This is a genomic window from Paenibacillus sp. BSR1-1, assembly GCF_030403775.1.
Taxonomy (GTDB): domain Bacteria; phylum Bacillota; class Bacilli; order Bacillales; family Cytobacillaceae; genus Neobacillus.
In genome coordinates, this window is sequence record NZ_JAQMWQ010000001.1 from 1 (window position 1) to 461,373 (window position 461,373).

A 461,373-nucleotide genomic window follows, 5' to 3' on the forward strand; every position below is an offset into this window, starting at 1 on the left:
AACGACTAAACCATCGTGCTCCAGTTGAATATCGGATCACGATGGCTGCATAGTCTTTTTAGAGCTGTCTACTTGACGGGGTTAAGTCCAAATCAAGGGCTTTTTTATTTGAAAAAAATAAGTTTGGATGCACCCTTTAATAAAAGACAGTTGCTCCAATGATAATTAATAAAATAAACAAGACAACAATTAAGGCAAAACCTCCGCCATAACCAAAGCCGCCCCCGTAACCGAAGCCGCCACAGCCACAACCGCCAAAACCTCCATATCCGAACATATATATCCCCTCCTTTAAATGATTATTATTTAATTAATAAAAACCGCCGTATCCTCCGCCCATAAAGGACGCTCCTATAATAATAAGAAGGATAAACAATACAACGATTAATGCGAAACCTCCACCAGCTCCTACACCGTCCATTTAATAACCTCCTTTACATCTATTCAATACAAAATATGATTAATTCTAAAAGGTGTTAGGGCTCCTGCGAAAAACAAAAGCGCAATCTCTAACATTTATTACAAGAAACTGCATTAAGCAAGAAAAAAGACCACTTATTTAAACAGATGCATAATCTAGAAGGCAGCTGCTATAGACCTTTTTCAAGCATAAACATTGACCTTAAAACAGGGATCAACCCAAAAAAGCCCTACAAGAAGGGCTTTTTTAGGTTCTTCTTAGAAACAAATTACTGCCCCATACCAGAGACAAAAAGTACAAAAATCGCATTTCACCTACTTTTGTAGAAAGGCAGGGGCGCCATTTCTTGAATATCAGTTTGAGGATAAAAAAGGCCTTGAAAAGGCTTAATATCCTCCAAGGTCTTTTGTTCTAACACTATTGCCTGAAAGTGAAGGTCTCAAATCCATCTTTCATTAATTGAAAGTCTTGGAATCCAAAAGGAATTTTTTTATCATAAACGAAGCAGCTCCGAGGGCGGCAGCATTTCTATTGAGTTTGGAAATTAAAATCTCATTTTTTAGCGGTATATACCTTGATACCCTTTTTGAAACCGCCTTTTTAATTGATTTTAAAATGATTGGATTAGCCTCAATCAAGTTGCTTCTCAAGATAATCACGTCTGGGTTGAAAGTATTGATCATATTTGTTAAACCAATTCCTAATAAATGACCCAATTTTTCTATTTCCATCAATATATCCGCATCGTTTTCCAGAATCATCTTATTGGCCTTTTCGAGTGTCATTTCCGCTCCATTTTTTATCTTGGAAAGATTCTTGAAAAATGCACTTTCAGATGCATACAGCTCCCAACATCCTTGGTTTCCGCATCCGCATTTTTTTCCATTGAATTCAATACTCATATGTCCCATTTCGCCTGAAACTCCATCAGATCCGCGGTAAAGCTTGTTATTTACAATAATCCCGAGACCAATGCCAGTTCCAACACTTACATAAATGCTATTATCAGAATTCTTGATTTCACCATATAATTTCTCGCCAAATGCACCGGCATTTGCTTCATTATCAATGAATACAGGAAAGGTAAAATGATCTTCCAGCAAATTTTTTATGTCAACTTTGTCCCAATTTGAGTGGGGAGTAAATACTACCGTTTGATTCTCATTAACAAATCCGTGAACCCCAACCCCGATTCCAATAATGCCATACGGAGATTCCGGTGCGTGATTAGCAACCAGCCTAATTCTTTCAATTAAAATTGATTTAAGCGCTTCCATTGACTCGCTTACAAATTCAAAATAGTCCGAAAAAAACTTATTCCCCTCTAAATCAATTAAAATTGTTAAAATGTAATTCGCCGCAAGTTCAACTCCTATAGCATATCCAACATTCTTATTAAAAACTAGCAATATAGGTTTTCGGCCCCCGCTCGATACTCCCATCCCAATTTCGGATACGAGATGTTTTTTGATTAATGAATGCGTTTGCAAAGAAACGGTTGCTTTGTTCAGGTTCGTTAATTCCGAGAGTTTTGCCCTAGAGATGGGGTAGTTTTTAATAATTGTACTCAGAATAACTTTTTGGCTATGCAATTTAACATCGTTTCGATCCACTAATTCCACTTATTCTCTCTCCTCCTCTCATTATTTATTTATCGATTCGAACCAATTACCTATTCCTTTATTTAATTGTTTTTTATTATATCGCAAAAATTCGTAAAATTATATATTGTTCATTTTTAAAATATGTGTTAGCATTAAATCACAACTTAGTTTATCCTATCAACAAACTAAGTTTGGTGAATGCTTTTGATTTTTAAACGATAAAATGTAGACGATTTCAAATTTTAATTTACTAGTTAAAGAGGTGAAATAGCTTTAAACGCACTATATTTACAGTTTTCATGATTTTAAGTTTGTATAGGATATATTAAATTTGGTTTAAAACTAATTGTTAGTTTATTTATGAAAACAACCTAAGTGAGCAAATGATTATTTTTCAACCAATAAGAGATTCCTTATATGGGAATATTTTTAGTTAGGTAATGAATGCACTAATACACTTTATTAAGTATTTACCTACTTTTATGGGTTGGCTTAAAGGGTTTCTATTTTTTTACCATCGCTGAAAGCGGTTACCCTTAATTTTTTGTTCATAAAAAATCGAGAGGCTCATTTTTTCAAATAGACGATTTTACCAATGTCTAAAATGTAAGCGGATAAATCGATTTGAAATTTAACTGAAAAGGAGATCTGTGATATGGCTTTAAGGGAATCAACAGTTCAACTAATGAATGAAAACACACAAAACATTCAACAAAATGAGTATCATAAGCTCAGCCTTTCTGAACGTATCGGTTACGGTCTTGGGGACTTTGCCCAAAACCTCGTATTTGGTACAGTCGGAGGATTTTTGGCTCTCTATCTTACTACCGTTAATGCCATTGGTACAGCAGCAGCTGGATTCATCTTCTTGTTTGTCCGAATCGTCAACGTATTCTGGGATCCGATGGTTGGTACCTACGTCGATAAACATACATTCAAGAACGGTAAATATCGTCCTTGGCTTTTGATTGCAGGTATTCCAATGATTATCTTAGCAGCGATGCTCTTTGTTCCAATTCCAGCCATTCGTGGATCAGTGCCAATCGCCTTTATCACTTACTTCCTGCTCGACTTGGTTTATTCCGTGGTTAACATTCCTTACGGTTCACTGAATGCATCACTCACACGTGACCCTGAATCCGTAGATAAAATCACAACTACTCGTATGATGCTGGCTAACATTGCTAACCTCTTGGTTTACACATTGTTTCCAATGTTTGTCCAATTGGCAGCCCCATTAGACCGTTCACCAAAAGACACAGGTTTCTTTGGTCTTAAGCTCAACATGGGTACTTATACAGATGCATCTGCAAGTCACGCTTGGTTTGGGGTTTACATGGTTTACATGATACTTGGCGCTGTAGCTTTGTTCTTCTGCTACCGTCTCACAAAAGAACGCGTTGTCGCAACTGCGAAACAATCTGCAGAAGTGAAAGCAACCGACTTGTTCCTTGAATTGAAGAACAACAAACCACTCGTTATTCTTGGTTTCTTCTTTATGCTTGCATTCACCTTCATGTTCTTCATGAACACAGTGAATGGATTCTTTAACCAATACACGGTCAACCACTCAGACTGGATGGGTGCAGTAGGTCTCATCGCCTCTATCCCTGGTATCGCTTTCCCAGTCTTTTGGCCAAAATTGAGGAAAATCTTTGGTAAAAAGGGTTTCTTCCATTTCTTCCTAGGGATGTTTGTTGTTGGTGAAATCCTTACTTGGGTATGGTCGTTAGATGGCATGCACGATTCACTTTTCCTTGCTTATGTGTCAACTTTCATCAAGCAATGGGGTCTTACTTCTGCAACTGGTTTCATGTGGGCACTTGTTCCTGAAGTTGTCTCTTATGGTGAAATGAAGTCTGGCAAACGTAACGCTGCTATCATCAACGCAATCATGGGTCTCTTCTTCAAGATTGGCTTTACTCTTGGTGGTGCTATTCCGCTTTGGTTCCTTGCGGCATACGGATTCGATGGAAATGCAGCAAAACAAACAGCTAGTGCTCTTTCCGGTATCAATATCACAGCTATCTGGATTCCAGCAGCTCTTGCAATCGTTTCGATGATTGTTATGGCTCTTTACCCACTTTCAGATAAAGACGTCGTAGACATCAATAAGAAGCTCGATGCTTCTCGTGCCAAAGCAAAAATCAGCTGAATAAGATATTAGCATTAAAACTCGTGAACATAAAAGTTCACGAGTTTCTCTTTTTGTGTCTTTTTATTTTGTTAAGATTTGTCATTTAAATAACAAATATATATTACCTATAAAAAAGAGGCGGACCCACAATGGTCCTGCCTCAAAAATGAAAGTTATTGTTCCTGTAAATACAGATGCCCTTGCTGCCGTTTAAATTTCGCTATAAAAAATGTTAATGTAGCAGCCAGGAATAATGCAAGGAAAATAGCAATATGCGCAATGTTCTCCCACATAAAACCGAAGTCTCCAGTTGAAATAATCGCCCTAAAACCAGAAACCGAATAGCTCATCGGTAAGTAATGATTGATCGTTTGCAGGAATTTCGGACTAAGTTCTATCGGGAACGTTCCTGCACTGGATGTTAATTGCAAGATCAAGATAATAACAGCAATAAAGCGTCCAGGATTATCAAGAACTGCCACAAGGAAATGAATAATGGCCATGAATGTCCAGCTAGTAAAGATACTAAACATAATAAAGTAAGGAACACTCTTCACTTCGAGCCCCAGTCCCATGAGCAGCACCGCATCCGCGATTAATGCCTGAGCAATTCCTACTGCTAAAATAACGCCGGCTTTTCCGAGAAACCAGCTAATTCCGCTCTTCGGTTCAGTGGCTGGATTAAACATTGGAAAAATAACGGAAAGCATTAGAGCACCAACGAATAGACTTAATGCCAAGAAATAAGGCGCCAATCCGCTTCCGTAGTTTGGAACTTGATTCATTTTGTAATCTTTAACATTGACTGGCTTTGCAAACATATCATATACGCTGTTGTTGGCCTTTACATCACTGGCATCTTTTGCCCCGTCACTTAATTGATTGCTCAATTCCTTTGAGCTATCTGTAAGTTTAGCCATTCCGTCCTTTAAATCTGTCGAACCACTTGCAAGGCTGGTCATTCCGTTCTTTAAGTCTGTTTCACTCATATAAAGGGAAGTGGTACCTGTGGTTAATTGTGCCGCTCCCTGTGCCAGCTTATCCGTTCCATCTTTCATAAGAACAGAGCTGGATGCCAATTGCCCTAACCCGGTTGTAAGGCTGCTAGAGCCACTTTCAATTTGACTAAATCCTTTTTGTGCTTCATCTAAATTCGCACCAAACTGGGCAAGACCTTGAGTTATCTGACCTTGGCCATTTACTAGCTGTTTCGCCCCGCCTGATAATTGATTGATGCCCTTAGCCAATCTCTGCTGTCCTTCGTTTAACTGATCTGCACCATCTGCTAATGAATCAGAGCCTTGCTCTATTTGCCCGGCGCTCTTTGCCAAGTCACCTACACCAGAAACGACCTGCTGGTTTCCTTCCGATAATTGGTTCAAGCTATTAATCAATTTTTCCTTCTCGGCAGGATCAATCGTACTATCTGACATGGCAGTTACTTGGTCAAGCAATTGCTTCAGCCCAAGGTTTACCGAATCAGCACCGGACTTTGCTTTAACTGCTCCTGCTCCCCATTGTTCTAAGGAAGTGGACAGTTGAGAAGAACCTTCCGCAAGCTGTTTTGAACCTTTCTCTAGTTCAGGCAGACTTCCTTCAGCTGACGCTAAGCCATCAGACAATTGCTTTGTGCCAGCTTCAGCTTGGTTTGCACCTGCTAACAGCTTAGTGTTCCCGTCTTTCATTTGAGTCAGGACAGTATTAAATTGCTGTAATCCGTTATGAACCTGCTCTGAACCGTTTGAAGCAGATACTACCCCATCAGAAAAAGCAACCGATTTAGCTGCCAATGTTTCAAGTTTTTGCTTGATTGTCTTGGCGCCAGAATCAACTGATTTAGCGCCATTTGCTAACTTTTCTGCACCGCTGTCAGCAGTGGCAATTCCTTCTGCTAGGCTGCCGGTACCATCTTTGGCTTCGGCGATTCCGTTATAAAGTTCACCTGCACCGTCACTTGCTTTTTTCACCCCATCAGCTACATCCTTTAAACTATCAAACATGGATTCCGCATATGTCTTCGTAACCGAGGCCGCCACTTCTTCCTTAATTTTTTCAATGGCTGAATCGCCTATTTTCGATGATAGATAGTTATTGCCTTCATTTACGGTATAGACCAGATTTAATTTCTGAGGATTGGTGCTTTGTAACGTCGTTGCATTTTTTGAAAAATCTTCAGGAATTTCAATCATTAAATAATAATCTTGATTCTTCAAGCCATGCTTTGCTTTACTTTCACTGACAAAGTCCCAATTAAATGTTTTCTTCTCTTTCAAGTTATCAACTAAATCCTTGCCAATGGTCAACTGCTCTCCATTGTATCTGGCGCCATTGTCATTATTGACAATCGCCACTGGCATTCTGTCTAAATGGGCATATGGATCCCAAAATGCCCACAAATAGGTTGCGCTGTATAGCACAGGAATTATCATCACACCGATAATGGCGATAAGCAATGTGCGCGTACGAATAATTTTCAGAAATTCGCTTTTCATATTTGCAAAAGCTTTCATGTTGTTCACCCCTAAAATATGTTTTTTTGCCTAAAATGACTAATACTCTCATTTGGTCATTTGATTCTAAAAAAATATCCACTACTTGTTGACCGTTTTAGTATTTTAGTCATTTTTGATAAAACGACTATATCACATCTTATTATTTGGTTCAACATTTTTGTTTATAAAAACATTCATAAGATCACTGAGGAAAATTATAAACGGGTCCTATAAACGAATAACAAATCCATTGAAGAATCCCGGAATCAATGACAACATTGGCAGCCAAATGGGACCAAATGAAATACCGAAAAGATGAGAAAAAAGATAAACATTAATTACCAATAAATGAACGATAATAATTGATATCAATAATGACATTTTAGATTTAAATTAAACGATTCTTTCAAAACTCGAATTCGTGTCGCATGAAATGGAACAATTTCCGTGATTTTTTGAAACCTTTTCCAGTTCACAGAACAACCTAAATAAGGAGAGAAGACTCCAATAGAAATAGGCCCCTCTCCCCAATTTATCAAACAATCCTAATTGATGGTGTCAATTCATATAGCGATATTCTCTCAGACTATTTAAAATAGAGATTTCCTGTAATAATTTCTCTCCAACATTCGTTTCTTTAACCTTTTTTCTCTTTAATTCTTTATCCACCAATCTTTTTATGGATAAAACATCTGTCCCGTTAAGCAGAACTTCTTCTTTTGAATTAAAATGCTTATGGGCGACCAATTGCATACCGTAGGAATTATACAGTAACGTATATCCTGCTATACCTGTTGTTGATTGATAAGCTTTGGAGAAACCTCCATCAATCACGATCATCCTACCATTTGCTTTAATTGGATTTTCTCCCTCAATTTCTTTAACAGGTGTATGGCCATTTATAATATGACCCTGGTCAGGATTCAAATCAAATTCTGTTAGGATTTTGCGGCAAATTTCTTCATTTTCACGTAAATGGTAGTATGGGTTCTTTCTCTCTCTATGGGTTGCCTTGTCCTTAATAAAGTACCTCTCAAAAGTTGTCATTTCTCTTTTACCAAAGAGTGATGAATATTCTCCTGTCCATAAATACCAGACCATATCTGTCGCAAGATCATCTGTCTCTTCGGGATGTGCAAAAGCATGCCGTAAATAATGTTCAAAAACATCAAGTAAATCACGACCTGAATAAGTTTTATTTTCAATAACCATTTTTTCCATATCCCCTTTTTCATCTAAAGGAATACAGCCATGTATTAATAGGTTGCCGTTATATTTTAAATACAGACTCCCTCTCTTCATAAGGAAATTCATATGTCTAGCCAGCTTTTCTGAATGCTGGACTGAAAATAATAATCTTTCTATAACCTGCTTTTCTTCTTCTAATAATTGATCCGGCTGCTCTGGATTTACCGTTGCAAAGCAAATATTTTTTAGAGGGTAGGTTTTCCCATAAATCGTTATTTCGTTCTTGTCATAATCAATTTTCTCAAGCAAAAGCCTTTCTGACATATTAAAATACGGGCGTCTCTTTATAATAGGCATTTCGAGTTTGAACTGAATCATCGCAATTGCTTGATGAATTTTTGTTATTTGTAATTTTTCATGTTCAGATTGTTTCTTATCTGAATGTACCTTAGGTCTGAAAGCTGGATTGTCCTCATAGTATTTCTCCGCAAGATTCAGCAGGGGTCTGAGATTGATTCCATATATATCTTCAATAATATCCAGATTGTCGTATCTTGCGCAGATACGAATGATATTAGCGAGACAAACCATTGAACCAGCAAAAGCTCCTAGCCATAGTACATCATGATTTCCCCACTGAATATCAACGGAATGATAATTAATCAGAGTATCCATGATTTTATCAGGTTCGGGTCCACGATCATAAATATCCCCAACTACATGAAGATGATCGACAACCAATCTCTGAGTTGTATACGCAAGCCCTGTTATGAGTTTATCAGCCTGACCTAAGGAGATGATCTGCTGGACAATTTCTGTATAATATCGCTCCTTATTTGTAGATTGATTCGTTTTGTATAGCAGCTCTTCTATTATAAAGACAAACTGACTCGGCAATGCTTTTCGTAATTTCGAACGTGTATATTTGGAGGAAGCTTTAGAAATAAGCCTTATCATCCGCTCGATGATTACTATATACCATTGGTTTAATTCTTGTTCATTGGCAAAATGATTTTTCATTAATTTTAATTTTTCTTCAGGATAATAAACTAATGTCGCAAATTCATTAATTTCTTTTTCAAATAAAACATCTTGAAACAAGTCCCTGATTTTCTCTTTTACATTCCCTGAACCATTTCTTAACACATGTTGAAAAGCTTGGTACTCCCCATGTAAATCACTGACGAAATGTTCTGTCCCCTTTGGTAAATTTAGAATGGCTTCCAGATTAATAATTTCAGTTACTACTTTTTCTTCACAATCATATTTTTGGACAAGTAAATCTAGATATTTTGAGTTCAAAATTATGTATCCCCTTTCAAAATTCACCATTCAATTTCTATCTAATAAATTGAGATTAATTATTAATATTATCAGACAAAACTTAAATAATAGTTATTTTACTATTTAGAATCTCTCTGTCAACAGATCAAAAACCCAGAAATATTTCGTTGAATTTTTTGATTTTGAAGAACCTTTAATAAAAATTTAATATTAAATTTAAATTAATAGGTAAAATTCACCCACAATTTTTTTTTTTAACTTATATTTGTAGTTTTCAAATTTAAACTATACAAGTAGAAAGGATATAAACGTTCAAGAATAAAAATCGTTAATCTCTGCGTAAACTCATTACCTATATAAAAAGAGGAGAATATTCCCCTCTTTTTTGACTAGAATTGATTTACTACCATGATATAACTTTTTCCCATAGTTTAGGGTAAAAAGCGACAATTTGATCAAGCTCGGAGTTGTTCCCCAAAATCTTGATTGACTTCCTTTTTATTATTTAAAAAACGTGATAAACCAAATGTTGTAATACTTGCAAACACGATACTTAACGAACTGAACCATGTAATGGAAGATAATGATATTTGCCCCACAATTACTCCACCTAAACCTGCCCCAACCGCAAAACCTAATTGCATCATCGATTGGTTTAGACCTAGTAACACATCTGAGGATTCAGGTGATATCGTTGCTAAATTATATTGCTGAGTTGCACCTGATGACCAGCCTGCAAATGACCAGACTGTCAATATAATAAATACTGCAATAATTGAATGTGATATGAATGACAGCACGACTAAAGATGTTACGTTTACAAGTAACCCTCTTTTTAATGTAAAAATTACGCCTCTTTTATCTGCACTTAATCCGCCTAGTTTAGAACCAAATAAGCTCGCAACTCCAAGAACAAGTAAAGTAATGCTTAAAAGATGCTCACTCATACCTACAGAATTTACAAGGAATGGAGATAAATAAGTAAAAATAATCCCGTACCCTGTCATTAAAAAAAAGGTGATTGATAATGCCAAAGCAATTTTTGGTTTTTTGAACATAGCAATTTGTCTGGTTAAAGGGATTGAAGCATCACCATTCATTTTTGGTATTGTATTTAAAACAATAAAAATGACAAGTAAAACTAATAATGCGATACCAATAAATACAAATTTCCAGCCATACGTAGATGTAATGAAACGTCCAATAGGAACACCAATGATTAATGATGCGGTAAATCCCATTACAACTGTTGCAATTGAACTTGCCTTTTTATTAGCAGGTGCAATCTTTGCTGCGATACTTAAAACTGTAACGACCGCTACACCTGTACTTAAAGCCATAATAATGCGGGCAATTAAAAATAATCCATACCCTGGAACAATCACTGAAAGTAAATTTCCTACAATAAAAACAAATAACGTATAAATCAGTAGTTTACGTCTTTCCATTTTAGCCGTTAATACCATTAATATAGGTGTACCGATGGCATAGGCTAATGAAAAGACCGTAATTAATTGACCAGCCGCTGCAATTGACACTCCTAGAGCATCTGCCATTTTATCCAAAATACCTGAGATGATGTATTGTGATGTACCAACTAAAAAACTTATTAATGCTAAAATATAAATCTTAGCTGTATTTGACATGTCAAAATTCCTCCTCATTATCATAATTAATTACTATATTTCCATAAACACTGAAATAGATAACAAAAATGAAAGAAGCTATTTAAGCTTCTTTCTATTCTAATGCTTTAAATTAATGTATAAAGATGCTTCTTAACATTAAACCATTTTTTAAATTTCCCCACGAATTTGTTTCTTTGATAATTTGAGCCATATTTTTTCCCCCCCGTTCATTTATTCGGTATTTCTATAAATACTGAAATTAATTTAAAAATTAATCCGCTTTAACATTAAAGTAAAGCGGGAGCGTATTGTGCAAGGACTTCTCGTTGTAAACTGTAATATCTGAAGGTTCCCTCTCTGCGAACGGCTAATAATCCGCAATCGAGTAATGGCTTTAAATGATGTGTCAATGTTGAATTGGCAGGCACTTTTAATTGATTTGCCATTTCCGAGCAAGCTAACTCTGATTGCCCTGCAAGTAATTTTACGATTTGTAAACGAGTCGATTCACCTAGTGCCTTATAGACTTTTACTGCAATATCATCATTCACCGATCAAAACCTCCTTTCAGCAATCCTTATTTCAGTATTTCTAGAAATATTGTATTTAATTCGATATGCTCTGTCAAGTGATTGCTTTCCCATTTTTTAATTCAAAGGCTGGTTAGCTATTACAAAATAAATTATTATTTGGCTCTGATTATAATGATCTTGTTTTAGTATTTGCACCAAAAAAACGGTAAACCAATTCAAACAACCGAAAAGGCAAGGAATTATCGTAAGATGGTAAACAAAAACGGCTTACCCTATATTAGGTTCCATGATTGTCTGTGATACTTGAAATCGCCAAATCATGACGTTAATGTTTCCCCGTTATGCAAATTAGCTGAAGTTAATCGATCACGACAAGATATTCTTTGTCTGGAAATTCCTGCCTTTTCTTTTGGATTCTTGCAGGATGTCGGTTCCCTTTCTTTCATCTTGCTCCTTGTTAAAAGAGTTGCAAATCATTTTACCGGGACATTCCTATTTTAATCATGAATTGAAAGCCTGCACCAGTAGTTGAAAAGAAATGACATTTTTCCCTCATTTGCAATCATATATTATTCTCACAGGAAGATATTTCTTTCAAAATAAACAATAGTTTAATAAAATTATATTTGGGGGATATTTTTCCAGTTTGGGAGTTCTAGAGGAAAATTTTTCTCTACTAAATTTATACAATGAGGGAGGAGTAAAACGAATGCAAGAAAATGGTAACATTGGAAAGTGCCCGTTTCACGGCAGCGCTACTAGTACAAAATCTAGTGGTACGTCAAACCGAGATTGGTGGCCAAATCAGTTAAACTTAAACATTCTCCATCAGCATGACAGAAAATCGAACCCTATGGGAGAAGAATTTGATTATGCAGAGGAATTTAAAAAGTTAGACTATAATGCGCTTAAGCAAGATCTCCAAGAGCTCATGACAGACAGTCAAGATTGGTGGCCTGCTGACTATGGCCATTATGGACCATTCTTTATCCGTATGGCTTGGCACGCTGCGGGTACATATCGGACAGGCGATGGCCGCGGTGGTGCTGGAACGGGTAACCAACGTTTTGCTCCTCTTAACAGTTGGCCGGATAACGGCAACCTTGATAAGGCCCGTCGACTGCTATGGCCAATTAAGCAAAAGTATGGAAACAAGATATCATGGGCTGATTTGTTTGTTCTAACAGGTAATGTTGCGATTGAATCCATGGGTGGCAAGACATTTGGTTTTGGAGCAGGACGCGCTGACATTTGGCATCCAGAAGAAGATATTTACTGGGGTACTGAAACAGAATGGCTGGGTGATAATCGTTACTCAGGAGATCGTGATCTGGAAAACCCACTTGCTGCCGTACAAATGGGGCTTATCTATGTGAACCCCGAAGGTCCAAATGGCAAACCAGATCCCCTTGCAAGCGCTCGTGACATTCGCGAAACCTTCGCACGTATGGGAATGAACGATGAAGAAACAGTGGCACTAATAGCCGGCGGCCATACTTTTGGTAAGGCGCACGGTGCAGGGGATGCAGCCCTTGTAGGTCCAGAGCCGGAAGCGGCTCCGATTGAAGCGCAAGGCTTAGGCTGGTTAAGCACAAACGGCAGTGGTAAAGGCCGTGATACCATTACCAGCGGTATTGAAGGTGCTTGGACTGCTAATCCGACCCAGTGGGATAATGGTTACTTTGATCTTTTGTTTGGCTATGAATGGTGGCTTACAAAGAGTCCTGCAGGTGCATGGCAGTGGCTTGTGGTAGACCCTGCAGAGGAACATCTTGCACCCGATGCAGAAGATCCATCCCTTAAAGTACCTACGATGATGACCACCGCCGATATGGCATTGCGTCATGATCCGGTATACGAAAAGATTGCCCGCCGATTCCATGAAAATCCAGAAGAATTTGCCGAAGTGTTTGCCCGTGCCTGGTTCAAACTTACTCACCGTGACATGGGCCCTAAAGCAAGATATCTTGGTCCAGAGGTTCCTGAAGAAGATTTGACCTGGCAAGATCCTGTACCAACTGTTGATTATGAATTATCCGATTCAGAAGTAGCAGCGCTGAAAGAAAAAATCCTGAACTCAGGACTTACAGTAAGCGAATTGGTCACCACTGCTTGGGCATCCGCCAGTACCTTCCGCGGATCGGATAAGCGAGGAGGTGCTAATGGTGCCCGCATACGTCTTGCTCCACAGAAGGATTGGGAAGTGAATCAGCCGGAGCTGCTTGCCAAAGTACTTCATGTACTCGAAGACATTCAAAGTACTTTAGATAAGAAAGTCAGTCTTGCCGATTTGATTGTCCTAGGTGGAAGTGCTGCGGTAGAAAAGGCTGCACGAAATGCGGGCTTTGATGTAACGGTTCCTTTTGCTCCTGGACGCGGCGATGCAACACAAAAACAAACGGACGCGGAAAACTTTGAAGTATTGGAGCCTGTTGCTGATGGGTTCCGTAACTACCAGAAGCAGCAGTTCAGTGTAAGTCCAGAAGAGCTCCTGGTAGACAAGAGCCAACTCTTAAACCTTACTGCACCAGAAATGACAGTACTTATTGGCGGTATGCGTGTTTTAGGTACTAACTACCGAGGTACTAAACACGGAGTTTTCACTAATCGTGTTGGCACACTTACTAACGACTTCTTTGTTAACTTGCTCGATATGGGAGTAGCTTGGACTCCTGTAGAGGGAGGCGTATATGAAGGACGTGACCGCAAGACAGGTAAAGTATTACGGACAGCAACGAGAGTAGACCTCGTGTTCGGTTCCAACTCTGTTCTTCGGGGCATTGTAGAAGTCTATGCTCAGGACGATAACAAAGAGAAGTTTGTGCGCGACTTTATCGCAGCATGGGTGAAAGTAATGAATGCTGACCGATTCGACTTGAAGTTGAAGAAGGCTGTGTTAACTGGTAAATAAATTAATAAAGCGTGTAACTTAATTAATAACAATAGACTTTAAGGAGAGTGATCTTTCACTCTCCTTTTTACAACCGATTTTAAGTCGTCATATTCACATTAACAAACACTCCGACTTCCCTCTCAAACACCATCTTAACCGTTCCAACCGGGCCATTTCGCTGCTTTGCAATCTCAATTTCAATAATCTTGTTTTCTTCATTTTCTTTATTGTAATACTCATCTCTGTAAAGGAGCATAATCACGTCTGCGTCCTGTTCGATGCTGCCAGAATCTCGGAGGTCAGACATCCGGGGGCGTTTATCCATTCTTTGTTCCACTCCCCTTGACAATTGGGATAATAGTATTATCGGAACCTGATATTGTTTAGCAATCCGTTTCAATTCCTACGTGATACTGCCAATCGCCAAATCATGACGGTCATGTTTCCCCGTTAAAGAAATTAGCTGAAGGTAGTCGATCACGACAAGATAATCGCTGTCTGGAAATTCCCGCCTTGTCTTTTGGATCTTTGCACGGATGTTGGAAACAGTTTGTTGGGCATGGTCATCGATTTGGAAATTCCATTTGTAATAAATCTCAAGCGCTGTCGTTGCTTTTGCACGGTCCTCCTCCGTAAAAAGCCGGTAAGAATTCCTCCATTTGGCGCTATCTATTCCCGTTAGGTTGCTTAACATCCGTTTAACTAGCTGCTTGTTAGGCATTTCAAGGGAAAACACGTCAACAACACCGCCTTTTTTACAGCAATTCATGGCTAGGTTCAAAGCAAAAGCCGTTTTCCCTACTGAAGGCCGGGCAGCCAGTATAATTAAATCCCCTTTGTTCCACCCACTTGTCATTTGATTAAGCGAAACAAACCCCGTATCGATTCCCTGAAGGTCACCATGGTCTTCATACAATTCATTGTAAATATCCAAAATGGTATCCTGTTTCGTATCCTTATGCACCCGGCCGAGCTCTTGCATGTTGATATAGGTTTGGTAGAAGCGTTCCGCGTCCTCCATACTTCCATTATATAAAAAGTTAGCTGCGACCCGCTTCAACTCTCGATTTTTATAATGTTCCAGCATGATCCTTTGATACTCTTCGACATTAGCAGCCGACGGACATGTACCAGACAGCCGGGACAGGTAACTGATGCCTCCAATGGATTGGATTTTCCCAATACCTAGTTGATCCAGCATCGTAATCATATCAATCATCCGCTCTTGCTGTCGAAGTTCCAACATTGCTTTAAAAATGATCTGATTACCTCTCTGGAAAAAATGTTCTGGTTCCAGAATAAGTTCATGTATGATGGCCGGCTCCAAAAAGACCGCCCCCAAAACCATATTTTCTGCCTGAAGTAGTTCCGTTTGTTCATCGGCATAATATCCACTCTGGCAAAGGTTTCCTGACTGCATATTGTTCGTCCCGTTCAATTCGTTCACTCCCTTCCTGTTCCCATTGTTTCATCTTACGGCAAATGGATTTCTTTTTTCACAAAAAGCAGCAATATCTGAAATGGTGGGGGGGAACGGGCTTTTTGCTATGTACGACATCAGTTTTTGCAGTACCCGGTTGTAATCCATTCCACTTAGGGTTTTTATCCATAGAATGATCGCTTCATCATTTATTCTAAACTGGGTATAGATAGATTCAATTTTTTCTAGGATTTGATTTGCCTCCATATGATCCATCACTGGCACCCCTTACCAATTCGTCCCTGTTCTTCTAGGCGCTTGATTCTTTCCTGCAGCGTTTCAGGTTTACTATGATTTTTCTCTTTACTTTTATGTATTCGTGTTACTATTGCAGTTTCGTAATATACCATGCTGTTAATTGTTCCATTTGGGGTATTCTTTATGTAATTGAAATACGTCTCATCCATCCAGTCTAGAATCTTCTCTAACGGAATATTATGCGTAGCCACTCTCTCCAAGGCATTTATGTCCTTTGCAGACAAGAGCCTGCCCCGGTTTCGAAGTGTAATAAACCGTTCCGTGATGGCATTCTTTCTCGATTCATATTTCCCTCCCGATTGGAGGGAAATTTCCTGATTAACATCATTTTTTACTTTCTCTTTATTCTCTCTTTCTTGATTTAGTTGCACATTCGTTTCGTGCACGTTTCCCGGTTGTTGCATCATCGTTCCGCGAATGGGAGGGCAAAAAAAATCAATATTTCCGCCATGTTGAATGTCCTCATACCGCAGCACGGTAAATAAAGTTCCGATGCTTAATTCTTCTCTGGCGATCAAGCCTTTTTTGACTAGTTTATCAGCAGCCCGCTTAATGGTACTTTTTGAATACAGCTTCTCTCCTCTGCCTTCCCGGTACCCAAGGTCTTCTACAAGTTTCGAATACGCCCTGATGTATTGCCCTTTTTTTAAAGGAATCCCGCATTTCATCTTCCCGGAATGCCTGCATTAACAACAGCAAAAATAGTCGAAACGGAACAACTTCTTTCCACAATTCAGTCTCCAGCACATCCCGATATAATTTCACCCAACCGCACATATCCTGTCACCTCTTATTTATTCATTCATCCTTTATATAGATAGAAGGAAAGGAAATAGTTAGGGTAATGGAAAATATTTTTTTTGACTTTTTTGTGAACTAGAGATAGTGGTAGCCGAGAAACAGCACTATTTTGAAAATAAAAAAATTCCGCTAAGATTTATTGATTAGCGGAATGAAATAAATATTTATCTATATAGCTGCTTTAAATAAAAAGGTGTGAGAGCTTTACACCTTTTTTCCAAAGCTTTTCAAATACGAGAAGCATGATATAAAATGAATAAAATTACAAGCCCAATTCCAACAACATAGGCAAGAAAAACGGGATTTAGCAAAATAGGATGGCTTCGAGTCTTTTCATTGATTTCGGCATCAAACTCGCTTTGCCTTGCAGTTACAAATCTTCCAGTTGTTAGTGTATATAGTAGTCCTCCTACCAATATTAACAAAACCAAACCAGACAAAATTAAATACATGTCAAACAATATAATAACCACCTTTTTTTTCTATATTGTTTGAGAAAACAAGTTGTACTATTCATCAATTTTTTTCACAAAAAAAACAGCAGTGCAAATTAAATTGCACTGCTGTTTGAGGAACCTCTTCATACCCTGCTCGAATGCTCCTTAGTATCTTCAGTTATGGACTGCAATCTTACTATCTCTCGATTTTTCAACAACTACGCCATCAAATGCAGCTTTATAAATGGTATAGATATCTTCTTTTAATAAATTCATTGGACTACGAGCTAAAATACGTTTTTGCTCAACCGCATCATTTGTTAAACTTTCAAGTGCATCCTCAGCAATTTTAAATCCTTTTAAAGAAGATGGAATATTTACATCTTCTACTAATCTTTTTAATTCGGCTACACATCTATATGATGCTTCCTCTTGTGAAAGATTTGCAGAACTAAAGCCCATTGCATCGTAGATATCTTTCATCCGTTTTTCACAACTTTGGCGAATATAGCCAAATACATATGGGAGCAATACGGCATTTGAGTCACCGTGTGCAATGTGGAATTGGCCCCCGAGAGGATAAGCTAATGCGTGAACACCAGCAACCCCGGCATTGAAGAAAGCAAGACCTGCAAGGTAACTTCCGTAGCTCATATCTGTACGAGCTTGTTTGTCTTGACCGTTCGATACTGCTGTACGAATCGAGTTGCTGATTAGGCGGATCGCTTGCAATGCTAACGCATCAGACACCACACTCGCATTTTTAGAAATATAAGCTTCCACCGCATGTGTAAGTGCATCAACGCCTGTTGCTGCTGTTACTTTTGGAGGTAAGGAAATCGTTAAAGCAGGATCCACAATAGCTACATCAGCTAATAAGTAGTCATGCGTTACAACATCCTTAGTTGTTACTAGTGATAAAACGGAAATATTCGTCACTTCTGAACCGGTTCCTGACGTTGTAGGAATTAAGATCTTAGGAAGACCTTTTTTCGTAATCTTTTTCGTACCAGTTAAGTTTAAATAGTCTTCTACTTTACCTTCATGGGAAGCTAATACTCCTGCGAGCTTCGTTAAATCTAACGCACTTCCCCCACCTACTCCAATGACCATGTCGAATTGATGATCACGAGTGTAGGCAACCAATTTTTCACCGATTGCCAATGGAGGCTCAGGTACAACATCGGTATAAATTTCTGTTTCATAGCCTGCTTCTTCAAGCGGTTCCACAACTTTATTTGTCAATCCAATGTCTTTTAGGAATGGGTCGGTTATGACAAGAATCTTTTTCACATCAAAGCGTTTTACTTCATCTAAAAGGTGTGCTAGCGAATCCCATCCAGTATAACTAAGTGGTGTAAAAGTAATTTTTTCAGACAATCTTGGTCACTCCTTAATTTTGATTCCAAACGACAAGCTTCGTTTCAGTCATTTCATGGATTGCATATTTTAATCCTTCTTTACCCGTTCCGCTTTCTTTTACGCCTCCGTACGGCATTTGGTCAACACGGTAAGTCGGGATATCGTTAATCATGACACCGCCAACTTCAAACTCTTTTGAAGCTTTGAATGCTGTTTGAATATCATTTGTGAAAATCCCTGCTTGCAGTCCATAATTGGAGTCATTAATGGCTGCAATGCCTTCTTCAACAGATGAAATACGATTTACCACTACAATCGGCGCAAAAACCTCCTGACAGGATACTTTCAGAGCAGAGTCTACATTCGTTAAAATCGTTGGCAAAAAGACTCCATTTTCAATCACGCCGCCTGTCACAATTTCTGCACCGTTCTGGGCAGCTTCTTGTACCCAGCTTAACGCCCTTTCTTGTTCATCAGGATTAATCATCGCGGAAATATCCGTTGTTTCTGCAAGCGGACTGCCAATGACTAACTGCTTTGCAGCAGCTGTAAATTGCTCAATAAATTCATCAAATAATTCATCCATTACATAGGTACGTTGCAATGAGATACAAACCTGACCTTGGTTTGAAAAAGCTCCAGCAACACATTTAGGAACGATTTGGGACAAATCAACATTTTTATCGATAATTAAACCTGCATTGGAGCCTAATTCTAGGGCGACTTTTTTCAAACCAGCCTTGTTGCGGATCCCAATGCCTACAGAAGGACTGCCTGTGAATGTGATCATTTTTACTTTGTCACTGGTAACCAATGTATCACCCACGGTTCTGCCACTACCCGTAATCACGTTAAAGGCACCTTTAGGCAAAGCCGTTTGATCAATTAATTCAGCTAAAAACAGGGCTGAAAGTGGTGTTTGTGACGCAGGCTTAAGAACGATTGTATTACCGGCTGCAATCGCAGGTCCCACTTTATGTGCTACCAGGTTTTGCGGAAAGTTAAATGGTGTGATCGCCCCAATGACTCCAAGTGGCTGCTCGATCGTGTAACCGAAGCGATTGGCTCCGTTTTTCGCTGCATCCATTGGAATCATTTCTCCTGTTAAACGTTTAGCTTCTTCCGCTGCAAATTTATAGGTTTCAATGGTCCGATCGATTTCCCCTAAGGCGAATTTCATTGGCTTTGCTGCTTCTAACGAGATAATTTCAGCGGCCTTTTGTCGATTCTCAATGAATAGTTGGGCAATATGCTCTAAAATCGCTGCACGCTCATAGGCTGTCAGTTCTTCCATTTGTTTTCTAGTGTTGTAGGCGATGTCAATTGCCTGGTCTACTTCCTCACGTGTTGCTTGTGGAATTTGAGCGATTACTTCTTTAGAGTATGGAGAGTGGAGATCTGCAAATTTCTCTGCAGTCTTCCAATCACCGTTTACGTAATATTGCTTTTTCATTTAACTTACCTCTTTCATTTCTTCATTTTTAGATGAATCCAAGGAATCTTTGACGAATGTAGCATCAACTTCTCCTTTGAAGAAGTCTTTACCATAAATTAAGAAGCAAAGCAGGATTCCAACTGCAAATGCCCATGCAGCACCTTTGATGACAAGGAGGGCAGCCACAATTCCGGCTATTCCTAAATCACGCTGACTCCGTGCCTGCATGATCCCAATCCGGACACTTACATAACCTTGGACAAGCAATGTCAAAGCTAAAGCTACACCTAGAATCGGCTGAACTAAGCTGACGATTGGCAATAATAAAAGGGCCGTATTTGTACCCCAACGGAAAGATCCAATTCCCCCAAAAAAGGAATTCATCGCTTTTTTTCCTTCTTTATAGCGTTCAATGGCGACCACCTGCATCGCGGCCCACATTGGACCACACATGGTAATATCAGGACCAATGATACTCATCAATGTGTTTCTGCCGCCAAAAATTAAATGGGCCCGGTTTGGATTGTAATCCACTTTTTCATCGGTTCTAACTGCATCGGATTCAGAAAGCAATGCTTTCGTTTTAAGAACATCACCGAATACCACCAGATACGTAGCCAGCACGGCAGGGATTGCTTTTAGAAAAAAGGCTACCGCTGGAAATCCTAATCCGAAAACAGTGTACTCCGCAAACAGGGTCGAAAAATCTGGTTTACTAAATCCCCATTGAATATCAGGCCAGTTTGCTTCTCCAAATAGAGGGGCAACAATAACGGCGAGAAAAATGGCCGGAAGAATGCCAAGATTACCTAATAGAGTGAATAAAAATCCTTTATTATTTTTTCTAATGCGTTCAAATGACTTTGAAAAAGTAAGGTAAAAGGCAAATCCGATACAAATCGAAATGGTGACCGGGAATTTTTCAAATTGGCCGCCTGCTCCAAAAACAGAAGTAATGGCTCCAATACCCGCTCCAAGAATGATTCCTGTTTTAATTGCATTTGGAACCATATAAACTACTTTACTGGCTAAGCCCGTTATTCCTAGAATAATAGATAAAATTCCTAATGTTAACTGAAACGCAATCAGAGCATAAACCCGATCCGGACCCTCAGGAAATTGAGTAACAAACAAGACAATCAGCGGAACCGCCGGTGTAATCCACCCCGGAATGACAGGATCGCCCAGTATATGGTGAAATAAATACAATAGCCCGTTCAATACAACAACAGCTAAAGCAACCTCAAATGGCATGTGCAAATGTTGGCCTAATAGAGTAATAGCCCCCAAGTCAACTGCACACATTAATAGACCTTGAACATAATCTGGCCATTCAAACCGGTAATGAATAAAAGGCAGCCTAATCTTAAAAGGCCCTGCTGGCATGAATGGTGATTCATCCCCATGACGACGATTTTTCCATTTCATAAATCATTTTTCCCCCTTTTGGTTGTAACCCCTTTCAAATCTCAGTGAAAATAACACCCCTTTTGTAATACTCACTTATGAATACGTAACCATTTTTGTGAAAAGTAAATTCATTCTTTCAACCTTACCTTCTTAGTGAAAAGTTGAAAGAATATTAGGTTATGTACCATTTAAAATGGTTACGTATTCATTTTGAAGCAAAATAGAAAAACAAACCTTATTGTTTATTTTCTATTTTTCTAGTTGTTCTTCTGTTGAATATTTTAACAGGTTCAGTTATTTTAATGCAATCATTTTTTTTATTTTCGATCATTTCAATTAATTCAGAGATTGCCAAGAGTCCTAGATTTTGCTGTGAGATACTGCCTACAGTCGTCAGTTGGATCAATCCATGCTGACTAATGTCTACGTTATCAATCCCAATAATACTTAGGTCATCGGGTACTTTGAAACCTTCACTAATGGCATCGTCTAATAAATTTAATGCCAAAGAATCCGCACCAGTACAAATGGCGGTAGGACGATGCTTCAGTTTCATTAGGCAATGAAAAGCAGTTGAAATTTCTTGTTTAGAAGTATCAGTATTGAAGATATATTGTTCAGACAATGGTAGGTTATAATCTTTGATTGCTTGAAGAAATCCAGAATATCGGTTGTTAAATGAACTGACTGTCAAAGGTCCGCCAACCCATGCAATGGTTTTATGACCTAGCTCAATCATGTGTTGTGCCGATAAATATCCAGCTTGAAAATTGTCAATTTCAACAAAGTTTTCATTTTTTTTATGCTTTCGATTGTAAGTAATGAATGGAATATCCATTTGTTTAAGCTTTTCGAATATTGGATCATCAATCAAAATACACGATAGAATGATACCATCCACTTTATTTTCAAAAGCAGTCGCATATGCTTCAGGTAATTTATGATCGTTTACGTACTGTACGTTAACCCGGTACCCCATTTCATTAGAATAATTTATAATCGCGGAAGTTGTATCAACAAAAAATGGGTTGTGCAGTGGTCCGGATAAAAGAGCAATTGTATTTGTTTTATTTTGGACAAGTGACCGCGCATGAGCATTAGGTATATAGTTCAACTCGTCAATTGCTTTCATCACTTTATCAAGGGTAGGTTTTTTAACAAATTCTGGCGTATTTAATACACGAGAGACAGTAGTTTGGGATACGCCTGCGTGTTTTGCGACGTCTTTCGATGATACCAAGGCGGTACCTCCTTTTTTGTATAAAGATTAATGAAATTAAACACCTACGTATTGGTGAAGACGGAGGTACATGGAACTCCACGTTTCTTACCATTTACATAATTATATAATATCTAGAGGCATTTTTCTTGTGTGTTTTTAATATACAATTATTCTTTATGATTCTAATAAAAAAGACCATTTTCGGAAAAATGGTCCCATTTTAATTTATTTATTTGTCTATGATTACCTACTTGTTCTTATTAATATAGAATTCTAACTCAGCAACATTACCATATAATAACGATCAACCTTCGACATACATCGAGGATAGCCGGGCACGAACTTCAATACCCTCTGTTGCAAGTGCTGAACGAATATTGCGGGCAAATTCAAGGGCATGCAGTCCATCCCCATGAATGCAAATCGTATCTGCTTGTACTTTGACGTCATCCCCTTGCACTGAGCGGACAACGCCTTCTTTTACCATACGGATAATCTGTTGGACAGACTCTTCGTCATTGGTCAGTAAGGCATTGGCTTGTTTTCTCGGCGTTAATGTCCCATCTGATTGGTAGCTTCTGTCTGCAAATACTTCATGGGCGGTGGGCAGGCCCAGTTTTTCTCCGGCTTTGACCAGCTCACTTCCTGCAAGGCCAAATAAGATTAAACCTGGATCTGCCTTAAAAACAGCTTCAGCAATCGCCACCGCTAGCTCCGGATTTTTGGCTGCCATATTGTACAATGCTCCATGCGGTTTAACATGCCGTAAGCTTCCCCCTTCTGCATGGGCAAAAGCATGGAGAGCTCCGATTTGGTAGAGAACGATATCATAAGCTTCCTGTGGAGAAATATCCATGTTCCTGCGGCCAAATCCTATTAAATCCGGCAGTCCGGGATGAGCACCAAGGGCAACACCTTTTTCTAATGCCATCTTAACCGTCTCTCTCATCGTTGAGGGGTCTCCGGCATGAAAACCGCAAGCAATGTTGGCGGACGTTACATAATTTAAAATTTCCTTGTCATTTCCTTTTTGGTAAGTACCAAAACTTTCACCCAGATCACAATTTAAATCAACAAACATCTTTATTTCCCCCTGCCTTGATACAGTAATAAAATCACCAAGCCTGCCTCAAAATACAAAAATGCGTCTCCTATTCACGAGCGAGTCGCATGGCGGGTGATCAAATCGATTCCACGGGAGAACGTTTTAATCATTCCCTCTACTTTCATCATCTCTTGCTGTGCTTCCATCAAAGAAATTTCCTTAAATCTGATTGTTGTTCCAGGTTTTCGCTGAGCTAAAATCGGTAAATCAACAGAAGCAACGAAACCCAGCTTTGGATAACCACCCGTGGTTTGCCTGTCTGCCATGAGGATAATTGGCTGGCCATCAGACGGTACCTGAATCGTTCCTGCCGTTACAGCCTCAGAAAGGAGTTCGAGCGGCTGCTCCAATTCCAGCCTGGAGCCGGATAACCTGTAGCCCATTCGATCAGATTGCGGACTAATTTGGAATTCTTGTTGAAAAAAGACGCGTCTGCTTTCTTGTGAGAATTGATCGAACTGCGGTCCTCGAATGACACGAACGATTGATTTTTCATAAGAAGGAAGCATGGTTTCACCAATGTACCAGTCTGCAGCCACAAACGGGAACCTGTCACGTTTATTTGCTAGCAGACCAATAAGCTGCATGCTGTTGTCATTAGGCTGGTTCATTTGCAGGGAATCTCCTTTTTTTAGTGGACGCCCTTTAAACCCGCCAATCTCTGCCCGTAAATACGTGCTCCTGCTTCCAAGGACTTGGGGCACATCAATACCGCCTGCAAAGCTAATATAGGCGCGACAGCCTTTTTTCGCTTGACCGAACTCGAGGACACTTCCTCCACTCACCCAGACGGGACGCCAGGAAGGGACCGGTTTTCCATCAATCATTGGGGAGAATACCCCGCCGCATATGGCAATCAGCTGGTCTTCGTGAAACTTTAATTTCGGTCCAAGAAGCGTGATTTCCAGGGCAGCATCGTTCTCAGGATTACCGACAAGTCGGTTAGCAAGCCTTAATGCAAGTGTGTCCATCGCACCGCTCACGATGACACCATGCTGTTGATGACCGAATCTCCCCATATCTTGTACGGTAGTGCATAGTCCTGATTGAAGTACTTCCACACTCATCAATCTGCCCCTCCCAATGCAACGTATTCTTCCTGTGTAACCGGCCTGAAACGAACAATGTCTCCGGCGCGTAGTAGGCTTGGCGGATTCTCATCTGGCTGAAATAAGGCCAACGGAGTTCTCCCGATTAGCTGCCAGCCGCCAGGACTTTCAATGGGATAAATCCCTGTCTGTTCCCCGCCAATTCCCACACTCCCTTCAGGAATAGCTAAGCGTGGCGAACGACGGCGGGGTGTACTGATCCGTTTGTCCATGCCTCCTAAATATGGGAATCCGGGAGCAAAGCCGATCATATAGATAAGGTATTCAGCCTCGGAATGAATGCGAATCACTTCGTCTGGTGTTAGACCATTATGGCTGGCGACTTCCACCAAATCCGGGCCGAAATCTCCTCCATAGCAAACAGGAATCTCTACCCTTCTCGCTTCTCCTGCCTTCCTGCCCGCGAATTGCGAGACCATCTCCTTCAATTTGCCAAGGACCCATTCATACGGAAACGAAACCCCTAAGTGAAACAACCTGATGGGGTCATAATAAACAACCACCGTCGTAAAGCCGGGGACAATTTCAACCATCCCCTCAAAAGGATGTTCCTCTAAATAACCTAATAATGCCATTACTTTTTCATGTGTCCTACTGTCAATACCATCGCCCAACGTGACAACAATTCCCGAATCTCCAAGCGGACAAAATGGGTCGAAATCCATCCAATCCCCCTCCTTTGTCCTGTTACATAGAATGAACTAAAAAAAGAGGAGTTTTGCATCCCCCTCATTTATTAGCTGATTTGACCGCCAAGAGCAACAATGTCTTTTTCAAAAGTTACAGCTGTCTCGATTGCTACCTTTAAACCATTTACAATGGTTTCTAACGCCATACTTGGCTGCCCCGGATATTTCACCGCCTGTTCAGGAAGGAACGGTATGTGAATGAATCCTCCAATTATAGCATGATTTAATGATGCAAGCTGATGCATTAACCCATAAAACAAGTGATTGCACACAAACGTTCCAGCTGTTTGCGATACGGAAGCAGGAATCCCTTTATCATTCATCTCTTTTACCATTGCCTTGATCGGTAAAGTAGACCAATACCCAACGGGTCCATCCTCCACGATCGCCGTACCGAGGGGCTGGTTGCCTTCATTGTCCGGAATGCGGGCGTCATCGACATTGATCGCCACCCGTTCGACCGTAATATCGGATCGGCCACCCGCCTGCCCGACACAAATGACGATGTCAGGCTTTGTCTCATCGATTGTTCTTGCTAAATGATCAAGCGATTTATAGAAAACCGTAGGAATTTCAGAGACTAAAATTTCATATTTTTCCGTAACGGTTCCTGCCAGTTCTTTAACAGCTTCTAACGCTGGATTGACAGTTTCACCACCAAACGGATCAAAGCCAGTAACTAATACCCTTTTCATCCTTCTCCCTCTTTCTTTGTTGATTGCAGGATTATTGGTTTCCTTCCCGGTAGCCCAATCGGGAAGATATTTCCCTTGCAGCATTTTTGATTAAGTCAATTAATTCCGGTAGGCGATCGGCCCCAAAGCGTGAATCAGGACCAGCAATGCTGAGTCCGGCTGCAAGAAAGCCGGTATGATCAAAAATCGGTGCCGCAATGGAAACCGTATCATTTTCCAATTCCGAATAACTGATGGTATACCCAGATTTTCTTGCTTCCACCAAAGCCTGCTTCATTCGCTCCTTATCCGTAATCGTCCCATTGGCGATTGCCGCCAGTTCTGTTTCTTGTAAATAGTGTTCTTGTTCTTCTTCAGTTAAAAAGGCAAGAATAATTCTCGAACAAGCCCCTGCATATAACGGAGATCTTCGGCCAACCTTTGTATATAGCCGAACAGGATGCGGCGTGTCCAATTTTTCGATATAGATGGCATCATTACCATCCTTGATAATCAAGTTAACAGCCTCTTTTCCCGTATCCCTAAGTTCTTTCATGATGGGCAAGGCGAGCTGCCGGATATCCAATCGATCGGCAACTAATTGGCCAAACTGTAAAAATTGCAGTCCAAGCAAATATTTGCCCTCATTGTTTTTTTGCAAAAACCCCATCGTTTCGAACGAACCGACCATCCGATGTACAGATGTTTTGGGCACTTCCAAAAGGTCGACCATTTCATTTAATGACAGTTCCGAATGTTGTAAAAAAAGATTCAACACATCCATCGATTTCACAACTGTTATATTTTTGTTTTGCATCCCTTACTCCTCTATTTAATCAATCTCATTTTATTATAGCGAGAATAAATACATTAACAGAGTATTAACTCCTAAAATAATCAGTGCAGTTGGAACTTGTACCTTAATAACTTGATATTTATCCTTTAAATCCAGTAAGGCGGCAGGAACAATATTAAAGTTTGCACCCATCGGTGTCATCAAGGTTCCACAATATCCGGCAAACATTCCGATTGCTGCCACATGGTTGGCGTTCACACCAAACTGATTGATCAGTAGAGGTACGGCAATTCCGGCTGTCATGACCGGGAAGGCGGCAAAGGCGTTCCCCATAATCATGGTAAACAAGGCCATTCCAATACAATATGCAAACACGACCCAGAAAAGAGAATGGGTTGGAATCACATTGCCTACCAGCTTTGAAACAACGGTTCCCACACCAGCCGTTGTAAACACAGTTCCTAACGTAGCCAGCAATTGCGGAAGTACAGCAGCCCAGCCAATCGATTCCATCAATCTCCTAGACTCCTTAATAGCAGTGCCAGGTTTGTTTTTAGTCATCACCAAGCCGACAATGAGCGCAATGAAAGCAGCAGCCCCTAACGATACAAGGGTCAGACTCGTTTGATCAAGCACAAATGTGCCGCCTATTTTGACCCCTTTTAAGCCTACTGATCCCGCCACCGTTAAAATTGGAATTAATAGTGCAGGAATAAAGAGCTTATTTCCTAAGCGTTTACGGTTATTCTGTCTTTCTTCCACACTAGCCTCATTATAACTGCCAATCTTTAACCCGCCGAAGCCAGCAATTAGAACAAGCACGATTGCAAGAAGCCCCATATAAAAAGGTGGAATGACCTTTCCAAATAGCAGCGTTACCCCATATAGGCAATAGAAAAGTCCTGATGTGATACGACGTGAATTTTTTCGGTCCAAAAAGGTATAAATACTTCCTGCGATTGTGATGATTCCTAGAAAAATATAAACATCTTCAAGAGAAATAAACATGGATTACGCCTCCTTTTTCTTCGGAGTATTTTTGCTTGCTTTGTTACCAAGAGTGCGATCGAGTGAGCGATCCAATAGATATAACCGAATGGCATGGACGATTAATGCGGCAATCGCGGTTGGAATCGCCCATAAGGCCATCTTCAATGGATCTGAATGAATATGGTTTTGTTCGAAGAATCCTTGCATCAATAATATGGCACCGACGGCGACAAACACATCTTCCCCGAAAAAGACACCGATATTGTCTACTGCAGCAGAATGGGCACGGATTTTGTCCCTTACTTCTTCAGGAACCTCTCCATATTTAGCCTCGGCAGCACCTTCTGCCATTGGCGCAACAAGCGGACGAACCATTTGTGCATGACCGCCAATCGAAGTAAGACCAACGGCTGCAGCCACTTCACGAATAATAAAGTAAACTGTCAAAATGCGTCCTGTCGTTGCTGCTTTTATTTTGGACACAACATGTTCAGCTTGCTCACGCAAACCATTACGTTCCAGCAATCCGATAATCGGAAGCGTCACAATAAAGACCGCCATATAGCGATTGGTCGTAAACGCCTGACCAAATTGCGTAATAATCGAATAAAGGGACTGATGGGCAACAAGCCCTGTAACAAGGCCTGCCAGTGTAACAACTAATAAAGGATTTAAACGGATAATAAAACCAATAATAACGATGACAACTCCTATTAAAACCATCTTTCCAACTCCTCTGCATTATTTTTTCTTGTTGTTAATACTATGTTTCTTGCTTTAGGCTTTAAAGCGGGCGAATTCGTTCAAGCCCGATTCGGATTGTTCCATTTTTTAATGGTTCAGTCCTAAGCTGAATGTTGACCGCTCTTTCGTTCATCCAGTCAAGGATTGCCTGATGAACGACATGGTGGGCATGCTTACATGCAGCCAATTCTTTGTCATATACCGTTTCGTCATTCACTTCAGTCATTAAATCCGCAGTTACCCACTGACTGAATCGTTCAATGAAATCATACGATTCCTGATTTGATTGGCTTTCTCGTGTATATGCAATACTTCCATGTGATAATTCCACAGGGAAATGGACAGCATCGAAATCGTTCCCCCAACGTCTGTACGTGCTTACCCACATGGCATTGTCTTCTGCCACGGTTTGGTCTTCATCCAGTCTTTTCGTTACGAATGAACGGAGAGAAGCATGTGCCTCACGGTGGTGAGGGGCAGCATCCGTCAATTCACGCCAAATTGTATACATCCTACTGATTGGAATCCAATAGGAGACCGGAAACCTTGGCGGGCTATTATAGCCGCTGAAAGGCTGGATCCATTCATGGGATGGAATCCCATGGTCGTCGAGTACAACATCCGGCGCCCAGCGCTGCCATACGATTGGATAAACTCTTGCTTCGCCAAACGGGGCATCTTGCTGGAAGCGATACTTTGCATACTCCAAACCGCACGCATTATATCGGGCGGCATGCAGCTTCCAATAAGGATGCTCGGCTGCCATATCAGCATGTAACGCTGCTCCGTCGACATTTTCAAGCGGAACAACGACAAGGTTGATGCGGTTTAATAGCTTTGGGTCATCTGCCAGCTGCTCAATGAATTGAAGTGCAGCATTCGTGCTTGAAACCTCATTGGCATGGTGCCTAGCATTAAGGAAAAAGGTCGGTTTGTACAGACTGTGCTTTTGGAAGGAGGAGATCGTTTCCCCTGTTCTCCCCTTCGCAAACAGCTCGACAAACCAAATCCATTGCCCATTAAAGGAAAAATCAATCGGAACAGCTTGTCCAGGCAGCCGCGATTTCCGTGCCTCTAGCCATTTTTCAATATCTTCGTTCACGAATACATCGGTGTCGAGCGACTTTTCGTTCAAGCTTTCTGCAGATCTCGTAGACTTTTGAAGGCCCGGCACTGCATTAGCCAGCCACTCTCCACACGATTTTTCCAATTGAGCATGGGGTAATCCGCTAAATAAAAAGGACAATTTCCCCCTAGACTTCGTTACCGCCGTAACTCTCCCCGGTTTCATGATATCTGGAGGATACGGTTGAATCGTCTGTTGTTCTCCGTTTTCATAAACAAGCACCGCTTTATGTTCAACGGGCATTGGGTATAAAGCAATCTCCGCTTTCGGCTTCTCTCCAATTTTTTCATGCATGAATGGGAAAATGCCCCCAGGTGCATCCCAGCCTGGATCTCTAACCCGTTTCCCATGGTCATGTAACGCATGGAGAGTGAAGAAATAAATGTCTTCATGCAGCGCTTCCAAAACCGAGCTAACTTCTTCAAGGTGCGAAAGCCTTACATCTACCGCATCCATTTCGACGTGGCACTCAAGACGGGAAAATTTAGGAACACCTTCTTGATTCCCAATTTTCTTGATCAACTGCGGCAGCACTATCTCCTGGTACCATATCCAGAATCGATAAGGATTGGTTTGGAAGGATTGACCTGCAAGCATTTTGTCAAATTCTTTTTGATAGATCCGGCATCCGGCAAAAGGGACCATCACATTTCCACGTTCAGGCTGATTCAGCATATAAGGACAGCTCTCGACCCAACCTTCCCAGCTAGACGAAATCAGTTCCCGGCCTTGCTTATCTTTAGCAACCACTTGAAACATTGGCGCTGAGCGCTCATCGTTCAATTGCAGCTGAATTCTTTCTAACGGCAAAGACAATTCCGCAGACAAAATCGCATCAAACGGATACAGCTCTTGCAGGAATCGGTGAACAAGATCAAGGTGCTTTTTCTCCGGCTGAAAGGCCATAGCCTGGATTTCAATACTATGAATCTCTTTTTCTTGTTTTAGCTTAGGCAATACTTCTTCCATCGCCCAATGCAAGCCGGATTTATTGGCATCCCGAAAAATAAACTCGGCTCGAATTCCCAAACGGTCGTTCAGGATGGTTTTTAACCGATGACTCCACTCATGGAAACTATCTCGACTTACAGTTGTCGTGATTTCAATAGAAAGCCCCTTGTCTTTTGGATCGAGCAGTCCAAGGTTTTCCAACAAATAGGCTTCCATATCCACCAATTCCCCGGAATCCTCCCATTGGGCGGTCCAAATGGGCTGATCTTCTGTAACGGATAAAGTAACGGAAGGAGACCCGCTTCCCTTTTTAGTTAAGTACCGATTCCACAGCTCGGCAGGATAAGCCAAATTCTCAGAGACATTGAACCGATTGACTTTCTTGAATTTTAATTCTACAAAAGCTTGCATCGCCAGCTGAGCCCTGGAGCTGATGTCTTTATTCAAACTTTTAAGTGCCGTAAATCGCTGTGTCCATGTATCTTGTTCTCCACCAGTTGATGGAAACCATTCACGGATCATTTCCCGGGCCGCTGGAACAATTTTGTCGGCATGGGCACGTATACGAAGTGCCGGAGTGCCTGCCAACTCAGCAAGTTCCCATTTGGTTTGATTACTGGCCTCGTCTGTCGTTTCACACGAAATAAAGAATCGCCCGCCATTATCCTCACCCATACAACTTGTCATCGGAAAACACACATATCCCGCTGACAGAGCCAGTCTTGCTGCCAATTCAACATTAGCAATCGTTAGATCTAAATGAGAATTATTTATTTTTAATAAAACATCAAGGGTAGGAAGTATTTCTCCATCTTTCTGCTGATAAAGCCCTTCCGTTGTAAAAAGCGTATGTAGCGAATAGGTCTCAAGTAGTTTCACGCTTTGCTTTAAAGAAGATTGTGGCAAAACATTCGTTTCTTTCGAAATAAATAGAAAAGACTCTCCTTCTTTGTAAGCTTCCATAAAATGATCTGTTACAAGTGATCTTGCAGCATGCAAAGTCATTTCCGGTGAGGTACCAGTAATGACAAGCAAAGTCTGATCTTTGTAGTCACTAACATATAAAATTCCTGACTCCTCTAGATGCTCATTTCGGACGGTTAGAAGAGCCTCTGACCTTTTTCCGAGAACTTGAGCTAAGTATTCGCTTTCATAACCAATCACCACATGAAGGTTTGAAGTTCCTCCGGCAGGTGATGGATCTAATTGATCAACGATGAACAGATGGTCGAAAATTGGAAGGGGCAGCTCAGCTAAATGCAAGCCAATTCTTCCGGCTATCTCCACCATAGCAGCAGTCTCCCAGCTTGTTCGATGAGATGAAACAGTAATTCGCGCTTGAATTCCACATGGAGCTGCTTGCTCATCAATGGAATAAAAGAGTCCGTTATTACTCCATAATTGTCGAATATCTATCATGTTCTTCCCAACTTTCGGTGTTCCGTTTTTCGGAATCGCTGTTCCGAATTATTATTTAAATCATAATATTTATAAAATTAAAAATCAATATGATTTGTTATAAAAATAAGAAATGGATAGAATTACACAATCTTAGAATCTAATATAGAAGATCATCGTTGATATATTTGAGTTCACACATCAAAAAAACTCACAGCCGAATCTACCATGAGTTCTGTTACATACATCTCTTAATTACTGATTGTATGTTTCGTTTCTATCCTATTTAAAAATAAAGAGACCCCTTCACTTTAATATCCGCGAAGAGGTCTTTACACATTTTTTTAATTTTTACCGTTTGTTTTATTTCTGACAACTCTCAATAACATCTTCACCAAATATCCCTACCTGATGCTAAAAACTCTCCTGGAGACATTTCACCCTATTGTCTTCCACCATGGATAAAATGCAGGCATATCTGTGCTTGCTTTCATGGTGAAGTTAGGATCTCTTTTTTCTATAAAAGACTGTACTCCTTCCTTAGCATCCGCTTGAGCACCTAGCCAATGAATCATTTTCGACTCAATTTGATGTGATTCCACCGGATGATTGGCACCAAGCATTTTCCATAACAATTGTCTGGTTAGAGCAACAGAGATACTAGACGTATTTTTAACTATTTCTGAAGCTATAGAAACTGCAGTAGGCAATAGTTCCTCTGGAGAGACAAGTTGGCTGATAAGTCCTCCATCTAATGCTTCTTTAGCTGGAAAAATTCGTCCTGTCAATGTCCATTCAGCCGCTTTGCTGATTCCGACCACTCGTGGTAAAAACCATCCGCTGCATGCCTCAGGTACGATCCCCCTGCGAGTAAACACAAAACCCATTTTTGCATTCGCAGATGCGATACGAATATCCATAGGAAGGGTCATTGTGATTCCAACTCCAACAGCAGGACCGTTTATCGCAGCAATCATCGGCTTTTTCATTTCATAGATTCTTAAAGTTAAGCGGCCTCCCCAATCGCGAAACTCATCGATAGGAATTTCTTGATTTGCAAAAGGATCATCCCCTTCCAAATCAGCTCCGGCACAAAAACCCTTTCCATTGCCTGTAACAATAATGGCTTTTACCTCATCATCTTGGTCTGCCTGGTTAAGGATAGCAATAAATTCATTAATTGCATTTTCGGTAAGAACATTTAATTTCTCTGGACGATTAATTGTAATCATCAAAATATTATTTTCCAGAGAACAGATAAAATTATTTAACATACTCCTTTCACAGTAACAAAGGCTTATTATTATATGCAAAAGAAATGAAAGTAACAAATAATGCTACTCTCATTTCTGGTAATCTATCAATTAAAGTTAACCTTTTTTTAGTTAAAGATGGAAAACTTCATTATCGATGTTTAAAGGCTGGAGAACCCAATGGTAGCTTTTTCATAATTTAACCAGTGACCTCAACCCTGTCAATTATGGATTTACGTTTTAGGATTATAACAGTTTAATTATGAAAATTATTGATATAATGAAGTTTTAATTAGTTATTTTATGATTGAGTTTTTGTTCGGACTAATCTTACACAATTTCATTTTTTATCCAATAATAACTACCTATACTTAAATATTTCCTCTGAGTTCAGGCGTTTCACTTCATAAAAAAATACTTGAATGAATTTTTTCGTATTTACTCGAGTTTGAGTTGCTTGTATGATTGTATTTTTTTGCAATTCCTTGATCCTTTGGTGGACGACGGTAAAATCAAAAAATTTTGAAGCATAATTTTCAAACTTTTGATTTGAAAAATCTGTTAAGCCTAGAGACGCAAAATGATTTAACGAATGAGTAATCGCCCTGCGAATGCGTTGTTCGGAAGCTTTTATCTCTCGATTAATCTCAACTTGTGCAGCTGATAGTCCAAGTTTTTTTTCCGATATTTGTACAAATATCTCTTTAAGGGTTGGAAAATGTTGTTCAAAAGTATGTGTAAGTTCATACTTAAATAAATATAGTAGAATTTCTAGTAAATCTTTATGCCCATTTTCTCCTACGATCCCTAATTCAGCCAACAGAAATTCCCCGACCTCTAGAATTCTTTTTTCATTTAAAACATTGGATTTGTCCACTTTTGGCTGATTCAAATTTAATAAACTATTTAATGAGGTTTGGATAACATTAATCGATCTTTCTAAATTGATCTTTTCCATCACTTTTCGAATAACTGTTACTACTTCAATACGATTAATTGGTTTGCTAATATAATAATCGATCCCGAGAGAGAAAGCTTCCCCAATTAGTTCTTTTGATTCAACTTGTGAAATCATGATAATTTTTCCTGAAAACTCACCTTTTATATGACGAATTGTTTCAATACCATCGCGCATTGGCATTAATAAATCAATAAATAAGATATCAATTTGTTTTAAATTCAAAATGTGTCCTTCTAATAGGCAGCCATCTTCTGCTTCCCCCACCACTTCTCCCAGATCTTCGTCTTCAATTATTTGGCTTAAGATTGAACGAATAGCACTATCATCATCCGTTATAAAAAAACGCATGAAACCACCCTTACCCTTTCTGTATCAAATTCATAATTGGCAACTCAATTGAAAAAACAACGCCGTTGCTATGATTATTCTGGAGCTGGATCTCTCCTCCAAGGTCTTTCACCACTTCTTTTACATAGGAAAGTCCAATCCCTGTTGAAGGTGTTCCTAAATGATCATACTTCGAAGTAAATCCAGGCTGAAAGATTGCATCCTCATATTTTTCAGGGATGCCAGGTCCAGTATCAGCAACTTGAAATACAACCGTATCACTAATTTCACGCAGACTTAAACGAACGCTTCCCTTTTCTCTAATGGCTTCCACTGCATTCGCTACTAAATTATTGATGAGAGATAACACGGTATAAACATGATAATGGGGATGGTTCCCTTCTACGGAATATAAAAATTGAATCTCTTTTCCTAAAGAGTCGGCATATTTTTCATTGATTTGTATAATTAATCGAATTAATTCAGCAGCATTCATATAGTCTTGAAAACTTTCATTCGTAATTAATTTTGAGAGCCCTGCAAAAATTCGTTGGTTATCTTTTTTAACTTCATGAATTTCACCAGCAATACGTAATAACTTTTGACTATACTGCTGGTTTAATACATGATGTCGTTGTTCCTGTTCTTTTAAATGGCGATATAAATGATAAGATTCCTTAGTAATATTCTCTATATTTTTTAATGTTTTTTTTAAATAAACCTTTTCCTCATATAAATTGGAAATAAGCATGAACATATGTTCATTTTGTTTTCTAGTTTGTCTTTCCCTCTTCTGTACTTCATACAGTTTCATCATATTGAAAAAGCTAAGAACAATAAAACTGTGGGTGAACGCGATCATGATGATCTCACTTAGTTTCGTGAAGGTTATGGTTGTTTCTAATACGAAATATTGAATCATTAGTTCAACCATGTCGGACAAAATTTCGATTAAAAGGCCAATAAAGCCGATCATCAAGGGTCTATTTTGAAAGCGGTTGGTTTTCACTAAAAAAAAGAGCAAAGAATAAGTGAAATAATAGAAAAAGCTGGGATATTGGGCTTGGAAGGAGGATGTCCAGTCAAAATTCTCCTGCTCAATAAGGTCTAAAAGAATGCGAAAGCTAACAACCGCTGTTCCTGTTAAAAAACCCGGTAAAACTGCTGGTGTTTTCTGCAGCAGTAACAATAAAAAGAAAAATGCCGGGGCACCTAAGCTTATTCGAAATGTTTCATTTAACGGATAAAACTTTATTTCACCTGCTAGTGGAACGGTTAACATCATTAGAACAAGAATATAGACATCTTTTTTAACTATAGTACTTAGGTTCAAGGAGTCACCTCCCTAGTTTTATTTGAAATCAGTATACAGTCTCATCGACCTCAATACAACGCTAAAATGATTTATAAGAAATCTCTTACTAATTGGGCTCTTCCCATATTTGAAATATATTTTTAGTTATTTTGTAGTTTTCCGTCAGATTATATAGTTCTAATCATAAATTAAAGCTAGGTTTTTACGGGAATATTCTGAAAGCGCTTAAAGGAATTCAATTTTCATGTCTTTATACCAGTCTATTATTATTTTTTCTGCAGAAGGTATTAAAGGCAGGAAGTTTTCATTCAAAAAATAAGAGAGGTGGAAGGATATGGTTGAAGGGATGATTAAAGATCAAAACGATAAGCTTTATAGCCAAAGGAATGCTTTCTTAGATGAATGGGTTGCACATTATAGATCCTTTGCTGCTAAAGGGCAAACCGCCAATTATATTCCTGCTTTAAGAACGAAAAACGTATCGCATTTAGGCATTTGCATCATAAGACCGGATGGAACAGCGATAAAGTCAGGGGATTATGAAGTATCTTTCACATTGCAAAGTATATCAAAAGTGCTCAGCTTTATAGCCGCATGCTTGAGCTGTGGAATTTCTTATGTGTTAGAGAGAGTTGATGTAGAACCAACTGGGGATGCCTTTAATTCCATTATTCGTTTAGAAATGCATAAGACGGGAAAGCCGTTTAACCCAATGATTAATGCTGGGGCGATTACCATAGCTTCACTCCTGCCAGGAGAAACTTCGAACAAAAAATTAGAAGTTCTTTATCAATTAATCGAAAAACTGATAGGAAAACGTCCGGCTATTAATGAGGAAGTGTATCAATCTGAGTGGAAAACATCTTACCGCAATAGAGCTTTAGCTTACTATTTAAAGGAAACGGATTATTTAGAATCGGATGTAGAGCCAGCTTTAGAGGTTTACATGAAACAATGTTCGATAGAAGTAACCACAGAAGACATAGCTTTGATTGGACTGATTCTTGCACATGATGGATATCATCCTATTCGTCAAGAACAGGTCCTGCCCAAAAAAGTAGCTAAATTAGCCAAAGCCTTAATGCTTACTTGCGGAATGTACAATGCTTCGGGTAAATTTGCGGCATTTGTCGGGTTGCCAGCAAAAAGTGGTGTATCTGGGGGCATTATGGCACTAGTTCCTCCAAACGTCAGAAGTGAACTGCCTTTTCAAGATGGATGCGGTATTGGTATATATGGACCAGCTATTGATGAATATGGGAATAGCCTAACAGGGGTTATGCTATTGAAACATTTAGCACAAGAATGGGATCTAAGTATTTTCTAATAAGCATATGCAGAAACTTTGCTTCTGCCAAGTAATAAAAGGAAGACTCTAAGTCGTTAGATCTTTATATTTTGATATCAAAACTACTAAACTTTTACTGGAGTGATGAACATGCAACAATTACTACATGCCATTATTAGCTTTTCAAATGATTTTCTATGGTCAAAGTTATTGATTATTATGCTAGTTATATTCGGTCTTTATTTCACATTTAAATCGAAATTTGTTCAGTTTCGAATGTTGAAAGAAATGGTCCGTGTTTTAATGGAAGGGAGAGCTGGTTCTAAAGAAAGCATTTCCCCATTTCAAGCATTCTGTGTTGGAATGGCAGCACGCGTTGGAACAGGTAATATAACAGGAATTGCCATTGCGATTGCTTTAGGCGGTCCTGGAGCGGTATTTTGGATGTGGATTATTTCGATTATTAGCTCAGCTTCTAGCTTTATTGAAAGTACGTTAGCACAAGTATATAAAGTAAAAGATAAACACGGGTTCCGCGGCGGCCCATCCTATTATATGGAAAAAGGATTAAACAAACGTTGGATGGGAGTATTATTCTCCATTTTAATTACGCTTTCTTTTGGTCTTGTATTCAATTCTGTCCAATCAAATACGGTTACATTTGCTTTTGAAAATGCATTTGGTACAAATCGTTTAACTGTAGGGATTATCATGGCACTAGTTTTCGCTGCGATCATCTTTGGCGGTGTGAAGAGTATTGCAAAACTGGCTGAATACAAGGTTATGCTTTTAGCTGTGTTATACCTTGGAATTGCATTGTTTGTCATAGCTACAAACATAACAAAAGTTCCGGAAATTCTTACTCTAATTGTGAAAAACGCGTTTGGCTTTGAACAAATGGCAGGTGGTTCACTTGGAGCTGCTCTGATGAATGGAGTTAAACGCGGCTTATTCTCGAATGAAGCTGGTATGGGGAGTGCGCCAAACGTTGCCGCAACAGCAACAACAAGCCATCCGGTCAAACAAGGACTTATTCAAGCTTTTGGCGTATTAACTGATACACTGATTATCTGTACAAGCACAGCATTTATTATTTTACTTTCTGATGCTTACAAACAACCAGGGCTAAATGGAATTGCACTTACACAAGCAGCATTAAGTGAACATATCGGATCATGGGCATCCGGCTGTCTTGCCATCTTTATTTTACTATTCGGATTCGGTGCGTTAATTGGTAACTATTATTATGGGGAAACAAACATTCGCTTTTTACATACAAGTAAAGCATGGTTGATGCTTTACCGAATTAGTGTATTCGCCATGATTATATTCGGTTCAGTTGCAAAGATTCAACTTGTATGGGATTTAGCAGATTTATTTATGGGCTTCATGGTGATTGTAAACCTAATTGCCATTCTTCTATTATCAAAAGTGGCATTTAGTGCATTAAACGATTACATGAAACAGAAAAAGGATGGTAAAGATCCGGTATTTTATAAAGATACGATTAAGAATCATGAGAACATTGAATGTTGGGAACTCTCTCAAGATGATTCAACCTTAGAAAAGGAAAAGGCCGTATAATCATAAGACGTTTAAACACATGATGGTCTGAATATCTTTAGATTTTTTCTGATAGAATCCTGCGTATTTATCTAAAACAAATCCACTACTTTGACATTCAAGTAGTGGATTTTCTAGTTATCATGATAAGGTTCTTAAACAGTAGCTGAAGCAAAACAAGGATCATTAAAATAAATAATCTCGGAAAGAATCTTGCATCCTTTCATATTCTTGAAAGCTTCCCTTGCCTCTTTTTCTGTAGTAAATTCGAACATTGACGTATTTCCGTTTGAATAGAGAGTGATGATCCACATTTAAAAATTCCCCCAATAAAAGAATTACTGTTCCTCTGTTTCATTGACTGATAGACTTAATTTATAATAGGACCTACACAATCATACAGAAGAATACACTTTTATGTTAATTCAAGGGTTAGTATGTTAGTTAAAAAAGAGGCTAGTTCTTTATATTTCTTTCTATATGATTCATCGTTTTCATATTTTCTTTTAATTAATCGAGTAAGTTTTCGTGCACGATATTCTTTGTTTCTATAAACCTTTTCGCATTATATCCACCCCCGGTAACGCGAACCTTCAGCCGGTTTTCTTATTCCAACCATATATGCTGCTAAACGCATATCAACTTGACGGGTCTGTGATGTTTGATAAATTTCTTCGAAGGAAGCGACCATTACGTTTCTCAGTTTTTCAGCAACCTCATCCTCTGACCAATAATATCCTTGATTGTTTTGAACCCATTCAAAGTAAGAAACGGTGACACCACCTGTACTTGCCAGTATGTCGGGTACAAGGAGGACTCCTCTTTCATCCAAAATTTTTGTCGCTTCAAGGGAGGTTGGTCCATTCGCCGCCTCCACCACAATCGCTGCTTTAATACGACCAGCATTTTCTGCTGTAATTTGGTTTGAAATGGCAGCTGGTACAAGAATGTCACATTCTTTTTCAAGCAATTCTTGATTCGTAATGACATTAGTAAATAAATTTGTTATTGTACCGTAACTATCGCGTCGTTCAAGTAAATAATCAATATCAAGTCCTTCTGGATCATATAGAGCACCATTTGCATCTGAAATACCAATCACCTTTGCTCCGGCGTCATGCATGAATTTGGCCAAAAAGCTTCCTGCATTTCCAAAGCCTTGAATGACGATTCGTGCACCTTGCAATTCGATGTTTCTTTTCTTTACAGCTTCTTCAATACAAATTGTTACGCCGCTAGCTGTTGCTGTTTCACGACCTAGTGATCCCCCTAATACAACCGGCTTACCCGTAATAAAACCAGGAGAATCAAATTCACGAAGACGACTGTACTCATCCATCATCCACGCCATGATTTGAGAATTTGTATACACATCGGGTGCCGGAATGTCTTTTGTCGGGCCAACAATTTGGCTGATTGCACGAACATATCCTCGACTTAATCTCTCCAGTTCCCTAAACGACATGGTTCGCGGGTCACAAATAATACCACCTTTTCCACCGCCGTAAGGGAGATTTGCAATCCCGCACTTTAGACTCATCCAAATCGATAACGCTTTTACCTCAGCCTCATTGACTTCAGGATGAAAACGTACTCCACCTTTTGTCGGACCTACTGCATCATTATGTTGTGAGCGGTAACCGGTAAATATTTTAATAGACCCGTCATCCATTCGTACTGGGATACGTACCGTGATCGTTCTAAGTGGTTCTTTTAGCAGCTCATATACATCATCGGTATACCCTAATTTTTGAACCGCCTCTTTTATGATCAACTGAGTTGAACTTAATAAATCTATTGTTTCACTTTGCTTTTCACCTGGCTTTTGGATTTGTTCACTATTAACAAGTACTGTCATTTTTCTTTGCACCTCTTAGTCTATAAAATGGTTAATTTGAACCCAATCATCTAATAGAATTCTTTCATGCTGAAGTATGAAATTTGGGAAATCCCCACCTCCTCAATCCTAAAAATGAAATGAACAAAAAAGTATTTGAAGCCTTGTTTTCTTCACCAGCTCTACTCAGGTTAACTCTATATTAAACGCTTTCACATTTTCTATTAAAAACGTAGCTTTACTTTATAATAGGAACTACATAATGATACGGAAAAATACAAAAATAAGATGAATTTTTTTAAGACTTTACAGATAACACCATCCTAGGAATGCTCTAATTGAACCCTTCCATGCTTCCTCACACTTTTACGCATACAAAAAACCTTCAAATATAATAATTTGAAGGCTCTGAACACACACAGTTTCATACTTCCCTACTCACACAGTGTCGCTCAATATGAACAAAAGACTGTGGAGGTGAGAAATTATGTAAATGATTGAAAATCTTAATTTGGCGGGACTGCGTGGGAATCGAACCCACCAAGACCTGGCACGCAGGTCTCAAGCAGTTTTGAAGTTTGCTGGCACCTGTTTTTCTAGTATCTTGATGTACCCTCAAGTACTGATAAATCAAGGTTTCTTGCATCCTAGTGTTTCCTATGATCTGTAATTTTAAAAATTTGGGCACCAAGCATGGCACCATTAACTCCTGGCCACATCAAATGTAGATGTGGCCTTTTTATCTTTTCAAATACGTTAAAAAAGTAACCAACAACTAGTTACAATATTTCTAGAAGAAACTTAAAGAAAAAACTTTTCAGATTAAATTACTGATTATAATATATGTCTGAATTATCACTAAATCGTTTATTGAGTTCATTAAATAATAAATTAATAAAATCATTACTTAGATTGAGCTCAATAGCATTTTTGCATGCTTCTACTAATTTTTCAGTACTAAGTTTATGCATCTTTTTTCACTCCATTTAATTACTGCATAATACAGCAACCTATTGTCCCGTAATTATTATATTACTAAATCTGTTTTTTTTGAAAAACTGTGTTTCCCCTCGATAAAGCGAACTGTCCCTGATTTAGCACGCATGACAACAGAATGTGTTGTACCTAAATTCCCTTTATATTGTACACCTCTTAAAAGTTCGTCATCAGTAACTCCTGTTACTGCAAAAATGGCATCATCCCCTTTTACAAGGTCGTCTAGTAAAAACTCGGGTAGCTAACCCGAGTTTTTTAAAATTAATACATCTTTTGGTTCAATTTCTATTTCATTTTCTAAAATCTCTCCATTAAATAAATCAGTGTATGAGTTTTTTCCAAGTGATACCTTTTGTAAAATATTGCTGTGGTTTAATATAAATATATATTCATTATTTTCCTTTACTCTTCTAGTTATCTCTACCTCTGCATCTGTTTTAAATATAGGTTTAATATTCTTTTCTTCGCAATATTTTTCAATTAATACTTTTATTAAATTGTCCTCTGGTTCCGATGCCACATATATGGCCTTTCCACTTCCATAAGAATTCTCTGTTATTGCAGGAAAGCCTTTATAGTAATCTTCTGTGAAGGTTCCTAGTACAATTGCATTTTCATTGTGAACTACTTCGCATATTAATTGACATTCAAAGGTTTTCTCATTTTCCTCCAGCTGCTTTTCTGCCCTTATTCCATTCTTCATATCAGGATATAGTGCATCAACCTCTTCTACCCATATACCAAGCAGTTCCTTAAAGGCACCTGGATATCCACCAAGTCTTACAATATCATTTTCATCAACAATGCCACTAAAGAATGTTGTTATGAATGTACCGCCCCTACTTACAAAATTATTAATATTTTCTATAGAGGCATCACTAACCATATATAAAAGAGGAGCTATTACTATTTCATATTTTGATAAATCTGAGGTAGGTTCAACTATGTCTGACGGTATATTTAAATCATATAAGGCTTTGTAGTATTTCATTATTCTATCAATATATGTTAAATCTACACTAGGTCCACTTGAATATTCTACTCCCCACCAATTAGCCCAATCCATAATTATTGCTACCTTTGATTCAGTTCTAGAATCAATTATTTTATCCTGAAGGTATTGTAACTCCTTGCCTAATTGGCTTAGTTCTTTTCCCATCCGCGTATTTTCATGTCCAACATGAGGCACCATAGCAGCATGAAATTTTTCACTGGCTCCTAGAGATTGTCTCCATTGAAAAAACATTATTCCATCTGCACCGTGGGCTATACATTGATAGCTTAACAGCCTCATTACCCCTGGTCTTTTTTGAGCATTATAGGCTTGCCAATTTTGCTGACTAGGTGTTTGCTCCATTAATAAAAAGGGTTTTCCTTTTTTTAATCCTCTTATCACATCATGTCTAAAAGCAATTACACTTGGATGATCTTTATTTGACGGATAACTATCCCAAGAAGCAACATCACATTGTTCTCCCCAAACGGAAAAAGAGGATATTACCAGTGGCGTTTACCTCGGAAGAGCATTTTCCTGTTTTACACAAAAAAGGGCCCTAAGCTTAAGCTTTAGGTACCCACATCTTTTTTGCTTTAAATAAAGTTATCTTTCCAGTCTTCCCTAATCATACACCTTGACTTTCCACTCTTTTATAGTCATAGCGAAACCGCATAGTAAAGTACGTAAGAGAACATAGCATGAACATCGCTATAAAGAGAATAAGGACTTCTGCGTTTTTCCACATCATTCCAATATCCACATTTGAAATAACATCTTTAAATCCTCGAACCGAATAGGTCATTGGCAAAAATGCATTGAAATGCTGCAGGAATGTTGGAGTTAATTCAAGCGGGAATGTCCCGGCACTTGTTGTTAATTGCAAAATCAACAGTATGATTGCCACAAAACGCCCCGGATCCCCTAATGCAGTAACCAGAAACTGAATGAGTGTAATAAAAGTCAAACTTGTAAGGATTGTAAACAAGATAAATCTTGGCGTACTTTGAACGTCCAATCCTAATCCAGTAAGCACAATAAAATCCACAACCAAAGATTGGATGATTCCAATCATCGATATGATGATTAGTTTCCCAGCAAACCAGCTAAATCCACTTGCAGGTGAAACGGCTGGTTGACGCAATGGAAAGACAATCGAGATTAATAATGCACCGACAAACAATCCTAATGAAATGAAATATGGCGCAAATCCTGTTCCATAGTTTGGAACTTTGTTAATTTTTTCATTAGATAGCTTGACAGGATCGGCCATCATATTATAGGTTTTCTTATCTGCATGCACCCTTGATGCATCTTTTGAGCCATCTGCCAATTTTCCGGCTAGTTGCTTTGAACCGTTTGACAGATCATTCGTTCCATTTGCTAATTGTTTCGAACCATCAGCTAACTGTCCTGCTCCTGATGTCATGGCTTGAGCTCCTGATGCTAACTGTTTCGTTCCGTTTGATAAGCCTGAAGCGCCCTTTTCTAGATTCTGAGACCCATTGGACAATTGCCCAGCTCCAGAAACAATTGCACTAGAACCGTAGGCTAACTGGGTCATACCACTTGCTAAATTGCTGCTTCCAGCCGTTAATTGATCTCCTCCGGTTTTTGCTTCTGCAAGCTTCTGCCCAAATAACTGCATTCCTGCAGTATAGTCTCCTTCTCCAGCAGCAAGTTTATCAGCACCAGCTACAAGCTGAGGACTACCGTTTGCAAGATTGGCAATTCCTTCCTTCAATGCAACTTGACCTTGATTAACTTCGCCTAACTTTTCGGCAATGGTCGAAGCACCGCTTGAAAGCTGTCCGGCAGATTCATTTAAACTTTTTGTACCAGCTGCTAAATTAGCACTTCCTGTTTCCAAATCCTGTAATCCTTTAGCCAAAGCAGCTTTTTGGTCTGCTGGGAATGCTGCGAAAGCAGGCGCCTGCATCAACTTTTCCAATTGTTGTTTCAAAGCCACAATTCCTTGATTAACTTGTTCTGCACCCGTCAATGCTGCATCTGATCCTTGCTGCCATTGATTTAAGCCCTTTGACAGATTTTCAGCACCTGTTTGCAGGTCAGCCGTCCCTTTCACCAACTTAGGCATTTGGCTGTTCATCGTTTGAATTCCCTCATCAGACTTTTTCAAATTATCCGCTAATTGTTTACTTCCCTCAGCTAATTGGCCCGATGCTGCCTCTAACTGACTATGACCGGTCTGTAACTGTCCAAGGCCGTTGGTTAAATTTTTCGAACCGCTGGCAACCTGACTGGCTCCGGAATTAGCTGTTTGCATGCCAGTATTAAATATAATTGATTTTTGAGCAAGAGTTGCCAACCCATTGTTTAATTGATCAGAGCCTGCAGCGAGTTTTTTCGCACCGGAATCGGCCTTCTGCATGCCATTGTCAAACACAATTGATTTTTCAGCAAGTGTGGTCAGTCCGTTTTTTAAATCCTTTGCTCCATTGTTTAGCTTAACAGTACCATCCTTCAGCTTCCCAGCACCATCACTTGCTTTTTCAATTCCGTTAGCAAGCAACTTCACTTTTGAGAACATCGTTTCAGCATATGTCTCTGTTACTTTTTGGGAAACCGCCGTTTTAATTTCTCCCGTAGCTGCTTTACCAATTTGCGAAGACAGGAAGTTGTAACCCTCGTTCGGTACATAAATCAACTTCAATTTTTTCGGGTTGTGATCAAGAAGCGTTGTTGCATTTTTTGAAAAATCCTTTGGAATCTCAATCAGCATATAATATTTTTCATCTTTAAGCCCCTGATAACCTTCTTTTTTTCCAACAAAATGAAATTTAAAATTCTTACCATCTTTAAGTTCTTTCACTAGATCATTACCAATCTTCAAATGATCCCCGTCAAAATTTGCCCCTGCATCGGAGTTGACGACAGCGACCGGCAATTTATCCAACTTACCATAAGGATTCCAGAATGCCCATAAGAACACTCCGGCATACATAACAGGTACAAACAACACAGCAATAATCGGGATTAATATTTTTTTATTTGTAAATATCTCCCTTAATTCTGCTTTTAGTAGAAAGTTTTTCACAAAATACGCCTCCTTGAACAAATGACCATAAACGGCATTTGGTCATTCTAATGCTTAAAAATAGGAATATCTTAATTAGATAATCCATGGAAAATATTCATCTCAAAAACTCTTAAAATTTCTTCTTTTTGCAATGGATTATGGTGTTTTTCCCAATCAAAAATAAGTGAAATGTACAATTTTAGTATGATAAACGCCGTTAACTCTGGATCACATTCATTGACTTTTCCATCATTAATCGCCATTCTTATCTTTTGAGTAATATATTGAACAACTTCCTGTTCAAGTTTCTCCATACTTTCTAGAACAGCTTTCGTTCCCATTTCTTTTTCTTCTTGAATTAGTTTAATTGTCAATTGGTGCTTTAGTCGAAATTCAAGAATACGATAAAGGGAATTATGAAGATTATTGATGAAAGATAATTCCGGATTAAATGCTTTTTCCGCCTCCTCCTTTATTTCGATGATCAAGGATTTTATAATCTCATCAAGCAATTCTTCTTTACTTTCAAAAAAATTATAAATAGTACCTTTACCTACATTGGCCAGTTTTGCTACCTGATCCATTGTTGTTGCCTTGTAACCAAAGATTGAAAAAGAATGTGTCGCAGCATCAATAATATTTTGCCTTCGATCGATCAACACGTTGAACACCTCTTTATAGTGGTCAAACATAGCTTTCCTACCTTTGAGCCCACCCTAATCATACCTTTCTATTTCTTTCCATAAAAAAAACTAGATACAAAGACTCAATCAAACTAACCTTAAGCGAGTTGCTGGCGGCCATATCTTGAATAAAACCCTAAAAAACGAAATCTCCTGAAGAGCAAAATATAGTAGTTACCTCCTTTTTTGCAAACATAAAAGCTGTTTGTCATCCTATACTACTTGCTCCACCGGTGATAACAGCTACTGTAGATTTCATAATTCCCTCTCCTTTGCAAGTTTAATTCTCATTGACATTCCATAATTCTTTTTACTATTAAAGCAGCCCCATTAGTAATTAAAGCATATATTTGGAATTTAAAATGAGGTTATATATATAGTAACAAAGATATTATATAAAATAAATTTAATAAAATTTAATTATTATTAAATTTTATTTAACTAATGATAAACTTGCATTTGTCCTTTGAATTCATGGCTTTTTTCTTTCAAGAACGTAAAAAGCGACTAAGTATCTGCTTAAATAGTTAAATACTTAATCGCTTAATATTATTTTCATTAAAATCTTTATTATCAGTTTTAATCGAGGTACGTATGTATACTAATATAAAATTTTGTTAAAATAAATTTAACAAAAAATAATCAGATTAAATATTATTTAAGGTGAAGGAAAATGAATATAATACAACTTCAATACCTCATTGATGTAGGTGAGCTAGGCTCTTTTACAGATGCTGCAAAAAAGAACGGCATGACAGTTCCTGCCATAAGTATTTCGATTAGTCAGTTAGAGACCGAATTGGAGGTATCACTCTTTTCTCGTTCAAGGAAAGGTGTCGTTCCAACAACTGAAGGAAAAAGAGTCATTCAACATGCTGTTGCCATTCTAAAAACTGTCGATAAAATGAAATATGATATTTCTTTATCGAAAAATATAAAACATGGCAATATAATCATTGCCACAATCCCAGGTATGGTTCAACAAGTAATCAACACTACTTTGGAATTCCGAAAGATGTATCCCTATATAAATGTTCAAATGGTGGAAGGAGATACGGCTGTGGTTCTAGATCATGTTAAGAACGGACATGCCGATATGGGATTTGTATCATTTGGTACGAATAATCATGATGAGACTTTAAACTGGGAACCAGTAATGCGAGATGAAGCAGTTCTGGTAGTACCTAAAAGCTCTGCATTACAGTTTAACAATAGTATTTCGAGTGATGACATAAAAAATGAAACGATTGTTTTATACAATGATCCTTATGCAAAAATAATTGCTGAAAAACTATTTTTAGATGATCTAACGAATAGAATTGCTTTAATAACTAATAATCTGGATGCTTTATTACAAATGGTTGTTCATGGGAATGCAATAACCATTGCAACAAATTATATCGTTCACTCAATGCCTTCTCATATACGAAATAAAGTCGTAACGATTTCAATTAATGAAAACACTACTCTTTTCAATTACCTCTGGAGATTAACCAGAAAAAATGCGGAGGTATCTAATATTATAGAACAATTTACGAGTAACCTTTTATCCGATTTAAAAAGGAATTAATAAAGAAGCTAATATTCATGATTTATCCATCCTAAGTAGACAGTGTAAAATGCTCACTTTTCATAAGTGGGTATTACACTATTTTTGGAGGAGATAATATAAAAGATGGGCTTTTTCTATTTGGGGTAACTACACACATCCATCAACCAAACAGATTCCTTAGCGTTTTTGCCTGATCCGTAATCGGTTCTTCCTCCTCATGGAATAACCGCGTACCAACGGTCCTTTTTCCTTTTCTTTTGCCTTGTTCTGCCATAAAAAAGCCTCCTTTGCTAATTGGGGGTTTCCACATAGCAAGGAGGCTCCACAGTCTGTTTGATAGTACCCTCAACAGTCTAGGGGTAAATCATTTCATTGTGCCGAATATTTACAAACACTCAAAAACGTTGGTGTGATAATACATTTGGCGGGACTGCGTGGGAATCGAACCCACCAGACCTGGCACGCAGGTTTGAAGTTAGAAGGAAGGTGTACTTCTGTATTTGTTAGTTAATATTAGTTATCGAGAATCTTTGACAGTCCTCAGACTACCTAATCCAAACCCCGTTCTTATCAAAGAGGTAGGATTTGCGGCCGATGGTTAAAGTGCCTGTTGCCATGACGCCGTTACTGTTGAAGTAGTACCATACATTGTCGATTTTTAACCATCCGACCTGCATCACACCGCTGCTCTTAAAGTAATACCAATTCTTTCCGCTTTTCAACCAGGCTGTCTTCATGGCTCCATTATCAGCGAAGAAGTACCACACCGTGCCAACCTTCAACCAGCCAGTCACCATCGCACCACTGCTGTTCATGAAATACCAGGTCGAACCGACCTTATACCAGCCAACCTTCTTCTGGAAGGTCGTAGTGTCGTAATAAACCCATTTACCATTTTCCTTAACCCAGCCTGATTTCTTTGGTGGTCCTGGTATTACTAATTTTGAATTAACATACAATCTTCCTTTAGACAACATGGTCATTTCATTTCCATTATTATCCTCAACCTCTATCTGTCCGCCGTTTAATACAATGTCCTTTTCCTTTGGAACAATCCATTGTCCAAGTGGTAAAACAAACCATTTCACCAATGGGAAAGATTAAAATATTAGGATAGGCAAGGTTACTCACTTGGGTTTTTTTATGGAAAATTTAATCTTTGAAGTGTTAAGAAGGATATCTCACCACTACATGTAACACGGCCTCTTCATCACAGATATTCTTATAAAGATGTTTGCTCGCAGCTTCAAACTTAATGGAATCAAACTGTTTGAGTTGGTATACCCTCTCCTCTACTTTAAAGCTGATATTTCCCCTCATTACCGTTACAAATTCCATTGCTCCTTTATGATGCGGCTCCGGCGAGTACATGGCTTGCGGTTCAAGAAATGCTCGATATATTTCCATTGTTGGTCCATCTGTACTCCGAAAAACTGTCTCTACTCTCCATGTTTGGTCTGGCCCATAAATCATAAAGCCCTCTCCACATCTCGAAAGATCGACATGATCGTCCATTACTAAAATTCTTGTTAAAGGGATCGATAACCCTTCTGTAATTTTCCATACAACTCCTAATGTGGGATTAGTTTCTCCCCTTTCAATCTTTCCTAACGTAAGCTTGCTAACACCTGTTTTTTCGGCAAGCTCCTTGAGGCTCAATTTTTGTTCGCTTCTAATTTTCCGAAGCAGCCCGCCCATTTGTTGAATTAATTTTCTTGTTTGTTCATCTCCTAATCCCATCATTCCGTCCTCCATATTTTTTGTATATTTTTGTATATTTTTATATACATTTTATCAGTTATAATATATTATACTATACTGTAGCTTATTTTAGGAGTGAGTACTTTGTGGAAGAAGAATATTGTTGAATTTCCCCGATTATTATCGATTGGAAATATTTCAAATGGTTTTGTGGCCTGGCTATTCGGCGCAACTGGACCATTACTGATTGTTTTACAAGCAGCTTCGAAAGGCCACCTATCTGATTCAGCGATTACATCCTGGATCTTTGCTATTTATGGAATTGGGGGATTGCTATCGATTGGTCTCTCCTTTTATTACCGCCAGCCGATTGGATATGCTTTTTCGATTCCTGGTGCAATTCTTGTCGGAGCATCCTTATCTCATTACACATTTAGCCAGGTAGTTGGTGCCTATCTCGTGACAGGCATCGTCATTTTTCTTTTAGGAATATCTGGAATGATCGATAAATTAATGAAGGTCCTTCCTATGCCAGTCATGATGGGAATGGTTTCCGGCGTCCTTCTTCCTTTTGGTACAGATATGTTTCGTTCTGTTCTCGACTATCCCTTGTTAAATGGAATTCCTTTTCTAGTATTTCTTGTTCTTTCTTTTTTCGGAAAGCTGTCAAAAAAATTCCCTCCCATTGTTGGGGCTATTCTCACATCTATTGTTTTATTAAAAGTATTACCAGGAATTCAAGTTCATGGTGTATCATTTTCTTTGGCGGTACCGCACGTGGTCTTTCCTTCCTTTAATCTATCTGTGATGGGAGAACTGGTTATTCCGTTAGTGCTTACGGTCATCGCAATACAAAATGCTCAAGGAATTGCTGTTCTGGAGAGTGCGAATTATCTCCCGCCCATTAATTCTATGACGAGTTGGAGCGGGATTGGATCGATTCTCAATGGATTTATGGGCGGCCATTCTGCTTGTATTGCCGGTCCAATGACTGCCTTATTAGCAAGTGAAGAATCTGGATTGAAAGAAAATCGTTATGCCGCTGCAATCGTATTAGGAATTTTGTCATGTTTATTAGCGATTTTTGCACCAATGGCGGCAGCCGTTCCCCATTTGATTCCCTCCTCATTAATTAAAATGCTGGGCGGGCTGGCCATGATTAATGTCCTGATTGACTCTTTGAAGACGAGCTTTTCAGGGCGTTTTAAAACAGGTGCTTTATTTTCATTTTTGATTACGATTTCTGGAATTTCTCTCTTTCATATCGGGGCACCTTTTTGGGGATTGGTTGGAGGAACCTTAGCTTCCTTCTTCATAGATCGAACAGATTTAAAACCTTCTGCTTCACAGGATCAAACAACTCAATCGGTTTAATAGTCACAAAAAATGGCTTGGAGTTTCCTCCAAGCCATTTACCATTATTCCCCTTTTGTGATATCTGCCAAAATTTCATGAGAACGAAGGCGGGCTTGGTGATCATACACCTGGGCAATCGCCATATTTTCATCAGCCCCGCTTTCCTCTAGCCCTTGCTGCCGGCCCAAGTGGAAGTACGCAGAACCATGACCTTCTATATATTTACCTTTAGCTACCAAACTAGTATCTTGAGTAATAATTTCATCCAGCAGCTGTTTCCTATCCATTAATGGCAACATGGTAACAGACTTCCCCTTATATTTGATTACGTCAAATATATTTAAAAGTTCTGGAAACTTGTTTGTAACCTCATTTTTGTGTCTGGTATATAGCCTTACCTTATTATCAAACTTTGAAAGTATGAGCCGAATACCGTCCAGCTTAAGCTCTGTAAATAGGCTTCACCTTATATGAAACAAACTGCCCCCCAATTGATAGACAACCTAAAAATTGGAGGAGCAGTTTTTCTATGGGCGGAACCCAAAGTTTTCCCTCCGAAAGTAAAACAAATAAAGGTTGCCAATCACCAAATCCAAGTCTGGTGCTTGACACCCTAAGTTATAAACAACTTAATCCTGATTTATGCTAATCCATTCCATTCAATTCGATACAAATCATGTCGTCGATCGCGTAATTGGCGCAGCGAACCAGAATTCCGAGAACGTCTCAGCTTCTCAAGGTCTACGTCACCAACAACTACAGTGTCAATGTTAGCATCACATTCCCCTACAATCCCATCCCTTGCAAACTCAAAATCGGAAGGCGAGAAAATTCCAGATTGTGCGTACTGAATATCCATATTCTCAACATGCGTTAAGTTGCCCACGGTTCCAGCAATACAGGTATATACTTGGTTCTCAATCGCACGTGCCTGGGCACAGTAGCGAACACGGAGGTACCCCTGACGATCCTCCGTACAAAAAGGTACAAATATAATGTTCGCACCCTTATCAACAGCAATCCTTGCGAGTTCCGGAAACTCGATGTCGTAAGAAATGTGGATAGCAATCTTTCCGCAATCCGTGTCAAACACATGAATTTCGTTTCCTTCTGAAATACCCCACCACTTTTTCTCGTTTGGTGTGGCGTGAATTTTGGACTGTTTTTCTATCGTGCCGTCGCGACGGAATAGAAAACCAACATTGTAGACATCCCCATTTTCTTCAACAAAATGTGATCCACCAACAATGTTGATGTTATATCGTACTGCGAGTTGCGTAAACAGTTCAATATATTGATCTGTATAGGTTGCCAGTCGTCGAACTGCCTGATCCGGCCGTTTTTCATCGAGAAATGACATCAATTGGGTTGTAAATATCTCCGGAAATACAACAAAATCAGATCCGAAATCAGCCGCGACGTCGACATAGTACTCAATTTGCCGATTAAAATCCTGAAACGAGTCAATTTTTTTCATCATGTACTGAACCGCACAGATTCTAACCGGGAACGATGTGCGATAAATTCGCTTATTCTTTGGACGATAATCGATGTTGTTCCATTCCATCAAGGTAGCCATAGAATCAGATGCTTTGTCATCTGGCAGGTAGCTTGTGTTGATACGTTTAATGGTAAACCCCTGCAGGAGCTGAAAGGACAAAACTGGGTCATAAATACTGTGCTTCTCAACTGCAGCAACATACTCACGAGCCGACATTTCATTCTTGTATTTGTGGTAATTTGGTATTCGTCCGCCGATAATGATGCTTTGAAGATTTAATCGAACAGCGAGTTCCTTGCGCGCCTCGTAAAGACGGGCACCTAGTTTCATACGCCGGTATCCTGGATCGACCATCACTTCAATCCCGTACAAATTTTTTCCAATGGGGTCGTGATTCGTGATATACCCGTTGTCCGTGATAACGTCCCATGTGTGCTGGTCGTCATATTCTTCAAAATTGACGATTAAACTTGAACAGGAACCTACAATCTTGTCCTCATATTCCACGCAAAATTGACCCTCTGGGAAAATTCGAATGTGACTAACCAATTGCTCCCGCTTCCATGGGTCCATGTTAGGGAAGCAAACTTTCCCTAACTCTAAAATTTCATCAATGTCTTCGATTTGTATGTTGCGAATGATTATTTTCTTCTCGTATTTCGACATATCTGTCTCTGACACGTTCTCACACCCTCGTTCTAGTTGTAAAGCTATGTAGTTTCCTTGAAAATATCCTAGCTTCTATTAAAATGCCATTATTCATTTATGATTCCCTTTAATTACATAATTAATGATGCATATAAAAGTTATCCTGAGTCAAAAATTCCATTTTCCCCTTAACCTTGCGAATGATTGATCTTTTATATTAACTCCATCTACTAATACCTCACACTTGGTGACATCATCTCCTTAGCAAAAGCAGTAGGATGGTGCTTATTCCACCGCTTAGTCATTCCAATTGTAATGAATAGATACGTTATTAAGAGTAATCCTGTTTTAATTCTTTGTCACGTTAAACGAAAGACTGTAAGTTAAGCCATTCCACTGCATGGTTGAATTTCAAGATTTAATGAACGGAATTGAACCGATACGGATTTCTTGCTCAAGCAGTCTCTAGACCCGCTCTATACGCTCTGAGATTAAGTCACGTTTCATCTAAGTTAGGACAGATAATTGAAAAAAACGACAAAAAAAGATAAAAATGGATTAATTTTTCTTTTATATTTTCATAATTAGAAGTATAAAAGTTTTCCTCATCAAGTGATCCATGACTAAAAACTCTCATAAGATTCATTTTATATAGCAGTGAGGGGAGGAGAAACCTTGAATAATCGATTATTCGTTTTACGCAATTATGAAACAATCGTAAGTTAGTTTGTTTGTTGTATCTGCTTACCTTGTGTTTTATTTAAATATGAATGGAGTGTATTTCATGATTTTCAGCCAACAGGATTTCAATGTAAAAAAATTAAACAACTCGATTTGATCTGCTATTAAAAGAGACGCAAAATATTTGTATAAATTAATATTACAGATTAATGGAGAAACCAAAAATATGGACCTTGAACAGGGAGAGGCGTTCATAGACCATAACTTTATCTCGGAACAACGAAGGTCGACTCGTCAAATTCGTTGAACGGAGTTTTAATTTCAGTAACAGTTTAAGATTCAATAGTGTCTTCTTCTGTCTTCATTGGCTTAAACTTCTCTTGAATTGAAATATGAAAAAGGTTTTCAAGATAACACCAACGCAGAATACTCTCATTGTTCTTACACCAATATTGACAAAAACAAAGACAAAAAGCCGTTCTCTGTAATTGAGAAGGGCTTTTATTGTGGAATAAAGCTAGCATAACCATCCTGGGTTAATTGTAATTTCCTCTAATCCACCAATATCCTCCTGCACAATCCTCAACAACAATGCATCCTTCTTTCCAAGAAAGATGCATTCCACAACCTTAGTATTTCCTCCATCTAACAACATCCTTCGCCAACATCTGATGTCTGGCCCATCCATGCGCAAGAGTAATCATTTTCTCAATCATCCCTGTAGACCGAGCCAGCAGCCTCAAAATCACTCCTCCCTTCGGCAAAGTGGACAATCCGAAACAAACGTCTTCCTGAATATCCTCCATGACTTCATATAAACCATCCAAAAAAACTTTATCTGCTTGATTATGAAAGATGAGGAGGGTCCCAACATGGGTATACCCCTCCATTTGCATAATCCCGTTCAACTGATCGTCCGGCTTAAGCAGCAAATGATCAAATAAAACGAGCTTGTCATTTTTATAGACTTTTAATTTCGAACGGATCCAGTCATAGCGAAACAAGCTCCCATCCTCTGCCCATCCAGGTGTGATTATATCGCTATAAAAAAAAACAGCTTCCTCCTCCATCCGAACATTAGTTTCTTGTATAAAACGCGCACCCTCATAAGCGATTAATGAATCCGGAAAATATTCAAGCACACTTCCCTTGCCCACTTTCAAATTTGTTTGCTGAACAACAGGGTTTTTCGGCGTTTTATATACTTTTGTAGCGGATTGCGTAGTAACTGCCAATTCCGCTCCCGCCTCAACAGAAAGGTCAGTCAAATAGGTATCGCCGTCGACATAGCCGCCCCCAACATGAATCAGATAAACGGTTGGCACATGCTCCTCCAGGTAAACCGGGCGGGTTAACTTCAATGCCCCCTCATAATAACAGCTGGATACAATACTTTTGGACTGCCTTCTGATTGCAGAAAGCTCCAATACACCGGTGTAGCTCATGACTCCAATCCCAGTAATAGAGCTTGTTTTTTAATCCAATCGATCACTTGATCAAGGCCTGTTCCATCTTTTAAATTTGTAAAAATATAAGGCTTATCCCCTCTAGCAGCGATTGTATCCCGCTCCATGATTTCCAGACTTGCCCCAACGTAAGGCGCCAAATCAATTTTGTTGATGATGAATAAGTCTGACTTAATCATCCCTTGTCCGCCTTTGCGCGGAATTTTTTCCCCTTGAGCCACATCAATAATATAAATGGAGAAATCAACAAGCTCCGGACTGAATGTTGCCGCTAAATTATCGCCGCCGCTTTCGACGAAGATCAATTCAACATCAGGGTGCCTTTCCCTTAATTCATCGATGGCCGCAAAATTCATCGAGGCATCCTCACGAATCGCCGTATGCGGACAACCGCCAGTTTCCACCCCGATTACCCGATCCTGAGGCAGCACTCCGTTTTTCATGAGAAATAACGCATCTTCCTTTGTATAGATGTCATTCGTGACAACGGCCATGCTCAGTTCTTCGTGCATCGCCCGCGTTAATTTTTCCACAAGCATCGTTTTTCCTGCGCCAACAGGTCCTCCAATTCCTATACGTACTGGTTCCATTCTCAACATCCCTCTTTTTCTAAAAAATTTAAGACATAAACAAGCGTACATGTAATCGTTCATGACGCATTTGGGCAATTTCCAATCCCGGGCTGACCGCCCCAAGATCATCCTTAGACAACAACAAAATCTTCCGAACGGCTTTCTTTAAAAGCGGCTGGATGTTGACCAACAGCTTTTGACCATCTGTCTGTCCGAGGGGAATGCTGCGGACTGCGTTTTGAATCAGTGAAGAAACAGCTCCATATAAATACGCGCCAATGGCAGTTTCTTTTCCCACTTGTAAGTGGCAGGCAACGATCGAAAAAACCAAGGCAGAATGTCCATAGGCCTGCTTTTCTTTGATTTTATCGAGATAATCATCGAGAATCGGTGATGGATATAGGCCTGCACATAGTTTTGCCATTCGTTCCCCAATTCGGCGATTTCCGATCCTCGTTTCTTCCGCAAGGCTCGCTGCAAATAATAATTGATCTAGCTCGAATAGATCCGCCATCCTGTTTTGCCCGACCCCTTCAAAAGCAAGCCGGCACGCTAGTCCCTCGACAAAAACAAGCTGTTTTTCGATATATACGATGATAGCTTCAGAAAAGCTTTTCGTATCCGTAATGACTTGTTCCTGAATGTAGGTTTCCAATCCGAACGAATGCGAAAAGGCTCCGGATGGAAAGTTGGAATCACACAACTGAAGCAGCGGAAACAATTCATTAATCATGGCGGTGTCCAATATGGCGAAACGCCTGCTTTACCTTTCGATTTTCCCGCTTAAAAGGAATTTCTAATTGCTGGAGAAGCTCTTCGACTAAATAATCATACTGAACAAGCATTTCATTTCCTTCAAATTGGGCCGGGAGATGACGGTTCCCCAGTTGGTGGGCAATTTCCCCCATCTGCTGGATCGACGTTGGCTGGATCACCAACAAGTCATCATTTTTAACGGAGATTACGATCATATTTCGTTCATCTATATATAAGACATCACCGTCGATTAAGTCACGATTGTCTTTTAAGCGAATCCCAATCTCCTTGCCATGGTCGGTGACAACACGCTGAATCCGTTTAACCAAGTCATCGCTGTTCATGTACACCCGTTCTGTATGCGGTGCTTTTTTTTCTATTGTCGCAACATTTCCAATTACTTTTTCAATAATCATTTTTTTCTCTCCTTAAAAAAGAAATAGAGTAGGGCGTTACAGAATAAATTTCTCCAAACTTGGTGAATGTTTCGCGAAAAAAGAATTTATTTCGCCAAACAAAATAGAACCCTTCAAACAAGTAAGGATGTGTTGTACCCTCCTGGGTTTCGGCAACTCAAACACCTTAAAACAAGAAATAGCGCTGTGCCATTGTAACTACTTCCGCCGGCTCACAGGTTATTAATTCACCATTTACTTTCACTTCGTATGTTTGCGGATCCACCTCGATTTCAGGTGTTTCCCCATTAAAAACCATCGATTTTTTCGTTAACTGGCGGATCCCTGACACAGGTTTGACGATTTTCTTTAGCCCAAGTGTTTCATGAACCCCTTTTTTAAAAGCAGCCTGGGAGACAAATGTCATCGACGTTTGATATTTAGCACTTCCAAATGAAGCAAACATCGGACGATAGATAACCGGCTGCGGCGTTGGTATGCTGGCATTTGGATCTCCCATCAAACTGTGTGCAATCATGCCGCCTTTTAAAATCAACTCTGGTTTCACACCGAAAAACACCGGATCCCAGACAACCAAATCCGCGACCTTTCCTGTTTCAATCGAACCGACATAATCGGCAATCCCATGTGTTAAAGCAGGGTTGATCGTATATTTGGCAATATACCGCTTGACCCGGAAGTTATCGCCAACGCCTTGATCTTCCGCCAGTTTTCCGCGCTGTTTTTTCATCTTATCCGCCGTTTGCCACGTACGGGTAATCACTTCTCCCACCCGTCCCATTGCCTGCGAATCTGAGGAAATCATACTGAATACACCGATATCGTGCAGGATATCTTCTGCGGCAATCGTTTCTTTGCGAATCCGCGAATCAGCAAAAGCAATGTCCTCCGGAACCTCTGGATCAAGATGATGGCAAACCATCAACATATCTAAATGCTCTTCCAGTGTATTAATCGTATAAGGCCTTGTTGGATTGGTCGATGACGGCAAGATATTAGGGAAGCTGGCAGCCTTAATAATATCCGGTGCATGTCCTCCCCCGGCGCCTTCCGTATGATACGTATGAATCACGCGTCCATCAATGGCAGCCATTGTATCCTCAACAAATCCACCTTCGTTAAGGGTATCGGTATGAATGGCGACCTGCACATCATATTGGTCAGCCACTTTTAGACTCGTATCAATGGCTGCAGCCGTTGTTCCCCAGTCTTCATGAAGCTTTAAGCCGATTGCTCCCGCTTCAATTTGTTCCTTTAACGGAGCTTCATCCGAAGCATTTCCTTTTCCCAAAAAACCGAGATTCATTGGGAATTCTTCTGCTGCCTGGAGCATCCGGTGGATATTCCACGGGCCTGGGGTACAGGTGGTTGCGTTCGTGCCTGTAGCCGGCCCTGTCCCCCCGCCAATCATCGTGGTCACGCCAGAGGAAAGCGCCGTTTCAATTTGCTGCGGACAAATAAAGTGGATATGGGCATCAATGCCTCCGGCGGTTACGATTTTTCCTTCTGCGGCAATCACTTCGGTTGACGCACCAATGACGATATCCACCTTGTCCATCAGCAGCGGATTCCCAGCCTTGCCAATCTCCACAATCTTCCCATCTTTCACACCAATGTCTGCTTTATAAATCCCGGTATAATCAACAATCATCGCATTGGTTAACACAAGGTCCACACTTTCCGCCCTTGTCACAAGCGGGTGCTGCCCCATTCCATCACGAATCACCTTGCCTCCCCCAAACTTCACTTCATCACCGTAGGTGGTGTAATCTTTTTCTATTTCTATTAACAGATCAGTATCTGCTAAACGGACAGCATCACCAACCGTTGGACCGAACATATCGGCATATTGTTTTCGCGGCATGTGAAAGCTCACTTACTTCTCCTCCTTTATGACGGAACCGTTTGTTAATTTATTTAAACCGTACACCCTCTGTTCCCCCGAAAAAGAAACGAGCTCTACTTTCTTTTCATCGCCAGGCTCAAACCTTACGGCCGTTCCCGCCGGAATATTCAAATGCCTGCCAAATGCGCGACCTCGGTCAAATTGCAACGCTGTATTGACTTCAAAAAAATGAAAATGCGAACCGATTTGGATCGGACGATCGCCCCGGTTTAACACAGTAATGACTAGCGGCTGCTTATTTTCATTACACAAAATTGGCTCCTTTTTTAATCGATATTCCCCAGGAATCATTGCTTTCCCTCCTATATAGTTTTGGTTTGGGTATGTAAAATCGGGTTATCGAATCGGGGTATGTACAGTGACCAGTTTTGTACCATCCGGGAATGTCGCCTCGACCTGTATGTCCGGAATCATTTCAGGTACACCTTCCATCACATCTTCTCTTGTCAGAATGGTGGTACCGTATTGCATAAGCTGTGCCACTGTTCGTCCATCCCGCGCCCCTTCGAGAACTTCATAGGTAATGATGGCGATGGATTCAGGATAGTTAAGTTTTAAGCCTCTTTTTTGCCGGCGGCGCGCCAGGTCAGCAGCCACCACAACCATAAGCTTTTCCATTTCACGTGAGGTCAGTTTCATCTTTTTCATCCTTCCTTTTTTCCTGTAACCGGAGATTTCCATTCATAACGTAGACTGATTCTACATTTGCTCCTCGTGATTCAACATGAATACCAAAGCAGCCAAGAACAGCTGCTTTGGTGACCAATCATTCTATTTCCCTTTATCGCTTGTATTCCTTATACAGCTCAATAAATGGCCGAATGGTGATAAAAAGAGCGGCAAACACCAGCCAGCCAAATGCTAGATAAACCCAGCCCGTGAAAAAGGTGAGACTATAGATATACCCTGTCGAAAACATAATTCCCGGCCAAATGACGACAAGTACTAAACTTAACCCCAATGCCCAACGAGTGTACAGCTTCGTCTGTTTTTTTAACTCCAAATCATTCATCCCAAATTCTCCTTTCTTGCCATACTATTACTTTCATCAAAACTCTTAAACTTGTCTTTTAACGACTCAAAATGAAATTCCTCAGAAGAGATGAGTGCATGCCCAATCGAAATCACTCCACTAATGACAAATACCGCCAGATTACCAAACAGCATCGGGTAGAGCCCGCCCAGCGATTCAACGTTCACATGCCCAGCTGTTACATAAGCAGAAATAAGCCAAACTGTTACGCCGCCAATCATCCCCAACAATGCACCGTAAAAGGCTCCTGCATTTGTGGCCCGTTTCCAAACGAGCCCAAGTGTGACCGGTATAACGGCTGCACTAACAAAAATCCCCATTGCCATATAAACAAAGCCAAGACTGATACCTAAATAGAATAGTAGGATTGAAAAGATTCCCATCGATAATCCAAACCCTAATGTAACCAAACGGGAAACACGCAATAGTTTCTTACTGCCGGCATGTGGGTTGATCGAATGACGATAAATATCCGTAACGATAATATTCGTAACAGCTGTCAATTCTGCAGACCCCGCAGACGTAACTGCCATAAACAACATGGTCAAAAACAGAACAGATCCAACCGACCCAAGGATGTGTGAGGCCATAATCGGTGCAACAGAATCAGGAGAAGAAACTGAAATTCCAAGACCGGCCGCACTAACACCCAAAATCGTAGCTACCGCAAAGGGAATCGAAAACCAGGAGATCCCTCCGTATATGTACGCTTTCGAAGCGGCTTTATCAGTACTAGCAATCGCCCGCTGCCAATAGGCTTGATCGACAAAAACGGTTCCGAAATTCCCAACAATATTAATAATCCCAAACAACAGCCCTGGAATAGATGCCATCGTCAGCATTTGCTTGGATTCCGGTAAGGCACGCAGCCCCTCATAGATATTAGAGATGCCAAATTTATAATAGACCGCAACCCCAAAGATCAATAGAACAACAAATAAGATCACCGTGTGCAAATAGTCCGCAATAAATGAAGCTTTTAGTCCGCCAATCATTGTATAAATCGTGAATGTAACAGGGATTAAAAAGGCTGCTACATATAAATTCATTCCTGTTAACTGATTTAACGTGATCGCGCCGCCGAGAATGATCATCGAGGTCACGATAATATTCGTCATCAGCGCAAATACGAGCATTAAGCGGTGATTTTTTTTATCAAAGCGCTGTGAAATAAACTCTAAAAACGTATGAGCGTTTGGTGCTTTTCTTTTTAAATGAACAGCAAGGATCGCAAATAATAAGATTTGGATCGTAGCACCAGCCGCATACCAAAATGGCCCGCTGATTCCATATTGATAACCAGTCGAGGATGACATCATGATCGTGGCAGCCCATGTCCATGCCGCTACGATTGAGGCGCTGGCCAAACCAACCCCTACACTTCTTCCGGCAGTGTTAAATTGTTCCGCCGTCATTTCTTTTCCTTTACGTTTGGAATCCATGCGGTGAATAACAGCCGTTACTCCCGTAAACAAAACTCCAAAAATAATTAAAATAAGATACCCTGCACTTGGTGTTAACATGCTACCCCTCCATTTCCTAATATTACAAATATTTCTAGAAAGTTTCACCGCACAGTATTATTGTCAGAAAATTCTAGAACAGTTTTAAATATAGACACAATTTCTCTTTCTATCTACAATCACGTTAGATTTTCTGACATGGTTTTCGAGGTTAATCGGATTCTAGAACGACCTAATAGTCTTATGAATCAGTCTCAAACAGTTCACTTATACTGAGCGAAATATTAGTTATTCTAAAGTCGAAACTTATTTATTCACAATCTGACCTGACTCAAAAAAACAAAAACATTAAAAACAGAAAACTTTTCAGGCTTGTGCTTCTTCTTTTAAAACTATCTCCGCAACTGCTTTACAATGACCTATGTGGTGATGCAGAAATAAATAGATTTAGTAGAGTTTACCTTACAGAATGAGCACATCCTTATCATTTTATTTGTTCCTCCAAATCGAAAAATTCTTTAAACACCTGTTCTTCATTGGTCCTCACACGAGTCTCTAAAACACTACCGAAAGCTTAGACCTGATGAGTTGAAAAGACACCACCAACAATATTCTCCTTCTATTTATTTTGCAAACTAGTACGAGTTGACTAATTTGAACTAGAACTTTAATAAGAAAATTAGTAACAAGTAATTATGATTTTTTAATGTACAACTTCAAATACCATCCCTAAGTGAAAGATGTAGGGGAAAAACTCTTAAATGAAAATGCCCGCGTGATGATTAATCATCACGCGGGCATCTTTAATTTATAGGAGATGATTTACCGGACTAAACTGATGATGTTGAGATTTAATATCTTCACCATTCATTTGAACGTATTTTCGTACCATATTCATTGTCGAATGATCTAGAATACGTTGCAACGTAAATGCATCCCCTCCATTTAAAATAATAATTTTGCAAAAGTATGGCGAAATGTATGGGGAGAAACTTGAACATTTGTTATATTTCCTTTTATTCCGTATTGCTTTATTCTTGCTCTTACCCAACTAGGGTCAATTTCATCTCAATAATTTGATAAGTGGACGTTGGTCAAATATCGGACTTTATAAAACAGCTAAAAGAAAACCTTCACCAAGTTGGACTTCCAAAAGAACAGCAAGCAGTAGTTGAGTCCGAGGTTGAAACAATATCAGCTGAATTAGTATCAGCACAACCATAACCTACTGTAATTCAACAATCCTTACAATCAATAAGAACAATGATTGAAGGAGCTGGAGTAAACCTAATAACCAACGGTTTAATGTTCATGATTGATAAAATACATTTCTAAGAAACAAAGGAGCTTCCACACTGGAAACTCCTTTTTTATATTTGATTTTTCACCAATTCCGTTACATCCTCACCGTTGCAAATGACCTTTCTCAATTCCAAAGTCTGTTGCGACTCTTTCTTATTTGCTTCCAGAACTCAAGAGCAACGTCCTCTCTGGTTCTCCCCTTCAGTGGAAACTCTCCAGCTTACAGAACTTTCTGTTCAAACTCAAGAGACTTATAATAAATTTCAATAACTACTGTCCTCATAAAATTCTCCTGTCCATTTTCTGCTTTCATTGTACTTCCTAACTTCTAGTAAGTCACTCAATTCAGTTAGGTTGAGAGCTTCCATGATAGTCAATAAATGATTCTTGTTATATGCTCCTCTGGTGTCATTAACAAGTTCGGAAATTGTTGCTTCTCTTAGTCCAGTCATTTGAGCAAGTTCCTTCTGTTGAAGACCTTTACGTTCTAACACTTCCTTCAACTTGAATTTGAAGTAAAGTTCCATTGGTAATCTCCTCTCATTTTGAATTACTTCTTTTCGTAATCAATATATGCAGAGGAGGACTTGTTTCAATACAAAAGAAAAGACCTCCATTATTGAAGGTCTACAGTTACTCTTTTGGTGAATTAATCCAGTAAAAATTATTGATGCTCCAATAGCTGTATGAGATTCTTTGTCGTCAAACTTGGTCTTATAAATCGAGAACAGACCATAGTTCTGTTTAGAAGTGAACGTATTGACGAATTATGTTGTCTTTTAACGTCCATGCTGGTCATGTTCACATACTTCCGAGTCATAGACATGTCTGTGTGACCAAGTATCTTTTGAAGTGAAAAGGAGTCTCCACCATTTGTAATGTAAAGTAAATCTCCTGTGTGTCTTAAAATGTGAGGTCTTACAACTTTCTTTACACCAGACAAATCAGCAACTTCATGAAGTCGAGTTCTCCATGTATTACTCAACATTTCTCGTCTGTCATACGTAAGAAATAACAAATCTTCTCCAAAGTCTTCAGACTCATTCATGTACTCCTTTAAGAGTTTCATTGTCTTGGTGGATAGCGGTACTTCACGAGCTTTTCTGGTCTTAGTGTTCATTGCTTCAAGTTTGATAGTACCAGCTTTAAAGTCTACATTTGACTGCTTCATTGCTAGTAATTCGCTTATTCTAACCATTGTATCAAGCAAGACCAAGACCATGACTTTATCTCTGAAACCAACGAAAGTAGACTCGTCAAAACCGTTCAAAAGCGACTTAATCTCCGCAACCGATAAAGGTTCTATCTGTTCATCTGCAACCTTGATTGGTTTAAACCGTTCATGAATTGGTTCCTCAATTAAATTCTCCATGTAGCACCAGCAAGAAAAGCTCGCATTGTTCTAACCCTAATGTTAATTGTCATTGGCTTCAGACTTTTTCATTTCGCATAAAGTCAATCCAACCTAAAAAGACTACCAGTGTGATTTCTTCTTTCGGTAAGTCTTGACCTAAATAATCACATAGCCACTTGAAGTGAATCTCGTATTCTTCAATGGTTCTCGGAGCAAGACCTTCAGAGTTTTTAAACCATAGGAACCGCTCAAACATTTCAACCAGCGTAAATGACTCTGTAACTTTCTTAGTTGCTGTAACTCGATTAAGCTTCCTAACACCTTTTCGCAAAATAAAAAACCTCCAAATATGGTAATTTGAAGGTTCTGAACTCACACAGTTTCGTATTCTCGGTTTCACACAGTTTCGTTTAAAATGACCAAAGACTGTGTGTGTTTGAAATTGTTCGTTTGACAAGAATCTCAAGGTTGGCGGGACTGCGTGGGAATCGAACCCACCAGACCTGGCACGCAGGTCTCAAGCAGTTTTGAAGACTGTGGAGGACACCAGTACCCCATTCAGCCCCATGTCTTAATCGATTATTCGTAATTATATTACATTGGTATACTGTATTTTACAATAGAATTGCCTTATTTGTCACTTTTTCGTCAACCATTTAGTCCTTCACATGTTGCAGATCAAGTTTAAGTAGAAAATAACTTAAAAGGAGTTAACTTGTCATTATTATCAAAAACATACTATAATAAGTTGAAAAATAGTTTTTTGTAGGTGAATAAGATGCTTCATGGTTGGTTTTTATGGTTTATTCTTTTCTGGGTCGTTTTCCTGGTTGGTTCGTTTGCCATCGGGGGATATTTTATGTTTCGAAAGTTTTTGAAAAAGATGCCGAAGGAAGATGGCAAATCCGTAATGGATTGGGAAGAACATTATGTAAATGAAACACGTCATTTGTGGAGCGGCGAAGAGAAATCCCTTCTAGAAGATTTAGTTAGTCCGGTGCCCGAGCTTTTCCGTGATGTGGCGCGTCATAAAATTGCCGGTAAAATTGGCGAATTGGCTTTAAAAGAAAATGCTGCTAAAATTACAGAAGAACTGGTCATCAGAGGCTATATATTAGCAACACCCAAACGAGATCATAAATTTTTGCGTAAAAAACTGTTCGAAAATAGAATCGATGTTGCTCCATATGACCACTTATTTTAAGCCGTTCCATTCGAGAACGGTTTTTATTTTGACCACAAAAATTGCCCTGACAGCATAGCTGCCAAGGCACACTTTTTCATCGAATTCCAGCCATATCCGGACTAATATGGAGATAATATCTTGAACCTTCAAAGCTCAGCCAACTGGATACCAATCCATCATTATTGCCTAGATAATATCTATTTCCTGTAAATGTTACCCATCCGTTCCGCATGGATTCGGTATTTTCATAGAATTTAAACTGGCTCATGACGGTTGTTGCTGCCGTGTTCATTACACCACCATTGGTATCTTGATAATACCATTTACCATTAAAATTAAACCAGCCCGTATCCATTGCTCCACTCTGATTGAGATAATACCACTTGCCTTCGACTTCCACCCAGCCAGTTTTCAAAACACCGTCATGATCTAAATAATAGCTTTTTTCACCTAACGACTGCCAGCCGATTTTCATCTCTCCCGTTTGGGGATCAAGATAATACCACTTGCCATTCTCAACAAACCACCCTGTTTTCATCACCCCTGTTTGATCAAAGTAATATCTTTTACCGCTTTTCTCTACCCAGCCATTTTGCTTGACCCCTTTTTCATCCAGATAGTAGGTCTTTCCGCCATCTGTCAGCAGCCCTGTTTTCATCACACCATTGTTATCAAAGAAATACCATTTGCCGCTATCCCCTACCCAACCAGTTTGCCTGACCCCTTTTCCATCCAGATAATAAGTCTTGCCGCCTAGAGACAGCCAACCTGTCTTCATGACACCATTATTATCAAAATAATACGATTTACCGTTAACGGCCAGCCAGCCGGTTTTTGCCGTCCCATTAGTATAAAAATAGGTTTTACCGTTCGTCACGACCCAGCCATTAAGCGGTGCCGGATTCTCATTGTCTATTCCACCAGTAGCAGGAATGCTCACACCATAACCATTCGCTTGAGCAATCTCGTCAAAGCTGCTGTTCGAATAGGTGATGACCACGGTTGTAAACATTTGGACCTGGTCAAACAGCCAGCGAACTTCCTCATTATGCATCCGGACACAGCCGTGACTGACATATTTACCAATGGAATTTTCATTATTATTGCCATGAATCCCGTAGGTTGTGCCGTATGTACCTCTTGCTTCAAGCCCCATCCAACGGTTTCCTAAAGGATTTCTGGGATCCCCACCGGCAATATGTTCTTTATAGTAGGGCCGATTTACGATCTTGTTGACAATCCTAAATTTCCCTTCCGGTGTCAAATCTCTTGTTTTCCCCGTTGCCACTTTAAAGGTCCTAACCAAATGACCGCCATCATAGAAGGCAAGTGTATTCGTCCTTTTATTAATGATAATAAACTGGGAATTGCCGGCTGCTTCTATTTGGATTGCGGGTAACAAAAGGCCTAGTAACAGAACAAAAATAACCGATACTTTTCTCATTGGTATCTCCCCAATCACGTTGTCATCCGTAAAACACATGAGATATCGGAGGATTATGTTAAACCAACACGAGACAATAGCAAAAGCGGTATACAAAATTATAAGCTTAATAATTTTTATTAAGCGATTTCACTTTATATTCATTAGCAGAGCATTAAAAAAACACAGACCCAGGAGGAGTCCGTGTTTATCCATGTAATTGCTTATGGAGTTTTTTAAAATCCCGATACATAGCCACACGCCATGGCACGATCATGCTGAATGCAAGCAAGAAGAACATGCCGCTAAGCTGGCCAATATCGATTGTACTGCTTAAAATCGTTTTTAAAACAACGCGGACCACTAATAATCCGACTAAAATAAATATAAACGCCTTTGATCTCTTTAAATAAATGTCATTGTCACGAATTTCAAATTGTGATGTTTTAATCAACAAGATCGAAAAAAGCATTCCGACGATGACCGCTTCCAAAATTTCCATCGGAGTTAACCGAAATTGCGGAGAAAAGTACATAAGTGCACCGCTGGACATGAAAAAAGGCGGTAGAATTATCTTTCTAAGATTTGTGGGTTTGTTAGCTGCCTTCATGCGTATGAATAAGACAAAAAAGCCCATAAAAACTGCTCCGATTGAAGAAACAACAACGTAGTTCATTGGATTCTCTTCCTTATCTAAGAATTTACTTACATATTATACAACAGAATATAAAAATTGAACAAAATTTAATGTAAATTTTAGAATCCAGTAAAGCCTCCGAACAACCCGGAGAAAAGTGTAATGATTTTGGTCATCCAGTCAAAGAATAGGACGATCCCCATGACAATCATGATATAGCCGCCAACCTTCATAATCTTGCCGCTGTTCTTTTTAATCCATTTCATTCGTCCAACAAAGAATGATAGGATGAGAAACGGAATTGCGAAGCCAAGTGAATAGGCCAGCATATATAAAACTCCTGAACTAGGGTTGGTTGCCGCAAGGGAAATAACGATTGAAAGAATTGGACCCGTACAAGGTGTCCAGCCCGCTGCAAAGGCCATCCCGATTAAAGTGGAACCAAAGTAACCCGCAGGACGATTTTTAAACTCGAAACGGCGGTCCTTCATCAGAAAATCCGGTTTAAATACTCCAACGATAACAAGTCCAAAGAATACAATAAAAATACCGCCAAGCTGACGAATGAGATCTTTATACGATAAGAAAAAGCTGCCAAGGAAGGATGTCCCAAAGCCGATGGCAATAAAAATAATCGAAAATCCTAATAGGAAAAACAAGGTGTGAAGCAGACTTCGCTTTTGCAGTAAAGCATTTTCACTTTGTAATTCCCCTACCGACATTCCAGTGATGTACGATAAAAAGGCGGGATAAAGCGGCAGACAGCATGGTGAAATAAAGCTCAAAAATCCCGCTCCTAAAGCTAAAAATATATTTACATCTGACATATTAACACTCCCACTATAGTCGATACCCTTTCATTCTAACAAAACTTTGACCTAAAAGATAATGATTATCATGAATATTTTGTGACTCTGCTCATTCTATTTTCTTTCAACATACTCCCTATTTTCAAAATTTATGTCCGTCGTGATTGGATAATTTCTTACAATTTCCTTTGAAATTATTTACATCATAGGTTATACTAGTAAAACAATGCCTTTTGGTAGTTTAGTAGTATTTTTCTACCAAAAAATTTGGAGATTATCCGGAAAGGAACTCGCCCGTGATCAAACAAGATTTAGTAGCCTTAATTGAAAAAAAGCGAGCTGAATTAATTCAAGTCGCGATCACCAACGGCTTGACCTCCTCCGTTGCCATTCGCTACAGCCAGGAGCTAGACAATCTATTAAATGAATATAATCGTATGTATATAAAGAAAGTATCACACTCTACTTATTAAATCATGCAAAAAGCCTGGCAGCACGCCAGGCTTTTTTTCTATATATTCATGACATCCTCATATCTTTCCACTGCTCCATTTTGCAAAAGGAACATTTTGTGATACAAACCGCCTAGTGCCAGCAGCTCTTGATGCGTGCCGCGCTCTACGATTTCTCCCTGATGCAGCACAAGAATGAGATCCGCATCCTGGATGGTAGATAGGCGGTGGGCAATTGCAATGGTGGTTCTGCCCTTTCGCATTTTGGACAGCGCCGTTTGAATCGCTTCTTCGGTTTCTGTATCTATATTGGCCGTCGCTTCATCGAGAACCAATATTTTCGGATTTGCGGCAATCGTTCTCGCAAAGGCAATGAGCTGTCGTTGACCGCTTGAGAAGGTTGCACCCCTCTCTACTACTTTATGGTCCAATCCATCATCTAGTTTTTCAATGAAGGTATGGGCCTGGACAAACTTTGCCGCCTCCTTTACCTGTTCATCGGTCATGTCTTGATTATGAAGGCGGATATTATCCTTAACCGTTCCATAAAACAAAAACGGATCCTGGAGGACAAGTCCCATTTTTTCACGCAGCTCCGGTTTTGTATATTGACGAATCGATTCCCCATCAATCAAGATCTCACCCTGTTCATATTCATAGAAGCGCATCATTAAATTAATAATCGAACTTTTCCCACTTCCGGTATGGCCAACGAGGGCAACCGTTTCGCCCGGATTGGCGGTAAAGGAAATATTTTTTAACACATTCCGCTTACCGTCATAGGAAAAACTCAAATCTTTAAATTCTATTTTTCCCTTTTCGATTGTCCTTTCTTTATCTTCGTTCTGAGCGGGTGCCAGCTCCTGTTCATCCAGTAATTTAAAGACTCGTGAACCAGCCACAATCGCTTGCTGGTACAAAGAGAGTCTCATCATCATTTGATTAACCGGTTCAAAAAAACGGTCCAAATAATTGATAAAGGCATAGATGACACCAATTTCAATGCTGTGTTGGAAGGAAGTGATGCCAAAGTAACTCAGCACAATGATAAGGGCAAACGTATAGATAAGGTCAATGGCCGGCCTTAACAGCAAACCGTCAATTTTTATATTTTTCATTCCGGCAGTGTAGTGCTGATTGTTAATCTCACCGAACTCATTACTCAGGCGTTTTTCCTGGCGAAACACTTGAATGATCGACATACCCTGAAGAGACTCTGCCAGCTTGGCGTTTAATTGGCTCAGCCTCTCCCGCATGGCAAGGTAATAGCGTGAACTTAATTTTCGGTACAAGGCCATTACGTATATAAGGATGGGAATGATGATGACGCAAAATAAAGCTAGCTTTACATTCAAAATGAACATCGCAATGAATATACCTGACAGCAGGAATCCGCTTTGAATAAACGTGGATAGTACCGTTACAAACATCTCTTTAATGGCTTCTGTGTCATTCGTTACCCGTGAGACAATGCTTCCGGCAGGGGTCTTATCGAAATACTTTAAACCAAGTGCCTGCACCTTGGAAAAAACATCAATTCGCAGCTGCTGAATAATATAAAGGGCAATTTCCTGAAACTTCACTAATTGAAAAAAGAACAGGATCGCTTTTACGATCTGGATTCCCATGTAGATGGACCCCAGAATAAGTAATGGCCGAAACGCCAGCTTCCCCGGCGTCAAATAATCATCGATAAAGATTTTAACCAAGATTGGGAGAACGATATCTCCTATCGTTGTTAACAGCAGTAAGAAAAAGGCAATCCCGATGATTTTTTTATGCGGTTTTGTATAGGAAAGAAGGCGGTATAAGACTTTTCGTTGCTCCCGTTCGGAAAGCTGTACTTTCTCTTCCATATTAATGCCCCCCATGCTCAACCAACTCTTCTAGCTGCTGGTGTAAATACATTTCTTTGTACCATCCGTCAAATTCCATGAGTTCTTCATGGGTACCTCTCTCGATAATTCGGCCATCCTCCAGAACTAGAATCAGATTGGCGTGTTGGATGGCGCTCAAACGGTGTGAAGTGATAATGGTTGTTTTTCCTTCTCTATTTTGCTTTAATGACGAAAGGATCGCTTCCTCTGTTTTGGCATCTACCGCTGATAAGGAATCATCAAGAACCAATACTTCCGGATTCATCAAGAGTGCTCTGGCAATCGAAATACGTTGCTTTTGCCCGCCAGATAACGACACTCCCCGTTCTCCGACGATCGTTTGATAACCATCTGTAAATTGAAGGATATCTTTATGGATATTGGCTAAGGCTGCGGCCTTTTCAATTTCCTCTTTTTCTGCTGAAGGATTGGTAAAGGCAATATTTTCTGCCACAGTCGCTGAAAATAAGAAATGATCCTGTGGAACATAGCCAATCGCTTCACGTAATTTTACTAATTTATAGTCTTGCAGTGCTTTTTCCCCAAAAAGAATTTCTCCATGATATCCTTCAAACTCGCGAATAAGCAGCTTTAACAAAGTTGTCTTTCCTGCACCTGTTTTGCCGACAATTCCTAGAGTTTCACCTTTATTTAATGAAAAAGAGATATCTTTTAGGATGGGGCGTGATTCCCCAGGGTAAGTAAATTCTGCAAGTCTGTATTGAATATCACCGCACGGAACCATGTCCAGAGCATTATCTTTATCGCTGATTTCTACTTTTTCTCGAAGGAGTGCCGCCACCCTGTCATAGGAAGCACGTCCGCGTTCCACGATGTTAAATAACCAGCCAAACGCCAGCATCGGCCAGATTAATAAACCTAAATAGGTCGTAAACGAAATTAATTCGCCAATCGTTAACTCGTTGTTGAGAACATATTTTGCGCCAAACACAATGGATAGGAAGAAGGAAATACCAACTATAATTGAAATGGTAGGGTCATAAAGGGAATCTATTTTTCCCACTACAATGTTTTTTTGTACAACATCTTCCGATTGTTTGCGGAAATCTTCTATATCCTCTTGTTCCTGCCCGAAGGTTTTGATGACTTTGATTCCTGTAATACTCTCCTGTGTTTTATCGTTTAGTGATGAGAAGGCTTCCTGAGCTTTATGGAAGCTTTTATGTAACATGGTCCCGAACCAATTGGTCAAGATCGCCATAATCGGCATGGGAATCAAGCAAATCAACGTTAATTTCCAGCTGATCGTAAATGCCATCGCGATGATGACAAATCCACCGGTTGAAAGCGAGTCAACCAGCGTTAAAACACCGGCACCGGCTGTTTGTTGAATCGCTTGGAGATCGTTTGTCGCATGGGCCATTAAATCACCGATTCGGCTTTTTTGATAGAAGGCCGGCGACATTTTTGTAAAATGCTGAAACAAGCGATCCCGGAGGATCTTGCTTAGTTTGACAGATGAACCAAAAATCATAATTCTCCAAAAATACCTTAATACATACATCGATAGACCAGTGCCAACAAGGACCAGCATCCACTGAAACAGGATCCCCTTTGTCATCGTTCCATCGTGAATATGGTCTGCAATAATTCCGATTACTTTTGGCGGGACCAATGTTAAAAGCGCTACCAACATTAAAAGAAAGATCCCGGATATGTATGCCTTTTTCTCCTGCTTAAAAAACCACCCTAATTCTAAAAATACTTTCATTCAAACGCCCCCAAAGGATGTTGTAAAAAATGACCATCCGACATGCTGAAGTTATATTTTATCAAATATTTGTAAAATAATAAAGATTCTTATTTTTTCATAAAAAAAGAGAGGAATCCCTCTCTCATATGTCATATTTCCAATTAAAAAAACACTTAATAGTTGAGTGCTAAGTGTTCTTGATTCATTATTTAAATTTAGTCCAATCATACATGGTTTGCTTTTGTTTTCTAATTCTTTCAAGTTTCTTGCTTTCCACTTGTTTTTCTTTGGTAAAGTTCATGATATAACCACATTCTTCACAAATATAAGAAAATAAGTTTACTCTCTCGGGAATTCTGTTTAATGGATTGTCCTCTTCAGATTCCAAATAAAACTGCACCCCTCCTTCAGTCTTAACATTCCACTTAATTTTCTCATCAAATTTTTCGTAATTGGCAACAAAATAACCTTTTCGAAAATGTGTTCCTTTACAGACAAGACATTCAAATTCACTAACATTCTTTTTCACTTCCAGCACCTCCAATAAATTTTATGAAGGTTCACGACTTCTAATAACACATTAGCAGAAAAAGGTATATCGGTTTAATTTATAAGACTAGTATATTATGTGTGTGCTTTCCGTCTTGTAATGACAAATAAAAAACCATCTCCCCATTGGTTAAGTTTCCAATAGAAAAATGGTTTCGGATTAGTTTGATGAAAGATTAAGCAAAAATAATACAAATTTATGATGAAAGATTCACTCAACAACAAAATGTTGTATGAAAACTTGTCCTATATTTGCTTATAAATTATATTCAAACCGTTGATACGACTGGGTTTTATTTAGATTGCTGCTTGTTCATAGCAGCCATCATTTGGTTGATCTTCTTCTGTGAAGGCTTCATACCCATTTGCATCATCATCATTTTAAGCATTTGCTCATTGATTGGCGGATTTTTCTTTAAATAGCTCATCATATAACGGCGAGCAATGAAAAATCCTAGTGCTACACCAGCAACTAATGCTAGTATACCAACTAGAACGTACATCATAAAACTTCCTCCTTCATGTTGTCTACCATACTACAGTGTACTAAATAAACCGGCATAAAACAATATCCTCTTGCAATTAGATTAATTTTCTTTCCTTTATCGGCTTTAGCCATCCGAAGCGCTGATGTTCAAGATCAATCGCCAAAAAGGAAGATTCACATTTTCGAAGCACTTCAAAATAAGCTGTCTCTGCCTCATAGCTTCCTTGCGCCTCGACTGTTATTAAATCTTGAAAAACTTCTAATTTTGCCGTACTTAGTTTTCCACTTAATTCAATATAGTATGCACCATGATCGGCTTTAAATCCTTTAATTCTCCCTAGCTGCTTTTGAATCAAATTGTGGATTTTCAATACCTCCACTTTTTTGGTTATATAGTCAATTTGTTTTTTTGTAATAAATTGAAACTCACCGTTAGCATGTTGATGTTCCTGAAAAAGCTGAAAAAACAGTCGCTCTCTTCCGAAGTAATGGGCGGCAAATTCATCTTCTATTAAATATAGTTGATATTTTCTCACACAAACCTCTCCTTCGCTGTCAACCCTTTTATCTATTATAAAAAATCAGAAACGAAACATTTGTCTTACGGCGGCAAAAACTTTCACTATTTTTGTCGATTAAGAGTTTCCTTACCAAATTTATGAATTCGGCATTATTTTTGAACTTCCTTTTTTATTTTAAAAAGTTCAAATTTTCGTAAAAAATTATATTGTGAATTCTGAAACAAAAAAAGAGAACGGGTTAACCGTTCTCCTCTTAAAAAACTATTTTACTTATGCAAAAGTGCTTTTACGCGGGCAACTACGTTGCTTACTGTGAAGCCGTATTCTTCCATAATCTTTTCACCTGGTGCGGATGCTCCGAATTTGTCAATCGCTAATACATCGCCTTCATCACCAGTGTATTTGTGCCAGCCGAAGGATGCACCTACTTCGATACCAAGACGTTTTTTCACATTCTTAGGAAGTACGGAGTCCTTATATTCTTGGGATTGTTTTTCAAAACGATCCCATGATGGCATGCTTACAACAGAAACGTGAACACCTTCACCTGCTAGAGCTTTTTGGGCTTCAACTGCAAGGCTTACTTCAGAACCAGTTGCAAGTAATAATGCATCTGGAGTTTCTCTTTCAGATGGAGAAACTACATAAGCACCTTTTGAAACACCCTCGTATGCGTTAGTGTCAGTACCCTTTAATGTTGGTAGATCTTGACGTGTTAAAACAAGTGCTGTTGGAGTGTTTTTAGATTCAACAGCTAGCTTCCATGCTGCAGCAGTTTCATTTCCATCTGCAGGACGAATGATTGACAAGCCTGGCATTGCACGTAGTGCAGCAAGCTGTTCGATTGGCTCGTGTGTTGGACCATCTTCCCCAACCGCGATACTGTCATGAGTAAACACATATGTTACCGGTAAGCCCATTAATGAAGCAAGACGAATCGCTGGACGAAGGTAATCAGAGAATACGAAGAAAGTACCTCCAAATACTTGTACACCGCCATGAAGAGCGATACCATTCAGAGCAGCACCCATTGCGAATTCACGAACGCCAAACCAGAAATTACGGCCATCGTAAGAACCTGGCATATAATCTTTTGTTCCCTTGATCATCGTTTTATTGGAACCGGCAAGGTCAGCAGATCCACCAATAAAAGTAGGCAGGTTTTTGGCAATTGCATTTAAAACTTCACCAGAGGAAGCTCGGCTTGCAAGGGCTTTGCCTTCACTGTAAACTGGAATATCCTTATCCCAGCCTGCTGGAAGTTCATTATTTAAAGCCTGCTCAAGTTGATTAGCCAATTCTGGAAATTCATTCTTATATTGCGCGAAAAGGTCATTCCATTCTTTTTCCTTTTTCTCACCTGTTTCCACAATTAGCTTTTGGAAGTTATCATATACTTCCTGTGGCACATGGAAATCTTCTTCAAATGTCCACTTGTATGCTTCCTTAGTCAATTTTAACTCATCAGCACCTAGTGGTGATCCATGAACGCCAGAAGTACCGGCACGGTTTGGTGAACCATAACCGATTACAGTTCGAACTTCAATCATAGTAGGGCGGTCAAGGTCGCTTCTTGCTTCTTCTAGCGCCTTTGCGATTTCTTCTAAATTGTTGCCATCTTCTACACGTACATATTGCCAGCCGTAAGATAAGAAGCGGTCTTTTACACTTTCAGAGAATGATTTATCTAAGTCACCATCAAGTGAAATATCATTTGAATCATAAAGTACAACTAAACGTCCTAATTTCAAGTGACCCGCAAGAGAAGCAGCCTCGGCAGAAACACCTTCCATTAAATCTCCGTCACCACAGATGCTGTATGTATAATGATTCACAAGTTCAAAATTGTCTTTATTATAAACACTTGCTACGTGACGTTCTGCCATTGCCATGCCGACTGCCATTGCGATACCTTGACCAAGCGGACCAGTCGTTGCCTCTACACCTTCAGTGTGGCCATATTCTGGGTGTCCAGGAGTTTTACTTCCCCATTGACGGAATTGCTTTAAATCATCCATAGATAAGTTGTAACCGGATAAATGAAGCATGCTGTATAACAACGCAGAACCGTGGCCTGCAGACAATACAAAACGATCGCGGTTAAACCAATGTGGATTCTTCGGATTATGGTTCATGAAGCGAGTCCACAATGTATAGGTCATAGGCGCAGCACCCATCGGCATTCCCGGATGACCTGAATTTGCTTTCTCAATCGCATCTATGGAAAGAGTACGAATGGAAGTAACGGATAAATCATCAATAGTATTAAACATGAATTACATCCTTTCTGCATCACTTGAATACATTCTTAATATTATATTGCTACCGAAATTAATTCAACCAATAAACTTAATAAATGAAATTAATTTTCGTTTTGTTTCTTATTTTGATTCAAATAAAAAAGGAATACAAAAATAGTATTCCTTGAATTAATGAAGATTATTTTTCTTTCTTGTTTTTAGTTTTTCTGGTGTAACATCGTTTCCTAATGGGTCAACGAACTTTGTATTGGTTAACGTATCAAGCATATTGGAACGAAAAGTTGCTAGATACTCACTTCTTAGTTTGGATTGCTCTTTTGCTTCTAATTCCGTTAATCCGGTTGCTTTCGCTTTCCTCGCAAGCTCATTAATTCTTGCCATTTTCTCTTTGGACAGCATTTAAACACCAACTTTCATAAAAAACTGTGTACATAGCAACTGATTTTACTAAAAAAAAGACCTTCTGACAAGGCAAAAGGTCTACTCATCTTGTGATTCCATATATTCCTGGTATCTTCGATGAACGGTCGCTTTGGAAATATTATAACCAAATCCTCTTAAAACAGCGGCTATTTCATGGAAAGTTAAATTGTTCTTTCTTAATCTTACAATTTCCTCAACAGGAACTTCTATTTTTTCTCGGCCTGAGGCTTCTCCGAGGTTTTTTAAATTTTTTTGGGGATTATAGCCCTGTTCAACAGCCCTTCTCATCCCACGCTTAATTTTTACATTATGGAGCTTTCGCTGGTACTCTTCCACCATACTAACAATTTTCAATACCATGGAATCCGACTCTGAAAGTTGTAATTCGCCATTGTGGGAAATACTATAAAGTTTAATTCCCTCTTTTAAGATGCAGTGCAAGAGTGCAATTTTGGCGTTTCCCCTTCCAAGACGTGTTTCATCTTGGATTAGCAGGGCTTGTACTTTTTTATCCTTTATCCGTTCTAAAACATGAAGGATACCATCTCTTTCAAAGTCATAGCCGCTTGCCTGTTCTTTAATTATTGAATCAATTTCAAAATGATGCTGTTTTGCAAGTTGGATTAGTTCTTCTTCCTGACGCTGTAACGAGGTTTCCTGCGTTTCTTTATTTGTGCTGACCCGGCAGTAGATGATGGCATTCATACCATTTATTCCTCAATGGCACTTGCAAATTGTGTTGTATCTGGCGCTTCGTTGTTGACTGGGATCAGAATTTTATCTCCGGGGAAAATTTGATCGCCCACATTTTTATTGTGCTTTTTCACCCAGCTGACAAACTCTTTATTGGATAGTGAGTGCTGGCCGGCATATTGGTCGGATAGCTCCCAAAGTGAATCTCCTTCAGAGACAGTTACTTTTATAAAGTTATCCTTTTCATTGGAATTTGACTGAATAGATAAAATTAAGGCAAATGAACAGCTTATAAACATTAGAATAATAGCAAATGAGTATTGGTTCCAAATCTTTTTCATGATTAACTCCCCTTAATAGAATATACGTTCGCTTTTGATAGTTTCATTATAATTCGAACGTTTGTTTGTTGTCAACCATAAATTCGAACTTATGTTTGTATAAAAGGAGCGAACATGATATAATTAAGACAACATTAACCAGGCGAGGTGCATTTTATCATGGTAAAAATATCAAAGCGGCAGCAGGATATCCTGGATTTCATAAAAGGTGAGGTTAAGAGCAAGGGCTATCCTCCATCCGTACGTGAAATTGGCGAAGCGGTTGGACTTGCATCCAGTTCCACTGTACATGGCCATTTAGCTAGATTAGAAAGCAAAGGTCTTATTAGACGAGATCCAACAAAACCTAGAGCAATCGAAATTTTGGAAGTAGATGAGCTTGCTCATATCCCAAGAAATAATGTTGTCAATGTTCCAGTGGTCGGTAAGGTAACAGCGGGATTACCTATTACTGCCATTGAAAACGTGGAAGAATATTTTCCACTTCCAGAAAGACTTGCACCTGCTGATGAACACGTATTTATGCTAGAAATCATGGGTGAAAGTATGATAGAGGCTGGAATTCTTGATGGGGACTATGTCATTGTTAAGCAGCAGCAAACAGCGAATAATGGAGATATAGTTGTAGCAATGACAGAAGATGATGAAGCTACGTGTAAGAGATTTTTTAAAGAAAAAGATTTCATCCGTTTGCAGCCGGAAAATTCAACCATGGATCCTATCATTTTACGAAATGTATCTATTCTTGGAAAAGTTATCGGAGTATATAGACATATTCATTAAAAATGAGTCGGCATTTCACTTGCCGGCCCTTTTTTTCCTTGAAATAATTGTTGGGAAAATTTTTGATAAATAATTTAAATGATGTATGAATTTGGAAAATTCAGTATTTTTTCCCATGCTCAAGAGTTTCTAAGTTTAGTATAATGGTAATACACCAAGATTTACCTTAGGTCAAAAAAATCCAGGCTTAAGGAGAGTGAGAAAGAAGTGTTCATTGACATTATTTTCTCTTTAGTGATTGGTGGGACGGTTGGGATTATTGGACATGTTCGTAAGCATGGTAAAATTATTATGCCTCGGAAAACAAAAAAGTTCCTTTATCTCGGTTTTCTAGAAGAAATGCTTCTAGGTGCAGTTGCAGCCCTTCTTCTCGTTTTGTATACAGCTCCAAATTCCTATGTTGAGAATATTATTTTTTCCCTTGTTGCCGGGATTGCAGGTGATGCTGCACTTTCGGGTTTTAAATTGATTAAACAGAAAAGTGAAGAGAAATAAAATTTGGTATAAACCAGCATCTTAATTATAAGATGCTGGTTTTTTGTTTAGAGAAGGTCTTGTTTATTTTCAGTTTTGACGGTTCATTGACCGACTTGCATGAAAATGTGACTCTTCGGGAAATGAAACTCCGGTTCCGAACGAAGACTTCTTTTTTAAGAAATAAAAAAGTCTTGACGCTATAAAAGCGACAAGACTTTCCAATCTTAATACATTGACATATACTGATCGCGTTCCCATTGGTGAACGACGGTGCGGAACATATCCCATTCGATCTCTTTTGCTTCTACAAAGTGTTCTAAGATGTGCTCGCCAAGACCAGCTACGATAACTTCGTCTGATTTTAATTGGTCTAAAGCTTGAGCTAGAGTTGCAGGCAGATCGATAATGCCTTCCTCTAATCTTTCTTCTCTGCTCATTACATAAATGTTGCGGTCTACTGGTGCTGGAGGAGTTAAGTTGTTCTTAATTCCGTCAAGACCTGCTTTTAATAGAACAGCCATAGCAAGGTATGGGTTAGCAGCTGGGTCTACGCTACGTACTTCAACACGAGTGCTTAGTCCGCGGGAAGCCGGGATACGGATTAGTGGTGAACGGTTTCTAGCAGACCATGCTACATAACAAGGTGCTTCATAGCCAGGAACTAGACGCTTATAAGAGTTTACAGTTGGGTTAGTAACCGCTGTAAAGTTAGGAGCGTGCTTTAGGATACCTGCGATGAATTGACGTGCAGTGTCGCTCATTTCAAGATCGCCAGTTGGCTCATAGAATGCGTTTTTGCCATCTTTGAATAAAGAAAGGTTGCAGTGCATACCAGATCCGTTAACACCGAATAATGGCTTTGGCATGAATGTTGCGTGTAAGCCATGCTTACGAGCGATTGTTTTAACAACAAGCTTGAACGTTTGGATTTGGTCACATGCTGTTAAGGCATCTGCATATTTGAAATCGATTTCGTGCTGACCAGGTGCCACTTCGTGGTGGGAAGCTTCAATTTCGAAGCCCATTTCTTCTAGTTCAAGAACGATATCGCGACGGCAGTTTTCCCCTAAATCTGTTGGAGCAAGGTCAAAGTAACCGCCTTGGTCGTTCAATTCTAGTGTTGGCTCCCCTTTTTGGTCTAATTTGAATAAGAAGAATTCTGGCTCAGGTCCAAGGTTAAAGTTAGTGAAACCAAGGTCTTCCATTTCCTTTAACACTCTTCTTAAGTTATTGCGCGGGTCCCCTTCAAAAGGTTTTCCTTCTGGAGTGTAGATATCACAGATTAAACGGGCAACCTTTCCTTTTTCAGCTGTCCAAGGGAATACTACCCATGTGCTTAAATCTGGATATAGATACATATCAGACTCTTCAATACGGACAAATCCTTCGATTGAAGATCCGTCGAACATCATTTTGTTATCAAGTGCTTTTTCTAATTGACTAATAGGAATCTCTACGTTCTTAATTGTTCCTAGAATGTCAGTGAATTGCAGACGAATAAATTTAACATTTTCTTCTTTTGCAAGACGTTGAATATCTTCTCTTGAATACTTTGGCATTTTCAATCCCCCTAATTTTTTCATAAAAAAATTTTAATGGAAAAAGCGTGACATATCACCTTGACGAAGTGAGGAACGATTTAATCTATTAGAATGAATCAATTCGTTTCGCAGCAATTTTCTTAACTGATCATCTGTTAACTCGCGTTTCGCCTTTTCGGCATGCTGCTCAAGAACATTTGCTTGTTCCTGTTTGACCAAGAAAAGCTGTTTGATTCCTGCCATATTGACTCCTTGGTCAATTAAATCTTTCACTTCTAAAAGCCTATCAATATCATTCAAGCTAAATAGCCGTCTATTCCCCTCAGTTCTTGCTGGAGAAATCAATTGGTGTTCTTCATAATAACGGATTTGCCTAGCTGTCAGCTCAGTTAGCTGCATGACAGTTCCGATGGGGAACAACGGCATGGAACGGCGAATTTCCTTTCCACTCACCAAATTTCTCCTCCCTTACTATCTATCATATTGTCATTATATTTGACGTTAGATAATATGTCAATCTTATGTAAGGAAATCTAACATGATTTTTATACAAAAAGGACAGAGCATGTAAAAGTCTGTCCTCCGTTTATATTTTCCTACTTCACTTCGATTAATCCTTTTTCAATCAATTGATCAATAGCCAGACAGACAGCCATTTTTACATGGGCATAGGTTAAACCGCCCTGAACATAGGCTACATACGGCGGTCTGATCGGACCGTCTGCTGTTAGTTCAATGCTTGCCCCCTGGATGAAGGTTCCCGCCGCCATAATGACGTCGTCCTCATACCCAGGCATGTAGCTTGGATGCGCGGTAACATAGGAATTAATCGGTGAGGCAAATTGGATAGCCTGGCAAAAAGCGACCATTTTATCGCGATCATCAAATTGGACCGATTGAATTAAGTCTGTCCGCTTCACATCCCATTTCGGCGATGAATTCATTCCCAATTTTTCAAGGGTGGCAGCAGTAAATACAGCTCCTTTTAGTGCTTGAGCAACAACGTGCGGAGCTAGAAAGAACCCCTGATACATTTCCAGCAGGCTATATAGAGATGCACCTGCTTCGGCTCCAATCCCAGGGGAAGTCATTCGGTAAGAGCAGGCCTCGACCCACTTCTTCTTGCCAACAAGGTATCCCCCCGTTTTCACGATGCCGCCGCCCGGATTTTTAATAAGAGAACCTGCCATCAAATCTGCTCCAACATGACAAGGTTCCAACTCTTCAACAAATTCGCCGTAACAGTTATCTACAAATACGACGACGTCCTGTTTGATTTCCTTTACAAACGAAATCATTTCCCCAATCTCAGAAACCGTGAACGATGGACGGGTAGCATACCCCTTCGAGCGCTGAATTCCAATCATTTTTGTATTCGGTTTGACTTTTTTCGCCACTTCATCCCAATCAATCCCGCCCTCATTGGTCAAGGAAACACTATCATAGGAAATGCCAAATTCCTTTAAGGAACCGACACCATTTCCGCGAATCCCTACGATTTCTTCAAGCGTATCATAGGGCTTACCCGTGATATAGAGAAGTTCATCACCTGGGCGAAGGACGCCAAATAACGCAATCGATATCGCATGGGTTCCGGAAATGATTTGCGGACGGACAAGACCCGCTTCACCGCCAAACACATCCGCGTAAATGGATTCCAACGTATCTCTGCCAATATCATCGTATCCATATCCGGTTGACGGGATAAAATGCGAGTCACTTACCCTGTGTTTTTGATAGCTTTTTAAAACGCGAAATTGATTGGTTTCCGCTCTTTCGTCGATTTCTTTGTGTACCCCAGCAATTTGCTGTTCCACTTTTTGGACAAGCGGCTGAAGCTTCTCCCCATTCATTAACTGTTGAAACATGGTGTAACTCCTATCTATATTTTATATTTCTGTAACTGTCCTGTTATTTGATGGTCTTTTAAGGTGTAGCCCTTGCAACGATACAACTGGTCTTCTTCCTCAAAGGACAACTCTTTTAAAATTGTTTCATTTTTTAGCTGTGAAAGAAGCTTTCCTTCTGTTGAAGGTACTTTCACCTCATAAGCATTCATCATTTCGATGATGGTCTTTTCCATTTTTACCTTAAGGGCATGGCGGTCTTCTTCATTAAAAGCACTAATAAACGCCGTCGGTGTGTCGGCAGTCGGAACAAAATCAGGATGCTGGATATCTTTCTTATTATAAACCGTTAATTGCGGGATATCTTTTACATCCAGATCCTCGAGCAGTTTATTAACCGTTTTTTCGTGTTGAAAATAATCCGCATTCGACATATCCACAACATGGAGAAGCAAATCCGCTTCTCTTACTTCTTCCAGGGTGGAGCGAAATGCTGCGATTAGAGCTGTAGGCAAATCCTGAATAAACCCAACTGTATCGGTAATTAAGGCTAAAAAACCGCTTGGTAAAATTAATTTTCGGGTCATCGGGTCAAGTGTGGCAAACAATTGATTTTCCTCATACGACTCTGCTTCAGACAGACGGTTAAACAATGTTGATTTACCAGCATTGGTGTAGCCGACAATCGCTACTTGAAAAGCTTTATTTTTCTTTCTTCGTTCCCGATACCGTTCCCGGTGCTGAACGATGACCGCGAGCTGGGTTTTAATATCATCGATTCGGCGGCGTATGTGCCGGCGGTCTGATTCTAATTTGGTTTCCCCTGGGCCTCTGGTTCCGATACCTGCCCCCAGTCTTGAAAGTGCGATACCTTGTCCTGCTAAACGGGGAAGTATGTATTGAAGCTGCGCAAGCTCGACCTGTAGTTTTCCTTCTTTGGATCGTGCTCTTTGGGCAAAAATATCTAAAATAAGCTGTGTCCGGTCGATAATTCTGGCATCGATTTCAGAGGCAAGATTCCGCTTTTGACTCGGAGATAGCTCATCATTGAAAATAACGATATCAGCTTCAAGCTCTTCCACTAAAGCGACAATCTCTTCCACCTTTCCCTTGCCGATATAGGTTGCCGAGTGAAGACGATCTCTTTTTTGCACTACAGACACTAATACTTCACCCTGCGCGGTTTCTGTTAATGAGGCTAACTCCTCCATCGAATATTGAAAGCGCAAATCATCATCAGCTATCGTTTGACAGCCGACCAGAATGGCTTTTTCTTTCGTATCTTTTTGTTCCAATAAACATCATTCCCTTCACAAAAATGCTCTACCTCTAATCATAACAAAAAAGCTTTTTAATCTCTATTTTTCCCTATAACAACCTTATTAAAAATAATTGTTGTATTTTTATTGATCCGTGGTAAAATTTTAGTATTTGATGAAAGACAACAAGGGGAAAATGATTATTATGACATGGGAAGTTTTAAGTATGATTGGCACAATTGCTTTTGCGGTCAGCGGTGCGATTGTGGCCATGGAAGAGGAATATGATATTTTAGGAGTTTATATACTAGGAATTGTAACCGCTTTTGGCGGCGGCGCCATTCGAAACCTTTTGATTGGTGTGCCCGTTTCGGCTTTATGGGAGCAGGGATTATTTTTTCAAATTGCTCTATTATCGATTACAGCGGTGTTCTTATTTCCATCAAATCTTCTTAAGCACTGGCAAAAATGGGGCAATTTCTTCGATGCTATCGGATTGTCCGCCTTTGCCATTCAAGGTGCAATATACGCGGCAAAGATGAATCATCCACTTAGTGCTGTAATTGTCGCTGCAGTGCTAACAGGAATCGGCGGTGGTATTATCCGTGACTTATTAGCCGGGCGAAAGCCGATTGTCCTAAGATCGGAGATTTATGCCGTTTGGGCGATTTTAGCTGGGGTGATCATTGGACTTAAAATTGCTTCAAGCTCATGGGAATTATATACACTATTTATCCTGATCACCGTATTACGAGTTCTTTCTTATACCTTTGATTGGAAACTGCCGATACGGAGGCTGGGAGCGCATTAAAAAAATCGACGGAATTTGACCCGTCGATTTTTTTTAATCTTCTTCAAACACCAAATCATTGCTTCGTATTGTCATCAAATCATGCCTATCATAGCTATTTAGCATTAAAAGCCTCATCGCTTGAGCACGAATCGATTTTTCAATAATATTGCGGACATAGCGGCCATTTGAAAAACTGCTCGGACTTAAAACGGCTTTAACCCAGATTAAATGTTCTTTTAACTTTTTTTCAGCCTCATGACTAAAGGTGTATTCTCGTTCCACAATCATCCTGCCCGCAATTTCCATCAGCTGCTCAATATTATAATCAGGAAAATCAATGACCAACGGAAACCGTGAATGGAGACCAGGATTTAGCGTTAGAAAATAATCCATTTCTTGTGAATATCCCGCAAGAATTAGAATAAATTCATGCTGTTTATCTTCCATATGCTTGACAAGTGTATCAATTGCCTCTTTGCCAAAATCCTTTTCCCCGCCGCGACCTAACGAATAGGCCTCGTCAATAAATAAAATACCGCCTTGAGCCTTTTTGATCAAATCACGTGTTTTTTGGGCGGTATGTCCGATATATTCACCAACGAGATCGGCACGTTCCGCCTCAATTAAATGCCCTTTGGATAAAACACTCATTTTTTGAAACAGCTTGCCAATTAACCTGGCAACGGTCGTTTTACCAGTTCCAGGATTCCCTTTAAACATCATGTGCAGCGCTTGTTTTCTTGCCTTTAAACCCATTTCCTCGCGTTTCTTGTTTACATAAATCCAGGCATAAATTTCCTTTATCATTCGTTTCATTTCATCCATACCAACCAAAGCTGCCAGCTCTTCTTCAATTTCTTTTAAAGCCGTATGCTCTGGGGGAATGACCTTTGGAACAACTTGAAAGTCAGGTAATTCTTTCGTTACAGTTTCTCTTTTTTGAGAATTGAGAACAACTTTTATTTGGCCGTTGCTTTTCATTCGCATACGTTGGTCCAAAGCTTTCACCTCTCATTCTGCAGACAGTATACGTATGATAGGGTTTTTGTTAGCAAGTTTTTCACCAAAAATTTTCTTTTTACTAAAAAGGAATACATAATCCTTCATTTTATATGTATTCAAAGCCAATGCATTTCATTAAATAAAGTTGAAAAATAAAAAAGAGCCCTTCCAATATGGGCTCAAATTTACAAAAGAAGTTATTGATTATCCAGGTCAAGCTGTACATTACGCTGAGGTGCAAACGTTGAAATAGCATGCTTAAATACTAATTGCTGTTTCCCCTCTGACTCAAAAAGAACTGTAAAGTTATCAAAGCCCTTAATTTGGCCTCTTAATTGGAATCCGTTCAATAGGAACACCGTAACGTGTGTGTTATCTTTACGGCACTGGTTTAAAAATTGATCTTGAATGTTAATTGTGGTTTTCATTTGTATATCCTCCTCTTTTATCTCTACTAATATGTATTCGATTTTACTTGAAGCTTTCCTTCAACATAATGTGAAATTTCCGTTATTTTTTTCGTGAAATCGTTCACATCTGTCATATCAAACCATTTTACATCCATTTTGTTGCGAAACCAAGTTAATTGCCTTTTGGCATATCGCCTGGAATTTTGCTTTAAGGTTTCAACAGCATCATCAAGGGAAACTTTCCCATCCAGGTAATCATATATCTCTTTGTAACCAATGGCCTGAATGGATTGACAATCCCGAAGGTCTTGGTGATACAGGCTTTTTACTTCATCAAAAAGTCCTTGTTCCATCATTAAATCTACGCGGGCATTGATCCGCTCATAAAGCATGTCTCTTTCCATTGTCAGGCCAACGAGTGCCGTATCATACATTAAATCCGGCTCCTGAGTCCTTTGAAATTCTTGCATAGTCTTACCTGTAAGATGGTAAATTTCCAAGGCGCGTATCACTCTTCTGACATTATTGGGATGGATTTGAGCTGCGCTTTCTGGATCCACTTCACATAATTCCTTATAAAGTGCCTCATTGCCAATTTCTTTTGATCGCTGTTCTAACTGCTGGCGAAATTGTTCATCCCCTGAAACATCGGAAAACTGATAATCATAAATGACAGATTGAATATAGAGTCCAGTTCCACCGGCAATAATGGGGAGTTTTCCCATTTTGGCAATCTCTTCTATCTTTGCCCTGACAAGCGATTGGAATTCAGCAACGGAAAAATTTTCGTTAGGCTCCTTAATATCAATCAAATGGTGGGGTATTCCCTCCATTTCCTCTTGAGTTATTTTAGCCGTTCCAATATTCATGCCACGATAGATTTGCATCGAATCACCGCTAATAATCTCACCATTAAACTGCTTGGCCATTTCAATACTCAACTTGGTCTTTCCTACGGCGGTTGGTCCGATGATGACTAATAATTTTTGTTTTGAATCCAATATTTTCACACTGCCTTATACCTTTTTTAAATGGAAGGAGTTCATTCGGTGACCTCCCACCCCTTCATCGTAACACAATTTTGAAAAGCAGTTGAACATCAAATAAGTATATACAAAAAATTTCTTTTCTATGCGTTTTGGGTCGAATGAATATATATTTTTCAATTTGATTACAATCTGATGAATTTTTCGTCCAAATTTACAAAACGATAACGGTTCTTTTACAAACCGCTTTTCACCCCCAAATTCATGTTAGGCTTAATCGTACACTATTTTGTAAAAATAGCTCACAATTTGTCATGTGGGTGTTGAGTAAATATTTATAAATTAGGAAATTAGGTGAATAAAATGCTATCAAATTTATCAAATTTTGATATTGGTATTGATTTAGGAACTGCAAATATATTGGTATATAGTAGGCATAAAGGGATTGCACTTAATGAGCCATCTGTAGTCGTGGTGGATACCACAACTAAAAATATTGTTGCGGTCGGCGCGGAAGCATATGAAATGGTCGGAAAGACGCCAGAAAAATTTGTCACCATTCGTCCATTAAAAGATGGTGTGATTGCCGATTTCGACATTACTACCGAAATGTTAAAGAATATCTTGCGAAAGGCTTCTAAAAAGCTTGGTTTTGCTCTACGTAAGCCAAATGTTGTCGTCTGTATCCCTTCTGGTTCTACTAGTGTAGAGAGAAGGGCGATTCATGATGCTGTGAAAAATGCAGGCGCTAAAAAAATCACCCTAATCGAAGAGCCAGTTGCGGCCGCAATTGGCGCTGGCATGCCAATTGATGAACCGGTTGCCAATGTCGTAGTGGATATCGGCGGCGGAAATACAGAAGTTGCGATTATTTCCTTTGGCGGCGTAGTATCTTGTCATTCCATTAAAATAGGCGGTGACCGTCTGGATGAAGATATTATTCAATACGTTCGTAAAGAATACAATGTGTTGATTGGGGAAAGAACGGCCGAAAAAATCAAAATGGAAATTGGTTACGCCTTAATAGATCACGAGGAGCAATTTATGGAGATTCGCGGACGTGATTTAGTATCTGGATTGCCAAAAACTATTAAACTATCATCCTATGAAGTTAGAAATGCTTTGAAGGAACCTTTATTGCATATTTTAGAAGCCATCCGCGCCACACTTGAGGATTGTCCTGCAGAACTAAGCGGCGATATTGTCGACCGTGGTGTTATCCTTACAGGAGGCGGTTCATTATTGAACGGCATGGAGGAATGGTTAAGCAAGGAGATTGTAGTTCCAGTGCAATTGGCGGAGAATCCTCTTGAATCTGTAGCCATCGGAACTGGAAAAGCAATACCATATATGAATAAGCTGCAAGCTGCAGTAAAATAGTTAAAAACAGGCTGCCTGACAGCCTGTTTCTTTTTATACATTCTGTTGTTTTCGCATTCGGTTGAAGTATAGGAAGATTGGAAAAGGTATTACGATGAATCCAAGGCTTTTAATAATTTGATTTTTTGCACTTTCCTTAACCCGGTTTTTTTCATCTTTCACGGTTTGTTCGTACCTTGCTCGAAGCTCCTTCTCCGTCAACACCTTCTCGTCTTTCACTTTATTATCTTCCCTAATCTGTTTAAAATCTTCATAACTCTGGTAATAACTTGGCGGACTAATTAAATCGGCTGCCGCCATAAAGATGGATATTCCACCGCCAATGACCATCATTAGAGTAGCAAATAAGACTAAATACGTATAAAGATGGCGTATCACTGCTTCTTCCCCCTTTTCTTTATTTTTCACGGCATAAACAATTACAAAAATAATGATAACGATGGGTAAAAATGCACTTAATAGGCTAAATGCGATCAAGGACTCAACCCCCCTCTTACCAACATTATACAATGATTGGTGTAATTTTACACAATTATTTATTGATATAAAATAACAAACTTTTACATAATCAGCGATTTTCGTTTATGTGAAAAAGATGCCATTCTTGAATAGTTTTACGGCACGTAAAACTTCTTTACGTTACCCAATTCGTTTCTTCGGGCCTTTTTCGGGCACGTAGAACCTCACTACATTACCTAATTCGCTTCCTGGGATCCTGTTCAGGTACGTAGAACCTCTTTACGTTACCCAATTCGCTTCTTCAGAACCTTTTCAGGCACATAGACCCATTCTACGTTACCCACTTCGTTCCCTCGACCGCTTTTCGGGCAAAGTAGAGCATTTCTATCCATCAATTGATAATAAAAAACAAATTTATATGTTGACAGGAACGCTAGATGTAACTATTATAGTTACAGGTAATCATTTTAATTACAACCGCAAAATTCATTTATAAAAACAACCATTGGAGGAATAATTATGAAAATGCTCATTACAGGTGCAACAGGTAAATTGGGAACGAAGGTAGTAGAAACGCTTTTAAAAACTGTTCCAGCAAGTCAATTGGCGGTAAGTGTCCGCAATCCTGAGAAAGCAGCGGGATTACAGGCTCGGGGCGTTGAAGTTCGACAAGGAGATTTTGACCGTCCAGAAACATTGGATGCGGCTTTTGCAGGTATTGACCGTTTATTACTTATTTCAGCGGATGGGGACAATGAAACTAGAATTCGTCAGCACACGGATGCGGTTGCGGCGGCAGAACGCGCAGGGGTAAAATTCATTGCTTATACTAGTCTGGCGAATGCAAGTGAAACCACGATGTTCCTTGCCCCTCCACACGTTGCGACGGAAGAAGCAATTTTGAAAACAGGTATTCCTTACTCCTTCTTGCGCAATAACTGGTACTTGGAGAATGAAATTCCAAGCATACAAGGTGTCCTCGCAGGAGCTCCTTGGGTGACATCCGCAGGTTCTGGCAAAGTCGGCTGGGCACTTCAACAAGACTACGCAGAGGCAGCAGCAGTGGTATTGGCTGGAGAAGGCCACGAAAATACCATTTATGAGCTTTCTGGCAAGCCAGTGTCACAGGAAGAACTGGTTTCTGCCCTTAGCACTGCATTAGGGAAAGAAGTCCCTGTTCAACAGGTGGATGACGCTACTTATGCCAATATTATGAAAGGTGCAGGCTTACCGGATTTCCTTATTCCATTCCTAGTCGACATCCAGAAAGGCATCCGCGACGGAGCATTAGAAATTGAGAGCAATGATTTTGAAAAGCTTCTTGGCCGTTCGGCTACGCCAATTAATAAGGCATTGCCTCAGATTGTTAAAGGAATCGCTTTAGGTAAATAAATTGTACACACTTAAAAACCGACCTTTATAATGCAAAAAAGGTCGGTTTTTTTTTATGATTGGCAGTTCATTACCCGCTTGATTCAGAAGAAGCCTCTTCCGGTAAATGAAATGGGATTTCATTGCCCGCTTTATTCAAAAACTTGTTTACTCGGTAAATGAAACGGCATTTCATTGCCCCATATCTTCAAAAACTAGCTTGCTCGGTAAATGAATCAGCATTTCATTGCCCCATATCTTCATAAACTAGCTTGCTCGGTAAATGAATCAGCATTTCATTGCCCCATATCTTCATAAACTAGCTTGCTCGGTAAATGAATCAGCATTTCATTTACCCAATTTCCCAAAAACCAGCTTGCGTGGTAAATGAATCAGCATTTCATTTACCCAATTCCAAAACCAGCTTGCGTGGTAAATGAACGATTGTTTTTTCCATCAACAGAAAAGGCACGTAGGTCAAATCTACGTGTCTTTTCTGTATTGTATCGCAAGTCCGCCACAATTTACATGACCCTCTTAAACATCTTCTCCATTTCATAAACCGAATAATGCACAATAATCGGTCTTCCATGCGGACATGTAAATGGATCGGATGCCTTACGCAAATCGTCCAGCAGCGCCTGGATCTCATCGTTGCGTAAATGGCGGTTTGCTTTAATCGAGGCTTTACAGCTCATCATAATGGCTGCTTCCTCACGAAGCTTTTTGATATCCACTTTTTTCATCAAAAGTAACTGTTCAATCATCTCTTCAATGATTTGTTTTTCCTCACCCTTAGGAAACCATTGCGGGTGGGAGCGGACAATGAAACTATTCATGCCAAACTCCTCGAGAAAAACGCCAACCTTTTCTAGCTCACTCGAGTATTCATTTATCTTCAGGTATTCGTCAGTTGAATACTCAAACGTTAATGGCACGAGCATTTCCTGCAGCTCGGACTGCACCTGCCCTACTTTTTCACGGAAGTATTCATACTTAAGTCGTTCCTGAGCAGCATGCTGATCGACGATATATAGACCATTTTCATTCTGAGCAAAAATATACGTTCCATGCATTTGCCCGATTGGATACAAACGGGGGACCCGGCTCTCGTCTTCAACAGGCTCGGGTTTGGGCTCAGTATGTGGCTCAACCCGAGATTCAATTCGTGTTTCAACCAAACCAGAACTAGGATCATCCATATCCTCATTAGTTTCTACAGGTACCTCACTAAAAGGATTAACGGACTCCCAAGTTTTTGGTTCAGAAATCGGCTCTTTTTGTTCGAAAGCAAAAGGTCGTTCAACTGTTACTTCAGGCGCTTTATAAATGACAGGCTCCTTCTTCACAAACGTTGTATTCAATAGCGGAGTACCTTCATCCAAAACCAACGAAGTTTGTTCCGATTTTGGCATTTCTTTTTTCACAGGAGTATAGGCAGTTGGAATCAATACCTTCGATTTGAAAGCTTCTTTAATAATAGAAGTAACGAGTTCATTCAATTCCGCTTCCTTACTGATACGGACCTCCATCTTAGATGGATGAACATTCACATCCACAAGTAAGGGGTCCATTTCGATATTCAGAAGCACAATCGGGAAACGGCCAATAGGAAGCAACGTATGATACCCTTCCTGTATCGCTTTTGCCAATGGATAGTTTTTGATAAACCGGCCATTGATCATGGTTGAAATATAGTTTCTCGATGCTCTTGTCACTTCTGGCATCGAGGCAAATCCAGTAATTTTATAATCAAGCGACTGACCAGAAATGGGCACGAGCTGTTTGGCAATACTCATTCCATAAATCGCCGCTAACACCTGACGAACATCGCCATTCCCATTTGTCTGCAGCAGCTTCCGCTCATTATGAATCAGGCGGAAAGCTACTTCCGGATGCGATAGCGCCAGCCGGTTCACCACATCCGTGATATTGCCAAGCTCTGTGTGAATGGTTTTCATATATTTCAAGCGGGCAGGCGTATTGAAAAATAAATCAGTAATCGTAATATCCGTGCCGCGTCTGCTGGATGCTTTTTCAAAGGTTTCTACCTTGCCGCCTTCAATGACGACCAGATTTCCAGCACCCTCTCCGGTAGATGTCTTCATTTCAAGCCTGGAAACGGAAGCGATACTTGGCAGGGCTTCGCCGCGAAATCCGAGAGTGCGAATTCGGAATAAATCATTTTCATTCTTGATTTTAGAAGTAGCATGCCGCTGAAACGCTAGCAGCACGTCGTCCTCTTCAATACCGTTCCCATTATCGGTAATGCGAATCTTCGCAAGTCCTGCTTCTTCTACCTCAATTTCGATGACCTTGCTGCCGGCATCAATGGCGTTTTCCACTAATTCCTTCACGACAGAGGCAGGGCGTTCGACTACTTCCCCTGCCGCTATTTTGTTTGATAAGGCGTCATCTAACTGGATAATCTTGCCCATACGTGCTCGCCTCCTACTTTAACTTTTTCTGGAGCTCATACAGCATGTTAATCGCTTGAAGTGGTGTCACATCTAATAAATCCAGTTCTTTGATTTTATCCAGAACTTTTTTCTCCTTAGAAGATAGTTCTGGCTTTTTTGGTTCCTGCGGTTCATCGAAAAAGGATAACTGTGCAGGCTTTTCTTCCACTTTTGTTTCCAATTTTACCGGAACAGGCTGAACTACATCAGGCTGCTCAAGTGCGGTCAAAATTTCATTGGCCCGTTCAATTAATTCAGCAGGCAGCTCTGCCAGCTGAGCGACGTGAATACCGTAACTCTTGTCAGCAGGGCCTTCCTTTATTTTATGAAGGAACACAACCTTGCCATTGTGCTCAATCGCACTGACATGGATGTTTTTTAACTTCAATAGTTCGTCTTCCAATACGGTTAATTCATGATAGTGGGTTGAAAACAGTGTTTTCGCCCCAATCCGGTTATGAATGTATTCAATGATGGCCTGTGCAAGGGCCATCCCGTCATATGTTGATGTGCCTCTTCCAATCTCATCAAATAAAATCAAGCTGTTTTGCGTCGCATTGGCAATTGCATTTTTCGCTTCTAACATTTCGACCATAAAGGTACTTTGGCCTGAAATCAAATCATCCGCCGCTCCTATTCGGGTAAACACTTGGTCAAAAATCGGCAGCACTGCTTGAGCAGCCGGGACATAACATCCGATTTGCGCTAAAATGGCCGTCAAGGCAATCTGGCGCATGTAGGTGCTCTTACCGGACATGTTTGGCCCCGTAATCAACAGAACTTCCCGGTCGCTGTCCATAAAGCAATCATTTGGAACATATTCCTGGGCGTTTAACACCTTCTCAACAACCGGATGACGTCCATCTTTAATTACCACACGGCGTTCCGTTGAAAATTGCGGTTTCACATAGCGGCGTTCTTCACTCACTTGTGCAAAGCACTGGAGCACATCGAGCTCGCTGACGGTTTTGGCTAGTGCTTGCAGGCGTGGAATTTGTTCTTTGACGATTTCGCGAATTTCCGTGAATAACTCATATTCGAGCTCGCCGCACTTTTCTTCCGCTTGTAAAATTAATGCCTCTTTTTCCTTTAACTCCGGAGTAATAAAACGTTCCGCATTGGTTAACGTTTGTTTACGTTCATACTGACCTTCCGTTAAAAGATGGAGATTGGCACGGGTGACTTCAATATAATAGCCAAATACCCGGTTATACCCTACCTTCAACGATTTAATCCCGGTTTTCTCGCGTTCCTCACGCTCTAGCTGGGCAATCCATGTTTTCCCATTCCGGCTGGCATCGCGATATTGATCTAACTGGGCATTGTAGCCGTCACGAATCATATTTCCTTCTTTTAAGGAAAGCGGCGGATTCTCCACAATGGCCTGCTCCAATAAATCGGTCACTTCTTCACAAGGGTCTAGAAGATCTGCGATTTTATTCACTTCTTCATTTTGCATGCTGTTTAAGATTTGTTTTAAAAATGGTATCTGAATTAAGGAACGTTTTAATTGAACTAAGTCGCGAGCATTCACATTTCCAAATGCAACCCGGCCTGCTAAACGTTCCAAATCGTACACTTCTTTTAATTTTTCACGAAGTTCCTGACGCTCAAAATAATGGTTCATTAGCACTTCTACTAATTTATGGCGGTATTCAATCTCGTCTTGGACAATCAATGGACGGTCAATCCAGTGCTTTAACATCCGACCGCCCATTGCGGTCATGGTTTCATCCAGCAGCCATAACAGTGAGCCTTTTTTTCCTTTTGAACGAATCGTTTCGGTTAATTCCAGGTTCCGTTTTGAAAAATAATCTATTTTCATAAACTGATGAATTTGATAGGTAGTTACCGGTTGAAGATGGTCAAGGCTTCTTTTTTGCGAACGGTATAAATAGTTAAACAATCTTGCCACTGTTTGTTTGAGCTTGTTCTGATTTAACCCTTCCAGCAATTGAGCAAAATTTAAATCTATTGAACTATTATCTTCAAACGAAATTGCAAGGACATCTCGTTCACGCATTTTCTTTTGCAGGTCGCCATCAAAACTGCTGGCAACGACCACTTCCTTTGCACCTAATACGGCCATTTCATTCAGTACTTCATCAAAGTTATTGGATAACAAGGTTACTCTGCTTTCACCTGTGGAAATATCGTTATAGGCAAATCCGTACGTTTGGTCGTCAAATGCTGTAATCGATGCAATATAGTTATTCTCTTTATCTGATAAGCCTTTGCCTTCCATGAGCGTTCCTGGTGTGATCAATTGAACCACTTCACGCTTTACCATGCCTTTTGTTAGTTTGGCGTCTTCCATTTGCTCGCAGATCGCTACTTTATATCCTTTTGAAACGAGCTGCTCAATATATCCAGGGGCTGAATGGTAGGGAACACCGCACATCGGGATCCTGTCTTCCGAACCACCTTCGCGGCTTGTTAATGTTATCTCTAATTCTTGTGATGCTTTAATCGCATCCTCAAAAAACATTTCATAAAAATCACCTAAGCGAAAAAATAAAAAGGCATCCTGATAATCTGCCTTAACGGTTAAGTATTGCTGTATCATCGGCGTATAACCAGCCATAATGACCTCCACTGTTTTAATCTTTCGAGTATCTTCGACAAACTATTATACCATAAATAGAGGGTGAGGCACTCAGCGATTACTTCCAATTCTTTAGGACAAAAAAAAGAGCTTAATTTTAACTTAGCCCTTTTAATGAATCTATTCTTGTCTAATAGTATTTTCTCCAGCAAACAACCCATCTTGCCATAGTTGATATATGTAAAGCGATATAGAGATTAAAGTCATGAACAAAATCCCTTCAAGAGGAGACAGGTTCCCCCCGCTAGTAGTAATTCCAAGTTTCTTCCACAAAGCTCTGAAACCGAAAGAGTAGATACAATCTGTAATCAAATTAACAACGAAATAAAGCCAAAATTTACGGAAGGTAAAATAAAAAATCCAGATCGTCCCTACCAAAAATACACCATATACGGTATGTACTTGTGCTACCTTATCCCACGAAAAAAGAGTTTCTTTGTATTTCCACCAGCCATAAGTCCAAGCAATTTGGTAAAAGATTGTGTTAATAACCGTTGCAAACAAAGCAACAGGCATATACCTGCGAATTGCGGAGTTTTTTAAAAAGAATAAAGAGAGCCATGGTAATAAAAAGAAGGCCCATAAAACGATTTTTATCATAACTAAAATCTCCTTTGGGGTATTTTTATAAAATACCCAAATTCCATTGATAAATTCTTCAGGAATATAAGGTTTCCTATGAAAATTACAATTGTTGTGCATATATTTATTAAAATGACTAAAAATCTATTATTGAGTGAAAAATTATTTTTAAAATATTCCGATTAATCAAACCCCATCTTTTACCAGACCATGATATTATTTAAATAAAGGTGGTGAATTTATGGAGTGGTTTGGCAGAAGTAATAAAAATTATGATTTTGATATGTTCTCAGTTAGTCACTTTGTTATTATGACCATCTTATTTTTGGGTGCCATTTTAATTTTTCTCTATAGAAATAAACTGAAGGATGAGAAATGGCGCGGGATTGAAATTGGAATTGCTGTTTCCTTAATTGCAATTGAATTAACCTATCATATTTGGATGGCTGTCAATGGAAGCTGGGATGTAAGTCATGCATTTCCGTTGGAATTATGCAGCATCAGCTTGATCCTAACGGTCATTTTATTGCTGACTCGAAAAAAATTAATCTATGAGATTTTATTATTTACGGCATTATTAGGTGCCACACAAGCCATGTTTACACCACTGCTCACATACGATTTCCCCCATTTCCGATTTTTTCATTTCTTTTATACTCATTTAATGGAGATTTGGGTTCCTTTGTTTTTCACTTGGGCAAAGGGATACCGCCCGACCATTTGGTCCGTTTTGAAGCTGTTTGTTTTCTTGAATATTTTAATGCCAATTATTATGTTGATTAATAAACTGACAGGCGGAAACTATATGTTCTTAAGCCATAAACCAGATGGTGCCAGTTTATTAGACGTTCTGGGTCCATACCCTTTCTATATCCTCTCAATGGAGGGGTTATTGATCACCCTTAGCCTCATCGTCTGGCTTATTTTCCGTGAGAAATCGCCCAAAAAGTTGGTGGAGTCAGACCGAGATTTGTCCATTCCATAAACAATCCAAATTTAGAGATACCGGGCATTGCCCGGTCCTTTTTTTGTCTAGCGAATATTTCTTTAACCTTCCCTTTCTGTTCTACTATTTTTTTAAAATTTCCGAATATTTATTGTTTTTAATTTTAATTTGTGCTATTTTTATATTCATTAAAAAGAAGTTTATACTTCATTTCATACATAATTAAAGGAGAGACTTCTCTTGAAGGAACAAACCATCAAGGACAGGATTGAGCTGCATTTTAATAAACTATCGAAGGCACAGCAAAAAGTGGCAAACTTTGTGCTGAAAAACCCAACCTTTATCGGTGTCCATTCTGCAGCCGAAGTTGGTGAGAAAGCTGGCATAAGCGAGACAACTGTTATTCGCTTCTGCTATGCAATTGGGCTCGAAGGATATTCCCAGCTGCAAAAAGAAATTACCCTATTTGTTTTTAACCATACATCTGAAAGTACACTGGGGAATTACGTATCCTCTAAAAAAGAGCTTTTTAATGACCAGTGCCTTGTCGAAAAAGGAATGAACAAAGATAGCTCTAAAATTATCAGAATTGCCAAACAAATTGATAAGAAACTCTTTAATGAAGCAACACATACATTACATGAAGCGAAACATATTTACATTGTGGGTGCCGGTGCATCGGAGTTTGGTGCTCAGTGGCTGCATTTTACGATGAATATTCTTCGGCCAAATGTCAGGCTTATCCAAACGCAAACAGCAGAACTGATTCGAACCCTCCAGGAAATCGATGAACAAGCGGTGGTAATTGTCATTTCACTACACCGTTATTTTAAAGAACCAATACAAATAGCCAAGGCACTCCATGAACGGGGTATTACGATTCTGGCTGTTACAGATTCTAAACTTGCTCCTATAAATAATTATTGCTCCTACACATTTATATTAGAACAACCTGAGCTATCAACCATTGATCTTATGCCTTCTCTCATTTCCTTTTTAAATATATTAGTTACAGGGATGATGACATTTGATCCAGTTTACTACAACAATCAACGGGTTAAGTACGATGATTTTCAATATAGCTTTATTTCGGAGAGGTGGAGTTGACAATGGTAACAGAACAAACATTAGCTGAACGTTTACATTCAATTTTCGAACATTTACATAGGAATCCGGAGGTCAGTTGGGGGGAAGTTGAAACAACCGCATTTATTGCAGACTTTCTTCGAAAAGAAGGTTTTGAACCAAATACATTTGAAAATATGACTGGACTATATGTAGATATTGGCGAAGGAACTCCCATGGTTGGATTCCGTACGGATATCGACGCTCTATGGCAGGAAGTGGACGGTCAGTTCCGCGCCAATCATTCATGCGGACATGATGGGCACATGACAATGGCACTTGGTACCATTCTTTTACTAAAAGAACTGGCCCCAACCCTAACAGGAGCAGTGCGTATTATATTTCAACCCGCTGAGGAAAAGGCCCAAGGGGCAAAGGCACTTGTGGAGGAAGGTGTTGTTGATTCTCTTCACTATTTGTTCGGGACACATGTAAGACCGCATTTTGAACTACAAGACGGGACGTATGCACCGGCACTTTATCATGGAGCTGCAAAACTTTTAACCGGAACCATAAAAGGAGTGGAAGCACACGGATCCCGGCCTGAAAAAGGGGTAAACGCAATTGAGGCAGCAGCCGCTTTAATTGACGGGTTAAAACGTGTTTGGATTAGTCCGGCTGAAACTGCTTCTATTAAAATGACGCAGCTTCAAGCAGGCGGCACCTCAACAAATATCATCCCTGGTAAGGCAACCTTTGGTATTGACGCAAGGGCTCAAAATAATGAAACGATGGAGGCATTAACTGCCGGGTTTGAAAAAGTTATCACGGCCGTGAGTATGATGTATGGAGCTACAATTGATTACCAAGTGGATGCCCATATTGCCGCCGCTCAAGTGGATGAAACGGCAAAAGCGATTATGCAGCAAGCGATTATCGATGTAGCAGGCAAGGAACATTTAGCACCGGAAATTGTCACTCCGGGCGGAGAAGACTTCCACTTTTACGCTTATAAAAGACCAAAACTAAAAACAACGATGCTCGGACTTGGCTGCGGTGTCACCCCCGGGTTACATCATCCACATATGACGTTTAATCAAAAACGGCTCCCGAAAGGGGCTCAAATTATTACGAGAGCATTAGTATTGGCATTACATCAAGTTGAAAGAAGCGAGAATCAATGATTATCATACGAGAACTGAAAACAATTGAAGAAATGGAACAAGTTCAAGAACTGGAATGTAAAGTATGGGAAATGCCCCCCACTCCTTCACACCAAACGTTAACAGCAGTAAAAAACGGCGGCATTATGGTCGGTGCCTTTGACGGAAGCCGATTAATCGGTTTTAGCTATGGCTTTGCCGGCTTCCGTGATGGCCAAAGCTATTTATGCTCACATATGCTTGGAATTGACGAGGATTACCGTTCCCACGGCATAGGTGAAAAACTTAAGCTTAAACAACGCGAAATTGCCATTACTAAGGGCTATGACACGATTCACTGGACATATGACCCGCTTGAAACCCGAAACGGATATTTAAATTTAACCAAGCTTAATGGGATTTGTGACACTTATATAGAAAATTGTTACGGTGAGATGAAGAACGTCTTCAATCAAGGACTGCCGTCAGACCGTTTTGAAGTGCACTGGCATTTAACCAGTCCTTATGTTGTTGAAAAGCATTTACCAATGATGGATCGGCCAGCAGCTATAAACACCATTTCATTTAATGAAGAAGGCCTGCCTGTTTACGTTGCGGGCATTGAGCAGGATCTAAACAGTCCGGCCTATTCATTGGCTGTACCAAAGGATTTTCAAGCCTTAAAAGCCGCCAGCCAATCTCTAGCGATGGACTGGCGTACACAGACGCGAACACAGTTCCAACGCTTATTCAAAGCAGGGTATGCCACTGTTCAATTACAGCCAAATGAAACACACAATAGATACATTTTTGTAAAAAAAGAGACGTTAGCACTTGGAGGAGAAACAAAATGAAGATTACAGACATTACGATTCGCCATTTAAAAATGAAATTAAAAGCACCCTTCACTACTAGTTTTGGAACATTTACAGACAAGGATTTTCTGTTACTCGAAGCAAGAGACGAAGATGGAACTATTGGATGGGGCGAGTCGGTAGCCTTCCACTCCCCTTGGTACAACGAAGAGACATTACAAACAAATTGGCATATGCTAGAGGATTTTTTAATTCCATTACTATTAAACAAGGAAATGAACCATCCTGATGAAGTGAGTGAACTTTTTGCCCCAATCCGAAAAAATAATATGGCAAAGTCGACTATTGAAGGCGCCGTTTGGGATATTTATGCGCAGCAAACCAATCAATCTCTTGCTTCTGCACTCGGTGGAAAAAAAGAAAAAATTGAAGTTGGGATTAGTATTGGCATTCAAAAATCAATTGACGACTTAGTAGCGTTAGTCGATGAATATGTAAACGAAGGCTACAAACGGATTAAAGTGAAAATTAAGCCGGGCTGGGATGTTGAAGTAATGCGAACATTGCGCGAGAAGTTCCCTGACGTTGCGATTATGGCAGATGCAAACTCGGCATACCGTTTGGAAGATGCAGAGCTTTTAAAAAAGCTGGATGGGTTTAACTTAACGATGATTGAACAGCCTTTAGCATCGGATGACATCATCGATCATGCGAAGCTGCAAAAAATGCTAAAAACTCCAATTTGTTTAGATGAAAGCATTCATTCTGTTGAGGATGCACGTAAAGCGGTAGAACTGGGCAGTACAAAAATTATTAATATTAAAATCGGACGAGTCGGCGGGTTGACGGAAGCAAGAAAAATCCATGATTACTGTAAGGCAAATGGGATTCCAGTATGGTGCGGCGGCATGCTTGAGTCTGGGATCGGACGAGCCCATAATGTTGCATTAACCACTTTATCCAACTTTATTTTACCTGGCGATACAGCAAGCTCAAATCGTTACTGGGAAAAAGATATTATCCTGCCTGAAGTTGTGGCGGAAAACGGATACATTCAGGTACCTCAAACTGCCGGCATTGGCTATGAAGTTGATCTTGATGCAGTAGATGAATTTACAGTGGCGAAAAAACATTACAAATGATGAAGTGAGTAGGATAGCAGGTTCTATTCCTACAGGGAACCAAGCTTTTTTGAATTTCAATAATCAATAATTAACATGAACGAAATAACAAATCCCTTCATATATATATAAATAGATTTTCTGATTTCCCCATACATTAACTATTTATTATTGACGTTTTGCAATTAACTATTTATAATAAATAACGTTCCTATAATAAGTGTCCCGATAGCTCAGCAGGATAGAGCAACAGTTTCCTAAACTGTAGGTCGGAGGTTCGAATCCTCTTCGGGACGTCAAAAAACCCTTGCGATTGCAAGGGTTTTTCTATTTTCATTACTTTATACTAAGTTTATCTGCTTGTATCGGAATCGAAGTAGATGTAACATGTTCTTTCTTGATCGTAAAGACAAGTAAAAAGCAGATGAATAGGACAAGACTAAGAAAATATAAACCCATTTCTACTCTTCCAGTAGTATCCATTACAAAACCAATTACATATGGACCGATGAATCCGCCTAAATTACCAATCGAACTAATAATTGCTATACCTACAGCTGCTTCAAATTCAGTGAGGAATAATGAAGGAATGGCCCAAAACGGTCCGAATATACTGTATATCCCAACAGTGACCATCGAGATCATCATAATAGAAAGAATTGGATTTGTTGTCATCACGCAGCCCAAAAGTCCAAGGGCACCTACAAGCGGCGGAAGTGCAGTGTGCATTTTTCTTTCTCCTGTACGATCAGAATGACGTGCCCAAAGAACCATTGCTATTCCGCCTAATAAATAAGGAATCATCGTGATTAAACCTACTTGAGTATTTGTTAAAATATTTGAAAAACCTTTGATAATCGTAGGCATCCAGAATCCAATTCCATACAAACCAGTTACAAGGGTAAGGTAAATAAACGATAATCGCCAAACTCTTGTGCTTCGAAACATTTCTTTCAGCTTTTGATTATGGTTATGGTGCGGGGATTTACCCTGATTATCTTTTTCAAGTTCAGATACTAGCCACTTTTTCTCTTCTTTTGAAAGCCACTTTGCCTGATTAGGGCGATCAGTTAAATAGAAGATAGTGACGATTCCTAAAATGATGGCTGGGATTCCTTCAATAATAAATATCCAGCGCCATCCTTCCATTCCAAACCAAGTAATATTATCCATAATCCAAGTTGTAACGGGTGCTCCGATGATATTAGATACTGGCAATGCCATCATGAATAGAGCTACAGCACGAGCCCGCTCCTTCCCGCGGAACCAATACGTAATATAAAGAATAACGCCCGGGAAAAATCCAGCTTCAGCAATTCCGAGGATAAAACGCAGGATATACAAATGATTGGCATTTTGTACCCAGGCTGTTATGATAACCACAATACCCCAGGAAATCATGATTCGACCAATCCATTTTCTTGCTCCAAACCGGTGCATTAGCATATTACTAGGTACCTCAAATAGAAAGTAACTAATGAAGAAAATCCCAGAAATAAGCCCCATAACGGATGCAGTTAACCCAAGGTCCTTATTCATATCAAGGGCAGCATATCCTATGTTCACTCTGTCTAAGAAAGCAATAATATATAATATAAAAATATACGGTATAATTCTTCTAGATACTTTTTTTAAGGTACGGACTTCTATTTCAGACTTTTGCATATTAAGCACCCCTTGTTTTCGGTTAACACATCTCCTATTACGATGAAACATGCTTTTTAACGCCCTTAATATTTCAACGCCACATTCTTCACTTGCGTATAATTTCGCAGCGCCTCCAACCCTTTTTCACGTCCGAATCCGCTTTTTTTGTATCCGCCAAATGGCTGCGCTATGCCTCCACCGGCCCCGTAGTGATTAATGAATACTTGGCCGCATTGAAGCTGGCTGGCAACACGGTGAGCTCGCCCGCCGTTTTCAGTCCATACGCCAGCAACAAGTCCATACTGTGTGCCATTTGCGATTTCGATTGCTTCCTCCTCCGTTTGGAAGGTGGTAACTGTCAATACTGGCCCGAAGATTTCCTCCTGTGCAAGATAATGACTTTCAGGAACATTATCCAAGATGGTGGGCTGAAGATAGTAGCCGAGTTCGCACCCTTCTATCAACTTACGTTCTCCACCTGTTACAATCCGAATTCCGTCCTGTTTGGCTAAATCAATAAAACTTTGGATACGATCGAATTGCTTTTTGGAGAGCACTGGTCCTAAATCATGATTCTTTATTCCAGGGCCGATCGAAAGTTTCTCCATTGCTACTGCAAGCTTCCTTATGAAGTTTTCTTTTATTGATTTTTCAATGACCAAACGGGAGCCCGCAGAACATGTCTGTCCTGCATTTTGCACAATCGACTTCAGCACCCACTGAAGCGCCTCTTCCTCATTACAATCAGCAAAGACAATATTCGGGGATTTTCCGCCGAGCTCAAGGGTAACGGGAACAATATTTTTTGCTGCTGACTCCATGACTCTTTTCCCTGTCTCTACCGAACCAGTAAACGTAATATGATTTATTTCAGGGTGGTCTGAAAGTGCTGCACCTGCTTCATGGCCGTAACCGGTTACAACATTCAAAATACCTTTTGGCAGCCCTAATGGCTTCAGTAATTCAACTAGCTTAAGCGTCGTCAACGGAGTATCCTCTGCTGGCTTCAGTACAGCAGCGTTCCCTGTTGCTATCGAAATAGAAATGCTTCTTGCTGCAATTTGCAGCGGATAATTCCATGGAATAATATGTCCTACAATCCCAATCGGTTCGCGAACCGTGTAATCGATGATTCCTGGTTCAATTGGAATGGTCTCCCCCAAAATTTTATCTGCAATACCGGCATAATATTCAAAATAACGTGCAGCAATCTCAACATCTACAGCGGATTGAGCAAGCGGCTTTCCGACATCTGCCGTCTCTAATTTTGCTAATTCTTCTTTATTCTCACGAATGATTTCTGCTGCCTGATAAAGAAGCTTCCCCCGATTATAAGGACTCAACGTCTTCCATTCTTTTGAATGAAATGCTTTTTTTGCAGTTTTTATGGCAAGGTCAATTTCTTCCTTGCCCCCTCTTGGAACAAAAGCTAAAATTGAACCGTCCCCTGGATTCTTCACCTCTATTAATCTCTCAGTATTTGGGACGATCCATTCACCGTTTATGTAACATCCTTGTATTTGAACATCTGCTGCCTTCATGTGCTAAATCCCCCTGCCGCCATCTACATTTATAACAGAACCTGTCACAATGGACGCTTCCTTTGAACACAAATAAACGAGAGAATTGGCAATATCAATAGGTCTGATTAACCTTCCCAATGGAACACTTTTCTTAAAAATACTTTCCTTCGTTTCTTCAATATCCGTATCCTTAGCCGAAAATTCCCCAAGCATTTTCGTATCAGCCGGACCTGGGTTCACAACATTTACCCGGATCCCATACTCGGCTAATTCGATGGCCAAGGCTTGCGAAAATGAAACGGCCGCTCCCTTTGAAGCGATATAAGCATTTAAGCCGGGCCTTGGCCTCACCATGGAAATAGAAGCGATATTGACAATCACTCCACCACCATTGTTTTTCATATAAGGTACAGCAGCACGGCAAGTTAAAAAGGGAGCTGTTGCGTTTACACGCATAATTTTCTCCCAATCTGCCAAGCTCACTTCTTCGATAGGTGTTGCTGACTGGGCGATACCTGCAATATTAACAAGACCGTCGATACGCTCAAATTTCTTAAAGGCAGATGAAAAAACATTCGCCACATCCTCTTCCCTAGTTAAATCCGCAGCAATCGGCAGGAGATGTTCGCTTTCCTCTACTCCGTCCACATTGAGATCAACAGCGACAACTAAAGCTCCTTCTTCTAAAAATCTTTTAACCGTTTCTTTCCCCATTCCGCCCTGTGCACCTGTAACAACAAACACTTCATTTTCTAACCTCATCATTATCGACCCTCTCTAACTAATAGTAAATGTTGTAAAGCATCACATATTGCTGAACCCATTTCACTTGTCGTTGAACTGCCGCCTAAATCAGGTGTTTGTACTTCATTTTGTACTAGGACCTGTTCAATTGATTCTAAAATGACAACCGCTAAATCCTTTCTCCCCAAATGCTCTAGCATAAGTGCTGCCGACCAAATCTGTGCAATGGGATTAGCGATGCCTTTGCCCGCAATATCAGGAGCAGAACCATGGACCGGCTCGAACATGGAAGGGAAATCTCCTTCCGGATTTAAGTTTGCAGATGGGGAAAGCCCAAGCCCTCCTACAACTGCAGAGCCTAAATCACTCAAAATATCCCCAAACAAATTGGAAGCAACAACTACTTCGAAATCCTCCGGCCTGGAAACAAAATAGGCGGCAAGGGCATCAATATAATAGCTTTGCAGATTAATAGCCGAAAAATCTTGTCCAACCTCTTTAACAGCCTCGTCCCATAGTTTCATTGAATGGATAATCGCATTCGATTTTGTCGCGCTAGTGACCGTCCTTTTGCCATGATTTTTAGCATATTCAAAGGCAAATCTTGCAACTTTTTTCGTGCCTGTCCGAGTGAAAATCGTATTTTGTATGGCAATCTCCTGTTCCATACCTGGGTACAATCTGCCGCCGCTATTAGAGTATTCACCTTCTGCATTTTCCCTGACAATGACAAAATCGATACTTTCACCTGTATATCTGCTAGGCGCACCCTTCAATAATTTAACCGGGCGTAAATTAATGTACTGATTGAATTTTTTCCGTATTGGCATGATTAGCTCCCATACCGTCACATCATCAGGCACTCTCTTGTCACCGATCGCCCCGAATAAAATTGCATCATATCTTTTTAAAGTATCAAGGGCATCGTCTGGCATCATTTTTCTATGCCTTAGATAATACTCGCTGTTCCAATCAAATGTATCAAATTCGATTTGAAATGAAGGGTCCAGCTTTTTGAGCAGTTCAAGGACTTTAACTGCTTCATTCATTACCTCCGGGCCGATTCCATCCCCAGGGATAACAGCAATCTGATAATTAGTCATTTTTTCCACCCCTTATTTATTATCATTAAATTAGTTGAGTGTATTAAGATACTACCAACTAAAATAGAACGCTTTCAATAAAGAATAAATAATAAACATTTTTCCTAATTAGTTCCAGATTCATCTATTTTTGCTGAAAAAACCTTTTCAGGTAATTCAAGGTGGTTACGCATAATTAAAGAAGCCTTCTGACTATTTCCATTTAAAATTTGAAAATAAATGATTTCATGCTCCATTAATATCTTTTCAATAACCCCTGGAACTTGAAAAAATTTGGATATCTCTGAACGATAACTATCAATAAGAAGCGTAGTAATTTTTTGCAGTACTTGATTATTTGAGGCTTTTGCTACTGCAATGTGAAATTCAACATCCCACTTAGCAAAATTTTCATAATCATTTAAGCTTTCCTTCATTCCCTCGATTGTTTTTTCAATTTCTAAAAGATTGTTATTTGTTCTTCGTTTAGCGGCTAATGAGCTTGTTTCACTCTCAACTATTTGTCTTGCTTCCACTATTTCAAGAAGGTTATTGATATTATGGAAAATTAAAGATGAAAATTCAGGCAAAGCAAACGTTTCTCCTTCTGATTTATTCAGATATGTACCTTTACCTTGATGAAAACTTATCATCCCTACAGCAGATAATTTAGTCAGAGCTTCTCTAATAACGATTAAGCTGACCTGATAACGGGTTGCCAATTCCTTCTGGGAAGGCAATTTATCACCATATGTGTATACTCCATTTTCCACATCTTTTAAAAATACATTAACGACATCATCGACGAGGGATTTACGTTTTAATGCCAAGAGTTGCCACCTTCCTTTAACTCTTCATATGATATGTTAACTTAAGAATATTTTACGACCTAAATTCTGAATTGTCAAATAAGTTGTAATTTTAAAACTAATCTTATAATTATGAGTCTCCTAATATAAGTAAAGATATAATTGAATCTTATTGGGATATTGCAATTCAAAAGAAAAAGGAATCAAAAATTTATAAGCTCCTTGTATTAATTGATATTTTTCTTAGTTATCGCAATTAATTAGATTAAATGCTGCCGCCAATCTGCCACCAAACATTACATATTACTGCAGAAAGCTACCAAATTTTACCTTGCACCAAACAAAAAAAAACCTTATAATGCTAAGTATTTCGTCTTGCAATACAGTTCAAATATACACATTCCTAAACTGTAGGTCGGAGGTTCGAATACTCTTTGGGACGTCACATTAGAAAAGCGCGATTTATCGCGGTTTGTTATCCGTTAATCAATACGGTGACAATGCGGTGACATGGCGCTTTTTTTTGTTGTCTGTAGGACGTCATTTTTGACACTGTAGGACCTCGATAGATGAACGTAGGACACTAGCGGCTGAATTACAGGAGAAGTTAAAACCGCATGAAACGTAAATTTATTGGCGAGGACAAATAAAAAAAGTAGACCATTTAGCTCATACAAACAAACGCTCAGTAATTTCTTTAATTGTCGGTATTTTATAATTACTTATCCCTATATATGGTTTTATCTTAGGTATTATTGGAATAGTATTGTCATTAAAAAGCTGTAAAACAGATTAATAAAACAAATGAAAATGGAACAGGATTAGCAATCGCAGGTTTAATTTGTAGTATAGTTGGAATTATTCTTCAACTTTTAATGGTACTGGGGTTTCTTGCCTTTTTCAAAGTTAAAGTAAGCGGTTAAAATATATAGCTAAATAAATTGATAGTAAAAGTGGTGAATATCGTTTTGACACTCACCTCTTTATTTTTGGCTAAAATGAACATGCATTTCAGATGTTTATATTAGAAAGTAATAGTCTTAGCCTAGAGTGGTGATTTTGTCTATTTGAGCCTTATGTGAAGTTTTAGATAGTGTTATAAGGATATAAAGTCTAGGAAATACGAGATATAGGTACGGTAAGGATTGCTACATATCCGGGTAGATAACGGAAACTATGAAGCGCTAGTGACGGATTATGAGGATGGGATCGGAGTAATTGGACGGCGGAGAAAGCGAAGAAGCTGCAATCGATAATGCTTTCGAGTCAGTTAAAGTTTCGGAGTAGGTATGGTAGAGGTGTTCGGCTTGCGTTGAGTCGGGCACTTTTTATATGTACGTACGGTGATGCTATCGAAATAAAAAAAACGAAGAGCAAATTACTCTCCGTCTGCTACTACGATTTCGTATCCGAGTGGCTGAAGTTTACTATCGAATAATTCCCGTGAAACAATAAAGAACGTTTTGCTGCCGTCATCACTTACGACTAATTCATCCGGGCTCTTATCGACCTGGGCTTCGATTAGGTTTTTGTAACGCATACCGAGTAATTCCGAAATGTTCAAGCTTATCACCTCCGCATTATAATATCAGAATTTTCGGGAATGTAAAGATTTTTTAGGCACCTGAGTTCGAAAAATTATGCGCAAGTTAGAAACGTCAAAAGAAAGGCCTGGCCGGAATGCATAACGACAGAGTAGTCGGAATGATGGCTGCGACCTGGTATCTGGTATGATCGAACAGACCCCTGAGATTTCGGAACGTAAAGTTTCCTAAACTGTAGGTCGGAGGTTCGAATCCTCTTTGGGACGTCAAAAAGCCTTGATTTTTCAAGGCTTTTTTTTTCTTAAAAATATGCAAATCAACAAAATGCTTTTGGATACTATTTAGTTTCAACCCAGACAATTTCGTTAACAATTGGAATTTCCTTTGTTAAAAGTGTTAATAGAGTTTCTTCGGCATGATTATCAATTTCGCAAATTGTGATTGCCGGGCCGTTTATTTTTGAACGTTCATTCGCCATCCGAGCGATGTTAAATCCGTTTTGGTAAAGAACAGCCGATAATTCGGAAATAACCCCTTTTCGGTCTTTATGGCGGATCACAAGTGTCGGCCGTTCGCCGGAAAATTTTAACGGGTAATCGTCCAGTTCCTGAACCTCCACCTTGCCCCCACCCAAAGAACTAGCCAATACCTTTACAGTACGTAAAGCCCCTGATATTTCTACAAGAACAGTGTTAGGGTGATAACTTCCAAGCACCCTTTTCGTAAATTCATATTGTAAGCCCTGTTCTTCGGCAATTGCCTTTGCATTTGGAATGCCATCATCTTGGGTCGATAATCCCATAACACCAGCTAACAGGGCTAAGTCTGTTCCGTGCCCTTGGTAGGTTTCAGCGAAGGAGCCCATTAATGAGAACCTCACATATAATGGTTTTTCATTCAACAGCTGGTAGGCAATGTTCCCAATTCGAACAGCCCCGGCGGTATGCGAACTTGAAGGGCCAACCATTACAGGGCCGATAATTTCATAGGCACTTTGGTATTTTGCCGGGCCACAGCCACTCGCTTTTTCGTTGAAAATCTGTTCTTTTAATTTCTTGCCTGTTGGAGTTTCGGCAAGACCGCCTATCCCTGTTTCTCTCAACGATTCTGGCATTTGCTGTCCTACCTCATGCATCACATGGACTACCTCATCCGGAGGGATAATGCTGACTACCCCTGCTAACGCCATATCTGCTGCAGCTTGTGCGGTAATCGCATGTAAACCATTCCGAATAATGCATGGGATTTCCACCAGCCCGGCCACTGGGTCACAGACCAGCCCTAGTGAATTTTTCAAGGCGATTCCAACAGCATTTCCAACCTGCGTCGGTGTTCCACCGGCCAGCTCAACAAGGGTGCCGGCTGCCATTGCTGTTGCAGATCCGACTTCGGCCTGGCACCCCCCGGCTGCCCCTGAGATTGATGCTTTATTCGCAATAACCAAGCCAAGGGCGGAGGCAGTAAACATGGCCTGAACAATTTGCTTACGGGTAAAATTTCCGCTATCAAGGGCATGAACCAGTACAGCCGGCAGGATTCCTGCTGATCCTGCTGTCGGTGTTGCCACAATCCTCCCCATCGCCGCATTTACCTCTGAAACCGCGAGCGCATTCGCTGCAACATTTAATGTCGTAGGGGTGACAAAGGAATTCCTATTTTCGGCATATTGGTGAAGGCGGTGCCCATCCCCGCCTGTCAAACCGGTCCGGGACATTACGGGACTCATCGTCCCTTTACGGACAGCCTCCTCCATCACTGCAAATTGCTCAGCCATTTTTTCAAGTATCGTATCTCTAAGATCACCTTTCTGTTGTACCTCTGTATTTATCATTAAATCCGCGATAGTTGTTTTCTCTTTTTCAGCAAGTTCCATTAATTCTCTTAAACTCGTGAATGACATATGCTCACTCCCTTTAAAGAAGACGGTCCCTACGCCTGAAGCATAAGAACCGTCTCTCTGTTTCCTGCCTGCTTAGGAAAAATTCACATAGATTGCGATTTATCAATTCCACTCCTGAATTTTATATTGTTTGATACACCTTTTGTTTATATTGAGGAGGTGTTAGTTCTTTAGGGATTAGCGACTCATAGGTTTCTCCTTCAAGCCTTTCTGCCAATTCCTTCTTAGCCTTTTCAAGTAATTCCGGGTTTTCAAGAGCCGAAATAGCTGTACACGCAATTGCTTTTCCTGCTAATAACATGGCATCATGGGCGTAGCTTTCTTTACCTTGCGCGACAGCCTGCCAAGTATGAAACGGTGTTCCAAACGCCCAGGTGGAAGTAACACATTGCGCCGTTGGTACATTCCAGCTAACATCGGCAACATCCGTAGAACCTCCCATAAAGGTTTCTTTTTCAGAAAATGGGGCGATAAAGTCGGCAATAGGCCGTTCAGCTAATAGAGAAGCTCCCTGTTTCCCCACTTGTAAAGCTGCCGCACGCTTCTCCTCGTCCGTCAAAGTTTCATAGATGGTTTTTGCATAGTTAATATTCTGCTCCGAAGCAAGGGGAGCTCCTATTTCTTGCATATATTGGTGCATCACTTTTTCAAGAGTTAGGTTAGGAATTAAATTATGGCAGGAGCCTTGAATTTCGTAATCTACCTTCGTTTGCGTCATAAGAGCTGCACCACGGGCACAGTCTACTACCCTGTCATAAAGCTCTTTTACCTGATATGGTTTCGGTGCACGGATTAAATAAGTCACTTCCGCCTCTGCCTGAACGACGTTTGGAGCCAATCCACCTGTATTGGTAACAGCATAATGAATCCTAGCTTCATCAATCATGTGTTCTCTCATATAATTGACACCGACGTTCATAAGTTCGACTGCGTCTAATGCACTTCTCCCTAAATGTGGTGATGCACCGGCATGGGCACTTCTCCCTTTAAATTTAAAGTGTGCATGGATGACCGCATTGGCAGTGGAGTTCATGACAGCATTCATCGTGGCAGGATGCCATGAAAAGGCAGCATCCACATCTTTAAAAAGACCGTCTCTTGCCATAAAAGTTTTCCCATATCCACTTTCTTCTGCCGGACAGCCAAAATATTGTACGGTTCCAGCAAGCTTATTTTCTTTCATATAATCTTTAACCGCAATTGCAGCCGCTAACGAACCTACTCCCAGTAAATTATGTCCGCAGCCATGGCCATTTCCATTTTTCATAATGGGCTCAAACGTATTGCTGCTCGCTTGTTGACTTAGCCCTGCCAAAGCATCATATTCACCCAGAATCGCAATGACCGGATGACCCGATCCATAGGAGGCAATAAAGCCTGTTTCAAGACCAGCTATCCCCCTTTTTACGGCAAACCCTTCATCTTCCATTGCTTCACAAAGCAAATCAGCTGAACGATATTCTTCAAATCTAGTTTCTGCAAGCTCCCATATTTGATCACTTAGCTCTTCAAACATTGGACGTTTTTCATCTATTAAACTTGTAATTTTTTCTGATAGAGCAGTCAATTTTTCCATCTCCTAACTTGCATTTTTTTTGAAAGAAGGAACCTCTTTCTTAGAGCGAATCAAAAATAAAGATCCCGCACACAATAGCGCAAACATAATCAGCATTATAAAAGCCACTGTATAAGAACCGTCAAATGCATCGACTAAAAATCCTATTAACATCGGAGTAAGAACACCAGCGAATTGTGCACCTGTATTAATAAAACCATTTGCTGTTCCTACAACCTCTTCTGATAACATTTTTAATGGAGCTGAGATGATTAGAATAATATTAAACGACATGAATACAGTAACAACACTTTGATAGACCGCAAACATTGCTATGTTTGGCGCAAAAGCCATTAAATAAAGAAAAACCGCCGTTAATACTGCAAATATCGCTGCAATTACCTTATCTTTCCCTTCAGGTAATTTATCTAAAATATAGCCACTTGCAAGCATCGCGATAATTCCTGCAACCGCTGGAATAGCTGAAATATACCCAACGGATGTTAAGTCGAGATGTCGTGCCTTTACTAAATAAGTTGGCATCCATGCCATTAATCCCCATTGCACGGCATAAATCGCAAAATAGGCAAAGAACAAATTCCATATAATCGGAGTTTTTAAAACGTCTCTTAATGGCGCTTTATTTTTGGAAGGGTTTTCAATCTTTCCTTCAGTTGAACCTTTCTGCTCTTTTAAGAAAAAGACGTAAAGTAAGGTAAATATAATACCAATAGCACCTGCAATATAAAAGATCATTCTCCAACCGATCGTTTGCATAGACTGGGTACCAATGATTGGTGTTATTACTCCCATTATCGTACCGGAAGTAAGCATGAAGGACATAGCCCGGCTCCGTTCATTTTGCGGAAACCAACTCGCAATACCTTTTGATGCAGATGGAAAAAAGCTTCCTTCCCCAATTCCAAAAAGAAATCGAATGAGGATTAAAGACATGAATGACCATGCCATTCCAGACAAAATCGTGAAAACGGACCATGCAAGAACAGCCATGACGATGATTTTTCTGAAACCAAAACGATCTGCGAGCCACCCACCTGGAATTTGCATTAATGCATAACCTGCAAAAAAGCTGCTTAAAACAATTCCTGTCTGGGAGGCACTTAATTGGAGATCCTTTGAAATACCTAAAATCGCATAATTCATGAAAAATCGATCAAAGTTTCCAATTGACCATCCTAAAAATAGCAAGATGATAATGACATACTTCCAGTTCTGCGATAATTTGGATACCATAACGTTCCTCCTTGCGAAATTTGTTGAATTCTATTTAAGTATAAAAAATTTGGACTATTCAAACAATGTTCAGTCCTATATAATAATTACATAAATTATGTTGAGTTCTACATATAAATCCTATAGGGGAGTGTAATAGTGGATACCTTAATGGGAATCAAACAATTTTTAATAGATAACTGCTCCCTCTCACATTTTGAGGTGTGGCAAAGTATAAAGGGATTAGATTTTTCACTTGCATTATCCCATCATTTTGATAAAGAAACTCCCGTACCAGGTAGATTTTTCAATGAAGAAATACTAGCCCATGAAAATTTCACCGATATTTACTATCATTATTCCAATCATACAACCATAGTCATCAGAATTAGTAAATCTTCCGTACTAAACAATGAGAGCAAGCAAGAACTTAAACCGATCATAGATTTACATTACTTGCAAATAATGCTAGATCGAGAAAAATATATTAGGAACAAAATGATGGAGAGTATCCGTGATATCTCCGTACTCGAAGATTTAAATGACTTGTTAAAGAAAATATTAGAAAATGCCATATCTGTTATTCCTGCAGCAGATATGGGAGTTCTATGGATGTACGAACCAAGCTTAGATGTGCTATTTCCTAAAGCTTGGACGGGCGGTCCTAATGAAGAAATTAAAAAAATGAGGATGAAGATTGGGGAGGGAATTATTGGGAAAACATTTAAAGATAATAAATCTTTTATTCTTACAAATATAGATGATATTATCTCAGAATCCTCTAATATTTCAGCTGATAATCTTTTTTATCTGTATAATTCTGTCCAATTTGACGATTTAAAATCCATTATTTCAGTTCCAATAAAGGTTGAGGAGAGTACTTTATGTGTATTGATTGTCTATCAAAATGGTCCTTATCCCCTTTTAACAAAAGATGATCAACAACTGTTAGAAAGCTTTTCTGATCAGGTCTCGATTGTATTAAGAAATTCGAAGCTTTACCAAAATCTAAAAAAACAAAATGATCTTTTAATTCAACGAGATACCATACACAATACGTTAATAAAACTGTCGCTTCAAAATAAGGGTTTACAAAAAATCGCAAATGAAATAAAAAAGATGATAAACCATCCATTAATGATCGTAGACTTAACAGATCATCAGCAATACTCAAGTCCACCCCAACGGAAATGGGAACTTCCTCTAGAGATAAATACAAAATTAAAAACTCAATCTTTTTTTACTGAGTCTTTAAATAATCAGTCATTATATATTCACCCTATTATTGCGATTGATGTACCGATTGGAATAATGGCAGTGGATATGGAGGAGGATGAACTTTTTCCTTTAAACAAAATGATTATTGAACAGGCAAGTTCCGTGATTGCATTAGAGATTATCAGAAATCAAACATTAGTGGATTCTTATTATCAAAAAACAAATGATTTATTTAATGATTTTATTCAGTGCCGAGAATATAATCTGATACGAAAGAAGGCCATGGAGCTTAGAATTGTTGATCATCCCTATTATTTGGCAATCGCAATTCATATACATCCTCATGCCGACTTTCACTTTCTTAATATGCAAATGCATAAACTAATTGCCCAAATAAAAAAACATTTAGGAATATATGTTTCAATCGCTTTTGGTTATGGACATAAAGTCACGTTGGTATGCCAATTTAATCACTATGCAGATCAGGATTATGTAAAAAAGAAAGTAGCGCTGATTCATTCTAATTGGATGAATGCTCATGAAGAATCGCTAAAAATAGGGATTGGTACTTGCTACCCAAGTATGGATAATATAGCAAAAAGTTACTCCGAAGCAGATAAAGCCCTTTCTTTTCTTATCTCCAGGCAGCTAAAAAGCATCGTAAATTATCAAGATATTGGCATTAATCATCTATTTATTCACCAACCTATGGATGACTTGAACTCTTTTATTAATGAAATTTTTAATCCGCTACAATCTGATAAAGATGGTACGTTAGATTTAGAACAAACCCTGCTTGTCTATATGGAAAACGACCGTCAAGCTACACAAACAGCTAAACTTTTGCATATCCATGTTAATACCTTATATCAAAGGCTAAAAAGGATCGAAGAAAAGCTTCAAATTTCCTTTTCGAACCCAGAAGACATTTTAAAAATTCAGCTTGCATGTTACTTAAGAAATTCAATAGTCTGACTTAGCAATTAACATAAAACGAGAAAACGCAGAATTAACGCTATTAACCATTGATTTATTTTGGTTAAAATAAGACGTTAATTCAGCGTTTTTTTGCTATTTTTTCACTACCGCTTCATCATGACCGACGGACAACTAGTCTTTTTTTATCCTATACTGCCATTTTGCCTTGTCCATAATCTTCTGCCCCGAATATATTATAGAACCAATCATCTTAAGGTAAGGTGAATCGCATATTATGAAATTTTCCCCAGATAAACTCCTCATTTGCTTCCGTACTTATGTTTCTAATCTGAAACGGCTTGAAATCCATCAAGAAATTGGAGCGACGTTGATTGACCATATTACAGAGTTGAATGTCGATATTGTCTCTGTTAAACCCGATCAATTGACTGCAAGTTTGTGTCGTTATTCCGCTTGTAATGAAGTGGAATATGCAGAACGCAACTGGATCGCGAAAGCAACCAGCAAGCCTAATGGATATTCCCACAACGACTCTCCTTCTCTTCTGCAATGGGGACATTTAAAAATTCAGGCTCCGCAATCCTGGAGTAAAATTCCTTCTGAAGTCCTCAATCCCAATCTTTCTCATAATCAGGAGTTAAAACCAGTTGTTGTAGCGGTTCTAGATTCAGGAATAAATAAGCATCACCCTGACTTGTCACAAAAAGTTGTGCTGAATAAAAACTTCTCGAATTCCTCTACAAAGGATGACTTGTACGGACATGGCACTCATATCGCTGGCATTATTGATGCAATTACAAATAATAGAATAGGTGTGGATGCTGCTACCTTGAATGCGGTTAAATTGATGAACGTGAAAGTATTGGATGATAATGGACAAGGTACCATCAGTCGCACTGCGAAAGGAATTATCTTTGCTGCTAATCACGGTGCAAAAGTTATTAATATGAGCCTTGCCTCTCCAGAAGCAAATAAAACGTTACACCGTGCTGTGCGATATGCTACAAAAAAAGGAGTAGTGTTGATTTCATCTGCAGGAAACTATGGAACAAGTCAGAAACACTATCCAGCGGCTTTTCCTGAAGTGATTAGTGTCGCTGCAACCGATGAAAACGATCAACTTGCAGGCTTCTCCAACTATGGGGGCTCATGGGTGGATGTTGCAGCACCTGGTGTTTCTATTTGGTCAACACTTCCTACTCATTCTAATCCTATGGGAGGAATGGATACAGGACCTCTTAGCGGAACATCCCAGGCATCTTCGTTTGTAAGCGGACTGGCTGGTCTAATCTTGGCAATTAATCCAAAATCTAAAGTAAACGTAAGGCGAATAATAGAATCGAATACTGATCCAATCCCAGGGCAAGGCACTTTATATAAGTTTGGACGAATCAATGCATTTAAAGCGGTCAAAAATGGGCCGTAAATTTCACGGATCATCTAAACGGTTGCATGGGCTAAAACTAACAATAATCCATGTATTTCTTTTTAATAAAAGAGCTTCATGCATTACTTAATTATGAAAAAATTGATTTTTCCAAAGAAACAAATAAGAATAAAGGTTGACTCAAAAGGTCGTTGAATGACGGCTCTTTTGAGTCGTTTTTCTTTCTGTGATAAAAAGCAGAAAAAATTTACGGACGAACTACACACCATTTCTAATTTGATTGCGGTAAACTTCCACAAGCTATCTTTGGATAAAAAATAGCGCCTAAAATTATTTATAGGCGGCTATATATAAGGATAAATAAATCTGCTAAAAAGTTTTCGTTGCGGGACCTCAAACTGCTCAATCTTAAGTTTAGCCCTCTTAAATATTCCTTTTAAGAGCATCCCCATTAAAACTCCTGGAATCACGCATAACATTGGAAACCAAACTGTTCCCAACAAAACTCCAAATAACTTCACTCTAGCAGAATACATAAGGCCCACAGTCACAAAATAGGCGGAAAAAACAAACGGCAAATAAGAATAGGGTTCCTTGCCTCCACCAGCATCTTTATAAGCGTCCCACATTGCAAAAAAGTAAACACAAGGATAAAACATAAGCCATTTATATTCAGTATGGTCAATGGCTCTCACAATTTCACCATTAAAACTATGTAAGATTAAATCATTAAAATGAGATTGAACATTAATAACAAATTCTAATGCAATTAAGATAATCCCTTTAAGGTAATTTCCATTAAGTAATGGACCAAATCCAGGGAGAGCAATACTCCATAACAATTTTTCTTTTGGATTCACATCTGTTTAACCTTTTTCTTTTAGAATTTTGGGTTACACATGCTTTACTGTTGGTTATACATCACCTTGATAACTTATTTCTCTCAACTGCATAGGGAGGCTGCTCCATCCAACCGTTCTCAACCATAAGCCTTGCAGCATCTTCAACAAATCTTGAAATGTTCAATAATGACTTTGAGTACATGAGTGCCATATCATGTCTCCCACTTACTGCCTCAGAATTTCCAAATGCCCTAATTTTCATGGCGAACATGTCCAACTTATGAAACAACATTAATTTATCTGAAAATGGAGAAAATGTTGATTTTGTTACCAAATGATCATGAAGAGATGGTGCGGGCAAATCATTTTCATGGAGTTTTCCCATGTATATTTCGATGTGTTTATGAGTAAAATTTTTCCCTTGTATAAACAATTCTCGAATCTTTTCTGATTTAACAACTTGGCTAAATGCCATAATGAGTGCTTTGCTTGTTGTGTTATTTTCGATATTATCGTAAAGATGAGTAATTTCTAATGCGTGTAATGGTCGTACATCTCCAAAAAAACCATTTAAAAAATCTTTATGTACAAATTCCACTTTATCGGGGACTGGAATAATAGGTGGTTTGATAATAAACCCTTTCCCCATTAATATATCTTTGATTTGTTTCATCAAAGCCATAGTGGACTCCATACAATTAATAAAAAACTCTTCTACATCCTTTCTATAAACGAGTGGTACCGCTACGTTATAAATACTCATCCCAGCCTTAGCAGCATATTTTAAGTAATGTACGTAGAATTCATCTTGAAACAAACGAGGGGCCTCAGCATTTAGGTCTTCATCTTCTGAAAAACCTTTCGGAATAGGAAAATTATCTTTCTCGAAAATCCCTTCTGTTGTTTTTAGGAACTCCGTACTTAATTTTAACGCATTTTCCAACAGGGTTTTAATGTCTGAGTCTTCCACATGTTGAAGAAAATACTTTAAAATACATTTTGACATGCTATTTCCCATATAGGTGGCCCATAGTTTCCCCATTTCGGCTGCTGTGAGTTCTTCACTTAGGTCCGATTTTGCTGAACTTATATTAATTGGTTTTAGCGAGTCCATAGAAAAATCTCCCTTTAATGTTTTAATTAGTATTTTCCTCCATTCAAAATCTATTCTGCTTTAAAGCTATCAAGTATTAAGTTCTAGGTTTTAAGAAAAACCAAACACAAAATAAGCGCACTATAAAAAGTGAAATAAAAATGGTAATCCAACTGATATACCATTCCCAATGTATGTAAATAATGAGGTGGGTGTATTTTTCTATAATTACTTCACCGAAAGTCAAAACCGTACTGAAAACGAAATAATAACCTAATTGAACAAGGGGTCTTCGATGATTTGGATACCATACATTAAAGACTGCACAAGTAACTGGAAAGATATAAAACTCATAATCAAAGCTAGTTCGATTAATTGATGCAAATGACCGAACTGGATATTCAATCAGTCCCAGCTCTACGACACATAGACCTGTAAGAAAAGTAATAACCTGCATGAACAAAAATGCTACTACCGCAAGTCGAAATCTATTTTTAGGCATGAAAAAAAGGACACCTGTTGCTACTGTATACACCGATAACAAGATCCACCATTCAGTCTTCATTAGTGCCTCCAACGTATGACTTAATTGGAGGTTTTTCCTTATAGAACCAATTACAGCAGATTAGGCTTATGTAAAAAAGAATTCCAATGTAAATCCACATCCCAAACCAATTCAGGGATCCATATTTTATTAAATCTGTATATATCTCGAGAATGTTATCATATATCGTGATGACAGATATCCATATGCAAAAGTATGTAAGTCTAAACCATCGATTGTTCTTTGCATTCCAATGTACATAAAAAATAGCAAACAATACAGGATAAAAAAAATAATTAATGGTGACCGTGAGGTCTGTTGCTTTAGGGAACAACCTGACGGGCGCACTTAACAAACCAAATTTAAAAGAAGGCATATCACACAGCCAAATGAATGCTTGAAACATTATGGCAGCTAATATCCCCTTGCGGCGATCTTTGTGTGGAATGAACAGTATAAAGCCAATAAAACCGAATAGCCACATTGCTGCCAAAATCATATACTCCATTAGCATCTATCAGAAAATTCCCTTCTATCAAGGTAAGCATTAATTACAGTAATAGTATTTTGCCACTAAAGTTCATTTTTTAATTGTATTCAGAAGTATTTTGTTTCCATTAGGAACACCACTACGAAAACCCTTGCACTGCAAGGGTTTTTCTGTTGTGTCCATAATATTTTTTATATTTAAAACATCCAGTTTACCTCCAATTTGCTTATTAGAGTTTTCTACCTTTTTGCACCTGCTTGAAGGAGAATCTTCTCAATTTCTACGAAGTTTCTTTCGCTCGCATGTTGAAGAGGTGTTACACCCTCAGAATCTGGTATGTTAACATCTGCACCGTGATCTATTAACACCTTGATGGTTTCCTGCTGTTTCTTTCCGCCGTCATTTAGAACAATAGCCTCCATTAATGCTGTCCAGCCTAAATTGTTTATATGATTAACATCTATTTCTGTTTTATCTAGCAGTTCTTTTACAACATCAATATATCCATGTTCGGAAGCTGGAATGAGGGCTGTTCCACCATACCTGTTTAAAAGTTTTGGATTGGCCCCCGCCTCAATAGTAAGTCTTAATATCCCAATATACCCTTCTGCACCAGCATAAAGGAAGGGATTATTTTTCAGATGATCCTGAATATTAACATCCGCCCCCTTATCAATTAAGACTTTGGTTGTTTCTATATCATTCGCATAGGCAGCAATCATGACCGCTGTCCTTCCCCTACTATCTTGGCTATTTATACTTACTCCCTTATTTAAAAAACTATTAATCTCGTCTATTTTTCCGTTTTCTACAGCCTTAAAAAATTGTTCTTTCATATTAACCGCCTTTTCTACCGGAACTTCACTTGACTTTTCAACTATTTGGGGTATTTGACAACCTGTCAAAATAAGGAACATGAAACAAAAAGGAAGTGATTTACGTATCGTAACAAACCATATCATTAATCAATTGATAGTTGGATTAGTTTATTTATTCTTTTTTCGTTTGACAATCCAACTTGTTCATAGATTTTTTTTGCTTGCAGCGCGAGAGGATTTCCTTCCATCGGATTGGCAAAATAAATCTTATTCATATTTGCAAGATAAATAGCGCTTAAACACATGGGGCACGGTTCACCGCTTGCATACAATTCACATTCTGATAAATCTTCTGTCCCTAAAGAACGTGAAGCTCTACTGATTGCCTGAAGTTCTGCATGTGTTGTTGGATCGTGTGTGGCAAGGACATCATTTACTCCTTCTGAAATAATAACTCCATCTTTTACAATAACCGCCCCAAAGGGTTTACCGCCTCTATCCGCATTATTTTTTGCCAGATTGATGGCATATTCCATCCATTTTTTATTACTCATTGAAACCCACTCCTATCAATTATTTAGTTTACCTCTATTAACTTAAACCGATATCATATAGCCTGCGCCCCAAACTGTTTCGATATATTGAGGATTGGAGGGATCCTTTTCAATTTTGCCGCGGATTTTTCTAATGTGCACTGTAATGGTGGTAATATCCCCAGAGGAATCAAGACCCCAGACGGTTTCGAAAAGATCCTCTTTGCTAAAAACACGATTTGGATGCTGTGCTAAATAAAGTAATAGATCAAATTCTTTTGCCGTTAAAGTGACCTTCTGATTGTTCACATAAACCTTTCGAGCCATTTCATCAATGACCAGCCCTCGTATTATTATTTCCTTTTTTGTTGTTTCTGTACTCCCTATTAAACGCTCATAGCGTGCCAAATGGGCCTTCACCCTAGCAACAAGCTCCCCTGGACTGAATGGCTTAATAATATAATCATCCGCTCCAAGACCCAAACCTCTTATTTTATCTATATCTTCCTTTTTAGCTGAGACGAATAAGATGGGGATATTCTTTACAGCTCTTACTTGTTTACAAATTTCGAATCCATCTACCTCTGGCAGCATGACATCGATAATTAATAAGTCATAATCTTTATTTAGTGCACGTTTTAATCCTTCTTTGCCAGAGGTTTGTAACTCAGCATCATAACCATTAATCTCAAGGTAATCTTGCTGTAGTTCTCCAATATCAAGATCATCTTCTACGATTAAAATTTTTTTCAATGTATTCACCACTCTATTTCGACTTCTTCAATGTAAAGAGGATACTCGTCCCTGCTCCTAATTGGCTTTTCACCCAAATATCACCGCCATGCTCCGTGATAATCTGCTTAGAAATGGCAAGACCCAGTCCGCTTCCGCCAGTCGATTGATTTCTTGATGCGTCCACACGATAAAAACGCTCAAAAATAAATGGCAGTGATTTAGGCTCGATTCCGGCCCCATTATCGCGGACTTCGATTTCAACAAAATCTACCTCTTCATTTATTAAAATGCTTATGATTTTTTCGGGCTTTTTCATATGCTTTACGGAGTTATCTATGATATTGGTCAGTACCCTCCTTAATTGATCCCGGTCAGCAACTACTATTGAAGCGTTTTCTGTCTGATTTTCTACAGTAATCTTAATACCTTTTTCGTCTAAATCAAAATTTATTTCCTCAACAAAGTTCTTTAAAAAACGGAATATATCAATGTCCACAAAGGCAAACGGAAGCTTTTTTAAATCAAGCTTTGAAAAAAGAAATAAATCATCAATTAATTGATCCATATCTGCAGCTTTACGTTTAATGGTAGAAAGATATTTCTCCAATTTGCCCTGTGAAACGGCAACGCCATCCTGAATACCTTCAATATAGCCTTTAATAGCGGTTATAGGGGTTTTTAAATCATGAGAGATATTAGAAATTAATTCCTTTCTGCTTTCCTCATATTGAAGTTGCAGGTCAATGGACTCTTTTAATTTTATCCTCATTTTGTCAAAGGAATCGCTCAGCTGACCAATTTCATCCTGCCTTGAATGATCAATCTTTACATTTAAATTACCTTCTCCCATTTGTTCTGTTGCCTTTTTCAAAGAAAATAACGGCTTAATAATACTCTTGGAAACAAAATAACTTAATAGACCATTTACAAGAATTAAGGAAAGAAATAATAATCCGAATATCAATGGAAATAAACTTCTGGACAGTTCAACAAAAGGGCTTACTTCCCTCATGATGACAACACTGCCTTTTTCCTGATCTGGAAAATAAAAATCGAATTTAACATATAAAAAAAATTGATGATCTATACTTATGGTGTCTCTTACTTTAATATTTTCTGGTTCAAATGAAGGGAGCTTTTTTACGTCCTTTAGAGAATTTAATATCTTTGAGGAATGAACAATTTTTTCTCCTTTGCGGATAATTAATCCAGAAGCAACTGGATCCAACTTTTGATCATATTGATTTAGCAAGGTTTCATTTAACAATTGATTTGGTTGTTTTTTAGCTAAGTATTTAACATCCAGGAATACATTTTCCTCTGGTTTTGTTAAGGGCTTAAGTGCATATTGACGTGTATACAAATCTTTTATACTGCGGATATCACCTGTAATCGCCACTGGAATTAACATAGCACTTATAATGAATAATACTAGTGTTACGATTAGCATAGTTGTATGTGAAATTAATAGCCGCCACCGAATGGACATAAGCGTGCCTCCTGATCCGAGGTACAGTTTTAATTTAATTTACCGAAAAGGGAACAAGGTTGTCACCTGTTCGTAGACAACCTTGTTTCAAATTCCATCGTTCCTTAAAAACCAAATTTTGGTTTTAGATTACCATGATATGGTTCATGTTCCACGAATATCGTAATGTCCTTACCATCTTTGTCTTTCCCCGTTCTTTTATAAGTAAATTTATTTTGATTAAGCTCTGTAAGCTCAAGAGCGGCACCATACTTCCTATCACCAATTGAAACATGGGCTCTTATTTTATTTCCGTGGACAACATCGAAGTAGCCATAATCACCGCGTCTTTCGCCTGTTTCAGCATTGAAAAACTCATATTTATTCGTCTTGGCATCAAATTTTGCCAGACTTATAAAATTTGAATTATACATTGTTACATCATTGCCTTTTTCATCTAAAACATTTGTCCCGTGCCAAAGGGTGCTGCCTAAAATTTTATCTCCATCAACGTTTTTCACGATATCTCCTGTAATCGTGTCCAGCTGCTTGTCAGGATCATTAAAAGATAGTACATTTTCTTTATAGGGAACATGTTCAACAAATACCTCTACATCGTTACCATCAGCATCTTTCCCCATTCTTTTATAAGTGAATACATCTTTATTTAGTTTTATCATGTCGACAACCGCTTGGTAATTCATTGATTCTGAAATTAATATTCTTTTCTTCCCATCATTGGTGATAAAGAAAGTTCCTTTATCGCCGCGACTCTTACCCGTTTTAGCATCAAAAAATTCATATCTTCCTGATTTTGCGTCATATTTCGCAAGACCAATGAAGTTTGCATTCTCTTTTGTTAAGTCATTCCCCTTTTTGTCGTATACTCTTGTACCTTGCCAATCTGTACTGCTAAGTATGTAGGCCATTTTCTGACCTTTAGTCAGTTTATGTTCAGATTGCTTTTGTACAGTTGTTATTTCTTTCTTTTGTTCATTTGCGTTAACTGGCGTACTTGTACTAATAGCTGCTATTGCTATTGTCACCCCGAGTAAAGATGATATTAATTTAGCTTTATTAATCATTTTTTCATCTCCTAGTTTTGATTGACTTCGTCGACGTAAATTGATTGTACCTGACAGAACTTAACTCCCTATTTAAAAAATATTAACAAAGTCTTAACTTTTAAGTTTTAAACCTTAAATCGTTGTTTATTACCGTTTTCGCTGATTTGATTTTTTTATTTTCATTAACTTTGTTGGCGGCTGCTTTCGAATCCATTTAATGAAGCGGTTTAGTTGATTATCTTCGCGAAGCTCCTTTAGGGTTGACAAACGGGCACCAATTTCCTCATTTGTATATAGTGCATGTATTTGTTTATGACATGGTATACACAGATTGGCAGTGTCCCCAAAGGTTCCTCCCATTACTTTAGGAAGGAGATGGTGAATTGTAATTTCAACCTCACTTCGCCCGCATAACTCACATGTACCCACCTGACTACCTACTTTCAAAAATAATCTTTAAGACCAGTTGCAGTTAAAGGAAAAACCTACTTACCCGAATGTAAGTAGGTTTTTCCTTTACTATTCACTGTCTTGGGTAGTATTAAAAAATTCTCTCTGATCATTTTCGTCAGCTTTTACATTATTGTTGGCCTTACCCATTTTTCCATCTGATTCATAGCTTAAATTCTGTGGTGTTTTTATATTCTTTTCCATAACAATCCCCTTTCAAAACTAGTATGGTCTCCATCATTTTATTGTCTGATTACATTTGAAAAATATACTCTATTATAAAGTACAGTTGCCTCCTGTTTTTAGTCCTGACGGGTTTTATGAACTGCTCTTATCGACCATCGCCTCCATTTTTTAGTGCTGTCGGGCTTTATGAACTGCTTTTATCGACCGTCGCCTCCATTTATTAGTGCTGTCGGGCTTTATGAGCTGCTCTTATCGACCGTCGCCACTATTTTTTAGTGGTGTTGGGCTTTATGAAACGCTCTTATCGACGCTCATCTCTATTTTTTAGTGTGATGGGCTTTATAAGCTGCTTCTGGGATATTTGAGAATATTAAATATCACTTAATAAAGTAAAAAAAGCGTCAAACCCTGAATAATCAAGGTTTAACGCCGTTTCTAGACGAACATATTTCATGGCACCTTTTCTGATTTAATAGGTTAAGCCATGACCAAGTTTATAAACATTCCCATCGGTATCATTATAGGCATATTGAAGTCCTTCAGGCATGTATTGGTCCTTGTCGTAACCTGGTACATCGTTTCTTGATACACAATTACCATCTTCATCTACAGCAATCACTTCTTCACTCGCAGGCAATGTCAACGGTAATACCCCTACTGGACGGCTATTGCCCGCCATAACTTCATACTGCGCCTTATAGTAGGTATCGTAGCCAGCGATCATTACATCTGCAAGAGGTTCAACATTACCAAGGATCCACGGCAGAATGACATTCACACTTACAATCACTTTTCCTCCACGGATATGGATGCTGTCTGCTACTTCCTTGAGATGATTCATTCCAGTCAAAGTCGTTTCTTGATACGTAGAACCGTCTAAAGCAGTTAAGGTTTTATCCTCGCATATCTCAAGTTCTAAAAGTCCAGGTGTCGCGTTGAAATAAGCACCGGATTTTGGACTTAAAAACAAAATAGCTGTGTCGGCTTCTTCATAGTTATCTGTTAAAGTAAACTGTCCGAGCTCTTGGCAATCTTTCCTTGCTTTCTCAGTGTAAGAAGCCGCCCGTTCTGGTTCCTTGTGAAAAACTTCGATATAAACCTTCTTATTATCAAGCTTTTCAGCTGTTAATGGCAAGGTTTGATTATGGTTTTTTAGAACAGTTACTGATTTTTTATGGGCTTCATAAGCAGCATCCCAGTTAGCCGAATTACTAACTACTTCCGCAGCATGATCTGGTGAAACGTAGGTGCGATCATCGAATAGACCTAAAGCAAACATTTCTGTAAGGAGACGTTCATTTGCTTCATCGATGCGTTTTTCACTGATCCAGCCGTTTTCGATCGCTTTTTTAAGATTTTCAACATCATTTGTATCTGAAACAAGATCTGTCCCGGCATTGATCGCTTTTGCAAAACGTTCTGCTTCGCTTAAATTTTCAACGCCCCAGCTCATTTTATTTGTAACACCGCTGTCACTATTGATATAACCTTTGAACCCAAGCTTTCCTCTAAGAATATGATTTAAGAAATAATGATTAAATGTAAAGCCCACCTCTTCAAAAGGGATGTCTTCACCTTGGAATTCTTGTACTACACTTTTTTTGATGCTTGGAATAGAGTAATATGGCATAAACGATGAAGTTCCATGGTCTGCCGCAGCCTGAAACGGAGGCAGATGATACTTTTCTAAGCTTCCTGGCGTAGGGTATAGATTCCACTTACCTTCTTCATAATGAGGATCAAATCCATTTTCCCTTGCTCCGCCGCCAGGAAAATGTTTGGTTGTCATCGCAATACTATTGTTTCCTAATTCCTCGCCTTGGAATCCATCAATGAGACGGCCGATCGCATCGGAAATAAATTCCGGGTCTTCACCAAACGTACCATAGATTCGCTGCCATCTTGGGTCTGTGACGGTATCAGCCATATACATGTATCCCTTTCTAAGCCCTACCGCATCCCACTCATCATGGGCTATTTCGGCAAATTGGCTGATAAGGGAGGCATCCCCGCCATTTTTAATCTCCCCTTTTGCTGCAGCAGCAAGGCCTAACGTTCCCGGCCAAGTTGAGAAAATCCCAGCTGCATCATTCATACCAAAGATAAATTCTGTATTTTCATTTCTTGAATTCGATGCAATTAAACAAGGTATACCAAGACGTGTTCCCTCACATACCTCATTCATGGTATTGACCCACTCTGCCATTTCAGCCGGGCTCCAATTATCGCGTAGAATGAAGTGCCGCAAATGCATGTTTTCAATGGTATGGGTTGTTCCCCATATTTTTGAAGCAGCAAAAATATTTTCACCTTTCTCCACAATACCTTCATCCAAAACGCCATCATGGCTTGTCTTACTCTTATCTTTTTGAGAAAGTCCCATCTGACGAGTATTGATAAGCATCATACCGACCTTTTCATCGATATTCATCAATGAGACTAGATTCTCCGCACGTTCTTTCGGACTCAATCGCCAATCCTTATAAGGATCCAGTTTCCCATTTCCATTCAAATCTTTAAATTTTAATCCGTCAATTTCAATGATATTCTTGACTCTGACTTCTAGATTTGGCTGTTTATGTTTTTGTTCCATAATTAACGCCTCCTAAGCTTGATGCACATCTCTTAGATTCATATTAGCGTTTTGAACACGGTTTCACACCCAAAATTGCACACTTTTATATAAAATCGCCTGCTGGTAATAACTATTTTTCTATTTTTTTACCGCCTTGATAAAATCTGAAGCGGTCATTCCTTTTACCTCTTTAAATATTTTACAAAAATAGTTGTAACTGCTATATCCCACTTGCAAGCCAATGTCAGTAATAGATAACTGCCCTTGTTCCATAAGAAAAACGGCCTCATTAATTCGCTTTTGGTGAAGATAATCAATCAAACTAATATTCATTTCTTGTTTAAATTTCTGCGCGAGGTAGGACCGATTAAACCCAATTTCTTCTGCTATCCTTTGCAAATTGATGGGTTCCTGAAAATTGAGATTGATATACATTAACGCTTTCCTTACCACTTTGCTGTGCCCTTTAACAGCAAAATTCTTAACCGCCTCACAATATTCATCTACCATATTGAAGCTCAGCGTATCTAATTCGGCCATTGTAACCGCTGCCTCAATCTTAAGGGCAAATTTTTCCGAAATAGCGTGTAAATACTGAGGTTCCACCCCTCCCTTTGCAGCAGCCAACCGATTCATCGTATTGCTTGAAAAGCTAAGATTCTTTTTAGCCCTTAAAGGATTCCCCGGAACTCTGTAGGAAAAATCGCCTGTAAAATCAATCAAAGCTTTCATTGCATTTTCTTTATCTCCTAATTCGATAAAATGCAAAAATTTCTTCTCAGCCTCATACCTTAATTTAACTTCAAACCCATTCATATCATAATTCTGCGGCTGTACATCCGGCTGGTATGCCTCATTGCTTTTTTTCGTCGTAATAAATTGTGAGGCAACCCTTGGGTTAACTAATAAATTTGTGATTAAATCCCCGATTGCCAAGTAGGATTGTCCCAAATAAGGTAATGATTTATAAAATATCTCAATTGGCTTTAACCAACTATTTTCAAGATGATTTTCCTTCAGGACATTCCAGATCAATTGGTCCGTTACCCGCTCATTCAAAAAAGGTCCTGCTATAAATATCCCCCGAAACTGTCCTTCCTCTTGCAGGCCAACTGCCAAATAGGAAAGCTGAAAAGAATCTGTATGAAAACAAAAACTATATTGATTTGACTCTTCTACCGCTTTTTGAATATCCACATACATTTTCTTTCGGCTTTCAATAAATATGTAGGGCTCACTGTCATCTGATATGTGCACCATCGTTTGTAATTGATGATCCACTACTTGTACATCTATTTTAAAGGCATTTTTAATTAGCCAGCATTTACTTAATAGTTCATCCACTTTCATCATCCTTCAAATTCTTTCCTACCTCTTATAATGTGAAAAAAAGCAAGGATTAATTTCTCCTTGCTTTTTTCAATGACGAATAAATTTATGCGCCTATCCTATATGTCCTGATTTTGTTACTTTCGTTTGTAAGTACTTTTTATTGTACTCGGATAGATCTCCCCATAAAGGGGTTCTTCCGGAAACAGGAAGCCCCGCTGCTTTCAATGCCTTAAGTTTTTTCGGATTGTTGGTAATGAGTGTTACCGGTTTTGTTCTTAATGCTTTCAGGACCTCGATGGCATCATCGTAATTCCTTAAATCATCCGCAAAACCAAGCTCCTCATTCGCCTCTACGGTATCGAAGCCATTTTCCTGGAGTAAATAGGCGATTGCCTTGCTAAATAAGCCAATCCCTCTGCCTTCATGGTTGGCTAAATAAAATAAAGCCCCAGTTCCATGTTCGGTAATCATTTTCATCGATTGTTTAAGCTGATAGCCACAATCGCAGCGCTTGCTGCCAAAGATGTCTCCTGTATGGCAGATCGAGTGCATTCTAATTAATGCATCCTCGCCATATTCAAAATCCCCGTAAACTAGCACACTTGATTGCTGATAATCTGCTAGATTAGCAGATGATAGTTGATCAATCACAAGCTGAAGATCTTCCGTTGCATTTTCGCTCTTCAGCCAGCTATACCATTTAAACTCGACTGTTTTCCCATATAAATTAACAGGCAGCTTGATTGGTCCAACCAGATAAATGGCTTCACTGCCTTTCTTTATCATCTTTATTTTATCTTCTAATAAAGAGAAAACATTTGAATTTAATTGTACTTGTTCCATTATGATTTCCCCCGATTTCATATATTTATAGATTATAATACCGAAACGACAAAATTATCTTGATACGTTCTCTCTTTCACAAACTGCTGCATCTGTAGTCGTTCGACATCATCACGGCGAGTTAGTTCAAACTGTTTTAATTGAGCTGCTCTTACATCCTGTTTATCCAGTGCTTCACTTAGGATATCAGCTAAAACATCCGCATCCATTAAGGCACAATTAATGCCAAAGGCTCCAGTTGGACTCATCGTATGGGCTGCGTCCCCCATAATGACCACTCCGTCCTTCACCCAAGTTGGACATTGACTGCTTTGAACCTTTAATAAAATAAAATCGTTCCAGGATTGAATTCGCAATCGCAGCGTTTCCGTTAACTCTGGAAAAGCCGCCATTACTCGCTCTATAAAGGGAGTGAAAGATTGTTTTTTCAAAGTTGGATACGAGTTCTCTTCAATATTCCAGCCAATCTGGATATACCCGCCTGCCTGGGTAAATAATGCAAGCTGCTGTCCATCGATAAGGGCATTTTTAATGACCGGCTCCCATCCTGCAGGGCTTGGGATTTTCGCCCATAGCAGATCATACCCGTGTTTCATTGTTGTAAATGAGAAGTCTGCCAGTTTTCTTATAGACGAAAACCGCCCATCCGCACCCACAACAACCTTACTGCGAATGGTCATTTCTTGGTCACCATTATTAGCCTTCAGACCTGCAACACTGCCAGCTTTATCAAACATTAACTCTGTTACTTTTGTCCCCATCAACAATTTGAAATTAGTAAAGGATTCAGAAGCTGTAATCAACGCACTTAACAAATTCTTTTGTGGAACATGGATACCGACATGCTTCTCTCCATCAGCTGGTGTGACGGTCTTGATTACCTCTCCGTTGCAGCTATATTCGATTCGGTCCATTAAAAGCAGTCCAGCTTGCTCGACTTGATGATAAAGACCATGTTTTTTTAAAATTCGTTCTCCGTCCTGGTTAAGATGTTCGCCCCTGAATTCCTTGTCTATTCCCTCATGACGTTCGAGAACAATCGTTGAAATACCTTTTTTTGCAAGCAAATATCCTAAAAGGGCGCCGCCGGGACCTGCACCAACAATGCAAACATCCGACTCCATATTCATGTTTGAAAACCCCTTTTTACATTATGTTAATGACATATTGATAAAACCAATTGGTTAGAGTAAAATGAAATTAGTTAGTTACTTTATGTAAGTAATTATATTTTTAAAACTTACTTATGTCAAATTAATTTGTTATGTATTGTAATTATACAATTAATAGTAAAATACTAATAAAGGGTGATGAACAATGAATCAGTCTATCATTTGTCCTCGATTCGAAAAAGCGATGGGAATTTTGAGCCAACGGTGGACAGGTCTTGTCCTTTATCAGCTTTTATCAGGACCGAAACGCTTCTGTGCGTTAGAATCTTCTATGGGAATTAGTGGGAGAGTTCTTTCGGAGCGACTTAAGGATTTAGAAAATCTTGATATCGTTAAACGCGAAGTATTCCCCGAAACACCAGTACGAATTGAATATTCCTTAACCGAAAAAGGGAAAGCTTTACAACCGATTATTAAAGAAATAGAAAAATGGTCCCAAACCTGGCTGCCAATTGAATCAAATCAATAATAATAAAGGATGAATCTAAAAGGCTTGTGCCCTCAAGATTCATCCTTTCTTCATTCCAACGGTTTAAAACCTTAAAGGTTTGCCGCTTTAAAAGTATCTCCACCCTCAATTTTCCCATTTTCAAAGCCCTTATTAAACCATCGTTTTCTCTGCTCTGAGGTTCCGTGGGTGAAGCTTTCAGGAACGACATATCCCTGTGCTTTCTTCTGAATATTATCGTCACCGACAGCCTTTGCAGCATTTAATGCCTCTTCAAGGTCTCCTTTTTCAAGATAGCCTTTCCCTTCAGCATAATGAGCCCAAACACCCGCCAAATAATCGGCCTGCAATTCAAACCGGACCGAGTACTCATTCGATCGTTTCTCGGCTGGTGAAGCTTGATCTCCTAGATGCAGAAGGGTTTGAACGTGGTGTCCTACCTCATGGGCGATTACGTACGCCATCGCAAAATCTCCTGGTGCCTGGAATTTTTGTTTTAACTCTTCATAAAAACTTAAATCAATGTAAAGTTTATGGTCAGCAGGACAATAAAACGGCCCTACTGCTGAACTGGCCGACCCGCAGGCCGACTGGACACTGCCCCTATACAAAACAAGCTTAGGATTTTCGTATGTCAGCCCTCTCTTCTTAAATTCCTCTGACCATACATCCTCTGTATCAGCCAGGACAACAGATACAAAGCCAGCTTGTTCCTTCTCTTGTGCTGATTCATCGTTAGAAACATTTAAATTTGAATTATTATTTGATGATGTGTTACTAATTATTTCTCCAGGGTTTCCTCCTAGCAGTGTAAAGAGGATGAGAATAATCACTCCGCCAATACCGCCGCCAATCATGGTTTTTCCGCCAACACCCATACCTCTTCGATCTTCAACGTTCGTGCTTTGCCGTCTTCCCTTCCATATCATATTTTTACCTCCCAATGCTTGAGATCTAACTTTAACTATTTCCATTATGTTATTCCCACATTAAAGAGAAATAAAAATGCTTTTATTCTGGTAATTACCTTATTAAAAATAAAAACCGCCTCCCGAATTTTTTTGGAAGCGGTTTTTTATAGTATAGATAAACACAAAATAATGCCTTAGTTATCATGAACAATTGGCTGGTCAATCACATCAGTATCTACTGTGTTGGTTGTACTAGGTCCATTAAAATTTAGGATATTAACACCAGTATTTGAAGCGCCTGAACCATGTATACTCTTTAAGGCATTTTTTGGGGAAACAAATACGGCGCCGCCAAATTGTACAACTCCACCCGACACTGTATCAATTTTAACCTGAATTGGAAAACCGGACATATAGACCATCCTTTAAAGTTAAGTTCCTTAAATCAAAGTATGCCAGGTTCCAACATTTTGTTCATGCATATAAATTAGCACTTCCTAATGTTGATCCCTCTTTTTGATTAGCTTAAGAAAACTTTCTGTTTATTTTTAGAAAGCAGCGGCCGGTTATTGTCCCATAATACATTGACAGGAAGCCCGAAGAAGTGAGTGAGATTTTCACTGGAAATCATTTCTTGTGTTTTTCCCGCTGCATAAACCTGCCCCTCTTTCAATAATAGTGTTTTATTGAAAACAGGGAGGATTTCTTCCACATGATGAGTAACGTAGATAATGGTTGGCGCATCTGGCTGTGCCGCAATACTTTCGATCGCTTCCAACAGCTGCTCACGAGCAATAAAATCTAATCCGTTTGTTGGCTCGTCCAGTATGAGCAAGGATGGATCAGCCATTAGGGCACGGGCAATGAGAACCCGCTGCCTTTCTCCTTGAGATAAAGCTTGATAATTTCGGTTGGCATACGCGTTGCAGCCAAGCACCTCTATTAGAGAACCTGCCTTTTCTCTCATTTCATCTGTTGGAATTTCGTATAGTCCAATGGTAGCAAATGCTCCGCTTAGAACCACTTCAAAGGCATTATCTCCGGAATGGAATTTTTCTTGCAGGGAGGACGAAACAAACCCAATTTGCTTTCGAAGCTTCTCACCGAGGTAGGTTTTTCCGAATTCCATTCCTAGTACATTAATTTTCCCTTTAGTTGGGAAAAAGTACGCATTAAGGAGATTTAAGATGGCTGTTTTACCGGAGCCATTTAAGCCAAATAATACCCAATGGTCCCCTTTTTCAATTTGCCAGTTCACATTTTGCAATATCCACTTTCCATCCCGTTTCAACGAGACGTTATCAAGTTGTACAATCATCTTGTTTCTCCTTTCCTAAAATTGTTTGGTTCCAGAATATTAACCAGGCTCCCCTTCAGGATCTCACCTTTTTCCTAATACGGATTCAATTCAAGTGTGAATAGGGTCTATTTTGAACGAACAAGGTTTAGGCTCTTAACCACTTTATTTGTTTGCTCGCCAAGATCAATTTTTCCATTTGTACTTTTTATTTGGCAGCGAATGGTATCCCCATCGTTTAGGTATTTACCGCCCTCTAATTGCTTCTCCACAAGCAAGTCCAGCTTTTGCTGAAATGGGACAGACAAGTTTGATAGCAGCGCATTTACTTCTGTTGAAAGATTCAGTGCTACCCCGCCGCCAGTGCCGGTTACGATCAAATCCCCTGGAGATAGATCCATAACCTCTGAGAGTTCGGTTAGGGTTTCTGCAGGTTTGTATAGTAGTTGACTAGAATTGCAGGACTGCCTTAATTCATCATTTACCCAAAGGTTGAGCTGAAGGTCGTGAATCAGTGGCAGTTCATCTTTTTCAAGCAAGTAAAGATAAGGGCCAACAGGACAAAAAGTACGAAAGCTTTTTCCTTTTAGCCATTGGCCCTGAGGCAATTGAACATCACGTGCAGAAACGTCATTAACAATCACTAGACCGGCAATATAATGATGAAGATTTTCGTCTGTCACTTCCACTTGTTCCGTAATATCCGTTCCAATTACCAGGCCTAGTTCAAGTTCATAGTCCAGCAGTTTTACATTCAATGGGCGAATAATTTCACTATATGCACCGCACAAAGAACTATCGGCCTTACTAAAAATCATATTAAAAGGCGGCCTTGCTTCTTCCATTCCTGTCTCTGAACGATGTGTAGCGTAATTTACACCCTGACAAATTATTCTCGCCGGCTTGGTCACCGGACTCAACAAGGTTACTTCATTTAATGAGATGCTCTCTGCCTTTACCTGTTCTTTAATTTTTACTGCTTCCTCTTTCCCCTTTTCCAAAAAATCAGCTAAGCTGTTATATGTACCTTGTAATACACTAATATTTTCGCCTGAAAGAACTCCCCATCGTTCTTTTTTGTCTTTTTCAAATCTTACAACCTGTATTCCCATTTTCCTGTCTCCTCCAATTATTCAAAATTTAGTTAATATAAAGACTCCTTACATTCTGCATACAAGGAGTCTTCATTCCACTTCCTATTTAAACGTTGCAGATACTGAACCAAGATGATCAAATTCTGCAGTGAAAGTGTCACCAGGTTCGAGGCCAACAGCCTTTGAAAGTGCTCCAGCTAGAATGAATTCTCCTGAATGAAGAGAAATTCCATAGCTGCTGAGCGCATTGGCCAGCCAGGCAACCGCAAGGGCGGGATGTCCCATTACCTCTGCTCCGACTGCAGAATCAAAAAATTCACCGTTTTTATAAACTCTCATCCCAATTCTCGCGAGGTCATGACCATTGATTGGGGTCGTTTTTTTACCGATTACCGCACCTGCTGATGAACCATTGTCAGCTACTGTATCCTCGAACTTGATTTGCCAGTCCTTTATTCTGCTATCGATGATTTCAAGTGCCGGAACAACATAATCTGTTGCATCGATTACATCTTTTAAAGTAATTCCAGGGCCCTGTAAATCTTTCTTCAAGACAAAGGCAATTTCAAATTCGACTTTCGGCTGAATAAATCGATCTAGCGGAATGCTCTCACCATCGTCAAAAATCATGTCATTTAGAATATGGCCATAATCAGGTTGATTTACATTAAACATATCCTGCATGGCTTTACTTGTAAGGCCAACTTTTTTTCCAACAATCACCGAACCATTTTCTACCTTCCGACGGATTTGCTGAAGCTGGATTTGATAGGCATCATCAACAGAAATAACTTCAGGTGATGATGTGAAAGGCTCAATCGGTTTTTTGTGGATTTCCGCCTCTAATAAGGCAGTTGCTGCTTTTTGAATATCCATTAGTGATGCCCCCCATTAAAGCTTATAACTAAACTGTAACAGTTTTTTCTTCAGCTAATGCGCGATAACGTCCGCTGTAAATAGTATGTTTTGCTGATAAAACATGTCCTAACTTTGCAATTTCTGATAGACTCATATAATGACCCTACTTAAATTCTAAAATATTTTTAATAGAAAAACTATAGGGAATAATCAAAAAATTACAGACAGATTTAAACAAAGTAAGAATTCTGTTCTTGTCCAGATAAGTCTCTTCCATATATTTCAATTAAACTATAAGGAGTAATGAAACCATGTGTAAACATCATTATTTCTCAAAACACAAAAAATGCGCCTGATTTATCGGCGCATTTTTCGGAATTAGGTTTCAGGTAAAATTATAGTTGAAAGACTTTTTCTAAAATAGAGATTATTCCTCTGTTAATTTCCGATACTTTCCACTGAAATAAATAAGCGGCTCTGAATCCTCTATGTTAATTTCTTTTACTTTCCCAATAAACAATGTATGGTCACCCTCTACATGAGCAGCTGAAACTTCACAGGTAATTTGCGCAAGCGATCCATTTAAAACGGGTATTCCTCCCAGCCAGTCAAACTGTACTTCACGATGTTCTTTTAGTTGCCCGGCAAAAATCATCGACAAATCCTGCTGATCAGCAGTCAATATATTCACCGAAAACGATTTGCTTTGTTTTATTTTTTCCAGCATAGATGCTTTTTCAGCTATTGAGATAACTACGAGTTTGGGATTAAGGGAGACAGACATGAAGGCATTTGCTGTCATTCCATGCACTTTGCCATCCACTTGTGCAGCCACCACTGTTACACCTGTAGCAAATTTCCCCATTGCGTTACGAAATTGACGATCATCCATCTAATCGACCACTCCCTGTTTACATACTATTTAATGAATATGTTTACAGTGATATTGTAATGATTAAATAATCAATTTAGTGCCCATTGAGAAGATTCAAACTATATATTGGAAATGAGGATTCCAAAACAAGCGGAAAATAACAATATATTTAACCCAATCCCAATTAATGCCCCCTGCCCCATTCGTTTCTTCCCCTTGGCGAAACAAACAATCGGGATCACCAAAAGTGCGATGGCGGCTATCACCACATATCCCAAAAATATTGGTGAGCCTAATAATAATACGAGTAATCCAAAAAGATAAATACCAAGTGTGATCCCAATTCCAATCCATAGGTCTTTTAAGGAGCCGCCCTTCTGATTCCCCTGATTTTGACTCAAATACGTCCACTCCCTTTTTATTCAGCGTTAATGAAAGTTTTCCCCTCAAGCTCAGCTCGAATTTTTATAAGCTCCTGCTCTTTATCATCGCGGTAAAATAAATTATAGGTGTCAAACGGAATGATTCGGCCATCTGGATGTGCGATATGAACACAGGATTTCTTGACTGAGCGGACATCGAAATTATAGGCATCTAAGAATTGCATAATGATGACGCGGAACACATTGTCATAGCCAATCGGTCCAGGCATTGCTACCTTTGGCAGACAGCATAATAAATCTTTCAGTGACAAAGCCGAAGAATCTGGTGAATGATTTAAAGAGAACAATTTAAATATCATATTTTTAATATTATCGTCCTGCTCAAAAACGATTGTATTCCGTTCTCCTTCAAGCAGAATGTTTGGGTCAATTAATCCTGTTAACGGGGTTACTGTTTCATTTAGTTTAAGCGCGTAACCCATGGCAAGACAATCCGGGTGACATGGAACAGGAATTATATCCTTTGAGCCAAACACATTTGATTGGTCGATAATCATTTGCCGGACTTCACTTAACGTTAAGCGATTGGTTGACGGATCATAATCTTCCAACCGGCCAGCTGCTTGAATTGGTTGGAAAGTGACTCCTCTGACACACTTTTGTTTCAGACCATATTGAATGATCTTTCCTACTTCCTGGTCATTCAACCCCTTTTTCAAAGTCACAACTAACGTCGTCGAAATATTATATTCATTTAAATTCTCGATCGCTTTTTGTCTAACATCTCTTAAATCTACTCCCCTTAATTCCTCAAGTGCTTCTTTTTCAAAACTATCAAATTGAAGATAGATTTCAAAGCCTGGAGAATAGGCAGCCAATCGCTTCACAAATTCTTTATCATTTGCAATACGGAGCCCATTAGTATTCACCATGATATGCCTGATTGGTCTTGATTTTGCCATATCAAGTATTTCAAAAAACTGCGGATGTATAGTCGGTTCTCCGCCGCTAATCTGGACTATATCAGGATTGCGTTCATTTTTAATAATGTTATCTAGCATAAATTCAATTTTTTCCAGACTTCGGAAGCCTCCTTTATGGGGAGATGACTCGGCATAGCAAATGGGACATTGGAGATTGCATTTCTCAGTAATTTCTAGCAAGGTCAAACAGCTGTGCTGTTCATGGTCTGGGCATAGGCCGCAATCATACGGACAACCATATTTTATTGGGGTATTCCAGCGGTACGGCATTTCCGAAGGCTTGATGAACTCACGGCACCATTTATAATATTCGACATCCGTTGAAATCAAAACCTTTTCTCTTCCATGGTGGATACAGTGCTTCACGAGGAAAACTTTTTCGTTTTCAATAATAACTTTCGCTTCCACCTTCCGTAAGCAGGTCAAACAAATACTGTTTGTTAACTCATAAAATAAATAGGGACGGTTAGGCATGGATTTCTCTCCTTTTTTCTGTTAGTTTTTTATGTATAAGCCATATGTAATATGCGATTCCTAGTAAACTGGCAAGCTGAATATTGTTAAGAATCCAATATGGATGCGGAGTTGGTTTGATAAAATCAATCATAAAGCGAAACACGAGGTAACTTAACATGAATAGCTGGAACAGCAATCCTTCCCAGCCGATATTCATCTTTTTCATTCGAAAAAGCAGCAGGGCTACAATCCCTAGGAAGACAATCTCATATAATTGAGTTGGATGGCGCTTGATACCATCCCCAAAGTCAACACCGGTTATCCATGACGTAGCAACCCCATAAGTATGGTCATCCAAACCAGTTAAAAAGCAGCCAATTCTCCCAATCATCATTCCAACCGCTAATGGGAGAACAAAATCATCACCAGTGGATCGAGTCCAGCCGATCCATTTTTTCGCTATTTCAACCCCTATTAATCCACCTAACAAACCGCCCACAATAGTTTTCCCTTCAATTAGATAAACAAGATTATCCCAGTTTTCCAATGTTTTGTTCGGATCCTCCAGCCAATAGAGAAATTTCGAACCAATGGCAGCACCTAAAGTGGCACCAACAATAACCCATAAGGCTTTATCCAATGGTATTCTTTCTTTATTTCGTGTGTATAAATACACACGAAAACCAATAAAGTATGCTAATGATTCAAATAACCAATGAGGATGGATGCCGAAAATATAGAAAGGGAAATTCACATTTTCCCCGCCTTTCGAAAAAATTTCCTGTATAAACGGTACCCTTTTCTAATACCATCCACAACATAAAAAGGAATCGAAGGATGGTATTTTTTAAGAAAAGGTCTATAAATCTTGTAATATGCCTTTTTCAAATCATCCCACTTACTGCAATAGCCCTGCTTGTAGAAATCTGACACATCCACGATATATCCGCGTCCGTTTGACATGACGACATTTTTCCCGTGAACATCGAAGGGATTCAATCCGACCGATCGAGCATATTCCAGCCCATTATCAATATCCTCAATTACACTTTCAGGAATTGGTACACCCTTTACTAAAGCGTCAAATAAAGTAATCCCGTCAATTTTTTTTAAAACTAAATAGCTGTCACTGTATGCATAGAGATTAGAGTATGCTTTATGGTCCCCTAGTTTTTTATAGACATCAATTTCCTTTTTTAGCTCATCATGATCTCTTCCGTAAACCTTTACAACCAATAAAGGATTCATATCGTTCGAAAAAACGCCAGCGTAATTACCGCTTCCAACCGTTTTCCAAGAGCTTGAACGATTTTCGACAATGATAGGATCAAAAGGGCTCGGAGTCGTTAGAAAAATTTGCGGTAATAACTCGGTCTCTATTAATGATATATATTTGCCTATCTTCATTTACACACCCTCAATCCAAGAAAAAATAAGACTGCCATCTTTTGTTAAGGCTCTTTTCGTCCTTTATTGCTTTTGGAACCTAATAAGGTTCATTTACTAAGTTCCTAGGCAATTTTCGCAAAGAGTGCTTACGAAAAGATGCCACGACGCTTCTAGTTATACGGGTTTATAAACTTATACGAAAAACAACAATTTATGCGAAAATAGCCTTTGTTAAAATTATTTTCTCATCTTATCTTACCTTCAAGCAAGAAAAAATGTTATTCCTAGATTGATAATATCTTTATTTTTAATACATCACCCATTACACTGATACATAAGGGGTGATAACATTTGAATTTTCCCACTTTAGGAACGAAAAGACTGAAATTAATTGAAATAACGCATAAACATATGGATAGCATTTATGAGATTTTATCATTAGAAGAAGTTACGAGATTTTATGGGACCGACCCCTTCATTTTACAGGCGGAAGCTACACGATTAATTGACATGTTCCAGAAAAACTTTCATGAAAAGCGCGGGATCCGCTGGGGAATCAAACTGAAGGAAAATCAAAGGATTATTGGTACAATCGGTTTAAATGTCCTGAATTTGAAAAATAAACGCGCCGAAATCGGCTATGAATTGCATCCAGCCTTTTGGAAAAAAGGGTATGCCTCCGAGGCAATTAATGAGGTACTAAGTTTTTCATTTGGCCAGTTGGACTTATATCGAATCGGGGCCGTTGTATATCCAGAAAATGAGGCCTCCTTACATCTCCTAAGAAAAATTGGCTTTACGAATGAAGGGTTGCTGCGGGGCTATATAAGACAAAATGACCAAAATCATGATACATATGTATTATCATTGCTAAAATCAGAATGGACAAAAAGCCAGGAATAAAGTTATCCTGGCTCCTCTTATTCTTCGAAATATTCCTTAAATGCTTTTGGATTTTTTACATCCTCATTATGATAATATGGATTATTTTCGGTTGGATCCTTCGGGTCAAGATTTGTTTTGATGACTAGCATGGGCTCTGATGAGCTTTCTGCGATTATTCTGTCATTTAGCTGATTAAAATCAGCTATTTTCTTATTTCCAGGCTGTCTCGGTTCCATTTTTGCACCTCCTAGAATTAAGGTGCATCCTTTTGCTGGAAAAAATTCACGTATTAAAAAGAAAAAAACTAGGAAGTAAAAACCTCCTAGTTCATGTTATTCTTCTTCCCCGCCGACTAAGAAATCTGGATTTAATTCTTCAAATTCCTCGTCGTCAACATCAGGTCCCCAGTCATCGTCATCACATTTATGGCTTTTAGAGACGGCAACACAAATTTTTGTTTCGCCAATCACTTCAACAAGGAATTCCCTTTCCACATGTACAATGATGCGATTGCCATTTGGGGAGATGACTGCTTCCGTACAATTTGGCTGCTGCAGCACGCGAGCAACAATCTCATTGTCATCCAAGCAGTCATGATCACGGTATTTTAACTTAATGACATCTGTATAAGTTACACGTTCAGTTACTACTTCTGTTTTGGTGTTATCGTTAAAAGAGTACCAAACGTTAATGTCATACGAACCGTGTATCTCTACAGTCTTGCCGACTTTCTTCGCGTTGTATTTATGGTTGATAATCCAACAGCCAAGGATGCTGGTTGGACTGTGTGCCGGGCTTATTGTATGATTGGACTGGGTAAATTTACGTCCTTTCGCTACGACGGCTTTTGCAAATATCTCTCTGTAATCTCCCATTTCGCGCGAACCCTCCTCATTCAGTTTCAATTCATCCTATGCTAATTTATAGACTAGTGTGATATATAATTTTGGAAATACTGGTTAAATGTTTAGATATGATTCATTTTATGCGCATTAACTAGGTATGTGCCTTTTTGCCTTGTACTTTAAAAATGGTAAAAAAAAATAGAGCCGGCTTATTATATAAGCCTGGCTCTATTGATTAATGATCGTGATCGCAGTCGTCGTGGCTGCTGCATTCGCCGCCATGTTTCATGCTCGCACCTGTTTCCCCCATCAATACATTCCCACCAGTGGAAATGATGATTTCGTCGGTTACAGTATTCGAAATGGTCGAAGCAATAATCTGGAGCAATTCATTTACATCCATTTGAGATTGCTTAAAGTCCTGAACAACTGGAATTTCATCCAACTCTTGTTCAATAGATGCAATTTTGTCTTCCACCTTTTTCAATGCTTCTGGCTTCCCATAATGCTGAAGATTTACTGCTTGCTTTTGCAAACCTTTAATATCTGAAATTAATGTTTTAACCTTTGGGTTTTCATGAATTTGTGCTTCTGCCCGTTTAAAAAAGTCCACTTCTTCTGTTTCTGCAATCATACGTGCTAATTCTGTAGCACGAGCGACGATATCATCTTTCGTATACTTCGCCAACTTATTTCACCTCTGCTGCTTCTAATTCTTCAACCATTTCTCCGTTTAATGACCATGTTTTAGCTTCTGTAATTTTTACCTTGATGATTTTTCCGATAGCTGTTTTAGGAGCTACGACGTTAACAAGCTTGTTTCTTGAAGTGTAACCTGCAAGGACATCAGGGTTATTCTTACTTTCGCCTTCGATAAGTACATCAAGAACCTGACCCTCGTGCTTTTTCATTGCTTCGAGTGAAAGTTCATTTACAAGAGCATTTAAACGCTGTAGCCGCGCTTTCTTCACTTCCATTGGAACATTATCCTCCATTTTGGCAGCAGGAGTTCCTTCCCGTGGAGAGTAAATAAATGTATAGGCTAATTCATATCCAACTTCTTTATAAAGAGACATCGTTTCTTCAAACTGTTCATCCGTCTCATTTGGATATCCAACAATAATATCTGTAGTCAAAGCAACATTTGGAATGGCAGCTTTAATCTTTTTAACAAGCTCTAAATATAGCTCTCTTGTGTATTTACGAGCCATAATTTTTAATACATCTGTTGATCCAGATTGAACTGGTAAATGGATATGATCCATTAAATTTCCGCCCTTAGCAAGAACTTCAATCAAGCGATCATCAAAATCACGTGGATGGCTCGTCGTAAAACGAATTCTTGGAATATCAATCTTACGCAATTCATCCATCAAGTCGCCTAAACCATAGTTTATGCCATCTAAATCTTTACCATAAGCATTTACGTTTTGACCAAGTAAGGTAACTTCCTGGTAGCCTTGTGCTGCCAGATGGCGCACCTCTTGGATAATTTCCTCTGGACGACGGCTTCTTTCTTTACCACGTGTATACGGAACAATACAATACGTACAGAATTTATCACAACCGTACATAATGTTAACCCATGCTTTGATATTTCCGCGGCGGACCTTTGGAAGGTTTTCAATAACGTCTCCTTCCTTAGACCATACTTCAATTACCATTTCCTTTGACATATACGCTTCATGCAAAATATTTGGTAAGCGGTGAATATTGTGAGTTCCAAAAATCATGTCAACTTGTTGATACGTTTTCAAGATCTTATTAACTACAGATTCTTCTTGAGACATACATCCGCATACACCTAGTAGTAAGTCCGGCCTTTCCATTTTCAATGCTTTTAAGTGGCCAAGTTCGCCAAATACTTTGTTTTCCGCATTTTCACGAATAGCACAAGTATTTAGAAGGATAACATTTGCATCCTCTGTGTTGTCAGTTGGTTCATAGCCTAATGCTAAAAAGATTCCGGCCATAACTTCTGTATCATGCTCGTTCATTTGGCAGCCATATGTTCTAATATAGAACTTTCTGCCTTCACCCATTCCTTTGAATTCCTCAGGAATAGCAAAATCATTATGATATTTAACTTCTTCTTTACCACGTTTTTTTGCATCTTTTAAAGAAGGTGCGGTAATGACTTGCTCAAAGTATTTGCTGTAGTCCTTGGCGGATTTTTTGTCCGAAGAATTAGCAGCTGCTACTTGCTGACCTTCTAATCGTTGCTTTTCATTCATGTGTAAAGACCCCTTTCATTTAAAAATAAAATACGTCTATAAGATTATTGTTTGTCATTATTTACCTGTGCTATAAAGATAGGATGCCGATTGCTCTATCTGCACATTATTATAGTATAAAGGTTTACAAGACTGAAAACAATAGCAATCCCTGTAAACACGCTGATATATAGACAATTATGTATTTAAAATAACGCCGCCAAATAATAATGATAATGGAAAATTTACACGTTATATGTGATGTTTTTCACTTAATTAATAAAAAAAATCCCGAGAAATACATTTTCCCGGGATTTTCATAATTATTACATAAATTCTGCAACTAATTTATCGAAGTGTGCTTGATCAAGATTTAATTCTGCATCCACTAACGGAGCTTCTGAGTATCCAGTTAGTAATTCTTGATAAGATGGACGCTCTGTGTTTTGGTAAATGAGCCCAGTAACTAAGCCGTTATGCTTCATTAATGTCTGCATTGCCATTTCACGGTTTGATGCATCATATCCCTCAACATCACTTAACTTTGTTAAGTTTTCTTTAAACCAGTCGTAGGTGTTTACTTTATTATAGGTTACACAAGGGCTGAATACATTGATTAATGAGAAGCCTTTGTGATTAATCCCCGCTTCAATTAATGCTGTTAGGTCTTTTAAATCAGTAGAGAAACTTTGTGCAACAAAGGTTGCCCCAACTGTTAAAGCCAATTCCATTGGTGAAATGGATTGTTCGATCGATCCCATCGGAGTAGATTTTGTTTTAAATCCAACTGCCGAACGTGGAGATGTTTGTCCTTTTGTTAAGCCATAAATTTGGTTATCCATAACAATGTAAGTAATGTCAATGTTACGGCGAATGGCATGAACGGTATGAGCCATACCAATTGCATAACCGTCACCGTCACCACCGGAAGCGATAACTGTTAAATCACGATTGGCCATTTTAACACCTTGGGCAATCGGTAGTGAACGGCCATGGATTCCATGGAAACCGTAAGCATTAATATAACCAGAGATACGACCAGAACAGCCAATTCCTGAAATGACGGCTAAATTTTCCGGTACTAGACCAACATTTGCCGCCGCACGTTGCATTGCAGCCTGTACAGAGAAGTCGCCACAGCCGGGACACCAGTTCGGTTTTACATCATTTCTAAAGTCTTTAAAAGTGGCCATTTAGAACAACTCCTTACATTTTGAATGAACTTCGTGAGGCAAAAATGGATTCCCATCATATTTTAAGAATTTATTAATTTTTTCTGCATGACCAATATTCATTTTCATGATATTTGCTAACTGTCCAGTCGCATTGTTTTCCACAACAATCACTTTTTTGGCAGAACGAACAAGTGGAAGCACTTCGTCTGAAGGGAATGGATGAATTAAACGAATTTGAGCATGGTTTACTTTCAATCCATCTTTTTCTAAGCGTCCCATCGCTTCTTCGATCACACCGCGTGTTGAGTTAAACCCAACGATTAACAGATCTGCATCCTCGTGTGGCGCATTTTTATAAACAGGTGTGTTAAAACGAATATTTTCAACCTTACGGAAACGTTTATCCATTTGAGCATTACGGTTTGTTGCAGATTCAGATGGTTTTCCTGTTTCAGCGTGCTCAACTCCAGTAACATGGTGAATACCATTTTTCATACCTGGGATTGTTCGTGGAGAAACACCATCTGCTGTAACTTCATAACGCTTGAAATAACCTTTGTTTTCAATTTCAGGAAGTTCTTCACTTACGAGCTTACCGCGTCTAATTTCTACTTTAGACATATCAAGCGGTTCAACTGTTTGCTTTCCTAATGATAATTGAAGGTCAGATAAAACGATGACTGGGCATTGATATTCTTCTGCAAGATTAAACGCTTCTGCAGTATCATAGAACGCCTCTTGAACAGTACTTGGAGCCATAACGATTTTCGGAATTTCACCATGTGTACCATAAATCATTGCCATTAAATCTGATTGTTCTTGTTTTGTCGGAAGCCCTGTTGATGGACCGCCACGTTGAGTGTCCACAATAACAAGCGGAGTTTCTGTAATACCAGCTAGTCCAATTGCTTCCATTTTCAATGATAATCCAGGACCTGAAGAAGCAGTAAGAGCACGTACCCCACCGTAGCTTGCTCCAATTGTCATAGTAGCAGCTGCGATTTCATCTTCTGTCTGGATAACTGTACCGCCAACAGCAGGTAATTTCTTAATAAGATATTCCATGATATCTGATGCAGGTGTAATAGGATATGCAGCCATGAAACGGCATCCAGCAGCCATCGCGCCTAATGCAATCGCATCATTTCCAATCATAAACATACGATGTTTACCATCTGCTTTTTCAAGTACCATTGTTGGAACATTTGCATCCATTTTTTCTTTCATATAATCAAAGCCCGCTTTGATGGCATCCATGTTTTTCGCAACAACTTGATCGCCCTTTTTGCCAAAAATCTCGCGAACTACTACTTCAAATACATGAATATCCAGGTCTAATACTGCAGATGTTGCACCAATAGCAACCATGTTCTTCATTAAAGAAGTCCCTAGCTGAGTAGCAATCTCTGTAAATGGAACCGCATACATGGATGCTTCAGTATCTTCAGGCTTTTTTGGATCAAATTTTGCATCAGCAAGGATAACACCTTTACTGTGAAGTTCTTTGTAATTTAAATCAATTGTTTCTTGGTCAAACGCGACAAGGATATCAAGATCGTCAGAAATAGAACGAACCTCTGTTGTGCTCACGCGAATCTTATTGTTTGTATGGCCGCCTTTGATACGAGATGAAAAGTGACGATAACCATACAAGTAATATCCCAGGCGATTCAGTGCGATTGCAAAGATTTCCCCAGTACTTTCAATACCTTCCCCTTGTTGTCCGCCAACTTTCCACGAAAGTTGATTGATCATGACTTACACCCCTTTGGATATGTAAAAAATAAGTAATTAAACATTAATAGTGTAGCACTTTTCCGAGTAAATCACTAGAATTTTGTTATTTTAATGCTTTAAAGACTTAAAATCTAGAAAAATGGATACGTACTAAACGCTTTCAATTCTAGACCTATGGACTCAAAATTGCAACCCTTTCAAGCGAAATATTGTCAAAACTATGTATATTTTTTTATTATTTCAACTTTGATATTTACTACAACCTTAGTCAAATAATTAACAACAGTTCAATCCTCTTTTTTTATGCAGTTTTTCGATTATATCCACTTCTTAAGCTACATTCCAATGGATATTCCAATCCCTCGTTGTACTATATCAAAATAATATTTTTAAAATTGTAATAAAAAAGTATCAAAGCAAAAAATTAGTATCCATTTTTGTAAAAAACTGTAAAATAAAAAACCTGCTGGATGTAACCCAGACAGGCTTAGGTAATGGTGCTTCGTTTTCTCCGCGTTTTGTATACTGAACTTCCTTTTAACGCGGCTCCACAATTAACTTTATAGCTGTGCGTTCTTCCCCGTCAATCAAAATATCGGTAAACGCAGGGACACAGATCAAATCAACTCCGCTAGGTGCTACAAATCCTCGAGCAATGGCTACTGCCTTTACGGCTTGATTTAATGCACCCGCACCAATGGCCTGTATTTCCGCTGCACCTCTTTCACGCAGAACTCCGGCAAGTGCACCAGCTACAGAATTAGGATTAGATTTTGCTGAAACTTTTAATATTTCCATCCCTAGCTCCCCCTTGTAAAATCCCGATCCCGCATGAGCAGTTTCATGAACAAATCAGGTATATAGCATTCCACTGCTACTATATTCAATTAGAAATTGACATATTCCGGCTTGGACGATAAAAAGGAAAATAAAAAGAGCAAATCTGCTGATTTGCTCTTAAGAATAAAATGGATGATCATCATTTATTAGAATTGGTTGAATCTTTTTAGCAAGACCTGTTTTTCGGTCTAAATCAATTAATACGGCACTAAGCTGGTTTCTTCCCCCGGAAGGCACTTCAAACCGAACTGGAAGGCTGGTCAGGAAGCGTTTAAGGACGGCTTCTTTTTCCACCCCTAAAATACCGTCATATGGGCCAGTCATGCCCACATCTGTTAAATAGGCCGTTCCCCCTGGCAAGATACGATTATCAGCTGTCTGGACATGTGTGTGGGTTCCCACAACTGCAGATACCCTTCCATCTAAGTACCAGCCCATTGCCTGTTTCTCGCTTGTTACTTCCGCATGAAAATCCACAAATATAAAGGGAGTTCTTGCTTTTGCAAGGGTAACGAGTTCATCTGCTTTTTGGAAGGGACAATCAATAGGATTCATGAAGGTGCGTCCCTGCAGATTAATGATCGCCACTTCTAACTCATTGATTTTTAGAAAAACAATACCTTTCCCAGGTGTATCTTTAGGAAAGTTTGCCGGCCGTACCAAATATTTGGCTGTATCAATAAACTCAAAAATTTCCCGATTATCCCAGGCATGGTTTCCCAATGTTACAGCCTGAGCACCTTGTTCTAAAAACTGACGGTAAATTTTTTCCGTAATCCCTTTTCCACCTGCTGCATTTTCGCCATTGATAATCGTTAAATGTGGACGATATTTTTCTTTAAGCTTTGGCAAGTACTCCTTCACCATATCTCTTCCAGGTGAACCGACAACATCACCGATAAATAATAAATTCATGTTATTGCCCTTTCGTAAATAAAAATAGTAATGATTAAATTGTATCACAGTTGCCCAGTATTTAATCGCATAAGAGTCCTCAAAAAATAAAGCGGTGCATGCGCACCGCTTTATTTTGCATATTCTACAGCCCGTGTTTCACGGATAACTGTAACTTTAATATGTCCTGGATAATCGAGCTCTTCTTCGATTCGCTTGCGAATATCACGTGCAAGGCGATGTGCTGCAAGATCGTCAATTGTATCTGGTCTGACGATAATCCGCACTTCACGGCCTGCCTGAATAGCAAAGGATTTCTCAACACCTTCATAGGATTCTGAAATCTCTTCAAGCTTTTCAAGACGACGAATATAGTTTTCAAGCGTTTCACTACGAGCACCTGGTCTTGCAGCTGATAAGGCATCAGCAGCAGCAACTAAAACCGCAATGGTTGAAGTTGGCTCTGTATCACCATGATGTGAAGCAATACTGTTGATAACTACAGGATGTTCCTTGTATTTCGTTGCAAGTTCTACTCCTATCTCAACATGGCTTCCTTCCACTTCATGGTCAATTGCTTTACCGATATCATGAAGCAATCCCGCACGTCTAGCTAATGTTTCATCTTGACCAAGTTCAGCGGCAAGCAACCCGGAAAGCTGTGCCACTTCCATGGAATGCTTTAACACATTTTGACCGTAGCTTGTACGGAACTTTAAGCGGCCAAGAATTTTAATAAGATCTGGATGGAGTCCATGAACACCCACTTCAAATGTGGTTTGTTCACCCACTTCACGGATATACTCATCCACTTCGCGACGAGACTTCTCAACCATTTCCTCAATTCTTGCAGGGTGGATACGGCCATCTTGTACAAGCTTTTCAAGTGCTAAGCGGGCCGTTTCACGACGAATAGGATCAAATCCTGATAGAATTACAGCTTCAGGAGTATCGTCAATGATTAAATCAATTCCTGTTAATGTTTCAAGTGTACGGATGTTTCGACCTTCACGGCCAATGATACGGCCTTTCATTTCATCATTTGGAAGGTTGACGACAGAGACTGTCGTTTCCGCAACATGGTCAGCAGCGCAACGTTGGATTGCTAACGAAAGGATTTCCTTCGCTTTTTTATCAGCTTCCTCTTTTGCACGATTTTCGCTTTCCTTGATCATAACCGCAGTTTCAACGGATAGTTCTTGTTCCATGCGGTCTATTATGATCGACTTAGCTTCTTCGCGAGTTAAGCTCGAAATTCGTTCAAGTTCTGTTTGTTGTGTTCGTACCAACTCGTCCACTTTGCTTTCCATCTCTTCAATATGCTGTTGTCTTTGGTTTAGAGAATCATCCTTCTTTTCTAATAGAATTTCACGCTTATTTAACGCTTCATCCTTTCGATCTAAATTCTCTTCTCTTTGCAGTAAACGGTTTTCTTGTTTTTGCAGTTCATTTCTTCGTTCACGAACCTCACGCTCCGCTTCAGTTCGAAGCTTGTGAATTTCATCCTTTGCCTCTAACAGGGCTTCCTTTTTTAATGAATCAGCATCACGTTTCGCATCTTCAAGAATCTGCTCTGCAGCATTCTTTGCTCCTGCTATTTTTGCTTCAGCAATGGATCTACGAATAAAATAGCCAACAACGGCACCGACGATAAGGCCAAGCAAAATGGAGATGATAGTAATTGGTTCCATCGTTACACCTCCTCTTGCTATGAACTTTTGTTACATTTTTTAAGTGTCGGCATGTACATTGTTTAGACTCAACATACAGCAAGCACTAAGGCTTTTCGAATTGTCATATTTCCAAAAATGTAAAATATACATGTTAATTGTAATTGTGGGAATATACATTGTCAAGGTTTTGTCCAAATAGCTTTTTGAAATATTTCGAATTCGACATCTCTTCTTCAATTTTATTGCTTGGGATTGTGTTCATAATAATTAGTTTTTATGTATTTTTATCCACTTTGTTTAAAAAGAGCAAAACCCTTTTCTGGGCTTTGCTCTTCATTTTATTGATCTAGTAACTCAAATTGGTCGTCATCATCAGCTTCAGTCACTGTTTTATCGCCATCTAAGCCATAGTGATCACGTATCTTTTGTTGAATTTCAAGGCGGATACTAGGATTTTCCTTTAGGTAAAGCTTAGCATTTTCACGGCCTTGGCCTAGTCTTTCATCGTTATAAGAATACCAAGAACCGCTCTTAGAAACGATATCTAGTTCGGAACCTAAATCAATGGTTTCGCCTTCTTTTGAAATTCCTTCTCCATACATAATATCGACTTCTGCTGTACGGAATGGAGGGGCAACTTTGTTCTTTACGACTTTAATTTTTGTTTTGTTTCCGACTATGTCATTGCCTTGCTTGAGGGCTTCAGCACGGCGTACTTCCAGACGGACGGTGGAATAGAACTTGAGGGCGCGTCCCCCTGGAGTTGTTTCTGGGTTCCCGAACATAACACCGACTTTTTCACGAATCTGGTTGATAAAGACAGCGATAGTTTTTGATTTATTAATAGCACCTGAAAGTTTACGAAGTGCTTGAGACATCAAACGAGCTTGTAAACCTACGTGTGAGTCTCCCATTTCGCCTTCGATTTCTGCTTTTGGTACTAGAGCAGCTACTGAGTCAATAACAATAATATCGATTGCTCCGCTTCGTACTAGTGCTTCAGCGATTTCTAACGCTTGTTCACCAGTGTCTGGCTGGGATAATAATAGTTCGTCAATGTTAACGCCTAATTTTTGGGCATATGCTGGGTCTAGGGCATGTTCAGCGTCGATAAATGCCGCTTGTCCGCCTTTTGCTTGGACTTCAGCGATGGCATGAAGGGCTACTGTTGTTTTACCAGAGCTCTCTGGTCCATAAATCTCGATTATACGTCCTCTAGGATATCCGCCTACCCCAAGTGCGGTATCAAGTGCTAATGATCCAGATGGAACAGTGGAAATTTTTGTTTCTGTTTGCTCACCCATTTTCATAATTGAGCCTTTACCAAATTGCTTTTCGATTTGTTTTAGCGCCATTTCTAAGGCCGCTTTACGATCACTCACGAATTATTTCCTCCCTTATCTATATAAACACAAGCTTAGTACTTAAATCTATCAAGTAAAACCTATTAATAATATAACCTCTTTTTGGGTATTTGTCGAGCAAAAAATCGAACATTCATTCGACCTTTTTCTAAACTATTTATACTGGAAAAACAGACAAATATGCCCATGATAAACGGTTTTTCTTGATGTTTTTGCAGAGAAAACTACTTTTCGTGAAGTTAACTGAAAACTGATTTTCAAGGTGTAAGATCTTTCATTTACCGTCCGAACACTTTTTCACCGCTCTTGGGCAATAAAACGCAAACTTAACCAATAAAAAAAATCACAGAACCTTATTAAGCATTCTGTGATTCTTTCAACTTCTTTATTAAATAATAGCATCCATACTTAACAGCACGGACCCTGTTTGCTTCCCGAGTGCCAGCAAGCACAAGCTTTTCAACAGCTGTTGGCATTCCTTTTATCGCGATCCCTATATAAACCGTACCTACCGGCTTACCCTCTAATTCATCAGGACCGGCTACACCCGTAAAACTAATCCCAATATCCGCACCAAAAATCGACGCTGCGTTTTCCGCCAATTCCAAAGCACATTGTTCACTTACGGCGCCAAACTTATCAAGTGTCTCAGCTGAAACCCTCAAAACCTGATGCTTTACTTCGTTTGAATAGCATACTACACCGCCGTTAAAAACAGAGCTAGCTCCTGATACGGAGGTAATTTCCTTTTGGAACATCCCGCCTGTTAAACTCTCAGCAGCCGTTATTGTTAATTTCTTCTCTTTTAACATTTTGGTCAATTCATTCAAAAGAGAAGTATTGTCATAGCCATATAAAAACTCGCCAACGCGCTGATTTATTTTACGTTCCACATCATCAAGCATAGAACCCGCAACAGTTTCATCCACATGCTTAGCTGTTAGCCTTAAGGTAACTTCTCCATCTCCGGCAAGAGGAGCAATCGTTGGATTGCTTTGCGCGTCTATTAAATCCAATATCTCCGTTTCCAATGCCGCTTCCCCTATACCGAAAAACCGTAAAACTCGCGAAACAATCTTCTCATTGGAATCCCCATCAGGAGAAAGTGCTTTCCTTCCATAATGAAGGAACATCGGCTCCATTTCCTTTGGAGGCCCTGGCAGAAGCATATATATATGTGCGCCCTGCTCGAGTACCATCCCAGGCGCCATCCCATGGTCATTCGGTAAAATATGCGACCCCGCTAATACAAGAGCCTGCTTTCGGTTGTTTTCCGTCATTACCCGGTTTGTCCGCTTGAAATAATCCTCAATCGAAGCTAAAGCCGTTTCATCCATTGCCAGTTCTTTGCCTAAATGGCGGGCAATCGTTTCCTTCGTCAAATCATCTTTAGTCGGTCCGAGACCGCCGGTAAAAATAATGATTTGCGAACGCTTTTCAGCAATTTCAATCGCCTTCTTAAGCCTGTCCGGATTATCACCAACGACTGTATGAAAATAAACATCCACACCTAGCCCAGCTAATTGCTGAGACAAAAAGCGCGCATTCGTATTCACAATTTGACCGAGCAACAGCTCCGAACCAACCGCGATAATCTCAGCATTCATTATAAACCGCCTCCAAGTCTATTTAGAATTTTTTAAAACATGACTGTTTTTAGCAAAATAGTCCCATCCGGACCAAATCGTAAAGATCATTGCAACCCATAACGCAACGATATCAAAACGAAATGGAATCATAGCAAAAATAATATTATGTAATAAAAGCGAAGAAATCGCGATAATCTGAGTCCAAGTTTTAATTTTTCCAAGCATATTCGCTGCCACTACTTCCCCTTCTCCTGCAAGCAAGAGGCGCAGGCCTGTTACAGCAAATTCCCTGCTGATAATAATGATGACAATCCATGATGGTGCATAAATATCATTAAGCTCAACGAGAACAATAAGCGCCGCTGAAACAAGTAATTTATCAGCAAGCGGATCAAGAAATTTCCCCATATTCGTGACAAGGTTCAATTTACGGGCATAATGACCATCAACCCAATCGGTTGTCGACGCAATGATAAAAATCAACGCTCCAACAAAATGAGTTACTGGCATATCTGCTCCAAGAAGATTCATGTCACCCCAATCAAAAGGGACAAGCATGACAATCAAGAACAAGGGTATTAACAATATTCTTGAAACCGTAATTTTATTAGGTAAATTCATTTGTGTATCCTCCTATATAAGCAACCGCAACAACCATTAGGCACGCCAAAAATAGTCATCACTAGATGACTATTGGGTTTTGGGAACATATTGAATCGTAATGTTCTGTACATTTTGCGTAGGTGCGACCGCGTACTCGAGCTTTTGGTCATTCACATAGATTTCAACGCCAGATGCGTTCCCAACCCGAATTACAGCATTGCTTTCTGCTGTTAAATCTACTGTTTGGCTTGGAAGCTTATCTTTATCAAGAGTCCATTGATTAACCATTTTCCCCGTGCTATTTTTAACACCAACCCAAGATTTCCCGGTTGCTACCAATTTCACAATAAACTTTTCTGCATTTTTCAACGAATAAGTAGAATTCCTTCCACTGCTTTGAACAACTGATAATTCCTGCTTAGGTGCTTCTACGACTGGGGTCTTCTCTTCTTCTTTTTTAGTTTCCTTCACTTTTTCAGAATCTTTCTTCTCAGGCTCATTGGCTTTTGCTTTTTCGAGATTCTCTGATTTAACGAATTTAACTTGTTCGTTATCTTTGCTTAACGATTCATTGGAATCCTTACCAGCATGATTATAAAGAAAATAATATAATAGACCAGCAACGCCAATGACAAAAACACCAATTAATACTTTCGGAAGGATATCAAAGATTTTTGAATTCCCTTCCGAAATAGCTTTATGGGTTTTAACCCTAGAAAGTTGAGGGATTTCATCATTTAAGCTTGCAGGGATTTCACTTTTATATGTTTCAAAAATTTCATCAGGATTTAGGTTAAGTGCTTCTGCATACTGCTTAATGAAAGCACGGACATAAAAATTCCCAGGCATACTTGAATAGTTGCCTTCTTCAATGCCGATTAAATATCGCTTTTGAATTTTCGTCATCGTTTGTAAATCATCTAAGCTAAATCCTTTTTCTATTCGGGCTTCTTTTAGTCGATTCCCTAGTTCAGTCACTTTATTAACACCTTCCAATTTTTAAAAATCAAAATCTCCAAAATCAGATCCGGAGAATAAATTATTTTGGTCCACAACCTCATATGTAATCTCTTCATCAACATTATTCCTCAACTCGATAATATAGTCAAAATCATCAAGAGTGTACTCAGAGTTTTGGACAAAGATATCAGGGTGTTCTATTACTTTAACAGATGGCAATCGCATAATTTCACGAACAAGCTGCCAATGGCGTTCGTTTGCCCGGCGTGTAGAAACGATTCCATCCAGAATGAATAGGTTGTCAGCATTGTACTCATCTTCAATTAGTTGATTCCGAATTGTTTGTTTTAAAAGGGTAGAAGATACGAATAACCATCTCTTGTTGGCACAAACACTTGAGGCGACAATTGATTCTGTTTTTCCGACACGAGGCATGCCGCGAATGCCGATTAGCTTATGCCCTTCCTGCTTAAACAATTCTGCCATAAAATCAACTAATAAGCCAAGCTCATCCCTTACAAAGCGGAATGTTTTTTTATCATCCGCATCTCTCTGAATATATCGACCATGTCTAACAGCCAGCCGATCCCGCAGTTTTGGTTCCCTTAGTTTTATTAATTTTATTGTGTCCATTGTATTTAAAATTGACTCAAGTCGTTTAATTTGATCGTCATCTTTTGCTAAAATCAAAAGACCGCGTCTGCCTTCATCTACTCCGTTGATGGTTACAATATTAATAGAAAGCATTCCTAAGAGGGATGAAATGTCGCCTAAAAGTCCAGGCCGATTTTTTTGAATCTCATATTCTAAATACCATTCTTTTTTCATAAAACTGCTTACCCCCTAAAGAAGTTTCGACAAATTTTTCATATATCTTTATCTAAACCTTATCATAAATGATTTTGATGTAAGATGAAAGAAAAAACATGGAATATATTTCTGAAATAAAAAGAGAGGAGCAGCCTCCTCTCTTTTTAATGATTATTCATTATTCTTAATAAGTTTAACCATCATATTGGCAATTGCCTGCTGCTCTTGTGGGTCAGCAACTGACCAGAGGTCTGATAGAATTCTTTCTTGCTCATTTTTTGGCTCGACTTGGTTTGCTAAATAATCACCAATTTGATAAGCAAGTTTGCTAATTGCCCCCTCACTCATTCCCTCCTCTTGCGCATGATGGAGACGGTTAGCAAGAAAGCCTTCCCACTGTTTCCAATTATCTAAAACTGACATAGTAAATTACCTCCTTTAAAATGGTACACGGTTATTTTGTGATGGGGAGGCATGAACTATACATCGAAACTTGTGAACTTTTATGTATACCAGCCGCCATTAACGGCAAGGACTTGGCCGGTGATATAACTTGATTCTTCTGATAGCAAAAAGGCTACACTTTTAGCAATTTCCTCAGGCTGCCCCAATCTTCCCATTGGAATTTCAAATTCAATTCCTTTTACCTCATCCTCTGAAAACCCTTCGATCATTGGCGTATTTATGGCTCCAGGGGCAATGGCATTAACCCGAATGCCATTTAAGGCTACCTCCTTACTAAGCGCCTTTACAAAACCAATCTGAGCACCTTTGGCCGTTGAATAGGCTACCTCACAGGCAGCACCTGTTTGTCCCCAAATGGAAGAAATGACAATAATACTGCCTGACCCTTTACTTAAAAGTTTGGGGAGAAGTTCTTTAGTCAGCATTAGCGGATTAAGGACATGTACATTTAATAAGGCTTCAGCATCCCTTTGTTCCAAATCAACAAGGAGGCCGTACTGACTGTTCCCGCCGCAATGGATCATCGCATCCAGCGAAAAGATGTGCGGGCAAATTTGTTTATAACCATCCGGTGTAGAAAGGTCAGCACCAATCGGCATGTATTCACCGCCAAATGGAACGAGCTTGTCTAATAGTGCTTTAATGGAAGCTGCATTCTGATTGTAATGCAAGTATAAGCTGTACCCATTTGCCGCCAGATTATATGCCACCGCTTGGCCGATTCCGCCGCTTGCTCCCGTGATCAATGCATATTTTTTCATTCTCGTCACTCTCTCTAAATAATTGACAAAGCGAAAAAGCGCCTGCTTGTGCGGCGCCTCCGCTTTTCTTATTTCTTGTTTTTCGGAATTACTTGGCAAACAGAAAAACGTTCTTCCGAAATAACCTCTGATGCCAGTGATTGTACATCCTTTAAGGTGATTTTTTCAAGCGTTGGGACAACATCAAATAAATTCATATCGTTAAATGCATATCGTGTAAATTGATTGGCAATGTATTCTGGTGAATTGACGGCGCGTAAAAATGCTCCGATTTTTTTCTTTTTGGTCCTCTCTAACTGTTCTTCCGTGAAGGATGCTCCATTCTTTGCCTCGATAAGCATTTTTTCTAGCTTTTCAGCAAGCTGATCAGGTTCGCCAGTATCTCCGCCAATCATTGCAAAGCCAAAGCCTTGTTCCTGGGTATAATCATAGGAAAACGTTTCATCAATTAATCCTTCATTATAAAGTTGTTCAAAATTTGCTGAGCTTTTGCCGAACAGCAAATCAAGAAGGACATTCATCGTCAATTCATTTTTTAACATTTCATTTCCGGATTGATTCACGTGAAGCGCTTTAATTCCCACTAAACATTTAGACGTTTGCACATTCATTTGCAGCACCTGTTTTTTCTCTGCTGCATCTGATGGTTCTTCATCAAATTTACGCTTGATTTCTGGCATATCTTTGTATTCTTTTTTGGCCTGGTTATCTCTTACCTGGGTCATAAAGCGTTCCGGGTCCACTGGCCCGACAATAAATAGCAGCATGTTGCTTGGATGATAAAAGGTATTGTAACATTCATAAAGCCAATCCTTCGTGATATGGGAAATCGATTCGATCGTTCCGGCAATATCAATTTTAACTGGATGATTCTTATAAAGGTTTTGAATTAAACCAAAATATAAGCGCCAATCGGGGTTATCATCATACATGGTAATTTCTTGACCGATAATTCCTTTTTCCTTTTCCACTGTTTTTTCAGAAAAATAAGGATCTTGAACAAAATCAACCAATGTTTCTAGGTTCTTTTCGACATCTGATGTACTTGAGAATAAATATGCCGTTCGGGTAAACGAGGTAAAGGCATTGGCAGAAGCTCCCTGCCGGCTGAATTGCTGAAATACATCCCCGTCTTCCTTTTCAAATAATTTATGTTCTAAAAAGTGAGCAATTCCATCAGGAACTGTCACAAACTCTTCCTTGCCCAGTGGGACAAAGGTATTATCGACCGAGCCGTACTTTGTCGTAAAGGTTGCATAGGTTTTATTAAAACCCTTCTTTGGCAAAATATAGACGTTTAAGCCATTGGGCAATTTTTCATGATAAAGCTCTTCTTGAAGCTGGTCAAAATTAATTTTTTCCATTATGCACCCGCCTCCGATCCTGTTAGGAAATAAATCGTATCAAGCTCAATTTTTTTCGCTACCGCCGTAATCTCTTCCTTCGTAGTCTTTTGCATTTCAGAAAGCCACGTGTCAAGGCTAATATCCGAATCCGAAATGACATTATGATATAAAATTTCCGTTAACCCTCTAGAGGTATCAATGGTTTCAAGAATTTGATTTTGGATTACAGCTTTCGTTTGATCCAATTCCTGGTCAGTAAAATCTCCATTTTTCATTGCTTCCATTTGTTCGTTAATAATACCAACTGCTTGATCATAGTTCTTTAAATCAATCCCTGACATAACCATCATCAAACCTTTATGACTTTCAAGCCTGCTAGCTGCATAATAGGCAAGACTAGCCTTTTCACGGACATTGATAAACAATTTGGAGTGTGAAAAGCCACCGAAGATGCCATTGAACACTTGCAGGGCAAAATAATCAGGATCACCATAGACAATATTGGTTCGATAGCCCATATTTAGCTTCCCTTGCTTTACATCCTGCTGTTCCTTAACCTCATTGACCTTTTCAGTTTTTGATACTGCCTGTTTTGCACACTCTTTTGGTTTCCGATTTTCAAATTGAAGCAATTCTGAAGCAAATTTTTTAACCTCTTCTTCTTTTACATCACCAATAATATAAAGGTCCATTTCATCTTCTAAAAAGACTTGTTTATAAAACTCATATAAATTTTCTGGAGTAATTGCATCAACATCCTGAGCTTCTCCATTTACCTGAAGGGCATACGGTTCACCCTTGCACATTTCCTCTAATAACCGAACATTCGAGTACCGCATTTTATCATCATATACGGATTGGATCCTCTGCTTTAGCGTTCGCTTTTCTTTTTCAACGGTATCTTTATCAAAGGCGTTACCTGAGGTGTTTGGTTTTGTTAATACTTCCGCCAATAATTCAAATCCCTTTTTTAATAAAGGCTCTGAATCACTTAAGAATTTCTCATTGGCGATTTCCAAAGAGAAGCTCATTACATGGTATTCGCCTTTCTTGGCTAAATCCACGAACAAAGTGGCACCATAAAGTTCATCTAAATAAGAACGTAAGGCTGTCGTGGAAGAATATTGGGCCGTGCTGCTTTGTAAGACCTGTGGCAGAAGCGCCCTTTTTGTCACATCCTCTTTTGTTAAAGGAGCTTTCATCCTCCATACAAAAGTGTTGGTTTTATATTTATCTGTTTCAACTATATGGAGTTTATAACCTTGCATTTCGATTACTTTTTCAACTGCACCCTCCATTAACTTTCCTCCTTTATATGTAAGAACAGTTTTCTTTATATCTTTTCCTTTCAAAAGAAACCTATACTTTTTACTATAATTTGCCAAGCTTGGTCAATTCAAGCATTAACTCTTTTTTTTGAAAAACAATGTTAAACTAAGCTGTTGATTTCCGCTTCAGGCGCGAGCGGTTCGCGGGCGGTCCGGGGAGCCTCCTCGGCGCTAAAGCGCCTGTGGGGTCTCCCCGGACCCGTCCTCCCGCAGGACATTGAATTGCATCCTCGAATCCGCCCACGCACGAAGGAAATGCGATAGCATTTTCGAGGAGTCTCGCGCCTTCCGCTCCAATCAAACGCGTTTCAAAACTAAGAATTTCATTAAACTTCTTTATAAAAAAAATAAACCCACAGTTCACATGGAACTGTGGGTTTGAATTTGTTTTAACGGCTTCCTTTAATATAGTGTGTACCAACTGCTTTTGGTGCATCGGCACGACCGATGAATCCTGTTAATGCTAAGATGGTTAACACGTACGGAGCAATTAACAAATATACATTTGGAATTTCTTTTAGGAATGGCAAACTTGAACCGATGATACTAATACTTTGTGCGAAGCCAAAGAATAATGCCGCACCAAGCGCACCAAGCGGATGCCATTTACCAAAAATCATTGCGGCGAGCGCCATGAAACCCTGACCACTAATCGTGGAGTGACTGAAGTTTGAAGTAATGGATTGTGCATATACAGCACCGCCAATTCCGCCGAGAGCTCCAGAAAGGATAACGCCAAGATAGCGCATTTTAGTAACGTTGATTCCCATTGTGTCTGCTGCCATTGGGTGTTCACCGACTGAACGAAGACGAAGACCGAATGGAGTTTTAAATACGATATACCATACAATGATGGCAACAATTATTGCTAAAAAAGATGTCCAATACGTATTTTGGAAAAAGATTTTTCCGATAACAGGGATATCCTTTAAGATCGGGATATCTATCTTTCTGAAGCCTTGGCTGATAATGCCAGTCTCACCTTTATCATAAATTAATTTGACCAAGAACAGGGTAAGTCCTGTTGCAAGTAAGTTAATCGCAACACCCGAAACTGTATGGTCAGCACGGAATGTGATTGATGCAACGGCATGAAATAAGGAAAATACCGCACCTGCTGCCATGGCTACGATTAAAGCAATCCAAGGAGTTGCACTGCCGAAGGTATCTACAAAGGTTAAGTTAAAAACAATCGATGAAAAAGCTCCGATTACCATTAAACCTTCAAGTCCAATATTAACTACCCCTGAACGCTCCGAGAAAATTCCGCCTAATGCAGTGAAGACAAGTGGAGCTGCCCACAACAACGTGGATGGAACAACAATCATTAAGATATCCATTAAACTCAACTTACTTCACCTCCTTTTTACTGAATCGATCAAGAAAGATTCTTATGATGTAGCTTGATGCTACGAAGAATACAATTAAGGCAATAATGATACTTACAAGTTCATTTGGTACACCTGCTTCGAGAGGCATGTTCAAAGCCCCAACCTCTAAAATCCCGAATAAGATAGCGGAGAAAAATACACCAAGAGATGTGTTAGCCCCTAATAGAGCAACAGCAATTCCTTCAAAGCCGACACCGGTAAAGCCGCCTTTAACTGCAGCATAGCCGAACGTGCCCAGCCCTTCCATTGCACCTGCAAGGCCTGCAAAGGCACCTGAAATTAACATGGAAAGTATAATATTTTTATTAACACTCATCCCTGCGTAATGTGCTGCATGCTGGTTAAATCCAACAGCTCTTAGTTCAAAACCTCTTGTTGTTCTTTCAAGTAAAAACCACATAATAATACAACAAACAATTGCAATAACAATTCCCCAATGAAGACGAGAGTAATCCGTAATACTTTGAAGAAATTCTGAACGCAGTGATGCGGACTCATGAATTTGTTCCGTTTTGTCACCGCTTTTTGCAGCAAGTACGTTTCTAATAATATAGTTGGTTGTATGAAGAGCCACATAGTTCATCATGATTGTCACAATTACTTCATGAACACGGAAACGTGCTTTTAAAAAGCCAGGAATAAAGGCCCAAAGTGCTCCCGCAACCATCGCTGCTAAAATAGCAAGCGGCAAATGGATAACACGCGGAAGATCAAACGATACACCGACCCATACGGAAGCCAGCCAGCCTACAATAAATTGTCCCTCAACCCCGATATTAAATAAGCCTACACGGAAAGCAAATGCTACCGCTAAACCAGCTAAAATGTATGGTGTGAATTGTCTGATTACTTCCCCGATATAATAGGTTTCTCCAAATGCCCCATTCCATAATGCGGTGTAGGCGTCTACGGGATTATACCCGCTTGCTAGCATAATAATCGTTCCGACAATAATACCCAATAAAACTGCAATAATTGGCGTTAAAATGCCTGTTAAGCGTTTAGACATGCGTTCCTTCACCCGCTTCCTTTCTATTCGATCCAGCCATCAATAATCCTAATTCTTGTTCAGTTGTTTCTTTTGGATTAACAACAGCTACGATTTTCCCCTCGTATATAACGGCAATCCGGTCGCTGACATTCATAATTTCGTCTAATTCAAAGGATAGCAGCAAGACTGCTTTTCCATTATCCCGCTGTTCAATTAAACGTTTGTGAATAAATTCGATTGCACCAACATCCAAGCCCCGGGTTGGCTGTGCAGCAATTAGCAAGTCTGGATTGCGGTCCACTTCACGTCCTATGATCGCTTTTTGCTGGTTTCCTCCTGAAAGAGCACGTGCTAAGGTATATTCACTTGGTGTTCGAACGTCAAATTCACTAATAATTTTCTTAGCTTGTTTATATATTTCTCGGAAGTTAAGAACTCCATTTTTGGAATATGGCTTTTTATAATAATTCTGTAAAACTATGTTCTCGCCAATTGGATAATTTAAAACTAGTCCATGTTTATGACGGTCTTGAGGAATGTGACCAACACCAGATTCGGTAATTTTTCTCGGTGTCAGATTCAATAATTCTTTTCCATTTAACTTGACGCTGCCACTTTCTGATTTGCGCAGTCCAGTAATGGCCTCAATTAATTCTGATTGACCATTTCCATCAACCCCTGCAATTCCGACAATTTCTCCAGCTCTAACGTCAAGTGTTAAGCCGTTAACGATTGATACCCCGCGGGTATCCTTCACGACTAAATCATTCACTTCTAGAACATTTTGTTTTGGTGCTGCTTCTTTCTTTTCCGTTTTAAAGACAACCTCACGCCCTACCATAAGACTTGCGAGTTCATTAGGATTTGTTTCACTTACATTTACCGTTCCAATCCCTTTACCTTTACGAATAACGGTACAGCGATCTGCTACCTCCATGATCTCTTTTAACTTATGGGTAATGAGAATGATGGATTTTCCTTCCTTTATAAGCGTTTTCATGATTTGCATTAATTCTTTGATTTCCTGAGGAGTTAATACAGCGGATGGCTCGTCAAAAATGACAATTTCCGCACCACGATATAGGGTTTTTAAAATCTCAACCCTTTGCTGCATACCAACAGTAATATCAGAGATTTTGGCTTGCGGATCCACCGCTAATCCATATCGTTCAGAAATTTGCCGTACTTCTTGTTCTGCTTTTTTAATATCAATTCGGCCGGCAGTTGTAACTTCCCGTCCAAGGATAATATTTTCGGTAACGGTAAAGGTATCCACAAGCATAAAGTGCTGGTGCACCATTCCAATCCCTAAATCATTCGCGATATTAGGATTGGTAATGTTAACTGGATTACCTTTTACTCGGATTTCACCTTGTTCTGGCTGATAAAGTCCAAAGAGGACGTTCATTAAAGTGGATTTACCCGCTCCATTTTCACCGAGTAAAGCATGAATTTCTCCCTTTTTCAATTGAAGGGTAATGTTATCATTCGCAACGAAGCCGCCAAACTCTTTACGGATGTTAAGCATCTCAATTACATATTCCATTTTTTCTCACTCCCTGTGATAAAGGTAAAAGGAAATTTCGACCAAGAGTAGTAAGAGGTCAGACCTTTCAAATGTTTTAAAAAAACAGGGAAATTCTCCCCCATAAAATCTTAAATGAAAAGTAGAATATCATTCTACACTTCAGTTAGGATTTTCATTAAGAAGGAATAAGCAGGAGGTTTTTATCCCACTTATTCCTTTATGTCAATTATTTTGCGCTAAAATTCTTTAATTCATCACGAGTTCCAGGAACTTTTACAGCACCTGATTTAATTTTTTCAGACCAATCTTTGATGGCTGCTTCAATAGCATCTTTGTTGGAAGCTTTGCTGTTGATTGGAGCTAAGCCTACACCATCCTCAGCCATACCGTAAAGTGCGATTTCACCGCCAGGGAATTTGCCGTCCATAGCCTTCTTAGAAAGGTCTTGCACCGCTACGTCTACACGCTTAAGAGCTGAAGTAAGAACTACATCTGGACCCATGTCGTTTTGGTCACGGTCTACACCAATGGCCCAAATTTCTTTGCTAGGGTCTTTGGCCTTACGGTCAACTGCTTCTTTGAATAATCCGTTTCCAGTAGCGCCAGCTGCGTGGAAAATTACATCCGCACCAGAAGAATACATTTTAGATGCGATGGATTGTCCAAGTTCCGCTTTATCAAATGCACCAGAATACTGAACATCCACTTTAACCTCTGGTTTAGCTGCCTTTACACCAGCTAAGAAGCCAGATTCAAAACGTTCAATTACAGGGATTTCCATACCACCGATGAAACCGATGTGGTTAGATTTTGTTTGAAGTGCAGCTGCTACACCAGCAAGGAATGCTGCTTCTTGCTCTTTGAAAAGTACGCTCGCAACATTTGGTTGTTTAACTTCAGCATCGATGATGGCGAACTGTGCATTCTTTTGCTGTTTCGCGATTTCTTCAACTGCAGACTGCATTAAGAAGCCGATTCCGTATACTAAATCGAAATCTTGACGTACAAGAGTGTTTAAGTTTGTAGAGTAATCTGCGTCTGATTTGGATTGAAGGTAATCATAGCCGCCCTTACCTTTTTTCATTCCGTTGTCTTGACCGAATTTTTGAAGACCTTCCCATGCAGATTGGTTAAAGGATTTGTCATCGACACCGCCGACGTCAGTAACCATTGCTACAGAGAATTTCTTTGTCTTTTCTCCACCTTTAGATGTTTCGGTACCTTTGTTATTATCACTTTTTCCACAAGCACCTAAAAGTGTTCCAGCAGCAAGAACTAATGATAGCGCCATTCCAACTTTACGCATTTTCAAGGTATTGTACCCCCTAAGAAATTTTTGATTGGTTTTTAGTAGAAATGTCCGAAAAGCAAGACTGTTTGCGTTTTCATGATCCTGTAAAAAATTTTTAAGTTCTTTTTCTTAAGACATGAAAACTAAACTTATCAGCTTTAAAATAGTTTACCGAAAATAGGATAGGTTCATCCATTTCATCGAAATGCATTTGTTTTAAAACCAACAATGCTGTTTCCGGATCACATTCTAGAATAGGAGAAATTCGTTCGTGATATCCGATTGGCTCGATTTTGGCAACCGCATATGTAATCCTGCGATTTGCCTCTCCCTCCAATATGTTGAAAAGAGATTCTTCACCATGGGAAAAGGTGTCTGGCAAAATACGTTCAGGTACTTTGTCGATACAATAAACAACAGGTTTCCCATTTGCCGTCCTGACCCTTTCTATCACGACCATTTCCTCGTCAGCAGAACATGAAAACCTACGAATATCCTCTTCGGTTGGACCCTGTGTTGATGAACTTAAGAAAATCGTTCCAGGTTTCATACCAGCCTGTTTAATCATGTCAGTGACACTATTAAGTTGTTCAATCCCTGAGGTAAACAATGGCTTTGCATTAACAAAAGTGCCAACCCCATGGCGCCTAATTATAACGTTTTCCTCTTCAAGGATGCGTAGTGCTTCCCTGAGGGTCGCCCTGCTTACACCAAGTTGTTTCGCAAGATCAAATTCAGAGGGTAATTTTTCTTTTTCTTTATATTCCCCTCGTTCAATATCCTGCTTTAAACGATCGATCACTTGCAAGTATAAATGCCGGTTATCTGACTTAATAGACATTGCTGTTTCCTCCAGCTCTTTTCCTAAGACATCAGACCTCTGATATCATTCCTACTAATCGAAGTTTATATTACCATTTTTCAAGTGATAAATAAATAGATATTCAAAATTTTGTCGAAAAAAGGCATGAAGATTTAAAATGTCACAATTTCACCTGAAAACACGGGAAGAAATCTGATATAATAAATATCTTCCATTTAATAATAGGAAATTTTTAGGGAAAGGGTAGGAGATTTTTCATAGACCAAAGGAAAATACATCTACAACTATAGTATTAAATATTTCTGAAACTAATATAAAAAAAAGAGCCCTGGGGCCCTTTTTTAAGAACTCTGTTCCTCTTTAGGTTTTGACTGCAAAACAGCCCTTGGTTTACTTCCTTCATAAGGACCTACAATGCCCCTTGCTTCCATCTCATCTATTAGGCGGGCAGCTCGAGTATATCCTATGCGAAAACGACGCTGCAGCATTGATACAGATGCTGTTTGCATATCAACAATTAATTCAACTGCTTCATCATATAATTCGTCTTCAACGGCACCTGTTACCTCCGGAATATCATCTGGAATCATTTCTTCTTGGTATTGTGCCTTTTGCTGTGATATGACAAATTCAACGGTTTCTTCAACCTCTTGATCCGATAGGAATGCCCCCTGCACACGAACAGGCTTTGAAGCACCCACTGGCAAAAACAGCATATCCCCTCTGCCGAGAAGCTTTTCAGCCCCTCCCATATCTAAGATCGTTCTTGAATCTGTGCTGCTCGAAACGGCAAAAGCAATTCTTGAAGGAATATTTGCTTTGATTACCCCTGTAATGACATCAACCGAAGGTCTTTGGGTAGCAATGATTAAATGAATACCTGCCGCACGTGCCATCTGAGCAAGCCGGGTAATCGAATCCTCTACATCGTTCGATGCTACCATCATTAAATCGGCCAACTCATCTACGATGACAACAATATACGGTAATAGCGGTTGTTTATCATTCTCTTCAAGGTTATGCCTTTTAACATGGTCATTATATCCTTCAATGTTTCGAGTTCCCGTATAGGAGAATAGTTCATATCTTCGTTCCATTTCACTTACTACCTTCTTTAATGCCTGAGACGCTTTTTTAGCATCCGTCACAACAGGAGCAAGTAAATGAGGAATTCCATTATATACATTTAATTCAACCATTTTTGGGTCAATCATCATTAATTTGACTTCATGTGGCTTAGCACGCATCAAAATACTGGTGATAATTCCATTGATACAAACACTTTTTCCACTTCCGGTTGCTCCGGCAACAAGCATGTGGGGCATTTTGTTTAATTCAGCAAGGACCGCTTCTCCTGTAATATCTCTGCCCAAGCCAATCAGCAATTTCGCTTCTGGCTTGTCGTTTTGGGTTGCCTCAAGTACTTCCCTAAGGGATACCATCGCTACTTCTGAATTTGGCACTTCAATTCCTATGGCTGATTTACCTGGAATTGGCGCTTCAATTCGAATGTCCTTTGCAGCGAGGGCTAATGCTAAGTCATCACTCAGACTGACAATTTTACTTACTTTAACCCCTACATCTGGATGAACTTCATATTTCGTTACAGCAGGACCTAAATGTACTTGGGTTACACGTGCTTTAACTCCAAAGCTTTGGAAGGTTCGTTCAAGCTTTGCTGCGTTTGCGTGAATGAGTTCATATTCTCCGCTTTGATCGGTCTTCTTCGGATGTTTAAGAAGTCGTAAAGGAGGCAGTTCATAAGCTGCATTTTCGACTTCTGTGAAGGTTATTGGCGGAGAATTGTCATCATCGTCTTCTTTTGATGCTGTTGTTTTTCTTTTAGTCTCTTTGGGATTTCTATGAATCGTTTCCTCTTCGACATATGCCCGGTCAGCAAAACTAGATATAATTGGTTCTGGAATGATCGTTTCTTCTTCTGCAGAATTAGGCTGTTCACTTATTAGAGGCTGACTTTGGGTTTGAGGATTTTCTCGTTGCTGCTGTCGTTGTGACTTCCTCTCGTTCCGGCGCTCTTGTTGTTTTTGCTTCCACTCAGACATATCCGTTGTAAAAGCTTCCCATTGATTTTTTGTAAAACCAAACAAAGTAACCATCATTTTTCCGACAAAATCGCCAAAGGATTTACCGGTCAATAAAATAAATCCGATTAATATAAAGATAAAAGCGATAATTTTTGTACCGGTTTCTGCGAATAAGTAGTGAAATAATGCAAATAAAATAGCTCCTAAAATTCCGCCTCCGAGATCGGTTGTACTCGTTTCACCTTTTAAGTCCATCTTAAATAATTCCCATGTGTTACTAATGACACTTGGATCATTAAATTTCCCATCATTCGTTAACAAATGAAAAAGGGTTACATGACTTAAGAGCAAGAGAGCTGAAATAATAAAATAGCTCCCCACTAATTTTATATGGAAGAAAAAAGGAAGCTGCCGTTTCCACATTAAATAAATGCTTAATAAAACTAATCCGATTAAACCAAGCATATACCATTCACCCATCCAGAATCGGAAAAAGAGGACGGTAGATTTTCCAACTGCTCCCAGCTTTGCAATCGAAATGATCGCTAACGCTAATAGGGCTAATGCCGATAATTCATATTGAAGTGTCCGTTTAATTTGATTATCTCTTCTTTTAGGTTGTCTTCTCTTTTTTTTAGCCATCTGATCACCCTGTATATTAATTATGGAATATTTAGAACGGTAAAAAGGAAGAAAGCAGCCTGATTGGCTGCTCTTGTCTATTTAACCTGATTATACCATAACTTCTTTAGAAAGCGGACAATCCTTCAAGGCTGGCAAAAGAAATTTTTGAACCAGGGCATATTGTCTCATCTAAATAGTGCTGTGGGTCACTGCTTAAAATGCGAACAACCTGGACATTTTGTTGATCCGAAAATTCTACTAAAAGCGGGATTCCTTGATAAGTGATCATCTGCTGCTTCTGGAACGGTTCTGTTTCATTGGGAAAAATAAGTTCCTGCGGCATCATCGTGTATAAGATCATTGAATCAACCCTTCGCTTTTTTCTTTATTCATATCAATCATTTCGTTTAATTTCTTCATTGCCTGTCCAAGTCCGCCCACTTCATCAATTAATCCACTTTTTACAGCGTCGACGCCAATAACATTTGTTCCGATGTCTCTAGTTAGGTTTCCCTTTGCAAACATTAAATCTTTAAAAGTTTCCTCTTTAATTTTTGAATGCTTTGTCACAAAGTTAACAACGCGTTCCTGCATTTTATCCAAATACTCAAACGTTTGCGGGACGCCTATGACTAATCCTGTCAGCCTGATTGGATGGATGGTCATTGTCGCCGTTTCAGCAATAAAAGAATAATCACAGGAAACGGCAATTGGCACCCCTATTGAATGCCCTCCACCTAAAACTATTGAAACTGTAGGTTTTGAAAGAGTTGCCAGCATTTCAGAAATAGCCAGTCCTGCCTCCACATCTCCTCCAACAGTATTTAATATGATAAGAACTCCTTCAATTTTAGGATTTTGTTCAATTGCTACGAGTTGTGGTATCAGATGCTCGTATTTCGTAGTCTTGTTTTGCGGCGGAAGAGCCAAATGCCCCTCAATTTGCCCGATAATGGTCAAACAATGTATTTTTGAATCCGTTGAGAGTTGGGGAACATTTGTCTGACCCAGCTGTTGTATTTTCTCTATTAAAGGAGAAGTAGTTTTTTCCTCTTTTTGAGGCTCTGTACCTTCCCCGCTGCCATTTTCATTTTTTTGAAAGTTATTATTCATCCTAATACTCCCTTCAAGCATGATATCTTTTAGTATTTACCACCTATACAAAATCATGCCATTGAAATTTCACATCGAAAAAGGCACTGGTTTCCCAGTACCTTTATGATTTGCATTTATTATACTTCCATTATGATTGGCAGAATCATTGGGCGTCTTTTGGTTTTTTCAAATAAAGAACGATTTAAGTCATCTCTTATTTCCTGCTTAAGGCTGGCCCATTCAAAGGTGTCCTTTGCAATATTTCTTTCGACAATATCACGGACTAAATTTGTAGATTCCTCCATCAATTTTTCCGATTCACGGACATAAACAAAACCTCTTGAAATGATTTCAGGTCCTGCTGCTATTTTCTTTTCTTGTTTTGTTAAGGTTACAACGACGATTAGAATGCCATCTTGTGATAATAGTTTTCGGTCGCGCAGTACAATGTTTCCTACATCGCCAACACCAATTCCGTCGATCAGTACATTCCCGGATGGAACCTTCCCAGTGATCGCTAGTTTTTCTTCCTTCAATTCAACTATATCCCCACGGTCCGGGATTAAAATTTGTTCATCTTTAAGGCCACAATCGAGCGCCAATTTTCGGTGAGCCTTTAACATTCGATATTCCCCATGAACAGGAATAAAGAATTTTGGCTGCATTAGGTTAATCATAAACTTCAATTCTTCTTGACTGCCGTGACTCGAAACATGTATTGTCCGTTTGCCGGAGATGACATTTGCTCCCGCTCTGAACAGCATATCCACCGTTTTAAATAAAAACACTTCACTTCCGCGAAGCGGGGATGCCGCGATAAGTACCGTATCACCAGGTTCTATGTTCACTAGCTTATGAGCTTGCTTGGCCATTTTTTGCAGGGCTTCGATTGGTTCGCCCTGGCTTCCTGTCATCAGAACAACAATCTCACGATCAGGGTAATTCTTTATTTCTTGGATGGGAATGATTAAATCCTCTGCAACCTCTAAATACCCTAAATCGAGGGCGATATGATAAATTCGTTCAAGACTTTTGCCAACCACCGCAACTTTGCGCTTGTTTTCTGAAGCAGCATCAAAAATATGCTGCATTCGATTAATATCCGAGGCATAGCAGGCTGCAATAATTCTTCCTGGAGCATTATAAAAGGCATTGGACATTTCCCGCTCAACAATGGCTTCAGAAGTAGTATAACCAGGTTTTTCTGCTTCTGTACTATCAGACATTAAGCAAAGTACACCCTGTTCCCCGATGGAAGCCATTTTTCCAATCTCCGGCTTATACAGCTTAGTGGCGGCTTGGTCAAATTTAAAATCACCTGTATAAACGATAATACCTTCAGATGTATGGATACATACACCAACCGAATCAGGGATACTGTGATTAGTCCTGAAAAAGCTTACATTAACCGAATCTAAATCTACGATTGAATTTGAATCCACCTCAATGAAATTTGCTTTTCCATTATAGTCTTGCTCTTTCAATTTCGCATTTGCAAGAGCTAAAGTTAGTTTTGTGCCATAAACCGGTACGTCGATTTGTCTTAGAACATAGGAAAGTGCGCCGATATGGTCTTCATGTCCATGTGTTAAAAAGATTGCTTTTACCCGATCTTTATTTTCCTTTAAGTATGTAATATCAGGAATTACCATATCAATGCCAAGCATTTCTTCCTCGGGGAACATCAAGCCGGCATCAATTATGAATATGTCCGTATCTACTTCAACGAGATACATATTCTTTCCGATTTCTCCAATACCACCAAGTGTTATAAACTTGATGGAGTTATTTTTTTTCTTTATCACGTTCCGTTTCCTCCTATGCTGAGTTGACCCGATCGAAATCAGTTATGATTATTATACTTGAAATTAGAAAACCTTTACAACATAAAAAAGCGAAAGCTTCTTGAACAGGAAAAAATGCAGTTCATTTTTTCCTAGGCGCTTTCACTTGATTTCTAAAAAGAAAAGCCAACCGAACTCATCTTCCGGCTGGCTTAAAAAAGTTATTTATTCTTTAAGATTGAAATTAATGTTGCTCGTTCTTGTTCTGTTAATCCCACTAGCGGCAGTCGTACAGATCCGACGTCCAATCCTTTTAGCTGCAACGCTGTTTTAACAGGAGCAGGACTAGGAGCGGCAAATAGCCCTTGCATGATTGGCAGCAATTCTTGATGAAGTTTGGCAGCTTTTTTATTTTCGCCTTCAAAGAACGCTGCAATCATTTCTTGCATTTCATTTCCGATTACATGTGAAGCAACCGAGACTACACCTGTACCTCCTATAGCAAGAACAGGAAGTGTTATGGCATCATCACCGCTATATAAGAGAAAATCATCATCCGTGTTAGCAATAATGTGTGTAATGGCATTTAAATTGCCGCTTGCTTCCTTCACTGCAACAATATTAGATATTTGTGCAAGACGTATAATTGTCTCAGGAAGAATATTTACAACTGACCTTCCAGGAATATTATAGACCATAACGGGCAGGGAAGTCGCATCAGCAACTGTTTTAAAATGCTGATATAAGCCTTCTTGATTGGGTTTATTATAATACGGTGCAACCACCATAATACCATCAACACCAAGCTGCTCTGCTTTTTTAGTTAATTCCACTGAAGCATAGGTATTATTGCTTCCTGTACCGGCAATTACCGGAACACGTTTATTAACCGCCTTTACCACATGAGCAAACAGCGCCAATTTTTCCTCTTTTGACAGAGTAGGTGATTCACCAGTAGTACCAGCTATTACAAGTGATTCTGTACCATTTTCAATTAAATAATTAACTAATTGTGTAGTTTTAGCAAAATCTATATGCCCTTTATTATCAAAAGGAGTAACCATTGCCGTGGACAATCGCCCAAAATGAACCATTTTCTTTCTCCTTTCAAACCCCTAGTAAGAAATTATAAATCCGAAAGTTTAAATTCAAGGGACTCTTCTTCTAATTGAAAGGCATCATGTAATGCATTTACTGATTTAACTAAGTCATCTTGTTTAACTAAAACCCAAATTGTAGTATGGCTGTCTGCAGATTGTAAAATTCGAATTCCTTGATCGGATAATGCCGTTACGATTTTGGAAGTAACCCCCGGAACGCCTGCTATTCCTGCCCCAACAACGGATACCTTGGCACAATGACGCTCCACTTGCGGGTCATGACCCATTTCTTTTAATACCTTGATGGCAAGATCCGTCATTTCATCTGTAACCGTATAAACAACGCCATTTGGCGAGATATTGATAAAATCAACACTAATTTTTTCATTGGCCATTGCTTTAAAGACTTCTGCCTGCAAGTAATATTGATCTTTCTTTGCAAACACCTTTATTTGAGTAACATTCGAGACATGGGCGATCCCCGTAACAGTCCGTTCACTTATGTCACTGCCGCGATTATCTTTATTTAACGTGGTCACCAACGTACCCAATGTATCAGTATAGGTTGAACGAATCCGAATTGGCACTTTTGCCTGCATCGCAATTTCAACTGCTCTTGGATGGATTACCTTTGCACCCTGATAGGCCATATTACAAACCTCTGTATAGGTGACAACAGAAAGTGGACGTGCATTTTCAGCGATGCGCGGGTCTGCTGTCATGATCCCTTCTACATCAGTAAATATATCAATCCATTCAGCATTTAGGGCAGCACCAAGAGCCGCTGCTGAAGTATCACTTCCGCCTCTGCCAATGGTCGTTACATCCCCATTTTTAGCGGCACCTTGGAAGCCGGCAACCACAACAACATCGTTATTTTCTAATTCTCTTAAGAGACGGTCGCATTTCATTTCGTTTATTTTTGCATTGGTGTGGTCATTATTAGTCTTGAACCCTGCTTGTGCCCCTGTTAAGGCTGCAGCATTTATACCGCTTTCCAATAGCATATTCGTAAATACAATGCTCGAAATTACCTCTCCGCAGGACAATAATAAATCATGTTCCCTTTTTGAGATTTTGCTCAAGTTCCCGCCAATTAATGATAGGAGTGTGTCAGTCGCATAGGGATCTCCCTTTCTCCCCATCGCAGAAACCACTACTACCACTTTATAGCCATCCGCTAAAGCTTTTTCAATATGTCTTTGAGCATGTTTTCGGCTTTTCTCATCCTTTACAGATGTCCCGCCAAATTTTTGTACAATAATCTTCATGGTAACACCAAACCCTACCTTTTTTGAGGTAACTTTATTTTACTAGACCTAATTTTACTAAGCTTTCGGCAATCTGGACTGAATTCCAGGCAGCTCCCTTTAGAAGATTGTCAGAAACTACCCACATATGGAAACCGCGGTCTTCATCGATATCCTTTCTAATCCGTCCTACAAAAACATCATTTTTCCCGACACAATCAGCTGGCATTGGATAAATTTGATTTTCAGGATCATCCTGCAAGATTACCCCTGGTGCATCCTTTAAAAGTGCTTTAATGTCGTTCGCACTTACACCCTCTGCCTCAACTTCAAAATAAACGGATTCAGAATGCCCTACTGCAACTGGCAGACGCACACAAGTAGCAGATACCTGGAGCTCTGGAAGGTGCATAATTTTCTTCGTTTCATTAATCATTTTCATTTCTTCATAGGTATAGCCATTATCTTGGAATTTATCAATTTGCGGAATCGCGTTAAAAGCAATTTGATAATGATTTTTATCAGATTTTACAGGTAAAATAGCTGGATCATATGACTCTTCATTTAAAATAGCCTTTGTTTGGTCCATCAATTCTTGAATCGCTGCTGCACCTGCTCCAGAAACAGCTTGATAGGTTGACACAATAACTTTTTTCAAGCCGTATTTTTGACGAACAGGTTCTAATGCGACTACCATTTGAATTGTGGAGCAATTTGGGTTCGCAATAATTCCATTATGTTGATGTAAATCAGCTTCATTTACTTCTGGCACAACCAGCGGAATATCTGTTTCCATCCGAAACGCACTAGTGTTGTCCACGACGATTGCGCCTCGTTTTACTGCTTCGGGAGCAAGTTCCTTGGAAACACTGCCGCCCGCACTGAAAAGAGCAATATCTACACCTTCAAAGCTTTCAGGCTTTGCTTCCTGGATAGCTATTTCTTGACCATTGACCTCTACTATTTTTCCTGCAGAGCGTGCAGAGGATAGTAAGGATAATTTTCTAATAGGGAAATTTTCTTTTAATAAAGTTTGGATCATTTGTTGTCCAACCGCTCCTGTTGCCCCTACCACCGCAACGTGATATCCATTTTGATTCATGCTAGTTCCCCTTTCATATCGACTGGCGGGTTATTTCCTTCAGTTAGTTCTTTAGCCAGCTTGTCGTAATATAGTATTGTTAAACTCGAGCAGTGGGTTAATCTTTTAACCCACTGCCGGAGAGATTAATTTATTTTATCATATTCCCAGAAAGAAATAACCTTTTTTGCCGAAAGAGGTCAGTTATTTAGTCACCATCTTTATATCGTTCCACTAGCACCGGTTGAATTTGTCTCCCTTCAATAGCTGCTTCCACTGTTTCAGATAGCATCGTCATTCTCGCGACCATGGAATTAGGCTTCTTAATAGGATCATCTTGACCATAAGGTATAAAAAAGATATTTTTCGTTGCCATTAATCTCATTAAGTTTACACCATTTAACCCAAGGGCATCATTCGTAGAAATTCCGAGAACAACAGGCTTTAGGTTCCTTAATGTTGCTTTCGCAGCCATTAATACAGGGCTGTCATTCATGGCGTTGGCAAATTTACTCATGGATACACCAGTCAATGGAGCAATAACCATGCAATCTAATGGTATTTTTGGTCCTAACGGTTCAGCCTTAACGATGGAATCAATAACCTTGTTACCGGTTAAATCTTCAATTCGCTCAACCCAATCTTCACCTTTTCCGAATCGGGTTTCTGTATTTTTCACAGTAAAAGTTACAACTGGCAGTACCTCTGCGCCCGCGAGCACCAGCTTTTCGATTTCTGGAAAGACAGCATCGTAAGTACAATGGGAGCCGGTTAAACCAAAGCCAATTCTTTTACCTTTTAAACTCATTTCACTTTCCCCTTTCGCCTGAGTAAATCTTCTTCTAGCAGTTGGGCAAGGACATTTGCCAGTATTTGACCTGCCGTTTTTGGTGCGACAATTCCAGGAAGCCCTGGTGCAAGTAAGGCTTTGATGCCTCTTTTTTCGGCATACCGGAAATCAGTTCCACCCGGTTTTGAGGCAAGATCAATAATGAGCGTATGTGAAGGCAATTGTGATATTACTAAAGCTGTTACGATCAAATGTGGTGCTGTATTTATCAGAATATCGGTATCCTTCACTTGATTGACAAGATCGTTTAAATGGAATGGAGTTAAACCCATTTCTGTGATTCGTGCCAAATGCTCGCTTTTTCTTGCTCCAACCTTCACCTTTGCTCCTAGTGCTGCAAAGGTTCTTGCCACACTCATACCACATCTTCCGAGTCCTAAAACGGCAACATGGGACCCGTGAATGGTAAAGTCCGTATGCTGAATGGCCATCATAATGGTTCCTTCTACAGTCGGAATTGAATTATAGATTGCCACGTCATCCCGTTCGAATAATTGAACGAGAGGTCGTATGCTTTGTTTGGTAATTCCATTCAAATAGCTGTTGCTAATTCCTGAATAAATGGTACAATGTTCAGGTGTTTTTCCTAGCATTTCTTCTGTGAGAACAACCTTTTCATTTGAAAAGATCGTTTCCACCTGTCCTTCTAAATTTGTCCCGGGCACCGGTAAGATGATCGCATCTATATTTGAAAAATCAACTTCATCCAATTTTTCCTTAACCGCACCAGTAAAGGCATGGTCAAGCTGCTCGAAACCAATTAGCGATATTCTCGCATCTAGCTCAGTTAACTTTCGGATGATTTCCAGCTGTCTGGCATCTCCACCAATCACGGCTATCTGCATCCCTGTCAGCATGAAAACATTCACCTTCTTTTTAGAAAAATCCCTTTAGGATTCCTTTTCTTCTTATCACTTCAACATCTTATGTAAGTTGCTTAAAATCGGTGAGTTTTCCACCCATAGTAAAATAAAAAAAGCCCAAGCAAGGTTTTATTTGCTTGGGCTTTAAGAATATCTATTCATTTTCTGGAACATCAATTATGATCATATCGGACCCTATTTTTTTAATATGGTCCCAGGGGACTCTTATTTCTTCACCTTGTTTACGAAATCCAAACCATTTTACTGAAGGAATGAGAAGTGCTTGGATTTGTCCTGTACTTACATTAATTTCTAAATCGGTTTGACCAAGAACACCGAGGCGCTCTGCCTTTTTTACATCGACAATTTCTTTTCCGCTTAATTCACTTAACCTCATTTAAAAGAACTCCCCTCTTCTCCCTTTACTAATAGTTTATAAATGGAGTCCTGTATTTAGAATAAAGAAAAAAACAGTTCGTACAGGAACTGTTTTTTAAGCAAGTTTATTTGGGAATTCTCCATCTGGACTAATTAAAGTCACAGAATACTTATCATTAAATACTTGTCTGGCCATTTCATCGACACTGTTTTTTGAAACTAAATCAATTTGTTCGATAATTTCATCTAATGAACGATGGCGTTTTAACAGCAGTTCATTTTTACCATTGCGGCTCATTCTGCTATTAGTGCTTTCTAAGCTTAGCATCAAGCTTCCCTTTAGCTGTTCTTTACTATTAATTAATTCTTTTTCGGTAATGCCGTTTTGTTTCAATTTATCCAGGGTTTCTTGGATTGTCTCAAATAACACATCCAGTTGTTTCGCTCCAGTTCCCCCATATACCGTTACCACGCCGCTATCCTGATAGGCTGAGTGATACGAAAAAACGGAGTAAGCTAAGCCACGCTGTTCACGAACTTCTTGGAACAATCTTGAACTCATGCTGCCACCTAAAATATTGTTCAGGGTAATAAGACTGTAAATGTCTTCATGTCCCACCTTTAAGCCTTCAAATCCGATACATAAATGAGCTTGCTCTGTTTCCTTTTTTCGCGAAATACGATTGGAATGGAAAGCGGGAATATTCTCTGGAGTTTCCTTGGCCCCTCCTTGATACGAGCCGAAATAGTTCTCAACTTCTTGAATAAATGCTTCTGATACATTACCTGCAATTGAAATAACAACGTTTTCAGGAGTGTATCTTTCTTTAATATATTCTTTAAGTGTCTCACCACTAAAGGTATTTAATGTTTCTTCCGTACCTAAAATGGGGTATCCAAGCGGATGGTCTTCATATATAGCCCTGCTTAATAAATCATGAACAATATCGTCTGGTGTATCATCATACATTTTTATTTCTTCCAAGACAACATTTTTCTCTTTCTTTAATTCCTCTTCCACAAAAGTGGAATTAAAAAACATATCTGCTAATACATCTAAAGCAAATTTGGAATGGGTGTCAAGAACCTTTGCATAATAGCAGGTGTACTCTTTTGAAGTAAAGGCATTTACCTGGCCTCCAATGCTGTCGAAGGACTCAGCAATTTCCTTAGCAGTACGAGTAGATGTTCCTTTAAAGAACATGTGCTCCAGGAAATGAGAAATACCATTTCTCGCAGGATCTTCATTCCTAGAACCAGTTCCAATCCAAATTCCAATTGCTACAGATCGTACGGTAGGAATATTTTCTAATACAATTCTTACTCCATTTTGGCAAGTGTATTTATTTATCATCGACTTCCTCCTGTCTCTAAACAGCAGATGTTACTATCCAATTGTTAATTATACTTTTAATGTCTATTTTCTCCAAACTTTTGGAACTCTTACTTTATTTATTTTATGATTCTATTTTCACTCATTAACTCTGAAACCGTACCAATCTTAAAATTTTTTTGTTCAATTAGCGTGATTAAACGATCCAGCGATTTTGCGGTGGATTCAGTTGGATGCATGAGAACCATAGAACCATTATCAATTTTTGTTATGACCCGATTAATTAATACTTCAGGGGATGGCTTTTGCCAATCAATAGTATCAACAGTCCACATGACTGTTTTCATGTGTAATTCATTGGCTACTTTTATTGTTTCATCCCTGTAGCTTCCGCTTGGAGGAGCAAACCATTTACTCTTTTCACCAGTAGCTGCTTCAATCACTTCATTTGTCCTGATTAATTGCTGCCTTGCCTGAGCGGCGGTCAGTCTTTTCATATCTGGGTGGGAATAGGAATGATTGCCTACCTCGTGACCAGCACTGACTATCATTTTTGCAAGCTCTGGATTGTTTTTGACCCAATTACCTTCCAGAAAAAAACTCGTGGAAATATGATGTTCTTTCAGCGTTGCGAGAATTTGTGATAAATATTCATTACCCCAGGCAACATTGATGATAAAGGAAACCATCGGTTTATCTGGGTTGCCTTTATAAATCGGGGAAGGCGGCAAATCATTAAGGTGAACCTTTGGTTTAATTTGTGTAAAAACCAGTTTATTTTTATCAAAAATGCCTTTTGGTTTCATATTTTTATATGAGGCTGCAATATCTACCTTCAGCCCATTATATCCAGGAATGGCCTTCCAGACCCGATCTATTTTGGCATCGGAAGGTGAAATTTCATATGTAGGCGCCTTTTTCTCAATTGTTTGATAAAGAGAATCGGTCTGTTTTGCTGCCGGAAGTGATGTTTCCGTCAACTTGGCAACATATCTGTTTACAAATGGATTGTTGACTGATATCCATGCAATTAAAATAATAATCATCAATATAAATGACTTTCTCATCAGCGCTCTTCCCCCTTCCATAAAGAATATGTACAAAGGGGACAAGGTAGAACGAAAAGCGAAAGCGCCTTGATCAGGGAAAAAAAGTCCATGTTTTCCTAGGCGATGAAGCTAGACATACATACGAAAAGTCAGGAGCGCACCCCTGACTTTCCTATTTGATTAAAGTATTATTTTGATTCTTCCTCTTTTTCCTTCTGTTCCTTTAAAACGGCCTTCCGTGATAGGTTAACCCGGCCTTGCTTATCTATTTCTGTTACTTTTACTAACAGTTCGTCGCCGATTTTAACAACGTCCTCGACCTTCCCTACGCGCTCCTCGGCAAGTTCAGAAATATGGACCAAACCATCTTTTCCGGCAAAAATTTCAACGAATGCACCGAATTTTTCAATTCGCTTCACTTTTCCTAGGTACATCTGTCCAACTTCCACTTCGCGAACAATATCCTCAATGATTTTCTTCGCTTTTTGGTTCATTTCTTGGTTGGCAGAGGCGATGAAGATCGTACCATCCTGTTCAATATCGATCTTAACACCAGTTTCTTCAATAATTTTATTAATTTGCTTTCCACTTGGTCCAATAACATCACGAATCTTATCAGGGTTGATGTTCATCGTTAAGATTTTTGGAGCAAATTGTGAAAGTTCCTCTCTTGGTTCCGCTAATGTAGCAAGCATGGAGTTTAAAATATGCATTCTTCCAACCTTCGCTTGCTGCAGAGCCTCTTCTAAAATTTCACGGGAAAGACCTTCAATTTTTATATCCATTTGCAATGCCGTTACGCCTTTTGCAGTTCCAGCTACTTTAAAATCCATGTCTCCAAGATGATCTTCCATACCTTGAATATCGGATAAAACGGTATAATGTTCCCCGGACTTCACGAGACCCATCGCAATTCCTGCTACAGGTGCTTTAATTGGCACCCCGGCATCCATCATTGCTAATGTGCTTGCACAAATACTTGCTTGGGAGGTTGAACCATTTGATTCAAGAACCTCAGATACAAGACGGATTGTATAAGGAAAATCCTTTTCTGAAGGTATGATTGGTTCAAGTGCTCGTTCTCCAAGTGCACCGTGACCAATTTCACGTCGGCCTGGTCCACGGATTGGGCCAGTTTCCCCAACACTAAAGGATGGGAAGTTATAATGATGCATAAACCGTTTCTCTTCCTCTATTCCTAATCCATCAAGGATTTGGACATCACCCATTGCACCAAGCGTACAAATGCTCAAGGCTTGGGTTTGACCTCGAGTAAACAAACCTGAACCGTGAGTACGCGGCAAGATACCTACTTGTGAAGATAACGGACGAATTTCATCTATTTTACGGCCGTCTGGACGGACCTTTTCAACAGTAATTAAGCGGCGAACTTCACCCTTAACCATCTTGTCCAAAATTTGTTTCACTTGTTTCAAATCTTCATCGGTTGCTTCTTGTTCCTCATATTTTGCAATAACCTGATTTTTTACTTCTTTTATTGCATCTTCACGGGCATGCTTTTCTTGAACTTGAATAGCATTTACCATATCGGCTTCACAAAGTTCTCTAACTTCTGCTTCAAGTTCTTTATCAATTTCATAGAGATTTATTTCTCTTTTTGGCTTGCCAATTTCAGCGACAATTTTTTCTTGGAATTCAATCAAGCGTTTAATCTCATCATGACCAAACATAATTGCTTCCAGCATGGTTTCTTCCGGCACTTCAAGCGCACCAGCTTCAACCATGTTAATCGCATCCTTCGTGCCGGCTACTGTTAAGTGAATATCGCTTTTTTCTGCCTGCTCGACAGTTGGATTGATGACAAATTCATTGTCTACACGGCCAACTACAACACCGGCAATTGGACCTTCAAATGGAATATCTGAAGTGCTAAGTGCCAAAGATGAACCAAACATTGCAGCCATTTCTGTCGAACAATCTTGATCAACACTCATCACAATGCTAATCACTTGAACATCATTGCGGAATCCATCAGCAAAAAGCGGGCGTATCGGACGGTCTATTAATCGGCTCGCTAAAATCGCCTTTTCACTTGGACGGCCTTCGCGTTTAATAAAGCCCCCTGGGATTTTACCAACTGCATATAACCGCTCTTCGTAGTTAACTGTTAATGGAAAAAAGTCTAAATTTTTAGGTTCTTTTGAAGCTGTTGCAGTACTAAGGACCGCTGTATCCCCATAACGAACAAGGACTGCACCATTTGCCTGTTTTGCTAATTGTCCAATTTCGACAGATAATTTGCGGCCAGCCCATTCAATGGAGTACTCGTGTTTCGTTTGTTCCATATTTTTACCCCTCTCTATCTAAATCACTTAGGAGGATGATGCGAAAGAATTACTTTCACTGTAATCATCTTACTAAATCTTTTAATTATAAAAAAAGCCTAAAAAGCTTATGTTATCAAGTCAATCACATATAATAGTATGCACAAATAAGTCCAGTCTTAAAATATGTATAAAAAATTCTTTATTTTTTATCCTTTAAAAAAACCTAATAAAAAAGCGGGAAAAATCCCGCTTCTGTAGACTAACGACGTAGGCCAAGCTTATTGATTAACTCACGGTAACGTTGTACGTCTTTGTTACGTAGGTAAGTCAAAAGATTACGACGTTTACCAACCATTTTCAAAAGACCGCGACGTGAGTGGTGATCTTTCTTGTGAGTACGTAAGTGCTCGTTCAAATTGTTGATTGATTCTGTAAGGACAGCGATTTGAACTTCTGCAGATCCAGTGTCGTTCTCATGAGTTTTATACTCATTGATTAGTTCATTTTTACGTTCTTGAGTGATTGCCATCCAGTTCACCTCCTAAATTTACAAATCCCCATTTACCGAGCAAACGTTGGTGACTCGACTTGCCAAGCAAAGGTTATTTTTAATACGTATTTAAGAATACAACCTTTTCCGTCAAAAAGCAAGCTAAAACCTTAATATAATGTAGGAAAAACTTCTAAGACCGACCAAACTTAAAAAGAATGTCGATTTCTTTCAAAGTAGGCTAATGCCGTTAGCTTGTCTCTTTCAATTTGGGCAACAAGCTCCTCAATTCCAGAAAATTTTTGTTCCTTGCGAAGGTATGGATGCCATTCGATGATCACTTCTTCTCCGTAAATCTCTTGATTAAAGTCAAACAAATGAACCTCAACGGAAACTCTTAAAGATTCTTTATTAAAAGTAGGCTTATATCCCACATTACACACACCGTTAAACCAAAGATTCTTAACTTTCATTCTTACTGCGTAGACACCAAGTGGAGGGATGATATATTCTTCATTAACGCCTATATTAGCAGTAGGAAAACCAATGGTTCTTCCCCGTTTGTCTCCATGAATGACTATTCCAGAAGTTGTATAAAACCTCCCAAGTAAATTTGGAAGATCCTCCATATTCCCTTCCTTTAACATCTTACGGATTCTTGTTGAGCTTACCTTTTCATTCCCTTCTGAAAACTTGGGAACGATGGTATAGGAAAATTCCTCTCTAGAATGGAAGGGCAAGGTTTCCATTGTCCCTTTTCCCATCCGGCCATAAGAAAAATCAAATCCAGCTACAACATGTTTTACATTAAGACCTATCACAAATTGATCAATAAATTCTTGAGGTAGAAGATTGGCAAATTCAGCTGTAAAATGGATGATAAATAGGTAGTCAATCCCTAACCCCTCAATAATTTTGATTTTTTCTGATAACGGAGTAATGTATTGTACATGCTGTTCACCTTTCCCTAACACAACGGAAGGGTGGGGATCAAAGGTCATGACCGCACTTTGAAAACCTTTATTTTCAGCCTGTTTTTTTGCCTCTAATATGACCTGCTGATGACCGCGGTGTACACCATCAAAATATCCCAAGGCCATCGCAAGAGGCGGATAATCGTGTTTTTTTAAATTGAATGGAAAACTAAGCTTCTTTATTTCCAAATGAAACTCACCTTTTCTTATACCGTAACCTTTACACTATCTCATTTCTTAAGACTTTAACTGGTTTAAGCAGCTCTGGCTTAGTGGGATGTTTTGAATAAATTGCAAGAGCCAGCCCCTCTGTAGTTTCAGCGATAATAGGTCCGTTACTTGTTTTTAAATGTTCTGGTATTTTTAATAGTGCACCATTTTTCACTTTCTCTGCTACTGTATCATTAATCAGTAATTTCGGCAAATGAGAAAGTGCGGTTTCTAAAGGCTTCAAAATCTCTTCGATTTTTCCAGCTTCCATAAACTGTTCAATTTCATCAAAGGTAAAACAATCCTTTAATTCAAAAGAGGCCGATTGGATTCGAGTAAGCTTAGACATATGCGCTGGGTATCCTAGAGCTTCACCAATCATTACTGCTAACGTGCGAATATATGTCCCTTTGCTGCAGCTGACTCTAAAGCGGAACTGGATTGTCTCCCCAGTAAATTCATTCCGATCATCGAGGAGGTCAATGGAATAAATATTTACCTTCCTGGTTGGCCTTTCCACTTCTATGCCTTTCCGTGCATATTCATAAAGACGTACTCCCCCTACCTTTACTGCAGAATACATTGGCGGAGTCTGTTCAATTTCGCCTGTCAGGGACTCAAGAACCTTCATAATTTCTTCGCGGTTAATGGTCCTATCTATTTGCTTCTGTTCAACGATTTCTCCAGAAGCATCTTCAGTTGTTGTCGAAAAACCAATAGTTACTTCACCTTCATAAGCCTTCCCGGCATCCGTAATATACTCGGCAACTTTGGTTGCCTTTCCGATACAAATAGGAAGAACCCCTGTCACATCTGGATCAAGTGTCCCCGTATGTCCTACCTTTTTTGTTTTTAATATCTTTCGTAATTTAAAAACACAGTCATGAGAGGTTAATCCTGCTGGCTTAAATAATGCTAAGATTCCTTCCAATTAATTCTCTCCAATCTAAAATTAATAAATTGAAAAAAGGATAGACAAATGTCTATCCAGTTATTCTTCTTCATGTTTTTCCATTGGTTTATCGCTGTCGTGTAATTGATGAAGAAGTGTTTCAATTCGATTTCCATAATCGATTGATTCATCGAATTCAAAAATGATTTCAGGTGTTTTTCGTAAACGAATACGATGGCCAATTTCAGTACGGATAAACCCTTTTGCTTTTGCCAGGCCTTTTAACGTATTCTCTCTTTGCTCGTCATCACCTAAAACTGAAATAAAAACTTTTGCTTGCTGGAGATCTCCTGTTACTTGAACATCTGTAACTGTAACAAAGCCAATCCGTGGATCTTTAATTTTACGGCCGATGATGTCACTTAGTTCTTTTTTCATTTGTTCTCCCACACGATTTGCTCTGTGGCTCATAAAATTCACCTCTTAACTTAAAGCCAATCTATATCGGTGATCGTTCTTTCTATTTCAGGAAAAGAGTCGATTAGTTTTAATGCGGACTGCAATTCCTGTTCAGTCGAAACCCTATTAGAGGTGACCGCAACGATAGCAATTTTTGTCCGCTGCCATACATCTTGGTAGTCCACCTCTGATACGGATATATTATATTTTTGTTTTAAGCGGGATAATATTCGCTGTAAAACGGCTCGTTTCTCTTTTAAAGAATGAGCATCATATATGATACATTCACAAACGGCCGAGCCAATTATCATTTACGCTCAATTTCTTCCATAACGAAAGCTTCAATGATATCTCCTTCTTTAACATCATTGAAGTTTTTAATGGTAATACCACATTCGTAGCCCTGTGCCACTTCTTTGGCATCATCCTTAAATCGTTTTAGGGCATCGATTTGACCTTCAAAGATAACCACACCGTTACGAATTAAACGAATACCGCTGTCTCGGGTAATTTTACCATCGGTTACATATGAACCAGCAATTGTACCTACTTTGGAAACCTTGAAGGTCTGACGAATTTCTGCCTGCCCAATAATTTTCTCTTGGAATTCTGGGTCAAGCATTCCTTTCATGGCGGATTCCATTTCTTCAATTACTTTATAAATGATGCGATGAAGCCTTACATCAACCTTTTCTGCTTCTGCTGCACGCTTGGCGTTCGCATCAGGACGAACGTTAAATCCAATTACAATCGCATTTGAAGCAGCGGCAAGACTAATATCAGATTCATTAATGGCACCAGCGCCACTATGAATAATCTTAATGTTAACACCCTCAACATCAATTTTTTGCAAGGATGCTGCAACTGCCTCGGCAGATCCTTGAACATCAGCTTTTAAGATGATGTTTAGATCTTTCATTTCTCCTTGCTTTAATTGATCAAAAAGTGTCTCTAGGCTAACAATTGATTTTTCGCCGCGTTGAGCTGCCAATGCTGTTTGAGCACGTGCTTCCCCAACTTGACGAGCTGTTTTTTCGTCTTCGAAAACAACAAATCGGTCGCCGGCTTGCGGAACGTCATTAAGACCGGTAATTTCAACAGGAGTTGATGGGCCAGCTTCCTTCACACGTCTGCCAAGATCATTGACCATTGCACGAACACGGCCGAACGTATTTCCTACAACAATTGGGTCACCAACTTTAAGAGTACCATTTTGGACTAACAAAGTGGCTACTGACCCACGGCCTTTATCCAATTGTGCCTCGATAACCGTTCCGACTGCTTTGCGATTTGGATTTGCTTTATATTCTTCCACTTCACCTACTAGAAGAATCATTTCAAGGAGATTATCAATACCTTCTCCTGTTTTTGCAGATAGAGGAACGAAAATGGTTTCCCCGCCCCATGCTTCAGCAACTAATCCGTGTTCGGTTAATTCCTGCATAACGCGGTCTGCATTTGCGGCTTCTTTGTCCATTTTATTTACCGCTACGATAATTGGCACTTCCGCTGCTTTGGCATGATTGATTGCTTCCACTGTCTGTGGCATAACACCATCATCGGCAGCTACAACTAAAATGGTAATATCGGTAATTTTTGCACCGCGTGCACGCATTGTTGTGAAAGCAGCGTGTCCAGGTGTGTCAAGGAAGGTAATTTTCTTACCATTCTCCACAACTTGGTAAGCACCAATATGCTGGGTAATCCCGCCTGCTTCGCCTTCTGTCACTTTTGTGTTTCTGATGGAATCAAGCAAAGTTGTTTTCCCATGGTCAACGTGACCCATAATCGTTACAACTGAAGGTCTTTCCACAAGTGATTCAGCTGAGTCTTCAGTAAAGTATACTTCAAGGTCAGTTGTATCAACTTTAATTTCTTCTTCAACCTCAACGCCATACTCACCTGCAATCAATTCAATTGCATCTTTATCTAAAACTTGATTGATAGTCGCCATGACGCCAAGTAAAAAGAGCTTTTTAATAATTTCTGATGGCTCACGATATAATTTCTTAGCAAGCTCTGCAACCGTAAGTGATTCACTAAAGGTAATTTTAGCAGGAAGCTCTTTTTCCTTTTTCTTTTGCGGTTGTTGTGTTTGCTGAACATGAGTATGATTTCTCTTTTTATTATTATTATTATTATTGTTGTTACGATTTTGATTATTGTTGTTATTAAAAGGCTTATTCTTAGCTTTTCCAGAATTAAAGGCTTTATTTTCTTTTGACTGATATTCCTGATCATGTTTTTTGCCTTCTTTATTCTTTGGCGCCGCCACTACTTTCACCTTACTAGGCACAACAGTTTTATCGTCATCATCCTCAAATGCTTTAGGTGTCGACTTTACTTGGACTTGAGGCTTATTATTTTGCTGTTGTTGTGCAGGACGCCCGTTTGTTCGGTTTGCCTGCGATCCCGATCCATTGCTTTGCTTTTGCTGCGAACTACTTCCCTGCTTTTGCTGCTGTGCATTCTCTTTATTATTGTAAGTTGCGTCCAGCTTTTTAATGTCTGAATCCTCTAAAGTTGCCATATGATTTGAAACCTCAATATTCATTTCTTTTAGTTTTGTAATAATTTCTTTACTTGAAATATTATGTTTTTTTGCATATTCATAAACGCGTAGTTTACTCATTTTTTCACCCCCGCAAGATTTAATCGAGCAACGTTACCAGTTTCTTAGCAAATCCATCATCCATAACAGCTACAACAACGCGGGCTTCTTTGCCAATCGCTTGACCTAGGAGAAAACGGTTCTCCACTAATTTATATGGAACCTCATAAGAATTACATTTATCTGTAATTTTTTTAGTTGTATTTTGAGATGCATCTGCGGATAATAAAATGAGTTTTGCTTTACCGCTCCGTATCTCCTTCACAGAAAGCTCCTCACCCGATATGATTTTGCGTGCTCGATTGGCCAAGCCAAGCAATGACATCCATTGATTTTGATTCATTTGGATAGTCAGTTCTCCTTCTCTATTAGCTCAAGTAATTCATCATATATCGAATCATTTATTGTAACATCCAGATGATTCGATAAGGTATTTTTCTTCTTGGCTAGTAAGATTGCTTCTTTGTCCTTAGAAAGGTATGCCCCCCTGCCGGATTTTTTTCCCGTCAGGTCGATGGAAACTTCCCCTTCTTTAGAGCGAACGATGCGAACGAGTTCTTTTTTCGGTTTCATTTCACCGGTTGCCACGCATTTGCGCATAGGAACTTTTTTCTTATTGTTCACGATCATTCACCTCTACTTTATTCCAATTCTTCATCATAGTTGAAATCATCATCAACTTGATCGTCAAAAAGTCTTATTGTTTCTTCTCTTGGATAGATTCCAACTTCTCGAGCATCAGTTTCAGATTTGATATCAATTTTCCAGCCAGTCAGCTTGGCTGCCAAACGGGCATTTTGTCCGCGTTTCCCAATTGCCAGGGATAGCTGATAGTCAGGAACAACGACAGTGGTAGCTTTCTCATTTTCATTTACCATTACATCTAAAACTTTAGATGGGCTTAGTGAATTGGCAACAAAGACCACTGGATCATCAGACCATTTTACGATATCAATTTTTTCACCTTTTAATTCATTTACAACCGCTTGTACCCTGGTTCCCTTAGGACCAACACAAGATCCTACTGGATCGACCTCATGGTTTTCGGAATGGACAGATATTTTTGAACGATCCCCAGCTTCTCTGGCAACTGATTTGATTTCAACAGTTCCGTCATAAATTTCAGGAACTTCAATTTCAAATAAGCGTTTGAGTAATCCAGGGTGAGTCCTAGATACAAAAATTTGTGGACCTTTTGTCGTTTTTTCTACCTTTGTAATAAATACTTTTATCCGATCATGCGGCTTATATCTTTCATTCGGCATTTGTTCATTTACCGGCAGCAAGGCTTCAATCTTTCCAAGGCTTACATAAATAAATTTGGAATCAAGTCGTTGAACAATCCCTGTCATAATATCTTCTTCACGGTCGATAAATTCTGAATAAATAATTCCGCGTTCAGCTTCCCTTACACGCTGAGTGACCACTTGCTTTGCCGTTTGAGCGGCAATTCTGCCAAAATCCTTTGGCGTTACTTCCATTTCTACGACATCTTCAACCTGATAGTTCGGATTAATCCTTCTTGCATCTTCGATTGAAATTTCTAGACGCGGGTCGAATACCTCGTCAACCACTTCTTTTCTCGCAAATACACGCATAGAGCCTGTTTGTAAGTTTAGATCAATTCTTACGTTCTGCGCTTGATTGAAATTACGGCGATAAGCCGAAATCAATGCGGCTTCAATAGCTTCAATTAATATATCTCTGGAAATACCTTTTTCTCTTTCCAGTATCGTAAGAGCATCTAATAATTCGCTGCTCATCTGTTTGTATCCCCCTAATCCTCTTCAATTTATTGCTACGAAAAAATAACAGCCAGTCTGGCACTTGCCACTTTTTCATAGGGAATTTCAATAGTTTTCTTTCTTGTTTTGATTTTCACTTCGATTTTTATGGTTTGACCATCGAATTCTAAAAGCTGACCTTCGAAGCTTTTTTCACCATCAATTGACTCATAAGTTTTGATAAAGACATTTTTGCCAAGCGCTTTTTCGAAATCCTTCGCTTTTTTTAATGGTCGTTCAGCCCCAGGAGACGACACTTCAAGAAAATAGTTATGTGGGATTGGGTCCACTTCATCAAGTTTTTCACCTAACTTTTCACTGACCACTCCGCAATCCTCTATATCTACACCAGTCTCTTTATCGATATATACGCGAAGAAACCAGTTTTTTCCTTCTTTGACATAATCGATTTCGACTAATTCTAAACCAAGTTCTTGAAAAATTGGTGCAGCAAGCTCTTCAACCACTTCCGTTACTTTGCTCATGCTATACCTCCCTTTCCAATTATTCCACCCATATTTTATGTAGTTCACGGAAAGTTTTATCAAGTTACTCTGTAAAAAACCTTTATAACAAAGACGAAAGAGTGGGAGGATTCCCACTCTTGTACACGAGAGTATTTCTTAGTATTTCCAATAAAACTATAACATAACCATGATTGATATGCAAACCATAACCAAAAGCGGAAGCGACTTCGGAACAAGCTACGCTTGTTCCTGCGAAGCTTATTCTCTTAGAAGCTTTCCTTATTGTTCAGGGGCGACAAGCATAAGACAAGCACTGACAGAAGGCGCTTTTTGCCTTCCGAAGTGCTTGTCTTATGACTCGAGCCCCTAGGCGCTGTAGCTAGACGTTAAACAAAGTTAGAAAAGGGATAACTGGTTTTGTTCTGGCAAAGATTTTAAACAGCCTTGTTTATCTAAATACTCCAGTATGGTTTTTGATACCTTGCCGCGCTGCTGCAGGTCTTCTTTTGATAAAAATTCTCCATCTCCTCTTGCCTTCACAATATTAAAGGCGGCATTCGTTCCAAGTCCAGGAATCGAATTAAACGGTGGAATTAATGTATTTCCTTCAATGATAAATTCAGATGCATCAGATTTGTATAAATCGTAATTTTGGAAGGAAAAGCCTCTTTCAGTCATCTCAAGTGCCAGTTCCAGTACGGTCAATAAGTTTTTCTCCTTGTTAGAAGCCTCTAGACCCTTTGCATTGATTTCTTCGATTTTTGCCTTTATGGCTTCTGAACCGCGTGACATAGCCTCAATGTCAAAATCCTCCGCACGGACTGTAAAATAGGCTGCATAATAAAGGAGAGGAAGATGAACTTTAAAATAAGCAATTCTGACAGCCATTAATACATAGGCTGCAGCATGGGCTTTCGGGAACATGTATTTAATTTTCTTACAAGAGTCAATGTACCACTCCGGCACTTCATTCTTCCGCATTTCTGCTTCCATTTCTTCGCTTAATCCCTTACCTTTACGAACTGATTCCATAATCTTAAAGGCAAAGGACGGGTCAAGGCCTTGGTAAATGAGATAAACCATGATATCGTCACGACAGCCGATTACTTCACTCAAATTACAGATCTTATTATGAATTAACTCCTGGGCATTTCCCAGCCACACATCCGTTCCGTGGGATAGACCTGAGATTTGAACCAATTCTGAAAACGTCGTTGGTTTCGTATCCTCAAGCATCTGACGAACAAAACGTGTACCGAATTCAGGGATACCCAGTGTTCCCGTTTTACACATGATTTGATCCTCGGTTACACCTAATGATTCCGTACCGCTAAAGATTTTCATGACTTCAGGGTCATCAGTCGGAATCGTTTTTGGATCCATTCCGCTTAAGTCCTGAAGCATCCTTATGACCGTCGGATCGTCGTGACCAAGGATATCAAGCTTTAAAACATTATCATGGATGGAATGGAAATCAAAGTGGGTTGTTTTCCATTCAGAATTTCTATCATCAGCAGGAAATTGAATCGGTGTAAAATCATAAACATCCATATAATCTGGAATAACAATAATACCTCCGGGGTGCTGACCCGTTGTTCTTTTAACTCCTGTGCAGCCTGAAGCGAGGCGTTCCACTTCCGCACCGCGGATTTGCAGATTATTGTCTTGCTGATAAGCTTTCACGTATCCAAATGCCGTTTTATCCGCAACCGTGCCAATTGTTCCTGCACGGTAAACATATTCTTCACCGAACAAGACTTTTGTATAGTTATGAGCACGCGGCTGATATTCTCCCGAGAAGTTCAAATCGATATCGGGAACCTTGTCCCCCTTAAATCCGAGGAAGGTTTCGAACGGGATATCGTGACCATCCTTACGGTATTTTTCACCGCAATTCGGACAATTTTTATCAGGCAAATCAAAACCAGATCCTACAGATCCATCATTAAAAAACTCCGATTGTTTGCAGGTAGGGCAGACATAATGCGGCGGCAATGGATTTACTTCGGTTATTTCGGTCATGGTTGCGACAAAGGAAGAACCAACCGATCCTCGAGAGCCTACAAGGTAGCCATCATCTAAGGATTTTTTCACGAGTTTGTGTGAAATCAAATATATAACGGCAAACCCATGGCCGATAATACTTTTTAATTCTTTCTCAAGTCTGGCTTCCACGATTTCTGGCAGGGTATCCCCGTAAATCCTTCGTGCCATGGCGTAACTCATCTCACGCATTTCCTCATCGGCACCTTCAATTTTCGGGGTATATAAATCGTCTTTAATAGGTTTAATAACTTCAATCATATCAGCAATTTTATTGGTGTTTGTCACGACAATCTCTTTTGCCTTCTCTTTGCCGAGGAACGAGAATGCTTCGAGCATTTCATTCGTTGTTCGGAAGTGAACGTCCGGCAGTTCATGACGATTAAGAGGATTGGCTCCACCCTGTGAATTAACTAATATTTTTCGATAAACTTTATCATTTTCATTTAAATAATGGACATTCCCGGTTGCAACAACTGGAATCCCTAATTTATCACCTAGGGCACAAATTTTTGAAATAATATCTTCCATGGCCTTTTCATCACGGACCAATTCCATTTCAATCAACGGGGCATTAACTTCCTTTGGCATAACTTCAAGATAGTCGTAAAAACCTGCAAATGCCTCTACTTCTTCCGGAGACTTCTGCATCATCCCTTCAAACACTTCGCCTTTATTACAGGCAGAACCAACAATAATACCTTCTCGATATTTTTGAAGAACAGACCTTGGAAGACGTGGAACTCTATAAAAATATTCGATATGAGAAATCGAGATGAGTTTAAATAAGTTCTTTAAGCCAGTTTCGTTTTGTGCTAATAAAGTGCAGTGATAAGGACGAGCGCGCTGATAGGCATTTCCTTTTCCCATATTATCGTTAAATTCATCATGATACTCAATTCCTTTTTCAAGGGCATCCTTTAACATCTTTAATAACAAGTACCCAGTTGCTTCCGCGTCATAAATTGCACGGTGGTGCTGTGTTAATTCAATATCAAACTTCTTTGTTAACGTATTTAAACGATGGTTTTTTAATTCTGGATAAAGGAAACGACCAAGCTCGAGTGTATCAATAACTGGATTCTTTGCTTTCTCCAGACCTATTTGTTTATAGCCTACATTCAGAAACCCCATATCGAAAGAAGCATTATGGGCGACAAGGACCGAATCTCCAACCCAATCATGGAATTTCCGCAATACCTCTTCGACCTCAGGAGCATTTTGCACCATATCATCGGTAATTCCAGTTAAGTTGATTGTCGTTGCTGAAAGCCGGTGATGCGGATTAGCAAACGACTCAAAGCGGTCAATGATATCCCCATCCTTCACTTTAACTGCCGCAAGTTCGATAATGGTATCATAAACTGCAGAAAGCCCGGTTGTTTCAACGTCAAAGACAACAAACGTATCTTCAGCCAATAGTCGGTGGGCATCATTATAAGCGATTGGTACACCATCATCTACTAGGTTCGCTTCTACACCGTATAATATTTTGATATCATTTTTCTTTCCGGCACCGAATGCCTCTGGGAAGGATTGAGCAACCGCATGATCCGTAACAGCAATAGCCTTATGGCCCCATTTTTTTGCCTGGGCAATTAGCGTACTAACAGGTGTAACAGCATCCATTTGACTCATAGGTGTATGCAGGTGAAGCTCTACACGTTTCTCCCCTTCAGGAGCAGTATCTTTCCGCCCCTCAGGTTTAATTTCATTAATATCGTTTCCAATCATAACGAGGTCGCGAACAAAGGTGTCATTTTGAATGCTTCCCCGCACCCTAACCCACATACCTTTTTTTACAAGCTGGAACAGCGCGGCATCCTCTTTGTCACGCGAGAACATTTTTACCATGATTGAGCTGGTATAGTCGGTAACTTTAAAGGTTAACAATGAACGACCGCTTCTTAATTCACGAATTTCAGCATTAAAAATGTAGCCTTCAACCGTAACTCTTCTTTCTTCATCCACGATTTCAATCATGCTGCGAAGGTCACTATCATCCTTGATCGTAAGTCCAATCGAAAGCGGTCCTTCCGGTACTTCTCCGCTCGCTTGTTCCTTTTCCGCTTCTTTCTTCTGCAGTTCTACCATTGCCTGAAGTCCGCGTTCATGGTCTTCTTTTTGCTTGGCTAGCAGGAATTGCTGATATTCTTCATTTTTATCTTCACTTTTAATTTCTGTCTCAATCGATAAATTCGGAAAACCATAGGTTTGAAAAATATCAGCGATGATTCCACCGTATTTTCGTTTTAATGCTTGACCTTCTGTATCATTACGGACAGAAATAGTTATCTTATTTCCATTCACTTCTGGAATTTGTTCATTTAATAGCTTTACTAACGGGGGAGCAATGCCATCTATTTGCTGAATGCCGTAACTCCAATAGTCTCGTATTAATTCTGCCGATATGGTTTGATCAATTACGCGAATTTCATGTGAGATGTTGGCAATATTTGAAAAGGTTCTTTCAAGCTGTGAAGCGAATAAAACATATACATTATATGGAAGGATTTTCTCGAATAAAAACTGAAAATGCCACTTCCTTGCTTTTTTTTCAACCAATAATCGTTCAATTTGGGCATTGTTGAAATGCACTACTACAGCATCCTCGATCAATTTCAGCTGCTGGAGCAAGAGTTGGAATCGCTCTTTTTTGCCTAAGGCATTTTCGCTCATCGTACCCTCTCCCATCTATTAAAAATCATATTATCTCTTTGTCAAAAAATAATTATATCACAATACAGTAAACTATTCGGCTTTATTCGACATAAAACTTCATCCATTTTGTAACCACTTTTACCAAAAAAATAGGGACCGCAATTACGGTCCCGTTGTTTATTTTAGGAAAAATCTTTGAATGTCATTCCAAGTCACCACGAGCATGAGTAACATGAGGAGGGCAAATCCAATAAAGTGGACCATGCCTTCTTTTTGTCTGTCGATTGGCTTTCCTCTGACCGCTTCAACAGCAAAAAACATTAATCTTCCGCCGTCAAGGGCTGGAATAGGCAATAGATTCATGATTCCTAGGTTTATGCTTAAAATCCCTGCCCATTTCATTAAATAATAAATCCCCGATTTAGCAACTTCATCAGTAGACTTATAAATTCCCACAGGACCTGAAAGAGCATCAATGGAAAACTGACCTGTAACTAATTTTCCAACCATCACAAAAATTTGCTTTGTCCAAAAATACGTTTCCGTTGCACCGGCAGTAACTGCTTTTACTGGAGATTTTTCAAAGGGACTGTAAACACCAATTAGCCCCATTTTTTTCCCCTCAACCGTTTTTTCAAGAGGAGTTACTTGAATTTCTTTCTCTTTTCCGTCACGGATAATTGAAAAATCCAATTGCTCATTAGGGTTTTTTCTAATGATTTCAACAACATCAGACCAGCTTGAAATTTCAGAACCGTTGATACTTTGAACAACATCTCCTTTTTGAAGACCGGCTGCTTTAGCGGCGCCATCAGGTGTGATTTCCCCTAATTTCGGTTCATTAGTCGGGACACCCTGTAATAAAGCAATAAGGGAAAAAACAATAAATGCTAGAACAAAATTCATCATCGGTCCTGCAAAAATCGCCATAAATCGTTGCCCTAACGTTTTCGAACCAAATTGACGGTCAATAGGGGCAATTTGCGATTCCACGCCGTTTTCCACGATTACAGCCTGCGGATGAATCGTAAAGGTTCGCATGTTTTCTTCGTCATCCTCTGGAAAACCTTTAATAATTAGATCTTTTTCAATATCCGCATATTCTACTTCAACAATACGGCAATTTGGATATTTTTCCTTATTATTCAAAATTATTTTGCTTACATTATCTGCTTTATCAAATAATAGTCCAATCCGGTAGCCTGGCTTAATTTCAACCATCTCTGGATCTTCGCCTGCCATCCTGACAAAACCGCCGATAGGTAGTAAACGAATGGTGTAAGTAGTTTCACCTTTTTTATGAGTAAATACTTTTGGGCCCATACCGATCGCAAATTCACGGCAGAGGACACCTGCTCTTTTCGCAAAAATAAAATGACCTAATTCATGAAAGAAGACGAGTGCGCCAAAAATCACAATAAAGGCAATAACAGTACTCAATAATAAAACCACCTTTTTTATAGAAGTGAACGTACATATTCTCTCGTTTCTTTATCTACCTGATGAATCGTTGTTAAGCTTGGATGTTCAATCGTTTGATGAGCGCTTAGTGCCTTCTCGATCAAATCTTCAATTTGTAAGAAACGAATTTTACCTTCTAAAAATGCTGCCACAGCTACCTCGTTCGCAGCATTTAATACGGTCGGCATCGTTCCGCCTTCTTTGCCTGCTAAGTAGGCAAAATGCAAGCATCTGAACCGTTTAACATCCATTTCCTGAAAATGTAGTTTTCCTATCTGAGCCAAATTCAACCGATTTGAAGACGGAAGCGGCAGCCGGTCTGGGTAAGTAAGCGCATATTGGATGGGCACTCTCATATCCGGTGTTCCTAATTGGGCGATTACACTGCTATCATGGAATTCGACCATGGAATGGATAATACTCTCTTTATGCAGCAGTACATCAATCTTTTCATAGGGCATTTGAAACAACCAGTGGGCTTCAATGACTTCTAATCCTTTATTCATCATCGTAGCCGAGTCAATGGTAATCTTAGCCCCCATGGACCAGTTTGGATGATTTAATGCTTCATTAACAGTAACATTTTCTAATTCCTCTCTTGTTCGGTCGCGAAAGCTGCCACCGGAGGCAGTTAGAATTAATCTTTCTATATTCTTCTCCCTCTCGCCCTGTAAGGCTTGGAAAATAGCTGAATGCTCACTGTCCACAGGAAGAAGCGGGACATTATTTCGTTTTGCGGCTTCAATTACTAAATGCCCAGCCGTAACAAGGGTTTCCTTATTGGCAATCGCAATGATTTTGCCGCATTCAATCGCCTGTAAAGTAGGATTTAAACCGACACTTCCTAAAACGGCATTAACGAGAATGTCAGCCTTCTCGTAAGTTGCAACCTCTATAAGCCCTTCCTCACCATAAGTGAATTTCACGGTCGGATATTCTGCTTTTAATGTATTACAATCAACATGTTCTTGTACAGAAACCAGCTTCGGCTGAAATTCAACAATTATTTTCCTAGCGAAATCGATATTTTTTCCAACAGAGAAGGCTGCTAATTTAAATTCCGTTGGGTGCTCACGAATGATATCTATGGTTTGAGTGCCGATTGAACCTGAGGCACCCATTAAACTAATGGTTTTCAAAAATGAATCACTTCCTTGCTCAATACCAAAGGTGGAATAGATGTAACAACGGCCAAACAAATAACAAACTGTCAAAGCGGTCAAGAATACCACCGTGGCCAGGCAGGATATTCCCCGAATCTTTCACAATAAAATGGCGTTTAAAGGCCGATTGAACAAGGTCGCCTATTTGTCCAAAAACAGAAAGGACAACGGTTATTCCCATCAATGGAAGCAAGCCGACATTGATATTTGAAAGGAATTCAAACAGGATAGCGACAATAACAGCACAAACGACACCACCTATTGATCCCTCAACAGTCTTATTTGGGCTAATTTCCGGCCAAAGCTTGTTCTTCCCAAGTGCTTTTCCGATAAAATAAGCACCAGAGTCCGTTGCCCAGATAATAAATAAAGAATAAAAAATGAATACAAGTCCGCCTTCATCACGGGTTTCAAAAAAGAAATAGAAGCCGATACCCACATAAATGGAAGAAAGTATAGAAAAAGCGGCATCTTCAAATGTATATCGATTTTTCGTTATCACAGTATACGTTAGTAACAACATGATAAACACAATACATAGCTCTGTTTTCGAATAATAAAAGCTATCGATAATTTGATTATATTTCTCAGGGAAAAGAATGACCCAGAGAAATAAAAGAGATAGTAATCCATGAACGGAAAAAATGTTAAGATTTTTCATTTTTAACAATTCATATAATCCAATTGTCGCTAAAAAATAAGATAATATTACAGCTGGAAGCCCGCCATAAAAGACGATTGGCAGAAAAAGGGCTGCAGCTATAACTCCTGTAATAATTCTTTGCTTCATTTAATAGTTCAACACCTTTATGATCTTTGAGGTCTACAATATTCCACCAAAACGGCGCTGGCGTTTTTGGAATACTTCAATGGCTTCTAATAAATGTTCTTCACTAAAATCAGGCCATAACACATCCGTAAACCAAAACTCAGAGTATGCCAATTGCCAAAGCATAAAATTACTCAAGCGGATTTCACCACTGGTTCGAATTAAAAGATCCGGGTCGGCGAATTCTGATGTCATTAAATAGGAAGAAAATACTTGTTCGTCCAGCTCGTTCTCCTTTAATATACCACTTTTGCTATCATTTAAGACCTGTTTTACTGCATCGATAATTTCAGCTCTGCTTCCATAATTTAAGGCAAAGTTTAAAACTAGTCCATTATTATGTTTAGTTTCCTCCATAGCTTTTTCAATCGCATGAAGTGTATGTACAGGAAGCTGATCTTTATATCCCATCATTTTTACTTGAACATTATTTTCAACTAATTCAGGAAGAAAGGTGCCCAAAAATTCTTCAGGTAATTTCATAATATATTCCACTTCGTTTTTTGGACGCTTCCAATTTTCTGTTGAAAATGCGTATAATGTCAACGTTTTAACCCCTAGATCATTTGCCAGCATTGTTGTTTTTCGGACAACCTTCATGCCTTCATGATGACCGGCAATCCGTGGCAGAGCTCTTTTTTTAGCCCAGCGACCATTACCATCCATAATAATCGCTACATGTTCAGGAACAGGTAATTTTTTTATTGCTTCTATTTTATCTCGGAGTGTGGAAGAGTTATTTTGGTTCTTCCAAAGCCTTAATTTATTAAACATAACATTGCTCCTCTAATTAATTAATCAGTTCCTCCGATATAAAGTGAAACTTCATATGTATGTATGCTTTAAGGTAGTCTGCTATTATCATACCAAAAAAGCAGGAATATATCTCTATTAAATACCTTATGTAAAATAAAAGGAATTAAGAATAATGTTATTCCTAATAAATAGTGAAAAAAACCCCCTTTACAGAGGGTTCAATATATATTTCATCTTACACTTCCATAATTTCTTTTTCTTTGTCTTTGGTGATTTGATCAATTTTATTGATATGTTCATCGGTTAACTTTTGAATATCATCAGAATATCCACGGAGGGCATCTTCGGTAATTTCCCCGTTTTTCTCAAGCTTCTTCAAATCATCATTTGCATCCCGGCGAATGTTTCGAATGGCAATTTTAGCTTCTTCAGATGCCTTTTTTACCACTTTGACAAGCTCCTTACGGCGCTCTTCTGTTAATTGCGGGATGGCAATACGAATAATTGATCCGTCATTGCTTGGATTTAAGCCTAAATCAGACCTAAGAATGGCTTTTTCTATCTCACCAAGAATGGATTTGTCGTAAGGCTGAATCACCAGTAATCTTGCTTCAGGTGTTGTAATCCCTGCCAACTGATTCACAGGGGTTGGTGCACCATAATAGTCAACGGTTATTCTGTCTAATAAAGATGCACTTGCTCTTCCTGCACGGATGCTGGCAAGCTCACGAGTATACGATTGAATACCTTTTGTCATTCTATCTTTCGTCTGGCTGATAACTTGTTTTGGCATTAGTTTTTCCCCCTAACTATAGTTCCAATTTTTTCACCCAAAACGGCTTTTTTAATATTACCCTGTTCCATAATCGAGAATACGATAAGCGGAATATCATTATCCATACATAAAGAAGAAGCGGTTGAATCCATAACTGCTAATCCTTCCTTTAGTACATCAAGGAATGATAAATCATCATATTTAACAGCATTTGCATCGATACGCGGGTCTGCAGAATATACTCCATCAACATTATTCTTTGCCATTAAAATAACTTCCGCATCAATTTCAGCTGCACGCAGAGCAGCAGTAGTATCTGTTGAGAAATACGGATTTCCTGTGCCTGCTGCAAAAATAACAACCCGTTTTTTCTCCAAATGTCGGATTGCCCGGCGTCTAATATAGGGCTCAGCTACCTGACGCATCTCGATTGAAGTTTGCACACGTGATTCAATACCAAGGTGTTCTAAACTGTCTTGAAGCGCTAATGAGTTCATGACAGTAGCCAGCATTCCCATATAATCAGCAGTTGCCCGATCCATCCCCATTTCACTGCCAATTTTACCACGCCAAATATTGCCGCCGCCAACTACGACTGCTACCTCAACACCTAATTCTGCTATTTCTTTCACTTGTACTGCAATCGATTTGATAACAGAAGGTTTAATTCCAAAGCTTGATTCACCTGCAAGTGCCTCACCGCTTAATTTTAAAACAACGCGTTTGTACTTAGGACCGTTCATATAAACCTCCGTAATTATGTAAATTAGCTTACTCTTTAAAAATAGGGAACACAACGTGTCCCCTATTTAAAAACTATTTCTGTAACTTTGACTATTGTTTATTAACTTGATTCATAACTTCTTCAGCAAAGTTATCTTCACGCTTTTCGATGCCTTCTCCTACTTCGTAACGAATGAACTCACGAACAGTAGCACCTTTTGATTCAACAAATTGACGGACCTTTTGGTCAGGGTTCTTAACGAAAGTTTGGTCAAGTACACAAACATCTTCAAAGTACTTTCCAAGACGGCCTTCAACCATTTTAGCAACAATATTTTCAGGCTTGCCTTCGTTAAGTGCTTGTTGTGTTAGAACTTGACGCTCGCGCTCAATTTCATCCTGTGAAACTTGGTCACGAGAAACATATTTTGGATTTAATGCAGCAATATGCATGGATACGTCTTTTGCTGCACTTGCATCAGTTGTACCTTCTAGAACTGTTAATACAGCGATACGGCCGCCCATGTGAAGGTATGCACCAAATGCATCATTATCTGTTTTTGATACTACAGCAAAACGGCGAAGTGAAAGCTTTTCACCAATTTTTGCAATCGCTGCATTGATGTGCTCATCAACAGTTGCTCCGTTTTCCATTTTTTGAGCAGTAGCTTCTTCAACAGTAGCTGGCTTGTTTTTAAGAAGGTGTGAAGAAAGCTCTTGAACAAGAGTTTGGAAACCTTCATTTTTCGCAACGAAATCTGTTTCAGAGTTTACTTCAAGGATAACTGCATCGTTACCTTCCACAGAAATAGCAGCTAATCCTTCAGCAGCAATACGGTCTGCCTTCTTAGCAGCTTTTGAAATCCCTTTTTCACGTAACCAATCAATTGCTTGATCCATATCTCCATTAGTTTCTGTTAGCGCGTTTTTACAATCCATCATTCCTGCGCCCGTTTTTTCACGAAGTTCTTTTACCATTTGAGCAGTAACTGCCATAATTTATTTCCTCCTTTAATTACTATGTACTATACTCATATCTTAGCCATTCAAACTAAAGATAAACATTCTTTAAAAAAAGGTGATAAAGGGTCTCCCTCTTATCACCTTTTAATTTGATCACTTCATTTAATTAAGCTTCAACTGCTACTTCTTCGCCTTGTTTTGCTTCAAGGATCGCATCAGCCATTTTACCAGTTAAAAGTTTAACCGCACGAATCGCGTCGTCGTTCGCAGGGATAACTACGTCGATTTCGTCTGGATCACAGTTTGTATCAACAATACCTACGATAGGAATGTTTAATTTCTTAGCTTCAGCAACTGCGATGCGCTCTTTACGAGGGTCAATGATGAATAATGCATCTGGAAGCTGCTTCATATCTTTGATACCGCCTAAGAATTTTTCAAGGCGTTCTTGTTCTTTCTTTAATTGAACAACTTCTTTTTTAGGTAATACTTCGAATGTACCGTCTTCAGACATTCTTTCGATATCTTTTAAGCGGCCAATACGCTTTTGGATTGTTTCGAAATTTGTTAATGTACCACCTAACCAGCGTTGGTTCACATAGTACATACCAGAACGGCCAGCTTCTTCTTTAACAGAATCTTGAGCTTGTTTCTTAGTACCAACGAAAAGAATTGTTCCGCCGTTACCAGCAAGATCCTTCACCCAGTTATAAGCTTCTTCAACTTTTTTAACTGTTTTTTGAAGGTCGATGATGTAGATACCGTTACGCTCAGTGAAGATATATTTCTTCATCTTAGGGTTCCAACGGCGAGTTTGGTGTCCGAAATGTACACCAGCTTCAAGCAATTGCTTCATTGAAATTACTGACATTTGTTTTTCCTCCTAGTGGTTTGTTTTCCTCCGCTTGTCTCATTTTTAAACAGAAACTGTAATAAACAGCACCATCTGCTTAAATCAACAGGCGTGTGTATTAACACCATGAAATAATATAGCATATGTACCTTCTACAATCAAGAGAAAGTTTATTAAAAATAAAAATCCCCGGCAGATGCCGGGAATTTTTTATCTAATTAGTTAGATTTTAATTTACCAAGCTCAACAAGAAACTTATCATTTAACACTTTGATGTAAGTTCCTTTCATTCCAAGGGAACGTGATTCAATTACTCCGGCACTTTCAAGCTTTCTTAATGCGTTAACAATCACAGAACGAGTAATCCCAACACGGTCGGCAATCTTGGAGGCAACTAATAAGCCCTCATGACCATTAAGTTCTTCAAAAATATGTTCAATTGCTTCAAGCTCACTGTATGATAATGAACTGATAGCCATTTGAACAACAGCTTTACTTCTTGCTTCTTCTTCAATCTCTTGTGATTTTTCATGTAAAATTTCTGTACCAACAACCGTTGCACCATATTCTGCAAGAATAAGATCTTCATCATGAAACTTCTCATGTAATCTTGCCAGTATTAAAGTTCCTAGGCGCTCCCCACCACCAATAATTGGTACAATCGTGGTTAATCCTTCACGGAATAAATCTCTATTTTCAACTGGGAAAGCAGTATATTGACTTTCAATATCAAGGTTCGAAGATGTTTCTTGAATATTGAATAAGCTGTTTGTATATTCTTCAGGAAATTGACGATCCTCAAACATCTTTTTCATTCTTTCATTTTCGATTTGCTGATAAATCGAATAACCTAGCAGCTTTCCGCGGCGACTAACGATGTAAACATTTGATTCAATAATTTCACTTAAAATTTCCGACATTTCTTTAAAGTTTACAGGCTTCCCTGCTGCTTTTTGCAATAAAACATTAATCCTTCTTGTTTTTGTAAGTAAATCCATCTGTTTCTTCCTCCTAATTAACTACAACCATTATTAAATTTTATTTGTTAAACGATTATTGCAACATATTAGGCAATTCGTTCTAAAGAATAAATTGGCTTAAATCTTTATTTTTAGAAATAGCTCCAAGTTTTTCTTCTACATATTGCGGCGTGATGGTGATTTTCTCCATCGAGATTTCTGGAGCTTCAAACGAAAGATCTTCTAAAAGCTTCTCTAAAATCGTATGAAGTCTTCTCGCCCCAATATTATCTGTATTTTGATTCACTTCGTAAGCTACTTCGGCTATTCTACGAATAGCATCGTCAGAAAATTCAATTTGTATACCTTCTGTTTCCAATAATGCTTGATATTGCTTAATTAATGCATGATCTGGCTCGATCAGAATCCGGAAAAAGTCCTCAACCGTTAATTTTGTCAGCTCAACACGGATTGGAAAACGTCCTTGAAGCTCGGGAATTAAATCTGAAGGTTTTGCCATATGGAAGGCGCCCGCAGCAATAAATAAAATATGATCCGTCTTAATCGTTCCATATTTAGTTACCACTGTGGATCCCTCTACAACAGGCAAAATATCCCTTTGAACGCCTTCTCGTGATACATCCGCAGAAGACCCCCCCGAATTCTTACTTGCAATTTTGTCGATTTCATCAATGAATATGATACCTGTTTGTTCAGCACGATAAATAGCTTCGGAAGATACTTCGTCCATATCAATGAGCTTTGAAGCCTCTTCATTTGTTAAGACTTTTCTTGCTTCACGAACAGTTAATTTTCTTTTTTTGTGTTTCTTCGGCATAAAGCTGCTTAAGGCGTCCTGCATATTCATGCCCATTTGTTCAATTCCTGAGCCTTGAAGCATATCAAACATCGATGGTGCCTGCTCTTCAACTTCAACCGTAACGATTTCTTCCTCAAGCTGTCCGAGTGCCAGCTTTTCTTTCACAATTTTCCGCTTTTCTTGAATAGAATAATCTTCTTGATGATTTTCCTGCTCTCCAGATGAACTTCCGCCTCCGAATAACATTTCTAGAGGATTCTTATAGTTATTAGACTTTTTTGCAGAAGGAACAAGCAAATCGACAAGCCTTACATTCGCATTTTCTTCGGCACGTTCTTTTACACTATTCATTCGATCTTCTTTTACCAAGCGGACAGAGGTTTCAGCTAAATCGCGGACCATTGATTCCACATCACGGCCGACATAGCCAACTTCGGTAAATTTAGTGGCTTCCACTTTTATAAATGGTGCACCCACCAATTTAGCGATTCTTCTTGCGATTTCTGTTTTACCAACACCTGTAGGACCAATCATCAAAATGTTTTTAGGAATAATCTCATCGCGGAGCTTTTCATTCAATAAGCCTCTTCTATATCGGTTCCTTAGCGCAATTGCAACTGCCTTCTTAGCATCCTTTTGCCCAATAATATATTGATCCAGTTTTTCAACAATTTGTCTCGGGGTTAAATTAGTTGTTCGTCCCATTATTTTAAGTCTCCTTTCCGTTATAGCTCTTCCACGACAATATTGTGGTTCGTGTAAACACAAATTTCAGCAGCTATTTCTAAAGAAGCTTTGGCAATTTCTTTTGCAGATAGATGCTCTCCAGCATATTTCTTTAAGGAACGTCCTGCAGATAAAGCGTAATTTCCACCCGAGCCTATAGCTAGAATCCCATCATCAGGTTCGATTACCTCTCCAGTTCCTGAAACAAGCAGTAAATTTTCTCGGTCCATGACAATTAACATTGCTTCAAGCTTTCTTAAAATTTTATCGCTTCTCCACTCTTTAGCAAGCTCAACAGCTGCCCTTTGAAGATTGCCGTTAAATTCCTCCAGTTTTCCTTCAAATAATTCAAAAAGAGTGAAAGCGTCTGCAACTGAACCCGCAAAACCGGCTAATACTTTTCCATTAAATATCTTTCGCACTTTTCTTGCTGTATGTTTCATCACAACAGCATTTCCAAATGTCACTTGACCATCACCGGACATTGAACATTCCCCATTATGATGGATAGCAAATATAGTTGTCGCATGAAATTGATTCATACCAATCATCCTCCTTCAGGAGTAGTCAGAAATACATAAAATAAAAAATAATTATGTAACTGTAAATACATACGCAAATAACCTATAGGAAATCACTGATATCATGATGATAATGTTCAATTTTATATTGTGCGTAATTCCTCTTTAATTGTAAATACTCCTTAAATAACTTTAATAAAAGATTCACAATTGCTTTCCATGGGGCTTACTTCACAAGGGCTATTAAATAGTAACATACTTCAATAACCCTTGCAATAAATTTTACAAAACTTTCACAAAGTTCTGAATTGTTTCTAACGCACGATTTGCATGTTGTAAATTTCTTTCCTGCTTTCCTTTTATCTTAACAGGCAGCTCCGGAAATAATCCAAAGTTTGCATTCATCGGCTGAAAATTGTCTGGATTTGCCGTAGTGATATAACGAGCCATACTGCCGATAGCTGTTTCAGCAGGAAGCTCGATTGTTTCCTTTCCTTCTACAAGACGAGCAGCATTTATTCCAGCAATTAATCCGCTGGCAGCTGATTCCACATATCCTTCTACTCCTGTCATTTGTCCAGCAAAAAATAAATCTTCACGATTTCTGAATTGGTAGGTAGCCTTTAATACCTTTGGTGAATTAATAAACGTATTCCGATGCATAACTCCATAACGGATAATTTCTGCATTCTCCAGCCCTGGAATTAATTGAATGACTTCCTTTTGGGCCCCCCATTTTAAATGTGTCTGAAAACCGACAATATTGAAAAGAGTTCCGGCGGCATCGTCCTGCCGAAGCTGTACAACTGCAAATGGTCTCTTCCCTGTTTTCGGATCCTCAAGACCAACAGGTTTTAATGGCCCAAACAACATGGTCTTCTTTCCTCTTGAAGCCATAACTTCAATCGGCATACAGCCTTCAAAAAAGATTTCCTTTTCAAATTCTTTCAATGGGACCGTTTCTGCAGCGATTAACGCTTCATAAAAACGATTAAACTCTTCCTCTGTCATCGGGCAATTTAAATAAGCAGCTTCTCCCTTATCATATCGGGATTTCAAATACACTTTCTCCATATCAATACTGTCTTTTTCAAGAATAGGGGCAGCAGCATCATAAAAATAAAGATAATCTTCTCCGGTTAGTTTTTTTAATTGCGCTGAAAGGTCCGGGCTAGTCAGCGGCCCAGTTGCAATTACAGTCGGGCCAGATGGAATTTCTGATACTTCTTCATTCATAACGGTAACATTTTCATGGTTTTTCACCATTTCTGTCACTTTCGCAGCAAATTCATGGCGGTCCACCGCCAAGGCGCCTCCCGCCGGTACAGAGCAGGCATCTGCAGCCGCAATAATAACAGAATCCAGCCTCCGCATTTCCTCCTTTAATACACCCACTGCATTAGTCAATGTATTTGCTCTTAATGAATTGCTGCAAACTAATTCAGCGAATTTATCGGTATGATGTGCAGGGGTCTGTCTAACAGGACGCATTTCGAATAAACGCACCTTCACTCCTCGTTTTGCAATCTGCCATGCAGCTTCACTGCCGGCAAGTCCCGCACCAACTACGTTAACTGTAACATCTTTCATATATAAACCTCCTGAAATCTTGCTGATGGAATATGTATATTAATAACCTTCCCTCATTTAAGTCCAACTTGCATTGTACTATACGAATCAAAAAGAAAAAAGTTTTAAATACCAATAAAAATAAAAGAGCGGGCTTTGCCCACTCTTTAGCTTTGCGGTTCTTCCTTGTAATCACAACTTACACATTGAACTTGGACACCCTTTTTTAATTTCTTTTCTACAAGGAGTCCTTCGCATTTAGGACAAGTTCTTGGCAGTGGTTTATCCCAGGAAATAAACTCACATTCCGGATAATTGGTGCATCCGTAAAACAGCCTTTTTTTCTTGCTTTTACGCTCGATAATTTGCCCTTCTTTACATGTAGGACAAGTTACCCCGATTTCTTTGACAATTGGTTTTGTGTTGCGGCAATCAGGGAAATTGCTGCAGGCCATAAACTTTCCGTACCGTCCCATCTTAAAAACCATCGGACTGCCACAGTTCTCACAATCCTCGCCTGCCGGTTCGTCTTTTATTTCTATTTTTTCCATTTCTTGTTCCGCTATTTTTAAATGTTTCTCGAAATCAACGTAAAATGCATCAATCAGTTTTACCCACTGCATTTTTCCATCTTCTACATAGTCTAATCCTTTTTCCAATCTGGCTGTAAATTCCACATCTATGATTTCAGGGAAAAATTCCATCATCACTTCATCGACTATTTCTCCAAGCTCAGTTGGGACAAAACGTTTATTATCGAGAGCAACATAACCGCGTTTTTGAATGGTATCTAATGTTGGAGCATACGTGGACGGCCGTCCAATTCCGAGCTCCTCTAACGTTTTAACAAGCCTTGCTTCTGTGTACCTTGGCGGCGGCTGGGTAAAATGCTGTTTAGGGTCAATATCCTTTTGAAATATTTCGTCCCCTTCCTTTAGGTCTGGGAGCATCTTATTCGGACCATCCTCTTGATCATCGGTTCCCTCGACATAAACCTTCATAAAGCCCGGAAACTTTATTTTTGAGCCAGTTGACCGGAATAGAACATTGCCATTTTGCAGGTCAACACTCATCGTATCCATTACTGCTTGCGCCATTTGACTTGCTAAAAATCGATCCCAAATCAACTTATATAACCGAAATTGATCCCGGGAGAGAAACCCTTTTATGCTATCTGGATTCCTAAAAGTACTCGTTGGACGAATCGCTTCATGTGCATCCTGGGCATTGGCGGATTTTTTTTCTTTCTTTTGCTCATCTTTTAGAAAATTCTCGCCAAATTCAGCTTTAATATAATCTGCTGCCTCAGTTTGAGCAACTTCAGAGATTCGGGTGGAATCTGTTCTCATGTAGGTTATGAGACCAACCGTTCCTTCTTTGCCTAGCTCGATTCCTTCATAAAGCTGTTGAGCAAGCATCATCGTTTTCTTAGCACGAAAGTTTAGCTTTCTCGCTGCTTCTTGCTGCAGAGAAGAAGTAATAAAAGGTGGTGCCGGATTGCGTTTTCGCTCTTTCTTAGTGACGGAGATAACCTTAAACTTATTACCATCGATTTCATTTAGGACCGTTTTGACATCCTGCTCTGATTTAAGCCCAGTTCTTTCCCCGCCAACAAGAGAATGAAAACTGCCGCTAAACTGATTTTTTCCCTTTAGAAATTCTGCTTCAATTGTCCAATATTCTTCAGGAACAAAAGCTTTTATTTCTTTTTCCCGATCAATAATCAAGCGGACAGCAACAGATTGAACCCGTCCAGCACTTAGCCCCTTTTTGACTTTTTTCCACAAGAGAGGGCTGATATTATATCCGACAAGACGGTCTAATATTCTTCTCGCTTGCTGGGCATCAACTAAATCCATGTTTATTGACCGGGGCTGCTTAAACGATTCTTTAATCGCATCTTTTGTGATTTCATTAAAAACCACTCGACAGTCAGAATGAATATCAACATCCAAACTTTGCGCCAAATGCCAGGCAATTGCTTCCCCTTCGCGATCAGGGTCGGCCGCCAGAAAGACTTTTTTTGCTTTTTTCGCCGCCGTCTTTAATTCCTTTAGAACAGGCCCTTTACCACGTATAGTTATATATTTTGGTTCAAATTGGTTTTCTGCATTGACACCCATTTGACTTCGTGGTAAATCCCGAACATGCCCCATGGATGCTTTTACTTTATATTTATTCCCTAAATAGCGTTCAATTGTTTTCGCTTTTGCTGGCGATTCGACAATTACAAGAAAATCTGCCATTTAAATATCCTCCTTAGAGGGAAGTATGAAAGCACCTTGAAGACGGCAAAAAGCCAGTTTCTAAGAGGCTAACAAGTTGAGTAGTTTTTCTAAATTCCAGTTATACCAATTTAACCGGATAAAATACTGCCCTATCCCATGTTTTTCAATTCTATATAAAATGAATTTTATTTATACTTATTTTAAATATTCTTTTTTTCGAACGTCTGATGGAAAATGTATAACATATTAGAAATAATTTCAACCTTTTTTAGCTAATTTCTCCATTAATCAATAAAAAACCTGCAATTATCTAGAATTTTATTCTAATTTATCTAAAGTTTAATCTTAATTCTTCTAAAATATCCTCAGCTTTCGTTACAAGTTTTGCCCCATGTTGGATTAATTCATTCGCACCTATTGAGTATGGATTAAAAATACTTCCTGGCAAGGAGAAAACATCTCTTCCTTCATTCACTGCATAATTGGCTGTAATTAAGGACCCGCTTTTTCGCTTTGCTTCTATTATAAATGTTCCATTTGAAAGTCCACTAATGATTCGATTGCGAGCAGGAAAATGCCATCTTAGCGGCTTTGTATCCGGTGGGTATTCCGATAGGACAAGCTGCGTTTTCATCATTTCTAATGCCAAATCCATGTTATCCTTTGGATATATATGATACAATCCGCCAGCAATGACGGCAATTGTATTTCCCCCGTTTTTAATTGCATATTCATGCGCAAGTGCATCTATTCCCTTAGCTAGTCCACTGACAATGAGGACATCATTTTCAATTAATTCAGGGAATAAGAGTCTAATAGCATTTTTGCCATACTGTGTTGCTTGACGTGAGCCTACTACCGCAAGCTTTGGTTCTTTTTTAAGCAGCGATAAATCACCTTTTGCAAATAGTGCCCAAGGCGGCTGAAAAATTTCTTTTAAATTCGGAGGATATTCTTTATCAAAAACCGTGATGACTGAAATATCATTTGTTTTATATTGACGGATTTGTTCGTGAATAGTTTCAGAATGAAGGTTTAGGGCAGAAGAATGTGCAGAAGGTTCAGCAGGGAATGCCTGTGGGAAAAAATATTCTTGAAATGTTTGCGACCCGGCTTTCTCAAAAGTTTGAAGTGTGGGATCATTTTTTAACAATTGAAAAACGGTATTCCATGAAATATCGGGATAATGAAGTAAGGCAACTAGTCTTTCTTTAAAATCATCCATTTTGAAATTTACCTCCATGTCATTTTTATAAAGAAATAGCCCCTCATCGTATGAGGGACTATCTGTTAATTTCTTGGTGATTGAATATTAGTGTGTTTTACACTTTTCGTATAATCCTTGTTCTTTAAGGACTTCAATTAATGTTTCACCCATAACAGACGGAGTATCTGCTACTTTAATGCCGCATGCGTTCATAACACGGATTTTTTCGTCTGCAGTACCTTTACCGCCAGAAATGATCGCACCAGCATGGCCCATACGTTTTCCTGGAGGTGCAGTACGTCCGCCAATGAAGCCTACAACAGGTTTCGTCATATTAGCTTTTACCCACTCAGCTGCTTCTTCTTCAGCAGTTCCACCGATTTCGCCAATCATGATAACTGCATATGTTTCTGGGTCTTCATTAAATGCTTTTAAAACATCGATAAAGTTAGTTCCGTTAACAGGGTCTCCGCCAATACCAACAGCCGTTGTTTGGCCGATTCCAGCTTGTGTTAATTGGTGAACTGCTTCGTATGTTAATGTTCCAGAACGTGATACGACACCAACATGGCCTTTTGTATGAATGTAACCAGGCATAATACCGATTTTACACTCATCTGCCGTAATAACACCTGGGCAGTTAGGACCAACTAAACGAGTCTTTTTGCCTTCCATGTAACGTTTAACCTTAACCATATCTAAAACTGGGATATGCTCAGTGATACAAATCGCAAGATCTAGTCCAGCATCAACTGCTTCGATAATGGCATCTGCTGCAAATGGAGCAGGAACATAAATAACTGAAGCATTTGCGCCAGTTGCTTCAACTGCCTCTTTTACAGTATTAAATACAGGCACGCCTTCAACTTCCATGCCGCCCTTGCCTGGAGTTGTACCTCCAACGATTTGTGTACCATATTCAAGCATTTGTTTTGTATGGAATAGTGCTGTTGCACCTGTAATCCCTTGAACAATAACTTTCGTATCTTTATTAATAAAAACGCTCACGTTAATTCCCCTTTCTACGGATCCTATTTCACTAATGAAACGATTTTTTGTGCACCGTCAGCCATGGATTCTGCAGCAGTGATGTTAAGTCCTGACTCAGCCAAAATATTTTTACCTAAGTCAACATTCGTTCCTTCTAAACGAACAACTAGAGGGATATTCAGTCCAACTTGCTTCGCAGCTTCTACAACACCCTCAGCAATAACATCACACTTCATGATTCCGCCGAAGATATTAACAAAAATACCTTTTACGTTTGGATCAGAAAGGATAATTTTAAATGCTTCTGTAACCTTTTCTGCTGTGGCGCCGCCCCCAACATCAAGGAAGTTTGCAGGGTCTCCGCCGTAGTGTTTTACGATATCCATAGTTGCCATGGCAAGTCCGGCACCGTTAACCATACAGCCGATATTTCCATCTAAAGCAATATAGCTTAAATCATATTTTGAAGCTTCGATCTCTTTTGGATCCTCTTCTTCAAGGTCACGATACTCTAATACGTCTTTTTGACGGAATAAAGCATTAGAGTCAAAGTTTAATTTTGCGTCAAGTGCCATAACTTTTCCGTCACCTGTTACAACAAGCGGATTAATTTCAGCAATTGAGCAATCTTTTTCAATATAAGCATTGTATAAGCCCATCATGAACTTAACAGCTTGATTGACTAGTTCCTTCGGAATGTTAATATTGAAGGCAATACGACGTGCTTGGAAAGGCTGAAGGCCAATAACCGGGTCGATTTCTTCTTTGAAAATTTTCTCCGGTGTCTTTTCTGCAACTTCTTCAATTTCCGTTCCGCCTTCTTCAGAAGCCATTAACGTAACTCGAGAAGTAGCGCGGTCTAAAACTAAACCTACATAGTATTCTTTTTTGATGTCGCAGCCTTCTTCAATTAGGAGGCGTTTAACTTCTTTTCCTTCAGGGCCTGTTTGGTGTGTTACCAATGTTTTACCTAAGATTTCATTAGCATATGTACGAACCTCATCAAGGTTTTTCGCAACTTTAACACCACCGGCTTTCCCTCGTCCGCCTGCATGGATTTGCGCCTTAACTACACATACTTGTGTTCCTAGTTCTTTTGCCGCTTCCACTGCCTCTTCAACAGTAAAGGCCACTTTTCCATTAGGAACCGCTACCCCGTACTTTCTGAGGATCTCTTTGCCTTGATACTCATGGATATTCATTTCCCATCCTCCTATCAAACTCTTCTAAAATTGACTCCGTTTTCATTTTATATAATGACACATACCTTGTCCACCATTATGCTGAAAAAATTAATTCCACATTGAACAATTTAAACATAGTAAATATTTACAATAATAAAAAACAGGTCTGTGACCTGTTTTTTATTATTGTATTTATTTATATTTTCATACTTAATTGTTCGTTTATATTTCTTTCAAACATTTCCTTAACTGGGGAAAAGCTTTTTCTATGATAAGGAGTAATTCCATGCCGTTGTAGGGCTTCAATATGTTCTTTCGTTCCATATCCCATATTCTTCTGAAAACCATAGACAGGATATTGCTTTGAAAGATCTTTCATAAGTTCATCGCGGGCTGTTTTAGCAATAATGGAAGCGGCAGCAATGGATACACTTTTTGCATCACCTTTGATGATCGATTCAGAAGGAAAGGGAGTCCGGAGCTTCATTGCATCAATCAGTAAAAAATCAGGTTCCAATTTTAAAGAAACAATACTTGAAGACATCGCTTTTTTGGTCGCTTCATAAATATTGATTTCATCAATTTCCTCAGCCGAAATTATCGAAATGCTATAGGAAATCGCCTCTCTCCTTATAATGGCATCATATTCGAGACGTTTTTTCTCTGTTAGCTTTTTAGAATCATCTATTCCTGCTAAGAAAAAGTTATTAGGTAAGATTACTGCCGCTGCCACAACAGGACCTGCAAGTGGTCCTCTGCCGACTTCATCCACACCTGCAATGAATTGGAAGCCCTTTCCCTTCATTTTCCGCTCATACTGGGTCATTTCAAAAAACTTTTCTTCCAGGGATCGTTCTAGTTCTCTCTGTTTCTTCCACTTGGCTAAAGAAGATTGAACCCCTTTCCGTTCATCTTTCTCGAACTCTAACAAAAAGGGATCCGTTTCTGTTAAAATGGAGGATAATTTTTCTACTATTTCAGAAATTGATAACTTTTTCATATATGTTCACCCAATATCATTAATAAAGCTCTCCGTTTGGAGAGCTCAATCATTTTAAACATCCTGTTCAGATTGCTGAAAGTCCTTTGGTCTTTCAAATGTAAGCGGCCCGAATTTCTCAGAGCGAATTTCCCTGATAACCAGTTCTGCCACTTTGTCATAATCAACCATGCCGCCGCCCATTAAACAGCCTCTGAGCTTACCAATGTGGTCAAATAGCTCTACTACGTCTTCTGGAAGTTTAGATAGTTTATAACGCTCCTGCAGACGCTCTGGGTAGGCACGTTCTAAAAATCTTAACGAATAGACTGTCAGGTCCTGCAGGTTTAAAAGTACATCCTTAATCGCGCCTGTTATCGCCAGTTTCATTCCAACCTCTTGATCCTCAAACTTGGGCCATAAAATTCCCGGCGTATCCAGCAGTTCCATTTCTTTTCCAACCTTAATCCACTGCTGTGATTTTGTCACACCTGGAGTGTTTCCTGTTTTGGCGATATTCTTTTTTACAAGGCGATTTATTAGCGTTGACTTTCCAGCATTAGGAATTCCAACGATCATTGCACGGATCGCTCTAGGCTTAACTCCTTTTGCCCGTAGGCGATCAAATTTTTCCTTCAGGATTTCTTGCGAGGCCTGAGCAATGTCTCTCATGCCCTCACCGGCATGAGAATTGATGGCGAGTGCTTTAATTCCCTTATCAGCGAAAAAAGCAATCCATTCCTTTGTTGCCTCTTTGTCGGCCATATCCGATTTATTTAATAAAACTAATCTTGGCTTATGCTGAATAATTTGATCAATCATTGGATTTCGAGAAGAAAACGGTATTCTCGCATCTACCAGCTCAAAAATAATATCGACTAACTTTAATTTTTCCGTGACCTCTCTGCGAGCCTTGGCCATATGGCCAGGAAACCATTGGATCGTCAAAGCAAGTCACCTCCTTTAAAAGCGGAAGCGCCTTGTTCAGCCCCCGACAAGCATAAGCCAATCCGGTATGAAGGCTGCTTTTTAACCTTCATGTCGGATTGGCTTATAACCTCGAGGGGCTAGGCGCTCAAGCTAGATAATTGTACTATTTCACTGTAACAATATGGGCATCCTTTAATGGCCAATATACAATGCTTGTCTTGCCAATTACTTTACTCATTGGAATCGTTCCAATGTGTCTAGAATCTTTACTGAAACGGCGATTATCCCCCATGACGAATAATTCCCCTGGAGGAACTGTTTTACGCCCTACTGCTGTTTCTTCTAACTTAAACGAGCTAGTTAAGGGACCATCATTTACTTGTTTCTTATATTCATCTAAATAAGGTTCTTTATACGCTTTACCATTAACATATAAAACATCATCTTTATATTCAATGGTATCTCCCGGAAGACCAATAACACGTTTTATGTAATCCTTATGTTCTGGTGCATGAAAAACGATGATATCGAATCTCTTTGGTTTTCCAATATCATAGCTAAACTTGCTCACAATCATACGGTCCTGATCCTTTAAAGTCGGCATCATCGATAAGCCATCCACGACAATTGGAGCAAAGAGAAAGTAACGAATTAATGCAGCTAATATAACAGCTATTAATAGCGCTTTTGTCCATTCCCAGAGTTCATTTTTCTTTTTTACCATTTGTGTCCCCACCAATCTTAGTAACAAAATATCTTATAAAGCCTATTTTACATAACTTCAACCTTTTTAACACGATGGGAAAATGTTTTTAATCAAACTTTAATAATTTGATTAAACTTTATTAAAATCTGTATAAAAAAAGAGCTGCTCATGAGCAAGCTCTTTTCTTTTCATGTTATCGAATCTCTTTAATTCTTGCTTTTTTACCGCGAAGGTTACGCAAGTAGTAAAGCTTAGCACGGCGGACTTTACCGCGGCGAATTACTTCAAGCTTCGCAATTTTTGGTGTGTGTACTGGGAAAGTACGCTCAACGCCTACTCCGTAAGAAACTTTACGAACTGTAAAAGTTTCGCTAATTCCACCACCACGACGCTTAATCACTACACCTTCAAATAACTGAATACGCTCACGAGTACCCTCAACAACTTTAACGTGTACACGTACAGTGTCACCAGGACGGAACGCAGGAAGATCAGAACGAAGTTGTTCTTTTGTGATTTCTTCGATTAATTTATGCATCGTTTTCAACTCCTTCCAACAGATGCTCATGCACATCTACTAACAATTACATTGCAGCGGAACATCGTTATAAGACTAGATTCTGAAAAGGTTCAGCTCAAGTCACAAGAAGTATCATAACATAATTGTCGTTCTCCCGCAATACTACTTGTATTCTTTTTTTATTTCAGCTAACCATTTTTCCTGTTCCGGTGTCAGTTCGATTTTATCAAATAAATCCGGACGCCTTTGAAGTGTTCTTCTCAATGCTTCTTTATTGCGCCATTCTTCAATTAATTTATGATTGCCTGACATTAGTATATCAGGGACCTTCAGCCCGCGGAAATCCGCAGGTCTTGTATAATGCGGATGTTCTAACAGACCTGTGCTGAAGGAATCCTTCATATGTGATTCCTGATTTCCTAACACCTCCGGCAAAAGACGAACGACACTGTCAACAACAACCATGGCTCCAAGCTCACCACCGGTCAAGACATAATCCCCAATCGAGATTTCATCCGTTACCACATGCTGCCGGATTCGTTCGTCATAACCTTCGTAATGACCGCAAATAAATATCAGATGTTCCTCTTGAGCTAACTCTTCGGCTTTTTTCTGATCGTAGCGCTGGCCTTGAGGACAGAGGAGGATTACCCGTGGATCCTTACTTTTTGCTTTTTCCTTGAGAGTATTTACACCATCAAAGATGGGCTGAGCCATTAAAACCATTCCAGCTCCTCCTCCGTACGGGTAATCATCAACAGAGGAATGCTTGTTATCAGCAAATTCACGGAAATTAACAACATTATATTGGACGGCCTTTTTCTCTGCCGCTTTTTGCAAAATAGACTGGTTAAACACCCCGGAAAACATTTCGGGGAAAAGGGTAAGGATATCAATCTGCATCATGAAAGCAGCCCTTCTATTGGCTCAATTAAGATGACTTTTTCTTTAATATCCACTTTTTTAACAACATCATGAATATAAGGGATTAATAAATCCTTTCGTCCCTTCCCTTTTACCACCCAGACGTCATTGGCACCCGGTGATAAAATTTCCGTAACTTTCCCAAGTTCTTCCCCTTTTGTTGTCGCAACAAGGCAGCCGATAATTTCATGGTAATAAAATTCATCTTCTTCTAAATCTTCCAGCTGTGATTCAGGGACCTTGAGAATTCCCTCTTTAAACTTTTCAACTTCATTAATGTTATTGAAACCTTCAAATGTCAGTAATTCAAAATTTTTATGGGTTCGATGGCTTTTTACTGTTAGCTCAATAGGCGTTTTGGAATTTGGCATAAACAAATACAATACATTTCCTGCTTTATACCGCTTTTCAGGGAAATCCGTTTTTGAAATGACACGCACTTCACCTTTTATTCCTTGGGTATTTACAATTTTCCCGACATTAAACCATTTTTCCATACGATTATTCACCTTCTCTTATTTCCTCAATAATTCCGTCTTTAATAATGATTTCTGCTTGTCCAATCCATGGATCACCCTCTTTTATGTCAACCAGGGCCTGGACTTCTTTTTCCTTTAATTCACTGCCTAAAGGTAGCATATGTAATTGTTCCATTTGGAACTCTAGAAGCTTTTCTTTTTCAATTCGTTTATTGATTTCTTTTTCAAAATGACTTTTTAATTCTCCCGGCGAAAAGCTTTTGGTTTTCTCCAATCGTTTTAATTCAAATTGAAGCTGGCTGCATTCTTTTTGGAGCTGAAGCTTTTGGTGATTGAATTGTTCAAATAATTTTTCTTTGCTTTTTTCCGTTAGAATTCGCTTTACCACAACCGTTTGGATAATTTGCATAAAGATGGCTCCTTTCTTTTCTTATAGCAAAAAAGGGAGGAATGTTGATTCCCCCCTTTCATCTAGATGCAAAAAGCTATTCACCAATTTCGAGAAAAATTTTCTTTTGTTGTGATGATCCTGCTGCATAAACAACAGTTCTAATGGCCTTTGCAACACGCCCCTGCTTGCCGATTACTTTTCCCATATCTGTTTTGTTAACAGAGAGCTGATAAGTAACGCGGTTGTTGTCCTCTGAGACGTCAACACGGACGTCTTCAGGAAAATCAACTAGAGGCTTAACAATCGTTTCGATTAATTCTTTCATAGTTCCCTGCGATTACTTGCTTAATTTTGCATTATGGAATTTTTCCATGATGCCTTGGTTTGAGAAAAGGTTACGAACTGTATCAGATGGTTTTGCACCGTCTTGTAACCACTTAAGAGCTAATTCTTCGTTGATTTCAACAATTGCTGGTTCTGCAACTGGATTGTAAGTTCCAACTGTTTCGATGAAACGTCCATCACGTGGTGAACGAGAATCTGCTACTACGATACGATAGAAAGGAGTTTTATTTGCTCCCATACGCTTTAAACGAATTTTAACTGCCATTTTAAATAAGCACCTCCGAAATTGTTTCACACAAGATAGTATATTATCAATTAATATATCATTTGTAAAGTGTTTTTTCTTTACATGCCTGCTTCGCTGTAAAATCATCCCTGCAGGCATGCGACGAGGTGAACGTTACTTCCTCGAATACGATATGCCGCAGGAGCAGGTATTACTAATCATTACCAGAAAACAAATTATTAAAACGGTTTAAATGGGAATTTAAATCCGCCTTTTTTCTTTCCTTTTTGCTGCATACCTGCCATTTGCTTCATCATTTTTTTCATATCTTCAAACTGCTTCAGCAAACGATTTACTTCAGTGACAGTACGTCCACTACCCTTAGCAATCCGGTTTTTCCGTTTGGAGTTTAGGATTTCAGGATTATTTTTTTCTTCCTTGGTCATCGATCTGATAATCGCTTCTACATGAGCAATTTGCTTTTCATCAATTTGAATATTATTCAAGCCTTTGATTTTGTTTGCTCCAGGCATCATTTTTAACAACTCATCAAGCGGACCTAAGTTACGAACTTGACCGAGCTGTTCCAAAAAATCCTCCAGCGTAAACGAAGCTGTCCGCATTTTTTGTTCTAATTCTTTTGCCTTTTGCTCGTCAACATTGGCTTGAGCCTTTTCAATAAGCGTCAAAACATCGCCCATACCTAAAATTCTGGATGCCATTCGTTCTGGATGGAATGGCTCAAGAGCGTCCATTTTCTCGCCAAGACCAACAAATTTAATTGGGGTCTGGGTTACGGCACGTATAGAAAGTGCTGCTCCACCCCGGGTGTCACCATCAAGCTTCGTTAAAACAACGCCTGTTAATCCAAGCTGCTCATTAAAGCTTTGGGCCACATTTACGGCATCCTGACCAGTCATAGCATCGACGACAAGGAAGATTTCATCAGGCTTTGTTAGTTCTTTGATATCCTTTAACTCATTCATTAACGCTTCATCGACATGGAGCCGGCCAGCGGTATCGATGAGGACATAATCATGATGTTCTTCCTTTGCTTTCGCAATTGCCTGCCGGGCTATTTCTACCGGGCTGACTTGATCGCCAAGGGAAAAAACAGGCATATCCAATTGTTTGCCAAGCGTTTGAAGCTGTTTAATTGCGGCAGGACGATAGATATCAGCGGCAACGAGCAACGGTTTGCGATTATACTTCTTGCGAAGCAATAGCGAAAGCTTTCCAGTGGTAGTGGTTTTACCTGCACCCTGGAGACCGACCATCATGATGACAGTTGGCGGGCGGTTTGAGGCCGCAATCTTGCTCTGCTCGCCACCCATCAACTCCGTTAATTCCTCGTTAACAATTTTAATAATTTGTTGTCCGGGTGTTAAGCTTTTAAGGACTTCTTGCCCGACAGCACGCTCGCTGACTTTTTTCACAAAATCTTTGACAACTTTGAAGTTAACGTCTGCTTCGAGTAGTGCAAGACGCACTTCCCGCATCATTTCTTTTACATCCGCTTCATTAACCTTTCCTTTTCCACGGATTTTTTGAATCGTATTCTGCAGTCGGTCGGCTAATCCTTCAAATGCCATTCATGCCGCCTCCTAATCTAATTTTTCAAGCTCGGCAATTATCTCACACATCGCCTGTTTTGAAGGGGTCTCCTCTTTAAGCAACACTTTTACTTGCTTTAATAGCCTCGCACGCTCTTGAAATTTATGAAATAATAACAGCTTTTCTTCATATTCCTCGAGCATTGCTTCCGTCCGCTTAATATTATCATATACGGCCTGGCGGCTGACATCATACTCTTCAGCAATTTCACCTAATGAGTAATCATCTAAATAATAGAGAGACATATAGCTTTGCTGCTTCGGCGTTAACAACGAATAGTAAAAATCATAAAGATAGTTCATTCGTGTTGTCTTTTCAAGCATCATGCTTAAATGCCTCCTTGTTAAGTGAAATGCCTTTACAAAAGTAGTTTACACAGTAAGACATTATCTGTCAAGATAATACCTTTACATCTACTCTTCTGTCATTTCTACTTGATCTGCAAATAATCCATACACATACCTTTCGGCATCAAATTCCTGCAAATCATCCATTTTTTCTCCTAAACCTACAAATTTAACTGGAATCTTTAATTCGTTGCGAATTGCGAGTACAATGCCTCCCTTTGCTGTCCCATCTAATTTTGAAAGAACAATTCCACTCACGTTAGTTACTTCTTTAAAATTCTTAGCCTGAATAAGAGCATTTTGTCCTGTCGTCGCATCAAGGACAAGGATTACTTCGTGGGGTGCTCCGGGAATCTCTCTTTCGATGACACGCTTTACCTTTTCCAGCTCTTTCATGAGATTCACTTTATTTTGCAAACGGCCTGCTGTATCACATAATAAAATATCAGCTTTGCGTGATTTTGCTGCCTGAATGGCATCATACATTACGGCAGCAGGGTCAGAACCCTCTGCCTGCTTGATAACCTCGACACCGACTCTGTCCCCCCACACTTCAAGCTGTTCTATGGCACCAGCCCGGAAGGTGTCGCCTGCAGCCATCAAAACCTTCTTACCCTCACTCTTAAACTTATGTCCTAGTTTACCTATTGTCGTTGTTTTTCCGACACCATTGACACCGACAAAGAGGATGACGGTTAATCCATCCTCCTGGATGTTTAATTTTGAAGATTGTCCTTCTCCCGCATTATAGATATCGACAAGTTTTTCAGAAATAACACTTTGAACCTCCTGGGGGTCTTGGATGTTCCGGCGTTTCACTTCCATCTTCAGCTCATCTATTAACTGCATAACGGTATCAAAACCAACATCGGCCTGAATTAAGATTTCTTCTAATTCTTCAAAGAAGTCTTCATCGACTTTTCGGTATCTCGCCACAAGGTCGTTGACTTTTCCGGAAAAACTGTCCCTTGTCTTCGTAAGACCTTCCTTAAACTTCTCTGTCACTGTATCCGTTGATTTTGTAATTTTCTCTTTTAATTTTTTAAAAAAGCTCATTCTTTCACTTCCCTTAAATTAAGATTTAACAAGCTCTTTTGTATCGTCTAATCGGACAGATACGAGCTTTGATACACCCGATTCCTGCATCGTGACACCGTATAAGACATCTGCTTCCTCCATTGTCCCTTTACGGTGTGTAATAACAATGAATTGAGTCTCTGAGCTATATCTCTTTAAATACTGGCTAAAACGATAGACGTTTGCTTCATCTAGTGCCGCTTCCACTTCATCAAGAATACAGAAAGGAACAGGACGTACTTTTAATATCGAAAAAAGCAGGGCAATGGCCGTTAATGCTCGTTCGCCCCCCGATAGCAGCCCTAAATTCTGAAGCTTTTTACCCGGAGGCTGCGCAACGATTTCCACTCCTGTATTTAATAAATCCTCCGGCGCCGTTAATACAAGATCCGCTCTTCCTCCTCCGAAAAGTGCCCTGAATACTGGTTCGAAATGTTCCCGAATCCCTTGAAAGGTTTGCTCAAAGCGTTTTTTCATTTCCGTATCCATCTCTTCAATCACTTGGAAAAGTGTATCCTTGGCTTCTTGAAGATCTGTCTTTTGTTCATTTAAAAATTCATACCGTTCGGAAACACGCTCGTATTCTTCAATGGCTCCAATGTTGATATTACCAAGCTCTTCGATGGCCAGTTTTATCAGCTTAACCTTTTTGCGGGCTTCTTCAACTGGAACAGGTAACGGATATTGTTCTTTAGCTCCTTCAAAGGATAATAAGTATTCTTCTCTTAGATGAGCTAATCTGTTTTCAAGCTCCACATCCAAGCGGTTTAGTTTTACCTCTTCATCCTTTAGTACAGTTATCAAGCCTTTATGAATTCTCTTTAATTCCTTAGCTTCAAGCTCCAAATCTTCCAACGAAACCTGAAGCTGGACCCGTTCTTGCCTTCTTGTACTAATTAGATTAAGTGTTGCGGCCTTGTCTTCTTGTTTTCTTTTTGCAGCCGTCTCTAATTGTTCTTCACCCGAAGAGCTATTCGTCATTTCTGATGTTAACAAGCTGAGGTCTTCAGTAAAGACAGCAAGTTTTTGTCTGCTTTCAGCTAAATCTTCATTGAAATTCGCAAATCGTTCTTTGGTGTTTAAAAATTGCTCGTTTTTAGCCGCAAACTCAACCTTTAACTCATTTATTTCGGTTACCAAGGCTTCTTTAGATGTAAGATCATTGGTCTTTTGTTCAGTCAGTCTTATAATTTGGCCGTCAAGTTCCGCAATGGAAACCTTATAATTTTCCATTGCTGATTGTAACTCTGCCTTTCTAGTTAGCAAGGTGGTTTGTTCTGTAGAAAACTGCCCTTTTTCGAGGTCGTAAATGGCTAATCGGTCATTGATATTCTTTTCTTCAAACTCAGCTTCTCGTAGGTCACCCTTCACAGACTGTTCTGATAGTCTTAGTTCTTCGCCATTTTTACGCATTACCTCGAGGTCTGACTCCGCCGTTTGGACATCTTCTTTTAATGATTTAACCAGCTTCTCCAAATCCGCTGTTTTCTCTTCCATAATGACAAGCTTACCCTTTAATTCATCAAGCTCACCTTTTCTTGTTAATAGCGAGGATGTTTTTTGTTTTACTGCGCCACCTGTCATCGAACCGCCGGGATTGACGATGTCTCCATCGAGGGTAACTAATCGAACACGATATTGGAGTATTTTCGCCAATTCATTGGCACCCTTTAGATCCCTTGTTATAACAACGTTACCCAAAAGGTTTTGAAAAATCTCGGCATACTTTTGTTCAAACTGAACCAGGCTGACAGCAGTACCCACCAGAGAAGGGTGATTTTGAATCGAAGCCAATTGAGCCGATGATAAGGGACGTCCTTTTACAACACTTTGTGGTAAAAAGGTTGCTCGTCCAAAAGAATGCTGCTTTAAATATTGAATAGCGGCACGGGCATTTTGTTCAGTATCAACTACGATATGCTGCAAGGCACCACCAAGTGCGGTTTCCATGGCAATTTCATATTCTTTTGGTACAGAGATTAGTTCGGCAACGGCTCCTTCAATGCCATGGAGTTTTTTTCCGCGGGCCTTGAGAACTTCCTTTACACCTTGGAAAAATCCAGAAAAATCCTCTTCCATTTCTTCAAGCATATCTTTTTTGGACTTTGCCTGCTGCAGAAGCTGATAGGCTTGATACAAGGTTTTCTCTTGTTTTTGATAATTGTTTTTTACCGTCTCCAGCTTACGTTGCTGCTCACGAAAGGCAACAACTTGTTCAGCTAGCTTCTTTTGAAGTTCATCTAATGAAGCTTGAATTTCCCTTTTTTTGCTTTGGGCAATTTCTCTTTCTTGAAGATACTTTTCATTTTCGGCATCAAGTCGTGAATTTTTTCTATCCTGCTGCTCAAGCTGCTGGTCAATGTATTTTAATTCGTTTTTTGCACCAGCTTGGTCATTTAACAGTTCAATATATTCACTTTTTAAACTTTCGATTTTTTCGTCAATATTTTCTGCAAATAATTGCAGCTTTTCTTGTTTTTCCTTTAACCGTGTTTGCAGGGTTTTTACCTGCTCACCAAGCAGCTTAACCGATTCGGCTAAAGAGTCTCTATTGTTTTGAAGCTGGCTGATTCGGTCCGTTAATTCACGGATGTTCATTTCCAACTGCCCTTTATTTTGCGCAGCATTCTTTTTCCGCTCTTTTAGAACTTCCTTTCGTCCCTCCAGCTTTTCAAGCTCCTCACTGGCATGTAGCAGGACATTCTGCAGGTCTGAAATCGATTCATCTAAGGCCGTAATCTGGTCTCTAGTTTCAACGATTTTTGCTTCTTTGACCTGCAATTCAGAAGAAAGCTTCAGTTCCTCATGTTGGTGCTCTTCCAGCTGTCTGGAAAGATTCTCCCACTTTTGATGCATGTCTTCAATTTCATAAACGGTTAGAGCTACTTCAAACTTTTCAAGCTCCTCTTTTTTCTCTAAAAAATCCTTTGCCATCGACGCCTGAATTTTTAATGGCTCTACTTGGCTTTCAAGCTCATGTAAAATATCATTTACCCGGTTAATATTGTCTTGTGTCTCGGCAAGCTTAACCTCTGCCTTTTTCTTTCGGTTTTTGTATTTTAAAACACCTGCTGCTTCTTCAAATATTGTCCGGCGGTCTTCTGCTTTACTATTTAGGATTTCTTCTACTTTCCCTTGGCTAATAATAGAAAAGGCTTCCCGCCCCAGCCCGGAATCCATAAACAAATCAATAATATCCTTTAAACGGCATGATTGTTTATTAATAAAGAAATCACTATCTCCTGAACGGGAGACTCTTCTTGTAACACTTACTTCATTATAATCAACCGCTAATCCTTGCTCTTGGTTGTCCAAGGTCAGCGTCACTTCAGCAAAATTAACAGCCTTTCTCGTATCGCTTCCAGCGAATATAATATCTTCCATTTTACTGCCACGAAGTGATTTTGCTGACTGTTCCCCTAATACCCAGCGGATTGCATCTGTTATATTGCTTTTCCCGCTGCCATTAGGTCCTACTACGGCCGTAACCCCAGGGACAAAATCCACACCAATGCGGTCAGCAAAAGATTTAAAGCCAATAATGTCCAACCGTTTTAAAAACATTCCTTTTTCCTCCCTAAAATGCCCGGGATTACTCCTCTAAAACATTTGTCAAATCTAGGTTGTTTTCGTTTTCAGTACATCCAGCGCCATTTGGGCCGCATGCTGTTCCGCCTCTTTTTTGGACCTTCCCGTCCCTACCCCTAATTCATCGCCATTTAAGGAAACCTTTGATACAAATTCTTTATTGTGAGCAGGTCCTTTTTCTTGTAGAACACGATATTCAATTACTCCTGAACCATCTCTTTGAATGAGTTCCTGTAATTGGCTCTTAAAATCCATCACATGAGAAAAAGCACCAGCATTTATTTTTGGGAAAACAACTTTTTCAAGAAAATCTATAACTTTTTCAATTCCTTGGTCTAAATAAAGTGCGCCAATGAACGCTTCAAAAACATCAGCGAGAAGTGCCGGCCGCTCTCGTCCGCCCGTCATTTCTTCCCCTTTGCCGAGCAAAATTAATTTTCCAAATCCTAATTCATTCGCAAATGCTACGAGTGACGGCTCACATACAATGGCCGCTCTTAGTTTGGTTAATTCTCCTTCTGTCATCATGGAATATTTCTTAAAAAGGAATTGTGAAATTGTCAGTTCAAGTACAGCATCTCCCAAAAATTCGAGCCTTTCATTATCTTCAAAAGGCTTTCTGCGATGCTCATTCACATAGGATGAATGAGTAAAAGCTTGCTTTAATAATTTTTCATTTTCAAATTGAATTTCTATTATCTTTTGAAAATCTTTAAATTGACTTTCTTTTGCGCGATTGTTCATTTCATTTTCTTTCCCATTTCTGCGCATAAGTTCTCCACCTTGCATTTAATTTACACATGACTATAATAATGAGTTTAAAAAAATTTTGATAAAAACGCAAAGAAACTTGGCAGCACTAGTGGAACTGCCAAGTTCTATTCTACAGAATAAAGCCCCGTTTGAAAACGGAGCTTTGTGAATAATTCCAACGATTACTTCGTGCTATTTATGTAATTAACAGCATCACCAACAGTGCTGATTTTTTCAGCATCATCGTCAGAAATTTCCATATCGAACTCATCCTCTAATTCCATTACTAGTTCAACTACGTCAAGGGAATCAGCGCCAAGATCATCTTTAAATGAAGCTTCAAGCGTAACTTGAGACTCATCAACACCTAATCGGTCAACGATGATTTTTGTAACACGTTCTAATACCTCTGCCATGCTTGTTCACCTCCCCTCAAGCTATTATAGAGTATTTCTTTCAAATAATAAATGAAAGAATTATTATTTTTACATTACCATGCCGCCATCAACGTGGAATGTCTGCCCTGTGATATAGGATGAGTCATCAGAAGCAAGGAATACCGTGATTTTTGCGATATCTTTCGGCTCACCTAATCTTGCCAAAGGAATCTGTTTTAGCATTTCGGTTTTTACTTCTTCTGACAATTTGTCTGTCATATCAGTTGTGATAAATCCTGGGGCAATCGCGTTAACGGTAATATTTCGTGTCGCAAGCTCTTTGGCTGTCGTTTTCGTTAAACCAATGACACCCGCTTTGGCAGCTACATAGTTTGCCTGACCTGGGTTTCCACTTACGCCGACAATCGAAGCAATATTGATAATACGGCCTACTCTTTGTTTCATCATTTGTCTCGTTACTGCCTTCGTTACTAAGAAGACACCTTTAAGGTTGATATTAATGACATCATCCCATTCTTCTTCTTTCATTCTCATTAATAAATTATCTTTTGTAATTCCAGCATTATTAACAAGAATATCAAGCTTCCCAAAACGATCAATGGTCGCTTTCACCATTTCTGCTACTTCTTCTGTGTTTGAGACATCGCATCTTACCGAAAAAGCATCTTGGCCAAGTGCTTTGATTTCATCCACAACTTCATTCGCTTTTGCCTCACTACCAGCAAAATTAACAGCGACATTGGCTCCCTGCCTTGCTAGTTCAAGCGCAATTTCCCTGCCAATTCCTCTTGATGCACCAGTTACAAGGGCTGCTTTACCTGTTAAATTCATAACTTTACCTCCTTTAATGCGTCGATAACGGACTGACAGGTTTCCTCATCAGAAACAGAATAGGTTTTAACGCCGCGATTAATTTTTTTGATTAAGCCAGACAGCACTTTACCCGGTCCAATTTCGATAAAGGTATCCACACCTAACTCGATCATTTTCTCAACCGAATCTTCCCATAATACTGGAGAATAAAGCTGCTCTATTAATTTTTCCTTTATTTCAGCAGAGTCGCTCATTACGTCTGCAGAAACATTAGCTACGACTGGAATTTCTGCATTTTTCATATTCAGACTGTCTAAGACAGCACGTAATTCACTGGAAGCAGGCTTCATTAGAGAAGAATGGAACGGTCCGCTTACTTCAAGCGGAATAACGCGTTTTGCTCCGGCCTCCTTCGCTTTTTCGCCGGCAAGCTCAACACCTTTTGACGAACCGGAAATGACGATTTGCCCTGGGCAGTTAAGATTGGCAAGGGAAACAGGAAAACCTGAATCATCCACTGCTTTTGTCACTTCAGCAAGTTTTTCGCGGTCTAACCCAAGAACAGCAGCCATTGTTCCTTCACCATTTGGAACTGCCTTTTCCATATACTCTCCTCGTTTACGGACAGCATAAACACCTTCCTCAAATGTTAAGGCGCCCGCAGCAACAAGGGCCGTATATTCTCCTAAGCTGTGGCCAGCAACAAAATCTGCTTGAATCCCTGATTTTTGAAAGAAATTTAACAGTGCAATACTCGTTGTTAATAAAGCGGGCTGAGCATTTGTTGTTTTCGTCAGCTCCTCTTGGGGACCTTCAAAAATGAGGCTGCTTAGGCTGCTTTGTAATCTTTCATCTGCCTTATTAAAATAATCCATCACTTCTTGATGCTCATTTGCAAGCTTCTGACCCATCCCAACGACTTGTGACCCCTGTCCGGGAAATACAAATGCAATTTTACTCATCTTAACACTCCTTACTAGAGTTCAATTTTGGAAGTATTCATTTTTTCTACTGTTTTTTGAATTTGTGCGATGACATCTTTTTCGACCATTTCCCGTGTTTGCCGAACGGCGCTGAAAATGGACTGAGCATTAGAGGAACCATGAGCTTTAATGACTGGAGCCTTTAAACCAAATAGGGCCGCTCCTCCATACTCCGAATAGTCCAATTTATTTTTCAATGTCATTAAGTTTGGCTTTAATACAGCTGCAGCTAATTTACTTGTAAAACTGCTCATTAAGGCTGTTTTTAACATTTTAAACATCGATAGGGCTGTACCTTCAATGGTTTTTAACACCATATTCCCAGTAAAACCGTCGGTCACCACGACATCGGCAACACCATCAAGTAAATCCCGCGCCTCCACATTGCCGACAAAATTTAAATTTGTATTTTTTAAAAGGTCAAATGAACTCCTTGTCAATTCATTTCCCTTTTTTTCTTCTGTTCCAATATTCAAAAGCCCTACTCTAGGGTTTGTAATGCCCCTTACCTTTTCACTATAAATCGAACCCATGATGGCATTTTGCAATAAATGTTCTGGTTTAGCATCGGCATTTGCCCCAACATCAAGCAGGAGAAAACCTTCGCCGCCGATTGTAGGAAGAGTTGGAGCCAAGGCAGGACGATCAATTCCTTCAATTCTTCCAACAACGAACAAACCTGCAGCCATAAGTGCACCCGTATTTCCTGCTGAAATACAAGCATCAGCATCACCGTCAGTCACTAACTGTGCAGCAAGGACCATGGAGGCATTTTTTTTGCGTCGAACCGCCCTAACGGGTTCATCAGTTCCGAGAATAACTTCGGTTGTATGTAATATGGAAATTCTGTCATGGTTTGTTAATGTTTCTTTAATTTTATTTTCATCGCCGACAAGGGTAATATGTATATCAGGATAGCTATTTACAGCCTTCATCGCCCCTAAGACAATTTCTTTTGGAGCATGGTCGCCGCCCATAGCATCGATTGATAGTTTCATTGGTCTCATCCTTTAATGATTTTTCGAACGGTACATTTCAAAGTTTCCGGTAAATACCAGTTCATTATTCACAAAACTAGTCACTTCGACATATGTTCTGAGAGCATTTTCATCGATTTTGATCACTCTTGCTTTGGCAATCACTCGTTCATTCAATTTTACCGATCGATTAAAATGAATATTTGCTTTTGCAGTCAAAGCCAGTTCATCATTTATTAAAGCTACCGCTAATGAATTTGCCTGGGCAAAAACATGATGTCCACGAGCAATTTTATTTCGCTGAAAAACATGTTCTTCTTTCACATCAAAAATGGAAATCGCGCTTTGATCTAATTCAATATCGATAATTTCACCAATGACTTCTTCAATAGGCAGGGAGCGGACTTCATCGTCAAATCTTTTTTCAGCTACTGTTTTAATCCGTTCACGAAGCTCCGGAATGGATAATTCCAACCGATCCAGACGAATTGTTTGCACACTTACTTGAAATTTTTCAGCAAGTTCCTCGTCTGTAATAAAAGGATTATCATTAATGGTTGAGATTAACAATTGTTGGCGCTCTTTTTTGGTTCTTCGCATAATTTTCCACACCGTCCGAAATCTTATGACTAGGTACTAAGAGTAGTATAAAATTTAAAAAAGCAGATTGCAAGGATAAGTTTTCTTCCTTGCTCTCTGCCTTTTATCATTAACATTACATTTTTCAAGAGAAATTATTTATTAATCTAATTTTTCTCCTTCTAAAACCCCTGACAATTCAAGACGTTTTCTTAAGTATTCGTATTCATCTGAAGTCCAAAAGCTTTTCGACTGAATCAGCGTTGCAGCATCATTTCTTGCTGTTTCAAGGGCGCGGTAATCATGAACCATATCTGCCACCTTGAATTCCGGAACGCCACTTTGTTTTCTGCCAAAAAAATCTCCTGGACCTCTTAGTTCTAAATCCTTTTCACTTAGAACAAAGCCATCGTTCGTCTCTGTCATAATCCGCATTCTCTCTTGGCCAACTTCTGATTTAGGACTCGCCAGCAGGATACAATATGATTGATCGCTTCCCCGGCCGACACGGCCGCGCAATTGGTGAAGCTGTGAAAGGCCAAATCTTTCCGCATCATATATAACCATCATCGTTGCATTCGGTACATTAACCCCCACTTCCACCACCGTTGTCGATACTAGGATTTGGACTTCATTTGCACTGAACGCTTTCATGACTGAATCCTTTTCATCCGAACTCAATCGCCCATGCATTAGACCCACTTTATACCGATTTTGAAAATAGTGGCTTAAAGTGGTATGCACATCAATCGCATTTTGCACATCAAGCTTTTCCGATTCTTCAATAAGCGGGCAAATTACATACGCCTGGTGCCCTTTCACTAATTCTTTTTCTACAAATCCGAGAACACGTTCCAGCATTTCAGGTTTTGCCCAGTAAGTTTCAATTGTTTTTCTGCCCGCTGGCATCTCGTCAATGATACTGACATCCATTTCTCCAAATACCGTGATCGCCAATGTCCGGGGAATTGGCGTCGCAGTCATAAATAAGACGTCAGGGTTTTCGCCTTTTTCCCGTAATACCCGTCGCTGCTCAACACCGAAGCGATGCTGCTCATCGGTTATCACGAATCCTAATCTTTGAAAAGATACTTCGTCCTGAATCAAGGCATGTGTACCAATTAAAATATCAATTTTTCCTGCAGCTAATTCCTGAAGAATCTCTTTTCTCCGCTTTCCCTTTACTGAACTAGTCAAAAGCTCGCACCTAATTTCAAAGGGCTCAAGCAGATTTTTTAAAGATTCTGCATGCTGCTCCGCTAAGATTTCAGTCGGAACCATTAAAGCCCCTTGGAATCCAGCTGTTACACTTGCATAAAGACCTATGGCCGCAACGACCGTTTTTCCTGAGCCAACATCTCCTTGAAGTAAACGGTTCATCCGATAAGGAGATTTCAGGTCCTTGATGATATCATTAACCACTCGTTTTTGGGCATTCGTCAGTGGAAAAGGAAGTTCTTTTATAAATTCCTTCAATTTGTTTATATCATAATCTTGAACAATACCAGGTGAATGCTCTCGTTCAAACTTTCTTAACGCTTGCATTTTTAATTGAAATAAGAGAAATTCCTCATAAACAAAACGGCGTCTGGCCTGTTTGACTTCTTCCGGATTAGAAGGAAAATGCATGGCTTTTATCGCATCTCTTCTGGTTAAGAGCCGATATTTTTGGATAAAAGAAACTGGCAATGTTTCCTCCACCTGGCCTCCGTATTGTTGAAAGGCTAAGCTAATAAATTTACGAATCCCTTTTGTTGTTAATTTTCCTCTTAATGAATAAACAGGTTCATAATCATTGTGTTTGGCATTAGGTCCTGCCTGCATTTCGCTTGCTGTAATGGTTTGCCTATGAGCATCCCATTTACCAGTTACGGTTATCGTTTCGTTCATGACAATTTTATTTTTTAAATAAGGCTGGTTAAAAAAAACTACTTTAATCAGATAGGAACCTACGAAGAGCCGAATCGTCAGCTTTGACTTTTTTCTGCCATAATAGTTAAGAGAAGGCTCGCTATGAACCTTCCCTTCGACTGTAACTTTCTCATCATGCTGTACTTCTGTCAGTTCTTTTAGTGAATAATCTTCATAACGATATGGAAAATATTCCAATAAATCATTAATTGAAAAGATTTTCATTTCCGAAAAAATTTCAGCCGTTTCCTCACCAATACCCTTTAAGACAGTGATTGATTGGTTAAGATTTGGATTCATTATTAACAAGCGGTATCCCAAAGATTTTTGCTTCTAAAGCTCTACCTGTTGGTGTAGCCGCCAACCCTCCCTGAGCTGTTTCTCTTAGTGCTGATGGCATTGATTGACCAATTTTGAACATCGCGTCAATTACTTCATCACAAGGGATACGACTTGTAATTCCTGCCAGCGCCATATCTGCTGCAACCATTGCGTTGGCAGCCCCCATCGCATTTCGCTTTACACAAGGGACCTCTACAAGTCCGGCAACCGGGTCACATACTAATCCCAGCATGTTTTTTAACGTAATAGCCATTGCCTCTGCACATTGCTGTGGTGTCCCACCGGCCATTTCAACAATTGCTGCTGCTGCCATCCCCGCTGCTGAACCTACTTCGGCTTGACAGCCTCCAGCAGCACCGGAAATCGATGCATTGTTCGCAACTACAAAACCGAAGGCACCGGATGTAAATAAAAACGATATCATTTGCTCTCTTGTTGGGTTCAGCTTTTTCTTGACAGCGAACAAGGTACCAGGAACCACTCCTGCTGAGCCAGCAGTTGGTGTGGCACAAATCGTTCCCATTGCTGCGTTTACTTCATTCGTTGCAACCGCTTTACTAACAGCATCAAGAATAGTTTCCCCCGTTAAAAAGTTGCCTTTTTCTATATATTTCTGCAGAAGTACCGCATCACCGCCCGTTAACCCGGAATGAGAGGTAACACCCTTTAACCCTCTTTCAACAGCTTCTTCCATAACGGTAAGATTCCGATCCATCAGGGCAAGCACTTCTTCTCTAGACCTGCCGGTAACGGCTACTTCTTGCTCGATCATGATTTCTGAGATTTTTTTATTTTGACTGTTTGCCATTTCTATTAATTCAGCGACATTTCGAAACATAACTTTCCCCCCTTAGTCAACAATTTTAGTCACTTTTAATATATTAGGAAGCTCTTCAAGCTCGATTAGGATATTATCATTAATATTTTGGTCTACTTCGATTGTCATAAGCGCAAGCTTTCCTTGCTCTTTACGGGACACTTCCATGTGGCCAATATTAATTTCGTATTTTGCCAAAATATTGGCTACGCTTGCAATTGCACCAAAACGATCGTTATGAACAACTAAAATGGCTGGATGATTTCCTGACAGTTTAAGTTCAAAACCGTTCAGCTCAGTTACTTCTATTTTGCCGCCGCCAATAGAAATCCCTACTAATTCCAGTTCGCCATTATGATCGCCGATAATGATTCTTGCTGTGTTTGGGTGATCAGTAACAGCATCTTCTTCAATAAACCGGAGTTTAATGCCTTTTTCCTTGGCTATATCAATAGCATTAATAATCCTTACATCGTCCGTTTCAAAATCTAATAAACCGCCAACGATGGCAACGTCTGTACCATGACCTTTATACGTTTTTGCAAACGAGCCATATAAAGATATATTGGCCCATTTTGGCTCCCTGCCAAATAGGCTTCTGGCTACTCTTCCAATTCTTGCTGCTCCGGCTGTATGGGAACTAGAAGGACCGATCATGACAGGCCCAATAATATCAAATACGCTTCTATATTTCATAAGAATTCTCTCCCTTAGCGTAATTCTCTCTAATAAATTATATTCAAAACATATTTTCTTGTCTCATATGCACAAAAAAAGAAGGGATAACCCCTTCTTCTATTTTATCTGTTCATTATTCAATTGAAAAGATAAAAGAATATAATGGTTGTTGGCCATTATGGATTTCTATTTCAATATCACCATAATTTTCTTCTACAAACTGTGTTAAGGAATTTACTTCATCTTCCGAAACGTCTTCTCCATAAATAACAGTTAAAATTTCTGAATCTTCATCTAACATTTTAGAAAGAAGATCTTCAGCCGCTTTTCCTTTGTCCTTGTTTTTTACAACAATTTTCCCTTCGGCAATACCCATGAAATCATCTTTCTCAATTTCTAACCCATCAATTTGGGTATCGCGAACAGCAAAGGTAATTTGACCTGTCTTGACATGCTGAAGCGCATCCTTCATAGATGCTTCATTTGCCTCTACTTCAGCAGAAGGATTGAACGCAAGAAGCGCCGAAAGCCCTTGCGGTACCGTTTTGGAAGGTATCACATAAATCTCTTCTTCGGATACTTCACGTGCTTGCTCAGCCGCCATAATAATATTCTTATTATTCGGTAAAATAAATACCTTTTTAGCATTTACTTGTTTGACAGCCTTAACAATATCCTCCGTACTTGGATTCATTGTCTGCCCGCCTTCAATCACAGCATGCGCTCCTATGCTTTTAAACAAATCGGCAATTCCAGATCCCATAGATACCGTTACAATTCCATATTCTTTCTGATCTTGCGCCCGTTCAGCAACTAAAGGAGTATGTGTTTCGCCAACAATATTGGAATGCTGCTGGCGCATGTTTTCAATCTTCATATTGATTAAATTGCCGTATCGCTGTCCGTATGTTAAAACCTCACCAGGCTGTTCGGAGTGAATATGCACTTTGACAACATCTTCGTCCGCAATAACTAATAATGAGTCACCGTACTTGCTTAAATCATTACGGAATTCGCCTTCATTAAATGGGTTTTTGGCTGTCTTAGCAGTTTCAAACCTAACCATAAATTCTGTACAATACCCAAATTCAATATCCTCAGTATTGATATGACCTTGAACGCTTTTATGGTGCTCTGCACTGACTAGTTCATTCATGGTTGGCATAGCACTTGGTGAATCTGGAAGTTTTTCACCTTTTAATTCGGCTAGGAATCCCTCATATACGAAAACAAGACCTTGTCCGCCGCTGTCAACCACACCAACTTCCTTTAAGACAGGAAGTAACTCTGGAGTGCGTTTTAGTGAAGCTCTTGCTTCTTTTAAAACCTCTTCCATAATTACAATGATATCATTTGATGTTTGTGCAGCTTGAACTCCCTTTTTGGCGGAATCCTTTGCAACTGTTAAGATGGTCCCTTCTACTGGCTTCATAACAGCTTTATAGGCAGTTTCTACTCCGGCTTCGAGTGCAGTAGCGAAATCTTTCCCTGAGATGGCAGATTTACTTTCTACGGCTTTTGAAAAACCGCGGAATAGCTGGGAAAGAATTACGCCGGAATTTCCTCGCGCTCCCATCAGCAAACCTTTGGAAAGAGCAGCGCCCACCTTTCCTATATGTTCCTGAACATTGTTTTTTACTTCTTTTGCCCCGGAGGTCATTGATAAATTCATGTTTGTTCCGGTATCACCATCGGGCACTGGAAAAACGTTTAAGGCATCGACCATTTTAGCATTTGCAGACAAATGGTTGGCACCCTGGATCACCATTTCGGCAAAACGTTTTCCATCTAATGCTGTTATTGACACAAAACTTCCTCCTCACTACGAGTTCGTCACACGAACTCCTTGAACGTAAATATTTACCGAGTCAACGGCAAGTCCAACTGTCTTATCGAGGGTGTATTTAACCTTTGATTGCACGTTGTGGGCAATTTCGGAAATTTTCGTTCCATAGCTGACAATAATGTACATTTCAATATGTAATGCCTCATTTTCCTGGCGGACAATAACGCCCCGGGTAAAATTTTCTTTACGTAAGATTTCTGTAATTCCATCTTTAATTTGGTTTTTAGAGGCCATACCTACGATTCCATAGCATTCGATTGCCGCTCCTCCGGCAATGGTAGCGATTACTTCATTTGAAATATCAATTTGTCCGTACTTTGTTTTTAATTCAATGGACATGAATCGTTCCCCCTTTGGAAAATTGCTCCTTGACTACAGTCATTTTACTATAGTCGGCACAATATGGAAAGTCATACTTACATGTCAAGGTTTTTTTCTTGAAAGGTTTATATACAAGTATTGCAATCACCAACGTTGTATGTTAAATTATTAAGGTATCTCAAGCAGATGAAAATCAGTATATTGCTGTATAAAGCTTTTGGTAGTTAAGGAGGGAAATCATAATGCCACGTAAATGTGTAGTAACTGGAAAGAAAACAACTACTGGTAACGCACGTTCTCACGCTATGAACGCTAACAAGCGTACATGGGGTGCTAACCTACAAAAAGTACGTATTCTTGTTGATGGGAAGCCAAAGCGTGTTTGGGTTTCTGCAAGAGCGTTAAGATCAGGTAAAGTTGAACGCGTTTAATAAGAGTTATAAAGACCAGAGCATCCATTAAACGGATGCTCTTTCTTTTTAAGTATTTCCCACAGGACAAAATAAAAAGCACCCAAATTTAAACGGGTGCCATAACAAATTCCATTTTCTATTCGTTTTTCTTAAATGCACCAATCATCGCCCGGACAAGTCCGCCTAAAAATCTCGGCAGTTTAATCGTATAAAATTTCATACTGTCCCTCCTCACCAATCTCCCGCTTCTTATACATCTCAACTTTTTTCGTACGCCCTTACATACTATTCAAACGGACGAAAACAGTACCAAATTGTAAGACCTATTAATCATGGCTTCTTATCACTATTAATATGCCTTCGGAAAATGAAAAAGTACCATAATCACTAATAAGTTCATTACTAATACATAGTGTAGAGCCGAGAGAAATATGCTGATTTTTCAAAGGAAATTTGAAGCCCTCTAGTGTGATTCCGCTGACATTAAGCGTTAGTGGAACAAAAGAAATATATTTTTCAGCTTTCATTTTATTTATTGTATAAGTCCCCGGTTCTTTTAAAAATAACAGGTTATTTCGATCAATTAAACAGATATCTGCTGCCTTTTTTGCTCGTAGAGGATTTAGTAAAAGCTGTACATTTGCAAATAAATGATCAAGTCGTCCGCCCGTTGCACCAAATATACGAATTTTTTCTGAATTCTGTTCTAATGCCCAATTCAGCGCGAGTTCCATATCAGTTTCATCTTTTTCAGGTTTAAAGCGTTTTAATTCTTCAACTTTGCGTTCAATAAACTGTAATTCCTCTGGAGAAACAGAATCAAAATCTCCAAAAGCAATGACTGGACTTATATTCCTATTTAATAAGTGAAAAACACCGCGATCCACTCCGACCCATAGCGTGTTTTTCCCCTCATACTCTTTCAAATTAGGAAGAAGGTCTTCAGGACCTCCTGCCAGAATATTGATAATCATCATGAAAACCCCTTTTGTTAAACTAAGTTGTTGATTTGCGCTCCAGGCGCTTTGCTTTCCGCGGGCGTGCCGGGGAGCCTCCTCGGCGCTATAGCGCCTGCGGGGTCTCCCCTGCCCCGTACTCCCGCAGGAGTCTTCGCGCCGTCCGCTCCAATCAACTGTGTAAAAAATCATCAATGTCCTTTACTAAGCCTAACAATAAGCAAAAAGCCGAGCTGTAATGAGCCGGCTTATCTTTCTTTATCCTCTTATTGATGAAATGGCTTTTGCGTAATCATTTTCATTGTAAATGGCGGAGCCTGCCACTAATACATTGGCCCCTGCTTCAATACATTGCTTCGCGGTTTCCGGATTTACACCGCCATCGATTTCAATCTCAATGTTTAAACCTTTTTGCTCTGCCATTTCTTTCACTTTTCTTATTTTTGGAAGGACCTCTGGAATGAATTTTTGTCCTCCAAACCCCGGATTAACAGACATTAACAAAACCATATCAATATCCCCAATGATATGTTGTATGGTTTCAACTGGTGTCGCTGGATTTAAGACCACCCCTGCCTTTACACCAAACGATTTAATCGCTTGGAGGGTTCTGTGCAAATGACGGCAAGCTTCCACATGGACCGTAATATAATCTGCTCCTGCCTTGGCAAAAGCCTCAATATACTGATCAGGATTCTCAATCATTAAATGTACATCAAGCGGCAGTTTTGTAATAGGACGAATGGCCTCAACAATGAGCGGTCCAATCGTAATATTCGGAACAAATTGGCCATCCATTACATCAACATGTATGTAGTCTGCTCCACCTTTTTCAACAGCTAAAATTTCTTCCCCCAATTTTGAAAAATCGGCTGAAAGAATGGAAGGTGCTATTTTCACCATGGTTAGTACCTCGGCTTTCTATCTTTTATTTCTTGGAGGAAATCAACATAATGTTCATAGCGATATGCTGGAATTTCCCCTGATTCTACAGCCTGTTTCACACCGCATTTAGGTTCGCTGATATGGAGGCAGCCGCGAAATTTACAATTTTCGCTCTTCTGCAGCAATTCTGGAAAACAGGCAGTTAAGTCTTCCGCCTCAATATTAGTGAATTCTAATGAGCTAAATCCAGGAGTATCGGCAACAAGACCCTCGCCAATTTCAATTAGCTCAACATGCCTTGTGGTATGCTTTCCTCTTCCTAAATGTGATGAAATATCATTTGTTTTTAGCTCCAGGTCAGGTCTAAGAACATTTAGTAAAGAGGACTTCCCCACACCGGATTGACCCGCAAAAACAGAAATTTTATGATTAAGATGCGGATTCAATTGTTCAATTCCTGACTCTGTTTCCGATGAAGTAAGAATGACTTCATATCCGGCCGATTGATATTGCTGCGCATATTCCATAATCAATTTGTTTTGCTCGCTGTTTGTCAGGTCCATCTTAGTAATACAAATGAGTGGCTCAATATGATTAAATTCAACTAATACCAGAAATCGATCTAAAAGCACGGTGCTGAAGTCAGGCTCTACAGCTGAAAAAACAAGAATGGCCTGATCAACGTTCGCAATCGGAGGTCGGACTAATTCATTTTTCCGTTCTTTTACTTCAAGAATATAGCCTTCCAATTCGTTTTCTGCTTGAAAAACAACCTCATCCCCAACCAGAGGGGTGACTTTATTCTTTCTGAATACCCCTCTGCCCCGGCATTGAATTAATTCTTCATTATGAAGAACATAGTAAAATCCACTTAATGCTTTGACAATTTTCCCTTCAGGCATAGACACACCCCTTGCCCTTAAACTTCAAACGGATGACTTCTATTAAAATTTTTACGAGTGTTACCATTTTTATTCAAAATGTAAAGCCATCCATTATCTTATTCTGTATCATCATAGCTTATCGTTTCATCCGCGATAACCTGCAAATCTCGCATAACTTTATAGCCGGCCTTTTTTCCGTATGGAATTAACAATTTAATTTGTTTTTTCGTCGTCTGTGTAATGGTGAATTTTTCAGCCGGCTCTGTCATACTATGCGTCATATCCTCTATATAGATTATGACCTCTTGTTTTTGGCCTGGCTCACCAGGTAAAGGCGGTTCATATTCGATGGTAATTTCTTTAATTACTTCTTTTGGCGGCTTCTGCTCTTTTCCTTTTGAAATCACAACCGAAACCTTGTCACCTTTTTTCAATCCTGTTCCCTCTGCGGGTGATTGCGAAATGACCATACCTGCCGGAATATTTTCATCATATTTTTCTTGTGAGGCATCTAATACCAGCCCTACTAATGATGCATAGTCCTGTGCACCCTTTAAATTATATTGGGTTAAGTCCTTTAAGACAATTTTTTCCGGTCCCTTACTGACCTCAAATTCTAATTCAGTATCTTCTGGAACCACTTTTGTACCTCCAGGTGGGTTCTGGCTTAAAATGGTACCTGGTTCACTATCGTCGGTTTTCTCCACTTTATTTATAGCTTTAAAATTCTCCTGCTCTAATAAACGGACCACATCATCATATTGACGGTCAACATAATCGGAAAGATCGTATTTTTCTTTTCCAGAGCTAATGTATATAGTAATCCCTGCATTTTCCTTAACTGTAGTCCCAGCCTCAGGGTCGGTTTTAATTACTTTCCCTTTTTTAACATCCTCATCTGGTATTTCAATTTGGTCGGTGACCTCGAGTCCTTTTAATTTTAGCTTGGAAATTGCATCATCTACATTCATTCTGCTTACATCCGGAACTTTGACGTCCTTTGCAGATAATAAATCAGGTAAAAATGTAAAAGTTAATATTCCTAGAATGGCCAGAATAAGAAAAGTAGATATTAAAATTATCGGCCACTTTTTCCGTTTTTTACTTGTTTTCTTTTCTTTATTTGCAGCACTTTCTTGTTTAATCGCCTGCTTTTCATTGCTGTGCACTAATGTTTCATCAAGGTTTTTTAAAGGCTTATCATTCGTGATAACTGGAATTGCTTTAGTTGCCTCGTCATCAACCGGTATAGAAAATTTAGGTTCATCCATCCTCTCAGAGTCGAGAGCTGTTCGCAGGTCCTCCTCCATTTCATCAACCGTATTATAGCGATGGAATGAATCTTTGGCCGTTGCCTTAAGGACAATATTTTCGACACTTTGCGGAATTTTTGGGTTCCATCTTCTTACAGAGGGAGTTTCTGATTGCAGATGCTTCAAAGCAATCGAAACGGCGGATTCTCCTGAAAATGGAAGCCGGCCTGTCAATAGCTCAAACATGACAATCCCCAATGAATAAATATCTGATTTTCGATTGGCCATTCCTCCGCGGGCTTGCTCAGGTGATAAATAATGGACAGAACCCAGAACAGAATTTGTCTGCGTGATACTTGTTGCACTAAGCGCCATTGCGATACCAAAATCAGTAATTTTCACGTATCCCTCTCGGTCAATTAAAATATTTTGAGGCTTTATATCGCGATGGATAATTTGATTTTGATGTGCATGGGAAATGGCAGATGTTAATTGCATCATTATGTCTAGCGCTTCTTCTACTCGAAGTGGTGATTGCTGCTGTATGTATTGTTTTAAGGTTTGCCCATTTACATATTCCATAACAATATAATATAGGGAATCCTCTTCACCAACATCGTAAATGCTAACTATATTCGGGTGAGCAAGACTAGTAGCTGATTGAGCCTCTCTATGAAAGCGTTTAATAAATTCCTCATCATTTACAAAATCAAGCCGAAGCATTTTTACGGCAACATCTCTATCTAAAATCATATCATGTGCTAGATATACATTTGCCATACCGCCTCCGCCAATCATTTCGAGGATTTTATAGCGGCCGCTTATTCTTTTCCCAATGATCATTTTCATCACCCTCTTTCATTTTCAATATTAAACTCTAGAATGATTAGGGTAATGTTGTCTTCTCCTCCATTATCATTAGCCATGACAATGAGTGATTGTGCTTTTTGTTCAAGCGTAGTTTGATTCTGAAGAATTTGAACCATTTCTGTGTCACTTACTTTATTGGATAACCCATCTGAACAAATAAGCAGATAGTCTCCTTCCTCGAACATAATGGTTTTAATATCAATCTTCACATCTTGTTCAGTTCCTAACGCTCGTAATATCCAATTTTTCCTTGGATGATGCTCCGCATCCTCTTTTGAAATTTGACCTGTACGGACTAATTCATTGACCCATGTATGGTCATCCGTTAGCTGTTGGAATCCGGAATCATTTAAAATGTAACAACGAGAATCGCCCACATGGGCAATAGATGTAAAATTGTCTGTCGCAATCACCGCTTCAATCGTTGTACCCATTCCTTCACATTCCTCATTGCGCCTGGCGTGTTCATACACCAATCGATTAACCTCACGAATATTGGACTTCAACCATTCTTCAGCTTGATCAGCAGTATTTAACCCTTGAGACTGCTCCCATTTTTCCTGTAAGTATGTCACTGTCATTTTACTTGCAACATCACCGGCACGGTGACCGCCCATGCCATCTGCTACAATGGCTAGGCGATGTCCGTCCCGATTGACAAAGGTTCCACCATTATCCTCATTATTTTGGCGAACTTTTCCTTGATCCGTTTTAAAAACAGCCTTCACATTCTGTCACCTCGTCTCTTCCTTCCGCTCCTTTGCACGAAGTTGTCCACATGCTGCATCAATATCATGACCGTGCTCTCGGCGAATTGTCACATTAATTCCACGTTTTTTTAGGGTTTTTTCAAATGCAAAAATTTTGTCTTTAGGTGTACGGACATAATCTCTTTCAGGTACATAATTTACCGGTATCAGATTCACATGGCATTTAATCCCTTTTAATAGGTCTGCTAATTCCTCAGCATGCTCTTCCCCGTCATTTACACCGCCAAATAGACCATATTCAAAGCTTATGCGCCGTCCAGTCTTATCGATATAATACCGTACTGCTTTCATTAAGTCATCAAGTTTATAGGCTTTGTTGATCGGCATCAGCCTTGATCTTAGTTCAGTATTTGGAGCGTGAAGTGAAATGGCGAAATTGATTTGCATATTTTCATCAGCAAATTGATAAATCTTCGGAATGATTCCGCTAGTCGAGACGGTAATATGGCGGGCGCCGATATTCAGCCCTTTATCATGATTAATAATTTTTAAAAATGAAAGCATATTATCGTAGTTATCAAACGGCTCCCCAATTCCCATAATAACAACAGAGCTTACACGCTCCTCCGTTTCATCAAGAGCTTGCTGGACTTTGACCACTTGCGCAACAATTTCTCCCGCCTCAAGGTGTCTTTTCAATCCACCTAGGGTTGAAGCGCAGAAGGTACAGCCAATTCTGCAGCCAACCTGCGTTGTGACACACACCGAGTTTCCATAATCATGGCGCATGAGCACGGTTTCGATTGAATAGCCATCGTGAAGCTCGAAAAGAAACTTAATTGTTCCATCGGATGAAGTTTGTTGGATGACTGTCTTTAATGGTGTAAGTTGAAAATGGCTTGATAGTTTATCACGGAGGCCTTTAGAAACATTACTCATATCCTCAAAAGAGGTAATTCTTTTTTTATAAAGCCAATCAAAAATCTGCTCAGCACGAAAAGGCTTTTCACCATTCTCCGACAGCCATTCCTTTAATTCATGAAGCTCCAATGAATAAATAGAGCGTAGCTTTTCTTCTATTGTTGTGTTTGTCTCAGTTGTGTTCAATTGTTCCAACACTTACCCCTTCTTTCTATTGTTTAGCTTCAGCGCCTAGGGGCTTCAGCTTTTCTTAAAACTGCAATATAAAATCCATCAGACCCAAAATCCTGAGGGAAAATTTGTAAATCAAAGCCGGTAATCAACGGCTGAACGGCTTCAGGCATCCTATCTTTAAAAGAAAGATCCCCTTCAAATTCTGGATTATTTTCTAAAAATGTTTTGACTGTATTTTCATTTTCTTCTCTATCAACGGTGCATGTACTATATACCAGAATGCCGCCTTTTTTCAATAACGGAGCAACGGATGTTAACAGGTTTTGTTGAATGGTACTTAATCGTTCTAAATCCTTTTCGGTTTTCGTATATTTCATATCTGGTTTTCTTCTCATTACCCCAAGGCCAGAACAAGGAGCATCAAGAAGAATTCGATGGAAAGATTCATTGTTAAACTTTTCTTGTATATGTCTTGAATCAGAGACATTTGTTTTTATATTTGATAACCCTAAACGTCGGGCATTATCATTAATTAATTTAACCTTGTGCTGGTGAAGATCAACGGAAATCACTTCACCAGTATTATTTAATTTTTCAGCAATATGCGTGCTTTTTCCTCCAGGAGCTGCACATGCATCAAGGACATATTCTCCTTCTGATGCACCAAGTGCATAGGTCGCAAGCATTGAGCTCTCGTCTTGAATCGTAAACATTCCATATTTAAAGGCAATGGTAGAAGCTAAGTTTCCCTTTAATGATCTTATCGCCTCAGGAATGATTGGGCTTTTTTCAATTTGAAACCCATCTTCCTCAAGCAGCGAAACACATTCATCTCTAGAAATCTTTGTAAGATTAACCCGTGCTGTTTGCATCGGAGCTGTTAAGTTAATTTCACACATTTCTTTTGTTTTATCATACCCAAATTGATTCACCCATCTATTTACAAGCCAAAGTGGGTGGCTGGTCTCGAGTGAAAGACGTTCAATTGGATCAGCCACTTCACTTAATGCAGGGATTCCTTCTCTTTGAATACTGCGGAGCACTCCGTTTACCAGACTGGCTATTCCTTTATGCCCGCGTTTTTTAGCAATTTCTACTGCTTCAAATATGGCGGCCCTGTCAGGTATTTTATCAAGATAAACCATTTGATAAAGAGTCATTCTGAGTAAATGATGAATCCAATCCGCTAATTTCTTGTTATCTTTGACAAATGGCTTTAAATAGTAATCCAGAGCCATTTTCCTTTGCAACGTTCCATATGTCAATTCAGTTAGTAATCCGACATCTTTTGGAGATAATTCGTTTTTTTCAATGGTGGTATTTAGCAGCAAATTGCTATATGAATGGTTTTTCTCAATGGTTGTCAAAAGATCCATTGCGGTTTCGCGAACATTGTTTTTCTTTGATGTCATGTTAATCTCCCAGTAGGCTGCCTAGTGTAATTTTTGAGCCTGCTCCTCTTAAAAATTGTTCACTCATCATTTTCGTTTTTCCGGAAGGCTGAAGTTCAAGGATTTTAATAGAGGTATCATTCCCAGTACTCACTGTAATGCCATCTGATTCTAGTTTTACAATGGTTCCAGGCACTTGGCTCTTTAAACCTAAAACCTTTTCGGCACGCCAAATTTTTAATATTTGTCCGTCCATCGTCGTAAAAGCAACAGGCCAAGGGTTTAATCCGCGGATATGATTGTATATATCTTCCCCGGTTTTCCCCCAGTCAATCTTTTCCTGTTCCCGTTTAATATTAGCAGCGAAGGTCGCTTCTCCATCATTTTGCGGAATTGGTGTGAGTTTTCCATTCAATAATAACGGTAATGTTTCTGAGAGCAGCTTTGCTCCCGCCTTACTTAACTTATCATGGAGCGTACCAACATTATCATCTTCCGCAATAGGCACTTCTACTGACGTTAAAATATCTCCTGCATCTAATTTCTCCACCATATACATGATGGTTATTCCTGTTTTCTTTTTCCCTTGCATAATCGCATAGTGGATAGGCGCTCCGCCTCGCAATTCTGGTAGAAGGGAAGCATGAACATTAATACAGCCATGAGCAGGGGCTTCTAACAGCTTCTTTGGCAGAATTTGGCCAAAGGCAGCCGTGACAATTAAATCTGGGTTTAGTGAGAGGATCTTTTGAAGCTCTTCTTCCTGACGGATTTTTTCCGGCTGAAAGACGGGAATCCCTTGTTTTAAGGCTTCCACCTTTACTGGAGGAGGTGTTAAAACTTTTTTTCTTCCTACCGGCCGATCTGGCTGGGTCACAACACCAATTACTTCATACCCATCCGCAAGTATTTGTCTAAGTACCGGAACGGAAAAATCAGGTGTCCCCATAAAAACAATTTTGGTCATTCACTTTCTACTCCTTTTAACTCATCTTCCTCAAGGTATCTTGATACTTTTGTGGTGAATAATATCCCGTCAAGATGGTCGATTTCATGCTGAATAGCTCTAGCAAGAAACTCCTCTGCTTCTAGCGTGTATTGTCTCCCCTTACGATCAAGAGCTTCTATTTTCACATAATTTGGTCTGGTAACTTCTCCATATAATCCTGGAAAGCTTAAACAACCTTCTGGCCCTGTTTGCTCTCCTGATGTAGATAGAATCCGAGGATTTATCATTTCGATGGTTCCTGACTCATCATCAATATCAACAATTGCAATTCTAGCATTTAAGCCTATTTGCGGGGCAGCAAGTCCAACCCCATCATATTCAATCATCGTGTCGTACATATCATCAAGCACTTTCGCTAACTTTCGGTCAAACTTGTCTATTTCTTGGCATTTTTGCTCGAGAATGTCGGCAGGATGAGTCACAATTTTTCTTATTGCCAAAGCTTTTCCTCCATTATTTATCATGGGTATGGTTTTTATTTTATTTTCGCCACTATTACATTAAGATAAACGGGTTTACGTCAATCGAAACCTGAAGCCCTTTTGCTGCATCCTTTTGATGCTGGTCAAGAATGATCTTTAATGCCGAATTTAGGTTCGGTTCCCGCTTGTATTTTATCAGACATTGATAGCGATATCTATTATTTATCCTTGGTATGGGCGATGCTGCTGGCCCAAGTACAACTGCTTCGCTTGAAACCTGTGAGCGGACATAGTTCACAATCTTTTCAGTCGCTGTTACAACTGTCATAAGCTGCTCATGACTGACAGTGATCAATGACAGATAATAAAAGGGCGGATAATGATGCAATTTTCGTATCATCATCTCACGTTGGTAAAAAAGGTCATAGTCTTGCTTACCGGCAAGTTCAATACTGTAATGATCAGGCGTATAGGTCTGAATTATTACCTCACCAGGCAATTGGTGCCGGCCAGCCCTTCCGCTGACTTGTGTTAACAATTGGAATGTTTTTTCCGAGGACCTAAAATCCGGCAAATGGAGCATCGTATCGGCGGAAAGAACCCCTACGAGTGTTATATTAGGAAAATCTAAACCTTTGGCAATCATTTGGGTCCCTAGTAAAATATCAGCCTTCCCATCCTGAAAATCCTTTAATAACCGTTCATGTGACCCCTTTTTCCCAGTTGTATCTACATCCATGCGAATGACCTTTGCTTCAGGTAATATTTTCCCCAGCTCATCCTCCACCTTTTGTGTCCCCGTTCCAAAATAGCGGATATACTCACTTGAGCACTCGGGACAAACCTTCGGAACATAGGTTTCGTAACCACAGTAATGACATTTCATTTGCCCGCCGGCACGATGGTAGGTAAGGGAGATGTCACAGTTTGGACAATTTACCACATATCCGCAATCCCTGCACATTACGAAAGAGGAATGTCCGCGTTTATTTAAAAATAAAACAGACTGCTGTTTTTTCTCAATCCGGTCTTTTAACATCTCAAAAAGCTTTCTAGAAAACATTGACCGATTCCCTGAGCGAAGCTCTTCCCGCATATCAATGATCTCAACAGAAGGAAGCGTCTGCTTATTCATCCGAGATGGAAGCGTTAAAAGCTGGTACACTTTTTTTTGCGACCTGGCAAACGATTCAAGAGATGGAGTAGCACTTCCTAACACGACTGGACAGTTATAGGTCTTTGCCCTTTGGATTGCCACTTCCTTTGCATGATAACGCGGCATTTCCTCTTGTTTATAGCTCGTTTCATGCTCTTCATCAATAATGATGATGCCAAGATTTTCAAATGGGGCAAAAATGGCTGACCTGGCACCCACTACCACCTTTACTTCTTTACGCTGAATTTTTCGCCATTCATCATATTTTTCCCCGGCAGACAACCCGCTGTGCAGTACTGCAACTAAATCGCCAAATCTTCCTTTAAACCGATTTACCATTTGCGGTGTGAGAGATATTTCCGGGACAAGAACAATTGCTTCCTGACCTTTTTCAATTACCTGTTGAATCGATTGAAGGTATATTTCTGTCTTGCCGCTTCCTGTTACACCATAAAGTAAAAATACCTCATGACTATTTGTTTCGATAGCATTCAGAACCGGTGCAATAGCCTTCGCTTGATCCTCTGTTAATGGCAAGGGTTGGGTCCGTTCAAAAGTTCGATTTTCATAAGGGTCGCGATAAACCTCCATCTCACTCTCAGTCAGCAGCTTTTTATCAATCAAGGCCTTAACAGTTGCGGATGAGATGTTAAGCTCTGCAATAAGTTGACTTAATTCGATTGTCTTATTCTGCTCTAGAAAAAAGGCCAGAACTTTTTTTTGTTTTTCTGCATTTCCGGGCAAACGGTCCATTTCTTCTTTTAACCTATCAGATGGAACAAGCGGCTGAACATATCTTACTTTTTTTTTCTTGACCCTTTCCTTAACCTCATAAATAACCTCGAGATGCCCCTTTGCTGATTCCCGTTGAAGAGGTGAAACGATTCCACTTTTTAATGCTTCTTCCCAATTCAGCATTCCATTATGTTGAAAATAAGAGTGAAGCCCTTCAGGTAAATCTGATATTACAGCACCCGGCGCGAGCTTTACCTTTTTTTCATATTTTGCTTTTAATGCCGCTGGCAGCATGGCCTGGTAGGCAAATATTTTAAAGCATAGGGTATTTTCCGTTAACCAGTTTCCAAGCTCTAATAATTCTTGATTTAAAACGGGCTTAAGGTCCATAGGCTCAATGATTTCCCGGAGCTGATTAAATTCTGACTCAGCTTTTATTTCCGTAACAAAACCTTGAATATTCCTTGGTCCAAATGGAACAACGACTCTCATCCCAGGCTGGATTGTTGCCCTCCATCGCTCTGGGATCAGATAATCGAAGGCTCTATCCGTTTGTTTAGTTGGCACATCAACGATTACAGCAGCAATTTCCATTTCATTTCATATCCTTCAGAAGTGAAGTTGTTTCTTCAATAATTTTTTCAGCCACCGCTGTTTTTGACATCATTGGTAATGCTGAAACTGATCCATCACGTTTGAATAATGTAACAATATTGGTATCCGTTCCAAAACCAGCACCTTCTTTTTTTACATTATTGGCAACAATCATATCCGCATTTTTCGCAGCTAATTTCTTGCGTGCATATTCTTCAACGTTATCTGTTTCAGCAGCAAACCCAATCAGCAATTGATGTTTTTTCCTTTGGCCGAGTTCCAATAAAATATCTTTCGTTCTTTCTAATTCAATATTCGAGTCCCCAGGCTTCTTTTTCACTTTATAATCAAACGCGTTTTTAGGGCGATAGTCGGCAACGGCTGCTGTTTTAATTACGACGTCAGCTCGTTCATAAAAACTGAGAACAGCATCGTACATTTCTTCTGCACTTTCTACCCTCACCACATTTATTCCATGTGGTGCAGGAATTTGTACTGGACCTGATACCAAGATCACTTCGGCACCTTGCTTTTTGGCTTCTTCCGCAAGAGCATATCCCATTTTTCCACTGGAGTGGTTAGAAATAAAGCGGACAGGATCAATTTTCTCTCGTGTAGGTCCTGCCGTTACGATAACCGTCTTGCCCTTTAGCGGTTTTACTTCTTCGTTTGTAAAAAACGCTTGGACCAATTCAACAATTTTCTCCGGCTCCTCAAGACGCCCTTTTCCAATGTAGCCGCAGGCAAGATAGCCTTCACTCGGTTCAATAAATTGGTAGCCGAATTCTGCTAAAATCGATAGATTTTTTTTCACCGCCGGATGGTCATACATATGGACATTCATGGCAGGAGCAATCCAGACTGGTGCCGTTGCAGCAAGCAGGGTAGTTGTAATCATATTATCGGCAATACCACCTGCAAGTTTTGCAATCGTATTGGCTGTTGCTGGCGCAACAAGGATAAGATCGGCCCAGTCCGCAAGGTCAATATGGGCGATTACCTGCGGATTTTTTTCATCAAAGGTATCGGTGTAAACCTCATTTCGGGATAATGCCTGGAAGGTTAAGGGGGTAACAAATTTAGAAGCTGATTCGCTTAAAATCACTTTTACTTGCGCCCCTGCTTGCACTAGCTTACTGGTCAATGCCGCTGCCTTATAGACTGCAATACCTCCGCTTACACATAATAGTATTTTTTTATTATTTAGCATGTTTTAACCCCCACTTCAAATCCAACACAGTTCATCTCTTTCATTATGCTAGAATATAAGCCATTTTTCAAAATAAAAAAGGCTGACCGATAAGGTGTTAGCCCCTTCCAAAGTCACGCCTTCATTAAAGTCTTCTTTTTTTACTCAGCAGGAGTATCTGCTTTCTTCGCAATCCGATAAGTCAGCTCGCCGCTGTAAATTTCCTCCAGTGCTTTGCCAACATATTTATAAGAAACATACTTCGGTAATCTTTCATCTCTTACTTGGGACATCGCGCGGGCACGCTTCGCGGCAACCGATACAAGCGAGTATTTTGAATCAATTTTTTCAAGCAATGAATCAATAGAAGGATATAACATTTTTATTCAACCTCCAGTAATTTTTTATAGCGATATTCGACTCGTTCTCTGCGGCAATGTTCGGCTACAACAATAGCTTTAACCCGTTCACAAGCACGTTCGACTTGATCATTTTCAACGACATAATCGTATAATTCCATCATTTCAATTTCTTCGCGGGCAGAAAGCATCCGATTATGAATAATGTCTTCTGTTTCTGTTCCTCTTGTCACAATCCGGTTTTTTAACTCCGACAGGCTCGGAGGCATTAAGAAGATGAATAACCCTTCAGGAAATTTTTCACGGACCTGCCGTGCACCCTTAACTTCTATTTCTAAAAATACATCTTTTCCGGCATCCAAAGTTTCACGTACATAATCAACAGGAGTGCCATAATAATTCCCAACAAATTCGGCGTATTCCAATAACTTTCCTTGGTCAATTAATGCTTCAAATTCTTCTCTTGATTTGAAAAAATAATCTACCCCATCGATTTCACCAGTGCGCGGCTTTCGGGTTGTCATGGAAATAGAATACTCAAATGCCGTATCCGGATGTGAAAAAATCTCTTTGCGTACCGTTCCTTTACCAACCCCGGATGGCCCAGAAAGCACGATCAATAATCCTTTTTCCTTCATTAGCAAAAATCCTACCCTTCCTCAATTGATTCATCACGGTCCGTTAAGCGATGTGCAACCGTTTCAGGCTGTACGGCAGATAAAATGACATGGTCACTATCCATTACAATCACTGCTCGGGTACGTCTTCCGTATGTAGCGTCTATTAATGATCCCCGATCCCTGGCATCTTGAATGATTCTTTTTATAGGAGCAGATTCCGGGCTTACAATGGAAATAATTCGATTTGCCGATACAATATTTCCAAAACCAATATTAATTAACTTAATCGACATGGTAATCATCCAATCATCAATAATATATTTTGACCGTGTCAAACTGTTTCTAAACAAGGCCTATTCGATATTTTGAACCTGCTCTTTTAACTTCTCGAGTAAGCTTTTCATTTCAACCACCATTTTGGCAATATTTGAATCATTTGCCTTCGATCCAATTGTATTTGCTTCTCTATTCATCTCCTGGACGAGGAAATCCAGTTTTCTTCCGATGGGTTCCTGGTCGGTTAAGGCTTGCAAAAATTGCTGGTTATGGCTTTTTAATCTTGTAATTTCCTCATTAATATCAGCCTTATCGGCAAAAACAGCTACTTCTGTTAAAATCCTGGTTTCATCTAATTGTCCATTCACGAATTCCACCATTCTTTTTGTTAAGCGCTCTTTAAACGACTGAACAACAAGAGGTGCAAATTTCTGAAGTTCAAAAATAATTGATTCCAATTGGGAGATGATCGCAATTAAATCTTTTTTAATTTCTTCCCCTTCAGAAGTCCGCATTTGTTTCAGTAAAAGTACGGCTTCCTCCGTTGCGGCAAGGACTAAATTTTCTAATTCCTCATTCCCAGCTTCACTTTCTTCAATATGTAAAAGATCCGAACGATTTAGCAAATCCTGAAGTGTCACAGTACCTTCAATTCCATATTTTCTATGTGCTTCGTTGATAAATTGATAATATTCTTCAATTAGCTTCCAATCAACATGGAGTTTCCTGGTTACAGCACCTTCGCCCTCTAAACTTACATAAACTTCTACTCTTCCACGGCGAATATGCTGATTAAGTTTCTTCTTGATTTTATCTTCTATTTTTAAAAGCTGTCTTGGCATGCGAATATTCATTTCACAAAATCGGTGATTTACCGTTTTTACCTCAACGTTCACTGAGAAAGAACCTGAACCAGCCTTCCCTCTTCCAAAGCCTGTCATACTTATAACCATCATTTGCACATCCAATCTTTGAAAAATGATCGGTTCTAAAAACTAAAATAAACACAAAAGGTAATAGAGGGTTCTATTACCTTTTGGATTATAACATACTTTATTTTGTTTTTCTTAACAAAAATGATCCAGCTAGTAAAAAAGTTGGTATTGATGATAACCCGACAATCAACAGCCAGTCTTTTGCCGCGATCGGCAGCGTATGGAATATTGGCTGTAATGGCGGATAGTAAATGACCACAATCATGAGGGCAAGAGAAGATATGACTGCCCATACTAAATACGGATTTCCAAACGGGTTTCTTGATAGCACTGATTTTTCACTGCGGCAATCAAAGACATGGATTAGCTGTGCCATAACAAGTGTTGCAAAGGCCACCGTTTGTGCATATTTCAATTGACTTGGATCATTATGATAAACAACGATAAAGGCAAGTAAGGTCACAAGTCCAATCAGAAATCCTCGGGAAACAACCTTCCAACCTAGACCACGCGAAAAGACCCCTTCATTCGGGCTCCGCGGCCTCCGTTTCATCACATTTTCTTCCGGACGGTCAAGACCTAGCGCCATGGCTGGCAATCCATCCGTCACCAAATTTACCCAAAGAATTTGAATAGGTACTAACGGCAGGGGCAGTGCTAAGATCATCGCAAACAACATAACTAATATTTCTCCGACATTGGAGGCAAGCAGATAGCGGACAAACTTTCGAATATTTTCATAAATATTGCGGCCTTCTTTAATGGCTGCTTTAATTGTTGCAAAATTATCGTCCAATAAGACAAGGGCCGAAGCTTCCTTCGCTACATCTGTTCCGGTAATTCCCATGGCCACTCCAATGTCTGCTGCTTTGATAGCAGGAGCATCATTTACCCCGTCACCTGTCATGGCAACAATATGCCCTCTATTTTGCAAGGCTTTGACAATTTTCAATTTATGTTCTGGTGAAACTCTGGCAAAGACTGATACATCATCGACGATTTCCTCGAGCTCCTCAACGGACATATCAGACAATGCTTTCCCATCAAGAACCTTACTTTTCTGCGTTAGAATTCCTAACTGTGAGGCAATCGCTTTTGCTGTGATGACATGGTCACCGGTAATCATCACCGTTTTAATTCCAGCTTCTTTACATTCTTTTACGGCTGCTTTAACCTCAGGCCTTGGCGGATCAATCATTCCCTGTACGCCTATAAAAGTTAATTTTTTCTCAGCTTCTTTTTCACTTAAGATAAGTGTATTAGCTGAAACCGGTTTAAAGGCAATGGCGATTGTCCGCAGTGCCTGTGAGGCAAGTCCATTAATCGCATCCTGAACCTTCACTTGCGTTTCTTTGTTTAAATATTGAGTCCGTTCATCCCAAAGAATGGATTCACTTATTCCTAAAATGACATCAGGTGCTCCCTTCGTGACGATGAAGTGCCGCCCTTGTTTGTCCTTTACGTGAATACTCATCATTTTTCTGGCCGAATCAAATGGAAATTCATTAATAATGGTAAATTCATCTAATAACTTCTTTCTAGCAAAGCCTGCCTTCATTGCACTTACAAGCAATGCTCCTTCGGTTGGATCCCCGTCGAGAATGTAATCATCATCCTTCATTACTAAATCGGAATGATTGCAGAGCATCCCGAATATCAACATTTGCTGCAAGGCTCTCTCATCTTTTGGCTGAACAGTTCGATCATTCCGATAAAAATTCCCTTGCGGCTTATAGCCCACTCCATCTACTGTCCAAGTATTTCCCCCGCTCCATAAATGGGTAACCGTCATTTTGTTTTGCGTCATGGTACCCGTTTTATCAGAACAAATAACCGAAGCACAGCCGAGCGTTTCGACCGCCGGCAGCTTCCGGACAATGGCATTTTTCTTTATCATTTTTTGCACACCAAGAGATAAGGCCACCGTCACAATCGCCGGCAATCCTTCCGGTATAGCCGCAACAGCCAAGGATACTCCAGCTAAAAACATCGTGTAAAGATCATGTCCCTGGATTACACCGACCGCCACAACCAACACGGTCAAAGCTAGAGCGACTGTTATTAATATTTTTCCAAGCTGTTCCAAACGGCGTTGAAGTGGTGTTTCTTGTGATTCCGCACTCTGTAGTAAATCTGCAATTTGTCCCATTGCCGTTTTCATCCCTGTGGCAATGACGACCCCGACGCCGCTTCCCCTTGTAATCATCGTTCCCATGAAGGCAATATTCTCCATATCACCAATACCTGGGTTAGGATTCGTTAAACACTCTATATGCTTTGAAACAGGCACTGACTCACCAGTAAGGGCGGATTCTTCAATTTCTAAACTTCTTGATTCTATGATTCGTACATCGGCGCCAATTCGATCACCGCTTGAGAATTTTAAAATATCGCCGCTGACAATTTCTTTCGAAGGTAATTTAATCCACTGTCCGTCCCTAAGGACAGAAACCTGCGGCGCGGATAATTCCTTTAATGCCTCTAGCGATTTTTCAGCCCGCCTTTCTTGGAAAAATCCAAGAAACCCATTTATGATCACGATCGCTATAATAGCAATGGCGTCAATATACTCTCCTAACAAGCCGGAAATCAAGGTCGCTGCCAGCAGAACTAAAACCATAAAGTCTTTAAATTGACTAAAAAATAAGAGTAAAGCGGATTGCTTTTCTCCTTCGTCCAATTCATTTTGTCCGTATTCTGCGATTCTCCTTTTTGCTTCTTCCTGTGATAATCCAGTTGAAAAGTCGGTTTCTAAGGCCTTTTCTACTTGTTCTATCTCCATCTCATGGAACTTCATCCGACCATCTCACTTCCCCCTTGTATAACATGTCTAAAGAAAGCTTATTCAGGGTCGTCCAAAAAAATGCTATCATTAACATTCTTACAAGGGGAAAATAGGACAGTTTTTATTGAAGTAGGATATAATTAAACATATGTTTGAAGAAAAGGATGTTTTCCATGTCATTTGATGGTCTATTTACAAAAGCAATGGTCGATGAACTTTCCCGTTCATTAAAGGGCGGACGTATAAATAAAGTTCACCAGCCCTATAAAAATGAAGTCATTTTAACAATTAGGGCAAACGGGGTAAATCAAAAGCTGTTATTATCAGCTCATCCCAGTTATGCCCGGGTGCAGTTAACGAATGAGGGATACGAAAATCCGAGTGAGCCGCCAATGTTCTGTATGCTGCTTCGAAAGCATATTGAGGGCTATATATTGGAGGATTTATATCAAGTTGAAAATGACCGGATGATTATTTTCGAAATTAAAGGAAGAAATGAAATTGGCGATATCAGCTATAAGCAGCTCATTATTGAAATCATGGGCAGACATAGCAATATCGTATTAGTGGATAAAACACGCAAGGTTATTCTTGATAGCATTAAACATATTTCTTTTGCCGTTAACAGTCACAGAGCGATTATGCCGGGCCAGCCATATATTTTCCCGCCAGAACAAAACAAATCTAATCCTTTTTTTGTTACGGAAGAGGATGTTTTAAAGAAAATTGATTTTAATAGCGGGAAACTGGATCGGCAGCTGGTCGAGCATTTTGCCGGCACTTCTCCGCTGTTTGCAAAGGAAGTCATTTTTCAAAGCGGTCTCGCGAATCGAACGACACTTCCTCGGACTTTTGTTGGTTTGGTTAAGAAAATTAAGCAAGGTGAGCTATCTCCATCTATCATGTCTTCAGGTGGCAAGGAAGCTTTTTATTTATTTCCGCTTGGTCATTTAAAAGGAGAGGTAAAAAGCTTTGAAACACTTAGTGAAATGCTCGATCGCTTTTATTTTGGCAAGGCAGAGCGAGACCGGGTTAAGCAGCAAGGAAATGATATTGAACGGTTCATTATCAATGAAAAAGAAAAAAATGAAAAGAAAATCGAAAAGTTGGAGAATACATTAAAGGAAGCCGAAAAGGCAGAGCAACTTCAGCGTTATGGTGAGCTATTAACGGCTAACCTTTATGCCGCAAAAAAGGGCATGAAAGAAATAGAAGTTCTCAATTATTACGATGAATTGGGAGGAACGATTGCCATTCCTCTTGATCCTCGTAAAACTCCATCAGAAAATGCGCAAAAATATTTTTCTAGATACCAAAAAGCTAAAAATTCGGTTGCTGTTGTGATGGAACAAATTGAGAAGGCGCAGCTTGAAGTGGAATATTTTGATAATTTATTGCAACAGGTAGTGTCTGCGTCACCGAAGGATATTCAAGAAATTCGTGAGGAACTTGTCGAGGGCGGTTATATCCGCGAACGTCAAAAAAGGAATGGGAAAAAGATCCAAAACGCCAAGCCGGTCCTAGACCACTTTTTATCAACAGATGGGACCGATATTATCGTCGGAAAAAACAATAAACAAAATGATTATTTAACCAATAAACTTGCAGCGAGAGATGAAATTTGGCTCCATACCAAGGATATTCCTGGTTCACATGTAGTCATTCGAAGTAAGGAACCATCGGAGGAAACCATTCTTGAGGCCGCCAATTTATCTGCTTACTTTAGCAAGGCGCGAAACTCCAGTTCGGTACCTGTGGACTATACAAAGGTTCGCCATGTTAAAAAACCGAGCGGAGCCAAACCCGGATTTGTGATTTATGATAATCAGCAGACCGTTTATGTTACTCCGAATGAGGAACTTGTGCTTAAATTGAAGAAAAATTAGTAAAGCCCCGGGGGTCCGGGGCTTCTTTAGTTTATTCCCACTTCTTGCTCCATTCACCTGGATCCTTGCTCCAAGAAAGCAGACTTTCTTGATCATTTTGACCAATATACCCATTATCAATAGCCGACTCCACCAATGCGGCAAAATTAGTTAAAGAAAAACTCGTAATTCCTTCCTGTTCAAAAGCCTCTTTTCCTTTATCCAGCCCATATGTAAAGATGGATACGACACCAAGTACTTCACAGCCAGCCTCTCTTAATGCCTGAACAGCTGTGATCACACTTCCGCCAGTTGAAATTAAATCTTCCACCACGATCACTTTTTGGCCTTGCTCCACTTTACCTTCGATCTGATTTCCTTTCCCGTGCCCCTTTGCTTTTGAGCGGACATAGCACATAGGCAAATCCATTAACTCACTCACCCAGGCTGCATGAGGAATACCAGCCGTGGCAGTCCCGGCAATTACATCCACTGTACCAAAGTGTTCATCGATTAGCTTTTGTAAGCCGCTGGCAATTTCCCGACGAACCGCAGGAAAAGATAATGTCAAGCGATTATCACAATAAATCGGAGAACGAAGACCAGAGGTCCACGTAAAAGGATCTTGCGGCCTTAACGCAACCGCGCTTATTTCTAATAATTTTTCAGCAATTAAGTGTTTCATTGATGTACTCCTCTCCATGCTTTCATCCAATCATTATAGCTTTTCAACGGATCGGCGGACCTTGTTATCGAACGGCCGACTACTATCGCACTAACTCCTGTAATTCTTGCAAATGCAGGGGTAGCAACCCTTTTTTGATCCCCAACATGATCCGTCTCCATTCGAATTCCAGGGGTGACAGTTAAAAAGTCAGATCCTAATTGTTCTCGAATCCCGTGAGCCTCCCAGGCTGAACACACGACACCATCTAAACCAGCAGTTTTTGTTAACGAAGCATAGTGAAGAACGGAATCATTTAAGGTAACAGGAATCAGCTGTTCCTTATTCATTTGTTCTTCAGATGTGCTTGTAAGCTGCGTAACAGCGATACATTTTGGACGGTTCCGCCCGGCAGCAGTTCCAGCCTCTAGGCCTTCAAGTGCTGCCTCCATCATTTCTTTTCCGCCAGCCGCATGAACATTAACAAGATCACATTCCAATCTCGCAAGCCCCTTCATGGCACTTTTCACTGTGTTTGGAATATCGTGAAGCTTTAAATCAAGAAAAATCTGATGTCCCTGCTCTTTTAACATATGAATGATGGAAGGACCTTCCTGATAAAATAGCTCCATGCCCACTTTTACAAAAAGCTGCTTACCCGAAAATGGCTGTAAAAACCTGCTTACTTCTGCTCCGTCAGCAAAATCAAGCGCGATGATAAGCGAGTTGTTCATGCTGCTTCCAGCTCCTTCCTGTGCATTCGCTGATATGTTCAAAACCTAATTTTTCTAATAAAATCGGCAATTCTTCAATAATCGTCGGACAAACAAATGGATCCACAAAATTAGCTGTTCCCACGGCTACTGCACTTGCCCCTGCATAAAAGAATTCAATCACGTCTTCTGCAGACTGAATACCGCCCATTCCGATGATCGGAATATTTACTGCTTGACTGACTTCGTAAATCATCCGTATCGCAACCGGTTTAATCGCTGGGCCGGATAATCCGCCCGTCCGGTTGGCCAGTATCGGTTTCCCTGTTTTTATATCAAGGCGCATGCCAACGAGCGTGTTTATCATCGTCAAGCCATCAGCACCGCCATCTTCAACAGCCTTTGCCATTTCAACGATATTTGTGACATTCGGCGATAGTTTCACATAAACAGGAACTTCAGAAACTTCTTTAACCTTTCTTGTCAATTGCTTTGCAACCTCTGGAATCGTTCCAAAGGCGATACCGCCGGTTTTAACGTTTGGACAAGAGATGTTAAGCTCAAGAGCATGTACGTTTGGTGCTTTAGATATTTCTTTTGCCACTTGTACATAATCTTCTTCTAAAGATCCAGCAACATTCGCAATAATTGGTACATCATATTGCGAAAGCCATGGAAGTTCCTCGGACATGACTTTGTGTAAGCCAGGGTTTTGCAGGCCGATGGCATTTAACATTCCAGCACGTGTCTCCGCCACACGCGGTGTAGGATTGCCAAACCTAGGTTCTACGGTTGTTGCCTTAATCATAATCGCTCCAAGCTCACTCAAATTATAAAATTGGCTGTACTCTCTGCCAAATCCGAAACATCCGGAAGCCGGCATGATTGGATTCTTTAAATTTAAGCCCGGTAACGAAAGCGTTAAACTACTCATATCAGCACCTCCCCAGCACGGAAAACAGGCCCATCACTGCAAACTTTTTTATAAGAAACTCCAGATGGGTCTCCTGCACTTTTACACACACATGCAAAGCATGCACCCACACCGCAGCCCATCCGTTCCTCTAAGGATAAAAATACTTTTTTATCCTGATAAGCCTGTTCGATCGCTCTAAGCATTGGAGTAGGCCCGCATGTATAAATACAATCAAAACTTAAGGCCTTCATAACATCTGTTACAAAACCTTTTGTCCCATAAGATCCGTCGACCGTTGCAATGTAGGTTTCACCATTTTTCATAAATTCTTTTTCGTAAAAAACAGCAGACTTTGTTTGAAATCCTAGTACATGAATGACCTTGACACCCTTAGCCGTCAATTGATTGGAAAGTTCATAGAGCGGCGGTACACCGATTCCTCCACCGACGAGGAGAGCGGTATCCCCGGTGCTCACTTCCTCAACAGGAAACCCATTTCCTAAAGGACCAAGAATATCTACTTCCATTCCCGCTTCCATTTTCGCAAGCAGGGAAGTTCCCTGTCCCTCTTTGCGGTAAATCATCGTAAATTCTTCGTTCGATTTATCATAAGAAGAAATGCTAATCGGCCTCCTTAGAAGAGGGTCCCAGGAATTTGAGACCCGAAGATGAACGAATTGTCCAGGTTCTTGTATGTCATGGGTGAAGCTTGCTTTTACAGTAAGCTCGAAAATATCTTCTGCAATTTCGTGATGCGCGACGATTTTGCACAATTCTTTACGGATCATGCAAAAACCGCCTCCTTTTCCGGAGCTTTCATCGCTTCAGCAGAAAAGTTCATTGATTCAATCACTTTTAAAATGGCATCTGCTGTATCCAATGAAGTTAAACATGGCACCCCATTTTCGACTGCTTCACGGCGAATTCGGAATCCATCACTTTCCGGCTGTTTGCCTTTTGTTAATGTATTGATGATAAACTGAGCCTCGCCTCTATGGATGACATCCAATAAGGTAGCACCTTCTGAGCCGATTTTACCGACAACTTTTACCGGAAGGCCCGCAGCTTCTAAGACAGATGCGGTTCCGCTCGTCGCCATTAAACGGTATCCGATGGCGGCAAATCTTTTCGCAAGCTTTAAGCTTTCCGCTTTATCCTTATCAGCAACTGTGAATAACACTGTTCCAAACTTGTGAATGTTCATTCCTGATGCAACTAAGCCTTTGTATAATGCTTTTTCAAGGGTATTATCCTTACCCATAACTTCACCAGTCGATTTCATTTCAGGTCCAAGGCTGATATCAACACTTTTCAGTTTGGCGAAGGAGAATACCGGTACTTTGACAAACACGCCATCCTTTTCAGGAATTAAGCCTGCCCTGTATCCTTGATCCAGTATAGAAACTCCCAAAATTGCTTTTGTTGCAATTTTTGCCATAGGAACATTGGTTATTTTACTTAAGAATGGAACAGTCCGGCTTGAACGCGGATTAACTTCAAGAACATAAACTTGGTTATCAGATATAACGTATTGAATGTTTAATAGTCCGACAATATTTAAGCCAATCGCTAATTTCTCTGTGTATTCTACTAGCTTTTGTTTAATTTCCGCTGTTAAGGTTTGCGGTGGATATACTGCAATGGAATCCCCTGAGTGAACCCCCGCGCGTTCAATATGTTCCATAATTCCTGGAATCAACACATTCTTGCCATCGCAAATCGCATCGACTTCGATTTCTTTACCAGTTAAATATCGGTCGATTAAGACTGGATGTTCTGGATTAATTTTCACGGCGTTCTCCATATAACGGAGCAGTTCATTTTCTTCGTAGACAATTTCCATTGCCCGGCCGCCTAACACATATGATGGACGAATAAGAACCGGATAGCCGATTTCCTCCGCAATCAAACGTGCTTCCTCAACTGATAAAGCCGTTTTCCCAAGAGGCTGCGGAACATTTAATTGTTGCAAAGCATATTCAAATTTATCTCTATCCTCTGCACGATCTAAATCCTCAAGGCTGGTTCCCAAAATTTTCACGCCATTTTCAGCTAGCTTTCCAGCTAGATTAATAGCAGTCTGCCCGCCAAACTGCACGACCACTCCAATTGGCTTTTCCAGGTCAATGATGTGCATAACATCCTCAATGGTCAGCGGTTCAAAGTAAAGCTTATCTGAGATACTGAAATCTGTTGAAACAGTTTCTGGATTATTGTTGATAATAATTGCTTCATATCCAGCTTCTTTAATCGCTTTGACAGAGTGAACAGTTGCATAATCAAACTCAATCCCCTGACCTATGCGGATTGGACCAGAACCAAGGACAACCACACTTTGTCTGTCGGTAACGATGGACTCATTTTCTTCCTCATATGTTCCATAGTAATATGGCGTTTCTGATTCAAATTCAGCTGCACATGTATCAACCATTTTATAGACAGGAATAATTTGATTGTTTTTTCTAAAGGTGTAAAGTTCTGTCTCCTTCATTCCCCATAGTTCTGCAATCTTTTGATCCGTAAATCCCTTTTGCTTTGCTTCCAATAAGATTTCAGCGTTTAAAGGATTTTCTAACAATGTTTCTTCTAGTTTAATAATTCCTTCTAGCTTTTTAAGGAAAAATAAATCTATTTTACTCCATTCGTGAATCGTCTCAATTGAGGTTCCCCTTTTTAAGCTTTCAGCAATGTAGAAGAGTCTTTCATCCCCAGCCTTACGAATTCGCTTTTCGACAAGCTCATCTGTGAATTCATCGGCACCATTCAATTCAAAGTGATGGACACCTGCCTCAAGTGAGCGGATTGCTTTTAATAATGACTCTTCAAAATTACGGCCAATCGCCATGACTTCGCCCGTTGCTTTCATTTGTGTCCCAAGTGAGCGATTTCCGGATTCAAATTTATCAAATGGCCATCTCGGAATTTTTGTCACAATGTAATCCAAGGCTGGTTCAAAGCTTGCGTAAGTTTTTCCGGTTACAGGGTTCTTCATTTCATCAAGTGTAAGTCCAACAGCAATCTTTGCTGCAAGCTTCGCAATAGGATAGCCTGTTGCCTTTGATGCAAGAGCTGATGAACGGCTTACACGTGGATTCACTTCGATAATAAAGTAATTAAAGCTATTTGGGTCCAGTGCAAGCTGTACGTTACAGCCGCCCTCAATTTTCAACGCGCGAATAATTTTCAAAGAGACATTTCTTAATAATTGGTATTCTCGATCACTTAATGTTTGACTTGGAGCGACAACAATTGAGTCACCGGTATGAACCCCAACTGGATCAATATTTTCCATATTACAAACAACAATTGCACTATCATTAGCATCGCGCATGACCTCATATTCAATTTCCTTGAAGCCGGCAATACTTTTCTCCAGCAAACATTGTTGAACAGGACTGTTCTTTAAACCGCTCGTCACGATTTCTTCTAGTTCCTCTTGATTGTGGCAAATACCGCCGCCCGTTCCGCCAAGGGTAAAGGCAGGACGGACAATTACCGGGAACCCAACCTTTTCTACGAAGATTTTTGCTTCCTCTAATTCATGGATGATTTCACTATCAGGTACCGGCTCCCCTAATTCATTCATTAAATCGCGGAATAATTCGCGGTCCTCAGCTTGTTTGATTGCTGACAGCTTCGTTCCAAGAATCTCAACGCCGCATTCTTCCAAAACGCCGGAATTTGCTAATTCCACAGCTAAGTTAAGTCCTGTTTGCCCGCCAAGAGTGGCTAACAGGGCATCAGGACGTTCTTTTCGGATGATTTTGCTGACAAACTCCAGTGTTAAAGGCTCGATGTAAACAGCGTCTGCCATTTCTGTGTCTGTCATAATGGTTGCTGGATTTGAATTGATAAGAATGACACGGTAGCCTTCTTCTTTCAAAGCCATACATGCTTGTGCGCCCGCATAGTCGAACTCTGCTGCCTGCCCGATGACAATTGGTCCTGATCCGATTACTAAAATGGAGTTTATATCTGTACGTTTTGGCATGCTGCTGTTCCCTCCTGTTTTTCCGATTCAATCATGTTTAGAAACTGTTCAAATAAGCCGTTTGCATCCTCTGGTCCAGGGGATGCCTCAGGGTGATATTGCACTGTGAAGGCCGGATAATCTAAATGCTTTAAGCCTTCAATCGTATCATCATTTAATGCAATATGAGTAACCGCAAGCCTAGTATTGTTAATCGATTTACTATCAACCGTATACCCGTGGTTTTGGGAGGTTATTGATACTTTCCCAGTTGAAAGTTCTTTTACTGGATGATTGGAACCACGGTGGCCGAACTTCATTTTAACGGTATCTGCACCGCAGGCAAGAGCAAAGAGTTGATGACCAAGGCAGATGCCGAAAAGCGGAACTTTTCCAAGCACTTCTTTAATCATCTGAATGCCTTCTGGAACATCCTTTGGATCCCCAGGTCCATTTGAAAGCATGATTCCGTCCGGACGAAGCTGAAGAATTTCATCAGCCGTTGTATGGTACGGAACAACAACAACATCACAGCCCCGTAAATTCAGTTCTCTTAAAATCCCGTGTTTCATCCCAAAATCAACAAGAACAATTCTTTTGCCTCTTCCTGGGCTCGGATAGGCATTTTTAGTGGAAACTCTTCTTACTTGGTCTATAGGCAGGCGCGTTTGTCTTAATTTCCTCAACACTTCCTCCGCATCGTTTTCAATGCTGCAAATGGCTCCTTTTAATGTTCCATACTGGCGGATAATCCTCGCTAATTTTCGTGTATCAATACCGGCAATGCCAGGAATTTTTTTAATTTTAAAATACTCGTCGAGGGTAAATTCACTTCTCCAGTTAGAAGGGAAATCTGCGGCTTCTTTGACAATAAATCCTTTAACGGCAGGATTAATTGATTCAAAATCATCACGGTTAATGCCGTAATTTCCGATTAAAGGATATGTCAGCATGACAATTTGTCCGCAGTAGGATGGGTCAGATAGAATTTCTTGATAACCAGTCATACCCGTGTTAAAGACCACTTCACCAAAGGTGTCCATATGGCTTCCAAAACCTTCTCCGATAAAAATCGTTCCATCTTCTAAAATTAGCTGTGCTTTCATGCTGTTACACATCCTTTTTCCCAAACTATTTTTCCTGCTGCAATCGTTAATTCTGGCCAGCCTTTACATTTCCAGCCGCCAAATGGAGTGTTTTTCCCTTTGGATAAAAACTCATCTGGATTTATTTCGCGCTCTTCATTTAAGTTTAATAAAACGATATCTGCTGACGCCCCAACCTCAATTTTTCCATATGGTAGTGCAAAGGTTTCAGCCGGCTTTTGCGTCATATAACCGATAAGCTGCTCAAGTGAGATGATATTTTTTAGCACAAAGTTCGTATATAGAAGTGGGAAGGCTGTTTCTAATCCGACAATTCCAAAAGGCGCTAATTCCATCCCTTCACTTTTTTCTTCCTGTGTATGTGGTGCATGATCGGTTGCAATAAAATCAAGCGTTCCATCCAATAGTCCTTCGAGTAAGGCCAACTTGTCTTTTTCATCCCTTAATGGTGGGTTCATTTTATAATTGGCATCAAGCCCTGGAATATCATCTTGAGTTAATAATAAATGGTGCGGCGTCACTTCCGCCGTTACCTTAATGCCAGCACGTTTTGCGTCCCTAATCACACGGACTGATTCTTTCGTACTGACATGGCATACATGGTAATGACAGCCTGCTGCCTCAGCGAGAAGTACGTCTCTTGCAATTTGTACTGACTCACAAATGGAAGGAATGCCATTTAAGCCATTTCTTTTCGAAAAGCTGCCTTCGTGTACACAGCCTTTGTTGATGAGTGAATTTTCTTCACAGTGGGCAACAATCGCCATATTTAAATTAGCAGCTTTTTGCATGGCTTCAAGCATCATACTGGCCGTTTGGACCCCTACACCGTCATCGGTAAAGGCAAAAGCACCAGCGTTTTTTAGCCCCTCGAAGTCTGTCAGTTCCTGTCCTAGCAATCTAGTAGTGATAGAGGCATATGGTAAAACCCTGACATTAGCCGTTTCTTGAATTCTCTTTTGCACGTCCGCCATAATATTTACATTATCAGGCACAGGTCTGGTATTTGGCATAGCTGCTACCGTAGTGAAACCGCCTTTTGCTGCGGCAAGCGTTCCGGTTGCGATGGTTTCCTTTTTCTCGCCGCCTGGCTCGCGAAGATGAACATGGAGATCGATAAATCCAGGGGATACCAGAAGTCCTTCTGCATCCACTTTACGATCCACGTTTTCTTCTATTTTTTTCTCGATTTTTGTAATAATCCCATTTTCTATTAAAATATCAGATTGTTTATTTTCGCCATTAGATGCTATGTAGCTGGCGTTCTGAATAAGTATTTTCATTAGTATATCCTCCATTCATACTTTCGATTGATCTTTTTAACACTGCCATTCTGACAAAAACGCCGTTTTCCATTTGCTTAAAAATTCTTGAACGCTCACATTCTATTAGACTATCAGCAATTTCCACGTTTCTGTTTACCGGTGCAGGATGCATGATAATGCTTTGTGGTTTCATTTTCTTTTCCCGCTCAAGGGTAAGGCCAAATTTTTGATGATATTCAGAGGAAGTATAGCTTCCCTTTTTCTGGTGACGTTCATGCTGGACACGCAGGAGCATTACAACATCTGCCTCCTGAATGGCCTGATCAATCGGAATAAATCTGGACGCATGAAGGCTATGATTATCAAACCATTCTTCTGGACCCGAGAAAACAACTTCTGCTCCCAGCCTTGTTAAGGTGTCAGCATTGGAACGTGCCACCCTGCTATGCCGAATGTCACCGATGATGGCTATTTTTAACCCTGTAAAACTTCCGTATTCTTGATAGATGGTTAGCAGATCCAAAAGGGATTGTGTCGGGTGGTGCCCGCAGCCATCGCCGCCATTAATAATCGGTACATTCACTTTTCCAACAAGTTCGTCAAAATAACGATCTTGGCTATGCCGAATCACAATTGTATTTACTCCGATGGATTCGAGCGTTTTAACTGTATCGTATAACGTTTCTCCCTTTTGCACACTTGAGGTTTGCACTTCAAATGGGATAACACTTAATCCTAATTTTCTTTCAGCCAGCTCAAAGCTGCATTTCGTTCTTGTGCTATTTTCAAAGAATAAGTTGGCTGAAAATAATTGACCGTCCGGGCGCCATTCCATGCCATCTGCAAACCGCTGTGCATCGTTTAAGATTTGATAAATCTCTTCCACCTTTAATTCGTTCGTGGTAAGTAAATGATTTAGCAACTCGTTCCCCACCTTTTCCTATTTTTGCCAAAAAACACCCTGACCAGGATGATCAGGGTGCATTATATCCACACTTAATCCGCATTAAGATGCGGTTCAAGTGATAACACCCTTATAAGCCTCGCTGGACTTCTTTTAAAAGGTTTTCTTGTTATGCAATTTTCTTCTTTTCATTCATTTGTTCTACTTCAAACATATTTTCTTCTGCAGGCTGTCTTCCAGGAAGAATGAGGTTTAATAGCACCCCAATGATGGCCGCTAAAGCCATACCTTGAATTTGGACATTAAATGGCAGTTTGACAATTGCTCCACCGATTCCAATTACCAAAATGACTGATGAAATGACTAAATTGCGTTTATCACCAAAATCGATTTTACTGTCGACTAACATTCTTAAACCTGATGAAGCAATGATTCCAAACAACAGGATTGAAACTCCACCCATAACAGGTGTTGGAATCGTTTGGATTAAGGCTGTTACTTTCCCAATAAATCCGAAGATAATAGCTAGTACAGCAGCGCCAGCGATGACATACACACTGTAAACCCGCGTGATGGCCAAGACACCGATATTCTCACCATAGGTTGTTTTTGGCGGACCGCCAATTAGAGCCGAAATTATTGTTGCAGTTCCATCCCCTAGAATCGAACGATGTAAACCAGGTTCTTTAATATAATCACGGCCTACAACTTTGCTTAGTACAAGCTGGTGGCCAATATGCTCAGAAAGTGTAACAACGGCTACTGGAATCATTAATGCGGCTAGATCCCATGTAAATTTCACTTTGTAGCTTACAAATGGAATAATGAATTCCGGCATTTGGAACCAATTTGCTTTCAATACAGGACTGAAATCAACAATCCCGACGAATAATGCGTAGATATAACCAACCACAATCCCACCTAAGATAGGAATGATGCTTAACATTTTTTTTGCGTAGATAGAGAAGATAATTGTTGCTGCTAAGGTAACAAGCGCTACCGAGAAATGAAGCATGCTGTATTTACCAGACGGGTTATTCATTGCCATTCCAACAGCTGTACCTGATAGGGCTAAACCAATTACCACAATAACGGGACCTACCACGATTGGCGGGAGCAGATTCATAATCCAGCGATGTCCTGCTTTGCTAATGACAAGCGCTACAATCCCATAAACTAGACCTGCTATAAAAGTTCCAACCATCGCTGCGCCAGGACCACCTGAAGCTTTTGCAGCAATTACTGGAGTGATAAAGGCAAACGATGATCCGAGATATGCAGGAACTTGAAATTTTGTAATTAGGAGAAATGCCAGTGTTCCAAGTCCACTTGAAATTAACGCAATAGCTGGGCTTAATCCAACAAGGTATGGTACAAGAATTGTCGCACCAAACATCGCGAACAAATGCTGAATGCTTAAAGTCAGCCACTGGGATGGTTTTGGAAATTCTTTTACGTCTAAGATTGGTTTATTGTTCATATGGATTTCCCCCATTTTTCTTTATTCTGTGATACTTCTTAATAAAAAAACCCTCTAAGTCCATGGCAAGACAAAGAGGGTATGGAAAAGCCGTAAAATAATCCCGGCCTTTTCCCCTTTGTCAGCCTCACAGGACTGCATTTAAAAGGGCAAGCTATTTATTTGTCATATATGCTGACTTGATCAATCTGGTCCACTTCAACAAGTTCGACTACGATTTTTTCTTCACTGGATGTTGGGATGTTTTTTCCAACATAATCAGCACGAATCGGAAGTTCCCGATGCCCCCGGTCGACTAATACCGCAAGCTGAATGGCTGAAGGCCGCCCTATATCCATTAAGGCATCAAGTCCTGAGCGGACCGTACGTCCTGTATATAAAACATCATCAACTAGAATGACTTTTTTATCACTTATGCTGACTGGAATATCAGATCCTTTAACTAACGGCTCTTGATTTTCCGTTTTCTTCGATAAATCGTCACGATATAGGGTAATATCAATTTCCCCAACTGGAATCGGACTCCCCTCGATTTCTTCGATTCTTGAAGCAAGCCGCTTGGCCAAGTAAATGCCTCTTGTTCGGATGCCAACAAGAATGCACTCTTCAATCCCTTTATTTTTTTCAATGATTTGATGGGCAATCCTTGTTAATGCACGGCCAATTGCCTGTTCATCTAAAACAAGAGCTTTCTGATTCATACGACACCTGCTTTTTATAAAATAAAAACCTCTCACCGATTTGGGCGAGAGGTTAACGAGTCATTTCATCTAATAAGGGTATAGATTTCCCCCTCACTAGTAACCGTTCCTTCTCAGCCTCACGGGACTGAATTTAAAGGCTTATTAAGCTATAGTTATCTTACAATAATACTAAAATAATGTCAACGATTATTTCGAAGCTGGTCAAGCAGCCTTTCAAAATCTTCAGGAAGTGCTGCTTCAAACTCTAAATATTCATTTGTTCTAGGATGTATAAAGCCAAGCACTCCGGCATGCAGCGCCTGTCCCCCAATATCAAGCGTTTTCTTCGGTCCATACTTAGGATCCCCTGCAAGCGGGTAGCCGATATATTTCATATGAACGCGAATTTGGTGGGTTCTCCCCGTTTCTAATTGACACTCAACAAAGGTAAAATCCTTAAAGCGCTCAATCACATGAAAATGCGTAACAGCATGCTTCCCATTATCAACCACTGCCATACTTTGTCTGTCCTTTGTGTCCCTGCCCAGCGGGGCATCAACGGTTCCAAAATCATGTGGAATAACACCATGAACAATTGCTTTATATTTACGAGTTACAGTTTTCTCAACCAATTGATTGACGAGACTTTCATGAGCCATATCGTTTTTGGCGACCATTAAAAGTCCGGAAGTGTCTTTATCAATCCGGTGAACAATCCCCGGTCTTAACACCCCATTAATACCGGATAAATCTTTACAATGCGCCATTAGACCATTCACCAATGTCCCCGTCATATGTCCCGGTGCGGGGTGAACAACCATACCTCTAGGCTTATTTACTACCAGAACATCCTTGTCCTCGTAATAAATTTCCAGGTCTAGCTCTTCCGGAATAACATCTAATTCTTCTGGATCAGGAATGGTGATTTCAATTTCATCCTTCAGTGCACATTTATAATTTGTTTTCACTTTTTGTCCATTCACTAAGACATTTCCATCTTTAATCCATTGCTGAACTTGTGTTCTTGACCATTCTTCATCGAGACTCGAGATGACTTTATCAATTCGATCCCCTTTTTCCTCTTCAAGAATGGTGTGTTCCATTTTCTCCATAAGACTTCTCCTTCGATTCCTTCTCTTCTCGAAGCATTTGAATCATTAATAAAATAACTCCTATTACTAATGCTGAATCAGCAATATTGAAGACAGGAAAATTATAGCTAAAAATATATGTGTGGATAAAATCGACAACTTCTTTTCGAATTAATCGATCAAGAAAGTTACCAATAGCACCACCAAGCATAAAAGCAAGTGAAACTCCCAATAGCCATTTACCTTTAGCAGCTTTGTAAAGATAATACATAATGCCAGCAATAACAAGAATCGTTATTACATAAAAAAGCCACATTTGACCTTGCAGAATCCCCCATGCCGCTCCGCGATTGCGGTGGGATGTAATGTACAAAATATTATCAATGATTGGAATGCTTTCACCTAAGTACATATTTTTTACAATTAACCATTTCGTAAATTGGTCCAAAATAATTACAAAAAAAGCGATTAAGTAATAAAACACTAAGATCCCCCACATTTCGCCTAGACTTATCCTTAGCATTTTAGCATACTTAATCGTAAAACGACAATGTAACATCATAAAAATGACTAATGAATCGTTTTTTTACAAAATATCTCTAGTAACTCTGAATCTTTTACGGTCTTTAAGGTAGGAACCATTTTTAACAAATCATCCGGTATAAATTCCCCAGAAATTTCGCATTGACCAAAATTTCCATCCTTTAGCTTCTGAATCGCACAATTAATATCAGCCAATTCTTGTTCAAAAATGTTTGTCAACCAATCTTTTTTTTGTTTGTTTTTTAATGAAATTTCAATTTCTTCTTTCGTTTGACGGAGTTCCAAAAACAGCTGTTCCTGCGTTGCATTCATAGTTGTTACCTCCGTTTTGTCATTTGTAATATTATTTCCTCAAGCTCTTTTCTGACACGGTCAAACATTTGTCACAAACAACAACAATTAACGGAGAAGGAAAATATTAAAAGCCCCGTTTCCACGGGGCTTCATGATTTTATGCTAAATGTGAATAGTTTTCTTTAACAACTTGTGCACAACGAGGGCAAAGTGTTTTATGATCTTGGCCTTGACCTACATCAGGTGTTACAACCCAGCAGCGTTCACAGGTTTCACCTTCTGCCTTGGTGACAACAATAGCGGCTGATTCTAATTTCAGCGCATTCTCAGGTGCTTGATCGTATACACCTGCTACTTCAAAGCCTGAAACAATAAATAATTGCTGCAGGTTTTCTTCAATCGAATCGAGAAGGGCTTTTGTATTATCATTAACGTACAAGGTCACCTTAGCCGTTAACGATTTTCCAATAACCTTTTCATTTCGTGCTTCTTCTAATGCTTTTAATACATCATCACGAAGCTTCATAAATGCCGTCCATTTCTCTTCTAAACCCTTCGCTCCTGGAAGATCAACATATTCTGGCAAATCTGTTAATTGAACACTTTCCTCTTGAACTGCTGGAATAAATTTCCACACTTCATCAGCTGTATGGGAAAGGATAGGAGAAACCAGTTTTGCTAACGCAAGCAAGGATTCATACAAAACAGTTTGAATTGCTCTGCGGTCCTGATGGTCAGCGGCCTCAATGTAAAGGACATCCTTGGCAAAATCTAAATAGAAAGCACTTAAATCAAGGGTACAAAAATTATTTACTGCATGGTAAATCCCAGCAAACTCATAATTTTCATATGCTTTCCGAACATATTTGATGAGTTTATTTAATTTAACAAGCATGAATTGATCGACTTCACGCAAGTTTTCATAGGCCACTTTATCCAATGTTGGATCAAAATCTGCTAAGTTTCCTAAAAGGAAACGGAATGTATTACGGATTTTTCGGTAAACCTCAGCAACCTGCTTCAAAATTGCATCTGATACCCGAACATCTGATTGATAATCAACAGAAGCAACCCATAAGCGAAGGATATCAGCACCTAATTGATTCATAACCTTTGCAGGCACAACAACATTACCTAATGATTTACTCATTTTTCTGCCTTCACCATCTAGTGCAAACCCATGGCTTAATACACCTTTATACGGAGCCTTTCCGGTCACAGCTACAGCTGTTGATAAAGATGAGTTAAACCAGCCGCGATATTGGTCAGATCCTTCTAAATACAAATCAGCCGGACGAACTAAATCCTCCCGCTCAAGGAGAACAGCTTGGTGAGAAGAACCTGAATCAAACCAAACATCCATGATATCCGTTTCTTTTGTAAAAGTTCCATTTGGACTTCCTGGATGAGTAAAGCCCTCTGGAAGTAAATCTTTTGCCTCACGCTCAAACCAGATATTTGATCCATGTTCACGGAAAAGGTTGGATACATGATCAATTGTTTCGTCAGTGATAATCTCCACACCATTTTCCGCATAAAATACAGGAATTGGAACACCCCAGACGCGCTGACGGGAAATACACCAGTCACCACGGTCGCGAACCATATTAAATAGTCGTGTTTCTCCCCATGCTGGAACCCACTTTGTTTCCTTCACCGCTTCTAAAAGTTCACTGCGGAAGTCTTTGATAGAAGCAAACCATTGAGCAGTAGCACGGAAAATAACCGGCTTTTTTGTTCTCCAGTCGTGCGGGTAGGAATGGGTAATAAAAGTAAGCTTTAATAATGCCCCTGCTTCTTCCAAAGCCTGACCAATTGGCTTATTGGCTTCTTCGTAAAATACGCCTTCGAATCCAGGAGCTTCACTCGTCATATAGCCCTTGTCATCAACAGGACAAAGAACTTCTAAACCGTACTTTTGACCAACATGGAAGTCATCTTCCCCATGGCCTGGTGCAGTATGAACGCAGCCAGTACCAGCATCAGTTGTAACATGTTCCCCTAACATGACTAAAGAATCACGGCCGTATAACGGATGAGAGGCAACAATGTTTTCTAACTCTGATCCTTTTACCTTTTGGACTGTAGTGACATTTTCCCAGCCAACTTCTTTTGTAACAGCCTCCAAGAGGGCCTCAGCCACTAAAAATTTATTCCCATTAGTAGAAACCACGACATAGGTCAGGTCAGGATGCACTGAAATTCCAAGGTTTGCCGGAATCGTCCAAGGAGTTGTTGTCCAGATTACAATTTGTGTATCCGTATCAAGGACACCTTTTCCTTCTTTGACTTTAAAGCCAACATAGATGGAAGGGGAACGCTTATCCTGGTACTCAATTTCTGCCTCTGCTAAAGCAGATTCACTTGATGGAGACCAATAAACCGGCTTTAGACCTTTATAAATATAGCCCTTTTTCGCCATTTCTCCGAATACCTTAATTTGCTGGGCTTCGTATTCCGGCTTAAGAGTTATATATGGATTCTCCCAGTCTCCGCGAACACCTAAACGTTTAAATTGTGTCCGCTGATTATCAATTTGCTCAAGTGCGTAGGTAGTACATAACTGACGGAATTCAGCTACTGTCATTTCTTTACGCTTAACACCTTTATTCGTTAATGCCTGCTCAATCGGCAGTCCATGTGTATCCCAGCCAGGGACATATGGAGCATGATAGCCGCTCATTGATTTATATCGCACGATCATATCTTTTAAGATTTTATTAAGAGCATGCCCCATATGGATATCACCATTTGCATATGGAGGTCCATCATGCAGGACGAACATTGGCCTCCCCTTTGTGTGCTCCTGCACTTTTTGATAAATATTCATCTCTTCCCATTTCGCCTGGATTTCCGGCTCTCTTTGTGGAAGATTGCCCCGCATCGGAAAATCCGTTTGCGGCATCAATAACGTATCTTTATATTCCATTTTCTTTTCCTCCTGATACTTTCATAGAAACAGAATAGCCAAATGACCAATAAAAAAACCCTCTCATCCCAAATAGGGACGAGAAGGTTTGATTCCCGCGGTACCACCCTGATAAATAGAACGGGTATACTCGTTCTATCCTCTTTAGATTCGTAACGTGAATAACACGCCAAGATCTACTTTTCCATTAGAAGTTCGACCTTAGGACTCGAGGGTGATTTTCCAATTTTTCTGCTTTACCGGGCTTTCACCATCCCCGGCTCGCTTAAAAGAGCTTTCTGAAAAATTGTACTGTCCCTTTCATCGTCAATTGCCATCTATTCAGTATAATCTGTTAAAAAATTATATGCTAATTTAACATATTTCGTCAAGCTAATGAATCTTCTTCTTCGTGGATTTTTAATTCTGTGGCATCCACTTCGTATTCTAATAAGTGATCCCAATCATCTGTATTCAGCATATCAAGCTGCGCTTCAATTAACATCTTAAAACGAGTTCGAAATACTTTAGATTGCTTTTTTAAATCCTCGATTTCAAGTGCAATCTTTCTTGCTTTTGAAAGGGATTCGTTTACGATTCTATCCGCATTTTTCTCGGCTTCCTTAATAATGAGCTTCGCTTCCTTTTGAGCGTTACGTTTTACTTCTTCACCAGCTTCTTGAGCAATGATGATAGACTTATGAAGTGTTTCTTCAATATTTGTAAAATGGCCCAGCCGCTCTTTCATTTCATTTAAACGTTCTTCCATCTCTTTTTTCTCTCTGAGAACTAATTCATAATCCTTGATCACTTGATCCAAAAATTCATTAACCTCGTCCTCATCGTAGCCTCTAAACCCTTTATTAAATTCCTTATTATGAATATCTAACGGCGTTAACGGCATGATGCCACCTCCATAAATCTGGTTCTAATATATGTATAAGGAAGTATTCGACATGTTTTTCGAAAATCCTGCATAAAATTGAATTATTTTTGTTTTCCGGCAGTAATTCGCCATTTTTCTTTTTTTGTTTTCCCGTCTAAAGACATAATTTTAACTCGTCCATGTCCTCGAACTGAAATCATATCCCCGGCTTGACATTCAAATGAAGGGTTCTCGACTAATGTCCAATTAACTTTAACAAGCCCTTGTTGTATATAAAGTTGTGATTTTTGCCGGGAGAGATGATGAATACTAGAAATAATTGCATCCAGTCGTAATGAAGATACTGTTAATTCAATTTCTTCCCAGACTTCTTGAAGGCTAAGGGCATTTTCGAGCGGCGTTTCCACCAATTTAACCCCAGCCCTGCCAATTGTCTGCAAATTACTCTTAATATATTCGCTGATTTCCGCAGCAGCGAAAAATTGAATCTGGTCATTATTGGTTAAGATGTCACCAAATTTACCGCGCTTTAACCCTAAGGACATTAAGGTTCCTAAGACCTGACGATGCTCGATTGTGACAAACTTTTTCGGATAATCAATTTCAAACAGGCTAATCTGAAAATCAGCCTGTTCGGCCGTTAAATAATCAGGCTGCAATAACGCTCTTTTTCTTTCGACCCCATTGCCGCCCCCAAAAAAGGTATATTTTACATCGTTATTTTCACCAATTAACATGGTTAAAATGTACTGTTCTCTAGGATCAAGAAAATCCGTTAGCTTTGCAGTATATTGAGTTTCGACAATATTCTTCCAATGTAATACCTGATCGATATAGTCCCGTTCTTCTGGACGGAAATGCTGATATATGTTCATTCTTGTATACACAACCTAGGGTCAGTTTTTATATCCATCTAGATAAAGTGCTAAGGCCGCTTTGAGCGAAATTTAGGACTAAGAAAGCAACAATTGGTGAAATGTCCATCATTCCAATGGCAGGAATTATTTTTCTAAATGGAACTAAATAAGGTTCACAAATGTTGGCAAGAAATCGGCCAATTGTTGTCTCCCTTGCATTTGGAAACCAAGACATCAATATATAAATAATTAATGCCCACGAATAAATCGATAATAACTGTGAAAGGAGACTAAAAATAAAATCCATTTATTTTACCACCTCGTTATTTGATTTTCAGAGTCAGGAAAAAGTTCCGATATATTTCCTGAAACCTCGACATTATCAGGGGTACATAAAAAAATGCTCGTGCCGATCTTCTGGATGTCACCGCCGATAGCATAAACAGCACCGCTTAAAAAATCGACAATTTGTCTGCCTTGTTCATTATCGATGCGCTGAAGGTTCACCACTACTGCGCGGCGATTTTTTAAATGGTCCGCAATCTCAGTTGATTCAGCATAAGCATGTGGTTCAACTAATATTACTTTTGATCCTTTAGAAGAAGTGTTGGAATTTGCAGGTTTTTGGACACTTTGCAGACTAACAACATTTTGTGGTTTAACAGGCTGCTTTTTCTGTTTTATGGGTTCAACTGCTTCAATATAATTATCATTGTTATCATCATATTCTTCATCTAAAAAGAAAAATGTTTTTAATTTCGATTTAATCGTCATTTTTTTCTCTCCTAACCATCTTCACCGACAAGTGCAGTGCCAATTCTTACCATTGTAGCTCCTTCTTCAATCGCAATCGTAAAATCATTGGACATTCCCATTGAAAGCTCTGTGCATGGAGCAAAATCTAAATTACATGCCTTTACTTGTTCCTGAAGTTCTCTCAGTTTTCGAAAACATTCACGCAGAACCATTTCATCATCCGTAAATGGCGCCATCGTCATTAAACCCTCTACACTTATATTTTCAAAGGGTTTGAGGGATTCAATAAACGTTATTGCCTCATCTGCAGTCAATCCATGTTTGGATTCTTCCTGTGATACATTTACTTGAACCAAACACTTTATCTTCCGTTTCGCGCGTTTATTAATTTCTTCAGCCAGCGAAAGTCTATCCAATGAATGAATATATTCAACCTTATCAATAATATTTTTCACCTTTCGAGTCTGAAGTGATCCAATAAAATGCCAAATGGGCTTGTCCTGCAGCACTTCCCACTTTGCAAGAAGTCCTTCATCACGATTTTCACCCAGATTATAAATGCCCGCATCTAATGCTTCTTTCGCTCTTTCGGTGCTAACGTATTTCGTTACGGCAATCAACTTTATTTCTTCAGGTTCCCTATTTGCTTTTAGGCATGCCTCATTTATTTGTTGTCTGATTTGTTCTAACTTTGCTGCTACCTTCATAAATGATCGTTAGTCTCCTTCCAGCCAATAAAACTTAACATTCTTCCAGTTCTGCCTTGATCACGACGATGGGAAAAAAATATATCATGATGGCAGCTTGAGCAAAATCCAGTTACACTAATATTTTTAGCGGGGATCCCCGCTTTTAGAAGAATTTGCCGATTCACTTCACGTAAATCCAAAGAATATTGACCATCCCTAATTAGATTATATGGTTTTCCTTCGACATCTTCTAGTGTATTTTCAACTAAGTTAATGACACGATCATCCACAATATAACATTTTTCGCAAATTGATGGCCCGACTGCTACAAATATCTGTTCAGGGGCTATACCTTCTTTTTGCCAAGCTTCAATCATCTTTCCTGCTATTTTTCCAACTGTTCCCTTCCAGCCAGCGTGGGCTGCCCCTATCATACGTGCCTGTGGAGCAATAAAAAAAAGAGGGACACAGTCAGCAAAACAAAGAGTTAAAAGAATTCCCTCTTCATTTGTATAAAAACCATCCGTCCCCTTGAAAGACTGGTCATAGGAAGCTGCCCCTAGACCTCGATCTGCTTTTGAAACTTTTTTAATAAAAGTATCATGGGTCTGTTCGGCACCTACCCAATTATTTATAGAGAAATCCAGAAGGTCAGAAACTATTTCTCGGTTCGAACCTACATCATTAACATTATCATTAACATGAAAGCCGAGATTTAATGTTTCAAAGTTCCCTTTACTTGTTCCCCCGTTTTTCGTTGTCATTCCGGCAACAAGTCCAGGATATCGCTCGGTCCAGGTATCAATTAATAATATTGAATTGTTTTTTAAAACAAAGGGTTCCATGTTCATACCTCTAATGTTTTTCTTTAGTTTATCATGAATTGAAAAATTGGTCACCGCTAATAACAAACCTTAAACTTCTGCTTCCTCAGAAATTTTTTCTACACTTCCTTTATGCCTTACCAAAATGACATCTTCACCAATTTTTATGATATTTTTCCAAGGAATGACGATGTCCTCATCCTTCCCAAAAAAGCCCAGCACCCTCCCGCTGCCAGAGATTACGACTGCTTCTATTTTTCCAGTGGTTAAGTTTATCTCAATATCGCCAATATTGCCCAGCCTTTTGCCATCTGCTACATTTACCACATCTTTTATCTGGAAATCTGAAATTTTAACCATACACATACCACTCCCAGTTCCTGTACTATTAAAGAATATATGATTGTGCTGGTCGATTTAGTAACAGAAAAAGCTGCCCCCATTGGACAGCTTAGCTTTGGATATTCTTATTCATTTGTCTTATCGCTGCTTTTTCTAATCGGGAAACCTGCGCCTGGGAAATTCCGATTTCATCAGCGACCTCCATTTGTGTTTTACCTTGAAAGAATCTTTTACGCAAAATTAATTTTTCCCGCTCGTTTAATCGACGCATTCCTTCTTTTAAAGCGATTTCCTCGATCCAGTGAATATCTTTATTTTTCTCATCACTTAATTGATCCATAACATATATCGGGTCGCCGCCATCATTGTAGATTGGCTCAAATAGGGACACTGGGTCCTGTATGGCATCGAGGGCGAAGACAATTTCTTCATGTGGTACCTCTAAAACCTTCGCGATTTCTTCAGCAGTCGGTTCACGTGAGGTTTCGCTCATGAGTCGTTCCCTAACCTGAAGGGCTTTATACGCAATATCCCTTAAGGAGCGGGACACACGAATAGGGTTATTATCCCGCAAATATCTTCTTATTTCTCCAATAATCATTGGTACGGCATAAGTGGAAAACTTTACGTTTTGACCTAAATCAAAGTTATCAATCGATTTCATTAAACCAATACAGCCTACCTGAAATAGATCGTCAACAAATTCACCACGGTTGTTAAAACGTTGTATCACGCTTAGTACAAGGCGCAAATTTCCATTGACGAGCTTTTCTCTGGCGGATATATCGCCCTCTTGCATTTGCTTGAATAGAATTCTCATTTCTTCGTTTTTTAATACAGGAAGTTTTGATGTGTCCACACCGCAAATTTCAACTTTATTTCGAGTCAATTCTTTTTCCTCCTCACAGGAGCTGCTGTACAAAAAACAGTATTTCCTTGAGGAGGAAAAATATGCACCTGTCCAAACGAGTGGACAGGTGCATGATTGTCGAAAAATGCTACAAAATCACGAAATAATAGGTTTTTTTTGGTAGAAAAAAATTTCTTAAACCATCTTATTGAACTCTTTTCGTAATCTTTTAATAATTCTTTTTTCTAACCGTGAAATATAGGATTGGGAAATTCCAAGCATATCGGCTACATCCTTCTGCGTTTTTTCCTCGCCATTAGTTAAGCCAAAGCGAAGCTCCATGATTTGTTTTTCACGATCGGTTAGCTGATGCAAAGCTTTAGTAAGCAGCTTCCGGTCTACATTGGCTTCTAAGTCCTTGGTGATGATATCATCATCAGTGCCCAGTACATCTGATAACAAAAGCTCATTCCCATCCCAATCAATATTCAATGGTTCATCGAACGAAACCTCTGACCTGATTTTATTATTACGCCTTAAGTACATTAGGATTTCATTTTCAATACATCTTGAAGCATATGTAGCAAGTTTGATTTTCTTTTCAGGATTAAAAGTATTGACCGCTTTAATCAGACCTATCGTGCCAATGCTAATTAAGTCCTCGATATTAATGCCTGTGTTTTCAAATTTTCTGGCAATATAGACAACGAGACGCAGGTTTCTTTCAATTAAAATTGACCTTGCCGCCTTGTCACCGCCAGGAAGCTTCTTTAACAGCATCTCTTCTTCATCTTTGCTTAAAGGAGGCGGCAATGCTTCGCTTCCGCCAATATAATATACTTCATCTGTTTTTAAACCTAATTTTATCAATATTTTATACCAATAGTAGGATAAGCGAAGTTTCCACTTTTTCATTCTTGTTCCTCCTTCTAAAATATGTTTTTCTGAGTATAGTATTATTAACTTACCTTCACGGTCCCTCCTTGCTGCTTTGGTCCTGTCAACATTTTCGGATGAACGATACATTGAAAGGCATCATCTGCCGAAAGCTGCTGCATCGTGAAGGATACAAGACCCTTTTCGCATAAATACTGGTCTCCATTTTGTTCGATTAATATGTTATCGGGCTTAATGGCCACAATGAGCTGATGCTCTTGTCCCACCACCCGGCAAGGCACAATTCTTAGTCTATTTTGCCATTCATCCGAAACCTCCCCGCTCCCCATTATCAACGGTTCTGGATCTGCAGCAATTTTCTTGATTTGCTCGGGAATAGCATCCAATTGATTTTTAATGGATACAAACATTACCGGGAGCCTTGAAAGCGGGTCATAAAGTTGATTGCCGCTATCAACTAATCCTTTAAAAACAAATGTTTCACTGCCTATTTTCAAGCTGACATTTACGATTTGCTCAAATTGGATTTTCGTCATTTCCATACCTTCCATATGTCTCCTTGAAAAGTGCCAGGCAACAGGGAAACCAATCAGGACGAATAGCCAGCTGACTGGGTCACCAAACCCCTTCACACTCGACATCAAGACCTTTGTGGTTAACTCAGGATTGTATTGAATGAAATAATGGGCGCCTAATAAGGCTCCACCAATTAAAAAAGTAGCAACATATAACGTCATTAGTGCTTTTAGAAAATAAGACAACCGTTTATACCCAAAAGTTGCAAGTACCATCATGACAGAGCATAACAGTTTTGCGATTGGATGGTTTGAGTAGACATTTATTGGAGTAAAGGCTAATAGAATAATTAGTGAGCCAATAAATCCTCCTGCCAATAATCTCCAGATTCGTATTCTCCTTTTTAGAAAAATAGCTGTTAAATAAAGAAGAAGGCTATCAAAAAACAAGTTAAGAGCCCAAATTACATCTAAATACACAACCAAACAGCTTCCTCCTTATTGGCAGTTCTATTAATCTGTTACGAAAAAGTATAACGTAGTAGAGGACTAAAAGTGTGTCACTTTCTGTAATCAAAAAAACAGAAATTTTCACTATTCATTAAGGAATTTGTCAGATAATATTTTGAATAAATGCTCATTTTAATAAGGCTGTTGATTTACGCTCCAGGTGCTTCGCTTTCCGCGGGCGTTGCGGGGAGCTTCCTCAGCGCTTCGCTTCTGCAGGAGTCTTCGCACCTTCCGCTCCAATCAAAAGAGTTTATAATCAACATTTTTCTTTAAACAGCAAAAAAAAAGCATTGCCCGAAGGGCAATACTTTTTTTAACGTCTACGATTCCGGTTACGAAGGAATGTAGGAATATCAAGTGTTTCTTCTTGCGAAGAATTATTATTGCGAACTGGTTCTTGATGAACTTCTTCGCGCTTTGGCTGTTCTCTCTTAATCGGATTTACTGGAGCTTTATTATTTTGTCCAAAAGTAGGACGGGTTACCTTTGGCTGAATGACTTCTTCATTAAAGCCAGTTGCAATAACGGTAACGATAATTTCATCTTTTAAATTTTCGTTGATAACCGAACCGAAAATCATATTAACTTCCTGATCCGTTGCCGTTGCAACGATATCAGCTGCTTCTTGAACTTCGTAAAGACTTAAGTTCGTCCCGCCAGTAATGTTCATTAAAACGCCTTGTGCTCCATCGATTGATGTTTCTAATAAAGGTGAATTAATGGCTTTCTTCGCTGCTTCAGTGGCACGGCTCTCACCGGAAGCCACACCAATACCCATTAACGCTGAGCCTTTATTTGACATAATCGTTTTTACATCAGCAAAATCAAGGTTAATAAGACCAGGTGTTGCTATTAAATCAGAAATACCTTGAACCCCTTGACGAAGGACATTGTCTGCTTCACGGAACGCCTCAAGCATCGGAGTGCTCTTATCAACAATTTCAAGAAGCCGGTCATTTGGAATAACAATCAAAGTATCGACTGCCTCTTTCATTGATCCAATACCGCCTGAAGCTTGATTTGAACGTTTTTTACCTTCAAAAGTAAATGGACGGGTAACAACACCCACTGTTAAAGCACCAAGGTCGCGGGCAATCTGAGCAATAACTGGTGCTGCACCTGTACCGGTTCCGCCGCCCATACCTGCTGTAACGAAAACCATATCCGCTCCGCGCAATGCTTCCTCGATTTGCTCCTTGCTTTCCTCAGCGGCCTTCTTTCCAACCTCTGGGTTCGCACCCGCTCCAAGACCTCTGGTCAGCTTCGCACCAATCTGCATCTTCACTTCAGCTTTTGAAAGATTCAATGCTTGTGCATCAGTATTTACTGCGATAAATTCTACACCTTGTACGCCATGTTCAATCATTCTGTTTACGGCGTTGTTACCCCCGCCGCCAACTCCGATTACTTTTATGGTTGCAAGAGAATCTAAATTTGTATCAAATTCTAACATGACAAATCCTCCTAATTCGTCGATTTTCCTTTTCGATTATGCCTATTCGAAAAAGTAACCAAGGAATTTTTTTACTTTTGATGACATCTTTTCTTCCGGATGTTTTTCTACTTTTGCTTTAGGTTGATGTTGTTTTGGTACTCTCTTTTCGATTGGCTCAGAAACTGATGATGAAGAGCTGATCGTGCCACCTGGTAATCTAGCATTCTTATAGGCATATTTTATCAAGCCAACCGCTGCTGTATATTGAGGTTCTCTTACACCAATGTAATCTGGTACTGCAATTCGAACTGGATTTTGAAACATATCTTGTGCAAGCTCCAAAACTCCTTGCATGTTGGCACCGCCGCCCGTTAAAACAAATCCTCCCGGCAGACTGGTAACGCCCATTCTCTTTAATTCATGGGCAGCCAATTCGAAAATTTCTTCCATTCTCGCTTCAATTATATCAGAAATTTCCAACTGGTTAAATTGTTGGTGCTGATCACTGCCGATAATCGGAACACTGAACACTACATCTTCTGATGCCATATCATAGAAGGCATGTCCATGCTTTATCTTTATTTTTTCAGCGTCCTCAGTAGAAGTTCGGAGTCCAACCGACAGGTCCTTTGTGATATGGTCACCGCCAACTGAAATGACACCAGTTGCAGTTATAAAACCATCTTGAAAAACAGAGATATTTGTGGAACCGCCTCCGAGGTCAATCAAAGCGACACCAAGGTTTTTTTCATCCTTGGATAAAGCATACTCACCAGCTGCCAGCGGCTGCAGGATAATATCAGAAAAACTAAGACCAGCGCGCTCGACACAGCGAATGGTATTGGCCAAAACGGAATTTGAACCAGTAATCAGCGTTCCATCCATCTCCAAACGGACACCAATCATTCCGCGCGGGTCATTTATTTCATCTTTACCATCTAGGATAAATTGCCTTTGGATAACTCCCATATTTCCTCTCTCAGGAGGAATTGATCCGACATGGGAAGCTTCAATGACACGAATAACGTCTTCATTTGTAATTTCTCTATTTTGGCCAGAAACAGCTACAATACCGTGACAAGGCTGAAGCATAACATGGTGTCCTGGAATTCCAACGACAATTTCCCTGATTTCCATTCCTACCATTCTTTCCGCCTGTTCAATTGCCCGCTTAATAGAATGAACCGTATCATCCATATCGACAATCGAACCTTTACGCAGCCCTTCAGATTTTACATTTCCGACACCTATAATATTTAACGAGCCTTTTCCTGAATCATGAACCATTTCACCAATGATTACTTTTACACTGGATGTACCGATGTCAAGGCTAACATATATTTCATTGCTGTTCATTCTCTGGCACCTCCTTTATTTTTCCTAAAATAGAACAACAATTTTCTTGTTCAATTAATTTCCAAGTCATATCTTATAAAAATATTCGTCACAATTAAATGATTCCCTTTAAAAATTTTCAACTTTTTTCTAATTTTTCTTTGTTGGTTGACCATTTCGTCAATAATATTCGACGAATTACAGCAATATTCTGAAACAATCTGACCCCAAACGCAAAAACTGCTGCTAAATACAAGTCTACACCAAGATGAACACCGAGAAAAGCTAAACTTGCAGCAAGTACAATATTAAAGAAGAAGCCTGATACAAACACCTTTTCATCATAAATATTTTGCAAGTATGCGCGAATTCCACCAAATAACGTGTCGAATGCAGCTAAGACAGCAATCGACAAATAATTTGAATATTCCTCTGGAATTCGGATCTCAGTCAATAAACCAAGAATGATTCCAATGACAAGACCCATAAACGGAAGCCACATTAGGTACCGACCCCTTCTTTAATCGGTTCCAAAAACCGGATACGAATTGGATTATCATAGGCTGGCACCTTAATATTCGGAATAGGAGCCGAGACATTCAGCCTCAAGCCTTCAGTAAAAAATTCATCCCTTGCTTTTGATACTTTCATCCGATTATATAATTTTTCAGCCGTAGTTGAATCAGCAACAGCCACCTTCACCTCTATTGGTAAACTTTTAATAGAATGGCCATCAATTTTAGTTTCTTTGTTGATATCCCTGATTACGGTTGTATTAATAATTCGTTGACCGTCAATAGATACATATTTCGCTTCATACATATTTAATTCGTTCAACAATCTCTTCAATAATTCTGGGGAAACAACCCTTGTAACAGGGTCTCCTAATTGAGTATCTTCAATTGCAGGTTCAATTTCTAACGTAATTCCTGGCCCTGTTACCTCGGTTAAACCGGCCTCGATCTTTAATTCCTCCAATGTATCCCTTAAGGCCTGTTCCTTGCTTTGCTTTCGCTTAGATTCATAAGCTGATAGCTTTTCTTCATTAGAACGAATTTCAGTCAATAAATTAGACTGGAGCTCTTTTTCTTGCAGAAGGGCTTCCCGGAGCTGCCAAATGTCTCTAGTATCCCGTTCTTCAGGTTTTTTCACGGTTTGAAATTGAATCGCAATCATGAAACCCACAACAGCTGCTACCAAGGTAAAACTAATATTTAATTTTTGTTTGTCCATAATCAGCTTCCTAAAATTGGATTGAGGGTAATGTCACTTTCTTTTTCTAAAGAAAAAATAATATTATCATTAACCAATTGATCCTTTACCCCGCCGGTAAGATTTAATGAAGACGAGAGCACGTCTGGATCGCCGATAGCTGTAATAATAAAAGGTGCAGGATGCTGAATACCATCAACAGTTATGACCGGGCCATTACAGACAATATAAGAATGACTTGTAAGTCTCTGCCCATTTATCGCAATTGCATCTGCTCCTGATATATAAAGTTCATTGACTACTTTAAATACATGATGCTCATGGACGAGGTAATTATTAATATTATCTTCTTTAGGGTCGTAAGCCCCGTCAGTAAGCGTAACCTTTACCCCGCTGCCTTTTACTTTTACCTTACCAAGATACATCCTGTATTTTTCTGCATCTTCAGCTAAATTTTGATATACCTGGGCCTCTTTTGCGAGATTTTTTTCATTTTTTTGTACTTTATCCTGCTTTTGATTTAATTCCTTTTGCAGTTTTCGGTTGGTCTCCTCCTGGGCAATCAATTGATTTCTGAGTGTAAGTGTTTTTTCATATTGCTTTCCTGATAGATTGGGCTTTTCTTTTTGTTTTTCGATTTGCGTCAAATGATAGGAGAAAGCAAGCATAAATCCTAAAACTAGGCAGACAAAAGACAGAATAACGTGTTTCCCCTTCACCTTCATCCTATTCAACTTTCTTTTCCTCCACTTCCGATTCAAAAGCCCTAAAATAAGACCCTACTTCTAAGTCGATAATTCCTTTTTTATTTGGATCTAATTGGCCAATAATAGAAGGATAATGGACCATCTTTTCTGAAAAGCTCTTTAATGTGGCACTAACCTCGAAGCCATCATTCATAAATAAGGAAACGTGGTATCGATCTGTTTTTTTGGGAGTATAATGAATTTCAGAAATGGAGTTAGTTATTTCAATTGGAAGCTTTTTTAGCTCTTTTACCATTTCGTTCAGAGCTGCCCCTTCTTTAAAATCGAAAAGAATCGGAGAATTTACTGGAACCACTTCCGTTTTTCTTTCATTAAGTATCTTTCCATTCTCCATTACGGGAAAGTAGGACGTATCCTTTTTTAAATATGCGATTCTCTTATGCTCTACTACTTGGATTATAATCGTGTTGGGCCACTTTCGTTTTACAACAGCCTTATTAATTTCAGGGAGCTGCTCTACTTTTGAAACGACAGCATCCTTTCTAACTTTCCAAATATTCGTATTTTTTGAAAGGCCGCTTTTATGGATGATTTCATCTTTAGAATATATCTCATTACCTTTAATTGTAATCGTCTTAACATGACTAAGTGGTGATTGTGTATAGGCTACCGCAACGATCATCATGAAAAACGTAATAAGCAAAAGCACAAGCCGTCTGTTTGCTTTACGCCTTCTTTGTTCTTTCAGTTTTGGAATACGATCCTCAAGAGCAACGATTTTATCATTTTCCATTCATAATTCCCCCAACATAAAAGCAGCTGCCCTAAAATAACAACTAATAAGCTTGTCCATAACTCTTTAAATGATAGCTTGAAAAGAGAAACAACGGCACGAAAAATCATGCCGTCATTCGTTTACCTAGAGAGTTCGCACCTATAATATTATCAGTAATTATACCACAATATTTGTCATTCGTAAGAAAATTATTACCATAAAAGTAAGGATAAATTTAGCAATTAAATACTATTTCCTTCCAATTATCTCAACTTCTGTTTCCATTCTAACTTCATAAAGGTTGTAGATCGTATCTTTCACATGCTGGATTAAGGCAAGCACATCCCCTGCCGTTGCATTTCCAGCGTTGATGATAAAATTCCCATGCATTTCAGAGATTTTTGCTCCGCCAATACTGAAGCCTTTTAAACCAGCTACTTCTACTAGTTTTCCTGCATAATTAGGTAATGGGTTTCGAAAAATACTTCCTGCACATGGGTAATTCCAAGGCTGCGTTTCTTTTCGATAATCCTTATTTTTTTGCATCTGCGCAACAATATTTCCCTTTTCACCTTCATCTAGCTGAAAAACAGCCTCAACAACGATGCCGGGACGCTTTTTCTGCAAGACAGAGGTCCTGTAGGAGAATTCCATTTCTTCATTTGACAGCCATTCCATCGTTCCATCTTCAAACAATATATGAGCTTTCGTTAAGATTTTACTAATATCTGATCCATGTGCCCCTGCATTCATATAAACAGCACCGCCCACTGACCCTGGGATACCGCTGGCGAATTCAAGGCCTGAGAGCCCTTTTTTACTAATAAGCGTTGATAAACTAACAAGGGAATGTCCGCCGCCTACTGTGATTTCCGAACCATTTATATCAAGATGATCAATGCCTGATCCGAGTTTAATAATCGCCCCTTCAATCCCTTTATCAGAAACCAAAAGATTCGATCCTCTTCCTATAGCTCGCCAATTCACCTGATACTTCTTAATGATATCCATTACTTTCTTTAAGTCCGCTACAGATGTAGGCTCTATAAAAATATCAGCAGGCCCGCCAATCTTTATTGTGGTGTGATGGGCAAGAGGTTCATTTTCCTTCACCTTTCCGATTTTTGAAGCTTGCAATTCCGCTACGATACCGTCCAAATTTACCACCTAACTTTCCAAACATACGTATATTTTAGTCTATGCAAAAAATAAATATGGGCTACTTTTGTACACCCTTAACTAGCTGTTCCATAACTTGATACAACCTGCCAGCGGAGTCAGGAACACCCAGTTTTTTAGCTTTTAATTTCATTTCCTTAAGATTTTCGTTATTTAAGAGGATTCGATCAATATGTCCAATTAAACTTTTGCTGTTTAACTCTTTTTCTAATAAAAGCTGTGCTGCTCCATGATCACTTAAAGCACGGGCATTTTTTTCTTGATGATTATTTGTCACATATGGGCTCGGAATTAGGATACTTGGAATGCCCAGTGAAGTAATTTCAGCTAAGGATGTTGCACCAGCCCTTGAGACAACTAAATCAATCCCTGCCAAAACCTCTGGCATATTATGAATAAATGGCTTTATGACAACATTTTGGGGATTTCCAACTAACTCCACTTCTTTTTTTACATCTTCAAAATGCACATCTCCAGTAACATAGAGAATCTGGTATGGTTTTTCAGCAAAGTCCGATAAAGACTTGATAACAGCTTCATTAATTGGACGTGCACCGCGGCTTCCGCCAAAGATGAGCACTGCTGGCTTTGTAGTACTCAGGCCTGCTGAAAGTCTCCCTTTAATTCCATCCTTGCCAATTACCTCAGAAGCGCGGGGATTCCCCGTAAAAACAACCTTTTCCTTTGGAAAAAATTCCTTTGCTTCATCAAAGCAAATGGCTACTTTGTTTACATAGCGGCTTAAAAATTTATTTGTAAGTCCAGGGACACTATTTTGTTCGTGAATAATCGTTGGAATACGAAGCTTAGAAGCTGCATAAACGACAGGTCCACACACATACCCGCCAGTCCCGATGACAATGTCCGGTTTAAACTCTTTTAAAATTTTTTTACTGTCCTGAACGCCTTTAAGAAATCGAATAACGGTTTTCACATTTTCAAAGGAAAGCTTCCTTTTAAAACCCGTAATATGGATAGATTTAAAAGCAATATTTTCTCTCGGAACAATTTTACTTTCCAAACCATTATTGGTTCCTATGTATAAAAACTCAGCTTGTTTGTTTTCTTTTTGGATTTCTCTAATGAGGGCGAGTGCAGGATAGATATGTCCGCCAGTTCCCCCGCCGCTTACTACTATTTTCATTTTTCCACCTCATTAACGATTTAAAACCTGAATGCATTCCTATCTTACTATAAAAAGCGAATAAAGAAAGCAAATGACAAAAGAATGTTATCTAATTGTAAAATAAAAAGAACCCTGCCACCACAGGGTATCCTTTAATATCTAGAATAGCGGCTAATATTTAAGAGAACACCTATCGCCATCAGCATCAAAGTAAGCGAGGATCCTCCATAACTTAAAAATGGCAAAGTAATACCTGTAACCGGCATGAGCCCTGTCACAACCCCGATATTGATCATGACTTGAATGGCAACCATTGCGATAATCCCCACAGCAAGAAAGCTGCCATATAAATCAGGTGCCCCTAAAGCTATACGAATTCCTCTCCATAAAAGAAGTGCAAATAATAGCAAGATAAACGAGCCGCCAATAAAACCTAATTCCTCAGAAAGAATCGCAAAGATAAAATCTGTTTGCGGTTCAGGTAAGTAAAAAAACTTTTGCCTGCTTTCACCAAGTCCGAGTCCAAATAACCCTCCAGGACCTATGGCATAAAGTGATTGGATAATTTGAAATCCGCTTCCCAGTGGGTCGGACCAAGGATCTAAAAAGGAAGTAATCCTTTTAATACGATACGGGGCGGATGCAATCAAACCAACAAACCCTGCCACTCCTAATAGTCCCAAAAAGGCAAAATGGCTTACTCTTGCGCCTGCAATAAAAATCATCACCACGCAGGTACCAATCATTACTGTTCCAGTGCCTAGGTCAGGCTGCAGCATAATCATGGCAAAGGCAACAAAGGCAAGTCCTAATGAGGGCACAAGCCCCTTCTTAAAGGAGGTAATTAATTTCTGCCTTTCAGATAAATACTTGGCTAAAAAGGCAATCATCGCAAGTTTCATAAATTCAGAAGGCTGGATGGAAAATGCTCCAACTCCTATCCAGCTTCGCGAACCATTACGTACATTTCCGATTCCTGGAATTAAAACCAAAATTAACAATACGAAACAAACAATTAAAATCGTTTTCGCCCATGTTCTCCATGTCCAATAGTTTATGTTCATGATAAAAAACATGGCAGCAATCCCTACCCCTGCAAACAGAGTCTGCCTCTTAGCAAAGAAAAAGGAATCATTGAATTTATACTCCGCCCAAATAGCGCTAGCGCTGTATACCATGATAAGTCCAACTGCAAGCAGCGTAAATGTAACAATCATTAAAATAAAATCAGGAGTCGTTCTCTTTGTCGGCACCACTAAACACCTCAACTGCAAGTTTTAGGGCCTTATGTTGAGTGAGAAATAATTATGTCCAGCTACAGCGCCTAGTGGCTCGAGGTCATAAGCCAATCCGTCGGGAAGGTTAAAGACCAACCTTCCCGCCGGCTCGGCTTATGCTTGTCGCCCTGGGCAAGGCGCTTCCGCTTTTCTTTGTAAGACAAGCCCTTACTTAAGCTTATGCACCGCTTCGATAAAAATGTCTCCCCTGACTTCAAAAGTTTTGTATTGATCCCAGCTGGCACAAGCAGGAGACAACAGAATGACATCACCTGAATTAGATAAACCAAATGCTTCAGGCACGGCCATAGCCACATTATCGACATGCTTGATTACTTTTATTCCTGCTTCACGACCAACCCGCTCAAGCTTCTCTGCTGTTTGCCCGAAGGTGATTAATGCTTTTACATTGTTTAGATACGGCTTAAGTTCATCAAACTCGTTGCCGCGATCCAGCCCGCCTGCTAGTAAAACAATTGGGACTTCAAAGGCAGCCAAAGCATTAATAGTTGCTAAAATATTGGTAGCTTTTGAGTCGTTATAAAATTTTCTGCCGTCAACTTCCTTAACATATTGTAAGCGATGCCTTACTCCAGTAAAGGTCCTGAGGACTTCCTGAATCGCTTTGTTCTCCACACCAGAAAGTTTTGCAGCAGCCATAGCACATAAAATATTTTCTAAATTGTGTACTCCAGGTAATGCAATTTGATCAATTGCCATTACTTTTTCATCATTAAAGTAAATCCATCCGTCACGGATAAAGGCACCTTCAGCCAATTCCTTCTTCGTGGAAAAGGGAATGATTTTCGCATTAGACTGAAGGGCAATTTCAAAGGTTTCATCCTGATCTGCATTGATTATCAAATATTCCAGTTCAGTTTGGTTTTTCGTGATATTCGCCTTCGCTGCTTTATATTCCTCTCTAGTCCCATGATAATCCAAGTGGGCATCATATAGATTGGTAATAATCGCGATTTTAGGATTAAAAGTTTCTATTCCCATTAACTGAAAGGAAGATAACTCGATCACGATTGTGTTATCCTTCGTTGCCTTTTCGGCAACACCTGATGCAACGGTTCCAATATTCCCGGCAATTAATGGATTTTTGCTGCCTTCATTCAACATCTCATATACGAGTGTTGTCGTCGTTGTTTTACCATTTGTACCGGTAATTCCGATAAAGGGAGCTTCCGAGATTTCATAGGCAAGCTCAACCTCTGTAATAACCGGAATTCCCATATTAACTGCCCCTTCAATCATCGGGTTGTTATAAGGAATCCCTGGATTTTTTACAATTAATTCAAAACCCTCATCAAGGAGTTCAACAGGATGATCCCCACAAATCACTTTAATCCCCTGTTCTAGAAGGCCTTGGGCTTCAGGATTTTCAGATAATGGTTTTTTATCATTAACTGTTACAAATGCTCCAAGCTTATGTAATAATGCAGCAGCTGTTACACCGCTTTTGGCTAAGCCAAGAACAAGAATTTTTTTATGACGATACTTTTCAATCTGCTTCAATTACAACCACACCTCTATATAGATTCCAAGGATAGCAAGTATTAATCCAACACTCCAAAACGTTACAACAACTCTCCACTCAGACCAACCCACCAGCTCATAATGATGATGCAGCGGGCTCATACGGAAAATTCTTTTTCCCGTTGTTTTAAAGGAAGCTACTTGCAGTATAACTGATAAAGTTTCAATCACAAATACTCCGCCAATAATCACAAGCAATAATTCAAGCTTTGTCAGAATCGCAATGGTAGCAATCGCACCTCCAAGAGCAAGCGAACCTGTATCTCCCATAAAAACCTTTGCTGGATGGGCATTGAAAACGAGGAATCCTAAAACAGCACCAACAACAGCCACAGAAAAAATCGCTATTTCCATTTGAGATTGATTCCAAGCAAGTACAGCAAAAGCCCCAAATGCAATGGCTGCCGTTCCTGACACCAAGCCATCGAGTCCATCTGTAAGGTTGACAGCATTGGAGAATCCGACAAGCCAAAAAATAATGAAAAAGATGAAAAACCACCCTAAATCAAAGGAAGCGTCCGTAAATGGGATACTTACTTCAGTAGAAAAACCATTTTGTTTATAAACTAAATAAAAAATGACAGAAATAATAATTTGACCTAAAAGCTTTTGTTTAGAGGTTAATCCTAAATTTCGTTTCAACGCGACTTTGATAAAATCGTCTAAAAAGCCTAGTAATCCAAATCCAAGGGTTACCAGCAAAAGCAAATAGGTTTTTACGGTTGGTTCTGAAAATTTTCCAGTCATGACGATTGTTGTGAGGACAACTGAAAATAAAATCATAATTCCGCCCATTGTCGGCGTTCCGGTTTTCTTTTGGTGCGATTTAGGACCTTCTTCCCGAATGCTTTGTCCAAATTTCAACCTTCTTAAGAAGGGAATAAATATTGGAGAAAGCAATACGGTAACGAGAAAGCCCATAATGATTGTGAAAAAAATAACTTGCTCCAGCATTCTACTCCCTCCCTTCAGAATCAATAACATGTTGTTTCGTTAACTTTTTTAACATCACAGCAATATCATATGTTTCTCTATTTTTATTAAGAAGTTCTTTATTTGAAAATTTAAAGTTAGTTATCTCCATTGTCTCTTCAATTTCTCCATTTAATTTTTCAAGATAGTGTTGTAATAGTTTTTTTATTGCTTCAACGCTATCAGCAGTAAAGAATACCGGAAACTGATTCGGCGTATAATGGGGCAGTTTTTTACCATTCTCCCATATAGCTGCAATTGCGCCATTTGCCATTGCCTCCGCAAGATCTTCAGTTCCTTCATTTACCGAAACGAACAGGCCCTTTGGCTGAATGACATTCGCTTGGTCTGTAACCGTATAAAACAAAAGTTCATCTTGTACGCCCAGATGATCTTTAAACAGAACGGACAAGTCTGATAAAGCTAAAAACATACTTATCTCCCCTTAATTGCATCAAGTGCCACTAGCCGGTCATCAAAATCATAAACTTGTGTTCCAATGATTTGATAGGTTTCATGGCCCTTCCCGGCAATTAAGACCACATCACCAGCATCTGCCTGCTGAATTGCACTTTTTATAGCTTCTTTTCGATCAGGTATGATGGTGTAGACGTATTGGGGATGCTTAACCCCTGCTTCCATATCTTTTAAGATAGCCAGCGGATCTTCGCTCCTTGGATTATCTGAAGTAAAAATCGGATCCGTTGCCAATTTACACGCAATCTCAGCCATTAAAGGGCGCTTTGTCCGATCTCTGTCTCCTCCACAGCCTACGATAACGAAAATCTTTTTCTTTGCAAAGTGCTTAATTGTTTTCAATACATTTTCAAGGCTGTCTGGTGTGTGGGCATAGTCAACAATTACCGTAAAATCCTGCCCGGCATTGACCAGTTCAAATCTTCCGGAAACGCCTTCTACATTTTCAATTGACTTTATAATATCAGCTAATGGTATTCTTGAAACGTAAGTTGCTGCAATGCTCGCCAAAACATTATAAACACTGAATTTACCGATTAACTGCATGTTAATCGAATATTTGCTTTTCCCTATTACGAGTTCAAAATTTGTACCAGCAGATGTCATCTGAATGTTTGTTGCCTGGAAATCGGCTTTTTCATCAATTCCATATGTAATAACATGAGCCGCCGTAGACCTTCTAAACATATCTGAAGCCGGGTCATCTGCGTTCAAGACCGCAAATTTTGGCTTACTGTTTTCATATGTATTGCCAAGTTGAGCAAACAATAAGCTTTTTGCGCGCTGATATTCTTCCATTGTTTTATGATAATCTAAATGGTCTTGTGTTAAATTGGTGAATACCGCCACATTATAGTCACAGCCATGGACCCTCCCTAAATCAAGTGCATGGGATGAAACCTCCATTACCGCCGCTTCGACGCCTTCATCAACCATATGCTGAAACGTCTTTTGCAGTGTTAAACTTTCTGGTGTGGTATTTTTTGTCTCCATTATCTTATCAGCAATCTTAGTATACATTGTTCCGATTAGACCTGTTTTCTTCTTTTGGTCTGATAATATTTTTTCAATTAAATGACTTGTTGTCGTTTTCCCATTCGTTCCTGTAATTCCAATCAAATGCAGCTTTTTTGTCGGCTGGCCGTAAAAGGCATCAGCAAGTACTGCCATTGCTCTTGTTGTATCTTGAACTATGATTACTGGAACCTTTAATGGTAATGGACGTTCTGCAAGTATAGCTACGGCTCCCTTTTCTACTGCGGAATCCGCAAAATCATGTCCGTCCACGGTATAGCCTTTAATACAAATAAATAAGCTCCCGTTTTGCACCTTACGATTATCATTTTCAATTGAAATAATATCCGGGTCTTCTCCCTCATAAGGAGTTAATAAGTGCAAATTCTCAAGCAGCTTGTGTAACTTCATTGATCTCAAATCCTCTCATGCCCCTGCATACAATTTTGCCAGCATAAATATACTTTAATCTGCTGACGAAAGTTCCATCTTATTTTACATTAAAACATTTTATTTTGCTATTTAGTAATGGCTATTTTCGCATTTATAGTTGTTTCTCGTTAATGTTTATCAACCCGTATAAAAGAATCTTCGTGGCATCTTTTCGTATGTACATTTGCGAAAATGGCCTAGTAACTTTGTAAATTACCCTTAATAAGTTTCAAAAGCTACAAAGTTTACGAAAAGAGCCTTAGTATTCAAAGTGTAAAGAAAAATTAGGCGGCGGAAAATTTTCCGGCCGCCCATGAGTTGGTTATCATTCATCTATTCATCTTCCTTACCAAAGTAAAGTCTAATTTTTGACCCTTCTTTTACCTTCGTGCCTGGTGCAGGAGACTGTCTGACAACTACATCCCCGTCACCACTGGCATCAATTTTTAAATTAATGAACTGTTCTTGAAGTTCTAATTTAGATAATCCAACAAAGTCAGGCAGCTTTATTAATGGAGTATCCGGCCATTTAACTTTTTTCTCTATTTGATCTTTTCGAGGCGGCACCCCTAAGGCAGTCAATCCATCTTTCATTATATTACCCACAATTGGCGCACTAACGGTTCCACCAAAGGCGGTTACTCCTTTTGGGTTATCGACAGCAACATACACAACAATCTGCGGGTCATCAGCTGGGGCAAAACCAATAAACGAAACGATAAAGTTATTTTCTAAGTACCTTCCGTTTTGCGCTTTTTGGGCTGTACCTGTTTTCCCACCAACACGATATCCATCTACAAATGCCCTGCCGCCTGTTCCTTGTGCGACAACACTCTCAAGGGCATTACGAATTTCTTTCGAAGTTTTTTCAGAAATGACCCGTCTTTTTTCAACAGGAGAATTCCTCATTACAACCTCTTTTGTAACAGGATCAATTAACTCCTTTGCAATAAAAGGCTTGTATAAAATCCCGCCATTAACTGCCGCTGACACTGCCGTAACTTGTTGAATCGGGGTAACGGATACCCCCTGTCCAAAAGCAGTGGTCGCTTGTTCAACAGGACCTACACGGTCTAAGTTAAATAATATCCCTGTTCCTTCTCCCTGCAAATCAATCCCTGTTTTTTGCCCGAAGCCAAAATCCTTAACATATTTAAAAAGCTTTTCTTTCCCTAACCGCTCCCCAAGTTCCACAAATCCAGGGTTACAGGAGTTTTGTACAACTTCTAAAAAAGATTGGCTGCCATGGCCGCCCCTTTTCCAGCATTTTAATCTAGCTCCAGCAATCTGGACTGAGCCGGAATCATGAAAATGTTCTTTTTCTAAATTTACTTTACCTTCATTTAACGCGGCAGCCAAGGTGATAATTTTAAAGGTAGAACCAGGCTCATAGGTTGACCAAACAGGCAGATTGCGATTATAGACTTCTTGGGGAACATTCCGGAAATTGGCAGGGTCAAATGTTGGTCTGCTTGACATCCCTAGGATTTCCCCATTATTAGGGTTCATTGCAATCGCTATAATGCCATCCGGATTATATTTGGCCTCGGCATTATCTAATTCCCTTTCCATAATGGTTTGGATTTTTGAATCAATTGTCAACTTTAAATCTAAACCGTTAACGGGGTGCTCATAATCATCCGCCATGCTATTCATTCGTTCGCCTTTAGCATTGGCGTAAAATTTTACTGCACCCCGTTCGCCGCTTAGCTCTTTATCATAATATTGTTCTAAACCCATTAATCCCTGGTTGTCCACTCCAGTAAAACCTAAAACATGAGAAAGATAGCTGCCATATGGATAATAACGTTTGGAATCTTCACCAATATATACACCTTCAAGACCTAAAGCTCTAATTTCCTTTGCCTTATCATGAGAGATTTTTCTTCCTTCTTTAATCCTGACTGACGAGGCTTTTTTGGTTATATCCCGATAGGCCTTTTCTTTTGACATATTCAACACCGCAGCAAGCTTTTCTGCGGTTGCAGCCGGATCTTTGATTTGTCTAGGAATCACATAAACGGTTGGTGCACTAATATTGGTTGCAAGCGGTACCCCGTTGCGGTCTACTATTTGGCCACGTTCGGGTTCAAATGGGATATTCCTGCTCCAGGACCCTTTTGCTCGGTCAGTCAACGTATCGCCTAGAAAAAATTGAACATATCCAAGCCGGACATCAATAATTAAGAAGGTTAGAATCCCAATGAATAGGGCAATCATTAGTCGTTTTCGAACAGTTACATTTGACACACGCATAGTATGAACGATCCTCCTTTTCTTATCGTTCATTTATATGCTTGTACTTATATGATTAGACCGCCAACAGACTTGATTTCACCAGTAAAAATCCCGCTTAATCAGCGGGATTTAAAACTAATCCTTTACCTTTTCTTCTGGTTTTTCCTCTTTTGTTCCTTGCTCATCTTTTTTAGCGTTATTCTCAGCGTCCCATTGTTCCTCTGGTGTTTTTAAATCAACAATAAGGAAATCGCCTTTTTTTAATGGCGTTTTTGGTTTGATATTCTGCTGATCGACATAACCTTTGCCCTTAGAATTTAGTTTCAACCCAGCTATGTTGGCTATTTTCATTACATCTCTCAAGGACCAGCCCAACATATCCGGCGCAAGAGACTCCCCATCCGTTTGAATAATGATTTTCTCACCTTCTAAAACAGTGGTTCCTGCTTTAGGCATTTGATTGACGACTTCTTTGCCATTGCCTATAACTACGGGCTCCAGCCCTTGTGATTTAAGCGCTTTTACCGCTTCATCAGCCGTCTGACCCTTTAGGCTTGTAATTTTATTGACAGTTGTTTTTTCAACTGTGGAGGGCTGGATATTTAAATAATGCAGACTATTTTTCATGACTGGGTTAAATACCTCGGATACAGGCAAAGCACCTTGACCGGTTCCATTAAGATCCGGCTGCTGAACAGCCACATAAACAATGAGCTTTGGGTCATCCTTTGGTGCCATTCCTAAGAAAGAAAACATATAATTGTCTGCGCCCTTCAAATATTTCCCATCAGGACCAGGGATATTGGCAGTCCCTGTTTTCCCGGCAACATCGTACCCATCTATTTTATAGCGAACTCCTGTGCCTTTAGGGGATGTTACAACCGTTTCCAGAATGTCGCGAACCTTTTTAGCTGTTTCTGCAGAAATTGGGGTTGACACCACTTCCGGGGATTCCTTTTTAATTATTTCTCCCGTATCATGATTGACAATTTTTTCGACTACGTGCGGCTTCATCATTTTCCCGTCATTGGCGATTGCTGTAGCTGCTTGAATTTGTTGCATTGGTGTAATTGCTGTCCCTTGACCATATGCCGTCGTAATCTTTTCAATTGGATAGGTGTATTGAATTTTCCCGGACGTTTCATCCGGCAATTCAATTCCTGTTGGTTTATCGAAGCCAAATTTCGTTAAATATTCTCTAAACTTTTCAAACCCCAATTTTTCCTTTGCTATTTTTGCAAAGGCAACGTTTGATGAACGCTGAACGCCTTCAAGATATGTGATTGTCCCCCACCCTGATCCATTATGGTCGTGGATAGCTTTATCTTTGTTGGTTACCTGATAAGAACCAGACTTATATTGCTCATTAGGATTAAAAACATTTTCCTGAACTGCAGCAGCAAGTGTAAAAATTTTCATCGTGGATCCAGGTTCAAAGGAAGTTTCAACGGCTTCATTATGCCATCCATCTTCAATACCTTCTTTTGTTTTTGGATGGAACGATGGCCGTTGACCCATCGCTAAAATCTCTCCAGTTTTCGGATCAGCAACAATTGCAATAATTTTTTTCGGTTTATAATCTTTAGCTGCTTTATTCATCGCATCTTCTAAAAAGGTTTGTATCTTTTGATCGATGGTCAAATAAATATCATTTCCATCTTGTGCTGCTTTGATTTTTTCTTTCCCATCCGGAAGGATATACCCCCACAAATCGCTTTCATAATTGATTTCGCCATTTTCCCCGGTTAAATTCTTGTTATATTCTTTTTCAATCCCCATTTTCCCAATCGATTTATACGACCCGTCCTTCTGCTCAATCCGGTCAGCATATCCAACTAGATGTGAAGCAAATACTCCATTAGGATAAAATCGTTTCGAATCACGGGTAAAGGTAATTCCCGGAAGTTTTAAGGCTTCAATTTTTATCTTTGTTTCATGGGAAATATCTTTTCCGTACCGGCCAAACTCCACCTGAAACCGTTTCTTTTTTTTACCATCCGCTAAAATTTTATATATATCTGATTGATCCAAGTCAATGTATTTAGCCAATTCTTCTGCTGTTTTATTAAGGTCTTTTACATGTTTCGGTTCTTTCGGATTCGTTGTCATTTTTTTATCAAGAATGGCAATCAATTTATAAGCAGTCGTATCTTCGGCAACAACCACACCATTGCGGTCAAATATCGTTCCCCTCGTTGCTTGTAAGACTCCATTGCGGCTATATTTTTGCTCCGCCTTTGCGGCGAGAGCTTGACCATCCACTTCTCCGGTAATTTGAATCGAAAAGTACCTGAATAATAATACAAAAAAGAGCAGGCCGAAGAGTGCAAACAAACAGGCTGCTCCTAAATTCATATATGGCTGTTTCTTGTTCATTTATTCTGCACAACCTTGACGTCATTTTCATTTATTAAAAGACCCATTTTCTTAGCCTTTTCAAAAATCCGTTCGTATGAACTTAATTCACTGACTTGGTCCTGTAGATCTCGGTTTACCTTTTGCTGTTCTTCTACTTTCGTTTCAACCTTTTGAATATCCTCATTGATATCGTAAATTTTAGCTTGGTTTGAAATAAGGTGGATGGCACCGAAACACACTAACCCAGCAAAAGCCACCCCAATAATTTTTTCCCCTGGAGTGAGCCAGGATTTTTTTATTTTTATTTTGCTCCTGTCTTGTACTGTTTTTTCGACACGCTGCTCCTGTTGCTGCTCAAAATTCCTGGCAAGATTACTCATTCTTTCCCCTCCGGATTATTTTTTTGTAAATTTCCCTATAGTTTCTCTGCAATTCGAAGCTTTGCAGATCGAGCACGATTATTTTGTTCTAATTCTTCATCTGATGGAAGAGTCGGTTTTCGAGTAACCAGCTTTAAAATGGGCTTGTACTCATCTGGAATAATTGGTAAGCCTGGAGGTAAATCAGGGGTTTCACTTGCCTTTTTAAAGGCAGCCTTGCAAATCCTGTCCTCTAGGGAGTGAAAAGTAATGACACTAATTCTCCCTTCAGGGTTTAACAATTCTATCGCTTGGTTAAGTGATTTCTCAAAGACAGCCAATTCATCATTTACTGCAATTCTGATTGCTTGAAAAATCCGCTTGGCAGGATGACCGCCCTTTCGTCTGGCAGGTGCAGGGATTGCATCTTTAATCAGTTCAACCAACTCTGCAGTTGTTTCAATTGGTTTTACCATTCGGGCTGCTTCGATTTTCCGCGCAATTTGCTTTGAGAATTTTTCTTCACCATATCGAAAAAAGATGCGAACCAAATCTTCATATGACCAATGATTTACGACATCATAAGCTGACACATCAGCTTCATTGTCCATCCTCATATCCAACGGAGCATCATGGTGGTAGCTAAAGCCTCTTTCCGGTGTATCCAGCTGTGGGGAGGACACTCCTAAATCGTAAAGGACTCCATCTACTTTAGTGATTCCTCGATTTTCAAGTTCTTCTTGTAAAAACAAGAAATTGCTTTTAATAATGGTTAATTGTTCTCCGTATTGGGACAGCTTCTCTTTTGCATTTGCTATCGCTGTTTCGTCCTGGTCAAATGCAAACAACCTGCCTCCTGCTCCAAGTCTTGAAAGAATAAGAGAGCTATGGCCTGCTCCGCCTAGAGTACAATCAACATAAATACCATTTGGCTTAATGTTTAAGCCGTCAACAGCTTCTTCTAATAACACAGTTGTATGTTTAAACATATACGTACCACCTTTTCCAATCAAACGATAATCTGGACAGAAAATATATTAATATAACTTATCCATTATATATCAAAGCCAATCATATTTTCTGCAATTTCCGCAAAAGATTCTTCTGATTCTGAAAAATAATCTTCCCAAATCTGCTTGCTCCAAATTTCAATTCGATTGGAAACACCCAAAATCACACATTCTTTTTCCAGCTTTGCATATTGCAATAGTGGTGCAGGGATATTGATTCTTCCTTGTTTATCCAGTTCACTTTCGGTTGCACCAGAAAAGAAGAATCTAGTAAAAGCACGGGCATCTTTTTTTGTAAGTGGCAAGCCTTTCAGCTTTTCTTCAATCAGCTCCCACTCTGATAACGGGTATCCAAACAAGCATTGGTCCAAACCTCTTGTGATGATAAACATTTCACCTAGTTCATCTCGGAATTTGGAGGGCACGATCAAGCGGCCTTTATTATCAATGCTGTGATGGTATTCACCCATGAACATACCCATTACCCCCACTTTCTATTAAAAATGTACCACATTCCCCCACTTTCCACCACCTATTTTTTAACTATTCGTCCTAAAATCATGAAATCCCTTTTTAATCCAAGTAATTTTTCACAAAAAAAAGAAGAACCCCACATATGAGTGAGGTTCTTCTACAGTTTAATAACCTTATGGGTACCGTCAAAGACAAAATAGCCTGTCATGAGGTCATTAATAAAGTTCATACCATACAGATTTAAATAATAAAAGACATTCCAAACACGTTCTTGCGGATGGCCACCTGGTCTTAATGCAAGATCAATACGAGTAAATTTACTTAATTTAACTTCATGCTTTAATTTAATGGCATCTTCGAGTCTAGCTTGCATAAAACCAATTTCTTTTAATAAGTAATTTTCATTTTTCTTTAGAAGCGGGAGAAGGCCGCGATCCAGCTCACCTGTTTTCGCTTCAATTAATTGATATTGAATTCTCAGGTGATCCTTTGTTTGTAAAAACAATTCATCTATTTCTTTGTCTTTAATGGAAGTTAGAAAATGATCTCTTTCAAGATCCGTTCCACGCTGTAATATGTCGATTAATTTTAGCTTTAAATCCGCTATATCAGTTTCAACTGAACGATCTAAAAAGGTTAAATTTAATCTTGGTACAATTGGCGGCATTTTAATATTAAAGTGCTCGAAAACGAGCTTCAATTCTGCCCAATAAGAAATTTCACCAGGGCCCGCAATGAATGCAAGGGTTGGAAAAAGCCACTCCTGCATCAGGGGCCTCGTCACCACGTTATTGCTTAATTTTTCAGGATTTTGAGCAGCAATCTCCAATAATTCTTCTCTTGAGAAAGAAATACCGCCACTTTTCCCCACAAACTGGTCTCGTTCACGATCAAATTCAAGCAAAATCCGTTCCATTAACTTTTGATCATAGAAAAACAAATTAGCGTTATCTTCACCAGCTTCAATGGTAATCGGATACCCCTTTTTTCCAATTTCTCTTTGCTGTTCTAGTAAAGAGAAATTGATTGAGTCATGATGAACGATTTGATTTTTAAAAAATTCTTTCTGCAGCATGCGAAATTCTTTATCACCGGAATCGACAATGAGCAGTCCGAAATCCTTAAACAATTCCATGATAATTTGAGCAAAGAAATCGACAAAAGTTATTGACTTCCTAATTTTTTCTTCAGCAAAGGCCAATAAATCATTACTATGATCCGTTTCACCGAAGTTCTCAATTAAATTTTTAACCCATTTAAGACAAGTATCCCTGTTTAATTGAATATCGGACACCATTTTCTTTTGAATAACTTTTTCTGGGTATGTCCATTTATCCACTTTTTGGTTAACTTGAACATTCACATGGTTTACTTCTTGGAAGTCATGGTCCTCTCCAGCAATCCAAAATACAGGAATAACAGGAATGCCAAGCTGCCTTTCCTTTTGCTCCGCCAATTTGATGATGGAAATGACTTTATGTATTGAATAGAGCGGTCCTGTAAGGATACCGGCTTGCTGGCCTCCAATAACCACTACGCTTTCATTCTGCTTCAGCTTTTCAATAGAGCTTTTAACCGCATTTGAAGATGGAAAACGCTCCATAAAGCTCTCAATATGAGCAGCAACCTGGATACGGGGAAACGACCTGTTCCTTAATTCTTCTACCCTTCTCTCATCTTCGCTTGTTTCATTATATCGATAATGGAAAAATGGCTGAATCTCAGCAGATTGTTCCAAATAATTTGAAGCAAAGCGATTGGTTGCTGGTAAAGAGAGATTTAAAATCTCCATTTATGTACTCCCTTTCTGATCATCCAAATTCATTCTTTAACGAGTATACCACTACCTACCCCTATAAAAAAAAATATTTGCTCCATCTTTAGGTAGAAAAAGTAAAAGTCAACGCGCGATGAATTAATCCATATAATGTTAAGCTGATATAAACTAAGAAAAATAAAATAAAATTAAACCGCCAAAAACCCTTCATTACTTTTTTTATGATAATTTCTTCCTTTACCTTCCAATGGACTAAAACAAACATCATCGCAATAACTATCATTATCAGTATTATTAACCAAAACAGAGATTTATCCCAAATTGTTAAGATTAAAAAGTGGACTGAAAAGATAAATAAAACAGTTGTATAATCTAACGCTTTATGTACTGATTTACGGGTGTTTTTTGTCACCAATTTAAAAATTAAAAAAATGACAAATAAACCTAAAAACGGGAGAGTAATGAAAAGGGTTAATATTGTTGAAATGATGCTGCTCAAATTAACACTCTCCTTTTTCCAATTCATTGCCTTTAATCAAATAATATAAATTTTCTATTTGTGGGGCCTTTTTATTTTGTTTTTTTGCTTCCTCTAAGAGATACCCTAAAATAGCATCAATTTCTGTCGGCCTGCCAGCTTCTATGTCTTTTAACATCGATGAGCGATTATTGGCTGTATTCTTACAAATGTTAATGATTTGTTCAAAATAAGGTTGTGGTTTTTCAATATTCAAAATAAAAGAGATTTCTTTAAAAAGGTTTGTCAAAGCCTTATTAAAAAAATGATTTTGAATTAATTCTCCGTTTTTGACTCGTAAGATGGCTGTTAATGGATTGACCACCGCGTTTACCATTAATTTATTTAAGAGCATTTCGTAGTAATTTTCCTTCATGACTAAAGGAAAATCTTCTGGGGCAGTCTTTATCAATAAACGTAATAGTTCTGAATTCCCTTTATAAACTGCAACATTTGTTACACCTTCACCATTTTGTGTGACGGTATATGAATTATCTCTTAAGGCTCCATGCTCAATAGAGCCGACAAAAATATTTTGTGCACGAATTTGATCAAGCAGTTTTAAATGCCCCATCCCATTTTGAAGGAATAAAAGGCTTTTGGGAGTTTCAGGTAATTGGTTAACATTCAAGATAAGCTCTGGAAGTTGATATTGTTTCACAGTAATAATTGAAAGGTCCTCAAATCCACTCCATTCAGTAATAGGAAATGCCTTTACGAAAGATACCTCCCGTTCAACTCCTTTTTGAACCTCAATGCCAAATTTATTTATTTCAAATGCTTGCTCGGGCGTTCTTGTGTAAATTTTGACCTCAAAACTTTTGTTTAAGGAAGCAGCAGATAATAAACCAATTGATCCGGCACCGATAATTCCAATTTTCATAAGAATCCCTCTTTTTATCTTCTTTATCCAATTTTATCAGATACTAATGAAAGTCTGTTAGTAGCTTTTTCAAAAAAATTGGATATTTTACTTGGCTGTTGATTTGCGCCCCAATCAACAGCGGTATAAAAACCACAATCCTTTAAGAGAACATAAAAAAATAAACCCTTTTCGACAAAAGTCAAAAAGGGTTTAACTTTTTTCTTATACAGGGTAAACAGGATGCTTACGCACACTAAAGGTTAATTCTTTAGTTTCATAGTAGGCAAATCGTTGAATCAAAACGTTTCTTAATTCTGACGGCGCAACAATTTCATCCACAATCAATTCGGAAGCAAGCTTATAAATATCAATATGTTCTTTATATTCTTTGTGTTTCTCTTGGACGTAAGCGATTCTTTCTTTTGGATCTGCAATTTCATTTATTTTATTGGAGTAAACCGCATTAACGGCAGCTTCAGGCCCCATGACAGCAATTTGAGCTGTCGGCAAAGCGATACAGCAATCTGGTTCAAACGCAGGGCCCGCCATCGCATAAAGACCTGCACCGTAAGCCTTACGAACAATGACTGAGATTTTTGGAACAGTGGCAGAGCTCATTGCAGCAATCAATTTAGCGCCATGACGGATAATACCTGCACGTTCTACTTTTGTGCCAATCATAAAACCAGGCACATCTGCCAAGAACAAAAGCGGAATATGAAAAGCATCGCAAAGCTGGATGAATTTTGCCGCTTTATCCGCAGAATCGACGAATAGAACGCCGCCCTTAACTTTCGGCTGATTGGCAATAATCCCTACAGCTCTTCCATCAATTCTAGCTAATCCAGTTATAAGCTCAGATGCAAATAACTTTTTAATTTCATAAAAACTAGCATTATCAACTAGTCTATCAATACACTCGTACATATCAAACGGGGCATTTTGGTTTTCCGGAATAATCGCTTCAAGTTCACGGCCTTCCTTTGCTTCCATTCCATTCACCAATTTTGTTTTTTCCTTGAAACTTGCCGGAAAATAGCTGATGTATTTCTTGGCAGATTCAATCGCTTCTTCTTCGCTATAAGCGAGGACATCACCACAGCCGCTTACAGAACAGTGCATCCGTGCTCCGCCCATTTCCTCCAGTGTAACCTTTTCCCCAATAACCTTTTCCGCCATTCTAGGTGAACCAAGGTACATGGAAGCATTTTGATCGACCATGATGACGATATCGCAAAAGGCTGGAATATACGCTCCACCGGCAGCAGATGGCCCAAACAAAATACAAACCTGAGGAATCATTCCAGAGAGTTTGACTTGATTATAAAAAATCCTTCCAGCGCCGCGGCGGTTCGGGAACATTTCTAATTGATCGGTGATTCTCGCCCCAGCGGAATCGACCAGATAGAATAGGGGAACCTTCAATTTTTCAGCTGTTTCTTGAATCCGAATAATTTTTTCTACTGTACGCGCTCCCCAAGAACCTGCCTTGATGGTAGAATCATTCGCCATAACACAAACAGTCTGTCCATGTATTTTTCCGATTGCAGTAACAACACCGTCTGCTGGAAGATCTCCAGCTTTAAAATTAGCGAACTTCCCATCTTCTTCATACTTTCCGTCATCAAACAATAAAGCCAAGCGATCGCGGACAAAAAGCTTTTTTTGCTCTTTGGCTTTCTCATGATATTTTGGATGACCGCCAGCTTCAATTTTTTTTCGATTTTCATTTAATTGATCATTTAACGTATTCGTTGTTGCCATTTTTGCTCCCCCTTAGAACCCTATTCTAGGACGATTAGAACGTCGCCTTCATTTACAAAGTCACCGATATTTACCTTTAATTCCTGTATAGTGCCAGCAGATTCGCTCTCAATTGGGATTTCCATTTTCATCGATTCAAGCATTAATACCTCCTGGCCGGCATTAACTTGATCTCCTGCAGAGACAAAAACATTTAATACTGTACCTGCCATTGATGCAGTGATTTCTTTCATACTCTAACACTCCTTATTTGACTAATTTTTTGGTTAAAAAAGCTGTAGTATAAGACCCATTTTGAAAATCTTTATTTGCCAGGATATTTAAAAATAAAGGGGCATTTGTTTTAATCCCTTCAATTTGTAAGTTTTTAAAAAAGTTTTCTGCTGAAGCTAATGCTGCATGACGGGTTTCTCCATGGAAAATACATTTCGCAATCATCGGATCGTAAAATGGGGTTACCGTCCCGCCTTCTTCATATCCGGAATCAATCCTTACGCTTTCTGTCTGATTCCAGTTTAACGTTGTGATTTTCCCTGGCGAAGGTAAAAAGCGTACAGGGTCTTCAGCATACAAACGGAATTCAATCGCATTTCCTGACGAGTTAATCTCATTTTGCATTAGCGGCAAAGTCTCACCTCTTGCGACGAGAATTTGCCATTTAACTAAATCAAGTCCTGTGATCATTTCGGTAACAGGATGCTCAACCTGCAGACGGGTATTCATTTCAAGAAAGTAGAAATTTTCCTTCTCATCAACAATGAATTCAATCGTACCTGCATTTACATAGTCTACAGCACGAGCAGCTTTTACTGCGGTTTCAAACATTTTATTACGCACCTCGTCTGAAAGGAATGGCGATGGTGACTCCTCAACAACCTTTTGGTGTCTTCTTTGAATCGAACAATCCCTTTCAAAAAGATGAACAATGTTGCCTGTCTGGTCGCCAAACACCTGTATCTCAACATGCCGGCTCTCTGCAATATATTTTTCGATAAACACATCTTCTGAACCAAAATATGCCATAGCCCTTGATTTTGTCGAATCATAGGACCTAATGAGCGCTTGCTCATTTTCACACATCACCATGCCTATTCCACCGCCGCCCCCGCTCGCTTTAAGCATAATAGGGTAGCCAATTTCATCAGCCAGTTTACATGCTTCCTCAACCGTCTTAAGACCAAGACTGCTTCCAGGGACGACAGGAACACCTGCCTTCTCCATCGTTTTACGGGATACAATTTTATCCCCCATTAATTCAATTGTCTTTGACTTAGGTCCAATAAAAATAATTCCTTCTTTAATTGCCTGTTCTGCAAATTTAGCATTTTCAGACAAAAAACCATATCCAGGATGGATCGCATCTACTTTTTCACTTTTCGCGATTTCTAATATTTTATCAGCCTGTAAATAAGATTTGTTGACAGGTGGTTCTCCAACGTATACTGCTTTAGTTGCTGCTTTTACGAAAGGCATTTCCTTATCGGCATCGGAATAGATTGCTATCGTTTCAATGCCCATCTCATGGCAGGTTTTAATAATGCGAAGTGCAATTTCTCCCCTATTAGCAATTAATATTTTTCGCACATTTTTTCCCCTTTCATACCCCTATTCTTCCTCCAGTTTATAAATTTCTACATCATTCTCTGATTTTCCTGCAAATTATGAAAACGGTTTCTTGTGTTTCTTAGAAGAATTTTTTTGATTTTTGTTATATAATGAAAGTAACTCATTTGAATAATGCAAAAATTATTACCTTTTTGTATTCTTATATTGAAGGTATACGAAAATAGAAGGTATCATTTTAGGAGGTACGACAATGGCAGCAAAAGTGGAAAGACTAAAAGTTAATTTTAAAACGCTAGAAGAATTTAAAAAATTTAAAGAGTATGGAATTCAAGAGTTATCTATGTTTGAAGATCTTGAAGCGAATATGGTTGATAATGATAGTGAATCACCATTTTACGGTATATATTATGGAGACAAACTAGTAGCCCGAATGAGCTTATATCAAATTGATGCTAAATTTGACCGCTATTTCTATCCTCCGCAGAATTATTTAGAATTATGGAAACTTGAGGTCTTACCTGATTATCAAAGTAAAGGCTATGGAAAACTTTTAGTTGAGTTTGCCAAAAGCTTTGGTTTACCAATTAAAACGAATCCAAGAGTAAAATCAAGCGGATTTTGGGAAAAAATGAACTTCAAAAATGTAGAATACGATATGGAACGTGACCGTGGAGAAAATCCATTAGTATGGTACCCGGAAGGCGTAGAAGCACAACATTAATAAAAGCGGACTTGTAGTCCGCTTTCTCTATTTTTCAATTCTCTCCAGATTTCCGTTTTTGTCCATTTGAAATTTAACTTTTTGCTGCCGATCCTCATCCTGTAATACAACCATTTTCCGGGCTCTTTCCATAATTTCAATTAAAGAACGGTAGTCCTCTTCAATCGCCTTCAAATTTTTTGACAGTCTTTCATTTTCCGCAGCCAAATAATAAGTTTTCTTTTCCAACTCTTTGATTTTTTCAATAGATTTGTTTCTATCCTCTTCTATAGAGAATGTTTCCTCCACTTTATTATTGAGTTCCTCTAAGAAATGAATCACTGCTGACAAGGTAATTGGACTTTCTTGTTCGTTACTAGGCGCTGATGATACGCTTTCGACTTGACCTAGGTCCTGAATCAACGTATCTTCACTTTCGACAGCTTGTTTTTTCAATTCTTTTCTCTGTTTCTTCGCTAACTCAATACCAGTTTTATATTGCTTTCGAACATACGAATTCCAGCGGAAACCACAGGCTGCCGAGGTCCTAGTTAGCTGTTTTCCTACCTCTTCAAACGCTTGCAGCTGTGTACCGCCTTCGCGAATATGTCTTAACACCACTTCTGCGAGCAGCAAATCCTCGTCCTGAGACCACGCATCTTGTCGAGTTGGTGACATCAGAATATCCCTCCTAGTGTTTTTATAATACATATGCATCTACTAGAAAAGATAGACTTAACAAGACTGGTGTTTTATTCTTTATTTATTATTTTTTGCTTAAAAATTTTTGTACATATTCAAGATGGGCGTCACTTTCCCAAAGTATGGCGCAATTTTTAACTTCTTCCTCTATTCTTTCTCGAAGATTAGTTTCTTCCCACTTGCGAATCCATACTTTTTTATACGATTGTAATACATTCACCTCGTTGGATAATAGCTTATCTAGGAATTCTTCACAAGCCTTTAGCGGATCATTTTCAAAAAGTGCATCTATAAAACCACGATTGTTAAGAAATTCTGCTGTTTGGAGCTCTGCCTCCATTAATAATTTCATGGCAAAAGAAGCTGGAAGCTTTTCCGCAAGAATTGAGCCGCCTCCCCAACCCGTGGTTATGGCCTGCTTTCCTTGAACAAACCCTGCTTTAACCCCGCTACGTGCCAAGCGAAAATCGCAGGCTGATGCAAGCTCCATTCCGCCTCCTACAGCAGCACCGCTCATTAGAGCGACTGTCGGAATCGGTAAACATAACAACGAATAAAGAATTTTTGACATTTTAGAAAGCATTGAATAGGCTTCTTCCTTCGTATGAAGGGAATGAAAGACCGATAAATCTCCGCCAGAACAAAAAGCACGTTCCCCGTCACCAGTGATAACTAATGCCTTTATGTCCCCCTGCATGGATTTTTTTATTGCTTCTGCCAACCCATCCATTACTTCATAATTTATGGCATTTCTTTTTTCGCTTCTTGTAATGGTAAATAACAAATAACCCTTTTCCTGTTTTTCAATTATGTATGACAATCTACAACATCCCTTCTTTAGAGGTTCCGCTTGAAATGACAAAAGCACAAGGGCATGAGCGCTCCTTGTGCTTTTTATCGAAGTTGAAATTAGTCGTTAACTACGTCTTTTCCTTTGTATGTTCCGCAAGCTTTACATACGCGGTGAGCAAGTTTCATTTCACCACAGTTTGGGCAAGCTACCATACCAGGTACGTTTAATTTAAAATGAGTACGACGCTTTCTTTTTGCAGTTTTAGAAGTTCTTCTAAAAGGTACAGCCATTCTTCCCACCTCCTTAAAGAGTTATAAGAAAGTAATGAAGGCCAGGAATGCTGGTTCTTCACTTTGCTTCTTGTTTTGCCGAATTATGATTCGGAAGAATTGTTTTCGTCAAAAAACTTGGCAAGTCCTGCTAGCCGCGGGTCAATCTTTTTTGATCGGTCCTCTTCGTGAATAACTTCCCAATCCTTGCCAGACTGAGGAGCTGCATCTTCACTTACGACATCATCGCAAAAAACTTGCATTGGAACCTCAAGTAACAGGATTTCGCGAATGATTGGTTTTAAATCAATCACATCACCCTTTACCTGATGTGATTCCTCTTCAGTTTCATATTCTGAACCTTGTAAGAGGAACGTTTCAGTTGTTTCGACATTAATCGGAAGTTTTACATCCACTAAAGTACGAGAACAAGGAAGGATAAGGTATCCATCTATTTTTAAATGGAATGCCACTTTCGTTGAATCAATATCACCCCGACCAGTTATATGCATCGGAGAAACTTCTCGGATGGTTGGATCCGTTTCTTTAATCTCATCAACCCGAATGATATCATCAATCAGAAAATCCTTGTTTCGATATTTTTGTAACTGACTTAATGTCCATTTCAAATGAATCACCCCAAGGCAACAAAGGTAATTATAGCCTTCGATAATATTTTTGTCAATGTTTTTTCTTTACACCTTACTAGGTGAGTTTTACTAATAAGAATTTACTATACTAGTGTGTCCATTAGAGCTTTTTACAAACGTCTTTCCTATCTTATCATAATAATTGATTGGATTCCTTATAATTTTGCTATAATGATAATAAATTTGTTATTAAGAATTTAGCTGTGTTAAACTTGGCTGTTGATTTGCGCTCCAGGCGCGAGCGGTTCGCGGGCGGTCCGGGGAGCCTCCTCCCGCAAGAGTCTCACGCCTTCCGCTCCAATCAACAGAGTTTCAAAATTATAATAACTTTTAACACTGCCAAGAATTTAGGTGGATTTTATGAAAGCTGTTGGCTTAATTGTCGAGTATAATCCTTTCCATAATGGGCATGCCTTTCATTTACAGGCTGCCAAGGAAGCAGCGGAGGCGGATGTGGTGATAGCCGTTATGAGCGGGGATTTTTTACAAAGAGGAGAACCTGCTCTTGTATCTAAATGGCACCGGGCACGAATGGCTCTCTTAAATGGGGTTGATCTCGTTTTTGAACTTCCTTACCGTTTTGCCGTCCAAAAGGCAGAAACCTTTGCAAATGGCGCAGTCTCTATTTTGGATGAAGCTGGCTGTGAGTCACTATGCTTTGGAAGTGAAAGCGGGGATATTTCTTTATTTCATCAAACAGTTGATTTCCTTGAAGAAAATCAAAAGATTCTTGATGAAAATATTAAACGTTTTATCAATACTGGTGTTAGTTATCCAAAAGCTATGGCAATGGCATTTGGGCATCTAACAGATTCAGGTAGGTATTTAGATTTGGCAAAGCCAAATAATATTCTCGGATTTCAGTATATAAAAGCGATTCATAATCAAAAGAGTTCGATTAGGCCGTTAACTGTGGCTCGAAAAAATGCCGACTATCATGACGAACATTTTGCTTCTGAAACAATTGCCAGTGCCACGAGTATAAGAAAGGCGATATTTTCAGAAGATGACCATAAGACGGATATCAGTCAATATGTACCCATACCCACAAAACGGCTGTTATTCGACTATTTTCAAAAATATCATATGTTTCATCAATGGGAGAATTACTGGAGCTATCTGCAATTCCAGCTGATACAAGTTACCCCTGAACAGCTAAAAGAAATTTACGAGGTAGAGGAAGGGCTTGAAAACCGACTGATTTCAGCAGCGATAGAATCTAATAGTTTCCATGAATTTATGCAAAAAATAAAAACTAAGCGTTATACATGGACAAGACTCCAAAGGCTTTGCGTCCATATTTTAACCAATACAAAAAAGACAGATATCGCGGGACTATCAGATAAAGCTCAATATTTAAGGCTCTTAGGCATGACGGAAAAGGGAAAAGAATATTTAAATAGGATGAAAAAACAATTCAGCCTTCCTGTTGTTTCAAAACTGTCTTCACATAAAGAAAAAAACATAATTCATGATATAAAAGCAGCTCGAATTTACTCCATGGTGATTCCTAATTTCTCCAAAAGTGAACTGTTCCAAGAAGAATTTAAAAAGCCGCCATTCTACATAAAATAGGCTGTTGATTTGTGCTCCAATCAAAAGAGTTTACTATCAACCAAGGCCTTTATCATGGCGTAATATAAAAAAGATGGTTTTCACCATCTTTTTTACTTTTCTGGAAGCTTTTCTAAATAGTCAACGGCTTGATCAAATGAATCAATTGGAATTATTTTCATTTTTGTATGAATATCTCGCGCTGTTTTTACTGCTGCTTTATAATTAGAATCCTTTGCTCCTTTTTCATTCGGGGCTAAAAAGATTTCAGCACCTGCCTTGTCAGCAGCAACAATTTTTTGTTCAATCCCACCGATTGGGCCAACAGTTCCATCAACATCAATGGTCCCTGTTCCAGCTATTTGGTACCCTTTGGTTAAGTCTTCTTTGGTTAACTGGTTATAGATTTCCAATGAAAACATCAACCCTGCAGATGGACCGCCAATTTCGTCTGTTCTTACCTTTACATTTGGATTTACTTTAATTTCTTTATCATCCACAAGAGAAATTCCTATGCCTACTTTTTTCGGATCCTCTTTAAATGGCTGCAGATCCACCTTTGCTGTTTTCACTTCTTTGTTTCTTAGAAAGGTTACGGTAATCTCTTCCCCAGCCCTTTTTTTCCCCACATAATCAATAAATTTTTCTGAAGATGAGAACTCGTGCCCATCCACCTTATATATCCGATCTCCAGCCTGCAATTTCCCTTCGGCAGGCATACCAGGCAGGACTTGCATGACATAAATCCCTTTATATTTGTAATGTACTGGTAATTTAGCTTTACGATACGCCACTTCAATGGCATTCAGTTTCGAACCAGCCATTAAATGAAGCTGTCTTGCATTATATTCGTCTTCTGTTTCTTTTTTGTTTAGAATCAAATCCACAGGATAAATTTCTTCATATCTTCTAATTTTTGCCTCTAAATATGAGTAAATATTAGCCCTCCCCATCCTGACTGTGGTCAGCATGAAGTTTCCTTCATCCTTATAACCATTTTCAACTGATATGATTGGTGCTAGTTCTTTAGCCATCCCAGGCTTTGAAACATAATAAGGTAATGAATAATACATACCTCCAATTAGTATAAAAATTAGCAATACGAACGATCCAATATATATTCTTTTACGCAAGCCAAATTCACCCCTTCCATTGTTCAATTTCAGTTTTTATTTGTTGTATATGCTTTTTTGTTTCTTCTTCTCCCATTTTAATAATCTCCTCGATGTTAGTAAATGCACGGGAACTATAAATTTCGACAGGCGGGCGAATCATAATGGTCGCAGCAATCTCTCGACTGCTGAGAATTTCGGCCTGCATAATATCAATACTTTGCATGATTACATCATAAATCGAGGTTATTTCAGCGTTACGCTTCACTCTCGAAACATCGACAGCAATGACGATATCTGCCCCCATTTCTTTAGCTACAGAAACCGGAACACGGTCCGAAACTCCGCCATCGACAAAGATTCTTCCATTATATTTTTCAGGAACGAAGATTCCCGGAATAGAAATGCTGGCTCTGACGGCTTCAGCGACAGCTCCCTCTTTGAAAACAACTTTTTCACCAGTTAATAAATCAGTTGCTACAATACCAATCGGTATTGATAAATCCTCTATATTTTTTCCATGAGTAAAAAGCCTGATAAATTCCTTGACTTTCTTTCCAGAAATTAATCCCATTTTCGGAACAGTAAAATCTAAAAAATATTTCCGCTTGAATGCGGTTGATAATTTAAATAAACGGTCCAGGTCAATTCCAGCCCCATAAAAACTGGCGACAAGAGCACCCATACTGCTTCCTGCAATCAAATGAATGGGAATGCCAGCTTCTGTTAATGCCATGATGACGCCTAAATGAGCAAACCCACGTGCTCCACCTGAACCCAGTGCCAAGCCTATTTTCGGGTGCTCCATATCCGTACCTCCTAGATAAAAAAATGAATAATATCAAAAGCCATAAAATTGAAACTCGTTCAATCTTATGGTCTAAATTAGCGTTCTATGAGTATATTTGAGTTATATGGGACAAGGCATTTTAAGCAAGAAGTATTCTTATTTTATCATTCAAATCATGGATTGGACAGTATGAGCATAAACAAACTCAGGGAAGGAGGACCATACCATTGTTTCGTTCGAAACTTAAAACGGTCTTTTTATCAGTTTCAGTTACTATATTAGCAGCTTCACTTATTTCTTTCCCACAAGAATCCTTTGACGCCTCCATTCGCGGGCTTAATATGTGGTGGGAAATTGTCTTCCCTTCCCTTTTACCTTTTTTTATTGTCTCTGAAATGTTGATTGGCTTTGGCGTTGTAAAATTTATTGGAGTACTGCTAGAGCCCCTGATGAGACCGCTTTTTAGGGTACCAGGTGTTGGCGGTTTTGTCTGGGCAATGGGTATGGCCTCAGGTTTTCCTGCTGGGGCAAAATTTACGGCAAGGTTACGCCAGGAAGGGCAGTTAACACAAATTGAAGCAGAAAGACTTGTTAGTTTCACAAATTCCTCTAATCCATTATTTATCTTTGGAGCCGTTTCAATCGGATTTTTTCATAATACCCACTTGGGAATTCTCCTTGCACTCGCTCATTATTTAGGAAATATTTGCGTCGGGCTTATCATGCGTTTCTACGGGAATGAAACACCGGAGGAGGAAGTGAAGAAACGGAATAACTCTAAAATAAGATCAGCTCTTTCCGCCCTGCATCAAACAAGGTTAAAAGATAATCGGCCTATTGGTAAACTCCTTGGTGATGCCGTCAATTCTTCCATTCAAACCCTTTTAATGGTGGGTGGCTTTATTATATTATTTTCCGTGGTCAATAAACTGCTTTATCATTTACATATTACTGCGGCACTGGCAAAAACGGTTGAGCTTCTTCTTTCCTCCTTGTCTTTCCCAGAAATGCTAAGCATCCCGTTTATCTCAGGATTATTTGAAATCACTTTAGGAAGTCAGCTTACAAGTCTTGTTCATGAGTCAACATTATTGCAAAAGGCCATGATAACTAGCTTTATTCTAGGTTTTAGCGGTTTTAGTGTACAGGCACAGGTTGCCAGTATTCTTGCTCAAACCGATATCAGATTTAAACCATTTTTTTTGGCTAGAATCCTTCAAGGAGTATTCGCAAGTCTGTTTGCACTTGTTTTATGGAAACCCATCTATATCCGTATTACAAATAACGAGCAGCCCTCGAACGCGTTACCAGTAGGTTTCTTTGGTGAAGGTACATGGACAAATCATTTTTACCATCGGTTAATAGAAATTGGACCATTAATTACTATCTTTTCCCTTCTACTATATGTTTTGTTATTATTTTCTAGATTAAAGAAAAATTAATAAAAAAGAGCTGGCATGCCCAGCTCTTTTTATGTCCTTAAGCATTAAATTTTTTGTGCAATTCTTTTTCAACGATTGGCGGAACTAGCTCGGTTATCTTGCCATTATATTTGGCAACCTCTTTCACAATACTTGAGCTTAAGAAGGAATATTGGTTGTTCGTCATAACAAAAAAAGTTTCAATATCTTCATTCAATACCCGGTTCATCGAGGTTATTTGCATCTCATATTCAAAGTCTGAAACTGCCCGAAGTCCGCGAAGAATGGCGTTTGCATTTACGCTTTTTGCATAGTCTATGAGTAATCCCGAAAATTCATCTACTTGTACGTTTGGTATATCCTTTGTAACTTCACGGATTAGCTCAATCCGCTCCTGAACCGTAAATAGCGGTTGTTTTGCTATGTTATTTAATACCACTACATAAACTTTGTCAAAAACCTTGGCCCCTCTGCGAATAATATCTAAATGGCCATATGTAATTGGATCAAAACTTCCTGGACAAACAGCAATACTTTCCAAAATGAATCCCCCTTCACTCTTCATTGATTTTTGAATATATCGTCACTGCAATAATCCCATATTTTTCTTGTTTAATTTGTGTAAACCTTCCCACATTATGTGGTAATTCTACGTCAAAACTATGCTCACAAATAATAATTCCATTCGTTTTGACTAATTCCTGCTCGTCCATTTTTTCCATTAAACTAACGAGCTGCTGTTTTTTATAGGGAGGGTCTAAAAATATATAATCAAAGCTTATTTCTCTTTTGATAAGAGCTTTTATTGCTCTATCGGCATCATTACGAAAGACTTCAGCTTTATCTTCAAATTTACATGCTTTAATATTTTCATGAATAACTTGAATTGCTTTCTGCTCCCGGTCAATGAAGATAACCTTGTCCAATCCCCTGCTAAGCGCTTCCAAGCCTAATCCGCCGCTTCCTGCAAAAAGATCCAAACCCATACCGCCGTCGAAATAAGGACCAATCATATTGAAAATTGCTTCTTTGACCTTATCCGTGGTCGGTCTGGTTGAATTACCTGGAACCGCCTTTAAAGGTCTGCCTTTGCAACTGCCTGACACCACTCTCACTAATATATCACCACATTTTTATCTTGATAAATAATCTTTTTCCATCCTATCATATTTTTTGCCTGAATTGAAATTTTATAAAAAAATACGTATAAGCTTTTTGGTGTTGGAAATAATGATATTAACAACATCAATTCGAGGATGTTGTTGCCAACCGCGGAGAAGACTTACGTTTCCCCATAAGTTCTTCCTCCGGTTTCTCCTCTCCCTTTGCCTTCTATCCTATTATTAGGATGTAGAAGGACCCTGTAGAGTAAATTCTGCAGGGTTTTTTTCTTTTTTACCTTCAAAATAGAGACAAGAAGTGATAAAGTATTGATGAAATTAACAGTTAAAAGGGGAGTTTTTTTTGATCCAACGCTTTATAGAACTTGGAGAAGGATATTCTGATTTATATGAACTCATTGAACTAGCCAAAGCAAATCAGCATCGCCTGCAGTTTATGATGGCACTCCACACTAAAATTGAAGATAAGGAAGTATCCTCTTTGGTTGTTGGTTTAAAACCTACAGACCCAGGAAAATTTCAAGCACTTTATATCTGCCGGGAAGGGATACCAAATCCAAATTATACAGAAAACAAACGATATGATCTATTTGCCCAAACCGCCAGGGCACTTGGTAAAGAAATTTATCAATTGTCAGTAAAACCTTCCTCTCTTTTTCATGAAAAAGATTTATTCTATCAGTATTTAATAGGAATCCTAAGATTGAATCATTATATTGTTCCACTTCAATAAAGGCTCTTTTCGTTACGAAAAGAGCCTAAATAAGAAAGGTGAGGCAAACGAATGCCCCACCTTTTTAAATGCCCATTTTATAATCATACTCTTTCGCTTTATCTGGCGCAGAATTCTCATATTCCATTTTTAAAAATGGCTTATAAGAAGGTTCTACACGCTTTACAAATGAAAAAGAATTCAACTTTTCCATAATTCCTTCGACATCTTCGAGATTACAATATAAAACAACATATTTCAGTTTTTTTGAAACGTAATGTACATTTCCGAAGCGTCTTAGCATTTTAGCTTGTTTTAAAGAGTATAGCCAAACCACTAATCCTTGTCTTTGAACAAACATACTTTTTACCCCTTCAGATAAACCATCATTTTACATAAGTCTAGCATATTAAAACATTATATTTCAATTTAAACTTTTCTAAAAGCTTTGTAAAAGGGAAAAAAATCAGCTAATAATAAGCTGATTTTTTTATCCGCATCCACAGCTTCCTCCGCCGCCGCAGCCACTGCCATGGCCGCTATCAAAAAACGGATTGCCTGTCGGCACCTTAATATGTTTAGACACTGCTCCTCCAATTAACAAGCTAATTTGATCCAAAAGAGCTTGCAAATCATTCTCGGCTAACTTGAATTCTGCCACTACCGGATCTAAGTCCATATCCCTTTTATATTCACGAATTTGGGACATGACCCTTTTATAGTCAGGATGATATTTCCCAAATCGCTGTACCTCTTCATAAAGCTCCTTTAAGTTTACAAAGCGATTAATTTTCCGCTGTGTCTCCTTATTGGTTTGCATTTTATATAAACAAATCTGATAATGTTCTACAATTTCTGATTCTAATACCATTTTGGCTACCTGGTCCGCTTGATCCAATAATTCAATTCTTTCTAAAGTAGCAAGCAATTTGCGCTCACCTCCAATGCCATTTTAACATGAAAGCATGGAGAAAGACAAAATTTCCGTTTATTTAGGGATATTTACCACAAATTCCTTGTCCAAACCGTATGGCTCATTATTTAGTTTCACGACTTCAAGCTTTAATGTATGGCTGCCAGGAGAAAGATTTTTTATGATAAAAGCTGCAGAGGCGATTTCTAAATTCCTTTTTCCATCGACCCAAACCACCATTTTGCCTACTTTGTGCTTGTTATCTTCTGATTCTCGAAAACTAATCCCTGTTAAGATACATTCGACCATAACTTCATTTCCTTTTGTATGGTGCTTGACATAAAGGGAAGGAAATTCTTGTTTATTAAACCCTAATATAAATATGCCCAACAACATTAAAAGACCCAATGGAATAAATTTTTTCAACGCCTATCACTCCTTCTATTCCTGTATTTTTCGCCTCCTTATCATTTTTTAGTCTTTAAGTAGAAAATAAAAAAAGCCACACCTTTTTGCATGTGGCCTTTGTTAGTTTTGATTTTTCATTGCCTGAAACATGCTATACATCATGGAAGCCATTTGTACATTATTTGAAAACTTTTCAACCTGGTCAGGTATCGTCTTTCTATAATAATGTAATGACGCCACCTCAAGAGACCGAAGGTCATATGGATTTCTTGACAGCTTTCGGTACCATAGCGGCTGCTCTCTAACAAACTGTTTTAAATCCTTTTGACTTTCTAAATATTCAAGAACATCTTTACGCATACTTATCGACACTTCCTCTAATCTTTTCTAAATTGAAATGGATGTTTAGGTCCTTCTGACGGCTTTGCTGAACCGCCTGCAGGACCATTCCCCTGGAATTGCGAAATTACTCCTTGTATTGCACCGAGTGCCTGACTGAGGTTATTAATGTGATTTTGCATTTGATTGGGATCCATTTTCTTCACCATACCGATCACACTGGACATCCAATCTCCCTTAGACTCCGTACTTTCTTCCGGTTCTGGACTTTTTTCTATTCCAAGTGTTTCCCAGCGTTTATCATCTTCCCCCAATAGGTACCAGTCTTCATATAACTCCTGCCAGGTTGCTTTCCCATTCCTTACCTCTTGAATGAGATTTGGATTGTTTTTAACAAATTCTTTAAATTTTAATACGGATGGGTGCAAATTTTTTTGCGTCATATTTCTCACCTCTGCCCATAATCATCGCCAATAATACAATATGAAAAATAATTTAAAATGTGATACCTCTTATCAAGGTGAAAATATTTATTAATATTCTTGTAAATGGTAATATGACTTAAGAAAAAGATTGGAAAGAGGTAACAAATATGAAAGATGAACTGCGTCAACTTTTAGAAAACTGCATCGAAACGGGATCAGAGGAAGATTTAAAAGCCTTGTCTTTCCTAATGGAAGGAGTTCAACGGAAGATTAATCGTAATAACAATATCTATCTGGATGGGATTCTCCATATGGAAAAGAAAATAGACAATCATTCTTGTGAAATAATCATTCCACTTAATTCCACACTTGATAATAACTTGGGGATTGTTCATGGCGGAATAACTGCCACTGTAATAGACACTGCGATGGGGACACTGGCAAATAATCTTCTCCCAGAAGGATATGGTGCTGTGACCAATCAGCTTAACATCCATTATATTGCTCCAGGTGCCGGGGAACAGCTCCGCTGCAGAGCCGAAATGGTTCATCAAGGAACAAAAACAATGGTGGTTTCAGGAGAAGCTTACCGCAGTGATGGAAAAAAAATTGCCCATGCAACAGGTACTTTTTTTATCATAAAAAAATAATTGTGCGGGGAGATTGATTTAAGATGGTTACCGCCATTCTCATTCCAATTATTTGCCTTTATTTTTTTTGGCTTACACAGAAAGAAAGGAAAGAGTATGACAAAAAGTGGCTTTCCATGAGCCATGTCCATCCAGAAGCGGTTTTAACGGGGGAAATTAAAAGTATTGTTGAGGAGAAACAGCGCTTTTATTACCACAGATACATTTTTGTACAGATTCTTCAAATCCAAACGGATGCAAAATTAATTATGGCAAAAAAAATAACTCCCATTACAGAAAATGTTAACACGGAATCTTTTCAAATAGGAGAAAAGATTCGGGTATTTGGAAAATGGGACGGGACTAAATTTTTATTTAGTCAGTTTGAGAAAACATGAAGAAAGGTGACAACCGATCGTGACCTTTGGCTATTGAAAAAACTTTCGATAGCCTTTTTTCATTTGTTTCTTTAATGATACACCGCGTAAATAGTTATGGTGTAATAGGTTCTTAAACTTGTCAGTTGGTTTGCGCTCCAGGCGCTTCGCTTTCCGCGGGCGTGCCGGCGAGCCTCCTCGTCGCTTCGCTCCTGCGGGGTCTCCCCTGCCCCGTACTCCCGCAGGAGTCTTCGCGCCTTCCGCTCCAATCAACTGAGTGTTTATAAATAAAAGCCTTCATTTTACCTATTTAAATAATAAACTTTGTAAAACTTAGTTGTTGATTTCTTCCCGTTTTTCATACTTCCGCATTATGGAAGGACTTTCTCTCGTTTTCATGATGGGATCGGGTATTAAAAACCCTTTTATAAACCGTTCTCCTGTTTTAAGGATCGACTTTGTCAATCATTCTCAAATCCAAGAGGCAATCACCACTTTTCATTGCCAAAAAATAAAAAAGATTGCAACGAATTTATCCATGTTAGAAAAATGTGTTGCAATACCATGCTTAATCCACGCCTGTTGATTGGAGAGGAGGGCACTCAACTCCTGCGGGATATAGAGGTCACTGGAGACCCCGCAGGCGCCAAAGCGCCGAGTAGGCTCCAGGACCTCCCCGCGGAAAGCGAGTGCCCGGAACGGAAATCAACAGGCCTGTTAGCAGGGCATAAAAATTTGGTTATTTAAAAATAAAAAATTGCCGAGAAAATTACCCTTTCTCGACAATCTGAGGTGACAAGTGATTGTCACTTTTTTTGGTATTTTATTGTTCAGCCTTTTGAATAAAGTTTTGGGTATAGTATTTCTTATAAACACCTACTCCAAGATGTGTGTAGTCTTTATTTAATAATGAATCACGATGTCCCTTACTATTCAGCCAGCCTTCCACGACTGCAGGTCCATCTGTATAATTAGCAGCAATGTTTTCTCCAGCCGATTGGTAGGCAACTTTTGCTGTTTTAAGCCGATTTGAAAGGTCGCCGAATTTCTTGGATGTATGGGAAAAATCATTGTTATCCGACATATCCTTACTATGCCCAAAAGCCACCTCTGCGGTGGGAGTATCCCATTTTAAAGGCTTTAATTTGTGTCTAATGCGCAATACATTGGTAAGATCAAAGATCTCTTGTTCATTTGCGCGTTCGATCTCTTTCCACTTGGTTTCATCAGGGGGGGGAGGTTCGATTAATTGCCCGCTGTATACAAGTTCATAAGGACGCTGCTTAATCAGCGTGTCCGCATTTAGAAATCTTACACTTGAGAGATTTCCTGTAAATTTATCAATATATAATTGCACATAGACATTCCCTAGCTGAACAATGGGTCTAAGATTTAAATCTGTATCATTCAATTCAAAACGGTATGAATTTCCATTTAATTCGATATTAATATTTGTATCAATAAATTGTGTATTAAATATTTCCTCTACTGGCTGGCCAATCTCAAAAGGAGCGACATCCAGATTTTCACCTATGGCATAGATGGTCACAACTTGCTGATTTTCTACACCTATTTGTAAATACCGTTTATAATCCTGGTTATAAATATACCATTGATAGCCATATAGTGTTTCATCAATTCGAGCTGGTTTCCCTAATTCATTTTCAAGGGAAGTAATATCCTTGCCAATTAATAATGCTAATCCTTGTTTAGGCATTTCAGAAGCGGTTTTATTACTTGGCTTAGTATCAGGATTTTCTTGTAACCCCGATTGTTTCATTTCAGAAGTATGATCTTCTTTTATCAGAACCTTATCTTTAGGTTTATCATTAATACTGGCATAGAATCCAATTGTTAAGAACACTGCTGACAGTACTAAAATCCTTAACAATGCTTTCAGAGGCTTTCACCCTCTCTATTACTTTTTCTATCATTATATGTATTGATAAAATAATTATATCATCAATAACATGTTAAGTAATAGTTATTATCAAAAATGTCTGATAAATAAACCTTTAAATAAATAAAACAGGTACTTTTGTACCTGTTTTATCATCGATTTTCTATTTTTGAAAATAATATTTTTAATGCTGTACCCCGTTATAGTTTTGCTCAGAAATTTGAGTTAGGGCTTCCTTCGCTTGATCATCTGTTAATGCATGAATAGCAAAATCCCCTAGTGAAACAATTCCGACTAGTTTTCCATCCTCAACCACTGGAAGCCGGCGTATTTGATTCTCCGCCATTAACTTAGCCGCATCATTGCTGGAGGTGTCCGGGGATACAGTGATAAGCTTATCGCTCATGATATCTTCCACTTTTGTTGAACCCGGGTGCTTTTCTGCTACTCCCCGAATTACAATATCCCGATCTGTTATCATTCCGACAAGTTTATCTTGATCTACAATTGGGATGGCACCAACATTAAGTTCTTTCATTTTTACCGCAACTTCAAAGATGTTATCTAATAAGGTACAGCATTCAATTTCATCTGTCATAATATCACGGATTGTTTCCATTTTCTCGCCCCCATGTTATTTTGCTCGGAACATAATCTAGGTTGTCCAATAGAGAATGATTTATTCGTTGAATGTATCCATTGCATGTTATCGCATTTTCCTCTATTATTAAAAATGAATTAAACTTGCTATAATACCAATACTGAATCTATAGGGGCATGGCATTGTTTTTTAGGAGGGATTAATTGTGAGATTTGAGAACATTGGAATTGAAAAACTTAAAGCTGAAATTAACCGTTTGGATGAAGTAATGCATAATCACGGTTTAATTCGTGCTGGTCAATGGGACTACGACCGTGTTACATATGACCGCAAGTTTGAAATGAAGGAAGGCGTCTTTTACCTTCGTGTTCAAGGCTATGCGGTTGAAGGTGATGTCGATACTTTTAAAGCAACAATTCAATTAATGACACCACTATTAGGAAAGCATTATTATCCTCATGGGGTAGAATATGGCGAGGGTGAAAACTTCCCAGCTTCTCTTGTTAGCCAGTGCAAAAAAATTCTTGATGAAGTAAAGAATGAAGTTAGTAAATTTGCTGAGTAAAAAAGACAAGACGCGTGAACATAATCACGCGTCTTTCTTTATTTAAGGCTCTTTTCGTAACTATGTTGCTTATGGGACTTATTAAAGATTACGAAAAGATGCCAAGAAGCATTTAATTTACGGGTTAATGAACTTATACGAGAAACCACAATCGTTGCGAAAATATGCCTTTTTAAAACCCAAGAATTGCTTTTATCATGGAAGTGGTTTCTCCACCACGGTAAAATACGTAAAGTAACAAGTAAACTGCTACACCCGTAATCGAAGTAAAGAACCAAACAATACTTGTAATGGGGCCTAGCCTGCGATGAAGAACAAGATTATTTTTATAACCTGATATTAAAGAAATTACACCTAATACTGCACCAATGGTGGCTAATGTGATATGAAATACTAAAAAAACGGTATAATATATTTTAATATTATCTGGTCCGCCAAATGAAGTATTTCCTATAAAAATCGTTCTAGAAGCATAAATAATAAAGAAAATTAGGGCAAACAAGCTTGCCATGAACATTGTCTTTTTGTGTGCCTCTATTTTTTTTTGCTTTATTTGCCACCAGCCGATAGCAACCGTAATCCCGCTTAAAACAATAAAAGTTGTACTTATTGTTGGTAAAATCGGTAAGGAATTCATTAATAAGTCCTCTCTTCTTACATTTTTCTATAATAATAGTAGTGTATTTTCCCCTTGTTTTCAATCTAAATCCATTATTGACCCATGTTTATGGGGCTGTGTTAAACCGGCCTGTTGATTTTCTCCAGGCGGCTTCGCTATCCGCGGGCGTCCCGGCAGCCTCCTCGGCGCTAAAGCGCCTGCAGGCTTCCCCTGTCCCGTAATCCCGCAGGACATTGAATTTCATCCTCGAATCCGCCCATGCACGTAGGAAATGCGATAGCATTTTCGATGAGTCTCGCGCAAATTAACAAAGTTCCATAACACAGCCTACCATAAAAAAATCTCCCAAGCGTTTGGGAGATTATTTAATCAGCGATGGATTTAACGATTGCTTCAATTCCCTGTCAGATTCAGCTTGGTCTTTTCGATACCATTCAAAGAAAACATGTCCAAGCATTAAACCATAAATAATTTCTTGGATGACTTTCATTAGTACACCGCCAAGCTGCTGATCATGAATTAATGACATTGAACTAAACAGCTCAGGGCCGCTTAAATTTAAACTGTCAAAGTTGGCGGTCCCAACACATAAGCTCATGACCTGTCCCCAAACATGCGGATCAGAATAAGTGGCATAGATAGGTGTATCAGCAAAAATAATAAGCGCACATGCAGGGGTTAATAGAATACCATCCGCAAATATATAGCCGACCTTCTTCAAACCGCTTAAGGTTTGATGATCTGGCATTTGGTTTATTAATGGCCACCACATAAAAATGGCAACAACAAACAAAAGGATAGAATAACCCGCATGCAGCCAAATATTCTGCATCACGTGATCAAAAATAATCGGAACATGGTAAAACGAAAAGAGTCCATTAAATAAAATTAAAGCAATTAGGGGCTTTGTAAAAATCTTAAACAAAGAGTTGATTACACTAACACTAAAAAGCTTTTTCCAAACCCATGTAGGTATTCCATAGATAAAAATAGGCGGAACGATTAATACTAGGGCAGCCATTTGAATCATGTGCACCCAAAACATAAGGTGGGCAAGTAAATCAATAGGAGATCCCTTGATGGCGTAGAGAAGAACCATCGATGCAAAAAATAATAAACCTTGTTTCTTTGTTAAAGGTTCACTTCCAGGAAATAAACTCCTAAATTTAGTAGTCAGGATAAAATATCCCGCCGTTAAAAAAGCCAATATTACTAAAAAATAAGGGCTCCAAAGTGCTTTAAAACCAAATATGTCTAAAGAAAGCACCGCAAATCACCTCAGTATAAATTAAAAATAGCACAGCTCTATTATACCCTTGGGCTAATCGAGAAGCAAAGCAATGAAATTTTCCAGTTTTAAAAAAGAAAATCGGCTAAAGCCGATTTTCTTTTTTGTTTATTTACCACCAAATAATCGTTGAAAAAGCTAATATAGCTATCGCTCCAACTAAAACACCAGAATAAAGGAAAAGCGATGGAGCTTCATGGCCTTTATGGCTCATATGCATGAAATAGTAAAGCTGAAAAATCACTTGAACAACAGCTAAAAGGATAATAAATGGAACTGTAAACCAAGAAGTAAATCCTTTAATAGCTACAGCCGCAAATGCAATTAAAGTCAAGAAGATCATTAGCGCAAATGAAACTACTTGATATCTCATCTCTTCCGCATTTTTTCGGCGTCGATATTCAATGTCAACTCGTGGATTACCAGAATTTAATTGTGGATTTGCCATCTTTTTATCCCACCATTCCCATTAAATATACTACGGTAAAGATAAAGACCCAAACAACGTCGATAAAGTGCCAGTATAAACTAAATACATAGAACTTTGGTGCATTGTAAAGGTTTAAACCGCGTTTTGCATTGCGCAGCATGAGGGTTATACACCATAACAAACCAAATGCTACGTGTCCTCCGTGAAAGCCAACTAATGTATAGAAGGCAGATCCAAACGCACTGCTTGTGAATTTATGGCCTTCATGAACATAATGGCTAAACTCATAAACCTCTAGGCCTAGGAATCCGGCACCTAATAAAGCCGTAATTCCAAGCCAAACCATCATTTTGCTAAAAGCAAAGTTCTTCATGTGATACATTGCGTAAACACTTGTTAATGAACTTGTTAATAAAAGCATAGTGGCCACAAATGTTAGCGGCAATTCAAATAAATCTTTTGCTAAAGGCATGTTAGTATTCGGTACTTTATCCTTCAATGCAAGATAAGTTGCAAAGAGTGAGGCAAAAAGAACTGTCTCTCCACCTAAGAAGAACCAAAAACCTAAAAATTTATTTTTTGCTTCAAGGGTTGATTTTTCCGGCGCAGCAGGCCATGTTTCATAAGTAAATTTTTCTTCAGCGTGCATTATGCCTTAACCCCCTTATCATCATCGTCCATAAGCTCTTCTTTGTGAATATGGAAACCATGGTCATCTTTGACTGAACGCGTGAACATTGCACCGAAAGTAATAAGTAAGCCTAAAATCATTACTGGCAATGCCCAAGATACCTTATCAACATGATACATTGCACCAAATGCGGCAATGAATAATCCTAAAGACATAATAAACGGTAAAAATGATGAATTAGGCATATGGATATCACCAAGCGGTTCAGCAGGTGTCATACCCTTTTTACCTTCCATTTTTTCAATCCAGTATGCATCTAAGCCACGAACAAGTGGCAGCTGCTTAAAGTTATAGAATGGCGGAGGTGATGGAATCGCCCATTCCAATGTTCTTCCGTCTCCCCATGGATCATTTCCAACTTTAACATTTTTAACTGAAGTCACGATGATATTGATTAACATAACAATGACACCAACAGACATAAATGCTGCTCCAAATGAGCTAACCGCGTTGGCTGTCTCAAAACCTTGACCTGGAAGGTATGTGAATACACGGCGCGGCATACCCCATAGGCCTAAGAAGTGCTGGATAAAGAATGTCATATGGAATCCAATGAAGAAAGTCCAGAAGGTGATTTTACCTAATGTTTCATTCAACATTGTACCGAACATTTTTGGCCAATACAGGTGTGTACCAGCCAGTAATGCAAACACTACACCACCGACAATAACGTAGTGGAAGTGGGCGACAACAAAATAAGTATCATGATATTGATAGTCTGCTGCTGCAGCTGCAAGCATTACTCCTGTTACCCCACCAGCCACAAATGTTGGAATAAAGGCAAATGCGTAGTGCATTGGAGTCGTGAATTTCACACTGCCTCCCCACATCGTAAACAGCCAGTTAAAAATCTTAATACCAGTCGGTACACCAATTGCCATTGTTGCTACAGCGAAGATGGCATTGGCAACTGGTCCTAAACCTGTTGTGAACATATGGTGTGCCCATACCATGAAGCCTAAGAAACCGATTAACACGGTTGCAAACACCATTGAGGAATAACCGAATAATCGCTTTCTTGAAAACATCGAGAAGATTTCCGAGAAAATACCGAACGCTGGAAGTATTAAGATATAAACTTCAGGATGTCCGAAAATCCAGAAAAGATGTTCCCAAATAATTGTGTTACCGCCCATTGCAGCTTCAAAGAAATGAGCTCCAAACATACGGTCAAACATCATTAACACAAGGCCAACTGTTAATGGCGGGAAAGCAAATAAAATTAATGCTGAGGTTACAAATGTTGACCATGTGAACAAAGGCATCCTCATATACGTCATACCAGGTGCACGCATATTGATGATTGTAACAAGGAAGTTAATACCACCCATCAGCGTCCCAAAACCTGATATCTGCAATCCTAAAATATAGAAGTCAACACCATGTCCCTTTGAGGCAATGGCAAGTGATGCATATGAAGTCCATCCTGCATCAGGTGCGCCGCCTAAAAACCATGAAAGGTTTAGGAACACTCCTCCAAAGAAGAATAACCAAAAGCTCACAGCATTCACAAATGGAAACGCTACGTCACGTGCTCCTATTTGCAATGGCATTACCGCATTCATAAAGGCAAAAATCAGCGGCATTGCTGCAAGGAAAATCATAGTAGTTCCGTGCATAGTTATAATTTCATTGAATAATCCTGCACTTACAAAATCATTATTAGGCACTGCAAGCTGGATGCGGATAAATACTGCCTCAAGTCCGCCAACTAAGAAGAATAATCCACCTGCAATAAGATATAGGATGGCAATTTTTTTATGGTCAACTGTTGTTAAAAAATCCCATAAAGTTGCGCCAAAACCCTTTTTTTGAGCATAGGTACTCACAATTTTACCTCCCTTTCAACCAATTCCCCTTTTATTCCTGAACCTTTAATCCCATTAAATAATCTGCTAATGCATCAATTTGATCGTCGGACAGGTTACCATATTTACCAGTCATCAAGTTACCTGGCTTATACGTTTCAGGATTTTTAATCCACTTTTTCACATTTTCTTTATTATGTTCCAGAATACCTGCTACGCGAGAACGGTCACCAAAATTGGATAGGTTAGGTGCGATTCGTGCAGTATCAGGCATTTTGTTAGCAGGTGTAACGGCGTGACAGCCGATACAGCTCTTATTAAAAATTTGTTGTCCTTCTGAAGCTGCTGCAGTTGACGCTTTTAACGGTTCTTTTACATCTTGCATTGCCGTTACCCAAGCATCGAACTTATCCTTGCTAATTGCTTTTACTTTAAAGTCCATCAAAGCATGGGATGGACCGCAAAGCTCCGCACATTTACCATAGAAAAGGTTGCCTGCATCGTTTGCTTTTTTATCATCAAACTCAAGCCAGAATCTATTGACGTTTTCAGTATTGACATCCATCTTACCGCCAACAGCTGGAATCCAAAATGCGTGTTTAACATCTGCTGACTTTAAGTTGAAATATACTTTTTCATTAGTAGGAACAACAAGTTCATTACTTGTTACAATTTTCTGTCCTGGGTATTCAAAATCCCACCAGTATAAATGGGCACGGACGTTAACCACGAGTGCCTTAGAATTCTTCTTGTCCATCGGTGATACATCTGCAAGCTTAAATGTTGCTGCCACAGTTGGAACAGCGAGAACTAAAAGTAAAAGAATCGGAATAACTGTCCAAATAATTTCTAATTTATGGCTGCCTTCAACTTGTTTTGGAATTGTATCGTCTTTTCTTCTAAAACGGATAAACACCAAAACGAAAATAACCATTACTACAATGATTACCCCAACCATTATCAATGTACTAAGCTTCATTAAATCATATTGCGTGTCTGCAACTTCACCGGCAGGATTCAACGTAGAAAGGTACGGTTCACCACATCCGGAGAGTACAAGCGCTAAAATCGCAAATAACGATATAAAACGCCACTTTGCAAGCCTTTTCATAGCTTAATCAAACCCCTCTTTCGCTTATAAATTCTTAAGTTTTTTTTGACCAAAGAAGTATGTAGGATGATTCTTCCCTATTTAATAAAAAGTACTATTGTTAACAGGAAAGAATCGTTTAGCAAAACTAAATTAATGTAACTAAAACCATCGCTACAAAAATAATAGTTAAGTATTGCAATGAATAAACAAACATTAGTTTTGCCCACTTTATGTCATCTTTGATCCTATATCCATAAATCCCTAACACCAGCCATCCAATATTTAATATGGTAGCGAGAATTAGAAATGGGATTCCTAACTTAGTTAGAAAAATTGGGATTGGCAACAGAAGCGCCACCCAGATTAAAATATGAATTTTTGTGGTTTTAAATCCTTTAACCACAGGAAGCATTGGAATTCCGGCTGCCCTGTACTCCTCAACCCTTCTCATTGCAAGAGCATAAAAGTGAGGAGGCTGCCAAACAAACATAAGCACAAATAGGGCCCATGCCATCGGATCAAGATTTCCATCTACTGCAGCCCAGCCAATTAATGGCGGAACTGCTCCTGAAATACTCCCGATTATTGTGTTCGATACCAATTGGCGTTTTGACCACAGTGTATAGAGGCAAACATAACTAAAAACTCCAAGCAGTCCAATTACTGTTGCAGTCCAGGTAGTAAAGAATAAAAACAGTGTTCCCAGTCCAATAAGTAAAATACCCAAACCAAGAACTTTTACCGGAAGTACCTTCCCTGTTACTGTAGGTCTAGCCTTTGTTCTATCCATCAAATGATCAATATCCCGATCCACGTAATTATTAATTGCACATGAACCAGCAATAATGAGTGAGGAACCTGCTACTGTATAAAATACAATATCAAGGTTATTTAAAAAGCTTTGGCCTGAAAAATGCAGTGCGAGCCATAAACCCGAAAAAGTGGTAATAAGATTAGAATTCACAATTCCAATTTTTATTAGTGCCATAAAATCTTTCCAAACAGAAGTTTTTTCTATATCAGCATGAAGGCTTGAAGTACCATTCTCAAGGGTGGCATCTCCATAAGCCTTTGGGTTGGACATATTTTTTCCTCCTAATCCTTAATAACCAATATTCACTAACAGAAGTGTATCAAGACTACTTTTATTTTTTCTATTCCCATAAATTTCCATGCTTTTAACAACACTTTCTCTGTATATTAAATCACACTTTGCGATATTTTTGTGAACTTTTTTTGAATAATTTTTGACTAATTTGTGTCAATGACTATTCACTGCTTATTATACTGCATTTTTTAAAATCTAGTTAAAAAAATATGTATTTTCCAATCCTCCATAATAGTTCTAACAGACTCCAAATAGAGATTCAACGTTTTTCACTATAATAATAGTGTAAAATAAAAATTATTTATTAGGATATTTTGACTAAAAAATTTACCTTAAAAATCTTGACTGAAATTCTGTTCTTTTTCCTGTTTATTCGTTATGATGGGATAGGTACTTTTAATCTTTCTACTTTTTTCATTCATTATACTGTCAAGGAAATTCTTTGACAAATGATTGAACTTTTTAAGAGGTGAATTTTTTGCAACGCTCTTTGAAGTGGTTGGCTGTAGCCACTACAATCGTAATGATCTTTATATTAATTGGAGGGGCTTTAGTTACAAAAACTGGTTCTGGAATGGGATGCGGCCATACTTGGCCTTTATGTCATGGGAAGTTTCTACCCTTAGAAGTATCTCCCAAATTAATCATTGAACTCGCCCATAGGCTTGTCTCAGGTGTAGGTGGAATCATGGTGTTAGTTCTATCCATTTGGTCCTGGAAGGAAATTGGTCATATAAGGGAAACAAAATTTCTTTCTTTACTTTCCTTCTTTTTTTTACTTCTGCAGGGCTTAATTGGCGCTGCCGCTGTGAAATGGGGCCAATCTGATTTTGTGCTTGCTTTGCATTTTGGGATTTCCCTCATTTCGTTCGCATCTGTGTTTTTGTTAACCTTGCTTATTTTTGAGGTTGATAAAAAATTTGAAGCAGAAAAACTGGTTATCGATAAGCGAATGAGATTCCATATTGTAGCCGTATCTATTTATAGTTATTTGGTCATTTATTCCGGAGCTCTTGTGCGCCATACAAAATCAAGCCTTGTTTGCCGGGATTGGCCATTGTGCCTGAATGACGCGCCTGCCCTTCCGAGTAATATGTACGAATGGGTGCAAATGGGACATAGGGCTGCGGCAGGAATCATTTTTATCTGGATTGCCTACATTACTCTTTTAGCCGTTCGCCATTATAAGAACCAAAAAGTTCTATATTGGGGCTGGATTATTGCCTTCATCCTTGTCTGCTTACAAGTGATTGCAGGAGCTTTGATTATTTTTACCAGCTTAAATCTATATATCGCTCTGCTGCATGCCTTCTTTATAACATGCCTGTTTGGTGTTTTAAGTTACTTTATCCTTTTATATTCGAGGACAAAAAGGAATCACTAAAAAGAGCTGCCGAAATCTTTTCGGCAGCTCTTTTTTTAATCCTTATTTAATTCAAGCAATAAATCCCCCGTCTGAATAGCATCTCCATTTACTACATAAATGTCCTTAATTATCCCTGTAAATGGTGCTTGAACGGTAGTTTCCATTTTCATCGCTTCCGTAATCATTAAATGATCTCCGCGTTCTACCCTTTCCCCTTTCTCTACCAGTACCTTTATTACTGTTCCTGGCATCGAGGCCGAAAGATGGAGTTCATTTTTTGGATCAGCTTTTAACCTGGATAATACCGTCGCTTTAATACTTTCATCTTTAATAACCACTTCACGAGACTGTCCATTTAATTCAAAATACACAATTCTTGTTCCATCAGCTTGGGCCTGACCTATGGAGACAAGCTTTACAATCAGTGTTTTTCCTGTTTCGATCTCTACTTCTATTTCTTCACCCAATCGCATTCCATATAAAAATGTTGGGGTGTCGAGTACTGAAATATCTCCGAATTGTTCAACCGTCTTGATATATTCCAGGAATACCTTTGGATACAGTGCATAGGAGATAATTTCAAAGGTAGTAACCTGTCTGCCGAGTTCTTGATATAACTCTTTCTTTAGCTGTTCAAAATCAATGGATTCTAGCAGCTCTCCCGGTCTTACCTCCAATGGTTTTTTTCCTTTTAAAATCACTTTTTGCAGTTCTTCAGGAAAACCTCCATGAGGCTGTCCAAGATATCCTTCAAATAATTCAATCACAGAATCAGGAAAATCAAGTGACTGTCCCTTTTGTAACACATCCTCCTCTGACAGCTCATTTTGCACCATAAATAATGCCATATCGCCGACTACCTTTGAGGAAGGGGTAACCTTAACAATGTCTCCAAACATCTTATTTACACGGGAATACATATCTTTAACTTCATCCCACTGTTCTCCCAGCCCGACTGCTTTAGCCTGCTGCTGAAGATTACTGTATTGTCCCCCAGGCATCTCATGCTGATAAACCTCGGAATGAGGTGATAAAATGCCACTTTCAAAATCCTGATAATACTTGCGGACATCCTCCCAGTAATAGGATAACTTTTCAAGTGAAGCGATATTAACGGCCGGTTTCCTGTTTGATCCTTCAAGAGCGTAATGTAAAGAATTAGCACTTGGCTGGGAGGTTAAGCCCGCCATTGTACTTAGAGCCGTATCCACGATATCTACACCACCATCTATGGCACGTGCATAAGTGAAAATTCCATTTCCACTGGTATCATGTGTGTGGAGATGGATTGGAATATCAACCGCTTCTTTTAATTCGGATACTAGCCTATAGGCTGCTTCCGGCTTCAATAAGCCTGCCATATCCTTTATTCCTAAAATATGAGCCCCTTGTTTCTCAAGTTCTTTAGCCAATGATTTATAATAGGCCATATTATATTTGGTTCTTGTTGGGTCTAAAATATCACCGGTGTAACAAATGGATGCCTCTGCAATTTTTCCTGTTTGTCTAACGGCATCTATGGCCGTCTCCATTCCTTTAACCCAGTTTAAGCTGTCGAAAATTCGAAACACATCAATTCCGGCAGAGGCCGATTGCTGAACAAACTCTTTAATTAGATTGTCAGGGTAGTTTTTATATCCGACGGCATTCGCACCCCGTATCAACATCTGAAACAAAACATTTGGAATTTTTTCACGTAATGTTAATAAACGATTCCAAGGATCCTCTTTTAAGAAACGATAGGCCACATCAAATGTGGCACCACCCCACATTTCAAAAGAAAATAACTCTGGTAAAAGTTTTGCTGCAGGTTCGGCAATGTGAACAATATCTGTTGTCCTCATACGAGTCGCTAATAAGGACTGATGAGCGTCCCTGAATGTCGTATCAGTTAATAAAACTTGCTTTTGACTTTTAACCCAATCAATCAGTCCCTCAGCACCATATTTATCTAATATTTGCTTTGTTCCCTCTTGGTATGGCAGGTCATATGGTAAAGCTGGAATTCTTGGCTTTGAAAATACAGGTCTTTTCTTTTTTTCAATGCCAGGAAAGCCATTTACGGTAACTGTTCCAATATAGCTAAGCATCTTGGTTCCACGGTCTTTCCGTACAGGGAACATAAACAGCTCAGGGGTCGTGTCAATAAAAGACGTATCATATTCTCCATTTCTAAACTTCTCATGTTTAACTACATTTTCTAAAAAAGGAATATTTGTTTTAATTCCTCTTATTCTAAATTCCTGTAAATTTCGAACCATTTTGGAAGCAGCTTGTTCAAAAGATAATGCCCATGTTGAGAGCTTAACAAGCAAAGAATCATAATATGGTGTAATCACCGCACCTTGAAAACCATTTCCAGCATCAAGCCTTACGCCAAATCCTCCGCCAGAGCGATAAGCCATGATTCTTCCTGTATCTGGCATAAAATTATTAAGGGGATCTTCTGTGGTAACACGTGACTGAATGGCGAACCCATTCAGCTGGATTTTATCCTGCTCAGGAATCCCAATAATCGGACCATGAAGGTCATGGCCCTCAGAAACTAAAACCTGCGTTTGTACGATATCAATTCCTGTTACCATTTCCGTTACGGTATGTTCAACTTGTACCCGCGGGTTTACCTCGATAAAATAAAAGTCATTTCCAGCGACAAGAAATTCAACAGTACCAGCATTTAGGTAGGATACATTTTTCATTAATTTTACTGCTGCATCGCATATCCTGCCCCGCAATTCATTAGAAATAGAGACACTTGGAGCAACCTCGACTACTTTTTGGTGCCGCCTTTGTACAGAGCAATCCCTGTCAAACAGATGGACTATATTCCCCTTCTTGTCACCGATGATTTGCACTTCAATATGCTTTGGCTTTTCAATAAGCTTTTCCACATACACTTCGTCATTCCCAAATGCCGCTTTAGCTTCAGACTTCGCACGGTTAAATGCTTCCTTAACCTCTTCACGGCTTCTGACGATTCTCATCCCACGGCCCCCACCGCCCAGTGAAGCTTTAATAATGATCGGGTATCCATGCGCCTCTGTAAAATCCTCTACTTCGGCTAGATTATTTACAGGACCATCACTTCCAGGAATAACGGGAATATCCGCTAACTCAGCCTGCTGTCTTGCTTTTACCTTATCTCCAAACATATCAAGGTGTTTCGAGGTCGGACCAATAAAAATTATCCCTTCTTCTTCACATCGTTTGGCAAAATGAATATTTTCAGACAAAAATCCATATCCCGGATGTATGGCATTGGCTCCGCTTTTTTTAGCAATAGCAATAATTCCATTAATATCCAAATAGGCGTCAATTGGTTTTTTGCCTTCCCCAACTAAATAAGCTTCATCTGCCTTATAACGATGATAGGCTCCAGAATCTTCCTTGGAATAAATCGCAACAGTCCGAATATTCAGTTCTGTGCAGGCGCGAAAAACCCTAATCGCTATTTCTCCCCTGTTGGCAACCAACACTTTATTGATTTGTCTTGTCACTAGTAGCACCTCAAATTCTATGTATTTTCAAAAACGCGAGGATCTTAAAAGGCCCCCGCGTTTTGATTAAAGATAAAAAACATTTCCATCACGAATCTGTTGTTTTTTTTCAGTATGTTCCTGATTGTTTTTATATTTTTTTTCATATTTGACAAACATCGAAACATTAACAAGAATTCCAGTTGCAGCAGCAAGCATTAAAAGGGATGAACCTCCATAGCTAATATATGGCAGCGGTACACCAGTTAGTGGAATAATTCCCGATACACCAGCTAAATTGATAAAGCTTTGGATTCCAATCATACTTGATATCCCAATTGCAAGCAGACTTCCAAATGGGTCTTTACACTGTACACCAATATAAATTCCTCTTAATACAACATAAGCCAATAAAAGAATGACGAAGCCCACACCCCAAATCCCTAGTTCTTCTGCAATAATAGCCATAATAAAGTCTGTATGTGATTCAGGTAAGTAGCCAAGTTTTTGAATACTTTTTCCTAAACCAAGTCCATTAACCCCTCCAGAGCCAATGGCTATGTATGAGTTTACCAAATGAAAACCAGCATCCTCGGCATCATCAAAGGGATTTTTTAGAACGTGAAAACGGCTCATTTGCTCCGCAGAAAATAACTTTCCAGTTGCCCATAAGACTATAATTACCGGGATAAGAATGATTAGTGCCGATATTACTAATTTAGCAATACTTTTTGGATTCATCCCAGAGGATAAAATGATAGTAGCTGCAATAAGGGCAATGATAAATGCCGTACCAAAGTCTGGCTGAATAATAATAAGAAAACATACTACAAACAGATATACCAAGGGAGGCAGGACACCCTTATTAAATTGATTAATATAGTCTTGTTTTTTTGCATAAACAGATGCTAAATAAATAATCACTGCCAGCTTTACAAACTCAGCGGGTTGGAATAAAAAAGTCCCTATTTGGTACCAGCTCTGCGCATTATTCTTTGTTTGTCCAAAAACAAATAAACCAAGCAAGGTGATAATTGATGCAAATACCATTGGGACCTGAAACCATTTAGTAAACTGCATCATTTTATATGGAATGATAGCTGAAATAATAAAGATCAAAGTAAAACCTAGCAAAAATATTTTTTGTCTTTGATAGAAAAAATCGCTGGCTACTTCATATCTTTGGACAGCATAAGCCATACTGGCACTATAAATCATTACCAGACCAAAACCACATAATAGGATTATGGCAATTATTAATGTATAATCATAGGATTTTAATATTTTTTTAACCATTTTTTATTTCCTCATTTTCAAAATTAATTTACAAGTATTATTATAATGGATTCTGCTGTTCATTACTTGAGGAAATGTTACCGTTAAGATATTCATTCAATAGGGAATATTCTGAATAAGTTAATTAACAAAAAACCCAAACAATTCCATTCCATTGTTTGAGTTAATGAAGTTTATTTTCTTAAAGATGCATCATGCAAGGCGGATAATTCTCTTTCTAATTTATCTAATATCGCCTTTCCATCTTTACCATCTATTAAGCCTAATCGAACAGCAAAGTCTATTTCTCTTGAAAGGCCAAACATTTGCGTATCCAACACCTCTTCATAAAGAGGACATTGAGGAGCCGTGAGATTGTCCATTTGCACTTTGATAAGCTTTAAAATTTTTTCAGCGTCAGCCTGCAATAAAGCAAAGGCTTTTTCCTGGTGATTCACGATCATTTCAGACGCCAACATTCATCCCCCCATTTCAGAGCGATTATTCAACTTATCTATAAATTTTACCTTTTACTATCAAAAATTGCAAGAACAATAAGGTTTACTGCATAGATTATGACATTCCTTTTAAAAAAAGCTATACTTATTATTGTGAACTTTAGGGGGTAAAACAATGGAAAATATTATGATGATTACAGGAAAAGTGAAATATACGATAACTCTTGATCCAGGTGTCTGGATTTTCGACGACCGCCGCGTTGATTTAACCACGTATTTTTCGAAGGAAAAAGAGAATGTAAATGCAATGGAGGAGTATACAAAGGCTGTCTCAAAGCATTGGGATCGTGAGATTACTGAAGGAGCAATCTATCCGCCCACTTTAAAGACAGAGAAGAACTTTGAAAAAGTAAAAGTTATGAATGGCACCTTTGGAATTCCTTTTAAGCCATTTTTGAAAAATGCGGAACCAACCGATGATGCTAGTACTCTTGTCGTGCAATGTTCCAACAAGGATTATGAGTTTCCCCTGGATGAGGCCTATGAGTTAATACTGGGCTTTTCTAATAATGGTAAACCATTATCCCTTGATGGTCCTGTTCATGTTTATATGGGAAATGGTTCTAATCAGGAAAAACCTATTAAAAATGTAACAGGGTTCAAGCTTAAATAATAAGACGGGTGCCTAATGGCGCCCGTTTTATTATTTAAATTATAGTAAATCCGCGGCAAGCCTTGCCAAACCGGACCTTTCCCCTTTTAATAGTTTCACATGGCCTGAAATGACTTGGTCTTTGAACCGTTCCACGACATACGTCAGACCATTGTTATAGGCATCAAGATATGGATGATCAATTTGTTCCGGGTCACCCATTAATACAATTTTACTGCCCTCTCCTACACGAGTTAAAATCGTTTTAACTTCATGTTTTGTTAGGTTCTGCGCTTCGTCGATGATAATAAACTGTTTTGGTAAACTTCTGCCGCGAATATATGTTAACGCCTCAACCTCAATAGAGCCCATTCCAGCTAAAATAGCATCTAATTCACCTGGTTTTTTGGTATTAAATAGATATTCTAAATTGTCGTAGATAGGCTGCATCCACGGACGCAGCTTTTCCTGTTTTTCTCCCGGTAAAAAGCCCAAATCCTTTCCAACAGGTACGATTGGCCTCGCGACCAAGAGCTTTTTATATTCCCGAAAGTCCTCTGTCTGCATCAATCCAGCGGCAAGGGCTAGCAGGGTTTTCCCTGTTCCTGCTTTACCAATTAAGGTGACTAGTGGTACATCCTTCCGCAGCAATAATTCAATTGCCATCGTTTGCTGGACATTCCTTGGATGAATTCCCCATACATGTTCTTGATTTAACACCAATTTCTTCACTTTTTTACTCGTTTTATCTACCATCCCTATTGCTGAAGCCGAACTGCCATTGGAATCTTTCATAATGAGAAACTGATTTGGATAAAAAGGATGATTCGCGATTTCTGAAAGAATTAATTCTCCTTTTTCATAAAAGCGGCCTAATAACTCAATTGGTATAAATACCTCATAAAAACCCGTATATATATGATCGATTTCCACAACACGGTCATTTAAAAAATCCTCTGCATCTAAGCCAATTGCATCAGCTTTTACTCTGACAAGTGCATCTTTACTGACAAGAATTACCGGTTTTCCATTTTCCTTTGTTTGCTCTTCTAAGTATAAATTTTTCGCTACCGCAAGTATGCGGTTGTCATTAGTTTTTTCGATAAAAATGTCTTGAAGCTCATGAAAGGTGCGATGATTTAACTCGATTCTGATTGACCCCCCATTTTCGAGTGGAATCTTTTCATGAAGCTTGCCTGAGGCCCGAAGACCATCAATTAATCTTGATACATGTCTTGCATTTCTCCCGACTTCATCCATGTACCTCTTCTTTGAGTCCACTTCTTCGAGAACAACTGCCGGAATAACAACTTCATTGTCTTCAAAGGAGAAAATGGAATACGGGTCTTGCAGCAAGACATTTGTATCTAACACGTATATTTTGCTCAAAGCGACGCCTCCGCTTCACTTGGTGTAAGGCTTGTTAAATATGGATTAAACAAACCTTTTGCTAGATTGGACTTTGGTAAAATATATGTTTATTGGAATAAAGATAGAAGACGTTCCGCACAATAAATGTTAACAATACTTTCTTGAAGGTGGGGTTAAAATGAAGTATTTCTTGATGTCATTTACTATCTGTTTACTTCTTAGCGGCTGTAATACAGATAATAATAAAGAAATTTCTAAAAATGGAAATCAGTCGTTAGTGAATGTTAAAAACAGTTATATTGAAAATGTTGATCGCAAAACTGGGCAGCAAATATCCAAGCGGTTAGTCAAATTGGCAACCAGTATTCCAAATGTTAATGATGCTACAGCCGTGGTTTTGGGTAAATATGCGATTGTCGGAATTGACGTTAATGCAAAAATTGATCGTTCACAGGTAGGTTCCATTAAATATTCTGTAGCTGAGAGCTTAAGAAAGGACCCATATGGGGCAAATGCAGTTGTCGTGGCTGACGCTGATACAACCCAGCGTTTAAAAGAAATACAAGCAGATATAAATAAAGGAAGACCTGTTCGAGGTATTATGGAGGAGCTGGCAGATGTTGCAGGCCGCTTAATGCCAGAGATACCAGGAGACATAATTACACCAAGTCCGAAAAACGCTACTGAAAAACCGGACAAAAAGCTGCCATCAGACGAAGAAAAAAAGCTTAATAAGGAACAGGAAGACCAATCGAATCATTATAAATAAGGCTCTTTCCGTAAACCTTTGCTGCTTTTAGAAGTTTTTAAGGGACATTTACGAAGTTTAAAAAAAGCTTAGGATTTCCTAAGCTTTTTTCATTGCTTCCATAACCTGTCGGTCTAATTTTTCTGCTGCATTTTTATCATATGTTTTATCGTATTGTACTTCTGATACAATTTTTGAACCGTAAAACATTACATCTCTAACTTCTTTAATAGTTATCTTCACCAAAGCCAATTTTAACGGAACTTCAGGAAGTCTTTCTTCTTTAATGAATGCTTCTCCCTGAATTGAATATGTAGATTCGTTAGCAATTAAATTTATGACGGCTTTGTTATTTTTTTTAATATTCTCAAGAATTCTCGAACGGTTATCGACTGCAAAGTAAAGCGTACTTTCATCTTTCGCTAGTACCCAGGAAATTGCACTAACATTTGGGCCTCCAGTTTCATGATCAATTGTGGCTAATGTAACGAATCTTTCCTTTTGCAGTTCATCATATAAAGGCTTTATCAACCTTTCTTCTACCTGATTTGCCATTTTTACAACCCCTTTATTATTTCCAAATATCTATTTTAAAACAGACATTCTCATATTACTACTATCCCTTTTTTTTAACAACTTAAACACTTATTTTACGTAACGCCCATTGAACTGGTATAGTATAATAAAATTATTCCATTTTGATAAATCAATTAAGAGGTGCTTTAATGAGAGTGAAATGTGTAATATGCGATAAAATTGAAGCGATTGAAGATGAGTCATTAGCAGCAAAGCGGCTCCGAAATCGCCCTATCCATACATATATGTGTAAAAGCTGCAGCGATAGAATTGCTGAGAAAACAAATGCCAGAATAGACACGGGTAATTTTAAGTTTTATCGGGCAAAATCGGAGAAGGATGATTGGTAAAAGAAAAGCGGAAGCGCCTTGATCAGGGAAAAAAGCAGTTCATTTTTTCCTAGGGGCGACAAGCATAAGACGGGCCGGCGGGAAGGTTGCTTTTTAACCTTCTCGACGATTGGCTTATGACCCGAGCCCCTAGGCGCTGTAGCTGGACAAAGAAAAAAGAAGGCATATCCCTTTACGGAATATGCCTTCTTTTTTATTCTTCTATTGGGTAATTCTCATACTTTTCTGGCTCTTGATTAATTTGATTGAGCATTACTTCAATCAATTCACGCGGATACCGCGTTTTTTTATTTTCCCCATTTTGTTGATAAGACAAATAATACATCATATCGTCGGTAGTGATTTCTATATTCGATACATGATGCTGCGAGGATAAAATATCATCAAAAAGATCAAGCGTTTCTTGAGCGGCTGTATCATCGGGACGAGCATCACAGACTATCTTAATCGTAAGCCAATTATAAAGTGCATCTTGTAAGGAATTCATTTTCCTGTTCCCCCGTTATTTTGCTTCCGTATGCTGCTTCTTTGATTGGTGTAAGCGGATTTTATAAATTATTAAGATCAAAGCCGCAACAACAAGACCCTCGGCAACAGGCAAAAAGATTCCCAAAAAAGTAAGAAGTGTACACCCTACAAATAAAAAGATGTAAATGATAATTGATTTTCCAATCGGCAGCTTTTTGGCAAAACCTAGTTTATAAACAACAATTGATAATGCCACAATTGTTAAATATAAAAGCCACATACCGACTTTGGGTTGTTCGCTTACCTTATAGAGTGCAGCAAAGAATGAGAGCCGTTCTGCAACATCCACGACAAAAACCTCCTAAATTAACTCATTTCAGCGTATTTCTTCTTTTTCGCCATTTTTTCACGTTCGTTTTTATCAAGAATCTTCTTTCGAAGACGGATTGATTCAGGAGTTACTTCGCAATATTCGTCATCATTTAAATACTCTAATGATTCCTCTAATGTCATGATTCGTGGTTTCTTAATGACAGATGTTTGGTCTTTATTAGCAGAACGAACATTTGTTGCTTGTTTCATCTTCGTAATATTGACAGTTAAGTCATTTTCACGAGTGTGCTCTCCAACAATCATGCCTTCGTAAATTTCTGTTCCTGGTTCAACGAAAATCGTGCCACGGTCTTCAACTTGCATGATACCATAGGTAGAAGCTTTTCCAGATTCCATGGAAACAAGTACACCTTGGTGTCTGCCTCCAACATTTCCTTGTACCATCGGCTGATAGCTATCGAAAGTATGATTAATAATTCCATAACCGCGAGTCATTGTTAAGAACTCTGTAGTATAGCCAATTAAGCCGCGTGCAGGAACATTAAAGATCAAACGAACCTGACCGGTTCCGTTGTTAATCATATCAAGCATTTCACCTTTACGGGCACCAATAGATTCCATCACAGCACCTGTATGCTCTTCTGGAACATCGATTTGAACTCTTTCAATCGGTTCACAACGAACGCCATCAATTTCTTTTACGATAACTTCCGGCTTTGAAACTTGAAGTTCATAGCCTTCACGACGCATATTTTCAATCAAAATAGATAAATGCAGCTCTCCACGGCCAGATACAATCCAAGCATCAGGTGAGTCGGTATTTTCAACACGCAAGCTGACATCTGTTTGTAATTGAGCACGAAGTCTTTCCTCAATTTTTCTCGAGGTTAAATACTTACCTTCTCTTCCAGCAAATGGACTATTATTAACGACAAAAGTCATTTGAAGGGTTGGTTCATCGATTCTTAAAATCGGCAATGCTTCTTGATGCTCAATAGGACAAACCGTTTCACCAACATTAATATCTTCCATACCGGAAACAGCAATTAAATCTCCAGCTTTTGCTTCTTGAACTTCTTCGCGTTTTAAACCAAAGAAACCAAAAATTTTGGTAACACGGAATTGTTTTACAGATCCGTCTAATTTCATCAATGCAACTTGCTGTCCAACCTTCATTGTTCCACGGAAAACGCGGCCGATTCCGATTCTTCCGACATAATCATTATAATCAAGAAGTGCTACCTGGAATTGAAGCGGCTCTTCACGGTTATCAATCGGTGCAGGAATATGATCAACAATGGCATCATACAAGGATTGCATATTTTCGTCTTGCTTTTCTGGGTCAGTGCTGGCTGTACCATTTATAGCTGATGCATAGATAACTGGGAATTCAAGTTGGTCCTCTGAAGCATCAAGCTCGATAAATAAATCAATCACTTCATCGATTACTTCGGCAGGACGCGCAAAATCACGGTCAATTTTATTGACCACAACAATTGGTGTTAAGTTTTGTTCTAATGCTTTCTTTAGAACAAAACGAGTTTGCGGCATACATCCTTCGTAAGCGTCAACCACGAGCAATACCCCATCAACCATTTTCATAATACGCTCTACTTCTCCTCCGAAGTCAGCGTGTCCAGGTGTATCTAAAATATTGATTCGAGTATCTTTATACTGAATCGCTGTATTTTTCGCAAGGATAGTAATTCCGCGTTCTCTTTCCAAATCATTTGAGTCCATCGCACGCTCTTCCACGTGTTCGTTAGAACGGAATGTACCTGATTGTTTTAACAATTGGTCAACCAACGTTGTTTTTCCATGGTCAACGTGGGCGATTATCGCTATATTACGAATATCTTCTCTAATTTTCAAAAATTTTCCACTCCTGCCTTTATTCTATAAAAAATAAAACTATTTATAGTTTCCCATATACAACTAAAACATTATACCATAATTAAAGTGGAAACCTAAAAGCATTTTATGTAGAATGAAAATAAATATAAATTTGAGGGGCAAAAATAATGAAAAACATTAAATGGTCATTACTAATTTACGCAATTTTAGCAGCAGCAAGCATTATGGGGATAGGCGTTGCCATAAGTGAAAAAAGCGTTCTTGGTATTATCGGCTGTATACTGGCTGTGATTGTTATAATGGGCCTAGGTTTTTCCACCAAAAAAAGAATGCGTGAAAACGGTAAGCTATAAGAAAAGCGCAAGCGCCTTGGTCAGCCCCGACAAGAAACCTCGAGGGGCTAGGCGCTGGAGCTGGACAATTCTCGAAAATGAAATATATATTCTTTTCAATTAAAAAAGAAGCCAATTGTTTTGGCTTCTTTTACCATCTTCCATCCTTTAAATATTCCTTCAGTATCGTCTGGTGAAGACCTGGTTTGGCAGCAAAAAGTGAGTCCTGGGTTAGAAAATCCAGCTTTTCTCCTCTTAAATTTGTAACAATCCCACCTAGTTCCTCGATTATAACTACCCCAGCAGCATAATCCCATGGCGATAACCTCATGGAAAGGTATGAATCCACTCTTCCCGTAGCCACGAACACCATTTCAAGGGCAGCTGTTCCATACGACCTTGTTCCTCTGGCAGCCCGTACTAATGGTATCATTAAATTATGATCGATTCGACGATTCTCCATTACCCATGTGGCATTCAAGGCAATTATCGATTCCTGTACAGTCGTTTCCTCCAGGCGAGGAATAGGGTTTTCATTTAAATAAGCCCCTTTCCCACTAAATGCATGATATAACTCATCATGCACCACATCATAAATAATCCCAATTTTTCCTACACCGTTTTCATACACTCCAAGGGAAATCGCGAAATTCCTTTGTTGATGGATAAAGTTCATCGTTCCATCAATTGGGTCAATTATCCAAACGATGCCTTCAAGACTTGTCAGTTTGTCTCCAAACCCCTCTTCCCCCATGATTTTATCCTCAGGATAAACCTCTTTTATTTTCGCAATAAAAAATTGTTCAATTTCCTTGTCCATATTCGTGACCAGGTCATTAGGGTTTGATTTTGTCTGAATATTTAAGGTTTTATCAAAGGAGGAACGGATCCTGTCACCAGCTTCTATTACCCATTCCTTTGCGTTGGCATAAATTCTTTCCCAATTCATGATTCCCCTCCAAATATAAATGGATTATTTTTCAAAATTCCTATGTAGTAGTATTTATAGCTTAATCAAAATAATCATCCATATCAACTTTTAGCCGACTTTTATTTATCGCTGAACAATAACAAACGAACTCCCCTCACTGTTTGGAGTTCGTTTTAGATAAGTAGTATATCAATCTTCATTCTAACTTGTTACCCCTTAGAAACCTCTCAATTAAAATGCTTTTAATCGTAATAATTCTTGGCGGATTTTTTCTAACTTTGTTTTGCATTCTTTCATTTTCTTTTCATTTTTTTCTTCAATCGCCTCAAATAATACTGCTAATTCATAATCCATTTCCAATCTTAAAACAGCGGTTCTTTCCTTATCACTTGCTTTTTTTAATGAAGTATTCATCAATTGTTTCACACTTCTCCTCCCCTTTCGAAGATTTTTCCCATTTTTCAGATTATTTTTTTTACTGTATAATATGAGTCAAATTGTTATCTTGCAACAAATATGTGCTCTAACCTAGAAAAGCTTCAAACTTCTTGTCTTTTCCCTGTTATGCTACAATATATGACAAATGGCTGGTTGGGGGTAAAGAAATGTTGAATTTCAAAGGATTTACGAATGAAGATTTTGATGTCTTTTTAATAGATGGTTTAGAGGCTCGAATGGAGGCACTAAAAGAAACAATTCGTCCTAAATTAGAGAACTTAGGTGAATATTTCGCTCCAACATTATCACAAATAACAGGGGATGAAATGTTTGTCCATGTTGCAAAGCATGCAAGAAGGACAATCAATCCGCCAAAGGATACATGGGTAGCCTTCGCAAATAATTCCCGCGGTTATAAGATGCTTCCTCATTTTCAAATAGGATTATGGAACACCCATTTATTCATTTGGTTTGCCGTTATTTATGAAGCTCCACAAAAAGAAGTGATTGGGGCAAGGCTTGCTAAAAAAATAAATAAATTTTTCAAAGAAACGCCAAAAGACTATGTATGGTCAGGAGATCATATGAAGCCTGATGTTTTTATACACGGGGATATGACAAAAAAGGATTTACAATCCCTATTTGACCGTTTTCAAAACATAAAAAAAGCAGAATTATTATGTGGGTATACGATTGGCAGAGAAAGCGTAATTGAAATGGGAGCAGATGGACTCTTACAAAAAATTGATGAAGTTTTTAATCAAGTAGCCCCGCTTTATAAAATTGCTCAAAACATAAAATAAGAAAAAGCTCCTGAACAAATTCGGGAGCTTCTCCTTTTTACCTCATTAATATTTGTTCTCCAGATGATGCTTCTTTTGCCTTTTTTATTGTCCGGTATGATGAATAGCCGCTTATTTCCTCAAATTCTCCACAAAGCGTTTTCTCCTGCGCTTTACTTGGGACAATTTCTTTAAAACGACGGTAAATCTTCATTACTTCATCGCGTTCAATTCCTTTTTCATAAGCCCTCTCAATTGCTTCAAAAAAGTTAATGACATCAACGATTTCATCAGTTGTCCAGTTATAATCAATCGGGTATTGGTACTCCATTTCTTCACCTCTTACTAATCATTCAAGAGTATCATACCTTATTTTCCCCAGTTGGCACGAATTTGTTCCGCATCATTAATGATTCTCTCGAATAGTTCTGCTACTGTTGGTACATCTTTAATAAGGCCCATTACCTGTCCAGCCCATGCGAATCCTTCATCAACAGTACCCTCATATATGTACCGTTTATTAGCCATACCACTAATAAAATCTTTTAACTTATCATAATCACCCTTATTTTTTTCAATTTCAATAATTTTTTCAGTCCAGCTGTTTGCTATCGCCCGGGCAGGTGCACCTAAGGAACGTTTAATCACCACCGTATCGGTTTCTGTTCCTGCTACCAGTGCTTGTTTATATACCTCATTTGCATGAACACATTCTTTTGTGGCAATAAACCTTGTTCCCATTTCAATTCCTTCCGCCCCTAAACTTAGTGCTGCCATCAACCCTCTGCCATCACCTATTCCCCCTGATGCAATAACCGGGATTGATACACTATCAACAACTTGTGGAATTAGCACCATTGTACCAATATCGTCACGGCCAAGATGCCCTCCGCCCTCCTGACCCACTACCATGACTGCATCGGCTCCAAGTTCTTCCGCTTTAACCGCCTGTCTTCTTGCGGCCACGAGTACGAGTGTTTTTATTGATGTTCCTTTTAATTGTTCAAAAATAGGAGCTGGATTGCCGCCTGTCATCGAAACAACCGGTACTTCTTCATCAATGGCTACCTGCAGCATGTCAGAGAATGGCCTGCCGTGCTGACCAATGGCAAAATTAACACCAAATGGATGATTAGTTAATTGCTTTACCTTCCTTATTTCTTCTCTCAGCTGCTCGGGACTAGCTAAAGACATCGCGGTTATTTGACCAAGGCCCCCGGCATTAGAAACCGCTGCCGCCAATTCAGAATAGGCTAAATAAGCAAGTCCCCCTTGAATAATGGGATAGCGAATGTTAAGAATATCTGTTACTCTTGTTTGCCACTTCAATTTAAATTCCTCCTAAAAATTTTCATACTTTCTTATTTCGTTCTAAAAGGGTAATTTTCCTGTTAAAAAGGAAAACTAAACAATAAATCTATGCAATGTAAACGATTAGTGCTATAATGCTTTTGTTTTATGTTTAATTAATGAGTAAATGAGTATTTTTTTGATAAAGAGGTGTGGTTATAAATTGTCGCAAAATCAAACACCGTTATTTAGCGGGTTATTAAAGCATGCAAAAAGAAATCCAATACAATTCCATATTCCCGGCCATAAAAAAGGGGCTGGAATTGATCCGGAATTTCGAAATTTTATCGGTGACAATGCCCTGTCTATTGACTTAATTAATATTGGACCGCTTGATGATTTGCATTCCCCAAAGGGTATGATTAAAGAGGCTCAAGATTTAGCCGCCAAAGCCTTTGGTGCGGATCATACTTTTTTCTCAGTACAAGGCACGAGCGGAGCTATCATGACAATGGTTATGGCAGTATGTGGTCCTGGAGAAAAAATCATCGTACCAAGAAACGTCCATAAATCCGTCATGTCAGCAATCGTTTTTTCTGGAGCAATTCCTGTATTTATTCATCCAGAAATCGATATAGAACTAGGTATCTCCCATGGAATAACAACTGATTCTGTTGAAAAGGCTCTCGAGCAGCACCCTGATGCAAAAGGGGTTCTCGTTATCAATCCAACCTACTTCGGCATCTCTGCTGATTTAAAGAAAATAGTTGAGATAGCCCATTCTTATAATGTTCCTGTCCTTGTTGATGAAGCACATGGCGTCCATATTCATTTCCATGATGATCTGCCGCTTTCTGCTATGCAGGCCGGTGCGGATATGGCAGCAACTAGTGTTCATAAGCTGGGCGGCTCAATGACACAAAGCTCCATCCTAAATGTAAAGGAAGGTCTTGTATCTGTTAAACATGTTCAATCCATTTTAAGCATGCTGACAACAACGTCAACATCCTATCTATTGCTTGCTTCACTTGACGTGGCAAGAAAGCAGTTAGCAACGAAAGGAAAAGAATTAATTGATAGGACGATTAGGCTAGCCCAGTCAATCCGAAAAAGAGTTAACGAAATTGACCATATATATTGCGTCGGCGAAGAAATATTGGGTTCAAAAGCCACCTATGATTTTGATCCAACTAAGTTGATTATTTCTGTTAAAGATTTAGGTTTAACCGGTTATGATGTTGAAAAATGGCTTAGAGAAAAACATAACATTGAAGTTGAACTATCAGACCTATATAATATCCTTTGCATCATTACATTAGGGGATACCGAGTATGAGGCAGATCTTCTAGTTGCTGCCTTAAAAGATTTAGCTGAAGAATGCGCACACCGTGCAGAAAAAGTAGAACCCCTAGAAGTCTTGCTTCCTGAGATCCCTGTGCTAGCATTAACACCAAGAGATGCCTTTTATGCGGATACGGAAGTTATTCCATTTGCCGAATCAGAAGGAAGGATCATTGCGGAATTTGTTATGGTCTACCCGCCTGGTATCCCAATTTTTATTCCTGGTGAAATTATTACAAAAGAAAACCTTTATTATATCAAGAAAAACTTGGAAGTTGGCCTTCCTGTTCAAGGACCAGAAGATGATGAACTGAAAATGATTCACGTTATTAAAGAATATAAAGCCATAAAATAAAAAGACAGGATTCCAATTACGGAATCCTGTTTTAATTTTATAAGAACAATTATTTTACTTCTTCGTGGCTATGCTGGTCTTCGCAGCAATTGCACTTTGAATAAAGCACTGTTACTTTTTCATCTTCAAAATGATCAATTGTAGAGTTACAAGTTTGGCATACAAGAGTTCCCATCTGTCCAATCCCCTTTTCATTAATTGAATGATCAATATTTTGAAAGCGTTTAAATATCCCTTAAGACAATAATAATATATCACATTTAATTTTTCAAGCCTAATTTGTATGTCACATTTAAAAAATAAGCATAAAAAAAGACCCCCTGAGGGCCCCTTTTTTTAAATCATTATTCATATTGGGTGACGAAGGGTGCAGCCGGTATTGCTTCATTAAAGAATTCAGCCAAATCAGATGCCTGTTGTTTGTCAGGGATACGGAATACGGTTTGAAGGTAATCAATATCTTCAATATCTTTGGGGTCGAGGAGAGTTGAACGGCCAGTTTGCATGCAGATGACAAGAGGTTTTCCGAAAAACATATTTGTGTAAATAATTCCAAAGTCATAACGGGTATGTTCAGTTGTAAAGCCGATAAACCTCACTTTTGCATTTTCGTGCTCATCATAGAGCTTATCAAATAACTCCATTTGACTCCTCCTTTTTATTTAAATATTTAGAATATTATTATAATTTATTTTTAGAAAAATGACAAGAAATCTTGGCATTTTATTTGTTATTGTTGTCATCACTTTTTGTTCAGTGCTAGAATAGAAGGGCATATATTAACGGATAGTGAGGGGGAATGATGATGGCTGAAAATGCATTTATTAAACTTGTGCCTTCATCTGCGAAACAAACTATATCTATTGAAGAAGTAAAGGAATTATTTCATTTTTATAAAGACATTACAGCTAAAACAGGTGATCAACTTAACTGGCAGTATGGAGAATCTGCTTTCCCTTATGAAATAAAGGAAACCGATGAAGGAAAAGGCTCCTGGTTTTATTTATATTCTGACAATGACCGTTACCGGGCTATTTTATTGGGGATAGACAAAGAAACCATTCGAGAGGAAAATGGTCAAGAACGAGAACAATCTTACATACAAGTGACCCTTCCTGAACAATCCACCTTCGGAGATAAAGGGAAGGCTAATGAATTTTGTAAATTCCTCGCAAAGAAGTTAAAAGGTGAACTGCATCTTTTTAATGAACGAGTAATGTATTATTATCCAAGGAAATAAACAATGAAAGCTCCCTTAAGGGGGCTTTTTTTAATGGATAAAAAGGGCCATTGTATAGTGAATGGAAGTATAAATAATTAGGCTTAAGGTTGTAATGAAGAGCGTTTTCCGAGCCGACCTTGTTACTTGATTGCCAATTAAATATGCTAAATAAAAAAATACAAAGAACATAATAACCTTATAAATTAGTTGATCATGTTTTGATAACCATTCAATAAAGGTATATCCACTCCAAATGATAAATTGCAGCATCATGACAATATAGACCCTCATATTTATCACCACTCAAAATGCATTTATCTATATACTTATTCGCTAAAAAAAAATAAAGTCCTTTCCCTTATGACAAGGAAAAGGACTTTATTTTACTGTATCAAACTTGCTTGTTAATTTCAGCTACAGGCGCTTCGCTTTCCGCGGGCGGGTCGAGGAGCCTCCTCGGCGCAAAGCGCCTGCGGTGTCTCCCCTGACCCGTACTCCCGCAGGAGTCTCGCGCCTTCCGCTCCAATTAACAAGGTTCCTTTTACAAGGTCTATTACTTCATAATATGGATTGGGCTTCCTAGTGCAACCTCAGCTGCTTCCATTGTTATTTCACCAAGAGTTGGATGCGCATGAATGGTCATAGCAAGGTCTTCAGCAGTCATTCCTGCTTCAATTGCCAGACCAAGCTCGGCAATCATATCTGACGCACTTGCACCAGCAATTTGTGCACCAATAACTAAACCGTCTTCTTTACGGGTAATTAATTTTAAGAAACCATCACTGCTGTCAAGAGATAGGGCACGGCCATTTGCTGCAAATGGAAATTTAGCAGAAATTACTTCAATGCCTTCCTCTTTTGCCTGTGATTCTGTGTATCCAACAGAAGCCAACTCTGGCTCAGAGAAAACAACGGCCGGAATTCCTAAATAATCAATTTCGGAAGGGTGGCCGGCAATCGCTTCAGCCGCAATTTTTGCTTCATAGGATGCCTTATGTGCTAGTTGAGGTCCAGCAACAACATCACCAATCGCATAGATATTACTAATATTTGTCCGGCATTGCTTGTCAATTTCAATAAGACCGCGGTCAGATAATTTTACACCAACTTGTTCAAGTCCCATTTCATCCGTGTTAGGACGACGCCCAACCATGACAAAAACGTAATCAGCTTCAATTTTCTTTTCTTCACCTTTTGTTTCAAAAGTGACAACCACACCCGTTTCAGTTTCTTCTACACCCTTTGCTAACGCTTTTGTATAGAATTCCGCGCCTTTTTTCTTCATGGTGCGCTTTACAAGTGCTGCCATTTGCTTATCAAATGTGCCAACACCTAGAATTTCCTCAGCACCTTCTAGTATTGTTACTTGACTGCCAAAGTTTGCATAAGCTCCACCGAGTTCAATTCCAATGACACCGCCGCCAATGACAACGATTTTTTCTGGAATTTCATTTAAATTTAAAGCACCCGTTGAGTTAAGAATACGTTTTGAATATTTAAATGCTGGCAGTTCAATAGGACGGGAGCCAGTTGCAATAATCGCATTCTTAAAGGTATATGTTTGAGCTGAATCTTCATTAATAACCCGTAGTGTATTGGCATCAACAAAATACGCTTCACCACGAACAATGTCAGCCTTATTTCCTTTTAATAGTCCTTCTACACCGCCAGTTAACTTATTCACGATTCCAGCTTTAAATTCTTGAACCTTTGTAAAATCAACTTTTACATTTTCAGCAGTAATACCAAAGCCTTCTGAATGTTTGGCTGTTTCATAACGATGTCCTGCTGCTATTAAAGCTTTAGAAGGAATACATCCTACATTCAGGCATACACCGCCGACATATTCTTTTTCAACTATCGTTACTTTTTGTCCCAGCTGAGCAGCACGAATGGCTGCAACATATCCTCCAGGACCTGCTCCAATGACTATAGTATCTGTTTCAATCGGGAAATCTCCAACTACCATTTATTACGCCTCCATTAACAATAGTTCAGGATCGTTCAACAATCGCTTGATGTGATTTAATGCATTCTGTGCAGTTGCACCGTCAATCATACGGTGATCGAAACTTAATGAAAGTGCCAATACCGGAGCAGCGACAATTTCACCGTCTCTTACAATTGGTTTTTCAGCAATTCTGCCTACACCCAAAATCGCTACTTCAGGATGGTTGATTACCGGAGTAAACCATTGTCCACCTGCAGAGCCAATATTGGAAATTGTACATGAAGCACCCTTCATTTCATTCGGTGCAAGCTTACCATCACGTGCTTTTGTAGCCAGTTCATTTATGTCATTAGAAATTGAGAAAACTGACTTTCGATCAGCATCTTTTACAACTGGAACTAATAAGCCTTTTTCTGTATCAGCAGCAATTCCAATATTGTAGTAATGCTTATGAATAATTTCACTTGTTGCATCATCTAGAGATGTATTAAGTGCAGGGAATTCACGTAGTGCACTTGTTAATGCTTTTACGATGTACGGCAAGAAAGTCAGCTTGATGCCTTTTGCAGCAGCAACTTCTTTGAATTTCTTACGATGTGATACTAGTTTTGTAACATCCACTTCATCCATTAAAGTTACATGTGGAGCAGTATGCTTGGAATTCACCATTGCTTTCGCAATTGCTTTACGAATTCCGCTCATTTTTTCACGAGTTTCAGGGTATTCTCCCTGTGGAATTGGAGCAGCTGCTTTTGGAGCTTCTGCTGCCTGAGTTTCTGCTTGAACAGGAGCTGCTAAGTCAGCTTGTGGTGCTGCTGCTTGTGCGCCGCCAGATAAGAATGCATCAATATCAGCTTTCATAATCCGGCCATTTTTTCCTGTTCCTGCAACTAAAGCAATTTCCACACCCTTATCGCGTGCATATTTTCGAACAGATGGCATCGCAATGATACGGCGGTTTGGATCAACTTCTGCCTGAGGCTGAGCAGCTACTGGTGCCTGAGCAGGAACAGCTTCTGTCTTTGCTTCTGGGGCAGGTGTTGGTGCTGCTGGTGCTGCCGGTGTTTCCGCCGGAGCAGGAGCTTCGTCACCATGATCGCCCTTAAATTGTAAATTTTCATATCCTGGTGCATCAAAGGTTACAAGGACCTGGCCAACAGTTGCTACAGTTCCCTCTCCAACTAATACTTCTAAAACAGTTCCTTCTACCGGCGAAGGTATTTCAACGACTGCTTTATCATTTTGGATTTCACAAAGAACATCATCTTCCTGAACTTTATCGCCTGGTTTGATGAACCATTTGACAATTTCACCTTCGTGAATACCCTCACCAATGTCAGGCATTTTAAATTGAAATGTGGTTGCGGTTGCGCTCACTTGGATTCATCCTCCTATTTTAATTAGATTTCTGTATAAAAGAATTAGAATGATAATACTTTTTTCGCTGTCTCAATAACGTCTTTATAATTTGGCAGCCAAACAGATTCTGCTTGAGAGAAAGGATAAATCGTATCCGCTGCAGCAACACGTAATACAGGAGCTTCTAAGCTTAAAATAGCTCGATCATTGATTTCGGCAACCACGTTTGCTGCTACCCCCGCTTGCTTTTGTGCTTCTTGAACTACAATTGCCCGTCCTGTTTTTTCAACTGACGCAATAATAGTGTCAATATCAAGCGGACTAATTGTTCTTAGGTCAATAACTTCGACGGAATGTCCCTCTTTTGCTAATTCGTCCGCTGCCTTTAATGATTCATGAACCATAGCTCCGTAGGTAATAATGGATAGGTCTGTACCTTCACGCTTAACATCAGCTTTCCCAAGAGGAATAGTATATTCTTCTTCAGGAACCTCTTGGCGGAATGCACGATATAATTTTAAATGCTCAAGGAAAATGACTGGGTCATTATCACGGATGGCAGACAACAATAATCCTTTAGCATCATATGGTGTAGATGGAACAACGACTTTTAAACCAGGAGTTTGTGCCATTAAACCTTCTAAACTGTCTGAATGAAGCTCAGGTGTATGAACACCCCCGCCAAATGGAGAACGAACAGTTATTGGCATATTATAGCGGCCGCCGGAACGGTAGCGCATACGAGACATTTGACCAGCAATGGAATCCATAACTTCAAAAACGAATCCAAAGAATTGAATTTCAGGTATTGGACGGAATCCAGTCAGAGCCAAACCAATCGCCAATCCTCCAATTCCCGATTCAGCAAGAGGGGTGTCAAACACACGGTCCTCTGTAAATTCTTTTTGTAAGCCTTCAGTTGCACGGAATACACCGCCGTTTACACCAACGTCTTCACCGAAAACCAATGTATTTGGATCATTCCGAAGCTCTGTACGCAGTGCATCGGTAATAGCTTGAATCATTGTCATTTGAGCCATGACTTACTTCGACTCCTTTGCTTTATAGATTTCATACTGTTCTTTCAAGTTAGAAGGCATTTCTTCAAACATGTTGGACATAAGGTCAGTAACCTTTTGCTTTGGTGCAGCATCCGCTTTTTTGATTGCCTCTTTAATATCTTCTTTTGCTTGTTCGATTACTTGATTTTCCTTCTCCTCATTCCATAAACCTTTCTTTTCAAGGAACTTACGGAAACGTACTAAAGGATCTTTCTTTTCCCATTCGTTATCAAGATCAGCCGTACGATAACGGGTAGGATCGTCACCTGCCATAGTATGTGGACCATATCTGTAAGTTAAAGTTTCGATTAATGTTGGCCCTTCACCGTTGACAGCACGTTCACGCGCATCACGAACTGCTGCATAGACAGCTAATGGATCCATTCCGTCTACTTGAATGCCAGGGATACCTGCCGCAACCGCTTTTTGAGCAATTGTTTTTGCAGCTGATTGTTTTTCAACAGGAGTCGAAATCGCAAAACGATTATTTTGCACAATAAAAATCGCTGGTGCTTTAAACGCCCCTGCAAAGTTAATTCCTTCATAGAAATCCCCTTGAGATGCACCGCCGTCACCTGTGTAGGTAATAGCAACAGCTTTCTTGCCGCTCTTTTTATACCCTAAGGCAACTCCTGCAGCTTGAATATACTGTGCACCAATAATAATTTGTGGTGATAGGATATTTACACCCTCAGGAATTTGGTTACCTTGGAAGTGTCCGCGTGAGAATAAAAATGCTTGATATAAAGGCAGTCCATGCCAAATTAATTGTGGTACATCACGGTACCCAGGTAATATAAAATCTTCTTTTTCAAGAGCAAATTGAGAAGCTAATTGTGATGCCTCCTGCCCTGCAGTTGGTGCATAAAATCCTAGTCTGCCTTGACGGTTTAAGGAAATTGAACGTTGATCTAGGATACGTGTATAAACCATACGGCGCATAAGTTCCTGAAGCTGGTCATCCGTTAGTTCCGGCATTGCAGCTTCGTTAACAACTTCGCCTTCTTCATTTAAAATTTGAAGAGTTTCAAATTGATTTTCGACAGCCTCAAGTGCGTTCTTCGCATTGAGCTCTGCATTCTTAAGTTTTGAAGCCATTTGATCACATCTTCCTTTCTAATCAAAAGATAAAATAAAAATAAAATCCACTAAGTTAGATTACCCCAAAAACACGAATAAAAGCCTGATGTGCATTTTACATCATTTTTTTATTCTCTAACATCTTATTCTGTATTAGTTTTTTATGTAACTACAATGATACAACAACTCAACCCATATTCGAGTTTACACCATTCATTTAAACGCGTCAAATCCTTTGCATAATAATTTTTCACCATAAAGATAATGCTAATTACAATCGTTCCAACCACAACTGTACTAATATATTTTTATTACTGTTATATAAAATTCCACCATTTTGAACTGTGTTATAATATAGAAAAAAATCGGCCATGGCCGATTTAAAGAATGAAAAGGTTATTTTGTTATTAATTCTGCCTTTTTATAAAAGGCAAGTTTCTTGTCATTATATTGTTCCGTTAACTTATTAAAATTTTCATTGGCCTCAAAAACTTTTTTATAAGAATCATTTAGCTTTACTACCTGCCCTTCTAAATCTTCGAGCTGCAGGTTCTTATTCTTAAACATTTCATACAATTGCTGGTCATTTTTTAATGCCTCCGTATAGGCAGTGTAAAGCACATCATGGGCCTGGTACCTTTCCATCATAATATCATAAAGTTCATTTGCTAATTTTTTTAGTGACGGATCATCAAGCTGTTCTTTTGTTACAGCTATTTTTTTAAATTCTTTTTCAGATTCCTTAATGCTTTTTGTTTCTTTTTCCATATGCTCTTGACGTTGAGCTGCGAGGTCCAGCGCTTCATCTGAAAGCTTAACTATCTCGTCATATTCCTTCATTCCAAGACCGATTATTTGGTCATATAAACCTTTTTCTTTCTTCTCTAATGTTACAAGTGGTTCTTGCTGCTCTTCGAATACCTTTTCTTTAGCTGCCACATTTTCTAGAGTTTCATACATTTTTTCGAGTGAAGACTTTTTATTATTACATCCAGTTAAAATTACAAAGGCAGCTAAAAAAAATAAAACTAACCTTTTTTTTCTGGTAAAAAACATTTATGAACCTCCTATCTATAACATTTCTTACTATATCTGTACTTTATTGGTTTGACAATATACATAGATGTTTTTGGTAATCAATTGTTAACATTTTATACATTGTTTGATAGACTATTGTTGCACTTAATTACATTTAAATTCAGGAGTGAATGTTCATGTTAACGATGGAGGATATCATTCGGGATGGCCATCCTACTCTTAGAAAAGTGGCTGCAGAAGTACAAATGCCGCCATCAGAAGAGGATACACAAATTTTACGAAGCTTATTAGAATACGTAATTAACAGCCAAAATCCCGAAATCGCGTACCAATATGGCCTGCGTCCAGGAATTGGGTTAGCTGCCCCTCAGATTAATGTATCTAAACGAATGATTGCGGTCCATTTAACGGATGAAAAGGGGGTTCATTACAGTTATGCCTTGTTTAATCCGAAAATTATCAGTCACTCTGTAGAAATGGCTTATTTAACTTCAGGTGAAGGCTGTCTTTCCGTGGACGAAGCCATACCAGGTTATGTTCCGAGATATGCGCGAATCACAGTTAAAGGAATAAACCTTAATGGCGAAGAGGTAAAGCTTCGTTTAAAAGGTCTGCCTGCTATTTGCTTTCAACATGAAATTGATCATTTAAATGGTGTCATGTTTTATGATCATATTGATAAACAAGAACCATTAAAAGAGATCCAAGGAGCAATCCCAATCGAAAGATAAAGAAACTCGCCAAATGGCGAGTTTTTTTAAATGAGCTGCAATTCTTTTAATCCATTCCAAATACCATTGTTGGAGACATCAGTTGTGATTAAGTCGGCATGTTGTTTTGCTTCTGGAACACCATTGCCCATCGCTACACCTGTCCCTACTTCCTTCAGCATTTCTAAATCGTTTAAGCCATCGCCAAAAGCATATACATCCTTTAGTTCAAACCCTAGTTGATCAATCATTTTTTTAATGCCTTCGGCTTTTGAGCCGCCTTTTGGCAGGATATCAACAGAATAAGGATGCCATCTAATAAAATCAAAATCTGGGAATGCATCTAAGTAAATATGTTCATCTTGGCTCTCACAAAAAAGCAGCGACTGATACAATTTTCGATTCACATAAAAATGCGAATCCTCGTCCGGATGTAAAAAATTTAGGCTTCCTAAACTAGTTTCAATGAATGGATGATGTTTTACACTCGACTTCATCGTTTTTTCTGTCATAAATACTAAAGGGTGCTTATTGATTTGTGCTTTTTGATAAAGTTTTTCCATCCCGCTTTCATTCAATGGATTCTCGTATATCGCCTTTTTTTCAAAGACCACATATTGACCATTGAAGCTTACAAAGGAATCTATATCAAGCTCCTCACGCAGCCCTTCGAACATGAAAGGAGCCCTTCCTGTAGCAATTGCGACAAAAACTCCATTTTCCTTTAGTAATTGAATGGCATTTTTCGTGCTGATCGGAAGTTTCTTTTCATGATCAAGTAATGTCCCATCGATATCAAAAAAGACAATTTTTTTCATATTCCATATCTCCTTTAATCAAACACTTATGCTGCATGTGTAACACTTGATTTATCTTTTGGTTTGATAGAGGCAATATAAACGCCAATAAAAATCACTGCTAAGCCAATAATCATTGATAAGTGAATATTCTCTTTTAAAAGCATTGCTCCCCAAAAAACAGCAGAAATTGGTACTAGATAGGTAACAAGTGAAGCAAATTCAGGACTTCCCTTTTTAACCAGATAATAAAACAATAAATAAGCGATCCCCGAACCAAGTGCCCCTAGGCCAATAAAAGGGCCCACCGTTTCTGTAGTAATAAAAGAAGAAATAAATCTTGGATTAGTAGACCAAACAATAATAAAGCCCATTATAGTGGAAATTAATAGCGTAAAGAATGAAGTTTCCAACACCGATAATTCGGTTAAATGTTTTTTTGTTAAGTGTGATGCCAATCCATAACAAAAAGTGGCACCGGTCATTAGCAAAATCCCAGTTAAATTACCTGAATAGAGATCACCTAATTTGACATCAGATAAAATAAAAATCCCTATAAAGCCAACGAAAATTCCAATCCATTGACTTTTCCTTAACGAAGAAGAAAAGAAGATAAAACCAATAATTAATGTCCAAATTGGTGTTGTTGCATTAATAATTGAGGCCATACTTGAGGTGAGCTTCGTTTCACTTGAACAAATTAACAACCATGGAAGCACGTTATTTGTCATGGCAATCAGGATCAGCTTAAACCAAGGTAGTTTCTTAAGGATTATTTTTTTCTTTTGCACAATAATGATAGCAAAAAGGATTATCGTTCCAAAAAGGCAACGGCCAAATACAATTGAAGCAGGTCCCATAGAAGTTAATAGAACTTTAATAAATAAAAAGGATGTGCCCCAAATAAGGCTTAATCCAATCAAAGCAGTAAATAATTTCCCCATTCCCCTTAATTCCTTTTCCTTTTATCTCTTTTATTTATTCCTTAAAAACACTAAACCTTCTCAGAGTAAATGTCAATTTGTTTCAACTTTAGCAATTCCATGTTTAACCATGAAAGAATCAGCATTTTCATCATATAATAATAGTAAAAAAAACTATCATTTAAAAAAATTTCAATTATCTGCCATAGCTTGCTTTACTTTGGACAAGGAATGTTTAAAATAAGAATTAAGGAGATGATCCACTATGTTAAAGAAGCTAAGAAAAAAGCTTTTAAAACAGTGGAAAGATTTGCTGCGAAAAAAATCCATTGCCTAAATTTTTTTTGAGCCCTTCTAACTTGCGAAGGGCTCCTTCATTATTGTAAATTGTAAAAACAGATTCTTTTATTACATACTTTTCATAATAGTCCATTGCTTTCTAAGAAAATAATGAAAAAGATGAAAATGTTTTATATAATAGAAAAAGTTATGATTTAGTGAGGAGCGATTTTGTTATGCTATTTAAAGTTTACTACCAGGAAAGCATTAAAGAAGTCCCAGTCAGAGAGAATACAAAAACTCTCTATATTGAGGGAGAATCCGTACGTGACGTTCGTACAAAAATTGCCGACCGCGGCTATAATGTTGAATTTGTACAAGAAGTTAAAGGCGCCTATTTAGAATATGAAAAACAAAATGAAGATTTTAAAGTATTGGAGATATAATTTATGAAATTTGTTAAAAATGATCAAACTGCTGTTTTTGCCCTGGGAGGTTTAGGGGAAATTGGCAAAAACACATATGCAGTTCAATTCCAGGATGAGATTATTTTAATTGATGCTGGAATCAAATTCCCTGAGGATGAACTATTAGGTATTGATTATGTCATTCCTGATTATACCTATTTAGTTAAAAATGAAGAAAAAATTAAGGGGTTATTCGTTACACACGGGCACGAAGACCACATCGGCGGTATTCCTTATTTATTAAGAGAAGTCAATATCCCTATTTATGGAGGAAAACTGGCACTCGGTTTAATTAAAAATAAATTGGAAGAGCATGGTTTATTAAGGAATGCCAAATTAATTGAGATAAAAGAAGATGATGTGATTAAGTTCCGAAAAACATCGGTGACATTTTTCCGAACTACTCACAGCATTCCTGACTCCTATGGTATTGTAGTTAAAACTCCTCCGGGTCAAATCGTTCATACAGGGGACTTTAAATTTGATTTTACTCCTGTGGGTGAACCTGCTAATTTAACGAAAATGGCCGAAATTGGAAAAGAAGGTGTACTTTGTCTACTTTCTGACAGTACAAATAGTGAAATTCCGGATTTTACAATGTCTGAGCGCAGGGTTGGAGAAAGCATTCAAGATATCTTCCGAAAAGTCGATGGCCGAATTATTTTTGCAACGTTTGCTTCGAATATTCATAGACTGCAGCAAGTTGTCGAGGCAGCTGTAGAAAATGACAGAAAAGTAGCTGTATTTGGTCGAAGCATGGAAGCAGCCATTAATATAGGCCTTGAATTAGGATATATTAATGCTCCAAAAGAAACATTTATTGAAGCTAATCAAATTAATCGCTTACCTGCCGATAAAGTTACTATTCTTTGTACCGGCAGCCAAGGTGAACCAATGGCAGCTCTATCAAGAATTGCAAATGGCACACACAGACAAATTCAAATAATACCTGGGGATACTGTTGTTTTTTCATCATCACCTATTCCTGGTAACACAATAAGTGTCAGCCGAACAATTAACATGTTGTATAGAGCCGGTGCGGACGTCATTCACGGAAAACTAAGTAATATTCATACCTCTGGACATGGTGGACAAGAGGAACAAAAATTGATGCTGCGGCTAATTAAACCTAAATTCTTTATGCCAATACACGGTGAATACCGGATGCAGCGCATGCACGCAAAACTTGCAGTAGACTGTGGTGTTGATGAGGAAAATTGCTTCATTATGGACAATGGTGAAGTACTAGCACTCTCGGAAAACTCAGCACAGGTAGCCGGAAAAATTCCATCAGGATCTGTCTACATTGACGGCAGTGGTGTCGGGGATATTGGAAATATCGTCTTACGTGATCGACGAATTCTTTCTGAGGAAGGGTTAGTTGTTGTGGTTGTCAGCATTAATATGAAGGAATTCAAAATTGCTTCTGGACCAGACCTGATTTCTCGCGGATTTGTTTATATGAGAGAATCTGGTGATTTAATCAATGATGCACAAAATTTAATTACAAAGCATTTAAATAAGGTTATGGAGCGAAAGACAAGTCAGTGGTCAGAAATTAAAAATGAAATTACTGATACATTAGCACCTTTCCTTTATGAAAAAACAAAACGTCGCCCAATGATTTTACCTATCATTATGGAAGTTTAATATTAACAAAGCGTAAGCACCTTTTGGTGCTTACGCTTTACTTTATTCCAATACCTTTTTTTTCAAACCTGCTGATGTCGTTAGTGTTTCCAATTACTATTAACACATCTCTAGTTTGAATCGTTTCTTTCGCCTGAGGAGAAACAATGATTTCTTCACCTCTTTTTATCGCCACGATATTTAAACCATACTTTTTACGAACATCCAAATCCATGATTGTATTGCCGCCAAGTTTTCCATTTGCCACTATTTCAACAATGCTATGGTCATCTGAGAGCTGGAGATAATCAACCACATTGCTGGATGACATATTAATAGCAATCCTTTTTCCCATATCTCTTTCAGGATGCACAACATGATCCGCCCCAATCTTTCGCAGAACCTTTTCATGATAATCATTTTGTGCTTTGGAAGTAATTTGGCCGACTCCTAATTCCTTTAAAATTAGCGTTGTTAAAATACTCGATTGAATATCATCGCCAATCGCTACAATCACATGATCAAAATTGCGAATCCCTAAACTCTTCAAGACGTTTTCGTCTGTTGAATCTCCCACAACAGTATGGGAGGCAATCATGGAATATTCATTAACACGCTCTTCATTAACATCAATTGCTAAAACTTCCATTCCCTCATCTGTCAGTGTACGGCAAATACTGCCTCCAAAACGGCCCAATCCAATGACCGCAAAGCTTTTCTTCACAAAAACTCCCCCAGCAAATACAATTTCTGCTATGCTCCCATTTTAGCATTGATGAACATTTTTTATATAGTCTGAAATACTGCTTAAACACCATTTCTATTTTTCCTCTTTCGATAAAATAGAAAAACTGCAAAACCTATAATAGCTAATATCACCAGAATCGGTAGGTTACCGATTATAAAGACAACTAAACCGGACACCAAGCTTAATAACATGTTTGTACTTTTCATAAATTGCTTTTTCGTCTTTTCCCATGTATTAAGTTTGTCTCTCTCAATATTGGGAACAATAACCTTATTTTCATATAGAGTGATTGTGACGGTTGAAAACGAAGTTTGATTTTCTAAGAATTTCATTTTCCCCTCGATTGTTTCTATTTCTTCTTGTACGGCGGCTAAATCGGCGGAGATTTTTAATAGATCCTCCGTTTTTGTTGCAGTTTTCATAAATGATAATAATCGCTCTTCTACGACCCGTTTAGATTTTAATCTAGATTCAAGATCGACATATTCCTCTGTTACATCCTGCCCCGTTATATTCCGCTGCAGAACTTCGGCAGCCTGCCCCTCTGCATCATGTAAAAAAGCCTGAAAATTCTTTTGCGGTATTCGGATCGTAATACTGCCGCTTACCTGCTCTTTCCCTTCTCTAGTAACATTAGATGAAGCAATATAGCCGCCATATGTTTCTGCCTTTTCTTCAAGGTTTTTGACCGTTTGTTCAAATTTTTTGACCCTTAGCTGCAAATCCGCTTGATAGATAACCATCTTGTTAGGAACTTCGAGTATTGATTTCTCCTTTGGAACACTAGCATTATCTGTCTCACCAGAGTATATCGAGGACTTCTCTCCATTACTTGACTGCGCAGAATCCATTTTAGCTGTATTCTCCTTACTTATTTTCGCGCCCTCATTACTACTTGAACTACACCCTGTAATACCAAGCATTAAAACAATGAAAAAAATAGGGAACACATTTTTTATCTTTTTCAATCGATGACACCCCTTTTTCTCTCTTTATAAATACGGACGATTAAATGAATACAAGGTTACAAAGGAGCAATAAAAAACTGCTCGCCTAGTAAGACGAACAGTTTTTATTATTTATTCAGTTTTTTCCAATTCATCCAAAACACGGTTTACGCGCTTTTCTAGCATTTTCATGCCACTGCCGCCTGCTTGGAAATGACGAAGCTTTCCTTCACGGTCAAAAACATAGTATGCTGGTACATACTGATTTTCAAATGCTTCTGTTAGTTTATGATCGCTGTCAACAAAAATGGGCTGGTTAATTCCATGCTCTGATGCCACTTGCTTGATTTCATCTAAATTTAGATCGTTTTCCGATCTTGGCATATGAACTGCAACCACGTTTAATTTGTCTTTAAAATCATCTCGAAATTGGTTAACTTGAGGCATTGCCTCTTTACATAAATGACAGCTGATTGACCAAAAATGAATCAAAGTTGGCTTTTCACCAATTAATTCATCTCTAGTTACTTCACCGTTTAACCATTCTGTTGCGCCTGCTAATTCTGGCATTGGTTCACGTAATTTCATCGAATTTCCTCCTATTAAAAAGACCTAACGCTTTTAAAGAGTTAGGTCTATCTTGTTTGATTAATAATTATACATTAAGTGTAGCTTGTCCAGGCTTCCAGTTAGCTGGGCAAAGACCGCCTGTTTGCAATGCTTGAAGAACGCGTAATGTTTCATCTACATCACGACCGATATTGTTGTGGTTAACAACAGAGTACATTAATTCCCCTTCAGGGCTGATGATGAATAGTCCGCGAAGTGCAATTCCTTCTTCTTCAATTAAAACGCCATAATCACGGGCAACAACATGATTTGTGTCAGCCGCTAATGGATATTTCAAATCGCCAAGGCCATTTTCTTTACGATCTGTTTTAATCCATGCTAAGTGAGTATGAATTGTATCAGTTGAAACACCGATAACCTCTGCATCAAGGTCTTCAAACTCATCGTATCGGTCAGATAAAGCTGTAATTTCAGTTGGACAAACAAACGTGAAGTCCATTGGGTAAAAGAATAATACAGTCCATTTATCGTTTTTCATATTTTCTTCAAGGCTTACTTTTTTAAATTCTTTGTTTGGCATAACTGCATCCATTTCAAAGCGTGGAGCTTGCTTACCTACCATACGTTCTGGCATTTGAATCCCTCCAAAATATCAATAATTAGTAATAGCAATTCTCATTTGCTATCCTTCTGACAGTTTTCATTATAGGACAATTCTAATTTTGAGTCAATATTAAATTATAATTAATTTAAATAAATATTAATTATCAATTATAACCTAATTTTCCCCTTAATAAGTTTCTCCCTAAAATGTGTAGAATAAACGACAATATGTAACAACATTCCTTTTATTCTCTATAATTTTACCATGATTATCCTTAGTAATAAAATAATAAGCATTTTCAAAACAGCTTACATATTATTACCTTTATACGTTAAAAAGCTTGTCATTACCTTAATCGCAACGTCAATTGCCTCTTCTTTTGGAGTTAGTTTAGCATGATGCAGACCGAATGGTGAATCGACACCGAGCCAAAACATCAATCCTGGAATTTCCTTAAGCATATACCCAAAATCCTCACCTGTCATTGCTTCCTTGCACTCAATTACCTGAACATCTGTTTCTTGTTGAATATAATTGATAAATTCTCTAGTTATGGTTTCTGTATTATAAACTTGATGGTACATTGAACCGTAATCAATCACAACTTCACACTCGTAGCCTGCTTCAATTCCTCTTACCAATGCCTCAATACGGTGCTTTACCTTCTTCATCGATTCCGGCGACAGTGTGCGGATCGTCCCTTCAAGCCTTGCATTTTCAGCGATAATATTTTGCACGGTACCCCCGGTAATTTTACCAATCGTTATAACTGCACTATCTAAAGGGTCAACGTTTCTGGAGATAATGGTTTGCAACTGAGCAACTAGAGCGCAGGCAGCAATAACCATATCATTTGTTTCGTGAGGTCTTGCGGCGTGTCCACCCTTCCCCTTCAAATCAATGAACAATTCAGAAGTATTGGCGAATAATAAGCCTTCTTTTACTGCGATGGCGCCAACTGGATACTCTGGTGCAATATGAAGGGCAAAGATTAAATCCGGCATCCATGCCTTCATTTCTGCTGATTTCAACATTGGTTCGGCTCCACCTGGTCCTTCTTCAGCAGGCTGGAAAATGAATAATAAATCATCATTGATTGGATTTTCGACAAAATAGGTAAGTACACCTAGAGCAATGGCCATATGGAAATCATGGCCGCACGCATGCATTCTTTCCTCATGGGTAGAAGAAAAAGGATAACCAGTTTGCTCAGCAATCGGTAAGCCATCAATATCCGTTCTGTATCCAATAGTTTTTTCAGGCATTAATCCGTGAACTTTGACAAATAAACCTGTTTTCCATTTCTTAATTGACAGCCGCTCTTGAGGCAGCCCATCTAAATAGGCCAATAAATAGGCTTGTGTCTTAAACTCTTGAAAACCTAGTTCTGGAATTTGATGAAGATCGCGGCGAATTTTGATTAATGAGTCCATCTAAAGACTCTCCTTTCTATAAAAGAAGCGTGGAAAAGGCTCCACGCTTTTACACTTCTTATAGTTGACGTAACTCTTGCATAATCTCAGTTTTTGACTTTGTCTTTTCATCAATATCTTTAATTTTACGTGCTGGCATGCCGGCTACGACAGTGTATGGTGCTACATCCTGAGTAACAACTGCTCCTGCAGCCACGACTGATCCTTTTCCGATTGTTACTCCTTCTAAAACTACCGCGTTCGCACCAATTAGAACGTCATCTTCAACTACTACTGGTTTTGCAGATGGCGGTTCAATAACGCCTGCTAAAACAGTGCCTGCGCCGATGTGACAGTTTTTCCCTACTGTTGCTCTTCCACCAAGAACAACTCCCATATCAATCATTGTTTTTTCGCCAATTACTGCACCAATATTAATCACGGCGCCCATCATAATAACGGCATTATCGCCAATTTCCACCTGATCACGGATCGTAACTCCTGGTTCAATACGAGCATTAATATGCTTCGTATCTAATAATGGAATAGCAGAATTGCGTCGGTCATTCTCAACGACAAAATCTTCAACTTTTCCTTTGTTTGACTCTAGCGCTTCACTAATTTCAGCCCATTCACCGAAAACAACGCCAGTATTTCCATTAATAAATGCCTTGGCACTTGCCCCAAAATTAATTCCTTCTAATTCTCCCTTTAAATAAACCTTAACCGGAGTAGATTTTTTACTATTTTGAATAAAAGAAATAATTTCATGTGCATCCATCATTTTCATAAACTGTTTACCCCCTAAATGTCTGTACTAAAAAATAATTTACCAAACAAAGTAACTTAAAACAAGCAAAACAGCGTAATACTTCCTAAGATTCAGAAATATGTTCTTTTATGAGTTCTACAAACGCCTGAACCTGTTTTAATTGGAAGGAAGATTCATACCCTAATAGCCAGGTATCCCGCTTTAGCGGTTCATTATTCTCATCTAAAAGGGGTATTTTGAAAATATCCCTTTCTGCTTTAGTTAACGTAATTCCAGGCAATATAGCATAACCAATACCATTAAAGGCCATTTGTTTACAAGTCTCTATTTGGTCAACAAGTACTGTCCTTTTTGGTGAGGTTTTAAAGTTCCGCATCCACCAATCTTGAATTTCTTGATAATAATTCGAATCACTTTTAAATTGGATAAACGGCCGGTCAACTTCTAAAACTTGTTCCGGTCTAATAATTTCGCGATCAACCAAATAAAGTGGATCATCAAAGAGATGGACCTTAACCCCCTTCCAATCAGGGGTGCCGCGGATAATTCCAATATGCACCTGATCATCATATAAGCATTTTAGAATTTCACTGCTCCAGCCAGTAATAAGTGATATCTTGGCTTGTGGATACTTGTCAATAAATTTCTTTAATACTTGAGGAAGCCAGTTTTGACCCACGATAGAGGCAACAGCTATTTTTAAGGTACCTGACACCCCAGATTGCAGCGAATAAATCGTCTCGCGAACCTTTTCTTGCTTATTAAGAACGTCATTAACAAAATCAATAACATGTTCTCCTGCAGGAGTAAGGGCAAGGCCTTTTTGCGAACGAATAAATAATTTTGTACCCCATTCTTTTTCGATTGTCTGTAAACGCTGTGAAAGGGCAGGCTGTGATACAAACAACCGTTCTGATGCTTTACGCATATTCATTTCCTGAGCTAAAACTGATAATAATTGATATTCCGATAATGAGGACATGTCTTTACCACCTTCAAAAATATCAAAAAAATATGCCCCCATTTAGGGAGCCAGGTGCAATTATTTATCAATTTTTTTTAAGCGTTTTACTTGTTTATTTAATTGATTTAATACTGTGCTTCTTGGCAATATCCCTTCAAAAAAGCCATCGTCCGTTTCAACACATAAAAAAGGATGATTGACCAGTAAGTCCAAACATACACTAAGTGAGGCTGAAATTTTAACCCGTGGAATCAGCTTTTTCATAACTTCTTCTACGCGTTTTTTTTCAAGGGTTTCAAATTCTATTCTTTCTAGACCGAGGATAGAATCCATGATAATTGGAGTGCTAATCAATCCATGGAGCTTATAATGTGGGTCTAGAACCGGAATAGCGGTATAGCCGCTTTTTGTTAACACTAATAAGGCATGCTCGAGATTGTTGCCAATTTGCACATGTGCCACCCGTTCGGATGGAATCATTAATTCTTTAATGGTTAATTCTAAAAATTCCCCACTGGGAAGACTAATCATCGCCGAAAACTCCTCAATGTATGTTTTTCTACAGACTTATTTTACCATAGTTTTCGGAGGTCTGTGTGAATTAAAATAACGATTCATTAAGAAAGGCTCTTTTCGTAAACTATGTTGCTTATGGGGCTTAATAAAGGGCATTTACTAAGTTTGTAGGCAATTTTCTCAAATGTTCTTACGAAAAGATGCCACGAAGCATCAATTATACGGGTTGATGACTTATACGAAAAACAACGATCTTTGCGAAAATTGCCTTAGGAAAAGAAAGGAACCAAATTGGTTCCTACTGGATTAAATCAAAAATTTCAATTGTGATCATATCAATATTATCAAATTGATATCGTTTAGGTTTTTCCTTTTCATTATAAACTTCTAATTCATACGTTACCGTCTTCGGATGAAATGTAACTTGACACTTTCTCTCTCCATTAACTTCGAAATAACGCTGAGCTGGCTCACCGCTATTAGCTTGTTCCTGAAGATTTTTTAATCTGGTTAATATACCTTGAAGCTGTGACATTCGTTTAATCTCCTTTCAAACACAAACAAACTTCTACTTTTATATTTCACAATTGGCCTGTTTCTATCCTTAATGGATTATTTACTTAGAAAATCTTAGGCCAATATTAAAAGAATAAAATAACTGATACTATTTGTCCAAGCAAAAATGAAGAAATTGACTATTTTTTTTAAAAAATCCTGAACCAAAGCTACAGTAACTGCTCGTGTTCAAATAAGTATTGGTATGAAATGTCGATAAACAAATAATCATCTCCGTTCATCGGGTAGGAGAAGGTTCTAATATTCTCCCCTGTTTCAATATCACGATATAAATCGGATAAAATCCCTTTCCTTTCGTTTCTCATCTTGATAATATTTTCTAGAAAATATGGCCGCCAGCTCCAATTTTTATTCTTGTATTCAGCTTGAACATCCCAGCCATTTTTTTCTTTAAAAATGTTTGCCGATTTTTGAAACCCATCTTCATCACAAATATACATACGAAAAGCAATATGATCCAGTTCTTTTACTAACGTTTGAAAAAGCTCTTTAAACCCTGCCTTTTTGTTTTTCATAACAATTTCTTGAACCATTGAATGGAAATATTCTGAAGCTAAATAAACACCCTCTAATTTTCTTTTTTCATAAGAAATAAAATCGTGAAACTTTTCTTTTAATCGGGGTTTTAATAAATCTCTCTGAATAAATTCTGCTGCAGGGGGATATAAATAAAATCCTTGATAATAGCGTCCTCCGTTCTTCCAGGCAAACTGCAGCTGATAACTCATTTCAATATTTTCAAACAAAAGAGTTGCCCCAATTTTTCTTGCTAAAAGGGACAGGGTAAACAAAACATCATGGAAATTCATTCCTGTTGCTGTAGATTTAAGTGGTTCTAAATTTATTTTTAAAATATCCGGCTCAAGTTGACCAATTCGCTCAAAATGATAACTTTCACTATCTGTGCTAGAAACAGCAATTTTAATCCCATATGTCCGATAATATTGAAGCAGGTGATCAAATTGATCGAGATCCCCAAGATATTTTCTGTCCGAAATTTCAAGGACAATCCTGCTTAAATTAAATCCTTTTTTTTCAAAATCTAAAAGCTCCTGCAAAAATGGCTCTCCATGCCCATACATTAATAACTCGGCATTGCGATTCAAAAATATACTAATATCATCTTCAAGCTTTATGGCCTTTTCAAGGGCTTTCCTAACTAACAGCAAATCAACCTCAAATTTATACTCATCAGGAATTTGATCATCTTGAAAAAAAGGTCCTAAGCTTATGATATTATCCCCGGTCTCATACCTTCCCAAAACTTTATAGGCAATGACCTGTTGTTCGTCCGCACTAAAAATAGGTTGGAAATAAGGAAAAACATGTTCAAGATCCGATAGAATTTCCAAGGCATCCATCGAAGTACCTCCAAAAAAAAGATTTACACATAATACCATACGTTTACTTGCCCCAGCCCGTTCGTTCATTACCAAAAGGATACCATTATAGCTCATAAGAAACAATCAAACAATATGGTTAAGCTAATTTCAAAGGGGGAAAAGTTTTTGAGAAAACTTTGCTTATTAATCTCGATCCTTCCCATGTTTGGATGCAGCCACTTTAATGATGAACCAGATGCCAGTTCAAATCGTATTCAAAACAAGCCCGCTTCAACATACCGAATGGAAGAAACGCCTAAAAACACTAACTACACCATAAACGATCTTACTAATCAGGTGATTTACGATAAAAAAATAACCAGCCAAGGCAGTCATGTTAGTACAACTACCCATAAAAATTCTGCTATGCTTAACGTAATTCTAATTAGACAAAACCCGGAGCTGCGTTATGGTTGTGAAGTGACCAGCCTCGCCATGATGTTGAATTATGCGGGTGTCAAAACGAGCAAAATGGATTTGTACAGGCTGATTCAAAAGGATCCTGATCCGCTCATCAAATCTCCAAAGGGAGATATTTTACGATGGGGCAATCCTGCAGATGGATTCGTTGGGGATATGACAGGAAGACGTGCTGGGTATGCTGTTTTTGATCAACCGATGATGGCATTAATTAACCAAAAGCTTCCAGGCAGAGCTGTTAATTTTACCAATCAGCCCTTTGAGCGTGTATTAGAGCACGTTTCAGAAGGATATCCTGTCGTTGTCTGGACAACTGGGGATTATCGCCTGCCTGACCGCTGGGAATCCTGGTATCACGGAACACAATATATAAAAACTCCATTGGACTTACACGCCGTTGTACTAGTTGGATTCGACTCCAATCATGTTTACTTAAATGACCCACTTTCAGGCAGGAAACAAGTCAGAGTAAACAAACAACAATTTATCGCTTCCTGGAAAGCACTGCAGAACCGTGCAGTGAGCTATCGTTAACAAAAGCAGCCCTGGAGGCTGCTTTTTTCATGAATTTTTGTTCTCTTTTTCGAATAAAAATTAATAATATCCATTTCATTTTACTTGCAAAAAAATCAATTTTTATCGAAAATACATTTGAAGTAATTAAAAAGATAGGTTGGTAGAAAAAATGCCTAAAAAACTAAAAAGGAGAACATTTCTGAAGCGAACATTTGGTTCCTTTCTAACCGTTCTCGGATTAAGTTCGGGGGGCTACTTTTATGCCAATCGTATTGAGCCCTCATTACTCGATATTCAACATCTTGAAATAAAACACCCGTTAATACCCAAAAGTTTTAACGGAATAAAAATCATCCAGTTCTCTGACACCCATCTAGGTTTTCATTATAACCTTACCCAATTTTCCAAACTAGTCGACAAGATCAATGATCTAAAGCCAGACATCATTTTATTTACTGGCGATTTGATGGATGAACCAAATAAATATTTGGAAATTAATAAATTGATTCCACTATTGGAATCATTGCGGCCTCCCCTTGGTAAATTCTGTATTTTTGGCAACCATGATCATGGAGGCTATGGTTCTGATATTTACAGAAATATTATGGAAGCAACCAATTTCACTGTTCTATTAAATGAATCGGCCCCAATCAAGTTAAAAGATGAAAGCAGGATTCATTTATTAGGAATTGATGACGCAATGTTAGGAAAACCGGATTTACCTTTGACCTTAAAAAATGTACCGCAAGACCATTTTAAAATTTTATTATCCCATGCACCTGATCTTGCTGATGACGCATCAAGGTATCCAATTGAATGGCAAATTAGCGGTCATAGCCATGGTGGACAAGTTAAAATACCTTTTATTGGAGCGCTTGTCATTCCTCCATTTGCCAAGAATTATCCTGAAGGACTTTATTCAATTGGTGATCAGAATCCATTAACCCTATATGTTAATAGAGGAATTGGAACAACCCGTTTGCCTTTTCGGTTTATGGCAAAGCCAGAGCTAACAGTTTATACACTAATACCAGAAAAAACATAAAAAATCCTTATCCACTTTTATAGATAAGGTTTTTTTTATTTGAAAAAACGATTTCCAAAATAATGTTTTTACAATCTCTTATTTCTATTTTACAATGAAATTAACTGAAAGAGTGCAATTTATTGAAAATAATGATTATTTTACTAAAATTTTTCAAATCATAAATAGTATAGGCAAAAACGTAAATCAATTCGCAACTATGTAATAATAGAATCCATGCCATATTTTAATTTTGGCTAATAAAAGGTATAATGGAAATGTTCGAAAAGATAGAAAGGAGAACATATTTTGAATCCCGATCAGAAATATCCCCAAAGAAATGGAAATCTAACCATCGATAACCTCGCTCAAGCAGTCTTTATTGTGAATCGCCATGCAAAGACAGCGACTAACCCCAAATTTTTATACAAATTAAAACAAGAAGCGTTAAAAAAATTAATTGATGAAGGAAAAGCCAAAAAAGTAGGTCTTCATTTTTCTGAAAACCCAAGAAATAGTCAACAGCAATCCGACGTCCTTGTGGAATGCGGCAGATATACCTTCCATATTCCACCTACTAAATTGGACTTTAATCAACTTCCGCACTTGGGTAAGTTAGATAATCTTATTCGAAACCCAAAGGCAGTACTTTCACTTAATGCTGCAAAAGCAATATTGCAGTCCTATACAGGAATTTCCGAGGAAGGACCGCCTCCCTCAAATCAGCGAAAAAACAAACGAACCTATCAAAAACCGATATTTAAAAAATTAGGTGAAAGATATTCTTAATTGTGGAAGGACGAACATAAGTGGAGCATTTGATTAATCAACGAGTTAAAGAGATCGAGATTTCAGGAATTAGAAAATTCTTTAATATGGTAGCCCATATAGATGACCTAATTTCTTTTACAATAGGCCAGCCTGATTTTCCCACCCCCGAGCATGTGAAAAAAGCGGGAATAAATGCAATTGACGAGGATTTCACCTCCTATACTCATAATGCAGGAACGATTGAATTAAGGAAGGCTGCCAGTGATTTTGTCGAAAAGAAATATGGTTTACATTACAAATCTGATTCAGAGGTAATTGTTACCATGGGGGCCAGTGAAGCAATTGACATCACCTTTAGATCCATTCTCACTGAGGGCACTGAAGTTATTTTACCTGGCCCAATTTATCCTGGTTATGAACCCATTATTCGGATGATGGGGGCAGTTCCTGTCCATGTAGACATTAGAGAAAACCAATTTCGTTTTACCCTAGAGATGATTAAACCCTTTATTACTGAAAAAACTCGCTGCATTGTCCTTCCGTACCCATCAAACCCTACAGGCGTAAGTCTTTCAGAGATGGAGCTAAAGGAAATTGCTGACTTTTTAAGTGATAAGGAAATTTTTGTTCTAGCTGATGAAATTTACAGTGAGCTTACATTTGACCGCAGCCATAAATCAATTGCGAGCTTTCTAAAGGAAAAAACAATCGTTATTAATGGATTATCAAAATCTCACTCGATGACCGGGTGGAGAATTGGCTTTTTATTTGCACCAGAATCCATTACCAAGCATATTCTAAAGGTTCATCAATATAATGTTTCCTGTGCAAACTCCATTGCCCAAAAAGCGGCTTTCGAGGCCTTAACAGTGGGCATTGATGATGCTCTAACTATGAAAAAAGAATATGAACGACGCAGGGACTATGTTTATGAGCGATTGTCCATAATGGGGCTTGAGGCCGTAAAGCCAGATGGCGCATTCTATTTCTTCGTCAAAATACCTGACACCATTCCATTGAATAGCTTTGATTTCGCTTTGGATCTTGTTCAAAAAACAAAAGTTGCCGTTGTTCCTGGCAGTGCTTTTTCTGAATATGGAGAAGGTTATTTCCGTTTATCATTTGCTTGTTCAATGGAAACATTGGAACTAGGACTTGACCGAATTGAAGAATATTTTTTAAAATAAACATAACCCTCACCAAGTTTAAGGTGAGGGTTATGTTTATTTATTGGCCTTGATATTTTCCGTTGTTTTTAGGTGCTTTTTCTTTTTTAGCCTTATCTTTATGGATTTTATTTGCAGCTGCAGAACCGATTTCATGTGCAAATTCTTCATTTAACTTTGAAGAGTCAAAACCCTTCTTATTCTTTTGCTTCGCATCATTCTTTTTCGTTCGTTTTGCCATCAAAAATTCCTCCCATCGATATTTCTATTTTAGTTTCTGATGAAGAGAGGAAATTATTCGATTAGTTGTTCCAATATTTATATAGCGCCTGAGTTCCGCTATTTCCCTCACCTTTTTCTGCCAAAAGATCATAAAGTGATTTGGCTAAAGACAATCCCGGAAACTCCGTTCCCATTAGCTCTGCTTCATCTAAGGCAATTTTCATATCTTTAATAAAATGCTTTATGTAAAAGCCAGGCTCAAAATTTCCTTGTAACATTCTTGGAGCAAGATTACTTAAAGACCAGCTGCCGGCTGCCCCGGTGGTAATACTTTGTAACACCTTTTCAGGATCCAAACCAGCTTTTTCTGCATAAATGATGGCTTCACATACTCCCATCATATTAGAAGCGATGGCGATTTGATTACACATTTTTGTATGCTGACCAGCTCCTGGGGTCCCTTGATAGACAATATTAGTCCCAAGATACTCAAGCAATGGCCGCACCGCTTCAAAAGCCTCCTCATCACCACCAGCCATGATTGAAAGCTTGGCTTCCCTGGCGCCTATATCACCGCCTGAGACAGGTGCATCAATAACATGAATTTCACGTTTTTGAGCCTCTTCATAGATTTTTACTGAAAGAGACGGTGCAGAGGTGGTCATATCAATGAAATAACTACCTGGCTGGCCATGTCTAATTAAACCATCTTCGCCAAGATATATTTCTTCTACATCTTTTGGGTAACCTACCATCGTAAAAATAACTGATGCCTTTTCCGCCATTTCCTTTGGTGAATCAGACCATACAGCTCCATTCTCTAATAATTCTGCAGCCTTTTCTTTGGTCCTGGAAAATACCAATAAAGGGTATCCCGCCTTTAATAAATGTCCGGCCATGCTCTTACCCATGACACCTGTTCCAATAAAACCAATAACCGTATTATCTGGAGTAAGCAAACTGATCGTTCCTCTCATTTTTATTTTTCTTTATTTTAGCACTATCCTATTAAATTTTGGGGAATTTACAAAAAAAGACCGAAACGTCTCAGTCGTTCCGGTCCTTTGTGCTCCATCTCCAAATTTATGCACATACTAATGTTGTCCAATAAATTTAAAAAAACTCTTTATTCTTTTACAATTCTGATGAAAAATTTGTCAAGTAAACTCTACCAAATACTTCCTTATCGTTGAATACCTCAATTGAAACGGCGTTATTTTGTTCAATCATATTTTTAAGTTCTTGAATATGTAAATCCTGTTGTAATGGTATGGGATCCATAAAAATATATTTTTCACTTTTGCCTTTTACTTCTAAATATTCTCCATTTAGTACTTGGTCTTCACCATAGATGATTTCCCTTTTTCCGATTGCAGAAGCTAATTTGTCATCGTGAATGGTTACTTTTACCTTATATAATTGGTGAGCTTCAAGGATTTCATTGTTAATCCTGAAACGAAATTGCAGTTCATTATTTTTCGTCAAAAGCGCATCCGCATAACGATTAACGATTAGTTCATTCGAAAATAAAATTCCACAACCGCTTAGTAAAAATGAACAAAAAATTCCTATAACCAAAACGACTAACCTTCGAGAATTCCTGCGCATCTGTAACACTCCTTTATATTTTTACCATAACCAAAAACAAGTGGTAATAAACGTAAAGAAAGGTTAATTAAGGAAACTAGTCTTTATCTGTTAAATTGCTTTTATCATGCCGCCGTCGACAAGAAATGAACTCCCTGTCATATAGGAATTTGCGTCTGACAGCAGGAAGGCAGCCACATTGGCAAATTCTTCAGGTGTTCCATATCTTTTCAAAGGAATCCCCGCTTTAACCTGTAATTCAACGGTTTCCGGGTCCAATCCTAGCTTGTCTGCGTTTACTTGGTCCAGGTGCTTTACACGGTCAGTCGCAATTCGGCCGGGCGCAATTGTGTTAATAAGAATGTCATAAGGAGCAAGCTCAGATGCAAGAGTTTTTGAAAGTCCAATAATCCCAGTCCTAAAAGTGTTTGAAAGTATTAATCCTGGTATTGGTTCCTTAATCGAAGAGGAAGCGATATTAAGGATTTTCCCCCCCTCTTGTTTTAAATATGGTAAAACTTCACGGATCATTCTCACATAGGATAACAGATTTAATTCAAATGCTGCTTGCCATGCTTCATCGGATAACTCCTCAAAAGAACCAGCAGGAGGTCCGCCAGCATTATTTACAAGTATATTTATTCCGCCAAATATTTCTGCAGTTACTGATACAAGCTGCTTAATGTCCGCAGGTTTAGTTATATCAGCTTTTTGATAGGCGACTTTTCCAGTTCCAATAGATTCTAGTTCATAAGCCTTTTGTTTAAGTTTTTCATCTTCCCGGCCGGAAATCATCACATTGGCCCCTTCTCTTACAAGCCGTTCCGCAATTGCAAACCCTAACCCCTGACTTGATGCAGCGATTAGCGCTGTTTTACCATTCAAGTTCAATTCCATTTTCTCGTCCAACTCCTTCTTCAAGTTCTATTTCTATTATACAAAAAATAAGTAGAAAAAGTTGGTAATGAAATTTGACAAAAAAATTAAGAGGCATACCTCTGATTAGCCTGTCGAAAACCTTTCAAAAGCCTTTTATTTCATTCACTCGTTAAATCGAATAGTATTATTAATATTTAGGCCTTTAGACATGTCTGTTGATTTGCACTCCAGGCGCTTCGCTTTCCGCGGGCGTGCCGGTGAGCCTCCTCGGCGCTTTAGCGCCTGCGGGGTCTCACCTGCCCCGTACTCCCGCATGAGTCTTCGCGCCTTCCGCTCAAATCAACAGTGCAGTACTCAATAAAGCCCTTCTTTCAACTAATAAATAAAAAAAATAAGTGGTGAAATTAATGTATTAGCCAAAAGAGTATACAGTGAGGATACTGGCCGATCTGATCCCCTTATTCTTTTATTGATGGCTTTTATAATTAAATGAAAAAGGTGCAACGCATTTAGCCAGATTGGAGTAGGTGTGTTGCAATAACTTTGGTTGTTTTGCCCCCCTGTTGATGGAGCGGAGGGCACTCGACTCCTGCGGGATATAGAGGTCACTGGAGACCCCACAGGCGCCTTAGCGCCGAGGAGGCTCCTGGAGCTCCCCGCGGAAAGCGAGTGCCCGGAAGAGTAATCAACAGGCCGGATAGCAGGGACAAACCATATATTAAGCAAACAAAATAAAAAATTGCCGAGAAGACTCCCTTCTCGACAATTTGAGAGGCAGATAATCTGCCACTATTAAAAGGTGTGTGCAAAATCTTTTGCACGTGCTATTGCATTTTCTTTGATTTCTTGGGCTTTATCAGGCATCGCATTATGACCTTCGACAAAAAGTCCCTCTAGGGTTGGAACGCCAAAAAAGCTCATCATCACACTAATATAACGGTGTCCCATTTCCATTTGGGCTGCTGGTCCCTCAGAATAAAATCCACCACGAGCTTGTATGTGCAAGGCCTTTTTATCTGTCAGCAAACCAATTGGACCATTTTCAGTATATTTAAAGGTTTTACCGGCAACGGCAACAGAATCCAAATAGGCTTTCATGACAGGAGGAAAAGAAAAGTTCCATAAAGGTGTGACAAACACATATTTATCAGCTGCGACAAACTGTTCACTTAACTCACCAAGACGTCCTACCTTTGCCTTTTCTTCAGCCGTCAGCTCATCAAACGCTTGGCCCGAGCGAAGCTTTCCCCATCCACTAAATACATCCGCATCAATATGGGGGATGTTTTCATTGTATAGATCTAAATGAACAACCTCATCGTTCGGATTAACCTGCTTGTAACTCTCAATAAATGCTTTTCCTACTGCCATACTATACGACATTGTTTCATTATGAGGGTGGGCTGTAATGTATAAAACCTGTGCCATTTTAATCACCTTTCTTTTTCAGATTTATGACATTTTAGTTTTAGTCAAAAAGCCCTAAAATAAACAAAAAGGATTTGCCACATAGACAAATCCTTTTCCAACTCTTTTATTATTCGTTTGTATCTAGTGAATAAGGATTGCGACCAATGCTTTTTCTCATTTCATCAGTCATTAGGAATGGTTCATTTACCACTGACTCATTTGCTGCCTGACTTGTTAGAGAACTGCCATCGTAATGTACAGGTTTTTGTTCCATAATTCCTTTCACCTCCACTAATTCCTCACTTTTTAGCATTTGCATTTTTTAGTTATTTACTTATGTAATTCAGGTCTTTCTAACTATAATTATACCAAATATTTCACAAAATGGACATAATAATATGAATAAAAGAATAGTAAAATTTACACACAAAAAAAAAAACCGACTATTTAAAGTCGGTTCTTTTTATTATTTTGTTGCCGCATTTACAGCATCAATTACCTGACTGGTTGTTTGCATGTTTAAAACTTCACTTGCAAGCTTTTCCATGTCAGTTTTCTTTAAATTCTTAATGAGAGAGCGAGCCTTTAATATAGAGGTAGCACTCATTGAGAATTCATCAAGTCCAAGACCTAATAAAACAGGTATTGCGGTTTCGTCGCCTGCCATTTCGCCGCACATACCTGCCCATTTTCCTTCAGCGTGCGCAGCATCAATGACCATTTTTACTAAGCGTAAAATTGATGGACTATAAGGCTGATATAGGTAAGAAACCCGCTGGTTCATGCGGTCTGCAGCCATCGTATATTGGATTAAATCGTTTGTTCCGATACTGAAGAAGTCAACTTCCTTTGCAAATTGATCAGCTAGTACTGCAGTAGATGGAATCTCTACCATAATCCCAAGCTCAATCTTATCTGCTACTTTGTGACCTTCAGAAACAAGCTTTTGTTTCTCATCTTCAAGAATTGCCTTTGCTTCACGGAATTCATCCAATGTAGCAATCATCGGGAACATAATCTTGAGGTTTCCAAAGCTGCTTGCTCTTAAAAGAGCTCGAAGTTGGGTGCGGAAAATCCCTTGTTCTTCCAAACATAAACGAATCGCACGGAATCCTAAGAAAGGATTCATTTCCTTTGGTAACTCTAAATAAGGCAGTTCTTTATCCCCGCCGATATCTAAGGTTCGAACAACCACGGGTTTACCAGCCATACCCTCTAAAACAGCTTTATACGCTTCAAACTGCTCTTCCTCAGTTGGAAGCTGTTCCCTGCCCATGTAAAGGAATTCGGTTCTGTATAATCCTACACCTTCGCCGCCATTTTCAATTACTCCTTTTAAATCATTGGGAGTTCCGATATTTGCAGCGAGTTCAACGTGCTGACCATCAGCAGAAACGGTCGGCTCATTGACAAGTTTGGCCCATTCCGCTTTTTGAACTTCATAATCTTCATGTGTTTTTCGGTATTCAGCAACAAGCTCAGGTGTTGGGTTAATATGTACTTCCCCTTTGAGTCCATCGACAATAACTAAATCGCCATTATTAATTTCCTCAGTAGCAGTTTTTGTACCAACCACAGCAGGAATTTCCATCGACCGAGCCATAATCGCGGAATGGGATGTACGGCCGCCAATATTAGTTGTAAAACCTTTGACAAATTGTCGATTCAATTGTGCCGTATCAGACGGTGTTAAATCTTCTGCGACAATAATAACTTCTTCGGCAATCATGCTCGGATTCACCAAGTGAACTCCTAGTAAATGCGCCAATACACGTTTTGTTACGTCCCGGATATCAGCAGCACGTTCCTTCATGTATTCATTATCCATTTGTTCAAACATCATAACGAACATATCTGCTGTTTCTTTAAGAGCAGACTCTGCATTTACTTTTGCAGACTGAATTTTATCCTCGATTGGTGCATTAAGCTCAGGATCACTTAGGACAAGTAAATGCGCTTCAAAGATTGCAGCCTTATCTTCACCAAGGTCTACCTTTGCCCGGTCCCGAATCGCTTCTAGTTCAGACTTAGATTTAGACATAGCCTGACGGAATCGTTCAACCTCAGCAGTGGGATTGTCAATTGTTTTGTTCTCAAAATTCAAATCCGGTTCAACCAGTCGGTATGCTTTTGCAATTGCAATACCGTTTGATGCAGCAATTCCATTTAAAAAAGTCATTATTCAGCCAATCCTTCTTTTTTCAATGTTTCTTCAAGGCTATTTAGAGCATCTGCAGCGTCTGAGCCCTCTGCTGAAATTTTAATGTCTGACCCTTGACCAATTCCTAAGGACATAACGCCCATAATTGATTTTAAATTAACAGTTTTGCCCTTGTATTCTAAATTGATTTCTGAATCAAATCTGCTTGCAGTTTGCACTAAAAGTGTTGCCGGTCTTGCATGGATTCCTGTTTCTGCTGTTACTTTAAATTGTTTTTCTGCCATTTAAAATCAAACTCCTTTTAGTTTAAATGTAGTAAAATGATGCTTATAATAACGTTTACAATATAGTCCTTTTAGTCATTTTTCTTACAAATAGACCTGTAATATTTTCCCCTAAAAGGAGCTTAAGTATGTAAGCTTTAAGCCTCATTTATAGTTAATAAATATTAATACAATTGCTAGAATACCATGTTCAAACAATACAGACAACTTATAAATTATGATGTAAGCGCATTAATAAATGACAATTTAATTTTTTTTTCAAATTTCATAAAAAAGACATAAAAAGCTGTCTTACTAAACAGCTTTCATGATTTATTTCCATTTACTGCATGTGGATATTCTTCTTGCTCGTCAACAGGAATAGCGGTATTTCTTAATGAATCATCTAAAGAGATTTGATATTTTTTCTTTTGGTCCTCTGTCCAGGAAAATTTGTCTGCCATATAATCGATTACTTGGTTTTTCCAAATCTCGACTAATCTAATATTAAATAACATTGCGCTGGTTCTCCGATTAAAAAAATCAATTGGTGTTGCTGCCATCTCGTCCTCAATTGCATAAGCCAATTTGGCAAAAATATCTATTGGCAGTTTATATTTTAGTAAATCTTCCTTGTTCTTTTTTAATAGTTCGTAAATAGAATTTATGTTTGAGCCGTACATCTTTGCTAACTGTTCTGCTTCCTTATGGGTTAATCCTGCTTCTTCTCAGCGAATTTCTTTGCTCCCCCTACGTTACCGCCTGAAATCGGTAAATATTTCGTTTGTGACGAAGGAAAGCTTCGATTTTCTTCAATTCGGAATTTTTCTGCCAGTAAATCAACAATGGTTTCTGCCATTTTTCGATATCCTGTTAATTTACCTCCCGCAATGGTAATTAAACCCGAATGGGACTCCCAAATTTCATCCTTCCGGGAAATTTCTGAAGGGTCTTTCCCTTCTTCGTAAATAAGCGGCCGATCCCCTGCCCAGCTGGACTCAATGTCTTTTTCCGTAATTTGAACATCGGGGAACATATAATTAATTGCACTAATAATATAATTTTATCACTAACTGTCATGGCAGGATTAAGCGCATCTTCATTGTAAAAGGTATCTGTTGTTCCTACATAAGTTTTTTGGTCCCGTGGGATAGCAAAAACCATTCGTCCATCTTGAGTATCAAAATAAATGGCTTGCTTCAAAGGAAATCGAGATTGGTCGATGACTAAATGGACCCCTTTGGATAGCTAGAGTTTTTCCTTTTTTTGATTTGTCCAATTCACGAATCGTATCAACCCACGGGCCTGCGGCATTAACAATCTTTTTCGCACGTACCTCATAGACTTCTCCCGTTAACTGATCTTCGGCAAGAATACCAACCACTCTGTCATTTTCGTAAATAAGTTTTTTTGCTTTTGTATAATTTAATGCGATTGCTCCTTTTTCGACAGCCGCCTTCATGACTTCAATCGTTAAACGGGCATCATCTGTACGGTATTCCACATAATAACCCGCTCCTAATAAACCATCTTTTTTCACTAGAGGTTCCTTTGCTAACATCTCTTCTTTGGATAGCATTGTGCGCCGTTCGGATTTCTTCACACCGACCAAAAAGTCATATATCCCTAACCCAATGGAAGTACTAAATTTACCGAAGGTTCCTCCTGTGTGCATTGGAAGCAGCATCCATTCTGGTGTTGTTCGTGCGGACCATTTTCAAAAAGAATAGCCCTCTCTTTTCCAACCTCGGCTACCATTTTCACTTCGAACTGTTTTAAATAACGAAGTCCGCCATGGACTAATTTAGTCGATCTGCTTGAAGTCCCAGCCGCAAAATCCTGCATTTCAACAAGTGCTGTACTCATCCCGCGGACCGCAGCAACAAAGGCAATTCCAGCACCTGTGATTCCCCCGCCGATAATTAAAACGTCAAATTGGTCGTTTTTTAGCTTGTTAACAATTCCGTAACGAAATAAATTTGAAAATTTCATTTGAAATACCTCCTAAAAAAGAGCCATATTATTAATTATGCAACAAGGCTATAAGGTGAAATAAAAAGAGACCCCAAAAACCATTCCCTTTAAGATAGGTTTTTTGAGGTCTCTATGAGTTTTATTTAAAAGCGATTGCCGCTTTAACTGCCTTTTTCCAGCCTTCATACAACTTAGAGCGGGTTTCTTCGGTCATTGTTGGATTAAATTGCCACTCTATCGCCCATTGCTTTGAAATTTCTTCTTGGTTTTTCCAATATCCTACGGCCAGCCCCGCTAAATAGGCAGCGCCCAAAGCAGTTGTTTCATTAATAATAGGTCTTTCAACTGGGACATTTAAAATATCACTTTGGAAATTCATTAAGAAATTATTTTTGACTGCCCCGCCATCGACTCGTAGTGTTTTCAGGTCAATACGAGAATCGGCCTCCATAGCAGATAAAACATCTTTTGTTTGATAGGCTAGTGATTCTAGCGTTGCCCGTACGAAATGTTCCTTTGAAGTTCCACGTGTTAAACCAAAAACAGCCCCGCGAACCTCACTATCCCAGTATGGTGTACCCAATCCGACAAAGGCGGGAACAACATATACACCATCTGTAGATTCAACTTTTTCTGCATATCCTTCACTGTCCTTCGCGTCCTTAAACAATCTTAAGCCGTCACGAAGCCATTGAATTGCTGAACCCGCAACGAAGATGCTGCCCTCTAATGCGTATTCAATCTTACCATTAAAACCCCAGGCAATCGTTGTAAGTAATCCATGTTCCGATCGGACTGCTTTTTCACCAGTATTCATTAGCATAAAGCACCCAGTGCCATAAGTATTTTTCGCCATCCCTTTTTCAAAACATGCCTGACCGAATAATGCCGCCTGCTGATCGCCAGCAGCACCAGCAATAGGCACTTCCTTGCCAAAGAAATGATAATCTATAGTATTAGCATATATTTCTGACGAAGGACGAACGTCAGGGAGCATTGATTTTGGTACGCCCAGGATTTCTAATAATTCTTCATCCCATTTAAGCTCATGAATATTAAACATTAATGTCCGGGAAGCATTTGAATAATCAGTGATATGGGAACGTCCCCCTGAAAGCTTCCATATTAACCAAGTATCAATCGTACCAAACAATAGTTTTCCCTGATCTGCTTTCGCGCGCGCGCCTTCTACATGATCCAAAATCCATTTCACTTTTGTCCCAGAAAAGTAAGCATCAATCAGTAATCCTGTTTTTTCACGAAATAGAGGATCATAGCCTTTATCTTTGAGAGCATCACAAATTTCGCTAGTTTGTCTTGACTGCCAAACAATGGCATTGTACACTGGAATACCTGTTTCTTTATCCCAAACTACGGTTGTTTCTCTTTGGTTAGTGATTCCAATCCCTGCAATTTGGTCTGCTTTTATGCCCGATTCCGATAGCACCACGGCAATGACTGATAAAATGGTACCCCAGATTTCATTTGCATTATGCTCAACCCAGCCTGGTTTCGGAAAATGCTGCGTAAATTCCTTTTGTGCAGTATGGACAATTTCCCCGCTTTTATTAAAAAGAATGGCTCGAGAGCTGGTTGTTCCTTGGTCTAAAGATAAAATATACTTCTCCATTCATATTTCCCCCTAGAAAGCGCATTCACTAAATATTATAACAGAAGCAGGTGATATATTCTGATTCATTGCCTCCGGCTCTTTATTAGGCTTTCTGCCTATTTTTATGGATTTCTTTCAGTTTCTGCTTTATGCGTTGAACATCTTTTTTTATCATGTTTTGGTCATCCATTGAAGATAAAAGCCCCCCATATCGGACTCTCTCATAGATATCGATTGTTTCATTTAATTCTGTTATGCCCATTCTATTAAACCATTCCTGTAAGTTTTCAAAAGGAAATCTTCCTAACTGAAGCTTTTGGGCAAAAATCTCTAATTCAAATATTTCCTTTCTTATACTATCCTCTGGCGGTTTTTCCTTTTTGCGTAAAAAAGATGTCAGCTTTCCCGAAAATATACCTTCCGACACTTCTACTTTATTAAATTGACTTCCTGAAAAAGTTTGTAATTTTAATTTTCTTTTATAAAGGAGATAAACAATAAACCCTATTAAAACTAATATCAAGATGAGATACAATATATTTTCTGTCACTCCAAATGACTGCTCATTATATTTGCCTGAATCAAGCTCGATTTCGGTTCCTTTACTATTTGGTTTATACTCTTTATTTTCATTTAAACTAAAAAGATATTGGAACAAATTTAACAAGGGTTCAGCTATTTTGCTGAACACAAAAATGAATAATTGCAAAATACCAAAGTAAGCCTTTTCGATATATTTCAGTAAAAAAGTAAATATAAGCCCTACTAAAGAAAGCCCCGCGAGAATTTTTAAATAATATACTGCAAACCTCGTTTTATCCCCCTGAATCGCATTCCATTTCTTAAAAAAATTAGCAGCAAGCACTAAAAAAACCTTAACAATAAGTAGAATGATAATTTGATTTTGATAAATATAGTGGCTCATTGCTGAATAGAATATAGCAGCAATTCCCATAAAAAATGACAGGAGCAACATAAGAACATCTGAATGACTAGAAAAATCATCATATAAGATAATCCCGCGCCAAAAAATTAACACACCAATAAACATCCATAAAGAAATAGGCTGGCCTATTTGAGAACCGGCGATTAACAATAATGGAAAAACCGTTAAAAAATATATCCATTTTCCTTTATTTTGGTATTGATGCAGGAGAATAATAAAAAGGAATAAGCCTCCTAAACAGATTGGAAACAAAAAGAACATTGGAGGTAACTCTTGTTTATTAATAAAGTATAAAAATACTAAAAGCATTCCAAATATTAATTCCAACGTAAAATGATAAGAAATAGCCAATACACGATTGATCATATAGAGAGCCTTCTCTCATTCCGATTTTCCAATCCTCTTAGAACAACACCTTGTTCATCCTCAATAAATAGTTCAAACAATCGGATCCCTCTTTTGCCCATATCAAATAATAATTTATTCGTTGTATCCTTCCGTATTCCTGCATGGATAAAGAATGGTTGTTCCGGGAGATGGTTTTTAAAGAACGAAAGCATTTGATCATATGGCATGCTAGTATTTTGCAGATTAATCGAGGAAAGTGTTTCTAATACCATTTGCAAATGCTCTTTACCTGCTCCTTTTGCAAGATATAGGAAAGGGGTGTTTCCAGCCGTTCGAACGTTAACGCATAAGGAATAGGGGATATTCCTTTTATAGGCATAATAGGCAAACTCCGTTAAACCACTTATCAATTTTTCAAGGCTGCCAGTAATAGAATGACCATTGGAAACATTTAAGGCTATATTCCAACCTATTTCCGAGATGGTTTCATAGATTTTAGTTTGTAACGTTTGGCTTTTAGCACTGGCTTTCCAATGGACCTTGTTAAAGCTGTCTGCTTGTACATAGTCCCTTGTTCCGACCGGGCCGAGGCGGTCCTCATAAAGGGAGTGAGGTACAGCATTTGTCCCTTGAAAAATTGAAATTTGCTCAGTTAAGCCCTTTACTGGTAATGGTTCCGGATATACAATGGCCAGCTGTTTTAGAAAATGCTTGGATTCCAAGACGGTTTCCCCAAAACCAAAAAGGCTGGGTATATGTATTTCAAGTTTGCGAATTTTTGCTATACCTCTCATTTTCGCCGTATATGGGATTCTAATTTGTTTGGTCTTCTGCGTGTAAATCGAAAAAGGGACAGAAATTTCATACATAAAAAGATTGGATTCGATCTGGCTGCTCTCCGGTGCAACAAAGTGATCGAAGAAAACCTTTAACTCCCCTTTTAAAATGGGAAACCCTCCGTTTTGAATGGTTATTGTCCATTCGCTCTTTCCATTAACGAAAAGGCGTTTTTTTTGGGTTATATTATCTATTGAAACCCCTTCCCCAATTCTTTTTAAATAAAGCTGATTTGTAATGCTGACAGCTAAAAAAAAGACTGCTAAATATAAAACTAATTTTGAATGCATATAAAGGCTTACAAAGATTAATAAAATGGCTGCCCCGTTTATACCCAGAACCTTCCGTTCTTCCACTAAATACTTGTTCCAAATCATCCATTAGCCCCCGCTTCAACTGGAACAGGAGTTGAATCAAGAATTTCCGCAATAATAGTTTCAGGTGTTTCGGTTAATGACCCTTCAATAGACAAGTAAATCCGATGACCCAGCACATATGGTGCGACTTGTTTCACATCCTCAGGGGTAACGTAGGCACGGCCGTTCAACAATGCTTTTCCCTGTGATGCCCTCATTAAGGCTAAAGTTCCTCTTGGACTCACGCCTAGTTCAATACTATTATTCTCTCTCGTTTTTCGAATAATTTTAAGCAAATAATCCTCCATTTCAGTTGATAAATGGATTTTATTAATGGAATCCTTTAATTCTTTTATTTCTTCATTCGAAAAAACTTGTTCAATAGCATTTATTTTCTTATCGCCCCGATGAATTTGCATGATTCTTTTTTCATCTTCATAGACAGGATAACCAATTTTTATTTTGATAAGGAACCGATCCATTTGTGCTACTGGCAATGCAAAGGTTCCTTGTTGTGATTCGACTGGATTTTGTGTAGCAATGACCATAAAGGGTTCCGGTAATGGGACCGTTTCACCATCGATTGTTACTTGTCTCTCTTCCATTACTTCTAATAAACTGGACTGTGTTCTTGGCGTTGCCCGATTTATTTCATCCGCTAAGACGATATTTGCCTTTATTGGGCCAGGCCGCAATTCAAACTCTTGCACCTTCGGATTGAAAAATTGAATCCCAGTTACATCACTCGGTAAAACATCCGGGGTAAATTGAATTCGTGAAAATTCCCCGCCAATTGCAGTAGCGAAACTCTTAGCAAGCAGTGTTTTACCAGTCCCAGGCACACTTTCAAGTAAAATATGCCCATTAAATAATAAAGATATGGCCATTAATTCTACCTCCATATCCTTTCCAACAATCACTTTGCTGATTTCATTTTTTAATTGAACTATTTTTTCAGTTAAAGCCATCCCTGTCTCCCCTAAAAAATCTCTGTATTGTTTGAATCTCCTGTTTAACTTAACTTCTTGGTTCTTTTAAATATTGATATAAAACATCGCCGCCTCTTTGACCAATGCCGCGGAAATGTTTAAAATCTTTCCGTTTTACAAGGACTTGGCGAAATTCCATAAAATCCTCATTTTTGACATAGTATTCAGACAAATCTCCTGTCATCAAGCGATCTAAAATTTCAGTAATCATTTCATCACTCATTCAAAATACACCACCTTTATCTGTATCTATTTTATCTTATCTGGATTTGATTAAGTCAAAATTGAGAGCGTTTTCTATTATTTTTTCAAATTTTCTTACATATAATCAAATACTTACAAAGAATTAACGAAATTGTCAAATAAAGGGCTTTACGAATGAAGTAAAGTAGTGCAAACTGTTATTTAAATGGATTTCATATAACGCTTTTAGGCAAAGGAGAGAGACTAAATGAAGAAAGCAGAAGTAGGGAATATTATTGAATTCCGTGGTGGCTTACAAGGTATAGTCGAAAAAGTAAATGAAAATTCTGTTATAGTCGACCTAACATATATGGATAATTACCGTGATTTAGAATTGGACCAACGTACTGTTGTCAATCATAAAAATTATAAAGTTGTAAAAGAAAGCGCTTTTTAATTTGATAGTTTAGAAGAAAAGGCAGTCTACCCACTGCCTTTTCTTTTTTGCACTATTTACTCTGCCCTGTTTCTTTCGATAATTGTTTTAATGACTTTACTTTTCCGTGAGGATTTTGATCCTGTTTTCTAACAGTCCATTCCCTCTCTTGCTGACTTTGCGATTTACTCATATCTCTCACTCCTTTCTTAATTATTTTTTTCAATTTTTTATGTTCTTATTAATGGAATTGGATAAAATGTTTAATGATAATAAATTTATTGAAGTTCAAAGGAGTTAACTATGATTAAGAACATCTTCCTGGATATGCGCCTCGTGATTGGAATATTAATCGCCCATTTACTTATTCTCTTTTCTTTCCACGATAAAGCCATATTTTGGTATATCTTTTCTGGGTCTTTACTAATATTAATTGTTTATGCAATGTTTCAAGGAGATGTTGATGATAAAGCATCCTTTATTAAATATATCTTTTTTGGGGCCATCTCCGGGCTTCTATTATATGTTGTTTTTTGGCTGGGGTATCACACCCTTGACTTCTTACATCTTCCTTTTAAAAAAGGATTGAATAAACTCTATAAATGGTTTGCCCCTTCATTATTTTGGCAGTATCTGGCCTTGGTTTTCGTCGCAGCACCAGGCGAAGAATTTTTCTGGCGTGGATTTGTTCAAAAAAGATTATCGAAGCATTTAGGAGCGATTGCCAGTATTTTAACTGCCTCTTTATTATATGCCTCGGTACATATTTATTCAGGGTCCTTTTTATTAGTATTTGCCGCATTTATATCTGGATTTGTGTGGGGCTGCTTATATTTTTGGAAAAAAAGCATGCCACTGGTCATTGTATCCCATATCATTTTTGATATAATGATATTCATTATTTTCCCCCTCCAATAGGAAGACAGCTATTCAGTGTAGAATAGCTGTCTATTTTCTTTCATCGGCAGTAAATGGCTTCATCCAAAGTAATACAAAGAAGGTCATACAAATATAACCAAACAATGGATATAAATACGAAAGAAGTGTACTGTAATTTACTAGACTTATGAGGTATGAGACAACAAAAATAGCTGAAACAGATACTATTGTTGGTATTACTTTATATTGCTTCAGCTGACGATCAAGGCCGAAAACATTTCCGATAACGGAAGAAAAAATTTCTCCATAGATGACCATTACATAAATCCAATATAAAAATGGGGCTAAATTTTTCATAATTACCGCCATCGGAATGTCATACAATTCCAAGTTTGGCAGCATTATCAACGTGAAATGGCTGGCAATCAATATAATTGTCAGAGCAAGCCCTCCGAGTATTCCTCCCCATTTTATAGTCCAATCATCTTTTATCTCGGTTGCTATAGGCACTAAAACAGCCTGAGCCAGACCTAAATTTAATGCCACATACGAAAATGGGGCCACAACAATCTTCCACCCATCGTCGGCATGAGGGATGAATAAAAATTGACCCAAAAAGTGGGGCATTCGTATTGAGAAAACCATTAAAATTAAGCTAAATGAAATCATTAACGGAACGACGAAAGTATTAACCGCAAAGAGGCCCTTTGTTCCAACCAACATAACGATAATGGAAAGAAATATGGTCAGAAATACTCCTGCTGCTTTTGAAAGGCCCAACTGCTCCTCAAATACAGCCCCTGCACCTGCAAGCATTACCGCAGTTACCCCAAGCAACATAAAGAGCATAAAGACATTGAGAAGCCTGCTTGGCCATTTGCCAAACAAGTACTCATTAAACTCCTCATATGATTTTGCCTGAATTTGTGCCGCCATCCGCATCAACTTTGAACCTATTGCGACAAACAAATACCCGCTCATTAATATACTTATAAAGCCAAAGAAACCAAATCGAGAAAAAAATTCTACGATTTCTTTTCCTGTGGCGAAACCTGCACCAACAACAGTCCCCACATAGACTGCTGCTATTTGAAAGGCTGCTGCCCAATTCCGCTTCACACCATTCCCCCCTTATCACCAATATATGTATGGAGGGACGAACTAAGACGAGCTTTTTCCTACTTGCTAAGATTTACTATAAGCAAACATCTTGAAAGTCAAAAATGGTCAGAGTATACTATGGTCATAAGGTCAAAGATAGTCAAAGTCAAATTGATAAAGGTTAAATAACAAGGAGGTTATTACTTATGCTTTGTCAACGATGCAAACAAAACAACGCAAACGTACAATTATCTCTAAATATTAATGGACAACGCAGGGATATGAAGCTCTGTCACGAATGTTATGCAACTGAGAAAAAAGCAATTGGAACCTTTGGGCCGAATATGAATGCTTTCCCTGGTTTCTCGTTTGAAGATTTGTTTACAGCAAAAAACTTCTCACAAAATGCAAACTCAAATGGTCAAATTTCGAACCAAAGTACAAGAAAACATGACGGTTTTATTGATCAATTTGGCAGAAATTTAACGCAAATGGCTAAAGCCGGTTTAATTGACCCAGTAATCGGCCGTAATGATGAAGTGAAACGCGTGATTGAAATTTTAAACAGAAGAAATAAAAATAATCCTGTATTAATCGGGGAACCCGGTGTTGGTAAAACGGCCATAGCTGAAGGTCTTGCCCTTAAGATTGCCGAGGGTAATGTACCAGGAAAGTTACAAAATAAAGAGGTTTATTTACTTGATGTCGCTTCCCTTGTAGCAAATACAGGTATTCGTGGTCAATTCGAGGAACGAATGAAACAGTTAATTACAGAATTGCAAGAAAGAAAAAATATTATCCTGTTTATTGATGAAATACATCTGCTTGTTGGCGCTGGTTCTGCTGAAGGATCAATGGATGCTGGCAACATATTAAAGCCTGCTCTTGCCCGAGGTGAACTGCAAGTGGTCGGTGCTACAACATTAAAAGAATATCGTCAAATTGAAAAGGATTCCGCATTAGAGCGCCGCCTTCAGCCAGTCCATGTTCTTGAGCCTGATAAAGAAGCCGCTATTGAAATCCTAAAAGGAATCCAAAAGAAATACGAAGACTATCATGAAGTAACCTATACTAATGAAGCAATCCATGCTTGTGTCCAATTATCTCAGCGCTATATTCAAGAACGCTTTTTACCTGATAAAGCGATTGATTTAATGGATGAAGCCGGTTCAAAATTAAATCTTGCTTCTGATTACAAAAGCAACGACCAAATTGAAGCACGTCTAAAAGAGATTGCTGCTAAGAAAGATCATGCTTTAAAAAATGAAGATTATGAAACAGCAGCCATGCTTCGTGATGAAGAAGCAAAACTAGAAAAGGCATTAAATACAGCAGCGGTTACAGAAAGACCCGTTGTCACTGTTTCACATATCCAGGAAATCATCGAACAAAAAACAGGTATTCCTATTGGAAATCTTCATGAAAATGAACAACTTAAGATGAAAAAATTAGAAGAAAACTTGAATCAAAAAGTCATAGGCCAAGAAAAAGCGGTTCAAAAGGTAGCAAAAGCTATTAGACGCAGCCGTGCTGGCTTAAAGTCAAAACATCGCCCAATTGGCTCTTTCCTATTTGTCGGTCCAACTGGAGTAGGTAAAACAGAATTAACCAAAACACTAGCCGAGGAATTATTCGGCATGAAGGATTCGATGATCCGTCTTGACATGAGTGAATACATGGAAAAACACAGTGTCTCAAAATTAATTGGTTCACCGCCTGGTTATGTAGGTCATGATGAGGCAGGACAACTCACCGAAAAGGTTCGCAGAAATCCGTATAGTATCATTTTATTGGATGAAATCGAAAAAGCGCATCCTGATGTCCAGCATATGTTCCTGCAAATTCTTGAGGACGGCCGTTTAACAGACAGTCAGGGCAGAATTGTAAGCTTTAAAGACACAGTAATTATTATGACAAGTAATGCCGGAGTCGGCCACAAAACGGTTCATGTCGGCTTTGGTACAAATGAAGCTGTTGAAGAGGCAAGTATTCTTGATTCACTTGGAAGCTTCTTTAAGCCTGAATTCTTGAATCGTTTTGACGGGATCATTGAATTTAATTCATTGGGAAGACAACACATACTGACTATCGTTGACCTAATGATTAATGAATTACAAGAAACACTAAAAGAACAAGACATGGAAATAACAATTACCACTGAAGTTAAAGAAAAATTAGCTGAGTTGGGCTATCATCCTACTTTTGGCGCTCGTCCACTTCGTCGGGTCATTCAAGAACAGCTCGAGGATAAAATTGCAGATTATATTCTTGAACAGCCTGATGCGAAAAAGTTAATGGCAGTAATGGAAGACGAGGAATTACGGGTTGTGTCGACAGTGGCTGCAGGTTCATAATACAAAAAGCGAAGCCCTAACACGGCTTCGCTTTTGTCATGTGAAATTACAGCTTTTTATCTTCAATAGAATTTAACCATTTTTCAATCTCACTAACGACAGATTCAACGCAGCCGTCTTCAAATGGAGAAATTAAATGAGCAGCCTTGACAAGCTTTGTAAAAGACATGCTTCCGCCAAGCTTACAAAGGTTTACATAATCCTCCCAGGCTTCTTCTTGATTTTCTCTAGAACGCTTCCAGAATTGGAAAGCACAAATTTGTGCCAAAGTATAATCGATATAATAGAAAGGTGAATTATAAATATGACTCTGACGCTGCCAGAAGCCGCCCTTTTCTAAATAATCATTACCATCATAATCTTTATGCGGCGTATATTTTTTCTCAATTTCCCGCCATGCCTGCTTCCTTTCCTCTGGTGAAGCAGTTGGATTTTCATATACCCAATGCTGGAATTCATCCACAGACACACCATATGGCAGGAATAATAATGCGTCACTTAAATGAGAAAACTTGTACTTATCTGTATCTTCTTTAAAAAATAGCTCCATCCACGGCCAGGTGAAAAATTCCATACTCATCGAATGAATTTCACAAGCTTCATAGGTTGGCCAATAATACTCAGGTATTTCAAAATGACGGCTTGAATAAACCTGAAAAGCATGGCCGGCTTCATGTGTTAGAACATCAATATCCCCGGAGGTCCCATTGAAATTAGAAAAGATAAACGGCGCCTTATAATTTTCTATATACGTGCAATAGCCCCCGCCTGCTTTCCCTTTCTTGGCAACAAGGTCCATTAAATTATTTTCCTGCATAAAGCTGAAAAATTCTCCTGTTTCTATCGAAAGGTCTTCATACATTTTTTGCCCGTTTGCGATAATCCATTCCGGGCTTCCCTTTGGAGTTGCATTTCCTGTTTGATAAATGAAATTCTCATCATAATATTTTAATTGATCAAGACCAAGACGTTCCTGCTGTCTTTTTTTCAATTTAGTAGCGATTGGAACAATAAAATCTTTCACTTGATCACGGAATTTTGCAACCATCTCCGAGTTATAATCAGTTCTCATCATTCGATAATAACCAAGTTCAACAAAGTTCTTATAGCCAAGTGATTGGGCAATTTCTGTCCTTACCTTTACAAGATCATCAAAAATGCGGTCTAATTCTGCTTCATGTTCAGCTAAAAAATTAAATTTCGCTTCATTAGCCTGTTTCCTCGTCTCCCGGTCTGTAACCTGAGTAAATGGCTCCAGCTGGGCAAGTGTTCTCTCTTCCCCATCAAAAACAATTTTTGCAGAAGCAATCAGCTTCGTATATTCAGTTGAAAGTCGGTTTTCCCTCTGAAGCAGTGAAACAATTTCTGGTTTAAAAGTCTTAAGCTGGCCTTCAGCAAGTGCAAAAAGCTGCTTACCAAGTTTTTCTTCAAGCACTACGCGGAATTTGGAATCCACTAATGATTGATAATACTTGGATACCAAACCTTCAACCTCAGGCTGAATTTCATCCATATAATCCTGTTCTGCCTTATAGAATTCGTCATCCGTATCAATCGAATGGCGGATATAACAAAGATTGAACATCGTTCCCAGGTCATTTCTTAATTGATTAATATTATTCATTTCCTTGAGTTGGTCTTCGACCGATGCAGCATTTTTAAAGCGTTCCAGCACAGTATCAAATTTTGCTGTTACTTCTTCTAAATTCGGGCGAACATATGTATAATTTTCAAAACTCATTGAAACAACCCCTTTGTTCTTTTTTCGAGCATTAATCAATTCGACACTATTCAATAATATTCCTTTATATAAAAAAAATACGGCAATAGCCGTATTAAAATTTCCCTGCAGGGATTCCTAATTTTTTCAAGAGTTCAATTGCTTGAAGCTTCTCTTCACCAGAAAGACTGGACATAAGCTTATCAATTTGCTGTGCATGCTCAGGAAAAATATCTTGAATAAATTTTTTCCCTTCATCTGTTATTTGTGCATACGTGACACGTCTGTCCGTTGGACAAGCAATTCTTTTCAGCAATCCTTTTTGTTCAAGTTTATCCACCACATAGGTAATGCTTCCGCTGGCAAGTAGAATTTTCCCGCCGATTTGCTGCATAGGCTGATCGCCTTTATGATAAAGAAGCTCTAAAACAGCAAATTCTGTTGGATTTAAACCATTGGCTTGTATAACCTTATTAACATGCTCATTTATAGCTTTATAAGCTCTTGAAAGAACAATAAATAATTTTAATGAAGTAGAAACTGAATCGTTTTCCATAGAAAATCATCCTTTTAAATTATCTCGATTTCAAAATTATTATAAAAAATTTTTGAGGTACTGTCAAATTCCCTTTTAATGGTATAATGATTTTGTTAAGAAAGATATCTGAATTATTTGAGGTACATTCATGAAAATTCGCAAAAGCAATTTACTTACTTATATAATCGTTGTAATTATACCTGTTTTTCTTTTATGTATATATTTTTATAATAATATATTAAAAGAAATTGATAGCAGCAGAAAAAAGGATGCTAGTTGGATTTCCTCTATTTACCAGAAAAACTGGGACCAATTCATTAGCGAAACCGTGACTAGTTTAAACATATTGTCGCTTTCGGCTGAAGATAGTCTGCTCACACCACAGAAAATGGAACCGCTCCTCAATAAAGTGAACCAAAACGATCCAAGGTATGGTGGACTCTACTTACTTGATACAACTGGAAAAGTCTTATCAAGTACGGTTCCATTGAGAATTGAAACTGATTTTTCCAAATTACACTTTATCCAAGAAGTAATCAAAACGAAGGATATTGTTATTTCTGAACATGAGGAAATCCTTAAAAATAACCAGAGAGTCATTGGGCTGGCAACACCAGTTCTTGATGAAGATCACAATTTAAAGGCCATTCTTGTTGCTGACCTTAGGATTGATTATATGAGGAACTTGATGAAGGTTCTTACTCCGGATACCAAACTTTATGTTGTAAATGGGGCCGAAAATCCCCTTCTTGAAATTAATGTGAAGCGAAAAGATATGATAGATGAAACAAACTGGATCACTACACCAATGGATCGTTTGCCTTGGAGCATAAAAGTGAAAATGGCCGACCGAGATGGAACACAGATTGTCAATGAAATGGGTGAAAATTTATTTTTCATTCTTATCATCACACATATTCTCTTCATACTAATCAAATATATCTTGTTACGAATTCATACCGGTAGAGAAAGAAAACAAAATGAGCTTCAGAAGCTTGAATTAGTGGGTACATTGGCTGCTAGTACTGCACATGAAATCCGGAATCCGCTTACAGGAGTTAAAGGGCTAATACAACTACTAAGCGAAAAATATACGGAACCCGATGACCGCTATTATTTTCATGTGATTAATTCTGAGCTCAAACGAATTAATGAAATCGTCAGCGAGTTTTTAATCTTAGGTAAGCCGACGGCACAGCTTACCGATAATGTAAATATAAATGAAATCCTTCATGAACTGAGTCCATTAATAGTATCTGAAGCAAATTCTCATAATGTAGAGTGTGTATGGCATATTTCAGAGCAGCCGGTGATTGTAAAATGTGTAAAAGACCAAATTAAACAGGTAATCTTAAATATTACTAAAAATGCCTTAGAATCCTTTGAAAGCACCGGGAAGCTTGAAATTATCCTACACACCTTGGCAGATGTTTGCAAAATTGAGATCATTGATAATGGTAAGGGAATTCCGAAGGCTGAATTAGAAAAAATATTTCGTCCGTTTTATACCTCCAAAGAAACGGGGACTGGTCTTGGCCTCGTTATCTGCAAACGAATCATTAACTCTTTCGGTGGGACAATCGAGATAACCAGCACAGAAAAAATAGGCACTACGGTTGAAATAACATTGCCGATAGCAAAAGAAAAACGAGACTAACCCGTCTCGTTTTTTTGTCTTATTTTTCCCATTAGTTAATTTCTTGGATTTTACTGAGTAATTCTAATTTTTCTTCATCAGAAAGCATTCTCTCGGCCATTGGAAAGAGTACATTTTCTTCTTTCGTAAAATGCTCTGTTAAAATGAAGTATGCGTTTTGTATTAGTTCGGCCAATGTTTTCATTTCAGAAAATGTTGAAGGCACATTTAACGATTTTTCAAGAAATTCTTTAATATTTGCTTTCGCCTGATCATGCTCATATTCCATTACCGCAATTGGACCGGATGTTGTACCAATATAAGCACCCATCATCGGAAAAAGAATCCCTTCTTCCCTTTCTGAATGAGGGTCTAGTGCTGCTTTAAATTCATTTACTTTCGTTATTAATTCATTAAAATTCATTTCAAGCTCTATTTCTTGATCAATTTTTTGCGTTAAGGTATATAATCCCTCTAATTGTGCTAATAATGGGGGATGCTCACCCTTTAATTGTTTAAGTCCTTCACTTAATTCAGCCTGCTCCATTCCTCCGAAAGCACTCATACATCCACTCATCATTTCTTTCACCTCTAACTTTTTTATTGCCTTAAGTATAAAAAGAAATAACCCTTTATGTAGTGATTAGGGTCACATTTAAAAATTTAATCATGTTGGTCCGTCATTTATTTGTCAATTTTATGAAAACGCTTTATATTTTTTAAAAATTTTAACATTTATCACTCAAAAAACGTTAATAGTTTCATATAATATAGTTAAGACAGATAAAGGAGGGCAAAATCCCATGAAAACGCCAAATTATCACGATTTTTACGAAAAGGCATTAATCCCGATTGGTTTGAATGACCTTAACTTCCTAAAGGATACGGAAGCACACTGCCCTGTTTCTCCACCAACTCACTGGCTTATTGCCGTAGAAGGAGTGCATCTGGCACAGCCAAAGATATATTATCATTGGAAAGTGAGTGTTTATCCTGCTGACTGCGAAGGGGATTTCAATTGGAAAACGCCTTATTATTGTTCTGCAAACATGGAGTCCATCGACACTGCGATAGCTTTTGCCAGCTCACTAGTAAGTTCGGGCAAGAGAGATGAACTTACCTCCTCCACGAAACTAGAGAAAATCAGCTAATCCTCATGAAAATTTTTCTTCAGCTTCACCTTCTTTTTATCCCTACTTGTGAAATAACATACATATAGTGTTTTTCTAAAATCTTTTTAAAATAAAAAGTGCTGTATGCAATCATTGCAAACAGCACTTTTTTATTAGGCTAAACGGAAGACTATACCATGTCCGCCCTTAGGATATTCCCATTTTATGTTTTGGTATGGACAGCCGATACGGCAGCTTCCGCACTCATGGCAGCCTTCATAGCCCACCTGCATCCTGGTCCCTTCCCATTTATATACTTCTGCCGGGCAAAAGACGGTACAAAGTTTATCCGGACATTTCGTCATGCAAATATCATGATCAAGTACGGTCAAATGAGATTTCGTGTCACACTTAAAACGGAGAAGATACTGTTTTTCTTCGATATTTTTAGTTGACATTATTTCACCGCCTTCCATGCTCGATAAATATCTTGAATTACCCGAAGCGTTCCTCTTTCTGATGTCACACTCTTCATGATTTGTTTCTGTTTATCGCGTTTTGGTGTTCCATCTACGGTAAAGAATTTGCTCATTGCTTTGTTCATCATTGGTACATACTCTTTGAAGTATTGCGGATATTTTTCAAATGTGTGGGCAGCGTCTTTGTATTTCTCTAAATCTTTAATGATAAAGCTATCATAAAGTTTCTCACGATAGAGATTTAAGCTGGCTTCAGAATAGTCTCCTCGATGTTTAGCTTCGATAATGGATTCAGCTGCTAGTAATCCTGAATGCATCGCCATGTTCGAACCTTCACGATGGATGGCATTAACAAGCTGTGCTGCATCACCTATAACAATAACACCATTACCTGCCACCTTTGGTACAGAACGATAACCACCTTCAGGAATAAGATGTGCAAGATATTCTGCTGATTCTCCGCCGCTAATCAACGGTTTCACCATTGGGTGGTTTTTTAGGTAATCAAGCAGCTCATATGGTTTCATTTTCGCATTAATCATACTTGAGAGGGTCGTACCTACTCCAATATTTAAGCTCTCCTTATTGGTATATAGGAATGCTGTTCCTAGGTTCCCCTTAGTGGAGTCACCAAATATTTCAATCGTACAGCCTTGATTATCTTCTAAATTAAAACGGTCATTAATTTTTTCTTTTGGCAGATTAATAACTTCCATGACTGTTAATGCTACTTCATCAGGACGGAACTCTTTATGGAAACCCAATTGTTTGGATAACAGCGAGTTTACACCATCCGCAAGCACAACGACATCTGCGTAGACCTCTCCATTCGGACGGTCGGTGCGAACTCCGATTACTTTCCCATTTTCAACAATACATTCGGTTACAACGGTTTCGTTGATAAGCAGTGCACCTGCTTCTACAGCCTTTCCAGCAAACCATTGGTCAAATTGGGCCCGAAGTACGGTAAAGTTGTTATATGGCTCTACTGCCCATTCAAGACCTTTATAGCCGAAGGAAACAACAGATTCCTTATCCATCATCCAAAAGCGCTGTTCAATTACAGGCCTTTCAAGCGGTGCTTCCTTCCAAAATTCAGGGATGAGCTCTTCCATTTGCTTACGATATAATACTCCGCCCATGACGTTTTTAGCTCCTGGGTATTCCCCTCTTTCAATAAGCAAAACATTTAAGCCACTTTTTGCACAAGTATAGGCGCAAGAAGTACCCGCTGGGCCTGCTCCGACAACGATAACATCAAATTTTTCAGACATAGATCATTTCACCGCCTTTTTCCGCTTTAAGCTTCTTAAATTGTGCGATTAGTTTAGGGACAATTTCCATTGCGTCCCCAACAATTCCATAGGTTGAGACATCAAATATCGGTGCATTCGGATCCTTATTGATAGCAATGATAAACTCAGAATTTTTCATACCAACCACATGTTGTATGGCCCCTGATATTCCGATTGCAAAATAAATTTTCGGTGTAACCGTTTCTCCTGTTTGACCAACCTGCTGTTCGTGCCTTAGCCATCCGGCTTCAACCACGTCACGTGTACCGCCAACACTTGCACCTATCGTGTCAGCTAATTCATATATGAGCTGGAAATTTTGCAAATCCCCCATTCCTTTTCCCCCGCAGACGATAACATGTGCATCTGCTAAATTGGCTTTTTTTGTTACATCATTCACAATTTGAAGGACTTTTGTCCTAATGTCTTCTTCTTCGACGGAAATTTTCTCTTCGATAATTTTACCAAGTCTGCTTGCGTCTGGCTCTAATGCCTTCATGACCTTAGGCCTCACTGTCGCCATTTGTGGGCGATGCTTTTTACAAAGAATGGTTGCCATAATATTACCGCCAAACGCTGGCCGGCTTGCTTCTAGTAATCTGCTATCAATATCCACATCCAGCATGGTAGTATCTGCGGTTAAACCAGTACTCAAGTCAGTTGCTACCGCGCTTGCTAAGTCTTTACCGTTTGGTGTCGCGCCATAAAGAATGATTTCAGGCTTATATTGTTTCGCTAAGTGCATAACACCTTTCATAAATGACTCTGTTCGGTAATGTTTTAAGACTGGAAGGTCAATAAGATAAACCATGTCTGCGCCGTAAGCTATAACCTCCTTCGCTAAAGGCTTAACTTCATGGCCAAGCAAGAATCCCGCCAATGGAACTTGCAATTTATCAGCAAGCTTTCGCCCAGCACCAAGCAGTTCAAGTGATACACCTTCAATTTTTTCGTCATTTTGTTCAATAAATACCCAGACACCACGATAATCGTCCAGATTCATGTAAACCACTCCCTGCGGCAAAAAGATTTAGTTCTTGTTATTTAGATGGTTGTAATGTAAACAGGTCTTTTTTCTCCATCAATACTTCCATGATCTGGCTAACTTGTTCATCAGCTGAACCTTCAAGTTTTTTTCCACCTTCAGGTCGTGGGGGTGTAAACATTTTTCCAACGATTGTTGGAGAACCCTTCAATCCCAGCTGTGCCCGGTCAACATTTTCTAGGTCACTAACTGCCCAAATAATTGGCTCATACCTAGCTGCTTCAATCATGTTAGGCATTGGCGAATATTCGATTTCATTAATTTCCTTTTCAACAGTTAACAGGCAAGGAAGCTCCGACTGAATTAATTCGTAACCGTTTGTCAGTTTCCGTTTTAACAAAACAGTTTTTTCCTTCTGATTGACCTCTGTAACTTCAATTACATTTGTTACAGGCGGGATATCCATTCTTCTGGCAATCCCAGGCCCAACTTGTCCTGTATCACCATCGATAGCATGTTTACCACAAATAATCATATCTACAGGGTGATCTTTGTTGATTCTTTCTAATGCTTTTGATAAGGCGTAACTGGTCGCTAGCGTATCTGCTCCTGCAAAGGCACGGTCAGTAATTAAATACCCTCTATCTGCACCTATTTCAATGCTCTTTTTTATCACTGCAGTTGCTTGAGGCGGCCCCATTGACAACACTGAAATCGAACCACCTGTTAATTCCTTAATTTTCACAGCTTCTTGAACCGCATGTGCATCGTATGGGTTTAAGATTGCCGGGGCACTGCGCCGGTCGAGTGTGTTTGTTTTTGGATTAATTTTAATGATTTTTGTATCGGGTACTTGTTTGACACATACGACAATGTGCATGTAGGACTTTCCCTCCTCCATATAGTCTAAGAATGTTGAAAGCGTTTGCCTTCTTTGGTTATTAAAAATGCTTTTATTAACGATATATGTATCGAAATATAAGCATATTACCCAAGTTTGATAGTTTTCTTTTTTTTCTGTAATTGTTTAAACTAAATTTTAAAGTCATTTGGACAGTTTTCTAAGGTGTCATAACAAAAGCAAATTGAAGAATTATAGATGCAGCAATCTATGTAGCGAGTCATGATGTAAGTGTTTATTACAGTACTAATTTAACTATAAGAAATATTGAGATATAAACAATGATAAAAATCACAGTAGCTGTCTATTATTGTAGAAATAAATGTATTCTGTTTAATGGAATTTTGTTAGGTGGATTTTATGTTTGAAGTTATTTTTGGCAGAGTTCTTTCAGCCTTATCTACCGGGGCAGGGGCCTTGGTGATTCTATTTATTCACCATTCCATTACACATCGCTGGAAGGATGTTTTACTAGCTTTTAGTGCGGGAATTATGATGGCAGCCTCAACTATTGGACTTATACCCGAGGCATTAAAATATGGCGGCTATTTTGAGCTTTTTATTGGAGTTTGCTTGGGGGTTGCGGCTTTAACCATATTGGAGAAGAATATTCCACATATTGATCTGGAGCATAATCAAAAAGGAATTCAATTTGATGAAAAGGCTCTTTTAATCATTTCGGCGATAACACTTCATAATATACCTGAAGGTTTATAAGTTGGCGTAAGCTACGCCTCTCAGGAAAGAGATTAGGAAATTTGATTGCATTGGCAATTGGGGCCCAAAATGCGCCCGAAGGCCTCCTTGTCGCATTTTTTTTAATCAATCAGCGAATTAGTAAACTGAAGGCCTTCATTATAGCAACCTTAACAGGTGTATTTGAAATTGTTACTTCTCTATTAGGATATTTATTGACTTCTGTTGTTAAGGGGCTTGTCCCATATGGTTTATCATTTGCCGCAGGAGCTATGCTTTTTATTATTTATAAAGAATTAATACCAGAAAGCCATGGAGATGGAAATGAGCGGGTTTCAACTTATGCTTTTATCATGGGGCTGCTTCTCATGGTATTCATTATTGATATTTTTTAAAATAAAGATTCTTTATACTAGCACTCTTGGCCAAATCATGATCATTTGTTGAAAGGCAAATTTAACCTCTTCATTTGGCCGTGGAGCTTTTCCCATGAATTTTTGGTACTCATTGATCAATTCATCAAGTTCCTGGCTGTATTTTATTGTTTCTTCACTAGTAAATCCCTGTGTATTGGCACTATTTATCATTAATTCCCTTTTTGCTTTGATCTCCTCAATCATTTCAGATTGATTATTATACTTGTACAATGTTATCCCCCTGCCTCTTACATTCTTACTGTAAACTGCTAAAAAAGTAGATTACTTGAGAATTATGACAAGAATTTTCATAAATGTAAATACATTCGCAAAAGTAGACAAAACATTCTATATATCTTGCTATTCGACATATTTCTTGTTTGATTTCTCTTTTTTTCGACATTTTATCTTTATAAATGGCCGGTTCGATAATTCAGTTTATTCCAAAAAGTCAAGGTAACTTTTATCAAATTTTTTAACATTTCCTATTTGTTTAATATTGAAAGGGTTTTCATTATTTTATTAAGATATTTTTTAGTACAAAATTCCTATTTTATTTCAAGGCTCTGTTAAACTTTGTTGTTGATTTGCGCTCCAATCAACAGGGTTAAAAATCAACAATGGCCTTTAACATAGCCTATTTCAAAAAAAAACTGGCTTTTCGCTGCAGCCAGTTTTTTATTATTATTGATTTACTTCTAAATTTTCATAAATCGGCACCCAGCCTTCAGTTGTCACAAAGATACGCACCGCGACAACTTTACGGTCTGCCTCTAAAGTAAAATAATGTCTTGTATTTTCGGGAACTGAAATCAAGTCTCCTGGATTCAAATGGACCTCAAAAAATTCACCATCTTTTCCTTGGATGACAAACACACCATGTCCGCTAACAATGAAACGAACCTCATCATCTGTATGATGATGCTCGTTCTTAAAGTTTGTCAGCAATACATCCAGATTAGGTGTATGTTCTGATAAGGAGATGACATCCTGTGCTTTATAGCCTCTTCGCTTGGAAATGTCAGCAATTTCTCCTGCAAAGGTATTTAATATTTCTTCTTTTTCTTCATCACTTAATAAATACTTTTCTACTAGTGATGCAGGAAGTTTGCTAATATCCCAATTTTCATAAATTACTTCCTGCGACGCAAGAAAGCTGGAAACCCCCTCATGTTCCCGAAGTTGATCCTGTTTGTTTTGAAAAGTAATATACGCCATTTTTCATCTCTCCCTTTAGAGTATTAAACGACTTTAAATAATTGATTTGGGTTAAGTTCTAGCAAGCGTAATTGATAGCGAAACAAGAATTCTGAGGCTTCAAGTATTTTTTTTGCTTCAAATGCGTTTCTTCCCCAAACTGTAATGCCATGGTTTCGGATTAAGACCGCACCAGTATCACCCGAAATATGTTCGGAAAATTTATTTGCAAGTGTTGGGATATGGGCATAATTAGGAATAATCGGTATTTTCAGGACAGCATCCTCTTCCCATTTATCGAATGCCTTTATCAGTTCTTGCCCTTTAAAGGTTACTTCGCCATTGTCACCATATACTTCAGAAATGACATTATTATCAATTGTATGGACATGCAGACTGCAGCCTGCATTTGTCTTACGGTATATCTCGACATGAAGCAAGGTTTCAGCAGAAGGCTTTAAATGGGTTTCTTCAACAGCATCGCCAAATTGGTCAACGAGTAGGAAATCCTCGTCTGTCCGCTTGCGCTTATCTTTCCCGCTTGCGGTTACCAAAAATCGAAGCGGGTGATGACTCACTTTAATCGCCAGGTTTCCACTTGTCCCCATAAACCAATCCCGCTCAGCCAATTCATCCTTTACATCAGCTAATTCATTCCATCTTTCCTTTAGCATGATCGTTCCCCCACCTCAATTCTCTTTTTTATCTCCTCAATACAATCAAAGAATGTATGAAATTCCTGGTGATTTATCCCCCACTCCAGGCATTTCTCCTGTAACAAATCTCTTGCCAATACGAAGTCGGCATGCTTTGCAGCTTCAAGATCCGTTACAGAGTCTCCGATGACAATCTTAAAGCTATTTTTATGATTCAAATGGCGAATGATGCTCGGTTTACAGCAGCCGCAATCATTTTTACATAAAGAATCACAGGAATGCGGCCAAAGAATCCGAATACCCGATTCAGAAAAATTAGATTCGTTGCAATAAATTTCTGCAAAAGGCCCATAATCAGCTAGGATTGGATAAACAAAGAAGTCGATTCCACCGCTTACAATATAAAGGGGAATTCCTTCCTCATGTGCAAACGCAGCAAACTCTTTGAAACCTGAACGAATTTTGGCATTTTCAATCGCAAATTTTGTTATTTCCTCTTTTCTATTACTTGGTAACAGAGAAAATAACTTCCCTACACCATTCTTAATTGAAATCTGACGGGAAAGAATCTGATCTTTGATTTCCTCCCACCCTGGAGGTGCAAATTTTTTCATGATGGCAATGATATTATCACTTTCCGTTATTGTCCCATCAAAATCGCAGTAAATAACAGGCCGGGCCATTTATGCTGTCACCTCAGCATTCCCCCATAACTGCAATGCCTTTTTGAGTTCTGGGAACTGTTCAGCGCCTTCGGCTAGCAGTTTTCCCTGGAGGTTTGTTTCGATTGCCTGACGGAATGCTAAGCCGCCGCCACGGGCACCATCTGGATGTCCATGGACGCCGCCGCCTGCGTTAATGACTGAATCGATTCCGAAGTCCCGAATTAATAATGGAACGAGTCCTGGGTGAATTCCAGCGGAAGGAACCGGGTATGCCTTTAGGAAGGTATCAGCCTTCGTTAATTCGCTGGCAATCGCGAGCGCAGAGTTTTTTTCCAATGCTACTGTTCCATATGGAGATGGAAAAAGTGATAAATCAGCACCTGCATACCTTAGCAGCTTTCCAAGCAGCAAGGAATGGGAAAATCCATATTCAAGCGATGATGTTAAAGCCCCGCTGACTGCCGGATGCGCCATAAGCGGAAGACTAATTTCATCGTCCTCTCTTAATTCTTGAAGAACATCGAGCCCATAGGAAAACACATTAAAAAGTAAAAGGTCTGCTCCTAGTTCCGCTGCCTTTCTTGCTTTATCTCTTAGCTGAGAAGTTCTGCCTGTCAAATTAACAGCGTAAAGCGTTCTATGGCCCGTCTTATCATAAACCTCTTTTAATACATCTTTACCTGCAGCGATTCTTTTTTCAAATGGTGTTAGTTCATTTTCAAAAAGAATTTCGTCATCTTTAACAAGATCGACACCACCAAGTGCCTGCTGCTTTAGCTGTTCGGCTAAAAAGGTAAGATCTTTACCAAGCACTCCTTTAAAGATGCTCATTAAAAGCGGTCTATCATATACGTTTAATTTAGCTCTAATCCCTTCAATCCCAAATTTCGGACCTGGAAATAACCTCTTTAAATTTTCGTCAAAATCCAAATCCAGTAATTTTATTTTCCCATCCAAAGATAGTTTTCCAAAAACAGTTGTTAAAATCGCCGGTATATCATTTGAAAAATTAAGCGTCGGATAGGCAATCCTAATCAAGGATTGATTTTCTTTTTCAGAGTGAATTCCCTCGATTGAAACGACCCTTCCTTTATGCTTTCGTAATTGGTTTTGTTCGAGTTCGGGCAAATTTGTCCATGAACCCACTGTGAGTCCCAGGGCAATTTCCTCTGCTTTTTTGTCTGGATTTTTTTCATCATGCAGTAAATATGTAGCGATTAATTCAGACATTATTACACTTCCTTTCGTAAAAAACATAAAAAAACCTCTTCGAAAAGAAGAGGTTAGTGTTACAAACTAACATCTTCTCATCTATCAGCTGTTCGCTGCAAGATTTAGCACCGTGCTTAAAAATGGTTTAAGTCGGTTGCCGGGCTTCATTGGGCTAGTCCCTCCGCCTGCTCTTGATAAGAAAACGATTCGTAATATTCATTATTTTCGTATTGGTTAACTTTAGTTTGGATTATCCCAAGAAAGAATTAAAATGTCAACCTATTTTTCAAAAATTCCTAAACAGCTAATTCTTCTGACAGCTTCCCTTAGCCGTTCCTCAGAAGATAAAAGTCCAACACGGACAAAACCTTCTCCGTATTGACCAAAGCCAATACCTGGAGCGACCATGATATGTGCTTGTTCGAGAAGAATATTAGCGAATTCCTCTGACGTTAGACCATTGGGGACCTTTAACCATGCAAAAAAGGATCCTTTAGGTGCAGTAACATCCCAGCCTAACGACCGCAAGCCGTCAATTAGGACATTCCTTCTTCGCTCATAAAGCTGATTTAATTCCTTCACACATTCTTGTGAGGCAGTTAACGCTTCAGCTGCAGCCTCCTGGACAGCACCAAATAAACTAACATAAAGATGATCCTGCAAAAGCTCAATTGCCGAAATAACACTTTCATTTCCAACAGCAAATCCTACGCGCCAGCCGGCCATATTATAGGATTTGGAAAGTGTATAAATTTCGATACCCACATCTTTTGCCCCTTCCACCTGCAGGAAGCTGATTGGTTTTTTTCCGTCAAAACCTATTGCCCCGTAGGCAAAGTCATGGACAACGCAAATATCATTTTTACTGGCAAGCTTGACAGTATCCTCAAAGAATTCGGTTGTAGCAGTTGCTCCTGTTGGATTATTAGGATAATTGAGGAACATTAATTTAGCCTTAGACAAAATTTCCGGTGACAGTTCCTGATAATCGGGTAAGAAATGATTCTTCTCCCTTAATGGCATTATTGCTATTTCAGCTTGGGCCAGGGCGACACCAGACCAATAATCGGGATAGCCGGGGTCTGGAACAAGAATAGTATCACCAGGGTTTAATAAGCACTGAGGTATTTCTACCAGGCCTGCTTTGCCACCAAAAAGAATGGCAACTTCTTTTTTTGGGTCAATGGTAACTCCGTATTCCCTCATATAAAATTCCGCTACAGCCTGTTTTAAATATTGATGTCCTTGAAAGGGCGAATATTTATGGTTTACGGGATTGGCTGCTGCTTCCTGAAGCTTGGCAACAATATGCCCAGGTGTTGGCTGGTCAGGATTGCCCTGTCCTAAATTAATGACATCATAGCCTTGTTCAAGATATTGACCCACCTTTTTAACAAGGGAGGCAAAAAATTGTTTAGGCAGACTGTTTAAAAGATTTGATGGCGGAAATTGTTTCATTACTCTCACCTGCTCTAACTATTTCATTTTTAGTTTGAAATTCTAGTCACAAATGATATAACTTTTATAATTACTTGTAAAGTAAAAATTACGAACTTTTCAGTATCAATTAAAATAATTTTCAAAAAATATTGACACTAATCTTTTTATCCTGTTATAGTACTTATCAGATTATAAATTTTAAAATCAGATACTCTTATCACGAGCTGGCTGAGGGATTTGGCCCTTTGAAGCCCAGCAACCGACCATATTGCCATTGTAAAATGGGGCGAATTTTTCGCCGGGGAATACCCGAATTAGGCACGGTGCTAATTCCAACAGAAGGATTGTCTTTCTGAAAGATAAGAGGTGCGACAGACATGAATGTCTTCAGAGCCTCTTTCAAAAAAGAAAGAGGCTTTTTTGTGCCCCCATCCACAACCTAGCCTCCGAAAAAAGGAGAATAAAATAATGAGTCTATTAAAACAACAAACCTATCAACCATTAACAGAAGCCGCTGCCATTGATCTAGCGGTACGCTTAAATCTAGTTACTGATAATGCGGATCTCACTTGTAAGGAAATTGGTGATGGCAACTTAAACCTTGTTTTTCACATTGTCGATAAACAGCATGATAAAAGCATTATTATCAAACAAGCTCTTCCTTACGCAAAGGTGGTTGGGGAAAGCTGGCCTCTAACCCTAAAAAGAGCCAAGATTGAAGCAGACGCCTTAAAAATTTTTGGCCAAATTGCTCCTGAATATGTACCCACGGTTTATCACACAGATGATATACTCGCAGTAACAGTCATGGAGGATTTATCTCATCTTTTGATTGCGAGAACAGGCTTTATCAAAGGAAGAACCTACCCCTTAATATCACAGCATCTTGGAGAGTATCTCGCCAATACTTTATTTTTTACCTCGGATTATGGTTTAGGTCCTGCTGTTAAGAAAGAAAGGGTACAACAGTTTATTAATCCTGAACTGTGCAAAATTACAGAGGATTTAATCTTCACCGACCCATTTTATGATGCAGAGACAAATAATTTTGAAGTCGATTTAGGGCCGGCTGTTGAAGAACTTTGGCAGGATGAGGAATTGAAGAATCATGTTAATATTTTGAAAAAGAACTTTTTAACCGATGCAGAAGTTCTCCTTCATGGCGACCTCCATACTGGAAGTGTTTTTGCTAATGATTGGGAAACAAAAGTTATTGACCCTGAATTTGCCTTCTATGGTCCTGCCGGATTTGATATCGGCCAAGTATTTGCCAACCTTCTCTTCCAGGTCATTGTAAACGATAAAAACCGTGATATCTTTATCAAGCATATTGAAACATTCTGGAATGTTTTAGAAAGTCAATTTTCTCATTTGTGGGAACGAGAGAATAAGGAACCTATAGCAAAAACATCGGCATTCTTGAAATATAATTTATCTAAATTTTTCAAAGACTCTATTGGTTTTGCCGGCTGTGAATTAATTAGAAGAACCATCGGTCTTGCACATGTTGCCGATTTGGATTCAATTGAAAATAAAGAAATACGATTAGCGGCCAAACAAAAGACATTGGAACTTGGGAAAACCCTTATTAAACTTCGAAACGAAATCAAAAATCTGCAAGAGTTTATTCATGTAGTTAAAACGGTAATTTAGAAATGAAAAAGCACTCCGAAGCTTCGGAGTGCTTTTTCATTCAGGCTTCGCCCACATTTCTTCTGGATTTAGCTCATAAATTCCATTTTCCCGATACATATAATGATTAATGATAAATTCCCGGCGAATGGTCGCATAATCCTCGTGAAATTGTTTAATAAACTCATTTATTTCTTTTTCATCATATTTCTTCCCTTTTTTTAGCCCCTGTACCATATGCTCAAACACGATTAATTTCTTTTTCCGCTGTGAAGGAATATTTTTTAATTTTCCGTCTTTAGTATAGAAATTCTCAATTATTTTTTGCCTTTCAAGACTATCTTCCACCATATTTTCCAGCTCCTCTCCCCTTTTTTCCAATAGCTGCGAGAGTACTTCTGCCTGCTGTTTGATTAAAGAACTATTTAAATAAAAGTAAATCGTATTTTTATCTCTTCTTTCATAAACCAGATGAACCTCTCTTAATTTCTTTAAGTGATGGGTAATTGTTGGTGCGGTTAAGCCAAGCTTGCCTGCAATGGCCTGACCGTGCAGAGGTCCTTTTGCTAAAAGAGAAACAATTCTAACCCTTGTTGGGTCGCCCATCGTTTTATAGAACTCGACTAAGCGATTTAGCTGCATCAAAGATCACACCTTTTCTAGATTCGATATTCATCTAATTAGAAATATATCGAATTTAATCAATGCTGTCAAACAAATAAACCACTTCCTTATTTTAGGAAGTGGTCTATTCTATCTTTTTATGGCCAAGCGGGAATGTTATATGAAAAATGGATTATTAATATCTACAAATATTATAATATTGGGTTTTCATTCTTAGCTTTCAGGCGCTGCCATCTCTTTTCAACTTCTGCTTCAAATTCTTCTAATAATGGTTTATTTTCTTCTTTAAGAAGATGCTTAGTTTTACCCATGTATTTCAACCAGTCAGAAAGTGGAATCCGTTTGTTCTTATCTTCGGGATTGTAGGTAATCGTCGTAATTCCTTGTTCCACTTCATAAAGCGGGAAGAAGCAAGAATCAACCGCTGCTTCGACAATTTTTGTACCGTAGCGGTCATCTGATTTCCAGTTTAGCGGGCATGTGATGAGTATTTTCCCGTAAACAGTTCCAACATTTTGAGCATACCACTGGGCTTTTGCACCTTTTTTCACTAAATCCTGCGGAAATGCCTCTGAGCCTGTAAACACATAAGGAATGTTGGTTGCCGCCATGATTTGTGCGGTATCCTTATGATGGAAAGCCTTTCCTCGCTGGGCTTTACCAACACCAGAAGTACTTGTCATATGTCCAATTGGAGTGGAATATGACATTTGCGAACCAGTGTTCATATACCCTTCATTATCATACTCAAGTATGATTAATTTATGTCCACGAAGCCCTGTACCAATTGCTGACCCCATCCCAATGTCCATTCCGCCATCGCCTGTAATCATGACAAAGGTAGCATCGTCTGATAAATTGATTTCCCCGCGTCGTTTTAATTCCATGAACGCTTCTAGCGTACCTGATAGAGTTGCTGCACCGTTTTGGAAAAGATTGTGTATCATCGTTTGCTTATGTGATGTGCTTGGATAACCCGTTGTCGTTACATAAGCACAGCCCGTTTGGAATAGAGTAACAATATCGCCCTCAATTCCTTTAAAGAAAAGTTCTAATCCAGCAAAGATTCCGCAGCCAGGACATGCCCCGTGACCAGATGCAATCCGTTTTGGCTTTCCGGTAAGAGCCCTTAGTGGAGGAATTTTCACCTTTAATTTATTGGTCTCTTCATCCATTTTGACATCGATTAAACCTGTTTTAAATACATCTCCATGCTGAGGAAAAATGACAGGCTTAAGAATTTTTTCAGGGTTGCCTGGAATATGGCCATAGTAATCAAACGATTTTTCAGCATATCCTTTTTCCATCGCGTCGATCGCCATATTAAAGAAAGCCTGGGCATCACTTGCATAGAAATCCTTACCGCCAAGACCGAAAACACGACTTAAAACGATTGTTTTATTGTTCTTGTCATCTTGAAGCGCTGATTTCACTTCATGTGTTAAGTTTGGCCCATTTGCGCCGTATGAATCAGCTCGTTCACCCACTAATAATGTTTTTACATTCTGAAGGGCTTCGCGAATTTCCTTCGCAGGGAATGGCCGGATTATATTCGGGCTGATGACACCAGCCTTAATTCCTTTTTCTCGAAGTTGATCGACAACATCCTTGGCTGACTCTGCAGCGGAGTTTAAGAGGAATAATGCCACATCTGCATCTTCCATTTTATATAAATCCAATACAGGATATTCTCTGCCTGAAAGTTTCGCATATTCAGCAGCAACTTCTTTAAATACTTCACCAGCATTGTATATAGCTTCAGATTGCTGGAAGTGATTGTTGATGAAATCATCACCACTCATATGTGCCCCAATTGTTACTGGCTTGCTTAGATCCCTGACAAAATTGTAATCAGTTGGACATTCGCCAACAAATTGCTGCACAACACGACGATCCTTAAAGAATTCAACTCTGCGTTTTTGGTGGGATGTAAAGAATCCGTCATAAGCTACAATAACGGGTAGACGTACTTTTGAGTGTTCAGCAATCTTTAATGCCATAATATTCATATCATAAACAGCTTGCGGCGTTTTTGCCGTTAAAATCACCCAGCCCGTATTCAATGCATAATAAAGATCGGAGTGATCACCGCGAATATCAAGCGGCCCACTTACTGCACGAGTAACTAAATTCATAACCATAGGGAAACGAGTACCTGATTGGACCGGCATTTGTTCAAGCATGTATAAAAAACCATTGGCACTTGTTGCATTAATAACCCGGGCTCCTGTCGCAGCAGCACCGTAACAAATACCAGCCGAACCGTGTTCTCCATCAGCAGGAACCAGCTTAATATCATGCTCGCCGCGTGTTTTCATCTGGTCTAAGAATTGGGCGACCTCTGTTGATGGAGTAATTGGAAAGTATCCCATAATATGATAATTAATTTGCGCTGCCGCCATGGCAGCCATTTCATTACCCGACTCAAAAGTAGAAATCTGTTCTGCGGTCTCTTGTGTAGTTAACTTATCTTCTAAAATGGCCATTAGAAAATCCCCCCTGCAATATAAGGAAAGTTTTGCTTTACGCGGTTTTCGTCTGCATATCCAAGCATTTCACGAAGGTCACCAAGGGAATCTGTTGGACATGCTTCCACACATTTTAAGCAGCCTTTACAATATTGATAGTCAATTCCTTTAAGAAACATTTGCTTTCTGCCACGCTTATCTTCTCCTTCTTCCCAGACAAAACAAAAATCAGGACAAACATTATCACAGGCAGCGCAATGAATGCATTTTTCTTGTTGGAACTCAGGAAGAAATCCTTGGCGTGAACCGCTTAAATCTTTAAATATACTATTTGCTTGTGCAACCATAACCCCGCCAATTTCCTGAGTCATGCAGCCAAGCTGTGGAAGCGGACGTGTGAAGGCCTTGCCTTCAGCTCCTTCCGGCACTTCATATTTTTTAAATTGAACTTCATTATAGCCGCGGTCAAATGTTTGAATATTGGGTTCAACTAGATGAGGATATTTCTTAGTAAATGTTTTCCGAATCACATCTCTCATTGAATCTGGATCCAGAAAATCGCAAATACGATATAATGCACCTAGCATCGCTGTATTGACCTTTGTTTTTTCCTCTACAGCAATGGATAAAGCATCTACAATGGCAAGTGTGCCATATTCTAGCTGTAAATCCTTTTTAACATCATCAAATTCTCTTGCTGTGTTAACTAAAACGATTCCATCAGCATTCAATCCGCTGACAACATTAACCGTTCTATATAGAGCTTCATGGAAAACACCAACAACATGAGGCTGTTCGATTGGGCTATGGTCTCTAATTTCGACATCAGGATCACAAAAACGGATAAAACTCTTAACCGGAGACCCCTTCTTTTCCGATCCATATGATGAAAAATTGGAACCTTTTAAGCCAAGACTTAAAACACCAGCTTCTGCTAACATTTTCCCAGCTAAGTTTGCACCAAGTCCGCCGATGGATTCAAGACGGATTTCAAAAAATCCTAATTCATTTTTCTTTGGTAAAATAGACATAATGCATGTCCCTCCCATTTTAGAAATGCGGAAGCGCCTTGTCCAGGGGCGACAGGCATAAGACAAGCCGGCGGGAAGGTTGTTCTTTAACCTTCTCGTCGGATTGGCTTATGACCCCGAGCCCCTAGGCGCTGCAGCTAGACAATTTTTTCGTTCAAAAATTTAACAAGAAAAAGACATAAAAAATTAACTTCCCCAAAAGTTATTGTAGGGCATCACTTATTTTTTATCTGTGACAAAAGTTAAACATAGGAGAAAAAATTTTATAACACATTTATTCATTTCACACAAACCGTTAATGCGTATGACTTGAAAAGGTTTACCTTTTTATATAACAGAAAAACTTTTGTATATAACAGTGTTTTATCCCAAAAAAGGACTGCCTTTAGAATGTAAAGGCAGTCCTTTTTTTAAAATTATAAATCATTAATGACAATATAAGATGCTTTAATTGGACCATGTACTCCAACGACAAGATTTAACTCAATATCTGCTGAATTACTTGGTCCCGTTATAAAATTGATGCATGATGCCACATGTCCAGTTTTCTGATAAATTTCACGCATCTTTTGTGCTGCCTGGGTGATACGGGGAACTAAACTGCTTTTCGGAATTAAGGCAATATAGGTCGCCGGTAAAAAACTGATAGTTCTTCCTTTATTCTCATCACTGAACAAAACAACCGTTCCAGATTCGGCTAATGTAATTTCACTGATAGTAATACCCACATTCGCCTGTTCCGCTTTGGCGATGTTTTCTTCCCCTTTTGTGTAATCCCATTCGTATACATCGATGGACTGTTTAGGCCAGTCTTTTTTCATAAGTTGATCCAGACCCCACTTAGAAAAACGAGCGTCTTTCCAAGTCACAATCGGTCCTCCGCCATAGGAAGTTACAACTTCATCAAGAGTTGCAGGTAATTCCTCTAGCTCAGTGGTGTAAAGGTTCGTATGAATTTTCTTACACTGCTCTGTCAAGACTTCTAACAATTCATCCTGTGACGCATCCTTTAAAACCTCCTGCTGCGGCTGGAATGCCCATTTGGGCCTTTCTACCAAACCGGTAATTCGCGGACGGTCAAGGCGGCTGGCAATTTGATTTAAAAATTTCTCCCGATTTTGTATCATGCCTGACATTTTCACTTACCACCCTTATCACGATTTTTAAACCAATCTCTAAATCTTTCTTTATTTGGAGCCGGAAATTCTCGAATTTCAGTCCATGCCTTAAGGGGACCAGGACCTTTTGAGATTTTATCTCCTACGGTGAACGGATTCATGGCTGCCGGTGCCATTTTAGTACCAAGCTTATACAATGTCGGAGAGGCCGCTCCTAAACCAAATGCTTTCATCGCCAGCTTTTCAGATATTGGAGCTTTCCCTTCTTTTTCAACTATGATTTCCCTGTGTTTATGAAGAAGATTGTGTAACGGTATTTTTACAGGACAAACCTCAGTACAAGCCCCGCAAAGTGTGGAGGCATAAGGTAATTCTTTATATTCGTCATATCCTCCAAGCAATGGAGATAACACAGCTCCAATCGGTCCGGAATAAATGGAACCATATGAATGGCCCCCTACATGACGATAAACTGGGCAGACATTTATACACGCGGCACAGCGGATACATTGCAAGACTGCCTGGAATTCTCCACCTAAAATATTGGAACGGCCGTTATCGACGATTACGAGGTGAAATTCCTCCGGACCATCAACGTCTAATTCCTCTCTTGGTCCTGTTAAAACCGTAATATAGCTCGTCAATTTTTGCCCTACCGCGCTCCTTGTTAAGAGGCTGACGAGAACCTCCATTTCTTCAAATGTAGGAACAATTCTTTCCATTCCCATGACAGTAATCTGCGTTTTCGGTAATGCTGTTACTAAATCAGCATTCCCTTCATTTGTTACTAAACTAAACGAACCCGTTTCAGCTATAGCAAAGTTGCAGCCCGTAATTCCGATATCGGCTGATAAGTATTCCTTACGAAGCATTTCCCGTGCATGTGCGGCCAGCTCTTCTGGCTTCGAAGTTTTTGTATAACCTAATTTTTCTTTAAACACATCGCGAATTTGCTCTTTATTTTTGTGCAGTGCTGGAACCACAATATGGGATGGCGGGTCATGGTCATCGACTTGAAGAATATATTCCCCAAGGTCAGTTTCAATAACCTCACATCCCTCTTTCTCCAGTACTGCATTTAAGCTAATTTCTTCGGTGACCATCGATTTAGATTTAACGATTTTTTTTGCGTTTTTCTTTTGAACAATGCTGCGAATATACCCACTCGCCTCTTCTTTTGTCTGAGCGAAAAAAACATGGCCGCCCCGTTTTGCGACATTCTCACTTAATTGTTCTAAATAATAATCTAAATACTTTAGAACATGCTGTCGGATTTCTTCACCATGTGAACGCCAATCTTCCCAGTTTCCCAGTTCCTCAGTTGCTAAACGTCTTTTTATACCCATTCCATCCTGTGCACCAGCCACCGCACCACGCATAAAGGAATTATGTATTCCTTTATCAACACGTTCCTTAAATTGATCCGTGCCAATCTTCATTGCCATTTGAATACTCCTCCATCCTTCAATTGATTTCACATTCTCTCAAGCGCTTGATTTACAGGCAATTTAATACTTCAGCTATATGTAACACCTTAATTGGCTTTCCTATTCTTTCAATTCGGCCGCCTATATTAATAAGACAGCCTGCATCAGCACCGATTAAATACTCAGCCTCGGTTTCTTCTATATGACACACCTTTTCATCGACCATTTGCTCAGATATCTGCGACATTTTAACTGAAAAGGTTCCCCCAAATCCGCAGCATTGTTCCTTGCCTGGCAATTCTGTAAACTTTAGCCCCTTAACATTTTTTAAAAGAATCATAGGTGCCTTTTTTACACCTAATAATCTCGTCATATGACAAGAAGTATGGTACGTTACATTCGCTTCAAATTTAGCCCCGACATCTTCTATTTTTAAAACTTCAACAATAAATTGTGTTAACTCAAATGTCTTTTCAGCCAATTTTTTTGCTTTTGGTTCCCAAACAGGGTCACCTTTAAAAATATGAGGATATTCATGGAACATGAACGCGCATGATCCGGAAGGAGACACGACGTATTCTGCATCCATAAAAGTATCAATCATTTGTTTCATTGCTTCCTTTGATTCTTTAACATAACCGCTATTATATGCTGGCTGTCCACAGCAAACCTGTGATTCCGGAAAATCAATTTCACACCCCAGCCTTTCCAGTAATTCAACTGTCGCTTTACCTACATTACTTTGAAATAAGTCAACTAAACAAGTTGCAAAAAGAGTAACCTTCATGTGTTTCTCCCCTTCTTAATATCTAATATATTTGGTGCCACCGTACAACTGATTAACCGGTCATCTGATGACGGATACAAAAGATAGAATGTTCAAATTTTTATATTTATCATATTACTATAAAGTGCTGGAATTATCTCTGCTTGGGAAAATGAATTAATGCTTAAGACCCACGCATAACAAGCGTGGGCCTTTTTCCATGGTTTACTTCTATCATTTTTGTTTAAAATAGACTATAATAAAATATTGTTTTATTTAAGCAAAGGCTATTTTCGCAAAGATTATTGTTTTTCGTATAAGTTCATCAACTCGTAAAACTAGATTTTTCGTGTATCTTTTCGTAAGAACATTTGCGAAAATTGCCTGAGAACTTCGTAAATGGCCCTTAATAAGTTCCAAAAGCAACAAAATTTACGAAAAGAGCCTTAGCAAAAGGAGTATTTTTATGAAGGTTATTTGCTCTACCCTGAATGCCAAATATATTCATACAAACCTAGCAATCCGCTATTTGAAAGCCTATGCTTTGCCTGAGTATGACATTCAAATTAAAGAATACACAATAAAAGACCCAATTATGAACATTGTCTCAGACCTTTATCAACAAAAACCGTCTGTAATTGGTTTCAGCTGTTACATTTGGAATATTGAAGAAACGCTTAAAGTTGTCAATATGATTAAAAAAATAGATCCTTCTATTACAATCGTCTTAGGGGGTCCTGAAGTTACTTACGATACAATTCATTGGATGGAAAACTATCCAGAGATTGATTTTATTGTAATTGGTGAAGGTGAACAAACGTTTAAACAGCTGCTAACTGAATTAGAGACGAGTCATAATTTATTGAATGTTCATGGTGTTGCCTACCGTGAAAATGGTCACGTGAAGTGCACACCACAACGAAATAAGACTGATTTGAAAGAACTGCCATCACCATACCGATTCACTGAGGATATTCCCCATTTGGGCAAGCGGGTAACTTATATTGAGACAAGCCGCGGGTGTCCATTTAGCTGCCAATTCTGTTTGTCTTCTATTGAAATTGGCGTCCGCTATTTTGACCGCGAAAAAATAAAAGAAGATATCCGTTACTTAATGACAAATGGTGCAAAGACGATTAAATTTGTTGACCGCACCTTTAATATCAGCAGAAGTTATGCTATGGAAATGTTTCGATTTCTCATTGATGAACACCTCCCAGGGACGGTATTCCAGTTTGAAATTACAGCTGATATCATGCGCCCTGAGGTTATCGAATTTTTAAATCAAGAGGCACCTGAAGGCTTGTTCCGTTTTGAAATCGGTGTCCAGTCGACAAATGATTATACTAACGAACTTGTAATGCGGAAGCAGAATTTTGCAAAGCTGACCAGAACTGTTACCTTAGTAAAAGAAGGCGGAAAAATTGATCAACATCTTGATTTAATTGCTGGACTTCCGGAAGAGGACTATGCCTCTTTCCGAAAAACCTTTAACGATGTTTTCGAAATGAGACCGGAAGAATTGCAATTAGGGTTCTTAAAAATGCTGCGTGGCACAGGGGTCCGACTACGTGCTGATGAGCATCAATATGTATATATGGATCATTCACCGTATGAAATCCTAAGCAATAATGTTCTTTCCTTTGACGATATCGTAAGAATTAAACAAGTAGAAGATGTCCTCGAGAAGTATTGGAATGACCACCGTATGGATCATACGGTTGAATATTTGGTAACGCAGGTTTTCCCTTCACCATTTGATTTCTTTCAAGAATTCGGATCCTACTGGGACCAGAAAGAGTGGTCAAGAATTGGCCATCAGCTTGAAGATTTATTCCGCCGCCTCTATTCCTTTTTGGAGTATAAATCGATAGAAAATCTAGATGTGGCAGCTGATTTGATGAAGTATGATTACCTAAAACATCATAAGTACAAGCCGAGAAAACCATGGTGGGAGGCTAGTTTTAATAAAAATATGCGGACACAAGTGTACAAACAAATCGCTGAAAATCCTTCTTTATTGGGAGAAGCTTTTATTAAACTGGACCTTAATGAAAAGGAATTATATAAGCATACAATGCTTGAAGAGCTTTCTTTTGATTTATCAAGTTATTTAGCAACAGGTGAGATAAAGATGGTTCCTTCCTATTTATTGGCCTATTTCGATCCAACCAATAATCGGACACTTATATTTCCCTATAGATGAAAGAAATAAGCCGGGAATTCCCGGCTTATTTTTCTTTCCTTGCCCCTTTTTGCTTAAATATCTTTTTTATTTCATATAGCTTGACCCCATTAACATCGCCAATTTCCATACTGAAATCCTCTGTCGGAATACGTGGGGGGATTTTTCGACGCCCTGCCATTTTAGCTTCTTCCTTTTTTTCCTAGTTTTGAATTCCGGTTTTGAAATCGAATAGCATTGTTATTATCAGTGAACTCCGCTGAGAATTCACTTTCCTGAACATTTTTGTGCGGGGTTTTCGTATATTTTTCCACTGCATCAAATTCCGCTTTACGCTTCGCCATTTTGTAACTCCTCCTAATCAGTAATCGTACATATTTAGTTTTTTCATTTATGAATTAATCATTCGTTTCCTTTTTTTTCATTCATAAAATTATCCTGTTGAAAGAAAATAAGAAAAAATGGAGTGGTGAAAAAATGACAAAAGAAAAAAAAGACAATGTAACCATTAACGAAACTATGCCCCACCAAATTAACGCCCCCAGTTTTGAAGGTACTGGTATTAAAATGGAGGCTCCTTTCACAAATGAGCATGGCGTTGTCATCGGAGACAGTCTTTATGCGTCTGAAAACTCGCCTTTGGAAAACTGGTCAAAAGAAACCGATCCTGCCATTATGTCAGGGGACCAGTGGGTTCATCCTACCAATGATATTGGCTGGAATACTGCTGAAAACCGTGAGCTTCTCGAAAGCAAAAAAAAGCCAAAAGGCTATCCATTTATGCATCCTTCCAAAGATGTCAGCCATGGAAGCGACTGAATGTAAAAAACTCTGGGACTATGCCTCCCAGAGTTTTTTATTTGCATGATATAATTAATAGGATAGTTTTTTGAGGGGGACAAATCATGTTATTACCTGAACTCGCTGAGAAAATTGTAAAAGAAGTGAGAAAGTTAATCGGCGAGGATATTATCGTCGTGAATACTGAAGGGTATATCATTGCTAGTACAGACCTTGAACGAGTAGGAACCTTTCATGAAGGGGCGCTTAATGCCTCTCAAAATAAGAGAAAGATGATTATAACAAAAGAAGATCAAACCAAACTTATCGGCGTAAAAGCAGGTATTAACTTTCCGATTTTTTTCCAAAATGACGTAATTGGGGTAATCGGTATTACGGGAGACCCAGCAAAAGTAACGCCTTTTGGAGAAATCATCCGAAAAATGACCGAGCTTTTAATCAGTGAAAATTATTATGCAGAACAATTTGATTGGCATTCCCGTGCTTTGGAATCTTTTGTCATGGATTGGGTCCAAGCCAAAGCGTGGAATGATGCTTTTATGAATCGCGCAAGACTACTTAACATCGATATGGAAATAAAAAGATATGCAGTAATCATTGAATTTTCTGGACTTACCTCCCCAATAACCCGGGAAACATGGTCCTCGATTTTTAAAAGATTTCATACAAATGATCAAGAAGTTGTCGCCCGATCAGGAAATGAACGAATCATTCTGTTTTTCAATTGCACATACGATGCTTCTCGAGCAATGATAGAAAAGCGTTTAAAACAATTTTTTCATTTTTTATTAGAGCGTTTTAACATTCATGCGATTGCTGGTGTCGGCCAGCCAGCGGACCCTAAAGAGATCAGTGTCTCCTACTCTCAAGCTGAAAGATGTTTAAAATTTGTAAAATCACCCAGCATTATTGCATTTGATGAGGATCTAACCCTGGAGATGCTCTTAGAAGAAATCAGTCAAAAAACAAAAAAGGATTTTATAAAGCGGACGCTTGGACCGTTAACCCAGGAAAAAGAACTTATGGCAACCATCAAGGAATTATTTAACCAAAATCATTCATTAAAAAATACAGCAAAAAATTTACATATCCACATCAATACCCTCCATTACCGTTTGAAGAAAGCGGAGGAGTTATCCGGATTAAATTCGAATAATATCCATGATTTATTAACCATGTATCTTGCAACCCTCCTTTTAGATGAACAAACAAAAATTAACTATTAAAATGATATTTTTTTAGATGTTTATCCATAGCAGGCAAATGCCTGTTTTTTTTATACTTATATTAGTTAATTTTGTAAGCGCGTTCACTAAAAAGGAGGAACATTATGCTTTCGAGTATTGTAAAAGAAAAAATAATCTCTGTTGTAACCAGTGAAAACTTTGATGATAGCAAGGTGGAAAGACTTTCTTACTCCTATGATTCAACGCCAAACTTTCAATCCCTTCCCGATGCGGTTGTTAGTCCAAGAAATTGTCAAGAGGTATCTGAAATCGTAAAAATCTGTAATGAGTATAAAATCCCCATTGTCCCGCGAGGATCAGGTACTAATCTTTGTGGAGGTACATGCCCAACAGAAGGTGGAGTCGTAATTCTTTTTAAGCATCTGAACAATATTTTAGAAATTGATGAAGATAACTTAACTGTAACGGTTCAACCAGGAGTTATTACCCTTGATATGACAAATGCTGTTGAAGCAAAAGGTCTGTTTTTCCCACCAGACCCAGGGTCCATGAAGATTTCCACGATTGGCGGCAACATTAACGAGAACTCAGGCGGGCTCCGTGGACTTAAATATGGCGTTACACGGGATTATGTTATTGGATTGGAAGTTGTTGTTCCTAACGGTGATATTATTCGTACAGGCGGAAAACTGGCTAAGGATGTAGCAGGTTATGATCTTACTCGTCTCATGGTTGGATCTGAAGGAACTCTTGGCATTATTACAGAAGCGACTTTAAAGCTTATCCCCATGCCGGAAACTAAAAAAACCATGCTGGCCTTATATCAGGATCTTGAAGCAGCTGCCAAATCTGTTTCGAAAATTATCGCTAATAAAATTATCCCGACAACACTTGAATTTCTAGATCAGCCAACCTTAAAGGTAGTCGAAGCATTCGCGCAAATCGGACTGCCGACAGATGTGCAGGCTGTTTTATTAATTGAACAGGACGGCCCTCCTGAAGTGGTAAACCGAGATTTAGAACGGATAGCTGAGATTTGTAAACAGGAAAAAGCAGTCTCTGTTCAAGTAGCGGCAACTGAAGTAGAAGCGGAAGCGTTACGAACAGCACGACGTACTGCCCTATCCGCTTTAGCCCGTTTAAAACCGACAACGATTCTTGAGGATGCAACCGTTCCAAGGTCAGAATTAGCGAAAATGGTAAACGCCATAAATGAAATTGCCCAAAAATATCAGCTTGATATTTGTACGTTTGGACATGCTGGTGATGGAAACCTCCATCCAACCTGCCCAACAGATTCCCGCAATCATGAGGAAATGGAAAGAGTAGAAATGGCCTTTGCTGAAATATTTGAAAAGGCAATCGAATTTGGCGGCACCATTACGGGTGAACATGGTGTTGGTGTCATGAAAGCGCCATACCTTGAATTAAAACTAGGTAAAGAAGGCATTGCTGTCATGAAAGCAATCAAACAAGCATTGGATCCTAATAATATTATGAATCCTGGCAAGGTTTTTGCAAAAGACAACAGGAAGCGCGTGGTGGTCGGGAAATGACAACAGTGAAAGAAAGAGAAATCCTTCAAGAAAAATTTAAGGAACAAATGAATGAAGATGAGTTACTAAATTGTATGCGGTGTGGATTTTGTTTACCTTCATGCCCGACCTATATAGAATCAGGCTATAAAGAGTCTCACTCACCAAGGGGAAGAATTGCCTTAATGAAGGCCGTTGTTGATGGATTAATTGAACCGGATGAGGACTTTGAACGGTCACTTGAACTCTGCCTCGGCTGTAGAGCCTGCGAACCAGTTTGTCCTTCCGGTGTAAAATATGGGCATCTACTAGAGGATGCACGGGATGTCATCAACCAAAACAAAAAATTTTCCATGCCAGCTAGAATAGTCCGAAAAACGGTATTTGAAGGCTTATTCCCTCATCCAAATCGAATGAAAAATTTAACTGGCTTAATTGGATTTTATCAACGCTCAGGCATTCAAACGATTGCTAGAAAAATTGGCTTTTTAGGATTATTGCCGGAAAATTTAGTAACAATGGAAAAGGTACTCCCCAAAGTGCCGACGATGAAGGAAATGAAAAATCGTCCAGAATACCTGCCCTCAATCGGAACCAAAAAGCATCGCGTGGCATTCTTTAGCGGCTGCTTAATGGATACTATGTTTATGAAAACAAATGATGCCACATGCAAATTATTACAAATAACGGGATGCGATATTGTCATCCCGCCAAATCAAACCTGTTGTGGTGCCCTTCATGGACATAGCGGTGAAAAACAATCCGCAAAGGATTTGGCCAAAAGAAATATTCAAGCATTCGATGAATTGAATGTTGACTTTATTATTACGAATGCGGGCGGATGCGGTGCCTTCTTAATTGACTATGATCATTTGTTAAAGGACGAACCTGAATGGAGTGCCCGCGCAAAATTATTCGTCGAAAAAATTAAAGACATATCGGAAATTTTAGTGTCAGTTGGTTTTCATCAAAAGGTAAAATTAGAACTACCTAAGCAAATTATTACCTACCAAGATTCATGTCACCTGAGAAATGTCATGAAAACTGCTTCTGCCCCTAGAACACTGTTAAAGTCCATAAAAGGGGTTGAATATGTGGAAATGAAAGATGCGGATCGCTGCTGTGGGTCTGCTGGAATTTATAATATAATCGAATCGGAAATGTCAATGAAGTTGCTGGATAATAAAATGATTCAAGCGAAAAATACTCAGGCCGCAACTATTGTCACTGCAAACCCTGGTTGCTTATTACAAATGATGGTTGGAATCGAACGTGAAGGGCTCTCCGTTAAGATGAGAGGAATCCATATTGTTGACCTCTTATTAGAAGCAATAAATGATTAAAATAAACAAGTATTCCATATCCGAAAAACATTACCACTCATGAAAACAAGGAAGCAAATAAATAATATTGCTACAGAGATAAAAATCTCTGAGATAAAAAGGAGTTGAATGAGATGGCTAATAGCAGCAATAAATTATTAGTGCCTGGAATTGAGCAGTACTTGGATCAGGTCAAATATGAAATTGCCCAGGAATTTGGAGTTAATTTAGGTTCAGATACAGTCTCTAGAGCCAATGGTTCTGTTGGCGGCGAAATTACAAAAAGACTTGTGCAACAAGCTCAAGCCCAATTATCGGGTAATTTAACAAACCAATAATTTCATACCATGGAAAAAAGTCCGGGGTTATCCCGGACTTCTATTTATTTAATCAAACCATTTAAATTTACTTCAAGATTTACCTCTTTATCATCTAAATTGACATTAAGGTGTACTTTGGCATTTCCATTCTTTTTTTCATTATTTTTGATTTTATTTTTTTGAGACGGGTTTTCCTTTGGAACCGATTGTTTTTTTGTCTGCCCGTAATTCTGTTTTTTTGTTTGCCCGTCGTAATTCTGCTTAATTTTTTCCTCTTCCATCTTTTTTAATTGTCCAGGAGGAATTGAGTTACCGCCAACTCGGTTATTTTTATTTTCTGAACCTCTGTTATTAATAGTAGTGTTTTCGGTTTGTTTTTTTATTTGACTAGGTGGCCCTGTTGGGTCTGTTTTTTCTATTTTTTCTGTTTTTTCTGACGGGGTCGGAAGGACAGGATTATTTTCTTTATTATTTACATTTGTTTTCAAATTTTCTTTGTCCTTGTTGGTCATGCTTTTCCCTGTTGTTAATCCGTGTTTATGTGCTTTTTTCAAATCTTCTTTTGTTCCTTCAACAACAGTAAGCTCATGATGCTGTCTTTTAACAGTTGATTTGATATCCTTGATATTTTTTTGAAGTTTTTCTTCTGCAGTCTTTTCCAGATGTTTGGTTCGAACAGCTGAGAGGATAATTTTTTCATTATTATTCAAATATCCTTCATCTTTCATTTCGGCTAGAATTGCTTTAGTTACGTCAGAAACGTTTTGCTTTTCCCAATCATCCAACTCTGAAATAACTTTTTTTCCTTCTTTATTATATCCAGTTAATTTAACAACCTGCGATTTTTTATTGACAACAAGCTCAATGCTCGGATTTACATCAATAGACATATAAGCATATGCTTTATTATCTTGGTACATTGGGATAATTACCCCGCCTAGGATAATAATGAACGACATTGCCGCAGCCCATACAGATTTTTGTCTTAAAAAATTTTTCGCTCCATGAAATGATAGATTAGTTCTACTACTTTCAAAGGGAAAAAAATGTATTTCTTCCCCAATTGAATATGTCTGGTCTTGCTTTCGGGCACGCAAAAATTCACCTTCAGGGGTTAAAAGTGTTAGAAATCCGTTATCAATTTTCATTACTATTCCCTTTTTCATTCCTCTAGCACCCCCTTTAAATAATCTTTTAAATAAACATAATCACTCGATAAAATCAGAGCAATCGCAATAATGTATTTTCGATTTCGTTCAATCGTCTTTCTGCTGACATTTACCATCTTTTCTAGCTGCTTAATAGGAAGGCGTTTTTTTTCAAATAACAAATCCTTCAATTCTTGATTCTCAATCAGCATTTTGGCTGCATAAATGGCGTTTTCCCTCGCATCAGCATGCTTTGGAGAATTCTCAACCAAATCGCTGAAATTTAAATCAAATGTATTTAATAAGGTTTGAAATTGTATAATTTCATCTTTCCTGAGCTGTTCATCATTTTTTTTATGAAAGTCATCAAGAGAAAGTTCATTTACAATCACAGTACCAGGTGACTCTTCTTCATTTGATGCATTAGTTAAGTCAATACTAATATGTTGGTTTTTAGTCTGTTTACGGATATAATCAATAACTCTTCTTTTGATAATGACCTCTGAAAAGCTTAATAGTGAGCTCCCACGTTCGGGTGAATATTTTTCAATCGCTTCATTAAATGCGATAAGACCAATACTAAATTCATCATCGGATTCATATATATATCGTCTGCAAACGGAAGATACTGTTTTTGCAATAAAAGGTTTATAGGCATCGATTATTTCATTAATTAAAGATTTATCACCTTGTTGAATTAAGGTGACCGTTTCTTCTAACGTTCTTTTTTTCTTTTTGGTCATAAACAATAAACTTAGCATTTGCTCACCTCTATTCGACCAATTATAACATACGAATGTTACTTTTGGACTTTATGTGGGCAAAGCATTTTCCAAAAAAGATAGACCCCAAGAATGGCTATCTTTTCTTGTTTATTATTTAAAAAAATTTGCGATCGCTATTTTCATTAAATAATTACGTTTCATATGAAGGTGTTTCTGGGGGTTATCGGAAAGTTTTTTTTCCCAATAAAAAAGCATCAAATCAATACATGATTTGATGCTTTTTATTGCTTATGAAATTTAACAGATAACAAAAGTTTTATTAAGAAGCCAATTAGCAGCCCTGGGATTAAAAATAACATGGGTAAAAAAACTGGTCCAGGGTGCACTTGAAATAGTGAAATCTTTGGAGATAACATCAAGCCTACAGTAACAAAATAGGCACCGAATACAAACGGTAAATAGGAGTGTTTCTCATTTTCTGGCATGGCCGAACGATAGCCATCCCAAAGGGAAAACATATAAACACATGGGTAAAACATGAGCCATTGATAATTGGTGACCGACTCAGCTTTTTCTATTTCGCCTAAGAAACTGTACATAATGGCTTGATTAAAATTACTATTCACATTCATGATAAATTCTAATGCTACAAACAATATACCCTTAATATACTGTCTCATTAACAGTTGGCTAAATCCTGGAAATGCAATATTCCATAACACTGTTTCCAATTTATTCATCTTTTTCATGGTACGATCCCGCTTCTTCTAGGCATTATTTAAAATTCAAAACACTTTAATTTAGTCTATCCAGTCTCATGCTAAAATAACGGTGCCCATTGAAATTTCCCAAGTTTAACTTTTCTTTAAAATACTTAAATAACTTTTGGCAAATTGCAGCCAATTTCGTTTAGCTTTAAAGTAACTTTTAAAAAGAGTGAGAAACATTGGGTACTTATCTTCATAGGGGTACCAATGAATTTCGGTCTTCTTCCGTCCTCGGTCCTCAACAATTGATTTTTCATGACAAAAGATTTTCAGACCAGCATCCCCATGATATCTTCCTATGCCGCTTTGCTTTGTACCTCCGAACGGGAGACCATGATTGGCAACTGAAATGATGGCATCATTAATTACCACCGCCCCTGAAATAAGCTTCGAGGCTACTCTGCGTGCCTTTTGAATATCTTTTGACCAAACACTTGCATTTAATCCGTAAACTGTATCGTTTGAAAGCCTAATTGCCTCTTCCTCTGTTTCAAAAGGAATGATAGGGAGAATAGGTCCAAACGACTCTTCTTGAATAATTTTCATCCGGTGATTGACGTTTGTTACCACCGTTAATGGCAAAAACATCCCATTTTGCCATTCCTCAGGAGGGACTCCCGTTTCCAGGACAGCCCCCTTGCCCAGGGCATCCTCCAGCTGATCCTTTACAATTTGAACTTGTGCTGGAAACGTCATAGAGCCTACATCTGCATTTCGATCTGTTCCTTGTCGTAGTTCTGAAATTTCCTTTTTCAATAAAGAAATGAATTTCGAATACACTTCTTTTTCTACATATAGTCTTTCTGCACTCATACAAACTTGACCGCTATTGGTAAAAGCAGCCCATGCAGCCCCTTTTGCTGCTCTCTCTAAATGAGCGTCCTTAAATACTATCATCGGATCCTTGCCGCCAAGTTCAAGTGTCGTTGGAATCAATTCCTTTGCGGCAGCTTCCTGAATGATTTTACCCGTTCTGACAGATCCCGTAAAAAAGATATAATCAGGCCTGCCTTTTGTAAATGCCGCCCCAACCTCTTTTCCCCCATGAGCTATTTGGACGACTCCCTCTGGAAATCCGGCTTTACGAAATAAATCCTCAATGCATTTCCCAACCAGCGGTGTAACTTCTGATGGTTTTAATATAACTGTATTCCCTGATGCAAGCGCACTAATCATGGGTACCATCGCAAGCTGTAAAGGATAATTCCATGGCGAAATAACGAGTACGATTCCTCGTGGCATATATTCAATATAGGATCTTTTGCCAATTAATAATATGGGAGTTGTCACTTTCTTTCGATTTAAGATATTTTCTGCATGCTTGCAAATATGATCAATGCTATCTAAGGTTGGCATGATATCTGCGATAAGAGCCTCCGTTACAACCTTACCGGTGTCAGCAGCAATAATGTCTGCCACTACTTCCATCTCTTCAACCATTATTTCTTTCAGTTTTTTTAAATACTTTAGCCGTTCCCCTATTTGCAGCTTACTCCATACTTGAAAAGCAGTCCGTCCTTTATGATAAATAGAGCCTACTTGACTTACAGGAGTTTCCTCAATCTCGCCTATTTGCTCACCTGTTGCAGGAGCAATAACTTTTAGTTTTTCATGAACCGCATCCATGAACCTTCACCCTTTTTATAAGATATTTATATGATAGCTTGGGTTATCTTTTTGCCTTAAATAAAAGCTTGCCATTGGTTTTATTCCCTCTCTAAAATCGGGGCATATGATTCCAGAATCCTTTAAATCATTTTGAGCTTGGGTGTTGTCAAAATTGCCCTTCCAAGTAAAATAATCTAAAGCTTCTTTTTCTACGCCAAGATATTTCCTTATTGGTTTTATGGAAAGAAACCATTTACCAAGAGTTAAAGGGATCGATCCTTTTGGCTGTTTATTCAGAAGCTCCTGCATAATAATTTCATATAACTCTGATGCACGATAAGGTCGAGGATCCGTTAAATGGTATGTTTTACCCGCAGCCTTTTCTAAGAAGCTGAGATACGCAGTTGCTTGTATAATATAGTCGACAGGGACAAGATTGACAAATGCTTCACCTTTTCCTAAGCGCGGTATAATAGGTAAAAATTTTAGCCGCTCTAAAAAGTTCATGATAAAATAAGGCCCGTCAAATTTAATTGTCTCACCGGTATGAGAATGTCCTTTGACAATACCTGGGCGGATAATTGTGACTGGTACATCTTTTTTTATTCCTTCTACCAATACTTCAGCTTCAAATTTCGTTTCTTCATAATGATTTTTAAAGCGTGCTGGCCTGATTAGTTCCGTTTCATAAAGAGTACCCTCTCGTACTCCAACGACATAGGCAGTACTAAAATAGATATATCTTTTTACATTAGGCAGCCCTCTTATCCATTCATTTACATTTGCTGTCCCGTAAACGTTTACTTTATAAGCAATATCCCGGGGAACTGCCAGGTCATAAATAGCAGCTAAATGGAACACATGGGTAATCTTTTCCTTTAAATTTACCACTTCTTCAGGATTATTCAACAATTCAGATCTTGTAATGTCACCCTCGATTATCGTGAAAGAACTATCTGAAAGTCCAAGCTCTGATAGAATCTTTTTTCGTTCAATTTCTGCTTTATCGGCCATACCTGGCAGTATTAGTGCGAAAACATGGCCCTGATAATTATTTTTCTTCCATACTTCCCGAATTAGTTGATTACAAATAAAGCCTGGAAAACCAGTGAAAAAATACCCTTTTTCCAATATATCTCCCCCTTAAAAAATTACCGATAATTGTTTTCATTGTAATTTTTTCCAAAAAGCTTCGTCTATAGGAAATTAGTTCGAATTTTCATAATATTCATTAGAATAAAAACGGCGGGATAATTCCCGCCTTCGTGGTTTATTCATTTTGATCCATTGGATTATATAGCTTAACATTTGGATTTTTTTCTTGGAACCATCTGAGGGCGAAATCGTTTTCGAATAAAAACACATAATGGTCGTAACGATCCTTTACCAGTAGGCTTCGCGAACTTGAAAGGTTTTCATCTACTTCATTATTTTCCACCCACCGAGCAATCTTAGAACCGATACGCTCCATTAAAACTTCAGCATTATATTCATTTCTCATCCTATGTTCGAATACTTCAAACTGAAGCTGGCCGACTGCCCCTAATAAATACTCCTCCATCCTTACGGATTTAAACAGCTGAATAGCACCTTCTTGAACGAGCTGCTGAATTCCTTTATAGAAGGATTTTTGCTTCATGACGTTCTTAGCAGAAACCTTCACGTATAATTCCGGAGTAAACTGAGGTAATCTTTCATATTGAAAATCGTCTTTACCAGTGGTAAGGGTATCACCAATTTGATAAGTACCGGTGTCATAAAGACCAATAATATCGCCGCTGACAGCTTCGTCTACCGTATTTCGTTCTTCTGCCATAAACGAAGTGGATTGGGAAAGCTTTAATTGTTTACCTAATCTTGGTATATTAACCGTCATCCCGCGTTCAAATTTTCCTGAGCAAACGCGAATAAATGCAATTCGGTCCCGATGAGCAGGATTCATATTGGCTTGAATTTTAAAAACAAAGCCAGAAAACTGTTCTCCCAATGGATCGATTTCACCAGCAGATGAATTTCTAGCCTTGGGAGGTGGAGCAAACTTCAGGTAGGACTCCAGGAATGTCTGAACTCCAAAATTCGTTAACGCACTACCAAAGAAAACAGGTGTTAACGTACCCGCTGCTACTTTGTCCGCCGAAAAGTCATTCCCTGCTTCATTCAAGAGCATAATCTCATCTAATGTTTGATCATAAAGACCTGAGCTTTTTATTGGATGGTCGCCTTCAATTTCTCCCTCTTCATTTAAAGGGATAAATCGGTCTTCTTCACTCACCCGAAATTGCTCAACACGATTATTAAAACGGTCATAAATACCGAGGAATTCTTTCCCCATACCAATAGGCCAGTTCATGGGATATGACTCTATTCCGAGAACCTCTTCAAGTTCGGCCAGCAATTCAAGCGGTGCTTTCCCTTGCCGATCCAATTTATTCATAAATGTAAAAATCGGTATGCCGCGCATCCGGCACACTTTAAAAAGCTTGAGTGTTTGTTCCTCAATCCCTTTTGCTGAGTCGACAATCATTACGGCACTATCAACAGCCATTAAAGTTCTGTACGTATCTTCACTGAAATCTTGGTGTCCCGGTGTATCCAAAATATTAACGCGGAATCCGTTATAATCAAATTGCATCACACTAGAGGTGACAGAAATTCCCCGCTGCTTTTCAATTTCCATCCAGTCACTTGTTGCAAATTTTCCAGTTTTCTTCGCCTTTACAGTTCCAGCGTCACGAATCGCTCCGCCAAATAATAATAGTTTTTCCGTTAGTGTTGTTTTTCCGGCATCTGGGTGGGAAATAATCGCAAATGTCCGGCGTGACAATACTTCTTGTTTAAAATTGTTACCCATCTTGTCTTCCTCTCTTTTGACAATGAAAATTTTTGTCCATAACTTAAATCTTATCAGAGAAATTGTTACCTTTGCAATATTTCAATTTAGTATATGAAGTATTTCTTTTATCGAGTAACCGAAAAGACTATAATGTAATTATGTTCTTAATAGATAAAAATAGCTTAGGAGGCATTATGGATATCACGAAGATTGACCAGCCAACCTTAGATTTAATGACAAAGGCTTTTGCAATTGTCCTTGAGCAAAATAAGGTGTCTTATAAAAAAATTGGGATTGTTGAAGAAGGCGATCAGCTATTATTTTTGTATGAAGGAAAAGACGAAAAAGTTCATGTTTTCAAATGGAGCAAAGCATCCAGTGTCGGCGTTAGTATCGGAGTACTTGCCCAAAGCGTTTTAATGCCGATACTCCCACACCTCCGCTTATTATCATAACATCCATAAAACACCAATCATTTAATAATGGCTGGTGTTTTTTTTCCCACCGATTCCCACATCCATTTTTCTGGAAATACCTTTATAATAGAGAAGTACTCTGTTAAAGGAGATGAGGATTAATGAATGAAAGCAAAAGAAAAGTTTCTAAGTTCATACCGCTGTTCGCGGCGTTTATTATAGTTATTTCAGGCATAATTTGGTTTGTCCAAAGCACGAAAAATGAAGTGTCTATCCCATTTTCATCTGTAGAAAAAACTATTCAAGCGCAAAAGGGAAAAACAGTTTCCCTAACTGAACAAGCAGATGGCAGTATATATATTAAAGCTGGGGAAGCGGAATTTGTTTCCCATGTTCCTCCAAATAGCCAAATGGTCGACAAACTTGTTGAAAAATATAATATTAAATACTCCTATTCAACTACCAGCCGCTACGGAAAATGGATTATGGGCGGAGTTGTTTTACTATTAGCTGGTGCAGCTTTTACTTTGCAAAAAGCAAAGGGCGGATTTGGTCTTAAAAACTCCATGAAAAACAGTGTTGCAAAGTCAAGACCTTTGCCATCTATTACTCTTGAAGATATAGGTGGTCTTGGAGAAGAAATGAAGGAAGAGATTCTTCAAACGCTCACAACCTTAAAAGAGCCTGAGCGTGCTATTAAATTAGGAATTAAGCCGCCAAAGGGCATCCTTTTATACGGGCCTCCAGGCACAGGTAAAACTCTGCTTGCTCAGGCGATTGCCCGTGAATTAAATGCTTCATTTTTTTCTGCAAGCGGCTCAGCCTTTAATGAATTGTTTGTTGGTGTTGGTGCAAGCCGAGTTCGTTCCTTATTCCAAACAGCAAGAAAACAAAGTCCAGCTGTTATTTTCATTGACGAAGTGGATGCACTTGCCGGCAAACGTAAAGCACATGGCGGTGAGGAAGCAGAAAAAACACTTACTGAACTTCTTGTTCAGCTTGATGGCGGTCATTCCAATGATGGAATTTTATTTATAGCTGCTACCAACAGAAAGGATATGCTGGATGAGGCCTTTCTGCGTCCAGGCCGAATTGATTTCTCCTTTCATGTTTCGCTCCCTGATACGAAAGGAAGAAGAGAAATCATTAATATTCATACGAAAGGAAAAGCGCTCGCAGAAGATATCCATGCTTCACTAGATGAATTAGCGGAAAGTACATCTGGCTTTTCTGGAGCAGAACTTCAATCTTTATTTGAAACGGCCAGCAGACGGGCTGTTCGAAACGGTCAAGATATGATTCAAAAGGGTGATCTCGACTATGCACTTGACCGAACCATATTAGGAAGCACGTCCCGCTCTTTACAAGATCTCGATACAAAACGGCGAGTTGCGATTCACGAAGCAGGACATGCCATAGTTGCCTCATTAACAAAACCAGGTTCTGTAAGAAAAGCGACGATTATTCCTCGCGGAGAGGCGCTTGGATATGTTGCGCCAATTCCAAAAGAGCTTCATTTATCAACCACGAGTGACTTATTAGACCGCGTAGCTATGGTTTTAGCGGGCGGGGTAGCAGAAAGAATGTTTCTTGGGGAACATAGTATTGGCGTTAGTGGTGATGTTCAGCAGGCAAAACAGATTATTGAGCAAATGGTCGATACTGGTATGCTTCAGAACGGATTTACCCTAACCTTTAATAAACAGGATAAAGAAGCTAAAATGCAAGAACTATTTGAAAAAGGCCTAGAAAAAGCTGAAGGCTTAATAAATGGCCATCAATATCAGTATCAGCAATTAGTCAATGCCTTATTAAAAAAAGAAACATTAGATGGCGTTGAGGTAGAAGAAATTGTTGGAAACCATTCAAACCATCACACTGAAAACTTAGTATTAGCATAAGATTGAAAACAGGTGCGGCGATGCACCTGTTTTTTCAATTCCATCATAAATAATGTTTTTTTATTTTGGAGGCAAACTAAAGGGGGAAACTCCTTAAAGGAAGTGAAAAGTATGTTCGGAAAAAAAGAAGTATTGGAATTAGAGCAGAATAAATATCGGATCGAAGCAGAAGATTATTTGAACAAACCAGAAAAAACGGAGGGGCTTCTGAATAAAGCAATAAAAAAAGCCAATCAACGAAAAGGAAACCTTGGTGAAGCCTGGGAGAAGCTGCAATTACTGGTTGAAATGATAAAAGCCTATTCAAAAGGTGACTACAAAAATATCTCTAATGCTACTATTTTGACTTGTATTGGGGCCGTCCTATATTTTATTTCACCAATCGATTTGGTCCCAGATTTTATTGTTGGACTTGGAATTATGGATGATGCTGCAGTAATTGGCTACACTATAAACAAGTTAGGAACAGAGATTGAAGAGTTCAAAAAATGGAAAAAGTCCTCTCAAGTTGCAAATGAAAACCCGTTTGATTAAATCAAACGGGTTAGTACATAGTCCTCTATTACCATCTAAAGCAAGCTGCACCTACAATGATTAAAAGGATAAATAAGACAACGATTAACGCGAAACCGCCGCCATATCCAAAGCCGCAGCCTCCATGGCCGTAGCCTCCATAGCCATATCCAAACATTATATTACCTCCAATTTATCTTAATAAAATCCTCCGTAACCCCAAGAAGCCCCAATTATAATTAACAAAATAAATAAAACGACTAGTAGGGCAAATCCGCCACCGTATCCACCTGCTGCACCAGACATTTACATTACCTCCTTTTCTTAATTCCCTATATCCTATTCACCTAGATAAAAATGTGCGATAGACACTTATCCATATAACCCAGAATTGGAAAAAAAGAATAAGCCTATTCTCATCAAAATTACTGGGTATTTGTCCTGAAATAATTTTCAAATTTGACAAATAAAGCGTTTTTCCATAATATGTTCACAACTAATTATGGATTGGAGCAAATAATTGAGAAATGTTGTTACCATTTTCATGCTGATTTTTTTGATTTTATTTCGCCTGATTAATCGTTTAACTAAGAGCCCCCAAGGCCAAGCCCCATTAAAAATTGGCCATCGAGGTGCAGCAGGGTATTGTCCTGAAAATACCTTTGCCTCTTTTAACAAAGCTTTAGAATTAGGTGTCGACTTCCTTGAAATTGATATCCAGATGACAAGAGATGGAGAATTGATTATCATCCATGATCCGACAGTAAACAGAACTACAAATGGCAAAGGGAGAGTAAAAGATTTAACTTTAAAAGAAATTCATGAGCTAGATGCTGGCAGTTGGTTTCATCCGCGCTTTGCAGGTGAAAAGGTTCCAACATTCAGTGAATTCTTAGATGAATATGCTGGTGTTACAGGATTACTCATTGAATTAAAGAAACCTTCATTATATCCTCAAATCGAAGAAAAAATAGCAAATGAGCTGAAAGTAAGAGGACTTGCTTCTGGAGAAAACAAACATCAAATTATTATTCAATCCTTTGATAAAATCTCGTTAAAACGTATACATCATTTGCTGCCTTCAGTACCCATTGGTGTTTTGATTAAAAATACAGTTGTAAATGGACTTTCAACGAATGAATTAATTGGTTTTTCTAGTTTTGCTTCCTATGTAAATCCCAAAATAACTATGATAAACAAGCGTCTAATAAAAAGAATTCAACGCCATGGATTTAAAACAATTATTTGGACTGTTAAAAAGAAAAGCGATGTAAAACTGTTAAGACATTTTAATATTAATGGAATTGTAAGTGATTACCCTGATTACATTTAAAAAGAAAAGGCAGCTCCATTACGGAGCTGCCAAATTTTTTAGAAGAAAACAATATAAATTATGAATGCCAATACAATTCTGTAAATTGCGAATGGCAATAGCTTTATTTTATTAATAAGTTTTAAGAAAAATTGAATCGATAGTAAGGCAAATATAAAAGCACTTATAAATCCAGCGATAAAAAACGGCAATGTATCCATCGTCATATATTGCCAGTTTTTCAGTAAGGAAAGGAAACTTGCACCTGCCATAATCGGAACCGCCATGATAAAAGTAAAATCAGCAGCAGCGCGGTGGCTCATTCCCAGAAGTACACCACCTGATATAGTGGAGCCTGAACGTGAGAATCCCGGCCATAATGAGAAGCATTGAAAAATACCAACTGCTATTGCCTGTCCATATGTGATTTGATCTACAGTTTGCGTTTTAGGCTTCTTCGGCCCTATAATATCAGCAAGGATCATAAACACAGCGCCAATTACGAGGCCAATTAAAACAGTTTTAGTAGAGAATAGGTGTTCGTCGATATAATCATTAAACAAAACCCCTAGAACACCTGCAGGAATTAAACCCACTATAACCTGAGATAATTTAAGCCGTCCCTGACTTGGATTTTCATGCTTGATAAATTTCCCTAATCCTAACATTTCAATAAATCGGTCTTTAAAGGTAACCACAACCGCTAATATCGAACCAAGTTGAATAACTACCTTAAAGGTATTAGCACCGTGCTTTGTTAAAAACGCTTCTGACTTTAGCCACATATCATCGACAATAATCATATGGCCAGTTGACGAAACAGGAGCAAATTCAGTTACTCCTTCCACCAGCCCTAAAATAATTGCTTTTAAGATCATAAGTAAATCCATGTTGTGAAATCTCCTAACTTTTTGTCCCAAAATAATATCAATGAACTTTCCTATTTTACTCATTTTCCAACTTGATAGCAAGAATAAAATTATTCAATTAATCCCATTCGAATTGCTTTCACCGCAACTTCAGTCCTATTTTGTGCATTTAGCCTTTTCATAATATTTGAAATATAGTCTCTTACTGTAAATTCGCTCAAATAAAGCTTTAAGGCTGCCTCTGCTGTTGAAGCACCATCTGCCAAAAGCTTAATAATTTCCGTTTCTCTCGGAGACAAGGTAACCGAACTATTATCAGAAAAATTTGGTTGTTTAATTTCGGCTTGGATAAATTTAGATAACAATTCACCAGAGCTTTGACCAAATTTCATTAATGCTGGATAAAGACTTGTATCTACCGTAAAATGATTTCCTGGACCTTGGTCTAATACTACCCCTCCAATTATTTTTCCTTCCTCCGGAACATAGATAGGAACAATAATTAAGGAAGAAAGTTCAAACTTCTTTACATATTTTTCAGGTAGATCTTTTTCGGCGACCGGTATATAGATTGGCTGAAAATTTTTCATTTCGTGCCCTTGTGATTTAAGTTTAACAATACTTTCATTAAGAACAGGGATATTGGTAATTTTCTCAGCGATTGCTTTAACATCCTCATTATTTAATTGATGGCCAAACAAGCCCACCCCTACCCTTTCTTTATTCGTAAACTTAAACAGAGCACATCGCTTAAAAGGGAGAAAATGGCCAAATCCAAAACAAATATTTTCTACGGATTCCGAAAAATTTTGTGAGCGGATAATCCATTCATTAAATAATATAACAGCATCCTTCCAAATCGTATTATTCTCCTTTTCCGATTGAAAAAGCATCACTTCACTAATCTTTGAAAATAAATAATGGACTGATGGATGTAATTTTGATGAATAAGCGATTCTAGACTTTAGCACTTTATGAGCAGAGTTTTCTAACAAGTTCAAATGAAAAATAAGCGCTTCAGGTTCCGGATCTCTTTTAAAATGATCATGCCACTCCCGCTGAATTTCATCTAACATTTTATATAAATCGGCATTTCCATTATGTACTGAATATAAAAACGCAACTAAAAACTCACTGATAAATTCGAATACCGCTATTGACCTTTTTTTTGTATTTTTAAGAGATTGAAGCGTCAGCTCCCACTCTTGTATAAGCTCGGACTGATAATTAGTTAGTAATTTTACAGCATCATTTAAAAGAATGTCTAAATGATTATTAAGCGATTTCGACATTACGACCCCCTCCTGAGCCTCTAAGCTGTGTCTATAGAATAAATCAATCGTCACTATCTCTATAAATTCAGTTAAACATGCCATATTTCCTGCTCATTTTCTATATTTTTCATTATTTTGGCGAATTCCGCCGCTTAATTATTAGTCATAGGCAAAACTTCCTACAAATGTAGGGATTAACGAAATTATGAATTTGTCATAAAATTGTGACGAATGGCGAAAGCGATTACATACATTACCTGCTTCCGCTACAAAACAAAAGGGAGGAAAAAATATGACAGCTGAAACAATCATTATCGGAGGTCAAACAGTCAAGAAAAAACTAGTACTTGCATTATTAGGTGGATTTGTATTTTTAGGAACACTTCTTGGCCTTTTTGGAGTAACCGGTGTTGCTGCTGCAGTTCCATTAAGCGGGGTGGGGGAATTCACGGTTAAATTCGACAAAATGATAGGTCAAAACTTCCAATTATTAGGTGGAATGGCAGATAGCACTCAAAAACAAAATGTACCTGTCGCGGTAAATAAAATTGAACATGCAACCATTTATGGACTTGAAATCTCAAAGAGCATTTCAATCCCAGGTTTACCAACTTTTAGAGTTGTTATTGAGTCCAAAAATGATGCAAATCCAGTTAAAATCGATGGCCTATTACAAAAGGCAACCGTGGTCAGCGGAGATGCTGAATTTACAAATATGGAAATGAAAGAAACATATGTTGCAGATAAAGACCCTATAACACAAGCCGCCACAGGCTTCACTCAAAGCGCGAACACCATTACTATTAATAATGGTGAATTGAAAACCTTGTATTTATGGCAGGATAAAGTTTCTTTATCCAATATGAAGGTGTATTTTGAAATTCCAAGCAACTAAAAAAATATCAACATAGAAAATTTGAGTAAGGATGATAAAAAATGAACTCTACTTATTCAAAACGCGAGAGGTTTAAAAAATGGAGATCAAGGCGCCCTTTTTGGGGGGCGACCTTGTGTATCCTTTCAGGAATTATCATTTTATATGTTCCAGCACAACTTTATGAACTAGCTGCAACCCCCGGAAATATTTTGTTTGCAGGCTTCTTCTTAGGGGGCCTAACATTGATATTAGGGGTGCTAGGACATATTATGCCAAAACTTTCAACACTTCTCGGAGTTTTAGCGATTTTCTCTTCTGTTTTATCGATTTTGGGGGCTTTGGGCGGTTTATTCCTTGGAACAATTCTTGGCATTGTTGGCGGTTCAATGCTTATAGCCTGGAAGCCTGAGCTTGGGACTAGTGAGACAATCCTTCAGCCAAATGTAAATAAATTTGCCGAAGTAGAAGTTGCTACTGGTAAAGAAACAATTTCAGAACAATAGTGCATCCAAGGATATAGATAAGAATGGTGATGGCATTGAAATGTAGAAGTAATGCTTATAAGTTTGTAATCATATTTTTCCTAATAATTGGCGGGCTCTTGATTCCTAATAAGGTTAGTTTTGCCAGTAATTCAACAATTATTGGATTTATGATTGAAGCAGCACAAATGGATGGTACTATGAGTGGCCCATCGATGATAGCTGGTGATACATCCCAACAAAAGGATCTGCCAATGCTCGAATTAAATTTCAAAGATCTTACAGCAGAAGGCTTAACCATTAAAAAATTAGTTAAAACTCCAAATGGGATTGTAACGCTTAACATGACTCCAAACGAAACAGTTCATTTTGATAATCTTAGCTTAAATGTTACAAACGCTGAATTTACTGAGAATTATCTTCCTGATAACGGAAATATCGGACTCAAAAATGTTAAATTATTGGCACATAAAATTACTACAGGAAACTCAAACCTACCTCAATTTAAGCTAAGCTTTAATGAAGGAGGTCAAGTCGAGTTAGAGCCAGAAGCCGAAGCAAAACTAATCCAACTGAAAACAGTCCTTGAAGGGTTACTAAGCTTAAGACAGCCATAAAAAAGAAGCGATGCCATTTATGCATCGCTTCTTTTCTTTGATTTAGTCATTAATAACTCTCATTACACGTCCATTAAATTTCTTTGCGTAGTACCCTGAACTCAAATCAGCAATAGCAATACCGGTAGAACTTTGTGAACCAATAAATTTTCCGTCACCAAGATAAATGCCAACATGGCCGTCAATTTTATAAGTATCAAAAAATACCATGTCCCCGGGGCGTGCATCACTATACGGAACTCTTGTACCTGTATTTTTTAAAATATCTGTGTGTGCGCCTACTTTAATCCCTGCCTGAGCAAATGCCCAAGATACAAATGCAGAGCAATCGAATCTGCCATTGGCTATATCGGCTGCATTCCTGCCGCCTCCAAAAACATAAACTGAGTTTCCAATATATTTTTCTCCGGCATGGATAACTGTATTGATTGCTTCATTTGGTGATATTGGTATTGAAAAAATCACACTTAAAGGATCTGAAGAAAAGAGTCCCGTTGCCAATAAGTCAGCTTCTTTTGCAGCTAAATTACTATCCTGTTGCTGCAAATTTGCCTTTTCATTGAGCTTTTCCTGTTCCTTTAATTTTAGCTCTTCTTTTAAAGCATCATTCTGCTGTTTTTGTTCTAAAATCAGGGCCTGCATGCCCTCAAGCTCGGTTTTTAAACTTTTTAGGTCAGCAAGTTTCTCTTCAACAGTCAATTGTTTCCTTTCGACATCAATCTGATCCTCTTTATGCTGCCTAACAAGATCTTGATCTGCTTCGACAATGGTTGCCACTGCTCCCAATCTGCCAACAAAATCACTGAAACTCGAGGAACCAAGGACCACATCTATGTAACTTACCTTTCCACCACTTTCTTGAAGAGAGAGGGCACGCTTTTTTATTATTTTATTACGTTTGTCTATTCTTCCTTTTATGTTAGAAACCTCTTTCTCTAACTCTTCTACTTCCTTCTTAGAAGCGATTACTTTTGCTTCGGTCTGGACGATCATATTATTATTATCAATAATTGCCTGATCAACTCTTTTTATTTGTTCTGTCAGCTTTGTAAGTTCATCTTGAACCTTAGTAATTTCCTCATTCGCTTTGATCAGTTCATTTTGGATCCCTGATCTTTGATTCTGAATACTATTTGTCCCCTCTGCCTTAACATCTGAACCCGGCATTACACTAAAACTGCCAAGTAAAAAAATTAGCGCAGCACTAAATGGCATTAGTTTTTCATGCAAATCTGTTCCCCTGCCCTCTAAAAAGATTCAAGATATCTAGTGTTATAGAAATTAATCTTTGAAGATTAGAAAAAAGCTGCCAATTTCTACATCTGTTCTCATTATCTATGTAATGCAATATCCAATCTAACTATTGGTCTATATGTATATGAGACTATTGGCATGGATAATACCAATATCATCCTATTTTACCTATATTAGAAGTATAACATCATATTTTAGCAAATTAGTCTTTTTAATATTACAATTTAATTTCAACTTGGAATTTTTGGCTATTAATAAATTTTATTAAATAAATAAAAAACCACAATCCCTTGATTTGGCAGAGATTGTGGCTTTCAATGTTTTAAGAAGTTATAATTGTGTCTCAATGCTGGATACTTCTCCTTTTATTTTTGAAAGACTTTATTGTGTTTTTACCAGTTCTCTAAAACTATTCTTTCCACGTTCTACAAGATTAAAATGAGTATTTCTTGCAAGTTTAACATAGTCCTTTCGAACTTGGAGCCACGCATTACGCCTTTCCCTTGCATAGGCGACACTAGCTTCTGCACTTCTTTCTAAATTATGCTCCAATTGGTCCACAACATAAATGAAAGATTTAAATGGAGTTAGCGCGAGTTTCTCTAACTGTCCAGTAACCTCTTTCAATTGTGCTTTTAATTCTTCACGGTCGTTATTGGTTACAGCTGCCTCTTTGATGGCCTCTTTACGGGAATTGATTTGATGCAACAGCTCAGTTGTCATTTCTTTATTGGTCTTTTTCGATTGGTCGTACAAATTTGCAATGGTTTTTCTATATTGCTTATTGAATTTGATGACTTCTTTCAATGCATTTATATAGGCATCCTCACGGTTTTCGCGAACCTTTTCTGCACGTTCCTGAGACTGCTCATATTGGTCCCAAAATGTGTTTACAAAAGAACCCAAAGCTACTGAATCCTCTACTAATGGCAGCTCTTTTTCTTCCACAGCTGCTGCTTCATTTTTCTTCTGTGCCACTGTCCTTCCTCCTCTTACTATTATTTACTTTCTCTATTGGATCCTTCTTTTGAAACGAAGGGAGATAGAGCTCAAAGAAACTAGTATACATTTTGAAAAATTGATCCAAAAGCGATTGATATGTTTCTAATTGATTCGCATAGCCTTTTAAGTATGTAACACCAGCTTTAGTTATTGAATATCTTCTCTTAGCAGGCCCTGTTCCTGTTGTATCCCATTCTGAAGATACAAGCTCGTCCTTTTCCAGTTGTCTTAGGAGCCTATACAAATTCCCTTGATCAAGCGTCTTAAACCCGAATGCCTCTAGCTTCTGGCTTAGTTCATACCCGTGAAGAGAAACCTTGCTAAGAAGCAATAAAATAAATGGCATAACGAAGTTTTTTGATGGATTAACAGTTTGTTTATCTTGGTTTACCATATCTCTATCACCTCACCTATATGTATTTTACACCTATAAGTAATATTTTGTCAATCTTGTAAATAAATATTATTTAAACTTGAATTTAATTGTTTACAATTTACTAAACAGGGTTATAAACTTATTAAAAATGATAAGGTGGTGTAAAATGGAAGAAGCAAAATTTAGTAAATCTGGTGTACCATATATGCATTTTGGCAGCGGGCAGCCATTGGTCCTGATTCATGGTCTGGGTGAAGTTAAAGAAGGATGGCATAATCAATTTGAACTAGCAGATCAGTTTGAGTTGATTATTCCAGACTTACGCGGCCATGGAGAATGTACCAAAACAGAAGGAATTACTATTCAAAATTTTGCTGCTGACGTCATTGGATTACTTAAAGAATTAGAAATTGAAAACGCCCACATTCTTGGTCTATCAATGGGTGGAGCAGTTGCACAGGAAATCTACCGCCAGGAACCCTCCCTAGTCCGTTCTCTCGTGTTAATAAGCACATTTCATTATTTCCCTAAAAAACTTAAAAGGATATTATTTGAAAATCGGAAAGCAAAGTTTGAATCCCTATCCTCATCAGACAGTCAAATTGAACATTTAGCACATATGGCCCTTTACTCTTGGAATCAAGGTATTATGGAAAATTTCAGCCACATTTTCCGGCCAAAACATCAGATTTTCATTGATTCTTTGAAGACCTGTCTCGAAGTAAATAATCTTTCCTTGTTGCCTAAGATAAAGGTACCCACCCTAATTATCGGCTCTCAATATGATTCCGTTTTACCTGTTTGGATTCAAGCATGTATGCATAAGTTGATTCCACATTCTAAGTTTATCATAATGAGGAATAGCGGTCATCTTGCTAAACTGGAAGTAAAGAACCGGTTTAATAGTCTAATTAGGAATTTCCTTACCCAGCAAAACAATGCTGCTTAAAAAAGATAAGCGGGCAGGATAAAAATCCTTTCCCGCTTATAATTTATTCGTAAAATTTAAAAATTATACAAGTACCTCTTGAATTTCTTTAGACCGAGCCGAAAGCCATTTGTCCCAAATTTCAGCGAACACACCTGTCAATGCTAGTGAAACATGTCCACCTTCATAAACCTCATAAGTTTTATCCTCACTTGAAACAAGATCCATAACCGGAAGGCTTTGCTGCTCTAAGACAAGTGTATCGCGTGAACAAGAAAAGACGAAAAGAGGGCACCTAATATTCTTTAAATCTACTTTCCTGCTGCCAATCACCAATTCTCCCTTTAAGAGTTTATTATCCTTATAAAGGTCATTAAACAACTGCTTGAATGCTGAACCTGCAAAAGAAGCAGTATCCTTTGTCCATTTGTCCATTCTGCGCCATTTTTCAACATATTTGTCATCATGTGCCCGGCTGATCAGGTTCATTTTAGGACTTCCATAACTTGGAGATAACATCCTAAACATTAAATACAGAAATTCAGATGGAATCGTCTCATGGGCGTCAACAAAGCGGTCAAAACTTAGCTCTCCTTTTTGCAGCCCCTCCAGCCACTTATCAGGAACAATACCAACACTGAAATCAATTGGAACGGCAGCAAGTGATAAATTCTTAATTGGCAATTTTGTTATTGAAGCCAGGATGGCTGCTATTGTTCCGCCTAGGCAGTATCCGGCCAATGATATTTCCTTTGCACCTGAATGTCTTAGTGCTCTTTTAAGTGAGTTTTCCAAATAATCAATGATATAATTGTCTAGAGTAATGTCGGAATCTTCAAGGCCGGGAGAACCCCAATCCAACAGGTAGACATCATAGCCGCGTTCTGTAAGACCACCTACAACGCTGCTGCCTTCACCAACGTCTAAAATGTACACCTTATTCAACAGAGAGTAGATTAAAAATACTGGAACTGCATGCTTTTTTTCCTTTGCAGGATGAAACCATAAAGTTGTTTTATTTTTTTTCCAAACACATTGACGTGGTGTGGGAATTATCTCTGGTTTTGGTCCGGTCATAATTTTATAAAGTTGGTTCCAACGTTTCGTTTCTTTTTCCAAGTTTAAGAGTGGAATAAAGTTGGTTCCCCGTGCATTTGTACTCATTATTTTCATTGCTCCTTTCAATATTATTTAGTTATATTAGTACCTGTCGGCACTAGATCCTTCTCCTGATTTTTTCCCGATTCTTTTTTCACCTTTTCCCTATCTTTTTCAATAATACCCAAATCCAGTTTGATACTCTTTAACAGATCTATTTCCTTCCGCAATTCTTGGAGGTGATCTTTAATTTTTTGATTTTCTGCCAGCTCTTGAGCCATCTTTTGGTATTCATTCTTCAATTGCATGACGATATTTTCTACTTCTTCAAACATTTCTAAATTTTGTTTAGAAATGGAGCTAACACTGTCTTGTAAATTCCAAATTTGTTCTTCTAATATATCAATTTTTTCTTCCGTTTGAATTGAAAGCTTTGCGGCATTAGCGATATCTTTCTTTGTCGGGATATTCATTAAAGCCGCAATAAGCTCTTGGTTTTTTCTAATGCGTTCTAGGTAAAACGAATAGGTGTTGAGGCCGAAACTTGCTGTGCGAACAAATTCTTTATTGTCTGTCAGCTTATATAATAGGTCATTTATTTGTTTGTCCCATATTCCACTCAACTGCTTGAACCCAAATAATGGATCAATGATTTTTTCACTTGACATGCGGCAGCACTCCTTGAATTATGATTTTATAAGTTCCTCTGTTTTTTCCATGTATTTATTTAGTGGGAACATCAGAGCTTTAATTTGTCTAGCAAAAAAATTGACAAACCCTTTTTGATTTTCATAGAGTAGATTTCCAGCTTGTTTCACAGTTTTGATATATTGCATTCTTCCTTTTTTCCTTAAAACCATAAATTGTTTAATCATTTCTAGATATTTCTCAATCGCCTGGAAATTCCCGATAGTTTGACACGGCGTGCTTAAAAGCGAAACTGCTTTTTTTTGAATTTCATCAATTTGTGCATTAATATCCTCATATGACTGAATCGGAAAGAAATGCTGCATGGCTGTAGTTGACATTAAAAATTCATCCCGTGCAGTCTTTTCCCATTCGGCAAATTCCCTCGTAAATTGCTCGGCTACTGCTTTTAAATTCCCTTGATTCCTTTTGACACTATCAGAGAATTGAATAATCTCTTTTAAGAAGGCTTCATCACGATTTTCAACACGCTTTACCCATTCATCTAATTCACGGAATGCATGACTCCAAATCAAGTCCAAACTAGAAAGAGATATTTCATTCTGGATATCTGCCGTTTCAAAGTCTGGTTCTTTTAACGCTTCAATTGTCTCGTTAACTTCTTGTTTTTTCTTTCTCGTTTTAGTCTCTTTTAATGATTCTTTTTCGTTATCCTTTTTAGAAGCCATATCACTCACATCCTTTTAAGATTTTCTTGATTTTGGCTCTATTAAAATTAGTTGTTGATTTGCGCTCCAATCAACGGTGATAAAAATAAACAATCCTTTTAACACAGTAAATTTGTTTTGAATTCTTGATAAATTTCTATGGGGGTTATTCATCAGTCCTAAAGAACTGGAACTGATGAATTATTTCTGAATTTTATAATCCTTCAAAAGCTATACGATAAATTCTCGCAAGTTCACTAACCAGCGGTAATTTAGGATTTGCAATTGTATCTTGGTCATGGAAGGCATGTTCAGCAAGTTCATTTACTTTGCTTTCAAACTCTGTTTTATCAACGCCAGCCGCTTTGATGCTCAGTGGCATATCTAATGCTTCGGCCAGCTTAATAATTGCTGTTATTAAGCTTTCCACCCCTTCTTCAGTAGTGCTGGCAGGAAGGCCAAGCATTTTAGCCAATTCCGCATAGCGCTTGTCTGCGATGAAATGCTCATATTTCGGAAATGTCATAAATTTATTTGGCTTCATGGCATTATAACGAATGACATGCGGCAGCATTATAGCGTTGGCACGTCCGTGGGGAATATTAAATTCGGCACCAAGCACATGAGCGAGACTATGATTTATTCCAAGAAAGGAATTAGCGAAGGCCATTCCCGCAATCGTTGAGGCATTATGAATTTTTTCACGAGCAGGCTCATCACTGCCATCCCTGTATGCCCTTGGTAAATATTCAAAAACCAATTGAATCGCTTTTAAAGCCAATCCATCAGTATAATCATTCGCTAACACCGAAACATATGCTTCAATTGCATGTGTCAAAACATCCATTCCGGTATCCGCCGTTACATTGCTTGGGACTGTCATGACAAATTGTGGATCTACAATCGCAACATCTGGTGTTATCTGCATATCAACGAGCGGGTATTTCCTATTTGTTTTCTTATCTGTGATGACTGAGAAAGAAGTAACTTCTGATCCTGTTCCAGAAGTAGTCGGTATCGCAATAAATTTTGCCTTTTCACGGAGTAGCGGGAATTTAACCACACGCTTGCTTGGATCAAAGAATTTTTGGGCGAGACCGTGAAAGTCCGTTTCTGGGTGTTCGCAAAACAGCCACATTGCTTTTGCTGCATCCATTACGGATCCGCCCCCAAGGGCAATGATACAATCCGGCCTAAACTTTCTCATCCGGTCTGCCCCATTCATGACCGTTTCAACACTTGGCTCCGGTTCAATTTCAGAAAAGGTTTCGACTTGGATTTTATTAGGATTCTTTTTTAAATAATACAGAACTTTATCAATATAGCCATTTTTTACAGGACTGCCGCTCGTCACAATAAATGCCTTTGAAATAGCTGGAATGGATGCAAGAGTTTGAATGGAGTTCTTTTCAAAGAAAATTTGTGATGGCACTTTAAACCACTGCGTCATGGTTCTTCTTTTTGCTACTTTTTTAATGTTAATTAAATTAGCTGCTCCTACGTTTTGTGACACAGAGTTCCCTCCATAAGTCCCGCATCCAATTGTTAAGGACGGTAAAGATGTATTATAGATATCACCAATCGCCCCATGGGTTGAAGGTGTATTAACAATAATTCGTCCTGCTTTCAATCGAAGGGCAAAAGCATCGATAGCGTCCTGATCCGATGTATGAATTGCCGCTGAATGACCAAGACCTCCATATTCGAGTGTTTCTTCGGCAATTCGTAATCCATCTACAAAGCTATTAACCTTGTAACAGGCCAAAATTGGGCTTAATTTTTCACTGGATAATGGATAGTGCGGCCCTACTCCTTCAATTTCAGCAATTAATATTTTAGTATTTACTGGAACATTTACACCTGCCATTTTTGCAATCATGGCTGCGGGCAACCCGACAATCATTGGATTAAGCGATTCCGTCTTTGGATCAATCGCAATCCGCTCAACCATTAAACGTTCTTCTTCATTTAAGAAATAACACTGGTTTTCAATTAACTCCTGTCTAACTTCATCATAAATTTCTTGGTCGATAATAAGTGCTTGCTCAGAGGCACAAATCATGCCGTTATCAAATGTTTTCGATAAAATAAGGTCGTTGACCGCCCGCTTAATATTAGCTGTTTTTTCAATGTAACAAGGCACATTTCCAGCTCCAACGCCAAGGGCCGGTTTTCCTGAGCTATAGGCTGCCGTTACTAAGTTAGGTCCTCCCGTTGCAAGGATGAGAGATATCTTTGGATGCTTCATTAAGGCTTGAAAGGCTTCATGTGATGGAACTTCAATCCACTGGATGCTGTTATCAGGAGCACCTGCATGTATCGCTGCTTCCTTTAGCAATTCTGCAGTTCTGACACAGCATTTTTGCGCATATTTAGGAAAGGCAAAGATAATTGGATTCCTTGTTTTAAGTGAAATTAACGATTTAAAAATAACTGTTGAAGTTGGATTTGTAATCGGAATGACACCTGCGATTACACCGACTGGTTCGGCCATCTCAACCATGCCTTCATTCTCATTTTCACTAATCACACCTACGGTTTTCATGTCCCTAATGTTGTTATAGATGCATTCCGTCGCAAACATATTTTTAAAGACTTTATCTTCATAAACACCTCTTTTTGTTTCTTCTACTGCAAGCTTCGCTAGCTCCTTATGGTGCTCAAGTGCGGTTAACGCCATTTCTTTTACGATTTTATCCACCATTTCTTGATTGTAACAGCGGAATTCACTTAGAGCTGTTGCTCCGTTATTCCCTAAGACGTCAATCATAAGAGCGACATCATGATTTTCTTGTACCACTCTTTCTTTCACTGACATTTAAACATCCCTCCAGATTATCTATAATTCTGGCTAAAATATATCATGGTCTCAGTTGCAAATATTGTCGAATCTTGCTTGAAAATGAATGAATCACCATTCATTTTTACATAATTCATAAATTGTTCACACTCATCAGCGAACGATAATATCTATAAAAGGAAAAATAAAAAAAAACACAAACTCATGTTCTTGAGTTTGTGTTTTTACTTTATCAACCCGTATTACGCAATCCAGCAGATATTCCACTTATGGTAAGTAATACTTCTGTTAAAAGTTCATCATTCGGCTCTTCCTGTTTACGCAATTCCTTGATTAACTCTACCTGTAAAAAATTCAATGGATCAACATATGGGTTTCTTCTAAATACTGAATCTTTAATGTTCGGTGTGTGATCCAATAATTCTTTATCGCCCGTGATTTTCAATAAAATTTCCTTAGTTCTTACATATTCTTCTAATATATTAGTGAATATCCTATCAGCAATCTCTTTATCTTCAACAAGCGTTAAATACTCCTTTGCTGTCGTTATATCTGCCTTCATTAATGCCATTTGCAGATTATCCACGGTAGATTGAAAGAATGGCCACTTTAAATACATTTGCTTTAGAAGCTCCAAATTTTGATCACTTCTAGAAGCAAAGCTTTCTAAACCTGTTCCTGCAGCATACCATGCAGGCAGGAGCTGGCGGCTTTGAGTCCAGGCAAAAACCCATGGTATTGCACGCAAATCTTCAAATCTTCCGCGATTTTTTCTACTCATCGGTCTCGAGCCAATATTTAAATCCCCTAACTCTCTTAATGGAGTAGCTTCGTTAAAGTAAGTCAGGAAGTCAGGATCGCCAAAAACAAGTGATTGGTATTTGCCTAAAGCAGTGCTTGAAATTTCTTCTATTGCTTCTTCCCATATTAGTTCCCTCAGGTTCCCTTGTTCCGCTTCATTCGAAACATGTGTTGCTGCCCGCAGCAATGTTGAAGTTGCCTGCTCTAAACTGCGGTAAGCAATATCCTCAAGTAAATAACGGGCAGATAATACCTCTCCTTGTTCCGTAATTTTGACTCCATCCCCGATGGTTTCAGCTGGCTGTGATAAAATGCTTTTATTTAAGGGACCGCCGCCACGTCCTAAGGACCCGCCGCGTCCATGGAAAAATTTAAGACCAATTTGATACCTTTTTGCCATTTCATGAATTTCGATTTGCGCTTTATATAGCTTCCAATTCGCAGTTAAGGTACCTCCATCTTTGCTGCCATCTGAGTAGCCAAGCATAATTTCCTGTTGGTTCCCTAGGATTTGCAAATGATTAAGGTAAACAGGCATTTCAAAGAGTGTCTCCATTATTTTAGGTCCGGAGGTTAAATCATCAATGGTTTCTAGAAGTGGAGCAACATTTAAGTGACTTTCCAACGCCCCATCTGAATGAAGCCTGTAAATGCCTGCTTCTTTTGCCAATACCAGAACCTCTAATAAATCGCTAGGTGATTTTGTCATACTGACAAGATACACAGATATAGATCGTTTACCGAATTCTTCATGTGCATTCTTAATCATTTGGAATACTTTAATCATTTCTTGCGTTTCTTTAGAATAATCCTCATTTGATAAAAGAAGCGGACGCGGGTCGATTAAAATACTTTGAAGAATTTTCAACTTTTCTTCTTCTGAAAGTTCAGCGTAATTTTCACTGATTCGGACTTTTTTCAAAATTTCTGTAATCGCTGCTTCGTGCTCACCACTGTGATTTCGGATATCAAGTGTAGCTAAATGGAAGCCAAACAACTGAACTTGACGAATCAGCTTCTGAATTGTTTTTAATTCATGGGCAGCTGGATGATGTTGTTTAAGACTATTTTGAATCAAGTATAAATCTGTTAATAATTCATCAGCAGTTTTATAACCGATACCTGATTTCCCAACTTGCTTTATACGCTCAATAATGATCGCAAAAGCACGACGGTATACTTCCGTTTTTACAGGCCATTTTTTATCATCGGATAAATAATGGTCCTCTTTTTCCTCGAGATAGTTGATGAGTTCGCAGCTTACTTCCACTCTTGTAGTAGAATGGCTGTATCGCTTCATTAAATCCACCAAAACATCTTTATATTTTTTCAGGACAAGCCTTCTTTGCCTAAGTAACGTTTCCCATGTTATATCATGTGTCACATTCGGATTGCCATCGCGGTCGCCGCCAATCCATGAACCGAAGCGAAGGAAATTTGGAACCTGCCAGTCGGTTTGTGGAAAATTTGTTTCCAAGCTTGCTTCCAATTCACGATGAATTTCAGGGAGCACATCAAAAAGCGTTTGATCAAAATAATACAATCCATTTCGAACTTCATCCATAACTGTCGGTTTATAATGACGTAATTCATCTGTCTGCCATAGAATTGTCACTTCATTAAATAAACTCTCTTCAAGCTTAATTTTTTCTTTTTTTGTAAGCAGTGGATGGTCAAGATTTTTTAAGATATCCGCGATCCTTTGTTGAATTTCAAGAATCGACCGCTTTGTTGCCTCTGTCGGATGGGCAGTGATAACAAGTTCAAGGGACAATGTATGTAAAACATTTTGAATTGTCTCTTCTTCAATATCGTTTTCTTTAAGTGCCAAAATTGCACTTTCAATTGAATCAGGTTGAACATTATTATCATCTTGAAGTTGGTATTGTCTTCTTCTCCGAATTCGATGATTTTGTTCAGCCGCATTGATTAAATGGAAATACATTGAAAATGCACGGATGATTTGTTTCCTCATTGGGGTGCTGAGAGAAGATATTTCTTGTTTTAAGGCCGAATATTCGTCTTGACTAAAGTCCGTACGAAGATTTTTGCACATTAGCCGTATTTTTTCGACTTTATCAAATAAATCAGTTCCACCATGGTTAATTAGAATTTCACCTAGTATTTTCCCTAATAACTTAACATCGCGGCGTAATGGAAGACTGCTGTCATTAAGTTTCAATTCGGTTGCCACACCTTTTCACCTTCCCTTTCTGTAATTCGGTAAAATTTTTATTTATTAATATAACATATCTTTAGTAGGATTGTTAAAAAAATGTTTTCTTTTTTTTCAAAAAATAGAGAAAAAATTTTTAATATAAAAAAAAACCCGTAAAATACAGGTTTTTTTGCATTCGCGTTAGCTTATTTTTCTTTATCAAATACTAGTACATACGTTTTCCGATCATCATCGTCATGGGATACTACCACGGAAATAATTGTTCTATTATCATCCTCGAGCTGAATTGTTTTGTTTGTACCGCCTTCAATTTTAATGGAAGAACTACTATAAGCAGCTGTTGAGTTAATCGTTACTGTTTTTACATCACTTGCAACCGCAATATGGTAGGTAAATTCATCGGACGAGAAAGTACTATCCCAAGTACCTGTGGAAACAGATAAGGCTGACAGCTTGGCCTTTGTTGTTTTTTGAACGGTTCCAGAACGGTTGCTTACCTGTTGCAAGGAAGGTTGAAAAGAACTGCTTCTGTTATTTTGTACTGAAGCGTTCATTTGTGAAGCATTCATTTGTGAAATCGGGGCTGAGGCTTTCGTTACATGAATGGTATAGGTTCTTTGATCCCCGTTTTCCGCAGTTACAACAATGGGAATATCCGTCTTCCCAACCGGAAGTTCTATATGAATCCCCGCTTCATTCATTGCAGCTCCATTCAAGCTAATGACAGATGTACTTTCAATCGCAGAAGCTGTGACAGTAATTCCAGAAATCGCGTTTGTTACATCGATGTTATAATCGGTTGTCATGGGTGAAAAAGCTGGTGATAATTTTCCTGTTGAGAGTTTAATATCTTTCAATAGATTGTTATCATTTTGTTCTCTTGTTACCGTTACCGTATACGTTTTCGTTGTATGGACTCCATCATTAACCGTAATTGTGAACGTATTTTTACCGGTTTGAAGGTTAAAATCAGCCACATTGCCCTCTGCAAGTGCTTTACCATTGATGGAAATGGAGGAGGCTGGATCAGCACTTTCGGCATGGAGTGTAATCGTTTTAACATCATTTGCAACAGTAGCAGTATATTCATAGATTTCTGCAGAAAAATCTTTGTCCAGGGCTATTCCTTTTAACTCTAACATTGAAAGTGAACTTGCTTCGACTTTTGCAATACTTTCGGCTGATGCGGTTGGTATATACGAAACCGTCCCCAAACTAACCAATGAGACCGCCAACATGGCGTGAAAACCTTTCTTTTGTATCATTTTAAGCATAGTTAATCCTCCTATCTGCTTTCCTATTGGAAATGGAATTTGGAATAACTCTAACACTTGATGCTTAAGTTTATCTTAATTTTTTTAAAAAAGCTCTGATAAACTTAGTTGTTGATATGCACTTCAGTCGCTTCGCTTTCCGCTCCAATCAACAGTGTTAAAAATTAACAATGCCCTTTAATATAACCATAAAAAAATGCCGCAAACTGTTTTAATCAGTTTGCAGGATATCGGTTATCTTTGTTTGAATTCCTCTAATTTTGAAGATATCGCTACAGCTGCTTCTTCATCTGAAATTTGGATTGCTTTTTTAAAAAGAGAATTTGCTAATGAACCCATTGGACCAGAGGCATTTATATCAAGAAAGCCTGTTACACGAGTCTTATTCTTATTTAATGCTGTTGCTTCAAAATACCCTTCCCCAATGTACTTTTCGTTCTTACGCCTTAATTCAAAGCTTACTTTTCTTGGTTCATTCCACTCTTTTATGTCAATTAGCAGAGTCACCTTTTTTTTCACTATACCGAGGTCGCTCTTAAACTCCCAGCTGATTAGCCGCTCATTTATATTTTCATGCAAGATATAACCTGGTACAAGTGGAGCCCAATTATTCGCATCTCTTATGAAATCCCAGATGACTTCGATGGGGATATCTATTTCTAAATGTTGGAGTTCGCTTGGCATGTGTATCCCTCTTTCGTTTTCAAAGTAAAAGACCTTCAATTGGTTGAAGGTCTTTTATTTAATATATATGTTTTATTTTACTGAGTATGTCAAAAGGAACTGGTTGATTCTTTCAGCAGCTTCAAATAACCGTTCGTGCGGCTGAACCATAGCAATTCTGACATAGCCTTCCCCTTGTGTTCCAAAAGCATCACCAGGAATGACCGCCACGCCTGCTTGTTCAATCAATTCAAAAGCAAATTCCCGTGACTTCCATCCTGCTGGGATTTTTGCCCATACGAACATAGTGGCCGGAGACTTCGACACCTGCCAACCGCTTTTTTCAAGACCCTCTACCAGCGCGTCACGACGGATTTCGTACTGTCTAGCTTGTTCTTTGAGGAAAGAAAAATCAGAAGTTAGGGCCTTGATCGCTGCTTTTTGAATCGGATAAAAAATCCCATAATCTATATGTGATTTAAATGAAGCCAAAATATCAATTACGTGTTTATTACCAACCACATAACCAATTCGACAGCCAGCCATGTTAAAGGTTTTGGAAAGTGAGTTAAATTCAATTCCGACCTCTTTTGCCCCTGGAACTGCCATGAAACTAATTTGCGGGTTTTCATCAAAAATCAATTCTGAGTAAGCAAAGTCATGTACAATTAAAATATTATGAAGCTTGGCAAAGTGAACGATCTCTTCAAAGAAACTTTTATCTGCAAGAGCGGTTACCGGATTCCCGGGATAACTAATAATCATCATTTTTGTTTTCTTCAATACTTCTAAAGGAATATCTTCAAGTTTTGGTAAAAAGCGATTCTCAGCCAATAATGGCATGGGATATATAACCCCTCCAGCGATGTTGACGCTTGCTTCATAGATTGGATAGCCAGGATCCGGTACCAACACATAATCACCAGGGTCTATGATTGCTGATGCTAAATGAGCCAGCCCATCCTGAGACCCCATTAATTGCAGCACTTCGCTGGCAGCATCAAGGTTAACTGAATAGCGTTCTTTGTAAAAATAAGTGACCGCTTCGTGAAATTCTGGAATGCCCTTTAAAGTATACCCATAGGTTCTCGGGTCTTGAGTGAATTCAGCCAGCGTATCCATAACAAACTTTGGCGGTGCAAAATCTGGACTGCCAACACTTAAATCAATGACATCCTTCCCATTCTTAATCGCTTCCTGCTTTCGGTCCGCAATTTCTTGAAAAATACTTGAAGACATTTTTTGAAGCTTTTCCGATGCAACAAAATTCATAGCACATTCCCCACAATCATTTCCATTTGAATTTTTCGTAGAATAATAATTTTATTTATTTTAACATATTTCAGATTATAGCAATCTACTATTCTTCAATCCACCATGCAAAATACCCATTGATTATTATTGGCTCATATTTTAAGATATTAGGATAGGTTTGAATATTCGGAAAAGTCAACGAGATCATGGGGGGAGCTTGAGTTGAAATTCTTTCAATATGTTTTATTTTTCCTAGGATTAACTTTTTTTGGCTTAGGAAATGCAATTGCAGTAAAAGTAAAGTATGTGGGACTGCACCCATGGGAAGTTCTTAATGTAGCACTTTATCAGCATTTCGGATTAACGATTGGTACTTGGGGAGTCATTTGCGGCCTCTTTCTGATCATCGTTTCTTTGTTTGTTGATCGAAGATATATTAGTATAGGGACAATCTTAAATGCCTTATGCATAGGTCCAATCATGGACTTTTTCCTTTGGCTGGATATACTCCCAAAGGCAACAAATACTTGGATAGATTATTTCATCCTCCTTTCCGGAATTGTCATTACCGGAATTGGCGGCGGAATGTATGTAGCGGCTGGGATTGGTGCCGGCCCGCGGGATGGCTTTATGCTCTCTATTTCTGATAAATCAAAGTTGTCGGTCAGCAAGGCACGAATCATTGTTGAAAGTCTTGTTTTAGTTTTCGGATTCCTTTTAGGAGGTCCGATTTTTATCGCCACTTTTATTTATACGTTTATCCAGAGTCCTGTTTTTCAACGTTCATTAAAGTTTTTTAAAGGATTAGTAGCATCTATCCAAAAAAAGAGAAATCCCACTCAAAAAGGGATTGCCATATAACACAAACCAAAAGCCCTCACTATTATAAGTGAGGGCTTTTGGTTTGTGCTTAAAGGATTATGACCAAACCTCTTCGAGAATTTCTCTAAATAATTCATCGAGCATTGGTGTGATGTCTTCCTTCGATACAGATAATGTTTTCGTATAAACCTCTATGCGATTGATTTCTTTTTCGATAAATTCATTAATAGCCGCAACTTTTGGTTCAAGATTTAGCTCGTCACCTTTTATTTTCCGCATTAATAATGTATTGATTTCGTCTTTCAACTGGCCTTCTTTAAGAAGGTCTTTAACCAATTCCTGAAATTCATTTGGGGGCACTGTATTATATTTTTCAATCCATTTACACGCTAAAATGGGCCGTAATACATAAAAGTATTTCTTTATTTTGACGTGTTCAACTTGAAGATAATCCCGGTAATTTCCCTTTGCCATATTTAAATAATGATGAAGAGCAGATTGCGGTAAAAATACTTGGTTTTGAATAGTCCTCATTTTTTCCACTAATGAAAAAGCTTGATAATAAACAATTCCAGAATGCAGCCATTCCATAAGCGGCGGGTTGGACTTTTTAAATAGTCTTAAAGCTTTTCGAATTTCCCAGCCATTAATATCAAGAAGTTCATTAATTGGAAGCTCAATCACATCTCGCTTTTGGTCAATCGACAAATACCATTCTTTTTTATGGACATAAATAAACCTGACATCGTAGTCACTGTCCTTAGAAGGAAATCCCCATGCCCGACTCCCGGATTCAACCGCATAACAAATTTTCACATTATACTGATTTTCGATTCTATTAATTTCTTCAAGAATCCTCTCTCTCAAATTAATCTCTCCTTAAACCATTCCTTGTCCATAGACTTTGACAAAATTTGCGATAGTCCTGATGGAATCGTTGTACCCAATGTCCCTTCTTCCCAGGTAATTTTTGGCCTGCAAAAGAGGAAATAGGGACTATTTCTTGAATGGAATTGGTTACAAACATCTCGTCGGCATCAAGTGCTTGTTCTAAAGTATAAAGGCCTTCTTTTACACACAGGCCAATCCTCCCTGCTAGCTCCATTACAAATTGACGTGTTATGCCATTTAAAATACCAGTGCATAAGGCTGGGGTGTAGAGTTCCTTGTCTTTAATCCAAAAAATATTGGAGACAATCCCCTCCGCTAAATGTCCATCCGCTGTTAAAAAGATTCCTTCTTGCTCGAGGGAAGGCCCAATCTCTCTTTTTGCAAGCAAATTATTCATAAAATGATGGGATTTAAGACGCGCTTCCCCCTCGGGTGTGTTCCGTTTCAGCTTTAAAAGGGTTGCCCTTTTTTCGAATAATTCTCCAGCGGGTGGCAGCTCTTTTGGAAAAATAATAAGGTTTGGCTCCAAGAAAGGTTTTGTCTGCAGCCCAATATCCCCGGAACCTGCTGAAACATTTAAGCGGATATAAGCGTTTGTAAAATTATTTTTTTCTAGTAAGGCCTGCAGAATATTATTTGTTTCCTCTCGATAAAAGCGATAGTTAATATTAAGTATATTTAATCCATGATTAATCCGCTCTATATGATCGTCTAAAAGAAATGGATGCCCCTCATAGACACGAAATGTTTCAAAGAGGCCAAGCCCATATAAGAAACCATGATCGAAGGGTGATATCATTGCAGCTTCTTTTTCAACCATTTGACCGTTTAAATAAATAAACATATTAATTGACCAATGAAACTTTTCGATAATGTTGAACGAAATTGCGCAATAATTCTTTTCCACAAGTAGTCATGATTGATTCCGGGTGGAACTGTACCCCTTCTATCGGAAGCTCTTTATGTCGAATAGCCATAATTTCCCCTTCCGTTGTCCAGGCTGAGATCTCAAAGCATTCAGGCAATGTTTCTCTTTTGACGATTAAGGAGTGATATCTTGTTGCGGGGAAAGGATTGGGCAGCCCTTGAAAAATGGTTTTTCCGTCATGATACATTTCGGAGGTTTTACCATGCATAAGCCGTTCTGCTTGAACAACTTCCCCATTAAAGGCTTGAGCAATGGCTTGATGCCCAAGACAAACACCGAAAATAGGAGTACGTCCTGAAAATGCGTGAATTGCCTCCAAACTAATTCCGGCTTCATTTGGACTGCATGGCCCAGGTGAAACCATTAAAAATCCTGGCTTTAATTCAGCAATTTCATTAATCGTGGTTTGATCATTTCGTTTCACGACTAATTCTTCTCCAAGCTCTCCCAAGTATTGAACTAAATTAAAGGTAAAAGAATCATAATTATCAATCATAAAAATCATTGCTGCTCACCCTTCTGCCATTTCTTTTGCTTTCCATAGCGCTGCTGCTTTCTTCAGTGATTCTTTATATTCATGCTTTGGATTGGAATCAATCACGATGCCTGCACCAGCTTGAACATGTGCCATACCATCCTTTACAAGCATCGTTCGAATAATAATGTTTAATTCTAAATCGCCGCTAAAATCTATCCAGCCAAGAGAACCGGTATAAATACCCCTTCGAACAGGCTCAAGCTCTTCTATTATTTCCATCGTTCTTACTTTAGGTGCACCTGTTATCGTTCCGCCAGGAAATACAGCGTCAATGATATCAAAACTTGTTTTATCATCCGCTAATTCTCCTCTTACATTTGATACGATGTGCATTACATGGGAGTATTTTTCGATCACCATAAATTCATTTACTTCGACAGTTCCGTATTTACATACTCGCCCAAGGTCATTGCGTTCAAGGTCGACAAGCATCACATGTTCTGCTCGTTCCTTGTCATTCTCGATTAATTCATTGGCAAGTTTGATATCCTCTTCATGGTCCTTCCCTCTCGAACGGGTACCGGCAATCGGCCGAGTGCTAACTTCAGTTCCACTCTTTTTCACTAAAAGCTCTGGCGATCCACTAACGAGCTGAAAGTCTGGTGTATGAAAATACCCCATATATGGTGATGGGTTTAAAGACCTTAATTGTTGGTAAACATCAATCGCATCTACTTGCAGCGGTTTGGATTGGCGCACTGCGAGATTGACCTGGAAAACATCCCCTTTTGCGATATATTGCTGAATCTGTTTGACAGCTCCTTTAAATTCATCCTCCGTCATTGAAACCTCTAAGTTATTGTTGTCAATCTCCCTGTCACCTGAAAGCGGAGCCGCAGAAGGTTCCTGGAGCCATTGCCTTTCCCAAACAGAAAGCTTCTCCTCGATATTCCGATCATTCTCAGCCAAAAATAATAACCATAAAGCATCATTCTCGTGATCAAATACAAACCATTCTTTTACGATAAAAAAGAAAATATCAGGTGTTTCTAAATCATCTTTCGCTAATTCTGGAAGCTTTTCGATATAACGAGCGTAATCATAGCTTATGTATCCGATCGCCCCGCCTAAAAAACTTGGGAAACCCTCTATTTTATCGACGTGATACTTGTCCATCCATTCCTTTAATAAATAAAGGGGATTTCCTGCAATTGTTTCTGTACCGTTTTCATTTATTATTTCTAGCTGATTATTTTTCCCTTTCATAATTGTTTCAGGTTCAAAGGCTGCAATACTATAACGCCCTCCACGTCCACTCTCTAATAAAACGTGATATTTATTGTTTTGAGCGATCGTACGAAATTGGCGAAAAAACCTTGAAGATGAATAAGGAATTTTTTTACTATAAACATGAAGCTGAGGCAAATCATTCACTCCAATCAAATTCTCTTTATTCATCATACTTTATCAAAATATAAACTTAAACATTCACTTAAGAATTATTTTGTGAATGTTTTTTTATTTCCCATATAAGAAGGATAAATTAGTGCTTCTGTGGAAAAAAAGGTAATAAAATGAAGAATTAGAATTATTCGAATTTTAGGACTTAGGGGGGCCTTTTCATGAACAAAGAATCAATATTGGTTGTTGAGGATGAAGAAAAAATCGCCAGGCTGCTTGAGCTTGAACTTGAGTATGAAGGATATAGCGTTACGAAGGTGATGGATGGTCTGGAGGCATTTGAGGCATATAGAACAGGAAAATGGGATTTAGTTTTATTAGATGTCATGCTACCTAGTTTAAGTGGAATTGAACTGCTCCGCCGGATTCGAATTAATGATAAACAAACTCCTGTTTTGTTATTAACGGCAAAAGGGTCTGTAGAGGATAAAGTCTCAGGTCTTGATTACGGTGCAAATGACTATATAACTAAGCCCTTTCAAATTGAAGAAGTTCTTGCCCGAATTCGTGCTGCCCTAAGAGTCAAAATAATTAAGGAAGTTGAACAAAATACAATAGACACCGATGTCTTAACTTTCGCTGATTTAAAAGTTAATCAAAAAACGCGTGAAGTTTTACGTGGACAGTATACCATTGATTTAACTCCTAGGGAGTTTGATTTGCTCGTTTATTTACTTATTAATAAACGTCAGGTATTAAACAGGGACCAAATTTTAGAAGCTGTATGGGGTTATGACTTTATGGGAGATACAAATGTTGTAGATGTGTATATTCGTTACGTAAGGAAGAAAATAGACCTTCCAAATATGCCAGCTTTAATTCATACTGTCCGCGGGGTTGGTTATGTATTGAAGGAAGCCAAATGAAGCTGAGTAGTAAAATCAATTTGTCAACGGCTGTCTTGTTCGCCTTCCTCTTAATTGTCATGAATTTTTCAGTGTATATTTCTTTTAGCAAATTACTTCTCGGTAGTGAGATAGACACTGCTAATAGGGAATTAAAAAAAACAGCAGATGCCATCGGGCAGTCACTTGGCACTGTTCCCGATTTGGATTTGCTACGCTCTTATGTTCCTATCGACGGAATGATCAGGTTTGTACCAAAAGATAACCAACGAATCATTTCAGTGACAAGTTCAACAGAAAATAAACTTAAAGAAAGAATTACGAAATTTTCCAAAACGGAAATCAGTCAATTCATTGAATATCAAAATCAATCCTATATATTTGAATCGATGCCAATCATAATGTCTGACGGTAATGAAGGGAACCTTCAAATTATAAAAAGCATAAAAACAACCACAAATAATTTAAAAATACTACGACTTGTTCTCATCTTGGTTACCTTCCTTGCATTGGTTCCAGTGATTGTCTCCAGCAGGATTTTAAGCAAGCTGATTACTAGGCCGGTGACCACGATGATCAAGACGATGACCGAAATTAGGCAGAGCGGCCGCTTCAAACGGCTAATACTCGAGGAAAAATCAAAGGATGAACTTTATCAAATGGGCAAGACCTTTAACCACATGATTGATTTGCTTGAAACCAATTATGAAAAACAAAAGATGTTTGTCTCAAATGCTTCCCATGAATTTAAAACCCCTTTAACCATCATTGAGAGCTATTCCAGCCTATTAAAACGAAGAGGTTTGGCTGATCCCCAAATTTTTAACGAATCAATTGAAGCTATTCATTCAGAAGCTATCCGGATGAAAGACATGACCGAACAGCTATTATTGCTTGCAAAACATCACGAACAATGGAACATTCATAAGACAGAGATAAATCTAACAAGTTTTTTAAAACAATCATTAATTACTTTCCGGAATGCTTACAACATTGACATTCACTATACCGATGAAAATGACAGCGAGCCACCATTAACTGTACTTACTGATGAAAAAAAATTAAAGCAGCTTTTATTTATCTTCCTTGATAATGCTCGAAAATATAGTGATGACACGATAAATGTTGCTTTAGGAATTATGGATGGTGAAGTATATATCAAGATAATGGATCGCGGTATAGGGATGAGCACTGAAGATCTGACAAAGGTTTTTGATCGCTTTTACCGAGTCGATAAGGCCAGAAATAGAAAAAAAGGGGGGGCTGGCCTTGGACTCTCTTTAGCAAAGGAAATCGCAGACGCCATTGATGTTAGGCTTCAGCTTGAAAGCAAAGAAGGAGTCGGAACCACCGCTGCTCTTTTTCTAAAGAAGAAAAAAAATACTCATTTTCTCAGCATTTTCTAATTTTCATATAAGAAAATAAGAGTACGCATATGTGGTGAGGTGGAAAAATGAAGAAAAAAGGATGGAAATGGCTGATTGTTACCGTTATTTTGGCAGGAATTATTTTTATAGGCTGGAATAAGCTTGGACCTTCAAAGGCAAACGCTGAAATTCTTTCAGAAAAGGAAGCACAATTACTCGTTGAAAACCGATACCAGGGAAAGGTCACACAAATTAAACTGGCAGGCAAACAATATCATATAAAATTAGAAAAACAAGAACTTCTATATCAGATCAAGATAGATGCGACAAGCGGTAAAATATTATCTTTACAGAAATTAGATAACAAAACAATACTCCCTGATGAGCCTACTTCGACAGGTTTATCGGAAGAAAAAATAAAAGCCATTATTTTATCAGAGGCAAATGGAACAATTGTGTCTTTAGAAAAGTTGGAAAGCAATGGAAGTCCTATATACAAGGCTGTTGTCACTACAGAAAACAAACAGACAACGATTACTGTAAATGCTGTAACAGGTTCAATCCTTTCAACCGAATCAATCAATATTCATGAACCGCCAAGGAGTTTAACTGAGGCAGAGGCCGGGCAGATTGCCATTAAACAAGTGAAGGGAATTGTGGATCATATTTGGCTTGAAACAAAAGGAAGTTTTACCTATTACCTGATAAAAGTAAAATCACCATCCGGTCAGGAGGCTATTGTGCAGGTACACTGCATAACCGGCAAGGTGCTTTCAGTAACATGGGATGACCGTAAAAAAGAGGATGATGACAATAAGGTAGATAGAAAAGCTGATGATGATCAAAAAATTGACGATAAGAAAAAAGATGATAAAAATGATGATCACTGATACGCCCACTAGCGAAACAATAACTTTCTCATTACTTTCTAATGTTTCTCTTTCCTATTCTCTAATCTTCGCTGGATATTCTATAAATGTAAAAACAAATATGAAGGAGGAATTTCAATGAAAAAGAAGATTATTGTTGGGGCAGTATCTGGGTTATTAATTTTGGGTGGTGCGGCATTTGCAAGCGCATCAAAAAATGATACTCGGGTTGATGATTCGAATCATCTGGATGACAGTAAGAGTAATGTCAACACAAGGGTAAATGGGCAAAAGGTAGAAATCGAAACAGAGCATGGCAAGACATATATTAAGGTAAAGTCCGATGATAGAAATGGCTCACAGTCTGCCAATAATAGCGTAAATGATGACAATAAAACAAATGATGGAGCACATCAAAACAGACATAGCGGCGATGACGATAACAAAACCGTTGACAGCGCACATCAAAATCAACACAGCGGCGATGATGACCAAAGAACCGACGATGGGAAGCATCAAAACAGACACAGCGGGGATGACGATAACAAAACAGACGATGGCGCACATCAAAATCGACACAGCGGCAATGATGACCAAAAATCCGATGATGGTGAACATCAGAACAGACATAGCGGGGATGATGATAACTAATTTCATTTAAAGGCAAAGAAGTCCTATCCAAACGGATAGGGCTTCTTTTTTGGCTTTAAGATTTTTTAGGTAATGCTATAATAGTATTTATTCAACTTATCGATTAATTCTATAGAAACCAATCGACTTTTCAAATAGGTGGCGTATAGGCATGGATTTGCATCAGTTATATGTTTTTACTAAGGTTGTGGAGCATAAAAGCTTCTCAAAAGCAGCTGAGGATATTTTTTTAAGCCAATCAACCGTAAGCTCTCATATTCATTCATTAGAAAAAACACTGAATGTTAATCTTTTTGACCGTGTCGGAAGGGAAATTGTCCTTACTCCCCATGGCGAACGTTTGTACCAGTGGGCATTAAAAATTTTATTCTTAAAAGAGCAAGCTTTGCTGGACTTAAATCAAGGAATGACAGAGTTACGGGGAATGATCCGCATGTCAGCCAGTTCTGTCCCAGGGCAATATCTTGTACCTAAGATGGTGAAGCGATTTAGAGAGAAATTTCCTAATGCAACATTTCGAATTAATCAATCCTCATCCAAATTTGTTGCTGAACAAGTACTTAATGGTTCTGTCGATGTTGGGATATTAGGTGAAAAATATGAAAATGATAAGCTCCATTTTATTCCGTTATTAAAAGAAAAATTAGTCCTTGTAACTTCAAATCAAGTGCAAATAATGGAAAGGATGACCATAAAGACCATCACTAAGTATCCCTTTATTATGAGGAATTCCGCTTCAGGGACCAACGCAGCGATAGAAAGAGTTCTAAAGAGGAATAAAATTCAAAAGGAAGACATGAATATAATAGCTTTTACTGACAGTGTCCAGAGTATTATCCAATTTGTGATGCAGGACATTGGGATATCGATTATTTCAGAAGTCGCTGCCAGGGAATATGCAAAGCATAATTCCATTAAAATATATGAACTTGATGATTTCACGGAAGAAAGGTTTTTCTATCTTGTCTATAATCAAAATAGAACCCTTTCAATGATTTCCAAATTATTCATTGATGAAGCAGCGAAATTAATTTAAAGACTATGTTAAATTGGGTTGTTGATTTGCGCTCCAATCATCTTTGTTTCAATATTACGTATAACTTTTTACAAAACTAATAAAAAAACAGAATGAAGCCCATATCCACATATTGGATAGGGCTTCATTTTTTAGTATTAAATACCTTTGTCAATGAATTAGGAAATTTTCTTTAGCTCTTCCGTCAACTTTAGGAATAAATCTTTGTTTCCGTCTTGTAATGTTTGGTCGATTTCCTTGCGGAGTTTTTCTCTCTTAAATTCTTTAATGGAATTGTTTAAAAACATCTCTGCAACAACAGAATCAGTATTTTCTTCCGAATGTTGTGGTGAATTTAGTAATTTCTTTTCCATGGAAATCAACTCCTTGAGCTTTTTTTTATTATACTAGAAGTTTTCTAAAAATTCAAACACTTTATTTCAAAAAATACAAAAAAGTTGAAAATCTTAATTATGGTTGCCAAAAATTTTATTGGTGTAAGGTTGAAAAATTGGGGAAAATTAATTTCAACTATTTATTTAGAATGGGAGGAAGAAATTGATGAAGCAGGATGTCTTAACCGGTTATCATCCAGTAAATAACATTAATATTTATTATGAATTTTATCCTAATCAGTCATCGGACAAAACGTTCGTTTTACTACATGGTTTTCTTTCCTCCACCTTCACTTTTCGCCATTTAATTTCCTTACTCAAACAGGATTATCAAGTGTTATCAGTAGACCTTCCCCCTTTTGGGAAAAGCGCAAAATGCAATCGATATGTCTATTCTTACAAGAATTTAGCTCAAACCGTCATTAAACTTACAGAGTCCTTTGGATTAAAAAACATAACCTTTATTGGGCATTCAATGGGCGGGCAGATTGTCTTGAATATTCTTCACATGGTGCCCGAGCTTGCAGATAAAGCCATCTTGCTGTGCAGTTCGGCCTATCTCAAGCGATCAAAATTGCCTCTGGTCTTAACCAGCTACATTCCTTACTTTCACCTATTTGTGAAGTATTGGTTCGCGAGAACAGGAGTAAAGAAGAATCTCCAAGCCGCGCTTTATAATCACTCAATCATTAATGAAGAAATGATTAACGGCTACTTACAGCCTTTTTTACAAGATGAAATCTTTGTTGCTCTGACAAGAATGATAAGGGACCGTGAAGGGGATCTTCCACCGAAAATCCTAAAGGAAATCAAAACTCCCTGCCTGCTGATCTGGGGTGACCATGATAAGTCTATGCCGCTTAAAGTTGGTGAAAAACTAAACAAAGATTTAGCAAATTCTGAACTGATAGTACTTAAAGAAACTGGTCATGCAATCCCAGAAGAACGGCCTAAGGAAATCTTTGAATATATCCAAAGCTTTCTTGGGAAATTTCAAGCCGTCTAAAAAACCACCAAGCTCCTGAATGCTTGGTGGTTTTGATTTTTACTAGTATAAAAACGATTTATTTAAACCAGCCTTTTTCCTTCGATTGGGTAATTGCTTCGATACGGTTTTTCACTTCAAGTTTATCTAAGATAATGGAGATATAATTGCGAACAGTTCCTGTTTTTATGCTGAGTTCTTCTGCAATTTCTTTTGTATTTTTGCCATCAGCAACAAGTTCTAACACTTCTTTTTCACGGTCAGTTAAAGGATTTTCCTCACCGTATACATCGTCCATTAATTCCGGTGCGTAAATTCTTCTGCCTGCCATCACGCTCCGGATAGAACGCGCTAGTTCATCACTGGGGCTGTCCTTTAATAAATACCCACTTACACCTGCCTTTAATGCCCGCTGAAAATACCCCGTCCGAGCAAATGTAGTCAGGATGATTACTTTGCAGCCAAGTCCTTTAAGATCCTCAGCTGCCTCAAGTCCACTTTTTCCCGGCATCTCAATATCCATGATACAAACATCTGGTTTGAATTTTTTCACAAGTGAGAC

General features: G+C 38.8%; 447 protein-coding genes, 2 tRNA genes, 5 pseudogenes, 2 riboswitches and 1 other annotated feature (1 of these 457 only partly in view). Of the genes and pseudogenes, 76 read left to right on the top strand and 378 right to left on the bottom strand.

The genetic code is table 11. From position 1 onward, the window contains the following. Positions 1-136: 136 nt before the first annotated feature. From PH210_RS00005 to PH210_RS00015, 3 genes are all read right to left on the bottom strand, one after another. Positions 137-277 (bottom strand): YjcZ family sporulation protein, encoded by a 141-nt coding sequence (locus tag PH210_RS00005; protein ID WP_289982125.1) that lies wholly within the window; start codon positions 275-277, stop codon positions 137-139. Positions 278-310: 33 nt separating this feature from the next. Then, positions 311-421, bottom strand: coding sequence for a YjcZ family sporulation protein (locus PH210_RS00010; protein ID WP_289982126.1), 111 nt, complete (start codon positions 419-421; stop codon positions 311-313). Positions 422-876: 455 nt separating this feature from the next. Beyond that, positions 877-2,043, bottom strand: coding sequence for an ROK family protein (locus PH210_RS00015; protein WP_289982127.1), 1,167 nt, complete (start codon positions 2,041-2,043; stop codon positions 877-879). A 637-nt stretch (positions 2,044-2,680) separates the two neighbouring features. Between PH210_RS00015 and PH210_RS00020 the strand changes: the two genes are divergently transcribed. Beyond that, positions 2,681-4,180, top strand: a complete 1,500-nt coding sequence (locus PH210_RS00020; RefSeq protein WP_354669929.1) for an MFS transporter — start codon at positions 2,681-2,683, stop codon at positions 4,178-4,180. A 155-nt stretch (positions 4,181-4,335) separates the two neighbouring features. On the opposite strand, the gene PH210_RS00025 is transcribed toward PH210_RS00020, so the two are convergent. The 4 genes from PH210_RS00025 to PH210_RS00040 all read right to left on the bottom strand — a co-directional run bounded on the left by PH210_RS00025 (position 4,336) and on the right by PH210_RS00040 (position 11,305). Continuing rightward, positions 4,336-6,672 (bottom strand): YhgE/Pip domain-containing protein, encoded by a 2,337-nt coding sequence (locus PH210_RS00025; protein ID WP_289982128.1) that lies wholly within the window; start codon positions 6,670-6,672, stop codon positions 4,336-4,338. 540 nt (positions 6,673-7,212) lie between these two features. After that, a complete protein-coding gene (fbp, locus tag PH210_RS00030; protein ID WP_289982129.1) occupies positions 7,213-9,144 on the bottom strand; it encodes a fructose-1,6-bisphosphatase in 1,932 nt (643 codons plus the stop codon). Positions 9,145-9,581: 437 nt separating this feature from the next. Then, positions 9,582-10,772 carry an MFS transporter gene (locus PH210_RS00035; RefSeq protein WP_289982130.1) on the bottom strand — a complete coding sequence of 397 codons (1,191 nt, stop codon included), beginning with the start codon at positions 10,770-10,772 and terminating at the stop codon, positions 9,582-9,584. A gap of 269 nt (positions 10,773-11,041) precedes the next feature. Further along, positions 11,042-11,305 (bottom strand): ArsR/SmtB family transcription factor, encoded by a 264-nt coding sequence (locus PH210_RS00040; RefSeq protein ID WP_289982131.1) that lies wholly within the window; start codon positions 11,303-11,305, stop codon positions 11,042-11,044. A gap of 691 nt (positions 11,306-11,996) precedes the next feature. Here PH210_RS00040 and katG point away from each other — a divergent pair. Beyond that, complete coding sequence (gene katG, locus PH210_RS00045) at positions 11,997-14,198, top strand: catalase/peroxidase HPI (RefSeq protein WP_289982132.1); 2,202 nt, start codon at positions 11,997-11,999, stop codon at positions 14,196-14,198. Positions 14,199-14,277: 79 nt separating this feature from the next. Here katG and dnaB read toward each other — a convergent pair. The 19 genes and pseudogenes from dnaB to PH210_RS00140 form a co-directional block, all read right to left on the bottom strand. Further along, a pseudogene (gene dnaB / locus PH210_RS00050) lies at positions 14,278-15,600 on the bottom strand (replicative DNA helicase). Positions 15,601-15,648: 48 nt separating this feature from the next. Beyond that, positions 15,649-15,876: a replicative helicase loader/inhibitor gene (locus tag PH210_RS00055; RefSeq protein WP_289982133.1), complete on the bottom strand. Its 228-nt coding sequence runs from the start codon at positions 15,874-15,876 to the stop codon at positions 15,649-15,651. Further along, positions 15,876-16,586: a hypothetical protein gene (locus PH210_RS00060; RefSeq protein ID WP_289982134.1), complete on the bottom strand. Its 711-nt coding sequence runs from the start codon at positions 16,584-16,586 to the stop codon at positions 15,876-15,878. The genes PH210_RS00055 and PH210_RS00060 overlap by 1 nt, the downstream gene beginning before the upstream one ends. A 360-nt stretch (positions 16,587-16,946) precedes the next feature. After that, positions 16,947-17,180 carry a hypothetical protein gene (locus PH210_RS00065; protein ID WP_289982135.1) on the bottom strand — a complete coding sequence of 78 codons (234 nt, stop codon included), beginning with the start codon at positions 17,178-17,180 and terminating at the stop codon, positions 16,947-16,949. A 150-nt stretch (positions 17,181-17,330) separates the two neighbouring features. Further along, positions 17,331-18,536, bottom strand: a complete 1,206-nt coding sequence (locus PH210_RS00070; RefSeq protein ID WP_289982136.1) for an iron-containing alcohol dehydrogenase — start codon at positions 18,534-18,536, stop codon at positions 17,331-17,333. Positions 18,537-18,549: 13 nt separating this feature from the next. Continuing rightward, entirely contained in the window at positions 18,550-19,971 is a 1,422-nt protein-coding gene (locus tag PH210_RS00075; protein WP_289982137.1) for an aldehyde dehydrogenase family protein, read from the bottom strand. Beyond that, complete coding sequence (locus PH210_RS00080; protein ID WP_289982138.1) at positions 19,972-21,381, bottom strand: hypothetical protein; 1,410 nt, start codon at positions 21,379-21,381, stop codon at positions 19,972-19,974. It lies immediately after the preceding gene. 217 nt (positions 21,382-21,598) lie between these two features. Beyond that, positions 21,599-22,603 (bottom strand): LacI family DNA-binding transcriptional regulator, encoded by a 1,005-nt coding sequence (locus tag PH210_RS00085; RefSeq protein WP_289982139.1) that lies wholly within the window; start codon positions 22,601-22,603, stop codon positions 21,599-21,601. A gap of 286 nt (positions 22,604-22,889) precedes the next feature. Next, on the bottom strand, positions 22,890-23,666 hold the full coding sequence (gene pxpA / locus PH210_RS00090; RefSeq protein WP_289982140.1) for a 5-oxoprolinase subunit PpxA: 777 nt from the start codon (positions 23,664-23,666) through the stop codon (positions 22,890-22,892). Positions 23,667-23,740: 74 nt separating this feature from the next. Then, positions 23,741-24,757: a 5-oxoprolinase subunit C family protein gene (locus PH210_RS00095; RefSeq protein ID WP_289982141.1), complete on the bottom strand. Its 1,017-nt coding sequence runs from the start codon at positions 24,755-24,757 to the stop codon at positions 23,741-23,743. Further along, positions 24,757-25,464, bottom strand: coding sequence for a 5-oxoprolinase subunit PxpB (gene pxpB, locus PH210_RS00100; protein WP_289982142.1), 708 nt, complete (start codon positions 25,462-25,464; stop codon positions 24,757-24,759). Before pxpB ends, PH210_RS00095 begins: the two co-directional genes overlap by 1 nt. A gap of 71 nt (positions 25,465-25,535) precedes the next feature. Further along, entirely contained in the window at positions 25,536-26,183 is a 648-nt protein-coding gene (pcp, locus tag PH210_RS00105) for a pyroglutamyl-peptidase I (RefSeq protein WP_289982143.1), read from the bottom strand. Positions 26,184-26,214: 31 nt separating this feature from the next. Then, positions 26,215-26,979, bottom strand: coding sequence for an IclR family transcriptional regulator (locus PH210_RS00110; protein ID WP_289982144.1), 765 nt, complete (start codon positions 26,977-26,979; stop codon positions 26,215-26,217). A 33-nt stretch (positions 26,980-27,012) separates the two neighbouring features. Continuing rightward, positions 27,013-27,966 (bottom strand): DUF979 domain-containing protein, encoded by a 954-nt coding sequence (locus tag PH210_RS00115; RefSeq protein WP_289982145.1) that lies wholly within the window; start codon positions 27,964-27,966, stop codon positions 27,013-27,015. Positions 27,967-27,969: 3 nt separating this feature from the next. Further along, on the bottom strand, positions 27,970-28,671 hold the full coding sequence (locus PH210_RS00120; RefSeq protein ID WP_289982146.1) for a DUF969 domain-containing protein: 702 nt from the start codon (positions 28,669-28,671) through the stop codon (positions 27,970-27,972). A gap of 61 nt (positions 28,672-28,732) precedes the next feature. Beyond that, entirely contained in the window at positions 28,733-32,188 is a 3,456-nt protein-coding gene (locus tag PH210_RS00125) for a M14 family metallopeptidase (protein WP_289982147.1), read from the bottom strand. A gap of 416 nt (positions 32,189-32,604) precedes the next feature. Further along, the gene (locus PH210_RS00130; RefSeq protein ID WP_289982148.1) at positions 32,605-33,441 is read right to left on the bottom strand and encodes a crotonase/enoyl-CoA hydratase family protein; all 837 of its coding nucleotides are present in this window, start codon (positions 33,439-33,441) and stop codon (positions 32,605-32,607) included. Positions 33,442-33,781: 340 nt separating this feature from the next. Beyond that, the gene (locus PH210_RS00135; RefSeq protein WP_289982149.1) at positions 33,782-34,729 is read right to left on the bottom strand and encodes a response regulator; all 948 of its coding nucleotides are present in this window, start codon (positions 34,727-34,729) and stop codon (positions 33,782-33,784) included. A gap of 10 nt (positions 34,730-34,739) precedes the next feature. After that, positions 34,740-35,993 carry a sensor histidine kinase gene (locus PH210_RS00140; protein ID WP_289982934.1) on the bottom strand — a complete coding sequence of 418 codons (1,254 nt, stop codon included), beginning with the start codon at positions 35,991-35,993 and terminating at the stop codon, positions 34,740-34,742. A 376-nt stretch (positions 35,994-36,369) separates the two neighbouring features. On the opposite strand from PH210_RS00140, the gene PH210_RS00145 reads away from it, so the two are divergent. After that, on the top strand, positions 36,370-37,350 hold the full coding sequence (locus PH210_RS00145) for a glutaminase (protein ID WP_289982935.1): 981 nt from the start codon (positions 36,370-36,372) through the stop codon (positions 37,348-37,350). 111 nt (positions 37,351-37,461) lie between these two features. Next, positions 37,462-38,895: an alanine/glycine:cation symporter family protein gene (locus tag PH210_RS00150; protein ID WP_289982150.1), complete on the top strand. Its 1,434-nt coding sequence runs from the start codon at positions 37,462-37,464 to the stop codon at positions 38,893-38,895. A gap of 134 nt (positions 38,896-39,029) precedes the next feature. Here PH210_RS00150 and PH210_RS00155 read toward each other — a convergent pair whose 3' ends face one another. The 7 genes and pseudogenes from PH210_RS00155 to PH210_RS00185 form a co-directional block, all read right to left on the bottom strand. Beyond that, positions 39,030-39,188, bottom strand: a complete 159-nt coding sequence (locus PH210_RS00155) for a hypothetical protein (protein ID WP_289982151.1) — start codon at positions 39,186-39,188, stop codon at positions 39,030-39,032. Positions 39,189-39,439: 251 nt separating this feature from the next. Continuing rightward, positions 39,440-40,732, bottom strand: coding sequence for a Glu/Leu/Phe/Val family dehydrogenase (locus PH210_RS00160; RefSeq protein WP_289982152.1), 1,293 nt, complete (start codon positions 40,730-40,732; stop codon positions 39,440-39,442). 806 nt (positions 40,733-41,538) lie between these two features. After that, a complete protein-coding gene (locus PH210_RS00165) occupies positions 41,539-41,682 on the bottom strand; it encodes a sporulation histidine kinase inhibitor Sda (protein ID WP_289982153.1) in 144 nt (47 codons plus the stop codon). Between the two features lie 56 nt (positions 41,683-41,738). Further along, positions 41,739-41,933: pseudogene (locus tag PH210_RS00170) on the bottom strand (fructose-bisphosphatase class II); the annotation flags it as partial. A gap of 15 nt (positions 41,934-41,948) precedes the next feature. Further along, the gene (locus PH210_RS00175; protein ID WP_354669948.1) at positions 41,949-43,211 is read right to left on the bottom strand and encodes a beta-galactosidase; all 1,263 of its coding nucleotides are present in this window, start codon (positions 43,209-43,211) and stop codon (positions 41,949-41,951) included. 118 nt (positions 43,212-43,329) lie between these two features. Then, complete coding sequence (locus PH210_RS00180; protein ID WP_289982154.1) at positions 43,330-45,759, bottom strand: YhgE/Pip domain-containing protein; 2,430 nt, start codon at positions 45,757-45,759, stop codon at positions 43,330-43,332. Positions 45,760-45,830: 71 nt separating this feature from the next. Continuing rightward, complete coding sequence (locus PH210_RS00185) at positions 45,831-46,403, bottom strand: TetR/AcrR family transcriptional regulator (protein WP_289982155.1); 573 nt, start codon at positions 46,401-46,403, stop codon at positions 45,831-45,833. A 694-nt stretch (positions 46,404-47,097) separates the two neighbouring features. Here PH210_RS00185 and PH210_RS00190 point away from each other — a divergent pair. Continuing rightward, positions 47,098-47,994 carry a LysR family transcriptional regulator gene (locus PH210_RS00190; RefSeq protein WP_289982156.1) on the top strand — a complete coding sequence of 299 codons (897 nt, stop codon included), beginning with the start codon at positions 47,098-47,100 and terminating at the stop codon, positions 47,992-47,994. A 527-nt stretch (positions 47,995-48,521) separates the two neighbouring features. Here the strand turns inward: PH210_RS00190 and PH210_RS00195 are convergent. Beyond that, a complete protein-coding gene (locus PH210_RS00195) occupies positions 48,522-49,064 on the bottom strand; it encodes a hypothetical protein (protein ID WP_289982157.1) in 543 nt (180 codons plus the stop codon). Positions 49,065-49,143: 79 nt separating this feature from the next. Beyond that, positions 49,144-49,719: a helix-turn-helix domain-containing protein gene (locus PH210_RS00200; protein ID WP_289982158.1), complete on the bottom strand. Its 576-nt coding sequence runs from the start codon at positions 49,717-49,719 to the stop codon at positions 49,144-49,146. Between the two features lie 102 nt (positions 49,720-49,821). On the opposite strand from PH210_RS00200, the gene PH210_RS00205 reads away from it, so the two are divergent. Beyond that, positions 49,822-51,051, top strand: coding sequence for a benzoate/H(+) symporter BenE family transporter (locus PH210_RS00205; protein WP_289982159.1), 1,230 nt, complete (start codon positions 49,822-49,824; stop codon positions 51,049-51,051). Between the two features lie 44 nt (positions 51,052-51,095). Here PH210_RS00205 and PH210_RS29880 read toward each other — a convergent pair whose 3' ends face one another. The 15 genes from PH210_RS29880 to PH210_RS00280 all read right to left on the bottom strand — a co-directional run bounded on the left by PH210_RS29880 (position 51,096) and on the right by PH210_RS00280 (position 64,697). Further along, positions 51,096-51,332: a DNA ligase-like domain-containing protein gene (locus tag PH210_RS29880; RefSeq protein WP_289982160.1), complete on the bottom strand. Its 237-nt coding sequence runs from the start codon at positions 51,330-51,332 to the stop codon at positions 51,096-51,098. Positions 51,333-51,673: 341 nt separating this feature from the next. Beyond that, positions 51,674-53,215, bottom strand: a complete 1,542-nt coding sequence (locus PH210_RS00215) for a bifunctional GNAT family N-acetyltransferase/carbon-nitrogen hydrolase family protein (RefSeq protein WP_289982161.1) — start codon at positions 53,213-53,215, stop codon at positions 51,674-51,676. Positions 53,216-54,492: 1,277 nt separating this feature from the next. Beyond that, complete coding sequence (locus tag PH210_RS00220) at positions 54,493-55,308, bottom strand: urease accessory protein UreD (protein ID WP_289982162.1); 816 nt, start codon at positions 55,306-55,308, stop codon at positions 54,493-54,495. Further along, entirely contained in the window at positions 55,305-55,919 is a 615-nt protein-coding gene (gene ureG / locus PH210_RS00225; protein WP_289982163.1) for an urease accessory protein UreG, read from the bottom strand. Before ureG ends, PH210_RS00220 begins: the two co-directional genes overlap by 4 nt. Positions 55,920-55,947: 28 nt before the next feature. After that, complete coding sequence (locus PH210_RS00230) at positions 55,948-56,634, bottom strand: urease accessory protein UreF (protein WP_289982938.1); 687 nt, start codon at positions 56,632-56,634, stop codon at positions 55,948-55,950. Next, entirely contained in the window at positions 56,627-57,073 is a 447-nt protein-coding gene (gene ureE / locus PH210_RS00235; RefSeq protein ID WP_289982164.1) for an urease accessory protein UreE, read from the bottom strand. The genes PH210_RS00230 and ureE overlap by 8 nt, the downstream gene beginning before the upstream one ends. Before the next feature lie 166 nt (positions 57,074-57,239). Then, complete coding sequence (gene ureC / locus PH210_RS00240) at positions 57,240-58,949, bottom strand: urease subunit alpha (protein ID WP_289982165.1); 1,710 nt, start codon at positions 58,947-58,949, stop codon at positions 57,240-57,242. After that, positions 58,950-59,270: an urease subunit beta gene (locus tag PH210_RS00245; RefSeq protein WP_289982166.1), complete on the bottom strand. Its 321-nt coding sequence runs from the start codon at positions 59,268-59,270 to the stop codon at positions 58,950-58,952. It abuts the gene before it with no gap. 45 nt (positions 59,271-59,315) lie between these two features. Continuing rightward, positions 59,316-59,618, bottom strand: coding sequence for an urease subunit gamma (locus PH210_RS00250; protein WP_289982940.1), 303 nt, complete (start codon positions 59,616-59,618; stop codon positions 59,316-59,318). Between the two features lie 142 nt (positions 59,619-59,760). After that, a complete protein-coding gene (locus tag PH210_RS00255; protein ID WP_289982167.1) occupies positions 59,761-59,991 on the bottom strand; it encodes a hypothetical protein in 231 nt (76 codons plus the stop codon). After that, positions 59,988-61,535 carry a sodium:solute symporter family protein gene (locus tag PH210_RS00260; RefSeq protein WP_289982168.1) on the bottom strand — a complete coding sequence of 516 codons (1,548 nt, stop codon included), beginning with the start codon at positions 61,533-61,535 and terminating at the stop codon, positions 59,988-59,990. The genes PH210_RS00255 and PH210_RS00260 overlap by 4 nt, the downstream gene beginning before the upstream one ends. Before the next feature lie 1,505 nt (positions 61,536-63,040). Beyond that, positions 63,041-63,304 carry a helix-turn-helix domain-containing protein gene (locus PH210_RS00265; protein ID WP_289982169.1) on the bottom strand — a complete coding sequence of 88 codons (264 nt, stop codon included), beginning with the start codon at positions 63,302-63,304 and terminating at the stop codon, positions 63,041-63,043. A 137-nt stretch (positions 63,305-63,441) separates the two neighbouring features. Next, on the bottom strand, positions 63,442-64,149 hold the full coding sequence (locus PH210_RS00270; RefSeq protein ID WP_289982170.1) for a tyrosine-type recombinase/integrase: 708 nt from the start codon (positions 64,147-64,149) through the stop codon (positions 63,442-63,444). Positions 64,150-64,207: 58 nt separating this feature from the next. Then, positions 64,208-64,462, bottom strand: coding sequence for a site-specific integrase (locus PH210_RS00275; protein WP_289982171.1), 255 nt, complete (start codon positions 64,460-64,462; stop codon positions 64,208-64,210). Between the two features lie 138 nt (positions 64,463-64,600). Then, positions 64,601-64,697: transfer RNA gene (locus PH210_RS00280), tRNA-Sec, on the bottom strand. Positions 64,698-64,909: 212 nt separating this feature from the next. Here PH210_RS00280 and PH210_RS00285 point away from each other — a divergent pair. After that, the gene (locus PH210_RS00285) at positions 64,910-65,335 is read left to right on the top strand and encodes a DUF2621 domain-containing protein (protein WP_289982172.1); all 426 of its coding nucleotides are present in this window, start codon (positions 64,910-64,912) and stop codon (positions 65,333-65,335) included. 76 nt (positions 65,336-65,411) lie between these two features. Here the strand turns inward: PH210_RS00285 and PH210_RS29685 are convergent, their stop codons facing one another. The 3 genes from PH210_RS29685 to PH210_RS00305 form a co-directional block, all read right to left on the bottom strand. Further along, positions 65,412-66,761: a L,D-transpeptidase family protein gene (locus PH210_RS29685; protein WP_354669930.1), complete on the bottom strand. Its 1,350-nt coding sequence runs from the start codon at positions 66,759-66,761 to the stop codon at positions 65,412-65,414. Between the two features lie 187 nt (positions 66,762-66,948). Then, positions 66,949-67,416, bottom strand: coding sequence for a CcdC family protein (locus PH210_RS00300; protein ID WP_289982173.1), 468 nt, complete (start codon positions 67,414-67,416; stop codon positions 66,949-66,951). 80 nt (positions 67,417-67,496) lie between these two features. Beyond that, a complete protein-coding gene (locus PH210_RS00305) occupies positions 67,497-68,204 on the bottom strand; it encodes a cytochrome c biogenesis CcdA family protein (protein ID WP_289982174.1) in 708 nt (235 codons plus the stop codon). Between the two features lie 278 nt (positions 68,205-68,482). Between PH210_RS00305 and PH210_RS00310 the strand changes: the two genes are divergently transcribed. Further along, positions 68,483-68,659 (top strand): aspartyl-phosphate phosphatase Spo0E family protein, encoded by a 177-nt coding sequence (locus PH210_RS00310; RefSeq protein ID WP_289982175.1) that lies wholly within the window; start codon positions 68,483-68,485, stop codon positions 68,657-68,659. A 38-nt stretch (positions 68,660-68,697) separates the two neighbouring features. Here PH210_RS00310 and PH210_RS00315 read toward each other — a convergent pair whose 3' ends face one another. From PH210_RS00315 to yneA, 9 genes are all read right to left on the bottom strand, one after another. Next, the gene (locus tag PH210_RS00315; protein WP_289982176.1) at positions 68,698-70,494 is read right to left on the bottom strand and encodes an ABC transporter ATP-binding protein; all 1,797 of its coding nucleotides are present in this window, start codon (positions 70,492-70,494) and stop codon (positions 68,698-68,700) included. A gap of 1 nt (position 70,495) precedes the next feature. Then, positions 70,496-72,247, bottom strand: coding sequence for an ABC transporter transmembrane domain-containing protein (locus PH210_RS00320; RefSeq protein ID WP_289982177.1), 1,752 nt, complete (start codon positions 72,245-72,247; stop codon positions 70,496-70,498). Between the two features lie 187 nt (positions 72,248-72,434). Next, complete coding sequence (locus tag PH210_RS00325; RefSeq protein ID WP_289982178.1) at positions 72,435-72,758, bottom strand: hypothetical protein; 324 nt, start codon at positions 72,756-72,758, stop codon at positions 72,435-72,437. A gap of 313 nt (positions 72,759-73,071) precedes the next feature. Continuing rightward, positions 73,072-73,284: a YneF family protein gene (locus PH210_RS00330; protein WP_223588292.1), complete on the bottom strand. Its 213-nt coding sequence runs from the start codon at positions 73,282-73,284 to the stop codon at positions 73,072-73,074. Positions 73,285-73,360: 76 nt separating this feature from the next. Beyond that, positions 73,361-73,801 (bottom strand): sporulation inhibitor of replication protein SirA, encoded by a 441-nt coding sequence (sirA, locus tag PH210_RS00335; RefSeq protein ID WP_289982179.1) that lies wholly within the window; start codon positions 73,799-73,801, stop codon positions 73,361-73,363. A 251-nt stretch (positions 73,802-74,052) separates the two neighbouring features. Continuing rightward, entirely contained in the window at positions 74,053-76,059 is a 2,007-nt protein-coding gene (gene tkt, locus PH210_RS00340; protein ID WP_289982180.1) for a transketolase, read from the bottom strand. A gap of 156 nt (positions 76,060-76,215) precedes the next feature. After that, the gene (locus PH210_RS00345; protein ID WP_289982181.1) at positions 76,216-76,446 is read right to left on the bottom strand and encodes a DUF896 domain-containing protein; all 231 of its coding nucleotides are present in this window, start codon (positions 76,444-76,446) and stop codon (positions 76,216-76,218) included. Between the two features lie 81 nt (positions 76,447-76,527). Continuing rightward, on the bottom strand, positions 76,528-77,175 hold the full coding sequence (locus tag PH210_RS00350) for a YneB family resolvase-like protein (RefSeq protein ID WP_289982182.1): 648 nt from the start codon (positions 77,173-77,175) through the stop codon (positions 76,528-76,530). A gap of 5 nt (positions 77,176-77,180) precedes the next feature. Further along, positions 77,181-77,504, bottom strand: coding sequence for a cell division suppressor protein YneA (gene yneA, locus PH210_RS00355; protein WP_289982183.1), 324 nt, complete (start codon positions 77,502-77,504; stop codon positions 77,181-77,183). Between the two features lie 159 nt (positions 77,505-77,663). On the opposite strand from yneA, the gene lexA reads away from it, so the two are divergent. Continuing rightward, a complete protein-coding gene (gene lexA, locus PH210_RS00360; protein WP_289982184.1) occupies positions 77,664-78,287 on the top strand; it encodes a transcriptional repressor LexA in 624 nt (207 codons plus the stop codon). Positions 78,288-78,494: 207 nt separating this feature from the next. Then, entirely contained in the window at positions 78,495-78,782 is a 288-nt protein-coding gene (locus tag PH210_RS00365) for a DUF4257 domain-containing protein (protein WP_289982185.1), read from the top strand. A 206-nt stretch (positions 78,783-78,988) separates the two neighbouring features. Here PH210_RS00365 and glnA read toward each other — a convergent pair whose 3' ends face one another. The 4 genes from glnA to hflX form a co-directional block, all read right to left on the bottom strand. Further along, complete coding sequence (gene glnA / locus PH210_RS00370; RefSeq protein ID WP_223588306.1) at positions 78,989-80,323, bottom strand: type I glutamate--ammonia ligase; 1,335 nt, start codon at positions 80,321-80,323, stop codon at positions 78,989-78,991. A 33-nt stretch (positions 80,324-80,356) separates the two neighbouring features. Further along, complete coding sequence (locus PH210_RS00375) at positions 80,357-80,731, bottom strand: MerR family transcriptional regulator (protein WP_430071974.1); 375 nt, start codon at positions 80,729-80,731, stop codon at positions 80,357-80,359. A gap of 170 nt (positions 80,732-80,901) precedes the next feature. Then, positions 80,902-82,173, bottom strand: a complete 1,272-nt coding sequence (locus PH210_RS00380) for a methionine gamma-lyase family protein (protein ID WP_289982187.1) — start codon at positions 82,171-82,173, stop codon at positions 80,902-80,904. Between the two features lie 14 nt (positions 82,174-82,187). Further along, a complete protein-coding gene (gene hflX / locus PH210_RS00385) occupies positions 82,188-83,447 on the bottom strand; it encodes a GTPase HflX (protein WP_289982188.1) in 1,260 nt (419 codons plus the stop codon). A gap of 169 nt (positions 83,448-83,616) precedes the next feature. Between hflX and PH210_RS00390 the strand changes: the two genes are divergently transcribed. Beyond that, positions 83,617-84,222, top strand: coding sequence for a trimeric intracellular cation channel family protein (locus tag PH210_RS00390; protein WP_289982189.1), 606 nt, complete (start codon positions 83,617-83,619; stop codon positions 84,220-84,222). A gap of 33 nt (positions 84,223-84,255) precedes the next feature. On the opposite strand, the gene spoVK is transcribed toward PH210_RS00390, so the two are convergent. The 3 genes from spoVK to miaA all read right to left on the bottom strand — a co-directional run bounded on the left by spoVK (position 84,256) and on the right by miaA (position 86,617). Next, complete coding sequence (spoVK, locus tag PH210_RS00395) at positions 84,256-85,203, bottom strand: stage V sporulation protein K (RefSeq protein WP_289982190.1); 948 nt, start codon at positions 85,201-85,203, stop codon at positions 84,256-84,258. Positions 85,204-85,403: 200 nt separating this feature from the next. Next, a complete protein-coding gene (gene hfq / locus PH210_RS00400; protein ID WP_223588316.1) occupies positions 85,404-85,634 on the bottom strand; it encodes an RNA chaperone Hfq in 231 nt (76 codons plus the stop codon). 26 nt (positions 85,635-85,660) lie between these two features. Further along, entirely contained in the window at positions 85,661-86,617 is a 957-nt protein-coding gene (miaA, locus tag PH210_RS00405) for a tRNA (adenosine(37)-N6)-dimethylallyltransferase MiaA (RefSeq protein WP_289982191.1), read from the bottom strand. A gap of 348 nt (positions 86,618-86,965) precedes the next feature. Between miaA and mreBH the strand changes: the two genes are divergently transcribed. Beyond that, on the top strand, positions 86,966-87,982 hold the full coding sequence (mreBH, locus tag PH210_RS00410) for a rod-share determining protein MreBH (protein ID WP_289982192.1): 1,017 nt from the start codon (positions 86,966-86,968) through the stop codon (positions 87,980-87,982). Positions 87,983-88,015: 33 nt separating this feature from the next. On the opposite strand, the gene PH210_RS00415 is transcribed toward mreBH, so the two are convergent. Further along, positions 88,016-88,459 (bottom strand): hypothetical protein, encoded by a 444-nt coding sequence (locus tag PH210_RS00415; protein WP_289982193.1) that lies wholly within the window; start codon positions 88,457-88,459, stop codon positions 88,016-88,018. Positions 88,460-88,960: 501 nt separating this feature from the next. Between PH210_RS00415 and PH210_RS00420 the strand changes: the two genes are divergently transcribed. Further along, the gene (locus PH210_RS00420) at positions 88,961-89,833 is read left to right on the top strand and encodes an SDR family oxidoreductase (protein ID WP_289982194.1); all 873 of its coding nucleotides are present in this window, start codon (positions 88,961-88,963) and stop codon (positions 89,831-89,833) included. A gap of 503 nt (positions 89,834-90,336) precedes the next feature. On the opposite strand, the gene mutL is transcribed toward PH210_RS00420, so the two are convergent. From mutL to PH210_RS00435, 3 genes are all read right to left on the bottom strand, one after another. After that, on the bottom strand, positions 90,337-92,250 hold the full coding sequence (mutL, locus tag PH210_RS00425) for a DNA mismatch repair endonuclease MutL (protein ID WP_289982195.1): 1,914 nt from the start codon (positions 92,248-92,250) through the stop codon (positions 90,337-90,339). Positions 92,251-92,263: 13 nt separating this feature from the next. After that, the gene (mutS, locus tag PH210_RS00430) at positions 92,264-94,855 is read right to left on the bottom strand and encodes a DNA mismatch repair protein MutS (RefSeq protein WP_289982196.1); all 2,592 of its coding nucleotides are present in this window, start codon (positions 94,853-94,855) and stop codon (positions 92,264-92,266) included. Between the two features lie 141 nt (positions 94,856-94,996). Further along, on the bottom strand, positions 94,997-95,476 hold the full coding sequence (locus PH210_RS00435; protein WP_289982197.1) for a hypothetical protein: 480 nt from the start codon (positions 95,474-95,476) through the stop codon (positions 94,997-94,999). A 223-nt stretch (positions 95,477-95,699) separates the two neighbouring features. Between PH210_RS00435 and PH210_RS00440 the strand changes: the two genes are divergently transcribed. From PH210_RS00440 to PH210_RS00465, 6 genes are all read left to right on the top strand, one after another. Next, positions 95,700-96,443, top strand: coding sequence for a YwaF family protein (locus PH210_RS00440; RefSeq protein WP_289982198.1), 744 nt, complete (start codon positions 95,700-95,702; stop codon positions 96,441-96,443). Positions 96,444-96,644: 201 nt separating this feature from the next. Then, positions 96,645-97,511 carry a MurR/RpiR family transcriptional regulator gene (locus tag PH210_RS00445; RefSeq protein WP_289982199.1) on the top strand — a complete coding sequence of 289 codons (867 nt, stop codon included), beginning with the start codon at positions 96,645-96,647 and terminating at the stop codon, positions 97,509-97,511. Between the two features lie 2 nt (positions 97,512-97,513). Next, positions 97,514-98,653, top strand: coding sequence for a M20 peptidase aminoacylase family protein (locus tag PH210_RS00450; RefSeq protein WP_289982200.1), 1,140 nt, complete (start codon positions 97,514-97,516; stop codon positions 98,651-98,653). Next, positions 98,650-99,465, top strand: coding sequence for a GNAT family N-acetyltransferase (locus PH210_RS00455; protein WP_289982201.1), 816 nt, complete (start codon positions 98,650-98,652; stop codon positions 99,463-99,465). The genes PH210_RS00450 and PH210_RS00455 overlap by 4 nt, the downstream gene beginning before the upstream one ends. Further along, positions 99,462-100,568 carry an o-succinylbenzoate synthase gene (menC, locus tag PH210_RS00460; RefSeq protein WP_289982202.1) on the top strand — a complete coding sequence of 369 codons (1,107 nt, stop codon included), beginning with the start codon at positions 99,462-99,464 and terminating at the stop codon, positions 100,566-100,568. The genes PH210_RS00455 and menC overlap by 4 nt, the downstream gene beginning before the upstream one ends. A 201-nt stretch (positions 100,569-100,769) precedes the next feature. Beyond that, positions 100,770-100,843, top strand: a tRNA-Arg gene (locus PH210_RS00465). 40 nt (positions 100,844-100,883) lie between these two features. Here PH210_RS00465 and PH210_RS00470 read toward each other — a convergent pair. From PH210_RS00470 to PH210_RS00520, 9 genes are all read right to left on the bottom strand, one after another. Then, positions 100,884-102,212: an MFS transporter gene (locus PH210_RS00470; RefSeq protein WP_289982203.1), complete on the bottom strand. Its 1,329-nt coding sequence runs from the start codon at positions 102,210-102,212 to the stop codon at positions 100,884-100,886. 65 nt (positions 102,213-102,277) lie between these two features. Further along, positions 102,278-103,735: an aldehyde dehydrogenase family protein gene (locus PH210_RS00475; RefSeq protein WP_289982204.1), complete on the bottom strand. Its 1,458-nt coding sequence runs from the start codon at positions 103,733-103,735 to the stop codon at positions 102,278-102,280. Positions 103,736-103,738: 3 nt separating this feature from the next. Beyond that, positions 103,739-104,479 carry an SDR family NAD(P)-dependent oxidoreductase gene (locus tag PH210_RS00480; RefSeq protein ID WP_289982944.1) on the bottom strand — a complete coding sequence of 247 codons (741 nt, stop codon included), beginning with the start codon at positions 104,477-104,479 and terminating at the stop codon, positions 103,739-103,741. Positions 104,480-104,481: 2 nt separating this feature from the next. Then, positions 104,482-105,564, bottom strand: coding sequence for a tartrate dehydrogenase (locus PH210_RS00485; protein WP_289982205.1), 1,083 nt, complete (start codon positions 105,562-105,564; stop codon positions 104,482-104,484). Positions 105,565-105,668: 104 nt separating this feature from the next. Then, entirely contained in the window at positions 105,669-106,373 is a 705-nt protein-coding gene (locus PH210_RS00490) for a FadR/GntR family transcriptional regulator (protein ID WP_289982206.1), read from the bottom strand. 1,357 nt (positions 106,374-107,730) lie between these two features. Beyond that, a complete protein-coding gene (locus PH210_RS00500) occupies positions 107,731-107,916 on the bottom strand; it encodes a hypothetical protein (protein WP_289982207.1) in 186 nt (61 codons plus the stop codon). 317 nt (positions 107,917-108,233) lie between these two features. Further along, positions 108,234-109,796, bottom strand: a complete 1,563-nt coding sequence (gene sdaAA / locus PH210_RS29690; protein WP_354669932.1) for an L-serine ammonia-lyase, iron-sulfur-dependent, subunit alpha — start codon at positions 109,794-109,796, stop codon at positions 108,234-108,236. Between the two features lie 121 nt (positions 109,797-109,917). Further along, entirely contained in the window at positions 109,918-111,312 is a 1,395-nt protein-coding gene (locus tag PH210_RS00515; RefSeq protein ID WP_289982948.1) for a M20 family metallopeptidase, read from the bottom strand. A gap of 63 nt (positions 111,313-111,375) precedes the next feature. Continuing rightward, positions 111,376-112,605: an MFS transporter gene (locus PH210_RS00520; protein ID WP_289982208.1), complete on the bottom strand. Its 1,230-nt coding sequence runs from the start codon at positions 112,603-112,605 to the stop codon at positions 111,376-111,378. Positions 112,606-112,743: 138 nt separating this feature from the next. Here PH210_RS00520 and PH210_RS00525 point away from each other — a divergent pair, with 138 nt between their 5' ends. Next, entirely contained in the window at positions 112,744-114,777 is a 2,034-nt protein-coding gene (locus PH210_RS00525; RefSeq protein WP_289982209.1) for a helix-turn-helix domain-containing protein, read from the top strand. Positions 114,778-115,015: 238 nt separating this feature from the next. Further along, entirely contained in the window at positions 115,016-116,167 is a 1,152-nt protein-coding gene (locus PH210_RS00530) for a S8 family serine peptidase (RefSeq protein WP_289982210.1), read from the top strand. A gap of 305 nt (positions 116,168-116,472) precedes the next feature. On the opposite strand, the gene PH210_RS00535 is transcribed toward PH210_RS00530, so the two are convergent. The 15 genes and pseudogenes from PH210_RS00535 to PH210_RS00605 form a co-directional block, all read right to left on the bottom strand. After that, positions 116,473-116,988: a hypothetical protein gene (locus PH210_RS00535; protein WP_289982211.1), complete on the bottom strand. Its 516-nt coding sequence runs from the start codon at positions 116,986-116,988 to the stop codon at positions 116,473-116,475. A 61-nt stretch (positions 116,989-117,049) separates the two neighbouring features. Further along, positions 117,050-118,084, bottom strand: coding sequence for a DUF3231 family protein (locus PH210_RS00540; RefSeq protein WP_289982212.1), 1,035 nt, complete (start codon positions 118,082-118,084; stop codon positions 117,050-117,052). A gap of 76 nt (positions 118,085-118,160) precedes the next feature. Then, positions 118,161-118,628 carry a CBO0543 family protein gene (locus PH210_RS00545; RefSeq protein WP_289982213.1) on the bottom strand — a complete coding sequence of 156 codons (468 nt, stop codon included), beginning with the start codon at positions 118,626-118,628 and terminating at the stop codon, positions 118,161-118,163. Beyond that, positions 118,618-119,121, bottom strand: coding sequence for a CBO0543 family protein (locus PH210_RS00550; protein WP_354669934.1), 504 nt, complete (start codon positions 119,119-119,121; stop codon positions 118,618-118,620). Before PH210_RS00550 ends, PH210_RS00545 begins: the two co-directional genes overlap by 11 nt. 215 nt (positions 119,122-119,336) lie before the next feature. Next, positions 119,337-120,059, bottom strand: coding sequence for an ankyrin repeat domain-containing protein (locus PH210_RS00555; RefSeq protein ID WP_483312069.1), 723 nt, complete (start codon positions 120,057-120,059; stop codon positions 119,337-119,339). After that, positions 120,059-120,469 carry a nucleoside deaminase gene (locus PH210_RS00560; RefSeq protein ID WP_289982215.1) on the bottom strand — a complete coding sequence of 137 codons (411 nt, stop codon included), beginning with the start codon at positions 120,467-120,469 and terminating at the stop codon, positions 120,059-120,061. The genes PH210_RS00555 and PH210_RS00560 overlap by 1 nt, the downstream gene beginning before the upstream one ends. Before the next feature lie 42 nt (positions 120,470-120,511). Next, positions 120,512-121,210, bottom strand: coding sequence for a response regulator transcription factor (locus PH210_RS00565; protein ID WP_289982953.1), 699 nt, complete (start codon positions 121,208-121,210; stop codon positions 120,512-120,514). Between the two features lie 4 nt (positions 121,211-121,214). Continuing rightward, on the bottom strand, positions 121,215-122,672 hold the full coding sequence (locus PH210_RS00570) for a sensor histidine kinase (protein WP_289982216.1): 1,458 nt from the start codon (positions 122,670-122,672) through the stop codon (positions 121,215-121,217). 104 nt (positions 122,673-122,776) lie between these two features. Then, positions 122,777-123,607 (bottom strand): annotated as a pseudogene (locus PH210_RS00575) (DUF4822 domain-containing protein); the annotation flags it as partial. 258 nt (positions 123,608-123,865) lie between these two features. Beyond that, positions 123,866-124,147 (bottom strand): HNH nuclease-like protein HlpB, encoded by a 282-nt coding sequence (gene hlpB, locus PH210_RS00580; protein ID WP_289982218.1) that lies wholly within the window; start codon positions 124,145-124,147, stop codon positions 123,866-123,868. Positions 124,148-124,237: 90 nt separating this feature from the next. Then, complete coding sequence (locus PH210_RS00585; RefSeq protein ID WP_289982219.1) at positions 124,238-124,372, bottom strand: hypothetical protein; 135 nt, start codon at positions 124,370-124,372, stop codon at positions 124,238-124,240. A gap of 451 nt (positions 124,373-124,823) precedes the next feature. Then, positions 124,824-126,947: a glycoside hydrolase family 3 protein gene (locus PH210_RS00590; RefSeq protein WP_289982220.1), complete on the bottom strand. Its 2,124-nt coding sequence runs from the start codon at positions 126,945-126,947 to the stop codon at positions 124,824-124,826. Positions 126,948-127,067: 120 nt separating this feature from the next. After that, on the bottom strand, positions 127,068-128,273 hold the full coding sequence (locus PH210_RS00595; protein ID WP_289982221.1) for an AraC family transcriptional regulator: 1,206 nt from the start codon (positions 128,271-128,273) through the stop codon (positions 127,068-127,070). Between the two features lie 99 nt (positions 128,274-128,372). Then, a complete protein-coding gene (locus PH210_RS00600; RefSeq protein ID WP_289982222.1) occupies positions 128,373-129,104 on the bottom strand; it encodes a GTP cyclohydrolase II in 732 nt (243 codons plus the stop codon). Positions 129,105-129,136: 32 nt separating this feature from the next. Then, entirely contained in the window at positions 129,137-130,234 is a 1,098-nt protein-coding gene (locus PH210_RS00605; RefSeq protein ID WP_289982223.1) for an FAD-dependent monooxygenase, read from the bottom strand. 187 nt (positions 130,235-130,421) lie between these two features. Between PH210_RS00605 and PH210_RS00610 the strand changes: the two genes are divergently transcribed. Further along, positions 130,422-130,745: a winged helix-turn-helix transcriptional regulator gene (locus PH210_RS00610; RefSeq protein WP_223588378.1), complete on the top strand. Its 324-nt coding sequence runs from the start codon at positions 130,422-130,424 to the stop codon at positions 130,743-130,745. Positions 130,746-130,816: 71 nt separating this feature from the next. Here PH210_RS00610 and ypfJ read toward each other — a convergent pair whose 3' ends face one another. The 10 genes from ypfJ to PH210_RS00660 form a co-directional block, all read right to left on the bottom strand. Then, positions 130,817-131,653 carry a KPN_02809 family neutral zinc metallopeptidase gene (gene ypfJ, locus PH210_RS00615; RefSeq protein WP_289982224.1) on the bottom strand — a complete coding sequence of 279 codons (837 nt, stop codon included), beginning with the start codon at positions 131,651-131,653 and terminating at the stop codon, positions 130,817-130,819. Between the two features lie 176 nt (positions 131,654-131,829). Next, positions 131,830-132,048: a spore germination protein gene (locus PH210_RS00620; RefSeq protein WP_289982225.1), complete on the bottom strand. Its 219-nt coding sequence runs from the start codon at positions 132,046-132,048 to the stop codon at positions 131,830-131,832. Between the two features lie 107 nt (positions 132,049-132,155). Next, entirely contained in the window at positions 132,156-132,953 is a 798-nt protein-coding gene (locus tag PH210_RS00625; protein ID WP_289982226.1) for an ABC transporter ATP-binding protein, read from the bottom strand. A gap of 107 nt (positions 132,954-133,060) precedes the next feature. Further along, a complete protein-coding gene (locus tag PH210_RS00630) occupies positions 133,061-134,044 on the bottom strand; it encodes a fumarylacetoacetate hydrolase family protein (RefSeq protein WP_289982227.1) in 984 nt (327 codons plus the stop codon). 84 nt (positions 134,045-134,128) lie between these two features. Next, positions 134,129-134,902 (bottom strand): 2-keto-4-pentenoate hydratase, encoded by a 774-nt coding sequence (locus tag PH210_RS00635; RefSeq protein WP_289982228.1) that lies wholly within the window; start codon positions 134,900-134,902, stop codon positions 134,129-134,131. Positions 134,903-135,311: 409 nt separating this feature from the next. Beyond that, the gene (locus PH210_RS00640; RefSeq protein WP_289982229.1) at positions 135,312-135,776 is read right to left on the bottom strand and encodes a flavin reductase family protein; all 465 of its coding nucleotides are present in this window, start codon (positions 135,774-135,776) and stop codon (positions 135,312-135,314) included. A gap of 101 nt (positions 135,777-135,877) precedes the next feature. Further along, the gene (locus PH210_RS00645; RefSeq protein WP_289982230.1) at positions 135,878-136,159 is read right to left on the bottom strand and encodes a hypothetical protein; all 282 of its coding nucleotides are present in this window, start codon (positions 136,157-136,159) and stop codon (positions 135,878-135,880) included. 17 nt (positions 136,160-136,176) lie between these two features. Then, positions 136,177-137,598 (bottom strand): radical SAM protein, encoded by a 1,422-nt coding sequence (locus PH210_RS00650; RefSeq protein WP_289982231.1) that lies wholly within the window; start codon positions 137,596-137,598, stop codon positions 136,177-136,179. Further along, entirely contained in the window at positions 137,591-138,334 is a 744-nt protein-coding gene (locus PH210_RS00655) for a prolipoprotein diacylglyceryl transferase (RefSeq protein WP_289982232.1), read from the bottom strand. The genes PH210_RS00650 and PH210_RS00655 overlap by 8 nt, the downstream gene beginning before the upstream one ends. Then, the gene (locus PH210_RS00660; RefSeq protein WP_289982233.1) at positions 138,331-138,987 is read right to left on the bottom strand and encodes a serine/threonine protein kinase; all 657 of its coding nucleotides are present in this window, start codon (positions 138,985-138,987) and stop codon (positions 138,331-138,333) included. Before PH210_RS00660 ends, PH210_RS00655 begins: the two co-directional genes overlap by 4 nt. Positions 138,988-139,320: 333 nt before the next feature. Here PH210_RS00660 and PH210_RS00665 point away from each other — a divergent pair, with 333 nt between their 5' ends. Then, positions 139,321-139,872, top strand: a complete 552-nt coding sequence (locus PH210_RS00665; protein ID WP_289982234.1) for a GNAT family N-acetyltransferase — start codon at positions 139,321-139,323, stop codon at positions 139,870-139,872. A gap of 17 nt (positions 139,873-139,889) precedes the next feature. On the opposite strand, the gene PH210_RS00670 is transcribed toward PH210_RS00665, so the two are convergent. From PH210_RS00670 to PH210_RS01100, 87 genes are all read right to left on the bottom strand, one after another. Then, a complete protein-coding gene (locus PH210_RS00670; RefSeq protein ID WP_289982235.1) occupies positions 139,890-140,090 on the bottom strand; it encodes a hypothetical protein in 201 nt (66 codons plus the stop codon). Positions 140,091-140,186: 96 nt separating this feature from the next. Then, the gene (locus tag PH210_RS00675) at positions 140,187-140,729 is read right to left on the bottom strand and encodes an outer spore coat protein CotE (protein WP_223588432.1); all 543 of its coding nucleotides are present in this window, start codon (positions 140,727-140,729) and stop codon (positions 140,187-140,189) included. A 205-nt stretch (positions 140,730-140,934) separates the two neighbouring features. After that, positions 140,935-141,387: a YlbF/YmcA family competence regulator gene (locus PH210_RS00680; RefSeq protein ID WP_289982236.1), complete on the bottom strand. Its 453-nt coding sequence runs from the start codon at positions 141,385-141,387 to the stop codon at positions 140,935-140,937. Between the two features lies 1 nt (position 141,388). Continuing rightward, entirely contained in the window at positions 141,389-142,933 is a 1,545-nt protein-coding gene (gene miaB / locus PH210_RS00685) for a tRNA (N6-isopentenyl adenosine(37)-C2)-methylthiotransferase MiaB (RefSeq protein WP_289982237.1), read from the bottom strand. Between the two features lie 305 nt (positions 142,934-143,238). Then, positions 143,239-144,105 (bottom strand): 2-oxoacid:ferredoxin oxidoreductase subunit beta, encoded by an 867-nt coding sequence (locus PH210_RS00690; protein ID WP_289982238.1) that lies wholly within the window; start codon positions 144,103-144,105, stop codon positions 143,239-143,241. Continuing rightward, positions 144,106-145,842: a 2-oxoacid:acceptor oxidoreductase subunit alpha gene (locus PH210_RS00695; RefSeq protein ID WP_289982239.1), complete on the bottom strand. Its 1,737-nt coding sequence runs from the start codon at positions 145,840-145,842 to the stop codon at positions 144,106-144,108. A 519-nt stretch (positions 145,843-146,361) separates the two neighbouring features. After that, complete coding sequence (spoVS, locus tag PH210_RS00700) at positions 146,362-146,622, bottom strand: stage V sporulation protein SpoVS (protein ID WP_038541258.1); 261 nt, start codon at positions 146,620-146,622, stop codon at positions 146,362-146,364. Positions 146,623-146,781: 159 nt separating this feature from the next. Beyond that, entirely contained in the window at positions 146,782-147,579 is a 798-nt protein-coding gene (locus tag PH210_RS00705) for a TIGR00282 family metallophosphoesterase (RefSeq protein ID WP_289982240.1), read from the bottom strand. A gap of 110 nt (positions 147,580-147,689) precedes the next feature. After that, positions 147,690-149,249: a ribonuclease Y gene (gene rny, locus PH210_RS00710; protein ID WP_223588444.1), complete on the bottom strand. Its 1,560-nt coding sequence runs from the start codon at positions 149,247-149,249 to the stop codon at positions 147,690-147,692. 320 nt (positions 149,250-149,569) lie between these two features. Beyond that, a complete protein-coding gene (recA, locus tag PH210_RS00715; protein ID WP_289982241.1) occupies positions 149,570-150,613 on the bottom strand; it encodes a recombinase RecA in 1,044 nt (347 codons plus the stop codon). Between the two features lie 338 nt (positions 150,614-150,951). Next, positions 150,952-152,202 carry a competence/damage-inducible protein A gene (locus PH210_RS00720; RefSeq protein ID WP_289982242.1) on the bottom strand — a complete coding sequence of 417 codons (1,251 nt, stop codon included), beginning with the start codon at positions 152,200-152,202 and terminating at the stop codon, positions 150,952-150,954. Positions 152,203-152,220: 18 nt separating this feature from the next. Then, the gene (pgsA, locus tag PH210_RS00725) at positions 152,221-152,805 is read right to left on the bottom strand and encodes a CDP-diacylglycerol--glycerol-3-phosphate 3-phosphatidyltransferase (protein ID WP_289982243.1); all 585 of its coding nucleotides are present in this window, start codon (positions 152,803-152,805) and stop codon (positions 152,221-152,223) included. Between the two features lie 69 nt (positions 152,806-152,874). Beyond that, positions 152,875-153,765 (bottom strand): helix-turn-helix domain-containing protein, encoded by an 891-nt coding sequence (locus PH210_RS00730; protein WP_289982244.1) that lies wholly within the window; start codon positions 153,763-153,765, stop codon positions 152,875-152,877. Positions 153,766-153,786: 21 nt separating this feature from the next. Further along, positions 153,787-154,575 carry a DUF3388 domain-containing protein gene (locus tag PH210_RS00735; protein ID WP_223588453.1) on the bottom strand — a complete coding sequence of 263 codons (789 nt, stop codon included), beginning with the start codon at positions 154,573-154,575 and terminating at the stop codon, positions 153,787-153,789. A 153-nt stretch (positions 154,576-154,728) separates the two neighbouring features. Continuing rightward, complete coding sequence (locus tag PH210_RS00740) at positions 154,729-154,980, bottom strand: DUF3243 domain-containing protein (protein ID WP_289982245.1); 252 nt, start codon at positions 154,978-154,980, stop codon at positions 154,729-154,731. An 80-nt stretch (positions 154,981-155,060) separates the two neighbouring features. Further along, on the bottom strand, positions 155,061-155,783 hold the full coding sequence (ymfI, locus tag PH210_RS00745; protein ID WP_289982246.1) for an elongation factor P 5-aminopentanone reductase: 723 nt from the start codon (positions 155,781-155,783) through the stop codon (positions 155,061-155,063). 68 nt (positions 155,784-155,851) lie between these two features. Next, entirely contained in the window at positions 155,852-157,147 is a 1,296-nt protein-coding gene (gene yfmH / locus PH210_RS00750; protein ID WP_289982247.1) for an EF-P 5-aminopentanol modification-associated protein YfmH, read from the bottom strand. Continuing rightward, positions 157,147-158,427 (bottom strand): EF-P 5-aminopentanol modification-associated protein YfmF, encoded by a 1,281-nt coding sequence (gene yfmF / locus PH210_RS00755; protein ID WP_289982248.1) that lies wholly within the window; start codon positions 158,425-158,427, stop codon positions 157,147-157,149. Before yfmF ends, yfmH begins: the two co-directional genes overlap by 1 nt. A gap of 419 nt (positions 158,428-158,846) precedes the next feature. Next, positions 158,847-159,806, bottom strand: coding sequence for an ABC transporter permease (locus PH210_RS00760; protein ID WP_289982249.1), 960 nt, complete (start codon positions 159,804-159,806; stop codon positions 158,847-158,849). A gap of 1 nt (position 159,807) precedes the next feature. Then, a complete protein-coding gene (locus PH210_RS00765) occupies positions 159,808-160,857 on the bottom strand; it encodes an ABC transporter permease (protein ID WP_289982250.1) in 1,050 nt (349 codons plus the stop codon). Further along, on the bottom strand, positions 160,850-162,385 hold the full coding sequence (locus tag PH210_RS00770) for an ABC transporter ATP-binding protein (protein WP_289982251.1): 1,536 nt from the start codon (positions 162,383-162,385) through the stop codon (positions 160,850-160,852). Before PH210_RS00770 ends, PH210_RS00765 begins: the two co-directional genes overlap by 8 nt. Before the next feature lie 208 nt (positions 162,386-162,593). Beyond that, a complete protein-coding gene (locus tag PH210_RS00775; RefSeq protein ID WP_289982252.1) occupies positions 162,594-163,679 on the bottom strand; it encodes a BMP family lipoprotein in 1,086 nt (361 codons plus the stop codon). A gap of 94 nt (positions 163,680-163,773) precedes the next feature. After that, complete coding sequence (locus PH210_RS00780) at positions 163,774-164,499, bottom strand: GntR family transcriptional regulator (protein ID WP_289982253.1); 726 nt, start codon at positions 164,497-164,499, stop codon at positions 163,774-163,776. Between the two features lie 323 nt (positions 164,500-164,822). After that, positions 164,823-167,168 carry a DNA translocase FtsK gene (locus PH210_RS00785; protein WP_289982254.1) on the bottom strand — a complete coding sequence of 782 codons (2,346 nt, stop codon included), beginning with the start codon at positions 167,166-167,168 and terminating at the stop codon, positions 164,823-164,825. A 106-nt stretch (positions 167,169-167,274) separates the two neighbouring features. Then, positions 167,275-167,511, bottom strand: a complete 237-nt coding sequence (locus PH210_RS00790) for a YlzJ-like family protein (protein WP_289982255.1) — start codon at positions 167,509-167,511, stop codon at positions 167,275-167,277. Further along, positions 167,508-168,263: a ClpP family protease gene (locus PH210_RS00795; RefSeq protein WP_289982256.1), complete on the bottom strand. Its 756-nt coding sequence runs from the start codon at positions 168,261-168,263 to the stop codon at positions 167,508-167,510. Before PH210_RS00795 ends, PH210_RS00790 begins: the two co-directional genes overlap by 4 nt. Positions 168,264-168,382: 119 nt before the next feature. After that, positions 168,383-170,050 carry a ribonuclease J gene (locus PH210_RS00800; RefSeq protein WP_289982257.1) on the bottom strand — a complete coding sequence of 556 codons (1,668 nt, stop codon included), beginning with the start codon at positions 170,048-170,050 and terminating at the stop codon, positions 168,383-168,385. Positions 170,051-170,250: 200 nt separating this feature from the next. Then, positions 170,251-171,123, bottom strand: coding sequence for a 4-hydroxy-tetrahydrodipicolinate synthase (gene dapA, locus PH210_RS00805; protein ID WP_289982258.1), 873 nt, complete (start codon positions 171,121-171,123; stop codon positions 170,251-170,253). Between the two features lie 32 nt (positions 171,124-171,155). Next, positions 171,156-172,400, bottom strand: a complete 1,245-nt coding sequence (gene dapG / locus PH210_RS00810) for an aspartate kinase (protein ID WP_289982259.1) — start codon at positions 172,398-172,400, stop codon at positions 171,156-171,158. A 34-nt stretch (positions 172,401-172,434) separates the two neighbouring features. Next, on the bottom strand, positions 172,435-173,481 hold the full coding sequence (gene asd / locus PH210_RS00815; protein ID WP_289982260.1) for an aspartate-semialdehyde dehydrogenase: 1,047 nt from the start codon (positions 173,479-173,481) through the stop codon (positions 172,435-172,437). A gap of 187 nt (positions 173,482-173,668) precedes the next feature. Continuing rightward, positions 173,669-174,268 (bottom strand): dipicolinate synthase subunit B, encoded by a 600-nt coding sequence (gene dpaB / locus PH210_RS00820; RefSeq protein ID WP_289982261.1) that lies wholly within the window; start codon positions 174,266-174,268, stop codon positions 173,669-173,671. Continuing rightward, complete coding sequence (dpaA, locus tag PH210_RS00825; protein WP_289982262.1) at positions 174,265-175,167, bottom strand: dipicolinic acid synthetase subunit A; 903 nt, start codon at positions 175,165-175,167, stop codon at positions 174,265-174,267. Before dpaA ends, dpaB begins: the two co-directional genes overlap by 4 nt. A 160-nt stretch (positions 175,168-175,327) precedes the next feature. Continuing rightward, the gene (locus PH210_RS00830; protein ID WP_223588482.1) at positions 175,328-175,570 is read right to left on the bottom strand and encodes a YlmC/YmxH family sporulation protein; all 243 of its coding nucleotides are present in this window, start codon (positions 175,568-175,570) and stop codon (positions 175,328-175,330) included. A 96-nt stretch (positions 175,571-175,666) separates the two neighbouring features. Beyond that, entirely contained in the window at positions 175,667-176,905 is a 1,239-nt protein-coding gene (locus tag PH210_RS00835) for a M16 family metallopeptidase (protein ID WP_289982263.1), read from the bottom strand. A gap of 98 nt (positions 176,906-177,003) precedes the next feature. Then, entirely contained in the window at positions 177,004-177,951 is a 948-nt protein-coding gene (locus PH210_RS00840; RefSeq protein ID WP_289982264.1) for a polysaccharide deacetylase family protein, read from the bottom strand. A gap of 170 nt (positions 177,952-178,121) precedes the next feature. Next, entirely contained in the window at positions 178,122-180,239 is a 2,118-nt protein-coding gene (gene pnp / locus PH210_RS00845) for a polyribonucleotide nucleotidyltransferase (RefSeq protein ID WP_289982265.1), read from the bottom strand. 241 nt (positions 180,240-180,480) lie between these two features. Next, positions 180,481-180,750 carry a 30S ribosomal protein S15 gene (gene rpsO / locus PH210_RS00850; protein WP_223588488.1) on the bottom strand — a complete coding sequence of 90 codons (270 nt, stop codon included), beginning with the start codon at positions 180,748-180,750 and terminating at the stop codon, positions 180,481-180,483. Between the two features lie 170 nt (positions 180,751-180,920). Continuing rightward, the gene (ribF, locus tag PH210_RS00855; protein ID WP_289982266.1) at positions 180,921-181,874 is read right to left on the bottom strand and encodes a bifunctional riboflavin kinase/FAD synthetase; all 954 of its coding nucleotides are present in this window, start codon (positions 181,872-181,874) and stop codon (positions 180,921-180,923) included. Between the two features lie 31 nt (positions 181,875-181,905). Next, the gene (gene truB / locus PH210_RS00860; RefSeq protein ID WP_289982267.1) at positions 181,906-182,826 is read right to left on the bottom strand and encodes a tRNA pseudouridine(55) synthase TruB; all 921 of its coding nucleotides are present in this window, start codon (positions 182,824-182,826) and stop codon (positions 181,906-181,908) included. 60 nt (positions 182,827-182,886) lie between these two features. Beyond that, the gene (rbfA, locus tag PH210_RS00865) at positions 182,887-183,258 is read right to left on the bottom strand and encodes a 30S ribosome-binding factor RbfA (RefSeq protein WP_289982268.1); all 372 of its coding nucleotides are present in this window, start codon (positions 183,256-183,258) and stop codon (positions 182,887-182,889) included. Positions 183,259-183,275: 17 nt separating this feature from the next. Then, positions 183,276-183,557 carry a DUF503 domain-containing protein gene (locus PH210_RS00870; protein WP_289982269.1) on the bottom strand — a complete coding sequence of 94 codons (282 nt, stop codon included), beginning with the start codon at positions 183,555-183,557 and terminating at the stop codon, positions 183,276-183,278. Next, on the bottom strand, positions 183,554-185,878 hold the full coding sequence (gene infB / locus PH210_RS00875; protein WP_289982270.1) for a translation initiation factor IF-2: 2,325 nt from the start codon (positions 185,876-185,878) through the stop codon (positions 183,554-183,556). The genes PH210_RS00870 and infB overlap by 4 nt, the downstream gene beginning before the upstream one ends. A gap of 19 nt (positions 185,879-185,897) precedes the next feature. After that, positions 185,898-186,200: a YlxQ family RNA-binding protein gene (locus PH210_RS00880; protein ID WP_223588499.1), complete on the bottom strand. Its 303-nt coding sequence runs from the start codon at positions 186,198-186,200 to the stop codon at positions 185,898-185,900. Between the two features lie 8 nt (positions 186,201-186,208). Continuing rightward, positions 186,209-186,481 (bottom strand): RNase P modulator RnpM, encoded by a 273-nt coding sequence (rnpM, locus tag PH210_RS00885; RefSeq protein ID WP_289982271.1) that lies wholly within the window; start codon positions 186,479-186,481, stop codon positions 186,209-186,211. Positions 186,482-186,498: 17 nt separating this feature from the next. After that, entirely contained in the window at positions 186,499-187,620 is a 1,122-nt protein-coding gene (gene nusA, locus PH210_RS00890; protein ID WP_289982272.1) for a transcription termination factor NusA, read from the bottom strand. Between the two features lie 35 nt (positions 187,621-187,655). After that, positions 187,656-188,126, bottom strand: a complete 471-nt coding sequence (gene rimP / locus PH210_RS00895; protein ID WP_289982273.1) for a ribosome maturation factor RimP — start codon at positions 188,124-188,126, stop codon at positions 187,656-187,658. A gap of 378 nt (positions 188,127-188,504) precedes the next feature. Then, the gene (locus tag PH210_RS00900) at positions 188,505-192,830 is read right to left on the bottom strand and encodes a PolC-type DNA polymerase III (protein ID WP_289982274.1); all 4,326 of its coding nucleotides are present in this window, start codon (positions 192,828-192,830) and stop codon (positions 188,505-188,507) included. Between the two features lie 159 nt (positions 192,831-192,989). Further along, positions 192,990-194,252, bottom strand: coding sequence for an RIP metalloprotease RseP (gene rseP, locus PH210_RS00905; protein WP_289982275.1), 1,263 nt, complete (start codon positions 194,250-194,252; stop codon positions 192,990-192,992). A gap of 17 nt (positions 194,253-194,269) precedes the next feature. Then, on the bottom strand, positions 194,270-195,412 hold the full coding sequence (gene dxr / locus PH210_RS00910; RefSeq protein WP_289982276.1) for a 1-deoxy-D-xylulose-5-phosphate reductoisomerase: 1,143 nt from the start codon (positions 195,410-195,412) through the stop codon (positions 194,270-194,272). Positions 195,413-195,431: 19 nt separating this feature from the next. Further along, complete coding sequence (locus PH210_RS00915; RefSeq protein WP_289982277.1) at positions 195,432-196,226, bottom strand: phosphatidate cytidylyltransferase; 795 nt, start codon at positions 196,224-196,226, stop codon at positions 195,432-195,434. A gap of 33 nt (positions 196,227-196,259) precedes the next feature. Next, entirely contained in the window at positions 196,260-197,039 is a 780-nt protein-coding gene (uppS, locus tag PH210_RS00920) for an undecaprenyl pyrophosphate synthase (protein ID WP_289982278.1), read from the bottom strand. 217 nt (positions 197,040-197,256) lie between these two features. Continuing rightward, a complete protein-coding gene (gene frr / locus PH210_RS00925) occupies positions 197,257-197,814 on the bottom strand; it encodes a ribosome recycling factor (protein ID WP_289982279.1) in 558 nt (185 codons plus the stop codon). After that, positions 197,814-198,539 (bottom strand): UMP kinase, encoded by a 726-nt coding sequence (pyrH, locus tag PH210_RS00930; RefSeq protein WP_289982280.1) that lies wholly within the window; start codon positions 198,537-198,539, stop codon positions 197,814-197,816. The genes frr and pyrH overlap by 1 nt, the downstream gene beginning before the upstream one ends. A gap of 91 nt (positions 198,540-198,630) precedes the next feature. Further along, the gene (gene tsf / locus PH210_RS00935) at positions 198,631-199,515 is read right to left on the bottom strand and encodes a translation elongation factor Ts (protein ID WP_289982281.1); all 885 of its coding nucleotides are present in this window, start codon (positions 199,513-199,515) and stop codon (positions 198,631-198,633) included. 133 nt (positions 199,516-199,648) lie between these two features. Next, positions 199,649-200,353, bottom strand: a complete 705-nt coding sequence (rpsB, locus tag PH210_RS00940) for a 30S ribosomal protein S2 (protein ID WP_289982282.1) — start codon at positions 200,351-200,353, stop codon at positions 199,649-199,651. A gap of 200 nt (positions 200,354-200,553) precedes the next feature. Next, positions 200,554-201,333, bottom strand: a complete 780-nt coding sequence (gene codY, locus PH210_RS00945) for a GTP-sensing pleiotropic transcriptional regulator CodY (protein WP_289982283.1) — start codon at positions 201,331-201,333, stop codon at positions 200,554-200,556. Between the two features lie 82 nt (positions 201,334-201,415). Next, a complete protein-coding gene (gene hslU / locus PH210_RS00950) occupies positions 201,416-202,819 on the bottom strand; it encodes an ATP-dependent protease ATPase subunit HslU (RefSeq protein WP_289982284.1) in 1,404 nt (467 codons plus the stop codon). A gap of 20 nt (positions 202,820-202,839) precedes the next feature. Beyond that, complete coding sequence (hslV, locus tag PH210_RS00955) at positions 202,840-203,382, bottom strand: ATP-dependent protease subunit HslV (RefSeq protein ID WP_289982285.1); 543 nt, start codon at positions 203,380-203,382, stop codon at positions 202,840-202,842. 261 nt (positions 203,383-203,643) lie between these two features. Further along, entirely contained in the window at positions 203,644-204,951 is a 1,308-nt protein-coding gene (gene trmFO / locus PH210_RS00960) for an FADH(2)-oxidizing methylenetetrahydrofolate--tRNA-(uracil(54)-C(5))-methyltransferase TrmFO (protein WP_289982286.1), read from the bottom strand. A gap of 146 nt (positions 204,952-205,097) precedes the next feature. Continuing rightward, positions 205,098-207,176, bottom strand: coding sequence for a type I DNA topoisomerase (gene topA / locus PH210_RS00965; protein WP_289982287.1), 2,079 nt, complete (start codon positions 207,174-207,176; stop codon positions 205,098-205,100). 310 nt (positions 207,177-207,486) lie between these two features. After that, positions 207,487-208,383: a DNA-processing protein DprA gene (dprA, locus tag PH210_RS00970; RefSeq protein WP_289982288.1), complete on the bottom strand. Its 897-nt coding sequence runs from the start codon at positions 208,381-208,383 to the stop codon at positions 207,487-207,489. An 87-nt stretch (positions 208,384-208,470) separates the two neighbouring features. Next, complete coding sequence (gene sucD, locus PH210_RS00975; RefSeq protein WP_223588529.1) at positions 208,471-209,373, bottom strand: succinate--CoA ligase subunit alpha; 903 nt, start codon at positions 209,371-209,373, stop codon at positions 208,471-208,473. Positions 209,374-209,396: 23 nt separating this feature from the next. Beyond that, positions 209,397-210,557, bottom strand: coding sequence for an ADP-forming succinate--CoA ligase subunit beta (gene sucC, locus PH210_RS00980; protein ID WP_289982289.1), 1,161 nt, complete (start codon positions 210,555-210,557; stop codon positions 209,397-209,399). A gap of 178 nt (positions 210,558-210,735) precedes the next feature. Beyond that, positions 210,736-211,539, bottom strand: coding sequence for a ribonuclease HII (gene rnhB / locus PH210_RS00985; RefSeq protein ID WP_289982290.1), 804 nt, complete (start codon positions 211,537-211,539; stop codon positions 210,736-210,738). A 54-nt stretch (positions 211,540-211,593) separates the two neighbouring features. Then, positions 211,594-212,466 (bottom strand): ribosome biogenesis GTPase YlqF, encoded by an 873-nt coding sequence (gene ylqF, locus PH210_RS00990; protein WP_289982291.1) that lies wholly within the window; start codon positions 212,464-212,466, stop codon positions 211,594-211,596. Positions 212,467-212,611: 145 nt separating this feature from the next. Next, positions 212,612-213,172: a signal peptidase I gene (gene lepB / locus PH210_RS00995; protein ID WP_289982292.1), complete on the bottom strand. Its 561-nt coding sequence runs from the start codon at positions 213,170-213,172 to the stop codon at positions 212,612-212,614. 175 nt (positions 213,173-213,347) lie between these two features. Further along, on the bottom strand, positions 213,348-213,692 hold the full coding sequence (rplS, locus tag PH210_RS01000) for a 50S ribosomal protein L19 (protein WP_223588716.1): 345 nt from the start codon (positions 213,690-213,692) through the stop codon (positions 213,348-213,350). 144 nt (positions 213,693-213,836) lie between these two features. Then, positions 213,837-214,577, bottom strand: coding sequence for a tRNA (guanosine(37)-N1)-methyltransferase TrmD (gene trmD, locus PH210_RS01005; protein ID WP_289982958.1), 741 nt, complete (start codon positions 214,575-214,577; stop codon positions 213,837-213,839). Next, the gene (rimM, locus tag PH210_RS01010) at positions 214,577-215,095 is read right to left on the bottom strand and encodes a ribosome maturation factor RimM (protein ID WP_289982293.1); all 519 of its coding nucleotides are present in this window, start codon (positions 215,093-215,095) and stop codon (positions 214,577-214,579) included. Before rimM ends, trmD begins: the two co-directional genes overlap by 1 nt. A gap of 4 nt (positions 215,096-215,099) precedes the next feature. After that, on the bottom strand, positions 215,100-215,486 hold the full coding sequence (locus PH210_RS01015) for a YlqD family protein (RefSeq protein ID WP_289982294.1): 387 nt from the start codon (positions 215,484-215,486) through the stop codon (positions 215,100-215,102). A 76-nt stretch (positions 215,487-215,562) separates the two neighbouring features. Beyond that, positions 215,563-215,793, bottom strand: coding sequence for a KH domain-containing protein (locus PH210_RS01020; protein WP_223588542.1), 231 nt, complete (start codon positions 215,791-215,793; stop codon positions 215,563-215,565). A 12-nt stretch (positions 215,794-215,805) separates the two neighbouring features. Further along, positions 215,806-216,078: a 30S ribosomal protein S16 gene (gene rpsP / locus PH210_RS01025; protein WP_289982295.1), complete on the bottom strand. Its 273-nt coding sequence runs from the start codon at positions 216,076-216,078 to the stop codon at positions 215,806-215,808. A gap of 200 nt (positions 216,079-216,278) precedes the next feature. Beyond that, positions 216,279-217,631 (bottom strand): signal recognition particle protein, encoded by a 1,353-nt coding sequence (ffh, locus tag PH210_RS01030; protein WP_289982296.1) that lies wholly within the window; start codon positions 217,629-217,631, stop codon positions 216,279-216,281. Between the two features lie 12 nt (positions 217,632-217,643). Next, complete coding sequence (locus tag PH210_RS01035; protein ID WP_289982960.1) at positions 217,644-217,976, bottom strand: putative DNA-binding protein; 333 nt, start codon at positions 217,974-217,976, stop codon at positions 217,644-217,646. 90 nt (positions 217,977-218,066) lie between these two features. Continuing rightward, positions 218,067-219,056 carry a signal recognition particle-docking protein FtsY gene (gene ftsY / locus PH210_RS01040; protein WP_289982297.1) on the bottom strand — a complete coding sequence of 330 codons (990 nt, stop codon included), beginning with the start codon at positions 219,054-219,056 and terminating at the stop codon, positions 218,067-218,069. Positions 219,057-219,074: 18 nt separating this feature from the next. Continuing rightward, complete coding sequence (gene smc, locus PH210_RS01045) at positions 219,075-222,641, bottom strand: chromosome segregation protein SMC (protein WP_289982298.1); 3,567 nt, start codon at positions 222,639-222,641, stop codon at positions 219,075-219,077. Positions 222,642-222,695: 54 nt separating this feature from the next. Further along, entirely contained in the window at positions 222,696-223,436 is a 741-nt protein-coding gene (gene rnc / locus PH210_RS01050; RefSeq protein WP_289982299.1) for a ribonuclease III, read from the bottom strand. A 164-nt stretch (positions 223,437-223,600) separates the two neighbouring features. Then, positions 223,601-223,834: an acyl carrier protein gene (locus PH210_RS01055; protein ID WP_223588553.1), complete on the bottom strand. Its 234-nt coding sequence runs from the start codon at positions 223,832-223,834 to the stop codon at positions 223,601-223,603. A gap of 69 nt (positions 223,835-223,903) precedes the next feature. Continuing rightward, the gene (gene fabG / locus PH210_RS01060; RefSeq protein WP_289982300.1) at positions 223,904-224,647 is read right to left on the bottom strand and encodes a 3-oxoacyl-[acyl-carrier-protein] reductase; all 744 of its coding nucleotides are present in this window, start codon (positions 224,645-224,647) and stop codon (positions 223,904-223,906) included. Beyond that, positions 224,644-225,591: an ACP S-malonyltransferase gene (gene fabD, locus PH210_RS01065; RefSeq protein WP_289982301.1), complete on the bottom strand. Its 948-nt coding sequence runs from the start codon at positions 225,589-225,591 to the stop codon at positions 224,644-224,646. Before fabD ends, fabG begins: the two co-directional genes overlap by 4 nt. A gap of 14 nt (positions 225,592-225,605) precedes the next feature. Further along, the gene (gene plsX / locus PH210_RS01070) at positions 225,606-226,610 is read right to left on the bottom strand and encodes a phosphate acyltransferase PlsX (protein ID WP_289982302.1); all 1,005 of its coding nucleotides are present in this window, start codon (positions 226,608-226,610) and stop codon (positions 225,606-225,608) included. Between the two features lie 12 nt (positions 226,611-226,622). Beyond that, the gene (gene fapR, locus PH210_RS01075; RefSeq protein WP_289982303.1) at positions 226,623-227,189 is read right to left on the bottom strand and encodes a transcription factor FapR; all 567 of its coding nucleotides are present in this window, start codon (positions 227,187-227,189) and stop codon (positions 226,623-226,625) included. Positions 227,190-227,330: 141 nt separating this feature from the next. Next, entirely contained in the window at positions 227,331-229,379 is a 2,049-nt protein-coding gene (recG, locus tag PH210_RS01080; RefSeq protein WP_289982304.1) for an ATP-dependent DNA helicase RecG, read from the bottom strand. Then, the gene (sdaAA, locus tag PH210_RS01085) at positions 229,363-230,259 is read right to left on the bottom strand and encodes an L-serine ammonia-lyase, iron-sulfur-dependent, subunit alpha (protein ID WP_289982305.1); all 897 of its coding nucleotides are present in this window, start codon (positions 230,257-230,259) and stop codon (positions 229,363-229,365) included. The genes recG and sdaAA (PH210_RS01085) overlap by 17 nt, the downstream gene beginning before the upstream one ends. Positions 230,260-230,271: 12 nt before the next feature. Beyond that, complete coding sequence (gene sdaAB / locus PH210_RS01090) at positions 230,272-230,934, bottom strand: L-serine ammonia-lyase, iron-sulfur-dependent subunit beta (protein ID WP_289982306.1); 663 nt, start codon at positions 230,932-230,934, stop codon at positions 230,272-230,274. A 115-nt stretch (positions 230,935-231,049) separates the two neighbouring features. Beyond that, the gene (locus PH210_RS01095) at positions 231,050-232,723 is read right to left on the bottom strand and encodes a DAK2 domain-containing protein (protein WP_289982307.1); all 1,674 of its coding nucleotides are present in this window, start codon (positions 232,721-232,723) and stop codon (positions 231,050-231,052) included. A gap of 15 nt (positions 232,724-232,738) precedes the next feature. After that, positions 232,739-233,101, bottom strand: a complete 363-nt coding sequence (locus PH210_RS01100; RefSeq protein ID WP_289982308.1) for an Asp23/Gls24 family envelope stress response protein — start codon at positions 233,099-233,101, stop codon at positions 232,739-232,741. A 224-nt stretch (positions 233,102-233,325) separates the two neighbouring features. Between PH210_RS01100 and rpmB the strand changes: the two genes are divergently transcribed. Further along, entirely contained in the window at positions 233,326-233,514 is a 189-nt protein-coding gene (rpmB, locus tag PH210_RS01105) for a 50S ribosomal protein L28 (RefSeq protein ID WP_007087786.1), read from the top strand. Positions 233,515-233,632: 118 nt separating this feature from the next. On the opposite strand, the gene spoVM is transcribed toward rpmB, so the two are convergent. From spoVM to PH210_RS01190, 17 genes are all read right to left on the bottom strand, one after another. Beyond that, entirely contained in the window at positions 233,633-233,716 is an 84-nt protein-coding gene (gene spoVM, locus PH210_RS01110) for a stage V sporulation protein SpoVM (protein WP_007087787.1), read from the bottom strand. Between the two features lie 106 nt (positions 233,717-233,822). Then, positions 233,823-234,470: a thiamine diphosphokinase gene (locus PH210_RS01115; protein ID WP_289982309.1), complete on the bottom strand. Its 648-nt coding sequence runs from the start codon at positions 234,468-234,470 to the stop codon at positions 233,823-233,825. 240 nt (positions 234,471-234,710) lie between these two features. Further along, complete coding sequence (gene rpe / locus PH210_RS01120; protein WP_289982310.1) at positions 234,711-235,355, bottom strand: ribulose-phosphate 3-epimerase; 645 nt, start codon at positions 235,353-235,355, stop codon at positions 234,711-234,713. A gap of 2 nt (positions 235,356-235,357) precedes the next feature. Beyond that, entirely contained in the window at positions 235,358-236,239 is an 882-nt protein-coding gene (gene rsgA / locus PH210_RS01125; protein ID WP_289982311.1) for a ribosome small subunit-dependent GTPase A, read from the bottom strand. A 98-nt stretch (positions 236,240-236,337) separates the two neighbouring features. Then, positions 236,338-238,317 (bottom strand): Stk1 family PASTA domain-containing Ser/Thr kinase, encoded by a 1,980-nt coding sequence (gene pknB / locus PH210_RS01130; RefSeq protein ID WP_289982312.1) that lies wholly within the window; start codon positions 238,315-238,317, stop codon positions 236,338-236,340. 5 nt (positions 238,318-238,322) lie between these two features. Beyond that, the gene (locus PH210_RS01135; RefSeq protein WP_289982313.1) at positions 238,323-239,072 is read right to left on the bottom strand and encodes a Stp1/IreP family PP2C-type Ser/Thr phosphatase; all 750 of its coding nucleotides are present in this window, start codon (positions 239,070-239,072) and stop codon (positions 238,323-238,325) included. Positions 239,073-239,078: 6 nt separating this feature from the next. Further along, positions 239,079-240,170, bottom strand: a complete 1,092-nt coding sequence (gene rlmN, locus PH210_RS01140) for a dual-specificity RNA methyltransferase RlmN (RefSeq protein ID WP_289982314.1) — start codon at positions 240,168-240,170, stop codon at positions 239,079-239,081. 29 nt (positions 240,171-240,199) lie between these two features. Then, positions 240,200-241,561 (bottom strand): 16S rRNA (cytosine(967)-C(5))-methyltransferase RsmB, encoded by a 1,362-nt coding sequence (gene rsmB / locus PH210_RS01145; protein WP_289982315.1) that lies wholly within the window; start codon positions 241,559-241,561, stop codon positions 240,200-240,202. A 1-nt stretch (position 241,562) separates the two neighbouring features. Next, complete coding sequence (gene fmt, locus PH210_RS01150) at positions 241,563-242,507, bottom strand: methionyl-tRNA formyltransferase (RefSeq protein WP_289982316.1); 945 nt, start codon at positions 242,505-242,507, stop codon at positions 241,563-241,565. Next, on the bottom strand, positions 242,504-242,989 hold the full coding sequence (gene def, locus PH210_RS01155; RefSeq protein WP_289982317.1) for a peptide deformylase: 486 nt from the start codon (positions 242,987-242,989) through the stop codon (positions 242,504-242,506). The genes fmt and def (PH210_RS01155) overlap by 4 nt, the downstream gene beginning before the upstream one ends. A gap of 55 nt (positions 242,990-243,044) precedes the next feature. Next, positions 243,045-245,456: a primosomal protein N' gene (gene priA / locus PH210_RS01160; protein WP_289982318.1), complete on the bottom strand. Its 2,412-nt coding sequence runs from the start codon at positions 245,454-245,456 to the stop codon at positions 243,045-243,047. 1 nt (position 245,457) lies between these two features. Next, entirely contained in the window at positions 245,458-246,666 is a 1,209-nt protein-coding gene (coaBC, locus tag PH210_RS01165) for a bifunctional phosphopantothenoylcysteine decarboxylase/phosphopantothenate--cysteine ligase CoaBC (RefSeq protein ID WP_289982319.1), read from the bottom strand. Between the two features lie 140 nt (positions 246,667-246,806). Further along, a complete protein-coding gene (gene rpoZ, locus PH210_RS01170; protein WP_289982320.1) occupies positions 246,807-247,025 on the bottom strand; it encodes a DNA-directed RNA polymerase subunit omega in 219 nt (72 codons plus the stop codon). A gap of 2 nt (positions 247,026-247,027) precedes the next feature. Beyond that, positions 247,028-247,642, bottom strand: a complete 615-nt coding sequence (gene gmk, locus PH210_RS01175) for a guanylate kinase (protein WP_289982321.1) — start codon at positions 247,640-247,642, stop codon at positions 247,028-247,030. Positions 247,643-247,653: 11 nt separating this feature from the next. Further along, entirely contained in the window at positions 247,654-247,917 is a 264-nt protein-coding gene (remA, locus tag PH210_RS01180) for an extracellular matrix/biofilm regulator RemA (RefSeq protein WP_223588583.1), read from the bottom strand. A gap of 60 nt (positions 247,918-247,977) precedes the next feature. Continuing rightward, complete coding sequence (locus PH210_RS01185) at positions 247,978-248,853, bottom strand: YicC/YloC family endoribonuclease (RefSeq protein WP_289982962.1); 876 nt, start codon at positions 248,851-248,853, stop codon at positions 247,978-247,980. A 100-nt stretch (positions 248,854-248,953) separates the two neighbouring features. Then, positions 248,954-251,632, bottom strand: a complete 2,679-nt coding sequence (locus PH210_RS01190; RefSeq protein ID WP_289982322.1) for a calcium-translocating P-type ATPase, SERCA-type — start codon at positions 251,630-251,632, stop codon at positions 248,954-248,956. Positions 251,633-251,793: 161 nt separating this feature from the next. Here PH210_RS01190 and PH210_RS01195 point away from each other — a divergent pair, with 161 nt between their 5' ends. Further along, entirely contained in the window at positions 251,794-253,506 is a 1,713-nt protein-coding gene (locus PH210_RS01195) for an Rqc2 family fibronectin-binding protein (protein WP_289982323.1), read from the top strand. Positions 253,507-253,537: 31 nt separating this feature from the next. On the opposite strand, the gene pyrE is transcribed toward PH210_RS01195, so the two are convergent. From pyrE to PH210_RS01435, 48 genes are all read right to left on the bottom strand, one after another. Next, positions 253,538-254,170 (bottom strand): orotate phosphoribosyltransferase, encoded by a 633-nt coding sequence (gene pyrE / locus PH210_RS01200; protein ID WP_289982324.1) that lies wholly within the window; start codon positions 254,168-254,170, stop codon positions 253,538-253,540. After that, the gene (gene pyrF / locus PH210_RS01205) at positions 254,167-254,883 is read right to left on the bottom strand and encodes an orotidine-5'-phosphate decarboxylase (protein ID WP_289982325.1); all 717 of its coding nucleotides are present in this window, start codon (positions 254,881-254,883) and stop codon (positions 254,167-254,169) included. The genes pyrE and pyrF overlap by 4 nt, the downstream gene beginning before the upstream one ends. Beyond that, the gene (locus tag PH210_RS01210; RefSeq protein WP_289982326.1) at positions 254,855-255,796 is read right to left on the bottom strand and encodes a dihydroorotate dehydrogenase; all 942 of its coding nucleotides are present in this window, start codon (positions 255,794-255,796) and stop codon (positions 254,855-254,857) included. Before PH210_RS01210 ends, pyrF begins: the two co-directional genes overlap by 29 nt. After that, a complete protein-coding gene (locus PH210_RS01215; RefSeq protein WP_289982327.1) occupies positions 255,793-256,566 on the bottom strand; it encodes a dihydroorotate dehydrogenase electron transfer subunit in 774 nt (257 codons plus the stop codon). Before PH210_RS01215 ends, PH210_RS01210 begins: the two co-directional genes overlap by 4 nt. Then, positions 256,563-259,769, bottom strand: a complete 3,207-nt coding sequence (gene carB / locus PH210_RS01220; RefSeq protein ID WP_289982328.1) for a carbamoyl-phosphate synthase large subunit — start codon at positions 259,767-259,769, stop codon at positions 256,563-256,565. Before carB ends, PH210_RS01215 begins: the two co-directional genes overlap by 4 nt. Beyond that, positions 259,748-260,854, bottom strand: coding sequence for a carbamoyl phosphate synthase small subunit (locus PH210_RS01225; protein ID WP_289982329.1), 1,107 nt, complete (start codon positions 260,852-260,854; stop codon positions 259,748-259,750). The genes carB and PH210_RS01225 overlap by 22 nt, the downstream gene beginning before the upstream one ends. Then, positions 260,851-262,137 (bottom strand): dihydroorotase, encoded by a 1,287-nt coding sequence (gene pyrC / locus PH210_RS01230; protein WP_289982330.1) that lies wholly within the window; start codon positions 262,135-262,137, stop codon positions 260,851-260,853. Before pyrC ends, PH210_RS01225 begins: the two co-directional genes overlap by 4 nt. After that, positions 262,097-263,041: an aspartate carbamoyltransferase catalytic subunit gene (locus PH210_RS01235; protein ID WP_289982331.1), complete on the bottom strand. Its 945-nt coding sequence runs from the start codon at positions 263,039-263,041 to the stop codon at positions 262,097-262,099. Before PH210_RS01235 ends, pyrC begins: the two co-directional genes overlap by 41 nt. 151 nt (positions 263,042-263,192) lie before the next feature. Then, positions 263,193-264,503: a solute carrier family 23 protein gene (locus tag PH210_RS01240; RefSeq protein WP_289982332.1), complete on the bottom strand. Its 1,311-nt coding sequence runs from the start codon at positions 264,501-264,503 to the stop codon at positions 263,193-263,195. A gap of 158 nt (positions 264,504-264,661) precedes the next feature. Then, positions 264,662-265,204, bottom strand: coding sequence for a bifunctional pyr operon transcriptional regulator/uracil phosphoribosyltransferase PyrR (gene pyrR, locus PH210_RS01245; RefSeq protein WP_289982333.1), 543 nt, complete (start codon positions 265,202-265,204; stop codon positions 264,662-264,664). Between the two features lie 182 nt (positions 265,205-265,386). Next, complete coding sequence (locus PH210_RS01250; protein ID WP_289982334.1) at positions 265,387-266,298, bottom strand: RluA family pseudouridine synthase; 912 nt, start codon at positions 266,296-266,298, stop codon at positions 265,387-265,389. Continuing rightward, complete coding sequence (gene lspA / locus PH210_RS01255) at positions 266,270-266,761, bottom strand: signal peptidase II (protein WP_289982335.1); 492 nt, start codon at positions 266,759-266,761, stop codon at positions 266,270-266,272. The genes PH210_RS01250 and lspA overlap by 29 nt, the downstream gene beginning before the upstream one ends. An 86-nt stretch (positions 266,762-266,847) precedes the next feature. Further along, positions 266,848-267,132, bottom strand: coding sequence for a hypothetical protein (locus PH210_RS01260; RefSeq protein ID WP_289982336.1), 285 nt, complete (start codon positions 267,130-267,132; stop codon positions 266,848-266,850). 139 nt (positions 267,133-267,271) lie between these two features. Next, complete coding sequence (gene ileS / locus PH210_RS01265; protein WP_289982337.1) at positions 267,272-270,043, bottom strand: isoleucine--tRNA ligase; 2,772 nt, start codon at positions 270,041-270,043, stop codon at positions 267,272-267,274. A 71-nt stretch (positions 270,044-270,114) separates the two neighbouring features. Next, positions 270,115-270,356 (bottom strand) — a binding site (T-box leader). 54 nt (positions 270,357-270,410) lie between these two features. Then, entirely contained in the window at positions 270,411-270,926 is a 516-nt protein-coding gene (locus PH210_RS01270; protein WP_223588605.1) for a DivIVA domain-containing protein, read from the bottom strand. A gap of 83 nt (positions 270,927-271,009) precedes the next feature. Then, positions 271,010-271,783: a YlmH family RNA-binding protein gene (locus PH210_RS01275; RefSeq protein WP_289982338.1), complete on the bottom strand. Its 774-nt coding sequence runs from the start codon at positions 271,781-271,783 to the stop codon at positions 271,010-271,012. Positions 271,784-271,811: 28 nt separating this feature from the next. Beyond that, a complete protein-coding gene (locus PH210_RS01280) occupies positions 271,812-272,072 on the bottom strand; it encodes a YggT family protein (RefSeq protein WP_289982339.1) in 261 nt (86 codons plus the stop codon). A gap of 5 nt (positions 272,073-272,077) precedes the next feature. Then, a complete protein-coding gene (locus PH210_RS01285; RefSeq protein ID WP_289982340.1) occupies positions 272,078-272,539 on the bottom strand; it encodes a cell division protein SepF in 462 nt (153 codons plus the stop codon). An 11-nt stretch (positions 272,540-272,550) separates the two neighbouring features. Continuing rightward, positions 272,551-273,228: a YggS family pyridoxal phosphate-dependent enzyme gene (locus tag PH210_RS01290; RefSeq protein WP_289982341.1), complete on the bottom strand. Its 678-nt coding sequence runs from the start codon at positions 273,226-273,228 to the stop codon at positions 272,551-272,553. After that, entirely contained in the window at positions 273,225-274,055 is an 831-nt protein-coding gene (gene pgeF / locus PH210_RS01295) for a peptidoglycan editing factor PgeF (protein ID WP_289982342.1), read from the bottom strand. The genes PH210_RS01290 and pgeF overlap by 4 nt, the downstream gene beginning before the upstream one ends. Positions 274,056-274,124: 69 nt before the next feature. Continuing rightward, a complete protein-coding gene (locus PH210_RS01300; RefSeq protein ID WP_289982343.1) occupies positions 274,125-274,394 on the bottom strand; it encodes a YlmC/YmxH family sporulation protein in 270 nt (89 codons plus the stop codon). A gap of 91 nt (positions 274,395-274,485) precedes the next feature. Next, positions 274,486-275,265, bottom strand: a complete 780-nt coding sequence (sigG, locus tag PH210_RS01305) for an RNA polymerase sporulation sigma factor SigG (protein ID WP_040204876.1) — start codon at positions 275,263-275,265, stop codon at positions 274,486-274,488. A gap of 156 nt (positions 275,266-275,421) precedes the next feature. Further along, positions 275,422-276,141, bottom strand: coding sequence for an RNA polymerase sporulation sigma factor SigE (sigE, locus tag PH210_RS01310; protein ID WP_223588615.1), 720 nt, complete (start codon positions 276,139-276,141; stop codon positions 275,422-275,424). Positions 276,142-276,185: 44 nt separating this feature from the next. Continuing rightward, positions 276,186-277,118, bottom strand: coding sequence for a sigma-E processing peptidase SpoIIGA (gene spoIIGA, locus PH210_RS01315; protein WP_483312074.1), 933 nt, complete (start codon positions 277,116-277,118; stop codon positions 276,186-276,188). 343 nt (positions 277,119-277,461) lie between these two features. Continuing rightward, complete coding sequence (gene ftsZ, locus PH210_RS01320; protein ID WP_223596028.1) at positions 277,462-278,601, bottom strand: cell division protein FtsZ; 1,140 nt, start codon at positions 278,599-278,601, stop codon at positions 277,462-277,464. A gap of 42 nt (positions 278,602-278,643) precedes the next feature. Further along, on the bottom strand, positions 278,644-279,939 hold the full coding sequence (gene ftsA, locus PH210_RS01325) for a cell division protein FtsA (protein WP_289982345.1): 1,296 nt from the start codon (positions 279,937-279,939) through the stop codon (positions 278,644-278,646). 118 nt (positions 279,940-280,057) lie between these two features. Further along, positions 280,058-280,420: a small basic family protein gene (locus PH210_RS01330; RefSeq protein ID WP_289982346.1), complete on the bottom strand. Its 363-nt coding sequence runs from the start codon at positions 280,418-280,420 to the stop codon at positions 280,058-280,060. After that, positions 280,420-281,151 (bottom strand): DUF881 domain-containing protein, encoded by a 732-nt coding sequence (locus PH210_RS01335; protein WP_289982347.1) that lies wholly within the window; start codon positions 281,149-281,151, stop codon positions 280,420-280,422. Before PH210_RS01335 ends, PH210_RS01330 begins: the two co-directional genes overlap by 1 nt. 2 nt (positions 281,152-281,153) lie before the next feature. Then, positions 281,154-281,855, bottom strand: a complete 702-nt coding sequence (locus PH210_RS01340) for a DUF881 domain-containing protein (protein ID WP_289982963.1) — start codon at positions 281,853-281,855, stop codon at positions 281,154-281,156. Between the two features lies 1 nt (position 281,856). After that, entirely contained in the window at positions 281,857-282,630 is a 774-nt protein-coding gene (locus tag PH210_RS01345) for a cell division protein FtsQ/DivIB (protein WP_289982348.1), read from the bottom strand. Positions 282,631-282,861: 231 nt separating this feature from the next. Further along, entirely contained in the window at positions 282,862-283,770 is a 909-nt protein-coding gene (gene murB / locus PH210_RS01350) for a UDP-N-acetylmuramate dehydrogenase (protein WP_289982349.1), read from the bottom strand. A 61-nt stretch (positions 283,771-283,831) separates the two neighbouring features. Continuing rightward, positions 283,832-284,935, bottom strand: a complete 1,104-nt coding sequence (gene murG / locus PH210_RS01355) for an undecaprenyldiphospho-muramoylpentapeptide beta-N-acetylglucosaminyltransferase (RefSeq protein WP_289982350.1) — start codon at positions 284,933-284,935, stop codon at positions 283,832-283,834. Positions 284,936-285,069: 134 nt separating this feature from the next. After that, positions 285,070-286,134, bottom strand: coding sequence for a stage V sporulation protein E (gene spoVE, locus PH210_RS01360; protein ID WP_483312075.1), 1,065 nt, complete (start codon positions 286,132-286,134; stop codon positions 285,070-285,072). 228 nt (positions 286,135-286,362) lie between these two features. Beyond that, entirely contained in the window at positions 286,363-287,715 is a 1,353-nt protein-coding gene (gene murD, locus PH210_RS01365; protein WP_289982352.1) for a UDP-N-acetylmuramoyl-L-alanine--D-glutamate ligase, read from the bottom strand. Then, positions 287,716-288,690 carry a phospho-N-acetylmuramoyl-pentapeptide-transferase gene (gene mraY, locus PH210_RS01370; RefSeq protein WP_289982353.1) on the bottom strand — a complete coding sequence of 325 codons (975 nt, stop codon included), beginning with the start codon at positions 288,688-288,690 and terminating at the stop codon, positions 287,716-287,718. It lies immediately after the preceding gene. Between the two features lies 1 nt (position 288,691). Beyond that, positions 288,692-289,141 carry a hypothetical protein gene (locus PH210_RS01375; protein ID WP_289982354.1) on the bottom strand — a complete coding sequence of 150 codons (450 nt, stop codon included), beginning with the start codon at positions 289,139-289,141 and terminating at the stop codon, positions 288,692-288,694. A 2-nt stretch (positions 289,142-289,143) separates the two neighbouring features. Continuing rightward, positions 289,144-290,610, bottom strand: a complete 1,467-nt coding sequence (locus tag PH210_RS01380) for a UDP-N-acetylmuramoyl-L-alanyl-D-glutamate--2,6-diaminopimelate ligase (RefSeq protein ID WP_289982355.1) — start codon at positions 290,608-290,610, stop codon at positions 289,144-289,146. Between the two features lie 354 nt (positions 290,611-290,964). Next, positions 290,965-292,887, bottom strand: a complete 1,923-nt coding sequence (locus tag PH210_RS01385) for a stage V sporulation protein D (protein WP_289982356.1) — start codon at positions 292,885-292,887, stop codon at positions 290,965-290,967. Positions 292,888-293,004: 117 nt separating this feature from the next. Further along, complete coding sequence (locus tag PH210_RS01390) at positions 293,005-295,245, bottom strand: penicillin-binding protein (protein WP_289982357.1); 2,241 nt, start codon at positions 295,243-295,245, stop codon at positions 293,005-293,007. Next, positions 295,242-295,607 (bottom strand): cell division protein FtsL, encoded by a 366-nt coding sequence (ftsL, locus tag PH210_RS01395; RefSeq protein ID WP_289982359.1) that lies wholly within the window; start codon positions 295,605-295,607, stop codon positions 295,242-295,244. Before ftsL ends, PH210_RS01390 begins: the two co-directional genes overlap by 4 nt. Before the next feature lie 35 nt (positions 295,608-295,642). Then, positions 295,643-296,575: a 16S rRNA (cytosine(1402)-N(4))-methyltransferase RsmH gene (gene rsmH, locus PH210_RS01400; RefSeq protein WP_289982361.1), complete on the bottom strand. Its 933-nt coding sequence runs from the start codon at positions 296,573-296,575 to the stop codon at positions 295,643-295,645. A 65-nt stretch (positions 296,576-296,640) separates the two neighbouring features. Next, positions 296,641-297,072: a division/cell wall cluster transcriptional repressor MraZ gene (gene mraZ / locus PH210_RS01405; protein WP_289982362.1), complete on the bottom strand. Its 432-nt coding sequence runs from the start codon at positions 297,070-297,072 to the stop codon at positions 296,641-296,643. Between the two features lie 155 nt (positions 297,073-297,227). Continuing rightward, positions 297,228-298,862: a bacillithiol biosynthesis cysteine-adding enzyme BshC gene (bshC, locus tag PH210_RS01410; protein WP_289982363.1), complete on the bottom strand. Its 1,635-nt coding sequence runs from the start codon at positions 298,860-298,862 to the stop codon at positions 297,228-297,230. An 88-nt stretch (positions 298,863-298,950) separates the two neighbouring features. Continuing rightward, positions 298,951-299,346 (bottom strand): DUF3397 domain-containing protein, encoded by a 396-nt coding sequence (locus tag PH210_RS01415; protein WP_289982364.1) that lies wholly within the window; start codon positions 299,344-299,346, stop codon positions 298,951-298,953. A 1-nt stretch (position 299,347) separates the two neighbouring features. Then, positions 299,348-300,247, bottom strand: a complete 900-nt coding sequence (locus PH210_RS01420) for a 2-dehydropantoate 2-reductase (RefSeq protein WP_289982367.1) — start codon at positions 300,245-300,247, stop codon at positions 299,348-299,350. Between the two features lie 204 nt (positions 300,248-300,451). Continuing rightward, positions 300,452-301,993: an acyl-CoA carboxylase subunit beta gene (locus tag PH210_RS01425; RefSeq protein ID WP_289982368.1), complete on the bottom strand. Its 1,542-nt coding sequence runs from the start codon at positions 301,991-301,993 to the stop codon at positions 300,452-300,454. 20 nt (positions 301,994-302,013) lie between these two features. After that, positions 302,014-302,226, bottom strand: a complete 213-nt coding sequence (locus PH210_RS01430; protein WP_289982369.1) for an acetyl-CoA carboxylase biotin carboxyl carrier protein subunit — start codon at positions 302,224-302,226, stop codon at positions 302,014-302,016. A 13-nt stretch (positions 302,227-302,239) separates the two neighbouring features. Then, positions 302,240-303,577 carry an acetyl-CoA carboxylase biotin carboxylase subunit gene (locus tag PH210_RS01435; protein WP_289982370.1) on the bottom strand — a complete coding sequence of 446 codons (1,338 nt, stop codon included), beginning with the start codon at positions 303,575-303,577 and terminating at the stop codon, positions 302,240-302,242. Positions 303,578-303,809: 232 nt separating this feature from the next. Here PH210_RS01435 and PH210_RS01440 point away from each other — a divergent pair, with 232 nt between their 5' ends. Next, positions 303,810-304,280, top strand: coding sequence for an N-acetyltransferase (locus PH210_RS01440; RefSeq protein WP_289982371.1), 471 nt, complete (start codon positions 303,810-303,812; stop codon positions 304,278-304,280). 27 nt (positions 304,281-304,307) lie between these two features. On the opposite strand, the gene PH210_RS01445 is transcribed toward PH210_RS01440, so the two are convergent. The 4 genes from PH210_RS01445 to PH210_RS01460 all read right to left on the bottom strand — a co-directional run bounded on the left by PH210_RS01445 (position 304,308) and on the right by PH210_RS01460 (position 306,652). Further along, positions 304,308-304,937 carry an RsfA family transcriptional regulator gene (locus PH210_RS01445; RefSeq protein WP_289982373.1) on the bottom strand — a complete coding sequence of 210 codons (630 nt, stop codon included), beginning with the start codon at positions 304,935-304,937 and terminating at the stop codon, positions 304,308-304,310. 88 nt (positions 304,938-305,025) lie between these two features. Beyond that, positions 305,026-305,781, bottom strand: coding sequence for an enoyl-CoA hydratase/isomerase family protein (locus PH210_RS01450; RefSeq protein WP_289982374.1), 756 nt, complete (start codon positions 305,779-305,781; stop codon positions 305,026-305,028). An 89-nt stretch (positions 305,782-305,870) separates the two neighbouring features. Continuing rightward, positions 305,871-306,044, bottom strand: coding sequence for a 50S ribosomal protein L32 (gene rpmF / locus PH210_RS01455; RefSeq protein WP_066318102.1), 174 nt, complete (start codon positions 306,042-306,044; stop codon positions 305,871-305,873). 83 nt (positions 306,045-306,127) lie between these two features. After that, the gene (locus PH210_RS01460) at positions 306,128-306,652 is read right to left on the bottom strand and encodes a YceD family protein (RefSeq protein ID WP_289982381.1); all 525 of its coding nucleotides are present in this window, start codon (positions 306,650-306,652) and stop codon (positions 306,128-306,130) included. A gap of 381 nt (positions 306,653-307,033) precedes the next feature. Here PH210_RS01460 and PH210_RS01465 point away from each other — a divergent pair, with 381 nt between their 5' ends. Then, positions 307,034-308,248 carry a nucleotidyltransferase gene (locus tag PH210_RS01465; protein ID WP_289982383.1) on the top strand — a complete coding sequence of 405 codons (1,215 nt, stop codon included), beginning with the start codon at positions 307,034-307,036 and terminating at the stop codon, positions 308,246-308,248. Between the two features lie 92 nt (positions 308,249-308,340). On the opposite strand, the gene PH210_RS01470 is transcribed toward PH210_RS01465, so the two are convergent. Both PH210_RS01470 and PH210_RS01475 read right to left on the bottom strand, forming a co-directional pair. Beyond that, positions 308,341-309,360: a SepM family pheromone-processing serine protease gene (locus tag PH210_RS01470; protein ID WP_289982385.1), complete on the bottom strand. Its 1,020-nt coding sequence runs from the start codon at positions 309,358-309,360 to the stop codon at positions 308,341-308,343. A 7-nt stretch (positions 309,361-309,367) separates the two neighbouring features. Further along, entirely contained in the window at positions 309,368-310,147 is a 780-nt protein-coding gene (locus tag PH210_RS01475) for a patatin-like phospholipase family protein (RefSeq protein ID WP_223595975.1), read from the bottom strand. Positions 310,148-310,356: 209 nt separating this feature from the next. Between PH210_RS01475 and spoVV the strand changes: the two genes are divergently transcribed. Then, positions 310,357-311,571 carry a dipicolinic acid transporter SpoVV gene (spoVV, locus tag PH210_RS01480; RefSeq protein ID WP_289982386.1) on the top strand — a complete coding sequence of 405 codons (1,215 nt, stop codon included), beginning with the start codon at positions 310,357-310,359 and terminating at the stop codon, positions 311,569-311,571. Positions 311,572-311,608: 37 nt separating this feature from the next. Here spoVV and coaD read toward each other — a convergent pair whose 3' ends face one another. Together coaD and rsmD are read right to left on the bottom strand one after the other, a co-directional pair. Beyond that, positions 311,609-312,091: a pantetheine-phosphate adenylyltransferase gene (gene coaD, locus PH210_RS01485; RefSeq protein WP_289982387.1), complete on the bottom strand. Its 483-nt coding sequence runs from the start codon at positions 312,089-312,091 to the stop codon at positions 311,609-311,611. Positions 312,092-312,104: 13 nt separating this feature from the next. Continuing rightward, a complete protein-coding gene (rsmD, locus tag PH210_RS01490; protein WP_289982389.1) occupies positions 312,105-312,665 on the bottom strand; it encodes a 16S rRNA (guanine(966)-N(2))-methyltransferase RsmD in 561 nt (186 codons plus the stop codon). A gap of 349 nt (positions 312,666-313,014) precedes the next feature. Between rsmD and PH210_RS01495 the strand changes: the two genes are divergently transcribed. Beyond that, the gene (locus tag PH210_RS01495) at positions 313,015-313,404 is read left to right on the top strand and encodes a DUF7147 family protein (protein ID WP_289982391.1); all 390 of its coding nucleotides are present in this window, start codon (positions 313,015-313,017) and stop codon (positions 313,402-313,404) included. Positions 313,405-313,468: 64 nt separating this feature from the next. Here the strand turns inward: PH210_RS01495 and PH210_RS01500 are convergent, their stop codons facing one another. The 5 genes from PH210_RS01500 to PH210_RS01520 form a co-directional block, all read right to left on the bottom strand. Continuing rightward, positions 313,469-313,744: a YlbG family protein gene (locus tag PH210_RS01500; RefSeq protein ID WP_223595970.1), complete on the bottom strand. Its 276-nt coding sequence runs from the start codon at positions 313,742-313,744 to the stop codon at positions 313,469-313,471. Positions 313,745-313,873: 129 nt separating this feature from the next. Further along, positions 313,874-314,311: a YlbF/YmcA family competence regulator gene (locus PH210_RS01505; protein ID WP_289982396.1), complete on the bottom strand. Its 438-nt coding sequence runs from the start codon at positions 314,309-314,311 to the stop codon at positions 313,874-313,876. Between the two features lie 60 nt (positions 314,312-314,371). Next, positions 314,372-314,722, bottom strand: a complete 351-nt coding sequence (locus tag PH210_RS01510) for a hypothetical protein (RefSeq protein ID WP_289982397.1) — start codon at positions 314,720-314,722, stop codon at positions 314,372-314,374. A 102-nt stretch (positions 314,723-314,824) separates the two neighbouring features. Then, positions 314,825-315,064, bottom strand: coding sequence for a YlbE-like family protein (locus PH210_RS01515; protein WP_289982399.1), 240 nt, complete (start codon positions 315,062-315,064; stop codon positions 314,825-314,827). Between the two features lie 17 nt (positions 315,065-315,081). Further along, a complete protein-coding gene (locus tag PH210_RS01520; RefSeq protein WP_289982400.1) occupies positions 315,082-315,486 on the bottom strand; it encodes a YlbD family protein in 405 nt (134 codons plus the stop codon). A 149-nt stretch (positions 315,487-315,635) separates the two neighbouring features. Between PH210_RS01520 and PH210_RS01525 the strand changes: the two genes are divergently transcribed. Then, positions 315,636-316,118, top strand: a complete 483-nt coding sequence (locus PH210_RS01525) for a PaaI family thioesterase (RefSeq protein ID WP_289982401.1) — start codon at positions 315,636-315,638, stop codon at positions 316,116-316,118. 23 nt (positions 316,119-316,141) lie between these two features. Further along, entirely contained in the window at positions 316,142-316,495 is a 354-nt protein-coding gene (locus PH210_RS01530) for a hypothetical protein (protein WP_289982403.1), read from the top strand. Positions 316,496-317,297: 802 nt separating this feature from the next. Here the strand turns inward: PH210_RS01530 and PH210_RS01535 are convergent. Further along, complete coding sequence (locus PH210_RS01535) at positions 317,298-318,374, bottom strand: CAP domain-containing protein (RefSeq protein WP_289982964.1); 1,077 nt, start codon at positions 318,372-318,374, stop codon at positions 317,298-317,300. A 184-nt stretch (positions 318,375-318,558) separates the two neighbouring features. After that, positions 318,559-318,993, bottom strand: a complete 435-nt coding sequence (locus PH210_RS01540; RefSeq protein WP_289982405.1) for a CBS domain-containing protein — start codon at positions 318,991-318,993, stop codon at positions 318,559-318,561. A gap of 187 nt (positions 318,994-319,180) precedes the next feature. Here PH210_RS01540 and PH210_RS01545 point away from each other — a divergent pair, with 187 nt between their 5' ends. Next, a complete protein-coding gene (locus PH210_RS01545) occupies positions 319,181-319,540 on the top strand; it encodes a YugN family protein (RefSeq protein WP_289982407.1) in 360 nt (119 codons plus the stop codon). Between the two features lie 172 nt (positions 319,541-319,712). Here PH210_RS01545 and PH210_RS01550 read toward each other — a convergent pair whose 3' ends face one another. The 8 genes from PH210_RS01550 to cyoE form a co-directional block, all read right to left on the bottom strand. Then, positions 319,713-320,177 (bottom strand): DUF420 domain-containing protein, encoded by a 465-nt coding sequence (locus PH210_RS01550; protein ID WP_289982409.1) that lies wholly within the window; start codon positions 320,175-320,177, stop codon positions 319,713-319,715. Positions 320,178-320,237: 60 nt separating this feature from the next. Then, on the bottom strand, positions 320,238-320,393 hold the full coding sequence (locus PH210_RS01555) for a hypothetical protein (RefSeq protein WP_289982411.1): 156 nt from the start codon (positions 320,391-320,393) through the stop codon (positions 320,238-320,240). A 127-nt stretch (positions 320,394-320,520) separates the two neighbouring features. Beyond that, positions 320,521-321,426, bottom strand: a complete 906-nt coding sequence (gene ctaG, locus PH210_RS01560) for a cytochrome c oxidase assembly factor CtaG (protein ID WP_289982414.1) — start codon at positions 321,424-321,426, stop codon at positions 320,521-320,523. A 133-nt stretch (positions 321,427-321,559) separates the two neighbouring features. Continuing rightward, on the bottom strand, positions 321,560-321,895 hold the full coding sequence (gene ctaF / locus PH210_RS01565; RefSeq protein ID WP_289982415.1) for a cytochrome c oxidase subunit IVB: 336 nt from the start codon (positions 321,893-321,895) through the stop codon (positions 321,560-321,562). Between the two features lie 4 nt (positions 321,896-321,899). After that, positions 321,900-322,526: a cytochrome (ubi)quinol oxidase subunit III gene (locus PH210_RS01570; RefSeq protein ID WP_223595948.1), complete on the bottom strand. Its 627-nt coding sequence runs from the start codon at positions 322,524-322,526 to the stop codon at positions 321,900-321,902. Next, positions 322,526-324,397 (bottom strand): cytochrome c oxidase subunit I, encoded by a 1,872-nt coding sequence (gene ctaD / locus PH210_RS01575; RefSeq protein WP_289982416.1) that lies wholly within the window; start codon positions 324,395-324,397, stop codon positions 322,526-322,528. Before ctaD ends, PH210_RS01570 begins: the two co-directional genes overlap by 1 nt. A 31-nt stretch (positions 324,398-324,428) precedes the next feature. Next, positions 324,429-325,487 (bottom strand): cytochrome c oxidase subunit II, encoded by a 1,059-nt coding sequence (gene coxB, locus PH210_RS01580; protein ID WP_289982418.1) that lies wholly within the window; start codon positions 325,485-325,487, stop codon positions 324,429-324,431. A 127-nt stretch (positions 325,488-325,614) separates the two neighbouring features. Further along, on the bottom strand, positions 325,615-326,553 hold the full coding sequence (gene cyoE, locus PH210_RS01585; protein ID WP_289982419.1) for a heme o synthase: 939 nt from the start codon (positions 326,551-326,553) through the stop codon (positions 325,615-325,617). Between the two features lie 502 nt (positions 326,554-327,055). On the opposite strand from cyoE, the gene PH210_RS01590 reads away from it, so the two are divergent. Beyond that, a complete protein-coding gene (locus tag PH210_RS01590; protein WP_289982420.1) occupies positions 327,056-327,961 on the top strand; it encodes a COX15/CtaA family protein in 906 nt (301 codons plus the stop codon). 35 nt (positions 327,962-327,996) lie between these two features. Here the strand turns inward: PH210_RS01590 and pyc are convergent, their stop codons facing one another. From pyc to PH210_RS01605, 3 genes are all read right to left on the bottom strand, one after another. Next, positions 327,997-331,440, bottom strand: a complete 3,444-nt coding sequence (pyc, locus tag PH210_RS01595) for a pyruvate carboxylase (RefSeq protein WP_289982423.1) — start codon at positions 331,438-331,440, stop codon at positions 327,997-327,999. Positions 331,441-331,506: 66 nt separating this feature from the next. Further along, on the bottom strand, positions 331,507-332,715 hold the full coding sequence (locus PH210_RS01600) for an FtsW/RodA/SpoVE family cell cycle protein (RefSeq protein WP_289982424.1): 1,209 nt from the start codon (positions 332,713-332,715) through the stop codon (positions 331,507-331,509). 173 nt (positions 332,716-332,888) lie between these two features. Continuing rightward, a complete protein-coding gene (locus PH210_RS01605) occupies positions 332,889-333,170 on the bottom strand; it encodes an Fpa/YlaN family protein (protein ID WP_223596031.1) in 282 nt (93 codons plus the stop codon). 157 nt (positions 333,171-333,327) lie between these two features. On the opposite strand from PH210_RS01605, the gene PH210_RS01610 reads away from it, so the two are divergent. Next, the gene (locus tag PH210_RS01610; protein WP_289982426.1) at positions 333,328-333,825 is read left to right on the top strand and encodes a peptidyl-prolyl cis-trans isomerase; all 498 of its coding nucleotides are present in this window, start codon (positions 333,328-333,330) and stop codon (positions 333,823-333,825) included. 39 nt (positions 333,826-333,864) lie between these two features. On the opposite strand, the gene PH210_RS01615 is transcribed toward PH210_RS01610, so the two are convergent. Continuing rightward, positions 333,865-335,193, bottom strand: coding sequence for a PhoH family protein (locus PH210_RS01615; RefSeq protein WP_223595933.1), 1,329 nt, complete (start codon positions 335,191-335,193; stop codon positions 333,865-333,867). 160 nt (positions 335,194-335,353) lie between these two features. On the opposite strand from PH210_RS01615, the gene PH210_RS01620 reads away from it, so the two are divergent. Then, on the top strand, positions 335,354-335,944 hold the full coding sequence (locus PH210_RS01620; protein ID WP_289982430.1) for a YhcN/YlaJ family sporulation lipoprotein: 591 nt from the start codon (positions 335,354-335,356) through the stop codon (positions 335,942-335,944). Between the two features lie 78 nt (positions 335,945-336,022). Here PH210_RS01620 and PH210_RS01625 read toward each other — a convergent pair whose 3' ends face one another. After that, complete coding sequence (locus PH210_RS01625) at positions 336,023-336,478, bottom strand: pyridoxamine 5'-phosphate oxidase family protein (RefSeq protein ID WP_289982432.1); 456 nt, start codon at positions 336,476-336,478, stop codon at positions 336,023-336,025. Between the two features lie 170 nt (positions 336,479-336,648). Here PH210_RS01625 and PH210_RS01630 point away from each other — a divergent pair, with 170 nt between their 5' ends. Then, a complete protein-coding gene (locus tag PH210_RS01630) occupies positions 336,649-336,849 on the top strand; it encodes a YlaI family protein (RefSeq protein WP_289982434.1) in 201 nt (66 codons plus the stop codon). Between the two features lie 193 nt (positions 336,850-337,042). Here PH210_RS01630 and PH210_RS01635 read toward each other — a convergent pair whose 3' ends face one another. From PH210_RS01635 to typA, 3 genes are read right to left on the bottom strand one after another with little or no spacing between them, the layout of a single operon-like run. Then, the gene (locus tag PH210_RS01635; RefSeq protein WP_223595925.1) at positions 337,043-337,336 is read right to left on the bottom strand and encodes a hypothetical protein; all 294 of its coding nucleotides are present in this window, start codon (positions 337,334-337,336) and stop codon (positions 337,043-337,045) included. A 15-nt stretch (positions 337,337-337,351) separates the two neighbouring features. Beyond that, positions 337,352-337,666, bottom strand: coding sequence for a YlaH-like family protein (locus tag PH210_RS01640; RefSeq protein WP_289982438.1), 315 nt, complete (start codon positions 337,664-337,666; stop codon positions 337,352-337,354). A 17-nt stretch (positions 337,667-337,683) separates the two neighbouring features. Then, entirely contained in the window at positions 337,684-339,522 is a 1,839-nt protein-coding gene (gene typA / locus PH210_RS01645; protein WP_289982439.1) for a translational GTPase TypA, read from the bottom strand. A gap of 149 nt (positions 339,523-339,671) precedes the next feature. Here typA and PH210_RS01650 point away from each other — a divergent pair, with 149 nt between their 5' ends. Further along, positions 339,672-339,857: a YlaF family protein gene (locus tag PH210_RS01650; protein ID WP_289982442.1), complete on the top strand. Its 186-nt coding sequence runs from the start codon at positions 339,672-339,674 to the stop codon at positions 339,855-339,857. A 130-nt stretch (positions 339,858-339,987) separates the two neighbouring features. Here the strand turns inward: PH210_RS01650 and PH210_RS01655 are convergent, their stop codons facing one another. After that, positions 339,988-340,788: an inositol monophosphatase family protein gene (locus PH210_RS01655; RefSeq protein WP_483312076.1), complete on the bottom strand. Its 801-nt coding sequence runs from the start codon at positions 340,786-340,788 to the stop codon at positions 339,988-339,990. A 210-nt stretch (positions 340,789-340,998) separates the two neighbouring features. Next, positions 340,999-341,193: a YkzI domain-containing protein gene (locus PH210_RS01660; RefSeq protein WP_289982445.1), complete on the bottom strand. Its 195-nt coding sequence runs from the start codon at positions 341,191-341,193 to the stop codon at positions 340,999-341,001. Between the two features lie 179 nt (positions 341,194-341,372). On the opposite strand from PH210_RS01660, the gene PH210_RS01665 reads away from it, so the two are divergent. After that, positions 341,373-342,008 carry a YktB family protein gene (locus tag PH210_RS01665; protein WP_483312070.1) on the top strand — a complete coding sequence of 212 codons (636 nt, stop codon included), beginning with the start codon at positions 341,373-341,375 and terminating at the stop codon, positions 342,006-342,008. A 37-nt stretch (positions 342,009-342,045) separates the two neighbouring features. Here PH210_RS01665 and PH210_RS01670 read toward each other — a convergent pair whose 3' ends face one another. Beyond that, the gene (locus tag PH210_RS01670; protein ID WP_289982446.1) at positions 342,046-342,318 is read right to left on the bottom strand and encodes a UPF0223 family protein; all 273 of its coding nucleotides are present in this window, start codon (positions 342,316-342,318) and stop codon (positions 342,046-342,048) included. A gap of 38 nt (positions 342,319-342,356) precedes the next feature. Continuing rightward, positions 342,357-343,316 (bottom strand): NAD(P)H-dependent flavin oxidoreductase, encoded by a 960-nt coding sequence (locus PH210_RS01675; protein WP_289982447.1) that lies wholly within the window; start codon positions 343,314-343,316, stop codon positions 342,357-342,359. A 184-nt stretch (positions 343,317-343,500) separates the two neighbouring features. Here PH210_RS01675 and PH210_RS01680 point away from each other — a divergent pair, with 184 nt between their 5' ends. After that, on the top strand, positions 343,501-344,973 hold the full coding sequence (locus tag PH210_RS01680) for an aminotransferase class I/II-fold pyridoxal phosphate-dependent enzyme (RefSeq protein ID WP_289982448.1): 1,473 nt from the start codon (positions 343,501-343,503) through the stop codon (positions 344,971-344,973). A 49-nt stretch (positions 344,974-345,022) separates the two neighbouring features. Here the strand turns inward: PH210_RS01680 and PH210_RS01685 are convergent, their stop codons facing one another. Then, positions 345,023-345,148 (bottom strand): GapA-binding peptide SR1P, encoded by a 126-nt coding sequence (locus tag PH210_RS01685; RefSeq protein WP_289982449.1) that lies wholly within the window; start codon positions 345,146-345,148, stop codon positions 345,023-345,025. Between the two features lie 169 nt (positions 345,149-345,317). Next, a complete protein-coding gene (locus PH210_RS01690) occupies positions 345,318-345,617 on the bottom strand; it encodes a DUF3055 domain-containing protein (RefSeq protein WP_289982450.1) in 300 nt (99 codons plus the stop codon). A 161-nt stretch (positions 345,618-345,778) separates the two neighbouring features. Here PH210_RS01690 and PH210_RS01695 point away from each other — a divergent pair, with 161 nt between their 5' ends. Next, complete coding sequence (locus tag PH210_RS01695; RefSeq protein WP_289982451.1) at positions 345,779-346,213, top strand: DUF1885 family protein; 435 nt, start codon at positions 345,779-345,781, stop codon at positions 346,211-346,213. Positions 346,214-346,243: 30 nt separating this feature from the next. Here PH210_RS01695 and PH210_RS01700 read toward each other — a convergent pair whose 3' ends face one another. The 6 genes from PH210_RS01700 to PH210_RS01725 form a co-directional block, all read right to left on the bottom strand. Further along, the gene (locus tag PH210_RS01700) at positions 346,244-346,486 is read right to left on the bottom strand and encodes a hypothetical protein (protein ID WP_289982453.1); all 243 of its coding nucleotides are present in this window, start codon (positions 346,484-346,486) and stop codon (positions 346,244-346,246) included. Between the two features lie 262 nt (positions 346,487-346,748). Further along, complete coding sequence (lpdA, locus tag PH210_RS01705; protein ID WP_289982454.1) at positions 346,749-348,164, bottom strand: dihydrolipoyl dehydrogenase; 1,416 nt, start codon at positions 348,162-348,164, stop codon at positions 346,749-346,751. 3 nt (positions 348,165-348,167) lie between these two features. After that, a complete protein-coding gene (locus tag PH210_RS01710; protein WP_289982966.1) occupies positions 348,168-349,490 on the bottom strand; it encodes a dihydrolipoamide acetyltransferase family protein in 1,323 nt (440 codons plus the stop codon). Positions 349,491-349,567: 77 nt separating this feature from the next. After that, positions 349,568-350,545 carry an alpha-ketoacid dehydrogenase subunit beta gene (locus tag PH210_RS01715; RefSeq protein WP_289982456.1) on the bottom strand — a complete coding sequence of 326 codons (978 nt, stop codon included), beginning with the start codon at positions 350,543-350,545 and terminating at the stop codon, positions 349,568-349,570. 3 nt (positions 350,546-350,548) lie between these two features. Next, a complete protein-coding gene (gene pdhA / locus PH210_RS01720; RefSeq protein WP_289982457.1) occupies positions 350,549-351,664 on the bottom strand; it encodes a pyruvate dehydrogenase (acetyl-transferring) E1 component subunit alpha in 1,116 nt (371 codons plus the stop codon). Between the two features lie 378 nt (positions 351,665-352,042). Beyond that, positions 352,043-352,702 carry a YkyA family protein gene (locus tag PH210_RS01725; RefSeq protein WP_289982459.1) on the bottom strand — a complete coding sequence of 220 codons (660 nt, stop codon included), beginning with the start codon at positions 352,700-352,702 and terminating at the stop codon, positions 352,043-352,045. 158 nt (positions 352,703-352,860) lie between these two features. On the opposite strand from PH210_RS01725, the gene def (PH210_RS01730) reads away from it, so the two are divergent. Next, positions 352,861-353,415 carry a peptide deformylase gene (gene def / locus PH210_RS01730; protein ID WP_289982461.1) on the top strand — a complete coding sequence of 185 codons (555 nt, stop codon included), beginning with the start codon at positions 352,861-352,863 and terminating at the stop codon, positions 353,413-353,415. Positions 353,416-353,441: 26 nt separating this feature from the next. Here the strand turns inward: def (PH210_RS01730) and PH210_RS01735 are convergent, their stop codons facing one another. Further along, positions 353,442-354,212 (bottom strand): Cof-type HAD-IIB family hydrolase, encoded by a 771-nt coding sequence (locus PH210_RS01735; protein ID WP_289982464.1) that lies wholly within the window; start codon positions 354,210-354,212, stop codon positions 353,442-353,444. A gap of 26 nt (positions 354,213-354,238) precedes the next feature. Further along, positions 354,239-355,135, bottom strand: a complete 897-nt coding sequence (locus PH210_RS01740; RefSeq protein ID WP_289982465.1) for a DMT family transporter — start codon at positions 355,133-355,135, stop codon at positions 354,239-354,241. A gap of 494 nt (positions 355,136-355,629) precedes the next feature. Here PH210_RS01740 and PH210_RS01745 point away from each other — a divergent pair, with 494 nt between their 5' ends. Then, positions 355,630-355,839 (top strand): DNA-dependent RNA polymerase subunit epsilon, encoded by a 210-nt coding sequence (locus PH210_RS01745; protein ID WP_223595187.1) that lies wholly within the window; start codon positions 355,630-355,632, stop codon positions 355,837-355,839. Positions 355,840-355,842: 3 nt separating this feature from the next. Further along, the gene (rnjA, locus tag PH210_RS01750) at positions 355,843-357,510 is read left to right on the top strand and encodes a ribonuclease J1 (protein WP_289982471.1); all 1,668 of its coding nucleotides are present in this window, start codon (positions 355,843-355,845) and stop codon (positions 357,508-357,510) included. Positions 357,511-357,547: 37 nt separating this feature from the next. Here rnjA and PH210_RS01755 read toward each other — a convergent pair whose 3' ends face one another. The 10 genes from PH210_RS01755 to PH210_RS01800 all read right to left on the bottom strand — a co-directional run bounded on the left by PH210_RS01755 (position 357,548) and on the right by PH210_RS01800 (position 365,959). Further along, positions 357,548-358,213 (bottom strand): potassium channel family protein, encoded by a 666-nt coding sequence (locus PH210_RS01755; protein ID WP_289982473.1) that lies wholly within the window; start codon positions 358,211-358,213, stop codon positions 357,548-357,550. Positions 358,214-358,296: 83 nt separating this feature from the next. Further along, positions 358,297-359,205, bottom strand: coding sequence for a DUF4349 domain-containing protein (locus tag PH210_RS01760; RefSeq protein ID WP_289982475.1), 909 nt, complete (start codon positions 359,203-359,205; stop codon positions 358,297-358,299). Positions 359,206-359,316: 111 nt separating this feature from the next. After that, on the bottom strand, positions 359,317-359,772 hold the full coding sequence (locus tag PH210_RS01765; protein ID WP_289982477.1) for a TlpA disulfide reductase family protein: 456 nt from the start codon (positions 359,770-359,772) through the stop codon (positions 359,317-359,319). A gap of 67 nt (positions 359,773-359,839) precedes the next feature. Continuing rightward, complete coding sequence (locus PH210_RS01770) at positions 359,840-360,388, bottom strand: peroxiredoxin (RefSeq protein WP_289982479.1); 549 nt, start codon at positions 360,386-360,388, stop codon at positions 359,840-359,842. A 278-nt stretch (positions 360,389-360,666) separates the two neighbouring features. Then, complete coding sequence (locus tag PH210_RS01775; protein WP_289982481.1) at positions 360,667-361,791, bottom strand: N-acetyldiaminopimelate deacetylase; 1,125 nt, start codon at positions 361,789-361,791, stop codon at positions 360,667-360,669. A gap of 58 nt (positions 361,792-361,849) precedes the next feature. Beyond that, entirely contained in the window at positions 361,850-362,560 is a 711-nt protein-coding gene (gene dapD, locus PH210_RS01780) for a 2,3,4,5-tetrahydropyridine-2,6-dicarboxylate N-acetyltransferase (RefSeq protein WP_289982482.1), read from the bottom strand. An 85-nt stretch (positions 362,561-362,645) separates the two neighbouring features. Then, positions 362,646-363,524, bottom strand: coding sequence for a transcriptional regulator CcpC (gene ccpC, locus PH210_RS01785; protein ID WP_289982483.1), 879 nt, complete (start codon positions 363,522-363,524; stop codon positions 362,646-362,648). A 60-nt stretch (positions 363,525-363,584) separates the two neighbouring features. After that, on the bottom strand, positions 363,585-364,037 hold the full coding sequence (cbpB, locus tag PH210_RS01790; protein ID WP_223595179.1) for a cyclic-di-AMP-binding protein CbpB: 453 nt from the start codon (positions 364,035-364,037) through the stop codon (positions 363,585-363,587). A gap of 283 nt (positions 364,038-364,320) precedes the next feature. Beyond that, on the bottom strand, positions 364,321-364,557 hold the full coding sequence (locus PH210_RS01795) for a YkuJ family protein (RefSeq protein ID WP_223595177.1): 237 nt from the start codon (positions 364,555-364,557) through the stop codon (positions 364,321-364,323). Between the two features lie 190 nt (positions 364,558-364,747). Continuing rightward, a complete protein-coding gene (locus PH210_RS01800) occupies positions 364,748-365,959 on the bottom strand; it encodes an EAL domain-containing protein (protein WP_289982485.1) in 1,212 nt (403 codons plus the stop codon). A gap of 147 nt (positions 365,960-366,106) precedes the next feature. Here PH210_RS01800 and PH210_RS01805 point away from each other — a divergent pair, with 147 nt between their 5' ends. The 4 genes from PH210_RS01805 to PH210_RS01820 all read left to right on the top strand — a co-directional run bounded on the left by PH210_RS01805 (position 366,107) and on the right by PH210_RS01820 (position 369,898). Further along, positions 366,107-366,934, top strand: a complete 828-nt coding sequence (locus tag PH210_RS01805; RefSeq protein WP_289982486.1) for a C39 family peptidase — start codon at positions 366,107-366,109, stop codon at positions 366,932-366,934. A gap of 151 nt (positions 366,935-367,085) precedes the next feature. After that, positions 367,086-367,961: a metallophosphoesterase gene (locus PH210_RS01810; protein WP_289982487.1), complete on the top strand. Its 876-nt coding sequence runs from the start codon at positions 367,086-367,088 to the stop codon at positions 367,959-367,961. Between the two features lie 288 nt (positions 367,962-368,249). Next, positions 368,250-368,729 carry a YkyB family protein gene (locus tag PH210_RS01815; protein ID WP_289982489.1) on the top strand — a complete coding sequence of 160 codons (480 nt, stop codon included), beginning with the start codon at positions 368,250-368,252 and terminating at the stop codon, positions 368,727-368,729. A gap of 20 nt (positions 368,730-368,749) precedes the next feature. After that, positions 368,750-369,898, top strand: a complete 1,149-nt coding sequence (locus PH210_RS01820) for an aminotransferase A (RefSeq protein ID WP_289982491.1) — start codon at positions 368,750-368,752, stop codon at positions 369,896-369,898. A gap of 40 nt (positions 369,899-369,938) precedes the next feature. Here the strand turns inward: PH210_RS01820 and PH210_RS01825 are convergent, their stop codons facing one another. From PH210_RS01825 to ykzS, 14 genes and pseudogenes are all read right to left on the bottom strand, one after another. Then, a complete protein-coding gene (locus PH210_RS01825; RefSeq protein WP_289982493.1) occupies positions 369,939-370,118 on the bottom strand; it encodes a hypothetical protein in 180 nt (59 codons plus the stop codon). Between the two features lie 61 nt (positions 370,119-370,179). Further along, positions 370,180-371,076: an NAD(P)-dependent oxidoreductase gene (locus tag PH210_RS01830; protein ID WP_289982495.1), complete on the bottom strand. Its 897-nt coding sequence runs from the start codon at positions 371,074-371,076 to the stop codon at positions 370,180-370,182. 157 nt (positions 371,077-371,233) lie between these two features. After that, complete coding sequence (locus PH210_RS01835; RefSeq protein WP_289982497.1) at positions 371,234-371,707, bottom strand: hypothetical protein; 474 nt, start codon at positions 371,705-371,707, stop codon at positions 371,234-371,236. A 90-nt stretch (positions 371,708-371,797) separates the two neighbouring features. Beyond that, the gene (locus PH210_RS01840; RefSeq protein ID WP_289982498.1) at positions 371,798-372,583 is read right to left on the bottom strand and encodes an SDR family oxidoreductase; all 786 of its coding nucleotides are present in this window, start codon (positions 372,581-372,583) and stop codon (positions 371,798-371,800) included. Positions 372,584-373,357: 774 nt separating this feature from the next. Continuing rightward, positions 373,358-373,993 (bottom strand): FMN-dependent NADH-azoreductase, encoded by a 636-nt coding sequence (locus tag PH210_RS01845; protein ID WP_289982500.1) that lies wholly within the window; start codon positions 373,991-373,993, stop codon positions 373,358-373,360. 109 nt (positions 373,994-374,102) lie between these two features. After that, on the bottom strand, positions 374,103-374,267 hold the full coding sequence (locus PH210_RS01850) for a hypothetical protein (protein WP_289982502.1): 165 nt from the start codon (positions 374,265-374,267) through the stop codon (positions 374,103-374,105). 174 nt (positions 374,268-374,441) lie between these two features. Then, the gene (ptsP, locus tag PH210_RS01855; protein ID WP_289982504.1) at positions 374,442-376,154 is read right to left on the bottom strand and encodes a phosphoenolpyruvate--protein phosphotransferase; all 1,713 of its coding nucleotides are present in this window, start codon (positions 376,152-376,154) and stop codon (positions 374,442-374,444) included. Continuing rightward, positions 376,154-376,420 carry a phosphocarrier protein HPr gene (locus PH210_RS01860; RefSeq protein ID WP_223595154.1) on the bottom strand — a complete coding sequence of 89 codons (267 nt, stop codon included), beginning with the start codon at positions 376,418-376,420 and terminating at the stop codon, positions 376,154-376,156. Before PH210_RS01860 ends, ptsP begins: the two co-directional genes overlap by 1 nt. A gap of 305 nt (positions 376,421-376,725) precedes the next feature. Continuing rightward, positions 376,726-378,391, bottom strand: a pseudogene (locus PH210_RS01865) (glycerol-3-phosphate dehydrogenase/oxidase). A 121-nt stretch (positions 378,392-378,512) separates the two neighbouring features. After that, positions 378,513-380,003: a glycerol kinase GlpK gene (gene glpK / locus PH210_RS01870; RefSeq protein WP_289982507.1), complete on the bottom strand. Its 1,491-nt coding sequence runs from the start codon at positions 380,001-380,003 to the stop codon at positions 378,513-378,515. Between the two features lie 85 nt (positions 380,004-380,088). Next, positions 380,089-381,024, bottom strand: coding sequence for a hypothetical protein (locus PH210_RS01875; RefSeq protein ID WP_289982508.1), 936 nt, complete (start codon positions 381,022-381,024; stop codon positions 380,089-380,091). A gap of 269 nt (positions 381,025-381,293) precedes the next feature. After that, complete coding sequence (locus PH210_RS01880; RefSeq protein ID WP_289982509.1) at positions 381,294-382,493, bottom strand: DUF58 domain-containing protein; 1,200 nt, start codon at positions 382,491-382,493, stop codon at positions 381,294-381,296. Beyond that, a complete protein-coding gene (locus PH210_RS01885) occupies positions 382,490-383,440 on the bottom strand; it encodes an AAA family ATPase (protein WP_289982510.1) in 951 nt (316 codons plus the stop codon). Before PH210_RS01885 ends, PH210_RS01880 begins: the two co-directional genes overlap by 4 nt. Positions 383,441-383,489: 49 nt before the next feature. After that, entirely contained in the window at positions 383,490-383,684 is a 195-nt protein-coding gene (gene ykzS, locus PH210_RS01890) for a protein YkzS (protein WP_289982511.1), read from the bottom strand. A gap of 228 nt (positions 383,685-383,912) precedes the next feature. Here ykzS and PH210_RS01895 point away from each other — a divergent pair, with 228 nt between their 5' ends. Continuing rightward, entirely contained in the window at positions 383,913-384,101 is a 189-nt protein-coding gene (locus PH210_RS01895; protein ID WP_289982512.1) for a YkvS family protein, read from the top strand. Positions 384,102-384,153: 52 nt separating this feature from the next. Here PH210_RS01895 and PH210_RS01900 read toward each other — a convergent pair whose 3' ends face one another. Beyond that, positions 384,154-384,273, bottom strand: coding sequence for a DUF6254 family protein (locus PH210_RS01900; RefSeq protein ID WP_223595145.1), 120 nt, complete (start codon positions 384,271-384,273; stop codon positions 384,154-384,156). 110 nt (positions 384,274-384,383) lie between these two features. Here PH210_RS01900 and PH210_RS01905 point away from each other — a divergent pair, with 110 nt between their 5' ends. Next, entirely contained in the window at positions 384,384-384,998 is a 615-nt protein-coding gene (locus tag PH210_RS01905) for a CPBP family intramembrane glutamic endopeptidase (protein ID WP_354669940.1), read from the top strand. A gap of 30 nt (positions 384,999-385,028) precedes the next feature. Here PH210_RS01905 and PH210_RS01910 read toward each other — a convergent pair whose 3' ends face one another. Next, entirely contained in the window at positions 385,029-386,078 is a 1,050-nt protein-coding gene (locus tag PH210_RS01910; RefSeq protein ID WP_289982514.1) for a YkvI family membrane protein, read from the bottom strand. A gap of 188 nt (positions 386,079-386,266) precedes the next feature. On the opposite strand from PH210_RS01910, the gene PH210_RS01915 reads away from it, so the two are divergent. Next, positions 386,267-388,414 carry an ATP-dependent Clp protease ATP-binding subunit gene (locus tag PH210_RS01915; protein ID WP_289982516.1) on the top strand — a complete coding sequence of 716 codons (2,148 nt, stop codon included), beginning with the start codon at positions 386,267-386,269 and terminating at the stop codon, positions 388,412-388,414. A gap of 46 nt (positions 388,415-388,460) precedes the next feature. On the opposite strand, the gene PH210_RS01920 is transcribed toward PH210_RS01915, so the two are convergent. Then, on the bottom strand, positions 388,461-390,155 hold the full coding sequence (locus PH210_RS01920; protein ID WP_289982518.1) for a M3 family oligoendopeptidase: 1,695 nt from the start codon (positions 390,153-390,155) through the stop codon (positions 388,461-388,463). 94 nt (positions 390,156-390,249) lie between these two features. Then, positions 390,250-390,690, bottom strand: a complete 441-nt coding sequence (locus PH210_RS01925; protein ID WP_289982519.1) for a MarR family winged helix-turn-helix transcriptional regulator — start codon at positions 390,688-390,690, stop codon at positions 390,250-390,252. Between the two features lie 130 nt (positions 390,691-390,820). Here PH210_RS01925 and PH210_RS01930 point away from each other — a divergent pair, with 130 nt between their 5' ends. Continuing rightward, complete coding sequence (locus PH210_RS01930) at positions 390,821-392,329, top strand: ATP-binding protein (protein ID WP_289982521.1); 1,509 nt, start codon at positions 390,821-390,823, stop codon at positions 392,327-392,329. Between the two features lie 31 nt (positions 392,330-392,360). Here the strand turns inward: PH210_RS01930 and PH210_RS01935 are convergent, their stop codons facing one another. Next, complete coding sequence (locus PH210_RS01935) at positions 392,361-392,888, bottom strand: hemerythrin domain-containing protein (protein WP_483312071.1); 528 nt, start codon at positions 392,886-392,888, stop codon at positions 392,361-392,363. Positions 392,889-393,111: 223 nt separating this feature from the next. On the opposite strand from PH210_RS01935, the gene PH210_RS01940 reads away from it, so the two are divergent. Then, positions 393,112-393,459 (top strand): hypothetical protein, encoded by a 348-nt coding sequence (locus PH210_RS01940; RefSeq protein ID WP_289982524.1) that lies wholly within the window; start codon positions 393,112-393,114, stop codon positions 393,457-393,459. Positions 393,460-393,593: 134 nt separating this feature from the next. Here the strand turns inward: PH210_RS01940 and PH210_RS01945 are convergent, their stop codons facing one another. From PH210_RS01945 to PH210_RS01960, 4 genes are read right to left on the bottom strand one after another with little or no spacing between them, the layout of a single operon-like run. Beyond that, positions 393,594-393,878, bottom strand: a complete 285-nt coding sequence (locus PH210_RS01945) for a ferredoxin family protein (RefSeq protein ID WP_289982527.1) — start codon at positions 393,876-393,878, stop codon at positions 393,594-393,596. Next, positions 393,878-395,173, bottom strand: a complete 1,296-nt coding sequence (locus PH210_RS01950) for an FAD-dependent oxidoreductase (protein WP_263297903.1) — start codon at positions 395,171-395,173, stop codon at positions 393,878-393,880. The genes PH210_RS01945 and PH210_RS01950 overlap by 1 nt, the downstream gene beginning before the upstream one ends. Further along, positions 395,166-396,197 (bottom strand): electron transfer flavoprotein subunit alpha/FixB family protein, encoded by a 1,032-nt coding sequence (locus tag PH210_RS01955; protein ID WP_289982534.1) that lies wholly within the window; start codon positions 396,195-396,197, stop codon positions 395,166-395,168. Before PH210_RS01955 ends, PH210_RS01950 begins: the two co-directional genes overlap by 8 nt. Positions 396,198-396,234: 37 nt before the next feature. Continuing rightward, entirely contained in the window at positions 396,235-397,059 is an 825-nt protein-coding gene (locus PH210_RS01960; protein WP_289982535.1) for an electron transfer flavoprotein subunit beta/FixA family protein, read from the bottom strand. A gap of 381 nt (positions 397,060-397,440) precedes the next feature. On the opposite strand from PH210_RS01960, the pseudogene PH210_RS01965 reads away from it, so the two are divergent. Beyond that, positions 397,441-398,171 (top strand): annotated as a pseudogene (locus tag PH210_RS01965) (ZIP family metal transporter). A 12-nt stretch (positions 398,172-398,183) separates the two neighbouring features. Here PH210_RS01965 and PH210_RS01970 read toward each other — a convergent pair. Beyond that, a complete protein-coding gene (locus PH210_RS01970; RefSeq protein WP_289982536.1) occupies positions 398,184-398,423 on the bottom strand; it encodes an aspartyl-phosphate phosphatase Spo0E family protein in 240 nt (79 codons plus the stop codon). Between the two features lie 408 nt (positions 398,424-398,831). Between PH210_RS01970 and PH210_RS29695 the strand changes: the two genes are divergently transcribed. Then, positions 398,832-398,894: a KxYKxGKxW signal peptide domain-containing protein gene (locus PH210_RS29695; RefSeq protein WP_354669949.1), complete on the top strand. Its 63-nt coding sequence runs from the start codon at positions 398,832-398,834 to the stop codon at positions 398,892-398,894. On the opposite strand, the gene PH210_RS01975 is transcribed toward PH210_RS29695, so the two are convergent. The 5 genes from PH210_RS01975 to PH210_RS01995 form a co-directional block, all read right to left on the bottom strand. Then, positions 398,877-399,410 (bottom strand): acireductone dioxygenase, encoded by a 534-nt coding sequence (locus tag PH210_RS01975; protein WP_289982537.1) that lies wholly within the window; start codon positions 399,408-399,410, stop codon positions 398,877-398,879. The two genes, PH210_RS29695 and PH210_RS01975, sit on opposite strands and share 18 nt — an antisense overlap. A 23-nt stretch (positions 399,411-399,433) precedes the next feature. Next, positions 399,434-400,063: a methylthioribulose 1-phosphate dehydratase gene (locus tag PH210_RS01980; protein ID WP_289982538.1), complete on the bottom strand. Its 630-nt coding sequence runs from the start codon at positions 400,061-400,063 to the stop codon at positions 399,434-399,436. Continuing rightward, positions 400,057-400,728, bottom strand: a complete 672-nt coding sequence (locus PH210_RS01985) for a 2-hydroxy-3-keto-5-methylthiopentenyl-1-phosphate phosphatase (protein ID WP_289982540.1) — start codon at positions 400,726-400,728, stop codon at positions 400,057-400,059. Before PH210_RS01985 ends, PH210_RS01980 begins: the two co-directional genes overlap by 7 nt. Then, positions 400,729-401,940 carry a 2,3-diketo-5-methylthiopentyl-1-phosphate enolase gene (mtnW, locus tag PH210_RS01990; protein ID WP_289982543.1) on the bottom strand — a complete coding sequence of 404 codons (1,212 nt, stop codon included), beginning with the start codon at positions 401,938-401,940 and terminating at the stop codon, positions 400,729-400,731. A gap of 74 nt (positions 401,941-402,014) precedes the next feature. Next, positions 402,015-402,123: riboswitch (SAM riboswitch) on the bottom strand. A gap of 78 nt (positions 402,124-402,201) precedes the next feature. Next, positions 402,202-403,380: a pyridoxal phosphate-dependent aminotransferase gene (locus PH210_RS01995; RefSeq protein ID WP_289982546.1), complete on the bottom strand. Its 1,179-nt coding sequence runs from the start codon at positions 403,378-403,380 to the stop codon at positions 402,202-402,204. A 193-nt stretch (positions 403,381-403,573) separates the two neighbouring features. After that, a riboswitch (SAM riboswitch) is annotated at positions 403,574-403,728 on the top strand. A 102-nt stretch (positions 403,729-403,830) separates the two neighbouring features. Between PH210_RS01995 and mtnK the strand changes: the two genes are divergently transcribed. After that, complete coding sequence (mtnK, locus tag PH210_RS02000) at positions 403,831-405,015, top strand: S-methyl-5-thioribose kinase (RefSeq protein WP_289982549.1); 1,185 nt, start codon at positions 403,831-403,833, stop codon at positions 405,013-405,015. 36 nt (positions 405,016-405,051) lie between these two features. Here the strand turns inward: mtnK and PH210_RS02005 are convergent, their stop codons facing one another. The 6 genes from PH210_RS02005 to PH210_RS02030 form a co-directional block, all read right to left on the bottom strand. After that, positions 405,052-405,636 (bottom strand): DUF2087 domain-containing protein, encoded by a 585-nt coding sequence (locus tag PH210_RS02005; RefSeq protein WP_289982551.1) that lies wholly within the window; start codon positions 405,634-405,636, stop codon positions 405,052-405,054. A gap of 173 nt (positions 405,637-405,809) precedes the next feature. Then, a complete protein-coding gene (locus PH210_RS02010; protein ID WP_289982553.1) occupies positions 405,810-408,104 on the bottom strand; it encodes a thiamine pyrophosphate-dependent enzyme in 2,295 nt (764 codons plus the stop codon). After that, a complete protein-coding gene (locus PH210_RS02015; RefSeq protein ID WP_289982555.1) occupies positions 408,104-409,117 on the bottom strand; it encodes a 2-oxoacid:acceptor oxidoreductase family protein in 1,014 nt (337 codons plus the stop codon). Before PH210_RS02015 ends, PH210_RS02010 begins: the two co-directional genes overlap by 1 nt. Before the next feature lie 416 nt (positions 409,118-409,533). Then, positions 409,534-410,253: a LutC/YkgG family protein gene (locus tag PH210_RS02020; RefSeq protein ID WP_289982556.1), complete on the bottom strand. Its 720-nt coding sequence runs from the start codon at positions 410,251-410,253 to the stop codon at positions 409,534-409,536. Between the two features lie 2 nt (positions 410,254-410,255). After that, positions 410,256-411,680, bottom strand: coding sequence for a LutB/LldF family L-lactate oxidation iron-sulfur protein (locus PH210_RS02025; protein WP_289982558.1), 1,425 nt, complete (start codon positions 411,678-411,680; stop codon positions 410,256-410,258). A gap of 52 nt (positions 411,681-411,732) precedes the next feature. Next, positions 411,733-412,449, bottom strand: a complete 717-nt coding sequence (locus PH210_RS02030) for a lactate utilization iron-sulfur protein LutA (protein WP_289982559.1) — start codon at positions 412,447-412,449, stop codon at positions 411,733-411,735. Between the two features lie 445 nt (positions 412,450-412,894). Between PH210_RS02030 and PH210_RS02035 the strand changes: the two genes are divergently transcribed. Then, positions 412,895-414,634, top strand: a complete 1,740-nt coding sequence (locus PH210_RS02035) for a B12-binding domain-containing radical SAM protein (RefSeq protein ID WP_289982560.1) — start codon at positions 412,895-412,897, stop codon at positions 414,632-414,634. 25 nt (positions 414,635-414,659) lie between these two features. Here PH210_RS02035 and ykzE read toward each other — a convergent pair whose 3' ends face one another. Both ykzE and ykzP read right to left on the bottom strand, forming a co-directional pair. Continuing rightward, the gene (gene ykzE, locus PH210_RS02040) at positions 414,660-414,794 is read right to left on the bottom strand and encodes a protein YkzE (RefSeq protein WP_263297902.1); all 135 of its coding nucleotides are present in this window, start codon (positions 414,792-414,794) and stop codon (positions 414,660-414,662) included. A gap of 1 nt (position 414,795) precedes the next feature. Further along, a complete protein-coding gene (gene ykzP / locus PH210_RS02045; RefSeq protein WP_166257651.1) occupies positions 414,796-414,957 on the bottom strand; it encodes a protein YkzP in 162 nt (53 codons plus the stop codon). A 133-nt stretch (positions 414,958-415,090) separates the two neighbouring features. Here ykzP and PH210_RS02050 point away from each other — a divergent pair, with 133 nt between their 5' ends. From PH210_RS02050 to PH210_RS02070, 5 genes are all read left to right on the top strand, one after another. Then, on the top strand, positions 415,091-415,432 hold the full coding sequence (locus PH210_RS02050) for a DUF3905 domain-containing protein (protein WP_289982572.1): 342 nt from the start codon (positions 415,091-415,093) through the stop codon (positions 415,430-415,432). 86 nt (positions 415,433-415,518) lie between these two features. Next, on the top strand, positions 415,519-416,640 hold the full coding sequence (locus tag PH210_RS02055) for a CdaR family transcriptional regulator (protein WP_289982574.1): 1,122 nt from the start codon (positions 415,519-415,521) through the stop codon (positions 416,638-416,640). A gap of 104 nt (positions 416,641-416,744) precedes the next feature. Next, positions 416,745-418,157, top strand: a complete 1,413-nt coding sequence (gene glcD / locus PH210_RS02060) for a glycolate oxidase subunit GlcD (RefSeq protein WP_289982576.1) — start codon at positions 416,745-416,747, stop codon at positions 418,155-418,157. Continuing rightward, the gene (locus PH210_RS02065) at positions 418,154-419,479 is read left to right on the top strand and encodes a (Fe-S)-binding protein (RefSeq protein ID WP_289982578.1); all 1,326 of its coding nucleotides are present in this window, start codon (positions 418,154-418,156) and stop codon (positions 419,477-419,479) included. The genes glcD and PH210_RS02065 overlap by 4 nt, the downstream gene beginning before the upstream one ends. 113 nt (positions 419,480-419,592) lie before the next feature. Further along, positions 419,593-419,796, top strand: a complete 204-nt coding sequence (locus PH210_RS02070) for an alpha/beta-type small acid-soluble spore protein (protein ID WP_289982580.1) — start codon at positions 419,593-419,595, stop codon at positions 419,794-419,796. Positions 419,797-419,840: 44 nt separating this feature from the next. On the opposite strand, the gene PH210_RS02075 is transcribed toward PH210_RS02070, so the two are convergent. From PH210_RS02075 to PH210_RS02100, 6 genes are all read right to left on the bottom strand, one after another. Next, positions 419,841-420,944 (bottom strand): anti-sigma factor domain-containing protein, encoded by a 1,104-nt coding sequence (locus tag PH210_RS02075; protein ID WP_289982582.1) that lies wholly within the window; start codon positions 420,942-420,944, stop codon positions 419,841-419,843. Further along, positions 420,941-421,687 carry an RNA polymerase sigma factor SigI gene (gene sigI, locus PH210_RS02080; protein ID WP_289982583.1) on the bottom strand — a complete coding sequence of 249 codons (747 nt, stop codon included), beginning with the start codon at positions 421,685-421,687 and terminating at the stop codon, positions 420,941-420,943. The genes PH210_RS02075 and sigI overlap by 4 nt, the downstream gene beginning before the upstream one ends. 245 nt (positions 421,688-421,932) lie before the next feature. Beyond that, entirely contained in the window at positions 421,933-422,400 is a 468-nt protein-coding gene (locus PH210_RS02085; RefSeq protein WP_289982585.1) for a hypothetical protein, read from the bottom strand. Positions 422,401-422,505: 105 nt separating this feature from the next. Further along, positions 422,506-424,044, bottom strand: coding sequence for an aldehyde dehydrogenase family protein (locus tag PH210_RS02090; protein WP_289982587.1), 1,539 nt, complete (start codon positions 424,042-424,044; stop codon positions 422,506-422,508). A 15-nt stretch (positions 424,045-424,059) separates the two neighbouring features. Continuing rightward, positions 424,060-425,157: an SDR family oxidoreductase gene (locus PH210_RS02095; RefSeq protein WP_289982588.1), complete on the bottom strand. Its 1,098-nt coding sequence runs from the start codon at positions 425,155-425,157 to the stop codon at positions 424,060-424,062. Positions 425,158-425,296: 139 nt separating this feature from the next. Beyond that, on the bottom strand, positions 425,297-426,877 hold the full coding sequence (locus PH210_RS02100) for a peptide chain release factor 3 (RefSeq protein WP_289982589.1): 1,581 nt from the start codon (positions 426,875-426,877) through the stop codon (positions 425,297-425,299). A 176-nt stretch (positions 426,878-427,053) separates the two neighbouring features. Here PH210_RS02100 and PH210_RS02105 point away from each other — a divergent pair, with 176 nt between their 5' ends. The 3 genes from PH210_RS02105 to PH210_RS02115 all read left to right on the top strand — a co-directional run bounded on the left by PH210_RS02105 (position 427,054) and on the right by PH210_RS02115 (position 429,710). Further along, a complete protein-coding gene (locus PH210_RS02105) occupies positions 427,054-427,314 on the top strand; it encodes a hypothetical protein (protein WP_223595089.1) in 261 nt (86 codons plus the stop codon). A gap of 122 nt (positions 427,315-427,436) precedes the next feature. Then, the gene (locus PH210_RS02110) at positions 427,437-429,176 is read left to right on the top strand and encodes an AAA family ATPase (protein ID WP_289982595.1); all 1,740 of its coding nucleotides are present in this window, start codon (positions 427,437-427,439) and stop codon (positions 429,174-429,176) included. Between the two features lie 111 nt (positions 429,177-429,287). Further along, positions 429,288-429,710 (top strand): YkvA family protein, encoded by a 423-nt coding sequence (locus tag PH210_RS02115; RefSeq protein ID WP_289982598.1) that lies wholly within the window; start codon positions 429,288-429,290, stop codon positions 429,708-429,710. Between the two features lie 28 nt (positions 429,711-429,738). On the opposite strand, the gene PH210_RS02120 is transcribed toward PH210_RS02115, so the two are convergent. Further along, on the bottom strand, positions 429,739-429,867 hold the full coding sequence (locus PH210_RS02120) for a YjcZ family sporulation protein (RefSeq protein WP_289982600.1): 129 nt from the start codon (positions 429,865-429,867) through the stop codon (positions 429,739-429,741). Positions 429,868-429,887: 20 nt separating this feature from the next. Continuing rightward, positions 429,888-429,995, bottom strand: coding sequence for a YjcZ family sporulation protein (locus tag PH210_RS02125; protein WP_223595085.1), 108 nt, complete (start codon positions 429,993-429,995; stop codon positions 429,888-429,890). A 214-nt stretch (positions 429,996-430,209) separates the two neighbouring features. Between PH210_RS02125 and PH210_RS02130 the strand changes: the two genes are divergently transcribed. Beyond that, positions 430,210-431,022 carry a glycerophosphodiester phosphodiesterase gene (locus PH210_RS02130; RefSeq protein ID WP_289982605.1) on the top strand — a complete coding sequence of 271 codons (813 nt, stop codon included), beginning with the start codon at positions 430,210-430,212 and terminating at the stop codon, positions 431,020-431,022. 38 nt (positions 431,023-431,060) lie between these two features. Here the strand turns inward: PH210_RS02130 and PH210_RS02135 are convergent, their stop codons facing one another. Both PH210_RS02135 and PH210_RS02140 read right to left on the bottom strand, forming a co-directional pair. Further along, positions 431,061-431,891, bottom strand: a complete 831-nt coding sequence (locus PH210_RS02135; protein ID WP_289982607.1) for an undecaprenyl-diphosphate phosphatase — start codon at positions 431,889-431,891, stop codon at positions 431,061-431,063. 89 nt (positions 431,892-431,980) lie between these two features. Next, positions 431,981-433,162: a response regulator transcription factor gene (locus tag PH210_RS02140; protein ID WP_289982609.1), complete on the bottom strand. Its 1,182-nt coding sequence runs from the start codon at positions 433,160-433,162 to the stop codon at positions 431,981-431,983. Between the two features lie 274 nt (positions 433,163-433,436). On the opposite strand from PH210_RS02140, the gene PH210_RS02145 reads away from it, so the two are divergent. Genes PH210_RS02145 through PH210_RS02155 form a run of 3 tightly spaced genes read left to right on the top strand, consistent with a single transcriptional unit; the run spans position 433,437 to position 435,120 of the window. Beyond that, positions 433,437-434,039, top strand: coding sequence for a DUF6230 family protein (locus PH210_RS02145; protein ID WP_289982611.1), 603 nt, complete (start codon positions 433,437-433,439; stop codon positions 434,037-434,039). 41 nt (positions 434,040-434,080) lie between these two features. Further along, positions 434,081-434,524 carry a DUF6114 domain-containing protein gene (locus tag PH210_RS02150; RefSeq protein WP_289982612.1) on the top strand — a complete coding sequence of 148 codons (444 nt, stop codon included), beginning with the start codon at positions 434,081-434,083 and terminating at the stop codon, positions 434,522-434,524. A gap of 23 nt (positions 434,525-434,547) precedes the next feature. Next, entirely contained in the window at positions 434,548-435,120 is a 573-nt protein-coding gene (locus PH210_RS02155; protein WP_289982613.1) for a hypothetical protein, read from the top strand. 42 nt (positions 435,121-435,162) lie between these two features. On the opposite strand, the gene PH210_RS02160 is transcribed toward PH210_RS02155, so the two are convergent. From PH210_RS02160 to phaQ, 3 genes are all read right to left on the bottom strand, one after another. Further along, positions 435,163-436,350: a coiled-coil domain-containing protein gene (locus PH210_RS02160; RefSeq protein ID WP_289982615.1), complete on the bottom strand. Its 1,188-nt coding sequence runs from the start codon at positions 436,348-436,350 to the stop codon at positions 435,163-435,165. 405 nt (positions 436,351-436,755) lie between these two features. Further along, positions 436,756-437,352, bottom strand: a complete 597-nt coding sequence (gene phaP / locus PH210_RS02165) for a polyhydroxyalkanoic acid inclusion protein PhaP (RefSeq protein ID WP_289982618.1) — start codon at positions 437,350-437,352, stop codon at positions 436,756-436,758. Next, entirely contained in the window at positions 437,333-437,770 is a 438-nt protein-coding gene (phaQ, locus tag PH210_RS02170) for a poly-beta-hydroxybutyrate-responsive repressor (RefSeq protein WP_289982620.1), read from the bottom strand. The genes phaP and phaQ overlap by 20 nt, the downstream gene beginning before the upstream one ends. Positions 437,771-437,918: 148 nt before the next feature. Here phaQ and PH210_RS02175 point away from each other — a divergent pair, with 148 nt between their 5' ends. Beyond that, a complete protein-coding gene (locus PH210_RS02175; protein WP_289982622.1) occupies positions 437,919-438,701 on the top strand; it encodes an alpha/beta fold hydrolase in 783 nt (260 codons plus the stop codon). A 63-nt stretch (positions 438,702-438,764) separates the two neighbouring features. On the opposite strand, the gene PH210_RS02180 is transcribed toward PH210_RS02175, so the two are convergent. The 8 genes from PH210_RS02180 to PH210_RS02215 form a co-directional block, all read right to left on the bottom strand. Beyond that, entirely contained in the window at positions 438,765-439,844 is a 1,080-nt protein-coding gene (locus PH210_RS02180) for an alpha/beta fold hydrolase (protein WP_289982624.1), read from the bottom strand. Positions 439,845-439,867: 23 nt separating this feature from the next. Beyond that, on the bottom strand, positions 439,868-440,446 hold the full coding sequence (locus PH210_RS02185) for a polyhydroxyalkanoate biosynthesis repressor PhaR (protein ID WP_289982626.1): 579 nt from the start codon (positions 440,444-440,446) through the stop codon (positions 439,868-439,870). Between the two features lie 18 nt (positions 440,447-440,464). Next, a complete protein-coding gene (locus PH210_RS02190) occupies positions 440,465-441,154 on the bottom strand; it encodes a hypothetical protein (protein WP_289982629.1) in 690 nt (229 codons plus the stop codon). A 193-nt stretch (positions 441,155-441,347) separates the two neighbouring features. Then, complete coding sequence (gene adhE, locus PH210_RS02195) at positions 441,348-443,951, bottom strand: bifunctional acetaldehyde-CoA/alcohol dehydrogenase (protein ID WP_289982630.1); 2,604 nt, start codon at positions 443,949-443,951, stop codon at positions 441,348-441,350. Positions 443,952-444,165: 214 nt separating this feature from the next. After that, the gene (gene ppc / locus PH210_RS02200) at positions 444,166-446,928 is read right to left on the bottom strand and encodes a phosphoenolpyruvate carboxylase (protein ID WP_289982633.1); all 2,763 of its coding nucleotides are present in this window, start codon (positions 446,926-446,928) and stop codon (positions 444,166-444,168) included. Positions 446,929-447,098: 170 nt separating this feature from the next. Next, complete coding sequence (locus tag PH210_RS02205) at positions 447,099-448,187, bottom strand: cadherin-like beta sandwich domain-containing protein (protein WP_289982635.1); 1,089 nt, start codon at positions 448,185-448,187, stop codon at positions 447,099-447,101. Positions 448,188-448,421: 234 nt separating this feature from the next. Next, the gene (locus PH210_RS02210) at positions 448,422-448,871 is read right to left on the bottom strand and encodes an SRPBCC family protein (protein ID WP_289982636.1); all 450 of its coding nucleotides are present in this window, start codon (positions 448,869-448,871) and stop codon (positions 448,422-448,424) included. Positions 448,872-448,943: 72 nt separating this feature from the next. Further along, a complete protein-coding gene (locus PH210_RS02215) occupies positions 448,944-450,122 on the bottom strand; it encodes an LL-diaminopimelate aminotransferase (protein ID WP_289982640.1) in 1,179 nt (392 codons plus the stop codon). A 204-nt stretch (positions 450,123-450,326) separates the two neighbouring features. Between PH210_RS02215 and PH210_RS02220 the strand changes: the two genes are divergently transcribed. After that, positions 450,327-450,965: a YczE/YyaS/YitT family protein gene (locus PH210_RS02220; RefSeq protein WP_289982643.1), complete on the top strand. Its 639-nt coding sequence runs from the start codon at positions 450,327-450,329 to the stop codon at positions 450,963-450,965. A gap of 57 nt (positions 450,966-451,022) precedes the next feature. Here the strand turns inward: PH210_RS02220 and PH210_RS02225 are convergent, their stop codons facing one another. From PH210_RS02225 to pabB, 4 genes are read right to left on the bottom strand one after another with little or no spacing between them, the layout of a single operon-like run. Continuing rightward, complete coding sequence (locus tag PH210_RS02225; protein ID WP_289982644.1) at positions 451,023-451,793, bottom strand: nucleotidyltransferase domain-containing protein; 771 nt, start codon at positions 451,791-451,793, stop codon at positions 451,023-451,025. A gap of 1 nt (position 451,794) precedes the next feature. Further along, on the bottom strand, positions 451,795-452,661 hold the full coding sequence (gene pabC / locus PH210_RS02230; protein ID WP_289982645.1) for an aminodeoxychorismate lyase: 867 nt from the start codon (positions 452,659-452,661) through the stop codon (positions 451,795-451,797). Between the two features lies 1 nt (position 452,662). Beyond that, positions 452,663-453,250 (bottom strand): aminodeoxychorismate/anthranilate synthase component II, encoded by a 588-nt coding sequence (gene pabA, locus PH210_RS02235; protein ID WP_289982647.1) that lies wholly within the window; start codon positions 453,248-453,250, stop codon positions 452,663-452,665. Positions 453,251-453,256: 6 nt separating this feature from the next. Then, positions 453,257-454,648: an aminodeoxychorismate synthase, component I gene (pabB, locus tag PH210_RS02240; RefSeq protein ID WP_289982649.1), complete on the bottom strand. Its 1,392-nt coding sequence runs from the start codon at positions 454,646-454,648 to the stop codon at positions 453,257-453,259. A gap of 197 nt (positions 454,649-454,845) precedes the next feature. Here pabB and PH210_RS02245 point away from each other — a divergent pair, with 197 nt between their 5' ends. From PH210_RS02245 to PH210_RS02265, 5 genes are all read left to right on the top strand, one after another. After that, the gene (locus tag PH210_RS02245; protein WP_289982651.1) at positions 454,846-455,550 is read left to right on the top strand and encodes a response regulator transcription factor; all 705 of its coding nucleotides are present in this window, start codon (positions 454,846-454,848) and stop codon (positions 455,548-455,550) included. Continuing rightward, on the top strand, positions 455,547-456,935 hold the full coding sequence (locus PH210_RS02250) for a sensor histidine kinase (protein WP_289982654.1): 1,389 nt from the start codon (positions 455,547-455,549) through the stop codon (positions 456,933-456,935). Before PH210_RS02245 ends, PH210_RS02250 begins: the two co-directional genes overlap by 4 nt. A 47-nt stretch (positions 456,936-456,982) precedes the next feature. After that, positions 456,983-457,786, top strand: coding sequence for a PepSY domain-containing protein (locus PH210_RS02255; protein ID WP_289982655.1), 804 nt, complete (start codon positions 456,983-456,985; stop codon positions 457,784-457,786). A 117-nt stretch (positions 457,787-457,903) separates the two neighbouring features. After that, on the top strand, positions 457,904-458,416 hold the full coding sequence (locus PH210_RS02260; RefSeq protein ID WP_289982657.1) for a hypothetical protein: 513 nt from the start codon (positions 457,904-457,906) through the stop codon (positions 458,414-458,416). 151 nt (positions 458,417-458,567) lie between these two features. Beyond that, entirely contained in the window at positions 458,568-459,452 is an 885-nt protein-coding gene (locus PH210_RS02265; RefSeq protein WP_289982660.1) for a selenium metabolism-associated LysR family transcriptional regulator, read from the top strand. Positions 459,453-459,610: 158 nt separating this feature from the next. On the opposite strand, the gene PH210_RS02270 is transcribed toward PH210_RS02265, so the two are convergent. Continuing rightward, the gene (locus PH210_RS02270) at positions 459,611-459,805 is read right to left on the bottom strand and encodes an IDEAL domain-containing protein (RefSeq protein WP_289982662.1); all 195 of its coding nucleotides are present in this window, start codon (positions 459,803-459,805) and stop codon (positions 459,611-459,613) included. Positions 459,806-459,992: 187 nt separating this feature from the next. Here PH210_RS02270 and PH210_RS02275 point away from each other — a divergent pair, with 187 nt between their 5' ends. After that, entirely contained in the window at positions 459,993-460,832 is an 840-nt protein-coding gene (locus PH210_RS02275) for an alpha/beta fold hydrolase (RefSeq protein WP_289982663.1), read from the top strand. Between the two features lie 58 nt (positions 460,833-460,890). Here PH210_RS02275 and PH210_RS02280 read toward each other — a convergent pair whose 3' ends face one another. Then, positions 460,891-461,373: the 3' portion of a response regulator transcription factor gene (locus tag PH210_RS02280; protein ID WP_289982664.1), read on the bottom strand. 117 nt of this gene lie beyond the right edge of the window; only the last 483 of its 600 coding nucleotides appear in the window; the start codon falls outside the window, past its right edge — the gene reads right to left on this strand; it ends in the stop codon at positions 460,891-460,893.

Bases quoted from the DNA above. Each gene is read 5' to 3' on its own strand.
- PH210_RS00005 (WP_289982125.1), bottom strand. From the start codon at position 277: ATGTTCGGATATGGAGGTTTTGGCGGTTGTGGCTGTGGCGGCTTCGGT.
- PH210_RS00010 (WP_289982126.1), bottom strand. From the start codon at position 421: ATGGACGGTGTAGGAGCTGGTGGAGGTTTCGCATTAATCGTTGTATTG.
- PH210_RS00020 (WP_354669929.1), top strand. From the start codon at position 2,681: ATGGCTTTAAGGGAATCAACAGTTCAACTAATGAATGAAAACACACAA.
- PH210_RS00025 (WP_289982128.1), bottom strand. From the start codon at position 6,672: ATGAAAGCTTTTGCAAATATGAAAAGCGAATTTCTGAAAATTATTCGT.
- PH210_RS00035 (WP_289982130.1), bottom strand. From the start codon at position 10,772: ATGTCAAATACAGCTAAGATTTATATTTTAGCATTAATAAGTTTTTTA.
- katG (WP_289982132.1), top strand. From the start codon at position 11,997: ATGCAAGAAAATGGTAACATTGGAAAGTGCCCGTTTCACGGCAGCGCT.
- PH210_RS00055 (WP_289982133.1), bottom strand. From the start codon at position 15,876: ATGGATCATATGGAGGCAAATCAAATCCTAGAAAAAATTGAATCTATC.
- PH210_RS00060 (WP_289982134.1), bottom strand. From the start codon at position 16,586: ATGAAATGCGGGATTCCTTTAAAAAAAGGGCAATACATCAGGGCGTAT.
- PH210_RS00075 (WP_289982137.1), bottom strand. From the start codon at position 19,971: ATGAAAAAGCAATATTACGTAAACGGTGATTGGAAGACTGCAGAGAAA.
- PH210_RS00080 (WP_289982138.1), bottom strand. From the start codon at position 21,381: ATGAAATGGAAAAATCGTCGTCATGGGGATGAATCACCATTCATGCCA.
- pxpA (WP_289982140.1), bottom strand. From the start codon at position 23,666: ATGTTTGTTGATTTAAATTGTGATCTGGGTGAAAGTTTTGGTACTTAC.
- PH210_RS00095 (WP_289982141.1), bottom strand. From the start codon at position 24,757: ATGAGTGTGGAAGTACTTCAATCAGGACTATGCACTACCGTACAAGAT.
- pxpB (WP_289982142.1), bottom strand. From the start codon at position 25,464: ATGGATTTCGACCCATTTTGTCCGCTTGGAGATTCGGGAATTGTTGTC.
- pcp (WP_289982143.1), bottom strand. From the start codon at position 26,183: ATGAAAAGGGTATTAGTTACTGGCTTTGATCCGTTTGGTGGTGAAACT.
- PH210_RS00110 (WP_289982144.1), bottom strand. From the start codon at position 26,979: ATGCAAAACAAAAATATAACAGTTGTGAAATCGATGGATGTGTTGAAT.
- PH210_RS00115 (WP_289982145.1), bottom strand. From the start codon at position 27,966: ATGTTTATTTCTCTTGAAGATGTTTATATTTTTCTAGGAATCATCACA.
- PH210_RS00120 (WP_289982146.1), bottom strand. From the start codon at position 28,671: ATGGTTTTAATAGGAGTTGTCATCGTTATTATTGGTTTTATTATCCGT.
- PH210_RS00125 (WP_289982147.1), bottom strand. From the start codon at position 32,188: ATGATAGATATTCGACAATTATGGAGTAATAACGGACTCTTTTATTCC.
- PH210_RS00130 (WP_289982148.1), bottom strand. From the start codon at position 33,441: ATGTTAAATAATTTTATCTGTTCTCTGGAAAATAATATTTTGATGATT.
- PH210_RS00135 (WP_289982149.1), bottom strand. From the start codon at position 34,729: ATGCGTTTTTTTATAACGGATGATGATAGTGCTATTCGTTCAATCTTA.
- PH210_RS00140 (WP_289982934.1), bottom strand. From the start codon at position 35,993: ATGATGTTAACCGTTCCACTAGCAGGTGAAATAAAGTTTTATCCGTTA.
- PH210_RS00145 (WP_289982935.1), top strand. From the start codon at position 36,370: ATGATTAAAGATCAAAACGATAAGCTTTATAGCCAAAGGAATGCTTTC.
- PH210_RS00150 (WP_289982150.1), top strand. From the start codon at position 37,462: ATGCAACAATTACTACATGCCATTATTAGCTTTTCAAATGATTTTCTA.
- PH210_RS00155 (WP_289982151.1), bottom strand. From the start codon at position 39,188: ATGTGGATCATCACTCTCTATTCAAACGGAAATACGTCAATGTTCGAA.
- PH210_RS00160 (WP_289982152.1), bottom strand. From the start codon at position 40,732: ATGACAGTACTTGTTAATAGTGAACAAATCCAAAAGCCAGGTGAAAAG.
- PH210_RS00165 (WP_289982153.1), bottom strand. From the start codon at position 41,682: ATGCATAAACTTAGTACTGAAAAATTAGTAGAAGCATGCAAAAATGCT.
- PH210_RS00190 (WP_289982156.1), top strand. From the start codon at position 47,098: ATGAATATAATACAACTTCAATACCTCATTGATGTAGGTGAGCTAGGC.
- PH210_RS00200 (WP_289982158.1), bottom strand. From the start codon at position 49,719: ATGATGGGATTAGGAGATGAACAAACAAGAAAATTAATTCAACAAATG.
- PH210_RS29880 (WP_289982160.1), bottom strand. From the start codon at position 51,332: ATGTTGCCATTAATGGATAGGAAACAGCTGCTGGATGAAATTATTACT.
- PH210_RS00220 (WP_289982162.1), bottom strand. From the start codon at position 55,308: ATGAGCTACACCGGTGTATTGGAGCTTTCTGCAATCAGAAGGCAGTCC.
- ureG (WP_289982163.1), bottom strand. From the start codon at position 55,919: ATGGAACCAGTACGTATAGGAATTGGAGGACCTGTTGGCGCAGGAAAA.
- PH210_RS00230 (WP_289982938.1), bottom strand. From the start codon at position 56,634: ATGATTAATGAATTGTTTCCGCTGCTTCAGTTGTGTGATTCCAACTTT.
- ureE (WP_289982164.1), bottom strand. From the start codon at position 57,073: ATGATTATTGAAAAAGTAATTGGAAATGTTGCGACAATAGAAAAAAAA.
- PH210_RS00245 (WP_289982166.1), bottom strand. From the start codon at position 59,270: ATGATTCCTGGGGAATATCGATTAAAAAAGGAGCCAATTTTGTGTAAT.
- PH210_RS00250 (WP_289982940.1), bottom strand. From the start codon at position 59,618: ATGAAACTGACCTCACGTGAAATGGAAAAGCTTATGGTTGTGGTGGCT.
- PH210_RS00255 (WP_289982167.1), bottom strand. From the start codon at position 59,991: ATGAATGATTTGGAGTTAAAAAAACAGACGAAGCTGTACACTCGTTGG.
- PH210_RS00260 (WP_289982168.1), bottom strand. From the start codon at position 61,535: ATGTTAACACCAAGTGCAGGGTATCTTATTTTAATTATTTTTGGAGTT.
- PH210_RS00265 (WP_289982169.1), bottom strand. From the start codon at position 63,304: ATGGAACTTTACTTCAAATTCAAGTTGAAGGAAGTGTTAGAACGTAAA.
- PH210_RS00270 (WP_289982170.1), bottom strand. From the start codon at position 64,149: ATGGAGAATTTAATTGAGGAACCAATTCATGAACGGTTTAAACCAATC.
- PH210_RS00285 (WP_289982172.1), top strand. From the start codon at position 64,910: ATGCTTCATGGTTGGTTTTTATGGTTTATTCTTTTCTGGGTCGTTTTC.
- PH210_RS29685 (WP_354669930.1), bottom strand. From the start codon at position 66,761: ATGAGAAAAGTATCGGTTATTTTTGTTCTGTTACTAGGCCTTTTGTTA.
- PH210_RS00300 (WP_289982173.1), bottom strand. From the start codon at position 67,416: ATGAACTACGTTGTTGTTTCTTCAATCGGAGCAGTTTTTATGGGCTTT.
- PH210_RS00305 (WP_289982174.1), bottom strand. From the start codon at position 68,204: ATGTCAGATGTAAATATATTTTTAGCTTTAGGAGCGGGATTTTTGAGC.
- PH210_RS00315 (WP_289982176.1), bottom strand. From the start codon at position 70,494: ATGGAAGAGAAAGTACAGCTTTCCGAACGGGAGCAACGAAAAGTCTTA.
- PH210_RS00320 (WP_289982177.1), bottom strand. From the start codon at position 72,247: ATGAAAGTATTTTTAGAATTAGGGTGGTTTTTTAAGCAGGAGAAAAAG.
- PH210_RS00330 (WP_223588292.1), bottom strand. From the start codon at position 73,284: ATGATGTACGTTCTAGTTGGTATACTAGCATTAGTTGCTGGTGTAGCA.
- tkt (WP_289982180.1), bottom strand. From the start codon at position 76,059: ATGTTTAATACTATTGATGATTTATCCGTTACTTCCATTCGTACTCTT.
- PH210_RS00345 (WP_289982181.1), bottom strand. From the start codon at position 76,446: ATGCTGTCCAAAGAGAAAATGGCAAGAATTAATGAGCTTGCGAGGAAA.
- PH210_RS00350 (WP_289982182.1), bottom strand. From the start codon at position 77,175: ATGAATGCCATCATCTACTGCCGGGTCAGCACAAATAAAGAAACGCAG.
- yneA (WP_289982183.1), bottom strand. From the start codon at position 77,504: ATGAAAAAGATTTGGAACCAATACTCATTTGCTATTATTCTAATGTTT.
- lexA (WP_289982184.1), top strand. From the start codon at position 77,664: ATGGTAAAAATATCAAAGCGGCAGCAGGATATCCTGGATTTCATAAAA.
- glnA (WP_223588306.1), bottom strand. From the start codon at position 80,323: ATGCCAAAGTATTCAAGAGAAGATATTCAACGTCTTGCAAAAGAAGAA.
- PH210_RS00375 (WP_430071974.1), bottom strand. From the start codon at position 80,731: ATGCCGTTGTTCCCCATCGGAACTGTCATGCAGCTAACTGAGCTGACA.
- PH210_RS00380 (WP_289982187.1), bottom strand. From the start codon at position 82,173: ATGTTTCAACAGTTAATGAATGGGGAGAAGCTTCAGCCGCTTGTCCAA.
- PH210_RS00390 (WP_289982189.1), top strand. From the start codon at position 83,617: ATGACATGGGAAGTTTTAAGTATGATTGGCACAATTGCTTTTGCGGTC.
- hfq (WP_223588316.1), bottom strand. From the start codon at position 85,634: ATGAAAACCACAATTAACATTCAAGATCAATTTTTAAACCAGTGCCGT.
- mreBH (WP_289982192.1), top strand. From the start codon at position 86,966: ATGCTATCAAATTTATCAAATTTTGATATTGGTATTGATTTAGGAACT.
- PH210_RS00420 (WP_289982194.1), top strand. From the start codon at position 88,961: ATGAAAATGCTCATTACAGGTGCAACAGGTAAATTGGGAACGAAGGTA.
- mutL (WP_289982195.1), bottom strand. From the start codon at position 92,250: ATGGGCAAGATTATCCAGTTAGATGACGCCTTATCAAACAAAATAGCG.
- mutS (WP_289982196.1), bottom strand. From the start codon at position 94,855: ATGGCTGGTTATACGCCGATGATACAGCAATACTTAACCGTTAAGGCA.
- PH210_RS00435 (WP_289982197.1), bottom strand. From the start codon at position 95,476: ATGATAAAAATCGTTTTATGGGCCTTCTTTTTATTACCATGGCTCTCT.
- PH210_RS00440 (WP_289982198.1), top strand. From the start codon at position 95,700: ATGGAGTGGTTTGGCAGAAGTAATAAAAATTATGATTTTGATATGTTC.
- PH210_RS00450 (WP_289982200.1), top strand. From the start codon at position 97,514: ATGGTAACAGAACAAACATTAGCTGAACGTTTACATTCAATTTTCGAA.
- PH210_RS00455 (WP_289982201.1), top strand. From the start codon at position 98,650: ATGATTATCATACGAGAACTGAAAACAATTGAAGAAATGGAACAAGTT.
- menC (WP_289982202.1), top strand. From the start codon at position 99,462: ATGAAGATTACAGACATTACGATTCGCCATTTAAAAATGAAATTAAAA.
- PH210_RS00470 (WP_289982203.1), bottom strand. From the start codon at position 102,212: ATGCAAAAGTCTGAAATAGAAGTCCGTACCTTAAAAAAAGTATCTAGA.
- PH210_RS00475 (WP_289982204.1), bottom strand. From the start codon at position 103,735: ATGAAGGCAGCAGATGTTCAAATACAAGGATGTTACATAAACGGTGAA.
- PH210_RS00480 (WP_289982944.1), bottom strand. From the start codon at position 104,479: ATGAGGTTAGAAAATGAAGTGTTTGTTGTTACAGGTGCACAGGGCGGA.
- PH210_RS00485 (WP_289982205.1), bottom strand. From the start codon at position 105,564: ATGACTAATTATCAGATTGCTGTTATCCCTGGGGATGGAATCGGCCCG.
- sdaAA (WP_354669932.1), bottom strand. From the start codon at position 109,796: ATGTCATTCACGAGTTTAAGAGAATTAATGGAACTTGCTGAAAAAGAG.
- PH210_RS00515 (WP_289982948.1), bottom strand. From the start codon at position 111,312: ATGTTTGAAGAGCTAAGTGATCAAATATGGGAGCTTGCAGAAACTAGA.
- PH210_RS00520 (WP_289982208.1), bottom strand. From the start codon at position 112,605: ATGGTATCCAAATTATCGCAGAACTGGAAGTATGTCATTATCATCTTG.
- PH210_RS00530 (WP_289982210.1), top strand. From the start codon at position 115,016: ATGAAATTTTCCCCAGATAAACTCCTCATTTGCTTCCGTACTTATGTT.
- PH210_RS00540 (WP_289982212.1), bottom strand. From the start codon at position 118,084: ATGGACTCGCTAAAACCAATTAATATAAGTTCAGCAAAATCGGACCTA.
- PH210_RS00545 (WP_289982213.1), bottom strand. From the start codon at position 118,628: ATGAAGACTGAATGGTGGATCTTGTTATCGGTGTATACAGTAGCAACA.
- PH210_RS00550 (WP_354669934.1), bottom strand. From the start codon at position 119,121: ATGCTAATGGAGTATATGATTTTGGCAGCAATGTGGCTATTCGGTTTT.
- PH210_RS00555 (WP_483312069.1), bottom strand. From the start codon at position 120,059: ATGATATGGTTTGTTACGATACGTAAATCACTTCCTTTTTGTTTCATG.
- PH210_RS00560 (WP_289982215.1), bottom strand. From the start codon at position 120,469: ATGAGTAATAAAAAATGGATGGAATATGCCATCAATCTGGCAAAAAAT.
- PH210_RS00570 (WP_289982216.1), bottom strand. From the start codon at position 122,672: ATGTCCATTCGGTGGCGGCTATTAATTTCACATACAACTATGCTAATC.
- PH210_RS00585 (WP_289982219.1), bottom strand. From the start codon at position 124,372: ATGGAAAAGAATATAAAAACACCACAGAATTTAAGCTATGAATCAGAT.
- PH210_RS00590 (WP_289982220.1), bottom strand. From the start codon at position 126,947: ATGGAACAAAAACATAAACAGCCAAATCTAGAAGTCAGAGTCAAGAAT.
- PH210_RS00600 (WP_289982222.1), bottom strand. From the start codon at position 129,104: ATGGAACAAGTACAATTAAATTCAAATGTTTTCTCTTTATTAGAAGAT.
- PH210_RS00605 (WP_289982223.1), bottom strand. From the start codon at position 130,234: ATGAATATGGAGTCGGATGTTTGCATTGTTGGTGCAGGTCCCGGCGGC.
- PH210_RS00610 (WP_223588378.1), top strand. From the start codon at position 130,422: ATGAATCAGTCTATCATTTGTCCTCGATTCGAAAAAGCGATGGGAATT.
- ypfJ (WP_289982224.1), bottom strand. From the start codon at position 131,653: ATGATATGGAAGGGAAGACGGCAAAGCACGAACGTTGAAGATCGAAGA.
- PH210_RS00620 (WP_289982225.1), bottom strand. From the start codon at position 132,048: ATGTCCGGTTTTCCAATTCAGGTTAAAATTGATACAGTGTCGGGTGGA.
- PH210_RS00625 (WP_289982226.1), bottom strand. From the start codon at position 132,953: ATGATTGTACAACTTGATAACGTCTCGTTGAAACGGGATGGAAAGTGG.
- PH210_RS00630 (WP_289982227.1), bottom strand. From the start codon at position 134,044: ATGGGAATACAGGTTGTAAGATTTGAAAAAGACAAAAAAGAACGATGG.
- PH210_RS00635 (WP_289982228.1), bottom strand. From the start codon at position 134,902: ATGGATATTCAAAAAGCAGCAACTGCCTTATTAGAGGCGGAAATCCAC.
- PH210_RS00640 (WP_289982229.1), bottom strand. From the start codon at position 135,776: ATGGATGATCGTCAATTTCGTAACGCAATGGGGAAATTTGCTACAGGT.
- PH210_RS00650 (WP_289982231.1), bottom strand. From the start codon at position 137,598: ATGCCTAACCGTCCCTATTTATTTTATGAGTTAACAAACAGTATTTGT.
- PH210_RS00660 (WP_289982233.1), bottom strand. From the start codon at position 138,987: ATGAAGATAGGCAAATATATATCATTAATAGAGACCGAGTTATTACCG.
- PH210_RS00670 (WP_289982235.1), bottom strand. From the start codon at position 140,090: ATGGAACCGAGACAGCCTGGAAATAAGAAAATAGCTGATTTTAATCAG.
- PH210_RS00675 (WP_223588432.1), bottom strand. From the start codon at position 140,729: ATGGGAGATTACAGAGAGATATTTGCAAAAGCCGTCGTAGCGAAAGGA.
- miaB (WP_289982237.1), bottom strand. From the start codon at position 142,933: ATGAATGAAAAGCAACGATTAGAAGGTCAGCAAGTAGCAGCTGCTAAT.
- PH210_RS00690 (WP_289982238.1), bottom strand. From the start codon at position 144,105: ATGGCCACTTTTAAAGACTTTAGAAATGATGTAAAACCGAACTGGTGT.
- PH210_RS00695 (WP_289982239.1), bottom strand. From the start codon at position 145,842: ATGATCAATCAACTTTCGTGGAAAGTTGGCGGACAACAAGGGGAAGGT.
- spoVS (WP_038541258.1), bottom strand. From the start codon at position 146,622: ATGGAAATATTAAAAGTTTCAGCAAAATCTAATCCTAATTCTGTAGCT.
- PH210_RS00705 (WP_289982240.1), bottom strand. From the start codon at position 147,579: ATGAATTTATTATTTATCGGTGATGTTGTCGGTTCACCTGGAAGAGAT.
- rny (WP_223588444.1), bottom strand. From the start codon at position 149,249: ATGGAACCAATTACTATCATCTCCATTTTGCTTGGCCTTATCGTCGGT.
- PH210_RS00720 (WP_289982242.1), bottom strand. From the start codon at position 152,202: ATGAATGCTGAGATTATCGCGGTTGGTTCGGAGCTGTTGCTCGGTCAA.
- pgsA (WP_289982243.1), bottom strand. From the start codon at position 152,805: ATGAATTTACCTAATAAAATTACGGTTTCAAGAATATTGTTAATACCC.
- PH210_RS00735 (WP_223588453.1), bottom strand. From the start codon at position 154,575: ATGAAAAAAGAATGGTATTTAGAATATGAGATTCAAAAAAATCGGCCT.
- PH210_RS00740 (WP_289982245.1), bottom strand. From the start codon at position 154,980: ATGTCAGTTTTAGATAATTGGAAACAGTGGGAAGGCTTTCTTGCTAAC.
- ymfI (WP_289982246.1), bottom strand. From the start codon at position 155,783: ATGAAAAAATATGCATTGATCACGGGAGCAAGCGGCGGAATCGGCCAA.
- yfmH (WP_289982247.1), bottom strand. From the start codon at position 157,147: ATGGAAAAAATTAATTTTGACCAGCTTCAAGAAGAGCTTTATCATGAA.
- yfmF (WP_289982248.1), bottom strand. From the start codon at position 158,427: ATGGAGGGTGCAGTTGAAAAAGTAATCGAAATGCAAGGTTATAAACTC.
- PH210_RS00765 (WP_289982250.1), bottom strand. From the start codon at position 160,857: ATGTCTAAACGCTTAACAGGCATTTTAACGCCAATTATTGCAGTTTTA.
- PH210_RS00770 (WP_289982251.1), bottom strand. From the start codon at position 162,385: ATGGAATATGTAATTGAGATGCTTAACATCCGTAAAGAGTTTGGCGGC.
- PH210_RS00780 (WP_289982253.1), bottom strand. From the start codon at position 164,499: ATGTCTATTAAGTCAGATAACCGGCATTTATACTTGCAAGTGATCGAT.
- PH210_RS00785 (WP_289982254.1), bottom strand. From the start codon at position 167,168: ATGGCTAAAAAAAAGAGAAGACAACCTAAAAGAAGAGATAATCAAATT.
- PH210_RS00790 (WP_289982255.1), bottom strand. From the start codon at position 167,511: ATGATCTTATACACGATGATGCCGCAGGAACTTATTTTTCCCAATGAA.
- PH210_RS00795 (WP_289982256.1), bottom strand. From the start codon at position 168,263: ATGAATAATAACTTTCAAAAAAATGAAAATGGCAGCGGGGAAGGTACA.
- dapA (WP_289982258.1), bottom strand. From the start codon at position 171,123: ATGGTTCATTTTGGGCGATTGTCCACGGCAATGGTTACTCCTTTTGAT.
- dapG (WP_289982259.1), bottom strand. From the start codon at position 172,400: ATGAAGATTATTGTACAAAAATTTGGCGGGACATCTGTAAAGGATGAG.
- asd (WP_289982260.1), bottom strand. From the start codon at position 173,481: ATGAATCAAAATGGATATCACGTTGCGGTGGTAGGGGCAACAGGAGCG.
- dpaB (WP_289982261.1), bottom strand. From the start codon at position 174,268: ATGAGTTTAAAAGGTAAAAGAATTGGCTTTGGTTTAACCGGCTCCCAT.
- dpaA (WP_289982262.1), bottom strand. From the start codon at position 175,167: ATGCTGACAGGGATGCAGATAGCCGTGATTGGTGGAGATGCCAGACAG.
- PH210_RS00830 (WP_223588482.1), bottom strand. From the start codon at position 175,570: ATGAGGTTAAGTGAATTAAGCGGAAAAGAAATTGTCGATGTAAAAAAG.
- PH210_RS00835 (WP_289982263.1), bottom strand. From the start codon at position 176,905: ATGATAAATAAATACACTTGCCAAAATGGAGTAAGAATTGTATTAGAA.
- PH210_RS00840 (WP_289982264.1), bottom strand. From the start codon at position 177,951: ATGAGAAAGTCATTTATATTGATGATTATTATTTTAATTGCATGGATA.
- pnp (WP_289982265.1), bottom strand. From the start codon at position 180,239: ATGGAACAAACGAAACACGAGTACTCCATTGAATGGGCTGGCCGCAAA.
- rpsO (WP_223588488.1), bottom strand. From the start codon at position 180,750: ATGGCAATCACTCAAGAACGTAAAAATGAACTAATCAATGAGTATAAA.
- rbfA (WP_289982268.1), bottom strand. From the start codon at position 183,258: ATGAGCCACAGAGCAAATCGTGTGGGAGAACAAATGAAAAAAGAACTA.
- PH210_RS00870 (WP_289982269.1), bottom strand. From the start codon at position 183,557: ATGATAATTGGCTCGGCCGTTTGTGAATGTATCATATATGATGCTCAT.
- infB (WP_289982270.1), bottom strand. From the start codon at position 185,878: ATGAGTAAACTACGCGTTTATGAATATGCAAAAAAACATAATATTTCA.
- PH210_RS00880 (WP_223588499.1), bottom strand. From the start codon at position 186,200: ATGAATCAAAATCAATGGATGTCATTGCTTGGCTTGGCCAATCGAGCA.
- nusA (WP_289982272.1), bottom strand. From the start codon at position 187,620: ATGAGCAGCGAATTATTAGATGCTCTTACGATACTGGAAAGAGAAAAA.
- rimP (WP_289982273.1), bottom strand. From the start codon at position 188,126: ATGAGCAAAGTAACGGAAGTGGTTGAAGAGCTTGCTGCACCAATTTTT.
- PH210_RS00900 (WP_289982274.1), bottom strand. From the start codon at position 192,830: ATGAGCGAAAATGCCTTAGGCAAAAAAGAGCGATTCCAACTCTTGCTC.
- PH210_RS00915 (WP_289982277.1), bottom strand. From the start codon at position 196,226: ATGAAGCAAAGAATTATTACAGGAGTTATAGCTGCAGCCCTTTTTCTG.
- uppS (WP_289982278.1), bottom strand. From the start codon at position 197,039: ATGTTTAATAAATTAAGGCTTTGGAAGAACCAAAATAACTCTTCCACA.
- frr (WP_289982279.1), bottom strand. From the start codon at position 197,814: ATGCCAAAACAAGTTATCAGCCAGACGAAAGATAGAATGACAAAAGGT.
- pyrH (WP_289982280.1), bottom strand. From the start codon at position 198,539: ATGAACGGTCCTAAGTACAAACGCGTTGTTTTAAAATTAAGCGGTGAG.
- tsf (WP_289982281.1), bottom strand. From the start codon at position 199,515: ATGGCAGTTACTGCTCAAATGGTAAAAGAACTTCGTGAAAAAACGGGC.
- rpsB (WP_289982282.1), bottom strand. From the start codon at position 200,353: ATGTCAGTAATTTCAATGAAGCAATTGCTTGAAGCTGGTGTACATTTC.
- codY (WP_289982283.1), bottom strand. From the start codon at position 201,333: ATGGATTTACTTACAAAAACAAGAAGGATTAATGTTTTATTGCAAAAA.
- hslU (WP_289982284.1), bottom strand. From the start codon at position 202,819: ATGGGACGAACAACTAATTTAACCCCGAGACAAATTGTTGAAAAACTG.
- hslV (WP_289982285.1), bottom strand. From the start codon at position 203,382: ATGAATCAATTTCATGCGACAACTATATTTGCTATCCATCATAATGGG.
- trmFO (WP_289982286.1), bottom strand. From the start codon at position 204,951: ATGAAAGATGTTACAGTTAACGTAGTTGGTGCGGGACTTGCCGGCAGT.
- topA (WP_289982287.1), bottom strand. From the start codon at position 207,176: ATGGCAGATTTTCTTGTAATTGTCGAATCGCCAGCAAAAGCGAAAACA.
- dprA (WP_289982288.1), bottom strand. From the start codon at position 208,383: ATGGATGATTTTAAAGAAAGACTAGTTGCCTTACTTCATTATCCCGAT.
- sucC (WP_289982289.1), bottom strand. From the start codon at position 210,557: ATGAATATCCATGAGTATCAAGGCAAAGAGATCCTCAGAAAGTACGGG.
- rnhB (WP_289982290.1), bottom strand. From the start codon at position 211,539: ATGAAAAAGTTATCAATTTCTGAAATAGTAGAAAAATTATCCTCCATT.
- lepB (WP_289982292.1), bottom strand. From the start codon at position 213,172: ATGGTAAAAAAGAAAAATGAACTCTGGGAATGGACAAAAGCGCTATTA.
- rplS (WP_223588716.1), bottom strand. From the start codon at position 213,692: ATGCATAAATTAATCGAAGAAATCACAAAAGAACAACTTCGTTCTGAT.
- trmD (WP_289982958.1), bottom strand. From the start codon at position 214,577: ATGCAGATTGATATCCTTACCCTTTTCCCCGAAATGTTTTCCGGGGTG.
- rimM (WP_289982293.1), bottom strand. From the start codon at position 215,095: ATGGAAAAATGGTTTAATGTCGGGAAAATTGTAAATACCCAAGGAATA.
- PH210_RS01015 (WP_289982294.1), bottom strand. From the start codon at position 215,486: ATGCAAATTATCCAAACGGTTGTGGTAAAGCGAATTCTAACGGAAAAA.
- PH210_RS01020 (WP_223588542.1), bottom strand. From the start codon at position 215,793: ATGAAAGAATTAATCGAAACGATTGTTAAGCCTCTAGTTGATTTTCCT.
- rpsP (WP_289982295.1), bottom strand. From the start codon at position 216,078: ATGGCAGTTAAAATTCGTTTAAAGCGTATGGGAGCAAATAAAACTCCT.
- ffh (WP_289982296.1), bottom strand. From the start codon at position 217,631: ATGGCATTTGAAGGATTAGCCGACCGACTGCAGAATACGATTCAAAAA.
- PH210_RS01035 (WP_289982960.1), bottom strand. From the start codon at position 217,976: ATGCTTGAAAAGACAACACGAATGAACTATCTTTATGATTTTTACTAT.
- ftsY (WP_289982297.1), bottom strand. From the start codon at position 219,056: ATGAGCTTTTTTAAAAAATTAAAAGAGAAAATTACAAAATCAACGGAT.
- smc (WP_289982298.1), bottom strand. From the start codon at position 222,641: ATGTTTTTAAAACGGTTGGACATTATTGGCTTTAAATCTTTTGCTGAC.
- rnc (WP_289982299.1), bottom strand. From the start codon at position 223,436: ATGCGCAGAAATGGGAAAGAAAATGAAATGAACAATCGCGCAAAAGAA.
- PH210_RS01055 (WP_223588553.1), bottom strand. From the start codon at position 223,834: ATGGCAGAGGTATTAGAACGTGTTACAAAAATCATCGTTGACCGATTA.
- fabG (WP_289982300.1), bottom strand. From the start codon at position 224,647: ATGAATTTAACAGGTAAAGCAGCCCTTGTAACTGGTGCATCAAGAGGA.
- fabD (WP_289982301.1), bottom strand. From the start codon at position 225,591: ATGAGTAAAATTGCATTTGTATTTCCCGGACAGGGGTCACAAGTCGTT.
- plsX (WP_289982302.1), bottom strand. From the start codon at position 226,610: ATGAAACTATCAATCGATGCTATGGGCGGCGACCATGCTCCAAAAGAA.
- fapR (WP_289982303.1), bottom strand. From the start codon at position 227,189: ATGCGAAGAACCAAAAAAGAGCGCCAACAATTGTTAATCTCAACCATT.
- recG (WP_289982304.1), bottom strand. From the start codon at position 229,379: ATGAATCCAAATCTTAACCAATCAATCACTGTCTTAAAGGGTATTGGT.
- sdaAA (WP_289982305.1), bottom strand. From the start codon at position 230,259: ATGTTTCGAAATGTCGCTGAATTAATAGAAATGGCAAACAGTCAAAAT.
- sdaAB (WP_289982306.1), bottom strand. From the start codon at position 230,934: ATGAAATATAGAAGCGTATTTGATATTATTGGGCCTGTCATGATCGGT.
- PH210_RS01100 (WP_289982308.1), bottom strand. From the start codon at position 233,101: ATGTCCATTGAATTAAAAACAAAGTACGGACAAATTGATATTTCAAAT.
- rpmB (WP_007087786.1), top strand. From the start codon at position 233,326: ATGCCACGTAAATGTGTAGTAACTGGAAAGAAAACAACTACTGGTAAC.
- spoVM (WP_007087787.1), bottom strand. From the start codon at position 233,716: ATGAAATTTTATACGATTAAACTGCCGAGATTTTTAGGCGGACTTGTC.
- PH210_RS01115 (WP_289982309.1), bottom strand. From the start codon at position 234,470: ATGATTATCAATATTCTGGCAGGAGGTCCTGAAGACCTTCTTCCTAAT.
- rpe (WP_289982310.1), bottom strand. From the start codon at position 235,355: ATGGTGAAAATAGCACCTTCCATTCTTTCAGCCGATTTTTCAAAATTG.
- rsgA (WP_289982311.1), bottom strand. From the start codon at position 236,239: ATGCCTGAAGGGAAAATTGTCAAAGCATTAAGTGGATTTTACTATGTT.
- pknB (WP_289982312.1), bottom strand. From the start codon at position 238,317: ATGATCATTGGGAAAAGAATAAGCGGCCGCTATAAAATCCTCGAAATG.
- rsmB (WP_289982315.1), bottom strand. From the start codon at position 241,561: ATGACATCAAAGAAAAACAATGTTCGCGAAACCGCAATGGATCTTTTG.
- fmt (WP_289982316.1), bottom strand. From the start codon at position 242,507: ATGACCAAAATTGTTTTTATGGGGACACCTGATTTTTCCGTTCCGGTA.
- priA (WP_289982318.1), bottom strand. From the start codon at position 245,456: ATGGAAATTGCTGCTGTAATCGTTGATGTGCCAACTAAACAAACGGAT.
- coaBC (WP_289982319.1), bottom strand. From the start codon at position 246,666: ATGCTAAATAATAAAAAAATACTATTATGTGTAAGCGGAGGTATTGCA.
- rpoZ (WP_289982320.1), bottom strand. From the start codon at position 247,025: ATGTTATATCCTTCTATTGATTCATTGCTTGAAAAAATTGATTCAAAA.
- gmk (WP_289982321.1), bottom strand. From the start codon at position 247,642: ATGAAGGAAAAAGGATTATTGATCGTGCTTTCTGGGCCATCCGGGGTT.
- remA (WP_223588583.1), bottom strand. From the start codon at position 247,917: ATGTCGATTAAGTTAATTAATATTGGTTTTGGAAATATTGTATCGGCA.
- PH210_RS01185 (WP_289982962.1), bottom strand. From the start codon at position 248,853: ATGGTTATAAGTATGACAGGCTTTGGAAGAGGGAAGGCTGGTTCAGGT.
- PH210_RS01190 (WP_289982322.1), bottom strand. From the start codon at position 251,632: ATGAAGTTCCATGAGATGGAGATAGAACAAGTAGAAAAGGCCTTAGAA.
- PH210_RS01195 (WP_289982323.1), top strand. From the start codon at position 251,794: ATGTCATTTGATGGTCTATTTACAAAAGCAATGGTCGATGAACTTTCC.
- pyrE (WP_289982324.1), bottom strand. From the start codon at position 254,170: ATGAAACACTTAATTGCTGAAAAATTATTAGAAATAAGCGCGGTTGCG.
- pyrF (WP_289982325.1), bottom strand. From the start codon at position 254,883: ATGAACAACTCGCTTATCATCGCGCTTGATTTTGCTGACGGAGCAGAA.
- PH210_RS01210 (WP_289982326.1), bottom strand. From the start codon at position 255,796: ATGAGTAGTTTAACGCTTTCGTTACCGGGCTTAAATTTAAAGAATCCA.
- PH210_RS01215 (WP_289982327.1), bottom strand. From the start codon at position 256,566: ATGATCCGTAAAGAATTGTGCAAAATCGTCGCGCATCACGAAATTGCA.
- carB (WP_289982328.1), bottom strand. From the start codon at position 259,769: ATGCCAAAACGTACAGATATAAACTCCATTTTAGTAATCGGATCAGGA.
- PH210_RS01225 (WP_289982329.1), bottom strand. From the start codon at position 260,854: ATGAAAGCACAGCTAATTTTAGAAGATGGAACGATTTTTATCGGAGAA.
- pyrC (WP_289982330.1), bottom strand. From the start codon at position 262,137: ATGAAAATACTTATTCAGAACGCCAGCTACATAGCATCTAATGGCGAA.
- PH210_RS01240 (WP_289982332.1), bottom strand. From the start codon at position 264,503: ATGAACAATAAACCAATCTTAGACGTAAAAGAATTTCCAAAACCATCC.
- pyrR (WP_289982333.1), bottom strand. From the start codon at position 265,204: ATGAATCAGAAAGCTCTTGTTTTAGATGAACAGGCAATTGGCCGTGCA.
- PH210_RS01250 (WP_289982334.1), bottom strand. From the start codon at position 266,298: ATGGAGAAAATGGAACACACCATTCTTGAAGAGGAAAAAGGGGATCGA.
- PH210_RS01260 (WP_289982336.1), bottom strand. From the start codon at position 267,132: ATGAATGCAACGCAGGAACAGCTGTTTTTGGAACTCCGTCAAACGAAA.
- ileS (WP_289982337.1), bottom strand. From the start codon at position 270,043: ATGGAATATAAAGATACGTTATTGATGCCGCAAACGGATTTTCCGATG.
- PH210_RS01270 (WP_223588605.1), bottom strand. From the start codon at position 270,926: ATGCCGTTAACGCCGTTAGATATTCATAATAAGGAATTTAATAAAGGG.
- PH210_RS01275 (WP_289982338.1), bottom strand. From the start codon at position 271,783: ATGAACATATATCAGCATTTCCGTCCAGAAGAACGGGACTATATCGAT.
- PH210_RS01280 (WP_289982339.1), bottom strand. From the start codon at position 272,072: ATGGATTTTATTTTTAGTCTCCTTTCACAGTTATTATCGATTTATTCG.
- PH210_RS01285 (WP_289982340.1), bottom strand. From the start codon at position 272,539: ATGACGATTAAATCGAAATTAAAAACATTTTTCTTTTTAGATGAAGAA.
- PH210_RS01290 (WP_289982341.1), bottom strand. From the start codon at position 273,228: ATGAAGGTAGCAGCAAAGTTAGAACAAATCAGACAACAAATAAATGAG.
- pgeF (WP_289982342.1), bottom strand. From the start codon at position 274,055: ATGGAACCCTTTGTTTTAAAAAACAATTCAATATTATTAATTGATACC.
- PH210_RS01300 (WP_289982343.1), bottom strand. From the start codon at position 274,394: ATGGTTAAAATTTCAGATTTCCAGATAAAAGATGTGGTAAATGTAGCA.
- sigE (WP_223588615.1), bottom strand. From the start codon at position 276,141: ATGAAAAAGTGGAAACTTCGCTTATCCTACTATTGGTATAAAATATTG.
- ftsZ (WP_223596028.1), bottom strand. From the start codon at position 278,601: ATGTTAGAATTTGATACAAATTTAGATTCTCTTGCAACCATAAAAGTA.
- ftsA (WP_289982345.1), bottom strand. From the start codon at position 279,939: ATGAACAGCAATGAAATATATGTTAGCCTTGACATCGGTACATCCAGT.
- PH210_RS01330 (WP_289982346.1), bottom strand. From the start codon at position 280,420: ATGTGGCTTCCGTTTATGGGTCTTGTCATTGGAATCATTCTTGGTTTA.
- PH210_RS01335 (WP_289982347.1), bottom strand. From the start codon at position 281,151: ATGGACAAACAAAAATTAAATATTAGTTTTACCTTGGTAGCAGCTGTT.
- PH210_RS01340 (WP_289982963.1), bottom strand. From the start codon at position 281,855: ATGAAGGTGAAGGGGAAACACGTTATTCTGTCTTTTGTCTGCCTAGTT.
- PH210_RS01345 (WP_289982348.1), bottom strand. From the start codon at position 282,630: ATGGAAAATGATAAAATCGTTGCTCTTGAGGATCGTATTCCAAAACTG.
- murG (WP_289982350.1), bottom strand. From the start codon at position 284,935: ATGAAAATAGTAGTAAGCGGCGGGGGAACTGGCGGACATATCTATCCT.
- spoVE (WP_483312075.1), bottom strand. From the start codon at position 286,134: ATGATTGTTACATTTACGCTGCTTGCAGTTGGACTTATCATGGTATAC.
- mraY (WP_289982353.1), bottom strand. From the start codon at position 288,690: ATGCTGGAGCAAGTTATTTTTTTCACAATCATTATGGGCTTTCTCGTT.
- PH210_RS01375 (WP_289982354.1), bottom strand. From the start codon at position 289,141: ATGTTTTTAGCTTTATCAGACTTGTCCGTTCTGTTTAAAGATCATCTG.
- PH210_RS01380 (WP_289982355.1), bottom strand. From the start codon at position 290,610: ATGAAGTTACACAAGCTGCTTGAGAATTTGCACTTATTAACTCCTTAT.
- PH210_RS01385 (WP_289982356.1), bottom strand. From the start codon at position 292,887: ATGCGTGTGTCAAATGTAACTGTTCGAAAACGACTAATGATTGCCCTA.
- PH210_RS01390 (WP_289982357.1), bottom strand. From the start codon at position 295,245: ATGAACAAGAAACAGCCATATATGAATTTAGGAGCAGCCTGTTTGTTT.
- ftsL (WP_289982359.1), bottom strand. From the start codon at position 295,607: ATGAGTAATCTTGCCAGGAATTTTGAGCAGCAACAGGAGCAGCGTGTC.
- rsmH (WP_289982361.1), bottom strand. From the start codon at position 296,575: ATGTTTAAACATACAACTGTGTTATTAGAAGAAGCTGTTGACGGCTTA.
- mraZ (WP_289982362.1), bottom strand. From the start codon at position 297,072: ATGTTCATGGGTGAATACCATCACAGCATTGATAATAAAGGCCGCTTG.
- bshC (WP_289982363.1), bottom strand. From the start codon at position 298,862: ATGGAGATTTTAAATCTCTCTTTACCAGCAACCAATCGCTTTGCTTCA.
- PH210_RS01420 (WP_289982367.1), bottom strand. From the start codon at position 300,247: ATGAAAATTGGAATTATCGGTGCCGGATCAATTGGTTTATTATCTGCT.
- PH210_RS01425 (WP_289982368.1), bottom strand. From the start codon at position 301,993: ATGGCAACAACGAATACGTTAAATGATCAATTAAATGAAAATCGAAAA.
- PH210_RS01430 (WP_289982369.1), bottom strand. From the start codon at position 302,226: ATGAAAGAAATCACTGCATCAATGGCAGGTACAGTATTAAATGTTTTT.
- PH210_RS01440 (WP_289982371.1), top strand. From the start codon at position 303,810: ATGGCAGCAAAAGTGGAAAGACTAAAAGTTAATTTTAAAACGCTAGAA.
- PH210_RS01445 (WP_289982373.1), bottom strand. From the start codon at position 304,937: ATGTCACCAACTCGACAAGATGCGTGGTCTCAGGACGAGGATTTGCTG.
- rpmF (WP_066318102.1), bottom strand. From the start codon at position 306,044: ATGGCTGTACCTTTTAGAAGAACTTCTAAAACTGCAAAAAGAAAGCGT.
- PH210_RS01465 (WP_289982383.1), top strand. From the start codon at position 307,034: ATGAAAGCTGTTGGCTTAATTGTCGAGTATAATCCTTTCCATAATGGG.
- PH210_RS01475 (WP_223595975.1), bottom strand. From the start codon at position 310,147: ATGGAGCACCCGAAAATAGGCTTGGCACTGGGTTCAGGTGGAGCACGT.
- PH210_RS01500 (WP_223595970.1), bottom strand. From the start codon at position 313,744: ATGTTTGTTCAAAGACAAGGATTAGTGGTTTGGCTATACTCTTTAAAA.
- PH210_RS01515 (WP_289982399.1), bottom strand. From the start codon at position 315,064: ATGCGTAAAGATGTTCTTGAATATTTAGAAAGTCAAAAGGATTTAAAA.
- PH210_RS01520 (WP_289982400.1), bottom strand. From the start codon at position 315,486: ATGACGCAAAAAAATTTGCACCCATCCGTATTAAAATTTAAAGAATTT.
- PH210_RS01525 (WP_289982401.1), top strand. From the start codon at position 315,636: ATGAAAGATGAACTGCGTCAACTTTTAGAAAACTGCATCGAAACGGGA.
- PH210_RS01530 (WP_289982403.1), top strand. From the start codon at position 316,142: ATGGTTACCGCCATTCTCATTCCAATTATTTGCCTTTATTTTTTTTGG.
- PH210_RS01540 (WP_289982405.1), bottom strand. From the start codon at position 318,993: ATGGAAACAATCCGTGATATTATGACAGATGAAATTGAATGCTGTACC.
- PH210_RS01550 (WP_289982409.1), bottom strand. From the start codon at position 320,177: ATGAATTCCTTACCGATTTTACCAACAATAAGTACAACTTTTATTGTT.
- PH210_RS01555 (WP_289982411.1), bottom strand. From the start codon at position 320,393: ATGTCCTGCGGGATTACGGGACAGGGGAAGCCTGCAGGCGCTTTAGCG.
- ctaF (WP_289982415.1), bottom strand. From the start codon at position 321,895: ATGGCAAATCCACAATTAAATTCTGGTAATCCACGAGTTGACATTGAA.
- PH210_RS01570 (WP_223595948.1), bottom strand. From the start codon at position 322,526: ATGCACGCTGAAGAAAAATTTACTTATGAAACATGGCCTGCTGCGCCG.
- coxB (WP_289982418.1), bottom strand. From the start codon at position 325,487: ATGAAAAGGCTTGCAAAGTGGCGTTTTATATCGTTATTTGCGATTTTA.
- cyoE (WP_289982419.1), bottom strand. From the start codon at position 326,553: ATGTCCAACCCAAAGGCTTATGGAGATGCCACCCTTGAGAATGGTACT.
- PH210_RS01600 (WP_289982424.1), bottom strand. From the start codon at position 332,715: ATGGTTAAAAAAATATTAAAATCCTATGATTATACATTAATAATTGCC.
- PH210_RS01610 (WP_289982426.1), top strand. From the start codon at position 333,328: ATGGAAAATATTATGATGATTACAGGAAAAGTGAAATATACGATAACT.
- PH210_RS01620 (WP_289982430.1), top strand. From the start codon at position 335,354: ATGAAGTATTTCTTGATGTCATTTACTATCTGTTTACTTCTTAGCGGC.
- PH210_RS01625 (WP_289982432.1), bottom strand. From the start codon at position 336,478: ATGGCAAATCAGGTAGAAGAAAGGTTGATAAAGCCTTTATATGATGAA.
- PH210_RS01630 (WP_289982434.1), top strand. From the start codon at position 336,649: ATGAGAGTGAAATGTGTAATATGCGATAAAATTGAAGCGATTGAAGAT.
- PH210_RS01635 (WP_223595925.1), bottom strand. From the start codon at position 337,336: ATGAATTCCTTACAAGATGCACTTTATAATTGGCTTACGATTAAGATA.
- PH210_RS01650 (WP_289982442.1), top strand. From the start codon at position 339,672: ATGAAAAACATTAAATGGTCATTACTAATTTACGCAATTTTAGCAGCA.
- PH210_RS01665 (WP_483312070.1), top strand. From the start codon at position 341,373: ATGTTGAATTTCAAAGGATTTACGAATGAAGATTTTGATGTCTTTTTA.
- PH210_RS01670 (WP_289982446.1), bottom strand. From the start codon at position 342,318: ATGGAGTACCAATACCCGATTGATTATAACTGGACAACTGATGAAATC.
- PH210_RS01685 (WP_289982449.1), bottom strand. From the start codon at position 345,148: ATGGGAACTCTTGTATGCCAAACTTGTAACTCTACAATTGATCATTTT.
- PH210_RS01690 (WP_289982450.1), bottom strand. From the start codon at position 345,617: ATGGAGTTATTTGATAAGCTCTATGATGAGCACGAAAATGCAAAAGTG.
- PH210_RS01695 (WP_289982451.1), top strand. From the start codon at position 345,779: ATGGCTGAAAATGCATTTATTAAACTTGTGCCTTCATCTGCGAAACAA.
- PH210_RS01700 (WP_289982453.1), bottom strand. From the start codon at position 346,486: ATGAGGGTCTATATTGTCATGATGCTGCAATTTATCATTTGGAGTGGA.
- lpdA (WP_289982454.1), bottom strand. From the start codon at position 348,164: ATGGTAGTTGGAGATTTCCCGATTGAAACAGATACTATAGTCATTGGA.
- PH210_RS01710 (WP_289982966.1), bottom strand. From the start codon at position 349,490: ATGCCTGACATTGGTGAGGGTATTCACGAAGGTGAAATTGTCAAATGG.
- PH210_RS01715 (WP_289982456.1), bottom strand. From the start codon at position 350,545: ATGGCTCAAATGACAATGATTCAAGCTATTACCGATGCACTGCGTACA.
- pdhA (WP_289982457.1), bottom strand. From the start codon at position 351,664: ATGGCTTCAAAACTTAAGAATGCAGAGCTCAATGCGAAGAACGCACTT.
- PH210_RS01725 (WP_289982459.1), bottom strand. From the start codon at position 352,702: ATGTTTTTTACCAGAAAAAAAAGGTTAGTTTTATTTTTTTTAGCTGCC.
- def (WP_289982461.1), top strand. From the start codon at position 352,861: ATGTTAACGATGGAGGATATCATTCGGGATGGCCATCCTACTCTTAGA.
- PH210_RS01735 (WP_289982464.1), bottom strand. From the start codon at position 354,212: ATGAAAAAAATTGTCTTTTTTGATATCGATGGGACATTACTTGATCAT.
- PH210_RS01740 (WP_289982465.1), bottom strand. From the start codon at position 355,135: ATGGGGAAATTATTTACTGCTTTGATTGGATTAAGCCTTATTTGGGGC.
- PH210_RS01745 (WP_223595187.1), top strand. From the start codon at position 355,630: ATGCTATTTAAAGTTTACTACCAGGAAAGCATTAAAGAAGTCCCAGTC.
- rnjA (WP_289982471.1), top strand. From the start codon at position 355,843: ATGAAATTTGTTAAAAATGATCAAACTGCTGTTTTTGCCCTGGGAGGT.
- PH210_RS01765 (WP_289982477.1), bottom strand. From the start codon at position 359,772: ATGAAATTACGTGAACCAATGCCAGAATTAGCAGGCGCAACAGAATGG.
- PH210_RS01770 (WP_289982479.1), bottom strand. From the start codon at position 360,388: ATGCCAGAACGTATGGTAGGTAAGCAAGCTCCACGCTTTGAAATGGAT.
- PH210_RS01775 (WP_289982481.1), bottom strand. From the start codon at position 361,791: ATGGACTCATTAATCAAAATTCGCCGCGATCTTCATCAAATTCCAGAA.
- dapD (WP_289982482.1), bottom strand. From the start codon at position 362,560: ATGAAAATGATGGATGCACATGAAATTATTTCTTTTATTCAAAATAGT.
- ccpC (WP_289982483.1), bottom strand. From the start codon at position 363,524: ATGTCCTCATTATCGGAATATCAATTATTATCAGTTTTAGCTCAGGAA.
- cbpB (WP_223595179.1), bottom strand. From the start codon at position 364,037: ATGATTAGTCTTCCCAGTGGGGAATTTTTAGAATTAACCATTAAAGAA.
- PH210_RS01795 (WP_223595177.1), bottom strand. From the start codon at position 364,557: ATGTCACAGCTTCAAGGTATATTAACCAGATTAAAAAATCTTCAGGAA.
- PH210_RS01800 (WP_289982485.1), bottom strand. From the start codon at position 365,959: ATGGATGCCTTGGAAATTCTATCGGATCTTGAACATGTTTTTCCTTAT.
- PH210_RS01810 (WP_289982487.1), top strand. From the start codon at position 367,086: ATGCCTAAAAAACTAAAAAGGAGAACATTTCTGAAGCGAACATTTGGT.
- PH210_RS01825 (WP_289982493.1), bottom strand. From the start codon at position 370,118: ATGGCAAAACGAACGAAAAAGAATGATGCGAAGCAAAAGAATAAGAAG.
- PH210_RS01830 (WP_289982495.1), bottom strand. From the start codon at position 371,076: ATGAGAGGAACGATCAGTTTGCTTACTCCAGATAATACGGTTATTGGT.
- PH210_RS01835 (WP_289982497.1), bottom strand. From the start codon at position 371,707: ATGCGCAGGAATTCTCGAAGGTTAGTCGTTTTGGTTATAGGAATTTTT.
- PH210_RS01840 (WP_289982498.1), bottom strand. From the start codon at position 372,583: ATGGAATTGAACTTGAATGGTAAAACAGCGCTAATCGCTGCATCAAGT.
- PH210_RS01845 (WP_289982500.1), bottom strand. From the start codon at position 373,993: ATGGCACAGGTTTTATACATTACAGCCCACCCTCATAATGAAACAATG.
- ptsP (WP_289982504.1), bottom strand. From the start codon at position 376,154: ATGACTTTTTTAAATGGAATTGCTGCATCAAACGGTATTGCAATTGCA.
- PH210_RS01860 (WP_223595154.1), bottom strand. From the start codon at position 376,420: ATGGCAGAAAAACAATTTAAAGTAACAGCAGAAACAGGAATCCATGCA.
- glpK (WP_289982507.1), bottom strand. From the start codon at position 380,003: ATGGAGAAGTATATTTTATCTTTAGACCAAGGAACAACCAGCTCTCGA.
- PH210_RS01880 (WP_289982509.1), bottom strand. From the start codon at position 382,493: ATGATTTGGAACAAGTATTTAGTGGAAGAACGGAAGGTTCTGGGTATA.
- PH210_RS01885 (WP_289982510.1), bottom strand. From the start codon at position 383,440: ATGGCTTTAACTGAAAAAATAGTTCAATTAAAAAATGAAATCAGCAAA.
- ykzS (WP_289982511.1), bottom strand. From the start codon at position 383,684: ATGAGTGATGAAATGATTACTGAAATTTTAGATCGCTTGATGACAGGA.
- PH210_RS01895 (WP_289982512.1), top strand. From the start codon at position 383,913: ATGAAGAAAGCAGAAGTAGGGAATATTATTGAATTCCGTGGTGGCTTA.
- PH210_RS01900 (WP_223595145.1), bottom strand. From the start codon at position 384,273: ATGAGTAAATCGCAAAGTCAGCAAGAGAGGGAATGGACTGTTAGAAAA.
- PH210_RS01905 (WP_354669940.1), top strand. From the start codon at position 384,384: ATGATTAAGAACATCTTCCTGGATATGCGCCTCGTGATTGGAATATTA.
- PH210_RS01915 (WP_289982516.1), top strand. From the start codon at position 386,267: ATGCTTTGTCAACGATGCAAACAAAACAACGCAAACGTACAATTATCT.
- PH210_RS01920 (WP_289982518.1), bottom strand. From the start codon at position 390,155: ATGAGTTTTGAAAATTATACATATGTTCGCCCGAATTTAGAAGAAGTA.
- PH210_RS01925 (WP_289982519.1), bottom strand. From the start codon at position 390,690: ATGGAAAACGATTCAGTTTCTACTTCATTAAAATTATTTATTGTTCTT.
- PH210_RS01930 (WP_289982521.1), top strand. From the start codon at position 390,821: ATGAAAATTCGCAAAAGCAATTTACTTACTTATATAATCGTTGTAATT.
- PH210_RS01935 (WP_483312071.1), bottom strand. From the start codon at position 392,888: ATGATGAGTGGATGTATGAGTGCTTTCGGAGGAATGGAGCAGGCTGAA.
- PH210_RS01940 (WP_289982524.1), top strand. From the start codon at position 393,112: ATGAAAACGCCAAATTATCACGATTTTTACGAAAAGGCATTAATCCCG.
- PH210_RS01945 (WP_289982527.1), bottom strand. From the start codon at position 393,878: ATGTCAACTAAAAATATCGAAGAAAAACAGTATCTTCTCCGTTTTAAG.
- PH210_RS01950 (WP_263297903.1), bottom strand. From the start codon at position 395,173: ATGTCTGAAAAATTTGATGTTATCGTTGTCGGAGCAGGCCCAGCGGGT.
- PH210_RS01955 (WP_289982534.1), bottom strand. From the start codon at position 396,197: ATGAATCTGGACGATTATCGTGGTGTCTGGGTATTTATTGAACAAAAT.
- PH210_RS01960 (WP_289982535.1), bottom strand. From the start codon at position 397,059: ATGCACATTGTCGTATGTGTCAAACAAGTACCCGATACAAAAATCATT.
- PH210_RS01975 (WP_289982537.1), bottom strand. From the start codon at position 399,410: ATGGCGTATATTACTTTTCAAAACAAACAGGATCAACTTCGGGAACAT.
- PH210_RS01980 (WP_289982538.1), bottom strand. From the start codon at position 400,063: ATGCTAAAGGAAAGATGGAATGAATTAGCTGATGTAAAGGATGAATTG.
- PH210_RS01985 (WP_289982540.1), bottom strand. From the start codon at position 400,728: ATGGCCCGGCCTGTTATTTACTGCGATTTTGATGGGACAATAACGGAA.
- mtnW (WP_289982543.1), bottom strand. From the start codon at position 401,940: ATGTCTGAATTAATCGCTACATATTTACTGCATGATGAAAAAAATCCA.
- PH210_RS01995 (WP_289982546.1), bottom strand. From the start codon at position 403,380: ATGAAACAATTTCCGCCATCAAATCTTTTAAACAGTCTGCCTAAACAA.
- mtnK (WP_289982549.1), top strand. From the start codon at position 403,831: ATGAGTCTATTAAAACAACAAACCTATCAACCATTAACAGAAGCCGCT.
- PH210_RS02005 (WP_289982551.1), bottom strand. From the start codon at position 405,636: ATGCAGCTAAATCGCTTAGTCGAGTTCTATAAAACGATGGGCGACCCA.
- PH210_RS02010 (WP_289982553.1), bottom strand. From the start codon at position 408,104: ATGGCCATTTTAGAAGATAAGTTAACTACACAAGAGACCGCAGAACAG.
- PH210_RS02015 (WP_289982555.1), bottom strand. From the start codon at position 409,117: ATGTCTATTTTACCAAAGAAAAATGAATTAGGATTTTTTGAAATCCGT.
- PH210_RS02020 (WP_289982556.1), bottom strand. From the start codon at position 410,253: ATGTCAGGCATGATACAAAATCGGGAGAAATTTTTAAATCAAATTGCC.
- PH210_RS02025 (WP_289982558.1), bottom strand. From the start codon at position 411,680: ATGGCAATGAAGATTGGCACGGATCAATTTAAGGAACGTGTTGATAAA.
- PH210_RS02030 (WP_289982559.1), bottom strand. From the start codon at position 412,449: ATGAAGGTTACTCTTTTTGCAACTTGTTTAGTTGACTTATTTCAAAGT.
- PH210_RS02035 (WP_289982560.1), top strand. From the start codon at position 412,895: ATGAAGGTTATTTGCTCTACCCTGAATGCCAAATATATTCATACAAAC.
- ykzE (WP_263297902.1), bottom strand. From the start codon at position 414,794: ATGGCAGGGCGTCGAAAAATCCCCCCACGTATTCCGACAGAGGATTTC.
- ykzP (WP_166257651.1), bottom strand. From the start codon at position 414,957: ATGGCGAAGCGTAAAGCGGAATTTGATGCAGTGGAAAAATATACGAAA.
- PH210_RS02050 (WP_289982572.1), top strand. From the start codon at position 415,091: ATGACAAAAGAAAAAAAAGACAATGTAACCATTAACGAAACTATGCCC.
- PH210_RS02055 (WP_289982574.1), top strand. From the start codon at position 415,519: ATGTTATTACCTGAACTCGCTGAGAAAATTGTAAAAGAAGTGAGAAAG.
- glcD (WP_289982576.1), top strand. From the start codon at position 416,745: ATGCTTTCGAGTATTGTAAAAGAAAAAATAATCTCTGTTGTAACCAGT.
- PH210_RS02065 (WP_289982578.1), top strand. From the start codon at position 418,154: ATGACAACAGTGAAAGAAAGAGAAATCCTTCAAGAAAAATTTAAGGAA.
- PH210_RS02070 (WP_289982580.1), top strand. From the start codon at position 419,593: ATGGCTAATAGCAGCAATAAATTATTAGTGCCTGGAATTGAGCAGTAC.
- PH210_RS02075 (WP_289982582.1), bottom strand. From the start codon at position 420,944: ATGAAAAAGGGAATAGTAATGAAAATTGATAACGGATTTCTAACACTT.
- sigI (WP_289982583.1), bottom strand. From the start codon at position 421,687: ATGCTAAGTTTATTGTTTATGACCAAAAAGAAAAAAAGAACGTTAGAA.
- PH210_RS02085 (WP_289982585.1), bottom strand. From the start codon at position 422,400: ATGAAAAAGATGAATAAATTGGAAACAGTGTTATGGAATATTGCATTT.
- PH210_RS02090 (WP_289982587.1), bottom strand. From the start codon at position 424,044: ATGGATGCGGTTCATGAAAAACTAAAAGTTATTGCTCCTGCAACAGGT.
- PH210_RS02100 (WP_289982589.1), bottom strand. From the start codon at position 426,877: ATGGGTAACAATTTTAAACAAGAAGTATTGTCACGCCGGACATTTGCG.
- PH210_RS02105 (WP_223595089.1), top strand. From the start codon at position 427,054: ATGGATATCACGAAGATTGACCAGCCAACCTTAGATTTAATGACAAAG.
- PH210_RS02110 (WP_289982595.1), top strand. From the start codon at position 427,437: ATGAATGAAAGCAAAAGAAAAGTTTCTAAGTTCATACCGCTGTTCGCG.
- PH210_RS02115 (WP_289982598.1), top strand. From the start codon at position 429,288: ATGTTCGGAAAAAAAGAAGTATTGGAATTAGAGCAGAATAAATATCGG.
- PH210_RS02120 (WP_289982600.1), bottom strand. From the start codon at position 429,867: ATGTTTGGATATGGCTATGGAGGCTACGGCCATGGAGGCTGCGGCTTT.
- PH210_RS02125 (WP_223595085.1), bottom strand. From the start codon at position 429,995: ATGTCTGGTGCAGCAGGTGGATACGGTGGCGGATTTGCCCTACTAGTC.
- PH210_RS02135 (WP_289982607.1), bottom strand. From the start codon at position 431,891: ATGGATTTACTTATGATCTTAAAAGCAATTATTTTAGGGCTGGTGGAA.
- PH210_RS02140 (WP_289982609.1), bottom strand. From the start codon at position 433,162: ATGTCGAAATCGCTTAATAATCATTTAGACATTCTTTTAAATGATGCT.
- PH210_RS02145 (WP_289982611.1), top strand. From the start codon at position 433,437: ATGACAGCTGAAACAATCATTATCGGAGGTCAAACAGTCAAGAAAAAA.
- PH210_RS02150 (WP_289982612.1), top strand. From the start codon at position 434,081: ATGAACTCTACTTATTCAAAACGCGAGAGGTTTAAAAAATGGAGATCA.
- PH210_RS02155 (WP_289982613.1), top strand. From the start codon at position 434,548: ATGGTGATGGCATTGAAATGTAGAAGTAATGCTTATAAGTTTGTAATC.
- phaQ (WP_289982620.1), bottom strand. From the start codon at position 437,770: ATGGTAAACCAAGATAAACAAACTGTTAATCCATCAAAAAACTTCGTT.
- PH210_RS02175 (WP_289982622.1), top strand. From the start codon at position 437,919: ATGGAAGAAGCAAAATTTAGTAAATCTGGTGTACCATATATGCATTTT.
- PH210_RS02180 (WP_289982624.1), bottom strand. From the start codon at position 439,844: ATGAGTACAAATGCACGGGGAACCAACTTTATTCCACTCTTAAACTTG.
- PH210_RS02185 (WP_289982626.1), bottom strand. From the start codon at position 440,446: ATGTCAAGTGAAAAAATCATTGATCCATTATTTGGGTTCAAGCAGTTG.
- PH210_RS02190 (WP_289982629.1), bottom strand. From the start codon at position 441,154: ATGGCTTCTAAAAAGGATAACGAAAAAGAATCATTAAAAGAGACTAAA.
- adhE (WP_289982630.1), bottom strand. From the start codon at position 443,951: ATGTCAGTGAAAGAAAGAGTGGTACAAGAAAATCATGATGTCGCTCTT.
- PH210_RS02205 (WP_289982635.1), bottom strand. From the start codon at position 448,187: ATGCTTAAAATGATACAAAAGAAAGGTTTTCACGCCATGTTGGCGGTC.
- PH210_RS02210 (WP_289982636.1), bottom strand. From the start codon at position 448,871: ATGCCAAGCGAACTCCAACATTTAGAAATAGATATCCCCATCGAAGTC.
- PH210_RS02215 (WP_289982640.1), bottom strand. From the start codon at position 450,122: ATGAATTTTGTTGCATCGGAAAAGCTTCAAAAAATGTCTTCAAGTATT.
- pabC (WP_289982645.1), bottom strand. From the start codon at position 452,661: ATGTTTATTTATTTAAACGGTCAAATGGTTGAAAAAGAAGCTGCAATG.
- pabA (WP_289982647.1), bottom strand. From the start codon at position 453,250: ATGATTTTTATGATTGATAATTATGATTCTTTTACCTTTAATTTAGTT.
- PH210_RS02245 (WP_289982651.1), top strand. From the start codon at position 454,846: ATGAACAAAGAATCAATATTGGTTGTTGAGGATGAAGAAAAAATCGCC.
- PH210_RS02250 (WP_289982654.1), top strand. From the start codon at position 455,547: ATGAAGCTGAGTAGTAAAATCAATTTGTCAACGGCTGTCTTGTTCGCC.
- PH210_RS02255 (WP_289982655.1), top strand. From the start codon at position 456,983: ATGAAGAAAAAAGGATGGAAATGGCTGATTGTTACCGTTATTTTGGCA.
- PH210_RS02260 (WP_289982657.1), top strand. From the start codon at position 457,904: ATGAAAAAGAAGATTATTGTTGGGGCAGTATCTGGGTTATTAATTTTG.
- PH210_RS02265 (WP_289982660.1), top strand. From the start codon at position 458,568: ATGGATTTGCATCAGTTATATGTTTTTACTAAGGTTGTGGAGCATAAA.
- PH210_RS02270 (WP_289982662.1), bottom strand. From the start codon at position 459,805: ATGGAAAAGAAATTACTAAATTCACCACAACATTCGGAAGAAAATACT.
- PH210_RS02275 (WP_289982663.1), top strand. From the start codon at position 459,993: ATGAAGCAGGATGTCTTAACCGGTTATCATCCAGTAAATAACATTAAT.